Annotated in this window: 337 protein-coding genes, 2 tRNA genes and 3 pseudogenes (2 of these 342 only partly in view); 164 read left to right on the plus strand and 178 right to left on the minus strand. The window is 70.7% G+C overall.

Annotated elements, in window-relative coordinates:
• Both WMF46_RS21695 and WMF46_RS21700 read left to right on the plus strand, forming a co-directional pair.
• Window positions 1-1,091, plus strand: the 3' portion of a protein-coding gene (locus tag WMF46_RS21695; RefSeq protein WP_437987316.1) for a hypothetical protein. The gene continues 469 nt to the left of window position 1, outside the view; only the last 1,091 of its 1,560 coding nucleotides appear in the window; its start codon lies beyond the left edge, outside the window; it ends in the stop codon at window positions 1,089-1,091.
• Between the two features lie 143 nt (window positions 1,092-1,234).
• The gene (locus WMF46_RS21700) at window positions 1,235-5,842 is read left to right on the plus strand and encodes a HEAT repeat domain-containing protein (protein WP_437987317.1); all 4,608 of its coding nucleotides are present in this window, start codon (window positions 1,235-1,237) and stop codon (window positions 5,840-5,842) included.
• A 19-nt stretch (window positions 5,843-5,861) separates the two neighbouring features.
• On the opposite strand, the gene WMF46_RS21705 is transcribed toward WMF46_RS21700, so the two are convergent.
• A complete protein-coding gene (locus tag WMF46_RS21705; protein ID WP_437987318.1) occupies window positions 5,862-6,347 on the minus strand; it encodes a hypothetical protein in 486 nt (161 codons plus the stop codon).
• A 94-nt stretch (window positions 6,348-6,441) separates the two neighbouring features.
• Here WMF46_RS21705 and WMF46_RS21710 point away from each other — a divergent pair, with 94 nt between their 5' ends.
• The 6 genes from WMF46_RS21710 to WMF46_RS21735 all read left to right on the plus strand — a co-directional run bounded on the left by WMF46_RS21710 (window position 6,442) and on the right by WMF46_RS21735 (window position 11,218).
• A complete protein-coding gene (locus WMF46_RS21710; RefSeq protein WP_437987319.1) occupies window positions 6,442-7,128 on the plus strand; it encodes a DUF1349 domain-containing protein in 687 nt (228 codons plus the stop codon).
• Window positions 7,129-7,704: 576 nt separating this feature from the next.
• Complete coding sequence (locus WMF46_RS21715; protein ID WP_437987320.1) at window positions 7,705-8,058, plus strand: hypothetical protein; 354 nt, start codon at window positions 7,705-7,707, stop codon at window positions 8,056-8,058.
• A gap of 159 nt (window positions 8,059-8,217) precedes the next feature.
• Window positions 8,218-8,793, plus strand: a complete 576-nt coding sequence (locus tag WMF46_RS21720; RefSeq protein WP_437987321.1) for a hypothetical protein — start codon at window positions 8,218-8,220, stop codon at window positions 8,791-8,793.
• A 49-nt stretch (window positions 8,794-8,842) separates the two neighbouring features.
• Window positions 8,843-9,238: a hypothetical protein gene (locus WMF46_RS21725; RefSeq protein WP_437987322.1), complete on the plus strand. Its 396-nt coding sequence runs from the start codon at window positions 8,843-8,845 to the stop codon at window positions 9,236-9,238.
• 305 nt (window positions 9,239-9,543) lie between these two features.
• Entirely contained in the window at window positions 9,544-10,110 is a 567-nt protein-coding gene (locus tag WMF46_RS21730; RefSeq protein WP_437987323.1) for a hypothetical protein, read from the plus strand.
• 286 nt (window positions 10,111-10,396) lie between these two features.
• Window positions 10,397-11,218, plus strand: a complete 822-nt coding sequence (locus WMF46_RS21735; protein WP_437987324.1) for a GNAT family N-acetyltransferase — start codon at window positions 10,397-10,399, stop codon at window positions 11,216-11,218.
• A gap of 16 nt (window positions 11,219-11,234) precedes the next feature.
• Here WMF46_RS21735 and WMF46_RS21740 read toward each other — a convergent pair whose 3' ends face one another.
• Window positions 11,235-13,067, minus strand: a complete 1,833-nt coding sequence (locus WMF46_RS21740) for a M2 family metallopeptidase (protein ID WP_437987325.1) — start codon at window positions 13,065-13,067, stop codon at window positions 11,235-11,237.
• A gap of 283 nt (window positions 13,068-13,350) precedes the next feature.
• Here WMF46_RS21740 and WMF46_RS21745 point away from each other — a divergent pair, with 283 nt between their 5' ends.
• The 6 genes from WMF46_RS21745 (at window position 13,351) to WMF46_RS21770 (ending at window position 19,051) form a co-directional block, all read left to right on the plus strand.
• Window positions 13,351-13,737, plus strand: a complete 387-nt coding sequence (locus WMF46_RS21745) for a VOC family protein (RefSeq protein ID WP_437987326.1) — start codon at window positions 13,351-13,353, stop codon at window positions 13,735-13,737.
• A 144-nt stretch (window positions 13,738-13,881) separates the two neighbouring features.
• A complete protein-coding gene (locus WMF46_RS21750; RefSeq protein WP_437987327.1) occupies window positions 13,882-14,283 on the plus strand; it encodes a PEGA domain-containing protein in 402 nt (133 codons plus the stop codon).
• Window positions 14,284-14,555: 272 nt separating this feature from the next.
• Window positions 14,556-15,638, plus strand: a complete 1,083-nt coding sequence (locus tag WMF46_RS21755; protein WP_437987328.1) for an NADH:flavin oxidoreductase/NADH oxidase — start codon at window positions 14,556-14,558, stop codon at window positions 15,636-15,638.
• Between the two features lie 228 nt (window positions 15,639-15,866).
• Complete coding sequence (locus WMF46_RS21760; RefSeq protein WP_437987329.1) at window positions 15,867-16,706, plus strand: hypothetical protein; 840 nt, start codon at window positions 15,867-15,869, stop codon at window positions 16,704-16,706.
• Between the two features lie 147 nt (window positions 16,707-16,853).
• On the plus strand, window positions 16,854-17,432 hold the full coding sequence (locus WMF46_RS21765; protein ID WP_437987330.1) for a Uma2 family endonuclease: 579 nt from the start codon (window positions 16,854-16,856) through the stop codon (window positions 17,430-17,432).
• 62 nt (window positions 17,433-17,494) lie between these two features.
• Window positions 17,495-19,051: an Hsp70 family protein gene (locus WMF46_RS21770; RefSeq protein WP_437987331.1), complete on the plus strand. Its 1,557-nt coding sequence runs from the start codon at window positions 17,495-17,497 to the stop codon at window positions 19,049-19,051.
• On the opposite strand, the gene WMF46_RS21775 is transcribed toward WMF46_RS21770, so the two are convergent.
• The 3 genes from WMF46_RS21775 to tkt form a co-directional block, all read right to left on the minus strand.
• Window positions 19,002-20,405, minus strand: coding sequence for a PAS domain-containing protein (locus WMF46_RS21775; protein ID WP_437987921.1), 1,404 nt, complete (start codon window positions 20,403-20,405; stop codon window positions 19,002-19,004). The two genes, WMF46_RS21770 and WMF46_RS21775, sit on opposite strands and share 50 nt — an antisense overlap.
• 145 nt (window positions 20,406-20,550) lie before the next feature.
• A complete protein-coding gene (locus WMF46_RS21780; protein ID WP_437554581.1) occupies window positions 20,551-21,492 on the minus strand; it encodes an AEC family transporter in 942 nt (313 codons plus the stop codon).
• Between the two features lie 147 nt (window positions 21,493-21,639).
• On the minus strand, window positions 21,640-23,628 hold the full coding sequence (gene tkt, locus WMF46_RS21785; RefSeq protein WP_437987332.1) for a transketolase: 1,989 nt from the start codon (window positions 23,626-23,628) through the stop codon (window positions 21,640-21,642).
• Window positions 23,629-24,594: 966 nt separating this feature from the next.
• On the opposite strand from tkt, the gene WMF46_RS21790 reads away from it, so the two are divergent.
• Window positions 24,595-25,581 carry a response regulator gene (locus WMF46_RS21790; protein WP_437987333.1) on the plus strand — a complete coding sequence of 329 codons (987 nt, stop codon included), beginning with the start codon at window positions 24,595-24,597 and terminating at the stop codon, window positions 25,579-25,581.
• A gap of 62 nt (window positions 25,582-25,643) precedes the next feature.
• Window positions 25,644-31,652, plus strand: a complete 6,009-nt coding sequence (locus WMF46_RS21795) for an AAA family ATPase (RefSeq protein ID WP_437987334.1) — start codon at window positions 25,644-25,646, stop codon at window positions 31,650-31,652.
• Window positions 31,653-31,685: 33 nt separating this feature from the next.
• Here WMF46_RS21795 and WMF46_RS21800 read toward each other — a convergent pair whose 3' ends face one another.
• Window positions 31,686-33,383 carry a hypothetical protein gene (locus WMF46_RS21800; protein WP_437987335.1) on the minus strand — a complete coding sequence of 566 codons (1,698 nt, stop codon included), beginning with the start codon at window positions 33,381-33,383 and terminating at the stop codon, window positions 31,686-31,688.
• An 833-nt stretch (window positions 33,384-34,216) separates the two neighbouring features.
• Between WMF46_RS21800 and WMF46_RS21805 the strand changes: the two genes are divergently transcribed.
• Window positions 34,217-35,203: a response regulator gene (locus tag WMF46_RS21805; RefSeq protein WP_437987336.1), complete on the plus strand. Its 987-nt coding sequence runs from the start codon at window positions 34,217-34,219 to the stop codon at window positions 35,201-35,203.
• A 63-nt stretch (window positions 35,204-35,266) separates the two neighbouring features.
• A complete protein-coding gene (locus WMF46_RS21810; protein ID WP_437987337.1) occupies window positions 35,267-41,293 on the plus strand; it encodes an AAA family ATPase in 6,027 nt (2,008 codons plus the stop codon).
• A gap of 121 nt (window positions 41,294-41,414) precedes the next feature.
• On the opposite strand, the gene WMF46_RS21815 is transcribed toward WMF46_RS21810, so the two are convergent.
• Window positions 41,415-42,536, minus strand: coding sequence for an acyl-CoA dehydrogenase family protein (locus WMF46_RS21815; RefSeq protein WP_437987338.1), 1,122 nt, complete (start codon window positions 42,534-42,536; stop codon window positions 41,415-41,417).
• A gap of 221 nt (window positions 42,537-42,757) precedes the next feature.
• Complete coding sequence (locus WMF46_RS21820) at window positions 42,758-44,473, minus strand: hypothetical protein (protein WP_437987339.1); 1,716 nt, start codon at window positions 44,471-44,473, stop codon at window positions 42,758-42,760.
• A gap of 516 nt (window positions 44,474-44,989) precedes the next feature.
• Here WMF46_RS21820 and WMF46_RS21825 point away from each other — a divergent pair.
• The 4 genes from WMF46_RS21825 (at window position 44,990) to WMF46_RS21840 (ending at window position 48,671) form a co-directional block, all read left to right on the plus strand.
• Window positions 44,990-46,240 carry a formylglycine-generating enzyme family protein gene (locus WMF46_RS21825; protein ID WP_437987340.1) on the plus strand — a complete coding sequence of 417 codons (1,251 nt, stop codon included), beginning with the start codon at window positions 44,990-44,992 and terminating at the stop codon, window positions 46,238-46,240.
• A gap of 272 nt (window positions 46,241-46,512) precedes the next feature.
• Complete coding sequence (locus tag WMF46_RS21830) at window positions 46,513-47,247, plus strand: Uma2 family endonuclease (RefSeq protein WP_437987922.1); 735 nt, start codon at window positions 46,513-46,515, stop codon at window positions 47,245-47,247.
• Window positions 47,248-47,291: 44 nt separating this feature from the next.
• Window positions 47,292-47,897, plus strand: coding sequence for a glutathione transferase GstA (gstA, locus tag WMF46_RS21835; protein WP_437987923.1), 606 nt, complete (start codon window positions 47,292-47,294; stop codon window positions 47,895-47,897).
• Between the two features lie 66 nt (window positions 47,898-47,963).
• On the plus strand, window positions 47,964-48,671 hold the full coding sequence (locus WMF46_RS21840; RefSeq protein WP_437987341.1) for a DUF4336 domain-containing protein: 708 nt from the start codon (window positions 47,964-47,966) through the stop codon (window positions 48,669-48,671).
• A gap of 6 nt (window positions 48,672-48,677) precedes the next feature.
• Here WMF46_RS21840 and WMF46_RS21845 read toward each other — a convergent pair whose 3' ends face one another.
• Window positions 48,678-49,076 carry a hypothetical protein gene (locus WMF46_RS21845; RefSeq protein ID WP_437987342.1) on the minus strand — a complete coding sequence of 133 codons (399 nt, stop codon included), beginning with the start codon at window positions 49,074-49,076 and terminating at the stop codon, window positions 48,678-48,680.
• A gap of 186 nt (window positions 49,077-49,262) precedes the next feature.
• On the opposite strand from WMF46_RS21845, the gene WMF46_RS21850 reads away from it, so the two are divergent.
• Window positions 49,263-50,111: a helix-turn-helix domain-containing protein gene (locus WMF46_RS21850; RefSeq protein WP_437987343.1), complete on the plus strand. Its 849-nt coding sequence runs from the start codon at window positions 49,263-49,265 to the stop codon at window positions 50,109-50,111.
• 126 nt (window positions 50,112-50,237) lie between these two features.
• Here WMF46_RS21850 and WMF46_RS21855 read toward each other — a convergent pair whose 3' ends face one another.
• Complete coding sequence (locus WMF46_RS21855) at window positions 50,238-51,707, minus strand: protein kinase domain-containing protein (RefSeq protein WP_437987344.1); 1,470 nt, start codon at window positions 51,705-51,707, stop codon at window positions 50,238-50,240.
• Window positions 51,708-52,735: 1,028 nt separating this feature from the next.
• Between WMF46_RS21855 and WMF46_RS21860 the strand changes: the two genes are divergently transcribed.
• Complete coding sequence (locus WMF46_RS21860) at window positions 52,736-55,054, plus strand: response regulator (RefSeq protein ID WP_437987345.1); 2,319 nt, start codon at window positions 52,736-52,738, stop codon at window positions 55,052-55,054.
• Between the two features lie 430 nt (window positions 55,055-55,484).
• A complete protein-coding gene (locus tag WMF46_RS21865; protein WP_437987346.1) occupies window positions 55,485-56,318 on the plus strand; it encodes an alpha/beta fold hydrolase in 834 nt (277 codons plus the stop codon).
• A gap of 30 nt (window positions 56,319-56,348) precedes the next feature.
• Here WMF46_RS21865 and WMF46_RS21870 read toward each other — a convergent pair whose 3' ends face one another.
• Window positions 56,349-57,614 (minus strand): sulfotransferase family protein, encoded by a 1,266-nt coding sequence (locus WMF46_RS21870; protein ID WP_437987347.1) that lies wholly within the window; start codon window positions 57,612-57,614, stop codon window positions 56,349-56,351.
• Between the two features lie 136 nt (window positions 57,615-57,750).
• On the opposite strand from WMF46_RS21870, the gene WMF46_RS21875 reads away from it, so the two are divergent.
• Entirely contained in the window at window positions 57,751-58,380 is a 630-nt protein-coding gene (locus WMF46_RS21875) for a class I SAM-dependent methyltransferase (RefSeq protein ID WP_437987348.1), read from the plus strand.
• A 77-nt stretch (window positions 58,381-58,457) separates the two neighbouring features.
• Here WMF46_RS21875 and WMF46_RS21880 read toward each other — a convergent pair whose 3' ends face one another.
• The gene (locus WMF46_RS21880; RefSeq protein ID WP_437987349.1) at window positions 58,458-59,675 is read right to left on the minus strand and encodes an MFS transporter; all 1,218 of its coding nucleotides are present in this window, start codon (window positions 59,673-59,675) and stop codon (window positions 58,458-58,460) included.
• A 190-nt stretch (window positions 59,676-59,865) separates the two neighbouring features.
• On the opposite strand from WMF46_RS21880, the gene WMF46_RS21885 reads away from it, so the two are divergent.
• Window positions 59,866-60,666: a DeoR/GlpR family DNA-binding transcription regulator gene (locus WMF46_RS21885; protein ID WP_437987350.1), complete on the plus strand. Its 801-nt coding sequence runs from the start codon at window positions 59,866-59,868 to the stop codon at window positions 60,664-60,666.
• Between the two features lie 88 nt (window positions 60,667-60,754).
• Here WMF46_RS21885 and WMF46_RS21890 read toward each other — a convergent pair whose 3' ends face one another.
• Together WMF46_RS21890 and WMF46_RS21895 are read right to left on the minus strand one after the other, a co-directional pair.
• Entirely contained in the window at window positions 60,755-61,714 is a 960-nt protein-coding gene (locus WMF46_RS21890) for a glycoside hydrolase family 11 protein (protein WP_437987351.1), read from the minus strand.
• Window positions 61,715-62,017: 303 nt separating this feature from the next.
• Complete coding sequence (locus WMF46_RS21895) at window positions 62,018-64,063, minus strand: cellulose binding domain-containing protein (RefSeq protein ID WP_437987352.1); 2,046 nt, start codon at window positions 64,061-64,063, stop codon at window positions 62,018-62,020.
• Here WMF46_RS21895 and WMF46_RS21900 point away from each other — a divergent pair.
• Together WMF46_RS21900 and WMF46_RS21905 are read left to right on the plus strand one after the other, a co-directional pair.
• The gene (locus WMF46_RS21900; RefSeq protein ID WP_437987353.1) at window positions 64,062-65,471 is read left to right on the plus strand and encodes a sigma 54-interacting transcriptional regulator; all 1,410 of its coding nucleotides are present in this window, start codon (window positions 64,062-64,064) and stop codon (window positions 65,469-65,471) included. The genes WMF46_RS21895 and WMF46_RS21900 overlap by 2 nt on opposite strands.
• Before the next feature lie 485 nt (window positions 65,472-65,956).
• Window positions 65,957-67,369, plus strand: a complete 1,413-nt coding sequence (locus WMF46_RS21905) for a glycosyl hydrolase family 18 protein (protein ID WP_437987354.1) — start codon at window positions 65,957-65,959, stop codon at window positions 67,367-67,369.
• Window positions 67,370-67,452: 83 nt separating this feature from the next.
• On the opposite strand, the gene WMF46_RS21910 is transcribed toward WMF46_RS21905, so the two are convergent.
• Entirely contained in the window at window positions 67,453-68,253 is an 801-nt protein-coding gene (locus WMF46_RS21910; protein ID WP_437987355.1) for a hypothetical protein, read from the minus strand.
• A 270-nt stretch (window positions 68,254-68,523) separates the two neighbouring features.
• Here WMF46_RS21910 and WMF46_RS21915 point away from each other — a divergent pair, with 270 nt between their 5' ends.
• Both WMF46_RS21915 and WMF46_RS21920 read left to right on the plus strand, forming a co-directional pair.
• Window positions 68,524-69,939, plus strand: coding sequence for a protein kinase domain-containing protein (locus WMF46_RS21915; protein WP_437987356.1), 1,416 nt, complete (start codon window positions 68,524-68,526; stop codon window positions 69,937-69,939).
• Window positions 69,940-70,007: 68 nt separating this feature from the next.
• Window positions 70,008-71,018 (plus strand): hypothetical protein, encoded by a 1,011-nt coding sequence (locus WMF46_RS21920; RefSeq protein ID WP_437987357.1) that lies wholly within the window; start codon window positions 70,008-70,010, stop codon window positions 71,016-71,018.
• 275 nt (window positions 71,019-71,293) lie between these two features.
• On the opposite strand, the gene WMF46_RS21925 is transcribed toward WMF46_RS21920, so the two are convergent.
• The gene (locus WMF46_RS21925) at window positions 71,294-71,938 is read right to left on the minus strand and encodes a cadmium resistance transporter (RefSeq protein ID WP_437987358.1); all 645 of its coding nucleotides are present in this window, start codon (window positions 71,936-71,938) and stop codon (window positions 71,294-71,296) included.
• A 192-nt stretch (window positions 71,939-72,130) separates the two neighbouring features.
• On the opposite strand from WMF46_RS21925, the gene WMF46_RS21930 reads away from it, so the two are divergent.
• Together WMF46_RS21930 and WMF46_RS21935 are read left to right on the plus strand one after the other, a co-directional pair.
• Window positions 72,131-74,593 (plus strand): heavy metal translocating P-type ATPase, encoded by a 2,463-nt coding sequence (locus WMF46_RS21930; protein WP_437987359.1) that lies wholly within the window; start codon window positions 72,131-72,133, stop codon window positions 74,591-74,593.
• Window positions 74,594-74,857: 264 nt separating this feature from the next.
• Window positions 74,858-76,810: an MYXO-CTERM sorting domain-containing protein gene (locus WMF46_RS21935; protein WP_437987360.1), complete on the plus strand. Its 1,953-nt coding sequence runs from the start codon at window positions 74,858-74,860 to the stop codon at window positions 76,808-76,810.
• A gap of 119 nt (window positions 76,811-76,929) precedes the next feature.
• On the opposite strand, the gene WMF46_RS21940 is transcribed toward WMF46_RS21935, so the two are convergent.
• A complete protein-coding gene (locus WMF46_RS21940) occupies window positions 76,930-78,639 on the minus strand; it encodes an RICIN domain-containing protein (RefSeq protein ID WP_437987361.1) in 1,710 nt (569 codons plus the stop codon).
• A gap of 150 nt (window positions 78,640-78,789) precedes the next feature.
• A complete protein-coding gene (locus WMF46_RS21945) occupies window positions 78,790-79,797 on the minus strand; it encodes an NAD-dependent epimerase/dehydratase family protein (RefSeq protein WP_437987362.1) in 1,008 nt (335 codons plus the stop codon).
• 239 nt (window positions 79,798-80,036) lie between these two features.
• Here WMF46_RS21945 and WMF46_RS21950 point away from each other — a divergent pair, with 239 nt between their 5' ends.
• The 3 genes from WMF46_RS21950 to WMF46_RS21960 all read left to right on the plus strand — a co-directional run bounded on the left by WMF46_RS21950 (window position 80,037) and on the right by WMF46_RS21960 (window position 82,940).
• Window positions 80,037-80,834 (plus strand): hypothetical protein, encoded by a 798-nt coding sequence (locus WMF46_RS21950; RefSeq protein ID WP_437987363.1) that lies wholly within the window; start codon window positions 80,037-80,039, stop codon window positions 80,832-80,834.
• Between the two features lie 139 nt (window positions 80,835-80,973).
• On the plus strand, window positions 80,974-82,608 hold the full coding sequence (locus WMF46_RS21955; RefSeq protein WP_437987364.1) for an FAD-binding protein: 1,635 nt from the start codon (window positions 80,974-80,976) through the stop codon (window positions 82,606-82,608).
• Window positions 82,605-82,940 (plus strand): 4Fe-4S dicluster domain-containing protein, encoded by a 336-nt coding sequence (locus WMF46_RS21960; protein WP_437987365.1) that lies wholly within the window; start codon window positions 82,605-82,607, stop codon window positions 82,938-82,940. Before WMF46_RS21955 ends, WMF46_RS21960 begins: the two co-directional genes overlap by 4 nt.
• A gap of 208 nt (window positions 82,941-83,148) precedes the next feature.
• On the opposite strand, the gene WMF46_RS21965 is transcribed toward WMF46_RS21960, so the two are convergent.
• Together WMF46_RS21965 and WMF46_RS21970 are read right to left on the minus strand one after the other, a co-directional pair.
• The gene (locus WMF46_RS21965) at window positions 83,149-84,531 is read right to left on the minus strand and encodes a DUF1552 domain-containing protein (protein ID WP_437987366.1); all 1,383 of its coding nucleotides are present in this window, start codon (window positions 84,529-84,531) and stop codon (window positions 83,149-83,151) included.
• Between the two features lies 1 nt (window position 84,532).
• Window positions 84,533-86,251, minus strand: a complete 1,719-nt coding sequence (locus WMF46_RS21970) for a DUF1592 domain-containing protein (RefSeq protein ID WP_437987367.1) — start codon at window positions 86,249-86,251, stop codon at window positions 84,533-84,535.
• A 909-nt stretch (window positions 86,252-87,160) separates the two neighbouring features.
• Between WMF46_RS21970 and WMF46_RS21975 the strand changes: the two genes are divergently transcribed.
• From WMF46_RS21975 to WMF46_RS21985, 3 genes are all read left to right on the plus strand, one after another.
• The gene (locus WMF46_RS21975; protein ID WP_437987368.1) at window positions 87,161-88,288 is read left to right on the plus strand and encodes a hypothetical protein; all 1,128 of its coding nucleotides are present in this window, start codon (window positions 87,161-87,163) and stop codon (window positions 88,286-88,288) included.
• Between the two features lie 325 nt (window positions 88,289-88,613).
• Complete coding sequence (locus WMF46_RS21980) at window positions 88,614-89,651, plus strand: hypothetical protein (RefSeq protein ID WP_437987369.1); 1,038 nt, start codon at window positions 88,614-88,616, stop codon at window positions 89,649-89,651.
• A 37-nt stretch (window positions 89,652-89,688) separates the two neighbouring features.
• Window positions 89,689-91,029 (plus strand): hypothetical protein, encoded by a 1,341-nt coding sequence (locus WMF46_RS21985; protein ID WP_437987370.1) that lies wholly within the window; start codon window positions 89,689-89,691, stop codon window positions 91,027-91,029.
• A gap of 5 nt (window positions 91,030-91,034) precedes the next feature.
• On the opposite strand, the gene WMF46_RS21990 is transcribed toward WMF46_RS21985, so the two are convergent.
• Together WMF46_RS21990 and pucL are read right to left on the minus strand one after the other, a co-directional pair.
• A complete protein-coding gene (locus WMF46_RS21990) occupies window positions 91,035-92,246 on the minus strand; it encodes a PAS domain-containing protein (RefSeq protein WP_437987371.1) in 1,212 nt (403 codons plus the stop codon).
• 59 nt (window positions 92,247-92,305) lie between these two features.
• The gene (gene pucL, locus WMF46_RS21995; RefSeq protein WP_437987372.1) at window positions 92,306-93,151 is read right to left on the minus strand and encodes a factor-independent urate hydroxylase; all 846 of its coding nucleotides are present in this window, start codon (window positions 93,149-93,151) and stop codon (window positions 92,306-92,308) included.
• A gap of 227 nt (window positions 93,152-93,378) precedes the next feature.
• Between pucL and WMF46_RS22000 the strand changes: the two genes are divergently transcribed.
• From WMF46_RS22000 to WMF46_RS22010, 3 genes are all read left to right on the plus strand, one after another.
• Entirely contained in the window at window positions 93,379-94,887 is a 1,509-nt protein-coding gene (locus tag WMF46_RS22000; RefSeq protein ID WP_437987373.1) for a cobalamin B12-binding domain-containing protein, read from the plus strand.
• 177 nt (window positions 94,888-95,064) lie between these two features.
• A complete protein-coding gene (locus WMF46_RS22005) occupies window positions 95,065-96,351 on the plus strand; it encodes a sensor histidine kinase (RefSeq protein ID WP_437987374.1) in 1,287 nt (428 codons plus the stop codon).
• Window positions 96,348-97,538, plus strand: coding sequence for an ATP-binding protein (locus WMF46_RS22010; protein WP_437987375.1), 1,191 nt, complete (start codon window positions 96,348-96,350; stop codon window positions 97,536-97,538). The genes WMF46_RS22005 and WMF46_RS22010 overlap by 4 nt, the downstream gene beginning before the upstream one ends.
• Before the next feature lie 31 nt (window positions 97,539-97,569).
• Here the strand turns inward: WMF46_RS22010 and WMF46_RS22015 are convergent, their stop codons facing one another.
• From WMF46_RS22015 to WMF46_RS22065, 11 genes are all read right to left on the minus strand, one after another.
• Window positions 97,570-100,197: a glycoside hydrolase family 15 protein gene (locus WMF46_RS22015; RefSeq protein ID WP_437987376.1), complete on the minus strand. Its 2,628-nt coding sequence runs from the start codon at window positions 100,195-100,197 to the stop codon at window positions 97,570-97,572.
• A gap of 467 nt (window positions 100,198-100,664) precedes the next feature.
• Window positions 100,665-101,810: an ABC transporter permease gene (locus tag WMF46_RS22020; RefSeq protein ID WP_437987377.1), complete on the minus strand. Its 1,146-nt coding sequence runs from the start codon at window positions 101,808-101,810 to the stop codon at window positions 100,665-100,667.
• 34 nt (window positions 101,811-101,844) lie between these two features.
• A complete protein-coding gene (locus WMF46_RS22025) occupies window positions 101,845-103,371 on the minus strand; it encodes a sugar ABC transporter ATP-binding protein (RefSeq protein WP_437987378.1) in 1,527 nt (508 codons plus the stop codon).
• Window positions 103,372-103,450: 79 nt separating this feature from the next.
• On the minus strand, window positions 103,451-104,473 hold the full coding sequence (locus tag WMF46_RS22030; protein ID WP_437987379.1) for a sugar-binding protein: 1,023 nt from the start codon (window positions 104,471-104,473) through the stop codon (window positions 103,451-103,453).
• Window positions 104,474-104,660: 187 nt separating this feature from the next.
• Window positions 104,661-109,742, minus strand: coding sequence for an AAA family ATPase (locus WMF46_RS22035; RefSeq protein WP_437987380.1), 5,082 nt, complete (start codon window positions 109,740-109,742; stop codon window positions 104,661-104,663).
• Window positions 109,743-110,080: 338 nt separating this feature from the next.
• Window positions 110,081-111,307, minus strand: a complete 1,227-nt coding sequence (locus WMF46_RS22040; RefSeq protein WP_437987381.1) for a vWA domain-containing protein — start codon at window positions 111,305-111,307, stop codon at window positions 110,081-110,083.
• 56 nt (window positions 111,308-111,363) lie between these two features.
• Complete coding sequence (locus tag WMF46_RS22045) at window positions 111,364-113,082, minus strand: hypothetical protein (protein WP_437987382.1); 1,719 nt, start codon at window positions 113,080-113,082, stop codon at window positions 111,364-111,366.
• 380 nt (window positions 113,083-113,462) lie between these two features.
• On the minus strand, window positions 113,463-114,344 hold the full coding sequence (locus WMF46_RS22050; RefSeq protein ID WP_437987383.1) for an ABC transporter ATP-binding protein: 882 nt from the start codon (window positions 114,342-114,344) through the stop codon (window positions 113,463-113,465).
• Entirely contained in the window at window positions 114,341-115,171 is an 831-nt protein-coding gene (locus tag WMF46_RS22055; protein WP_437987384.1) for an ABC transporter ATP-binding protein, read from the minus strand. The genes WMF46_RS22050 and WMF46_RS22055 overlap by 4 nt, the downstream gene beginning before the upstream one ends.
• Window positions 115,172-115,176: 5 nt before the next feature.
• Complete coding sequence (gene ntrB, locus WMF46_RS22060) at window positions 115,177-115,974, minus strand: nitrate ABC transporter permease (protein ID WP_437987385.1); 798 nt, start codon at window positions 115,972-115,974, stop codon at window positions 115,177-115,179.
• Window positions 115,975-116,058: 84 nt separating this feature from the next.
• Window positions 116,059-117,378 carry a CmpA/NrtA family ABC transporter substrate-binding protein gene (locus WMF46_RS22065; protein WP_437987386.1) on the minus strand — a complete coding sequence of 440 codons (1,320 nt, stop codon included), beginning with the start codon at window positions 117,376-117,378 and terminating at the stop codon, window positions 116,059-116,061.
• Between the two features lie 548 nt (window positions 117,379-117,926).
• Here WMF46_RS22065 and WMF46_RS22070 point away from each other — a divergent pair.
• From WMF46_RS22070 to WMF46_RS22090, 5 genes are all read left to right on the plus strand, one after another.
• Window positions 117,927-118,781, plus strand: coding sequence for a fibrinogen-like YCDxxxxGGGW domain-containing protein (locus WMF46_RS22070; protein WP_437987387.1), 855 nt, complete (start codon window positions 117,927-117,929; stop codon window positions 118,779-118,781).
• A gap of 133 nt (window positions 118,782-118,914) precedes the next feature.
• On the plus strand, window positions 118,915-119,526 hold the full coding sequence (locus WMF46_RS22075; protein ID WP_437987388.1) for a 50S ribosomal protein L11 methyltransferase: 612 nt from the start codon (window positions 118,915-118,917) through the stop codon (window positions 119,524-119,526).
• 156 nt (window positions 119,527-119,682) lie between these two features.
• Complete coding sequence (locus WMF46_RS22080) at window positions 119,683-121,875, plus strand: hypothetical protein (RefSeq protein ID WP_437987389.1); 2,193 nt, start codon at window positions 119,683-119,685, stop codon at window positions 121,873-121,875.
• A gap of 11 nt (window positions 121,876-121,886) precedes the next feature.
• Entirely contained in the window at window positions 121,887-122,474 is a 588-nt protein-coding gene (locus WMF46_RS22085) for a hypothetical protein (RefSeq protein ID WP_437987390.1), read from the plus strand.
• A 6-nt stretch (window positions 122,475-122,480) separates the two neighbouring features.
• Window positions 122,481-123,425, plus strand: coding sequence for a formylglycine-generating enzyme family protein (locus WMF46_RS22090; RefSeq protein ID WP_437987391.1), 945 nt, complete (start codon window positions 122,481-122,483; stop codon window positions 123,423-123,425).
• A 14-nt stretch (window positions 123,426-123,439) separates the two neighbouring features.
• Here WMF46_RS22090 and WMF46_RS22095 read toward each other — a convergent pair whose 3' ends face one another.
• Together WMF46_RS22095 and WMF46_RS22100 are read right to left on the minus strand one after the other, a co-directional pair.
• Entirely contained in the window at window positions 123,440-124,909 is a 1,470-nt protein-coding gene (locus tag WMF46_RS22095) for a hypothetical protein (protein WP_437987392.1), read from the minus strand.
• Between the two features lie 525 nt (window positions 124,910-125,434).
• Window positions 125,435-125,830: a hypothetical protein gene (locus WMF46_RS22100; RefSeq protein ID WP_437987393.1), complete on the minus strand. Its 396-nt coding sequence runs from the start codon at window positions 125,828-125,830 to the stop codon at window positions 125,435-125,437.
• Between the two features lie 163 nt (window positions 125,831-125,993).
• Between WMF46_RS22100 and WMF46_RS22105 the strand changes: the two genes are divergently transcribed.
• Window positions 125,994-126,380 (plus strand): hypothetical protein, encoded by a 387-nt coding sequence (locus WMF46_RS22105; protein ID WP_437910543.1) that lies wholly within the window; start codon window positions 125,994-125,996, stop codon window positions 126,378-126,380.
• Window positions 126,381-126,560: 180 nt separating this feature from the next.
• Here the strand turns inward: WMF46_RS22105 and WMF46_RS22110 are convergent, their stop codons facing one another.
• Window positions 126,561-127,355 (minus strand): hypothetical protein, encoded by a 795-nt coding sequence (locus WMF46_RS22110; RefSeq protein ID WP_437987394.1) that lies wholly within the window; start codon window positions 127,353-127,355, stop codon window positions 126,561-126,563.
• 389 nt (window positions 127,356-127,744) lie between these two features.
• Here WMF46_RS22110 and WMF46_RS22115 point away from each other — a divergent pair, with 389 nt between their 5' ends.
• The gene (locus WMF46_RS22115) at window positions 127,745-128,683 is read left to right on the plus strand and encodes a hypothetical protein (protein ID WP_437987395.1); all 939 of its coding nucleotides are present in this window, start codon (window positions 127,745-127,747) and stop codon (window positions 128,681-128,683) included.
• Between the two features lie 193 nt (window positions 128,684-128,876).
• Here WMF46_RS22115 and WMF46_RS22120 read toward each other — a convergent pair whose 3' ends face one another.
• A complete protein-coding gene (locus WMF46_RS22120) occupies window positions 128,877-129,266 on the minus strand; it encodes a nuclear transport factor 2 family protein (RefSeq protein ID WP_437987396.1) in 390 nt (129 codons plus the stop codon).
• 142 nt (window positions 129,267-129,408) lie between these two features.
• Window positions 129,409-130,341 carry a helix-turn-helix transcriptional regulator gene (locus WMF46_RS22125; RefSeq protein WP_437987397.1) on the minus strand — a complete coding sequence of 311 codons (933 nt, stop codon included), beginning with the start codon at window positions 130,339-130,341 and terminating at the stop codon, window positions 129,409-129,411.
• A gap of 641 nt (window positions 130,342-130,982) precedes the next feature.
• Between WMF46_RS22125 and WMF46_RS22130 the strand changes: the two genes are divergently transcribed.
• Window positions 130,983-131,441: a YciI family protein gene (locus WMF46_RS22130; RefSeq protein WP_437767251.1), complete on the plus strand. Its 459-nt coding sequence runs from the start codon at window positions 130,983-130,985 to the stop codon at window positions 131,439-131,441.
• Window positions 131,442-131,567: 126 nt separating this feature from the next.
• Here WMF46_RS22130 and WMF46_RS22135 read toward each other — a convergent pair whose 3' ends face one another.
• The 3 genes from WMF46_RS22135 to WMF46_RS22145 form a co-directional block, all read right to left on the minus strand.
• Entirely contained in the window at window positions 131,568-132,131 is a 564-nt protein-coding gene (locus WMF46_RS22135) for a hypothetical protein (RefSeq protein WP_437987398.1), read from the minus strand.
• 84 nt (window positions 132,132-132,215) lie between these two features.
• Window positions 132,216-132,737 carry a hypothetical protein gene (locus WMF46_RS22140; RefSeq protein ID WP_437987399.1) on the minus strand — a complete coding sequence of 174 codons (522 nt, stop codon included), beginning with the start codon at window positions 132,735-132,737 and terminating at the stop codon, window positions 132,216-132,218.
• 807 nt (window positions 132,738-133,544) lie between these two features.
• Window positions 133,545-134,510, minus strand: coding sequence for a hypothetical protein (locus tag WMF46_RS22145; RefSeq protein WP_437987400.1), 966 nt, complete (start codon window positions 134,508-134,510; stop codon window positions 133,545-133,547).
• Between WMF46_RS22145 and WMF46_RS22150 the strand changes: the two genes are divergently transcribed.
• Window positions 134,509-135,651, plus strand: coding sequence for a hypothetical protein (locus tag WMF46_RS22150; RefSeq protein WP_437987401.1), 1,143 nt, complete (start codon window positions 134,509-134,511; stop codon window positions 135,649-135,651). The genes WMF46_RS22145 and WMF46_RS22150 overlap by 2 nt on opposite strands.
• A 31-nt stretch (window positions 135,652-135,682) precedes the next feature.
• On the opposite strand, the gene WMF46_RS22155 is transcribed toward WMF46_RS22150, so the two are convergent.
• Window positions 135,683-135,898: a hypothetical protein gene (locus WMF46_RS22155; protein WP_437987402.1), complete on the minus strand. Its 216-nt coding sequence runs from the start codon at window positions 135,896-135,898 to the stop codon at window positions 135,683-135,685.
• 570 nt (window positions 135,899-136,468) lie between these two features.
• Between WMF46_RS22155 and WMF46_RS22160 the strand changes: the two genes are divergently transcribed.
• Both WMF46_RS22160 and WMF46_RS22165 read left to right on the plus strand, forming a co-directional pair.
• Entirely contained in the window at window positions 136,469-136,828 is a 360-nt protein-coding gene (locus tag WMF46_RS22160) for a hypothetical protein (protein ID WP_437987403.1), read from the plus strand.
• Between the two features lie 253 nt (window positions 136,829-137,081).
• Window positions 137,082-138,059: a tetratricopeptide repeat protein gene (locus WMF46_RS22165; RefSeq protein WP_437987404.1), complete on the plus strand. Its 978-nt coding sequence runs from the start codon at window positions 137,082-137,084 to the stop codon at window positions 138,057-138,059.
• Window positions 138,060-138,376: 317 nt separating this feature from the next.
• Here the strand turns inward: WMF46_RS22165 and WMF46_RS22170 are convergent, their stop codons facing one another.
• Genes WMF46_RS22170 through WMF46_RS22180 form a run of 3 tightly spaced genes read right to left on the minus strand, consistent with a single transcriptional unit; the run spans window position 138,377 to window position 139,709 of the window.
• The gene (locus WMF46_RS22170) at window positions 138,377-138,652 is read right to left on the minus strand and encodes a hypothetical protein (RefSeq protein ID WP_437987405.1); all 276 of its coding nucleotides are present in this window, start codon (window positions 138,650-138,652) and stop codon (window positions 138,377-138,379) included.
• Window positions 138,649-139,197, minus strand: coding sequence for a hypothetical protein (locus WMF46_RS22175; protein WP_437987406.1), 549 nt, complete (start codon window positions 139,195-139,197; stop codon window positions 138,649-138,651). Before WMF46_RS22175 ends, WMF46_RS22170 begins: the two co-directional genes overlap by 4 nt.
• A gap of 2 nt (window positions 139,198-139,199) precedes the next feature.
• The gene (locus WMF46_RS22180; protein WP_437987407.1) at window positions 139,200-139,709 is read right to left on the minus strand and encodes a hypothetical protein; all 510 of its coding nucleotides are present in this window, start codon (window positions 139,707-139,709) and stop codon (window positions 139,200-139,202) included.
• Between the two features lie 400 nt (window positions 139,710-140,109).
• Here WMF46_RS22180 and WMF46_RS22185 point away from each other — a divergent pair, with 400 nt between their 5' ends.
• From WMF46_RS22185 to WMF46_RS22200, 4 genes are all read left to right on the plus strand, one after another.
• Window positions 140,110-140,505, plus strand: coding sequence for a VOC family protein (locus tag WMF46_RS22185; protein ID WP_437987408.1), 396 nt, complete (start codon window positions 140,110-140,112; stop codon window positions 140,503-140,505).
• A 137-nt stretch (window positions 140,506-140,642) separates the two neighbouring features.
• On the plus strand, window positions 140,643-142,394 hold the full coding sequence (locus WMF46_RS22190) for a serine/threonine-protein kinase (RefSeq protein WP_437987409.1): 1,752 nt from the start codon (window positions 140,643-140,645) through the stop codon (window positions 142,392-142,394).
• Between the two features lie 4 nt (window positions 142,395-142,398).
• The gene (locus tag WMF46_RS22195; RefSeq protein WP_437987410.1) at window positions 142,399-143,277 is read left to right on the plus strand and encodes a hypothetical protein; all 879 of its coding nucleotides are present in this window, start codon (window positions 142,399-142,401) and stop codon (window positions 143,275-143,277) included.
• Window positions 143,277-144,137, plus strand: a complete 861-nt coding sequence (locus WMF46_RS22200; protein ID WP_437987411.1) for a formylglycine-generating enzyme family protein — start codon at window positions 143,277-143,279, stop codon at window positions 144,135-144,137. The genes WMF46_RS22195 and WMF46_RS22200 overlap by 1 nt, the downstream gene beginning before the upstream one ends.
• Before the next feature lie 17 nt (window positions 144,138-144,154).
• Here the strand turns inward: WMF46_RS22200 and WMF46_RS22205 are convergent, their stop codons facing one another.
• Window positions 144,155-144,670 (minus strand): hypothetical protein, encoded by a 516-nt coding sequence (locus WMF46_RS22205; RefSeq protein ID WP_437987412.1) that lies wholly within the window; start codon window positions 144,668-144,670, stop codon window positions 144,155-144,157.
• A gap of 277 nt (window positions 144,671-144,947) precedes the next feature.
• Here WMF46_RS22205 and WMF46_RS22210 point away from each other — a divergent pair, with 277 nt between their 5' ends.
• Window positions 144,948-146,552, plus strand: coding sequence for a hypothetical protein (locus tag WMF46_RS22210; RefSeq protein ID WP_437987413.1), 1,605 nt, complete (start codon window positions 144,948-144,950; stop codon window positions 146,550-146,552).
• A gap of 47 nt (window positions 146,553-146,599) precedes the next feature.
• Here the strand turns inward: WMF46_RS22210 and WMF46_RS22215 are convergent, their stop codons facing one another.
• Window positions 146,600-148,084, minus strand: coding sequence for a sigma 54-interacting transcriptional regulator (locus WMF46_RS22215; protein WP_437987414.1), 1,485 nt, complete (start codon window positions 148,082-148,084; stop codon window positions 146,600-146,602).
• Between the two features lie 275 nt (window positions 148,085-148,359).
• On the opposite strand from WMF46_RS22215, the gene WMF46_RS22220 reads away from it, so the two are divergent.
• Window positions 148,360-149,970, plus strand: a complete 1,611-nt coding sequence (locus WMF46_RS22220) for an endo alpha-1,4 polygalactosaminidase (RefSeq protein WP_437987415.1) — start codon at window positions 148,360-148,362, stop codon at window positions 149,968-149,970.
• 66 nt (window positions 149,971-150,036) lie between these two features.
• Here the strand turns inward: WMF46_RS22220 and WMF46_RS22225 are convergent, their stop codons facing one another.
• The gene (locus tag WMF46_RS22225) at window positions 150,037-154,971 is read right to left on the minus strand and encodes an MG2 domain-containing protein (protein WP_437987416.1); all 4,935 of its coding nucleotides are present in this window, start codon (window positions 154,969-154,971) and stop codon (window positions 150,037-150,039) included.
• Between the two features lie 423 nt (window positions 154,972-155,394).
• Between WMF46_RS22225 and WMF46_RS22230 the strand changes: the two genes are divergently transcribed.
• On the plus strand, window positions 155,395-156,192 hold the full coding sequence (locus tag WMF46_RS22230) for a hypothetical protein (RefSeq protein ID WP_437987417.1): 798 nt from the start codon (window positions 155,395-155,397) through the stop codon (window positions 156,190-156,192).
• A gap of 122 nt (window positions 156,193-156,314) precedes the next feature.
• The gene (locus WMF46_RS22235; RefSeq protein ID WP_437554815.1) at window positions 156,315-157,259 is read left to right on the plus strand and encodes a bifunctional methylenetetrahydrofolate dehydrogenase/methenyltetrahydrofolate cyclohydrolase; all 945 of its coding nucleotides are present in this window, start codon (window positions 156,315-156,317) and stop codon (window positions 157,257-157,259) included.
• 64 nt (window positions 157,260-157,323) lie between these two features.
• Here WMF46_RS22235 and WMF46_RS22240 read toward each other — a convergent pair whose 3' ends face one another.
• Window positions 157,324-158,178, minus strand: a complete 855-nt coding sequence (locus tag WMF46_RS22240) for an SDR family oxidoreductase (RefSeq protein ID WP_437987418.1) — start codon at window positions 158,176-158,178, stop codon at window positions 157,324-157,326.
• 167 nt (window positions 158,179-158,345) lie between these two features.
• On the opposite strand from WMF46_RS22240, the gene WMF46_RS22245 reads away from it, so the two are divergent.
• Entirely contained in the window at window positions 158,346-159,290 is a 945-nt protein-coding gene (locus WMF46_RS22245) for a LysR family transcriptional regulator (protein WP_437987419.1), read from the plus strand.
• 6 nt (window positions 159,291-159,296) lie between these two features.
• Here the strand turns inward: WMF46_RS22245 and WMF46_RS22250 are convergent, their stop codons facing one another.
• Both WMF46_RS22250 and WMF46_RS22255 read right to left on the minus strand, forming a co-directional pair.
• Complete coding sequence (locus tag WMF46_RS22250) at window positions 159,297-160,898, minus strand: protein kinase domain-containing protein (RefSeq protein WP_437987420.1); 1,602 nt, start codon at window positions 160,896-160,898, stop codon at window positions 159,297-159,299.
• Between the two features lie 166 nt (window positions 160,899-161,064).
• Window positions 161,065-161,874, minus strand: coding sequence for a hypothetical protein (locus WMF46_RS22255; protein WP_437987421.1), 810 nt, complete (start codon window positions 161,872-161,874; stop codon window positions 161,065-161,067).
• Between the two features lie 311 nt (window positions 161,875-162,185).
• Here WMF46_RS22255 and WMF46_RS22260 point away from each other — a divergent pair, with 311 nt between their 5' ends.
• Window positions 162,186-165,848 carry a hydantoinase B/oxoprolinase family protein gene (locus tag WMF46_RS22260; RefSeq protein ID WP_437987422.1) on the plus strand — a complete coding sequence of 1,221 codons (3,663 nt, stop codon included), beginning with the start codon at window positions 162,186-162,188 and terminating at the stop codon, window positions 165,846-165,848.
• A 52-nt stretch (window positions 165,849-165,900) separates the two neighbouring features.
• On the opposite strand, the gene uxuA is transcribed toward WMF46_RS22260, so the two are convergent.
• Window positions 165,901-166,974: a mannonate dehydratase gene (gene uxuA, locus WMF46_RS22265; protein WP_437987423.1), complete on the minus strand. Its 1,074-nt coding sequence runs from the start codon at window positions 166,972-166,974 to the stop codon at window positions 165,901-165,903.
• 70 nt (window positions 166,975-167,044) lie between these two features.
• Entirely contained in the window at window positions 167,045-168,652 is a 1,608-nt protein-coding gene (locus tag WMF46_RS22270; protein WP_437987424.1) for a pectinesterase family protein, read from the minus strand.
• Between the two features lie 185 nt (window positions 168,653-168,837).
• Here WMF46_RS22270 and WMF46_RS22275 point away from each other — a divergent pair, with 185 nt between their 5' ends.
• Window positions 168,838-171,585, plus strand: coding sequence for a bifunctional acetate--CoA ligase family protein/GNAT family N-acetyltransferase (locus tag WMF46_RS22275; RefSeq protein WP_437987425.1), 2,748 nt, complete (start codon window positions 168,838-168,840; stop codon window positions 171,583-171,585).
• 127 nt (window positions 171,586-171,712) lie between these two features.
• Complete coding sequence (locus WMF46_RS22280; protein ID WP_437987426.1) at window positions 171,713-173,089, plus strand: DUF5939 domain-containing protein; 1,377 nt, start codon at window positions 171,713-171,715, stop codon at window positions 173,087-173,089.
• A gap of 265 nt (window positions 173,090-173,354) precedes the next feature.
• Here the strand turns inward: WMF46_RS22280 and WMF46_RS22285 are convergent, their stop codons facing one another.
• From WMF46_RS22285 to WMF46_RS22295, 3 genes are read right to left on the minus strand one after another with little or no spacing between them, the layout of a single operon-like run.
• Window positions 173,355-173,885, minus strand: coding sequence for an HD domain-containing protein (locus WMF46_RS22285; protein WP_437987427.1), 531 nt, complete (start codon window positions 173,883-173,885; stop codon window positions 173,355-173,357).
• 60 nt (window positions 173,886-173,945) lie between these two features.
• Window positions 173,946-174,488, minus strand: a complete 543-nt coding sequence (locus tag WMF46_RS22290; RefSeq protein WP_437987428.1) for a hypothetical protein — start codon at window positions 174,486-174,488, stop codon at window positions 173,946-173,948.
• A gap of 53 nt (window positions 174,489-174,541) precedes the next feature.
• Window positions 174,542-174,901 (minus strand): SLOG family protein, encoded by a 360-nt coding sequence (locus tag WMF46_RS22295; RefSeq protein ID WP_437987429.1) that lies wholly within the window; start codon window positions 174,899-174,901, stop codon window positions 174,542-174,544.
• A 547-nt stretch (window positions 174,902-175,448) separates the two neighbouring features.
• On the opposite strand from WMF46_RS22295, the gene WMF46_RS22300 reads away from it, so the two are divergent.
• A complete protein-coding gene (locus WMF46_RS22300) occupies window positions 175,449-175,838 on the plus strand; it encodes a hypothetical protein (RefSeq protein ID WP_437987430.1) in 390 nt (129 codons plus the stop codon).
• A gap of 134 nt (window positions 175,839-175,972) precedes the next feature.
• On the opposite strand, the gene WMF46_RS22305 is transcribed toward WMF46_RS22300, so the two are convergent.
• From WMF46_RS22305 to WMF46_RS22315, 3 genes are all read right to left on the minus strand, one after another.
• A complete protein-coding gene (locus WMF46_RS22305) occupies window positions 175,973-177,283 on the minus strand; it encodes a serpin family protein (protein ID WP_437987431.1) in 1,311 nt (436 codons plus the stop codon).
• Window positions 177,284-177,454: 171 nt separating this feature from the next.
• Window positions 177,455-179,218, minus strand: coding sequence for a CotH kinase family protein (locus WMF46_RS22310; RefSeq protein ID WP_437987432.1), 1,764 nt, complete (start codon window positions 179,216-179,218; stop codon window positions 177,455-177,457).
• 367 nt (window positions 179,219-179,585) lie between these two features.
• Complete coding sequence (locus WMF46_RS22315) at window positions 179,586-179,993, minus strand: Kazal-type serine protease inhibitor family protein (RefSeq protein WP_437987433.1); 408 nt, start codon at window positions 179,991-179,993, stop codon at window positions 179,586-179,588.
• Window positions 179,994-180,168: 175 nt separating this feature from the next.
• On the opposite strand from WMF46_RS22315, the gene WMF46_RS22320 reads away from it, so the two are divergent.
• Complete coding sequence (locus WMF46_RS22320) at window positions 180,169-180,420, plus strand: hypothetical protein (RefSeq protein WP_437987434.1); 252 nt, start codon at window positions 180,169-180,171, stop codon at window positions 180,418-180,420.
• Between the two features lie 128 nt (window positions 180,421-180,548).
• Here the strand turns inward: WMF46_RS22320 and WMF46_RS22325 are convergent, their stop codons facing one another.
• Both WMF46_RS22325 and WMF46_RS22330 read right to left on the minus strand, forming a co-directional pair.
• Entirely contained in the window at window positions 180,549-181,319 is a 771-nt protein-coding gene (locus tag WMF46_RS22325; RefSeq protein WP_437987435.1) for a response regulator transcription factor, read from the minus strand.
• Window positions 181,320-181,730: 411 nt separating this feature from the next.
• The gene (locus WMF46_RS22330) at window positions 181,731-182,900 is read right to left on the minus strand and encodes an alpha/beta hydrolase family esterase (RefSeq protein WP_437987436.1); all 1,170 of its coding nucleotides are present in this window, start codon (window positions 182,898-182,900) and stop codon (window positions 181,731-181,733) included.
• 319 nt (window positions 182,901-183,219) lie between these two features.
• Here WMF46_RS22330 and WMF46_RS22335 point away from each other — a divergent pair, with 319 nt between their 5' ends.
• Both WMF46_RS22335 and WMF46_RS22340 read left to right on the plus strand, forming a co-directional pair.
• Window positions 183,220-184,050, plus strand: coding sequence for a polysaccharide deacetylase family protein (locus WMF46_RS22335; RefSeq protein ID WP_437987437.1), 831 nt, complete (start codon window positions 183,220-183,222; stop codon window positions 184,048-184,050).
• A gap of 390 nt (window positions 184,051-184,440) precedes the next feature.
• Entirely contained in the window at window positions 184,441-185,487 is a 1,047-nt protein-coding gene (locus WMF46_RS22340) for an ABC transporter substrate-binding protein (RefSeq protein WP_437987438.1), read from the plus strand.
• 27 nt (window positions 185,488-185,514) lie between these two features.
• Here WMF46_RS22340 and WMF46_RS22345 read toward each other — a convergent pair whose 3' ends face one another.
• Window positions 185,515-186,591 carry an ABC transporter substrate-binding protein gene (locus tag WMF46_RS22345; protein ID WP_437987439.1) on the minus strand — a complete coding sequence of 359 codons (1,077 nt, stop codon included), beginning with the start codon at window positions 186,589-186,591 and terminating at the stop codon, window positions 185,515-185,517.
• A gap of 199 nt (window positions 186,592-186,790) precedes the next feature.
• Here WMF46_RS22345 and WMF46_RS22350 point away from each other — a divergent pair, with 199 nt between their 5' ends.
• Window positions 186,791-187,858 carry a hypothetical protein gene (locus WMF46_RS22350; RefSeq protein WP_437987440.1) on the plus strand — a complete coding sequence of 356 codons (1,068 nt, stop codon included), beginning with the start codon at window positions 186,791-186,793 and terminating at the stop codon, window positions 187,856-187,858.
• 79 nt (window positions 187,859-187,937) lie between these two features.
• Here the strand turns inward: WMF46_RS22350 and WMF46_RS22355 are convergent, their stop codons facing one another.
• On the minus strand, window positions 187,938-188,489 hold the full coding sequence (locus WMF46_RS22355) for a ferritin-like domain-containing protein (RefSeq protein WP_437987441.1): 552 nt from the start codon (window positions 188,487-188,489) through the stop codon (window positions 187,938-187,940).
• 64 nt (window positions 188,490-188,553) lie between these two features.
• Between WMF46_RS22355 and WMF46_RS22360 the strand changes: the two genes are divergently transcribed.
• Window positions 188,554-189,450 (plus strand): LysR family transcriptional regulator, encoded by an 897-nt coding sequence (locus WMF46_RS22360; RefSeq protein WP_437987442.1) that lies wholly within the window; start codon window positions 188,554-188,556, stop codon window positions 189,448-189,450.
• Window positions 189,451-189,473: 23 nt separating this feature from the next.
• Here WMF46_RS22360 and WMF46_RS22365 read toward each other — a convergent pair whose 3' ends face one another.
• Both WMF46_RS22365 and WMF46_RS22370 read right to left on the minus strand, forming a co-directional pair.
• Complete coding sequence (locus WMF46_RS22365) at window positions 189,474-189,965, minus strand: nucleoside deaminase (RefSeq protein ID WP_437987443.1); 492 nt, start codon at window positions 189,963-189,965, stop codon at window positions 189,474-189,476.
• 254 nt (window positions 189,966-190,219) lie between these two features.
• On the minus strand, window positions 190,220-190,636 hold the full coding sequence (locus tag WMF46_RS22370) for a hypothetical protein (protein ID WP_437987444.1): 417 nt from the start codon (window positions 190,634-190,636) through the stop codon (window positions 190,220-190,222).
• 890 nt (window positions 190,637-191,526) lie between these two features.
• Here WMF46_RS22370 and WMF46_RS22375 point away from each other — a divergent pair.
• Together WMF46_RS22375 and WMF46_RS22380 are read left to right on the plus strand one after the other, a co-directional pair.
• Window positions 191,527-192,309, plus strand: coding sequence for a helix-turn-helix domain-containing protein (locus WMF46_RS22375; protein WP_437987445.1), 783 nt, complete (start codon window positions 191,527-191,529; stop codon window positions 192,307-192,309).
• Between the two features lie 35 nt (window positions 192,310-192,344).
• Window positions 192,345-192,566 (plus strand): efflux RND transporter permease subunit, encoded by a 222-nt coding sequence (locus WMF46_RS22380; RefSeq protein WP_437987446.1) that lies wholly within the window; start codon window positions 192,345-192,347, stop codon window positions 192,564-192,566.
• A gap of 96 nt (window positions 192,567-192,662) precedes the next feature.
• Here the strand turns inward: WMF46_RS22380 and WMF46_RS22385 are convergent, their stop codons facing one another.
• Window positions 192,663-193,295, minus strand: coding sequence for a hypothetical protein (locus WMF46_RS22385; protein ID WP_437987447.1), 633 nt, complete (start codon window positions 193,293-193,295; stop codon window positions 192,663-192,665).
• A gap of 481 nt (window positions 193,296-193,776) precedes the next feature.
• Complete coding sequence (locus tag WMF46_RS22390; RefSeq protein WP_437987924.1) at window positions 193,777-193,944, minus strand: hypothetical protein; 168 nt, start codon at window positions 193,942-193,944, stop codon at window positions 193,777-193,779.
• On the opposite strand from WMF46_RS22390, the gene WMF46_RS22395 reads away from it, so the two are divergent.
• On the plus strand, window positions 193,885-194,052 hold the full coding sequence (locus WMF46_RS22395; RefSeq protein ID WP_437988049.1) for a hypothetical protein: 168 nt from the start codon (window positions 193,885-193,887) through the stop codon (window positions 194,050-194,052). The two genes, WMF46_RS22390 and WMF46_RS22395, sit on opposite strands and share 60 nt — an antisense overlap.
• 778 nt (window positions 194,053-194,830) lie before the next feature.
• Here WMF46_RS22395 and WMF46_RS22400 read toward each other — a convergent pair.
• Complete coding sequence (locus WMF46_RS22400; RefSeq protein WP_437987448.1) at window positions 194,831-196,294, minus strand: methyltransferase domain-containing protein; 1,464 nt, start codon at window positions 196,292-196,294, stop codon at window positions 194,831-194,833.
• Window positions 196,295-196,568: 274 nt separating this feature from the next.
• Here WMF46_RS22400 and WMF46_RS22405 point away from each other — a divergent pair, with 274 nt between their 5' ends.
• The 4 genes from WMF46_RS22405 to WMF46_RS22420 all read left to right on the plus strand — a co-directional run bounded on the left by WMF46_RS22405 (window position 196,569) and on the right by WMF46_RS22420 (window position 201,959).
• The gene (locus WMF46_RS22405; RefSeq protein WP_437987449.1) at window positions 196,569-199,616 is read left to right on the plus strand and encodes a class I SAM-dependent methyltransferase; all 3,048 of its coding nucleotides are present in this window, start codon (window positions 196,569-196,571) and stop codon (window positions 199,614-199,616) included.
• 415 nt (window positions 199,617-200,031) lie between these two features.
• Window positions 200,032-200,937, plus strand: coding sequence for a PLAT/LH2 domain-containing protein (locus WMF46_RS22410; protein ID WP_437987450.1), 906 nt, complete (start codon window positions 200,032-200,034; stop codon window positions 200,935-200,937).
• Window positions 200,934-201,416, plus strand: coding sequence for a hypothetical protein (locus WMF46_RS22415; protein WP_437987451.1), 483 nt, complete (start codon window positions 200,934-200,936; stop codon window positions 201,414-201,416). The genes WMF46_RS22410 and WMF46_RS22415 overlap by 4 nt, the downstream gene beginning before the upstream one ends.
• 84 nt (window positions 201,417-201,500) lie before the next feature.
• Entirely contained in the window at window positions 201,501-201,959 is a 459-nt protein-coding gene (locus WMF46_RS22420; protein WP_437987452.1) for a hypothetical protein, read from the plus strand.
• Window positions 201,960-202,444: 485 nt separating this feature from the next.
• Here WMF46_RS22420 and WMF46_RS22425 read toward each other — a convergent pair whose 3' ends face one another.
• From WMF46_RS22425 to WMF46_RS22540, 24 genes are all read right to left on the minus strand, one after another.
• A complete protein-coding gene (locus WMF46_RS22425; protein ID WP_437987453.1) occupies window positions 202,445-202,852 on the minus strand; it encodes a hypothetical protein in 408 nt (135 codons plus the stop codon).
• Window positions 202,853-202,972: 120 nt separating this feature from the next.
• Window positions 202,973-203,374 carry a hypothetical protein gene (locus WMF46_RS22430; RefSeq protein ID WP_272092897.1) on the minus strand — a complete coding sequence of 134 codons (402 nt, stop codon included), beginning with the start codon at window positions 203,372-203,374 and terminating at the stop codon, window positions 202,973-202,975.
• 36 nt (window positions 203,375-203,410) lie between these two features.
• Complete coding sequence (locus tag WMF46_RS22435) at window positions 203,411-203,794, minus strand: hypothetical protein (RefSeq protein ID WP_437987454.1); 384 nt, start codon at window positions 203,792-203,794, stop codon at window positions 203,411-203,413.
• 38 nt (window positions 203,795-203,832) lie between these two features.
• Window positions 203,833-204,921: a pentapeptide repeat-containing protein gene (locus tag WMF46_RS22440; protein WP_437987455.1), complete on the minus strand. Its 1,089-nt coding sequence runs from the start codon at window positions 204,919-204,921 to the stop codon at window positions 203,833-203,835.
• A gap of 12 nt (window positions 204,922-204,933) precedes the next feature.
• Window positions 204,934-206,607: a hypothetical protein gene (locus WMF46_RS22445; RefSeq protein WP_437987456.1), complete on the minus strand. Its 1,674-nt coding sequence runs from the start codon at window positions 206,605-206,607 to the stop codon at window positions 204,934-204,936.
• Window positions 206,608-206,624: 17 nt separating this feature from the next.
• Complete coding sequence (locus WMF46_RS22450; RefSeq protein WP_437987457.1) at window positions 206,625-208,598, minus strand: hypothetical protein; 1,974 nt, start codon at window positions 208,596-208,598, stop codon at window positions 206,625-206,627.
• Window positions 208,599-208,612: 14 nt separating this feature from the next.
• Window positions 208,613-210,424 (minus strand): hypothetical protein, encoded by a 1,812-nt coding sequence (locus tag WMF46_RS22455; RefSeq protein ID WP_437987458.1) that lies wholly within the window; start codon window positions 210,422-210,424, stop codon window positions 208,613-208,615.
• Window positions 210,421-211,311 carry a tail fiber domain-containing protein gene (locus WMF46_RS22460; RefSeq protein WP_437987459.1) on the minus strand — a complete coding sequence of 297 codons (891 nt, stop codon included), beginning with the start codon at window positions 211,309-211,311 and terminating at the stop codon, window positions 210,421-210,423. The genes WMF46_RS22455 and WMF46_RS22460 overlap by 4 nt, the downstream gene beginning before the upstream one ends.
• 76 nt (window positions 211,312-211,387) lie before the next feature.
• Window positions 211,388-212,314 carry a phage tail protein gene (locus WMF46_RS22465; RefSeq protein WP_437987460.1) on the minus strand — a complete coding sequence of 309 codons (927 nt, stop codon included), beginning with the start codon at window positions 212,312-212,314 and terminating at the stop codon, window positions 211,388-211,390.
• Entirely contained in the window at window positions 212,311-213,546 is a 1,236-nt protein-coding gene (locus WMF46_RS22470; protein WP_437987461.1) for a hypothetical protein, read from the minus strand. Before WMF46_RS22470 ends, WMF46_RS22465 begins: the two co-directional genes overlap by 4 nt.
• On the minus strand, window positions 213,536-216,547 hold the full coding sequence (locus WMF46_RS22475) for a putative baseplate assembly protein (RefSeq protein WP_437987462.1): 3,012 nt from the start codon (window positions 216,545-216,547) through the stop codon (window positions 213,536-213,538). The genes WMF46_RS22470 and WMF46_RS22475 overlap by 11 nt, the downstream gene beginning before the upstream one ends.
• A 10-nt stretch (window positions 216,548-216,557) precedes the next feature.
• On the minus strand, window positions 216,558-216,791 hold the full coding sequence (locus WMF46_RS22480) for a hypothetical protein (RefSeq protein ID WP_437987463.1): 234 nt from the start codon (window positions 216,789-216,791) through the stop codon (window positions 216,558-216,560).
• A gap of 56 nt (window positions 216,792-216,847) precedes the next feature.
• Window positions 216,848-217,243, minus strand: a complete 396-nt coding sequence (locus WMF46_RS22485; RefSeq protein WP_437987464.1) for a GPW/gp25 family protein — start codon at window positions 217,241-217,243, stop codon at window positions 216,848-216,850.
• 1 nt (window position 217,244) lies between these two features.
• Window positions 217,245-217,640 carry a PAAR domain-containing protein gene (locus WMF46_RS22490; protein ID WP_437987465.1) on the minus strand — a complete coding sequence of 132 codons (396 nt, stop codon included), beginning with the start codon at window positions 217,638-217,640 and terminating at the stop codon, window positions 217,245-217,247.
• A gap of 8 nt (window positions 217,641-217,648) precedes the next feature.
• Window positions 217,649-218,344, minus strand: coding sequence for a phage baseplate assembly protein V (locus tag WMF46_RS22495; RefSeq protein WP_437987466.1), 696 nt, complete (start codon window positions 218,342-218,344; stop codon window positions 217,649-217,651).
• Window positions 218,341-219,369 carry a phage late control D family protein gene (locus WMF46_RS22500; protein ID WP_437987467.1) on the minus strand — a complete coding sequence of 343 codons (1,029 nt, stop codon included), beginning with the start codon at window positions 219,367-219,369 and terminating at the stop codon, window positions 218,341-218,343. Before WMF46_RS22500 ends, WMF46_RS22495 begins: the two co-directional genes overlap by 4 nt.
• Window positions 219,369-220,043 carry a CIS tube protein gene (locus tag WMF46_RS22505; protein ID WP_437987468.1) on the minus strand — a complete coding sequence of 225 codons (675 nt, stop codon included), beginning with the start codon at window positions 220,041-220,043 and terminating at the stop codon, window positions 219,369-219,371. Before WMF46_RS22505 ends, WMF46_RS22500 begins: the two co-directional genes overlap by 1 nt.
• Before the next feature lie 1,885 nt (window positions 220,044-221,928).
• Window positions 221,929-222,393 (minus strand): phage tail protein, encoded by a 465-nt coding sequence (locus WMF46_RS22510; protein ID WP_437987469.1) that lies wholly within the window; start codon window positions 222,391-222,393, stop codon window positions 221,929-221,931.
• Window positions 222,394-222,452: 59 nt separating this feature from the next.
• The gene (locus WMF46_RS22515; RefSeq protein WP_437987470.1) at window positions 222,453-222,641 is read right to left on the minus strand and encodes a DUF6760 family protein; all 189 of its coding nucleotides are present in this window, start codon (window positions 222,639-222,641) and stop codon (window positions 222,453-222,455) included.
• Window positions 222,638-223,009: a phage tail assembly protein gene (locus WMF46_RS22520; RefSeq protein ID WP_437987471.1), complete on the minus strand. Its 372-nt coding sequence runs from the start codon at window positions 223,007-223,009 to the stop codon at window positions 222,638-222,640. The genes WMF46_RS22515 and WMF46_RS22520 overlap by 4 nt, the downstream gene beginning before the upstream one ends.
• A gap of 28 nt (window positions 223,010-223,037) precedes the next feature.
• Window positions 223,038-223,478 (minus strand): phage tail protein, encoded by a 441-nt coding sequence (locus WMF46_RS22525; protein WP_437987472.1) that lies wholly within the window; start codon window positions 223,476-223,478, stop codon window positions 223,038-223,040.
• 55 nt (window positions 223,479-223,533) lie between these two features.
• Window positions 223,534-225,183: a phage tail sheath family protein gene (locus tag WMF46_RS22530; protein ID WP_437987473.1), complete on the minus strand. Its 1,650-nt coding sequence runs from the start codon at window positions 225,181-225,183 to the stop codon at window positions 223,534-223,536.
• 405 nt (window positions 225,184-225,588) lie between these two features.
• Window positions 225,589-226,329 (minus strand): DUF4255 domain-containing protein, encoded by a 741-nt coding sequence (locus WMF46_RS22535; RefSeq protein ID WP_437987474.1) that lies wholly within the window; start codon window positions 226,327-226,329, stop codon window positions 225,589-225,591.
• A 77-nt stretch (window positions 226,330-226,406) separates the two neighbouring features.
• Window positions 226,407-228,623, minus strand: a complete 2,217-nt coding sequence (locus tag WMF46_RS22540) for an AAA family ATPase (RefSeq protein WP_437987475.1) — start codon at window positions 228,621-228,623, stop codon at window positions 226,407-226,409.
• A gap of 314 nt (window positions 228,624-228,937) precedes the next feature.
• Here WMF46_RS22540 and WMF46_RS22545 point away from each other — a divergent pair, with 314 nt between their 5' ends.
• Window positions 228,938-229,882, plus strand: a complete 945-nt coding sequence (locus WMF46_RS22545) for a hypothetical protein (RefSeq protein ID WP_437987476.1) — start codon at window positions 228,938-228,940, stop codon at window positions 229,880-229,882.
• A gap of 61 nt (window positions 229,883-229,943) precedes the next feature.
• Here WMF46_RS22545 and WMF46_RS22550 read toward each other — a convergent pair whose 3' ends face one another.
• Together WMF46_RS22550 and WMF46_RS22555 are read right to left on the minus strand one after the other, a co-directional pair.
• Window positions 229,944-232,337: an eCIS core domain-containing protein gene (locus WMF46_RS22550; RefSeq protein ID WP_437987477.1), complete on the minus strand. Its 2,394-nt coding sequence runs from the start codon at window positions 232,335-232,337 to the stop codon at window positions 229,944-229,946.
• A 411-nt stretch (window positions 232,338-232,748) separates the two neighbouring features.
• The gene (locus WMF46_RS22555; RefSeq protein WP_437987478.1) at window positions 232,749-233,231 is read right to left on the minus strand and encodes a hypothetical protein; all 483 of its coding nucleotides are present in this window, start codon (window positions 233,229-233,231) and stop codon (window positions 232,749-232,751) included.
• Between the two features lie 865 nt (window positions 233,232-234,096).
• On the opposite strand from WMF46_RS22555, the pseudogene WMF46_RS22560 reads away from it, so the two are divergent.
• Window positions 234,097-234,438 (plus strand): annotated as a pseudogene (locus WMF46_RS22560) (BREX system ATP-binding domain-containing protein); the annotation flags it as partial.
• A gap of 456 nt (window positions 234,439-234,894) precedes the next feature.
• A pseudogene (locus tag WMF46_RS22565) lies at window positions 234,895-235,326 on the plus strand (tyrosine-type recombinase/integrase); the annotation flags it as partial.
• 188 nt (window positions 235,327-235,514) lie between these two features.
• Here WMF46_RS22565 and WMF46_RS22570 read toward each other — a convergent pair.
• Window positions 235,515-235,589, minus strand: a tRNA-Glu gene (locus WMF46_RS22570).
• A gap of 567 nt (window positions 235,590-236,156) precedes the next feature.
• Between WMF46_RS22570 and WMF46_RS22575 the strand changes: the two genes are divergently transcribed.
• From WMF46_RS22575 to WMF46_RS22585, 3 genes are all read left to right on the plus strand, one after another.
• The gene (locus WMF46_RS22575) at window positions 236,157-238,055 is read left to right on the plus strand and encodes a TonB-dependent receptor plug domain-containing protein (protein WP_437987479.1); all 1,899 of its coding nucleotides are present in this window, start codon (window positions 236,157-236,159) and stop codon (window positions 238,053-238,055) included.
• Window positions 238,052-239,176 carry an HmuY family protein gene (locus WMF46_RS22580; protein WP_437987480.1) on the plus strand — a complete coding sequence of 375 codons (1,125 nt, stop codon included), beginning with the start codon at window positions 238,052-238,054 and terminating at the stop codon, window positions 239,174-239,176. The genes WMF46_RS22575 and WMF46_RS22580 overlap by 4 nt, the downstream gene beginning before the upstream one ends.
• A gap of 174 nt (window positions 239,177-239,350) precedes the next feature.
• Complete coding sequence (locus tag WMF46_RS22585; protein WP_437987481.1) at window positions 239,351-241,117, plus strand: hypothetical protein; 1,767 nt, start codon at window positions 239,351-239,353, stop codon at window positions 241,115-241,117.
• Window positions 241,118-241,140: 23 nt separating this feature from the next.
• On the opposite strand, the gene WMF46_RS22590 is transcribed toward WMF46_RS22585, so the two are convergent.
• The 3 genes from WMF46_RS22590 to WMF46_RS22600 form a co-directional block, all read right to left on the minus strand.
• A complete protein-coding gene (locus tag WMF46_RS22590; protein ID WP_437987482.1) occupies window positions 241,141-241,965 on the minus strand; it encodes a CBS domain-containing protein in 825 nt (274 codons plus the stop codon).
• 476 nt (window positions 241,966-242,441) lie between these two features.
• Window positions 242,442-242,903, minus strand: a complete 462-nt coding sequence (locus WMF46_RS22595; protein ID WP_437987483.1) for a hypothetical protein — start codon at window positions 242,901-242,903, stop codon at window positions 242,442-242,444.
• Between the two features lie 574 nt (window positions 242,904-243,477).
• Window positions 243,478-244,413 carry an alpha/beta hydrolase gene (locus WMF46_RS22600; RefSeq protein ID WP_437987484.1) on the minus strand — a complete coding sequence of 312 codons (936 nt, stop codon included), beginning with the start codon at window positions 244,411-244,413 and terminating at the stop codon, window positions 243,478-243,480.
• A gap of 178 nt (window positions 244,414-244,591) precedes the next feature.
• Here WMF46_RS22600 and WMF46_RS22605 point away from each other — a divergent pair, with 178 nt between their 5' ends.
• From WMF46_RS22605 to WMF46_RS22625, 5 genes are all read left to right on the plus strand, one after another.
• A complete protein-coding gene (locus WMF46_RS22605) occupies window positions 244,592-245,998 on the plus strand; it encodes an FAD-binding oxidoreductase (protein ID WP_437554856.1) in 1,407 nt (468 codons plus the stop codon).
• A gap of 257 nt (window positions 245,999-246,255) precedes the next feature.
• Window positions 246,256-247,830 (plus strand): serine/threonine-protein kinase, encoded by a 1,575-nt coding sequence (locus tag WMF46_RS22610; protein WP_437987485.1) that lies wholly within the window; start codon window positions 246,256-246,258, stop codon window positions 247,828-247,830.
• Window positions 247,831-247,888: 58 nt separating this feature from the next.
• Window positions 247,889-249,763, plus strand: a complete 1,875-nt coding sequence (locus tag WMF46_RS22615) for a protein kinase (RefSeq protein WP_437987486.1) — start codon at window positions 247,889-247,891, stop codon at window positions 249,761-249,763.
• Between the two features lie 189 nt (window positions 249,764-249,952).
• Window positions 249,953-250,825 (plus strand): alpha/beta fold hydrolase, encoded by an 873-nt coding sequence (locus tag WMF46_RS22620; protein WP_437987487.1) that lies wholly within the window; start codon window positions 249,953-249,955, stop codon window positions 250,823-250,825.
• Between the two features lie 132 nt (window positions 250,826-250,957).
• Window positions 250,958-252,193: an MFS transporter gene (locus WMF46_RS22625; RefSeq protein ID WP_437987488.1), complete on the plus strand. Its 1,236-nt coding sequence runs from the start codon at window positions 250,958-250,960 to the stop codon at window positions 252,191-252,193.
• Window positions 252,194-252,439: 246 nt separating this feature from the next.
• On the opposite strand, the gene WMF46_RS22630 is transcribed toward WMF46_RS22625, so the two are convergent.
• Both WMF46_RS22630 and serA read right to left on the minus strand, forming a co-directional pair.
• Complete coding sequence (locus WMF46_RS22630; protein WP_437987489.1) at window positions 252,440-253,465, minus strand: LacI family DNA-binding transcriptional regulator; 1,026 nt, start codon at window positions 253,463-253,465, stop codon at window positions 252,440-252,442.
• 66 nt (window positions 253,466-253,531) lie between these two features.
• Window positions 253,532-254,791 carry a phosphoglycerate dehydrogenase gene (serA, locus tag WMF46_RS22635; protein ID WP_437719020.1) on the minus strand — a complete coding sequence of 420 codons (1,260 nt, stop codon included), beginning with the start codon at window positions 254,789-254,791 and terminating at the stop codon, window positions 253,532-253,534.
• Window positions 254,792-255,032: 241 nt separating this feature from the next.
• On the opposite strand from serA, the gene WMF46_RS22640 reads away from it, so the two are divergent.
• Window positions 255,033-256,199, plus strand: a complete 1,167-nt coding sequence (locus WMF46_RS22640) for a S1C family serine protease (RefSeq protein WP_437987490.1) — start codon at window positions 255,033-255,035, stop codon at window positions 256,197-256,199.
• Between the two features lie 38 nt (window positions 256,200-256,237).
• Here WMF46_RS22640 and WMF46_RS22645 read toward each other — a convergent pair whose 3' ends face one another.
• On the minus strand, window positions 256,238-257,614 hold the full coding sequence (locus WMF46_RS22645; RefSeq protein ID WP_437987491.1) for a DUF1552 domain-containing protein: 1,377 nt from the start codon (window positions 257,612-257,614) through the stop codon (window positions 256,238-256,240).
• Entirely contained in the window at window positions 257,611-259,311 is a 1,701-nt protein-coding gene (locus WMF46_RS22650; protein ID WP_437987492.1) for a DUF1592 domain-containing protein, read from the minus strand. The genes WMF46_RS22645 and WMF46_RS22650 overlap by 4 nt, the downstream gene beginning before the upstream one ends.
• A gap of 535 nt (window positions 259,312-259,846) precedes the next feature.
• Here WMF46_RS22650 and WMF46_RS22655 point away from each other — a divergent pair.
• From WMF46_RS22655 to WMF46_RS22670, 4 genes are all read left to right on the plus strand, one after another.
• Complete coding sequence (locus tag WMF46_RS22655; RefSeq protein WP_437987493.1) at window positions 259,847-260,659, plus strand: alpha/beta hydrolase; 813 nt, start codon at window positions 259,847-259,849, stop codon at window positions 260,657-260,659.
• Between the two features lie 104 nt (window positions 260,660-260,763).
• Complete coding sequence (locus WMF46_RS22660) at window positions 260,764-262,551, plus strand: hypothetical protein (protein ID WP_437987494.1); 1,788 nt, start codon at window positions 260,764-260,766, stop codon at window positions 262,549-262,551.
• 8 nt (window positions 262,552-262,559) lie between these two features.
• Complete coding sequence (locus WMF46_RS22665) at window positions 262,560-262,718, plus strand: hypothetical protein (RefSeq protein WP_437987495.1); 159 nt, start codon at window positions 262,560-262,562, stop codon at window positions 262,716-262,718.
• Window positions 262,719-262,810: 92 nt separating this feature from the next.
• Window positions 262,811-264,043 (plus strand): GNAT family N-acetyltransferase, encoded by a 1,233-nt coding sequence (locus WMF46_RS22670; RefSeq protein ID WP_437987496.1) that lies wholly within the window; start codon window positions 262,811-262,813, stop codon window positions 264,041-264,043.
• Window positions 264,044-264,142: 99 nt separating this feature from the next.
• Here the strand turns inward: WMF46_RS22670 and WMF46_RS22675 are convergent, their stop codons facing one another.
• Window positions 264,143-265,006 (minus strand): LysR family transcriptional regulator, encoded by an 864-nt coding sequence (locus WMF46_RS22675; protein WP_437987497.1) that lies wholly within the window; start codon window positions 265,004-265,006, stop codon window positions 264,143-264,145.
• Between the two features lie 413 nt (window positions 265,007-265,419).
• Here WMF46_RS22675 and WMF46_RS22680 point away from each other — a divergent pair, with 413 nt between their 5' ends.
• Complete coding sequence (locus WMF46_RS22680) at window positions 265,420-266,673, plus strand: acyl-CoA dehydrogenase family protein (protein ID WP_437987498.1); 1,254 nt, start codon at window positions 265,420-265,422, stop codon at window positions 266,671-266,673.
• Window positions 266,674-266,876: 203 nt separating this feature from the next.
• On the opposite strand, the gene WMF46_RS22685 is transcribed toward WMF46_RS22680, so the two are convergent.
• Window positions 266,877-268,283: an MBL fold metallo-hydrolase RNA specificity domain-containing protein gene (locus tag WMF46_RS22685; protein WP_437910623.1), complete on the minus strand. Its 1,407-nt coding sequence runs from the start codon at window positions 268,281-268,283 to the stop codon at window positions 266,877-266,879.
• A 468-nt stretch (window positions 268,284-268,751) separates the two neighbouring features.
• On the opposite strand from WMF46_RS22685, the gene WMF46_RS22690 reads away from it, so the two are divergent.
• Window positions 268,752-269,330, plus strand: a complete 579-nt coding sequence (locus WMF46_RS22690) for a superoxide dismutase (RefSeq protein ID WP_437987499.1) — start codon at window positions 268,752-268,754, stop codon at window positions 269,328-269,330.
• Window positions 269,331-269,600: 270 nt separating this feature from the next.
• Window positions 269,601-270,413, plus strand: coding sequence for a phytanoyl-CoA dioxygenase family protein (locus tag WMF46_RS22695; RefSeq protein ID WP_437987500.1), 813 nt, complete (start codon window positions 269,601-269,603; stop codon window positions 270,411-270,413).
• A gap of 34 nt (window positions 270,414-270,447) precedes the next feature.
• On the opposite strand, the gene WMF46_RS22700 is transcribed toward WMF46_RS22695, so the two are convergent.
• From WMF46_RS22700 to WMF46_RS22715, 4 genes are all read right to left on the minus strand, one after another.
• Window positions 270,448-270,945 (minus strand): SRPBCC family protein, encoded by a 498-nt coding sequence (locus tag WMF46_RS22700; RefSeq protein WP_437987501.1) that lies wholly within the window; start codon window positions 270,943-270,945, stop codon window positions 270,448-270,450.
• Window positions 270,942-271,307, minus strand: coding sequence for an ArsR/SmtB family transcription factor (locus WMF46_RS22705; RefSeq protein WP_437978951.1), 366 nt, complete (start codon window positions 271,305-271,307; stop codon window positions 270,942-270,944). Before WMF46_RS22705 ends, WMF46_RS22700 begins: the two co-directional genes overlap by 4 nt.
• A 167-nt stretch (window positions 271,308-271,474) precedes the next feature.
• Complete coding sequence (locus WMF46_RS22710) at window positions 271,475-272,773, minus strand: acyl-ACP desaturase (RefSeq protein ID WP_437987502.1); 1,299 nt, start codon at window positions 272,771-272,773, stop codon at window positions 271,475-271,477.
• 511 nt (window positions 272,774-273,284) lie between these two features.
• Window positions 273,285-273,569 (minus strand): hypothetical protein, encoded by a 285-nt coding sequence (locus WMF46_RS22715; RefSeq protein ID WP_437987503.1) that lies wholly within the window; start codon window positions 273,567-273,569, stop codon window positions 273,285-273,287.
• Between WMF46_RS22715 and WMF46_RS22720 the strand changes: the two genes are divergently transcribed.
• The 4 genes from WMF46_RS22720 to WMF46_RS22735 all read left to right on the plus strand — a co-directional run bounded on the left by WMF46_RS22720 (window position 273,553) and on the right by WMF46_RS22735 (window position 276,719).
• The gene (locus WMF46_RS22720; RefSeq protein WP_437987504.1) at window positions 273,553-274,575 is read left to right on the plus strand and encodes an RCC1 domain-containing protein; all 1,023 of its coding nucleotides are present in this window, start codon (window positions 273,553-273,555) and stop codon (window positions 274,573-274,575) included. The genes WMF46_RS22715 and WMF46_RS22720 overlap by 17 nt on opposite strands.
• A 25-nt stretch (window positions 274,576-274,600) precedes the next feature.
• Entirely contained in the window at window positions 274,601-274,798 is a 198-nt protein-coding gene (locus tag WMF46_RS22725; RefSeq protein WP_437987505.1) for a hypothetical protein, read from the plus strand.
• Between the two features lie 145 nt (window positions 274,799-274,943).
• Window positions 274,944-275,609 (plus strand): dihydrofolate reductase family protein, encoded by a 666-nt coding sequence (locus WMF46_RS22730; protein WP_437987506.1) that lies wholly within the window; start codon window positions 274,944-274,946, stop codon window positions 275,607-275,609.
• Between the two features lie 312 nt (window positions 275,610-275,921).
• Complete coding sequence (locus tag WMF46_RS22735; RefSeq protein ID WP_437987507.1) at window positions 275,922-276,719, plus strand: hypothetical protein; 798 nt, start codon at window positions 275,922-275,924, stop codon at window positions 276,717-276,719.
• A gap of 54 nt (window positions 276,720-276,773) precedes the next feature.
• Here the strand turns inward: WMF46_RS22735 and WMF46_RS22740 are convergent, their stop codons facing one another.
• Window positions 276,774-277,193, minus strand: a complete 420-nt coding sequence (locus WMF46_RS22740) for a hypothetical protein (protein ID WP_437987508.1) — start codon at window positions 277,191-277,193, stop codon at window positions 276,774-276,776.
• 223 nt (window positions 277,194-277,416) lie between these two features.
• Between WMF46_RS22740 and rph the strand changes: the two genes are divergently transcribed.
• The 4 genes from rph (at window position 277,417) to WMF46_RS22760 (ending at window position 283,604) form a co-directional block, all read left to right on the plus strand.
• Window positions 277,417-280,029 carry a rifamycin-inactivating phosphotransferase gene (gene rph, locus WMF46_RS22745; RefSeq protein WP_437987509.1) on the plus strand — a complete coding sequence of 871 codons (2,613 nt, stop codon included), beginning with the start codon at window positions 277,417-277,419 and terminating at the stop codon, window positions 280,027-280,029.
• Between the two features lie 97 nt (window positions 280,030-280,126).
• Entirely contained in the window at window positions 280,127-280,861 is a 735-nt protein-coding gene (locus WMF46_RS22750; protein ID WP_437987510.1) for an RNA polymerase sigma factor, read from the plus strand.
• Window positions 280,858-281,787, plus strand: coding sequence for a hypothetical protein (locus WMF46_RS22755; RefSeq protein WP_437987511.1), 930 nt, complete (start codon window positions 280,858-280,860; stop codon window positions 281,785-281,787). The genes WMF46_RS22750 and WMF46_RS22755 overlap by 4 nt, the downstream gene beginning before the upstream one ends.
• Before the next feature lie 59 nt (window positions 281,788-281,846).
• Window positions 281,847-283,604 carry a hypothetical protein gene (locus WMF46_RS22760; RefSeq protein ID WP_437987512.1) on the plus strand — a complete coding sequence of 586 codons (1,758 nt, stop codon included), beginning with the start codon at window positions 281,847-281,849 and terminating at the stop codon, window positions 283,602-283,604.
• A 474-nt stretch (window positions 283,605-284,078) separates the two neighbouring features.
• On the opposite strand, the gene WMF46_RS22765 is transcribed toward WMF46_RS22760, so the two are convergent.
• On the minus strand, window positions 284,079-284,435 hold the full coding sequence (locus WMF46_RS22765; protein ID WP_437987513.1) for a hypothetical protein: 357 nt from the start codon (window positions 284,433-284,435) through the stop codon (window positions 284,079-284,081).
• Here WMF46_RS22765 and WMF46_RS22770 point away from each other — a divergent pair.
• The 8 genes from WMF46_RS22770 to WMF46_RS22805 all read left to right on the plus strand — a co-directional run bounded on the left by WMF46_RS22770 (window position 284,409) and on the right by WMF46_RS22805 (window position 290,875).
• Complete coding sequence (locus tag WMF46_RS22770) at window positions 284,409-284,912, plus strand: hypothetical protein (protein ID WP_437987514.1); 504 nt, start codon at window positions 284,409-284,411, stop codon at window positions 284,910-284,912. The genes WMF46_RS22765 and WMF46_RS22770 overlap by 27 nt on opposite strands.
• Before the next feature lie 258 nt (window positions 284,913-285,170).
• A complete protein-coding gene (locus WMF46_RS22775) occupies window positions 285,171-286,259 on the plus strand; it encodes a hypothetical protein (protein WP_437987515.1) in 1,089 nt (362 codons plus the stop codon).
• A gap of 308 nt (window positions 286,260-286,567) precedes the next feature.
• On the plus strand, window positions 286,568-286,855 hold the full coding sequence (locus WMF46_RS22780; RefSeq protein ID WP_437987516.1) for a hypothetical protein: 288 nt from the start codon (window positions 286,568-286,570) through the stop codon (window positions 286,853-286,855).
• Window positions 286,856-287,063: 208 nt separating this feature from the next.
• Window positions 287,064-287,552 carry a hypothetical protein gene (locus tag WMF46_RS22785; RefSeq protein WP_437987517.1) on the plus strand — a complete coding sequence of 163 codons (489 nt, stop codon included), beginning with the start codon at window positions 287,064-287,066 and terminating at the stop codon, window positions 287,550-287,552.
• Between the two features lie 60 nt (window positions 287,553-287,612).
• The gene (locus WMF46_RS22790; RefSeq protein WP_437987518.1) at window positions 287,613-288,254 is read left to right on the plus strand and encodes a hypothetical protein; all 642 of its coding nucleotides are present in this window, start codon (window positions 287,613-287,615) and stop codon (window positions 288,252-288,254) included.
• Between the two features lie 304 nt (window positions 288,255-288,558).
• Window positions 288,559-289,098 (plus strand): RNA polymerase sigma factor, encoded by a 540-nt coding sequence (locus WMF46_RS22795; protein WP_437987519.1) that lies wholly within the window; start codon window positions 288,559-288,561, stop codon window positions 289,096-289,098.
• Between the two features lie 289 nt (window positions 289,099-289,387).
• Window positions 289,388-290,374 (plus strand): hypothetical protein, encoded by a 987-nt coding sequence (locus WMF46_RS22800; RefSeq protein ID WP_437987520.1) that lies wholly within the window; start codon window positions 289,388-289,390, stop codon window positions 290,372-290,374.
• Between the two features lie 276 nt (window positions 290,375-290,650).
• Window positions 290,651-290,875, plus strand: a complete 225-nt coding sequence (locus tag WMF46_RS22805) for a hypothetical protein (RefSeq protein WP_437987521.1) — start codon at window positions 290,651-290,653, stop codon at window positions 290,873-290,875.
• Window positions 290,876-291,346: 471 nt separating this feature from the next.
• On the opposite strand, the gene WMF46_RS22810 is transcribed toward WMF46_RS22805, so the two are convergent.
• On the minus strand, window positions 291,347-292,912 hold the full coding sequence (locus WMF46_RS22810; protein WP_437987522.1) for a hypothetical protein: 1,566 nt from the start codon (window positions 292,910-292,912) through the stop codon (window positions 291,347-291,349).
• A gap of 231 nt (window positions 292,913-293,143) precedes the next feature.
• Complete coding sequence (locus tag WMF46_RS22815) at window positions 293,144-293,542, minus strand: hypothetical protein (protein WP_437987523.1); 399 nt, start codon at window positions 293,540-293,542, stop codon at window positions 293,144-293,146.
• Window positions 293,543-293,593: 51 nt separating this feature from the next.
• Between WMF46_RS22815 and tnpA the strand changes: the two genes are divergently transcribed.
• On the plus strand, window positions 293,594-294,292 hold the full coding sequence (tnpA, locus tag WMF46_RS22820) for an IS66 family insertion sequence element accessory protein TnpA (RefSeq protein ID WP_437987524.1): 699 nt from the start codon (window positions 293,594-293,596) through the stop codon (window positions 294,290-294,292).
• A 370-nt stretch (window positions 294,293-294,662) separates the two neighbouring features.
• Here the strand turns inward: tnpA and WMF46_RS22825 are convergent, their stop codons facing one another.
• From WMF46_RS22825 to WMF46_RS22835, 3 genes are read right to left on the minus strand one after another with little or no spacing between them, the layout of a single operon-like run.
• The gene (locus WMF46_RS22825; RefSeq protein ID WP_437987525.1) at window positions 294,663-295,442 is read right to left on the minus strand and encodes a hypothetical protein; all 780 of its coding nucleotides are present in this window, start codon (window positions 295,440-295,442) and stop codon (window positions 294,663-294,665) included.
• An 11-nt stretch (window positions 295,443-295,453) separates the two neighbouring features.
• Window positions 295,454-296,473 (minus strand): hypothetical protein, encoded by a 1,020-nt coding sequence (locus WMF46_RS22830; protein WP_437987526.1) that lies wholly within the window; start codon window positions 296,471-296,473, stop codon window positions 295,454-295,456.
• The gene (locus tag WMF46_RS22835; RefSeq protein WP_437987527.1) at window positions 296,463-297,956 is read right to left on the minus strand and encodes a protein kinase domain-containing protein; all 1,494 of its coding nucleotides are present in this window, start codon (window positions 297,954-297,956) and stop codon (window positions 296,463-296,465) included. Before WMF46_RS22835 ends, WMF46_RS22830 begins: the two co-directional genes overlap by 11 nt.
• A 372-nt stretch (window positions 297,957-298,328) precedes the next feature.
• Here WMF46_RS22835 and WMF46_RS22840 point away from each other — a divergent pair, with 372 nt between their 5' ends.
• Complete coding sequence (locus WMF46_RS22840; RefSeq protein ID WP_437987528.1) at window positions 298,329-299,648, plus strand: extracellular catalytic domain type 1 short-chain-length polyhydroxyalkanoate depolymerase; 1,320 nt, start codon at window positions 298,329-298,331, stop codon at window positions 299,646-299,648.
• Window positions 299,649-299,758: 110 nt separating this feature from the next.
• Here the strand turns inward: WMF46_RS22840 and WMF46_RS22845 are convergent, their stop codons facing one another.
• The gene (locus tag WMF46_RS22845; protein ID WP_437987529.1) at window positions 299,759-302,272 is read right to left on the minus strand and encodes an RCC1 domain-containing protein; all 2,514 of its coding nucleotides are present in this window, start codon (window positions 302,270-302,272) and stop codon (window positions 299,759-299,761) included.
• 659 nt (window positions 302,273-302,931) lie between these two features.
• Here WMF46_RS22845 and WMF46_RS22850 point away from each other — a divergent pair.
• Together WMF46_RS22850 and WMF46_RS22855 are read left to right on the plus strand one after the other, a co-directional pair.
• On the plus strand, window positions 302,932-304,065 hold the full coding sequence (locus WMF46_RS22850; protein ID WP_437987530.1) for a CAP domain-containing protein: 1,134 nt from the start codon (window positions 302,932-302,934) through the stop codon (window positions 304,063-304,065).
• Window positions 304,066-304,088: 23 nt separating this feature from the next.
• A complete protein-coding gene (locus WMF46_RS22855; RefSeq protein WP_437987531.1) occupies window positions 304,089-305,087 on the plus strand; it encodes a hypothetical protein in 999 nt (332 codons plus the stop codon).
• Window positions 305,088-305,172: 85 nt separating this feature from the next.
• Here the strand turns inward: WMF46_RS22855 and WMF46_RS22860 are convergent, their stop codons facing one another.
• Window positions 305,173-305,733 carry a hypothetical protein gene (locus WMF46_RS22860; protein WP_437987532.1) on the minus strand — a complete coding sequence of 187 codons (561 nt, stop codon included), beginning with the start codon at window positions 305,731-305,733 and terminating at the stop codon, window positions 305,173-305,175.
• A 258-nt stretch (window positions 305,734-305,991) separates the two neighbouring features.
• Here WMF46_RS22860 and WMF46_RS22865 point away from each other — a divergent pair, with 258 nt between their 5' ends.
• Together WMF46_RS22865 and WMF46_RS22870 are read left to right on the plus strand one after the other, a co-directional pair.
• Complete coding sequence (locus WMF46_RS22865; RefSeq protein WP_437987533.1) at window positions 305,992-307,062, plus strand: lactonase family protein; 1,071 nt, start codon at window positions 305,992-305,994, stop codon at window positions 307,060-307,062.
• Window positions 307,063-307,333: 271 nt separating this feature from the next.
• Window positions 307,334-307,870 (plus strand): hypothetical protein, encoded by a 537-nt coding sequence (locus WMF46_RS22870; protein ID WP_437987534.1) that lies wholly within the window; start codon window positions 307,334-307,336, stop codon window positions 307,868-307,870.
• A 50-nt stretch (window positions 307,871-307,920) separates the two neighbouring features.
• Here WMF46_RS22870 and WMF46_RS22875 read toward each other — a convergent pair whose 3' ends face one another.
• Both WMF46_RS22875 and WMF46_RS22880 read right to left on the minus strand, forming a co-directional pair.
• The gene (locus tag WMF46_RS22875) at window positions 307,921-312,003 is read right to left on the minus strand and encodes a chemotaxis protein CheB (RefSeq protein ID WP_437987535.1); all 4,083 of its coding nucleotides are present in this window, start codon (window positions 312,001-312,003) and stop codon (window positions 307,921-307,923) included.
• Window positions 312,004-312,189: 186 nt separating this feature from the next.
• The gene (locus WMF46_RS22880) at window positions 312,190-313,341 is read right to left on the minus strand and encodes a lysylphosphatidylglycerol synthase transmembrane domain-containing protein (RefSeq protein WP_437987536.1); all 1,152 of its coding nucleotides are present in this window, start codon (window positions 313,339-313,341) and stop codon (window positions 312,190-312,192) included.
• Between the two features lie 313 nt (window positions 313,342-313,654).
• Here WMF46_RS22880 and WMF46_RS22885 point away from each other — a divergent pair, with 313 nt between their 5' ends.
• Window positions 313,655-314,947: a PAS domain S-box protein gene (locus tag WMF46_RS22885; RefSeq protein ID WP_437987537.1), complete on the plus strand. Its 1,293-nt coding sequence runs from the start codon at window positions 313,655-313,657 to the stop codon at window positions 314,945-314,947.
• A gap of 53 nt (window positions 314,948-315,000) precedes the next feature.
• Here the strand turns inward: WMF46_RS22885 and WMF46_RS22890 are convergent, their stop codons facing one another.
• The 4 genes from WMF46_RS22890 to WMF46_RS22905 all read right to left on the minus strand — a co-directional run bounded on the left by WMF46_RS22890 (window position 315,001) and on the right by WMF46_RS22905 (window position 320,106).
• Window positions 315,001-315,933, minus strand: a complete 933-nt coding sequence (locus WMF46_RS22890) for a hypothetical protein (RefSeq protein WP_437987538.1) — start codon at window positions 315,931-315,933, stop codon at window positions 315,001-315,003.
• A gap of 155 nt (window positions 315,934-316,088) precedes the next feature.
• Window positions 316,089-316,907, minus strand: coding sequence for a HugZ family protein (locus WMF46_RS22895; protein ID WP_437987539.1), 819 nt, complete (start codon window positions 316,905-316,907; stop codon window positions 316,089-316,091).
• 59 nt (window positions 316,908-316,966) lie between these two features.
• Complete coding sequence (locus WMF46_RS22900) at window positions 316,967-318,796, minus strand: radical SAM protein (protein ID WP_437987540.1); 1,830 nt, start codon at window positions 318,794-318,796, stop codon at window positions 316,967-316,969.
• Between the two features lie 26 nt (window positions 318,797-318,822).
• Complete coding sequence (locus WMF46_RS22905) at window positions 318,823-320,106, minus strand: glycoside hydrolase family 1 protein (protein ID WP_437987541.1); 1,284 nt, start codon at window positions 320,104-320,106, stop codon at window positions 318,823-318,825.
• A 58-nt stretch (window positions 320,107-320,164) separates the two neighbouring features.
• Between WMF46_RS22905 and WMF46_RS22910 the strand changes: the two genes are divergently transcribed.
• Both WMF46_RS22910 and WMF46_RS22915 read left to right on the plus strand, forming a co-directional pair.
• A complete protein-coding gene (locus tag WMF46_RS22910; protein WP_437987542.1) occupies window positions 320,165-320,941 on the plus strand; it encodes a tetratricopeptide repeat protein in 777 nt (258 codons plus the stop codon).
• A gap of 417 nt (window positions 320,942-321,358) precedes the next feature.
• Window positions 321,359-322,609: a zinc-dependent alcohol dehydrogenase gene (locus tag WMF46_RS22915; protein ID WP_437554912.1), complete on the plus strand. Its 1,251-nt coding sequence runs from the start codon at window positions 321,359-321,361 to the stop codon at window positions 322,607-322,609.
• A gap of 41 nt (window positions 322,610-322,650) precedes the next feature.
• Here the strand turns inward: WMF46_RS22915 and WMF46_RS22920 are convergent, their stop codons facing one another.
• Entirely contained in the window at window positions 322,651-322,869 is a 219-nt protein-coding gene (locus tag WMF46_RS22920) for a hypothetical protein (RefSeq protein WP_437987543.1), read from the minus strand.
• A gap of 26 nt (window positions 322,870-322,895) precedes the next feature.
• On the opposite strand from WMF46_RS22920, the gene WMF46_RS22925 reads away from it, so the two are divergent.
• On the plus strand, window positions 322,896-323,915 hold the full coding sequence (locus tag WMF46_RS22925; RefSeq protein ID WP_437987544.1) for a cation diffusion facilitator family transporter: 1,020 nt from the start codon (window positions 322,896-322,898) through the stop codon (window positions 323,913-323,915).
• Window positions 323,916-323,934: 19 nt separating this feature from the next.
• Here WMF46_RS22925 and WMF46_RS22930 read toward each other — a convergent pair whose 3' ends face one another.
• The 4 genes from WMF46_RS22930 to WMF46_RS22945 form a co-directional block, all read right to left on the minus strand.
• Window positions 323,935-329,637, minus strand: coding sequence for a sensor histidine kinase (locus tag WMF46_RS22930; protein WP_437987545.1), 5,703 nt, complete (start codon window positions 329,635-329,637; stop codon window positions 323,935-323,937).
• Window positions 329,638-329,929: 292 nt separating this feature from the next.
• Complete coding sequence (locus WMF46_RS22935) at window positions 329,930-335,644, minus strand: sensor histidine kinase (RefSeq protein WP_437987546.1); 5,715 nt, start codon at window positions 335,642-335,644, stop codon at window positions 329,930-329,932.
• A 219-nt stretch (window positions 335,645-335,863) separates the two neighbouring features.
• Window positions 335,864-337,756, minus strand: coding sequence for a phosphoenolpyruvate carboxykinase (GTP) (locus tag WMF46_RS22940; RefSeq protein ID WP_437987925.1), 1,893 nt, complete (start codon window positions 337,754-337,756; stop codon window positions 335,864-335,866).
• A 357-nt stretch (window positions 337,757-338,113) separates the two neighbouring features.
• On the minus strand, window positions 338,114-338,668 hold the full coding sequence (locus WMF46_RS22945) for a GNAT family N-acetyltransferase (RefSeq protein ID WP_437987547.1): 555 nt from the start codon (window positions 338,666-338,668) through the stop codon (window positions 338,114-338,116).
• 136 nt (window positions 338,669-338,804) lie between these two features.
• Between WMF46_RS22945 and WMF46_RS22950 the strand changes: the two genes are divergently transcribed.
• Complete coding sequence (locus tag WMF46_RS22950) at window positions 338,805-341,537, plus strand: protein kinase domain-containing protein (protein WP_437987548.1); 2,733 nt, start codon at window positions 338,805-338,807, stop codon at window positions 341,535-341,537.
• A 166-nt stretch (window positions 341,538-341,703) separates the two neighbouring features.
• On the opposite strand, the gene WMF46_RS22955 is transcribed toward WMF46_RS22950, so the two are convergent.
• Together WMF46_RS22955 and WMF46_RS22960 are read right to left on the minus strand one after the other, a co-directional pair.
• On the minus strand, window positions 341,704-341,853 hold the full coding sequence (locus WMF46_RS22955) for a hypothetical protein (protein WP_437987549.1): 150 nt from the start codon (window positions 341,851-341,853) through the stop codon (window positions 341,704-341,706).
• A 109-nt stretch (window positions 341,854-341,962) separates the two neighbouring features.
• Window positions 341,963-343,915, minus strand: a complete 1,953-nt coding sequence (locus tag WMF46_RS22960; RefSeq protein ID WP_437987550.1) for a DUF6345 domain-containing protein — start codon at window positions 343,913-343,915, stop codon at window positions 341,963-341,965.
• 220 nt (window positions 343,916-344,135) lie between these two features.
• On the opposite strand from WMF46_RS22960, the gene WMF46_RS22965 reads away from it, so the two are divergent.
• The 6 genes from WMF46_RS22965 to WMF46_RS22990 all read left to right on the plus strand — a co-directional run bounded on the left by WMF46_RS22965 (window position 344,136) and on the right by WMF46_RS22990 (window position 354,076).
• A complete protein-coding gene (locus tag WMF46_RS22965; RefSeq protein ID WP_437987551.1) occupies window positions 344,136-345,248 on the plus strand; it encodes a polyprenyl synthetase family protein in 1,113 nt (370 codons plus the stop codon).
• Window positions 345,245-346,282: a mevalonate kinase gene (gene mvk / locus WMF46_RS22970; RefSeq protein ID WP_437987552.1), complete on the plus strand. Its 1,038-nt coding sequence runs from the start codon at window positions 345,245-345,247 to the stop codon at window positions 346,280-346,282. The genes WMF46_RS22965 and mvk overlap by 4 nt, the downstream gene beginning before the upstream one ends.
• The gene (mvaD, locus tag WMF46_RS22975; RefSeq protein ID WP_437987553.1) at window positions 346,279-347,286 is read left to right on the plus strand and encodes a diphosphomevalonate decarboxylase; all 1,008 of its coding nucleotides are present in this window, start codon (window positions 346,279-346,281) and stop codon (window positions 347,284-347,286) included. The genes mvk and mvaD overlap by 4 nt, the downstream gene beginning before the upstream one ends.
• A complete protein-coding gene (locus WMF46_RS22980; RefSeq protein ID WP_437987554.1) occupies window positions 347,283-348,275 on the plus strand; it encodes a hypothetical protein in 993 nt (330 codons plus the stop codon). The genes mvaD and WMF46_RS22980 overlap by 4 nt, the downstream gene beginning before the upstream one ends.
• Window positions 348,276-348,770: 495 nt before the next feature.
• Window positions 348,771-349,691: a hypothetical protein gene (locus tag WMF46_RS22985; protein WP_437987926.1), complete on the plus strand. Its 921-nt coding sequence runs from the start codon at window positions 348,771-348,773 to the stop codon at window positions 349,689-349,691.
• 104 nt (window positions 349,692-349,795) lie between these two features.
• Entirely contained in the window at window positions 349,796-354,076 is a 4,281-nt protein-coding gene (locus WMF46_RS22990; RefSeq protein WP_437987555.1) for a PAAR-like domain-containing protein, read from the plus strand.
• Here WMF46_RS22990 and WMF46_RS22995 read toward each other — a convergent pair whose 3' ends face one another.
• Window positions 354,077-355,165, minus strand: coding sequence for a hypothetical protein (locus WMF46_RS22995; protein WP_437987556.1), 1,089 nt, complete (start codon window positions 355,163-355,165; stop codon window positions 354,077-354,079).
• Between the two features lie 234 nt (window positions 355,166-355,399).
• On the opposite strand from WMF46_RS22995, the gene WMF46_RS23000 reads away from it, so the two are divergent.
• Window positions 355,400-359,551, plus strand: coding sequence for a PAAR-like domain-containing protein (locus tag WMF46_RS23000; RefSeq protein ID WP_437987557.1), 4,152 nt, complete (start codon window positions 355,400-355,402; stop codon window positions 359,549-359,551).
• Window positions 359,552-359,566: 15 nt separating this feature from the next.
• Here WMF46_RS23000 and WMF46_RS23005 read toward each other — a convergent pair whose 3' ends face one another.
• On the minus strand, window positions 359,567-360,502 hold the full coding sequence (locus WMF46_RS23005) for a hypothetical protein (protein ID WP_437987558.1): 936 nt from the start codon (window positions 360,500-360,502) through the stop codon (window positions 359,567-359,569).
• A gap of 285 nt (window positions 360,503-360,787) precedes the next feature.
• Here WMF46_RS23005 and hisC point away from each other — a divergent pair, with 285 nt between their 5' ends.
• Together hisC and WMF46_RS23015 are read left to right on the plus strand one after the other, a co-directional pair.
• Window positions 360,788-361,879 carry a histidinol-phosphate transaminase gene (gene hisC / locus WMF46_RS23010; protein ID WP_437987559.1) on the plus strand — a complete coding sequence of 364 codons (1,092 nt, stop codon included), beginning with the start codon at window positions 360,788-360,790 and terminating at the stop codon, window positions 361,877-361,879.
• Window positions 361,880-361,881: 2 nt separating this feature from the next.
• On the plus strand, window positions 361,882-363,099 hold the full coding sequence (locus WMF46_RS23015; RefSeq protein ID WP_437987560.1) for a tetratricopeptide repeat protein: 1,218 nt from the start codon (window positions 361,882-361,884) through the stop codon (window positions 363,097-363,099).
• Window positions 363,100-363,174: 75 nt separating this feature from the next.
• On the opposite strand, the gene WMF46_RS23020 is transcribed toward WMF46_RS23015, so the two are convergent.
• The 8 genes from WMF46_RS23020 to nuoE form a co-directional block, all read right to left on the minus strand.
• On the minus strand, window positions 363,175-364,134 hold the full coding sequence (locus WMF46_RS23020) for a hypothetical protein (RefSeq protein ID WP_437987561.1): 960 nt from the start codon (window positions 364,132-364,134) through the stop codon (window positions 363,175-363,177).
• Between the two features lie 309 nt (window positions 364,135-364,443).
• Window positions 364,444-365,970 (minus strand): NADH-quinone oxidoreductase subunit N, encoded by a 1,527-nt coding sequence (locus WMF46_RS23025; protein WP_437747644.1) that lies wholly within the window; start codon window positions 365,968-365,970, stop codon window positions 364,444-364,446.
• Window positions 365,967-367,970, minus strand: a complete 2,004-nt coding sequence (locus tag WMF46_RS23030; protein WP_437987562.1) for a complex I subunit 4 family protein — start codon at window positions 367,968-367,970, stop codon at window positions 365,967-365,969. Before WMF46_RS23030 ends, WMF46_RS23025 begins: the two co-directional genes overlap by 4 nt.
• A complete protein-coding gene (nuoL, locus tag WMF46_RS23035) occupies window positions 367,967-370,531 on the minus strand; it encodes an NADH-quinone oxidoreductase subunit L (protein ID WP_437987563.1) in 2,565 nt (854 codons plus the stop codon). Before nuoL ends, WMF46_RS23030 begins: the two co-directional genes overlap by 4 nt.
• Window position 370,532: 1 nt before the next feature.
• Complete coding sequence (gene nuoK, locus WMF46_RS23040) at window positions 370,533-370,844, minus strand: NADH-quinone oxidoreductase subunit NuoK (protein WP_437873556.1); 312 nt, start codon at window positions 370,842-370,844, stop codon at window positions 370,533-370,535.
• Window positions 370,844-371,482, minus strand: a complete 639-nt coding sequence (locus WMF46_RS23045) for an NADH-quinone oxidoreductase subunit J family protein (protein ID WP_437987564.1) — start codon at window positions 371,480-371,482, stop codon at window positions 370,844-370,846. Before WMF46_RS23045 ends, nuoK begins: the two co-directional genes overlap by 1 nt.
• Complete coding sequence (gene nuoF / locus WMF46_RS23050; protein ID WP_437554936.1) at window positions 371,479-372,831, minus strand: NADH-quinone oxidoreductase subunit NuoF; 1,353 nt, start codon at window positions 372,829-372,831, stop codon at window positions 371,479-371,481. The genes WMF46_RS23045 and nuoF overlap by 4 nt, the downstream gene beginning before the upstream one ends.
• A 4-nt stretch (window positions 372,832-372,835) precedes the next feature.
• On the minus strand, window positions 372,836-373,318 hold the full coding sequence (gene nuoE / locus WMF46_RS23055) for an NADH-quinone oxidoreductase subunit NuoE (protein WP_044965469.1): 483 nt from the start codon (window positions 373,316-373,318) through the stop codon (window positions 372,836-372,838).
• 632 nt (window positions 373,319-373,950) lie between these two features.
• Between nuoE and WMF46_RS23060 the strand changes: the two are divergent.
• From WMF46_RS23060 to WMF46_RS23070, 3 genes and pseudogenes are all read left to right on the plus strand, one after another.
• A pseudogene (locus WMF46_RS23060) lies at window positions 373,951-374,016 on the plus strand (zinc-ribbon domain-containing protein); the annotation flags it as partial.
• Window positions 374,017-374,055: 39 nt separating this feature from the next.
• Complete coding sequence (locus tag WMF46_RS23065) at window positions 374,056-375,399, plus strand: hypothetical protein (RefSeq protein ID WP_437988050.1); 1,344 nt, start codon at window positions 374,056-374,058, stop codon at window positions 375,397-375,399.
• 93 nt (window positions 375,400-375,492) lie between these two features.
• Window positions 375,493-375,876, plus strand: coding sequence for a DUF2752 domain-containing protein (locus tag WMF46_RS23070; protein WP_437554938.1), 384 nt, complete (start codon window positions 375,493-375,495; stop codon window positions 375,874-375,876).
• Window positions 375,877-376,028: 152 nt separating this feature from the next.
• Here the strand turns inward: WMF46_RS23070 and WMF46_RS23075 are convergent, their stop codons facing one another.
• Together WMF46_RS23075 and WMF46_RS23080 are read right to left on the minus strand one after the other, a co-directional pair.
• Entirely contained in the window at window positions 376,029-376,595 is a 567-nt protein-coding gene (locus tag WMF46_RS23075; RefSeq protein ID WP_012236860.1) for a hemerythrin domain-containing protein, read from the minus strand.
• Window positions 376,596-376,748: 153 nt separating this feature from the next.
• Window positions 376,749-377,753: a serine/threonine-protein kinase gene (locus tag WMF46_RS23080; RefSeq protein WP_437987565.1), complete on the minus strand. Its 1,005-nt coding sequence runs from the start codon at window positions 377,751-377,753 to the stop codon at window positions 376,749-376,751.
• Between the two features lie 371 nt (window positions 377,754-378,124).
• On the opposite strand from WMF46_RS23080, the gene WMF46_RS23085 reads away from it, so the two are divergent.
• Window positions 378,125-378,679, plus strand: a complete 555-nt coding sequence (locus WMF46_RS23085; RefSeq protein ID WP_437979001.1) for an exonuclease domain-containing protein — start codon at window positions 378,125-378,127, stop codon at window positions 378,677-378,679.
• Between the two features lie 28 nt (window positions 378,680-378,707).
• On the opposite strand, the gene WMF46_RS23090 is transcribed toward WMF46_RS23085, so the two are convergent.
• Both WMF46_RS23090 and WMF46_RS23095 read right to left on the minus strand, forming a co-directional pair.
• A complete protein-coding gene (locus WMF46_RS23090; RefSeq protein ID WP_437987566.1) occupies window positions 378,708-381,179 on the minus strand; it encodes a hypothetical protein in 2,472 nt (823 codons plus the stop codon).
• A 33-nt stretch (window positions 381,180-381,212) separates the two neighbouring features.
• Entirely contained in the window at window positions 381,213-383,189 is a 1,977-nt protein-coding gene (locus tag WMF46_RS23095; RefSeq protein ID WP_437987567.1) for an ImmA/IrrE family metallo-endopeptidase, read from the minus strand.
• Window positions 383,190-383,325: 136 nt separating this feature from the next.
• Here WMF46_RS23095 and WMF46_RS23100 point away from each other — a divergent pair, with 136 nt between their 5' ends.
• Window positions 383,326-384,018, plus strand: coding sequence for an HAD family hydrolase (locus tag WMF46_RS23100; protein WP_437987568.1), 693 nt, complete (start codon window positions 383,326-383,328; stop codon window positions 384,016-384,018).
• 16 nt (window positions 384,019-384,034) lie between these two features.
• Here the strand turns inward: WMF46_RS23100 and WMF46_RS23105 are convergent, their stop codons facing one another.
• A complete protein-coding gene (locus tag WMF46_RS23105; RefSeq protein WP_437987569.1) occupies window positions 384,035-385,288 on the minus strand; it encodes an AAA family ATPase in 1,254 nt (417 codons plus the stop codon).
• 252 nt (window positions 385,289-385,540) lie between these two features.
• Window positions 385,541-386,413, minus strand: a complete 873-nt coding sequence (locus tag WMF46_RS23110; protein ID WP_437987570.1) for a helix-turn-helix domain-containing protein — start codon at window positions 386,411-386,413, stop codon at window positions 385,541-385,543.
• Between the two features lie 109 nt (window positions 386,414-386,522).
• Between WMF46_RS23110 and WMF46_RS23115 the strand changes: the two genes are divergently transcribed.
• Window positions 386,523-387,608, plus strand: coding sequence for an aldo/keto reductase (locus WMF46_RS23115; protein ID WP_437987571.1), 1,086 nt, complete (start codon window positions 386,523-386,525; stop codon window positions 387,606-387,608).
• A gap of 49 nt (window positions 387,609-387,657) precedes the next feature.
• On the opposite strand, the gene WMF46_RS23120 is transcribed toward WMF46_RS23115, so the two are convergent.
• Genes WMF46_RS23120 through ileS form a run of 3 tightly spaced genes read right to left on the minus strand, consistent with a single transcriptional unit; the run spans window position 387,658 to window position 393,401 of the window.
• Window positions 387,658-388,284, minus strand: coding sequence for a DUF4276 family protein (locus tag WMF46_RS23120; RefSeq protein ID WP_437987572.1), 627 nt, complete (start codon window positions 388,282-388,284; stop codon window positions 387,658-387,660).
• The gene (locus tag WMF46_RS23125; RefSeq protein WP_437987573.1) at window positions 388,277-389,503 is read right to left on the minus strand and encodes an AAA family ATPase; all 1,227 of its coding nucleotides are present in this window, start codon (window positions 389,501-389,503) and stop codon (window positions 388,277-388,279) included. The genes WMF46_RS23120 and WMF46_RS23125 overlap by 8 nt, the downstream gene beginning before the upstream one ends.
• Window positions 389,504-389,537: 34 nt before the next feature.
• A complete protein-coding gene (gene ileS, locus WMF46_RS23130; RefSeq protein ID WP_437987574.1) occupies window positions 389,538-393,401 on the minus strand; it encodes an isoleucine--tRNA ligase in 3,864 nt (1,287 codons plus the stop codon).
• 97 nt (window positions 393,402-393,498) lie between these two features.
• On the opposite strand from ileS, the gene WMF46_RS23135 reads away from it, so the two are divergent.
• Window positions 393,499-394,092, plus strand: a complete 594-nt coding sequence (locus tag WMF46_RS23135; protein ID WP_437987575.1) for a Uma2 family endonuclease — start codon at window positions 393,499-393,501, stop codon at window positions 394,090-394,092.
• A gap of 34 nt (window positions 394,093-394,126) precedes the next feature.
• On the opposite strand, the gene WMF46_RS23140 is transcribed toward WMF46_RS23135, so the two are convergent.
• The 5 genes from WMF46_RS23140 to WMF46_RS23160 all read right to left on the minus strand — a co-directional run bounded on the left by WMF46_RS23140 (window position 394,127) and on the right by WMF46_RS23160 (window position 399,083).
• On the minus strand, window positions 394,127-394,744 hold the full coding sequence (locus WMF46_RS23140) for a thiamine phosphate synthase (RefSeq protein WP_437987576.1): 618 nt from the start codon (window positions 394,742-394,744) through the stop codon (window positions 394,127-394,129).
• A gap of 31 nt (window positions 394,745-394,775) precedes the next feature.
• Window positions 394,776-395,093 carry a tetratricopeptide repeat protein gene (locus WMF46_RS23145; RefSeq protein ID WP_437987577.1) on the minus strand — a complete coding sequence of 106 codons (318 nt, stop codon included), beginning with the start codon at window positions 395,091-395,093 and terminating at the stop codon, window positions 394,776-394,778.
• A 106-nt stretch (window positions 395,094-395,199) separates the two neighbouring features.
• On the minus strand, window positions 395,200-396,471 hold the full coding sequence (locus tag WMF46_RS23150) for a glycosyltransferase family 4 protein (RefSeq protein WP_437987578.1): 1,272 nt from the start codon (window positions 396,469-396,471) through the stop codon (window positions 395,200-395,202).
• A 262-nt stretch (window positions 396,472-396,733) separates the two neighbouring features.
• Window positions 396,734-397,999 carry a glycosyltransferase gene (locus WMF46_RS23155; RefSeq protein WP_437987579.1) on the minus strand — a complete coding sequence of 422 codons (1,266 nt, stop codon included), beginning with the start codon at window positions 397,997-397,999 and terminating at the stop codon, window positions 396,734-396,736.
• A 301-nt stretch (window positions 398,000-398,300) separates the two neighbouring features.
• The gene (locus tag WMF46_RS23160; protein ID WP_437554954.1) at window positions 398,301-399,083 is read right to left on the minus strand and encodes a thiazole synthase; all 783 of its coding nucleotides are present in this window, start codon (window positions 399,081-399,083) and stop codon (window positions 398,301-398,303) included.
• Between the two features lie 123 nt (window positions 399,084-399,206).
• Between WMF46_RS23160 and WMF46_RS23165 the strand changes: the two genes are divergently transcribed.
• The 4 genes from WMF46_RS23165 (at window position 399,207) to WMF46_RS23180 (ending at window position 404,032) form a co-directional block, all read left to right on the plus strand.
• Window positions 399,207-399,905 carry a hypothetical protein gene (locus WMF46_RS23165; RefSeq protein WP_437987580.1) on the plus strand — a complete coding sequence of 233 codons (699 nt, stop codon included), beginning with the start codon at window positions 399,207-399,209 and terminating at the stop codon, window positions 399,903-399,905.
• Complete coding sequence (locus tag WMF46_RS23170) at window positions 399,892-400,881, plus strand: matrixin family metalloprotease (protein ID WP_437987581.1); 990 nt, start codon at window positions 399,892-399,894, stop codon at window positions 400,879-400,881. Before WMF46_RS23165 ends, WMF46_RS23170 begins: the two co-directional genes overlap by 14 nt.
• A gap of 17 nt (window positions 400,882-400,898) precedes the next feature.
• The gene (locus WMF46_RS23175) at window positions 400,899-402,089 is read left to right on the plus strand and encodes an HRDC domain-containing protein (RefSeq protein ID WP_437987927.1); all 1,191 of its coding nucleotides are present in this window, start codon (window positions 400,899-400,901) and stop codon (window positions 402,087-402,089) included.
• A 188-nt stretch (window positions 402,090-402,277) separates the two neighbouring features.
• Window positions 402,278-404,032 (plus strand): mechanosensitive ion channel family protein, encoded by a 1,755-nt coding sequence (locus WMF46_RS23180; RefSeq protein ID WP_437987582.1) that lies wholly within the window; start codon window positions 402,278-402,280, stop codon window positions 404,030-404,032.
• Here WMF46_RS23180 and bioB read toward each other — a convergent pair.
• The 8 genes from bioB to WMF46_RS23220 form a co-directional block, all read right to left on the minus strand.
• Window positions 403,974-405,023 (minus strand): biotin synthase BioB, encoded by a 1,050-nt coding sequence (gene bioB / locus WMF46_RS23185; protein WP_437987583.1) that lies wholly within the window; start codon window positions 405,021-405,023, stop codon window positions 403,974-403,976. The two genes, WMF46_RS23180 and bioB, sit on opposite strands and share 59 nt — an antisense overlap.
• A gap of 133 nt (window positions 405,024-405,156) precedes the next feature.
• On the minus strand, window positions 405,157-406,209 hold the full coding sequence (locus WMF46_RS23190; protein WP_437987584.1) for a type IV pilus twitching motility protein PilT: 1,053 nt from the start codon (window positions 406,207-406,209) through the stop codon (window positions 405,157-405,159).
• Window positions 406,210-406,332: 123 nt separating this feature from the next.
• Window positions 406,333-407,031 carry a thiamine biosynthesis protein gene (locus WMF46_RS23195; RefSeq protein WP_437987585.1) on the minus strand — a complete coding sequence of 233 codons (699 nt, stop codon included), beginning with the start codon at window positions 407,029-407,031 and terminating at the stop codon, window positions 406,333-406,335.
• Window positions 407,028-408,413, minus strand: coding sequence for a phosphomethylpyrimidine synthase ThiC (gene thiC / locus WMF46_RS23200; protein ID WP_437987928.1), 1,386 nt, complete (start codon window positions 408,411-408,413; stop codon window positions 407,028-407,030). The genes WMF46_RS23195 and thiC overlap by 4 nt, the downstream gene beginning before the upstream one ends.
• A gap of 139 nt (window positions 408,414-408,552) precedes the next feature.
• Window positions 408,553-408,999, minus strand: coding sequence for an ExbD/TolR family protein (locus WMF46_RS23205; RefSeq protein WP_437910699.1), 447 nt, complete (start codon window positions 408,997-408,999; stop codon window positions 408,553-408,555).
• Between the two features lie 5 nt (window positions 409,000-409,004).
• Window positions 409,005-409,421, minus strand: a complete 417-nt coding sequence (locus tag WMF46_RS23210) for an ExbD/TolR family protein (protein ID WP_437767046.1) — start codon at window positions 409,419-409,421, stop codon at window positions 409,005-409,007.
• A 111-nt stretch (window positions 409,422-409,532) separates the two neighbouring features.
• Window positions 409,533-410,249 carry a MotA/TolQ/ExbB proton channel family protein gene (locus tag WMF46_RS23215; protein WP_437987586.1) on the minus strand — a complete coding sequence of 239 codons (717 nt, stop codon included), beginning with the start codon at window positions 410,247-410,249 and terminating at the stop codon, window positions 409,533-409,535.
• Window positions 410,250-410,416: 167 nt separating this feature from the next.
• Window positions 410,417-411,205 carry an energy transducer TonB gene (locus WMF46_RS23220; RefSeq protein WP_437987587.1) on the minus strand — a complete coding sequence of 263 codons (789 nt, stop codon included), beginning with the start codon at window positions 411,203-411,205 and terminating at the stop codon, window positions 410,417-410,419.
• A gap of 266 nt (window positions 411,206-411,471) precedes the next feature.
• Here WMF46_RS23220 and WMF46_RS23225 point away from each other — a divergent pair, with 266 nt between their 5' ends.
• Complete coding sequence (locus tag WMF46_RS23225) at window positions 411,472-414,666, plus strand: TonB-dependent receptor (RefSeq protein ID WP_437987588.1); 3,195 nt, start codon at window positions 411,472-411,474, stop codon at window positions 414,664-414,666.
• A 30-nt stretch (window positions 414,667-414,696) separates the two neighbouring features.
• A complete protein-coding gene (locus tag WMF46_RS23230; RefSeq protein WP_437987589.1) occupies window positions 414,697-415,698 on the plus strand; it encodes a hypothetical protein in 1,002 nt (333 codons plus the stop codon).
• 254 nt (window positions 415,699-415,952) lie between these two features.
• Here WMF46_RS23230 and WMF46_RS23235 read toward each other — a convergent pair whose 3' ends face one another.
• The 3 genes from WMF46_RS23235 to WMF46_RS23245 all read right to left on the minus strand — a co-directional run bounded on the left by WMF46_RS23235 (window position 415,953) and on the right by WMF46_RS23245 (window position 418,980).
• Window positions 415,953-417,254 (minus strand): hypothetical protein, encoded by a 1,302-nt coding sequence (locus WMF46_RS23235; RefSeq protein WP_437987590.1) that lies wholly within the window; start codon window positions 417,252-417,254, stop codon window positions 415,953-415,955.
• An 86-nt stretch (window positions 417,255-417,340) separates the two neighbouring features.
• Complete coding sequence (locus tag WMF46_RS23240; protein ID WP_437987591.1) at window positions 417,341-418,006, minus strand: class I SAM-dependent DNA methyltransferase; 666 nt, start codon at window positions 418,004-418,006, stop codon at window positions 417,341-417,343.
• A gap of 8 nt (window positions 418,007-418,014) precedes the next feature.
• Window positions 418,015-418,980, minus strand: coding sequence for an NAD-dependent epimerase/dehydratase family protein (locus tag WMF46_RS23245; protein ID WP_437987592.1), 966 nt, complete (start codon window positions 418,978-418,980; stop codon window positions 418,015-418,017).
• A gap of 99 nt (window positions 418,981-419,079) precedes the next feature.
• On the opposite strand from WMF46_RS23245, the gene WMF46_RS23250 reads away from it, so the two are divergent.
• Complete coding sequence (locus WMF46_RS23250) at window positions 419,080-420,006, plus strand: lysophospholipid acyltransferase family protein (RefSeq protein WP_437987593.1); 927 nt, start codon at window positions 419,080-419,082, stop codon at window positions 420,004-420,006.
• A gap of 52 nt (window positions 420,007-420,058) precedes the next feature.
• Here the strand turns inward: WMF46_RS23250 and WMF46_RS23255 are convergent, their stop codons facing one another.
• The 9 genes from WMF46_RS23255 to WMF46_RS23295 form a co-directional block, all read right to left on the minus strand.
• A complete protein-coding gene (locus WMF46_RS23255; RefSeq protein WP_437987594.1) occupies window positions 420,059-421,057 on the minus strand; it encodes a S66 peptidase family protein in 999 nt (332 codons plus the stop codon).
• Window positions 421,047-426,509: a hypothetical protein gene (locus WMF46_RS23260; protein ID WP_437987595.1), complete on the minus strand. Its 5,463-nt coding sequence runs from the start codon at window positions 426,507-426,509 to the stop codon at window positions 421,047-421,049. The genes WMF46_RS23255 and WMF46_RS23260 overlap by 11 nt, the downstream gene beginning before the upstream one ends.
• Window positions 426,510-426,687: 178 nt before the next feature.
• Window positions 426,688-428,373: a serine/threonine-protein kinase gene (locus WMF46_RS23265; protein ID WP_437987596.1), complete on the minus strand. Its 1,686-nt coding sequence runs from the start codon at window positions 428,371-428,373 to the stop codon at window positions 426,688-426,690.
• Window positions 428,374-428,466: 93 nt separating this feature from the next.
• Complete coding sequence (locus tag WMF46_RS23270) at window positions 428,467-429,483, minus strand: hypothetical protein (RefSeq protein WP_437987597.1); 1,017 nt, start codon at window positions 429,481-429,483, stop codon at window positions 428,467-428,469.
• The gene (locus tag WMF46_RS23275; RefSeq protein ID WP_437987598.1) at window positions 429,483-430,586 is read right to left on the minus strand and encodes a tetratricopeptide repeat protein; all 1,104 of its coding nucleotides are present in this window, start codon (window positions 430,584-430,586) and stop codon (window positions 429,483-429,485) included. The genes WMF46_RS23270 and WMF46_RS23275 overlap by 1 nt, the downstream gene beginning before the upstream one ends.
• A 78-nt stretch (window positions 430,587-430,664) precedes the next feature.
• On the minus strand, window positions 430,665-430,973 hold the full coding sequence (locus WMF46_RS23280) for a hypothetical protein (protein ID WP_437987599.1): 309 nt from the start codon (window positions 430,971-430,973) through the stop codon (window positions 430,665-430,667).
• A gap of 56 nt (window positions 430,974-431,029) precedes the next feature.
• Complete coding sequence (locus tag WMF46_RS23285; protein WP_437987600.1) at window positions 431,030-432,106, minus strand: DUF4190 domain-containing protein; 1,077 nt, start codon at window positions 432,104-432,106, stop codon at window positions 431,030-431,032.
• A 66-nt stretch (window positions 432,107-432,172) separates the two neighbouring features.
• Complete coding sequence (locus WMF46_RS23290) at window positions 432,173-433,351, minus strand: hypothetical protein (RefSeq protein WP_437987601.1); 1,179 nt, start codon at window positions 433,349-433,351, stop codon at window positions 432,173-432,175.
• A gap of 200 nt (window positions 433,352-433,551) precedes the next feature.
• A tRNA-Leu gene (locus WMF46_RS23295) sits at window positions 433,552-433,638 on the minus strand.
• A 335-nt stretch (window positions 433,639-433,973) separates the two neighbouring features.
• On the opposite strand from WMF46_RS23295, the gene WMF46_RS23300 reads away from it, so the two are divergent.
• From WMF46_RS23300 to WMF46_RS23340, 9 genes are all read left to right on the plus strand, one after another.
• Complete coding sequence (locus WMF46_RS23300) at window positions 433,974-435,305, plus strand: dihydroorotase (RefSeq protein ID WP_437987602.1); 1,332 nt, start codon at window positions 433,974-433,976, stop codon at window positions 435,303-435,305.
• Complete coding sequence (rimO, locus tag WMF46_RS23305; RefSeq protein WP_437987603.1) at window positions 435,302-436,768, plus strand: 30S ribosomal protein S12 methylthiotransferase RimO; 1,467 nt, start codon at window positions 435,302-435,304, stop codon at window positions 436,766-436,768. Before WMF46_RS23300 ends, rimO begins: the two co-directional genes overlap by 4 nt.
• Window positions 436,769-436,877: 109 nt before the next feature.
• Window positions 436,878-437,270, plus strand: coding sequence for a hypothetical protein (locus WMF46_RS23310; RefSeq protein WP_437979336.1), 393 nt, complete (start codon window positions 436,878-436,880; stop codon window positions 437,268-437,270).
• A 145-nt stretch (window positions 437,271-437,415) separates the two neighbouring features.
• Window positions 437,416-438,897, plus strand: coding sequence for a sigma-54-dependent transcriptional regulator (locus WMF46_RS23315; RefSeq protein ID WP_437987604.1), 1,482 nt, complete (start codon window positions 437,416-437,418; stop codon window positions 438,895-438,897).
• 85 nt (window positions 438,898-438,982) lie between these two features.
• Window positions 438,983-439,654 (plus strand): type IV pilin protein, encoded by a 672-nt coding sequence (locus WMF46_RS23320; RefSeq protein WP_437987605.1) that lies wholly within the window; start codon window positions 438,983-438,985, stop codon window positions 439,652-439,654.
• Between the two features lie 152 nt (window positions 439,655-439,806).
• Window positions 439,807-440,406, plus strand: a complete 600-nt coding sequence (locus tag WMF46_RS23325) for a pilin (RefSeq protein ID WP_437987606.1) — start codon at window positions 439,807-439,809, stop codon at window positions 440,404-440,406.
• Between the two features lie 152 nt (window positions 440,407-440,558).
• Complete coding sequence (locus tag WMF46_RS23330) at window positions 440,559-441,158, plus strand: type II secretion system protein (RefSeq protein ID WP_437987607.1); 600 nt, start codon at window positions 440,559-440,561, stop codon at window positions 441,156-441,158.
• Window positions 441,159-441,219: 61 nt separating this feature from the next.
• Entirely contained in the window at window positions 441,220-441,717 is a 498-nt protein-coding gene (locus WMF46_RS23335; RefSeq protein ID WP_437987608.1) for a hypothetical protein, read from the plus strand.
• Window positions 441,718-441,755: 38 nt separating this feature from the next.
• Entirely contained in the window at window positions 441,756-442,703 is a 948-nt protein-coding gene (locus tag WMF46_RS23340; protein ID WP_437987609.1) for a hypothetical protein, read from the plus strand.
• Window positions 442,704-442,903: 200 nt separating this feature from the next.
• On the opposite strand, the gene WMF46_RS23345 is transcribed toward WMF46_RS23340, so the two are convergent.
• Both WMF46_RS23345 and WMF46_RS23350 read right to left on the minus strand, forming a co-directional pair.
• Entirely contained in the window at window positions 442,904-445,249 is a 2,346-nt protein-coding gene (locus WMF46_RS23345; protein WP_437987610.1) for a PEGA domain-containing protein, read from the minus strand.
• Between the two features lie 347 nt (window positions 445,250-445,596).
• The gene (locus WMF46_RS23350) at window positions 445,597-448,413 is read right to left on the minus strand and encodes a hypothetical protein (RefSeq protein ID WP_437987611.1); all 2,817 of its coding nucleotides are present in this window, start codon (window positions 448,411-448,413) and stop codon (window positions 445,597-445,599) included.
• A gap of 160 nt (window positions 448,414-448,573) precedes the next feature.
• On the opposite strand from WMF46_RS23350, the gene gatC reads away from it, so the two are divergent.
• The 7 genes from gatC (at window position 448,574) to WMF46_RS23385 (ending at window position 456,297) form a co-directional block, all read left to right on the plus strand.
• The gene (gene gatC / locus WMF46_RS23355) at window positions 448,574-448,885 is read left to right on the plus strand and encodes an Asp-tRNA(Asn)/Glu-tRNA(Gln) amidotransferase subunit GatC (protein ID WP_012236913.1); all 312 of its coding nucleotides are present in this window, start codon (window positions 448,574-448,576) and stop codon (window positions 448,883-448,885) included.
• 5 nt (window positions 448,886-448,890) lie between these two features.
• A complete protein-coding gene (gene gatA, locus WMF46_RS23360) occupies window positions 448,891-450,438 on the plus strand; it encodes an Asp-tRNA(Asn)/Glu-tRNA(Gln) amidotransferase subunit GatA (RefSeq protein WP_437987612.1) in 1,548 nt (515 codons plus the stop codon).
• Window positions 450,439-450,454: 16 nt separating this feature from the next.
• The gene (locus WMF46_RS23365; RefSeq protein WP_437987613.1) at window positions 450,455-451,051 is read left to right on the plus strand and encodes a GNAT family N-acetyltransferase; all 597 of its coding nucleotides are present in this window, start codon (window positions 450,455-450,457) and stop codon (window positions 451,049-451,051) included.
• Between the two features lie 77 nt (window positions 451,052-451,128).
• Complete coding sequence (locus WMF46_RS23370) at window positions 451,129-452,301, plus strand: NAD-dependent epimerase/dehydratase family protein (protein ID WP_437987614.1); 1,173 nt, start codon at window positions 451,129-451,131, stop codon at window positions 452,299-452,301.
• A 20-nt stretch (window positions 452,302-452,321) separates the two neighbouring features.
• Entirely contained in the window at window positions 452,322-453,587 is a 1,266-nt protein-coding gene (locus WMF46_RS23375) for a lysophospholipid acyltransferase family protein (protein ID WP_437987615.1), read from the plus strand.
• 29 nt (window positions 453,588-453,616) lie between these two features.
• Window positions 453,617-454,789 (plus strand): tRNA pseudouridine synthase B, encoded by a 1,173-nt coding sequence (locus tag WMF46_RS23380; RefSeq protein WP_437987616.1) that lies wholly within the window; start codon window positions 453,617-453,619, stop codon window positions 454,787-454,789.
• 215 nt (window positions 454,790-455,004) lie between these two features.
• On the plus strand, window positions 455,005-456,297 hold the full coding sequence (locus tag WMF46_RS23385; RefSeq protein WP_437554991.1) for a hemolysin family protein: 1,293 nt from the start codon (window positions 455,005-455,007) through the stop codon (window positions 456,295-456,297).
• Between the two features lie 243 nt (window positions 456,298-456,540).
• On the opposite strand, the gene WMF46_RS23390 is transcribed toward WMF46_RS23385, so the two are convergent.
• Window positions 456,541-457,590, minus strand: coding sequence for a formin (locus WMF46_RS23390; protein WP_437987617.1), 1,050 nt, complete (start codon window positions 457,588-457,590; stop codon window positions 456,541-456,543).
• Window positions 457,591-458,426: 836 nt separating this feature from the next.
• Here WMF46_RS23390 and WMF46_RS23395 point away from each other — a divergent pair.
• Complete coding sequence (locus WMF46_RS23395; protein ID WP_437987618.1) at window positions 458,427-459,302, plus strand: alpha/beta fold hydrolase; 876 nt, start codon at window positions 458,427-458,429, stop codon at window positions 459,300-459,302.
• Window positions 459,303-459,342: 40 nt separating this feature from the next.
• On the opposite strand, the gene WMF46_RS23400 is transcribed toward WMF46_RS23395, so the two are convergent.
• A protein-coding gene (locus tag WMF46_RS23400; protein ID WP_437987619.1) for a Tex family protein crosses the window boundary here: on the minus strand, window positions 459,343-461,373 show its 3' portion. 336 nt of this gene lie beyond the right edge of the window; 2,031 of the gene's 2,367 nt are visible here — the last part of the coding sequence; its start codon lies beyond the right edge, outside the window; it ends in the stop codon at window positions 459,343-459,345.

The raw sequence follows: 461,373 nt of genomic DNA on the forward strand, positions 1-461,373 counted from the left end.
ACGATCTCCTGTTCTACGCGGGACAGGGCCGGTCCCTCCATGCGCCCGCGGGCGCAATCACCTTGGGGGTGGGCCGGGCTGACGGGCTGCGCGCTCCCCGGGCGACGCGCGTCGCGGGGCCGACGACGTACTGGGAGCTGAAGAACCACGGCCTTTATCAAGGGGTGACCCCGGAGTACTGGTGGGGACACTGCAACGGCTGGGCGGCCTACGTCGTCGCCGAGGACGGCGGGCCGCCGCAGCGCGACATCCGCGTGAAGCTCTCGGGCGGCAAGGTGACCACGTGCGCTTCGGTGGAGACGGGGTGCATCCTGTTCCGCACCGCCGATATCGAGGCGCTCATGACCGAGCTGTACCACAGCGACTCGGCCACGGTGTCCGGGCGGCGCTGCGAGGCGCGAGAGGACCTCGTCCAGCGCGATCAGTACGGAAGGCCCGTCGATCCGGCGTGCCGCGACCTGAACCCCGGGACGATGCACATCGCCATGACCGGCCTCCTCGGGCTGGGCGCAAGCTCCATCAGCTCGACGTCGACCGCTCGGGCGCGGCGCGCGTTCGTCGTCGACTACACCTGGCACCGCGAGGTGTGGAGCTACCCGGTCACGTCGTTCAGCATCGACGCGATGGCGGAGGTGAGCGCGCAGGAGGCAGCGCGGCTCGTCTGTAACGGCGGGTTCCAGGGGGCGGATTGCTACAATTACCGGTTCAACCCGTACGCGAGGCGCTTCGTCCGCGTCAGCGGGCGCTACGGGATGGTCTCGGACGAGGTGAGCGCCGAGCAGCTCCTCCTGCCGCCCGCGCAGCGCAACATCCCGGTCATGAACGTGGAGCTCCACTACGTGCTCGAGCTCGACGATCGGCTGTCGGTGATCGGCGGCGAGTGGATCAGGAACCCCGCCTTGGTCAACGGCATCAACGGCAAGTCGATGCACCCCGACTACCTCTGGCTCCCGGTGAGGGCGCAGGGCCCAGGGGAAGACGCCGACGATCTTGGCGGCTCCACGGACAACCCGTACATCGCGTACTCGCGCGCGAAGGCGCTGCTGAATCTGTCGCGCGCTGCCGTGACGGGGAGCAGGCCGTCGGAGTGACCCGGAGTGACCGCGCGCCGACGGCCTCGGTGACCAGGCGCAGGGCATCGCGGTGAGCGCGCGCCGACGGCCTCGGTGAGCAGGCGCTGGCCATCGCTTTGCCGGCGCCGCGCCGCCGCGCGCCGGTCTACGATGGCGCCGCCATGGTGCACCTGGACGATACGTTCGCCGCGGCGCTCCGCCGCGCGGACGTGCGGTGGCTCGCCGAGCACGTCGAGCACCTCGATGAAGCGCGCTGCAGCAAGGAGATGCTCCGCCAGCTCGCCAAGCACGAGGACGAGCGCGTGCGGTACCTCGGGCTCACGCGGATGGCCCAGGCCGCCCGGCGCGAGGGCAGCGCAGGGCGGCGAGAGCTCGCGGCGCTGCTCCCGCGCACGCTGGACAGGACGCCGGAGATCGCGCTGCTCCTCGCCGGGCTCTACCGCGAGCTCTGGCCCTCCCTCCCGGATCAGCGCCTCCCGGCGTGGCGCGAGGCCTCGCTCCCCGCCGCCGTCCGCGTCGCGTGGCTCAGGACCGAGATCCTCACGCGGCCGGAGGCCGTCCGCGACGAGCCCGCCGGCGAGCTCCTCTACCAGGCGCTCCACGCGCTCGATCCGGCCGAGATCCCCGCGCCCGAGGCGCTCCTCCCCGAGCTCGCGGCGCGCCGCGATCCGGTCCTCGCGGCCGCGGCGCTCGACCTCACCCGGCGATGCCTGCACGCGGCGCTGCTCGCGCCCGATCAGGCGCGCGCGGTGCTCGCCGCGCTGCTCGACGCGGCGGCGCCCGCGATCGTCGCAGGCGCGCTGCGCGAGCTCGCCGCGCCCTGGGCCGTCCTCGCCGGCGCGCCGCTCCCGGGCGCGCGCCTGGAGCAGCTCCTCGGCGGCGCCCCCGAGGTGGCCGCCGCCGCGCTGGAGACGGCGGCGCGCCACGGCGAGGGCGCCGCGCTCCGCGCGTTCGTCTCCCGCGAGGACGCGCCGCCGCGGCTCCGGCAGCGGGCGCTCACGCTCCTCGGCGAGCACGCGACCCGCGAGGACGTCGGCGCCATCCTGAGCGTCGCGGCGGGCGATCCGCTGCTGCTCGGCCCGAGCGCGATCGCCTGCCTGCGCGCGCTGCACCGGCGCGGGCACTTCCCCGCCCCGGAGCACGCGGCGGCCCTGCTCGATCTCGCCCTCGCCGATCCCACGATCGCCGCGGAGGACGTCGCGGCGATCGCCTTCACCTGCCGGCGCGCGCTCCTGTCGACGCTCGCCGCGGCGCCGGGCGGCGACGCGAGCTGGCCGCGCCGCGCCGAGATCATCGTCGCCATGGCGCGGCAGGGCGCGGCGGATCTCCCGCTCGGCGACGCGCTCGCCGAGAAGCTCCGCGACGCGCCCTCGCCCGCGCCCCTGCTGCGCGCGCTGGGCGCCCTGCGCCACGCGGCCGCGGAGGACGACGTGCTCGCCGCCCTGCCGCGCGCGCCCGCCGCGGCCCTGGAGGCGCTCGCCGCGATCGGCGGCCCACGCACGGCGGAGGCGCTCCGGGCCGCGCTCGGCCAGGGCGGCGCAGGCGCGGCCATCGCCCCGCACCTCCGAGGCGAGCGCCACCGCGCCGCGGCGCTGCTCTGGCACCTGACGGAGGATCCGGCGGACCGGCGCGCGCTCGTCGACCGCCTGAACCCCCGGGACCTGCCGGCCGAGATCGCCGCCGACCTCGCCGGGGCCGAGGCGGCGGAGCTCGCGGTGCTCCAGCGCGCGGTGAAGCGCTGCACGCCAGCGGACGCGCTCAGGGCGCTCGCGCGCGCGGGCGACGCGAGCGCCCTGCCGGCGATCGCCGATCTGCTGCTCCGGATCGCGGCGGATCACGCCGCGGCGTGGGCCCCGGGCGGGCCGGCCGAGCCGCTCGATCGCGACCTCGACCGGGGCCCCGCGCGGCCCGCGGAGCCGGCGATCCCGGACGATGTCGCGGAGGCGATCCGCGGCCTCGGGCGGCGGCTCCACCAGCGCCGGAAGATCCGGCCTGTCTGCCTCCTCGACGCCGCCAGCGAGAGCGCGGCCGGCGACGCGCTGCTCGCGAGCCTCGCCCTCGATCTCCTCGACCGACCCGGCGTGCCCGCGGGCGAGCGCGCGCTCCTGGTCGACCTGCTGCGCTCGGCGCGCGGTCAGGCCGCGCGCTCGCGCGTCCCGCGCTTGCTCCGTCACCGCGATCCCCGCGTGCGCAAGCGCGTGATCGCGCTGCTCGCCGAGGACGGCGCCGAGGCGCTCTCCGCCAGCCTGACGCTCCTCACGGGCGCGGGCGACGTGCAGACGGCGAGGCAGGCGCTGCGCGCGCTCGGGGGCATGGAGGCGCGCTGGGCCTGCCCCGCCATCGCCGCGTGCCTCGATCACCCGAACATGAGCATCAAGAAGACGGCGGCCGAGGCCCTGGCGCGGGCGGGCGGGCCCGAGGCCGTGCCGAAGCTCGTCTTCTGGCTCGGCCGCCACGACAACCCGGGGCTGCGGGCTGCGCTCGGGGCCGCGCTGCGGGCGATCGTCGGGCCGGCCTGCGAGGCGACGATCCTCGCCGCCGCGGGGGCCGCGGAGGACGAGCGCGCCCGCGACCGGCTGCTCGACGCCCTGAGCGGCAAGCTGTCGGCCCAGGCGATCCGGAGCGGGCTCCGCCAGGGATCGGCCGCGGCGGCGCGGCTGCTCGAGCGGGTGCTCGATGGCGAGATCGCCCTCGCCTCCGGGACCGCCGACGAGCTCGCCGTGAAGATCGAGGCGCGCGGCCTCCCCGCCCGCGAGCGAGGGCTGCCGGGCGCCGCGCCTCCCCCAGGCGCCGCGGACGCGCTCGCTGCCGCGCTCGCCCGCGACGGCTGGGACGACGCGACGGCGCGGCGCCTGCTCGAGCGGCAGGCGGCGCTGACGCACCGGTGGCTCGCCGCCCTGCGGAAGCTCGCGCCGGAGTGGCTCCGCCTGGCAGCGGACGAGCCGGCGCTGCGCGACGCGGCGCTCCGGCTGATCGTCCGCGCGTCCACCGCCCCGTGGTCGCCCGTCGAGGCGCGCCTGTACGCCCGGCACGCCGCGGTGCTGCTCGACGGGCTCGCCGCGGCGTCGGCCGATCTGCGCGACGGGCTCCTCCCGCTGCTCGAGGAGGCGGCGCCCGAGCTCGGGCGCGCCGAGGCGCTCGGCGTCGCGGCGCGCGTGCGCGGGCTCGCACCGGCGCCGGGGGCGCGCCGATCGCCGCTCACGCTGCTGCGGCGGTGCGGGGCGTTCCTCGGGCGCGCCGACGTCGATCAGGCGCTCGCGATGGCGCGCGCCGCCGCCGATCCGTGGACGGCCGAGCCGGCGATCCTGCGCGAGGCGTTCGGGGCGACAGCCGAGGCGGGCTATGGCGAGGATCCCGAGGGCGCGGCCGCGTGGCGGGCGGCGCTCCGGGCCGCCGCGCTGGAGCCGGCGGCGCTCGCGGCGCTCCGGGAGCGGCCGCGCGGCGGCCTCGGCTCGCGCGCGCAGCTCGCCGCGCTGATCGAGGTGTTCCCGGCCGCGGCCGAGCCGGCGCGGCCGGCGCTGCTCGACTGGATGGAGTCGCTCCAGCCGATCGGCGCGCCGCCCTGGACCCTCGCCGAGCAGACGGCCGCGCCGAGCGGCGACACGCGGGTGCCCCGGCCGTCCGATCTCGACCAGCCGCGCTCGGCCGCGCTCCGCGAGCGCCTGCTGTCGATGCTGGCCGCGCCCGCGCCCGAGCTCCGGAGCAGGGCCGCCGTCGCGCTCCTCTCGTCGTGGCCGGAGCCCGACGCCCGCGCCGCCGTGCTGCGGGCCTACCTGCGCGGTGACGTGGACGGCGTCGACCGCCCGGGGCTGCCCTCTCTGGCGCCCTCGCTGCTCGATCTTTCCGAGGAAGAGCTCCGGGGCGACCCGGCCGACGAGGCGCGCCGGGAGCGCGCAGCGCGCCTCGCGGCCCTGTTGACGCCGCCGGAAGCGGAGCGCCTGTTCCCGCAGCTGCTCTCGTGGTGGGAGTCGGGCGCGCCGGCGACGCGCGCGGCGGCGGCGCAGGCGATCCGCCGCGTCGCGCCCGACGCGCGGGCGGCTCGACTGGTCGATCGCCTCCGGCAGGGGGCGTGGGGCTACCTCGATCTGGTCGCGGGCGAGCGGCTGCTCCAGACGCCGGAGCTCGAGGCCGTGGTGGAGCGCCTCCGCGCCGAGGGGCGCGCCGATCTGGCCGGGCGGCTCTCGCTCGACGACGGCCCGCTCCGGCCACCTGGAGGGGGACGCGCGGCCGAGGACGCGCGGGCGCTCGAGGCCCTGCGCGCGCGCCCGGAGCCACAGGCGCCCGAGGCGAGCGACCGAGGTCCGGCGCGGCAGGAGCTCGTGCGGCTCGCGCGCGCAGGGGACGCGGAGCAGGCGCGCCGGGCGCTCTCGGCGCTGGCCGGGGCGCCCGACGGGGAGCTCGCGGCGCTGCTCGTGGAGCTGCTCGGCGATCGGCGCCCCCGGGTGCGGCTCCACGCGCACCGGCTGCTCCGCGACGCGGTCGATCGCGCCGCCTACCTGCGCGCGACGTGCGCGCTCCTCTCGGATCCGCTGCCGGACGTGGTCCGCTCGGCGATCCGGATCCTCTGCTTTGCGCCGTGGCCGCCGGCGCTCCCCGCGATCGTGGGCCTGCTCCTGCACCCGCACGCGGTCGTCCGCCGCGCGGCCGCGGAGGGGCTCGGGCACGTGGGCGCGCCGGCGATCCCCGCGCTCAAGGACGCGCTGGGCCGCGCTCGGCCGGACCGGCGCGAGGTCTATGCAGAGGTGATGAGGCGGATCGAGGGGCGGTGATCGCGCGGGGCGCCGCTCCTCAGTTGACCCGCGGCCCCGGCGCATCCCCGGGCGCCGCTCCCGGCCCGAGCTCCCCTGCCCCGGGCGCGGCGGGCGGCGACACAACGCCGCGGTCGGGCTCGCCGAGGACGCAGGCCTCCTTCCCCTCGACGACCTTGCAGCGGTAGTCGGCCGGGCATTTCCCCCCGCACGGCTGCCGCACACACATCCCCGTGGCTGCGTCGCACGCCGTCCCGGTTGGACACGCCGCGTAGCAAGTGTCGTACAACACGCGGTTTGCGACGGTCGACCCGGCCGCACCGACGAGGGCGGCCGCGGCGTCCACATAGCCGGTGCCTGTAACCCCGGAGCCGGCGTTCTCGTCCCGGTCACCATCGCCACCGGCAGGTGATGTCTGCACCGCCCTCGCGCCGAGCAGGAACTCCGGCGGTCCCTTCCGCGAGGTGAAGCACCCTGCCAAGATTCCAACCGAGCAGCAGGAGATCAGAAGGACGGTAATTCGCATAGAAGCGAGATCCTCCATACACACCGAAACGATTCCACGACAACGCAGGAGCACACTCCGGTACCATCGACACGATGCAGGGGAGGGAGACGAGGTGAGCGAACCTGTGCACCTAACGCCGTGGCCCACACCGCTCCGCTGGGAGGTACCGCCCAGGAGCTGGAGCGCCGGGAAAGCGTCGAGCCTGACCGTCACAGCAGGCGGCGAGACCGACCTGTTCCTCGATCCGGAGCGCATCCGGGGCGCGCTGAACGCGCCGCGCTTGCTCGGGACGCCGCACGGCGACTTCCTCGCCAGCGCGCGGGTGACGGTGGGCTTCTCGGCGGTGCGCGACGCCGGCGTGCTGCTCCTCTGGGCGCACGAGCGCTCGTGGGCGAAGCTCTGCTTCGAGCTCTCGCCGGAGGGCGCCCCGACGGTCGTCTCCGTGGTGACCCGCGGCCTGTCGGACGACCGCCGATCCTTCGAGGTCGACGCGGATCACGTCTGGCTGCGCGTCTCGCGGCTCGGGCGGGTGTGCGCGTTCCACGCCTCCACCGACGGGACGACATGGCACCTGGTCCGCAGCTTCTCGCTGGGCAGCACGGCGGAGCTCGCCGTCGGCTTCTCGGCCCAGTCGCCGGCAGGCGACGGCTGCACCGCGGTCTTCGACGACATCCGCTTCGCGCCGCGCCGGCTCGGCGACCTCCGCAGCGGAGACGCCGTGTACGGCGACGCGCTGGCGCGCGCCGGTCAGATACCGCCGCTCACCGGGCTCGCCTTGCCGCTCCCGCACGTGCTGTGAAGCGCGGGCCGCGCGACGGCGCGCGGCCTCGTCCTGCGCGCTCTCCCGCGGCGCCCGTGAGCGCGTAGGATCCGGCGTGACGGCGGCGCCAGGGACAGGCGAAGGCGCTCCCGGGTATCCCTGACACGCCGCGTCTTGTCCCTGGTACGCCGTACGTCGTCCCTGGCCCGCCATACCTCGGCCCTGACGGCGGTCTCCGTGTCTCTGGCGACAACACCGCAGGTCGCGATCGCCCCTGGCCGTCGTCCCTGGCCAGGATCTCCACATCCAAGTCGCTCGATTTCGTGTCCCTGGCGGCGTTCTCCATGTCCTGTCGCCAGGCTCCGTGTCCCTGGCGATCGTATCGATCTTCGATGTCGGCCGTTTCCCTGTCTCTCGTGACGTTCTCCGTCTCCCTGTCGCGCGATTTCGCCCCGCGAGCGGAGATGTTTCGATATCTGAAGAGACGCCAGTGACGCTGTAGCGTCGGGTGACAGACGCCCCGAGCATAGCTCTTGCTCGTGAATCAGACGAGGCTCGCGAACGGCTCATGGTGACCACCGGGTCTCCGTCGTAGGTCGTAGAAAGAGGGGAAGTATGAGCAATCGTCGCAATCTTCAGAACTGGTTCGGCATGGCGCTCGTGACAGGGCTCGTCGGCGTCACCGGCTCTGCGTGCGTGGGTTCCATGGATCCGTCGGTCGACAGCGAAGCGACCGGCGAGTCCGAGGAAGCCATCGTAACCGGCTTCGCCGTGGGAACCGCGCTCGATTGCACGATGTCGGGCGCCACTCCGACGGGGAGGCGGTGGGCGTACCTGATCGTCGGCAATGACCAGTCCACCTGTTTCCGAACTCCCAACGTCAATCGCACGGACCTGGCGCCGGCGACCGCGATCCACTGCCACGCCCTCGGGAGGAGCATCGGATGTGATTTCATCCGGGACCTCTAGATCCCATCCCATCAGGCCGGCCGCACGCGGCAGGACGACCCGGCCGAGCGTGACCGCCTGATCGAGATCGAGGCGGCGCCGAGGGTGGTAGTGGCCCCCTCGACGCCGCGATATACTCGCGTGGTGCACGCTCGCCCCTCCGCATGCCGCGCCGCGAGCATGACCATCGCGGCGGTCCTCGTCTGCGCCTGCGCGCAGCGCGCCGCCCGCGCGGATTCGGTGCCGCTGGACGGCCTCGAGCGCGCGATCGCCGTGGGCGTCGGGCTCTCGCTCCTCCCGTCCGAGCTCGGCGGCGATCTGGCGCTCGGCTCGAAGGGCGGCGGTCGCTTCCTCGCCGCGTGGTCGTTTCAGATCCCCGTGGTTCAGGACGGCTCCGAGCCGAAGACGGCGGTGCTCACGAACCACCGCGTGGTGCTCGCGCCCGGCCTCGCGTTCGGCGAGCAGCGCGGCGCGACCGCTGGCGAACAGGCCGATGTGACGTTTCGCGCGCGCGCCGGCTACCGCGGCGTCTACCACCCGAGCGGCGGGGCGTTCGGCTTCCTGGCAGGCCTGGGCACGACGGTGGAGCTCTGGCCCGTGGTGCGCCCCTCGCTCTCGCCGGAGATCGGGCTGCACCTCGGCCCGTGCTGCTCCGACGCGTCGGGCAACGCGACGCTCATCCTCCGCGGCGACGCGTGGCTCGCAGGCCCCGACGCGCTTCGCGCGAGCGCCCTCCTCGGGTGGGCGTTCTACTGATCTCCCGGGTTGTTCCCCTCGCTCGCCGGACCCGGTACGCTCGATTCCGATGCTTGAAGAGAACACCCCTCAGGGGCCGCCGGCCGGCGAGAGCGCGCGCCGGGTCGGCGCGCTGTTCCAGCCCTTCTCGCCGGGTTATGCAGACGACCCCGCGCGCGCGTTCTATCAGGCGGCCCACCGGGAGGCGCCGGTCTCTTACAGCGAGGCGTTCTCCGCCTACCTCGTCACGGGTCACGCCGAGCTCACGCAGGTGCTCCGCGAGCCGGTCGCGTTCTCTTCCGCGCACATCCTCGACCTGCCGCCGGATTTGCCACCGGAGGTGATCGCCGAGCTCAAGCAGGGCGTGTACGAGCTGCGGCGTTCCCCGGGCCGCGCCTCGCCGCTGCGGCGCGGCCGAGCTACGCGCCCAGCCTGTTCTTCCGCAAGCCCACGGCCGTGCCGGTGACGCTCGGCGCGGCGTCGCCCTCGTGAGAGGACCCAAGAAAGCATCCCTGCCCCTGCCCCGGTCCGCATCAGTCGAGATCAGCCGGCGCCAGTGGACGTCAGTCGACGTGGAGGCTCGCCGAAATGGCGCGCTCATGACCCAGCAGTTTCAAGCAGTTGTCGACAGATGGCGGCAGCAAAAAAACATCGCTGAGCGTGTCGATCTCGGGCCCGCCCGTTCGTCGTGACGGTAGAACCAGGGCGCATCCGGTCAGTGCTGTCCGGACCACCCGCTTCGAACCAGCTCGACCCAGGAGGAGACACGACATGCGATCCATGATCACCGCGGAACCGGCCACCAACGACGCGAAGACCACGCGGGAGCAGCCGGATCACGCGCCGCCTTCCGATCGCCGGACGAGGAGCGCGGTCGTGAGGCGCGTCTCGATGGCAGCGTGCCTGTTCGTCGCCGCGTGCGGCGGCGCGGAGGACTCCAGCGATCCGGAGCCGACCGCGTGGAAGGACATGAACTTCGAGCAGCGCGTCGCGTACATGAACAGCGACGTCCTGCCGCGGATGAAGGAGGTGTTCGTGGCGTACGACCCAGCGTTCGAGACCATGGACTGCGCGACGTGCCACGGCGCCGACGGGGCCACGCGCGCCTACGCCATGCCGAGCCCGGAGATCGCCGTGCTACCCGGCACCGAGGAGGGGTTCCTCGAGTACGTGCAAGACCCGGAGCACCCCGAGCGCGCGGAGTGGAGCACCTTCATGTTCGAGAAGGTCGTGCCCGAGATGGCCAGCCTGCTCCAGCGCGTCCAGTTCGACCCCACAACCGGCAATGGCGACTTCTCGTGCAATGCATGCCACACGCTGGGGTCGGTCGAGCCGTGAGGCCGTCCGAGGCGGGGAGGAGCGGCGCCGACCTCGGCCCGCTCGCGCCCGTCGGCGCACCTCCGCTCTCCGGTCCGCGTCCTTCGGGATTGGCGCCGTCGCGTTGATCTCGTCACATCCGGCGCCCTGATCCATCCGTGTCGATCGCGTCATCCTGCCCGGCCAGAGCGCCCTGCTGCTGCCGAGCCGACAGCCACGGCAGCGCCGCGGGGCCTCCACGCTCGACGGCGAAAGCTCGATCGCCGGGCGCCTGGCCCGGTATATCTCGGTCCAGAGGAGGTCGCCCATGTCCGACCCGACCGAGATCGCAGAGTGCAACGCGCAGTTCCTGGCCGCCTGGATCCACTTCTGCCGCTGCCTCCCCGGTCACCGGATCGAGCACACGGACGGTGTCTCCGTCATCCTCTCGGGCACGGGCATGGCCCTGCTCAACATCGCCACGCTCTCCTCGCCGGCCGGCAACCTCACGGATCTGGAGCGCCGCGCGCGCATCGGCGCCGAGCTCGCCCGGACCGGCGGCGTTCCCTGGTTCTTCGCGCTGTCCGACAGCTGGGCGCCAGGCGGCGACGCGGAAGCGACAGCCGAGCTCCTGGCCGGGCTCGGCTTCCAACCTGCGGTGTCGATCATGGGCATGGTGGCCGGCGCGCTCCCCACCCCGCGGCGGGAGATCGCCAGCCTGGAGCTCAGGCGCGTGGGCGACGCCGAGACGCGCGCGGCCGTCGCCGATCTCAACTCCATCGCCTACGGCCTCCCGCTCCCCACCGGGCGCGCCGCCCTGGCCCACGAGGCGTTGTGGGACGACCGGGCGTTCGGGCGGGTCGGCTACGTGGGCGACCAGCCGGTGTGCTGCGCGGCGACGTTCATGGTGGCGGGGATCCGGTACGTGGGCTTCGTCGCCACCGCGGCCGAGCACCGGCGCAAAGGCTACGCCGAGGCGGTGATGCGCTGCTGTCTCGACGACGCGCTGAGCGCCACCGGCGCCCAGAAGACCGTCCTCCACGCGACGGACCTGGGGCGGCCCGTGTACGACGCGATGGGCTACCACGCGGTCACGCGCTTCGCCTTCTACACGCCGCCGCCGGACTACCTGCCGCCGCCGCAGGCCTGATCCCGCGCGCCCCCGCCTACCATCCGCACGTCTTGCCGCGGTTCTGCTGGTCGAGCCAGTCCTTGAGCGGCCCGAAGTAGTCGAGCATCGCCGCCGCATCCATCCGCCGCGATCCCGTCACCACCTCGAGCGCCTCCGGCCACGGGCGGCTCCGCCCCATCTCCAGCATCCGCCGGAGGCGCTCGCCGGCCTTCTCGCTGCCGTAGATCGTGCAGCGGTTGAGCGGCCCCTTGTACCCCGCTGCGTCGCAGAGCGCGCGGTGGAACTGGAACTGGAGGATATGGGCGAAGAAGTACCGGATATACGGGACGCTCGCCGCCACATGGTACTTCGCGCCAGGATCGAAATCCGACTCGGAGCGAGGCACCGGCGGCACGACACCCTGGTACCTCCTCCGGATCTCCCAATAGGCCTTGTTGTATCCCGCTGGCTGGATGTCCCCCGAGAACACCCCCCATCGCCACCGGTCGACCGAGACGGCGAACGGCAGGAAGGCGATCTTGCCGAGGGCCTCGCGGAGGAGGAGCGAGAGGTCGCTGGAGGCGGGGGGCAGCTGGTCCACGAGCCCGATCCGCTGGAGGTACTCCGGACTGACCGAGAGCCCGATCGTGTCGCCGATGGCCTCGTGAAACGCGGGGTTGGGGCTGTCGCGGTACAGGAGCGGCAGGTGGTTGTACGCCCGCTGGTAGAAGCTGTGGCCGAGCTCGTGGTGGATCGTCTGGAAGTCGCCGGCCGTGATCTCGATGCACATCTTGATGCGCAGATCCTCCTCGTCGTCGATGTTCCACGCGCTCGCGTGGCAGACGACGTCGCGATCCGCCGGCTTGACGAAGAGCGATCGCTCCCAGAAGGTCGCCGGGAGCGGCTCGAACCCGAGCGAGACGAAGAAGCGCTCGCCCGTCTTCACCATCTCGATCGGCGTGTACCCCTTCGCCTGCAGCGCGGCGTCGAGATCGTAGATCGGCGCGGCGCCCTCGGGCGCCATGAGATCGTAGATGTTGCTCCAGTCCTGCGCCCACATGTTGCCGAGCAGATCCGCCCGGATCGGGCCCTTGCCGGGCACGACGTCCTCGCCGTACTTCGCGGCGAGCCGGCCCCGCGCGTAGCAGTGGAGCGCGTCGTAGAGCGGCTTGACCTGCCCCCAGAGGCGATCGACCTCCCGCGACAGCACGCCGGGCCGCATCTCGAATTTCGAGCGCCACGCGTCGCCTGTGTCCTTGAATCCGAGCTCGCGCGCGCCCTCGTTCGCCAGCTGGACGAGCCGCGTGAAGTCGCCGCGCATGGGGACAGAGACCGTGTGCCAGCCGACCCACGCCCGCTTCAGCTCCTCGGGGTCGCGGCTCTTCGCGAGGGTCCTGCTCAGGTCCTCGAGATTGAGGCACTCGCCGCTCGCGGGGCAGTACTTGCCCGCTCCGTACATGGCCTCCAGCCTCGACGCGATGGTCGCGACCTCCTTCGTTTTCGCGGGATCGGCGGGTGCGTAGAGCGTGAGGGACGTTCGCAGGAGCTCGAGCCGGCGGCGGACGTCATAGGGCAGATCGAGGTCGAGGAAGCGGGCGGCCCGCTTCGCGTAATCGGCCTGCACCCCGAGCAGCTTCGCGCTCGCCGCGGCCGCGAGGATCTCGGTGTCGACGGTGATGTACGTCGCCGCCACCCACGCCGCGCGGTTGTTGTGGGTGCTGAGCTCGTGCAGCTCCGCCTCGGCCGCATCGATGAACCGCGCGGCCTCCTCCGCCGCCGGGTCGGTGACGGGCTGCGGCGGCGTGGGCGGGGCGGGATCGGAGCAGGCCGCCGTGAGCGCGAGCATGCTGCAGGGCAACGCGACGACGAACATCGGAATGCGCACCATTTCTCGCCGCTCCTCGATCGCGGACAGCTCCGGCGTAAGACCGTCCCTCCACCCCGGACGCGCAGAGGGCGCGGGGTGCGCTTCGGCGCCGCGATCCTGGTGGGGCTCCTAAGGCCGCTCGCCGGCTCCAGCAATCCTCTCGGGCGCGCGGCGGCGATGGCCGAGAGGCGGCAAAGTCCGCTCGATCCAGGTCATCGCGCCAGCCTGGAGGTGGCCCCTCGTCGCGAGATCGCTCAAGATCCGCCGGAGATGGGCAACCGCCCACGGAAGGGAGGAGGCGAGCATGGCCGTCCAGCTCAATCACACCATCGTCCCGGCGCGGGACAAGACGACGTCCGCTACCTTTTTGACCGAGATCCTGGGCCTCGCGGCGCCTGTGCCGTTCGGGCACTTCTTGACGGTGCGGCTCGACAACGACGTCACGCTCGACTTCATCGACACCCCTGGCGAGATCCGCTCCCAGCACCTCGCCTTCCTGGTCAGCGAGGCCGAGTTCGACGAGATCTTCGGTCGAATCCGCGAGCGCCAGATCCCGTACTGGGCCGATCCCTGGGCGCAGCACCCCGGGGAGATCAACCACCATGACGGCGGGCGCGGCGTGTACTTCCCCGATCCCGACGGGCACTTCCTCGAGATCATCACCCGTCCTTACGGCAGCGGCGGCGGGTGACGGAGCGACCGTCTCGGCGGGGATCCCCCCCGGTGGGCCTGCGCGCCCTGCCTGGGCCGCAGCGAGCGCGCCGTGGCGGAGCGTTGCGCGGGAAGGTCAACCTCACCATTTCCTCCCGCGCGTTTCCTGTCTAGCTTTGGGTCCATGCTTCGCACGTCCACCTTCCTCGTCACCCTCGCCATCGCCGGCTGCGGCGGCGCCCCGAAGCCGCCGCCGGAGCCCCCACAACCCGCGCCGATCGCGGCCGAACCCGAGCCGGAGCCCGAGCCTCCGCTCGACGACGCGCCGATGCTCGACGTGGTCGCCGCGCAGCCGACCGAGATCCTGCTGGACGGCAAGCCCATCGGGACGACGCCGATCTCGGGTCGCAAGGTCGCGCCCGGCTCGCACGAGGTGACGTTCGTGGACCCGGAGCGCGGCAACCGGACCATGATGGTGACGCTCGAGCCCGGCGACGCGAAGACGGTCCAGTCGGACCCGCCACCTTCCCTGGTGGAAGCGAGCGGCGGCGCGACGGGCGACAAGCAGGGCGAGAAGAAGAAGTAGCGTCAGGCGTCCCGCGAGGAGCGGAGGAGAGCGATGACCACGACCCATCGATCTCGCTCGCCGGTCCCTGGCTCGCGTGACGCCGCATCGCGCATCGAACGACGCTGTCGCTCGCCTCGGGTGACCTCTCGAGGCGCGATCTTCCACCGCACCTTTTCTCGACGGCTACGCGCGGCAGCGTCGAGGAGCGCGCTGTCCGACCAGAGGGCGCCTCGGCTTGCGCGCGCACGCTCGGGCGTGCAAAGCTGCGCCGACTTGACGAGGAGGTCTCCATGACCAGGTTATTTGAGCCCTTCCGCTTGAAGGACGTCACGCTGCGCAACCGCGTGGTCGTCTCTCCCATGTGCCAGTACTCCTCCAGGAACGGGTATGCCACCGACTGGCACCTTGTTCATCTGGGCTCGATGGCGAGGGGCGGAGTCGGCCTGGCGATCGCCGAGGCGACGGCGGTGTCCCCGGAAGGCCGCATCAGCCCCGGAGACGCCGGCCTGTGGGAGGACGGGCAGATCGAGCCTCTCCAGCGGATCGTCGCGTTCGTCAAGGAGCAGGGCGCGGTCGCGGGGATCCAGCTCGCGCACGCGGGGAGGAAGGCGAGCGCCAACCGGCCCTGGGAGGGCGACGACCACCTCACGCAGGACGAGGGCGCCTGGGAGACGCTGGCGCCCTCGGCGAAGGCGTTCGGAGCGAACCTCCCCAAGGTGCCGAGGGAGATGTCGAAGGCCGACATCGAGCGCGTGAAGGGCGATTTCGTCGCCGCCGCGCGGCGGGCACGCGAGGCGGGCTATCAGTGGCTCGAGCTGCACTTCGCGCACGGCTATCTGGCGCACAGCTTCTACTCGCCGCTCGCCAATGCGCGCACCGACGAATACGGGGGGTCGTTCGACAACCGGATCCGCTTCCTGGTCGAGACGTTCGAGGCCGTGCGAAACGTCTGGCCGGAGCGATTGCCGCTGACGATCCGCCTCTCGATCACGGACTGGGTGGACGGCGGCGTCACGGTCGAAGAGTCAGTCGAGCTGACGAGGCGGCTCAAGGCCTCCGGCCTCGATCTCCTCGACGCGAGCCACGGGTTCGCCGTGTCCGATCTCTCGAAGATCCCCTGGGGCCCTGGCTTCTTGCTCCCGCACGCCGGGCGCATCCGGAAGGAAGCGGAGCTGCCGGTCGCCGCCGGGTGGTTCATCAACGAGCCCGAGCAGGCCGAAGCAGCCTTGAAGGAGGGCCAGGCGGACCTCATCGTGCTGGCGCACGCCCTCCTGGACGACCCGCACTGGGCCTATCACGCGGCCAAGAAGCTGGGAGTGGAGCAGCCGAGCCGCGTCCTCCCGCCGCCCTACGGGCACTGGCTCAAGCGCTGAACAGGGGGCGCTGGCCGTCCCCTCGTCCGCAGCTATCTTCGACCGATGGGGGATCGATGGAGCGTCCGTCGATGGTTGTGGGAAGCGCTGCGAGGGCGCGCGGTCGAGCCATCGAGACCTGCCCCCTCGCGGGTCAGCCATTCCTGCTACAGGACGCCGGCCCCTCACGGGGAGCCCCGACGTGAGGGCGCGCTCCACGACGCTGCCGACGAGATCATCACCTCCGACATGCCGCTGACCGCGTTGATGCTCGGGTCCCAGGAGCGCCACTGGAAGACGAGCGAGCTCGATACGGTGCGCATCGACCCTCCAGGGCTCTTCGATTCGTGGTCCGTCCTCGGGGTGAGCCAGTGGTTCTGGCAGTACCAGCGCCGCAACCTCATCCTCTTCGAGCGAGGAGAGCGCCGGTATGTCTACGTTCCCGCGCGGCGGGCCCTCGCGTGGGCCGTGCCGGAAGGCGTCGTGCCCCCAGGCGCCCTCGAGGAGCGGGCGCGTGAGAGGGCCGAGCACACAGGGCCAGTGGAGCGGATGCGCCTCGAGCACCTGCGCGGCTGCGCGCTCGACGCCGCCCCTGGCGAGGACGGGTGGGCGGCGCTCGTCCAACGCGTGCGCGGAGAGGCGCCGCCGCAGCCAGGCGACATCGATCTCGCGACGCTCGTACACCGGGATCTGTGGAGGGCCGCCGACGCCGCGCGCCTCGAGTTCCTGGCAGGCGCGTTCGGTGTGCTGGACCTCCTCGCCGTGTTTCAGGGGCTCGGCAGCCACGAGTTCACGCTCCCACGCGTGCTCTTCGGCGGAGAAGCCGAGCAGCTCATCGAGGAACGCCTCGGCGGCCGCACACCAGGGCACGTCCGCGATGAGCTGCAGCGTGGAGCACCTGCCGCACGGTGGAGCAACGACCCGCGGCGGCTGGCAGCTGTCGTGGATCGGCATCACGCGCTCGACGGTTGCGTCGGTGGCCATGAAGCGGAGCTCGCGCTGGTCCGCCTGGAGCTGTCCGCGAGCGGATGGGTGTACGAGCGCGAGGTGCTCTGGGCCGACGCGGAGGAAGGCGAGCCGATGAGCTGAGCTTCCCTGGGATCCCAGGACCTGCGCCCGCACGCGCTGCCCGCGGCGGCACCGCGATCGCCGGCTCGCCGCGCCGACGTGGCGGCGGTGCGCCAGCCGTCCCCTCGCCTGTCGCCAGCCATCGGTCGCCGCGCTAAGGTGCGTGCCATGGGCGATGCCGCCGCCAGCCGACGCATGAGCGCCGCCGAGTACCTGGCGTGGGAGCGCGAGCAGCCCGCGAAGCACGAGTACCACCTCGGTGAGGTCTTCGCGATGGCCGGCGGCAGCCCGCGGCACAACTTCCTGTCGACCGCCGCGGGCGCAGAGCTCCGCGCGGCCGTGCGCGGCAGGGGGTGCCACGTGCTCTCGTCCGATCAACGGATCTCGGCCAAACAGGGAGAGCGCTACGTTTACGCGGACGCGGTCGTCGTGTGCGGCGGCGTGCAGACCGAGCCAGGCGCCGGTGACGTCCTCTCGAACCCCACGGCCATCGTGGAGGTGCTCTCGCGCAGCACCGAGGCCTTCGATCGCGGCGAGAAGTGGGAGGGCTACCAGCGCCTCCCCTGCCTGACGGACTACCTGCTCGTCTCACCATGGCACGTGCGTATCGAGCACTATCGACGGGAGGGGGACGGCTCCTGGCGGTATCGCGTGCTCGAGCGAGGCGATACGATCGCCCTGGCGAACGGCGCCGAGATCTCGGTCGATGCCATCTACGACGGTGCCTTCGAGCTGGAAGCCGACTGACCTCGCAGAGTTTCACCGCGAGCGGCCGGATGTGGCAGCATGGGGCCGGAGGAGACCCTACCTTGCGCCTCGGGATCGATTTCGGAACCACGCGGACCGTGGTCGCGTGCTGCGATCGCGGGAACTACCCTGTCGTCAGCTTCCAGGACGCGGCGGGGGACACCGTGGATTTCTACCCCTCCGTGGCCGCCGAGCGGCGGGGGGAGCTCCGGTTCGGCTTCGACGCCCTCGCGGTCGCCTCGGACCCCGAGTGGACCGTGCTCCGGTCGTTCAAGCGGGTGCTCTCCGGCCCGCGCGCGTCGCCCGACGTCGAGGTCGAGATCGGCGGGACGAAGCTCCGGGTGCTCGATCTCCTGACCCTGTTCCTGCGGTCGCTCCGCGACGCCGTGCTGAACCGCTCGAACCGGCCCAAGAAGGACGACGACGGGCGCCTCATCTCGGTCGTGGCGACCCCGGCCAACGCGCACGGGTCGCAGCGGTTCGTGACGCTCGACGCCTTCCGCCGCGCCGGCTTCGAGGTCATCGCGCTCCTGAACGAGCCGTCGGCCGCCGGCTTCGAGTACACGCACCGCCACCGCAGCACCATCACGTCGAAGCGCGAGCACATCGTCGTCTACGACCTCGGCGGCGGGACGTTCGACGCGTCGCTTGTCCACATGACCGGGCGCAGCCACGACGCCGTGACGACCGCGGGCCTGAACCACCTCGGCGGCGACGACTTCGACGCCGCGCTGGCCTCGATGGCGCTCGACGCCGGCAAGATCGAGAAGATCGAGCGCGAGGGCCTGCCGGCGCGCGCGCTCGCGGCGCTCGCGGACCAGTGCCGCGAGGCGAAGGAGCGGCTCAACCCGAACTCCCGGCGCATCGTGATCGACCTGGAGGCCTGCCTGGGCGAGCTCTCGCCCGCCCGCGAGGTGACGATCGCGACCGCCGACTACTACGACCGGTGCGTGCCCCTCGTGGAGTCGACCATCGCGGCGATGCAGCCGGTGATCGCGCGCCTCGACGCCGGCGCGGGCGAGGCGCTCGCCGACATCGCGGGGATCTACGTCGTCGGCGGCGCGAGCTCGCTGCCCATCGTCGCGCGGACGCTGCGCGAGCGCTTCGGGCGCCGCGTCCATCGCTCCCCCTACCCCTCGGCGGCCATCGCGATCGGTCTGGCCATCGCCGTCGACGAGGACGCGGGCTTCGAGCTCTCCGACCGGCTCTCGCGCCACTTCGGGGTGTTCCGGGAGGGCAGCGGCGGGGACGAGGTGGTCTTCGATCCGATCTTCGACCGGGAGGCGCGCATCCCGTCGAGCCACGAGGCGCCGGTGGTCTCGCGGCGCGTGTACCGGGCGGCGCACAACGTCGGCCGCTACCGGTTCGTCGAGTGCGCCGCGCTCGACCGGCTCGGCGTGCCCCACGGCGACATCACGGCGTTCAACGAGGTCGTGTTCCCCTTCGACCGGCGGCTCCGCGACCGCGCCGCCGAGCTCGGCGGGGTGACCGTCGAGCGCATGGGCAACGAGGGGCCGCTGATCGAGGAGCAGTACGCGATCACCTCGCACGGGATCGTCGAGGTGACGATCACGGACGTGGAGGCAGGGTACCGGCGCGTCTACCAGGTCGGGGCGTGAGGGCATACGCGATGCCCGAATCGAGCGTGGACCGCACCAGGAGCCCGCCCAGATCCACCCCGAGCTCGACGAGCGTCCGCGCGATGGCGGGCTGGATCCCCGTCAAGAGCACCTGCGCGCCGAGCAGGTTCACCGCGCGCGCCGTCCGCACCAGCGCGCTCGCGACCTGGGTGTCGATGGTCGGCACGCCCGTAACGTCGAGGATCACCATCGAGGCCTGGTGGGCGACGATGCCTTCCAGCAGGATCTCGAGCACCTGCTGAGCCCGCGGCGCATCGATGTTGCCGATGAGCGGCATCACCACCACGCCGCGCGCGATCGGCAGCAACGGCGTGGAGAGGGCGCGCAGCCTGGCCTCCTGCAGGTGGATGATCTCGTCCTGAAGCCGCTGAGCCTCGGCCTCGGCCGCTCGGCTTTCGGTGACCTCCACGGAGATGCCGCACACCGCGTGCAGCCTGCCTCGTGAATCCAGCAGCGGGAACCTCGTGGTCACGAAGGAATGGACGCGGCCCTCGATCAGGAGCTGCTCCTCCTTGACGAGCGGCGCCTCCGTCGCGATGACCTGCCGCTCCGACTGCGCAAAAGCCTCGGTGAGCTCCGAGGGCATGACATCGCGATCGGCGCGCCCGAGCACCGCGTCCCGGGAGAGGCCCATGAGCCGCTCGAAGTGCCTGTTGACGAGCGCATAGCGGCCGTTCAGATCCTTGACGTAGACGGCGCTGGGCGCGTGCTCTACGATTGCGGTGACAAATGCCGCGCTGTCCTGGTACGCCTGTTGGGCGCGCATCCTGTCGGTCACGTCGAGGTTGATCCCGATCACGTAGCGCGCGCCGCCCACGTCGGCCGCCGACATCCTGGTCTCGGTCCAGACGGTGCGGTCCTCGGTGCGATCGAGGCCGGCGTCGGCCGTGTTGTACGCGGTCGGCGCCATGATCACGCCTCCGCCGCTCCGGATCACCTGATCGAAGTGGGCAGTGTATCCGCCCGCCACGGCGACAGGGTCCTCGTACATATTGTGCTTGCCGACCATGGCCTCCTTCGACGGCACGGCCAGTATCTCGCGGTTCCGTCGGTTGATGTCCACGAGTACGCCGTCGGCGCCGTAGAGCGCCGACGGGACCGGCAGGTGCTCGAAGACGCCCTGGTACAGCGCCGCCTGCGCCTCCGCGGCCTGGACGCGCTGCTCCAGCGCCTTGACCTCGCAGCGGAGCCGCTCCAGCTCAGCCTGCAGTCCCTCGATGTCCATGCCCCCCAGGCTCATCGGGTCTGCCCTTTCAGCTCGCGAGTGGCCATCGCGCTCAGGTCGTATCCATTCATTATTACACGCTGGACACTTACATATTCCGTCCAGCATTGCCAATGCCGATTTGCGGAGCTCGGCTTTCAGCGATTGGGCGCGTTGTGGCGCTCACACCTGCGCGGGACCTGCGCTCTGGGTCGCGCCAGGCCGCGTCAGGCCGCGTTGGGTCGCGTTCATGAGCGGGGGAGCGGAGGGCACGCTACGGGACGATCCGGCGCAGCGCCTCGACCAGGATCGGCAGGGTCGCCAGCGCGCCGAGCGTGGTCACGACCGCGGTGGCCGCGGCGAACTGGCCGTCGCAGCCGTACCGCGCGGCGACGATCACGGACACCATGGACGTCGGCATGGCGGACTGAAGCACCGCCACCTCGGAGGAGGGCCGCTTCAGGCCGAGCGCGACCGCGGCGCCCAGCGCGACCGCGGGCGACAGGAGCAACTTCACGGCGGCGACGGCCGCGAGCGGGCGCACGCGGCCGCGGAGCGAACCGAGGTCGAGGCTGAGGCCCAGCGCGAGGAACACAAGCGTCGGGGTCGCGCTCCCGAGCGCGCCGAGCGCCTGCTCCAACCACACCGGCAGCGGGATCGGCGCCGCGTGGAGCGTGAGCCCGACGGCGATCGACAGCACGTTCGGGTGCAGGAGCACCGCGAGCAGGCCCCGCCCATCCCCGCCGCCGCCGCCCCCGCCCATGCGCGCGGCGAGCGCGACGCCGAAGGTCCACAGGAGGAACGCCGTGACGATGCTGTCGACGAGGATCGCCGTCCCCGCCGCGCCGCCCGCGTCGCCGTAGAGGGCCAGCACGACGGGCACGCCGAGGAAGCCGGTGTTGGAGAAGCTGCCGACGAGGCCGGCGGCGCCCTGCGCGGCGCGCGGGAGCCCGAGCGCCCGCGCCACGGCGACCCCCGCGAGGGCGCACGCGAAGAGCGCGACCGTCGACGCGGCGACCGCGCCCCACGCGCCGTGACCGATGCCCGAGCGGCGGAGCACGCTGACGATCAGCGCGGGCGTGGTGACGTCGATGACCAGCCGGTGCAACACGGCGGCGTCCGCCTGACCGGCGCGGCCCAGCGCGCGCAGCAGCACGCCGACCCCGAGCACCGCAAAGAGGGCCAGCAGCTGCGAGATCAGGTCGCCCGACGGCACGGGCCCGCTTTTAGCTCGACGGCGGGCGGCGTCCAGCGCTCTCGCTGGTCATGCGGCCGGCCGGCCGGCAGCGGGGCGGGAGGTCGAGACCGCGCCAGGAGCGCCGAGGAAAGTTGCTTCCCGGCGCCCCCGCGCTTCTTCAGGTGGTCAGGGCACGAGGTCCTGCACGGCCTGCACCACCGCCTGGGCATTCATGCCCAGCCGGTCCATCACGATGTCGCCAGGGGCGCTCGTGCCGAAGCGGTCGATCCCGAGGGCGATCCCCTGGGTCCCGACCCACCGGTGCCAGCCGAAGGTGACGCCCGCCTCGATGGACACGCGCCGCATGCACGCGGCGGGCAGCACGGCCTCGCGGTAGGCGTGATCCTGGCGCGCGAACCGCTCCACACACGGCATCGAGACGACGCGGACGCCGGGCCCGATCCGCTTCGCGGCCTCGACCGCGTGCTGCACCTCGCTGCCCGTCGCGATCAGGATGGTCTCGAGCGCCGCCGTCTCCTTGACCAGGACGTAGGCGCCGCGCCGGACGCCCTCGCGCTTGGCGGCGGCGTCGCCCGGAAGCAGCGGGACGGCCTGGCGCGTGAGCGCGAGGACCGTCGGGCCATCGTTGCGCTCCAGCGCCGAGATCCAGGCGCCGGCCGTCTCCTCGGCGTCCGCCGGCCGGATGACGTCCAGATTGACGATGACGCGCAGCCCGGCGACGGTCTCGACGGGCTGGTGCGTCGGCCCGTCCTCGCCCACGCCCACCGAGTCGTGCGTGAAGATGTAGATGACCGGCAGGTGCGACAGCGCGGCCAGGCGGACGCTCGGCCGCAGGTAGTCCGCGAACACGAGGAACGTCGCGCCGCTCGGCCGCAGGCCGCCGTGGTACGCGATGCCGTTCATGATCGCGCCCATGCCGTGCTCGCGGATGCCGGCGCGGATGTTCCGGCCGCCGGGGTGCTCCGGATCGAAGTCGGTGCTCGACGCGATGTAGTTGAACGTCGAGCCGTAGAGGTCGGCGCTCGACCCGATGAGCGCGGGCACCGCCTCGGCGACCGCCTGCAGCACGGTCTCGCCGGCCTTGCGCGTGGCGACCTTGGTGCCGGCGGCGAAGGCGGGGACGCGCGCGTCGAGGTCCGCCGGGAGCTTCTTCGCGAGGCCGTCGTCGAGCTGGCGGGCGAGCTCCGGGTTCTTCGCGCGCCAGGCCTGGAAGGTCGCCTCCCACGCCCCGCGCACCTTGGCGAGCTCTTCCTTGCGCGTCGCGAAGAACTGCTTCACCTCCTCGCTGACGTAGAAGTGCTCCGCGGGCAGCCCCAGGTTCTTGCGGGCCTGATCCACGAACTTGGCGCCGCCCTCGCCGTGCGCCTTCTGCGTGCCGGCGACCTCCGGGATCCCCTTGCCGATGACGGTGTGGGCGACGACGAACTTCGGCTTTCCGCTCTTCGACGCGCGCGCCTGGCCGAGCACCCGGTGGACGGCCTCCAGATCGTTGCCCTGCTCGATGTGGAGCACCTCGAAGCCGTAGGCCTCGAAGCGCTTGGCCGTGTCCTCGCTCTGGGTCTTGATGGCCATCGCGTCGAGGGTGACGTCGTTGGCATCGTAGATGAGGATCAGGTTGTCGAGCTTGAAGTGCCCCGCGAAGGAGGCCGCCTCGGCGGCCACGCCCTCCTGGAGGCAGCCGTCGCCGGCGAGGCAGTAGACATTGAGATCGAAGATCGTGTGCTCCGGCGTGTTGTAACGCGCGGCGAGCATCTTGGCGGCCACCGCGTGCCCGACCGCGTTGCCCACGCCCTGGCCGAGCGGGCCCGTCGTCGCCTCGACGCCCTCGGTATAATGGTACTCCGGGTGGCCGGGCGTCTTCGACTCCCACTGCCGGAAGCGGCGGACGTCGTCGAGGGACACCGGATAGCCCGAGAGGTGCAGCCAGGCGTAGAGGAACATGCTGCCGTGACCGGCGGACAGGACGAAGCGATCGCGGTTCAACCAATGCGGTTCGCTCGGATCGTGGCGGAGGATGTCGCCGTAGAGCGCTGCACCGATCTCGGCGGCCCCTAGCGGTAGGCCGAGGTGACCGGATGAGCAGGCGTGGACGGCATCCATGGCGAGGCCGCGGGCGATCGAGGCCGCGGCGGCGAGCTTGGCGAAATCAGGCATGGCGCGCACTCTAACCTACTTCGTCGCGAAGCGCGCCCCTTCGCGAGGCCCCTCACCCGCCACCGACGCCTGGACCGCTGCGAGCGCGCCTCGGTGCCCGCTTGACTGTCCAGGGTTTCGTGGGATGCGCCGGGGCCGCGGGGCGGAGATCGGGCCGGTCCGCCCATTGGTTGCACCATGGCGGACGCCCGCCGCGCGGCCCGCTGCGCTCGCGGAGCCCCGGCAGCTGCTGGCGCGGCACTCGCCGGGAGACGGGCGCCGGGCCGACATGCCGCCGTTCGCCGCCGCCCTGAGGTGCAGGCGGACGCGATGGCGCCAAGGCGGCCTTCGCCCCCACGCCGGGTTCACCTTCACCACAAAGCTCGTTCCGGCGGGGATTGGCCCACCGCCGAGATCCGTATTTCCCAGGCTGCGGCCCACGACCACGGCATTGTCCTCTGGGTGGACGGCGACATCCTTTGCCTCTCCGCCATCCTCCGAGTCGTCCGGTTCGGACGGCCGGTAGAGGAGCTTTCGCCAGAGCACGGCGCCAGCAGGGTCTCGCTTCTCGACGTGGAAGTCGTGGTCAGGAGCGCCTTCACCAGCCATGCCGCCTGCGCCGTGAACCCGGGCGTGTCCCCCTCCTCGTTCTCCGTCCCAATCCCTGCCTGCTGATACCTCCAGCGGTGTCCACGGAAGCGGCGGAGGCTCAACGACCGCTCGGCGCACGGCCATACCGGCCTGGGCTTCGCCGGAGAGCCGACATGGCGCGCCTGGATCGAGGTGGGGCCCCCCTCCTCTTCCGCCCACAAAACACGTGCTAATTCCGCCCGTCCCGTGGTACGAGACGAGGGAGTCCGGGGGGATCCTTCGCTGTGGCAGGGCCACACAGCTCACAGTGCATGCGTCCGCTCGCTCGCCGTCCCGCTGGACATGCCGACCGGGAGCGGAAGGCTGGTTGGGGTGTACTGAGACCTGCAGAAACCTATGCAAGAGAGAGAAACTCCGCCCTCTGGGCTCATCCTCATCGTGGACGACAGCGCAGACAACCTGAACGTCCTGTCGAGCGCGCTCATGTCGGATGGATTGGAGGTCGCCGTCGCGTGCGACGGTGAGGAGGCGATCGAGCTGGCCAGCCGAGCCCAGCCCGATCTCATCTTGCTCGACGCGTTGATGCCCGGTCTCAGCGGGTTCGAGGCGTGCCGGCGAATCAAGGCCGATCCGGCGACGCAGAGCATCCCCGTCATCTTCATGACAGCGCTCGCTGAAGCGAAGTTCCGGATCCAGGGCTTTCGCCTGGGGGCCGTCGACTACGTGACCAAGCCGTTCGAGAAGACCGAGCTCCTGGCGCGGGTGCACACCCAGATCTCGCTCCGGCGCGCAACGCGGGCTCTCGAGGAGCGGAATGCGAGGCTCTCGGAGGAGATCCGGGAGCGCGCCAGGGCGGAGGAGGCGCTGGCGGAGGCCGTGCAGATGCTGCGTGACGCGAACACGCAGCTCTCGCAGCAACTCGCGCAGAGCGAGCGCGCCGAGGCGGCCAGAGCGGCGCTGCAGGAGCAGGTCATCGCGGCCCAGCGGGAGCGGCTCCTCGAGCTCTCCGCTCCGCTGATTCCGATCATCGATGGCATCCTCGTGATGCCCCTCGTCGGCACGGTGGACGTCGAGCGCGCCAGGCAAGCGGTCGAGACAGCGCTGCGCGGGGCGAGCGAGCGCGGTGCGGACCATCTCATCATCGACATCACCGGCGTCAAAGCGGTAGACGCGACTGTCGCGCGCATGCTCGTGCAAGCGGCGATGGGGCTCTCGCTGCTCGGCACGCGAACGGTTGTGACCGGAATCCGCGCCGAGGTGGCGCACACGTTCGTGGGGCTCGACCTGCACCGCGATCGCCTCGTGACGAAGGCCACCCTGCAGTCGGGCGTCGAGCATGCGCTGCGCACGCGCGGTCGTGGCCAGCCCAGGCGCGAGCTCTGAGCACGAGAGAATTCCGTTGTTGACCGGCGTCTCCGCCGGACCCGAAGAGGAGCTGAACCGGGATGGATCTGAGAGACTACGCTGTGGGGGAGGTCATGCACGAAGGGGCCGAGACCCGCGTGTGCCGCGCGGTCCATCGTCCCTCGGGCGATAGGGTGGTGCTCAAGTTTCCCGTGGCGGCCGCGCCGAGCTCGCGCGTGACGGGGCGCATCGTGCATGAGCACCACCTCCTGAAACAGCTCGGGGAGGTATCAGGGATAGCGCGGGCGCGGGAGCTCTTGCAGCGGGGCGGCACGGTCGCGCTGGTGCTCGAAGACCCGGGCTTCCGGTCGCTGGATGGCGTGCTGGCCGAGCGCGGGCGCCTGCCGGTGGAGGCGGGGCTCCGGCTGGGAGCGCTCCTCGCCCGGGTCCTCGAGGCCGTGCACGCGGCCGGCGTAACACACAAGGACATCAAACCACAGAACGTGCTGGTCGACGCGGCGTATACGCAGGTCGAGCTGCTCGACTTCGGCATCGCCTCGTCGCTGCCGCTGGAGGCGACCACGGCGAGCATCCCTGAAGGGCTCGAGGGGACGCTCGCGTACATGTCGCCGGAGCAGACGGGCCGCACGGCGCGCGCGCTCGACACGCGCACCGACCTCTACTCGCTCGGAGTGACGCTCTTCGAGGCGCTCTCGGGGCGGCTGCCGTTCACCGAGCGCGACCCGCTCTCGCTCGTGCACGCGCACCTCGCGAAGGAGCCGCCGAGCCTCGACGAGGTCGCCCCCGACGTGCCTCCGGGCCTCGCGGCGATCGCGTCAAGGCTCCTCGCGAAGAACCCTGACCGGCGGTATCAGACGGCCAAGGGGGCAGCCGAGGACCTGGAGCGAGCCCTTCGCATGTGGCTCGAGCGCGGCACGGTGGAGCGCTTCGCGCTCGGGGACAAGGATTTCTCGCGCCGGCTGCAGCTGCCAGACGTCCTCGTCGGGCGAGAGCGGGAGCGCGATCTCCTGGGCGCCGCCTTCGCCCGCGCCGCCGCGGGCACCGTGGAGCTCGTGCTCATCGGCGGCCCGTCCGGAATCGGCAAGACGGCGCTGGTGCGCACGGTGTACCAGGATATCGCGCAAGCGGGGCGCGGGCTCTTGATCTCGGGCAAGCACGACCCGATGGCGCGGTCGATGCCGTACGCGGCCACGGCGCAGGCGTTCGGGGCGCTGATGCAGCAGTGGCTGGCGAGCCCGAAGCCGGTGCTCGCGGCATGGCAGGAGCGAATCAAGGCCGAGGTGGGGGAAAACGCGCGGCTCATCGCCGACGTGGTCCCCGAGCTTGACCTGGTGATGGGCAAGCTCGCGCCGGTGCCGCCGGTGCAGGGCGATCTGGTGCTCGCCCGCCAGAAGCTGACGTGGCTGAATTTCGTGCGGGCGGTGGCGACGCCGAACGCGCCGCTCGTGATGTTCCTCGACGACATGCAGTGGGCCGACAGCGCCACGCTGGAGATCCTGAGGACGCTGCTGACCGACGCAGAGCGACGAGACCTCCTCGTGATCGCCGCGTACCGCGACAACGAGACGCCGCCCGAGCACTCGCTCTGGAAGCTCGTGGAGGCGGTGGAGAAGAGCGGCGCGACGGTGTCGACAATGACGGTGAGCCCCCTGTCGGAAGAGCAGGTGCAGGCGTGGGCGGCGCGGACGCTGAGCAGCGAGGCGGCGCGGGTGGCGCCGCTGTCACGGGTGCTGTGGCAAAAGACGCGAGGCAACCCCTTCTTTGTCGAGCAGCTGCTGCTCTCCCTGCACCGCCAGGGCAAGGTGGTCAGGGATCTGGAGAGCGGCGCATGGCGCTGGGACCAGAAGGAGCTGGAGCAGGCGCAGGTCACGGACAACGTCGTGGCCCTCTTGACGGACAAGCTGCTCGAGATGCCCGAAGCGACACAGCAGCTCCTGGGGCTCGCCGCGTGCGCGGGGCACGCCTTCCACCTCCACGACCTGGAGCGGCTCAGCGGATGGGAGCGCGCCCGGGTGACCGCCGCGCTGTGGCCCGCCCTGCGGGAGGAGCTCGTGGTGCCGGCCGATGGAGCCTACCGGACCGCGCAGGCGCTGGGGCAGGTCGGAACCGGAACCGGAGAAGGGGCGCTCGACGCGGAATACCGCTTCTTGCACGACCGCGTGCAGCAGGCGAGCTACGAGCGGGTCGCGCCGGAGCAGCGGGCGCTGGCCCACATGGAGATCGGCCGGCGGCTCTGGGCGCTGCATCGGGCGGAGGGCGGCACACCGCAGCAGCTCCTGGAGCTGGTGCGGCACCTGAACCTGGGCTCTTCGCGGACGAGCTCCGTAGAGGAACGCGTGGCGCTGGCGCGGCTCAACCTCGAAGCCGCGCGCGCCGCGAAGGCGGCGAGCTCGCACCGGCTCTTGGCGAGCCTCGCGGAGACCGCGCAGGCCTTGCTGGGCGACGGCGCGTGGCAGACGGAGCCCGAGCTGACCGCGCAGCTCGCGCTGGAGCGGCTCGAGGCGGCCTTTCTGCTGCGGGAGTTCGATGACGTCGAGACGCGGTCCGTACGGCTGCTCGCGACGCCTCTTCCGGCGCCGATCAGGCTTTCGGTGCAGGAGCTCCGCGTCCGCGCCTGCCAGGTGGCAGGTGAGTTCACGCGAGGGGTAGAGCACGGGCTCACGGCGCTTGCGGAGCAGGGTATCGTTCTTCCTGACACGGACGAGGCGCGCCTCACCGCCTTGCTCGAGGAGTCCGTCGAGCTGGATCGATGGTTCGAGGGCGACCCGGACGCGTTCGATCGGATGCCCTCCGATCCGTCGGTGGAGCAGGTGCTCATCGACGCGCTGATGATGCAGCTGATGGTGTGTGCTGGGATCGGCGGTCAGCCGATGCTGTCCACGCTCGCGATGGTCCGCGGCGTCCAAAGGGTGCGGCAGCGGGGCATGATCACGCCTATCTCTCCTTTCAACATCGTTTGCTTCGCGAACGCGTGGTCGATCACCACGGGGATGTACCGCCGATCCGCATCCTGGGTCTGGCCTGGCGTGCGCGCGGCGGAGCGTGTCGCGTCCCCGTTGCTGCCAGAGTGTCTGTGTTACCAGGCGATGTACATGGGCTACTCCCTCCCCGCGGATGAAATGGGGCCCGTCCTCGAAAGAAGCGTCACAACGGGCCTGAAGCTCGGCTCGTTCCAGGGCACGAGCTGGGGGCTGGTGGACGACTTGAGCTTCTACCGCGTATGGCGTGGTCAGCCGGTCGGACAGATCGAGGCGCACCGGACGGCTCATTGGGGCCTGATGCAGCGCGCAGGAGACGCTCTCGGGAAACACTATTACGAGATGTTCGCGTCATGGTGTGGCCTGCTGATGTCCAGCGGCAACGCGGCGTTGCTCCTCTCCGATGAGCCGCTTTCGCGAGGGTCGCGCTCCCTCCTGGCCGAGGGAGACGGGATGACGGCCGCGCATGCTCGCGTCCTCGAGGCGCACCTGTTCCTCGTCGCCGGCGCGTTCACGCACGCGCTCTCGCGCGCCCGGGAGGCCGCTCAGTTCCGACAGATCCTCTTCGGCTTTCCCCCTGTGACAGACATCCCGCTCTGGCTCGCGCTTGCAGCGGCGAAGTGCTGGAACGAGACGACGGATCCGGAAGAGCAGGCGAGGCTCCGCGAGCATATCGAGCACGGCCTCGAGCGTCTGAGGTACTTCGCCGAGGGGTGCGCAGACAACTTCCTGCACAAGCTGCGCCTGCTCGAGGCCGAGCACGCCCGCCTGCAGGGCAAGACCGACGAGGCCATGGCCAAGTACGACGAGGCCATCGAGCTGGCTCGCCAGCAGCGTTTTCTCCACATCGAAGCCCTGGCGGCTCAGCTCTGCGCCGAGTTCCACATCGAGGCGGGCAGGAGCCGTATCGCAGCGCTGTACCTGCGCGAGGCCAGGGACGCCTATGTCCGCTGGGACGCGCACGCGGTGGTGGCCCATCTTGAGGCGAGATGGCCCGCCCTGCTCCGTGCGCCTGCCCGGCCCGCGGCGGCCGATCGCCGCCGCACGACGGGCGTCGCCACGCTGACCACGACGGGCGCCGAGGGCGGCGCGCAGCTCGACGTGAACACCGCGGTGCGCGCGGCGCAGGCGCTGTCGAGCGAGCTCGACCCGGAGCGGGTCGTCGGCCGGCTGATGGAGCTCGTGCTGGAGAGCGCCGGCGCGCAGCGCGGCGTCCTGCTGCTCGGCGAAGGCGAAGAGCTCTCGGTCGTGGCGCGGCTCTCGGTGGAGGGGGGCCGCATCGAGACGGGCCTGTCCGAGCCGCTCTCGCAGAGCAGCGAGGTGGCGAGGACGGTGGCGCACTACGTGGCGCGCACGAACGAGCCGGTCGTGGTGGACGACGCCAGGTCGGACGCGCGCTTCGCGGCCGATCCGTACCTGGCCGCGCACCCGGTGCTCTCGCTCCTGGCGCTCCCCCTGTCGCATCGAGGGCGCCTCGTGGGCGTGCTCTACCTCGAGCACCGGGAGGCGCCTGCGGCGTTCCCCGAGCGGCGGGTGGAGCTCCTGTCGGTGGTCGCCGCGCAGGCCGCCATCGCCGTGGAGAACGCCCTCCTCTACCGGGACCTGGAGGCCAAGATCAAGGAGCGCACCGTCGAGCTCCGCATCGCCAAGGAAGCGGCGGAGCGCGCCAGCCAGGCCAAGAGCGACTTTCTCTCCAGCATGAGCCACGAGCTGCGAACGCCGCTCAACGGGATCATGGGGTATTGCCAGATCCTGGAGCGAGCGCCCGACATCCCGCAGGCGTGGCGGGATGGCCTGCACGTCATCCAGAGGTCGAGCGAGCATCTGCTCTCGCTCATCAACGACCTCTTGCATCTGGCCAAGATCGAGGCGGGCAAGGTGGACTCCGTGCTGACGGAGTTCCGGTTGCCTGCGCTCGTACGGACGGTGGTCGATCTGTGCCGGGTGCGCGCCGAAGCGAAGGGGATCACGTTCTCGCACGAGCTGCGCGGCCCCGCGCTTCAGGCCGTCCGTGCCGACGAGAAGCGGCTGATGCAGGTGCTCTTGAACCTCCTCGGCAATGCCATCAAGTTCACCGAGCGCGGGGGCGTCTCCCTTGGTGTCGAGGTGCTGGAGGAGAGCGTCCCTGCGGGGCGGATGGTGCGCTTCCGCATCGAGGACACGGGTCCTGGGATCGCCCCCGAGCACCTGTCGCGCATCTTCGAGCCCTTCGAGCAGGTGGGGGAGCAGAGCGCGAAGAGCGAGGGCACAGGGCTCGGCCTCGCCATCACGAAGAAGCTCGTGCAGCAGATGGGTGGGGCGGTCGAGGTGCAGAGCGAGGTCGGTGAGGGCAGCGTCTTCACCGTGACGTTCCCGCTCGCCGAGGCGCAACAGACGATGAGCCCCGGCGAGGACAGGGGGTGGAGCACGATCATCGGTTATCAGGGGGAGCGCCGCACGATACTCATCGCGGACGACAACCCCGACAACCGCGCCGTTGTGCGCGGGCTCCTCGGCCCGCTCGGCTTCGACCTGTGCGAAGCGGACGGCGGTGAGGCGGCGCTGCGCGTGGCCGCGCAGCGCGCGCCGGCGCTCATCCTGATGGACGTGTACATGCGGGGCATGGATGGTTACGAGGCCGCGCGCCGTCTCCGGCGCATGCCCGAGCTCCGGCAGGTGGCGATCGTGGTCTCGTCGGCGAGCGTCTCCGAGGCCGAGCAGCAGAAGTGCGCCCTCGCCGGCTGCGATGACTTCCTGCCCAAGCCCGTCGTGGCAAGCGCGCTCCTGGACAAGATATCGCGGTTGCTGGGCATCGAGTGGCTCAGGCGCGAAGAGGCGCCTGCTCGGGACGCGCCGGCGGAGGAGCTCCCCGACGGCGGACACCTCGCGCCGCCTCCGGCAGAAGAGCTGGAGATGTTGTCGGCGCTCGCGAAGAAGGGGCTCATCCACAGGATCCTGGAAGAGGCGGAGCGCATAAGGCAGCACGACCCGCGGTTCAGGCCTTGGATCGATCAGCTCACGACGCTCGCCCGCCGCTATCAGACCCGGAAGCTGCGGGACTTTGTCGGTGCGTACGGCCCAGGCGGCGCGCACGGCGGCAATGGCCGCGCGGATCCGCAGGAACCGACGTAGAACGCGGAATGGTGCTCGGCGCGCTCGCGTGCGTCAGGGGGCCAAGACCGCGACGAAGCCGTCCCGGCCCGTGGCGGTGAGCGGGCCGGCGCCGAAGTCGGCTGTACCCGTGAAGTCGCCGACGAGCGCGATGCGGTCGGCGCGGTAGGTCGTCAAGCCTCGTATCGTGGCGGGCGTGCCCGTGAACGTGCGGCGCCAGAGCTCCGCGCCGGAGGCATCGAGCTTGACGAGGGACTGCTCTCCCAGGACGAGGATGTTGCCGGCGGAGTCCGTGACCACGGCGTCGCTCGGAGCCTCTCGGTGCCAGAGATAGTCGCCGAGCGGGCTCAGCTTCACCACGAAGTGCGTTCCGGCGGGGACTGGCCCACCGCCGAGATCCAGATTTCCCAGGCTGCGGCCCACGACCACGACATGATCCTCGGGGTCGACGGCGACATCCTTTGCCTCTCCTCCGTCATCCGAGAAGTCCGGCGCCGACGGTCCGGACAGGAATTTTCGCCAGAGCGCGGTGCCCGCAGGGTCTCGCTTCTCGACATGGAAATAATTGGCGCAAGGGCATAGCCCTGGGCCCTTGCTGTGCCCCATGGCCAGGAGGACGTTGCCGGCGCTGTCGACGGCGATCCCGCCCGGGCTGTCGAACGACCGATGGGAGAAGCCCCACATGTACTCGCCCGCCGCATTGTAGGTTATCACGCTCATGCCGGTGTCGACGGAGCTCGGGTAGACGAACAGCGCAGTAGAGGTGCCCGCGGCACCTGCCGCGATGTCTCGTAGGTGGATCGAGCTCAGGCCGTCCCCGGCGTTGTATCCGTGGCTGAAGAGGTGGTTCCCGTCCGGATCGAGCTTGACGAGGAAGACGGCGCTCGACGAGAAGTCGTCGGTAAAGGGGAGCGGGCCGCCTCCGAAATCCACAGACGGCGTCCCTCCGTAGCGGGTACCGCCATAGGCCCCGCCGAGGAAGATGTTGCCGCTCCCGTCGAGCGCGATCTTGGTTCCGGCTTCGCCGTACATGCTGCTGCCGAATCGTCTGCTCCATATCGCGTGGCCTGCCGGGTCGAGCTTGAGCACGAACACGTCCACGGCTCCTGCGCTCACGAGCGGCCCCGCCCCGAAATCGACCGTCCTCTCGAACGCGCCCGTCACATAGAGGTTGCCCGCGGCGTCCGTTGCGACGCCGTAGGCGGCGTCAGCGCCAGCGCCGCCCAGCGCGGCGGACCAAAGCGGCGGAAGCGAGCATTGCCCCGTACCATCGCAGTCCTCGTCGGCCTCCGAGGCGCAGTCTTCAGCTGACGGCGTGATCTCGCCGGTGCACGGGCCATAGCCAGATCCGTCTGGTAGGCAGGTCTGAACACCGGCGGTGCAGAGCCCCACGCCTTGCGTCCCCGGTAGCCCCGAATAGCAGCTCAGGTGCGATCCCGGCTCGCAAACCGCTGTGCCGCCACCGCCGCCGCCGGTCGCCGGCTCTCCCCCGGCGCCCCCCTGCCCGCCGCCGCCGGTCGCCGGCTCTCCCCCGGCGCCTCCCTGGCCACCGCCGCCGGTCGCCGGCTCTCCCCCGGCGCCTCCCTGCCCGCCGCCGCCGGTCGCCGGCTCTCCCCCGGCGCCTCCCTCACCACCGCCGCTGGTCGCCGGCTCTCCCCCGGTCCCTCCCTGCCCGCCGCCGCCGGTCGCCGGCTCTCCCCCGGCGCCTCCCTGGCCACCGCCGCCCGTCGTGCAGCCGAGGGTCAGCGCCATCCCGAGCATCGCAGCCCCTCTTGGCCCCTGCCACACCCAAATACCTCCGTGTCTCACGTGCTCCACCTTTCCCTTCCGGGTACTGACGACGGGTTCCCCGAGCGCTTCCCTGGTTCTGGACGCGGGAGGAGCGCTGGCCACGAGGCGCTAGATGCGCCGACGCGCGCGCACATTCATCTCGCGAGAAGCCCCGGGCGGGCAGCCGCCGGTCGATCGGTCGCACTCGGCGTCGCGGCGCCCGACGCCAGGTCGCTCTCAACATGGCTGTCCTTGCCCAGGCCGCGCCCCTGATCCTTCGCTCCTCCGTGGACCCCAGAAGGCGCCGGGGAGGCAGGAGAAAGAGGCCCTGTTCGCGCCCGAGCTCAAGGCGGAGGCGGTACGTCTGGCGACGGCGGACGACCGGAGCACCGGCCAGCTGCCGGGAGCGCTCACGACGCCCGAGCGTGAGGAGCTCCAGCGGCTGGAGATGGGGATGGGGCGTGAGAGCCGAAAAAAGCGGAGGCCTCCTCGTCAAGGAAAGCACGTGAGGCGAGCCGACATGGGACCTCGGAACCAGGCGGAAAGCGCCCATCTCATGCGTACGTAGATGGAATGGATGACCTGTGTGGCTCAGCGTACCCTCTCCACCGCACCCTGCACCCCTCTCCGCTTCCGCCTACAAAAGGTATGTTAAGGCTGAACAGCCCGTGGTACGAACGGGAAAGAGAAGACGGAATGTTTCCTGTGATGGGGCCGCCAGCTCACGTTGTACGCATTTTCTCGCCCGCCGTCCATTGGGGCACGCCGACCGGGCGCACGAGGCTCGCGCGATCGTGCTGAGCCGGCAGAGACCCATGCAAGAACAAGAAACTCCGCTCTCTGGCCTCGTCCTCATCGTGGACGACAGCGCGGACAACCTGGCCGTGCTGTCGCACGCGCTCATGTCGGATGGATTGGAGGTCGCCGTCGCGCGCGACGGTGAGGAGGCGATCGAGCTGGTCAGCCGGGCCCAGCCGGACCTCGTCTTGCTCGACGCGCTGATGCCCGGCCTCAGCGGGTTCGAGACGTGCCGGCGGCTCAAGGCCGATCCGGCGACGCAGGGCATCCCCGTCATCTTCATGACGGCGCTCGCTGAAGCGAGGTTCAGGCTCCAGGGCTTTCGCCTGGGGGCCGTCGACTATGTGACAAAGCCGTTCGAGAAGACCGAGCTCCTGGCGCGGGTGCACACCCAGATCTCGCTCCGGCGCGCAACGCGAGCTCTCGAGGAGCGGAATACGAGGCTCTCGGAGGAGATCCGGGAGCGCGCCAGGGCGGAGGAGGCGCTGGCGCAGGCCGTGCAAATGCTGCGCGACGCGAACGAGCGGCTCTCGCAGCAGCTGATGCAGAGCGAGCGCGCCGAGGCGGCCAGGGCGGCGCTGCAAGAGCAGATCATCGCGGCCCAGCGGGAGCGGCTCCTCGAGCTGTCCGCTCCGCTCATTCCGATGATCGATGGCGTCCTCGTGATGCCCCTCATCGGCACGGTGGACGTCGAGCGCGCCGGACAAGCGGTCGAGACAGCGCTGCGCGGGGCGAGCGAGCGCGGGGCGGACTATCTCATCATCGACATCACCGGTGTACAAGCAGTCGATGAGACGGTTGCGCGCATGCTCGTGCAAGCCGCGATGGGGCTCTCGCTGCTCGGCACGCGGACGGTCGTCACGGGCATCCGCGCAGAGGTAGCGCAAACGCTCGTGGCGCTCGACCTGCACCTCGATCAGCTCGTGACGAAGGCCACCCTCCAGTCGGGCGTGGAGCACGCGCTGCGGACACGCGACCGCCGCCAGCACAGGCCCGAGCGCTGAAGTACCGCAGGATTCCGTTGTTGCCCGGCGTCTCCGCCGGACCCGAGGAGGAGCTGAACCGGGATGGATCTGAGAGACTACGTTGTGGGGGAGGTGATGCACGAAGGGGCCGAGACCCGCGTGTGCCGCGCGGTCCATCGTCCCTCGGGCGACAGGGTGGTGCTCAAGCTCCCCGTGGCGGCCGCGCCGAGCTCGCGCGTGACGGGGCGCATCCTGCACGAGCATCACATCCTGACCCAGCTGAGAGAGGTGTCGGGGGTGGCACGGGCGCGGGAACTCCTGCCGCTGGGCGGCACGGCCGCGCTGGTGATCGAGGACCCCGGCTTCCGGTCGCTGGATCTTGAGCTCGCCGAGCGCGGGCGCCTGCCGGTAGAAGCTGGGCTGAGGCTGGGAGCGCTCCTCGCTCGAGCCCTCGAGGCCGTTCACGCGGCCGGCATAACGCACAAGGACATCAAACCGCAGAACGTGCTGGCCGACGCGGGGTACGCGGAGATCAAGCTGCTCGACTTCGGCATCGCCTCGTCGCTGCCGCTGGAGGCGACGGCGGCGAGCATCCCCGAAGGGCTCGAGGGGACACTGGCGTACATGTCGCCGGAGCAGACGGGCCGCACGGCGCGAGCGCTCGATCCCCGCACCGACCTCTACTCGCTCGGAGTGACGCTCTTCGAGGCGCTCTCGGGGCGGCTGCCGTTCACCGAGCGCGACCCGCTCTCGCTCGTGCACGCTCACCTGGCCAAGGAGCCGCCGAGCCTCGACGAGGTCGCCCCCGACGTGCCTCCGGGCCTCGCGGCGATCGTGTCCAGGCTCCTCGCGAAGAACCCTGACCGGCGGTATCAGACGGCCAAGGGGGCAGCGGAAGACCTGGAGCGAGCGCTGCGCATGTGGCGCGAGCGCGGCGCGGTGGAGCGCTTCGCGCTCGGGGACAAGGATTTCTCGCAGAGGCTGCTGCTGCCAGACGTCCTCGTCGGGCGAGAGCACGAGCGCGATCTCCTGGGCGCAGCGTTCGCCCGCGCCGCCGAGGGCGCGGCGGAGCTCGTGCTCATCGGCGGCCCGTCCGGCATCGGCAAGACGGCGCTCGTGCGCACCGTCTACCGGGACATCGCGCGCGCGAGGCGCGGGCTCCTGATCTCGGGCAAGCACGATCAGCTCGCGCGGTCGACGCCCTACGCGGCCATGGCGCAGGCGTTCGGGGCGCTGATGCAGCAGTGGCTGGCGAGCCCGAAGCCGACGCTCACGGCGTGGCAGGAGCGGATCAGGGCCGACGTGGGGGACAACGCCCGGCTCATCGCCGACGTGGTGCCGGAGCTCGACCTGATCATGGGCAAGCTCGCGCCGGTGCCGCCGGTGCACGGCGAGCAGGTGCTCGCCCGCCAGAGGCTGACCTGGCTGAACTTCGTGCGGGCGGTCACGACGCCGAACGCGCCGCTCGTGATGTTCCTCGACGACATGCAGTGGGCCGACAGCGCCACGCTGGAGATCCTGAGGACGCTGCTGACCGACGCAGAGCGACGAGAGCTCCTCGTGATCGCCGCGTACCGCGACAACGAGGCGCCCCCCGAGCACCCGCTGTGGAGGCTCGTGGCGTCGGTCGAGGAGAGCGGGGCGAGGGTGTCGAGGATGTCGGTGCACCCCCTGTCGGCGGAGCACGTGCAGGCATGGGCAGCGCGGGCGCTGAACAGCGAGGCGGCGCGCGTGGAGCCGCTGTCACGGGTGCTGTGGCAAAAGACGCGAGGAAACCCGTTCTTCATGGAGCAGCTGCTGCTGTCGCTGCACCGGCAGAGCAAGGTGGCGCGGGACCCGGAGAGCGGCGCGTGGCGCTGGGGCCAGAAGGAGATCGAGCAGGCGCAGGTCACGGACAACGTCGTCGCCCTCCTGACGGACAAGCTGCTCGAGATGCCAGAAGCGACACAGCAGCTCCTGGGGCTCGCCGCGTGCGCGGGGCACGCCTTCCACCTCCACGACCTGGAGCGGCTCAGCGGATGGGAGCGCGCCCGGGTGACCGCCGCGCTGTGGCCCGCCCTGCGGGAGGAGCTCGTGGTGCCGGCCGATGGAGCCTACCGGACCGCGCAGGCGCTGGGAGAGGCCGGAATCGGAACCGGAACCGGAACTGGAACCGGAGAAGGAGCGCTCGACGCTGAATACCGCTTCTTGCACGACCGCGTGCAGCAGGCGAGCTACGAGCGGGCCCCGCCGGCGCAGCGCGTCCTGGCGCACCTGGAGATCGGCCGGCGGCTATGGGCGCGGCATCGGACGCAGCGGGGCACACCGCAAGAGCTCCTGGAGCTGGTGCGGCACCTCAACCTGGGCTCGGCGCGGATGGACGCCGCAGGCGAGCGCGAGGCGCTGGCGCGGCTGAACCTCGAGGCCGCGCGCGCCGCGAAGGCGGCGAGCTCGTACCGGCTCCTCCTGAGCCTCGCCGAGACCGCGCAGGACTTGCTGGGCGATGACGCCTGGCGCAAGGACGCGCCGCTGTGCGCGGAGCTCGCGCTCGAGCAGATCGAGGGGGCCTTTCTGCTGCGGGAGTTCGACGACGTCGAGGCGCGGTGCGCGCGGCTGCTCGCCAGGCCGCTGCCGGCGCTCACCAGGCTCTCGGCGCACGAGATGCGCGTCCGCAGCGCCCAGGCGGCGGGCCAGTTCGCGCGAGGGGTCGAGCTCGGGCTCGCCGCGCTCACGGAGCAGGACATCGCATTTCCGGGCGCGGACGAGGCGCGCCACGCCGCGCTCGTCGAGGAGTCCGCCGAGCTGGATCGGTGGTTCGAGCGCGACCCGGACGCGTTCGAACGGATGCCGCTCGATCCCTCCCCGGAGCAGGTGCTCATCGATGCGCTGACGATGCACCTCATGGTGTGCGCGGCGATCGGCGGTCAGCCGATGCTGTCCGGGCTCGTGATCGCCCGCGCCGTGCTGAGGGTGCGAGAGCGGCGCGCGCTCACGCCGGTCTCTCCCTTCATCATCGTTTGCTTCGCGAACGTGTGGTCGCTCAGCACGGGCATGTATCGTCGCGCTGCGAGCTGGGTCGGCCCCGGAGTGCGCGCGGCCGAGCGCGTCGCGTCGCCCTTTCTGGCAGAGTGTCTGTCCTTCCAGGGGCAGTACACGGCCTACTCCCGCCCTGCGGACGAAATGGGGCCCATCTTCGAGCGAACCTGCGCGACCGGCCTGAAGGTCGGCTCGTTCCAGGGGGCGAGCTGGGGGCTGGAAGGCGACCTGTTCTACTACCGAGTGTGGCGCGGCCAGCCGCTCGGGCAGCTCGAGGCGCACCGGGCGGCGCGCTGGGGGTTGATGCAGCGCGCGGGGACCGCGCTCGGGACGCACTATTTCGAGGCGATCGCGTCGTGGTGCGACCTCTTGACGACCGCCGACGGCGCACGGAGGCTCCTGTCGGGCGAGCCGCTCTCACGAGGATCGCGCTCCCTCCTGGCAGACGGAGACGGGATGGCAGCCGAGCTGGCTCGCATCCTCGAGGCGCACCTGTTCCTCGTCGTCGGCGCGTACCCGATGGCCCTCTCGCGGGCACGGGAGGCCGAGCAGTTCCGCGTGTCCATCTTCGGCTTTCCCCCGGTCACGGACATCCCGCTCTGGCTCGCGCTCGCGGCCGCGAGGTGCTGGCCGGAGGCCGCGGACGCGGCGGAGCGGGCCGGGCTCCACGAGGAGATCGAGCAAGGCCTCGCGCGGCTGAGGTACTTCGCCGAGGGGAGCGCGGACAATTTCCTCCACAAGCTGCGCCTGCTCGAGGCCGAGCACGCCCGCCTGCAGGGCAAGACCGACGAGGCCATGGCCAGGTACGACGAGGCCATCGAGCTCGCGCGCGAGCAGCGATTCTTTCACATCGAAGCCCTGGCGGCTCAGCTCTGCGCCGAGTTTCACCTCGAGGCGGGCAGGAGCCGTATCGCAGCGGTGTACCTGCGCGAGGCCAGGGACGCTTATGTTCGCTGGGAGGCGCACGCGGTGGTGGCCCACCTGGAGGCGAGATGGCCCGCCGTGCTCCGCGCGCCTGCCCAGCCCGCGGCGGCCGATCGCCGCCGCACGACGGGCGTCGCCACGCTGACCACCACGGGGGTCAACGGCGGCGCGCAGCTCGACGTGAACACCGCGGTGCGCGCGGCGCAGGCGCTGTCGAGCGAGCTCGACCCGGAGCGGGTCGTCGGCCGGCTGATGGAGCTCGTGCTGGAGAGCGCCGGCGCGCAGCGCGGCGTCCTGCTGCTCGGCGAAGGCGAAGAGCTCTCGGTCGTGGCGCGGCTCTCGGTGGAGGGGGGCCGCATCGAGACGGGCCTGTCCGAGCCGCTCTCGCAGAGCAGCGAGGTGGCGAGGACGGTGGCGCACTACGTGGCGCGCACGAACGAGCCGGTCGTGGTGGACGACGCCAGGTCGGACGCGCGCTTCGCGGCCGATCCGTACCTGGCCGCGCACCCGGTGCTCTCGCTCCTGGCGCTCCCCCTGTCGCATCGAGGGCGCCTCGTGGGCGTGCTCTACCTCGAGCACCGGGAGGCGCCTGCGGCGTTCCCCGAGCGGCGGGTGGAGCTCCTGTCGGTGGTCGCCGCGCAGGCCGCCATCGCCGTGGAGAACGCCCTCCTCTACCGGGACCTGGAGGCCAAGATCAAGGAGCGCACCGTCGAGCTCCGCATCGCCAAGGAGGCGGCGGAGCGCGCCAGCCAGGCCAAGAGCGACTTTCTCTCCAGCATGAGCCACGAGCTGCGAACGCCGCTCAACGGGATCATGGGGTATGCCCAGATCCTGGAGCGAACGCCCGACATCCCGCCAGCGTGGCGGGATGGCCTGCGGGTCATCCAGAAGTCGAGCAAGCACCTGCTCTCGCTCATCAATGACCTGCTGCACCTGGCCAAGATCGAGGCGGGCAAGATGGACTCCGTCCTGACGGAGTTCCGGTTGCCTGCGCTCGTGCGGACGGTGGTCGATCTGTGCCGGGTGCGCGCCGAAGCGAAGGGGATCACGTTCTCGCACGAGCTGCGCGGCCCTGCGCTCCAGGCCGTCTGTGCCGACGAGAAGCGGCTGATGCAGGTGCTCTTGAACCTCCTCGGCAATGCCATCAAGTTCACCGAGCGGGGAAGCGTGTCCCTCCGTGTCGAGGTGCTGGAGGAGACAGTCGCTGCAGGGCGGATGGTGCGGTTCCGGGTCGAGGATACGGGTACTGGGATCGCCCCGGAGCACCTGTCACGCATCTTCGAGCCGTTCGAGCAGGTCGGGGAGCAGAGCGCGAAGAGCGAGGGCACAGGGCTCGGCCTCGCCATCACGAAGAAGCTCGTGCAACAGATGGGTGGTGCGATCGAGGTGCAAAGCGAGGTCGGCGAAGGCAGTGTCTTCACGGTGACGCTCCCGCTCGCCGAGGCGCAGCTCGCGACGAGCCCAGGCGAAGCCAGGGGGTGGGACACGATCGTGGGCTATCCGGGGGAGCGCCGCACGGTACTCATCGTGGACGACAATTCCGACAATCGCGCGGTGGTACGCGGGCTCCTCGGCCCGCTCGGCTTCGATCTGTGCGAGGCGGACGGCGGTGAGGCGGCGCTGCGCGTGGCCGCGCAGCGCGCGCCGGCGCTCATCCTGCTGGACGTGTACATGAAGGACATGGACGGCCACGAGACCGCGCGTCGCCTCAGGCTCATGCCCGAGCTCCGACAAGTCGCCATCCTGGCCTCGTCGGCGAGCGTCTCCGAGGCCGAGCGGCAGCGGTGCGCCAGCGCCGGCTGCGATGACTTCTTGCCCAAGCCGATCGTGGCGAGCGCGCTCCTGGACAAGATATCGCGGTTGCTGGGCATCGAGTGGCTTCGCCGCGATGAAGCCCCCGCTCGCGATGCGCCGGGGAAGCAGCCCGAAGGCGGCGGCCACCTCGCGCCGCCTCCGGCCGAAGAGCTGGCGCTCCTGTCGGCGCTCGCGAAGAAGGGGCTCGTCCACAAGATCGTGGAGGAGGCGGAGCGGATGGCGCAGCACGATCCGCGGCTCAGACCTTGGATCGAGCAGCTCACGACGCTGGCGCGCAGCTACCAGACCCGGAGGCTGCGGGACTTCGTCGGCGCGTACGGCCCAGGCGGCGCGGGCGGCGCCGACGACCGCGCGGAGCCGCAGGGATCGACGTAGCGAGCGGCGCACCAGACCCAGCCATGGAGCGCCTCGGGAGAGGCTGCAACGTTTTTGAGGAGGCCCTCGGTAACGCCGCATCTCCACCTCGCCGACCGTCATCGCACCATCGACGCGGTCGTTACCCCAACCTGGAGCGGGTCGCCCGTTCGAGCAGCCGCTCCACCGTCGCTGTCTGCAGGTCGCGCGTCTGGGCCGTGAGCGAATAGAGCATCGCCTCACGGAAGAAGCGCTGCGCGGCGTTGTCGAGGAGGTTGGCGCTGCCTCCGGTCGCAGCGACCGCGGCGTGCGTGGCCCTGACGCCCAGATCGATGCACCAGGCGCGAGCGCGGACCGCATGCTCTGCATGGCCATCGTCCTCCGGCCGGTCCGCCCATGCATCGACCTCGGCGCGGGCCGCCTCCCTCTCGCCCTCGAACGCCCGGGCGGCGCCCGCCAGGCGCGCGCTGCCGCGGCGCTCCGCCAGGTCCGCGAGCAGGGCCGTGGCGGCGCCGGCGGCGCCCAGGGAGAGCGCCGACGGCGTGAGCAATCCCGCCACGTCGCGGGCGGCCTGCTGCTCGCGCGTCAGGGTGGCGATCACCTGCTCGGGGCCGACGCGTAGCTCGCGCAGCGTCAGCGACACCGTGGCCGAAGCGTTCATCGCGCTCAGCCGGAGCGGCGGCGATGCCTCGATGGAATCCTCCGCCTGCAGCGGTGTCAGGACGTACATCAGGCGTCCATCGGGGAGCGCGCCGGCAATGACCGCATCGTCGGCGATCCCATGGCCGGTCAACCAGGGCACGGTGCCGTCGAAGCGGAACCGGTCGCCGTCGGGCTCGACCCTGACCATCGGTGGGCCCGGGCGGCGGACGTGTGAGAAGCCCACGGTGCAAAAGCGCGCTCCGGAGGCGAAACGAGGCAGGGCGCGCTCCTTGAGCGCCTCGTTGTCGCCGCGCGCGATGAGCGGGCACGCGGCGGCGTGCTGCATGTGGACGAACGCCGTCACACCGCAGGCGCCGGCGAGGATCTCCAGGACCTCGCGCGCGACCCGCGGCGGGGCGCCGTGGCCGCCGTGGCACACAGGCGTCGCGATCCCGAGGAGACCTGCGTCCGCGAGGGCGCGGATGTGCTCTCGGGGAACCGTCGCGGCCTGATCCGTGGCGTTCGCCGAGGGGGCGAGCACGAGCGTCGCGAGCCGGCGGGCGCGCTCGATCAGCGCGGCGGAGCCGTCCGCGGCGGGCGGCATGGGCGATCCGGAGGACATGCGAAGGAGTGTAGGCCGCGGCGGCGACGCGACCCAGCGATCCGACCCAGAGCGGCGCCGACGGCAGTCGGCGGAGCGGATCCGCCCAGCCGCGGCTGCGCTACCGGCTCGCTGCCGATCGCCTGACCGCGCTCGAGGTGGAGCCGCCCAGCGCACTCGTCCGAGGCGAGCTGTCCCTCGGCCCGCGGCCGAGCGTCGCCGGGCTCGGCTCTACCGAGGCGTCATTCCCCGAAGCCATCGTTCGCCTGGGCGAGGTCGTTCACGCCATCGCTCCCCTGCCGGAGCGACCGCGCGGAGGAGAAGTTGCGCGGATCGCTGTCGAAGAAGGTGCCGCCGCTGGTGAGCGCGAAGACCATGCCTTCGTGGCCGACGTCGGCTGTCAGGCTCTTTCCGGGCGCGGAGACCGCGAGATCCGCCCTTCCATCGTTGTTGTAGTCGCCCGCGCGGAGCACCTCGCCGAAGTGATCGCCGTTCCCGTAGAACTCGTCGCATAGCGGAGCGAAGAGGAAGGCCCCCAGGGAGCTCTCCTGAGTCCAGTGCCTGCGGGAGAGGATGGATAGCCCGCCGGAGATGCCGTAGAGGATATACGCCGCGCCATTCCCCAAGTACCCTGCTCCCGACTCGTACGGCGCGCCGATCACCAGATCGTCCCCGTGCTGCCCGTCGAGGTTGCCGGTGGCGAGCGCGCTACCGAACCCGATCAGCTCGTTCCCGGGGTTCCCCAGGAAGGACGGGAAGAAGCGCTGGCTGCCGAGGGTCGACAGCCCGTCGCTCGTGCCATAGACCACGCTCACGGATCCCTGAGGTGCGTCGTATCCGCCGAGCACCGGCACGAAGTCCTCGGGCGCGCCGACGGCGAGATCCGCGAACCCGTCGGCGTCGAAGTCTCCGGCGGCGAGCGCGGCGCCGAACTCGTCGCCTTCGTTGGACGGCCCCGGCAGTTCGTGGTCCTGTCGGAGGATGTAGAGGTCCCTCGCCGCGAAGCCGGACGCTGTACCGTAGACGAACGTGACGAGGCCTCGCGAGTACCAGTCGCTCCCGATCGCGAGGTCGTCATAACCATCGCCGTCGAAATCGGCGGCTGCGAGCGTCGAGCCTGCCAGGAAGATGGTGTTCGAGGGACAGATGCTCCCCTGGGGCGCAAGGCAGCGCCGGAGGGTGCCCGCCTTCCCGTACCCCAGCCCCTGGGGCGTGGCCGAGCCATAGATGATGTTGACGCCACCGGTGGGGTAATCTTCCCCGGGCGCGCCGACGGCGAGATCGTCGATGCCATCGCCGTTGAAGTCCCCTGACGCGAGCGCGGCGCCGAACCTGTCTGCCTCCTCCGCGGTCCCGGCCACGCCGGTGGAGTCCTGGGTGACGAGCTGCGCTTTCGCGTTGCCATCCATGCCGCCCGGCCGGAGCCCTGCCGCGAGGAAGCCTTGGGCCGGGAGACCGTAGAGGATCGCCACCGCTCCTGCCGCCTGCAGTCCATCGACATCCCGGGACGGGACGCCGATGGCCAGGTCGGTCCACCCGTCGGCGTTGAAGTCGCCCCAGGCGACCGCCTTGCCGAAGTTGTCCCACGCCTCCGGCGCGACGCCTGCGATCCCGAGCGAGCCGGCAGCGAACGACTGATCGGTGCGTCCGGTGCCCCCGGCGCCAGTCGCAGAGACACCCTGGCTCGATCCATAGATCACGTGGACCACGCCTGCGTCCTGCGCGGCGCTCACGTCTTCGGCGTGAGCCGACACGACGAGATCGGCATACCCATCGTGGTTGAAGTCTGGCTCTGCCGCCTGCGCCGCCGCGCTCGACCAGAGCACGCCCGCCGTCACGAGGAGCGCCGCGGCGCCGCGCCGGGGCAGCGCATCCGGGACCGTGGGACGATGGAGGCTCGGCGCCGCAGGCTCCGGCGAAAGAGGCGAAGGGACAAGGGGAAACGTGCGCTCGGTCATCGTGAGGTCTCCAGGTAGATCGCGGCGTGCGTCGCGCGCTGGCCGCGCGCGCATCCACGTGCGAGCAGCGGTCAAGCAAGCGCCGCGCCGCTGAGGATCTGCGGCGTGCGGCCAGGGTGTCGGACGAACGCATGGCTCTCGATCGGCGGCACGCGCCTCCATCCGCTGGAGGCTGCAGCCCCGAACCATGGATCCGCTCGCCCCCGGTATACCCGAAGCTCGGCGACGAGCCGTGTGCGCCCACGCGATAAAATGGTCCCAGCTGCACGCTCCGAGCGATGAACACGAGCACCGGGAGGCGCGCAGGCCTTCGATCGAGGTGTCGGTGAATGGTTGGGGCCGACGCATAAGAGAGCAAATTTACAACGACACTTCCTGAGCGTCGCTATATCCGATTTCTGTGGAGACATGATAGCTCGATTGAAGTACTTTCCACATATGGTCCGCAGGCGACAGACAAGGAAGCTCCGATGCAACGCGGCGGCTCGCCGCACGGCGCACGCACTGGCTTCCTACGTGGGAGCCGCCGCGCTCCGTGAACGCGTGCGGCAGCGGCATGGTGCATGGTGCGCCGCGCTCGCTCTCACGCTCGGCGCTGCGGCATGCGGCAGCGACGGCGCCGATGGATCGAGCTCGAGTGACGCGGGCGGCGGTGGCGCCACGAGCAGCGGAAGGGCCACGAACAGCGGCGGTACCACGAGCAGCGGAGGCGCGGGCACATCCAGCGGCGGCAACAGCACGAGCGGTCAGGGCAGCGGCTCGGCCTCGGCCGGAAGCGGTGGATCCGGCGGTGGCCCGAGCGTCGACGAGCCGCCGAGCTGCGCGCCCGGCGGACCTGGGCTCTCGACGTGCGGCCCGGACGGCAACGAGAGCTGCTGCACGAGCCTGCTGGTCACGGGCGGCACGTTCTATCGAACGTACAGCAACAGCGGCAGCGGGGCGACCAACACGAGAGATCCAGCGACGGTGAGCTCGTTTCGCCTGGACAAATACGAGATGACCGTCGGCCGCTTCCGGCAGTACGTCGATTACCTGGTCGCCGGCGGCTCCCCGCCCGCGGCGGGCAGCGGCAAACATACGCATTTGAACGACGGCCAGGGCGTGGCCGATAGCGCGAAGCGCGGAAGCTTCGAGTCCGGGTGGAACTCGAGCTGGGACAGGTACATTCCGACGGGCCAGGGCGCGGCCGCCACGTGGACGAAGAACCTGACCCCTACCGCGTACGGCACCTGGACGGCGAACGCCGGCGACAACGAGATGCTGCCGCTCACGTTCATGAACTGGTACGAGGCCCACGCCTTCTGCATCTGGGACGGCGGCTTTCTGCCGACAGAGGCCGAATGGAAATACGCAACCGCCGGCGGAGACGAGCAGCGCATGTATCCCTGGGGCTCGATGGATCCCGGCGCTGGCAACCAGGTTGCGATCTACGATTGCTACTATCCGAGCGGAAGGCGGGGCAATTGTACGGGCGTCGTGAATGTGCCGGACGTGGGGAGCACGCCGCTCGGCGTCGGGCGCTATGGACAGTGGGATCTCTCGGGCAGCGTGTGGGAGTGGAACCTCGACGTCTACGCGAACTACGTGAGCCCCTGCGAGGATTGCGCAAACCTCACCGGCGCCACGAACCGGGTGCTGCCTGGCGGCGGCTTCCACACGGGGTTGATGCCGTATCTCCTGTCGTCGAATCGCTCGGCGGTCTCCTACGATCCGGCGAACTACCGCGGCGACTACGGCGTCGGCGTGCGCTGCGCGCGCACGCCGTAGCGCCGAGCCGTCGCCGAGGGCGGCCCTCGCGCGACCGGACGCGAGCGAGCTGAGCTTGAGCGCGCGGTGCCACCACGCGCCGGCGTGCGGCAGCGACGGACGCTGCGCTGGCCGGGCAGGACGAACACGAGGCACCCTGGCGGCGACGCCACAGAAGGGCGGATTTCGAAATGAGCGCACCCGGGATCCGCAAGCTGTCGAGCGGCTACGCGGACACGGCGAGGTGCGCCGCGGACCTTGCTGCGAGGTGGATCCTCCGGCAGGCTTCCGACATGACGTCCCTCGCCTTCGCGATGCCGGCGGAGATCGTCGACCCCAGCGTCGTCGCTCCGCCGGGCGATCTGTACAGCAACGAGCCTCCGATGGAGACCTACCAGCACCTCGTCCAGATGATCGTGCTGCTCGAGAGCCTGGAGCTCTTCTGGAAGGACCGGGCCGACTTCTTCGCCGCGGGGAACCTGACCATCTACTTCAGCCCCAGGCAGCTCAAGACCGAGCACTTCCGGGGCCCCGATTTCTTCGTCGTGCTCGGCACCGAGCGGAGGCCACGCAAGAGCTGGGTCGTCTGGGAAGAAGACGGCCGGTACCCGAACCTGATCGTGGAGCTGCTCTCGGAGAGCACCGAGGGCGCCGATCGTGGCCTCAAGAAGCAGGTCTACCAGGACGTCTTCCGGACGCCGGACTACTTCTGGTTCCATCCAGAGACGCTCGAGTTCTCGGGCTTCCACCTCGTCGATGGGCAGTACGAGCCGCTCTCCCCCGATGCTTCCGGACGCCTCTGGAGCGCTCAGCTCGAGCTCTTCCTTGGCGTCGAGGAGGGACAGCTCCGCTTCTTCACCCCCGAGGGAGAGCTCGTGCCTGCTGGCAAGGAGCTCGCGAAACGGGCCGAGTCCGCTGAGCAGCGCGCCGAGTCCGCCGAGCAGCGCGCCGAGTCCGCCGAGCAGCAGGCAATGCGGCTGGCAGCGAGGCTCCGGGAGCTCGGCGTCGATCCCGACACGCTGAAGTAGCGATCGGCGCCCGCGCTCCTGTCGCTCCTCCTGTGAAGCGCATGATGAAGCTCTATTTCAGCCCTGGCGCCTGCTCGCTCTCTCCGCACATCGCGCTGCGCGAGGCCGGCCTCCAGTTCGAGCTCGAGCAGGTCCACCTCGGCACGAAGAAGACCCGGTCGGGCGCCGACTTCACCTTGATCAACCCCAAGGGCTACGTGCCCGCGCTCGAGATCGAGGGCGGCGAGGTGCTCACCGAGGGGCCGGTGATCGTCCAGTACATCGCCGATCGGAGGCCTGAGTCCGGGCTCGCGCCCCCGGCCGGCACCCTGGACCGCTACCGGCTGCAGGAGTGGCTGAGCTTCATCAGCACCGAGCTGCACAAGCAGTTCTCGCCGCTCTTCAAGCCGCGGGTGCCGGACGAGCAGAAGAGCGCGGCGAGGGCGCTGCTCGGCCGGCGCTTCGCCTACGTGGCGCACCGCCTCGAGGGCGCGACGTACCTCCTCGGCGAGCGGTTCACGGTGGCGGACGCGTACCTCTATACCGTGACGACGTGGACGAGGTTCGCGGGCGTCGATCTCGGTGGATGGCCCGTCCTCGGCCGCTACAGGGAGCGCGTCGGCGGCCGCCCTGCGGTGCAGGCCGCCATCGAGGCCGAGCGGAGGCGGTAGGCCTGCTTCGAGTCCCTGGGGATACGCGCCTTGACACCACGATCACGCGCGGCTTTGCATGACGGCATGCTGCGGGCGATCGCTGACGAGGTGTGGGCGTATGAGAGGGACTTCCGGCTGCCGTTCGGCGATCTGCCGGCGCGCACGACGGTCGTGAGGCGGGCGGACGGCGGCATCGTCATCCACTCGCCGCTGGCGTTCGATGACGACACCGCCCGCGAGATCGACGCGCTCGGCGAGGTGCGCGCCCTCGTCGCCCCGAGCTGCCTCCACCACGTCTTCCTGAGGGCCGCGACCGAGCGCTGGCCGCGCGCGAGCGTGCTCGGGGCGCCCGGGCTCGAGAAGAAGCTCTCCGGCCTCCGCTTCACCCCGCTGCCCCGATCCGGCGTGGCGCCGGAGATCGGCGACGATCTCGGCGTGCGCCTCGTCGAGGGCGTGCCGTACATCGCGGAGCACGTGTTCCTGCACGCGCGGTCGCGGACGCTCATCGTGACGGATCTCCTCTTCAACGTGCATGAGGCCCGCAGCTTCGCCATGAAGGTCTTCCTCTGGGTGGGCGGCGTGTGGAGGAAGACCGCCCAGGACCACGTGTGGCGCGTGCTCATGAGGGACCGCGCCGCGGCGGCGCGCAGCGTCGCCGACGTCCTCGCGTGGGAGTTCGAGCGCGTCGTCGTCGCCCACGGCGACGTCATCGAAGGCGAGGCGAAGGACCGGACGCGCCGCGCGCTCGCGTGGATCGGCGCCGGGGCTGGCCGGCTCCTGCCGGCGAGATGAGGGCTCTCAGGCGGCCGCCTGCGCGCGGCGCAGCCCGATGACCTGCGCCTCCGCGAAGAGCGCGACGGCGAGCGCCTGCGCCGCGACGAACGCATAGCCGATCGCCGTCGGCTCGAACCAGCCGAGCGCGAGGAGGAGCACGCTGTCGACGACCCAGAGCGCGTTCGCGACGACGACGGCGACGACGGCCCCCCGCGCCGGACGCTCGCGCGTGCCGAGCCACGCGACGAGCGCCGCGAACGGGAGCAGGCTCGCGCCAGCCCAGCGGAACAGCGCCTCGGGGAGGCCGGTCAGGCCGGCGAGGGGCGCCGCGGCCGCGAGCATGAGGAGGCCTGTAGCGCCGCTGAGGGCCGCGTCGGCGAAAAGGACGCGGCGCAGGAAGCGAGGAGAGATCACGAACGACATGGTGGGCTCCTTTCGTTGCGGTCGGGGCTCATCGCCCCTCGGTGGGCGGGACCTGCGGGCGGACGCGCGCGGCGCGCCGGGTGCCCGCAGCGCCCTGCACCGCTCACCTTGGGGCGCCCTCGGCATGGGATCGATTACCTCCCAGGTAATGGGCGTCATTTTCCGGCGTGCTAGGGTCGACTCGCGATGACGAGCTCACACCCGCCGATCGGGGGTCTCCTGCGCGAGTGGCGCCAGCGCCGTCGAATGAGCCAGCTCGACCTCGCCTGCGAGGCCGACATCTCGACACGCCACCTGAGCTTCCTCGAGACCGGCCGCGCGCAGCCGAGCCGCGAGATGGTGATCCACCTGGCCGAGCGCCTCGATGTGCCCTTGCGCGACCGCAACCAGCTCCTCGTGGCGGCGGGGTACGCGCCGCTCTATCCGGAGCGCAGCCTCGGCGATCCGGCGCTCGCGGCGGCGCGCAGGGCGGTCGATCTGGTGCTCGCCGGCCACGAGCCTTATCCGGCGGTCGCCATCGATCGGCACTGGACCCTCGTCGCCGCGAACGGCGCGATCGGCCCATTCCTGGCTGGCGCCGACGCCGCCCTCCTCCAGCCCCCGATCAACGTGCTGCGCCTGAGCCTGCACCCAGGCGGCCTCGCGCCGCGCATCGAGAACTCGCCCGAGTGGCGCGCGCACCTCCTCGCCCGCCTGCGCCGTCAGATCGACGTGAGCTCCGATCCCGCCCTCGTGACGCTCCTCGAAGAGCTCATCCGCTATCCATCGCCGGAAGGATCGAGGCGCCCCGAGCCCGCCCGCGAGCCCGACCCGGTCGCCGTCGCGGTGCCGCTCAGGCTCAGGACGGAGGACGGTATCCTGAGCTTCCTCAGCACGACGATGGTCTTCGGCACGCCGATCGACGTCACCCTGTCCGAGCTCGCGGTCGAGTCGTTCTTCCCCGCAGACCAGGCGACCGCGGAGGCGCTGCGCGCGACGGCGCGACGCCGAGGACAAGGGCCCTCCGCCGACGAATCCCCTCGGATCCCGCTCTGAGCGCGCACCGCGCACGCGTCAACGGCCGTGCGCTGCCCGCGCTCCCCTGAGCAGCGCTGAGAGCGCTGCCCGTGCATCGCGATGAGCAGCGCCGCCCGTGCATCGCGATGAGCAGCGCCGGGAGCGCTACCGGTGCATCGCGATGTCGTTGCGTGGAAAAGGCTTGATGCGCCGGGTCTGCCGCCCAGTGGACGGGATGGTCTTGGTCCGCCCGGGGGATCGCGTGGGGCGCACGGAGGGCTTCTTCTTCGTCGTCGACCGCGAGGCCTCGCTGGTGGGCGCGCTCTCGGGCTGCGCCGCAGCGGCCTGGACGGGCTCCTGGAGCTCCGGCGCGAGCAGCGGCCTGGGTGCCTCCACGACGCTGGCGAGGAGCGTCGACTCGGTCGAGCTCGCCAGCCCGGCGCGGGGAGCGACGGCGGCGAGCGCGGCGCTGTCGGCAGCGGGCGCGGCGAACCGGACGCCGAAGAACAGGCTGGCGCCGGCCAGCACGGCGCCGATCGCGGCGGCCGCCGCGAGCCGCGCGGATGGCCTCTTGCGCTTCTTGCGGCTCGACGCCGAGCCCAGGACCGCCGTCGTGCCATCGCCGCCGTCGTCCTCGCAGAGATCCGCCTCCACGACCGGTATCGACGGGGACGTCATGACAGGGTTGCGCCGGGTGACCACGCCGTCCTGCGAGCTCACGGGCGGGGCCTCGACCACGCTCTCCGCAGCCGCGTCCCCGGCGGCCGGAGCCGGCGTCTCGGTGCCCCACTTGCGCGACGACAGCGCACGCTCCAGCGCCTCTGCCATCTCCTTCGCCGACCCGAAGCGCGCGCTCGGATCCTGCTGCAGGGCCTTCGCCATCCATTCGTCGACGGAGGCCGGCACGTCGATCCGGTGCGCGCTGGGGGGCGTGAACCGCCCCCTGTGCACGGCGAGCGTGAGCGCCGCGAGCGTCTCTCCGGAGAACGGGGTCCGCCCCGTCATGGCATGGTAGGCGACGACGCCGAGCGACCAGAGATCCGCACGGAAATCGAGATCCCTCGGGCTGACGAGCTGCTCCGGGCTCATGTACAGCGGCGTCCCAACCACGTTCCCCGTCGAGGTGACCCGCAGGTCCCGGACCCGCTTGGCGATACCGAAGTCAAGCACCTTGACGAAGCTCTCCCCGTCCACCTGGGTCAGGAACAGGTTGTCCGGCTTGATGTCGCGGTGGACGATGCCGAGGCGGTGCGCCTGCCCGAGCGCCTTGGCCGTCTGCGTCACGATACGCGCCACCTCGCCGAGCGGCAGCCGGCCCTGGCGGCTGATACGGGTCCTCAGGTCGTCGCCGCGGAGGAGCTCCATCGCGATGTACGGCATGCCCTCCGCGGTCAAGCCGTGATCGAGGACCTGCGCGACGTGCGGGCTCGTGATCTGCGCCGCAGCGACCGCCTCTCGCCGGAACCGCTCGACGTAGCCCGGGTCATCCGCGTACTCGGGCGACATGAACTTCACGGCCACCTGAGCCTTCAGCGGAAGCCTATCCGCGACCCAGATGCTCCCCATCCCGCCGCGCCGGAGGATGCGCACGAGCCTCAGCGAAGGCGTCACCATCTGTCCGGTGTGCAGGGGCATACCTCTGCTACTCCTTCTCGCACAGGCCCGAGCCGGTGGTTCCGTCAGCTCCAGCCGACAACTCGCCCGAATGGCGTAAATAGATCACTACGACGCCTTCATTGCCTCTGCAAGAGAAACAAAGTGCTCTCCGCCACGTCAGTCGCACCTGAGCCGCGCCTGAGTCGCACCTGAGTCGCGCCTGAGTCGCGCCTGAGTCGCGCCTGCGCGCGTGTCGCGCACCCGCGCACATTGAAGCCAACCTGTCTCTTACATCTCTTACATCCCCCAGGAGCGCAGGGGCCACGGAGCGCTCCTGTGCGGTACGGCCACATGGGACGGATATCCGCCGTGCGCCGGTGTCGGCGCATGAGCGCATGCCGAGCGCCGCGCTCATCCGGCCGGTCGAAAGCACCCGTCGTCGCGAGCGGTGACGCTGAACAACGGAGTTGAAGGTAGGTTACCTGATGAACAGGTGGGGAGCCCGGGAACAAGCGTGCGTGTCGTACGGCCGTGGCTCGCGATCCGCTGCGGCTTCATCCATGAGCTCACCTCGCCGCGCCAGATGAGCCCCCCGCGGCGCGAGGCTCAACACCTCTTGACTTCGAAAAAAGTCTTTCATTTTACCTCCACAACCACCGTCCGGGCAGCATGGAGGGCGGCGCTCGTGTCTTCATTCTTCATCCAACGCGGGAATCTCGAGGACGCGGCGAGACCCATTGGGGTGTCGGCATCGTCCGACATCGGAGGGCGGGCCTGTCCGGAGCTCCACCCGCGCGGTGCGCTCGCGCTTCCCCGGATCACGCGCCGCGACAGGCGGGTTGTCTTCTAGAGGACGATTGAAGCCTCTCGTCTTCTGGATGCCGGCTCACTGAAAGAGTTCACCCAGCCGAGGACGGCCTGGACACCCGCGGAGCTCGCGCGTACGCCGGCGGAGGAAATCCAGCCGCGCTGAGGCTGAAGCTGAGGCGTAGGGGTGCGATAAAAAATGAAGCGCGGGTGTCATCCATGGTTGCGTCTACGCGCGCAGGCGTAGAATCGCCGGAACCATGAGCCGATCCCCCTCCGACAAGGACGCGCATAAAAAGGCAACGGTCAGCCCCGTGCCGTCGCGAGGGACCCCGCCGGAGACGATCCCGTCGCGCGCCAGCGCCAGCAGCGCCCTGCCGTCAGCGCCGCCTCCGACACGCAACAGCGCCGGCAGCGGCAGCGCCCTGCCGCCGGCGCCCGCATCGAACCGCGGGGGCAGCACCCTCCCGCCTCCTCAGCAGCACGCGCCGCCGCCGGCGCGCGGCAGCCACTTCCCGGCCGACGCGCGCGTGCGGCGAGATCGGCCGAGCGTCCCGCTCTCTCCGCACGGCGCCTATGCGTCGCAGGAGGCGCGCGGCTGGCGAGAGCGGCCGACCGCCGCGGCCGCGGCCGCGGCGCGCAGCGGCTACACCTTGCAGGATCCGTTCGACCGGTGGGACCCGCCCGAGGGCTCCCCCGCGGCGCCCGCGACCCAGCCGCCCGATCCGCCGAGCTCGCGTGTCCCGGAGGGGTCGCGCCACGACGACGCCGGCCGTGGCCACGCGCCGGCGTCGTCGCCGGCCAGGCGCACGGCGACCGGCGGGCTGCCCGCCGCGCATCAGCCCGCGCCGCCGGCCAGGTCGACCGCGGGGCGCGAGCCGCAGCGGCTCCACGAGCCGCACGGCGGGGGCCACGATCCGTACACGCCCATCAACCAGATCCTCGGCTACACGCGCCTGCTCGTGGCGTCGCTGCAGGGCAAGGTCGCGCCACAGCACATCGAGGACATCCGCAACATCGAGCTCGCGTCGCGCAAGCTGCTCACCATCGTGCAGGCGATGGAGAACGGCGACGAGGACGCGCCCTCGAGCGTGAAGGTCAGCATCCCCTCCCCGCACGAGGAGCCCGCGGTCCACGCCGAGATCGAAGGCAGCGGGCGCGGCACCATCCTCGTGGTCGACGACAGCCGAGGCAACCGCGACGTCCTCTGCCGGGTGCTGCAGAACAACGGCTACCGCACCGCTTCCGCCGAGGACGGACCCCGCGCGCTCGGGCTCGCCGCGCGCGAGCGCTTCGACGCCGTGCTGCTCGACGTGAACATGCCCGGCATCAGCGGCCTCGGCGTGCTCTCCGCGCTGCGCCAGAGCCGGTCGCAGGCCGAGCTCCCCGTGATCATGGTGACGACGCGCGGCGCGAGCGAGGACGTCGTCGAGTCGCTCAAGCTCGGCGCCAACGACCATGTGACGAAGCCGATCGACTTCGACATCCTGCTCGGGCGGCTCGACACGCAGCTCACGCTGAAGCGCTCGCGCGAGCAGCTCTCGCAGCTCGCGGCGGAGCTGTCGGTCAAGAGCGAGTTCATCCGCAAGACGTTCGGCCGCTACCTGAGCGACGACGTGGTGAACCGCCTGCTCTCCTCGCCCGAGGCCCAGCTCCTCGGCGGCGAGGAGCGCGAGGTGACCATCATGATGACGGACCTCCGCAGCTTCACGACGATGACCGAGAGCATGCCGCCCGACGTCGTCATGCGGCTGCTGAACGGCTACCTCGGCGAGATGGCGCGCATCATCGTCGCGCGCGGCGGCACGATCATCGAGTTCATCGGCGACGCGATCCTCGCGCTCTTCGGCGCCCCGTTCCCCGCGGGCGACGACACCCGCCGCGCGGTCGCCTGCGCGCTGGAGATGCAGATCGCGATGGACGCGGTGAACGAGAAGAACAGCGCCGAGGGCCTGCCGACGCTGCAGATGGGCATCGCGCTCAACACCGGCCCCGTCGTCGTCGGCAACATCGGCTCCGAGGCGCGCACGAAATACGGCGTTGTCGGCGCGCAGGTGAACCTGACGTCCCGCATCGAGTCGTGCACGGTGGGCCGCCAGATCCTCATCGCGGACACCACGCGCCGCGCCGCCGGCGTGGGCCTCCTGCTCGGCCAGAGCCACGCGCTGGCCGTCAAGGGGTTCTCGAACCGCGTGCTGGTCCACGAGGTGCTGGGCCTCGACAACCCCGAGCGGCTCTACCTCCCCGAGCGGCGGGTCGAGATCCTCTCGCTCTCGTCGCCGCTGCCGGTCGTCTGTGCGCGCCTCGCGGGCAAGCGTGTGGAGGGCGAGCCGCAGTCCGCCTTCATCCTCGGGCTCTCGCCCTTCGGCGCCGTGCTGCGGATCCATCCCCGGCCCGCGCCCTTCACGAACCTCCAGATCCACCCGTCCGGCCCGCTCGCCGAGCAGCTCGGCGGGGAGCTGCATGCGAAGGTGATCGAGCTCGACGCGCGCGCCGACGACGTCGTGCGCATCCACTTCACGTCGTCGCCGCCGGGGCTCGCGGCGTTCGTTCAGAAGCTGCACCGCGCCGAGGCGTAGCGGCTCGCCGCCGTACAGGCAGGCTCGCGTCCGGGTGGCTGGGGCGCCGCCGAGCCGCCCGGCCCCCGGAGAGGGTGGCCGTCGCGTGGGACCTGGGACGAACTCGCGCTCTCCCCTGGTGCCGGGGAGCGGACGACAGGCCAACTCAGGGGCTCGTGGAAAAGAGCGAGAAGGCGATCTCTGGGGCGCTCTGCGGGAGCCTGTTCGTCAACAGGCATGTCGTTCACCTCGAACCCGTCCTCCTGAAGGAGCCGTATCGGCTCGACGACCGGTTCTCCTCGGCTCCGAGGACATCGACCTGCGTGTACCCCACGGCGACGCCCTCCTGGGAGAGCACCTTTGCTTCGAACAGGCGCCTCGCCTACGCTCCGCCCTCGCAGCGCAACACGGCCCCTTCACGTGGCCCCACACACCGAGGTAGCAGACGCACATGCGTTCCCTGACCGTCGCGGGCCCTGCGGGCGCGCTCCACATCGTCGTTCATCCGGCCACGGGCGCTCCTGCCGCTGCGGGCGCGGGCCCCTCGAGCGAGGCGCCGCCGGTCGTGCTCGTGCACGGCATGGTCGGCCACGCCGGCTTCTGGGAGGCGCCGCTCGCGCACGTCGCCGGCCGGCGGCGCGCGGTGGCCATCGACCTCCGGGGGCACGGCGCGTCGGAGCCCCCGCCCGACGCGGACTACGCTCCCTCCGCGTGCGCGGCCGACGTGCTCGCGGTCCTCGACGCCCTGGCGCTCCCCCGCGTGGCGCTCGTCGGCCACAGCTACGGCGCGCTCGTGGCGCTCGCCGTCGCGGCCGAGCATCCGGAGCGGGTCGCGCGCCTCCTGCTCGCAGACCCGCCCCGGGATTTCACGCAGATCCCGGCGGAGGTCCAGGCGCAGCACTTCCCGCCCTACCTCGCCGCCCTCGCGGCGGACGGCTGGCGTGACACCGCCGTTGCCACCTTCAACGAGGCGCTCGCGGGCAGCACGCCCGCGACCCGGGAGACTGTGCTGGCGCGCGTCGCCACCACGCCGCACGACCGGATGCTCGGCATGTCCCGGCATTTGCTGGAGTTCGAGGCGGTGAACGCGCTGGACCGCTACCTCGCCGCTCCGGGCGCCCGCGCCCACGCCATCGTCGCCCCCGCGAACGCATGGCCGCAGAGCCTGCACGCGCTGAGGCCCGCGCTCACGGCGGTCGTGCTGCCGGAGACCAGCCACTGGCTGATGCTCGACGCGCCGGCGGCGTTCGCCGCCGAGCTCGAGGCATGGCTGGACGCCGCCTGAGCCCGGACTACGGCGCTCCCGCTCTCCGGCTCAGCCCCGCCCTCGCTTCCCCGCGGCGAGCTCGCCGAACCGCTCCAGGTAACCGCCGAACCGGTCCAGCACCTCCCGCTCGGTGAGCCCGAACTCGTCGAGGGCGTAGCGATGGACCCCGCAGCGGTGCTGCGGGTGCTCGCGCATCCACCCCTCGATCCGCGCGGCGACAGCGCCGTCGAACCCGAGGCCGAAGCGCTCGTGGATGCGCCGCACCAGCCCGGCGGGATCCGCGGTCAGCTCCTCGTAGCTCGCGTCGAAGAACCGCGCCGGGTCGAGCCGCGCGCGGGCCTCGAGGAAGCGGTCCATCATGGCGCCGAGCAGCTCGAGGGCCCCCGGGCCGACCGCGCGCGGCTCGACCCGTCGCTGGTGGATCGCGCGCGCGGCGGCGACGAGGCTGCAGAACGACGGGACGACCCGGAGCGGATCCCGGTGCGTCATCACGATGCACGCGTCCGGATACACCTGCAGGAGCGCGGCGATCGACGGCAGGTGGAAGGGAGACTTGAGCACCCAGCGCCCCTCGGGGCGCCCCCATTGCAAGACCTGCAGCTGGCGGCGGTGATGCTGGTAGTCCGGGACGAGGTCCTGATCGAGCGCCCACCGCCGGTACGACGGCGTCTCGGCGCGGACACAGGGAAGAAGGGTGTTCTGCATCAGGAACACGCACTCTTCCGGGCCGTCCGCGGAGAGCTCGTGGATGGTGGCAAAGATCGGACAGACGGCGTGCGCGAGGCGGACGCGGCGCCTCGCCGCCGCGCGCCGGGGGTCGCGGGCCTCGTCCTCGGGGCGGACCGGCGGCGACGGCGCCTGGAGCCGCCAGAAGCGCGGAGCGTGCGCGTCCGAGTGCAGGATCATCAGGTTGTGCAGCAGCGTCGTGCCGGTCCGTGGATAGCCGACGATGAAGACCGGGCGCGGCGTGCGCTGCTCGGCGATCCGCGGCACGCGCCGCATGTCCTCGCGCAGCAGCAGGCGATTCGCGATCTGCCGCTCGATCTCGTCGCCGAAGCCGAGCCTCCCGAGCAGGGCCAGATCGGCCTCGTCCTCGAGCGAAGCGGAGAGGACCCGCAGCCCCTCCCAGAACCAGCCCTCGCCGGGATCGGTCAGGCCCGTGCGCCGCCGGGCGCGCTCGAACAGGGCATCGACGTCCAGGGGAGCGAGCGCGCGCAGGGCCGAGCGCCCCATCCGCGCCCCCACCGCGTTGAGCGCGCGGAACGGCATCGACACGCGGTACGGATGAGGGGTCGATCGGGTGGGTCCGTACATGCGCCGCCCTCAGGGTAGGGGCGCGCGGCACGGAGGGATAGCGCCGAACGGGCGGGCGCACGCGGGCCACGCGGCGGCTGCACCACGAGCGCATCCGATCCTTTTCGGCCGGGCGCTCCGGGCCCACACTGCCGCCATGCACGACGACAGCGCCCCCCGGCACTCCGCGCTCACCGAGAAAACGCTGGCTCACTACGACGATCACGCCCTGTCGTTCTGGGAGGGCACGCGCGATCACGACGTCTCGCAGAACCGCGCCGCGCTGCTCGCGGCCCTGGAGGGGGCAGGCCCGTTCACGATCCTCGATCTCGGCTGCGGCCCCGGGCGCGATCTCGCGGCGTTCCGGGCGGCGGGGCACACCCCGGTCGGCCTCGACGGGTCCGCGCGGTTCGTCGAGATGGCGCGGCGGCACGCGGGCTGCGAGGTGCTCCACCAGGACTTCCTGCGCCTCGACCTCGAGGCCGGGCGCTTCGACGGGATATTCGCCAACGCGTCGCTGTTCCACGTGCCGAGCAAGGAGCTGCCGCGCGTGCTCCGCGAGCTCCACGCCGCGCTCCGCCCGCGCGGCGTCCTCTTCAGCTCGAACCCGCGCGGCGACGATCGGGAGGGGTGGTCGGGCGACCGGTACGGCTGTTACTGGTCGCTCGAGCGGTGGCGAGAGCACGTGACCGCCGCCGGGTTCGAGGAGATCGAGCACTACTATCGACCGGCGGACCGGCCGCGCGAGCAGCAGCCCTGGCTGGCGACGGTGTGGCGCAAGCGCTGAACCGCCGGCGAGAGCAGCTTGCAGTCAGCTTGCGGTCAATCGCCCCGAAGCGGGCGGAGACGCGCGGGCGCCCGCGGTCAGTGCGCCCTGATCACCTGCGGGCGCGCGGGCGTGCGGGCGGCGGGGGCGCGGGACGCGGGCCCGCGGATGACCGCCGGGCCCAGCGCGACGATCACGAGGGCCAGCGCGACGACGAGGGCGAGGCCGCCGCGCAAGGTGAGGCGGTCGGAGACAAGGCCGATGGCCGGAGGGCCGACGAGAAAGCCGCCGTACGACAGGGTGGCGAGCGTCGCCAGCGCCTTGCCGGGCGCGACGCCGGGGGCGCTCGCCCCGGCGCGGAAGACCAGCGGCACCACGACGGACAGTCCGGCGCCCACGCACCCGAACCCCAGCAGCATGGCGATGGGGGCGTTGGCGAGCAGCGCCGCGCCGAGCCCGCCCGCGACAACGACCCCGGCCGCGCGCACGACCCGATCGGCGCCGAACCGCTGCGTCAGCCCGTCCCCGGAGAACCGCCCGACGAGCATCGCCAGCGAGAACGCGGCGTAGCCGGTCGCCGCGAAGGCCGCGGTGGTGTGGAGCTCGTCGCGGAGGTAGACGGCCGACCAGTTGGCCATCGCGCCCTCACCCACGGACGAGCAGAACGCGACGAGGCCGAGCAGGAGCAGCCCTGTCGAGCGTGCGGCCCCGGGGCCGGCCGCGGTCGCGGGCTCGGGGCGCGCGTCGGCCGAGAGCGCCCTGCCCTCGCGCGCGACGGCCGCGGCGAGGACGGCGGCGACGGCGGCGAGGTGCGCCGCGGGCGACAGCGCCCGGTCGGCCGCGAGCGCGCCAAGGGCCGCCCCGATCAGCCCGCCGAGGCTGAACATGCCATGGACCGAGGCGAGGATGGGCCGACCGGAGCGCCGCTCGACCTCGACGGCCTGCGCGTTCATCGCGACGTCCATGAGGCCGTTGCACACGCCGAGCAGCAGGAGGGCCGCGACGAGCGCGGCGAAGGAAGGGGCGAGCGCGGGCAGGGGCAGCGCCGCGCACAGGAGCAGGGCCGAGACCCGGGTGATGCGCCGGCTCCCGAAGCGGGCGACGAGCGGCCCGGCGGCGCGGAAGGCGAGCATCGCCCCGCAGGCGAGGCCGAGCAGGGCGAGGCCGAGCAGGCCGTCGCGCAGCCCGAGCCGCTCGCGGACCGCAGGGACACGCGCGGCCCAGGACGCGAAGGCGATGCCGTTCGCCACGAACATGACCGAGACGGCGCGCCGAGCGCGCGCGACGTCGTCGACGAGCGAGAGGGAGACGCCCATCACAGCACCCCCCGCGCAGGACCAGGCGAGCCGCTGGCGCACAGCCGCGGCCCGGGGAAAACCGTCCGGAGGACGGCGGTCAAAGTTGGAGGCTCCCCGGAAGGTTCGTGCATTTTCGTGAACATCAGGGAAAGATCTTGGGGCCGGATTGGACCGGAGCAAGCAACTTCGTGCACAAACAGGAACAACCGTGCAAAACAACGCAGACACCTCCGGCCTGATGGTGGCCGAGCGGCGCCAGCATATTCTCGCGGTACTGGAACGTGACGGGAAGGTGGTGGCGGCAGAGCTGAGCCGTGCCTTCGGGGTCTCGGAGGACACGATCCGGCGCGATCTGCGCGAGATGGCGAACGAGGGGCTCTTGCAGCGGGTTCACGGCGGCGGCCTGCCGGTCTCGCGGGTGAACCCGAGCTTCCCTGCGCGCGAGCGGGAGCGGCCGAAGGCCAAGGAGGAGCTCGCGCGGGCCGCGGCGACCTTGATCAAGCGGGGTCAGGTCGTGTTCATCGACAGCGGGACGACCAACGTGGCTGTGGCGCGCCACCTCCCGCGCGATCTCGAGGCGACGGTCGTGACCAACAGCCCTCCTGTCGCCATCGCGCTCTCGGAGCACCCGCGGGTGGAGGTGGTCCTGCTGGGCGGGCGCGTGCGCAAGGACCCGCTGGCCGCCGCCGACGGGGTGACCATCGCGGGGGTGCGCCAGATCCGGGCGGACCTCTGCTACCTGGGGGTGTGCACGCTCGATCCCACGTTCGGCGTCACCACGCTGGATCTGGACGAGTCGTACGTGAAGCGGGCGATGGTGGAGGCCTCGGCCGAGGTCGTCGCGCTGGTGACCGCCGACAAGCTGGGCACCGTGTCGCCCTACGTGGTCGCGCCGCTGAGCGAGCTCACGTGGCTCTTCACCGAGCGCGGCGTGTCGAAGGAGGCGCTCGCGCCCTACCGGGCCGCGGGCGTCACCGTCACGCAAGACCTCGAGGTGGAGCCGGCCTGAACCAGCCGGTCAGCGAGCCTGCCACGACGTCCAGGAGGCGCAGGCTCGCGCTGGCCATGCCGATCTCGAGGTGCCTCGACGCCCTCGCTTATCTCACGACGACCTTCGCCGTCGTGAACTTGACTGTCCCGCTGTTGTTCTGGGACTCGACCAGCAGCTTGACCTCGTGCAGGTTCCCCAGGGGAAGGCCGAGCGCTTCCCACTTGGTGAAGTGTTCGGAAATGGAGATGGTGCCGCACGTGCGAGCCGTCCGCCGGATGCTGAAATACTGATCGAACGTCTCGCTATCCCCCGTGATGGCCGGCTTGTTCACGCGGGTCTTCTTCCACACGTCGTAGGTCTCGCCATCGGCGGTGAGCGTGCCGACCTCGTCCCGCGGCGTCCCGTCGGAAGAAAACCCTGCCGGCTTCACGCTCCCCCAGTCGTCGAGGATATAGAACTCGCGCAGCGGGTTGACGGTCCAGCCGTAGATACCGATGTACGTCAAGCCGCCGTCCTCCTCCGTCTTGGTGTGCGCGAACTCCGCCGAGAAGGTGCCGATCTGGGCGTGCTTCCGGGTCTGGTTATAGTCGAGCCCGACGCGCGCAAGGAAATCCTCGACGTTGTTCCATTTCGCGCTGAACGCGGCGTCGACGCCGTGCACGGTCATGCAGCCCGTCCCGCTTCCCTCCGCCCAGAGCTCATAACCGTAACCATTGCCCGCATTGCCTTTGCTGTTCGAGCAATACTCCCTGCCTCCGGTCAGGGGTGTCGCCGGCGGGCAGGTGGTCGCGCCGCTGCCCGTGGACCCGCCTTCGCCGGTGGACCCGCCGCCGTCGCCGGGGGAGCCACCTCCACCCGTCGCTCCGCCCGCACCAGGGAGCCCGCTGCTGCTGCTGCTCGCGCCGCCGCTCCCCGTGACGCCTCCCGTAGTAGCGGAAGCAGCGTCCGCGCCCCCGGCGCCCGGTTGACCACCGCCTCCGCTGCCGACGGTGGATCCTGCGATCGATCCGCCGCTCCCGTCGTCGTCCTTCCCCTCCCCGGAGTCGGAACAGCCCGTGAAAGCCACGGCAGCGAGGCAAGCGGCAAGGGTACCCAGCGACCAACGGGACGGAGCGAGAAGCTTCATGGTTGGAGCATGCCAGGGGTTGCACGGGGTGATCAAGGGAGGCGAACCGCTGGAAGGGCAGCTCGTCGTCGGCTCGCCGCATCGGGCAGAAGTTTCCAGACCCGCGCGAACATCCCGCTCCATGCGCTGCGCGACGCGGGAGGGCTGAAGGTCGACGGCGTGCCCTCCACGAAGCAGCCATCGTGGCGCGGTGACATGCCGCGCGCCGAGGTGGGCCTGTGTCCGAAGAGAGGGATCTCCCCTCTAAGGCACCGTGTCTCGACGGGAAACCGACGAAGAGCGGAAGTTGGCTATCTTCGCGTCGACCTCGGCGGACGACAGGATCGCGTCCTCGGCGAAATAGACCCAGTCGACATCCTCGTGGTATGTCCGCGAGCTGCCCTTTGCCGCATCGAGCTCATCGTACCAGAGGTTGAAGAAGATGAATTGGTCCACCTCTGGAACGTACATGGAACCGTGCGTCGCGCGATGCACCCCATCGATGTAATAGCTGATGGACGTGCTGGTAACCTGGAGAACGAGCGTGTGAAAGCCGTTGAAGTTCGCGGAGACCAAGCTCGAGATGTTCACGTCCGACGTCTCCCAGGAAGTCAGCCACATCGTGCTCGTGTTGCCCTGGCCCCAGCCGCCGTTGGGCATGTACTCGAAATCCTGCTCCGAGTAGTCCGGGTCGCCGACGGCCCATTCGGTCAAGGTGAAGAAGGTCTCGACGGGCTTGTCGGCGTAAAAACGCGTGCCGGACAGCGGGGTGTCGTTGAACTTGACCCTGGCAGCGTAGGTGCCGAAGCGGAACTTCTGGGCATGGGTGATCACCTCGGCCTGCGAGGTGGTCGCTCCGGTGCCGCTCGTGCTCGCCTTGAGGCGCATCAGCTTGTTCGTGGAGCTCTGCGGGTCAGCGACCAGCGAAACGTTGGATTCCAGCCACGCCGCATCGCTCACCCCCGGCGCCCCCGACCAGCTCCGCAGCGACCACCAGCTCGTGAAGTTGGCGTCGCTGGTCCCGTTGTAGCTGAAATCGTCGAAGAACTCGGCCGTGACCGCGCTGCCTGCCCGGGTCGTCGCGCTCGCCTGATTGGAGGCGGCAGACGCGCCGCCCGCATTCAGGGCCGTGACCTTGTAATAGTAGGTGGTCGACGCAGCCAGGCCGGTGCTGTTGTAGCTGGTAGAGGTCACGCCGCTGGCGATCTGGTTTCCCGTGCCAGGCGTGAAACTCGACGTTGTCGATCGGTAGACGTCATAGCTCGTCGCACCGCTGCTCGCCGCCCAGCTCAGGGAGATCGCGCTCGCGCTCGACGCCGTGGCCGTCAGGGAGATCGGGGCCGGAGGCGGCGATACGCTGCCGCTCGGCGGCGTGCCGCTGCGCAGGCCGCCCGTGGGCGCGGAGCCGGCGTCGTGCACGGTGATACGGCCAGAGTTGGAGAAGGTCGTCTGGGTTCCGTACGAGTAATCGTCGGTCTCGACGACGTTCGTGTCGAACTCGATCCCGAGGTCGATCGGCTGGATCGTCGCCCCCGCAGCCAAGCTTCCGGCGGCGCTGGTGAAGCCGATCTGCACATAACGATCGGCGCCCGTATAGGACACTGCCCCGGTCGTCAGCGTGATTCGGCTGCAGCCCGGGCCCCACCACCAGCACGCCGGGGTCACGGTCGTCGCGCCGTTCTTCGTGAACCAGTAGCGTAGGACGATGCTGCTCAGCGGTATCGGGGCAGCGGTGTTGTTGCGAATCTTTATCCCGGCCTCGGCGATCGTGTCGTTCGGCGCGGCGGCGTCATAGTTGCTGTACTGAACGGTAAAGTCGGCCGTTCCGGCGGAACTGCCGCTCGAGTGACCGCAGGTCGAGAGCGCGACGAAGATGCCCAAGCACGCAAGGCGGAGGGCACGAGCCCGCAAGAAATCGGCCATCCTTTCGAGGAACGTCACGCGTGTGCGCCGGCCAGTCCACCTCATCCGCTCGAAAGCATGTAGATATCTCGAATTCATGATTGCCAATCGTGCTCCTTTCACGCCCGCATCGCGCGACATCGCCGGGCCGCTGTCGACTCCGAGCCTCGTGTCGCGCGGCGCCCGCTGTCGTTGTCGGCCGATCCGCCGTCGCCCGGTCTGGGCGAGACGGCCGTCTTCAAGTTCAAGCACGGCGCGTGCCAGCGCTGAGCAGCGCCGAATTGGGCTTAGAAGCGACAGGTTCAACGGAGCATTGCCGGGAGTGCGTACGAGGGCGATCCCGGCGATCCTCGGGGTGCGATCGGCCTCGCGTGACGTCGGCGCGGAGGCCTGCTGAGATGGCAGCATGCCTCCGCTGAGCGACGACGATGCCGCCTCCACCGAACTCCTGCCCGGGCCGGTGCGCCCCGCCGCGGCCGCGGCCGAGAGCTTCGCCCTCTCCGTCATGGCGGGCCCGGACGAGGGCCGCCGGTTCACGGTGGCGCCGGGGCTGCCCTCGCGCGTTCTCGCCGGCACGGGCCCCGCCTGCGACATCTCCCTCACCGATCGGCTCGTTTCGCGCCGCCACGCGGCCTTCGAGCTCGCCGGCGCCCGGCTCCGCGTCACCGACCTCGGATCGACGAACGGCACCTTCGTCCAGGGGATCCGCGTCGGCGACGCGTACCTCCAGGGCAGCGAGCTCGTCCGGATCGGCGAGACCGTGCTCCGCGTCGAGGCCCTCGGCGTCACGCAGGCGGCCGAGCTGTCGCCCGCCGTGCAGTTCGGCAGACTGCTCGGCGCCAGCGAGGAGATGCGGCGGCTCTATCCGCTGTGCGAGCGCATCGCGGCCTCGAGCGTCCCCGTCGTCATCGAGGGCGAGACAGGGACCGGCAAGGAGGTGCTCGCGGAGGCGCTCCACGAGCAGGGGCCGCGGGCGGCCGGGCCGTTCGTGGTCTTCGACTGCACCGCGGTGCCGCCGACGCTCGTGGAGTCGGCGCTCTTCGGGCACGAGCGCGGCGCCTTCACCGGCGCGAACGAGATACGCCGCGGCGTCTTCGAGGAGGCGCACGGCGGCACCCTGCTGCTCGACGAGATCGGCGATCTCGACCTCAGCCTGCAGGCCAAGCTGCTGCGCGCGATCCAGCGATCGGAGGTGCAGCGCGTCGGCTCGAACCGCTGGATCCGCGTGGACATCCGGGTGCTCGCGGCGACGCGGCGCGATCTCGATCGGGAGATCCAGGCGGGTCGGTTCCGGGACGATCTGTTTTTCCGGCTCGCGGTGGCCCGGATCGAGCTGCCGCCGCTGCGCAAGCGGCGGGGCGACGTCACGGTGCTCGCGCACCACTTCTTTCGGCAGCTCGCGGGCCGCGGCGCGCTCTTCCCACAGGGGTTCGGCGAGCGGCTGGAAGACTACGACTGGCCGGGCAACGTGCGCGAGCTCTACAACGCCGTGGCGCGGCGCGTGGCGCTCGGCGAGGACGCGCCGATCGAGATCACCCGGGCCGGACTGGCCTCCCCGGACGCGCCGGCCCCGGCCTCCACACCTGCTGGCGCGCGCGGAGGCACGGAGCCCGGGACGTCCGGCGACGTCATCGAGGAGATCCTCGCGCTCAACCTGCCCCTCCCGCGCGCGCGGGAGCGGGTCGTCGAGCACTTCGAGCGGCGCTACGTGGAGCGCGTCCTCGCCCAGCACGGGGGCAACGTCCGGAGCGCGGCGGCCGCGTCGGGCATCGCGCGGCGGTACTTCCAGATCCTGCGCGCCCGGCGAGCCACCTGACGTCCTGCGGCGCCGGCGTCCAGCTGGCGACAGGCACGCGGCAGGTCGCGGATGAGCTCCGGGCGGCCCGAGAGCTCCGGATCGCCGGGGGTGATCCGAGAGTTCCCTCGCCCGCGATCGCGGCGATCGCGCCGCGATCGCTCCGATCACCCCCCGCGCTCGCCCGGCTCGCCGGGCGCGATCGCGGCGCATCGGCCCTAGGTTCGCTCCAGGAAGAGCTCAGGATGGGCTGCCGCGGCGCCGTGCGCCGATCGTCGGGGCCATCGCCACGACTGGTACGTCGTTTGCTCTTCCGGCCTGCAGCAGCGAGCGACGACGACCTGGCCTCGCTCGGTACCACGATGGGCCTCCTCCACGGAGGGTGATCGCGGTCGAGCCCCAGCGGTGAGTCACGGCCCCGCGGCGCCGGAGTGCAGCATGGCGAACGCTGCATCGGGCGAGGCAACCGTCGGCGATCGTTCGTCTCTAGTCAAAGGAAGGTTACCATGTCTCTCCATCGTACTGCCATCGCACCTAAGCTGTCTCTTCTCCTCGTCGCCATCGCCACGAGCGGGCTCGGATGCCTTGCTTCCGTATCGCCGGAGGGCGAGATCGACGCGGATCAGAACGAATCTTCCGTGTGCGCAGACTTTCCGGAGTGGCAGGAGGGTCAGTGGTATGACGCGGGGGCCATCGTGAATTACCAGGGGTCGGCCTACATCGCCGAGTACGAAAATCCCGGCTACATCCCGACGGTCAGCACGTACTTCTGGGAGCCGTACTCCGACTGCAGCGGCAGCACCGAGCCCACCGAGCCCACCGAGCCCACCGAGCCCACCGAGCCCACCGAGCCCACCGAGCCCACCGAGCCCACCGAGCCCACCGAGCCCACCGAGGGCTCGTGCAGCTATCCGCAATGGCAGGAGGGTCAGTGGTATGTCGCGGGGACCGTCGTGAACTACGAGGGGTCGGCCTACATCGCCGAGTACGACAATCCCGGTTACATCCCGACGGTCAGCACGTACTTCTGGGAGCCGTACCCCGGCTGCAGCGGCAGCCCCGGCGATGGCGGCAGCCCCGGCGACGACGGCAGGCCCCGCGCGGCCGGTGGGCTCCCCGCAAAGGTCGTCGCTGGCTACTACCCCAACTGGACGGAAGCGCCCGTCCGCATCCGGGACATCAACAGCAATTACAACGTGATCTATCTCTTTCACGCGAAGCCCGTCGGAGGACAGCCCGGCACCACGGGCGCCGTCTACTGGGAGCCGCCGGGTAATGGCAAGGAAGCAGCGACGTACCTGAACGCCGACATCGAGTACGCACGGACGACCCAGGGTCGCAGGATCATCCTCACCGTCGGCGGCGCCAAGAATGGTATGAGCTTCCCGACGCGCGCGAAGTCGGAGACGTTCGTCAACAGCGTGATCGGGATCTATGACAAGCTGGGTGGGTTCGACGGCCTCGACTGGAACACCTTCGAGGCCGATCAGGCCCCCGACACCTCCGAGATGATCTGGATCAGCCAGGAGCTGAAGCGGCGCATCCCCGGCTTCCTCATCACCGCGCCTCCGGCCCCCTGGAACCCCCGCGACAAGACGTTTTGCAAGGAGATGGTGGACGCCGGCGCCATGGACTACGCGGCCCCGCAGTACTACGATGGCCCCGACCTCGCCGAGCAGTCTTACATCGTGAACAGCGTGAACGAGTGGGTCTCGCTGCTCGGTCCGACGCACGTCGTCGTGGGGTTCGGGCTCGCGGACCGGCAATACTACATGTCGATCGACGAGGCGATCCCCACGTGGAATCAAGTCGAGAGCAACCACCCGGCGCTCCGCGGCGTGTTCGACTGGGAGATCCACGTCGACGAGAGCAAGGGGTGGCAGTTCGCCAACGGCGTGGGACCTCTCGTCACGGACTGAAGCGGGATCGGGCGGAGCGCGCGGCGACTCCGCCCGCCGATCGCGGACAGCGCGCGCTCCCCTCGATTGAAGGAGGTCTGCGCCTATCGGTAGAAAGCGACATCGTCGATCCAGATATCGAACGCCTGCTCCTTGTCGAAGAAGAACTCGATGGCCCAGAGCCGCTCCAGGGCGGGCGCCAACAGCTGTTTACCGTAGGGCTCCTGCTTGAGGCACTCCACCGGAATCTTGAAGTGCTTCCAGTCGCTCTCCAGAAAGACGGGCTTGTGGAAGTGGTTGTTGCATTCCTCCTCGTCTTCGTTGCAGATGCCCCCCAGGTGATAGGTCTGCTGATCGATGAACATCACCTTCATTTTCCTGGTGGAGCCCTCCTCGGCGCGGGCCCAGAACGTGAGGCCACGGTACTCGGACGCGTCGTAGTAGGCCTCGTCGTCCAGATGGAAGCCGACGCCGGCTCCCCAGAGGAGGAAGCCGTCATCGGCGCTCGTGTGCACGGCCTTGACGCTGGCGCCGCGCGGAGGGTCGAAGGTGCTCACGAGGTCCGCCGGGTCCGCAGGATCCTGTTTTCCTTCCGGTGACTCGTCGTTGTCCTCGAACCAGAACCCTGCCCAAGGGTTCGCCCCGTTCCCTCCGGAGATCCGGGTATCTCCGTCTTCCATGTCGTCGATCATCGACAGGGCGAGGGTCTCCCCGGGCAGCACCGCGAGGATCTCGCATGGATCCCCCGCACCGCCGCCACTCCCGGCCGCTGAGCCCGCTGCGCCACCGCCTCCGGAGCTCACGTCCTCGGGCTCGTAGATCTTGTCGAAGCCGAAGAGCTGCGCACATCCGAGCCCGAGCAGCGCCATGGCACATCCGCCGGCGCACCGAACGAAAGCCAGCATCGTCTTCATTTTCATGTGAAATTTCGAGAGGTTTTTGTCGCGGAGGATATCAGGGTGGCCGCCGAAATGGAATGATGCCCCCATCGAGTCATTCGGCTGTAACCGATCAGTCAGCGAGCGACCACCGGCCATTCCGCCGCGCGATGGCGCAGACCGACGGAGCGCGCCCCAGATCTTTACTGGAACACTGTAAAAAGCGCTTCGATCCGTCAGTTCCTGAGTGCAGGCGTCGCGTACGCTGGTGTATAAGTTCGCCTGCTGGTGGAACCCATGTCGCTGAGTCTGGACGACGGGATGCTGTTTGCTGGCAGGTACCGCGTGGTGCGCGGAATCGCCAGCGGCGCGATGGGCGCGGTCTACGAGGTTCTGCACATCGAGACGGAGCGCCGGCGGGCGCTCAAAGTGATGCACTCGCACCTCGCCGGCAACCCCGATTTCCAGGCCCGGTTCAAGCTGGAGGCGCGCGTCGCCGCGCGCATCGAGAGCGATCACATCGTGGAGGTGTTCGACGCCGGGATCGACGCCGAGACCGGCAAGCCGTTCCTCGTGATGGAACTGCTCCGCGGCACGCTGCTCGACGAGCGCCTCCGCCACGCCGGGCGCCTGCCGCCGGAAGAGGCCGTCACCTTCCTGCGCCAGACCGCCATCGCCCTCGACAAGACACACGCCGCCGGGGTCGTCCACCGGGACCTCAAGCCCGCCAACCTCTTCCTGGCCGAGACCGACGACGGGGCGCCCCGGATCAAGGTGCTCGACTTCGGCATTGCCAAGCTCGTCGTCGAGACGGCGGCGGACTCGGCGGCGACCGCGGTCCTCGGCACGCCGCTTTACATGGCGCCCGAGCAATTCAGCGGCGAGTCGGTCTCGCGGGCCGCGGACATCTTCGCCCTCGGCATGATCGCGTACACCCTCCTCGTCGGCAAGGCGTACTGGTTGAACGACAGGCGGAAGTACGACAGTGCGCTCGCTTTCGCGACCCTCGCCGTGAACGGCCCGCAGGAGCCCGCGTCCGCGCGCGCGGACGCCGAGGGGGTGAAGCTGCCTCCGGGCTTCGACGCGTGGTTCGCCAAGGTGACGGCCCGCGCCCCCGAGGCGCGCTTCGCCACCGCTTCGGCCGCGGTCGAGGCGCTCGCCGAGGTCTTCGACCTGCCCGTCGCGCCGGTGCGATCATCGCGCCTGCTCCCCGCGGAGACGCCGAGTGGACATGCACCCCTGAGCTCCCGCTCCTTGTCGCTGCAGAGCGACGTCCAGCTCCCGACCGCGGCCGTGGTGACCGCGCTGCCCCCCACGAAGCAACGGAGCCGAGCCGCGATCACCGTCGCGGTGCTCGTCCTCCTCGGCGGCGGCGTCGGCGCCTTCGCCTCGCTGAGCCGCGGCGCGCTCCCCGCCGGCAGGAGCGCGGAGCCCGCGCAGACCGCGGGGGACGCGCGCTCGCCCGCCTCCGCGCCCCCTGAAGTCCATCCGACGCCGCCTCTCCCCGACGCCTCGGCGACAGCCACGGCGCCGGACGTCGCGACGCCCGCTCCCGAGGCCTCCGTGCCGCTGGGAAAGGGCAGCCGCGCGCTCGCCCCCGCGACGGGGGCGGCGAGCGCGTCGCCGCCGCCAGCGCTCGGCTCACGGCGCAGGCTCGCGCCAGCCCCGCCGGCCGCGGAGCCGAGCCCTGAGCTGCTGTACAAACCGGACTGAGCACGATGGCAGGGCGGACACTCCTTTGCCAGGAGCGAGCGGGAACGATGGTATTTGGCGGCTCACGCATGCGCTTCTCTTGGTTCCGGTCCACCTGCCTTGGCGTGCTGGGCGTCGCCATCGCGGCGCCGGCCAGCGCGCAGGCGCTCGCCGTCGCGGAGTCCCACTTCGACCGCGGGCGCGCCGACATGCTGGCTGGCCGGTACGAGACCGGCTGCCCTGCCCTCGCCGAAAGCCAGCGTCTCGATCCTCGCCCGGGGCGGCTATTCACGCTCGCCGAGTGCGAGGCCAAATGGGGGCGTATCGCGACCGCGGTCGCTCGCTACAACGACTATCTCGCGATGGTCGATCGCATGAGTGAGGCCGAGCGGGACAAGCAGTCGGTGCGACGCAAGATCGCGCTCGGGCAGCGCAGCGCGCTCGCGCCGCTCGTGCCGCAGCTCACGCTGTCGCTGCCGCCGGGCGCGCCGGCGGGGACGCGCGTGCAGTGCGACGGCATGGCGCTGGAGCAACCCTCGCTCGGCGTCGCGCTCCCCGTCGATCCCGGAGAGCACGTCGTGACGACGCAGGCGCCGGGAGGGGCCGTGACCGAGACGCGATTCACGATCGACCGGTCGGAGTCGAAGGCGATCGTGCTCGAGGTGAAGCCCCCGGCGGGCGCCAAGCCGCCGCCCGCCAAGCCGCCGGTGCCGGCGCCGGCGCCAGCGCCGGATCAGGGGCCCAGCGGCCTGCGGGTGGTCACCTATGTGGCGGGCGGGCTCGGCGTGGCCGGGCTGATCGTCGGATCGGTGACCGGGTGGATGGCGCTCGACGCGAGCGGCGTCGCGGCCGACAACTGCAGGGACGTGAGCCCCGACCGGGCGCGATGCAAGCCCGACGGGCTCGACGCTGGCAACCGCGCGAAGCAGCTTGGGCTGGTGAGCACGGTCGGCTTCGGCGCCGGCGTGGCGCTCGCCGGCGCGTCGGCGCTGCTCTTCCTGCTGGAGCCATCCCCGCGCCGCCAGCCGGCGCCCGAGGTGAGCTGGGAGCTGACGGCGGGCCAGGCTGGAGGCGGCGTCGTGGTGCGTGGCCGCTGGTGACGCGACTCGCGCGCGCCGCCGCGGGCCCATGAGCCGGCGCAACGGTTCGGCCCCGCGGAGCAGTCCTGCCTGGGGGTCTGTCTCGCGAACCAAGAGAGATTTGACGCAAAGACGCCAAGAGCGCAAAGGCGCAAACCTGCACAAAGTTTGTTCTTTCTTGCGCCTTTGCACCTTTGTGCCTTTGCGTTGAATTCTCTCTCTGGATCCCCGGCCGGACTCCGCGTGGGTGGAACTGGCGCCTCTCACCAAGGTGAGCTCACGGCGCCCCTGGGGCGCTACCCCGCACGGACAAGCACGAGGGCGTCGGACAGGATCCACAGCCCGAGGCCGATCAACACGAACGGCAGCGCCGCACGGCCGGAACGCCGGATGCGCGTGCCCAGGATCGGGTGGTTGACAAGGCGGTGCCCGAGCGCGCAGAAGGCGCCGGTCATGACCGCGAACACGGCCGCATGAAGCGGGATGTGCGCAGGGGAGCTGGAGAACAGCGGGATATAAACGCCAAGGTTGTCCCCGCCGTTCGCGACGGTCACGCTGGCCACGGCGATCACCTTGAAGCGCGACGCGCTGCCGTGGGGCTCGCGCGCGCTCTCCGCTGCGCCTGCTTCGTCCGCTCCGCTCGCCACGCCTGCTTCCCTGGCCCTGGAGCCCCGCCAGAGCGCCCAGAGGCCTCTCAGGCCGAGCGCGAGGGGAGCCAGGCCGAGCAGGCCGATCCATCCGTCCGGCACGCGGACCGCGAGCAGCGCACACGCGACGCTCGCGATCACGAGCGCCGCGTTGCCGAGGAACTGGCCGGCCACCACCTGAGCGGGGGTAAAGCCTGGATCCGCGAAGAAGGCCGAGAGAAGGAGGATGTCATCGATGTTCGTGGACACGAACACGACAACGCTCACCCCGAGAATCGGAAGGATCTGCTCCATGGCGCGCCCGCGGACGTACCACCCCCCGCGGCTCGCGTCTGCTCGGGGGGGCGCCGGCGCCGCGGGCGCCGCTCCGAACCGGCCGACGCCGGAGCCCACCCGGGCCTGCCGGGGTAGACCGTAATCACCGGAGCGGCGGCGCGTCTGCACAGGCGACAGGAGACGAGCCGCGAGCTCGTGTAAGGAGAAGCCATGGCGACGATTCCCCAGCCCGTGCAGCCGACCAGCGCGAAGGCCGCGCCCGCCGCGCAGGGCGCCCGGACGGAGCTTCCGGTGCAGGGCATGACCTGCGCGGCGTGCGTGCGCCGCGTCGAGAAGGCGCTGCGCGCGGCGCCCGGCGTCCAGGATGCGGCCGTGAACCTGGTGACCCGGCGCGCGACGATCACCTACGACGCGCAGGCGACAACGCCGGCCGCGCTCGCCAGCGCCATCGTGGAGGCGGGATACGAGGTGCCCGAGGTCCCCCCGGCGGCCAGCGTCCCTGAAGCCGCGCCGATCACCGGCCTCGCCGCAGCCCTGCAGGCCGACGGCATCCCCGCAAGCCCGGCGATCGCCGGCGTCCACGCGGACTCCACGGCGCCCGAGCGCCCGGCGGCGAGGGCGGACGCCCCACCGCAGCGCCCGCAGCCGAGCGCGGCCGATCGCGCCGCCGCCATGGACGCGGCCGAACAGAAGGAGCAGCGGACGCTCCGGCGCGACGTCGCGATCGCCGCGCTGCTCACCGCGCCGCTGCTCGCCGTGGCCATGTCCCACGGCGCGATCCCGGCGCTCGAAGGCGCCTCCGCGCGCTGGCTCTCGCTCGCGCTCGCGACGATCGTGGTCTTCGGGCCGGGGCGCCGGTTCTTTCGCCTCGCCTGGAGCGCGCTCCGGCACCGCGCCGCGGACATGAACACCCTCGTGAGCCTCGGGACCGGCGCCGCCTGGCTCTACTCGACCGCCGCGGTCGCGGCCCCCGGCCTCTTCCCGCACGCCGAGCACGGCCACGCGCCGCCCGTCTACTTCGAGGCCGCGGCCGCGATCGTCACCTTCGTGCTGCTCGGCAAGCTCCTCGAGACGCGCGCGCGGAAGCGGCTCGCCGACGCGGTGCGCGGGCTCGTGGCGCTCCAGCCGAAGACAGCGCGGCGCGTCCGCGGCGACGCCGAGGACGAGGTGCCCGCCTCGTCGCTCGCCCCGGGCGACCTCGTGCGGGTGCGGCCCGGCGAGCGCATCGCGACCGACGGCGAGGTGGTCGACGGCGCGTCCGCGGTCGACGAGGCGATGCTCACCGGCGAGAGCATGCCCGTCGACAAGACGGCTGGCTCGGCCGTGCTCGGCGGGACGCTCAACCAGAGCGGCGCCCTCGTCTTCCGCGTCACGAAGACCGGCGCGGACACCGCGCTCGCGCGCATCGTCGAGGCCGTCGAGCAGGCGCAGGGGTCCCGCGCGCCGATCGCGCGCCTCGCCGACGTGGTGAGCGGCGTCTTCGTGCCCGTCGTCCTCGGCGTCGCGTCGCTCGCCTTCGCCGCGTGGCTCGCGATCGACCCCACCGCCGCGGGGCTCGCCACGGCGGTCGAGCGGTTCGTCGCCGTGCTCGTGATCGCCTGTCCGTGCGCGCTCGGGCTGGCCACGCCGGCCGCCGTGGCCGTCGGGACAGGGCGCGGCGCGGAGCTCGGCGTCCTCGTCAAGGGCGGCGCGGCGCTCGAGGCGGCGAGCCGCGTCGACACGGTGCTGCTCGACAAGACCGGGACCCTGACCACGGGTCGGCCCGAGCTCACGGACGTCGTGGACCTCGCGGGCGACGGCGAGGCGGCGCTCCTCGGCCTCGTGGCGGCCGCCGAGCGAGAGAGCGAGCACCCGGTCGCGCGGGCGATCGTCGAGGGCGCCCGTGGCCGCGGGGTCGGCATGGCGCCGGCCTCGGCGTTCCACGCGGAGATCGGCCATGGCATCGAGGCGCGCGTCTCGGGGCGCCTCGTGCGCATCGGGACCGGGGCGTGGCTCCAGCGGGCGGGCGTCGACACGGCCGCGCTGGAGGCCGAGGCCGATCGCCTGGCCGCGCTGGGCCGCACGCCGTCGTTCGTGGCCGTCGACGGGCGGCTCGCGGGCCTCGTGGCGGTCGCCGATCGGCCCACCGAGGAGGCGCGCCGCGCCGTCGCGGCCATGGCCGAGCTCGGCGTCGAGGTGGCGATGGTGACCGGCGATCGGGCGGGCGCCGCGCGCGCCGTCGCCGAGGAGCTCGGCATTCGCGCCGTGTTCGCGGAGGTGAGGCCCGAGGACAAGGCGAGGATCGTCCGCGAGCAGCGGGCCGCCGGCCGCAGGGTGGCCATGGTCGGCGACGGCATCAACGACGCGCCCGCGCTCGCCGGCGCGGATGTGGGGATCGCCGTGGGCACCGGCACGGACATCGCCGTCGCGTCCGCGGACGTGGCGCTGATGCGCGGCGGGATCGCGGGCCTGCCGGTGGCGCTCGGGCTCGCCCGCGCCACCCTGCGGACGATCCGGCAGAACCTGTTCTGGGCGTTCATCTACAACGTGATCGGCATCCCGATCGCGGCGGGCCTGCTCTACCCGTTCACCGGATGGCTCCTGTCGCCCGTCCTCGCGAGCGCGGCGATGTCGCTGTCGAGCGTGTCGGTGCTCACCAACTCCCTCCGGCTACGCGCGTTCGGTCGGCCGTAGACCGGCATGCGCGAGCGCGCTGGCGGACACAGCAAAAGCGGCGCGTTCCTGTAGCCTTTGCAGCCCGACGCGGTAAAGCAAGAAGCCGACGAGCAGCGCGCTCGTCGCGCTGTTATCCCGAGCAGCCGGCTCATCGCGCCAGCGAAGCGCTCGGCCCGGGCGCCAGTGCGTCGCGCCGCTTCACGCCCGCTCGCAGGGCGGCTACCCGGAGAGTGAATGAGCGGAGCCGCGGATGCACCGAAGCGTTAAAAATACGGAGGATCCATGAGAGCTTATCGCCAGCATATTGGCACAGCCATTGCTTTTGCCCTGTCCCTCTCGGCCCACGCCGCCGATGCCGCCGTCACCGTCGGGCTCATCGAGCCGACCAATGCGATCATCGAGAGCAGCACGATCCCGGTGCACGCAACGGCGTCGTCCCCCGAGGACATCTACTATGTCGAGGCGGAGTTCGAAGGGCTCACCATCGAGCTCACGCCGACGGAAGGGGGTCATTTCCAGGGAGCGTTCGACCTCGGCGAGCTGGCGGGCGAGCTCGCCTATGGGCCCCACGTCGTGACGGTCCACGCGTACAGCACGCTTGGCGAGGTGGCGAGCGCGCAGGGCACCGTACACCGGTACGCGCCGCCGACGCTTGGATGGAACGCGGTCACGCACGACACCCTCACCGACGGCTGGCGCTTCGCCGCGAAGTGCATCCCGACGCCGCCGTACGCGTGCAAGAGCCTCCGGGCGAGGTTCCAGACCGACAACGGAAGCTACGAGCTCCTCGCCGAGCCGGGGTTTCCCGTCCCGCAGCCTGTGCCGGGGCGCCTCTACGTACTGGAGGGGATGTACGACGGCCGCATGATCCCGTCGGGTAGAACGTACACGCTCACGATCGAGGTGGACGACTACATCGGGCCCACCATCACGAAGACCATCGGCCCCATCTACGTCGAGCGGAGCCCGAGGCTCACCGCCGTCCAGCGCGCGCCCGGCACCATCCTCGATTTCGACGCCGCGCGGATCCTCTTCCGGGACCTGTACCAGCGCCTCGGGATCTTCGACCGCGCCACGCAGCAGGTGACCTGGGTCGCGACCATCCCTCAAGGAGATCTGCCGTTCAGCGAGGTCTACGGGGCGCTCACGCCGTCCGGGTCCGTACACCAGTCGACGACGGGCCACATCCTCGCCTGGGTCAACAACGCCCGGCGCACCATCACGAGCGCGGCGCGCCTCGACGCGGTGAACGGCGACAACATCGTGTGGACGACGAGCAGCGACGACTGGGCCGTCGCGACCTCGCTGTCGGCGGGGACGAGCAGGACCCTCTGGCGCATCGACGGGAGCAGGTCGCCGTTCCAGGCCGACATCACGCCTTCCGGCGGCGTCTATTTCGGTACCTACGAGGGTTCCGCCATCGTCGGGCCGAGCGGGGTGCGCCTCGGCGATCACGAGGGCAACCTGCAGCGGCCGATCACCGACGGGACGAACGTCGCCGGCCGGTGGTGGGACGGCATGACGAGCTCCAGCTACCTGTACACGGCGGAGGGAGAGGAGGTGTTCCTTGGCGACTCGATCACCGGCACCTCGGCCGGGCTGCTGGTTCACGCGGGCCACGCCGCCTTCCTGAGGAGCGACGGCGCCGTCAACCAGGTCTGGCTGCGGACCCCCGACGGCGAGCAGCATCAGATCAGCGATTTTACGACGTCGAGCCAGTTCGATCAGGTGAAGCTCCGGGTCGGCCACGACGGCATCAGCGACACCGGCGAGGTCCTCTTCCTGAACGGCGGCAAGCGCTATCTGGGCCGGGCGGGGGGCGCGCCCGAGACCATCGGCTCGTCTCTCGGGCACGGTCGCTGGCTCGACGGGAGCTGGTATGTGACCATCGGCAACACGATCTTCCGGGTCTCGAGCCCGCAGGGCGCCGTCGCGCAGCTCGCCGCGCCGGGGAGCGCGGAGTTCGCGCCGGAAGAGGGCCTGGGCGGCGAGCGAGAGGTGCTGTCTACCTCGTTCGCCGTGGACGAGGTGCTCGATGAGCCCATGTGGGCTCGGGATCTGCACGAGCCGGACGCGCTGCCGGCGTCGGCCGACGCGGACACGGACGGCGGCTTCGCGCCGGCCGCGGCCGGGTGCAGCACCTCTGGCCCGGCGGGCTCCGCGGGCAGCGCCGCCGCGCTCGCGGCGGCGGTCGCGGGCCTCGTGCTCGGGCGGCGGCGGCGCGCGCGGTCGTAGCGGCGCCGCGAGCCTCCCTCCCGGCCCGGTCGGCCTCGTTCGGGCCGGGATGCCGCGCTCATCGGCGCCAGCCTCGCAGCGGCCCTGCCCTCGCGGACGCCCCGCCCGTCATCCACCCATCACTCGGCGACGACGATCTGCCATCGCTGCTCCTCGCCGCCGCCGCCCCCCCGCTGCTCGATCGCGGCGGCGTCCTCGGTGGAGCCCTGGTAGACCCCGATCAGCTTGCCGCTCTTCTTGTTCCTGATCTGGAAATCACCGCCGCCCAGATCGATGAACAGCCACGCCTGGTTGTCGCCGTCGTGGTTCTCCCATTGCACCAGCGCGACCCCGTCGCTCGTCGACTCGTCAGGGACATCGAGCACCTTGCCGCTCTTGACGTTGGTCACCCGGAAGTAGCCCGATCCATTGTAATTGAAGCTCCACTTCTGGCTGTCTCCGCCCCTGTCCGGGCTCTGGACGACGTCCGCCCCGTCCTCGCCCGACGCGCCGACGACATCCATCACCTTGCCGCTCTTCTTGTTGACGAGCTTGAAATTGTTCGTCGCTCCGGCGACGGCGCCCGCCGACGTGTCGATGGTCAGCGTGTTGTTCCAGCGCATGCTCATGGTGGTGTCCGACGGGAAGGAGATCGGCTGCCAGACGTACGTCGAGTTGTTGACCGGTCCGCTCCAGGCCCCTGCCCACCGGTCTCCCATGTACAGATAGGCCGTCCCGGCGCTGCCCTGGACCGGGAGCACGTAGGTCGACTGGGAGTGGTAGGTCGTGCCGTCACCGACGTTGGTCATCGCCGACCAGCCCCTGTCGAGAGCGCGGGACGTCGCGTATTTTGCCTGGTTGGGCGACCAGCCCGTGGCGCCGGAGGTCAGCAGGAAATAGGTCCCGTTCCGCTTGAACAGCGCCGGCGCCTCCCGGTGCCCGCCGGGGAAGAGCGTGGCGGAGAGGCGGGCGACGGACAGGTAGTCGGGGGCCAGCTCGTAGAGGTTGAGATCGTAGTTCTCGTTCGTGGCGGAGATGAAATAGCCCTTGGCGTCGTCGTCGACGAAGAGCCCGCAGTCGCGGGACATGTACCCGGGCTTGCCGTGATCGGTCACCCCGCTGCCGGCGAGCGGCCGGAAGCTGCCGTGATACGTGTAGTCGCCGTCCACGGTGCTCGAGCTCGCGACCGCGGCGCGGGCCTCACCGTAGTTCACCCCGTTCTCCCAGTGCATCCACATCACGAATCTGTCCGTGGATGCGTTGTAGACCACCTTCGGGCGCTCGATGTTGGCCGGATCGAGGTCCTTGTCCGAGTCCATCGTCAAGACATGGTTCCTGAACTCCCAGCGCCGCAGATCGGTCGAGCGATAGCAGGAGACGGCATAGAACGTCCCGTCCGGGTTCCGGTTCTCTCCGAACCAGTAATAATGGTCGCCCACCCGGATCACCCCTCCCCCGTGCGCCTGGATGGGTTTGCCCGAGGTGTCGGCCCACTGGATCCCGTTGACCAGGGGGCCGACCGCCGGCGGCAGCTCCGGTCCCCCACCCTCGCCAGGCGCCCCGCCGCCGCCGGACGCCGAGCCGACTGACGCGCCGGAGGTGCCGGGCGCCCCGCCCGCCGAAGCGCTGGAGGTGCCGGGCGCTCCGCCGCCGCCGGACGACGAGCCGACCGACGCGCCGGGCGCTCCGCCGCCGCCGGACGACGAGCCGACCGACGCGCTGACCCCGGAAGCGCCGCCGCCGCCCTCCGATGAGCCCCCAGGGAGCTCTTCCGAGCCGGAAGCGCAAGACGCGACGCCGAGCCCCACGACCAGCAGGCCCATCACCGGAGACAAGGAACCGAGACGCATGACGCCCTCCAGAAAGAGCGAGATCTCGGTGTCTTCAACCGGACGAGTCAAGTCCTTCTCGCGCGCAGCGACCTGGGTGATTTGATCCGCTCCCGTGCGATCTGCCAGCCTGCGCGCCGGGGAGATCGCGGCAGCGCGCTCGTGGCCCGATCAGGCCCGCGCCGCGGGGATCGCCGCCGCTCCGCGCGGGGCGGCGATCTTGTACCTGTCGCGGGCCCAGGCGGCGATGTCGGCGACCTGCCGCTCGACGGGGGTCGCCGACCAGCCGAAGGCCTCGCGAAAGCGCGCATCGTCGATGACATAGGGCACGTCCCACTGGTACGCCATCTCGGCCACCTCCCGCATGAAGGGCGAGAACAGGCCCACCGCGCGCAGCAGGACGCGCGGGAGCCGCGCCACCTCGACCTCGACGCCAAGGGCGCGCCCGAGGCGCTGCGCGAGCGCCCGCGTGCTCTCGGCAGGCGCCGTCGGCAGGTGCCAGACATGGCCCATCGCCTCCTCCCGCTCGCCCAGCGTCACGAGGCCCCGCGCCACGTCCTCCACGTAGGTATACGAGTGAGGCATCTCGGGATCACCCATGCACTCCACGGCTTTTCCGGCGAGCGCGCGCGCGTAGAAACGGTCGCCCCAGGCAGACAGCGGCACGTCGGCGCCGAAGAAGTCGCTGGCGCGCCCGATGGCCACGCGCACGTCGCCGCGGCGCTGGGCCGCGAGGCGCAGCTCCTCGAGCTCGACGCGCAGCGCGCCCTTCTTGCTGCAGGGGCGGCGCGGCGAGTCCTCTCGCATGGCGCCGTCGGGCACGCCGTACATGTACAGGCAGTCGAGGGCCACGAGCTTCGCGCCCGCCTTGCTCGCGCCGTGCACCGCGCCGCGCGCGATGGGCAAGAGCTGCGTGGCCCAGAGGTGGTAGGGCGGGTTCATGCAATCGTAGACCACGCTCGCGCCGCGCGTGGCCTCCTCGGCAAAGGCGAGATCGGTGATGTCGCCGCACACCGACGTGAGCCCCGGGCGCTCCGGAGCGCGGCGGGTGCGCTGCACCAGGCGCACACGATGGCCCTGCGCCAGCAAGAGAGCCGCGACCCGCGGGCCGATCTGGCCGGCGCCGAGCACCACGTGGAGGCGAGACGAGGAGTTCGGGACGAGCGATGCGTTGTTCATGGGCGCCAGGATGAGTCTTGCACTCACGCAATACAACGCCCAGAAACGCAACATATAGCGGCAAAAATGCAAGACCTGCGCGGGCCATGGGCCGCGCGTCGCGCGTGACCCCGGGCTTCGGGGAGCCCGTGTCCGCCGGGCCGGGCTCGGCTAGCTCCGTGCGTCGAAAATCCCTACGGATCACGACGGTTCGCCACCGCGCATTCGTCCTTGGGCGACGACGTACTAGCCTTGCCAGGGTGGATCCGTCCGACCCCGTGGCCCGGTACCTGCCAACCCTCGGGCGTGCCCGCGCCGAGGGGCTCGCGCTGCCGCCCGGCGCGCCGGCCGAGGAGCGCCGCGTGGCAGCGCTGGTGGTGCTCGCGTCGATCGTGCGCCGTGAAGGCTGGACCGAGGTCGTCGACCTCAGCGTGGAGGACGCGCTGCAGATCGCGCCCGGAGAGCCGCCGCTCCCCGAGGCCTTCGAGGCGCGTGCCCACCGGCGCCTGGTCGAGCATCTCGGCCTCCGGCCCTGCGCCGCGTGCGCCGGCGCCAGCGCGAGCCCCGTCGTCTGCGCGTCCTGCATGGGCGACGGCCATGTGCGGCGGGCGCGCATCCGCCACGTGCAGGACCGCCCGATCGAGGTGCGCGAGCTCTACGCGCCACGCGAGATGTCCTTCGTGCCGGCGCTGTTCTCGTTCGACAGCGCCCTGAAGCGCGCGCTGGGCGCCGCGGATCCCCCCGAGCCGCTGCGCTGCCTCGACCTCCGCCCCCGGGCGGTGCGCACCGCCTACCGAGGCGGCGGCGACCGGGCGGTCGAGCCGGATTTTCATGGGCACCATTTTGCCGGCACGATCGAGAGCGCGGTGGCCACCCTCGGCGCGTTCGCCGCGGGCGGCCGGATCGTGGCGCAGGCGGTGCGCGCCTACGCGTGGCCGCTGCTCTGGCTGCGCTACGACCCCGGCGAGCCCGCGCGCGAGGTGGTCGTCTTCCCCGATCTCACCGGCGCGCTCCAGGCCTTCTCGGGCGCCAGCCCGGGCGAGCTCGGCAGCCCGTGACGACACGGATCCTGCGCGCGCCTCAGCACCCGATCACCACCGGCTGCTGCTGAGACAGCAACGGAGCCACCCACCACCCGTCCACGCTGACAACAGCGCTGGCCCGATTGCTGCTTGGGCCCGCAGCGGCGGATCTCCGATGAACACCCCTGCGACGCTGTCCCCTCCCCGCGCCTCCGAGATCGACGACTTCGCCGACGTGCTGGTGATCGGCGGCGGCCCCGCCGGGGCGTGGGCCGCGCTGGGGGCCGCGGCGAGCGGCGCGCGCAGTGTGGTGCTCGTCGACAAGGGCTACTGCGGCACGTCGGGCGCGACGGCGCCCGCGAACACCGGGGCCTGGTACGTGGCACCCGACGGGGACGCCCGCGAGCGCGCGATCGAGAGCCGTCATGCGCGGAGCGGCGGGCTCGCGCACCGCGAGTGGATGGCGCGCGTGCTCGACGCGACGTGGACGCAGATCAACCAGCTCGCGGCGTGGGGCTACCCCTTCCCCGTGGACGACAGCGGCCTTCAGTACCGCGCCAACCTGAGGGGCCCCGATTACATGTACTTCCTGCGCCGGCAGCTCCGGCGCGCCGGCGTCCGCATCCTCGACCACGCCCCTGCCCTCGAGCTGCTCGCGAGCGACGGGGTGGTCGCCGGCGCGCAGGGTTACTCCCGACAGGAGGGCGCCGCGTGGCGCATCCGCGCCGGCGCCGTGGTGCTGGCCAGCGGCGGCTGCGCGTTCCTGAGCAAGGCGCTCGGCTGCGACGTCAACACGGGCGACGGCTACCTGATGGCCGCGGAGGTGGGCGCGGAGCTCTCCGGAATGGAGTTCTCGGCCCAGTATGGCATCAGCCCGGCTTATGCCTCGGTCACCAAGGGGCTCCCGTACTTCTGGGCGACCTTCACGACCGAGTCGGGCGAGGAGCTAGACAGCCGGGGCAATCGCATGCTCGCGGTGGCGAGGGCGCTGCAACGCGGGCCGGTCTATGCGGTGCTCGATCGCGCCGGCCCCGAGATCCAGCGCTGGCTGCGCGACGGCCAGCCGAACTGCTTTCTGCCGCACGACCGGCTCGGGATCGACCCGTTCAAGCAGCGGTTCCCGGTCACCTTGCGCGCGGAGGGCACGGTGCGCGGCAGCGGCGGGATCCGCGTCGTCGACGAGGAGTGCGCGACGAGCGTCCCTGGGCTCTACGCCGCGGGCGACGCGGCCTCGCGCGAGCTCATCGTCGGCGCCTCGAGCGGCGGCGGGAGCCCCAACGCCGCCTGGGCCATCTCGAGCGGCACCTGGGCCGGCCACGCCGCCGCGCGCTTCGCGGCCGGCCTGGGCGACCGTGCTGCGGCGAGGGCCGTGCGCGCCGCCGGGACCGTCGGCCTCCGGCCCAGCGGGACACAGGGCGGGCTCGACGCGGGCGAGGTCATCGACCTCGTCCAGCAGGAGATGCTGCCGCTCGACAAGAACCTCTTCCGGCAGGGTCGCCAGCTGGCGGCGTCGGTCGAGCGGCTCGACGGCGCGTGGCGCGACGCGAGCGCGCGCCTCGGCGCCGCCGGCGTCGCGCAGGTCCGGGCGCGCGAGGCGGCCGCGCTGCTGGCCACCGCGCGCTTCTGCTACCGCAGCGCGCTCGTGCGCGCCGAGTCCCGTGGGCTGCACCAGCGCACGGACCTGCCGGACACCGATCCCGAGCAGGCCCATCACCTCACCACCGGCGGGCTCTCGTCGGTCTGGGTCGAGCCCCGCCGGCACCCGCTAGGCCCCTCCAACCGGCCTTCCAACCGAGGAGATCTCGCGTGATCGAGCTCTTGAGCGACGCCCGCTGCATCGATTGCAACCTCTGCGTCAAGGTCTGCCCCACGAACGTCTTCGAGGCGCGGCCTGGCGAGGCGCCTGTCATCGCGCGCCAGCAGGACTGCCAGACCTGCTTCATGTGCGAGCTCTACTGCCCGACCGACGCGCTCTACGTGAGCCCGCACGCCGAGCGCCGCGACCCGGTCGTTGAGGAGCGGCTCGAGCAGGACGGCCGTCTGGGGAGCTACGCGCACCACCTCGGCTGGCGCGCCGCGAGGCCGGGCGGCACGGACCGCGACCCCACGTTCCGGTTCCGCGCCGTGACGGCCGGTCAATGAACACCGCGTGACGCTCCCCGCGCCCGCGCTCTCCCGTGCGCGGAACCAAAGCGCCTTCCGCCCACCTCTGCCACATGCCGAGCAGAGCGGCGGTCTCCCGCACAGGAGACGGGCCCAGATCGGCGTTTTCGGCGCGGAAGCGCACTCCCGTGCGCTGAGCACCGAAAACGCCGAGGTGGGCCCGTATCCGAAGCGGGTGACCGCCGCTCTAGGTGAGCGACGGAAGCGCGCCGGTGCTGTACTGCGGGTCGCCGAACGTCTTGTCGTCGGTGCCCATCGCGTTCGCGATCGTGACGAGCAGATCGTTGTGCTGGCGGGCAGAGCCGCCGTTCGCCAGATAGTCCACGAAGCGGCCGGTCTTGAAGACCCCGCCCGCGCTGCCGGCGAGCAAGAACGGGATGTTCGTGAGCGCGTGCTGCCTCGACTCGCCGATCTCGGTGACCCACAGGACGACGGTGTTGTCGAGGAGCGTGCGATCCCCTTCCGCGTACGAGTCGAGCTTCCCGAGCAGGTAGGCGAGCTGCTCCGCGAACCACGTGTGGATCTTCATGTACTTCTCGTCGCCCGCCGCGTTCCACTCGTGGGAGATGGCATGGTGATTCTGCGTGAGACCGAGGAACGGGTAGAGGTGCTCGCTCTCGGCGTACGACCACTGGATCGTGGCGACCCGGGTGAGGTCACACGCGAGCGCCGCGGCCATCATGTCCATCTGGAGCTTGCCGATGGCGGGCATGTTGTCGTCCTTCGAGAGGTCGATGCGGTCGCCCAGCGCCGGGGCCTTGCAGCTCGTGCTCGGGGTGCCGCCTCCGCCGTTCGAAGAGCCGCCGCCGGCCAGGCGCGCCTCGATGTCCCGGATCGACTGCAGGTGCGAGTCGAGCTTGATGCGATCTTCCTTGCCGATGCGAGGCCGCACGTCGGCGATGTCCTCGCGGAGGAGATCGAACACGGTCCGCCGCTGCGCGCGGAGCCGATCCAGCGCGGTAGCGCCGCCCGGGTCCTGGCCCGGGTCGGGCACCGTGGCCCCGAAGAGCTGCTGGAACGTGTCGTAAGGGTCCTCGCGGGGGGGGATGGGCTGGTCCGGCCCCGCGTAGCTGAGCCGGCCGCGCACCTCCGCGTCACGGACCTGGACGCCGAGCTCCAGGGTCTTGAACAGGGTCTGGGGCTGCAGCTTGTTCGCGATGTGCTGATCGAGCGAGATCCCCGACGACCAGCCGGCGTTGGTGGACATGAAGCTCTTGAAGTTGCCCTTGAGCAGCGCCCGCCCCGTCAGCAGTCCCCCGATGCCCCGAGCGTGCTCGGAGCCGACGTTGGAGTTGACGACGACGTTCATGTTCACCCCGCGCATCGGGATAATCTTCGACTTGAACGGCGAGAGCGGCTGGAGCAGCGGGCTCAGCGTGAAGTTGTTCTCCGTGCCCGTGGGCATCCATTTCGACTCCATGGTGCCGTTCGGCGTATAGAACACCACGAAGCGCTTGGGCGCCGTGGTCTCTTGCCCGCGGGCCAGCTCGGAGTTCAGCAGCGGGATCGTCGCCGTCGCCGCCAGCGCGCCCTGGAGCATCCGCCGTCGAGAGATCATTCGCGGTTTCATGTCACTCCTCCTCTGCGATCGCGCTGCGGTACAGGAACGCGTCGGTCTGCGTCGTCGCCACGATGAGCTCCACGAGATCACCCTCGGAGCCGTGGAACCCTGCGCGCAGCCCGTCGAGCGAGCACTCGTCGTCGATGTTCTCGAAGCGGCCCGCCGTGTAGCGGAACCATTGCGTCGCGAGGCACTCGCGGACCTGCTCGCTCCCGGCGAGCTTCTCCGCCAGCTGGCGAACGCCGACGAACGGGCCGTCCATGTCATCGGACAGGACCATCTCCCCGGAGACGTCGATGACCTGCCCGCCCTCCTCGGTGCGGTAGGCGCCCACGGCGTCGAAGTTCTCGAACGCGAAGCCGATCGGATCCATCAGCTGATGGCAGCCGGCGCACCTGGCATTGGAGGCGTGCTGGTTGAACCGTTCACGCGCTGTGACGCCCTCCTCGCCGGTGGGCGGCGTGAGGTCGACGTCGTCAGGAGGAGGCGGCGGGTCCTGGCACATGAACTTCGAGCGGATGGCCTTGCCGCGCAGCACCGGAGAGGTCTGATCGGGGTGCGCGTGGACGGCCAGGAACGCGGGCTGCGTGAGCACCCCCGAGCGCTGGTCCGGCGGGAGCTCCACGAGCTGGGGTGTGGTCGAGCCGGGCGGGACCGTCACGCCGTAGAGCTCGGCGACGGACTCGGTGGCAAAGCCGACGGGCAGCGTGAGCAGGCTCGAGAGCTTGTGGTCCCCGGACCACAGCACGTGCTCGACGAACGCGGGAGTCTCGGCGCGGATCCCCGCGACGAGCTCGTCGTCGTACCCGGGGAACTGGCTCTCCTCCTTGACGATGGTCTCGAGCTTCCCGAGGTTGAGCCATTGCTTGTAGAACTCCGTGATGGCCCGGCGCGCCCGCGGGTGCTCCAGCATCTGGCGGGTTCGCTCGGCGAGCTGCTCGCGGGTATCGAGCAGGCCCGCCTCGGCGGCATCGAGCAGCTCGTCGTCGGGGCCCGACGCCCAGACGAGGTACGACAGGCGCGACGCCATCTCGTACGGGTCGAGGCGCACCCGCGACGAGGAGGCATCGACATCGTGACGCAGCTCCAGGCGGAACAGGAACTTCGGCGATTGCAGCGCGGCCCGGAGGACGACCTCGATGCCCTCACGGAACGACCCGTCCGTGCGTCCCGCGGCGTAGGCGCGCATCAGCCGGTCGACGTCCGACGTCTCGAGCGGTCGACGGTACGCGCGACGGCCGAAGTCCTGGACGAACTGCCGCGCGCACGCCTCCTCCTGGGCGACTTGCCCCTCGACCGCGGCCGGATCACACGGCACGAGCTTCGACAGATCGCCCGCGACGGCCTCGGTCGCGAGCGCCTCGGCAGCCAGGAGGTACTTCTCCGCGTGCAGCGCAGACACGGTCAGCACCGTCGCGTTGTTGTTGAAGCCGCCGGCGATCTCATCCGGGGGGAATTGATCGGCAGGGGTGAGGGACGTTCCGAGGAGATCTCGGACCGTGTTGTTGTATTCGAATCGCGTCAAACGCCGCTGCGGCGCGAGGATCCGCTCGGCGCCGCACACCGGCGGATCGCCTCCTTGTCCGGACGTCGAGCCGTCCTCCCCGGAGCTGGAGCTGGTGTCCGCCGCTCCGATCTGCCCGTTGCCGCACCCGGCCGCGGCCGTCAGCGCGAGCGTCGCCAGGAGCGCGTGACCGGCTCGCCAGCGACGATATCCCAAGTCAGCCATACCGTGACCTCCTACCGTCGGTCACAACCTACGGTGAAGCCTCGCCAGACGTCAAGCGTTGCTCCCAGCAATCCACAGAGCAAGACGCCCACGTTCAATGACCGGACAGCGGTCAACAACGGACCATCCGCCGGCGAAGTCTGATACTGCCCGAAGACTCCACTCCCGTCATATTATGGATCGACTGGCCGGCGCTTGACGCGGCACGCGCCGCGTCAGCCCAGCAGAACCGGGCAAAATGAGGCCTGAGCAGCGAGGCGAGAGCGCGACTCCGTCGTACCTCTCCAGGCCACCCACGCCGCGCACACGAGTAGTCATTGGAAGAATTCCCGCACCGACGCGTATTGATCACGAACCGCCGAAAGCTCTCCAATTTTTACCAGCGGCGTCACGCCCGCCGCGCGCCTCGAGGCGTCACGGCGCGGGGGACATCGCAGATCACCTGGGCGCCTCGTGCCGGTCGACGACGCGCAGGCTCGGGTGGGCGCGGTTGAGCTCGCGCAGGCGCTCCAGGCTCCGCTGTCCCACGGTCTCGTCGCTGATGGGCTGCCAACGCCGGCCCAGATCACGAGCGCCGCCGCGAGCGCCACGACGGCGCCGAGCCGCCTGCGCGCATCGTCCGCGCCTCGGGGCTCCCGCTCACGACCCGACCGGTCCCCTTCGAGGTCGAGCCCTTCACGCTCTACATCGTGTTTCATCCACGCTGGACGGCCGACCCGCGCCATCGCAGCATCCGGGAAAGCCTGATCTCCAGCTCCACCGCGAGAGGCAGCTCCAGGCGTCCACATGAGCGTCCAACGTTCGTGTGGATCGCCTTGCGGGCGCGATTCGACCGGAGCGCGCGACAGCGCCGCTCAGGCGCTCCACGGCCTCCGTGCAGGTTCGACTCCGAACCTGCTATGCTTGCGTATGGGTCAACGCGTAGTCGCGGTGTTCGGCTGGCTCCTCGCCCTCCTGGTCGTTCCGTCCGGCTGTCATCCCCCGCCGACACAGGCTCCGGCCGCGCTGCCCGCGCGCGCGACTCCGATCCATCACGCGACGCCGGCCGCGCGCGATCCGTCGGCCGTGATTGACCCGGACGATGATGCCGGTGTCGCCGCGGCGCTCGCCGGCGACGGGCTCGATGGATGGATGCACGGCGCGGCGCCTGCGTCCGGTCTCTTCGTATTCACCTACCGGCTCCCGAACGATTTCTTCCGTTACGCTGACTTTCCGATGATCCCGGGATCGCCGGAGGTCGCGCGGGAGCTCGCCGGGCTCCAGCGGCATGACCGGCTGCGCGTGTTCGGCAGCCTCGAGAAAAAGGGACCTCAGCGCCATGTCCGCGTGCGCCGCATCGAGGTGCTCACGCGGTTTTCCTCCGGCGTGGACGCGCCGTCGTATGCACACGACACGACCACGCACGCGGCGCTCCTCGGGGGGCGCGCGCTCGTGGGTCGTGTGCACGGCGTCGACGCCGAGGGCAAGATCCTCGTTGTCGAGCTCGCAGACAAGGTGGTGCCGGTCTTCGTGACCCGCCCGGAGCACGTCCGAGATCTGTGGCGCAATGACAAGATCCGGCTGCATTACGTGATCGCCGAGCACCCCGATCGCCCGATCCACCTCCGGCTCGATCCGGCCGTCTCGAGGCCTATCGAGGTGCTGGAGCGCGTGCAGGCAGGTCATGGCCAGCCGATCGAGCTGGAGGGCGATCTCGTGCTCTTTCCGAGGAGCCCGCAGATTAAATTCGACATCTGGGCGCTGCGCGTCGTCGACAGGGATCGGGTGGAGCGCGAGTATACGCTCGTCAATTTCAGCGATCCGGAGCTCTTCAAGGCGATCCGCGACAAACTCGCGCGGGGCTGGGCGGCACACCCCGGCGCCCCGGTGGACGCGCGCAACAAGTTCATCAAACAAGGCCTGCGCGTGCGCGCGAGGGGCGTGCTCAACGTGATCTCGCCGGCGCAGGCCAACCCGCAGATCTTGTTGTCGTCAGAGGGGGCGGTCGAGGTGCTCGGAGCCCCGGGACGGGGATCGCCGCCTCCCGTCAACCGATGAGGCGTCCCCGGGTCCCGCCGGTCCGTCCTGTGCATCACCCCGTGCATCAGCCAGGCCCCCCCGCCTGAGGGGCTCGATCACGGCGGTAGAAGGCAATCGCGCCTCCATTTTCTGCTTGCCCACGGTTTCCTTAGACCACACTATCTGCCGGGGGTGGGGCACCCGCATGCGCCGCCCCTGGAGCGTCATCCTTCCGTATCCAGAGCGAGCGCCCCCTCCGGCTCGGGCCGCTCGCGGCGTTCATCCGTCAGAGCCCAGGACGCTCCACGCGCCCGCTTCGCTGCCCCGTGTCCCGACAGCCGTGCTCTCGATCGGAGGTGCGCCCGTGAAACCAGCGTTCGTCCTGCCGCTCGCCATCGTATCGTCGTGCCTCGCCTCCGCCGCTGCCGCCGCCGAGCAGGCATGCGGGTACTCCAGCGCCGGCTGGAACGCGCCGAACGGCGCGGCGGTGTTCAGCGCCGGCTCGGGGCCGATCGGAGACGTCCTTAACGCCGTCGGCGAGTTCCGGACGCACTCGATGCTGTCACACGGACCCGGACGGTGGGTGACGCATGCCACCATGAAGCAGCCGCGCGAGAACTCCTGGCCTGAGGTGTGCAGCACGCCCATCGTATCGAGCGATCTGCTCGATGGTTATCCCGGGCTCGCGCAGGTCAACCAGGGTGGGATCTACCGCTTCCTCTACGGGAGCGGCGGGAGCGGCCCGGCCGCGCTGACCTACCAGGTCGGCGACCCCAAGCGGGCCGCGTCGATCGGCGAAGCCATCTGGTGGGAGGTGCCCTACTACGCCGAGCGCTCGAGCATCGACGAAGGGGTCGAGATCGCTCGGCTGAGCGTTCGCGGCGGCCGGGTGCGCTACTCGTTCTTCCAGTACCGTGACACCGAGGGCACGCCCACCGGCGGGCCGGCGTGGAACAACGGTATGGTTTGCTCGTCATTCCTGGCCTACGCGCACCATCTCGACGGCCAGGGCGCCATCCCGCCGTACACGTACAGCCACGCCAAGCTCGCCAGCGCGGCCAACGCCCTTCACGGCGGGGTGATGGACAGCTGCGAGAACAGCCTGGGGTTCTGGGGCTCGATCGGCACATCGATCGTCTGCCTCTCGGACGTCTGCGAGAAGGCCGCCAATCAGGTCGCGAACTGCATGGCCTCGCACGCATGCAACACCGGCAGCGGCAGCGTGTGGAGAGGAGTCCGAGACGACCCGAAGACCGTCGCCGTGTCCATCAGCCCCGACCGCATCGGCGGCTGGAGCGGGCACCCCTGGGGGACGCAGGCCGGCGCGACCGTCTGGTCCGCCGATACGAACCACAACGTCCAGTGGAACTCCGGAGGCAACGTCTACGGGTGCTGGTACTGACGGACGTTCGAGCACAGTAACGTGAGGAGCTCCGGCCATGACGACCAGGATCGGCGAGCATCGGTCAAAGGCGCAATGGGTCGGTGTGGTGGTGCTCGCCGCCGCGCTGTGGGTCCTTGTCTGGTCGGTCCGCCCTGCCAAGGCGCCCGAGCCCGTGCAGGCAGCGCCGAAGGCGAGCGCGCCGGAGGCCCCGCAGCGCGCCGGACGCGCGGTGAGCGTCGCCGCGGCGAGCGCCGCCGTGGCGAGCGCGCCCGCGGAGGACCCGGCGCCCATCATCGACGAGATCGAGGTCGAGAAGCCGGAAGTGTGCGCCGGCGAGGAGAACCTCATCACCGTGCGATCGCATACAACGAACGGGACAGATGAATACCTCCACGGCGTCATTGGCACGCGCGCCGGATCGCGGGTGCCGCTCCGCATCTGGCCCGAGAGGGACGGGTCGTACGAGATGCCCACCATCTCCGTGTTCGGGCGTAACAACGCGGTGACTCAGATCGAGGTCCCGAGATACAAGGTCAACGCCTGCAAGCCGGAGCGGATCGTCGTCATCACCCACAGGCTCCTGCCGAGCACCCCCGGTGAATTCGAGCTCACGGCGCAGATCGTCGACGTCGGGCTCAAGGACGACCCCGATGCGAGGCCGTTCAAGCCCGCGAGTTATGCCTGGGTGTTCGACGACGGCGGCTCGGAGAAGACGAAGGCGCCGTTCGTGACCCACAGCTACGAGCGCCGCCCGCAAACCGCGCTCGTCTCCGAGTTTCTGATCCGGGTGGAGGTCCAGGGCGAAGCGGGCGAGAAGCTCACCGGCCGCGTTCTGCTCCAGATCCCGAACATGATGTTTCAGGACCTCGCGGAGCGGGGGGTCGTGACCATCGCGGCGACGCCGACGCCCCGCTTTCCCCGGCAGGAGGCGGACGGCGTGGTCCGGCAGACCTTCCGCCTCTGGCATCACCGCGACGCGCCGGTCCGGATCGGTACGGTCACGGCGGTGCGGCACTTCGCGGGGACGTCGAGCGCCTCACCGCTCGACAAGGCCTCGCTCGGCCTTGTCGAGATCCCACCCGGGCAAGGGGTCGATGTGGAGGTGAGGCTCGACACGGCGCGTGAACCGGATGTGTTCACCGTCACGTACATGCTCGAGGGGGAGACGGCGGAGGGGCACGCGGCGCGCGGGACGTTCTCGCTGATGAAGCCGCCGCCCGCGCCGACCAAGGAGTCGAGCACACCGGTCACGGAGCCCGTCCTCCTCGCCAAGATCAAGCGGGCGCGAGAGCTCCTCGCGCAGGAGTTCGTCACCGACGAGGACATCTGGCGGCTGGAGCGAGAGGGAAAGATGGCGGACCTCGATATCTCGCCGCCGCTGACGAAAGAGCCATAGCCCGATCAACGTGCCTCGGCCCGCCGCGCGCCGTCGGCCGCGGCGGCGTCGGCGCGGTTCATCCGCTGGATGCAGAGCTTGAGGCCGGCGCGGAGGTTGCCCATCGTGATGATCCCCGAGAGATCGACCCCCAGCGCGATCATCGTCTGCGCCACGTTCGAGCGGATACCCGTGATCACGCCCTCCGCGCCGAGGAGCCGTATCGCGCGGACCATGTCGATGAGGTAGCTCGCCGTCTTCGTGTCGACGGCGTCGACCCCGGTCAGATCGAGTATCGCGAAGCGCGCCCCCTTGGTCGAGATCGCGTCGAGGAGGCTGTCCATCACCTCGGAGGTCCTCACGCTGTCGACGACGCCGACCATCGGGAGCGTCAGCACGCGATCCCAGACCTCGATGATGGGCGTCGACAGCGCGCGAATCACCTGCTGCTGGGCCTGGATCATGTCGAGCCTCGCCTGGAGCTCGACCTCCTTGCGCTTCATGTCCGTGATGTCGAACGTCACGGAGACCGCGCCGTTCGGCGCGCCGCCCTCGTCGAAGACGGGGAGCAGCCAGGACCGCCAGGTGATGCCGTGGGTCTCGACCTGGTTCTCCACGACCTCTCCCGCCAGCACGCGCCGCATCCCGTCCGCGGCGTCCGGGCTGGACCCGTAGAGGTCGAAGACGTTCTTGCCGATGAGCGCCCCAGGCTTCACGCCCGAGTTCTCGAGCCCCTTGCCGTCATGATGGGTGAAGACCCCATCGCGATCATACTTGCACGCGGCGATCGGGACGTGATCGAGGATGGAGCGCAGGATGATCGAGTCGTCCCGCGACACGTCCGCCAGGCGGCCGCGGTCGGTCACGTCCTGCCCGATGAAGAGCCTGCGCACCACCTGGCCGTCGGCGCCGCGCATCGGCTCCTGCACCCACGCGCACGCGACGACGCGCCCGTCCTTCCGCCGGTGCTCGGCGGAGAGCGGCGCGCCGCCCTGCCCGTCGCAGAGGCGTCGCCAGAGGTCGGCGTCGGCGCTGCTTAACGCCGTGTCCGCGAGGCGGCGGCCAATCACCTCTTCCCCGGTATAACCCAGCAGCCGCTCCGCCCCGGCGCTCCACGCGGCGATCTCGAGAGACCCGACGTCGCCCGTGCACTCCACGGCGATGAACGGTCCGTTGAGGACCGCGTTCATGTAGCTCGTCGCGATCTCGAGCTCGTCCGGGCCGGCCACCTGGTCCATGCGCCGCACTGTACCGGGCACGTCCTCGGCATGTCGAGAAAAACGGCCGCGCCCGACGCTCAGCTCCCTCGCTTCATCGTGGCCTCGATGAGCCCGTGCGGCTCGTCGACCGGCACGAAGATCTCGTTGTCGTTGGTGAGCCCGAAGGGTGCGAGATCGACGAGCAGGCAGTGCTTGTTGGGGAGCGAGAGGCTCACCTCGTCGATGGCAGGACAGGCGGCGAGCACCGCCTCCCCCAGGTCATGAATGGTGTGCTGCACCGAGAGGCTGTGTCGCTCTGCGAACGTCTCGATCAGGGCGCGGCGGGCGCGCTCCCACGTCGCCGTCGGCGCCGGGTCGCGGCCGGCCGCGCGCCAGCGAGCCACCATGAGCGTCGAGAGGATGCGGTCCCCGGTCTCCTTGAGCGTCGTGTGCTCGTCGCGCGGGAAGCCCGAGAACGCCGAGCCGGTGGTCTTGAGGACGAGGAGATCCGCGATGCCGGACGTGATCTCGACACCGCCGGGAGCCGCGGAGATCTCCGCGGTCCGCCGCTCCCCTGCCGCGCGGAGGAAGGCGTGAGGGTGCGGCGCGCCGCCCGCGTCGACGCGAGACCAGACGTTCTCCGCGATAACGACCCTCGCACGCAGGGTGTGCGGCTTCCCGAGGAAGTGTTCGGCGAGCAGGACGCCGAAGTCCTCGATCGGCTCGACCGGGTGGCCCTTGGCGAGCGCGTACACGGTGTTCTTCATCGTGTCCGTGGGCAGCACCTTGCTGTTGTCACCCTTCGTGTAAGCGTCGTCGAACTCGCCCTCCAGCTGGACATCGACCTGGACGTCGGTGAGCTCGTGCCGCGCCCCCGCGCGGCGGACCTTCACGAGCCGCACCCTCGATTTGCCGTAGGCGTTCCGCACCAACGAGATTGACATCGTTCTTCAGCTCCCGCGCCGGGCGACGACGCTCTTTTGATGACGCGGGAGAGACGGTAGCTTGAAGCGCGACGCCGGCTCAAGCCTGGCGGGTCCCCTCGCCCTCGACCCGCGGCGCGCGACGACGCTCCGGCGGCGGCCGCGCGGCCGGGCACCGCAGCGCCGTCGGGCGGGCCCGTGCGATATCGCGCGTGCGGCGACGAGGGCGCGTCACCACATACGCGGGCATGGTGACCACAGAGCGTGACAGGGCGGCCGACGAGCTCGTCGCTCGCCGTGAATCGTTGAGGGACGCCGCGCTCGCCCGCCTCGAGGCCGCGTCCGTCGCGCCGCGCGCCTTCGGAGCGCGCGGCGAGCGCGAGGCGCTCTCGCGCTGCCACGTGGACCTCGCGGCGCACATCGACGCCCTCGCGGCGGCGCTCCACGCGGAGGACGCCCAGCAGCTCTGCGAGTACTGCGCGTTCACGGCGGTGTTCCTCGAGGCGCTCGGGGTGCCCCGGCGCGCGCTCGGCGCCGCGCTCGACGCGCTGAGCGAGAGCATCGGCGAGCAGCTCGATCCGGCGCTCTCTTCGCTGGCGCAGGACGCGCTGGCCGCGGGCCGGGAGCGCCTCTGCGCCTCGCCCCTCGTGACGCCGGCCGCGCTGGCGGCCATCCCCGAGCCCCCGTGCGCCGCCGGCGAGGCCGGCTCGCCGGCGGAGGCCATCGAGCGCTCCGCGGCGCGCATCGCGCCGATGAGCGTCGCGCTCAGCTTCATGCGGCGCCCGGCGGACGCGCTCGCCGCCGGCGCGAAGCGCGCGCTCTGCCTCGACGACGCCAGGCGCCACGTCGCGCAGCTCGCCGCGGCGGTCGACAACGGGTCGCCGGAGCTCTTCAGCGCCTATGCGGAGTGGGCGCAGACGCTGCTGGTGCAGCACGGCCTCGACCCCGCCGAGCTCGTGGGCTATCTCCGCGCGCTCGGCGACGTCCTCGCGCTCACGCTGCCGGAGCGCCTCGCCGAGGCGCCGCGGCGGTACCTGGCGGCGGCGCTCGAGCGGCTCACCTCGACGCACGCCGAGAATCCCCGCTTCGTCCGCCCGGAGGCGCCGCTCGGGGCCGTCGCGTGCAGCTACCTCGACGCGCTGCTCGATCGGGACCGGAGGCGAGCGGTGCGGGCCATCCGGGAGGCGATCGACGCGGGCGCGCCGATCAAGGACATCTATGCTCACGTGCTGGAGCCGTCCCAGTACGAGGTGGGCCGGCGCTGGCAGCTCCGTCAGCTCAGCATCGCCGGGGAGCACTACTGCACGGCGGTCACGCAGATGATCCTGAGCCAGCTCTATCCGCTCATCGTCAGCGCCGATCGCGCCGGCCGTCGCCTCGTGGCCACCGCCGTGGACGGGAACCTCCACGAGATCGGCGCGCGCTTCGTCGCCGATTACTTCGAAATGGCGGGGTGGGACACCTTCTATCTCGGGGCCAGCACGCCCGCCGAGCACGTGATCCAGGAGGTCGTCCAGCGGAAGGCCGACGTCCTCGCGGTCTCGGCCGCGCTCAGCGATCAGCTCTCGAGCGTCCGCCAGGTGATCACCGCGGCGCGCGGCGACGATCGGTGCAGGGGCGTCGTCGTCCTGGTCGGCGGCCAGCCGTTCCGCGTCGTCGACGACCTCTGGAGGCAGCTCGGGGCCGACGGCTCGGCGCCGAGCGCAGAGCGGGCCGTCCGCGCGGCGGAGCAGCTCCTCGAGGCGCGGAGCGCATGACCCCGCTCCGCGCCTTCAACCGCCGGCCCCGCGGGGTGCGTTTGGCATAGCGAGCTCCGCGCCGGCCTGCCAAGACAGATCGCCTCCACCGCGAGCGAGGGAGAGGATCGGATTCCGATGATTCCGATGGAACCGCGCAGGGCGCAAAGCGCAGGAGAAAACGAAGGAGCGCCGCTCGTGGCGTCGCCGGCGGGACACGAGCTCAGCGGTCCGGTCGCGGAGCTCGCCGCCGCTTTCCTCATGGCCTCGACCGCGCTCGCGATCGGCGTGTTCGCGCCGGACGGCGCGCCGAGGCTCACCAACCACGGCATGCGCCGGCTGCTCGGGGGGGCGGGCGAGCCGGGTCGCGCCGGGGCTCGCCTCGTCAGCCCGAGCTTCGCGCAGCTCGCCGCGGCCGGGCGCGGCGCCGAGGAGCCGATCTACCGCGGCATGCTGCACTTCGGTGATCTCCGGTCCATCGCGCACAGCCTCCGGGGAGAGGTCTGGCGGCTCGGCCACGACCTGCTGCTCCTCGCCGAGTTCGACGTCATCGAGCTCGAGCGCGTCGTCGCCGAGGTGTCCGCGCTCAACTCGCGGATCACGAGCCTACAGCGGCGGCTCGTGTCCGAGCAGAAGGAGCTCGAGCGGTCGCTCGATCAGCTGCGCGCCACGCAATCGATGCTCGTCCACTCCGAGAAGATGAACGCGCTCGGCAAGCTCGCCGCCGGCGTGGCCCACGAGATCAACAACCCGCTCGCGTTCGTCCGCAGCAACGTGCACACCCTGGCAGAGTCGCTCGATCGGCTGTTCGCCGCTTATGAGGCGCTCGAGCGGGCCGCCGTCAGCGCAGGCTCGGACGACGTGAAGGGCCTCGCCGAGGCGCTCCGCGCCGAGGTCGAGCCCGACTTTCTGCGCGAGGATACAAGGGATCTCGTGAAAGGCACGCTGGGCGGCCTCGCGCGCGTGCAGAAGATCGTCGAGGACCTCAGGACCTTCACGCGGATCGACCGGGCGGAGGAGGAGCGCTGCGACCTGAAGGAGTGCCTGGAGAGCACCCTTGCGATCGCGGGCCCGGCGCTGAAGGACGGCGGCGTCCAGGTGACGGTCGAGTGGGCCGAGCTGCCGATGCTGCGCTGCAAGCCGGCGGAGCTCAGCCAGGTGTTCCTGAACCTCCTCATCAACGCGGCCCAGGCGGTCGAGTGCCGGGGCCGGGGGAACGGCCGCATCGTGATCCGCGAGCGCGACGAGGCGCGCCGGGTCGCCCTGGAGTTCGAGGACAACGGCGCCGGGATAACCCCTGATGTCCTCGGCCGGATCTTCGATCCGTTCTTCACGACCAAGCCTGTCGGCCAAGGCACGGGGCTGGGCCTCACCATCTCGCACAAGATCATCGTCGATCAGCACGGCGGCACGATCACCGTCCGATCGACCCCCGGGGTGGGCAGCACCTTCACGATCACGCTGCCGAAGGAGCCGGAGCGATGACACGCGCCTCCGGCGAGCGGCGCGCGCTGCTCATCGTCGACGACGAGCCCGAGACCTTGAAGGCGCTCCGCCGCGAGCTCCGGCGCGACTACGATGTCCTCATCGCGGAGAGCGCCGAGGAGGGCCACGCGATCTTGCGCGAGCGGCCCATCCCTGTCGTCCTCAGCGACCAGCGGATGCCGGGCACGACGGGCACGGAGCTCTACGCGAGGCTCAAGGGCGAATTCCCGGAGACCGTCCGCCTCCTCATGACCGCCTACGCGGACACGAGCGCCGCCATCCAGGCCATCAACGAGGGCGGCGTGTACCGGTTCATCGCCAAGCCATGGGATCCGCCGGAGCTCGCCGGCGTCGTGAGCGACGCGTTCGCGCAGCACGAGCGCATCAGCCGCTGCCAGCGGCTCCTCTCGAGCCTCAAGACGAGCGCCGACGCGCTCCACCGCGAGAACCAGCAGCTCGCCGAGGTGGCCCAGAGGACCCATGAGCTCATGGGCGTCGCCGCGCACGATCTGCGCAATCCGATCGCGGCGATCCAGTGGTTCTCGAAGATGCAGCTGGCCGGCGTCGGCGCGGGGCCCGAGGACACGCAGCGCTACGCCGTGAAGATCCAGGACAACGCCGAGTTCGCGCTGCAGCTGCTGGAGAACCTGCTCGACATCACGACGCTGGAGCACGGGAATGCCGCGCTTCGCCTGCAGGAGGCCGACCTGCGAGGCATCCTCCTGGCGGCGGTCTCCCTGAACGAGCACGGCGCCGGCCGGAAGGGGATCGCGGTGGACGTCGACGTGCCCGCGGCTCTCCCGCTCGTCTGCTGTGACGTCGCGCGGATCGAGCAGGTCCTGAGCAACCTGCTCAGCAACGCGTTCAAGTTCTCTCATCCGGGCACGACGGTGACGGTGCGCGCGCGGAGGCTCGGTGAAGCGGTCGAGGTGATGATCGAGGATCAGGGCCTGGGCATTCGCCCGGACGAGATCAGCGGCCTGTTCCGCAAGTTCCGGCGGACGAGCACCCGGTCGACCGGCGGCGAGAAGAGCACGGGGCTCGGCCTGTCGATCTGCAAGAACCTCGTCGAGCGCCACGGCGGCGCGATCCGCGTGGAGAGCGAGCTCGGCCGGGGAACGCGGGTGTTCTTCACGGTCCCGATGAAGGCTGGGCGCGCCTGCGAGCCCGAGCGCCCCGCGGCGTAGGCTCGCCCGCGCGCGGCGCTTAGCTGATCACTCACCAGCTCACCGTGTCGTTGAGCGTCAGCGCCCCGCCGGACGCGGGCGTGCTCATCGCGCGGTTGCCGCCGCCCGGGAGGTTCTCCCAGGTCACGGTGCCGTCGGCGTTCTTGCGATAGTACTTGTACTGGAGCGCGCTGCTGGCCGGCAGGTTGACGCGGTTCGTCCACACGGGGTAACTGCGCGGATCGACAGGGACGCCGAGATCGGTGTTCCAGCTGCCGAGCGCCGCGGTGTTGCCAGTGACGTACATGTGCTGGCCAACCACGGTGGTCGCGGTGACGTTGACCGTGACGCCTGCCTCGCCGGAGCCGGGCGGCACCACACATGCGTTGTAGCGGCCGCAGACCACCGAGGGGACATCGACGACCCTGCCCGCCCGGATCGACGCCACAAGGCTGATGTACTCGCCCATCGCCCAGTTCAGGGGGCTCATCGACCGCGTCGGGGTGCCCGCCGCGACGTTCGCCGGCTTCTGGACGGACCAGCCGGTGACGTCCGTCGTCTCGCCCCATACCTGCTCTGGGATGAAGCCCTGCGGCGTCGAGAACGCCTTCACCGCGGTCAGGTAGGGGTTGCCGTCGGCGCCGACACCCGTGCTGGCGATCTTGAACATGCCGCGCTCGGCCGTGAAGATGGGCCACAGCCGGCCCCGGCCGCCGTTTCCGTCGAAGTTGCCGCCGTCGTTCTTCTCGCCGTATCCATCGTAGTTGTAGCGGAACCACGCGTCCCCCTTGCCGGCGATCGTCCGCTTCAGGATGGCGTCGTACTCGGGCAGCGTCGCGATGATCGATGGATCGTCGGCCCGCTTCACCCCCATCCGCACGAGCTCGAGGAACCCGCCGTCGACGATGTACCGCTGATCGTGCGTGCCGCCGCCGTTGCCGATCGTGAAGCTGATCGCCGCGTCCGGCCCCGACGCCGGGTTGTACACCTGCGGCCCGCTGCCCGTGTTGCCCCGCGCAGAGGGGTTGATGCGGATGTAATACCGGCCGTCGCCGTGGTACCCCGTGGTCGTGAACGTCCAGCGGTCGACGCCCTGCTGCCAGTAGTCGGCGGCTGCCATGTAGCGCGCCGCGCTTGTGGTGTCGCCGTTCGCGCGGGCGATCGTCGCGGCGCAGACGAGGCCCGCGATCTCCGCCGCGATGGTCGACGGCGAGTACCCGGCGTTCTCCTCCCAGCGCTCCTGCTGGGTCCATGGGCCGGTGTTGACGATGTAGTCGGCCGTCCTCTTGATCTTCGTCCACAGCGGGTTGTAGACGGAAGGTCCGAGCCGCCACGCGAGGATGATCGGCATCGCCTGCTCATCCATCTGCGTGCCTTGCCAGTACTGCCAGCCGCTGACCCAGGCGTTCTGCGGGAAGCGGCCGACGCGGCTGTAGCCCTGCGGGCAGCCCGGCGCGTTGTACTCGGCGGCGCCGCAGTCGCTCGACTGCTGCAGGGTGTTGAACAGGTAGTTGACAACCGAGGTCCCGGTCGCGGTGTCGCCGGCCGTCACAAGCGCGCTGGCGAACTTGAACAGATCGCGCGCCCAGACCAGGTGGTAGCCGCCGTTGTTGCCGTCGCCGTTGGTCTCGCCCCAGGGTGTGCCCATCCCCGCGATCATGGCGCCGTTCGACTTGTCCTGGATCGCCTTGAGCGACATCGCCGCGAGGTAATACTGGTCGTCGGCGGTGGCGCTCTGGCTGCTGAGCCCGGCCGCGTAGGACTTCCACCCGTTGTCGTAGGTGGTTTGCAGCGTGCTCAGGCTGCTGCCGAGCGTCGCGTTCGCGGTGGAGGCCGCCTCGGTCTCGGTCGCGCCGAAGCCGAGCACGACGTCGAACGAGACGCTGGTGACGGCGCTCGCGCCGAGGTCGATCCAGCCCATCTGCGCCACATTGCCGCCGCTCGCGAGGTCGTTTCGCCAGGTCATGGTCCTGTCGACGTTCCCGCCGAGGAGGTCGGTCCAGCCGTCCGACTCGCCGACGAAGCCGCTCGACACCATCGGCGCGCCGCTCACCACCTTCCATGGGCGCGACGCGGCGAGCGCCGAGGCGCGGCTGTTCTCCGAGGCGACGAGCAGCGTGCGCCCCCCTGCGTCCACGGTCCTCGACGTGTCGCCGGCCCCGGAGTTGTCCATCGCCGGGTTGTGAAGCAGGTAGAGGTTGAACTGGGTGACGTTCCTGCCGCCCAGGGCGTCGAATCGGACGCGCTGGATCAACGCGTGGCGCCCCGGATCGGTGAAGACGGTCCTGGTGATCCGCCAGTTGTGGGCGCTGTTCGTCGTCGTCGCCTGCCAGCGCATGGACCGCTTGTCCGGCTGGGTCACGGTGAAGCTCTGCTGCTTCTCCTCGTCGATGAAGGTCTTCGCCGTGTCCCCCACCAGGAACTGCAGATCGACGGTGTTCACGGTGTCGAGCACCGGATAGAACACCTCGGACACGATGCCGCGATGACCGGTGAAGTAGACCCTCGAGGCCGCGGTCGTCGAGGTGCCGAGGAAAGACTTCTCAGCAGGTCCCCACACAGAGGGTACCCCGACCCCCTTCGCGGCAATGCCGGCGCCGAGCGCCTTCAGGGCCTCTGCCTTCGACGGGGCCCTGCCGGCGGAGCCGAACGGGAACGGGACCGCGGACTCCCCGGCCATCGGCTCCTCTGCGTCCGTGTCGAGCGCGCAGCCCGCGAGCCCGAGTGTCAGACAAATAATTGCAGTGTCACAAGAAATGCGCTTCAGCATCACGCCATTCCTTCCCTCGGGTGGCCGTCGCGTGAAGACCGCTCCACGGCTACCGTAAGCCAGCGACTTGGTTGATGTTTTTACGTGGTGCGTGCGGATCGCGGCCCGGGCCCCCTGCGCTCACGTCGCTCCGGCTCCGCGTGGGACGCCAGCAATGCTGTAGCGTAGCACGCGATCTTCCCGCGCTTGCGCGCACCTGCGCGCCGCCATGCCGAGCTCCTGGCAAGGACAGCGACGCTGCGCTCTATGCGCCGTGCCGGCGCGCATCCACCAGCACCGAAACCATCACGCAATGTGGCGATCGACGCAAACAGCGCCGCGCCCATCGCGGGCTCGACGGAGCGCGGCGTCGACCGCGCCGCCGCGAGCTCATCAGCTCACGCGCCAACCACCTTGCGCCTCGCCGCTGCGTAGCGCCTGACCACCTCGTCCGCGATGACGCCGATCAGGATGACGGCGCCGATGACCGCGAACTCGATCTGGGTCGGGACGCCCAGCATGTTGATGGCGTTGCGCAGCACCTGCATGAGGGCGGTGCCCAGGATGACGCCCACCACCGCGCCCTCGCCGCCGCGCAGGCTGAAGCCGCCCAGCACGGCCGCGGCGATCGCGTACAGCTCGTAGAAATTGCCGAAATCGACAGGCTGGGCCGAGTTGACCTCCAGCGCGAACAGCATGCCCCCGAAGCAGGCGAGCACCGAGCAGAGGACATACGCGAGGATCGTCATCCTGTCGGTATCGACCCCGCTGTAGCGGGCCGCCTGCTCGTTGCGGCCCAGCGCCATCAGATAACGGCCATAGACGGTGCGGTTCAGGAAGATCGACGCCGCCACAGCGATCGCGAGGAACAAGAGGAACGGCATCGGGATGTCGATCCACGTGATCGGCGCGAGCCGCGTCTTCACGCCGGTGAACGGGTGCACCGCGTAGGGGCTGAAGCGCCCCTCGGAGATCCACGAGAGGAACGGCACGGGGACCGAGAGCGGGCTGCCGACCGACAGGTAGCGCAGCGACTCGAACCCGACGCCGAACCCCTGCGTCTGATCGCCGGAGATCCCGCGCGCGGTGCCCCGGTAGAGCAGGAGCCCGCAGAGCGTCACAACGAACGGCTGGAGCCGGAGCTTCGTGATGAGCAGACCGTGCGCGAGCCCGATGCAGAGGGAGATGCCGAGCAGCACGGGCACCGCCAGCGAGGCCGGCCAGTGCTGCACCGAGAGGAGCCACGGCAGCATGCAGCCGGCGAGCGCCACGACCGACCCGATCGAGAGGTCGATACCGCCCGTGATGATCACGAAGCCCGCTCCGATGCTGAGGATGCCGAACAGCGCCGTCCTCCGGATCAGGTTCTCGAGGTTCTCCGCGAGGAGGAACCTCCCGTTCAGGAGCGCGGTGCCGAGCGACACAGCGAGGAGGAGCCAGAAGACGCCGAGCACCTTCCGCCGCGTGGTGGGCACGAGCAGCGCAGCCGGCGCGGGCGGCGCGGCACCGCGCGCCCGGAGGTCATGTGTCGTCGTCACAGACATGCTCTCTGGCCTCGATGGGTCCTGTCACGCCGCGTCACGCCGCGGCGTCGCTGCCGGTCGCGAGCTGCATGATCGCCTCCTCGCTCAGCTCGGCGCGGCCGAGCTCGCCGGCGATGCGCCCCTCGTGCATCACCAGCGCACGATCGGACATGCCTATCACCTCTTCCATGTCGCTGGAGACGAACAGGGTGGCCATGCCGCTCGCTGCCAATCGCTCCATCAGCTGGTATATCTCGTGCTTGGCGCCGACGTCAATGCCGCGGGTCGGCTCGTCCAGGAGCAGCACGCGCGGCGACATCGAGAGCCACTTTCCGATGACGACCTTCTGCTGGTTGCCGCCGGACAGGTGCTGCACCGGCTGCACGTCGCTCGGCGTCCGCACGCCGAGCTCCCGGATCATCTGCGCCGACATCCGGCGCTCGCCCGCGCGGTCGAGGACGCCGTAGCGCTGCGCCCTGTCGAGGCTCGGGAGGCTCACGTTCGCCCGGATCGCCATCTCCAGGATGATGCCCTGTTGCTGGCGGTCCTCCGGGACCAGGCCTATCCCGGCGGCGATGGCGTCTCGCGGGGCGCGCGGCGTGATCGCCCGCCCGGCCACGCGGACGGCGCCTCCGGCCGCCGGCGTGACGCCGAACAGCGTACGGAGCAGCGATGTGCGCCCCGCGCCGAGGAGCCCGGCCACGCCGACGATCTCCCCGCCGCGCACCGTGAAGGAGAGCGCTCGCTCGGGGTGCCTCGACGTCCGGAGGCCGGAGACCTCGAGCACCGGCTCGCCGGGCGGGTTCGGGACGTGCGGATAGAACTGCGAGAGATCGCGGCCCACCATCAATCGCACGATGCGCTCGTGGCTCATTTCCTCCCCACGCGCGAGCTCGCCCGCGTTCTCGCCGTCGCGCAGCACGAGCACGCGATCGCAGAGCGCCCTCACCTCGCCGAGGCGGTGAGAGATGTACACGACGCTGATCCCGGCCGCGCGGAGCTCCCTCACCACCTGGAAGAGCGCCTCCGCCTCGTGCGGGCACAGGCACGACGTGGGCTCATCCATGATGAGCACCCGCGCGTTCGCGGAGAGCGCCTTCGCGATCTCGACGAGGTGCCGCTGCCCGAGCGACAGGCCGCCGACGAGCGCGCGCGGCGAGCACGCGAGGCCGACCCGCGCCATGATCGCCCGCGCCTCCCGCTCCATCCTGCCCTCGTCGATGAAGCCGCCCCGCCGCGGCTCCCGGCCGAGATAGATGTTGGCCGCGACATCGAGGTTGTCCGCCAGGTTCAGCTCCTGGTGGATGAGCGCGATCCCGCGGGAGAGCGCCTCCCTGACGGAGCCGAGCGCGACAGGCCGCCCGTCGAAGAGCATCTCGCCGGCGTCGGGCGCCTCCACGCCGGCGAGGATCTTCATGAGGGTGCTCTTGCCAGCGCCGTTCTCGCCGACGATGCCGAGCACCTCGCCCCGGCCGAGCGCGAGGTGCACGCCGCTGAGCGCGAGCACGCCGGGGAAGCGCTTGGTCAGGCCGCGCGCCTCGAGCAGCGGCGTCGCGTCCGGTTCAGGCGAGGAGGCTGTCATTCGCGTCAGCGCGTCGAGCGTCGCCGGGCTCGGATCGGGCGCGCGCGCCGCGGGGGCGCCGCGCTGCCCGACGCCGGGTTCACGGTTGCTTGCCCGCCTTCTGCTTCAGATCGGCCCAGAACTCGTCCAGGTTGCCCTTGCGGATCTGCCGGGCCGGCAGGGAGATGAACTTGTCCTGAGGCACGACGGAGTTATCCCCCCGCACGAGCGCCGCGAGCACGCGCACCGACTCCTTGCCGTACATGTACGGATTCTGCACCACCGTACCGACCACCTCGCCGTCCTGGATCGCGCGCAGCGTCGCGTCCTGCTCGTCGAAGCCGACGACCTGGATCGAGCTCATCTTCCCCGCCTGCTTCACCGCCTCGAGCAGGGCCGGCGTGTGGTACGCGTTCAGGCCGATCAGGCCCACGAGGTCCGGGTGCGCCGACATCATGTCTTCGGCGTTGCTCTTCGCCTTGGCGGCGTCGATCTGGTCGGTCAGGGTCGCGACGATGGTGTATTTCGCCCCCTTCAGCTCCTGGTTGAGCGGGTCGTTCCCGGCGCTGTTGTCCTGCCGATCGAGCAGCTCGTCGAGCACGCCTTGACGGCGCTTGCGGGCGTTGTCGCCCTCGAGCCGCCCGACCAGGATGGCCACCTTGCCGCCGCCGGGGATCGCCTCCTCCACGAGCTGCCCCGCCATCCGGCCAGCGACGTAGTTGTCGATGCCGATGTACACGATACGATCGCTCTTCGGAGCATCCGAGTCCTGCGTGATGAGCTTCGTCTTCGCGGCCGCCTTGTTGAGCAGCGGGACCTGGTTCTCCGCGTCGATCGGGCTGATCGCGATGCCGTCGACGCCGCGGATCAGGAGATCCTCGACCCGGTGCAGCTGGTCGTTCACGTCGCTCGGCATCACGACGCTCACCTCGACGTTGTGCTCCTTCGCGCCGTCGATGACGCCCTTCTCGGCGATGGTCCAGAACGGGGCGACGCCGTTCGTGATGTAGGCGAGCTTCGGCTTGCCCCCCGCCGCCGGCGCGCCGCTGTTGTCGCAGCCCAGGGTCGCGAGCCCCGCCGCCACGCAGACCCCGACGATGAACCGACCGATGCTCTTCACCATGCGCTCTCCCCTCCACCCGTCCACCCGACAAGAGCCGCCTCGCGCGACGGGCCCATACGCCTCGTGCCGCCGCGCGGGCCACGACAGAGCAGGAACCCCCGATCAACTGGCCAGCTCATGATGCGCGATCCGCTCCGGACGTGTCTACACGATTCGACGCGCAGATCGCCACGCGCGTCTCGCCCCCCTAGCGCCGGGTGCCCGGCGCGCTCATGCCGCCCGATCGGCCGACGGCGTAGGCGATCCCGCTCTGCAGCGTCCCGCGGATCACGATGCGCGACATGTCGATGTCGAGCCGGAGGAGCGCCTGCGCGACCTCGCCGCGGATGCCCGTCAGCACCGCCTGGACCCCGAGCAGCCGGAGGGCGTTCGCCGCCTTGAGCAGGGCGTTCGCCACGCGCTGATCGACCCCCTTGATCCCCGTGACATCGATGATGACGGTGCGGGTGCCGCTCCTCGTCGCGCCGTCGAGCAGGGTCTCGAGCACGTCGTGCGCGCGCTCCTCGTCCAGCGTGCCGATGAGCGGCATGACCATGACGTCGCTCGTGATGGGCACGAGCGGGGTCGACAGCTCGGAGATCTTCGCCCGCTGGAACCGGATCACCTCCTCTTGCAGCTCGGCCCGGGCCGCCTCGGCGCGCTCGCGCTCGCCGAGCTCGTGCAACAGGCGCACGTTGGCGTCCCGGAGCTCGGCGCTCTGCGCGGAGAGGCGCACGTTGGCCAGAGACAGCTCCTCCGTCCGCTCCTTCACCTCCTGCTCCAGCCGCTCGTTGGCCTCACGGAGCTCGGCGCTCACGGCCGTGAGGTCCGCGTAGAGCAGCGCGTTCTCGACCGCCACCGCCGCCTGCGAGGACAGGAGCCGCAAGAGCTCGATGCGATCGGCGGTGAACGCGTGCTCCGCGAGGTGGTTCTCCAGGTACAATACCCCGCTCAGCCGGCCCTGGTGCAGGAGCGGCAAGCCCAGGATCGATTTCGGCCGGCGCGCGATCACGTGCGGATCGCCGGCGAGGCGCGGGTCGTCGTCCGCGCGCCCGATCACGAGCGCCTCGCGCGAGCGCGCCACGTAATGCACGACCGAGCGGGCCAGATCGAGGCGCGCCTCCAGGGGCATCGAGAGGCCCAGGCTCACCGTATCGGGGCCGACCGCGATCATCGCCTCGACCGTCAGCACCTCGCCGCGCGAGAGGATGAGGAACCCCCGGCTCGCCCCGGCGCTCTTGATCACGCTGCTCAAGACCTGCTCGATCACCTTGTCGAGCACGATCGCGCTCGAGATGGCCTGGGCGGTGCTGAGGATCGTGGCGAGATCGAAGCTCTCCCCCGCGACGAGGCCCTGGAGCGCGGTGCCGGTCGGCGAGAGCGGAAGAGGCTGGCCCATGGCCGAGGGGTCGGCCGGCGCGAGCTCCTCGCGCAGCGCATTGGCCTTCTCGGTCGCCCCCCAGCGATCGTACAGGTAAACCGCCCTGCGCAGGAAGATGTGCGCGAACTCGACCCTGCCCTGGGCGAGCCAGAACCTGCCGTAAAGCTCGTTGCCGAGCGCCTGGTTGTTGATGTAGTCGGCCTGCCGCGCGGCCTCGATGCCCCGCTCGTACAGGTCCATCGCCTCGGCCCTCTGCCCTTCGACGCGGGCCTGCTCGGCGAGCAGGAGCAGGTGCTTGTGAAGCACGTTGTCCGGCCCGGCGTCGGCCCAGCGCTTCATCCGCCCGAGGAGCCGCGAGAGGTGCTCCTCGTGCTCCCGCCGCGCCGCGCCCTCGGCGCTCTCCCACGCGGCGATCCGCATGAGGCCCGCGTAGAACGTCGCCTCGGGCACCTTGGCGTGCGTCGGCAAGGCGCCCTCGATCACGGCGAGCTTCGGCATCAGATCGGCAAAGCTCGCCCTGTCGCCGAACAGGTAGGCATTCCGGATCTTGGCGTAATACAGCCACCCCATGTGGTAGGGCGAGCCGCCGTGCTTCGCCGCGTAGGACGCCTCGTCGAACCCGTCGTCGTCGAAGCTGAGCCGGCCCCTCGTCAGCCCTTGCAGGCACCGGAGGGGCTGGATCACGCCCGCGAGGAGGATATCGATGATGTCATGGCTGCGGGCGCGCCGCAGGAACGCGAGGTGCGTCTCGGTGAGCTGCGAGAGCTCCGCGAGGTTCATCCCGTAGGTGAGCCGGTCCGAGCCGCTCTGGCTGATCATGTACCCCATGGCCGTCCAGTCGCCGGCCTGGAGCCCGAGGTCGTAGACCCGGTCGTAATAGGGATCTGCCTTCCGCAGGGGCTGCGTCCAGCTGTGCACGTCCGCGGAGAAGATGTGGTAGGTCTTGGCCCGGAGCACGAGGTTGTCGAGCTGGTCTGCGAGCTCGACGGCCATCTTGCCGAACCGGTACGCCGTCTCGTACTCGCCGAGCAGCGGGCCGACCACCATGCCGTACGCGACGTATCCGAACGCGGACATATCGCTGTTTCCGTGCTGCAGTGAGAGCGTCACCATCTTCACGATGGCGAGGTTCGCGAGCGTCTGGTCGCTCGAGTTGTAGGCCCCGAAGAACAGGTTCACGAGCAGCTCCAGCGTCACGGGGTGCTCGGGGCTCGTCGTCCTCGGGGCGCGGGCGAGCTCCTCGATGCTGCGCGCGCCGAGGAGGACGGGCACCGCCTGGAGCTCCTGCTCGAGAAGCGCGGCGACCTCCTCCCGGGCCTCGGGGATCGGACAGCCAAGGAGCCGGAGGCCGGCCTTCTGGACAAGGGTCGCCTCGTGATTGCGCCACTGGAGCAGGTACTGGTTCGCCTGGACGAGGAGGACAGAGACCTTGTCCATGGCCGTCCTGGCGCGCGCGAGCGCCGCGGTACAGAGCCGCTCGGCCTCCTCGAAGGCGCCGCACAGCGACTCGACCTCGGCGCGCTCCCTGTGGAGCGCGAGCGCGAGCTCGTAGTGGTCGTCGAAGCCGCCGTGGGGCAGAAACCCGAGCCCCGCGCGGAAATAGCCGGCCGCCGCCTCGTAGGCTGTGGCGGCCTTGGCCCTCCTGCCGGCGGCGAGGTTCAGCTCGGCGGCCGTGGCCTGCTCCGCGGGCGAGGTCACGATGGGCGCCGCGATGTTGATGTGGTTGACGATGTCGAAGAGCGCCTCGTCCCGCGCGGCGCCCTCGCAGCTGGCGAGCATGAGCCGCGCGATCCTGAGGTGGACCTCGCGCTTGCGATCCTCGCTGATGAGCGAGTACGCCGCGTGCTGGACGCGATCGTGCAGGAAGCGGTAGGTGACGCGCCAGTCGACGCCGGCCTGCGCCTCGTCGTCGGTCGCGTGCGCGAGGCGGTAGTCGGCGTCCACGGGCGCGATCAGGCCCTCTTGCAGGATCTTCCACAGCGCGGCCACGGTCTCGTGCGCCGGCCGCTCGCTGATGACCGCGAGGGTGCGCAGGTCGAACTCGTGCCCGATGCAGGCCGCGAGGCGGAGGACGCGGACGAGCTCGGGCTCGAGCTCCTCGATCTTGCGCGCCATGAAGTCGACGACGTTGTCGGTGACCGTGCGCCGCCGGATGCCGTCGAGATCCCACGTCCAGGCGCCCTTCTCGAAGCGGAGCAGGCCCTCCGCGTGGAGCGAGCCCAGGAACTGCCGCACGAAGAACGGGTTGCTCTGGGTCCTGTCGAACACCACGCGGGCGAGCGGCTCGACGTCGGCGCGGGCCGCGGAGAGCGCGTCCGAGAGCAGCGCGATCACGTCGGCGAGGGCGAGCGGGCTCAGCTTGAGCTCGCGGAGCGGCGCGCCCGCCTTCTCGATCTCGTCGAGCGCGACGCGGAGCGGGTGGGCCGCGTACACCTCGTTGTCGCGGAAGGCGCCGAGGAGGAGCAGGTGGCCGCGCTCCGGATCGGCGGCCAGGACCTGGAGCAGCTTGAGCGAGGCCGGGTCGGCCCACTGCAGGTCGTCCAGGAAGAGGACGAGGGGGTGCTCGGCGGTCGCGAAGACGCGGACGAACGCCTTGAAGATCCCGTGAAAGCGGCCCTGCGCCTCCGCCGGCGGCAGCTGCTGGACCGGGGGCTGCTGGCCGATGATCCACTCGAGCTCCGGGATGAGGTCGACGAGGAGCTGGCCGGTGCTCCCGACCGCGCGGGCGAGCGCCGCGCTCCAGCGCGCGAGCTGCTCCGGTCGCTCGGTGAGGATGTGCCGGAGGAGCTCCCGGAAGGCGCGCGCGAGCGAGGCGTACGGCGCACCGCGGTTCAGCTGCTCGAACTTGCCCGCGGTGAAGTAGCCGCCTCGCTGGGCGATGGCCCTGTGCATCTCGTTCACCAGGGCCGACTTGCCCATGCCCGAGTACCCCGACACGAGCAGGAGCTCGCCCTCCCCGCCGGCGGCGCGCTCGAAGGCGGCGAGCAGCGCGCGCTCCTCCTCGGCGCGGCCGTAGAGCTTCTGCGGGATGCGCAGCGTGTCGGGGATGTCGCGCAGGCCGAGCGCGAAGGGCGCCACCGCGCCGGAGCTCGAGAGCTGGCGGAGGCACGCGTCGAGGTCGGCGAAGAGCCCGAAGGCGCTCTGGTACCGGTCCTCCGCGTTCTTCTCGAGGAGCTTCATCACGATCCGGGACACCGCGTCGGGCACGCCCGGGACTCGCTCGGGCGGCGGCACCGGCGTCCGCGCGATGTGGCCATGGATCAGATCGAGCGGGTCGCTGCCGGTGAACGGCAGGACGCCGGTGAGCATCTGATAGAGGGTCACGCCGAACGAGTAGAGGTCGGTGCGGCGGTCGATCACGCGGTTCATCCGGCCGGTCTGCTCCGGCGACATGTACGCGAGCGTCCCCTCGAGCGCCTCGGGGCTTATCGCCTGCTGCGTCTCCTGCGGGAGGAGCGTCGCGATGCCGAAGCCGACGAAATGGACCTCGAGCGTGTCCGGGTCGACGAGGAGGTTGTGCGGCTTGATGTCCTTGTGAATCACCTTGCGGCGGTGGAACTCGTCGAGGACGCGGGCCGCCGAGCGGGCGATCGTCAACGCCGCCTTGAGCTCCAGCCGGCCGGCGCGCAGGATGTCGTGGAGCGTCGTCCTGCTCGGCCGCTCGAGCACGAGCGCGAGGCCGTTCCTGTGCTTCTCGAGCCCGTAGGCCTTGACGACGCCCTCGACGTCGAGCGCGCAGAGCACGTTGTACTCGTGCCGGAGCGCCGCGAGCTCACGCGCGCTCGGGAACTCGCTCTTCAGGACCTTGAAGACAGCAGGCTTGCGCTCGTCACCCCAGGTTCCTTCGAACACCTCGATGCTCGAGTCGACGTAGATCGGCTGGCTCACGGAACAGGTCGCGGAGAGCATCTCACCTCGCCGGGGCGCTGGGCCGGCCCGCCGCCGCCGCTGCTCGCGTCGAGCAGGCAGGACGGACGGTGTTCTCGCACAAGCGCACCATGGGCGGATTATGTCTAGATCGCTGCCCCCGAGTCACCACCCAAATCGGAACATTGGTTCGTCCAGGGTGATATTTTTCAGTGTTTGTGCGCTGGACATCCAACTTGGACGGAGTCTGGCGTTCGCGCGCGTCACCGAGCGCGGCGGTGCGGCGCTGGCGCGGCGCTTCATGCGATGTGGGCTGGCTCTCGGAGGGCCGGAGGAGGTCGATCACGCGGCGCGCCGGGAGGGCGCGTCACGGGCGCAGGTCATTGCGGCACCTCGACGGTGGGACAACCGAACTCGACACGGACGCTCTCCGCCCCCATCGACTTCACGTGCTCACACGTGGCGCCCTTGATCACGAGGGTGGGCGGGGTCGTCGAATCGTCGTAGTCCCAGCCGTCGTCGCCCGGCTTCGGCAGCACCTCATCGTCGATGAAGACGTTCACCTTCGCGCGGTCCGGCGGCTCCGTCTCCAGCGCGAGCTCGCAGGTCCTCACGAGATCCCTCGTGATGCCGGTCAGCGTATCGCCGAGGCTCGCCGCGTCCACCACCTCGAAATAACGGGGCGAGGTCTCCGACGTGGCCGTGTCGCCCTCGACGGCGAGCTGGTCCAGCACAGCGGCATAGGCCGTCGCGCCGGGGATGCCGACGACGAAGGTCTTGATACCGGCCGCGCGCAGGTCCTTCACCCGCTGCACCGTGCGCACGTCGTCGAGGCACACGTCCGTCAAGCCGGCGACGCAGCAGTTCGGCACGCCCGAAGGGCAGTCCCCATCCATGTTCGTGGTGCAGGTCGCGGCCTCGCAGGTCATGGCCGGATCCTGGTTGCAGTTGGGACCGCCGTCGGTCGCCAGGAGGACGTACCTGTCGCCTTCGAGGGCGCCGCCGGCTCCCACGGTGAGGTACCCGAGGGCGCGCGCGAGGGCGTCCGCTGTCGGCGTCGCGCCGCCGGGGTCCGTGCCATCCAGGAGGGTCTTGATGGCGGGGACCGAGGTCGCGCCCGGCGCCACGGCCACGCTCAGCTCCTCCCCCGCCGGCATGCCGCAGTGCTCGTCGGAGGGAAAGAGCTGAAGCCCGACGGACATCCTGTCCTGGATCACGTCGAGCGCGGTGCCGAGGGCGCCCTTCATCATCGTCCAGCGGTCGCTCGCTTCCCACGCTTTGGTCATGCTGTCGGAGCGATCGAGCACGATCACGAGGTGAACCTGCCGCGGCTGGGCTTCGGCCTGCTGGCCGCCGCAGTCGCCGCCGCCCTCCCCCCCGCCCGAGCTGGCGCTCGACCCGGACGCGATGAGACCGCCTCCGAGGGAGGGCTCCCCGCCCGTTCCACCGGAGTCCGTTCCACCCGCGCCGCCGCTTCCGGAGCCGCCGCTGCCCGCGCCCGTCCCGCCATCCGATACCGAACATCCCGACGCGAGCGCCCAGCCCAGGCACCAGAGCGATGTCAGGAACAAGGAGCGGGCGTAGTTCCCGCGGTTCTTGCCGATCATAGCCATTCTCCTCGACACGAGTGAATCGACACGGGTCAACGCGCCAGCACGCGGCGTCAGCCCGGAGGAATGCGGCAGATGCCGTTGTAACACTGCACGGTTCCGGCGTTGCAGCAGTCGGACGTCGCACCGCAGAGCTGCCCGTACTCCGCGCATCGCGGCGGGGTGCCGCCCGCCCCGTCCGAGCCACCGCCGCCGCCTGCGCCGCCTGCGCCGCCCGTTCCGCCGGTCGCGCTCGAGCTCCCGGCCGCGCTCGAGCTCCCGGTCGCGCCAGACGGGGAGTCTGTCGTGCACGTGCCCGACAGGGAGCCCGGCTCGTACTCGCACGTCGTTCCGACGCAGCAGTCGCCGTTGTTCGTGCAGGGTCCGCCCGCCGTGACACACTGGGGCGTCGTCCCTCCCGGCGTGTCGTAACACTGGAGCTTCCCCGTTTCGCTGTTCCGCACGCAGGGAGCGCCGTCGCAGCAGTCGTCGGCGGAGGCGCAGTCCTCGCCTGCCTGGCGGCAGGCCGTGAGCGCGTTGCACCGAGGCACGCCGAGGGCGTCGAGGCGGCAGTTGCTGGCGTTCCCAAGGTAGTTGCAGCAGTTGTTGGGAGCGCTCGTGGACGTATCCGAGCAATAGCTGTCCTTGAAGTGACAGACGCCGCCCTGGGGCGTGCAGCCGTTCGGGTTGCGGCAGCGGCCGATCTCCCCGTCCCGATCCCCCGACTTGTCGCAGACGACATTGCCGGCGCCCGGCAGAGCGGCCGTTGGATCGCCGCCGCAGCAGTCCTCGTTGCGCCGGCACAGGGCGCCGTTCACGCGGCAGCCGCTCGGCGGCTGACAGACGGCGATCCCGGTGGGGCCGTACGGCGCGCAGACGCGGCTGCAGCAGAAGCCGCAGCTGTCGCAGACCGCGCCGTCGATGCCGCCGCTGTTGCAGCGGCTCGACGTCGACGGCTCCGCGCCGCAGTAGCCCGCGGGGTCGGATGCGTTCCGCTTCACGCACACGCCGGTACAGCAGTCGCTGTCGCCCTTGCAGACGTCGTTGCGCTGAACACAGAACGAGGAGTAGAGGACGCAGCGGTTGTCTCGCCCGCAGAGCTGGGAGCAACACTGGCTGTCCTGGGTGCACGGGTTGCCGCCCGTCTGGCACGCTGTGGCGCCGTTGACGTCGCTGCACGTCCCGCCGACGCACATGCCGCTGCAGCACGCGGCGCCGCCTGCCGTGCAGTCGGATCCGTCGGGGAGGCAGGCGGTCGCGTTGCACCTGCCCGAAGCGCAGTTGAGGGTACAGCAGTCCGAGGATTCCTCGCAAGCGGCGCCTGTCCCGAGGCAGACGCTGAGCGGCGAGGCGCAGGTGCTCGTCGCGCTGTCGCAGATGCCGGAACAGCAATCTCCGGAGCGCGCGCACGTGGCCCCGAAGGGCTCGCAGGTCGGCACCTCGACCCCCGTGTCAGGGCCGCCCGCGCCGCCGGCGCCGCCGGCGCCCGCACCGCTGGCGAGCGCGCCGCCCGCGCCGCCGGTGCCTGCGCCCCCAACGCCTGTGCCCGCGCCCGCCCCGCCTTCTCCAGAGGTGGCCGTCGCGCTGGCGCCGCCCGTTCCGGTCATCCCGCCGCCGCCGGCGTTGGCCCCTCCGGAGCCACCGGCGGAGGAGCTGCCCCCGGCCGCGCCGCTGGAGGGCCCTGACGTGGTGGCGACGCCACCTTCACCTCCCGAGCCGGTGCCCTCGGACGAGCCGCAAGCCGAAGAGAGCCATACGATGCCGACAGCCGCGAAGATTCGAGATACGCGCATGCACTTTCCTCGCTTGATCGCTTGCCGCAACCGACGCAGTCGAAGAAAGGATACATTCGCGCAACTCCAGCTAGTCCGTATCGCTTTTGTTTCAGGGCATGCCCCTCTCCCTCCATTTTTGTCGGAGGTGGTGAGCCTCGTGAGCGCCGCGCGCACAGGTGCGCGCGGCGCAGAGCTCGCGCTCGCCTGGCCGCGATGAGCTCTGCCCCGAACGGTCAGCGAGACCGCAATCCGCGCTTTGGTGAGGTTCGTCGCAAAGAGCCCTCGACGGAGGAAGCGACGCTGTACGGTCCTCGAGAGGAGAGGACATGCAGGCTGTTTGGAGAGGCACGTTCATGGGGGCAGCCCGGCGACGGCCGTCCGCTCCCCGTCTCCCCGCTCTACGCTGATGTCCTCGTCCCCTTCCAGAGCGCGCTCCAGAACCGCCCCGTCTTCACGGCGCCTTCCGGAACGGACTCTCGGGCGCTCTCCTCGGCGGGCTTCTCCTTGTGGGCCTGGCCCTCGAGGAAGGTGATCAGCCGCTCTCGGAGGGGATAGTACATCGGGTCCTCCAGCACCTCCTGACGGTCCCGCGGGTGCGGGAACGGGACCTCCAGGATCTCGCCGACCCGCGCCCCCGGGCCGTTCGTCATCATCGCGATGCGGTCCGACAGGAACAGGGCCTCGTCGACGTCGTGCGTGACCATCAGCGCCGTCTTCTGGTCCTCTGCCCACAGGTTCATGAGCACCTCCTGGAGCTCGAACCGGGTGAGCGAGTCGAGCATGCCGAAGGGCTCGTCCAGGAGGAGCATCTTGGGCGACAGGGCGAAGGCGCGCGCCAGCCCGACCCGCTGCTGCATCCCCGACGAGAGCTCGCGCGGCTTCTTGTGCATGGACTCCTCGAGCCCCACGAGCTCGAGGTAGTGCATCGCGATCTCGATGCAGTCCTTCCTGCTCTTCTGCCGGTGGACCTGCTCGACCCCGAGCAGGACGTTCTCGAGCGCCGTCATCCAGTGCAGGAGGCAGGGCGACTGGAACACGACCCCGCGGTCCGGGCCAGGGCCCTGGATCTGCCTGCCCGCGAGGACGATACCGCCGCTCGTGATCTCGGAGAGGCCCGCGACCATCGACAGCACGGTGGACTTGCCGCACCCGGAGTGGCCGATGAGGGACAGGAACTCTCCCTTCCTCAGGTTCAGATCGAAGTTCCTGACGACGATCGAGGGGCCCTTCGGCGTGGGAAAGGTCTTCGTGACATTCCAGATCTCGAGGTACTTCTTCATGCGACCGCCTCCGCGCTCCGCGCTGCATCGGGCGCGCTCTCGCCCGCCCTGGGCCCGGCGCCCGGGCCGAGCAGGTAGCTGATCACCGCGCCGCGGATCTCCTTGAAGCGCGGATCGTGGTTGAGGGCCTTGCGATCCCGAGGGCGCTCGAGATCGACGGTGATCCCTGGCCCCAGCGTGGCCCGGGGGCCCTTGCTGAGCGGGAGGATCCGGTCGGCGAGGAGGATGCCCTCGTCGACGTCGTTCGTGATGAGGAGCACGGTCTTCCGGGTGGCGCGCCAGATCCGCGCGATTTCGTCCTGGAGCGTCGCGCGCGTGAGCGCGTCCAGCGCGCCGAACGGCTCGTCCATCAAGAGGACCTCCGGATCCATGGCGAGCGCCCGCGCCACCGAGACCCGCTGGCGCATGCCGCCGGAGAGCTGCGCCGGCTTCTTCTCGCGGGCCTCGGTGAGCTTCACCATGGCGATGTAGCGCTCGGTGTGCTCCCGCTTCTTCTCCGTGGACCAGGAGCCGAAGATCTGGTCCACGGCCAGGTAGACGTTCTCGTAGACCGTGAGCCAGGGCAGGAGAGAATAGTTCTGGAAGATGACGCCGCGGTCGGGGCCCGGCCCCTCGACGATCTTCCCGTTCAGCTTGACCTCCCCGGTGTCCGGCCTGAGGAGCCCGGCGATGAGGGACATGAGCGTCGTCTTGCCGGCGCCCGAATAGCCGACGACGGCGACGAACTCTCCCTTCTCGATCTCCAGGTGGATGTCCCTGAGCACCTCGGTGCGGGTGGCCCCGCCACCATAGCTCTTCCCGACGTTGCAGAGCTCGACAAGCGGCATGGACGTCACGCTCCCGCCAGCTTGAGCCGGCGCTCGACGAGGCTCATCAGGGAGTCCAGGAGGAAGCCGACGACCCCGATGGTGATGATGCACAGGATGATGTGCTCGTAGATGAGGCTGTTGTACTCCTGCCAGAGGAAGCCGCCGACCCCGGGCGAGCCTGTCAACATCTCCACGGCGACGATGACGAGCCAGGCGATGCCCAGGCTGAGCCGGAAGCCCGTGAACATGTAGGGGAGCGCCGCGGGGAGCTGCACCTTGAACAGCGTCTTCATGCGCGACAGCCGGAGCACCCGGGCGACGTTCATGTAGTCCTGCGGGATCGATCGCACCCCGAGCGCGGTGTTCAGGACCGTCGGCCACATCGAGCACATCGCGATGGTGAAGACGCCGGCAGGGTCGGGCTTCTGGAAGAGCACGAGGCCGAGCGGGAGCCACGCGAGCGGCGAGACCGGGCGGAGGATCTGGATGATGGGATCGAAGCTCGACCTGAACAGCGTCGACGCGCCCAGGAAGAAGCCGATCGGCGTCCCGAGGAGGATCGCCAGCGTGTAGCCCTTGGCGACCCGCTGGAGCGAGTACCAGGTGAAGCGGAGGATGCCCTGGTCGAGCTCTCCCCGCTTCTCGAACGGCTCGAAGATGTAAGGCCTGCTCACCTCCCATGTCTTGAGCGGAGAGGGCAGCGCCTGGGTCCACAGGCTGCTCGCGGCGGCCCACAGCCCGATCACGCACGCCACCCCGAAGAGGGGCAGGATCATGTGGTCGACTCGAATCCTCGGAGAGATCGCCTTCGCCTCGCTCATGCAGCACTCCTCTTCCGCTTCCGATTCCGCTTCTTCCGCTTCCGCCGCCGCGCCTCCCGCCGGCGCGGCGATGGCGATGTGGGTTCATCCCTTCAGGGCGTGGACCGGGAACGACGTCGCGTACTTCTCCGGGTCCTTCGGATCGAACGTCACGCCGTCGAACAGCGTCTCGGGCGCGTCGCTCCGGCCGCCGTGCGCGACCCCGAGCTCCTTCATCGCCTCCTCGTAGAGATCGGGGCGCATGACCTGCTTGACGACGCCCTCGTAGTCCGGCTTCCCCTCCACCATGCCCCACCGGCGGAACTGGCTGAGCCACCAGAGAGCGTACTTGGGCTGCGGGTAGTTGCAGCCCCGCTCGCTGAAGATCATGTAGTCCTTGTCCTCTTTCGTGCGCCCGTCGCCGTAGTCGTAGCGCCCCTGCAGCCGGCCGAGGATGAGCTCCGGCGGACAGTTGATGTACGTGGGCCTCGACACGATGTTTGCCTGCTCGGGGCGGTTGTCGAGCTTGTCCAGCCAGACGCTCGCCTCGTGGAGCGCCTTGATCACGGCCTTCACCGTCTTCGGGTTCTTGTCGGCGAACTCCGCGGTGAACGCGCACACCTTCTCGGGGTGGTCCCTCCAGAGCTCCTGCGTGGTGACGGCCGTGTAGCCGATCTGGTCGGCGATCGCCCTGGCGCCCCACGGCTCGCCGACGCAGAAGCCGTCCATCTTGCCCACCTTCATGTTGGCGACCATCTGGGCGGGCGGGATGGTCACGAGCGCGACGTCCTTGTCCGGGTGGACGCCGCCCGCGCCCAGGTAATAACGGGTCCACATGGCGTGCGTTCCAGGCGGGAACGTCATCGCGAAGGTCATGGGGGCCCCCTTCGCCTTCGCCTCCTCGATGAACGGCTTGAGCGCCTTGGGATCTCCGGCCACCTTGCCCCGGAGGTCGCTCTTCATCGTGATCGCCTGGCCGTTGCGGTTGAGCAGCCACGGGATGACCATGGGCATCTTCGGCGATCCGAGGAGCCCCATCGTCGAGGCGAGCGGCATGCCGAAGAGCATGTGCGTCGCCTGGAGATCCCCGTTCGTGAGCGAGTCGCGGATCGCGGCCCAGCTCGCGCCCTTCACGATGGTCGCGTTGATGCCGTACTTCTTGAAGAACCCCTTCTCGTGGGCGATCACGAGAGGAGAGCAGTCGGTCAGCGCGATGATGCCGAAGCGCAGATCGGACACCTCGGGCTTGGCGGCGTCCGGGATGAGGGGCGCGGCGTTCGCCGCCGGCTTCGCCGACGCTTCGGACCGCGATTCGCAGGCGGGGAGGAGCGCGGCTCCCCCGAGCGCGAGCGCACCGCCGAGGAAACGCCGGCGGTGGAGGGGCGTGGCGCTCGGGGCCTCACTCGCAGGTTCTCGTCTCTTCATTCCAAAGATCCTTTGCTGGGATGACCGTGGAGCCTCGGGCGCATGGAAAGGGACACGCCCGCCGGTCGGGGCAGACTGGACGGGCTGCGCTCCGGAGGCGCCGTCCGTGAAATCGCCTGTTCGTTCGAGGATGAGCCAGGCCAGCTCCGCGGCGAGATCGGCAGGGTGAGCTCGCGCTCGCCGCGGGTGTGCGCCCTGGATGGCCTCAGCCATACACGGGCCCAGGATTTGCCAAGGACAATGCATGGGCGCCTGTTTCTATGAAGTTTCTGTGGGATATTTTTTCTTCATTCACTTCACGTTCGTCACGCTCGTTGCGTTCGTTACGTCCGTTCCGTCATGTTCGTTGCGTTCGCCACGCCGCCTTCGTCTTCAGTCTCAATGACTGCGGGGCAGCGGCGCGCCCGAGCGAGCGGTCGGGGAGCTTCGCGAACGGACCGGTTGCTTGCCAGGCCTGGGGTGAGGCTGTAGCGTCCGCGCGGCGCAGGAGGAGCGCCACGCCGATCCGGCGGGTGTGATTCGGCAGGCAGCAGGTCATGGGAGCGACGATGACGAGCGGGTCCGCGACGTGGGTGGGGGCGGCGGCGTGCCTCCTGGCGTGCGGGTGTACGTCCCTCGCCGGGCTCGATGGGCCCTACCACCTGGAGGCGGGCGGGGGCGCCGGCGGCGGCGGTGGGGGTAGCGGGGGCGCCGGCGGGCAAGACTGCGCCGTGGAGGCGAGCGAAGGGTGCGTCTATGACCGGTGCGGCGCCGTCCCCGAGAGCGCCCCGAGCGGCGTCTACGCGCTCGATCCCGACGGGCCCGGCCCTGAGGAGCAGGCCGACGTCTACTGCGGTGAGCCTGTGGACGGCGATCGCTGGGCGCTCGTCTACAACAGCGTCGGGTCAGCGGACGGCGCGACGCTCCCGTTCTGGAAGATCTTGTATGCCGATCGGCTCGCCACCAAGGGGACGCCGTCGCTCGGCGACAACCTTTACCAGCCGTCGCTGTACATCGCCGGCCGGGAATACCGCGACGAGATCGAGGACATCGCGGGGACAGTCGCCGAGGTGATGCGGGCGACCGCCGAGGGCATCGACACCGCGGACATGCACCTCCTCACGCCGATACGGGTCGGCGGCGATGAGCACCTCTTTTCGTGGCAATTCGCCACGGGGTGGTCGTCGCCGGATTTCGACGCAGACACCAAGGACGACGGCAATTGCGCGGGCGCCTATGCGGGCGTCACGCAGCACTACGGGCACTGCTTCGTCTACAACCTCGGCGCGGACGACGATGAGCCGATCGAGGACGAGGGCTGGGGCCCGCACATGAGCACTCCGGACGCGACGTCGTACGGGCTCTCCGACGACGGGAGCGGGTATACGCGGTTGCAGCGGATCTCCCGCTGGACCCGCTGGTGATCGCCCCCCGCCCGGGCCAGATCGCTCGCCGCTGGGCCGGGCGGGCGCATCGTGAACCCCGGCCGCTCGGCGCCCCCGAGGGCCATCGCGCGGATGACACCCGGGCTGCCGCGGTGGCAGACTTCGACGACGCATGAGCGACCGTTCGACCCTCGTTGACGTGCCGCCTCGCTTTCGCGTGATCACCGATCCGCGGGGCGCGGAGGTCGACGACCGCACCATCGTCCTCGGCCCGAGCCACGCGTTCGGCGACGGCCGGCACGAGAGCACGCGGATGTGCCTCCAGGCGCTCGCGTCGTTCGCGCCACGCAGCGGCTTTCGCCTCTTCGACGTGGGGAGCGGGACGGGGATCCTCTCGATCGGCGCCGCGAAGCTCGGCGGCGAGGCGATCGGCGTCGACATCGACGCCGCCGCGAACGCGGTCGCGGCGGACAACGCACGGCGGAGCGCGGTGGAAGCGCGCGTGAGCTTCTCGGCGACGTGGCCGGACGGGACGTTCGACATCGTCGTGGCCAACATCCTTCGCGACGTCCTCACGGCGCTCGCCCCTCGGATCGTGGCGCGCCTGGCTCCCCGCGGGACGTTGATCCTCTCGGGGCTCGTGTCCACCGACGTTCCGGAGATCGTGGCGCGTTATGCGCCGCTCCTCGCCGACCGTCGACCGGAGATCTTCGAGCGGGGCGCGTGGCGCGCGCTCGTGTGGCGCGACGCCGAGCCGCGCGCCGATGCCGGAGCCGCGACATGATCTCGGTGCGGCGGGCGTGACCCGGATGCCCGCGGACGACCGCATGACTCCATGACCGGAACCGGAGGAGGGGCATGAGGTAGCAGCGCGGTCACGCCCTCCCGCAGCGCGGCCGTTGACCCGGGGCACGAGGGCGCGCGAACATCCGGCGACCCCTTGCCGACCCTCCCCGCGACACGCCACCTCGCCGCGCTCCTCGCGCTCGCCGCGAGCGCTTGCTCCCGCGGCCCCACGGCCGGCACGGACGCGGGGCCTGGCCCGGCCGGCAGCGCGATCTCCTCGGCCAGCGGCGCGGGCGCGCCGGCTGCTCCCCTGCCCCCGTCCACGGCCGCGCCGCTGCGCGCGCCGGTCCGCGAGGGCGGCGCCCTGTCCCGCGCCCCGCGCGAGGACGCGCTCTATGTGGCCGACGAGGACCACGGCGTCGTGCGCGTCGTGCCGCTGCCGCTCGACCCCGCTCGGCCCGGCGCAGGCGTCCCCGCGCCAGGCAGGCCCGCGCAGGTGCTCGCGCTCGGCGGGCGCGGCGAGCACGACGCACGGGTGCTCGCCACCGTCCGCGACCCGGGGCTGCTGCTGATCTTCCGGCCGGATCCTGCGGCCGGCCTCGTCGAGGTGGGCCGCGTGCCGCTGCCCGCCGACGCGTGGGGCATCGCGGTCACGCCCGACGAGAAGACCGCGATCGTGACCTCGGCGTGGACCCACAAGGTCTCGGCCGTCGACCTCGAGGCCGGGCAGACGCGGTGGACCGTCGACGTGGCGCGCGAGCCGCGGGGCGTGGCGGTGCTGCCCGACGGCAGCGCCGCGTACGTGAGCCACCTCGTCGGCGCCGATCTCACGAGGATCGACGATCTCGGCGGGGCGCCGAAGGTCCGGCGCGTCGCCCTGCCCGCCTCGCCGCTGCGCGCGCCGTCGGGCGAGCGGCTCGCCGCGTCGCTGGGGTATGCGCTCTCGCTCTCCGAGGACGGGCGGCGCCTGTTCGCGGCGCGGCACGCGCTCGGCGCCATGGGCCACGCCGCGTGGTTCGGCGCCGCGACGGTGGACGTGCTGATCACCGGCCGGGACGAGCCGCTCGCCCCGCCGCACCACGGCAACCTGCCGGTGCTCCGGTCGGCGTTCGCGGAGCAGGTGATCACCCCGGAGAGCGTGATCACCCTGCCCGGCGCGGGCGTCACGCCCGTCACCCAGCCGCGCGCCATGGCGTACCGCAAGCGCGCGCGCACGCTGCTCGTCGCGGGCGAGGGAGACGATCTCGTGCTCGAGGTGGACGCGACAGCGGTGGATCCGACGCTCGCGATCGTGAGGAGCTACCCGGTCGGCGGCCGCTACGATCCGCACATCCGCGTGGCCGGCACGTGCGGCGCGCCGACCGGCCTCGCGCTCTCCGCGGACGAGGCGACGGCGTGGGTCTTCTGCCGATCGACCGGCGACGTGGCGGCGATCCGGCTGCACGATGCGGAGGCGGGCTCGACCGTCGCGCCCGTGGGAGCGGCGGGCCCGGCGGGCTCGGCCAGCGCCGCGCCGGCGTCCGCCGCCGCGGGCGTGGCGGAAGGGCCGTCGGCGCTCGTGCACCTCGCCGACGATCCGCTCGGGCCGGAGGTCGCGAAGGGCCGCCGGCTCTTCTACAACGCGCTCGACGCCACGGTGAGCGGCAACCTCGGCTGCGCGGGATGCCACCCCGACGGGCGCGACGACGGGTACGTCTGGCGCGAGGCCACCTTCAGCACGGCCGACGGCGAGCACGCGAACTTCGTCGGGCGGCCGGAGAACATCCCCGAGGTCGCCAAGAAGCGAGGGGTTCCGCGGCGCACCCCGATGCTCGCCGGCAACGTGGGCGCGGCCGGGCCGTACGGCTGGCACGGCGAGAGCGAGGACCTCGTCGGCAGGCTGCAGACAGGCATGGGGCTGCACCGCTGGGGCGGGCTGCCGATCGACCATACGCCGACCAGCCTCGCGGCGCGGGCGACCTATCTCGCGATGTTCCTCCGCCGGGGCCTCGTCACGCCGCCGCGCGCCGAGAGGGCGCCGGACGAGCGCGAGAAGCGCGGCCGGGAGATCTTCCACAGCGACGAGGCGAAGTGCTCCCGCTGCCACGTCCCCACGAGCGATTACACCGATCGCACGGCGTACCCGATGCCGAAGCGACCGCCGCCGCCGGGCTACGACGAGGATCCTCGCCCCGAGTACAAGACGCCGTCGCTGCGCTTCGTCGGAGGCCGGCCGCCCTACCTTCACGACGGGCGCGCCGGCACGCTCGCGGAGCTCATCGAGCAGAACGCCGACTGGATGGGCAAGACAAGCCACCTGTCGCCCGAGGACAGGGCGGCGCTCGTGGCGTTCCTGGAGACGTTATGAGGCCGCGCTCCGTGCTGCTCGCCTTGATGGGCGCCGGCGTGGCCTCCGTCCTGGCCGCGGCGTCCGGGGCGCCTGGCGCGCAGCCAGGCGGCGCGCCCAGGGCCCCGGCGAGCGCGACGGCCGACGCCGGCGCGAGGAACGCCGCCGCGACCGACGCCGCCGCGACAGACGCCGGCGACGAGCTGCCCCTCGACGCCGCGCCCTTCCCGCCCGAGCCGTCCAAGCAGCCCACGGCCGCCGAGTGGAAGGCGGCGCCCCGCGTCCGCCTCTCCCGCGCCGGCCCCGCGGCCGCAGGCTGCCGCGCGTACAGGACGAGGGAGTGGCTGCGCATCCGCTGCCCGGAGCTCACCGTCTCGGCCATCTCGCTGCTCGGCGGGAAGTCCGAGGGCGTGGCCTTCTGGATCGATCCGCCCCGCGGCGGCAGCGAGCTCCCGCGTGGGGGCGAGGTGATGTTCCCGATCCGCCGCGGCGATCGGCGGGTGATCCAGATCCTGACGTTCGGCCCGGGCTACGACGGGCCGTTCACCTTGTTGCCGGCGATCGTCATCCAGGAGCAATGGCTGGAAGACGAGCCGGCGCCGACCGTGACCGCCTCCTGAGACACCATGCGATCCCACACCACGCTCCGCGCCATCTCCTCGCTGTTCCTCCTTGCCGCTGCGAGCGGCGTCCTCGCCGCCGCGTGCGGCGCCGCCCCCGCGGCTCCCGGCGGCCTGCCCGCCGATCAGGCGCCCGCCGCGCAACCCACGGCCACGAACCCCGCCTCGCCTGCTGGGACGGCGCTCGCCCCGGCGCCGCCCCCGCCCGACCCGGCGGTGGCCTCGGCGCCGGCGAGCGCCGGGCAGGCCGGCGCCGAGTCGACCGCCGCGCCCGCCGAGGCGGCGAAGCCATCGGACGGCTGCCCCGACGGCATGGCCCGGGTCCCGGGCGGCAGCTTCGTGATGGGTCCGCTCAAGGTGAAGGCCACCGTGGGTGACCTCTGCGTCGACAGGACCGAGGTCACCGCGGAGGCCTTCGCGGCGTGTGTCAAGGATGGCAAGTGCACGGATACATTGGCGAACTGCGCCAAGGAGGCGTCGACCTACGGCGTGGCCGGCAAGGAGAAGCAGCCGATGGTCTGCGTCGACTTCTCGCAGGCCCAGGCCTACTGCGCGGCGCAGAGCAAGCGGTTGCCGCGCGACGACGAGTGGGAGTGGGCGGCCCGCGGCGGCGAGGAGGCGCGGCCGTATCCGTGGGGCGAGGAGGCCCCGAAGGATCAGCTCTGCTGGTCCGGCGGCGGCACCGCGCGCAAGACCGCGTGCGACGTGGGGAGCTTCCCCGCCGGCGCGAGCCCGCAGGGCATCCAGGACCTGGCGGGCAACGTCTTCGAGTGGACAACCAACGCCAACGACGGCAAGGGCAAGATGCGCATCGCCCGCGGCGGCAGCTGGCGCGACGGCATCGCGCCGCTCGTCAGGACCGCGCGGCCGGGCGGCTTCGAGGCGACGTACCGCTGCGGGTTCCTCGGCATCCGCTGCGTCGTCGAGCCGGCGACCCAGGCGACCAAGTAAGCCGCGCCGAGGCGTCAATAACAGTCCGGCGTGGCGTCGCCGCCGGGGCAAGCCCCGCTGACCTTCGGCTGAGTGACGCTGCACGCTGCGAGGCCCTCGAATACGTTGTTCGACGTGAGATCGGGACCCGCCTGGTCCGAGTCCCACCCGCTCACGATGCCGCCCCCCGCCGATTCGACGAAGCTCGAGTTTTCGATGAAGGCGGCGTCGGGGCGCCAGCCGGTGAGGATGAGCGCCGCGTCGTTGGCCCCCGGGCCGCATCCGAAGCTCGAGATCTGCGAAGGAGCGCCCGCATACTCGATCCGCACGAAGTCGAACACGTTGCCGCCTGCCGGCGCTCCTCCCCAATCGACACCCACCCAATCACCGGCGGCTTTCGTGTCCTTCGCCGAGGTGAAGACGATGGGCTTGGCCGCCGTGCCCTGCGCGACGACGTGCACGGGGCCCGAGGCCGAGCCGAGCGCCAGACGGGAATCGGCCGGGAATGCCACAGTGACCCCCGCTTCGATCGTGAAATCTAGGGCGTTCGCGTCGTCGGGCTCGAGGTGGAAGTCGCCCGAGGAGACATAAGGAACGCCGCGTTCTCGAAGCACGACGTCGGCGGGATACCGATCGGCCGCGTCGACAAGGACCGCGTCGCGCGCGTTGTTCACGTAGTCTCCGCGCGGGATCGAGCTCAGCGCCGCCGTGGTCACCGCCAGGGGGTAGAGGGTCTCCTCGTTGCCGACCGGCGTCACGGCGCCGGCACCCTCGATGACGAGGCCATCCGAGGCCGCCGAGAATGCCGTGAAGTCGCCCAGATGGACGCCGATCCCGGCCGAGTCCGAGAGGGTGACGTTGACCAGGTGCACGCTGTCGTTCGCTGGCAGGCCGAGAGGGCCGATGGCGACGATGGCGCCGTTCATGGTCCCCGTATTCACGCTGCCGCCGCCGACGATGATGGTATTTTCGAGCTCGATCGACCCCGTCACGTCGACCCAGAGGCTGCCGAAGTACGAGCCCTCGTGCTCCGAGGTGAAGGTGGCGGGGCGAAGGGTGCCTGCGTCGACCTCTCCCGTGGCGCGCAGCGCAGCGGGTTCGCCGGAAGAATCGCCAATTTCGATGGTCTGGTCTTCACCGATGACGACGACCGCGCATGCCTCGACCGTCACCGTCGCTCCGCGGATGGCGATGCTCGAAGGAACGTGATGTGGGCTCCCTTCGGCCGTCCAGGTCTCGTCCGCCTCGATGAGGAACGTGTCGTGAACGGTGCCGGCTCCCGTCGGCTCCGGGCAAGGGGATCCCTGCGTGGAGGGGGATCCGCCTGTTCCCGCAGCGCCATTCCCCGTTCCGCCCGAGGTCGACGTTCCCCCCGCGCCGCCCGTGGGCTCCTCGGGAGAGTCGCTCCCGTCGCAGCCGAAGGCGACCGCGCCAGCGGCGAGGGCGAGCGTGACGAAGACCGCGGCGTGTTTCCTGTTACCGACGAAGCGCTGATGTTTTTTCATGTGACCCTCGACCACCCTCCCTCAAATACACGCACTGCCAGAAATTCCCATGAAATTGAGGGGATCTCTCAGGGGCCGGACCGATGCCCCGGGCTTCGAGGATCTGGTCGCCCATCGACTGCCCGGCGCACACAGGTTCGCCGTATACAATATTCCCCACCTTGCACACCTCGAGGATCGAGCCACATACCCCGGCAGACAAGCTCGGAAGCGAGAAGTCAAGCCCGCCAAAGCTGTCCTGGCAAACACAGGTGACAAACCCACCGGCAGTCCTGCAGTTCGCCGTAATCGTGTTACCGGTGCACACCTGGCGCGCCGAACAAAAAATCTTCACCCTCCTGCACCGTGGAGGGTGAACACGTCCCCGGGTCGTGCACGACTGTCGACGGCTCGGGTTGCAACGGCGCTATCGGACCATTCGCCTCACCCTCCGTCTCTATCGGACCATCCTCTATCGGACCATCCGCCTCACCCTCCCGCTGCTGGCAGCTCGATGCGCTGATGGTCTGACGCAGCGCGCGGCCGTCACCCGCGATCGTCGGCCGCCATGGAGCGCAGGACGCGCTCGGAGGCTTCGGCGTGCTCAAGCAGCAGCGCCGCAAAAGCGCGCTGAAGCTCGATCTTGCGGCGCATCCACGCCTCGAAGGCGCCGCGGTCGAAGCGCGCGAGGTCGTGGGGGGTGGCAGGCAAGTCGCCCGCAGCCCGCATCGTCTCCGCGGCGCGGCCCGCCGCCTCGCCGATCTCGCGGTAGCCGGCGGCCACCCGGCGCATCGCGTCGTGTTCGAGGCGGGCCTCGGGCGTTGCGCTGCCCACCCAGCGCGCGTGGGCTTCCAGGTTGTCGGCCACGTGTCGGAACAGCTCAGCCAGCCGCTCGGGAACCACCGCGTTGTTCGCCAGATCGCGTCCACAGGGCTCGTCCATCGGTACCTCCTGTCCATTCGCCCCAACGCGCGAGGCGTCGGGTCGTGACCGCAGGCCGCAGTCCAGGAGCGGGCGACCGGGCGTGTGCTATCCATGGAGGCAGCAGTGTTGTCGTCCCCCGCGCCCGCCACGATGGCGGGTTACCCGCCCCGGAGCCCTGCCGATGACCGACGTCCACCACGCCGAGGCCACCGCCTTCTTCGACGACTTCGTCGCCGCGTTCGCGCACTTCGACGGGCCGCTGATCGCCCGCCGCTACCACGTGCCGTACCTCGCGATGCACGCCGCCGGCCTGCACGACCTGCTGACGAGCGCGGAGGCCGTCGGGGCCTACTTCCAGCGCATCGTCGACCAGTACCGCGGCGACGGCTGCACGGCCTGCCGCCACCGCGGGCTCCAGGTGGTCACGATGGGGGACGAGGCGCTGCTCGCCACCGTGTCGTGGGACCTGCTGGACGCGTCAGGCGGCGTGCTGTCGACCTGGCGCGAGAGCTACAACCTGCTGCGCACGCCGCAGGGGCTGCGCATCTTCGCGTCGACGGACCACTGATTCAGAGGAGCTCCGCCGTCGCCTGGCGGGGGTGGCATCCATTTGAAATTCAGGCTCCTCGTAGCGGCCGTGCGCTCCCGGCGCGGAAGCGCAACAAGGCGACCGCCTGAGCGCGAGCGGCCAACGAAGCCGAGCGCGCGACGGTCCTCGAGAGGATCGCCGGCGCCGGGCCTCGGCCGATCAGATGCTGCACTCCACGAAGCCCTGCGTGTTCGTGGAGACGTTCATCTCCCACCTGGACTGGGTGGCGTCGTACTGGACGACCACGCCGGTGGAGACGCCGCCGCGGAGAATGCCGCCAATCCCCTTGAGCCAGCACGTCTTGCCGGTCACCGCGGGGCCGAGGTTCACAGACCCTGCCTGGATGCCGTGGTAAGCCTCGCCGAGGTAGTCCGTCACCTGTACGCAGCTCGCGTAGCCGGCGACCTTCCCCTGCCCGTGGAGGTACCAAGAGTTGCCGTCTTTCTCCACGCCGATGTAGTCCGACGCGCTGGCGAAGTTGTCGCCGCCCTCGTAGTTGATGACCTGCGTCAGGAAGCAGCGTCGGTTGTTGCTGGTGGACGCGAGGTACACCCTGGGGTTGGTCGTGGTGTAGCTGTTGTTGGAGTAACCGACTTGCGTGATCATGGTGCCGGGGTTGGCGAGCCCGCCGTAGGCACGAACCGACACACCCGAGTCGGCGTGCGCGAACACGCGCGCCGTGCCGAGCCAGCTGTACATCGCGACGTTGCCGCCGTCCCGGAGGTTTCCGGTCACGCCCATGATGTAGGCCGCGTTCCCGCTCCAGGTGCCGAGGTTCTGGAAGGCGTTGCCCGACGTCGCGGTGGCGCTGCTGTACCCGAACGCGGCAAACGCCTGCTCGGCGGTGCCGATCGCCTCGTCCTCGCCCCCGGCGACGTCGCCGTTGCCCTGATCCGGGCTCTCGACCTCGACGTTGCACCCCAGGAGGGCGACGACCGAAGCGACCGACAGCATGCGAAAACAAGTGCGAGCTAGTTGCATGTGCATAGGATGTTCCCCTTTTCGAACGCAGCGGGCCGAGGCGGCGCGCTGCGGCGGCAATGCTACGCTGACCCGACCCGGTGACAACGGACACGCGGCTCACGGCTCGCGCTTTCGAGAAGAGCGCCGAGGGAGGCTGCGCGCGGCGCTGCCCGCGCCACAGGTTTGCGGCAAACGCGCTCGGTCGCGCAGCGCCCACCGACCCGAGGCGCCCCGACAACCGGCGACTGGGCGGTAGAAGGCGCATTCGACGTCCTAGCCTCCCACTGCGACGACCCGTTGGCGTCGCGCTGGGCCGGATGCTCCAATCCTCCGATCCTCCGATCCTCCAATCAACGGCAACTGTGGTACCAGGCTGGACCATGTTCGAATTCTTGAAGCCGGCGCGCTTGGTCGACATCGTGGGCACGGAGTTCATCGTGGGCGTCGGGATCCACGCCTTGCGCGCGCGCGGTCCCGTGCGGGTGGTCGAAGCCGGTGGACGTTTCGACGTGCGGGTCGGCCCCGCGACGCTTGAGACGTTGGACGGCGCCGCGTGGTCGGCGTATCCGTTCGCGCTCGCAGCAGGGCTTGGCGGGGACGCGCAGTTCGAGGGACGGACTTTTGCCGTCGAGCCGCGCGAATTCACCGTGCTCGAGTTCCCGGGTGAAGTTTGGTTTGGCTTGGAGGTGCGCTTGACGGAGCAGCGCACCACGAGCGGCCCCTGCCTCGTCAGTTCGCGGACCGTGAGCCTCGGCGTCACGTCTACGCGACGCTTCGCCAGGCCACTGGAGAAAGCCCAATGGATCGCTGGATCCCCGTGGCGCGCGTCGACCGCGCCGGAGGTATGGCCACCCGAAGTCGTGCATCGCAGTCTGCTCCCCGAGCAGCACACCGCGGTGCACGTCGCGCCCGAGCTCTATGGCGTCTTGCGCGATCGCGAGGAAGGAGACTTGCGCTTCAGCTTTCCTCGCGAGGAATACGATGAAGCCCTCCGAATCTGGCGCAGCGTCGCCATCGCCGTCGAGGACACCGAGATGCGGCAGTCGACGAGCCCGTCGCTGCGCGACCTGACAGGCCCCCAGCTCTCCGCATCCTCGCTCTTGTTGCTACCGTGGCTCGGCCTCGAGCTCACGCGACGCGCCCGCGGAAATCCCATCGTGCAACTCTTCAACGATCAGCTGTGCTGTATCGACGACGAGGACCCGGACTGGCGCGAAGCTCTGGCAGCGGAGGGCACGCGCCTTTCAAGCAGCCCCGACGGTCTCGTTCAGAGCACGCCCTTGACCTTTCGCGACGGCGCGTGGGTGGCCGCCGAGTGATTGCTTTGGGCGCCCCGGCAAAACCCCGCCCCAGCGGCGCAGGGCGCGGCTCCCCGCGCCCGCGATCGCGCTTCTTTTACCTACGCGCACGGTCGCTGCGCACGGCGTGACGTGTCGTGCGCCGATGGGTGACCGGCTGTCAACTCGGCGACGGGTAGGCGCGCGCCGCCGCCGCGGGTGCGAGGCGGCGCGCTCAGAACATGGCGCGGGGGTTCGGCGCGTCGGCCGGGATGTCCTGCAGCACGTCCCAGTGCTCGCAGAAGCGCCCGTCGGCGACGCGGAAGATGTCGACCACCGCGACTCCGCGCGGCCGCCGCGGGTTCACGAGCTTGTAGTGCACCACGGCGTACTCGGCGTCGGCGATCATGCGCTGGATCTCGACCTGCGCGCCGTGAAGCGGCGTCTCGCCGTCGCGGAAATAGGCGATGAAGGCCTCGCAGCCGTTCGTCCCGGGCGCGGCGCGCGCGTCGGGGTTGTGGTCGACGAAGTCGGCGGTCAACAGCGCGCGGACGGCGTCCCAGTGCCTGCCGACCACGGCGTCGTACAGCTCGAGCAGCATCCGCTTGTTGCGTTCGGGGTTCATACGGAGGGGGCGTGCCTTTCTGCACCGGAGGGCATGGTCGCTCGCCGGTGCGTGCTCACCCTCGCAGCGGGGCGCGCGGCGGGCTTGAATCTGCGCGCCAATCGTCGGCCGCAGCGCGCGCGCACCGCGCCGTGGGCGCGTGCTAGCGCGTGCGCGCGACCGCGCGGTACGCGCTCGGCGGCATGCCCGACGCGGCGCGGAACTCGCGCGCCAGGTGGGCCGCGTCGCTGAACCCGTGCGCGTGCGCGATCTCGGTGAGCGGCCGAAGCGAGCCGGCGATCGCGACGGTGGCGTCGCGCATGCGCACGCGGCGCGCGAGCGCCGAGGCAGTGGTGCCGTGTGCCGCGAGCCGGCGTTGCAGCGTGCGGACCGACTGGCGCGTGGCGTGTGCGAGGCCCTGCGGCGTCCACGGCGCGTGCGGCTCGCGCGCGATCGCCGCGAGCGTGGCGGCGACTGGGTCGTCCGCGGCGCTCGGTGGGTTCAACGTCTGGCGCGCGGACGACGCCGGCGCGGTCCGGCGGGACCACGCGAGGCGGAGCGCGACCGGCGGCTCGGCAAGCGACGCGGGCCCGAGCCAGTGGGCGTCGCAGGCGAGCTCGCGCCACGGTCCGCGCGCGGCGCGCGCCGCGACGACGAGCTCGCCGTGGCCCATCCGGCGCAGCAACGCGGCGAGCACCCCGGTGATCATCACGGTCTGGCTCGTGGGGGCGAGCGCGCCGGCGTACGGCTGCGCCGCGAGCTGCAGGGCGCCGGCGCCGTCGAGCGCGAACCGCGTCTGGTGGCGCACGCCCCACGCGCGCTCGAGCGCGCTCCAGCGATGCGCGAGCTGCGCCACGCTCGCGGCGCTCTCGAGCAGGTAGAGCGTCGGCGAGAAGGTCAGCGCGTCGAGCCCGTCGCCCAGCGCGAAGACGGCGCCGAGCCCACCGACGCGTGCGCGCTCCGCGACGAGCGCCCGCAGCGGCGCCGCGGGGCTGAGGGCCTGCAGGGCGGGGTCGGGCGCGCGCGCGACGTGCGCGTCGCGCGCGCGGACGCGCTGCGCGAGGTGGAGCAGCTGCAGGCTGACGTTCTGCGACACGGCGTGTGGGCGCAGCGACAGGCGTGTGGCCGGCCGCGCGCGAGTGTGGCACCTGCGCGCGCGGGCCGCCACGGCCGCGCGCCCGCGAGGGCGAAGGGCGCGCGCGCTCACCTCTCCCTCCTGGGCGAACTCTCGCCGCCCGAGCGCGAGTTCGCCTTCGGCGCGCCCGCAGGCTGTGGAGTGAAGGCTGCCTCATCGTTGGTGCTAGCGAGGTCGACGACAGGCGCTACCCGCGGCATCGCCTTCGGGGCGCTGAGGAGCTCCGAGAGGATGCGAGCGGCGATCTGCGCCGAACCGTCGCGATCCGTCGCTTCACCCGGGATTTCGGAGGCCCCAGACCGCCGATCGCACCCGTTCGGAAGGCATCGACCCAACCCGGGCCCAACGAATAGGCGTTTGCGGGACTGCGCCTGAGCAGCAGCGGCGGCGAGGTCCCGGCGCAGTCCCGCAAACGCCTATTCGGTAGGCGGAGTTCGTCATTGTTGCGCGCTCGGGTACATAAATCCTGTGTTTCCCGATACTTGGCGGCGGAAAAAAAAGATCGCCCGGCGTGTCGATCGCGCGTCCCCTCGTTCGTCGTGACGGTAGAGCCAGGGCTCAGCCGGTCGGGCGCCCGCACGACGAGAGAAGGAGACACGACGATGCGCTTCATCATCACCGCAGCACCGGGGACCAGCGAGACAGCAGCGCCGGGGAACAGCGACGCGAACGCAGAGGCGGAGGGGGCACCGGGCGAGGAGCTCTTCGCCGCCTACATGAAGTACAACGAGGAGCTGATGAAGGCCGGCGTGCTGATCGCGTCCGAGGGCCTCAACCCCGGTGGGGCCCGCGCGCGCGTCGGCATCTCCGGGGGCAAGCGCGTCGTGCTCGATGGGCCCTTCGTCGAGACGAAGGAGCTGGTCGGCGGCTTTTACCTGATCGAGGTGAGCTCGAAGGAAGAGGCGATCGCGTGGGCGCTGCGGTGCCCCGTCGGGCTCGGCACCGCCGAGGTGCTCACGATCCAGCAGATGACGGATGCCTCCGACATCCCGCCGCGGTTCATGGAGATCATCGCGGACGTCGCGCCTACATGGAGCGCGTTGTTCTCGAGGCAGCGGTAGGCCGAGCCGACCTGCGTCACGCTCCCTGCGGCCAGGAGGCTCGACGCTGGCGCCGGGGGCCCGCGACGCGCGACGCCGTGGAGTCCGCTCCGGCGGCGGGCAGGAGAGGGCGCGCCCCGACAAGGCTCACCGGCCCGCGTCGAACTGGACGTCCACGCTTTCTCCCTGGGACCCCTCCCCCGGCCCTGACGCGGTGGCGTGGGCTTCCGGGGGGCTCGGGGCGCTCCCATCCCGTGCGAAGAACTGCAGCACCGGCTGCACCTCGTTGATCTGGTCGAGCGTGGATCTGGTGCGCAACGCCTGCGCGGCAACCTCCCGGTCCATCGACGCCTTCACACCGGCGATCTTGGACTCCAGCAGCGTGATCTGCTGGTTTCCTTCGGCGAGCACCCGCTGCGTGTGCTCCTCGCCGGTGCGCGTGAACGCCCGCAGCGCCTCGATCTGCTTCGACGCTGCAGCCACGATCTCCTGAGTCGAGACGTCGAAGGCTCTGAATGCCGCTTCAACGATGTCCCGCTTCACCGGAACGGGGGTTTCGTTCGGCAGCGTCCTCAGGAGCTCCTGCGCCTTCAGGATCTTGCTCCGCTGCTCCGGGGTCACGCCGGCAGCCAGCAGGATGGCCGCGAAATCGACCTCAGAAGGCGGCGCGATGACGTCCTCCTCCGGTGCCTGCGGCGGCGAGGGCAGCAACGAAGCGTCGGACCGACGGCTGAACGGCGACTTGAAGAAATCGGAAAAGCTCAAATTCACCCGCTTTCTGAGTACAGCGCCATCCTACATGGTTCCGGCCGGCTGCGCAGTGATTCCCGGGAGCCGGCCCCGGCGTCGTGTGCCAGCGGGCGTGGGGCCGGGAGCGTGGACAGGAGGTTCCCGGGGGGGGGTGGTGCGATCCTGACCGCGCATGACGTGGCTGGAGTGCGCGGCTCGGATCAGCGCGTCCTCCGGGACCTCCGCCTGGTGCAGGATCCCATCCGTGAACACCTGACCGTCGATCTCGTAATACAGTCGATACTGCACCTTGCGCGCGTCCGGCCGTGGCGACACCGACCCTGGCGTCGCCGTGGGTCCCTGGTAGATCTTGCCGGCAAATCCATACTGCTGGATCGGTCCCCAGCCGGTATATGCCAGCGTGAGCGTCTCGGCGTGGATGAGCACGTCATCGCCGTCGAACACATGGAAGTCGATCCATGCGTTGGCGCCCCACGCCGTGTGGCTGACCGACGCGACGAGGTCGAGGTGGACCTGGATGTCCTTCCCGATGCTCGGCCCGCCCGCGGGCCTCGGGAACGCGTTCACCTTCGCGATCGTCGCGGATCGTACGTTCGTTACATCGGGCCGCGGCTGCGCCCCTGCGCGGTAGACGACCGGCTGCGCCGCGGCGGGCTGCTCGCCTCGCCCGGGTCTGCTTCGGGCGAGGCGTCGACGCTCTCGGCCTGCGACGAAGCCGGAGCCGGACAGGCACCTGGCTCCCCAGCCAGCGAAAGCCGCAGCTGGTCAGGCGAGACTTGCTCGGAGACGTGGCGCCGGAACCCGATCTCCAAGGTCCGAATCGTTTCCTGCAGCTGTTGATTCTGCGCCTTGAGCGAATCGAGGCGGTGATCTTGCGGACACCGAGTTCCGTGGCGATCTCCGTCGCCGTCGCCCCCGCCCGATAGCGCTCTTTGGCGTACGCCTCCGCCCGTTTTCGCAGCTCGCTCGGATATTTCCCACGACTCTGCTGCTCTCGATGCGTCGACAGCGCTGCACGCAGCTGCACCAAATCCCTGCTTCCTGGCATCGCTCGCTCCTGTACGCCCGGAGGGAACCGCTCCCTTCCGACGCCGCGTAGCCTGCAGCCAAAACTGGCCATGTCAAAAACGCAGTCGGCGGAGCGGCTACCCCTGGAAGCGTGTCGGATTTTTGTCCCGCCGCGCGAGTTGACATCATCGCGCTCATGCGATCGACCCCCTCCGGAAAAAGCGACGCTAACTCCTCACCTGGTCGTCACCGTGGTCCTTTCCCTCGGGGCCTATCCTCATGCGTCCCGCTCCGGGTGAAAAGCTGCCTCGGTCACGGGAAGGTTCGCTGGCCGAACGACTGTGGAGGCGCGCCGGCCACGTCATGTCAGCGATCGCAACCTGCGCCGACCGGCTCGAAGGTGATGCGATCGAAGATGGAGACGTAGTCGGGGGACCGCACGCCCGTGTAGGCGATCATGCCGACCTGAAGCGTCGCCGGCAGATCGGCGCGGGTGATGGGCGCGACCGACGTCGGCCACCCCGTGTCGCCGGGGTGGCGGTAGTAGATCGTGAAGGTCTCGCCCGTCCGGCAGAGCCGCAGCTCGGCGTCGGCGGTGAAGGCCGTCTCGCCGTACGTGCTCTTGCTGTTGGTGGTGCTCTTGTGCTCGACGGCGAGCTGGTTCATCTCGGCGTAGCCGACCACGCCCAGCACGTAGTTCTCGGAGCTCCCGCTCGGGTTCCGGCCCATGAGGCCGCCGACGTCGGCGAACTGGTTCGGCGTCTGGTCGCGGTTCGACGCCCGCCGGGCGTGGACGGTGGCGGTGACCTTGAAGTCGCCGGTCACGAGCTTGTAGACGAGCACGCCCTGGCTCGCCTGGTACCACAGCGCCCCGCCGTGCGGCGTGAGCGAGAGCGCGCCGCCGCTCACCACCACGTCTGCGAGGTCGGGCCGCAGCACGGTCCAGTCCGGCGAGAGCGCGCTGCCTTCGAACTCGTCGCCGGCCGGGAACGCGCCGCCCGTGCCACCGGTCGGCGCCGCGCCCGCCGTGCCGGCGCCGCCAGCTCCCGCTGCGCCGCCCGCGCCGCCGTTCCCCGCCCCCGACCCACCGGCTGCCTCGCCTGTGCCGCCCATCGCAGCCGTGCTGCCTCCGGTTTCAGATTCGCCACCCGTCCCCGGCGCGCCTGCGGTCGCGGAACCGCCGCCGGTGGCGGACGCGCCTCCCGTCGCGCCCGATCCCGCCGCGCCGCCCGCGCCCAAGGCCTCCCCGCCTGCGCTGCAACCGGCGGCGGCAATCAGCGCGGCCGCCAGCGACCCGAGGACCCCGGCGAGCCGCCGGCCGACTGCGTTCATGGGCCCATCGTCTCTGACGTCGCGGAGAAAGACAACGGCGCCGCGCGCGGGCGCCCCCTCAGCGCGGCCCGCAGAGGGTCCCATCGCAAAGTACTCGACCCTCGCCGCCGACGCGCAGGGCAATCTGCTCGCCGCAGGCCTGGCCCGCGGCACCATCGACCTCGGCGCGGGTCCCATGGCAGGCGCGACGGAGGGCCAGGATATCCTGGTCGCAAAGGTTGACCCCGATGGCCGTCTCCTCTGGGCGAAGCGCTTCGGTAACGATGCCGTTCAGCTCGCGCCCCACATCGCGGTCGACCGAGCCGGGAACGCGGTCGTCACCGGCGGCGCGAGGGGATCCATTCCCATCGGCGACGAGCCGATCGTGAGCGCCGGCGGCGTCGATGCCTTCGTGCTGAAGCTCAACCCCGCCGGCGAGGTGCTCTGGGGGAAGCTCTTCGGAGATCACGACTACCAGGCCTGCAGGGGCGTCGCGATGGACAGGCAGGGCAATGTGCTCGTCATGGGCGACTTCGGCGGAACCATTGACTTCGACGGTGGCCCCCTCGTCAGCGCGGGGGACCGAGACATCTTCGTGGCGAAGCTCGACCCCGACGGCACCCCGCGCTGGAGCAAGCGCTTCGGCGGTGCGCTCAATCAGACCGGCCTCGACATCGATACCGATGAAAATGGGGATCTGCACGTCCTCGCGGCGCTCGACGGCACGGTGGACTTCGGCGGAGGCGCTCTCACCGCGAGCTCTGGTATCGCTGTCGCGAAGCTCGATCCCGACGGACAGCACATCTGGAGCAGGCAATTCGGCGAAGGCATGAGCTTGGTCCATTACCAGATCGCGGCGGACGATCAGAGCAACACCGTGCTGACGGGCTCCTTCGGCGGCACGATCGACTTCGGCAACGGGCCTATCGATAGCGGCGACGGCGCGGTGGAAGAGGCTTTCGTCGCCAAGCTCGATCCCCACGGGGACGCGCTCTGGAGCCGATGCTTCTGCGGCGCCGGAGCGCAGTTCGGATGGGATATCGACACAGACCCCGGGGGCAACGTCTTCGTTCTCGGCGGATTCGAGGGCACGGTCGATTTCGGGAACGGCCCGATCTCCGCCCAGATGCGAGATGTCTTCCTTATGAAGCTCTCGCCCTGATCTGTGCCTTCATGAGAAAGCCCTCGGGCTTTCAAGCTGATCGGGTGCGCCACGCGCCAAGGGCGACGATGGCGCTGCGACGTAGGATGTCGAGCAGCTCCTCGAGATCTGCGCCGAGGATCGCGAGCGGTGGAGCCAAAGACATCTTGTCGGTGCCCGCGTACCCGTACTCCGCGGCGGCGCGCAGCCTCCGCTCGGCGTTCACGACGAGGGTGTACGCGGCGTCGCGGAGCTTGCGCGAGCGCACCGCCTCGAGAGAGAGCGTCTTGTCGGCCGAAGCCCGCGGATCTCCTCGCGCGTGAGCGGGGGCTCGTCCTCGGCGAACGGCGTGCGCACGAGATCCGCCGCGTCGCGCTCGGCGGCGAGCTGGATGCGGCTCGACCAGATGACGCGTCGGGCGAGCTTGCCTGGAAAGAGTGAGGCGTTGTCGCCGAGCGACTCGGCCTCTGCGCCGCGCAAGCGGACGCCGAGGCTGCGCAGCAGCGGCGACGGCCATGCGCGGGCGTCGAGCCATGGCAACGCAAGGCACCCATTGGGCGGCCAGAAGGGCGCTGGGGCTGCGCAGGAGCCACGCGATCGTACGATAGGACACAAAAGCAGGTGCGCAGGAGGGTCGCGGGGGCTGTGCAGGAGCCACGCGATCGTACGATAGGACACCCAAATGGGTACGCAGGAGGGTCGCGGGGGCTGCGCAGGAGGACGCCGAGGCCGCCCAGGAGGGCCGCCCGGGCCGCGCAGCAGCACCGCCGGGGCTGCCCAGGAGGGCGCCGAGGCCGCCCAGGAGGGTCGCCGGGCGTGCGCAGGAGGGTCGCCGGGCGTGCGCAGCAGGACCGCCGGCCTGCGCAGGAGGACGCCGAGGCCGCGCAGCAGGACCGCCGGGGCCGCGCAGCAGGACCGCCGGGGCCGCGCAGTGTACGAGCGGAGCCCTGGTAACCAGGGCTGCAGGGGCGGCAGCGGCGGCCAGGGAGGGCCCGGCGGCTACGGCGGCCCGGGGCGCGGCGGCGACTCGATCGGCGTCGCCTACCTCGACGAGGACCAGCTCACGCTCGAGGGCGTCACCTTCGACATTGGACCACCGGGCCATGGCGGCATCAGCCGGAACTACGATGGCAGCACGACGGTGGCGGAGGACGGCAACTCCGTCAAGACGCTGCGGTTTCCTGAATCGCTGGATTGACGCTCGCCGCGGCGAGCTCGCCGGCTCGGCCGAGGCAGCGTCACCGCGGATCAGGACAGCCAGACGCCCGCAGGAACGTCCGAGTCACACTGCCGCGGCGCTGAGGCCCTCGATGCTACCCAGCGCCGCGCGGTCTGCTCCTGGCCCATGGGGCGCGACGTCCTGGGCGACGTGCACGAGCCCGGTCGGGTAGACAAGAGCGGCGCCGAGTTTACCGACATGCGCCCGGCAGGCGCGCTATCCTCGCAGCACCATGGAACGCGCCCCCGACTGGCTCTCCCTATGCACCGACGGCATCGACCTGGCAGCGGAAAATGCAGCAGCCCTCGAGACCCACCTGCTGAAGAGCCCGAACGACATCGAAGCGCGCGCCAAGTTGCTCGGGTTCTATTTCACGAACCCGAACGATGACGCACAGCAGCGACGCGCAGACCACATTCACTGGCTGATCGCACATCGCCCAGAAATCCACCTTGCTGCCTTCGCGCGCATCCACCCGGAATATTACCAGGATGCATATAACGAGGGCAAACGCCTCTGGCTGAGCACGGTATCCAACAGCCCCAACGTGCTCGCCATCCTCAGGAACGCCGGCAGCTTTCTTGAGTCCGGAGATCCAGACATAGCTGAAGAGCTATACAAGCGAGGAGCCACCATCGAGCCAGACGAGTCAGCCTGGCGACAGCGCCTAGGACACCTGCACTTCAGATCCAGCGTTGGCTCGACGTCGAGCGAGGAACGCAAACGAATTGCACGTGAAGCACTCGCGGAGTACGAAGCGGCACTCACACTTGAGCGCTGCTCGTTAGAAGCACTCGGAATCCTCATTGAGATCGCTGAATCTGCACTCATGGCTGAGAACTACCAGAGGGCGACCGAAGCCGCAGAGCGACTGCTTGCCGATGCCAAGGATCACGCCGACACATTTCAGTACGGAAATGCCGTGCATTACGCGCACATCACCCTGGGACAGGTCGCGTTAGCGCGCAACGATCCGGCCAGCGCAGCAGAACACCTGCGGGCCGCAGGCGCGGTCCACGGCTCGCCACAGCTCAACTCATTTGGACCCGATTTCGAGCTCGCATCCCGATTGCTCGCCATGGGGCAGAGAAACGCTGTTGTCGACTACATCGACGGTTGCAAGAAGTTCTGGAAGAGCGGCGCATCACGGCTCGACGAATGGACTCTCGCCATCGGTCGCGGCGAAGCACCAGATTTCTCAAAGCGCTGAACGACCTGACCCATGTCGCCATCGCGACGGAGCTAGACGCCGGCGACCGTGGGACCCCATGCATCGACGCCACCGCGGCTTGGAGCGCCTCGACACCGGGGCTGCGCGTATAGACCTGTATCCGTACATCTGGACACGTAGCAGCCGGTGAACTCGCCAAGTCCACGCTGGCCACCGCATGGAACTCGGCCGCATCGACGGCGACGGCGCCGAGCAGCACGAGTTCAGCCAGGCAGACGCCGCCGCAGCCGCCGCGCTACTGGGCCACCTCGACCCGAGACAGCGCGGCGCGAGTTCGGACTCTCGCGGCCCAGACGTCAAGGCGGAAGGAGGAGCGGAGTCATGGTACCGCCGTAATCCCTGACCTTGCCTCCCGCCAGCCTCCGAATGAAGCCAGCCGCACTCTCTATGGCGTTCAGCCAGTCAGCGCCCGTGAGGCGCACGTGGTCATCGGTCTTGAACCCTAGCACGTCCACAGCCACAGACCACAACCCGTCGGGTTCTTCGCGGAGGTCGCTAATACGGATCGTTATGGTCCGCGGCGCGCTTCCGTCCGATGGCGTGAAGACGGACACGATCTCTAAGATGTTCATCGTTCACAATCCTTGAGGCAATCACCAAGCTCCAGATTGCACTTGTACATGCAATCCTTGTCGCGCTCCGGGCAGTTCCTTATACAATCCCTGTTGATCGCTTCGCACTTCTTTTTGCACCTTTCAACCGGATCGTCATTCGCGCCATTCACCCACCGGCACGGGCCGCACGACTGCGCTCCCGAGCCGAGGTGCACCCCGTTGGCATATTCACATCGCTCCTTGGCCTCGTCCAGGCTCGCATGATCGCCCTGGTAGAGCGAGGTGCAGGCACCGGTTTCTCCCCAGTTCTTGCACTGAGTCGAGCCAGCCTTCCACGTCACCGTGCACTCGGCGAGCTGTGAGCCGGCGCTGCACGGGTCCTCGTCGTAGCCGGTGTGGTTTTGCGGCTGTAGCGGGACATACCCGAAGCCTCCGACCCCGCCGGTAGGGGTGATGATGCCCCCGCCGGCCCCCTCCGTTCCATGACCCCGGACATAGCACTCTCCCATGTCGAAGTTGCACCCCGTGGGACCGAGCACCAGAAGAACGATCAGCCTGCTCATTTTCAGTTCGACTCTCCCCCGAACCTCCAGATAGGCCCAGCCGTGACCATCAGGACCATGCCGCCGGGAAGGACACGGCTGCTCCCGCCGGCCCAGTCCACGTTGACGCTCGTGGACGCCCCCAGACGCCCGGCGAAGTACCAGTCGGACTGGGCGCGGCCGCCCGGAGCGACCCCCATCACGCGATCGCAGATCACGGCGCCGCACACCTGCATCATGTAGATCGACAGCGACGGCCCGAGGCTGACGTTGCCGGTCTTCGTGGTGTACCCGAAGGTGACCGCCGTCCGATCGTAGACCCCGACGCCTGCCCCTGGAACGACGCTGAGCACGTTGTGGACTTCGATCCGGAATTCGCCCGTCCTGCGCCACAGCCAGCCGATGAAGGGGCTCACGGCGAGCCTGGGCTCGGTCCCGACCTGGATCCCACCGACGCTGACACCGCCGCTGAACTCGAGCGCCAGCGCCGGGGCGGGGGGCGGCGACGAGGGTACAAGCGCAGAAAAGCCCAAGCTTGCCGTGGAAGCGCATCGACATGGTGCAGGCTCCTCGCCGAGCGGCGGCGACACACGGTGCGGATGCACTCGCCATTCTTCCGAGTGTGGTCTGGGCGTCAAATAGAAACTCGACGAGCGCAATTGAAAGGACATGAGTCGCTCCGTTCCGGGCATTCGCCCGTGCGCACACGGTTCCGCGGTAAGAGCGCACCGCTTCGAGAGAGAGCCTCTTGTCAGCGAACATGCGCGCGAGCAGCGGAGAGAATTGACTTTCCATCCCAGAACCCGTTCCGCTCTCTCGATCTCTCTCTCGCGCTGCCCAGCGGACCGCCGGGCTCGCGGGCGGCCGCTGCCCCGTCCGGCGCTCGCGCCTTGCCTTCCGGCCCGGCGCAGCGCACCTTCGCGCCCAGCGACCATGCCCAGCGACGATCCCTACGTGATGCCCGCCTACGTCAAGCTCCTCGTCGCCGACGCGGAGCGCTCCGTCTCGTTCTACGAGCTCCTCGGCTTCACCCGCGTCCACCAGGATCCGGTGTTCGTCCACCTGCGCTGGGCACGCTATGCCGATCTCTTCCTCGTCGCGACGCCGCCGGGGGTCTCGCTCGCCGGGCAGCACGGCCTCGGCGTCATCGTCTGCTTCAGCGCCGCCGGCGACCGCGGCATCGAGACCATCGCCGCGCGCGCCGCGGCGGCCGGCGCCGCCGTCGACGGGCCGCGCGACCAGCCGTGGCACACACGGGAGATCGTCGTCACCGACCCCGACGGCTACCGCCTCTGCTTCGTCGAGCCGAGCACGCCTCTGCAGGGCTGACGGCCCGCCCACAGAGACGAAGACGAACGACGTCAATCGGCACGAGCCCGTCGCTCCATCTCCTTCGCCAGACGCGGGACCGGCGCCGGCGCCTCCCAGGGGCGGCGCCGGGCAGGCTCGTGTATCATCCCACCGGCATGTCGCCGGAGCCGTCGCAGCCCAGGACCATCGGGCGGTATCTGCTGTACGGCCCGATCGCGTCCGGCGGGATGGCGTCCGTGCACCTCGGCCGGCTCGTCGGCGACGCGGGCTTCTCGCGCACCGTGGCCATCAAGCGGCTGCACCCCGCGCTCGCCGAGGCGCCCGAGATCGCCGAGAGCCTGCGCGACGAGGCCCGCATCGTCGCGCGCATCCAGCACCCCAACGTCGTCGCCATGGTCGACCTCCTCGTCGCCGAGGACGAGGCGTTCCTGGTCATGGAGTACGTGCGGGGCGAGTCGCTGGCGCGGCTGCTCCGGGCGGCGCGCGCGGGCGGCGCGCCGGCGCCGGTCCCCATCGTCGCGAGCATCGCGTGCGGCGCGCTCCACGGCCTGCACGCGGCCCACGAGGCGCGCACCGAGTCGGGCGAGCCGCTCGGCATCGTGCACCGGGACGTCTCGCCCGAGAACGTGCTCGTCGGCGTCGACGGGACGGCGCGGCTGCTCGACTTCGGCATCGCCAAGGCGCGCGGGCGGCTCAGCACCACCCGCGGCGGGCAGATCAAGGGCAAGCTCGCGTACATGGCGCCCGAGCAGCTCCTCTGCGCCGACGTGACCCCGCGGACCGACGTGTTCGCGGCGGGCGCGGTCCTCTGGGAGGCGCTCGCAGGCCGCCGGCTCTTCGACGGCGGCGACGAGGGCGACCTCATCCGGGCCGTGCTCGAGGAGCCGATCCTGCCCCCGAGCTCGCTCGCGACGCACGTGCCGCCTGCGCTCGACGCCATCGTCCTCCGTACCCTCGAGCGGAACCCGGAGGGCCGCTACCCGACCGCCCGCGAGCTCGCGGTCGCCATCGAGGACGCCGTCCCGCTCGCGTCGCCGCGCGCCGTGGGCGAGTGGGTGGAGGCGCTCGCCGGCGACGCGCTCGCGCGGCGGGCGGCGCGCGTCGCCGCCATCGAGAGCGCGTCGGCGGGGATCCCGGGCGGCCCGGCGACGGCCAGCTCGGGCGCGGCCGCGCGGGGTGGGTCGGGCGCGCCCGGCGACGGGGCAGAAGACGAAGGCGAGCCCACGCCGCCGGGCGGCCCGGAGCGGGGGCTGGCAGAGACCGCGCCCTCGATCCCATCGAGGGCCCTCGATCAGGGGACGCCGGCGGCCGAGCCCCCGCCCGGATCGGTGACGTCCAGCGGGATCTCGCTGGGACTGCCTGCGACCGACGGCGCGCGGCGCGATGGTCCGCCCCCCACGGCGAGGAAGCGCGCGCGCCCGCTGCTCGCGCTGCTCGGCGCGCTGCTCCTCGGCGGCGCGGCCGCGCTCGCGGCGCAGTCGTGGCGCCGCGCCCCTCCCGGCCCGGAGGACGCCGCGCGCGCGGTCCACGCGCCCGCGGCGCAGCCGGCCGGCGCCTCGACGGCGAGCGCGGCGAGCGCCGTCGCAGCGAGCCCGACGAGCGCCGCCGCGGCTGCCCCGACGAGCGCCGCCGCGGCTGCCCCGGCGAGCGCCCCCGCGGCTGACCCGGCGAGCACCACCGCGGCCGGCCCGACGAACGCCGCCGCGGCTGACCCGGCGAGCGCCGTTGCAGCTGACCCGGCGAGCGCCGCCGCTCCAGCGCCCGCACAGCGCCCGGCGCGCCCTGCAGCCGGCGCGCGCGCGCCGGCCCCCGCGGCACGCGCGACCCGCGCCGACGCCCAGCGCTGCTCCCCGCCCTATACCGTGGACAAGGCCGGCATACGCCGGCTCAAGCCTGAGTGCCTGTGAACCGATGAACTCTCCGTGTCCCGCCCGCGCCCGGCTCGCGCTCTCCCTCGCCGCCGCCGCGGCGCTCTCGCTCACCGGCGCCCGCGCCGAAGCCGCGCCCGACAAGCAGGCGTGCGCCGACGCCTACGAGCGCGCGCAGGGCCTCCGCCACGACGGCCGGCTGATCGAGGCGCGCGCCGCGCTGGTCGTCTGCTCGCAGCCGACGTGTCCGGCGGCCGCCGTCGCCGACTGCGGGCCGTGGCTCGCCGAGGTCGAGCAGAGCCTGCCCTCCGTGGTCGTCGCCGCGAGGGACGCGCACGGGCGAGAGCGCCTCGACGTGCGCGTGCTCGTGGACGGGCGCCCCCTCGCCGCGGCGCTCGACGGCAAGGCGCTGCCGGTCGACCCGGGTCCGCACACCTTCCGCTTCGAGCCCGCGACGGGCCCCGCCGTCGAGGAGCGCGTGCTGATCCGCGAGGGCGAGAAGAACCGCCTGCTCACCGTGACCCTCGGCGCACCTTCGGCCGGCGCGCCCCCCTCGCCTCGCCCGCTCGCCCCGCGCGCCGCGCCGCCCGCGGAGCCCTCGGTCCCGGGGCTCGTGTGGGCCTCCGGCGCCGTCGGCGTCGCTGGGCTCGCGGTGTTCGCCGTCGCCGGCGCCCTCTCGCTGAGCGCCGAGGCCGACCTCCGCGCCACGTGCGCCCCGCGCTGCGCGGAGGACGAGGTGCGCGCCATCCGGGTCCAGCACGCGGTCGCTGACATCGGCCTCGGCGTGGGCGTCGTCGCGCTGGGCGCCGCTGCGTGGCTCTACATGACCCGGCCGGCCGCGGCGCAGCCCTCGAAGGCCGGCGCGACGGCGCTCTGGCCGTTCATCGCCGGCAACGCCGCGGGCGTCGCGGGGGCCTTCTGATGCCCGCGTCGGCCCGCGCCCGCGGCGCCGCCGCCGCCCTCGCGGCGGCGCTCCTCTCGGCGTGCTCGCTCCTGCGCCCGCTGCACGGCCTCACCTGCGAGCCCGGGGCCGGCAACGCCTCGTGCCTGTACGGCCAGCCCTGCGACGCCAGCGCCGACTGCACGACGGCCGCGTGCACCGAGGGCGTCTGCCAGTGCCCCGCCGGCATGGTGACGATCGAGAGCTCGTTCTGCATCGATCGGACGGAGGTGTCGAACGCCGCCTACCGCGCCTTCCTCGCCACGCAGCCGGACGTCGCGGCGCAGGCGCCGTTCTGCTCGTTCAACAGCACCTTCGATTTCGACGACACCGGACCCGACGCGCCCCTCGTGTGCACGGCGCGCCGCAAGGAGGACGAGCACCCCGCCACCTGCGTCGACTGGTGCGACGCGCTCGCCTTCTGCAAGAGCCAGGGCAAGCGCCTCTGCGGCGAGCGCCACGGCGGCCCGCTGCCGTTCCGCGGTGACATGGCGCAGGGCGAGTGGTTCGACGCGTGCAGCAAGCACGGCGCGCTCGCTCACTCCACCGGCGAGTTCGACGCTCTCCACTGCAACGGTAACAGCACCGAGACGGTGCCGGTCGGCGACGACACCAGCCTGGCGTGCGAGGGCGGCTATCTCGGCCTGCAGCACATGAGCGGAAACGTCCGCGAGTGGGAAGACGCGTGCTCCGACGACGTCGGATCCGGCGACCTCTGCAGGACCCGGGGCGGGGCGTTCGACAGCGAGGGAACGCTCGAAGAGCTCCGGTGCGACGCGCCCGACGAGCGCGAGCGCGCCGACACCGATCACACGATCGGGTTCCGCTGCTGCAGCGGGTAGCGCCGCGCCCACGCCGCTCACTTCACGCAGGTGCGCTTGTCCTGGTAATCGCAGCTCGGCGCGCCGGCATTCACCGCCGTCTCGGTGAAGCCAGGGTAGCAGATCGGGTCGCACGTCGCGTAAGCCCCGCTCGGATACGGCACCGCGCCGCACGAGATCCGATCGTAGATCCCGGCGCAGTAGCCCGGCCCGCTCTGCGAGCCGCTGACGTACCAGCCGGGCGGACAGGCGACGGAGGCGCCGCAATGCGCGAAGGACGCCCGCGTGGCCCAGGGGATGAGCTCGCAGCGGTAGGCCTCGCCGTTCGCGCAGCCGAGCGCGCTGCCCTGGCTCAGCGACACGGAGTGCGTGGTTTCACCGCTGACGCACGCCGCGCACTGCCACCCGGTCAGCGCTTGCGCCCCCGCCGCGCTCGGCTCGGCCAGCGCTGCGTCCTCCCCATCGGCCGTGCCGAGGCAGCCGGCGACTCCCGTCAAGGCCACGACCAGCCCGAGCCCACACACCCCCATCGTCCACCGCGAAAAGCTCTCCATGCTCGTCCTCCGATGCGATCCCCCGCCATCAACGACGTGATCCATGGAGAGGACACCGCAAGAGCGCAAGGGACGCAAGGGAGAGCGATATCCACCTGCTGGAGGCGAGCTGGGGAGCTTGCGAGAGCTCGCTGCGCGTGCTCCCTCAGCGACATCTTCCCTGACGTATGGGGGGAACCCCGGAGACGACCGAAAAATTTCCCCTGCAGGAAGACTCCCATTCGCCACTCGACGGCGAGGCATCAAGGCGGCACGAAGTGTGCTCCGACGGGGGACGATGCCCCACTCCTCGCCTCTTCGAAGTCTCCGGAAAAACTCTGAAATCGCTCTGGTCCTTGGCCTCGGCCGAGGAGATCGCGACGTTGGACGCGTGTCAGAGTGTGCCAAAGGCGGCGTTGGTCAGATCCCGATGGCGCAAGTACGCCGCTTCATCGCTCTCGCGTTGCCCTTCGTTCTCCTCGCGTGCGGGACGACGGTCGGACCGGCGGCGAGCGCGGAGAGCGCGTCCGGCGGAGACGCGTCAGCCGGGGGCGCGGGCGCCGGTGGAACGGCGTCGGGTGGAGCGAATGGCGGAGCTGGCGCGGGTGGCGCAGCAAGCGGCGGCGCGACCGGGAGCGGCGGAGCGCAGCCCGACCCCGATGGGGCCGGCGAGGAATTCCTTCTGAGCTTCCCGCGGCGCAACGCCTTTGGCCTCGGTCAACCGCTCGCAGCGACCAAGAACGGCTCAGTCATCACGGTCGGAGCTCGAGCTCCCGCGGAGCTCCTCCCCGAGTCGATCGGCGAACCCTTTCTTGCGGAGTACTCGGCGACCGGAGAAGTCCTCCACGCGCTCGCGCTGCCCGGAGCCGCTGAGCCAGAGTTGATGGCGATCGACGCGGAAGGCTCGATCTTCCTCGTCGGTCAGCTCTACATGGACATGACCTTCGGCGAGCTCACTCTCACGGCCGTCGAGGACGGGTTTTATCTGGTCAAGGTGAACCCCGATTTTTCGATCGCCCTTGCGGCCGGCGTCACTCTCGAAGGCAGCTCTCCTCTGAGCGCGATCGCGGTCGACGCGGACGGCGACCTCGTCGTTGGCCTCGGCGTGTACAACGACGACGCATCCGTACAAAAACCTCAGATCATGAAGTTCTCCGGGTCGACCCTCGAAGCGATCTGGAGCACGACGTTCGAGCACGACATCAGCCAGGGATACACGATTGCCCTCGCGTTCAATCGTGACGGCGAGATCCTCGCCGGCGGCGCGTTTACTGGAATACTCACGATCGGAGAGACAGAGCTCAAGAAGGCTGGAGGGCAGGACGATCCAGCTGTTTACAACGGCTGGCTCGCCTGGCTCGACCCGGAGAGCGGCGATCCGCTGCGCGCGCTCCGCTTTGGCGGGGCGAGCTTCGACTATGTGAAAGACCTGAAGTCGACCGCCTCTGGGCGCCTCCTCCTCCTCGCCTCACAAACGTCGACATCGACCTTCCTCGATCATACGGACACCTTCGACGAGGAAAGATCGGAGTCGATCCTCTATGATTTCGAGGACGGTCAGACAGTGCATTGGGCGAGCCGGCTCGGCGGACCAGACTATTACGGCAACGCGCTGGCCCTCGGCGGCGATGGTCAAAGCTACGTGGCCGGTCGCTTCGGCTGGCTCGGCACGGAAGAAGATGCAAAAGGAGGGCGCCTCACGCGCTTCGCTGCAGACGGAACGAAGGGCGAGAGTGTCGAGTTCGCGACCGGTAACCCGAACGGTCTGACGCACGTCGCCGTCGATACGAAAGGCGGCGTTTGGGTCAGCGGGGCCTGGGAAACGGCCCTCGATTTTTCGGGAAAGAGCTACGCTCCGCCGACCGATGGCGGACAGTTCATCCTCCGGAAGAAGGGATTCTAGACGAAGGCGCGCTCCCGGACGCGGCGTCCATGCGCGCTCCCCGCGGCTCACCGCCTGATGTCGTACTTGTCCAGCTTGTAGAGCAGCGCGCGCCGCGAGATGCCGAGCCGCTTCGCCGCGCGCGTCTGGTTGTTCCCCTCGGCGGCGAGGGCGTCCTCGATGCTCTTCTTCTCCAGCTCGGCGAGGCGCGCCGGCATCGTCCCGCCGTCGGCGGACGGCGGCGGCGCCCCCGTGCTCGCCGGGGGCGCGCCCGCGCTCGCGGGGGGCGCGGCGCCCTCGGCGCCCTCCACCACCGAGGCCGGAAGGTGCTCGACCTCGATGACGCCGCCCTCGGCCAGCACGACGGCGTGCTCCACCGCGTTGCGCAGCTCGCGCAGGTTGCCGGGCCACGCGTGGGCCTCGAACGCCTGCATCGCCGCGGGCGCGAAGCGCGGCGCCCGCTCCCCCATGCGCCCGGCGACCTGCTGCGCGAAGCGGTGCGCGAGCAGCGCGATCTCGGCGCGCCGCTCGCGCAGCGGCGGGACGCGGAGGACGAACGTGCTGATGCGATAGTAGAGATCCTGCCGGAACCTCCCGGCCGCCACCTCGGCCTGGAGGTCCCGGTGCGTCGCGCACACGACGCGCACGTCGAGCTCGATCTCCTGCGTGCCGCCGATCCGGGCCACGCGCCGGCTCTCGAGCACGCGCAGCAGCTTGGCCTGCATGGCGAGGGGCAGCTCGCCGATCTCGTCGAGCAGCAGCGTGCCGCCCTGCGCCGCCTCGAAGTAGCCGATCTTGCGGCGATCCGCCCCGGTGAAGGCGGCCTTCTCGTGCCCGAAGAGCTCGCTCTCTAGCAGCGCCTCGGGCAGCGCCGCGCAGCTGAGCCTCACGAACGGGCCCCCGGCGCGCGGGCTGGCGCGGTGGAGCTGCTCGGAGACGACCTCTTTCCCCGAGCCCGTCTCGCCGAGCACGAGCACCGTCGTCTGCGCGCGCGCGAGGCGCTGCACCACCTGGAAGACCTTCACCATGGCCTCGTCCGCGACGACGAACCCGGCGCCGGCGCCGGAGGGCGGGCCCTCCAGCGCCTCGGGCGCGGCCCCCGGCGGCGCCGCCTCGACGGGCGCCGGCGCCGCGATAGCGACGACGATCTCGGCCGGGCCGATGCGGATCACGTCGCCGCCGGCGAGGGCCCGCTCCGCCCCGCGCACGACGGCGCCGTTCACCGACGTGCCATTGCGGCTCCCGAGGTCGACGAGCGCGACGGTCTGGCCCCGCCGCGCGACGCGCGCGTGGTTGCGCGAGACGCGGGCGTCGTCGACGCAGACCGTGGACTCCGGCGCGCGGCCGACCGCGACCACATCGCCGTCGGTGAGATCGATCACCCGCGCGGCGCCGTCACCGGCGCGGACGATCAGGGAGGCCTGACCCTGCGGCGTCCCCTCGCCGGGCGCGCTCTCCGCGGCGTCGAGCTCGGTCGCGACCTCGGCCGCGGCACGCGGCGGCTCCGCGCTCGGCGGAGAAGCTTCCTGTCGACGAGGGTCTCGCTCCGCCATGCCGTTCGAAGGTTGCGCAAGTGTACGACGCTTGCACAACCCTCGGCAACGGCGGCGCGCGCCGCCGCGCGGAAGACGCGGATCGCGCGCTGGTCCCCGCCTTGCAATGCCTCTGCGGCGCGCACGGACCAGCGCCTCTACGGCGCGCGGAGAGGCTGCGGGAACCTGCGGGAACCGCCATCGCCCGGAGCCATCGCGGAAACCGGAGCGTCTGGAGACGCATCGCGCCGACGTGCGCCTGGCTTCACCAACGACCAACACGACAGGAGACGAGCATGACTTATCCCATCCGACCGGCGTCCTCTCTCGCGATCGGCGGCGCCCTGCGCCATGCCCTCGTGAGCCTGGCCGCGACGCTCGCCGCCGCAGGGTGCGGCGCAGATGCGAGCTCCGACGCGGAGATCGCCTCGGGGGCGAGCGGCGATGCTGTCACCGGCGCCCTCACGATGACCTGCTCCAGGCTGACGGTGAGCCGGGGCAGCATCGGCGCCGGGCAGACGGCCGCCGCGCTCGCGACGGGGGAACTCACGGGCCAGCAGGACGTGTGGAGCAAGTACGTCGAGTTCGCGCCCAACACGAGCGCGACGTGCGAGTACACGCTCCCCTCGGGCACCTCGGCGGCGCAGCTCGCGTCCCTCGCGCTGAGCGTGAATTACCGCGGCCCGGCGAAATCGGAGATGCGCTGGACCTTCGAGGCGTGGGACGCGGCCGCCCGCGCCTGGGTCGCGGTCGGCGACAACGCCTTCGCGCGCGACTGGTCCTGGACGAACGCGAGCCTTGGCCTGCCGGGGTCGCTCGGGCGGTTCGTGGCGGGCGGTACCCTCAAGATCCGGTACGCGACGAGCAGCTCCGTCGACAGCTCGATGCTCGACAAGCTCGTCCTCACAGGCACGACGAGTGGCGGCGCCGGCGGCAGCGGTGGCAGCGGCGGCTCCGGCGGCAGCGGCGGCGCCGGCGGCGGTACCGGCGGCAGCGGTGGCTCCGGCGGTAGCGGCGGTGCCGGCGGCAGCGGTGGCTCCGGCGGCAGCGGCGGTGCCGGCGGCAGCGGTGGCGCCGGCGGCTCGGGCGGCGCCGGCGGTGCGGGTGGCAGCGGTGGCGCCGGCGGCTCGGGCGGCTCCGGCGGCAGCGGCGGCTCCGGCGGCTCCGGCGGCTCCACAGGCACCGGTGGCTCGACCGGCGGCATCTGGGTCCCCGCGCCGGGGACGACGTGGCAATGGCAGCTCACGGGCACCATCGACACCAGCCTCGATGTCGCCATGTACGACATCGATCTCTTCGACGCCCCGCAGGCGAAGATCGACACGCTGCGCGCGGCCGGGAAGAAGGTGATCTGCTACTTCAGCGCGGGGAGCAGCGAGGACTGGCGCGACGACGCGTCGAAGTTCCCCGCCGCGGCGCTCGGCAACCCGCTCGACGGCTGGCCGGGCGAGCGGTGGCTCGACACCCGCAACGCCGGCGTGCGCGACGTCATGAAGGCTCGGCTGGACCTGGCGGTGCAGAGGCGCTGCGACGGCGTGGAGCCGGACAACGTCGACGGCTACACCAACAGCCCCGGCTTCCCGCTGACGGCGGCGACGCAGCTCGATTACAACCGCTTCCTCGCCTCCGAGGCGCACGCGCGCGGGCTGTCCATCGGGCTGAAGAACGATCTCGATCAGGTGAAAGACCTGGTGGGGAGCTTCGACTGGGCCCTGAACGAGGAGTGCCACGAATACGACGAGTGCGAGATGCTCACCCCGTTCATCCGCGCCGGCAAGGCGGTGTTCCACGCGGAGTACGTCGACGCCTCGAAGGCAAACGCCGTCTGCGCCGCCACGAAGCCGCTCGGGCTCTCGACCTTGATCAAGAAGCTCGACCTCGACGCCTGGCGCGTCGCCTGCCCCTGATCCACGCGCCGGCGCAGGGGCGCTGGCCGCGCACCCGCGGTCAGCGCCCCTCGCCCGCTCAGCCCCTCACTCCCCCGCCACCTCGAAGGTCTGCGCTCCGGAGAAGCTCTGCTGCTCCGGCTGGTAGTACGGGTGCGCCTCGGCGCCGCCGTCCTCCGCCCTGACAGGCATGGTCGCTTGCAGCCGGTAAACGAAGGTGGCCGCGCGCTCCGCAGGGATCTCCTTCACGTAGAGGATCAGCTGCTTGCCCGTGATCTCGAACTTCGAGAGCTGACCCGCCGCGATGTACTCCTGGAGATCCTCGGTCAGGAGCTGGAAGCCGGGCGGCAGCCCCACGGTCACGAGGGCCATGCTCTGCACCGAGTCCGTCTTGTTCTGGACGCTCAGCGACGCCGTAACGATGTCGTCCACGTACAGCTGGGTCTTGTCGTACGTCACGCTGACCCCGAGCGGGCCTCCCGCGTCGCTCGGGACCGCGCTCCACGGCAGGTTGTGGCGGCTCACCAGGTTGTAGCTGAGCTTCCCCTCCCCCGAGAACGAGAGCGTGACGTCGTGCGCGCCCGCGGTCGCGAGGTGCGTGAGGTCGACCGTCGTCATGACGTCGGCCTGGTCCTCGCGCAGGGAGACCGTGCCCGCCGCCGCGCCGTCGACCGCGACGGTCACCGTCCCCGTGGCGCCCTCCGTCCCCTTGCTCGCGGCGAGGAGCAGCGTGCGCAGGCTCCAGATCGTCGCCTGGGTGGAGCCGAAGTTGCCGTTCGGGTCCTTCGACTGGGTCAGGAACTTCACGCCGCCGTCGGCGCTCGACCGGTGGGCGCCCGCGGAGAGCAGCGCGTGGGCCGCGAGCGCGGTGGTCGTGACCCTGGCGTCGTTCCCGGACTCGTAGAACGAGGTCTGCGTGCCGCCGTCATCCCAGTAAAATGCGTCTCCTTCCGCGGTCTTGCGCTGGTCCAGCGCGTCGAGCACGCTGTCGGTCAGCGCGCCGGAGGGGTCGGCCACGGCGAGCGCGTTGGCGGCGATCGCCAGCGTGTACAGGTCGTCGGTCGCCGGCTTCAGCGAGCGGCCCAGGTAGGCGAGCCCCGTCCCGATCTCGGGCCCCGTGTACCCCGCGCTCGCGAGCGCCCAGAGCACGAAGGCGCTGTTGCGCAGCGTGCCGGTGTGGAAGCTGAAGAACTCGGTCTGGTCGCCTTCCCACGTGCCGTCCGCCTTCTGCTGCCCGGCGAGCCAGTTGACGGTCCGGGCGAGCATCGCCTCGTCCACGGTGTGGACCTTGATCATGTCGGCGAACTCCATGACGCCGAACGCGGTGACCGACAGGTACGGATGCCCGTCCTGCTCGCCGAACCACGAGAAGCCGCCGCCCGAGTGCTCGAACGTGAGCAATCGCTGGTACCCCGCCGAGATCAGCGACTCGGCCTTCATCTGGATCTCCGGGGTGATCTGGCCTGTCTGCTTCATGTACTGCGTGACGAGCACGTTGGGCCAGGTCGTCGAGGTGGTCTGCTCGAAGCAGCCATTCGGGACCTGGAGCATGCTGTCCATGCCGCTCACGACCTGCGACAGGAACGCGGGGTAGATCTCGAGATAGAGCTGGTTCGAGCCGGGGACAGCGTCCGCGGGGAACGACAGCGCGTGATCGGCGCTGCCCGCCGCGAGCATGCCAGACGCGCTCTCCGCGAACGGCTTCCCGTCCGGGACCACGCGCACGGTGCGGGCCACGGCGTCGGCGCCCGCGCTGCCCCGCGCGGTGACCGTGAGCGAGTTGACGCCCACCGTGTTCACCTTCACCGGGAACCGGACGCCGCGCACCTCGCCCGCCGCGAGGGACACCGTCGTCGACGTCGAGCCGAGCGGCGTGTACCAGCTCCCCGGCTCGAGGCTGAGATCGACCGTCTGCGGCGTCTCCAGGTAGTTGTAGACGGCGATCGGGAACTCGACCTCATCGCCGCGCGTGAGCGTCGCCGGGAAGCTCACGTCGACGAAGAAGTCCTGGAACACCTTGAAGCCGCTCTGGATGCCGCCGAGCTTGCCGTCCGTGGAGTTCGCCAGCGCCGAGAGCCGCCACTCGGTGATGCTGTCCGCGAGCGGGATGCTCAGGGTGGCCGTGCCGTCCGGGCTCGTGATCACGCTCGGGTTGACATAGAGGGTCTCCGGGAACTCGCGCCGGACGCGCGGCCCGCCCCCGTTGTCGCCGCCGGGCTCCGCGGTGGGATCCCCGGCCGAGCCGCCGCCCGCTCCGGTTCCTCCGGTCGCGGCGCCATTGGCCCAGCCGCCGTCCGCGTCGGGGATGCCCCCTTCATTCCACTCTTGCGGGGGCACCGGGATCCCGAGATCGCCGAACGTGAACGCGAACGTCGCGTCGTCCTGGCTCTGCTCCACCTCGTCGGGCCCCGACGATTGCAGCGTGAACCCGCTCCAGCTGGAGGCCACCCGGTACGCGTTGCCCCACACGTCGAAGGCGCGCAGGCGCTCGGCGACCCGGCTCCCGAGCAGCTCGACGTACACGCCCTGCCCGTTGCAGCTGAACTGGGTGCTGTCGCAGCCGAGCGCCTTCAGCTCCTGCGCGGCGGCCGCGGTGGCCTCCGCGAGCCAGGGCTTCATCACGCCCTTCTGGCGCTCGTTGAACTGAGCGAGCTCCTCCGGCACCTTCGCCAGCACGGCGGGCCACGTGCGCGCCTGGAGGCCGGTGAGCGACGTGCCCGCGAGCGCGGCGAGCGAGGCCTGGGTCTTCACCTGCGCGGCCTCGGCCTGCTCGGGGTCCTCGCTGGCGGTCGCGTTGAACAGCAGGTCCTGGAGGTTCGCGGCGGGGCCGTGGATCTCGTAGCTCGGCTTCGCGAACTCGTCCTCCAGCTCGAAGTAGGTGCGGAGCAGCCCGGGCTGGGCGTCGACCAGCGCGAAGACGGCCTGATCGACCACCTGAACGCCGAGCGCGGCGACCTTCGGGTTCCCCGCGTCGTCCTTGACCGACAGCCGCAGCGTCGCGGTCTCCCCCGGCGCATACAGGGGCTTGTCGGCCTCGACCTCGACGCTCAGCGCGGAGTCGCCCCGCGCGAACACGGTGCGGCCGGAGCGGACCAGATTGCCATCGTCGTCGACAAGGTACGCCTCGACCCGGTTGCTGCCGAGCAGGCCGGCGTCGACGGGCATGGTGAAGCGGGCGCGCCCGGCCTCGAGCTCGAGAGAGCGCATGTCCACGGCCTGACCGTCGTTCAGCCAGTCGACATAGACGCTGCCGGCCTCCTCGCTCGACTCGATGGTGACCTCGACCGTCTCGCCGGTCTCGTACACGGCCCGATCGGTGCGCACGAGCAGGTGCTCGCCGCCCGTCTGCGTGCCGAACGAGAACTTCCGCGTGACCGCCCGCTCTCCTACCGTCGCCCGCACCTCGAACGCGCCCTCCGCCGTGGCGACCGGCGGGGTGAAGCTCACCACGGCCTGGCCGAAGGCGTCGGTGCGCGCGGTGAGCTGCGTGCGGTCCGGCGCGGTGATGACCGCCTCCGTGTCGGCGAGCGGCGCCCCGAGCGGGTCGGTGACGAAGAGAAGGAGGGTGTTGGGGATCCCCGGGACGAGCTCGCGCGCCTCGGGCACGAGCACGATCGTGGCCGCGTCGGCGGCGACCTTGACCGGGATCGCCTTCGTGACCTCCTGCCCCGCCGTGTCCGCGACGGTGACGGTCAGCGTCACGGCCGCGTCGCCCTGCTCCAGCGGCAGGCCCGCGAGGCTCGGCGGAAGCGTCAGGCTGAAGCCGTAATGGCCCTCGGCGTTGAGCTCGCCCACGATGCGCTGGAACGTCGTCTGACCGACGTCCAGCGACGCCGCCTCGATGGTCACGCTGCCGCCGGCGACGTTCTTGCCGAAGAAATAGCGCGCGTCGATGGTGCCGGTCAGCGTGTCGCCCGCGGTGTACCAGGGCCTGTCGGTCCTCACGGCGACCTCGAACTTGGGCAGCGCGTACTGCCCCACGGTCACGACCTTCTCCGTCGTGGTCTCCCCGCTCACGAGGCGCACCTTGAACTCGCCGGTGTTGACGATGGAGCCAATCCGGAACGTCGTCGCGGCGACGCCGTAGGCGTCGGTCACGACGGGCTTCTTGAAGATCTTGTTGCCCTTGCCGTCCTCCACCTCGAACGTGATCGCCTCGCGGACGAGCGGCGCGTTGTTCCCCCGCTCGAGCGCGAGCGCGCGCAGGTGGATCGTCTGGCCGGGCTTGTAGAGCGGCTTGTCGGTGGTGAGGAGCAGCTTCGGGCCGGGGCCCTCGACGGTGATGTCCGCGGTGAGGGCCGCGTTGACGCCGAAGCCGACCGCCTGCGCGGAGACGGGGTGCGCGCCGAGCGCGCCGGGCTCCACCTCGAACACCGCGGCGCCGAGCGCGTCGGTCGTCCCGCGGAGCGGCCGCGCCCCCTCGCCCACCGCGAGCTCGACGTCCACGTTGGGCACCGGCTGATGGGAGAAGGCGTCGGTCGCGCGCACGCGGTAGCTCGCGGTGCGCCCGCGCACCACGCGCGCCGGCCCCTCGAGCTGCACGTCATAGGGCGGGATGACGCGCAGGAGGCTCCGCGTGACGAGCAGCCCCTCGTCCGACCCGTCGTCGACGCGGACTAGGTACCGCGCGAGGCCCGGCTGCGCGCTCACGGCCGGCGCCGGAAGGCGCGCCTCCGCGGTGGTCGCCGTCCCGCCCGCGATCTCCAGGTCGACCTCGGTCGTGCCTTGTTCCCTGTCCGCGCCGAGATCGACGAGCGTGACGCGCAGGTGGCCGCTCGTCGCGCCGGCGGTCAGGTTGCGCACCGGGATCTGGAGGCGCAGATCGCCCCCGTCGATCACGCCCAGCAGCCTCGCTTCGTCGACCTCGAGCGTGCCGTTCCGCGGTTGATCCGGGCGACCAAGCGACGTTGGCGGGGCCTCATCGGAGGAGCACCCCGCCGCGAACGCGCTCGCCAGCGCCAGCGCGGCGAGCAGGTGGGGAGAGCTCCAGCGTCGGCGGAGAGCATCGAAGCGTACACGCATAAGTCCAAATCCTCCCGATCGGCGCTGGCACATCCCCAGCGGCCGGCGCGTAGGTTGCATCCACCGTACCAAGACGAACCACCGCCATCGAGCAGCGAATCCGCGGGAATAGACGCGGACCGCGCGCAGCACGTGCGCCACCTTGTGCCAAGGTTCTAGCCCACCCGCGCCTCCACCGCGTGCGGGTGTCCGTCCCCATGGGGGACGAGCGACGCCTCCGTGACTCGATGACTCGACAACTCGATGGCTCGACGAGCCGAGGACCGCCGACACCCCGCGATGGCGAGGCCGCGCGGCGTGCCCGGCCCATGGGATGGGGTCGACCGGTCACGGGGGTCCGCGCCGCGCTCCCCTGGACATCGGGATCCGACCGTCTCAGGTTCCCGCCCGAGCGCAAGGCGTTTCGCCGCCGAGGAGGGGATCATGCAGATCGACTTCGAGATGCCTGTGATGGCCGACGGCGGCCTCGATGCGGGCGTGCTCGACCGCGTCTTGGTCGACCGGGAGCGGGGGGTGCTGACCCACGTGGTGCTCCGTTCTCCGCTGGCCAGCGAAGAGCTGCTGATCTCGATGGATCTCGTGCAGGGCACGGCGGACGGGCACCTCCGCTTACGGTCCGGCCGGGACGAGCTCCTGGCGCTGCCCCGGTACTACGAGGGGCGGACGACGGCGCAGCCGCCGGGGCGCGTCGATACCTCGCTCGTGCCGCAGCCGCCCGAGCGGAGGCAGGAGCTGGAGGAGGCCCTCGGGGTCACGGACGATACGGTCGAGCTCGGCCCCGACACGCGGGTGATGACCGCCGACGAGGCCGAGGCGCAGCTCGTTGGCATCGGCGCGAACGATCCTGGCAACGACATCTCGCGGCTCCGCGTGCGCGGCCCCGCGGGCGCCGAGGCCGACTTCCCCGCATCCTGGATCGACGTGATGCGCGAGGACGTCGTGGCGCTGAAGGTGACCCGGGACGATATCTTGCGCTCTCGTCCGGCGCCCAGACGCCGGGACGGAAACCTCGCGAGCCTCGAGGGGCTCTCGGGCATGGGCGGACGCGACGGCGACACGCCCGAAGAGGTGTTCGGAGCGAACTTCGTCGATGAGCTGCGCGGCAAGGGCGGCATGCTCCTCCGCGTGCCCGGCGCCGGCAGCCCCGCCGAGGCCGAGAGCAACCGCGTGGCCGCGCCCGTGGTGGACGCGGGCCAGGAGCGGCGGTCCTCCTCGCGATGAGCTCGTGAGCCAGGCACGGCGGCTCTCCGAAAGGATGGAGTCTCCGAGAGGTGGAGTTGAGATATAGTCGCCCCGCCGGGAACTTGACACCGATGCTCGCGCGTGCTCGTCTCCGCCCCAGGATGGACCCTCACCACATTCCGCCGAGCCCGGGCACGCGCACGGCCAGCGTCCTCGATCCGACCGCGGTGGCGGAGACGTTCCGCAGCGAGATCCGGGCGGAGCTCGCGGCGCTGCCCGAGCCGCTGGTCCTGGTCGGTGTGCTCGCGGCGGATCACGGGCCGTCGTACACATACGCGGAGTACACGCGCAAGGCGTGCGAGGACGTGGGGATCCGCTTCGAGATCCGCCACGCGACGCGGCTCGACGCCGAGGACGCCATCCGCGCGGCGAACGAGGACGCGCGCGTGCACGGGATGATGGTGTATTACCCGATCTTCGGCACGGAGCAGGACGTGTACTTGCGGGACAGCGTCGATCCCGCGAAGGACATCGAGGGGCTCCACACGTTCTGGGCACGTTGCCTGTACCAGAACCAGCGCTTCCTGGACGAGGCGAAGACCAGGAAGGCGATCCTGCCGTGTACGCCGCTGGCCATCCTCAAGCTGGTCGAGGCGGCCGGCTTCTTCGGCGAGGGGGAGCGGCCGCTCGAGGGCCGGCGCGTGTGCATCTTCAACCGGAGCGAGGTCGTCGGGAGGCCGCTCGCGAGCATGATGGCGCACGACGGAGCCCACGTGACCTCGTTCGACATCGACGGTCCGTTGCTCTTCGTGCCCAGCTCCTCGGGCGACATGCACGAGGTGCGCGAGACGACGGTGGACCGGGCGAGCGCGCTGCGGCAAGCGGACATCGTGGTGACCGGCGTGCCCTCGCGGAGCTTCCCGGTCGTGCAGGGCGCCGAGATCCGCGAGGGCGCCCTCTGCATCAACTTCTCCACCTTCAAGAACTTCAGCGACGATATCCAGAGCAAGGCGAGCGTGTTCGTGCCCCGCGTCGGCCCCATGACGGTGACGATGGCGATCCGGAACAGCCTGCGGCTCTACAAGAACACCCACCCGGGCGGGTGAACCCCGCGCGCGGGGCATGGACGCGCTCGGGCGCTCGGGGCCGACATCGCCGCCCTCGCCAGCGTCAGCCTCCGGTCCACGCCCGCGCGTGCTCGCGCGCCCAGTCCTCGAAGGTCGTCGGTCTCCGCCCCGTCACGCGTTCGACGGTGTCGGTCCGCACGGCGCCGTTGCCCGCGCGGATACGCTCGATGAGCTCGCCGACGGCCGCGGCGAGCGACGGGGGGGCCCCGGCCTCGATCATCCTCCGCCTGGCGGCGTCGACCGAGACGTCCACGCGCCGCAGCGGCGTGCCGAGGACGCGCGCGAGGATCTCCACCTGATCCGGCGTGCTGAGGAGCTCGGGGCCCGTCACCTCCAGCGCCTGTCCCAGGAGCTCTCCGGTGAGCATCGCGCGCGCGGCGACCGCGGCGATGTCGCGCGGCGCGACGGGCGCGGTCTTGCCGTCCCCATGCGGGTTGTAGACCGTGCGCTCGGCGCGTATGGACCGGGCCCACTGGAAGGTGTTCGACATGAAGGTGCCAGGGCGGACGAACGTCCAGCGGAGCCCCGACGCCTTGACGAGGTGTTCGCGCTCGGCATGTCGGTGAGCTAGCTGCACCGTCGGCGCGCCGGCGCTGATGCTCGACAGGAGGACGATGCGGGGCGCGCCGCTCGCCTGCGCTGCTGCGAGGAAGCCTCGAACGTGATCGATGCCATCGGCGTCCGCGACCGGCAGCAGGAACGCCGCCGTCACGCCATCGAGCGCCGGCGCGATCGTGTCCTGTCGGCCGAGGTCTCCCACGGCCTTCTCGACCCTGGCTCCCCAGTGGGCCACCTTGCGCTCATCGCGCGTGAAGACTCGGACCTTCTCTCCGGCAGAGAGGAGCTGATCGACGACTTCCTTCCCGACGTTCCCGGTAGCACCCGTGACCAAGTACATGCGTGTCTCCTTCCATGTGGACTCCTCGGATCAACCTGCGCGCCGCGCGTGAGCCGTCGCGTCTCCATCGCGCCGAGCCGCCCGTCCGGGAGAGAACCTACGACTGTTCCACGGCCTTGATTAGTGTTGACCTGCAGGAAGAACAGTTCGATAGCTGGAACAATTCGATGTTGCCTGACCTCAACGAGATCGCGGTCTTCACCAGGGTCGTCCAGGCGGGCAGCTTCACGCGGGCTGCGCGCGAGCTCGGGATGCCGAAGTCGACGGTGAGCCGGAAGGTGTCCGAGCTCGAGGCGCGGCTCGGCGCGCAGCTGCTCCGGCGGACCACGCGCAAGCTCAGCCTCACGGACGTCGGCGCCGTGTACTACGAGCGCTGCGCGCGCATCGTGGCCGACGTCGACGACGCGGACCGGGCCGTGACGCAGATGCAGGACGGGCCGCGCGGGCTCCTGCGAATCACGGCGCCGCTGCACTTCGGGTGGATCGGCGGCGTGGTCGCGGAGTACCTGCGCGATCACCCCGAGGCGAGCGTGGAGGTGGTCTGTACGGATCGCATCGTCGACCTCGTCGCGGAGGGGTTCGACGCGGCGCTGCGGATCGGCGCGCCCAGCGACACCTCGCTCGTCGCGCGCCGCCTCGGGGCGCTCCCGCGCTGCCTCGTGGCGGCCCCCGGGTACATCGCGCGCCGCGGCGCCCCGCGCGCGCCGGAGGACCTCGCGGGCCACGACGTCCTCGTGTCCGCGGGGGCGCGCGCGGGGGAGCCGCCCGGCGCGCGGTGGGTGCTCCACCGTGGCGCGCGGCGCGCGGAGGTGCGCGTGACGCCGCGGGCGACGGCGAACAACCTCGAGGTGCTCCACCGGATCGTGCTCGCGGGCGTGGGCATCGGGATGCTGCCCGCCATGCGCTGCGAGCTGGACGTGCGCGAGGGGCGCCTCTCGCGCGTGCTCGACGGGTGGAGCCCGGCCGACGTGCCGCTCCACGCCGTTTATCCCGGCACGCGACACCTGTCGCCGAAGGTCAAGGTGTTCCTCGACCTCGTGCGTGAGCGCATGAGCCCTGCGCTGCGCAACCGGCAGGAGGACGGAGCGGGCGCTGCTCGGAGCAGCGCATGAGGAGGCTCACATGTGCTCGGTAGGATCGTCCCGAGGAATCCGGGGCCTCGGGGGCAGCGGCGCCCGTTTTCTGGCGGACGATGACACCGCCGGCGGCGTGCGCACGGGCGCGGGCGCGCTGGTCGGCGCCTCGGAGGCTGCTGTCGCGCCCGGCGCGGCCGTCGCGCTGTGGGAGGGCGGCGGAGGCTCCGGTGACGCGGTCGACGGCGCGGCTGCGGGCAGCGCGGGCGCGGAGGCAGGCGAGGCCGCCGGGTCGGGCCGCGACGCCGGTTCGCCGTCCGGCGCGGGAGCGCGAAGGACCGCGTAAGTGACGAGCCCCAGGGCGAGCGCGCTCGCGCCCAGGGCCAGCGAGATCCAGGCGCGGCGGCTGTCGGCTTTCCGCGGGGCGAGGGTGTTTCCTGCCGACGTCAATGTGCTGATGGACCCCTGGAACGCCGGCGCCGCGCCCTCCGAGGCGCCACCGCTCGGAGAGCCGTGGAAGGGGGACCCTGCTTGGTGCCGCAGCGTGGGCATTGACGCGCTGGAGGCGGCGCCCATCGTGCCGGGGCTCGGTCCCATCATTCCAGGGCTCGCTGCATCTGGACGCGCCCCGATCGCATCTGGACGCGCCCCGATCGCGTCTGGACCCGTCCCTGACGCGTCTGGACGCGCCCCGATCGCATCTGGGCTCGCCGCCGGCGCGCCGCCGGCGACGGCGAGCAGCGGAGGCGGGCCCTCCGCGGGAACCGACGGCTGGAGAGGTCGGGGCTCCGACCCCGCCGCGGAGACCGCCGCGCCGAGCGCCTCGGCGAGCTCGCTCGCGCCCTGGAACCGATGCGCCGGGTCGCGCGCGAGCGCGCGCGAGAAGAACCCATCCACTGCGGGCCCGAGCTCCGGCACGACGCTGGACGCGAGGGGGACATCCTCCGTGCAGATCGCCACGAACACCTCGCCGATCTCTTCACCCGGGAACGGGAGACGGCCGGTGAGGCAGCGATAGGCGATCACGCCGACGGACCAGAGATCGCTGCGCCAGTCGAGGGTCTTGCTGCGGCGCACCTGCTCGGGGCTCATGTAATAGGGCGAGCCGACGAGCGTGCCTGTCTTCGTCTCGTTGCCGGCCAGCAGCGTGCCCTGGGCCTTGGCGATCCCGAAGTCGAGGACCTTCACGAGCTCGTCCTCGTCCTGCCGCGAGAGGAAGAGGTTCGCGGGCTTGAGGTCGCGGTGGACGATCCCCGCCTCGTGCGCGCGACGCAGGGCCTTGCACACCTGCGTGACGATGCCGAGCGTGGCCGCGGTGGAGAGGCGCCCCTCCCGCGAGAGCCGCGTCTCGAGATCCTCGCCGTCGAGGAGCTCCATCACGAGGAAAGGCGTGTCGCCCTCGAGACCGTAATCGTGCACGTGCACGACGTTCGGTATCTTGAGCTGCGCCGCGGCCCTCGCCTCCCGCTCGAAGCGCGCCCGCGCGGCGGACGAGGCGGCGTACTCGGGCGCCATGAGCTTGACCGCGACCGTGGCGTCGAGCTGGAGGTGCCGGGCCACCCAGATCGCCCCCATCCCGCCCCGCGCGAGCATCCGCTCGAGGCGGTATCTTCCGGCGACGACGCTGCCTTCTGCGAGCGAATTCATGAGCCTCGGCCTCTCGCTGGGAACGCGCGCCCCAGGGGCTCAGAGTCGAGCAGCCGGGGCGCCTCGCGCCCAACGAAGCAAACGAACGACCCCACGGCAACAGGATCCGACCCGGACCGCGCGCCGCTTGCTTGCGGCTCGACCGGATCGCAGCGCCGCGCGCCGCCTACTTGCGCCTCGGCCGTGTCGCCGAGCTCGCGGCGTCCGCCGTCGCGGGGGCGCCTCGCCCGGCGCCCTGCGGCGCGCGGAGATCGCTCGCGCGCGCCCGCCGCGCGGGAGGACTGCCCTGCGACGTCAGCGCCTCCAGGGCGGCGCGCAGCTCGGCGCGCACGTGCGGGCCGAGGAGCTTCTCCGCCATGGCGCTCAGGCGTCCCGCGAACGCGGCCATGATGCAGCCCGCGCGCTGGTCGTCGCGCTCCGGCGCCCCCGAGCGCCGGTAGTGCCGCGCGTAGTCGCCCGTGATCGCCCCGAGATCGCCGCCGACGTGGACCGCCTGCCGCATGAAGAGCCGCGCGGCGCGCTCGTTGGTGATCGACGGCATCTGCGCCAGGGTCAGGGCCACCTCGGTCCTGCCCACGGCGAGCAGCATGGAGACCACCCGCTGGCGCGCGAGCTCGACGAGCCTGGGCGCGAGGGTGTGCTCGTCGAAGACGTGGACGTTCGCCGGCACGAGCGCTTCGCCTTCCGTGCCGAGCTCGCTCAGGAACGCGTTCAGCACCGGCGAGCGCGTCGGCGCGGCGCGCACGTACTCCCGCGCGCGCCCCGCGTTCGACGGGCCACCCGGCGGGAGGGGGCCAGCGGCGGGCTTCGCGCGCGGCTCGGGTCGCGTGGACCGCGCCTGTCGTGACCGCTCGAAGTGCCGCTCCGCCCTCCCCGCGCGCTCGTTCTCCGCGGCAGCGTCCGTCGCGCCGAGCAGCGCGGCCAGACCCGCCGCGTGGGCGGCGGTGACGTGCGGAGGAGGTTGCTTGCTGGACATTCGAGCAGATCCTCTCGTTTCGAGGGCTGATGGAGCGCTTATCACGCCGCACGAACGGTTGTACAGCGCTGAACGCCGGTTCCCGGGCGGACGCACGCTGCCATGGGACCGCGGCGAGGCGGCAGGCCGCGCGGGGCGACGGCGCGGCGCCCCCCTTGCGCGCGGCGGGATGCTGCGAGCTTCCATCGGCATGGGGGGGCCACCCTCCCGAAGGTTGAAGATTGTTCAATGAAAACTTAGTCTTGCAGCCCTTCGGCTGGCAGGACGGGGCGGAGCGCGGCGGAGGAGGCGGCCGGCAAGGAGTGGGTTCCATGACCTCGACCTCGCACAAGTGGCAGTTCTGGATCGATCGCGGAGGCACGTTCACGGACGTCGTGGCCCGGCGGCCCGACGGCTCGCTCACCACCGCCAAGCTCCTGTCGGAGAACCCGGAGCAGTACGCCGACGCGGCGGTCGAGGGGATCCGCCGCCTGCTCGGCCTCGCGCCCGGTCAGGTCATCTCTGCCGCCGAGGTCGAGTGCGTGAAGATGGGCACCACGGTCGCCACGAACGCGCTGCTCGAGCGCAAGGGGGACCGCACCGTGCTGGTCACCACGCGCGGCTTCCGCGACGCGCTTCGCATCGGCTACCAGAACCGCCCTCGCCTGTTCGATCGCCATATCGCGCTGCACGATCTGCTCTACGAGCGCGTGATCGAGGCCCGCGAGCGCGTCGGCGCGCGCGGCGAGGTGGCCGAGCCGCTCGACGGCGAGGCGCTGCGCGGCCCGCTCTCGGAGGCGTTCGAGGCCGGCATCCGCGCCTGCGCGATCGTCTTCATGCACGGCTACCGGTTCGCCGCGCACGAGCGGCGGGCGGCCGAGATCGCGCGCGAGGTCGGCTTCACCCAGGTCTCCGCGTCGCACGAGGTGAGCCCGCTGATGAAGCTCGTCTCGCGCGGCGACACAACGGTGGTCGACGCGTACCTGTCGCCCATCCTGCGCCGCTACGTCGAGCAGGTGGCCAGCCAGATGCCCGGCGTGCCGCTCTACTTCATGCAGTCGAGCGGCGGGCTGACGCTGGCCGGCCGCTTCCAGGGCAAGGACGCGATCCTGAGCGGCCCGGCGGGCGGCATCGTCGGTATGGTGCGCACCGCGCTCGCGGGCGGGCACGAGAAGGTGATCGGCTTCGACATGGGCGGCACCTCGACCGACGTGTCGCACTACGCCGGCGAGCTCGAGCGCGCCTTCGAGACGCAGGTGGCCGGCGTCCGGATGCGCGCGCCGATGATGAGCATCCACACCGTGGCCGCGGGGGGCGGCTCGCTCCTCGGCTTCGACGGCGCGCGGCTGCGCGTGGGGCCGGAGTCGGCCGGCGCGAACCCGGGGCCGGCGTGCTACCGCCGCGGCGGGCGGCTGGCCGTCACCGACGCGAACGTGATGCTCGGCAAGATCCAGCCGGAGTTCTTCCCGCACGTGTTCGGCCCGGGCGCCGACGCGCCGCTCGACCTCGAGGTCGTCGAGCAGCGCTTCCGGGCCATGGCGGCCGACGTGCAGCGCGACACGTCGCGCCCGATCACGCCCGAGCAGCTGGCCGAGGGCTTCCTGCAGATCGCCGTCGCGAACATGGCCAACGCGGTGAAGAAGATCTCCGTGGCCCGCGGGCACGACGTCACCCAGTACACCCTGCAATGCTTCGGCGGCGCCGGCGGCCAGCACGCGTGCGCCGTGGCCGACGCGCTCGGCATGCGCCGCGTCTTCGTCCACCCGCTCGCGGGGGTCCTGTCCGCCTACGGCATGGGCCTCTCGGACCAGAGCGCGATCCGCGAGGCCGCCGTGGAGCGGCGCCTCGACGAGGCAGGGCTCGCTGCGGCGCGCGAGGCGCTCGCGCGCATCGGCCGCGACGCGGAGGCCGAGCTCGTGGGGCAAGGGTCCTCGCCGGAGCGGGTGCGGCTCGTCCGGCGCGTCCACGTGCGCTACGAGGGCACCGATACCGCCCTCGTCGTGCCCGACGGCAGCGCGGAGGCGATCCGCGCCGCCTTCGACGCGGCCTACCGCGGGCGGTTCGCGTTCCTGATGCCGGACAAGGCGCTCGTCCTGGAGAGCGTCTCCGTGGAGGCGATCGGGCCGGGCGAGGCCGCCGAGGAGCGGCCCGCGGAGGCGCGCCCGCACCGCCCCGAGGCCGACGCCCGGGCGCGGATGTACGCCGAGGGGGCGTTCCACGACGCGGCGCTCTACCGGCGCGAGCGGCTCGGGCGCGGCGCGGTGATCGACGGGCCGGCCATCGTCGCCGAGGCCAACGCGACGACCGTTGTCGAGCCGGGATGGCGGGCCGAGATCACCGCGCTCGGCCACATGGTGCTCACCCGGGTGGCGCCGCGCCCGGAGCGGCGCGCGGTGGGCACCGAGGTCGACCCGGTGATGCTGGAGGTGTTCAACAACCTGTTCATGAACATCGCCGAGCAGATGGGCCTGCGGCTCCAGAACACCGCCCACTCGGTCAACATCAAGGAGCGGCTCGACTTCTCGTGCGCGCTGTTCGACGCGGAGGGCAGCCTGATCGCGAACGCGCCGCACATGCCGGTGCACCTCGGCTCGATGGGCGAGTCGATCAAGACCGTGATCGCGCGGAACCCGGGGATGAAGCCGGGGGACGTCTACGCGCTCAACGATCCGTACCGCGGCGGCACCCACCTGCCGGACGTGACGGTGGTCACGCCGGTGTGGGACGAGGCGGGCGCTCGCGTGCTGTTCTACGTGGCGTCGCGCGGCCATCACGCGGACATCGGCGGCATCACGCCGGGCTCGATGCCGCCGTTCTCCAGGACGATCGAGGAGGAGGGCGTCCTCCTCGACAACGTGAAGCTGGTCGAGGCCGGGCGGCTCCGCGAGGCGGAGATCCTGGCGCTGCTCGGCGGAGGGCCGTACCCGGCGCGCAACCCGCAGCAGAACCTGGCCGACCTGCGCGCGCAGATCGCGGCGAACGAGAAGGGCGCGCAGGAGCTCGCCGCGATGGTGGCGCAGTTCGGCCTCCCGACGGTGCAGGCGTACATGAAGCACGTGCAGGACAACGCCGAGGAGAGCGTGCGCCTCGCGATCGCGCGGCTCGACCCGGCGCTCCTCCACGACGGGCGCTTCTCGCTGCCGCTCGACAACGGCGCGACGATCGAGGTGGCTCTCCGGATCGACCGGGAGCGCCGCGCGGCGGTCGTGGACTTCACCGGCACATCCGGACAGATGGAGAACAACTTCAACGCGCCACGCGCTGTGACGATGGCCGCGGTGCTCTACGTCTTCCGCACGCTCGTGGACGACGACATCCCGCTCAACGCGGGCTGCCTGAAGCCGATCGAGGTCGTCATCCCCGAGGGCTCGATGCTGAGCCCGCGCCCCCCGGCCGCGGTGGTGGCGGGCAACGTCGAGGTGTCGACCTGCGTCACGAACGCGCTGTACGGGGCCCTCGGCGTGCTCGCGAGCAGCCAGCCGACGATGAACAACTTCACGTTCGGCAACGAGCGGCTCCAGTACTACGAGACGATCTCGGGCGGCTCGGGGGCGGGCATCGAGCTCGGCGGGAGCGGCGGTGGCACGCGCGCCGAGCGCGGGTTTGCGGGCACGAGCGTCGTGCAGACGCACATGACGAACTCGCGCCTGACGGATCCGGAGGTGCTGGAGCACCGCTTCCCGGTGCGGCTGGATCGCTACGAGATCCGCGAGGGCTCGGGCGGGGCCGGGCGCTTTCCTGGCGGGAACGGCGGCACGCGCGCCGTGCGCTTCCTGGAGCCGATGACGGCGTCGATCCTGTCGAACGGGCGCTCGACGGCCGCGTTCGGCCTGGCGGGCGGGCAGGCGGGCGCGCCCGGGCGCAACCTGGTGGTGCGCGCGGACGGCTCGGTCGAGGTGCTGGGGCACATCGGATCGGTCGAGATGGGGAGCGGCGATGTGTTCGTGATCGAGACGCCGGGGGGCGGCGGGTACGGAGCGCCGGTGCCCGCGTGAGGGCGCGTTCCGCTGGTGTCGCGGCGTCCTGCTCCCCTACCCGCTCACCCGCTCATCCAGGGGCAGGCGCCTTGGCAGCGGGCCCGGGCGAGAGCTTGCACGTCGCCTCCCACAGCCCATTGAGGTACACGAGGCCCAGCGCGCGGTCGTACAGGCCATATCCGGGCTTGCCGGTCTCACCCCAGATCATGCGGCCGTGGTCGGGGCGCACATAGCCGTCGAAGCCGACGTCATGGTAGGCCTTCACGATGGCGGCCATGTCGAGCGAGCCCTCACAGGACAGGTGGGCAGATTCGAAGAAGGTGCCGTCCTCCTGGACCGCCACGTTGCGCAGGTGCCCGAACGGAATGCGGCCCATGCCGCCGAACTCGCGCACCAGCGATACGATGTTGTTGCACAGATCGGCGCCCAGCGAGCCAGAGCACAGCGTGATGCCGTTGGCCGGAGAGTCGACGGTCTTCACCAGGCGCATCAGGTCGTCCCGGTTCTTGACGATGCGCGGCAGGCCGAAGATCGGCCGGGGCGGGTCGTCCGGGTGCATGGCCATGCGGACGCCGACCTCCTCGGCGACCGGGATGATGCGCCGGAGGAAGTGCTCCAGGTGCTCCCATAGCGCCCCTTCGCCGACGTTCTTGTACTCTTCGAGGACGGCGCGGAGCTGCTCCGGCTTGTAGCTCGAGTCCCAGCCGGGCAGCGAGATGCCTTGTTCCGGGTCGATCTCGGCCACCGCCGCGGCGTCGAAGGCCAGGGTCAGCGAGCCGTCGGGCAGCTCTCTGGCCATCTCGGTGCGGGTCCAGTCGAAGACCGGCATGAAGTTGTAGCAGATCACCTTCACGCCGGCGGCCGCGCAGTTGCGGATGTTCTGGCAGAAATTGTCGATCAGCCGCTCGCGGGTCGGCTTGCCGAGCTTGATGTCCTCGTGCACCGGCACGCTCTCCACCACCTCGAACCGGAGGCCGACGCCCTCGACGCGCGCCCTGAGCGCCTGCAGCCGCTCGACCGGCCACACCTCGCCCACCGGCACATCGTAAATGGCCGAGACGATGCCGTAGATGCCCGGGATCTGACGGATGTACTCGAGCTTCACGGGGTCGTTCTCGCCGTACCAGCGAAAGGTCATCTTCATCGTTTCTGTCCTTCCAGCGTCACGGGACATCCCGTGCAGAGCTCAGGGTTCGATGCGCCGCGCGGCCGGCTCAGTTCGGAGGGACCCAGCCGCCGAGCACGACCGCTGGATCGCGCATCATCGCCGCTTGCTGCGCGGAGATCTGCGTCGATCCGGCGACACGCCCGCTGGTGTCGATGAGGCGTCCATCCGCGTCCCGGCTCTGGTACTCCCAGAAGCGGAGGGTGCGCGGAGGAGACCCGCCCGTGATCGTCCACCCCGCCCGCGAGATGTGGCTGCCGAGCGTGCAGTTGACGTACGCGACGTGGCTCGCCGGATACTGGCTCACGTCGATCCTCGCCAGCGTGTTCCCCGTGATGCCCGCGTCGCTCGTGATGCGCGAGTCGACGAAGACATAGCCGTAGCCGGCGTCGCCGTTGCGCGCCTGGACGTTGTAGCCGGATCGACCGACGGTCTTGATCTCGCACCGGTTGAAATACGCCGCGCCCGTGCCCCACACGAAGTCGACGTTGCCCGCGATCGTGCAGTTGTCCGCGTAGAGGCGCCCGGACCAGAGCAGCGTGTCCTGGAGGCTCAGGATGTCGGCGTCGCGCACGACGCACCTGTCGCAGTCCTGGAGGCGCAGCGCCTCGGCCTGGGAGCCGCCCTGCGGCGTCAGGTTGTGGATTGTGAGGTTCTCGATGATGAGATCGCTCACCTTGTCGGCGCCGACGAGCGCGCGCCCCCTGGTGCTCGGGTTCAGGTTGTTGTTGTTCGTACCCGAGAGGACCGTGCCTTTGCGATCAGCCCCGCGCAGCGTGATCTTGTGTTTGCCCTCGAAGTAGACGACCCCGTGGTGGGTCCCGCGCTGAACGGTGATGAGCACGCTGTCCCTGTTGTTCGCCGGGACCGCGTCGAGCGCGCCTTGCACGGAGCAGAAGTCGCCGGAGCCGTCGAGCGCCACATCGAGCGACGAGACGCTCGATGGGCCCTCGTCCGCCGTGTCGAAGCGCCACGCCGTCGCGTCCGCGATCGCGAACGAGCCGCCCCCCGGGGGGACGATGGCGCCGGGGTCGACAGTGACGTAATAGGACTGGCCGTAGTCGAGCGCGCGCGACGGCAAGGACACGACAGCATCGTTGCCGTCCACGTACACCGGGCGAGGTACGTTGAACGTCCGGCCGCCGATCGTGGCGCTCACGGTCATCGAGGCCATGTCGACCGTCGCGACGGCCGCGCCCGGCCGGGCGGCGTTGAACACGCGAACGGCGCCCGCGCTGCCCAGCTTCGGAGCGCCGGGGAACGTGATACGGAGCGGCGGATCCGGGCACAGCCCCCGGGCGCCCGGCGCGGGGAACAGCGCGCTCACGCCGGCTGGGAGGTCGACCGGGCCCGCGCCGCCGCCGCCCTGGCTCACGCCCGTGCCCTCGCCGCCGCCGCCGCCGGCCGCGCCGGCGCCGCCCTCTCCCGCGCCGCCCGACGCCGCGCTGCTGGTCGACCCGCTGCCGCCCGAAGCCGCGCTGCTGGTCGACCCGCCGCCGGTCGATCCGCCGCTGGTCGAAGCGCCGGCGGTCGAGGCGCCGCCGGTCGAGGCGCCGCTGGACGCCTCGGCGCTTGTGTCGTCCGCCGTCCCAGCGCCCTCGCAGGCGATCGAACACAGACCGAGGAGCCCGAAGAGAAAAAGTCGAGAGCGGATCATATCGCCGGCGCAGGGTATCAAGGCGCTGCGCGGCCTGGCAATCTGAGCTCAGGGCACGGAACGTGCCCCTGCTCTGTTCGCAGAGACTCCCCATGCACCAAGGCCGGCCGTGTGGCACGACGGCCATCGTCGTTCCCGCGCAACGGCCCCTGGTGCGTTCGCCCCATCCACCCTCGAGGAGCTTCATGGCTGACTCCGTACCCATGACCGACCGCGCCCACGATGTCCTTCGTCAGGAGCCTCAGAGCCTCGACCCCATCTTCAGGCCGCGGAACGTCGCGGTCATCGGCGCGACGGAGAACAGCGGCGCCGTCGGTCGCACGCTCCTCTGGAACCTGATCAGCAACCCGTTCGGCGGCACCGTCTATCCGGTGAACCCGAAGCGGCAGAGCGTCCTCGGCATCAAGGCCTATCCGAGCATCGCGGCCGTGCCGGCGAAGGTGGATCTCGCGGTCCTCGTCACGCCCGCCGGGAGCGTGCCGGGCCTCATCGGCGAATGCGTGGACGCCGGCGTCCCCGGCGCGATCATCATCTCGGCCGGCTTCAAGGAAATGGGCCCCCCGGGCGTCCAGCTCGAGCGACAGATCATGGAGCGCGCCCGCGGGAAGATGCGCATCATCGGCCCGAACTGCCTCGGCGTCATGAACCCGATCGGCGGGCTCAACGCGACGTTCGCGAAGGGGCAGGCGCGGCCGGGCAAGGTCGCGTTCATCAGCCAGTCCGGCGCGCTCTGCACCGCGGTGCTCGACTGGAGCCTCAAGGAGCAGGTCGGCTTCAGCGCGTTCGTCAGCGTCGGCTCGATGCTCGACGTCGGCTGGGGCGACCTGATCGACCACCTCGGCAACGACCCCAAGACGAGCAGCATCCTCATCTACATGGAGTCGATCGGCGACCCGCGCGACGCGCGAGCGTTCCTGTCGGCCGCCCGCGAGGTGGCGCTCACCAAGCCGATCATCGTGATCAAGCCAGGCCGCAGCGAGGCGGCGGCGAAGGCGGCCGCCTCGCACACCGGCTCGCTCACCGGCTCGGACGAGGTGCTCGACGCGGCGTTCCGGCGCGTGGGCGTGCTGCGCGTGAACGACATCGCGGACCTGTTCTCCATGGCCGAGACGCTGGCCAAGCAGCCGCGACCCCGCGGCAACCGGCTGTGCATCGTCACCAACGCCGGCGGCCCGGGCGTGCTGGCGGCGGACGCGCTCGTCGCGAACGGCGGCGAGCTGGCGCCGCTCTCGGCGGAGACCCTTGGCGAGCTGAGCGGCTTCCTCCCCGCCGCGTGGAGCCGCAACAACCCGGTCGACGTGCTCGGCGACGCCGGCGAAGACCGCTACGCGAAGGCCCTGGAGATCTGCGCGAAGGACCCGAACAACGACGGCGTGCTCGTCATCCTCACGCCGCAGGACATGACCGAGCCGACCCAGACCGCCGAGGCGCTGCGCAAGCACGCGCACGTCGACGGCAAGCCCGTCCTCGCCAGCTGGATGGGCGGCGTGGAGGTGGAGGCGGGCAAAGCCATCTTGAACCGCGCCGGGGTCCCGACGTTCGAGTACCCCGACACCGCCGCTCGCGCGTTCTGCTCGATGTTCCGTTACGCGTACGCCCTCCGCGCCCTGTACGAGACGCCGAGCACGGACGAGCGGGCGCTGAACGTCGATCGCGAGAGGGCCAGGGAGCTCATCGCCGGCGTGCGCGCGTCGGGCCGGACGCTCCTGGATGAGGTGGAGTCGAAGCAGCTCATGGCGGCGTACGGCATCCCGACGGTGCCGACGGCCGTCGCGAGGAGCGCGGACGAGGCCGTGGCGACGGCCAGGCAGATGGGGTATCCGGCCGTCCTCAAGCTGTACAGCGCAACGATCACCCACAAGACCGACGTGGGCGGCGTGAAGCTCGGTCTGCGCGACGATGACGCCGTACGCAGGGCGTTCGAGGAGATCCAGGAGAGCGTCTCGCGCCTGGCCGGCGCGCAGCACTTCCAGGGCGTGACGGTCCAGCCGATGATCTCGCTGAAGGACGCCTACGAGATCATCCTCGGCAGCTCGATCGATCCGCAGTTCGGCCCGGTGCTCCTGTTCGGGGCCGGCGGGCAGCTCGTCGAGATCTTCAAGGACCGCTCGCTCGGCCTGCCGCCGCTCAACGCGACGCTGGCGCGGCGCATGATGGAGCAGACGAGGATCTACCGCGCGCTCCAGGGCGTGCGCGGCCGCAAGCCGGTGGACCTCACGATGCTCGAGCACCTGCTCGTGAGGTTCTCGCAGCTCGTGATCGAGCAGCGATGGATAAGCGAGATCGACATCAACCCGCTCTCCGTGAACGCGGAGGGGGCCATCGCCCTCGACGCCCGCGTCGTCCTGCACCCGCCCGACACGCCGGAGTCCGCGCTCCCCAGGTCGGCGATCCGCGAGTATCCGACGCAGTATGTGACGGAGCTCAAGAGCAAGGACGGGCAGGCGTCGTTCACGATTCGGCCCATCCGCCCCGAGGACGAGCCGCAGATGGTCGAGTTCCACAAGAAGCTGTCCGAGCGGACCGTGCGGCTCCGGTATTTCTACCCGATGCAGCTCGACCTGCGCACCGCGCACGAGCGGCTGACGCGCGTCTGCTTCGCGGACTACGACCGCGAGATGGCGCTCGTCGTCGAGAAGCCGCCCGCGGGCGGCGCGCAGAGGCAGATCATCGGCGTCGGCCGGCTGAGCAAGCTGCCTGGCACGCGCGACGCGGAGTTCGCCCTGCTGATCAGCGACGAGCACCAGAGGCAGGGGCTCGGTTCCCGGCTGCTGGGCCTCCTCGTCCAGATCGGCCGCGACGAGGGGCTCTCCCGCATCAGCGCCGACATCCTGGCCGAGAACGTGGAGATGCAGCGCGTGGCGCAGAAGCTCGGCTTCCGGGTGACCCGCGAGATCGGGGACTCGACCGCGAGGGCGGAGCTGACGCTGTAGGCGCGATAGGTCCTGTGCGACAGCCGCGCTGCTGGAGCCCCCGTGGGAACGTGGGGGGCGGCGAGGCCGGGCACGCACGTGGCGCTTCCCGCCGCCTGCGAGGCATGCGCATGCTCGGGGAGCAGCCATGGACACCCACCGTCTGAAGACCCTGTTCGAGCGGCTCAGGCAGCAGCATCCCGTGAACGCAGGCGAGATCGATGCGGTCGAGCGATGGCTCCACGACGCGCCGCTCATCCGTCGCTACCGTATCAACCCCCACGTGGTCGCGGCGGACACCGCGCTCGACGCGCACGCGGTCATCCGCGTCCTGCTGCACGGCACCCAGACTGGCCTCTTCGACATGCACTGGGACGTCCACTGCGGCCATTGCAACATGCTGGCCGAGGCGATCGACGATCTCGCCACGGCCGCCGCCGTCTCGTTCTGCCCGATGTGCGAGTACTCCTTCGACGTTGACATCTCGGCGCGCGTCGAGGTGACGTTCTCGCTCGGCCGGTCCATCGAGGACCTCGGCTTCCCTCCGGTTTGCCAGCCGCCGTCGGCGCTCCACCCCCGCTATGGCATGACCGCCGCGCTCGGCGAGACCGTGACGGCGACCGAGGTGCTCACCGCCGGCCGCTACCGCTACTTCTGCCCCTTGACCCGCGCCAAGGGCATCCTTCGCGTCGAGGGTGAGCCCACGGACGAGGTGCAGGCCGTCGCGATCTCGCAGCTCGCGGGACCCCACTTCGACGTGACGGAGCTCGTGGTGCGGCCCGGCCCGCTCAAGATCGCGCTCACCAACGTCGGCTGGCCGCAGTGCGGCTTCATCGTTCATCACGATGTCCTGAAGGACGAGCTCGATCCGGCCAGCCTGCCGCGGCGGCTCAGCGGGCTCGAGCTGCTCCACGTGCCGGAGTACCGGCGCTACTTCGGCGGCATGGTGCTGTCAGCGCGGGAGCGGCTGACGGTCCGATCGGTCCTCGTCGTCTTCACCGATCTGTGCGGCTCCACGCGGCTGTACGAGCGGATCGGCGACGCCCCCGCGTACAACCTGGTGCGCGATCACTTCGACATCGTGATTGGCTCCGTCGAAGCTCAGGGCGGCGCGGTGGTCAAGACGATCGGCGACGCGGTCATGGCCACTTTCCTGGACGAGCGGTCCGCGGTGACGGCGCTGAGCGCAGCCATGCGCGGCATGCTCGGCCGCAACGCCGGCCGGCCCGAGGGCGAGCGCCTCGTGCTCCGGGCGGGCATGCACCGCGGCCCGGCGTTGCTCGTCAACCTGAACCAGCGACTCGACTACTTCGGTCGCACCGTGAACACGGCGGCGCGCATGCTCGGCGTCTCTGCAGGCGGCGAGCTCACCGTCTCCGCGCCGCTCGCCGCCGACGCCGAGTTCGTCGGCTTGCTCACCGATGAGGGCTGGACGCCACCGCGCGCCTCGCACGTCGACCTGAAGGGAATCGAGGGGACCCGGACCGTACACTCGGCGGGTTTTCCCGGCATGGCTGCGCGTTGACCCGCGCGCGTCTCCGACGCACCGGACCCGCTGACTGTGCACGGCCCGCGGCGCGCTCGGCGTCTTCCGGCCGATCGCATCAGCGAACCACGCACGCCTTGCGCGGCGTAGAAAATCTTGCACGTGATGAGGACAGACCGAGCCGCCCAGCACGCGCCGAGAGAGAATACGACTGGGGCATATCTATTCTGGCCCGAAGCGTGCTATCGCCTGCCCAACGCTCGGATGAACCGCGGCGCGAAGCGCCGGCCGATCCATCGGGGAGTTAGGGCGTGTGTCGGCTACGTTCCAGTCGCAGGTGTCCTCGTTCAGCGATCCTCTCGAAGCGAGAGTCGAAGGGGATGAACAGGCCCCAGCGATCACGGCCGCCGCGCGACGCGGCGTCCAGAAGCACTCGCTCCTCCAGCTCCGGCGCGCGCACTCCCTTCCAGAGCTTGTCAGCCAGGGCGATGATGAGCTCCTCCAGTGTACATGCCATCTGCTGCCAGCGCGCGTGCGACAAGCACACTCTCGCGAGCGCCGGCGTGACCGAAGCCGCGAGGAGCATTCGCTCGCCTGCGGGCTCGTGCTCGCTGCCCGGCCCGGTGAGCTCTCGAGGGTGCTCGATCTTGCCGGCGTCATGGAGCACCACGCCAACCCGGACCCAATCCTCGTCAATCGGAATGCTCTGCTCGCGGAAGAGGACGATGAGCAGATCGGCCGCTTCCCCGACGAGCTCGACGTGCCGCAGCAAGTGAGGCGGAGCGCCCAGGGTAGCGAGCAGCGATCTGGCGTCATCGCGGGAGGCGGGGAACATGAGACGTCTTGCCCTTCACGCGTCTGGATGCCTTCTCGTGATGGCCATTCATCCAATGGTTCACTTCCAGAATTGCCACCACTTTTTCCCTGGAGACGGCTGTTCCGTCTGCTCGCCCGGCCCCTCACCATGGTCCTCCCTGAAGTCCTTGTGCTGGACCAGCTGGACACCGCCACAGGCACCGCAGAAGGCGCTGAACGCGTCCATTCTTGCGCCGGCGGGAATATTCGGGAAGACTTTCGCGATCAGCTCGGAAGGCGCGTCGAACAGCTCGTCCAGGCCGCACTTGCTACACGGGCCAATGGTCCAGTCTGCGCGCTCTCGCAGGTACTGCTCGCGGACCTGCAGCAGGTTCTCGCCGCCGGTCGGCGCAATGAACCGGACCTCTGCGCCTTCGCTGACGGTCTTCAACTGGTGCGGTTGGTTCAGCACCCGGGCGGTAAAGACATCGCCGTGGCATGCGGTGACGCGCACCCAGACAAGCTCCGGACGGCGATCGGTGAGGCGTGGCCCGCCGTCGTGAACCAGGACTTGCAGGTCGTCCGGGTGGTCGACGTGGAAGCGGCCCTCAAGCCTCGGATGCTGTCGCCAAGCTGCCGTCATGTCCCGGAACCTCGCATCAGTTGCACTCCTGCCAGCCGCGCCCTCCGTGCCCCTCACTCCGCGAACACGCTCACCTCGACACCAGCAGCCTTCGCCAGCCCGGCGAGGTGTCCCGACCCGCGGCTCTCTTCGAACGCCGGATGAAACACCAGCACCCGCGCCACCCCGCTCGCCAGCATCCGCTCGTTGAGCCCCTTCCAGGCACCACGCTTGTACTTCGCATAGTCCGCCTTGTTCTTCGCCATCGGCTCCACGGCGAGCCCCAGCTCGGCTGCGACGCGCCCGGCGAGGGCGTCCGCGCCCGGCGAGTCGCCGTGGATCACGGTCGCCCCCACCGGAAGCTTCGCCAGCTCGCGCCGGATCGCGTCCACATCGGTCCACGCCACGGCGCCGGCGACGATCACACGCGTCATTCCGCCATCCTACCCTCGAAGCGCGCGGAGCGGGAACATCAAGATGTACCCCCCGCCTGGCCCTCCCGGCGCAGTGCCCGCCCGCCGAACCATTTCGCTCTGTGGGGCGACTGCCTCGCCCAGCGTCGTCGCGTCGAATTTCGCCCTGTCGTCTCGACGAGCATGGGACGCCAGCGTCGATCAGACCGCCGTACGCAGCCGCTGTAGGCCGCCTCGGCGCCAGTCGGACCGGCCTCGACCGCGCCCGGCCGACACGAAGATCGCCCTTACAGAAGCCGCATTGCCCTGTAGTATCGTCCACATGGGGGCGGCTCATGGGACAGGGGCGCGACGGCCGGGCGGCGCACTCGACAGCCCAGCGGCGACGGTGCTGGACGGGGCCACCCTGAACGCCATTTCATTGGGCGACGGGCTCATGTCTCTCCACGGCCCAAGACCGACCGCACACATCTCCATCGGAATCTCAACGGCCTCATCACCGAGGGTCTCCCCGGCCCCGTACCGCCTGAACGTCGAGGCGGAGCCCTCTCCAAGTAAGGGAACGTTGATGGCAGACTCGCTCAACCCGTACCATGATTTCGCCGCATGCCACCCGAAGCTGCGGGAAGCGGTGTCTGAGGTCGTCGCGGACTGGGAGCCCGATTCGGCGCCTGTGACGGTCGTCTTCGGCCGCATCGGTCGTGCGCTTGTTCAGCTTGAGTCCGACCTCGATGACGTCACGCTTGATGAGGTTTCGCGGCTCGTGGAGCGTTCGCTTTCAGGAAGTGGCCCAGAGGCAGATGCGGTCGCGACGGGTCTCCTGGAGGCAATCTGCGCCCACAGCGTCGATGCCCCTGCCGCCGCTGCGCGCGTCGTCTCTCATCTGGGACCCGATGCGCGCGCTTACATTCGGGCCTGGGATGCATTCACCGGAACGACGACTCCGGGCGTCACGTAATCGTGCTGGTAGCCATCCTGGTCGGCCGGGAGTTCCGGAGGCTCGACGGGCGCGGCGCGGAGGCGGGCGCCCCGCTGCGCGAGGCGACCGCCGGGTGAGCCGCGCCCGCGCGCCGGACGCGCGGCCTCGCGGCGCTACGGCGACGGGTCGGCCACGCGGCCCACGAACAGGATCGCGCTCGTCGCGTTGTCCCGGATGAAGAAGAAGAACGGGCGATCGAAGCGGATCGCCGCGGGCTCGGGCGGCCCGCTCTCGTCGAGGACCACCGCGGTCGCCGCCGCGGCCTCCGTGCCCGCCTCGTTCACGGAGACGAACGCCTTGTGGACAACGGCGGAGATGAACAGGCCCCCGTGCCCGTCGATCCCCGAGAAATCCGCGGGGCCGAAGGCGGCGGTCATCCCCAGATCCATGAGCGGCGGGATGAGGTCGAACGTCGACTCCACCTTGAATTTGGGCAGCCCGATGGTGACGTTCCGCGGCTCCAGCGACCCGACGACGCCGTCGAGGCGCGCGCCGTCGAGGCCGTCCTCGAACGCCTCGATGTCGGACGGCAGCACGAGCACCATCGACAGCTCGTCGCCGTCATAAGGCATCTCGAGCGCCGCGTAGCCGTCGCCCTCGCCGTAGCGGACCTCCGACGTGGCGGCCATCATCGGCACGGAGACCGTGGAGCCGTCCGCCAGCGTGAAATCGCCCGGGGCGGTGTCCTCCTCCTCGAAGGGGAACTTCCACGCCGCGTTGAAATAGATGGCGTTCGTCAGCACGAGCCGGGTCGCGCCGCTGAGGGATCCTTCCGGCAGGAGGTCCTTGATCCGGTCCTCGGTGCGCTCTGCCACCCATCCGTTGATGATCTCCCGGGCCTCGCTCGTCTGGCCGAAGTCGACGAGGTTCATCCCGGCCCCGTAGTTCTCCGCGAGCACGTCGAGGAACGAGGGCAGGAACGGATAGCCGACCTGCCCCCAGAGCGCGTTGGCGATGTTGAGCTGGAACCCCTCGCCGTCCTGCCCCTCGGCGACCTCGCCGCGGCTCTCGAGCGCCAGATCCAGCGCGTTGAACGCCGGGTGCAGCCGCTCCTGGGGCAGCGTGAAGCGAAGCGCGCTCGCCATCTCCGCCTCCGTCTCCGTGCGCGCGCCCGCGTACGTCATCGCAAGCGCGCTCGACACGCTGTGCGGCGAATAGAACATGTTGCCCGGCTCGCCGCCGAGCTTCCCGTAGAGGTCGAGCGCGAACGCCGTGTTGCCGTCCGCGAGCGCCTCGCGATCGGCGTCGGGCACCGAGGGGGCGAGGATCCGCTGCTTCTCGGAGGTGAGGACGCACCCTGGCGTCTCCGGCTCGCTGCATCCGGACGGCGAGGGCTCCGGGTCCTCCCCTGTGCCGCCGGAGGAGCAGCCCGCGAGGAGCACGGACAGAGGGATGAGGATTGAAGGAATTTGGTGATAACGCATGGGCCCCGGCACAGCAGCGCTTGTGCCAAGGGCCCCGGCCTCATCGACCCCCGCGGAGATGGCCGCTCTCGCGGCGGTGACACCCACCGGCGCAGCGCCCGCGATCGCAGGGACAGGGTTGGCCCACTGCGGCACAGGACGCGTTCGTCCTGTGCGGAGACGACGCGACCCTCACTGCTCGAGGTAGAGGGCGACCTCCGCTGTCCGTCCCTTGGCGTGGGCGATCAGCGTGGCGAGTCCGTTCTCGAAGTCCTCGGGCGTCGTGAGGTGCGTGTGCCCCTCGTTTTCGCCCTCCGGCCCGACGACGTACGGCGCGATCAGGTCGTGCGCCGCCTTGAACCACGCCTCGGAAGCGGCCGCTTCGTACTCCTTGGTGGCGGCCTGCGCCACGTAGCCGCGGTAGACCTCGAGATAGACCGGATCGTCGAGCAGGAACCGGACGAGCGGCCATTGCTCGGTCACCTCGGCCATCGAGAGGGGCAGCGCCGTCAGCCCGATGGTCACGCCCGCGTCGGCGTCCGAGAACGCGAAGGTGTGATCCCAGGGGATCCACGTGAACTGCCCGCCCTTGTTCGGGTCCGCGTAGAGATAGTAGTTGTGCGGCAGGCGGCCGTACACGTCCCAGTCCTCGATCACCGCGTTCAGCGCGAACCAGTGCAGGAAGCCGTCGACGTCGAGGCGCGCCTCGAGCCCCGCGCGCCACGCGGCGGCGTCGGTCCTGTCGGCGTGCAGCGCGTCGAACAGCGCCCGCGCGTCCGAGAGATCGGTGTCGTCCTCGTTGTTCTCCTTGACGATGGTGTCGGGGTCCCACGTCTCCCACCGCGCGCCGGTGCCATCGGGCTTGTAGAGGTTGCCCTTGTGGCCGCCGAAATGGGTGTCGAGGAACGACTCGTCCGACGGGAGCTCGATGCCGGTGTACAGCCCGAAATAGACGGGCCCTTCCCCGTGATCGACGAAGACCCGGTAGAACGCGGTCGCGGGCGCGGGGATCCCCGCCTTGGCGAAGATGTCGGTGCCGATCTTCTCGCGCAGGAGCGAGGGATCCAGGTACCCGCTCGCGAACGACATCGAGTCGAACCCGTAGAAGCGCTGATTCTTGGTCTCGGGATACTCGTCCTCGAATCGGTCGAAGTTGAGGCGCAGCGGCAGCTTCCAGTTGCCCGCGTTCCAGGGCAAGAGCAGGCTCGAGTTGCCCTTGAAGCGGATGCCGACGTGCTTCCACTGCCGATCTTCGGTGGCGACGTCGCACTCGACGTAGACCGGCGTGCGCGGGAGCAGCTCGACGCTGCTGATGAGCCCCGGATCGCCGCCCCCAGGGCCGGGCGGCATGCAGGTCAGCTCGCCCTCGACGTCGGTGCACACCCCCTCGGTGGCGGTCCCGAAGATGTCGATCGTGCAGTCGGCGTCCGCCGCCAGCCCCTCGCAGGCGGCGATCCAGTCCGGCGGCGGCACGAATTCCCCGGGCTCCTGCGGGGTCGGCTGGCAGGTCAGGCCGCCGGGGAGCTCCGTGCACGCTCCCTCGGCGGGGGCCCCGAAGAGGTCTATCGTGCAGGCGTCGCCGGCCACGAGACCATCACAGGCCGTGACCCACTCCGGAGGCGGCGCGAATGGACCGCCCTGCGAGCCGAACTCGCCGGCCATGTCCGTCATGTCGTCGACCATCTGCTGCCACTGCTCGGGCGTGATGGTGATGTCGATGCGGGGAACCCGGTCCTGCGGGAACGCGGCGGCGTAATCCGGCGGCTCCGTGGGGACGCCGCCCGCCCCGCCGTCGCCCCCTGCGCCGTCGCCTCCCGCGCCCTGCCCCCCGGTGCTGCTGCTCGCGCCAGCGCCCGCCCCGGTCGCGCCGGGGTCGTCGGACGAGCCGCAGCCCACGAGAGGCGCGGCCGCCAGCGTGGCGAAAGGCAACAGGCAACGAAGAATTCTCAAGGTCATCGATCGCTCCTCAGCTCGCGTTTCGGGGCGATATTATGTCAATCCTGCATCGATGGTGTGACGAAACCTCGCGCCAGAAGCGTGCGGCATGCCGCCATCGGCCAGATCGGCCCGAGGCGCAGGGCTGGCGTGCGGTGGAACTTTCCACATCGATCGCGGTAGATTCTTCCATTCATGATGCAGCGGAGATTTCCACGTTGGAGGAGGGCGGCGCAGGCGCGCCGCGCGCCCTCCCGCGACGATCGCGCAGGCCCCTCCGCTCCCCGGAGAGAGCGAGGTGGGTCGAGATCGACGCGAGAGGGCGGCGAGAGCTATCGCGTCGACGCCGCGGGGGGACGCGGCACATCAGGCCCCCCGCCGCGCGCGATCACGAGGGCGCGCCGCACTTGCCGCGCGACGCGACCGACACGCCCGCCGCGTTCGCGGTGCATGCATTGCTGTACGTCCTGCCGTCGCAGCCGCAAACGGGATCGTACACCTGGGTGCACGCCTCCGGGATGGGCGCGCAGACGCCCGTCTGATCGCCCGCGCCGCACTGCGCCTTGATGTCGTAGTCACAGAAGGAGCCGCGCTCGCACGCGATCCCGGCGAGGCCGCCGCAGACGAGGCCCTGGTGCCCGCCGCCTCCCCTCACCTCACTCGACTCGGAGACGATCGATTCGGGCGCATCGTCGGCCACCTCCACCTGACAGCCCACGGCGAGCGGGGCCATGGCGAGCGCGAGCCAGACGACGGATGCAATGCGACTGCCCTTGAACCAAGCCTGAACGTTCATGATGTTTCCTCCAATGTCGCCTCGCCGCTCCCGGCAAAGCGATGACCGTGCGCGAGCCCCTCCCCTGGAGAGGAAGGGCGCCTTGCGCCGAGCGCGAGCGCGGCGCGTGATCCCTGTCATCCCCCTGTCGATCGGTCGGCGAGCATGAGAGTCAACTCGACGCGACCTACGTGCGATGAGACCTCGAGCCGACGGTCGCAGCGCCGCGGGGGCACAGTCTCCTTCTCCTTGGCAGGAGTCAGGCCACACGTCGGGCGGCGCGGTTTCCACGGCGGGCACGCCCGGCTGCGGCGTCGGGGCCGCCCGGATCGGGCGAAAGCTGCGCAAGGTGAGCGAGGGCTGGCGCAACCTGCCCCCGCAGCGCGGCCTGCGCGGCCCTCTCACGATCACCGACGGCGAGGCGAGCCACGAGCCAACCCAGCGCTGACGGAGAGCGCGTCCATCGCCGATGTGACCGTCGCGCCGCCGTATGTCAGGCGACCCTGAGGCTCGCGCTCTCCCGGCGAGCGCTCGTCGCTCTGCGGGCCGGCCAGCGGCGCGCGCTCGCGTCGCCCCTCAGCCCAGGAGCCCCCGCTCGCCCAGCCACAGCGTCGCCCCGGCGCGGCTATAGATACCGAGCTTGTCGTAGGCGTGGGCGATGTGATGCTGCACGGTCTTCTGGGAGATGTCGAGGACGACGGCGATCTCGCGGTTGGTCTTGCCGACCCCGACGAGCCGCAGCACCTCCAGCTCGCGCGCCGTGAGCGCCCTTCGTGATCGGACGGGCCGAGCGCACCCGCCGCCGGCGCGCTCTGCGCTCGGAGGGGCGCTCGGAACGGGATCGGTGGCGAGCAGGTAGTTGTACGTCGTCCCGCGCCCCCCGGCGAGGCGATGGGTCCAGATCGGGTTGGCGCAATAGAGCTCCAGCATCTCCTTCGTGTACCCGATCACGAAATGCTCGAAATACGGGTGCCAGGCCGGGAGGTCGTGAACTCGAAATTCGACGCCGGCGTCCCGCAGCGCCGCTTCGGAGCGGCTGTCGGTCTCGGAAAAGTAACGATGCCAGAGGGTGGGAATGGCCGTGACCAGCGAGGACATCCCCGGATCTCGGACGAAGCGCTTCAGCGGGCCATCGACGAGCGCCCAGCGCGCCGACTCGGCCCCGAGCTCGAAGAGGGCGTCCTTGCGGTCCGGATAGAAGCGCCGGACGAGCTCGTCGTGAAACGTGAGGAACTCGGGCAGCGGAACCAGGCTGCTTGCCGTGATCGGCTGCCTGAACCACGGGTGGCTCAGCGCCATGTCACGAAAGAGGCCGCGCCACGCTTCCGAGCCGAATCTCCGGCTCACCAAGGTTTTCCGCGTCAGGATTGTGGTTCCGCTGACCTTCATGGGAAGCTCGTTGACGCCTCCCGCTGGACGACGAAACCGCTCGGGAGGCAGGCTCCCAAAGTATCACTCGCCACGTCGAACGATCAAGGCGTCGGCCACCAACGCGCGAGTTCGCGTGTCACGCCGCAGCTACGATCACGCGGTATTCGCGCATCGGCAGCAGATTCTTCTGATGGCGCTGCAGGCCGACAGACCGCGCTGTGGGATGCGCAGCGTCATCGCGTCCCACAGCGGGTCGCACCTCGATGTCAGCGGAGTCGCTCGAACGTGGAGGTGGGTGTGGGCAGGACGGCGACGATCGAGGGACGCCGTGCACGGGAGTGGGGGGACGCGCCGCGTCGAGCACGCAGAGCGCGCGTCAGGAAGAGGCTACGGCATGGTGTGCCGCTTCAGGACCGGCCAGCCGACCGCGGCGTTGCCGTAGTCGTGGCCCCCTCCCTGCTTCGTGCAGAGGGCCACTTCGACGCCGCCCTCGCAGTTCGAGAAGGTCGAGCAGCCCTTGCTGTCTTCGGCCGATGGCGAGCCCGTGCACTTGTTGATCTGGCCCCACTTCTCGAGGGTCGATTTCGCCCCGAGGAACGTGATGGGCATGCCGCTCACCACCGCGGAGTGTCCACCGGCGTAAGGCACGATCGGATCCCCGGTGCTGCGGAACGAGATCACGGTGATGGGGCGCGACGGCTTGCAATCGGCGATGTTCTCCTGCAGGAGATCGAAGGCGGCGGGCGCCACGGCGGCGAACGTATCGGCCGCGTGGCAAGCGAGGTAGTGGGACATGCCGCCTCCCATCGAGAAGCCGACCGCGTAGATGCGCTTGGAGTCGATGCAGGCGGTCTCCTGGATCTCGGCCACCATCGCCTTGACGAAGGCCACGTCGTCGGTGTTCTTCACGCAGCAGGGCCCCACGTTCCAGGCGCCGCCCGAGGGGCCGGCGAGCCCTGACGGGAAGGCCATGATCACGCCCTCCGGGTCGGTCTGCGCCGGATACGGCGAGCCCGATCGCTCCGACGGGCCAGAGCCGCCGAGGGGGTGGAGATCCACCACGAGAGGCACCGGCTTGCTGCCGTCGTACGCGGCGGGGACATGCAAGACATAGCTGCGGTTCGAGGAGCCGATCGTGATCGTCTTGTTCGTGTCGCCGGCCCTCAGCGCGGGCGACGGGCAGGTGATGGGCTCGCCGCCACCCGCGCCGCTCGTGCTGGCGCCGCCACCCGCGCTGCTCGTGCTGGCGCCGCCACCCGCGCCGCTCGTGCTGGCGCCGCCACCAACGCCGCTCGCGCTGGCGTCGCCGCCGGCGCCGCTCGTGCTGGCGCCATCGCTGCCGGTGCTGCTGCTGGTCGAGCCCGTCGTGCCCGCCGACACGCTCCCGCTGCCGCTGCCCGAGCTGCTGCTCGTGCTGGCGCCCGCGGCGGGGCCGCCGCCGCCGTCGCCGCCGGCGCTGGTGGTCCCATCGCTGTCACCACCGCAGCCCCAGAGGGAGATGCCGAGCGCTCCCAGCACCAGAATCAGCTTCGGTAAACTCGTTCGTCCGTACGTCATTGGTCAGCACCTCTGTCCGGTGGGTTCAAGACCGCCATCCGGTGCTCGGGCCACGTCCTCGGAAGCGCAAGACAGCGCCGCCCCTCGTCTTCCCGGCTCGCCGTCCGTGGTCACATCACCCGATGCACGTGGCTGTCATATCCGAGGTCGCTGGCTCCAGGCATGGGCATACTGGCCTATGCCTCGACGCCGCAGCCGCTCGCCGCCGCGCGCGGTCCCGGGAGCATCTCCAGGCGTTCCTGGAAGGCGCAGAGCGCGCTGGTCTTCCCGGAAGGGCGCCGGAGGCCCGGGCACGGTCGATGATACGGCGACGTGTTCCGTGGAGATCGTGCCCACGGAGAGCGGCTATGCGCGGCGCCCCGCGACGCGCCGACAGCAGGCGGTGCTGGCGTTCGTCGTGGCGTGCCTCGCCGCCGTCCTCCTCTCCCCGGTCCACGTGACGGGGCGTCACCCGGGCGCCCTTGTCGTGTCCATTGAATTCGACGACACGCTGGCGGATCAGCTCTCCGTGCGCTCCATCCTCGCCCAGCACAGGATGCATGCCACGTTCTTCGTGAACAGCGGTGTGCTCGGCCGCCCCGGCTACCTGACGGTCGCGCAGCTCCGGGCGCTCGCGGCCGACGGCCATGAGATCGGCGGCCACACCGTCAATCACGCGCGGCTGCCCGGGCTCAGCGCCGGCGAGCAGCGCCGGCAGATCTGCGATGATCGCCGCGCCCTCCTCGCGCTGGGCTTCGCCGTGAGCGACTTCGCCTACCCCTGGGGCGCTCACGACAGCGTCAGCACCGCGCTGGTGCGCGCCTGCGGTTACGACAGCGGGAGGCGCGCGGGCGGGCTCGCGTTCGCCTCATGCATCCTGTGCCCACGGACGGAGTCCATCCCTCCCCCCGACCCGACCGCCACCCGCGCGCCCGGCTCCCTCACCCGCAGCCAGGGCGTCCCCACGATCAAGGCTCTCATCCGCGGCGCGCAGCAGGACGGCGGATGGATACAGCTCATCTTCCACCATGTCTGTGACGCCTGCGGCAAGTACAGCATCTCCAGACAGGACTTCTCCACCCTCGTGCACTGGCTCGCGGAGGAGCGCGACGCGGGCCGCGTCGTCGTCCTGACCGTGCGGCAGGTGATCCGCGGCGAGGTGCCTCGCTAGGCGGCCTGTGGCGTGGACGAGGCGCCCCCGATGCTCCTCCTGGATCCAGAGGACTTGAGGTGGCTTGTCCGGGCATGGCCGTGATAGCAATCCAGGTGCCGCGACGCGGATCGCCTGTCTTCGGCCGTGGAACGCGGTCCTGGGGCCGCTGGAGCGGCCTTCTTCTGCTGCGCCGCTGCACGGATTCGAGCAGCTCCTCACCACCCCTGCTGCTCCAGCAGCAGCTCCTCCGCAGCTTGAGCTGCGAGCTCGTCGCCGCCGGCCATCACTCTCCCCGGACCAGAGCGTCATTGCGCAATCCCCGCTTTCGCTCGTCCAGGCCATCCGTTATAGTGGACGTGTCGTCCGTTCGATAGTTCGCGACGGACGCCCAACGGAAGGAAGCTTTGCATGAAACGGCTGTTCAAGCTGCTCGCCCTGGTGCTCGCGCCGCTCGTCATCGCGCTGAGCGCCCAGGCTGCGGAAAAACCGGGCGAGATCCGCGTCGCCAACCCGGGCGTGGGCGTCGGCAATCGCCCGGTGGTGGGGGGCTCGGCCTGGTCGCTGCTCAACCTGAACAGCGCGCTCGAGGGTGAATTCAAGAGCGATGGCGTGCCGGTGCGCTGGAACTTCCTGCGCGGCGCCGGACCGGCCGTGAACGAGACGTACGCCAACGGGCTGACCGATTTCTCGCTGCTCGGCGATCTGCCGTCGATCATCGGACGCGCCGGCGGCCTGAAGACGCGCATCCTCGCGAGCGGGCCGAAGAGCAACCTGTACATCGCCGTGCCCGCGGACTCGCCGATCCAGAGCATCAAGGATCTCAAGGGCAAGCGCTTCGCGGTGTTCAAGGGCACCTGCTTGCAGCTCTCGGCGGCGCGCATCCTCGAGGCCCACGGGCTCAGCGAGCGCGACACCCGCGCCATCAACATGGACAACGCGACCACCAAGGCGGCCCTGGCGACCAAGGACGTCGACGCCGCCATCGGTGGCCCTGACCTGCTCGCCCAGCGCGATCAAGGCCTCGTGCGCATCATCTACTCGACCAAGGGCGACCCCCGCTACACCTGCAACAGCACCATCATCGGCTCGGACGATTTCATCCGAAAGTACCCCGAGATCACGAAGCGCGTGGTGCGGCAATACGTCCTGGCAGCGAAATGGCTCGCGGATCAGGAGAAGGACCTGAGCGCGGCGTACCGCGTCTGGTCGCGCTCGGGCGTCCCGTTCGCGGCCTTCAAGGAGGACTGGGCCGGCGAATCGGTGCGCGACAGGGACAGCCCGCTCGTGGACGCGTACGTGGTCGCTCGTTACAAGGCGAGCATCGCCGATGCCAGGCGCCTGGGCCTGATCCGCACGACGTTCGACTTCGAGCCCTGGGTCGACCGCAGCTTCCTCGATCAAGTCCTGAGAGAGGAGAAGCTCGAAGGTTTCTGGAAGCCCCGCGCGCTGCCCTGACGCGTCCAGGGGGGCGACCGACCCCGACTACTTCGCGGCCTGGTCGTTCGCGTAGGGGTTGAGCTCGTTCGTGTAGACGCGGCTCAGGGCGATCTCGCCCGGCTTGAGCTCGCCGCTCTTGACCATCCAGTCGATCCAGACCTGGAAATCGCGCTCCGCGATCAGGCCACCTTTTCCGGCGACGCCGTAGCTGCGCCAGAACTTGATGGCCGCGTCCTCCTCGTTCCGGCCGCGCTTCTTCATCAGCGCGATGCAGCGCGCCACCACCGTCTCGCGCGGGGTGTCGCGGGCCCACTCGATGGCCTTGGCCGTCGCCTCGACGAAGCGCCGCGCGGTCCTGGGGTTTTGCTTGATGAAGCTCGTCTTCATCACGTAGCTGCCCGCGGTGAACTTGCCGTAGAGCTCATAGTCCGAGAACAGCGAGCGAATGCCGCCGCGCTCGAGCGCGCGATCGCGGTAGATGTCGCCGAGCGTCGCCACGTCGACCTGCTTCTCGCGGAGCAGCTGCTCGCCGTTCACCGGGGGAACGACGAGCAGCGTGACGCGCCGGGCCTCCTCCGGCGTGAGCTGGCCACGCGACAGAAACTCCTTGATCATGAACTCGCTGTGAGCGCCGAGCGTGTTCATGGAGATCGTCTTGTCCAAGAGATCGCGCGCCGTGCGCAGAGGGCTGTCGTTCAGCACGTAGAAGCCGCTCTGGCGTTGCTCGTCGACACCGTAGTAGCCGGCGACGGCGATGATGGGCGCCTTGGCCGCGATCAGCTTGACGATGGCGCCGTTGAAGGCGCCGCCGAAGTCGGTGTCGCCCGTGACCACGGCCTGCACGCTCTGCGGGCCGCTCACCGTGCTGCCGATGAAATTCAGGCGGATCGGCGCGAGGTAACCGAGATCTTCCGCGAGCTCGATCGGCGACACCGTGCCGTTGTTGCCCTGATAGCGGAGCTCGAGCGTCTCGAACTCGCCCTCCGATCCGGCGGCGGAGGCGCGCGGAGCGTCGTCGCGCGAGCAGCCCACCGCGCCGCACGACACCAGCAGTGCGAAGAGGTGGACGGCGCGCAACGCGGCGCGGAGCAGGTCAGCAGGGAGGGGGCGCGGAGCAGTCATATCCGTTATATTAGACGATCATCCGTTATAATTCAAGCCGCTCCTCGTTGCCGAGGAACTGGCGCATGCGTCGGAACGGGTGGCCCTCGACGTGCCTGGCACAGGTTTTTCTTGAACGCCGTCTTGCATCAAACCGCGCGTCTTTCTCGGGATCTTCCCACGCGCGGCCCTGGCACTCTTTGGCACAGGAGCGAATCCAATGACAGACCTTCGACCTACGTGGCTTCATCTCGGCACCGTGTTCTCGCTCGCGATCGCCCTTTCCGGCGCGCTCGCGGGCTGCGGACCGCTCGGCTGGACGACCTGTGAGTACGACGGCGTCGACTACAGCCCCGGCGACGAATTTCGTGACAAGGACGGGTGCAACAGCTGCTCCTGCACGGAGGACGGGGACATCGCCTGCACCCTGATGCAGTGCACGTCCGAATGCACGTGGGGAGGGGTCACGCGCGCGCCGGGCGAGTCGTTCCCTGCCGGGGACGGGTGCAACAGCTGCTTCTGCATGGAGGACGGGAACGTCGCCTGCACCCTGATCGAGTGCACCGGCGGCTGCATTTACGAGGGGCTCGCCTACCCGCCTGGTGAGTCCTTCCCGGCGTCCGACGGTTGCAACACCTGCACCTGCGATCCCTCGGGCTCCGGGAACGTCGGCTGTACCAAGATCGCGTGTCACGGCTGTGAACGAGACGGCATCGGTTACGCGGCGGGGGCGCCGGTCCCACCGGACGACGGCTGCAACACCTGCACGTGCAACGCGGACGGCCAGATCGTGTGCACGGACGTGGCTTGCCCGGAGGGCTGCACGTATGGAGGCGTGGCGTACAGGCCGGGCGACAGGTTCCCTGCCCTCGACGGCTGCAACACCTGCACGTGCGGCGGGGATGGCAGCGTCGCATGCACGGAGAAGGGCTGTCTGGAGGCCTGCACCTACGGAGGTGTGGGGTACGAGCAGGGCGACAGCTTCCCCTCCCTCGACGGCTGCAACACCTGCACCTGCACCGCCGGCGGGGGCGTGGCGTGCACCGAGCGTTATTGCGGATGCGACCCGTCGAACGAGTGGTGGCGGCAGTACGTGAGCACCAGCCCGGAGGAGTGCGCGCTCATCGACTTCGCCTGCACCGGAGGCCTGACCCACGTCTCCAACGAGTGCGGCTGCGGCTGCGAGCAGGACCCGAGCTGCCCGCCCTCGTTCAACTGCATGCCCCCTCAGGCGTGCGATGTGGACGAGATCAAGGAGCGCTGCCCGTACTCCACGATCGCATTCTGAACGGATACGTCGCGCTCGCCCCGCGGGCTGCGTGACGACCGAGCCGGCGGCGGCCGCCGGGAACGAGCCGCGGCGCGGATCACGGCGCGAGGCCGAGCGCGCGGCGGCCGAGCTCGTGCGCGCCCTGCGTCGCCGCCAGCGCCTCCGCGCCCGCGAGCTCCGCGAAGGCGCGCGCGTGGAAGCGCTCCTCTGGCAGGATGCGCTCGAACACCGCGCGCACGTCCGGGGGCGCCTCCGGGTCGGCGGCGATGACCTCGATGCGCTCGAGGCGCATGCGCTCGGAGTGCGCGCCCAAGGCGCACCCGGTCTCGAGATCGCGGACGACATCGAGGGTCTCCTTCCAGTAACGCTCGCGCTTCGGGCCGATCTTTGGCTCGATCCCGCGGGCGGTGAGCAGGTCGCCCACCCAGACGGCGTGGCGGCGCTCCTGCCCGGCGATGACGCCGAGGATCCGGTGCGCGCGCGTCCCGGGCTCGGCGAGCGCGTCGCGCAGCATCTCGATGCGGCCGGCCGCGGTGGCCTCGCCGCGGTATTGATCCAGCAGCCAGGCGACGAGCGCCTCCGGGTCCTTCTTCACGGCCTCCCACCAGGCGTGGCTGTCTCGGAGAACGACGGGATTCGAAGCGTTCATGGCGGCCTCCTTCGACGCTCGATCTGGGGGACCGGACCATCGGCGTCGACTAGAATGATCGGATATGCCATCGGCCGGACCGATACTCGACGGCGACCTCCTCCGCGCCTTCGTGGCCTTCGCCGACACCCTCAATTTCACGCACGCCGCGCGGCGCGTGGGGCTCTCGCAGCCGGCGCTCTTCGAGCGGGTGCGCCGGCTCGGCGACGAGCTCGGGACGCCGCTCTACGAGCGCTCGGGCAAGCAGCTCCGCCTCACCGATCGCGGCCTTCGCGTGGCCGCGCACGCCCGCGACGCGGTCGCGCGGGCCGAGGCGTTCGCGCGGGATCTGCGCGGCGAGCCGCAGCGCGAGTCGGTCACGCTCGCCGCCGGCGAGGGCGCCTTCCTCTACCTGCTCGGGCCGGCCCTGGCGCGCTTCGCCGCCGAGGGGGCGAGCCTCCGTCTGCTCACGCTTGGCGCGCCGTCGGCCTGCGCGGCCGTGCGCGCGGGCGACGCGCACCTCGCGGTCGGCGTGCTCGATCTCGTGCCGCCCGAGCTCGTTGCGCGCGACGTGCTGCGCACGCCGCTCTGCGTGGCCATGCCGCGCCGCCACCGCCTCGCGCGCCGCCGCTCGCTGCGCCTCATGGACCTCGCGGGCGAGCGCCTCGTGCTGCCCCCCGCGGGCCGAGCGCACCGCGATTTGATCGGCCGCGCCATCGCGCGCCTCGGCCACGAGGTCGATCCGCCCATCGAGGCCGACGGCTGGCCGCTCATGCTCCAGTTCGCGGCGCTCGGCCTCGGCGTCGCCGTGGTGAACGGCATCTGCGCGCCCCCGCGCGGGGTGATCCTGCGGCCCGTGCCCGAGCTGGGCACCGTGTGTTACCGGCTCGTCACCCGCCGCGGCGCCGAGCTGCCTCCGGCGGCCGAACGGCTGGCGGCGCGGATCGTGGAGATCGGTAAGGGCGCCGCGCGGGCAGGATGATGGCCTGTCGGGCGCGGAGCGGGCTACGACCGCTCCGCGGCGCTCCGCAGCAGCGCCACGGCGGCCTCTCGCAGGATCGGCCCGTCCACGCGCACGGCGGGCGAGGCGTTCGCCAGCACCTCGTGGCAGCGCACCGGCAGCGCCCGCCCGCCGAGCGCCGCGATGATGTCCGGCGTGCTGGCGGCGTAGACGATGCGGCTTACCCCCGCCCAGAACAGCGCCCCCGAGCACATGGCGCAAGGCTCCCCGCTGGCGTACACGGTGCCGCCCTCGAGCGCCTCCGGGCCGTGCGCCGCAGTCGCTTCGCGGATCAACACCACCTCGGCGTGAGCGGTGCAGTCGCCCCGCCCTGCGTTGGCCGTGCGCCGCTGGTTGAAGCTCACCTGGAGCACCTGGCCGCCTTGTACGAGCACCGCGCCGAACGGCATGTTGCCGGCGCGCAGGGCGTCGCCCGATGCGTCCACGGCGAGCTGCATGAAGCCGGCGTCCAGGGGGTCGTCTACTGGATGGGTCATGGTAAACCAACCTCGCGGTTGATGAGCATATCAGATTTCATCGACGTCGGCGCACCGAGGTTCCTTGTCATCCCCGCAGACGGCGAAGCGCTCACGGGTGAGCACGTAGCAGCTCGTCCCAGATGGAGCGAGCCCTCACGTCTGCCGGAATACGCACGATGGGATGCGATCCGTCGTCACGACGCGTCCGGCCCAAACGGAATCACCGTTCACGACAGGTCGCCACCGCCAACCCGACCTTGGGCGACAACGCGCTAGGCAGGTGCATACGCCGGGCTCGGCTGCCCCTGCGGCGCGGGGCGAGCCGGCGCCGAGGCCAGCTGGGCCGCCTCTCTCTCTCGCCTCATTGCAATCGTCTTGCGATACTGCTCGGCCTCTGCGACGCGGGTGATCTCGATTTCGCCGTGCATTCGCCGAACGGTCCCGGCGATCTCGTCGATCTCGACCTGGAAGAACTCCTTCTGTTGGAGTCGCGCGAGTTCCGAGAAGACGCGATCATGCCGCTCCTGGAGACCCAAGAGAGCCTGCTCTCGCTCGGCCTTCATCCGCTCGGCAGCTTCGCGGGCTCCGTCGAGCTTTTTCTTCTCGGCCCTCAGCCTCGTCAGCCATACGACGAGCACGGCGATCACAATGAGCGTGAGGCCGAGCAGGGCTCCCAGCAGGTGTTCCATGGTCGAGCACACTCCTTCGAGGGCGAGACCTGCCAGGCACGATCGTAGGCCCCCTCGCTACCATCAAGGTACCGGGTGGGTCATCGCAACGAAAGCGTTTCCCCCTGGGCAGAGCTCTCCCTACCTCTACGCACCATCCAGGGCAACGCATGAGCCAACGCCTTGCGTCATCGCATCTCGCGCACCGGTGCGAACAGGCTCGCGGCGAGGCTCATGGTCGTGTTCGTGTGCGCGCCGAGCACCGCGTCCATCACGGCGAGCGCAGCATTGCGGAGCTGCTCGGGCGTCGCGGCCGTGGGCTCGTCTCCTAAGGGAGCTAATGCACGCGATATGCGTCACCAGCCCCTTCGGGAGGTCGACCCAGCACGTCGTGGCGTACTCTCAGGATGACGCCAAGACGTGCGCGCGCTCCTAGGTGTGCGGGGCGCTCGGCAACTGCACCGCCGCCCCGAACGCTTGTCAGTGACGTCGCCTCGCTGGATTGCCGCAGCGGGGAGCGAGCCTCCGGGGGAGAAGACACCGGGTCCGCTGAACGGCGGCCGTGGTGAAGAGGCGCATCGGTGGCCTGCGCTCGACGCCGACCGCCACCCCGAGGATGCCCGGAAGGCCCTCCCCGCTCCCTTCGCCTCCATGGCGTGAGCGGGTGCCGGGGGGCGCGGCAGCGGAATTCGACCGGACGCTTGTTCCCGCACGCCTGGCGAGTCCGCTCGGCGGGGCCTGACCCGAGAGCGCGCTCGACGTTGCCGAAGGCATGCCGGCGCGGCGCGCGCGGATGGCCTTCGGGATCCGGCTCCTTGCGCACGTAGGCGACGCCACCGGTTGCCCGGACCGGCCCAGCTTGCTTGCAAGCTCTCGACTGTCGGAGCGTTCGTGCTATTACGGCGCCCCCCATGAACGCCTCTGACGCGATCAAGGAGCGGGTGGACCGCTTTATAAAGGACATCCTGAGCCTGGTCGAACGAGTTCAGGAGGAGCACCGCGCCGCAGCGCACCGGACTGTGACGACGATGCTGGCCGACCTGGAACGGCCAGCGGCGAACGCCTCCTCGGAGCGCCGTCCGAAGCCCCGGAAGGGGCCGAAGCCCCGGAGGGGGCCCGCGCACGCCCAAAGGAGCGTGGCGAGGCCTACAAGGAGCGGGAAGCAGGGCGCGCTCTCGGCAGCGTCAAGCTCCTCGACGACGGCACCGTCCACGAGGAGCGGGAAGCAGGGCGCGCTCTCGGCAGCGTCAAGCTCCTCGACGACGGCACCGTCCACGAGGAGCGGGAAGCAGGGCGCGCTCTCGGCAGCGTCAAGCTCCTCGACGGCGACACGGTCCACGAGGAGGACCTCAGCACCGGCATCCGGCGCGGACCGAACCACGGCTGGCACGATGACCGCGACGGGAGACTCCACGAGCGATCGGGAGGCTGTGGTGCTCGAAACCGTTCGATCCCTCGTGCGAGGGACGGCGACGGAGATCGCCACGCGCAGCGGGCTACCGAACGGGAGCGTGTACGTCACGCTTCGCACGCTCGTGGCTCGCGGCCGCGTGGCGAGAGCCGGGACAGCGAGGGGCGCCGAGTACAGCCTCGTCTCGTCCGGCGGGATCCGGCCCTTCAAGCGCGTGAAACCTGCGAGGCCCACCAGCCCTGCGGAGATGGAACAGACCGCCGACACCGCGCTCGCGGAGTAGAAGATTCCGCTCACGCACGAGATCGTCGCGGTGCGTTGAACGCGGCGCTCGCGCTCTCGCCCGCCGACGTGTCGGCCGCCATCGCCGCGCAGAACGTCCAGTTCGCGTCGGGCCGCATCGGCGACCTGCCGAGCCCGCCGACGCAGCAGATCAGCGCCACGCTCATCGCCGAGGGGCAGCTCACGACACCCGAGGATCTCGGGGCGATCGTCCTCCGCGCGAAGCCCGACAGGTCGCGGTGGTGCAGCTCGGGGTGATGGGCGCGGTGCAAGGAGTCGCCGGAGAGCCCGAGCTCACCGGCGGTCCCCATCTCCTGAGGACACGCGCCGCGACCGCTGAGCCCCGCTTTCAGCTCATGGATTCGTGAAGTCGTAGCATCCCTGCAGAGAACCAGCGGCTGGAGCCATGCTCGCCCCCGCGCCGAGCCGGGACAGATCCGTCATCACGTACACTGCGTCCCGGGGGAAAGGGAAAGCGGAGTCTTCACGTTTGCTGTAGGAGCCGCCTCCGACACAGTAGACCGTCGGGGTGCCGAGGCGCTCTCCCGGGATCACGAGATAACCGCTGACGATCTCGTTCCCGTCGACCTCGACATGGAGCACTCCACCAAGATCGAAATAGACATGGCCGCCATGCGCATCCGGGCCATACGAGAACTCGCTCGAGTTCTCGCCGTCGCCGTTCGGCGCTCCCTCGATTGGCCCCGAGAGCACATCCGCTTCGAACTCGTAAACGATCTCACCGGCGATGGGCTCACCGGGGCACGCGCCAAGCTTGACCAGCGATGCCATGGAGAACCTGTAGCCAGCTTCGTCCCGGATCACAGTCGAGCCGCCGGCATCATGGAACCACGTATCAGGGCTCGACCCCTCGGAGGGCATCCGGATCAATCCAGCGGCGCTCAGCTCGACGCCCTCTCGCAGCATCTCCCGTCCGAACAGATGCAGCTCACCACCAGCGCCGAAATCGAAGCGCAGGCTCTCCACGCGTCCAGCCAGGGAGCTCCACGCGTAGGACTCTCGCACAGCCTGTCCGGACATGGATCCTTCGAGCGACAGTGAGCCGGGAGCACATCGCGGTCCGGTGTCTCCCTCCCCCGGGGTAGACGAAGCGGCATCGCAGCCGCACAGAAGGAGGCCCGCGACCAGGAGGGCGCCCCCCGAGGCGCTCGCTGAGCGGACCGATCCGCGATGAGGTTCATGAGGTTCCATGTGCGCGGTGGCTGGAAGGGCGAAGGTTCGTGTTCGGTGGCTCGGCAGGGGGGACTCTGTCACGTTTCGCCGCGGGTGTTAACCCCCCGCCCCCGCGAGCTCGGCCGAGGACCGGGAGGCGCAGTGGGAGGTCGCCGAGCGCGTCCAGCGTTTCCCGCCCCCTTCGCCGCTGTCGCGTGAGTTATTTCACACGCCACGCATTGGACGGAGCCCGCAGTGACATGGCCTCCATGCGCGCTCCCCCCGGAGCCTCACCTCATTGGATCTCGGGTCCCCCGTGCGCGACGAGCAGCGCTAACGACACCCGGCTCCGGGCGACGACGGACTCGACCGTGCTCCCGAGGTAGAGCTGACCGAGAGGTCCATGATCGTAGCACCCGAGCACGAGCAGGTCGTACGGAGCGCGCGCGAGCTCCTGCGCAATCTCGGCCTGGAGGGACTCTCGCTCGATCTCGACGCGCTCTGGAGCGAGGTGGAGCTGCTCGGTCCCGAATCCGGAGAAGAAGCGCTCGGAGACCCGGAGGCCCAGTAGCGTTGCCGCACTTCGTGCGGCATCTGCCTGAACCTTCGGCCGACGCGCAATGCGTCGCAAGCGATTGAAATGATGAATGAATTGCGTCCCCAGCGGGGTACGCACCGGTGGTGCACGCGCCGGATCGCGCGGCCAGCCTGCGGGGTGTCCGGCTTCCGGTGGCCCTGGGGGTCGTCGCGTGAGGCTCCTCGACCGCCTCGTCGTCGCTCCGCCAGTGACGTCCGTCCTCATACCGGGGGCTGGGAAGCAACCGGCCAGACGAGCCCAGATCAACCCGCGGAGGCGTACGTCCTGCGGCCGCCTCGGGCGCCTGACGTCGACCATGCGGGACGGTGCGGAGGCCCTCGTACCCCGGGCGCAGAGAAGGGCGCGATCGCGGCCGGTCACCCGGTGGCGTCGGGTCGGGTGGCGTGGCGCGAACGACGCAACGCGTCAGATCCCGAGGCGCCGCGTCCGTGTTGCCCGGCAGATGAACCCACGACCGGCACCTATGCTCGGAGCACGTCACGTGAAGAACCGGATCGTCCACATCCCGACCGTCAAGGATCCCATCAAGCCATCGCCCGGCTTCGACGAGAAGGGGTTGTCCGACTTCAAGCTGAACCTCATCGGCCTGTGCGGCTTCGGGTGCGCCTACTGCTCGAGCAACGAGGGCAACTACCTCCGCATCCAGCGCAGCGCGCGATGGTCGGGGCGGCGTCGTGCATCAGGGACTTGTGCTTGCTGTTGTCGTCAGCGCCTCCAGGAAGTCTCGCGCCCGGCCGCGCGCCGGCCTAGCTCACGCGTACCCCGCCGCCCCGGCACGCTGGAACCCTTCCTCGAGCTGCTCCTCCATGCGCCGGTAGAGCGCCAGCATCGCCGGCCGCCACGTCCACTTCACCGACTCGGGCCGCACCGCCGTCCGGTACGGCGTCTGCCGCGTGAACCCCGAGGGCAGCACCTCGCACGTGTGCCCGAGCTCCTGATACGCTGTAACGAAATCGTGCCCCCAGCAGCCGTTGTGCCACGCCGAGTACCCGGTCCAGGACGGCGAGTTCTCGAGGTGCAGCACGTGCCCCCGGCAGACGCGGAGCAGCTCGGCGAGGCGGCCTTTCAGGTCCTCGGGGCGGGTGTGGAGCAGCGCCTCCGAGGTGAAGACGATATCGAAATGGCCATCCGGGTACGGCAGCGCCCCCGTTGGCGATCCGACCGTGACGTGCGCGGCCCGCCACTCGGGTGAGGCCCAGCCGAAGCCGGCCTCCACCATCGTCGGGCTCTGATCGAAGCCGTGCACGTCGACCCCCTCGATCCGGCTCAGGTTGAGCAGGTGCCGCCCCGGCCCGCAACCGAACTCGAGCACGCGGCAGGGCGCGTGGTGCGCGACGTGGTCGGCGACCATCATCTCGGCGATGTGATAGAACGGGTGCCTCGTCTTGCGCCGGTCGTATTCCGACGCCCACTCGCCGCCGCTCTGATGCCAGTACGCGTAATTGGGAGGATGGCTCGACATGGCAGGGTCTCCTGAAAGGCTGGTGCGGAGCAGATGGCCAAGAAACATGGGTGAACACAGGACCTCGGACCGGCTGCTCCCCTTGAGCCACGCAGGCATCGACCGGTTCGAGAGCATGTAGCAGTAGGCGTCCGGCTCGAAACGCGCGTGGAAGTCGACGAGGCCGTCCCGGGGCTCCGGCGCCACCTCGTCGAGGAAGCGGGCGGCCTGGCTCCAGCAGACCGGCATGATCCACGCGGTGGGCACCATGTGCGTCGATCCCGGGTGCGCCTCGATCGCCGCCGTCAGCGGCACGCTGCCGATCTCCAGCCAGTCGATCGGCCGGCGCGCGCGCAGGTGCGCGGCGACGCGCGCGTAGAAGTCCGCGACGACGGGCGCGCCAGGCCGCGCCAGCAGGAATCCGTTGGAGATGCTCCCGAACGGATCGCGGTACGTCACGAGATCATGCTGGTCGAGCAGCGCGGCGAGCGGCGCGACCGGCCGCAGGAGCACGCAGTCGGCGTCGATCCAGAAGCCGCCGTGGTGGCGGAGGAGGTACGCGCGGATGTAATCGGCACGGTGCGCGACATACAGCGCGTCGATGGGCAGATCGCGATCGCTCGTCCAGAGCCTGTCGAACGAGGCGCGATCGAGCACCCGCGCGCCCGCGTGACGGCGGAGGCTGTCGAGGCAGAGCTCCACGTAAGGCGGACAGGGGCCCTCCCAGTACGTCCACACGGGGGGCGCGTCGCGCCTCGACATCACCTCGCTCATCGGGGCGTCTCCTGGCTCACGGACGCATCTCCACCGCGGGGCTCTGGGCGGTGCGCGGCATAGTCCTGCTCGAGGAAGCGACCGATCGCGTGCGCTACGAGCCGGCGCCGGTTCGCGGTCGGCATGATGCACGACACTAGCGGCGCACGCGCGTCGATGGCAAGGCTCGCCGGGCTCGCGGGCGAAGGATCAGAGCTCACGCGGCCCCATGAGACTGAAGATTGTTCATCCGGCGTGGCCCGGCTCGGGCCTTGAATTATCTCGGAGGCATGTTATGGCAGTTTCCGTCAACCTGCCTGACGAGCGGATTCTCGCCGCGCCCCATATATTGTGTCTCGTTTCGAGTGAGCACATGCCGTTCCGGAACGTTTATGCCTGCCTCGTGCACGAGGACCGTGAGAGCGTCATCGACCTGATACGAAATCTCCACTACCTCGATCCTGCATCGACAATCCTCCTCTACAACGGCGGCACGAACCGCAAGCTCCTCGGCGACGATTTCCCCTTCGAGCAGTACGGCGCCATGGTCCACCCGGCGCCGCGGCCGATGAAGTGGGGCTACCTGCATGGCTTCGCCGTCGATTGCATGCGCTTTGCGCTGGAGTCGTTCCCGTTCGACGCGATGACGATCGTCGACTCGGACCAGCTCGCGACCAGGCCCGGCTACTCGGGCCACCTCGAGGCGTTCCTCGCTTCGCGACCGCGTGTGGGCCTGCTCGGCAACTCCCCCGCTCCTCAGGGCCCCGTCCCGACGATGCCGCCGGCGATCGCCGCCCGCCGCGAGATCGATCTCTGGCGGCGCTTTCTCCGTCGCTTCCCTGACGGGGAGGCGAAGTTCGTTCACTGGACCTTCTGGCCCTCGACGGTGATCACCGCCGCGGCCGCGCGCGAGATCGTCTCGCTCTTCCGTGACGTGGAGCTCCAGGCCATCTTGCAGCGCTCGCGCATGTGGGCCACGGAGGAGGTGCTCTTCCCGACGCTCACCGCGCTCCTCGGCTATGAGGTCGCCGAGAACCCGTGCAGCTACGAGTATGTCAAGTTTCGCGTCCAGTATTCGGTCGCGCAGCTCAACACGGCCTTTGCCGATCCGCGCGTCTACTGGGTCCACCCCATCCCGAGGCGCTCGCAGGACCCGCTCCGGCGCCATATCCGGGCTCGCTTCGGCGACTACGGCGAGTTCGCCGCCGCGTTGCCTCCCGCGAACGCCGCGGCAGAGCGCGCTGGCAAGAACGGCCCCGTTCCACCCCCCGGGCCTGAAGCTCTCTCGTGGGCGCAGAGCGCCCCCCGAGACAGACGCGATGTCCTCCTCGCCACGCGCGTCCTCGCCGAGATGCGGCCGATCGAAGGCTGGCTTGCGGACGACGAGGCGGATCTGCTCATCGCTGCCGCCGGCCGCGCCCTGCACGAGTTCTCAGCCACCCACGCGATGGTGGAGATCGGCAGCTATTGCGGCAAGGCCACGCTCGTGCTTGGCCGCACCGCACAGGCGATCCAGCCGGAGGCGCGGCTCTTCGCGATCGATCCGCACGACGGCAGAGTCGGCGCCCGCGACACCGGCCTGTCGGTCACGTCCCCGACGCGCGCGCGGTTCGATTTCACCGTCGCGGCCGCGGGCCTGGGCGAGCTGGTCGTGACGATCGAGAAGCGCGCACCCGAGGTGGCGTGGCAGGGGCCGGTGAGCCTGCTCCTCGTCGATGGCCTGCACGACTACGAGAGCGTACGCGAGGACTTCGAGCACTTCGAGCGATGGATTGCGCCGTTCGGGTACGTGGCCTTCCACGATCATGCCGGTTGCTTTCCTGGCGTCATCCAGGTCGTCGACGAGCTCTGCGCATCCGGTTCCTATCGCCGGATCGGGGCCGTGGGGACCCTGGTCGTGCTCCAGAAGGCGCAGCCCGCGGGCGAGGCGCCGCGCCTGCTCCTGCGCGGCCCGATCCTGGCCGAGATGAAGGCCATCGAGGGCTGGCTCTCGGAAGAGGAGGCCGATCTGGTCATCACCGCGGCCGCTCGCGCGCTCGAGGAGCTGCCAGCGTCGCACGCGATGGTGGAGATCGGCAGCTATTGCGGCAAGGCTACCGTCGTCCTCGGCCGCGTGGTCCAGGCCCTGCGGCCGGAGGCCCGCATCTATGCCATCGATCCGCATGACGGCCGCGTGGGCGCCCGCGACTGGCGGATCGTGAGCACACCGCCGACGCGGCTCAAGTTCGACCGCACGATCGCCCACACGAAGCTCGGCGCGTACATCGTGCCCCTCCAGAGGCGCGCGCCCGAGGTGGCGTGGGCAGGCCCGGTAAGCTTGCTCCTGGTCGACGGGCTGCACGATGAGGCGAGCGTGCGCAGTGACTTCGCGCACTTCGATCCGTGGGTTGTCGAGGGCGGGTATGTCCTCTTCCACGATTACGGCGGTGGATATCCCGGGGTGACGCGGGTGGTGGACGCGATCCTCTGCGCAGGCGCGTACGTCCAGGTGCACGCCGAAGGCAGCATGATCCTGCTCAAGAAACGGGCTGCTCCGCTTGAAGCCGGGCCCCTGGCTGCGCGAGGTGTGGGATCGGAGGCACCCACCCCAGCGCTGGATGCCCCGCCGCCGCCCGCTCCACCGCTACGAATCGAGCTCTCGGAGCAGCCGCTCGTCACCGCGATCATGCCCACGGCCGACCGCCGCCGCTTCATCCCTCACGCGATCCGCCACTTCCAGAAGCAGGATTACCCGAACCGCGAGCTCGTCATCGTCGATGACGGCGCGGATCCCGTGAACGACATCGTCCCCGACGACCCGTGCATTCGCTACCTGCGCTTGCCTTCCAGGCGGACGGTGGGGTGGAAGCGCAACTATGCCTGCCGCGAGGCGCGAGGCGAGGTGATCATCCACTGGGACGATGACGACTGGATGGCCGATAACCGGATCCGCTACCAGGTCGAGCGCCTGCTCGCCGAGCGCGCGGCGCTCTCGGGCCTCTCGCGTATTCTCTATTACCAGCCCGCCTCCGGGAAAACGTGGCAATTCGTCTACGGCGGCGGGCCGTCACGGTGGTTCGGAGGCAATACGCTCTGCTACCGCAAGGCGCTCTGGGCGAAGAACCCGTTTCCGGACATCAACGTCGGCGAGGACGCGCGCTTTGTCTGGAGCGATCGGGCCAGTCCGATGACGGCGCTCGAGGACGACTCCTTCATCGTGGGCATCATCCACAGCGCCAATGTGAGCCCGAAGCGGGTGGCCAACAACGCCTTCCGGCCCCTCGCCCCCGAGCGAATCCGCACGGTGATGGGCGACGATTTCGAGGCGTACCGGGCGCTGCTCGCGAGCGAGCGCAGGCAATGAGGCGGCCTCGGTCCGAGACGTCGCCGCACGGGCCTGCACTCAGACAGCCAGCGCCCCTTACTTGAAGCCTCCCTGAGCTCGTCGGGCTGGCGCCGTCCATGACGGACAGCGCTCGACGGCGTCCGGTGCGCGCCTCGCCCGACGGGCGCTGCCCACGTTGAACCCCGATGTCATGAAGACCCACGGTGCGGAAGCGGCTTCACGTCGCCCGGACCTGTTACCTGGATTGCTTTTGTAATTGACATGAGAAACCTGCCTGGAGTCTCATGGCCAAGCTCACCGGAGCCACGAAGGCTCCCAGGCGGCAATAGCCTCGCCTCATGGGAAAACGCAGCGGAGTCTACCCGGCTGGCGATGCGGCTGGACCCTCTTGCGAATACGCTAGTACCACATTTGCACACAGGGCGGATGCTCCATGACGCAATACAAGATAACGACCGTAACCGGGACTATGCAGTATGCTCAGACATATTCGCATATCTTCGTTACCATCCACGGCAGGCAGGCGTCCTCCAAGGAGTACCCGCTCAAAGACCGCGAGGGGGGCGGCCTGCCCTTTCAGCTCGGCAAGACCGACGTCTTCGACATAGACATCGACGAGGAGATCGGCGAGCCGATCTCTGTATTTGTCCGCACCGACAACGAAAATTCGAACGCAGGCTGGTGGCTGGTCAAGCTCACCGTTCAAGACAACATCCCGCGAACGCCGTGCGAGTTCCCGTGCAACGCCTGGATTGGGTCGGACGGTTCCCAACCCGATGATCCCAACACTCCATGGCAGAGGACGCTCGAGCGGAACTACCCCATCGTCCTCGACTACTGTGAGCTCGGGGGGAGACTCCCGAACGGCTGGAACGACGAGGGCGGCGCGGCCGCCACGTTCACGATCTATTCCAAGGACTACCGCCTGCGGCTACCGGTGTGCATGTGGCAGCTTGACGACCACAATCAAGCCACCGGGTTGACAGTCACTGCGACAGTGGAGCATTTCGATCGCAACGGCGTCGTCGATGTATGCACCTTGAACCTGGTGTTCACCGCGAACGGAGCCCTGCAGAGCGCTCAGGGCACCCTGAGCGCCCGCGACGCCCAGCGACCGCTGAATCTCGAGTGGAGCGCGCCGGAACCATCGCCCGCGATCCCTCTGGTCGTGCAGCTGTCCGGCAAGCTCTTCGACGACGCCGGCGGCTTCCTCGTCCACCTCGGACCCAAGCCGGGTCAACTCAACTTCCCCGCCATCATCAGCCACGTGATCAACAAAATCGACGCGTGCATCTTCGTCCGAGAGCGAGACCAGGTGAATGGAGAGGCGAAGTCATGATCCACGTGAACATCGACCAACTGGGAGCCCTGCTCAACGCTGGCTATGGGTGGGATCAAGAAGACGGGAATGCCGCGAGTTACCAAAACAATGGCTTCTACTACAAGGTGTGGAAGCCGGACACCTCGGTCTCCTATGGAGAAAAGGGTCTGTTCGTTTCGACGAGGATCGACCGGCCGGACATGCCGCCCAGATCGGACTGTTGCGTGCTGATGCTTTGGTTCGACGACCAGGGTACCCTTATCCAGGCGGGTGCCTACATCAACCTGGACACCGGCGATCCAGCGGATGGCGTGAGCTTCTCGACGGTCACCGGTGCCAGCGCCGAGGATATCGCCGAAGACCTTCGCAAGGCCATAGCTGCTCAGCTCCAGCAGTACTTGGTGGACCGGCCTGGCCGCGCAAACTACTCGAACGTCGTGAAAAGAAACATTCTCGACGTCAGTGCCTGCATATCGCTTGACAGCTCTCGGCTGTGATATATCCAATCCGAGACACACTCAGACCGAGACAAGACACACCTAAACCGAGACAGCAGACCGAGATAGAAGAAGGAGATATACATGTTGGATCTTCGACCGATTGGTGACCAATCAGCTCCTGGTGCCAAATGGCTGGTGGCAGCGGCTCAGGGCAAACGCAGCATTTCCGTCCAGTTCGTAAACAACCTCAACGAAGCAATCCAGCTGGTGAGCTATAGCCAGAGCGGCGACGCTACGGACTGGATGGATGGCATGGCGCCGTATGACGGCCAGATCATCCCGAATGTTGGCAACAACTCTATTTGGGTCGGAACCTACGTAGACAACATCAGCTTCACTGAGTTCGGCTTCACGATCACGCTCTACTGCGCTGGCGTGCCGGTTAAGTTCACGGCGAAGAAGCCGAAAATTGGCGCCGCCACGGTAACATATGATCCGGAGAATCCGCAAGGGCTTTCTATACCTAGTCCCATTCAGGTCGCAAACGCGACGGGCAACTACTCCAATGCTACAGCAACCATAAGTAGATCGAATTCTTAGCAGCCTGAGCGATGAGCCGGCTCAAGGCCGATGAGCCGGCTCAAGGCCGGGGGGCTGGAAGCAGCTCGAATCTTCCCACATGCTCTTGATCACCGATCATCTTCATCGGTAGCCTCCAGCATCTTCGACAGGGGCACTTCCCGCCGACGCTCGTTGTGAACCGCAAGAGCCAGCCAGCCGGAAGCGGCGCTGGTGAATGGAGCCGAGCGCCGCAGCGCGATGCGCTCGACCGGCAGGTGCTCCGGCAGCTTCTGCCGTCCGTGCGGGGTGATCCTTCGCCCGTCGTCTCCGGAGGAGCCGGGCGGCGCCGCCGCCTTCAGGCGAGCTCGCCGTGCAGCTCCGGGCGGCTCCGCTGAGCCCGCGGGCAGCTGCACGGCGAGAGCGCCGGCCGGCAGAGCGCGAGCAGCTCAGGTGAGCTCAGGGAGCCGGAGGCGGTGCAGCCTCGGCGAGGCGGACCTCTCCATCGAGCGCCTCCCCTTGGCCTCTCATCCCGCTGGCGGCGATTCGGGCCGCGGCACCTCCTCCAGCGTTACCGAGACGACAACGGCGTCGGGCCGCCTGTCGTCGACCTCGTAGGGGAGCACCCGGAGGACGTCCGTCAGAGTCTCCTCAGGTTGAGCGCCGAAATCGAACGCGCCGACCCACGGGAGGGACCACGACACCTTGACATACCCGTGCACCGACCCGACCCGCACGAAAGCGCTCGTGCCGGCCACGATCTCCTGGGATTCGCTGCCCCAGACCGCAACAGACTGCTTCTGGATGTCAGCGCCCTGCTTCGCCTCCACGTCCTTCGTCCAGATCCCCCGGAGGACGGCGCAGCCGTGCACCGTCAGAGTCTGATTCGTGTTGTTCTGAAAGATCACCTTCACGCTGCGATACGTGGTCGCCATTGCACCCTCCGGCGCGCTTGAGGCGCGCACTCCTTGTGTTCCACTCCAGCGAGCAGCGCGGGGCGCCGCTCGCCTCACCGAACCCTTGCTCCCCCGGGCCCCCCGTCGTCCCTCCGTCGCTCATTCGCCCCTGTCTGGCGGAGACCCCACCAAGCTCGGGACGAGCGTCACCAGGACAACAGGATAATCGGCCAGCTCCGTGTTGTAGCACGGAGCGAGGGACGCGAGCCTGTCCGGAACGGTGACATCGACCGCGAGGTTCTGCATGCCAGACAGCGGGACATGCCAGGTGATCTTGATGTACCCCTTCGTCGACCCGAGGTGCAGGTAGCCGTCCACGCCGGTGAACGCCTTCGACAGGCTCATCCACCTCTTCGAGCCCTGCTTCGGGATGACGTCCCCGCGGACGGGCGGCCCTGCCGGGCCCCACTCGCCGCGAATCAAGTTGAAAGATTCGATCGTCAAAAGCTCGTTGGTGCTGTTCTGCAGGATGAGATCGATGCTCTTCCGAATGGCAGCCATACGTACCTCCTCTGGAAGGTTCCCAGCCCGCGCGCCTCACCGCAGAGGGTCTCGGTGAGGAGGCAGCGTGATGAGCACGGCGACATCGGCCGGGTCGTCGTCGTTCGTGTAAACGGTGATGCGTCGCGCCACGTCGTCGTGTACGGGCTCGCAGCGAAGTTCGCCCACCCACGGCAGATGCCAATGAAGTTGAAAATATCCGGTCGTCGAAGCGAACCGAACGAATGCCTCGGTGCCGCGCCCTAGCGTGCTCGACTCGGTCCCAAAGGTGCGCGCGCTCTGCCGCGCGACGGTTTCACCATGGCTGATGGTCCGCCCGGACGACCAAGCCCCGACGAGCACCTCGGCCCCCTCGACGGTGAGCGCCTCGTTGGTCGCGTTGAGCAGGATGACGCGAACACGGCGATAGATGAGCTGCACGTCGTTCCCCTGGAGCGGTTGAAGAGCGTTGTGGGTTCCTATCGAGATCGGGCGGCCGGCGCTGCCACGCCAAGCGCGGAGGCGAGGTGCGCGCCCTTGAAATCTGCGCCGTCGACCAGCGCGCCCGAGAGGTTCGCCCGGGTCAGGTTCGCGCGCGAGAGGCGCGCGCCCGAGAGGCGCGCACCCCTCAGGTCCGCGTCGCTGAGGAGAATGCCTTCGAGGAAACAACCCTCGATGTTTGCTCCCAGAGCAACGATCTGCGCCAGGCACGCGCCCTTCAGCGAGGCGCCGCGGAGGTCGGCGCCCGAGAGATCGGCGCCCGAGAGATCGGCGAGGGACAGGTCGGCGCCCTGGAGATCGGCGCGAGAGAAGCGCGCCCGCACGAGCTCGGCCCTGTGGAAGACCGCGGAGCGAAGGTTGGCCTCGCGGAAATCGGCGCCGCGGAGGTGAGCCCGAGAGAGCTTTGCGCCCACGAGGCTCGCGCCGCGGAAGCTCGCCTCGCGGAGATCGCCCTCGCTGAGGTCGACCCCGTCGAGGCGGGCGCCGGCGAAGCTGAGCTCTCGAAAGTCCGCGCGCCGGAGGTCCGCGCCGCAAAGATCGACGCCGTCCATCGGCCATAGCGGGAAGTAGCCCGCGCGGTGTGCGCTCACGAGGAAGCGGGCCCCGCCGCTCGCGAGCGCGCGCACCTGCTCCTCGACCGTCCAGTCGCTCTCCGAGAGCCCCTCGGGGTAAAGACGGCGAAGCCAGCTCGGGGCGTCGATGTCGCCGGAGGAGCCGGCCTGCCCTCGGGACAGGGGCATCGGCTCGAGCGCGCGGACGCTCGTCACGGCGGCGTCGATGCTCGGAGCGTGCACCGCGCCCGGGACCGCAGCGAGATCGGGCCCGGCGTCGAGCAGCACGAGCCTCTTGCCGAGGCCGAAGGCGGTGCCGACGGCGACGATCTCCGCGCCGCTCCGAGGGCGCACGACGACCACGGCGTCAGCCCCGGCGAACGCCGCGGCGAGCTCGCCCAGCGACGCGCGGCCGGCGTCGATGCGCTCGACGTCGTGAGCGAAGGCCGAGAGCCCCGCTTCGATCTCCGTCGCAAGAATCTCCGTCGCGCTCGCCACAAGGATCACGTTCGGCACGGCTTTCCCCTGTCACCAGATGCGTATGATCTTGAGGAGACGCATGCATCTGGGCAGCGAGCTTGCGCCCTCCGTCTCCTGTGTGGACTCGCCGTTGAAGGTGCCTGACTGGAGGGGGTAATACTCTGACGTGCTCGCCGTGACCTGATGCTCGTGATCCGCTCCGGCGAGCTCCTCCGTTCCGTAGTAGGAGCTCTCGTTCGCTGTCCCCTCCGGCCCCGTGCGCTCGAGCTCGACGCTCACCGGATGCGTATGCTGGATGCCATGGCTGTGCATGGTCTGCCACGTGAATTGGTGTGTGTGCGTCGCTTCGCCGCCCACCTCCCCGGGCTTCTGATCGCCGGCGATCGGCAACACGAGCCTCCCGTTCAGATCGGGGACACGCAGGCCTGCGAACTCGCTTCTCGCGTCGACGACCTCCGTGCCATCGCAGAGCTGGAACCCCGCGGGGAGCCTGGGGCTGTTGCGCTCCTCCGGCCACAGGTACCAGTCGAGGATCGCGCCGATCGGGAGCTCCCGCTCGCCCTCTGTTTGCCTCTCTCCATTCTGAAAAACGAGCCCGTCCCTCGCGTAGATGACACCGTTGACGGTCAGCTCGCTCTCGACGTCAGACGTGCCGATCCCGACGTGGCCGCGCTTTGCGGACACCACGAGCGTGGCGTCGGTCGTCCGGGCGTTCGCGCCCGAGATCAGCCGGATATCCCCCTTGGAGATCACCGCGAGCGAGCTCGCCTTGAAGGCGATCCCGTCGGAGAGAGGATGGCTCTGCCCCTGCCCGTCTTCCAAGATCCCAAGTTGCCCATCTTCCGGGAGCACCAGCGCGCAGCCGGCGTCGAGCGCGAGGGAGCCTTTGACGTGGAGCCTGGACTGTGGGTTCTCTGTGCCGATACCGACACACCCGTTGCTCGCCGCGGCGAGCAACGGCCGCCCGTCGCCGAACCTCACCACGGCGAGCAGCTTGTTACAAGGTTTGGCGACGACCTCCAGGCCCACGTTCGAAGGAGCCACGCCGCTGCCGACGCTCATCGACCCGTGGACGGCCACGGAGCCGAAGACGTCCATCTCGCTCGCCTGGAACTGGAGCTCACCAGGCTCGATCGCGGAGATGCTCGTTCCGTCGTCCCCCGTGCCAGCGGGGTTGAAGGCCACACGGTGGAGCCTCACGCCGCTGTATCGCCGGCCGTCTACGTCGATGGAGGCAACGTAACGTTCCTTCGATAAACCGATCGTCGCCAGCAGGATCTCGATCGATGGCTCCACGTCGCGACCGCGACGGGTCGAGCGGGCGGAGACGCATCGGGAGGAGACGCGCGGCGCGACGACACACGCTCTGAACTCGAGCCCGCGCGCGTCGCGCGCCGGCGACGCGGCGTCCTCGTGGTAGCAGATCGTGACGCGAAAATTCCACGGCGCGACAAAGGACTCCGGCTGTTGGACCGCACCAAAGTCGATCTTCTCGGGCGCGGCGAGGGCGATCTCGCGGCCGAGCGAGTCCAGCGCGAAGCCTGGCTGCACCACGACGCCTCTCGGGTTCTCCGGGTCGAGGACGACGTCGAGCCCGCTCGCGATGCCCCATGTGTGGAGCGCCCGATTGGCCGCTCGGTAGCTGTCGATCTGATAACGCTGCTCCTGCGAGAGATCGATCGCCCGAAGGAGCTTGTCCGCGGTGAAGCTAGGCCTCTCCATTCCCGACCCTCTCGTTCCTACTGGATCCGCATGAGCTTGAGCAGCTTGATATACGGCGGCATGATGGCCGCCGGCCCGGTTCGATAGGGGTCCGTCGACCCGGGGGCGCGCGATCCGCCCTCGCTGCTGGCGCCGGTCATCACGTTATCCGCTGGATCCACGAGAACGACCGCCGTGTGCTCGTGCGCGAGGATGCAGCTCGCCCCGGGCCCAGTCCCCTGGCCTGCGCCGTCGGCGCCATTGTCGACCGTGGCCGAGCTGGTGTGTGAATGCTGAAAGAGGTGCTGATGCGTGAGCTCGCCGAACGTGTGAACGTGCTGTGTACCGTCGTTGCCCTGGGTGCTGATCTGGCTCGCGTCCCACGCGCCGCGGACGAAGTAGCCCGTCAGGTCGGGGAGGGTCTTTCCGTCGAGCGAGCTCCCCGGCGCGCTCACCTTGGACCCGTCGCAGACCGCAAATCCATCCGGGATCTGGCGCTTCGCATCCGGACGCCACCAATCGATGATCCCTCCGATCGGCACCGCGATCACCGCCTCCTGCTGCTCCGTGCCATCGGGGAAGATGAACCCCTTCGACGCACGGATGGCGCCCTCCACGATGAGCTTCGGCTTCGATTTCAGCTGGCCGTGCCCTCCGTTCACCTCGCTGAGCCTTACCGTGCCGTCCTCGGAGAGGTGAAGCGCCACCTGTCGCGCATCGGGCGGGCTCGCCGATGGCCGCGCCGTCAGCTCCATCGTCTTCTCGGTGCGCAGCTCGACACCGCCGCGCTCCTCGAAGCGGATCTCTGGCGCGATGGACGCTCTTGATTGGATTCCACCGCCGCCGGCAAAGACGACGTTGCCTCCTCGCGATTCACTGTCATCAACCCGGTTCTGGTGCGTTTGCCCTGCCCTGGCTTCGGGGCGTGTCAGCCGAACGTCGCCGCCGGACACCGCGAGGCACTCCTCGGGGCTCTCCGTCCCGAGCCCGACGCGTGGCTCCCCATCACCCACATTGCACACGAGCAGGGCAGCCTCGCCGCCGCGCGCGAATCGCGCGACGCGCGCCCGCTGGAACGTCCACGTCGCGTCCTCGGCATTGAGCTCTTCGCTCGTGGACACCGTCTCGCCCGGTCCGACGGCCTTGACGTCGGCCTGGACCGGATTTCCGGCGAGGTTCTGGGTGAAGATCCGGTCTCCGGGCGCGACGATCCGATCGATGGGGATGCGGATGGGAGCGCCGTTGCCGGGGACGGCGGCCGAGACAGCCTTGCCGCTGCTCCGTATCGTCCCAGGGCCGGCGAGCGGCGCATTGGGGGCCCTCACCTCGAAAACGGCCCTGTGGATCGTGGTGCCGATCGTGACCGGCCCTCTCACCGAGAGCTTGACGGCAGGGGCGCCTCCGCTCCGCGGCCGGAAGCGCACCTCGTCGGCGCTCGCGCGCAACCCCGTCGTCGCGCTCTCCTGGTCGCCCGCCGACCAGCCGACGATCCTCGGCTCCCTGTCGCTGGGGAGCAGCGCGTGCGCGAAGCGCAGCGCCCCGGCGCTCATGCTGACATAGCGCCGGCAGCGCGTGGTGAGGACCGGCGACGAGGACGGATGGCTGAGCTCGGCGAGGACGATCTCTCTCTCTACGTCGATTTCGGCCTTTTTGTACCAGGAGAATTTCACTTGTTCGCGCGTCCACGGAACCCTGGTCTTGTTCGTGGCATAGACCGACTTCCTTGTGCTCCTGGCGACCAGGGTTGCGTCGTCCGACGGAGTCGGGCCTGACCACGGATCGTCGACGACCAGGATGTGCTCGCTCCTATCGAACGCGATCCCCGGAGAAACGGTCACCATGCCGCTCTCGAGCGTCACGTCGAGCCCGACCGCGATGCCCCACGTGTGCAGCCCGAAGTCGTGCGCACAGCGGAGGGCGTCCACGTAGCCTTGCTCGGCGGTGTAATCGGCCACGGTGAGGAACTCTCCGGGGAAATAGTTGGGTCGGCGCAGCGACGTCTCATTCGCCATCAGGAGCACCTCCGTCACTTGATCCGTATGATCTTCAACAGGTCAAAGTGAGGCGGCAGAACGTCGTCGGAGCCACTACCCACCGGTAGAGAGCCTTCATCCTCTGCAGAGCCCTCTGCCACTGGAGGGCCCGTCTGCAGTTCGCCGGATGGTATAGCGGACTCGTCACACTCTAGCCCGCTCGTGGGATCGACAGTGACATCGATCATATGCGTATGCTTTTTTCCGCTGAGCCCGTTGGAGCCGCCGCCTTTGGATGGAGATGTGGTGCTCGCCTCGCCCGAGGCGAAGGCGAGCGGGCCGCCATGACCATGGTCAACCGAGTGCTTGTGCGGCGGGATGACCAGCTTGTGCCGGTGAGCACCGTCCTCTGTCTTTCCGACCTTTCGGGCGTCCGTGGTGCCCAGGACGAAATAGCGCCGCAGGTCGGGGACCGCTCTCCCGTGGAGCGGGCTATCCTTATCGTAGACGGTTTCACCGTCGCAGAGCTGGAAGTTCTCGGGACATTGGGGCGTGGGGGAGCTCGGATCCGACCACCAATCGATCACGGCGCCGATGGGGAGCGTGGGGTGCGCGGTCGTTTGCGGGGTCTGCTGGGCTCCGATGAGGAAGCCGCCGCGCAGCGACTGCACGGCTCCCTCGACGTTGAGCATCGCGTCGAGAGACGCGCCAGCGTCGGGAGACGCGACCTGATCGCTCGGGTCGATATTCACCCTGTCAGGGAAGATCTCCAGAACCGAGCGTTTGCTCCCCGAGTCGCCTCCGGTCTGGAGCGTGATCGTCAGAGGCCAAGGGACGGCCACCTTCAGGCCGCTCTTGCGGAAGGTGACGGTCTCCCCCTTCGGGCCACGAAGCGAACCCTCTTCTCCAAAGAATATCGTCTTGTCGCCGTCGAGGAGGAGGTCCCCGTCAACCTCGAGCTTGGCCGTCGGCGCTTCGACGCCCACGCCGAGATTGCCCTCGCAGGTAAGAGCGAGCACCGGCTCGATCATCCCCGGCGAGGTGTTCGCTTCGGTCCCCACGAACAGGACCTTGTCCAGCGGACCGCCCGTGCCGGTGACGTCGAGCTGCGCCTTCGGCCGGTCGCGCGGCGCCGGACCGAGCAGGTTCTCCTCACCGGGCGGGCCGCCCAGAAGGGTGGGGCTGTCCAGGCCGAGCGCGTTCGACACGGTGAGCGTCCCCGTGATCTTCAGCGCGCCCGTGAACGAGACCTGGTCCGCGCTGACCTCCAGCGCCGAGGCGCGAGGCTCTTCCTTGTCGACACCCGCACAGAGGCTCGGGGGCTCGGGGTCCGTGCCGTCGAGCACGAAGGCAGCCTGGCCGACGCGCACGCCGCTCCACGCGCGGGTGTTGGGATCAATCTCCACCTTGCCGTCGTCGTCGATCGTCAACTTTCCGAGCACGATGCTCGCCTCGCGTTGAGCCTCGCCCTTCTCCACGAGCTTGATGCTGGGCTCGAGCAAGAACCGCTTGAACCCCTGGGCCTCGTACTGGGAGGAAGCTGAAGCAGGGTCCGGTCGCTCCGCCAGGGCGAGGAGCACGTAGAGCTCCGTCCCCCGTCGATGCCCGAGGTCGAGGCTCTTCGGCTTGTCGAGGAAGAGCGGACGCCCCTGGTCGTCGATCGCCATCCCGGGGTTCACGTTCACGGCATTCTTCGGGCCCACCGTCAGCGAGAGCGTGAGCCCTTGAACGATGCCCGCGGAGTGAAGCGCAGCGTGGCGCTCCGCGATCAGCTGCTCGAAGTAGCGCTGGTCCGCGCGGAAGACCGAGGCGGTGAGCAGCTGGCCGTCGAAGAAGGCGATACGCTCGCACTCCGGAGATTTCACCCTCGCCCTCCGCCTCGCCGAGCGCCCTCGGCTTCGAGCTCCGCGACACGGGCGCTGAGCTCCTGGATCGACCGGATCAGCAGGGGCACGAGCTCCTGGTACGCGACCGTCTTCAAGCCCGCGGCGTTCTCGCCCACGATCTCGGGCACGACGCCCGCGACCTCCTGCGCGACCAGCCCCAGCCGGCGCCGGCGTGCGGGATCGGAGCGCCAGGCGAAGGACACGGGATTCAGCTTGGCTACGCGAGCGAGGGCGCCATCGATAGGAGACACCTCGACCTTCAGCGCGGCGTCACTGGGTGAAGATGTGGACGATTCCGGGCCCCACGCGACGGATTCCCGTCCAGAACCATCCGCACCATTGGGCTGTGAATCTTGTCCGGTCTTGAAGGTGCCAAGAACAATACCTATCGGCATCTCTACCCCGTAATCATCCGTACAGTTAGGATCCGTAGGCACCGAATCGCTGGCTTTGACATATGCCAGCTGGACACTCTCGGCAACCGAATGACCAGCTTGCTTGCTCTGGTCGTCGTCGGGATCTTCGCCATATGCTATGTAAACAGTGTAAGTTGTGCCGGACTCAAGTTCACCTACGTTTAAAGGGTAACTCGTGCCGCCCTGGGTAGCGTAGTCGAGGATCAGCGGTCTCCCTTGGTAGTCGAACGCCATGCCGAGAGTCACAGTGACGCCATTATCTGCATCCCAGCTCAGCTCAAGGCCAGAGACAACACCGGGGCCAAACAAGAACAAATTCTGCTGACGAATCAAATCGCGTAAATATTTTTGCTCCCGATTGAAATCATCCTCGATGAGCAGCTCCCCATCATAATAATACGTGCGACTTAACTGGTTTGTTGTGGCGCGCCAATCGAACTTATCCGCCATGCTTCCTCTGACAGCTGTCTGATTGTACTGGCGCCGAAGACCTGGGCGCTCCATCTCGCGTACGCACCGGAGCGTATCAGCCGAGATAGTCCGGCTTGCTCACATAAATGATAGTACAGTGCGCGTGAATGGGTTTCTCCTCGTCCACAAACGAAACCATCGTATTTTTGAGCCGCTCCAGCTGCGCCTGAATATTATATTTGGCTGTATTCAAATAGATCCCCGCAACAAAATAATGTGGGCGCATGCCATCGAGCACTGGCAGGCACATGGGCAGCGTTCCAATATTTTTGAGAGCTGCTTGTTCTTGTTTGGGCGAGGCCGTCTCTGCGAGCGTCGTGTTCGTGCCGAGCTCGATGGGCTGTGCCGGAGTCATATCGACAACATTGGTTTTGATCCATACTGTCTGTCTGTCAGATTCAACGACGACGTTGTCGAAGAATGCTTCCATGAGCTCCTTCAGCCCTTCCAGCGTCCCACGCTTCCTGTAAATAGGCACGATCCTTGAGAGCACATCGCGCCGCTTATCAATGCTCCATTCGCGGATAGGCACGAGGGCGATCCACCCCGAGAGCCATTCCAGCAGTTGTGCCAGAGGTTCTAGGATGAGGCTCATTCGCTGCCGGCGCTTCGAGGCGGAAAGGGTCTCCAGGGACTCCGGGGGGACGAAGGGGACGATGCCCAGGAAATGGTTCAGCACCTCCAGGACGTCCTCCGTGGGGGCCAGGGGGAACGGGGCTGTCTGGTCCGCGACTTCGATCGGAGGTAGAAGCTCCGTCGAATCAGGGAACAGAAACGACAGGCGCGGAGAGAGGAGCGCGGGTAGCGCCTCCAGGAGCGCTGCCATCCCTTTCTGCACGCCGGCCTCGCCCCCATCCCTCCGCCCGAGCAGGCTCTCCGCGATCATCAGGTAGCGCTCGACGAACGACGGCGTGCCGTCCTCGCTGCGGCTGGCGTGAACCGCGGGGAGCAAGCGCAGGTATTCGGATTCGTCATCGCTCACGTTCCACCTACCTTCGCAACCATTGTATCTTTGCCGATCCGACTAGCACCTACCAGCATGCCATACGCGGAAGTCACGGCCTGGAGCGAGAGCGACACGAGCCATGGAAAGCCCAGATCGCGAGCCGAGCGCAGCACGACCGTCGTCTGACCCACGCTCGCTTTCCCTACGCGCAGCCCGGTCATCCGCTCGATATAGACACGGACCGGCTGGCTGGCATCGAGCCCGTCGACGCCCTGCAGGGCGGACGCCATGTCCTCGCTCGTGAGGGGGCGGCGGTACGGGTAGCCCTGCCCTGAAAGGCCTCCGATCAAGGGATCGAGCAGCGCCGTGATGCGCTCCCACGCTCTGCGCAGCACGGAGGTCGGGTTCGTGTCGATGATGCTCGGGTCGCTGTTGGCGGGCGTCTTCGTGACCAGGACAGCGACCGTGACGACCACCCGGGTCGGATCGAACTGCGGTCTCACGACGGACACGCTCGTGCCGATGAGACAGCGTGGCGCAAGGTACTGGCCGATCACGTTCATCAGATCGGCGTATTTGTCATAGTAATTGGAGTCGGTTAACGGGTCGTAAAAGTCATAGATCGAAGCCAGACAATTGGACGAATCAGCCACGCTTGGGCCGCCCATGGCGTAAGACAACTTGGCTCCGGAGACGATGGTCACCTCGACGCTCTCCCCGCGCTTTCTGACGATGGCGCGCTCCGCTCTGGACGCGGCCTCGGAGACGCTCGCGCTGCACTCCAGGGCAAGCTCCGCGAAGTCCTGCTCCGTGATCGCCCGGTACGGGGAGCGCCACAACCTTGACAAGGCCGTGTACAGATCGGCCGGATCGGGGTTCTTTCGGCCAGAGCTCGAGCGGAGGGCCCGCAAGAGCTCGACGTACGAGGGATCGCGCAGCACCACGTTGCCAGCGAGCTCTAGCGGAAAGTCGTCCGCATCCGTCAGCACGTCCTGCTCCGCCTCTTGAAGCGTCTCTTCGAGGCCCTGCTCCGGCGTGCCGGCGGCCAGCAGGGCGAAATTGCGGTATGCCGCCGCCGGGACCCGATCGATACGGTAGGATGTCCCGTCCGCGATGAAGGCGAAGAGCTGAAGCAGCGTGATGCCTGGATCGGACGCGTTGTAGTCCGTCCAGCTCGAGCTCAGCGCGGGGATCGTCTCTCGAAGCCACCGGAAGATCTCCGCGTAGCGCTCGGGCGCGAGGTTCGGGAGCTTCCGCTCAACCGCCACGGCGCACCTCGAGTCGGAGAGCGCCCGCCGCCGGTAGCTGGCGGTCCACCATCGTGACGACGGCTCGCTGGGTCGGGTCGCGCCTGGAGATCATGACGTCGTGGATCCGGGCGACCCTGGGGATACCCTGCAAACCCCGAGCGACCATGTCGCTGGTCACCATCGCGCGGAAATCCCAGCCCGCTGGTTGCTTCTCTCCGCCGAGCGGCTTGAAGAAGTCTTTGAGGCGGCTGATCATCCTCGCGCGGACATCGGTCTCGTTCGCGCCCGGCTCGAGCGACGCGCCGACCTCGACGTCGATGGCCACGTACTCGGGCTCCACCACGGTGATCGCGTCAGCGACGGCGAAGAAGGCCCTCGCGCGCAGGTACGCCTCGACCTCCTCGATCAGAAACGATGTCGGCATGGGCTTTTCCGTGTCCTCGCGCGGCACGATCGCGACGATGAGCCGCTCGCCCGTCGCGTACGCCGTGGCCCGCCCGACGCTCGGCGACGACGCGAGCGCCAGGGTCGCGAAGTCCTCGGCGCTCATGGCCCTGTCCATCGCCTTGAGACGCTTCGGCCCGAGCCTCCGCAGGGTGTCGAGGTCGTCTGCGTCCATTCCGCCCTTGGCTGCGAGGACGTTGGTGACTGATTCGACGCCGGTGATCGCCTGCTCGAGCACAGTCAACTGTCCAGGGGGCAGGTTCCCGCGGGCGCCGCCGCCGCTCGAATAGCTCGCCGCGCGGATGTTGTTTTCGCCGAGCGGCGGGACCATGCCGCGCATCCCATCCCCGAAAGAGAGCTCTCCAGTCGTGGAATCGAGCATGTAATGCCGGTCGTCCGCCTTCGAGAACGTGAAGGTGGTGACCTTCTCCCAGCGCCGCCAGGCGTAGAGCTCCGCCGGCGCCGCGCCTTCCTGCCCTGTCACCTGCTCGCGTACCTCCACGACCTCGCCGTCGAGGATCGGCTTGCGCGGGAACTCGAGCACGAGCCCAGGCGCGGCCGTGCCCGAGCCGAGGATGTCGTTCTTCCACAAGAGGGCATTTTCGGCCAGGACTGCGTTCGGCACGACGCGCTCTATCCGCGGCAGCCACTTGGGCTCTCTCTGCGGCGCCGAAAGACGCAGCCATACCAGGGTCTTGTTGAACCGGGTGCTCTCGGTGATCCAGATCGGGATCTGGATCTCGACCACCCCGCTGGTCGTGAACCCGTCCGTGCGGTCCGTCACCGTGAGCGGGCGGAAGGCGGTGCCGTCCCAGCCTTCCCAGACAAGCTCGTCCTCGATCTGCTGCTCGACGCCTCGGCTCGGCGCGTCTTCTTCGAGCACGATGAAGAGCGACATCGTGCGGCCCAGCACATGACGGAGGAAGCTCGCCGGCGAAAACCCGAACGAGTACGACGACGCCGGCTCGAGCTCGGGCCGATAAGGAGCGACGATCCCCAGCGGCATCTCCACGACGTCGAACGCGTTGTGAGCGATTGTCGTGTCCGGCCGGCCGATCAGCTCGTAGGACAGCCATAGCGACGATACGTAAGGCGGCGTGTAGGTCGGAGGGAGGTAGACGCCGAAGTTGATGTTCTTCGTGCGGAGATCGGTGAGCGCCGCGCTCTTGTCGGCGACGTACTTGTCGAGCCACTCGTTGAGGGCATCCGCCTGCGGCGGGATCACCGAAACCTGCCCGGGCGATCCATAGCCGCCCGCCGCGATGCGCGCGCGCACCCAGCGGGTCTCGAGGCCGTGGATCGATACGGGATCCATGGCCGGGCAGGTGAATGTCACCGTGCCGCCCTGGGTGAGCGCGTTCGTCCCATCCTGCACCGTGAGGAGCTCTTGCCAGCCGGCATCGGTCCAGTACTCCCAGGCGAGCTGGACCGAAGGGCTCGGGGTGATGGTCTCCGCCTGGACCTCCATGGTCACCGTGGCCCCGGCGCGCGAGAACACCTCCTCGGACGCGAGGTAGAATGCGTCCTCGACCGCGGGGGTCTCGCCGAACGGGCGGCCACCCATCATCAGGTCGACCGGTGTGTTGTTGGCGTACGCCGCCTCGGCCTTCTGCCGCTGCGAGCTCGCTGTCACCGAGATGCTGAAGATCTGCGGCAGGATCTCCGCATCGGCGGCGCGAACGCCGACGGTCTCGGCGGGCCTCACCGTGATCCAGAACGAGGAGATGCCCTTGACCTCCGCCGGAGACGCTTGGAGAAAGTCAACGAAGCTTGCCTCGATCACGGCATAACGCTCGGCATCCCCCTCGGTGTCGGAGCAATCCGGAGGCGAGTACGGTGAATCCGCTTGATTTGGTTCATCGACCGCCACATCGGGATCGACACCGAACCTCGGCCTGAGCTCGCGGCCCGCGCCGTCCGACCATCGAGCAAAGAAATACTGGAACAGATTGATGCCCTCGAGCCGGACACGCAGCTCCTTGAGGGCGATCCGGTGCTTGAAGAGCGCCTCGCTGCCCAGGTGAAGGGCGTGCTCGAACGGCTGGAGCTGGGGCTCCACGTGGTCCGCCTCCGAGACGACGTCCTCGCGGAGGACGTCGCCGCGGTCGATCCATGCGTCCGCTGCCGGCAGGAGGGTGCACGCCGCCTCGAGCTCGGCCGGGAGCGCCAGGAGCTCGCCGGTCGTCTCGAACAAGAGCTCGGGGTCGGCGGCGGCGCCGACCTGCGTCCTCTCGGCGATGAGGACTGGCTCGTTCCCCTCGGCCAGCGTGAACGTCAAGACCACCTTGGCCGGGCGCGGCGCGCGCAGGTCCATGCCGAAGAAGCTCAAGAACGCGAGGAAGTGCTTGTCAGGGGCCCGGTTGAGCTGCGCGGCGAGCGAGGCGTGCAGCCGCGACAGGAGCTTGAGGAGAACGAGCCCAGGATCGGTCGGGTCAAAGTAGCTCCCGCCTTCCGCTGTGTCTGGGTCCGGCCAGAGGAGGGACCACTCCGGGAGATAGTAACGCGCGAGCTTGATGGCGTCGCGGTAGACGTCATCCGCGGAGCGGGCATCCAGCGTGTAAGGCTCACGGCGCATGGGCTGCGACTCAACTCTCCGGCAGGGCGGAGTGGAGCTGCGTGCCGTTGTTCTTCTCCGCGGCGGCGCCCGGGGCGCGCGGCGGCTGCGACAGGACTTCCTCGAGCACCTGGATCGCGCCGCTGATGCGGAAGAGCGTGCTCTTCAGGTCATTCGTACGGACCTCCAGGGCCGCGATCTGCTTTTGCCCAGTCTCGAATTCTTCGCGAAGATCCTTGAGCCTCTGCTCCACATAGTCTCTCATGCCATCTCTCCGATTCTGGCTTGCGCCTGTCGTTACATCCGATCTGCCTGTCGCGCTCATTTCTGGTTGAGGTAGAACGGGTAAACGAGGTTTCCGCGCTGGTTCTTCGAGCGCACGACATAATCGATGGCGATGAGCATCACCCCCGGCCGCTTCGGGTCCATCGAGGCGCGGACGTCCTCGACCTCCACGCGCGGCTCCCACCGCTCCAGCGCCTGCTTCACGTGGAACGAGGCGAGGGAGAACGTCGCCGGGCTCTGCGGAGCAAAGACGAGCTCCCAGATCCTGCTGCCGAACTCCGGCTCCATCACCCGCTCCCCGGGCGAGGTGCCGAGGATCAGCTGGATCGATTGGCGCACCTTGAGCTCGTCGGACGCGAGCTCCACCTTCCCGCCCGAGAGCGTCACGGGGAACGACCACCCTGCGCCGAGGAAGTTCTTCGACCCTTTCACGCTACCCTCCGACGAGGACGCTGCTCTGCGCAAGGACGGTCCCGGAAGGCAGCGGAGCAGGATCGTTACAGGTCAGGGCGCGGTCGGCGGCCCGCGCGGCCGGGCGCTTTCCGAACATCACCGTCGCGCTGCCCTTGACGATCTGCGCCTGGTTCGTTGGCGGCACCGCGAACGTACCGCCGACCGGGATGTGAGGCGGGATGTTGGTCGCGGTCGATCCGAGGACGGCGGCCATCCGCCCCTCGATGAGGACGCTCGGGCAGAGGTCGCCGGTGATGATCCCGTTGAACGGGAACGGCTGCGAGACAGGCACCGGGCCCGTAGGCGAAGGCACGAGAACGATATGCGTGTCGAGCGCCTGCACGCGATCTCCTTGCTTGGCTGCCGGCAGTCCCATAGATTTCCTCAGTTCAGCCGGATGAGCGCGCCCTTCACGGCGACATCGCCCGTCGACGAGACTTCCACCTGAGCCTGCGCCGATATCTTCACCGTCGCCGTCGCTGATAGCTCGATCTGCGTGGCCTTCAGCGTGATCTTCCCCGGCCCAGCGGACACGTCGATGTCGCCGCCCGCGGCGATGGTGACGCTCCTCTTCACGGCGTCGAGGACGACCTTGTCGCCGCTCTTGTCGGTCACCTCGATCTTCTCGGCGCCAGGCTTGGAATCGAGGACGATCTTGCCACCGCTCTTGTCGGTCACCTCGATCTTCTCGGCGCCGGGCGTGTCGTCGATGCAGATATGGCTGCCGCTCCGCGTCTTGATCATGCGCACGTCCTGCTGCTTCTGCTCGCCGGCGACGGGAGGGCGATCCTGCCCGTTCCACAGCGAGCCGATCACATAAGGCACGTTCAAGTTGCCCGCCTCGAAGATGACCAGCACCTCGTCGCCCTTCGCGGGAAGAAAATACGCACCGACGTCCTTGCCGGCGAAGAAGGATGCGACGCGACACCAGTTCGACATGATCGTGGCGCCAAACAGCGGGTATTGCACCTTGATGCGCCCGAGCCTCTCCGGGTCGCCCGTCGTCTCCTCGACGATCCCGACGATCACGCCGGTCATGGATCGCTCATGGTGCGCATTGCTCCCCTGCCACGCGTTCATACGCCGGTCCTCCGCAGCGAGATGTTGGTCGTATAGCCATCCTGTTGCGTATAGATGTGTTTTGCCGCGGTCACGTAATAGAGGCCGCTGAAGCGGTCGCCGATGCCCTCGATCTCGACGTTGACCCCGGGCCGGAGCGCGGGGTTTCCGGTCGCGGACGCCTCGACCTCGATGAACCCCTCGATGTCGGCCTCGTACGTCGCCTCGGCGATGGCGCGCGCGCTCTTCTGGTCGAGGATCTCCGGGTCCATCGCCGACACGGGTGAGGCCGCGTAGGCAGCGGACAGCTCGTAGCCCGTCTTCTGGCCGCCCATGCGGAGCGACGCGGGGCCGGAGCTCACGGTCGCGACGATGGACTGCTTCTTCTTCGGATCCCAGCCCACGCGCGTCACGCGCGACCCTTGCTTGAGCGCCCGAGCTCGCACGGTCAGCGTCGTGAGATCCAGGCCGAGGCGCAGCTTCGTCGTCGGCGACTGGCCCGCGATGCTCCGGCGAAAGTAGAGCGTGCGCCCTGTCACAAAGAGCTCGAAATGGATCCGGGCCGCGCGCGCGGAGAGGAACGCGAAATCACTCTGATCGGCCTGGATCACGTACGGGTAGGTCACGCCGCTGTCGTCGGCGCGAATGTCGAGCCCGTTGTCGCGGGCGATGCGGGTGGCGATCTGGGTGTCGCTCGATCTCTCGAACGTGCGCGTCGTGGTCCCGAACTGGAGGCGGTAGAGCGCGTCATAGCCCTGGATCTCGACGACGCTCTCGTCGCCGAAGACCATCTCCAGCGCGCCGAGGCGGCCTTCGAAGATGGGCTTCGTGCTCTCCATGCCGAAGCCCACCGCGACAGGGTCGCCGATGCGGGCGGAGGTCAGATCGATCCCCTGAAAAACAGAGCGCTTGAAGTCGACGCTGCCGACCTCGACGGCGCACGTCGAGGGGAGGTTCAACTCCTGATCGACCTCGGCGCGGGCGAGCGCGGCGCTCATGCTGTCCGGAAGCGGCTTGCCCGCAACGGTGACCGAGACGACGCCCATTACCGATCCGCTCCGGCAGCGTTGCCGCCCTGAGAGAGTGCGTCGCTCTTCGGTAGATCGGCCGCGTCAGGGATCGCGAGGAGCGTCCCGATCTGCTCCGGCGTCGGGAAGCGCAGCGGATCATCGATGTTGTTGGCCCTGGCGATCCAGAGCCATGCGCTGGCGTCCCCGAGCTCCCGGGCCGCGATGGCGTCGAGCCGCTCTCCCACCTTGACCAGGTGGAGCTTTGGGCAGTTATCGAGGCCGGCGTCCTTCTCCACCTCGCTCGGCAGGAGCTGCTCCTGAAATGTGACCGTGAGATCGGCGCGGACCGGGGTGCCGGTCGAGAGGAACATGGTGAAGTGCTGGTCGAGCTGGCTGACGATCCCCTGGTAAGAAAAACCTCCCCAGCTGAAGAGGCAGAGGGGCGGCCGGCGCTTTTCCCCCTGACCGACCGTAGGCATCTGGAGCGCGGCGATGGGTTTGATCAACGCGCGCACGTCGGTGCCCTTCTCGTACGTATCAAAAAAGAGCTTCACGGTGAACGGCAGCCGCTCCAGGCGGTCGAACTGCAACGTCCCGGCCCTCCCCGAGTACAGGATCTGGGACGAGCTCGTGTATTGATCCGGGTTGTACATCACCTCGATCTGCTCGCCCGTATCAATATTCTTGATGATCGCTTTGCTCAGGGTCATCGCAGCCCCGTCCGCTCCTCGCGGTGGCGAATCCGCCTGTCCATCTCCGCCATCAGACGATCGATGAGCCTTCGCAGCTCCGCCTGCGAGGGCTGGTCAGCGAGCCGTGGCTCTCTCGAGGGAGCCGATCGAGGCGCCCGCGCGCCTTCGAGCTCGGCCTGCATGTGCGGAAGAGAGAGCGGTGAGCGGGCACGCGCAGCGGCGGGCGCGCTCTCGGTCGGGCGGGCAGCCGCGAGAGCCCCCCGGTGCTCGAGCGAGGGCAACGGACCAACCTGCAGGAGCTGCGAAGGATGGGTGAGTACGCGATCGGCAGGCGCGCGGAACGCTGCCGTCGGTCGGTGCGACGCGTGGGCGTCGGCTGCCGGCGCGGCTACATGGGTGGTCATCGAGGACAAAGGCCGGAAGGGAGCAGCGAACGTTTGCAGTGTTTGCCCCTTGCCGCCGAGACTGCCGTTCGAAGGGCCCGGGAGCGAGAGTGTGGCCGTGGAGGCAACGTGCACCGCCGCCGGCCGATGCCGAGAGACATGCTGGCTGAGGCGCCCGAGCGCCGCTCCAGCGCCGGCCGCGCTGCGCCCGGGCGCCGCTCGAGCGGCCGCGAAGCGGATGCTGGGGTTCCCAGCTTCGCGCCAGGGAAGCAAGGCTCGGCCCGCGCGCAACGCCGCCGCGAAGCCGCCGCCCGTCGTGCGCCCGAACGCTTGATGGGCGGCGCTCGTCCGGTATCCCCGAAGCGCCTCTCCGGTTCGAGATAGCCGGGAACCCCGCGCCCCTCGCTCCCCCTCCCTCGCGCGCCGGCGCACAGCAACAGCGCGAGGAGCTGCGCTCTTCGGCGCCGAGCGGACGAGGGCTGCGTCTGGGGCTCCAGGGAAGAGCATGAGAGACGCGGTGCTCTCGCGCCTGATGACGCCCTGTCTCGGGTAGGTCGCGGGCACGCTTCGAGCTCGGGGGAGCATCACGGAGGGAGGGCGAACGGCGAGCTGAAACGGCAAGGCGAACAGCGCCGTCGCCAAGCGGCGTGGCGTGTCAGAAGGCGCTGTCCGCGTGGCTTGCTCCGTAACGATCGAGAGCAACAGCCGGAGAGGCGCTGCCAACGTTCGCCACGCCTGGCCGGTGCCATACCGGCGCGGCGCCTGCGGGGAGGCAGCGGGTACATGCCACGAACGCGCGCCGCGCATCTCCGGTCGCGCGTGCTCTGAAACGCGCCCCTCGTCGAGGGGCTTTCGCACGAGCAGCACGCCTGGGGGCGACGAGCCGAGGAGTGGCAAGCGCGCGAGCAGCAGGCGTGCGACGGTCCGGCGCAGAAGGGCCGCAGAGGCTCGCACGCGCCGAGGCTCCGGGGAGCGCCACGTTCGCGCCGCGAGGGTGGAGCGCAGCACTGTCGCCACGGCGCGCGGTAGGCTCACCGCGAGCGCAGCGCCCACGCTGCGGGCACCGTCGCCCACGCTGCGGGCATCGTGGTCGGTCACACCCGCTCGGCCGCCCGTGGCGGCGACCCGAGGGCGCGCGTGCGAGGCACCGATCGCTGGCCGCAACTGCCGCCCGAGCCGCCCCACCTCCGGGCCGACCTCGTCCATCGTCCGCCGCCGCAGCGCGGCTCGCTCGTATCGCTCGGCCCGCGCTCCGGGCGAGCTCCGGTGGGCGCTCGCGCGGAGCGCGGCGCCGAGCGCCTGAAACACCGCAAGCTTGAGCGTGAACCACACCGGCTGGATGACCGTGGATGCCCCGACGGCAACGTGGGTCAGGCGGAGCGGACGAGGTCTGAGCGGCTCGCCTCGCCCGTACCGCTCGCGGATCTCGCGCGATGAGCGCATGGCGGCCCGAGCCGCGCTCGGCCACGCTGGGCGATTGACCTGCTTGCGCTGTACCCGATCCAGCATCGCTCAGGCCCCTATGCCTCGAAGATCCCGTCGTGCGCCAGCGTCAGCGACTGAAACAGCACCTGGTTTGAGGCTGCGTCGAACTCGGGACCTTCCCAGGCGATCGGGTAGGCGCTCCGGAAGTGCCACTGCTTGAGGAATGCACCGGTCCGGTCCATGAGATGGACGGTCCCGTCGTAGCGGCTGAACTTCCCGGCGATGACCTGCTGGTACCAGCTCCATAGATTGTCCATATCGGACATCCCGCGCCGAAGGATGAGATCCGTGTACGAGGTGGGGCCGGGCAGCCGGTGCTCATGCGTGTTGACGCCGCCCTCGCGGCGCGACTCGACCGCCGTTTGGATTCGCAAGCCGCTGATGCTGCTGAACCCGCCCACGATCAGCGATCCGATCTCGACCTGAAAGTTGAAGCCCAGGTACGGATCCTTCCGTGCCGCACGTCCGCCCGACGACGAGCCCCTGCCGCCGTTCGCCATACCGCCTCCCTCACGCCACGGTTACACCCAGGACCGAAGGCCGTCCGCTCGCCTCGCGATCAGAAGTCGAGCAGCGACCGCTCCTTCTTTCCGGAACCCATGATCTCCCGGTTGATCTTGCTCGCCTCTTCGCACCACCGCCTGCGCTCGCGGTGCTCGAGCCTGAGCAGCGAGTCGTACTCCCAGTGAAAATAGTACGCGAGAAAGGCTATCTCCTCGTGCATCGCATCGAGGGGATAGCCCTTCATTGGTCCCGGGACGTTTCCACCTCGAACTCGAACCCATGGTTGCATTTCGGACAGAGCACCTCGACTGCGTTTCGCCCCCGCTCGTTGATGCGGTTATACATCTCCTGAAGAGCCGCGAAATCCGCCGCGAACAGGCCTTCGATGACCTTGGGCGTGACGGTGTGCAGCGTGCCGAGCCGCGTCACGACGCGCGAGAGGAGGATGATGGAGAGGTAGCTCTGGTTCTGCTGAACGCGGCTGTCGCGCAGCGGCAGGATCTCATCGGCCGCGGTCGCGAGGCGCATGGTGCCTTCCTTGTGAAGATCGCCATTTTCGTCAGCGTAGCCGAGCTTCAAGACAAATGGGAATTCGGTGGTCAGCGCGGTCATTTCAGCTTCCTCTCTCTCTCTGACGCCGTCATTGCGTGCGCTTGATGGTCTCCACCGCCACCTCGAGCGTCTCGATGAGGACGTCGCTCCCCTTGCCGTCGAGATCGCCCGCCTGGTACCTCGACGGCCAGGCCCCGACCAGGTCCCAGCGCGCGGCGTCGTTGCCGGCGTCATCGACGAGGATGATCGAGATATTCCTCCGAGCGTTCGGCACACCGGTGCCGGTCTGGCGGACGATCTGCCACCACTCGTAAAGCTCCATCGACGTCGTGACGCCGCGCTTGAGAGTGAGCGACCCCACCTTGGGATACCCGGAGAGCTTGCGCGTGAAGGGATCGGTGCCCTCGCGGTACTCGATCTGGTCCGATGACTCGTCCGGGATCGTAGCGCTTGCGAAGGCGGCGACCTGAATGCTCGCGATCTCGACGCGGAACCGATAATTCCTGTAAGGGTCCGTTCTCTCCGCCATGATAACTATAGCCTCTCTTGATGCCCGGCCCCGGAGGGCTCCACATCAGGCTCGATCAAGCCGATGGTAGCGTCTGCTGCTGAATGCGGAGCACGACAAACTCCGCAGGCCGTACGGGGGCCACCTTGATGTCGATATAGAGGAGCCCCTGGTTCCTCGTCGCCGGAGGGTTGTTCGACGCGTCCACCTTCACCTCGAACGCGTCCGAGTCCTTGGCGCCGAAGAGGCCTCCCGCCGTCCACACCTGGGTCAGAAACACGGTCACGTCGCGACGGACCGTGCCCCAGAGCTTCTGATCGTTCGGCTCGAACACGACCCATTGCAGGCCCCGGTAGAGCGACATTTCGATGTACGTTAGCAGCCTGCGTACGCTGATGTAGATGAGGCTCGGGTCCGTCGACAAGGTGCGCGCGCCGTACGTCACGATGCCGTAGGTCGGCAGGCTCCGTATGGCGTTGATGCCATCCGGGTTGAGGATACCTTGAGCCTTCTCCGTGACGAGCGCCGTGAGGCTCACCGCCGACGACAGCTTGCCGTCGCGGATACCCGCCGGAGCCTTGAACACGCCGACGCGGCTATCGGTCTCGGCATAGGTCCCTGCGATGGCCCCGGAGGGAGGGATCGTGATGCTGCGCGCCGTCGACGTATTGAAGAAATCGATCCATGGATAGTAGATCGCGCCGCGGTCCGAGTTGAGCGCGTTCTCCAGGTCAATGGCTGCGGTTGCTCCAGGGGGAGTCAGCGGTTCGCCTCTCTTGAACGACCTGAGCGTCGGCGGGTCCAGCCAGAAAGGGGCGTCTGCGATCATGAACATGTCGCAAGGAGTCCGACCTTCGCAGTAATTTATACCCTGCTGAATCGTCGCTTGCTGCGTCTTGAGATCGTCCAACATGCCCGTGTCGGGCATCACGAGGAGGCTTGCGTCGGTGATCGGATCGAGCCTGGCGAGCGCGTCTTGGTAGTCGACCGGAGCGCCCGACGCGGAGTCAGCGCCGGTCACGAGCAACGCCGGGGCGAGAGCGGTGGGCGCCGGTGGCGTCTCGGCGTTGACCGTGACACGGATGAAGAGCGATTGGCCGTTGATCTTGGCCTCCAGCGAGCTAGGTTGCCCGTTCGCTCCTTTCTTGAGATCCTTGGTGGTCAGCCCAGGGAACTCTTCAATGACGTAATAATCAACAGTGCGGGTGATCTTGGCAGAATCGAGATTATTGTTCTTGATGTAGCGAGTGATGAGACGCTCGAGGACAGTCTTCTTGCTGTCGTCTTGTTCCACCTTTGCGGCGGAGTAGAGGACGCGGACGCCGAAGGTGGGCGTGAGGGTCGTGCTGGGAGTGTCCTCCCAAGGGTAGTTTTCGATCGCGATGGCGAGATCGTTGCCCCACAGGCCCGGTGACGACGCCGTGAACTGGAAAGGCGCAACCACGACCGTCGCCGCGGCGAGGCCATCGCTCGCCTTCGCGCTCACGACGTACGCGTACGCGCCGCCCTCGGCGAAGAAATTGTATACCGCAAACGGGACGTTATAGCCCCACGTGAAGTTCCCGAATTTCGCCAGAAAAGCGTTCCAGCTATCGATCAGCGTGGGCTCGTCCGGCCCTTTTTCTGTCCATCCCACGAAGGCGGTGGTGCTGGTACCGACGCCAGAGATCTGCTGCGGTCCCCGAATTTCTTCGATGTAGACGCCCGGATACAAATAGTTGGACACGGGTTCAACCTTTCCAGAGACGATCCGGACGAAGGAGGTTGCCAGATCCTCTTCGACACACACCGCATTGCGACAGACCTCGGCCTCTTCCCCATGGCCTCTTCCCTACGGAGGGAACGGTGGAGGCCGCCTTCGAGGGTCTCTCCCTCCACCTCTCTTTGAGGAGAAGGAGATGCTGGGAGGACAAGGTCGCGAGGGCGGAGTCCGCCAGCTGATCTCGGCTACCCCCCGAAGCGCGACTGGACATTAGGTTCCCTTTGCCGGAGTTGTCAACGCGGTCTGATGATGCCCGATGCGATCGTTCGTCACAATCATGGGGCCGGGTCTATCCCCAGGCGATCGTTTTGTCGCCCTCATGGGACCAGCAATGCCTTGTGGAACGATGATCTCGTCAACCTCATGGAGTCAGCCCGGCGATCGGGGATCTGTGTCGATCACCCACTCTTCCGGGGAGGGCGGGCTCCCCTCGGTGGGCGAGTTCACGCGGAAGGTGGACTGGACCTTGCGGACGAGGGCTCCCTCCTCCGTGGCGGCGCGCGGGATGCGCACGGGCGTCACCGTATAGAAGAGCGAGAGTCGGTAGGGTTTGTTCGGAAAACCCGCCCAGATCTGATGGATCTGCTCCATGCTCGGCGCGTCCGACAGGACGGGCAGCCGTTCGTTGCCTGTAACGGACAGCACGCCGTTCGGGCTCTTGTCCTCGAGCACGGGGCAGTCGGAAAACAGCCGCTTGAGCTTGCTCACGAGCATGAGCTCGTTCTCCGCGTTCTGGGCGTACGGGACCATCATGTAGGAGAGATCGACGGCGAGCGGCGCCGCGCGACGGACGAAGCCGGTCCCCGTTCTCACGATCGACGGGGGCTCGTTGATCAGGTAGGGATTGTTGGCTACCCGATACAAATAGACCAGGATAAGCGGAGAACGCCCCTGCCCTGAATCAGGCTCGTCCGAGGGAGAGTGATACTTGACCTCCACCCTGTCCACGTCCTCCAGGTCTCCAGGTCGGCGGCCGTGGTAAAGCGAATCATGATCTTCATCAACCGGAGACGCCGGGCCCGGAGGATCGTTGAGAAATACGTTCTCGCGGACCAGCGTGCCCAGGCTCTCGCTCACCTGGCGGAGGACCCATCCTGCGGGATCTCTCATGGTAAACCGCTCCCTCGTGCGCGCTCGACAGCGTTTCATGGCCGACCGATCGACCTTCACCGGCTGTAGGGTGTGACCTAACCGAAGGTCTCGTCCTTCACCACCTTGCCCATCTTCTGGAATTCGAGCCGCGCCGCCCGGAAGAGGTGCCACATCCCCACCGCCGCTGCTTGCTCCGCCGCGAGCATCGCCGCGGCGAGCGCCACGTTCCGGATCGAGCCGCCGGCGAGCTCCAGCCGGGCGCCAAGGAGCTCGAAATCGACGTCGGGATCGAGCGGCGTCTCGGCAGGAAAAGCCCTCTTCCAGATGGCCGCGCGTTCTTTGGGGCTCGGGAACGGGAAGTCGACGATGAAGGACAGCCGCCGCATGAAGGCCTCATCCATGTTCTTCAAGAGGTTGGTCGCCAGGATCACCACCCCCTCGTGCGCGTCGATGCGCTGGAGCAGATAGCTCGTCTCGACGTTCGCATAGCGGTCGTGCGCGTCCCGCACCTCCGTCCGCTTGCCGAAGAGCGCGTCGGCTTCGTCGAAGAACAGGATCGCGCTCGTGGCCTCGGCCTCGTCGAACAGCTCGCCGAGGTGCTTCTCCGTCTCGCCGATGTATTTGCTCACCACCTGCGACAGATCGATCTGGTAGAGGTCGAGCTCAAGCTCGCTCGCGATCACCGCCGCGGCCATGGTCTTGCCCGTCCCCGGCGGGCCCGAGAAGAGGGCCGAGAGCCCCTTGCCCAGCGAGAGCTTGTCATCGAAGCCCCACGCGACAAAAACCTGGTTTCTCTGCTGCATGAACCGGCAGATGGCACGGAGGAGCTCCCGCCGATCCTCGCGGAGGACAACGTCGTCCCACCGATGCGCGAGCGGCACCTTGCGCGCGAGGGAGCTCGGCTTGCCGCCGTGCCGGAGCCGGCACGCCTGGAGCACATCGGCCGTGCTCATGACCGCGCCCTGTCCGCGCGTGAGACAGAGGGCGCGCGCCGCGGCGACAGCGTCGTGGATCTGCCCGCCGGTCAAGCGGAAGCGGCTCGTCAGCGCTGCGACGTCGATGGCCATCGCCGGCGCGTCGCCGGCGCGGAGCGCGGCGTTCCACAGCGCTGCCTGCTCGGCCATGCGAGGCCGGGGGATCTCCAGGCGAATGAGCGGACGCCCGCCCAGCGCGCCCGCAGGCGCCCACGGCCCACGCTCCAGAAGGAACACGGGCCCATCGTGCTCGGCGATCGCCGCCGCCACGGCGAGCTCGAGCGCCTTCCGGTCCGCGGCGCCGAGCGCGCCGGATCCATCCCAGCAAAGCGCCGCGCTCCACAGCCTCGCCTCGCGCGCGACGAGCGGCAGCGCCGCGCGAAAGGGCGCGCCTCCCTCGGCGAGGAGCGCCTCGAGATCCACAACGAGCACGGGGACGCCGATCTCCCTGCAGAGGGCCTCGACGAGCGACCTCTTCCCCACGCTCTCCGGCCCCTTCAGCGTCACCACGGGCCACGTCTGCCCCCGATGCGACGCGGCGAGCCGGAGCAGGCTCTCTTTGGTCTCCTCGGGCAGGAGCAGATCCTCGAGCCGCGCTCGAGGATGCACGAGCCGCACAGCGCGGCCGAGGCGCGGGTCGAGCTCCTCGCTGCCGAGCAGATACCAGATGATGCGCTCCTCCACCTCGAGCGGGGCGGCCAGGAGCGAGCCTTGCCGGGCGGCGGCATCGAGGCCGCGGAGCAGAGCATGGCGCACGAGCGGGGCGCGCGGCGCGAAATGGCGTCGCGCGGCGATGCGCTCCTCGAACGAAGCAGCGAGCAGGAAGAGCCCGATGTTCACCGTCGGGCGCTTGCGCGTGATATCGTCGTTGAGATACGCAAAGAGGCGCTCGTAGCGAAGGTCGATCTCGGGCGCGAGCGCGAGCAGGAGCACATCCAGGTCGAAGCGCGTCAGCCCGAACCGCTCGGCGAGCGCCACGAGGCGAAGAGGGACGCCGCGCCTCCCGCTCTCCGCCGCGCGGCGCGAAAGCACGGCGGCCTGCCTCTCGATCGCCTCTTTGACCGCGATCACCTCCGGCCCCTCAGGCCCAGTCGTCCAGTGGGGCTCGCCCGGCGCCCGCTCGAGCAGCGCGTCGATCTCGGCCTCGGAGATGGTAAGGCCGGGGAACGAATCCTCCTCTGCCGCTAGACGTGCCTGAGCGACGCCGAGGCGCACCATCCGATCGACGCGATCGAGCTCGGCCATGAGGTGATCGAGCGACCGCGCGAAGGGCTCGCCGCCCGACAGGTCCGGGGCGCTTTCCGGTTCTTCTGAGACCTTGTGATGCGGCGCCTGCATGGAAGAAGTCGTCGTGGTGGGACGCGGACCAGCCCGCTCCAGGCTCTTGGCCTCGCTCCGCGGCTCTCATCTTCACCCAGGCAGCGTGCGACGCGCAATAGAGGAATCGGCTCCAGCGCCGCTATCGTGTCCCTGCAGGTGGCCCCATGAACCTGAAGATCGAATGGCCCCATGAGGCTGCATAAGTCAGCCATCGAGTGGCCCCATGAGGCTGAAACAAGAACTGCAGGCTGCACGCTGGACTGCCGCAAAACCTCTGCGTTAGCATGGAGCTCGCCCTGCGACTGCGGTCGAGGCCAGCGAGGTGACACACGATGGCACAGCAGCGGATTTTGCATCAGGCTCGAGTCACGAGCGGTCGAGAGGCGGCGAGGACAACCGCCCCCCTTTCCCCGTCCCCTCTTCACCCCGCCCTGGAGCTGCATGCGACCATCGGCAACCGCGCGGCGCGCCGCCTGATGGGAAAGAGGTCGAACGGACAATTGCAGCGCGACGCCGCCCTCGGAACGCGGGGCGCGGTACAGGCGGATGGGGGCACTCCGCAACGAGCCCCGGCAGACGGGCAGGCGGCCGGAGCGAAGGGGACGGCATGGCGCGGCTCTTCAGCGGAGCCGAGCCATGAGCCTGTTATCCAGTGCATGCCGAAAGACCGGAAGAGAAAGTACGACGAGGGCACGCACGGAAGCAAGAAAGAGGAGCAAAAGCGGCTTAAGTTGCTCTATGGCATCGATGTATCTGGCAGCACTCACGAGTCGGAGCACACCATCGGCTTCGAGCCGCTCAACCAGACATCGGGCTTGAAGCGGGGGACCGCAGGGCGCGCGCGAAAGCTCGAGAACGAGGCGCCCGCCTACCAGGAGGTGAAGTCGCTGCACCGGGCGCATATCGGGACGGGCACTCACAGCACCCCCGACGCATCGGGCTTCACCTCGAAAGAGTATCGGGACGCTCAGAGGAGCTTGCTCGAGGCCGAGGATGTGAGCAGCACGGTGCAGCTCAATCAGCTCGGGTATGCTTTCGACCCGGATTTCGCGACCAATGCCGCGACCCAGGAGCGCAAGGCCGCAGATGATTCGTACAACACCATGGTCAATAACATGAACAGCATCACGTACGCCCAAGCGGACGACGATAAGACGGTAACCGTCACCCCTCAAGCAAAGGCGGAGATGCACCTCGCGCGCTTGGTGGCTACGGAGAAGCGGTTTCCAACCCTACTGGAAGAGATGCAGGCCAGAGTTAAATACGGAGTGGAGTAGCATCGAGTAGTGGGCGTGTGCTCGCGCCTCGGCGACGGCTACGGGTTCGACGTCCTTCGGTCTAATCGCGGTCGTCCCCCGCTCCCCGATCCATGAGTTCCCGAAAGTTCGCCTTCGGCCCGACGAGGAGCTCCAGGGCTCGCCTCTCGCCGCGGTTCTTCGCGACATCGAAGTGCGCCTCCAAGCTCTTGAGGTACGTGAGCCAGTTGCCCCCGTTGATACCCCCGAGGTCGACGTAGCGCGCGTTCGTTGCCTGCCACTCCCCCTTGTCGACATCGCTCAGGCCCTTCCACAGCTTCTTGACCTCGAACGGGCTACCGCTGCCGATCTTGTCGGTCTTGTGCCCGCCGAAGCTCGACTCGGGGTTCGCGGTCGCCTCCGTCGAATGCGGACCGTGGACGTAGCCGACCTGGCTCGCCGCCCCTGGGCCCGTGGTCTCCATGCCGATCGACAGGCCGCCGTCGCGGCCTACGTCCGGCGCCGTAAAGCCGATGTACATATGGCCGTGAGCGCCGTCGGGCAGGATGACATCGCCGTTGTGGTCGAGCTTGCCCAGCCCGCCCGCCGCCACGTTCATGCCCCACTGGTGCACGTGCTGGGCCGACGGTCTGAGCTTGGACACGAAATTGCGTATGGCCGCACCTTTGCCGCCCAGCTCGATGAAGGGGGCGCGCTGGCTTGCATCCGGCGGCCCGCCATCCTGCTTCGGGTTCGGTTTGATCCACAGGTTGTGGGTGCCGAAACCGCGCGTGAACACCGCCCCCTTGGCGCCCTTACCCTCCGTCGTGATGCCGAGGAAGTCGAGCAGCTCCCGTCCGGTCTCTCCCTCCTTGATCGCTGGAATGCGGATGTTGACCCGGCCGCCGTGGGCGAGGGCCCGGGCTACGTCGGTGGCATTCGGCAGCTCGACGTGAGTCTTCGCTGTCTTGTCGTAGATTTTCAGTCCGGCCTGCAACACGAGGAAGAGCTTCTCCAGGATCCTGGCGGCCTGCATGTTCTCGGAGGCGATCTGTTGCGGGTCGAGGATGCGACCCTGCCCACCGAACGGCAAAGCCTTGCGAATCGCGCCGTGGACCCCGTGGGTCTTCTCGACGACGGCCCCGGCCCTGACGGCCTCCTCCGCGTCGGTGTTCATCGTGCTGTGCAACATTGTATCGACGAACGCGGAGCGCACGTCGCTATCGCGCGTGGATTCGGCCTGCTGGTTTTCTGCGCTGTCGCCGTGATGAATCATGAAATGCCGCCCCAGCGTGTACGCGGGGGTGCGCTGGTTGGCGCCGATGCGACGTTTGTAGGCCATGGTCGCGAGCTGCACCCGTGTCTCGGCCTCGAGCAGGAGCCAGTCGTAGTACTTGCTCTCGCTGAGGTAGTTGTTCGCCTCGGGCTCTGTGAACAGGCCGGCGTAGGACAGCCACACCTTGCCCGCCGGGGAGCTCGACAGTCGCTCGATAGCCTGGAGCTGGTTGTCCGAGAGACCCGGACCATCCCGCAGCTGACCCGACATATCGAGCTCGTCGGGATTGAGCTTCCAGCCAGCTGACAGCAGCGCGTCCTTCTCCTCGTCGGAGAGCTTCTCAGCGGCCTCCCTGCCCTCCACCGCCTTCTCGTCGAGCTGAGCCTTGAGCTTGTCTTCCTTTTTCCGCGCGCTCCTAGGAGCATTCGGGTTCGCCTTCTTTCGCAGCTTGTCGAGGTCGGTCTTCAGCTCGCGGATCGGGCGGCGAGGGGTATCGTGGCTGGGGGCGACCGTCTTCGTCTTGTGGGCGAGAGTGAACGACGGGCGGCCGGCAGAGGCCTGCGCCTGCGGATCGCGCATCCGCTGGACCACCCCCACGGAGGACGAGATCTCCGCCACGCCGGCTCCCCGGGACGGCTCCCCGCGTGACGCTTCCGCCGAGCCGCTCTGCTCCGTCGAAAACGCCCGCGCGCCCATCGTGTCTGCCTCGCGCTCCAGCGCCGCGTCGGCGTTGATCGGCTGGCCGTGGAGCTCTGCCGTCGCCGGCACCCGCCCCTCTTTCTGCTGGACGACGTGCCAGGCTTCGTGTGCCAGGTGTCGCTCCTGCCCCGGGGCCAGGTGGATCTCGGGGCCTCGCGTGAACGCTAGCGCGCCGAGCCGCGCCGGCTCTGCCGAGCGGCGCTGCACGCGCACGTCGTCCATCGACAGCCCGGACAGGCGCTCGATGCCGGCCTTGAGCTCGCTCGGTAGCCCCGCTCCCGCGGCGCGGCCGGGCTCCGGCGCGGCGTCCGCGAAGAGCCTGCGTGCGGCGCGGTTGCCGACGGCCTGCTGGAGCTGGAGCGCCGCGCCGGGCGAGAGCTGCGCCGGCCCGAAGCGGTGAGCACCTGACAGCGGCGCGGCGGCTCCCCGGGCCGCCGGCTCCGCTTCTGGGACCGGGCTCGCAGTCGTCGGTGCGCGGTTCACGGCAGAAGCGCCTTCGCGGCGGATGGCTTGCTTGCTCATGGGGTATCGGGAGCCTATCGGGGATAGGAAGGCAAACGGCTTGTCGAGTCAAGCGGCCTCGCCCGCAGCTACGATAGCACTCGAGCCACGAGGCGTCCAGCTCGCCCGAGCGCCAGTCCGCCGTGTCAACACGAATCCGTGCGCGCTCGGCACGCCAATATTCAGTGTGATGGGGCCGCCCCGCTCTCGGCGTCATGGGGCCAGCGAGACAGGCCAGGAAAGAAGAAGCGCATGTCTATTGGTTTTTCGCTCTCCTGGAGCTTCGAGGATTGCCCACCACCACACGCATCATCCAGCCTGCACCTCCGCCTGAGAATCGACGGAGAGGTGCCCCGGGGAGCGGCTCCCCCGGGCCCCTCGCCGGAGGCGGACAGTGCGAGCTCCACCTCCGGCTCTTCCGCGGATCGCCGGTCAGAGCTCGTCAGGGTGTTCCTGTTCGTCACGGCCGCTGGCCGTGCTCTGGGCGAGCGCCTCGCTGGCCGGGGGCGCCTCCTTCACGCACACGCCTGAAGGCCGCTCGCGCCAGCCGAGCTCCCTGTGCGCGAACCGCCGCAGCGTGCTGTATGTCACCTGCACGCCCTCGAGCGCCAATCGCTTCTGCACGCGGACCAGCCGTAACGGCTTTGGGCCCATGAGCCACCCTTCGATTTGAGCGCGGCGGGCTTCGAGCGTCTGCCACGCCGATGACGGCGTGGGGTGCGGGCGCGCCTGCACCTTCCGCGCGACCTCGGCGACGAGCTCGTCGCTTATATCGCTCTGCGGTTCGATCCCGCACCGGCGCGCTGTCTCGATGTACCGGAGCGCCGTCTTTCGATCGACCACGCCGGCGCGTGCGATCTGCCGGGCGCTCTGCCCTTCCTGCCAGCGATGGATCACGCCTCGTACATCCGTCATGCTCAACTGTCTAAAGCTCATTTGTATCTCCCAAGAGCGGCGCGCACGCGCGGACGGAGTCCCGTCTCCGGACCTCGACCGCCGGCGGTGTGCGTCAGTGCGCGTCAGCGCTGAATCACTTCTTGTGCCGCCCAGCTAGCAACGCGTTGTAGATCGCGCTCGCCAGGGTGAGATCAGCGATCGGCGTGGAGATTGCAAGCCGTCTAGAGTGTTGATCTCCACGCACATGGGGCCAGATTCCGGCGTATTCGCCACCCTTATGGGGCCAGTCGCGAGGTGGCCTGACATGAGTTCGCCAGGGTCATGGGGCCGACCGCTCGCCAGGGTCATGGGGCCACCCTGGCGCGGATGACCCAGGGCTTGACGACCGAGAGCAAGGACATGGATCCGACCGGCGGCGCGGGTCGCCCTGTATGTCAGAGAAGATGCCGTCTCCTCGGTTCGGCAGTCCGGCCCGTGGAGTTCAGGAGATCGTGATCAGGGCGAGCCCGGAGAGCTCGCTTGAGACCGCCGTATGAGGAGGCGTTTCGAGAGAGATGGTCCAGCGGATGGCCGGGCTGGGCGCCCTCGCCGCGACGCCAAGCAAGTCGGTGTCCCGCAGCCCACCGTGTCGAAGTGGCTGCGCGAGGCCCATCGTCTGGGGTATCAGCTATCTCAAGACCACCGTTCGCGGTCGTTTCCACTTTCTGTAGCTCATCGTCGAGCGCGGCGGTGGCCGACTCTACCTCTCGCACATGGGCAGTTGAGTGACGTCGTCCTCCGGCCTCGTCCTCACCTGGACGGGTCTCACGATCAGGACGGATCTCGCGACTGGCCCCCTGCCCTGCCCTCGAAAGTCCATGCGTGCTCCTACAACCGGGATCGCGGCAAGACGTTCATGGCGCGCCTCGCGCTGCTCGACGCGCAGGCGCGCGGCTTCGCCACGAGCTTCGTGGTCGTGTCGAACAACGACCTGCGCTTCCACCGCTTCGACGACGTCTACCGCCAGGTGATAACGGAGCTCGGGACCGCATCGTGTACGCGCGGCGCGCTCGGCGACCTCCTCGACCGTTGGATCGGCAAGATCAAGGACGGCCTGATCGCCGCCGGCGCCGACGAGAACGCGCCGGATTTCGATCGCGCCCTCCTCCAAAGGGCGGGTGTTCGGCTCCAGCCGGTGAACGACGCCGCATCCACACGTCACCGGAAGCACTCCCGCGGGTGTTGAGGTGCGGCGTAGCAACCGCAGCAGAGGACGGCCCTCTGAGGGCCCCCTGGCGCTCTTGAAGCCTTCCGGCTCGCGGGCGATACCGCCTGGCCACCCAGGGACACGACCCGCGAGCCGGCTGTCGCGGGGGACGCTTTCCACGAGGTCGAGAGAGTGAGTTTCTCCCTCGCGTGCAAGATATGGGTTAACGCAGCGGTTCGGCATGCCCTGGCCGAGCCGAACCCCGACCCGGCGACCCGTGAGCTCTGCCAAAAAGAGCTCTCGTGGAAGACAGCCAAGAACGTTTGGGGGGTCGTCTCCAAGCTGTTCGATGACGCCTGCCGCTCCAAGGTCCTGGCGCTGCGCGTGCGCGACGACAACCCCGCTGCCGGTGTCCGCGGTCCGGATGAAGGGGTGAAGAAGAGCAAGAGCTATCTCTTCCCCTCGGAGTTCCTTGCCGTGGTCTCATGCGACCGCGTGCCGATCCGCTGGCGCCAGCTGTTCGCGCTCTCGGTCTACACCTACACGCGCGCCGCTGAGCTCGAAGCGCTCGAATGGGAAGACGTCGACATCGCTCGGCGCGTCATCCACATCCACCGGGCGATCGATCGCTCCGAGACGGGCGAGGTGAAAGAGACGAAGACAAACAACCCGCGCCGCATTCCCATCGAGCCCACGCTGCTTCCGCTGCTCTTGGCGATGCAGGGAAAGGCATCCCGGGGCCGCGTGATCAGCATGCCGTCCAGCTGCGATCTCTCGGTGCGCTTGCGGCAATACCTCGGGTGGGCCGGCATCGAGCGCGCCGAGCTCTTCGCGAACGACGCCACCCGCAAACAGCTCACCTTCCACGATCTGCGCGCGACTGGCATCACGTGGATGGCCCTTCGCGGCGACGAGCCGATCAAGATCATGCGCCGCGCCGGCCACGAGGACATCGCCACGACCATGGGCTATGTGCGCGAGGCCGAGAACCTCATGCACCCCGTGGGCGACCCGTTCCCTCCGCTCCCTGCCGCGCTCCTGGTTTCGTCCGACGAATCGTCCGAGGGACCGGCCACTTGGGGCCTACTGCGCGGAAATACTTACGGAAAGCGGAGCGTCCCCAGCGGGATTCGAACCCGCGTAGCAGCCTTGAAAGGGCTGAGTCCTGGGCCGGGCTAGACGATGGGGACCGGCGATTCGGCGCGGGACCCTACCGTCCGTCGTCGAGCAATGCAAGCCCAACTCGCGTCGCCCGTTGGGGTTTCCGCCGTCGGGCCCGCTCCCGCCCTGCGACGCCCCGCAGCCGCGGCGCCCGCCGCCCCCGAACCGCCCCCCGAACCGCTGGACGACCGCCCTGAACCGGGCGACCATCCCCCACCCCACCTCACCCGATCCACCGAACGCCGCACAGGCCGAGCTCTCCCCATGCCGCCGTCCCCGCGCCTCGAGCCTGCCGTTCCGATGCCCCCGGGAGGACCGTGCCCCGGCGCCGGCGCCTGACGCGCGCCGCGCTGCTCGCCTTCTGCCCGCTCCCGGCGCTCGTCCCAGCCGCGCTCTCGCGCCCTGCGCTCGCGCAGCTCCCTTCCGCACAGCCCTCGGCCGCGCCCCCTTCTCCTTCTCCTCTTCCCGCTTCTCCGCCTTCCTCTCCCCCTTCGCCTCCTCCCTCTCCACCGCCTCCCCCCTCGCCCGCCGCGCCGCCTCCCCTCGAGGTCGTCGTCACCGGCACCCGCACCCCCGAGAGCAGCCAGCGCGCCACGGTGCGCACGCGCGTCGTCACCCGTGACGAGGCCGAGCGCCGCGGCGCCACCAACGTCGGTGAGGCGCTCGACGGCGAGCTCGGCGTCCAGGTCAACCCGAGCGCGTACGGCGCGCTCGGCAACCCGAGCGCCATCCAGATCCAGGGCTTCGACCTCGACCGCGTCCTCGTCCTCGAGGACGGCGAGCGCGTCATCGGCGACGCCGGCGGCGCCATCGACCTCTCGTCCCTCCCTCTCGGCGACGTCTCCCGCATCGAGCTCGTCACCGGGCCGACCAGCTCGCTCTACGGCACCAGCGCCATCGGCGGCGTCGTCAACGTGCTCTCCGCGCCCCCCGAGCACCCCGGCTTCAGCGGCCGCGCCCGCCTCGAAGGCCGGAGCCGCGCCGGGCTCGTCCTCCAGGGATCGGGCGCCTACAGGGGCGAGCGCGCCTGGGTCAGCGCCGACGCCTCGTTCCAGCGGGAGGACAGCCTCTCTCTCGTCGAGCCCGCCAAAAACCTCGCCCATCCCGAGGCCGGCGCCGACGCCCCCACCGCCCTGCCCGAGCGCGCCCAGACGCTCCTCGGCCTGCGGGCCGGCGCCACGCTCGGAAGGGGCGTCGACCTGCGGCTCCGTGCGCGCTGGATCCACGACGAGCAGGACGGCGTCGAGCAGAAGGAGCGGCCCGTCCTCGGGGTCTACCTCTACGACCTCCCCGAGGTGACCGACCGCATCACCCTGCACCTCGCCGAGACGCTCGACCTCGGCGGCGGCTCCAGCCTGCGCCTCGCCGCCGGCCAACAATGGGCCTTCCGATCGAGCGGCCGCGACCAGCGCGGCTCGCCCTACGAGGAGCTGCGCGAGCGCGCGGGCACCCTCCAGAGCTACGAGGCGATCGCCACCGTCGCCGACGGGCAGCGCACCTGGGTCGCCGGGGCGCGCGCCGAGGTGGAGACGCTCGACCAGGTGCTCAAGATCACCGCCGTGACCACGTCCGGCACCGAGGAGATCCCGCCGAACGACGAGGTGCCCAGCACCCGGCTCGGCAGCGCCGCGCTCTACGGCCAGCTCGGGTGGAAGCTCACCGACGAGCTCACCCTCATGCCCGGCATTCGCGGCGAGCTCCGCGTCCGTTACGGCGGCGTCGTCGCCCCGCGCCTCGCCCTCGCGTACCGGCCCTCGCCGTCGCTCACGCTGCGCGTCTCCGGCGGGCGGGGGTTCCGCGCCCCCAGCGCGAAGGAGCTCGGCTTCTCGTTCGACCACTCGAGCCTCGGCTACATCCTCGATGGCAACCCGGAGCTCGCCCCCGAGACGTCCTGGGGCGTGAACGGCGATATCACATGGATCCCCCGAGAGGGGATCACGGCGCGGGCGGGCGCCTTCTCGAACTGGGTCGACAACCTGATCGACGTCGACCCGAAGCCCGTCAGCTCCTCCGACGGCGTCGATACGTACACCTACACGAACATCGCCGAGGCGCGCACCGCGGGCCTCGATCTCTCGGCCACGCTCCAGGCCACACCGTGGCTCCGCGTCGAGGCCGGCTACGCCTACCTCTGGACACGCGACGACACCGCCGATCCCGGACAGCCGCTCTCCGGCAAACCGCCGCACACGGCGCAGGCGTCGCTCCGCGCCGATCTGCCGCTCCGGATCGAGCTCGTCACCCGTCTCCGGACCATCAGCAGCGCGTTCGTCGAGAGAGACCCGCGCGCCGAGGAAGACGTGTACGCCCCCGGGTTCACGACGCTCGACGCGCGGCTCGCGCGGCCGCTCTGGCCTTCGTCGCAGGCGTATCTCGGCGTCAGGAACCTGCTTGGCGCGCAAAAGGACCCTGATCGCCGCGGCGATCACCGGCCCCTCGAGGGGCGCACGTTTTACGTCGGCGTCCGCGCCGATCTACCGTGGGAGGACTCATGACAAGAGGATCGGTCGCGGCAGCGCTTCTCCTGCTCACCCCGGCGTGCGGCGGCGGCGGGAGCTCCAGCGGAGACCCCGGGAGCTCCAGCGGAGACCCGGGGACCTCCAGCGGAAACCCCGGGACTACGCAGGACGGCGCGCTCCTCGAGGTCGACGTGCCAGCCACCGGCCGCGTCTTCCTCCGCCTCGCCACGCCGGAGATCGCGCTCCCGGAAGGCGACGGCGCGGCGTCCACCGACTGGGATCTCGCGCTCTCGGGCTACGACGTCTTCACCAACAGCGGCCTCAGCGGCCCCGGCGACGGCGGGGCGCTGCCGATCGGCCTCGAGGACTACAGAGCGGGTGAGCTGCCGAGCACCCCCTTCCTGCTCACGGACGACTCCGGCGGCGCCTTCTCGCGCTGGTACGCCTACGACGGCGAGGAGCACGTCGCCTTCAGCCGCTACCACGTCCACGCGATCGAGCACGAGGGCCGGTACTGGAAGCTCCAGATCGTCTCCTTTTACGGGGAGGTGGACGGGGCGCCGGTCACGGCGCTCTATCAGCTCCGCTACGCCGAGGTGCTCCCCGACGGCTCCGGCCCGACCGTCGACATCCAGGATCTCGACGCGACCGCGGGCGGCATCGACGCGCCCGAGACCGAGCCGAGCGCTTGCCTCGACCTCGCGGGCAACCGGCAGCTGATGCTCACGCCGGAAGAGGCGCGCGCGTCGACGGATTGGAATGTCTGCTTCCGAAGGTCGCTCGTCAGCGTCAACGGCGAGCTCGGCGGCCCCGGGACCACGCGCGCCGCCGACCTCCAGGCAGATGCGTCGGGCTCCGAGGAGCTCGCCGAGGTCAAGGAGCGCACCGCCGCGTCGGAGCAGGCGCGGTTCGACGCGGCCGACCTCGCGGCCCTCTCCGATCCCGCCGTCCCGTACCGCGGCGACCACATCGCGACCGCCTTCACGGGGCGGTGGATCGAGCCCGGCGCGACGCCCCCCGCGCCGGCCAAGGACGCCGCGTGGCTCGTCCAGGGCGCGGACGGCGTGTCGCGCTTCGTGATCGTCATCGAGCGCTTCGAGGGCGCGACGGAAGCATCTCCAGGTCGGGTGAGAATGCGCGTCAAGCAAGTGGAATGAGCGCCGCTCACGCCATCGCACACCCCGCCGAGGTCACGAGCGTGCGCAGCGCGTGACACCGCGCGAGGGCCCGCGCATACTGCGCGCGCGGTGAGGGAGGGCCCTTACCGACGCAGGAGCATGCTTATGTCAACGTCGCTTGCACCGGCATCGAGCGCTATCGATGCGTCTCGCGTGGACGGGAGGAAGCCGGGCGGCGAGCGCCGGGCAACGCAGGTTCGCGGAGGCGCTCTCCTCGCCGCGGGCGCGCTCGCGGCCCTCGTCGCGGGCGCCTGCGGCGGCAGGGTGGTGGTCGACGGGTTCGAGCCGCCGCCCGACGGCTCCGACGGCTCCGGCGGCTCCTGGAGCTCCGGAGACACCGCGAGCTCCGCGCCGCAAGGCTCCTCCGGGGCCGGTCAAGGCGGCAGCATCGGCGAGGGGGGGGCCCCACCGATTCCGCCCCTCGTCAAGGAAGAGCACGACAACGTCGACATCGACGGCGCCGTCCCGGTGACCATCGAGCCGGGCACCCTGGGCTTCACGGCCGTCGCCGAGATCATGGCGTCATCGCCGAGCTTCGAGCCCATCGGGATCGAGAGCATCCGCGGCCCCGACGGCAGGCTGCTGGCGGCCGACTACACCATCGCAGGCACGATGGCCGCCTTCTTCAACCAGGGCATCGGCGCGGCGGCCGTCCCCCAGACCGGCGCGGACGCATCCGCGCCGCTCGCGCCGGGCGTCTACTGGATCAAGCTCGGCAACGGCGGAGTCGGCCCCCTGGTAGAGCCGGTGCGCCTCTCGGTGTGGCACCGCCGGACGCTCGACGGGCGCTTTCACGGCGGGAAGATCGACATCAACGCCTTCATCGCCGGAGAGGCGGTCTCCGAGCAGTACATGCGGCGCGCGCTGCTCGCCGCGTACGAGGGGTACGTGGGCCTCGGCGTGGGCAGCATCAACATCCGCCACCTGGGCTCGGAGTGGGAGTTCATCGACGACGAGCTCCTCCCCGGCCTGCTCGAGCAGACGGCCGGCGCCCCCGGCCGTCCGGCCCTCAACGTGATCGCGGTGACGGCGTTCGGGGGGAGCATCGTGCAGGCGTCCGGCGTGACGCCCGCCGTGCCCTCGGTCGCGGTCGAGCACGGCACCCACCTGAGCGGCATCGTGGTCACGCTCTACGAGGAGCCCTCGGTTGACAGCTTCATCCTGCGCCATGAGCTCGGCCATCTCGCCGGGCTGTTCCACACGACCGAGCTCGACGCTGACTTCGGCGACCCGCTGGACGACACCGAGCAGTGCAGCAACATGAGGTCACGGAGGGAGCGCTGCCCGGATTTCGGGAATCTCATGTTCCCGACGGGGGGCGACTTCTCGGGCACGATGACGCCGCAGCAGACGGCGATCGTGCGGGCGAGCGCGCTCTACCGCGGGATCGTCGAGCAGGGCGGCGGGGCGGCCGTCCCGCTCCCGGCCGACGCGGACACGCCGGCGAGCGGAGCGCCGATCGCGCCGCCGACTCCGGGCGAGGGTGCTCGCTCGTTTGCGCCGGACCGCCTCGCCTCCACCGCCGCGCTCCCGCCGCACGCAGCGGCGCTGCTCGCGGGGCACTTCTGCGGCCAGAGCGCGGCCCGAGGCGCGGATTTCGACGAGCTGCTCCGCGCGGCCGGCGCCGACGCCGATCGGCTGCTCGCGGTCGGCCGCGATCCCGGCGCCCCGGCGTACGTGAGGGCGCGCGCCCTCACCGCGGCGGGCCGCGCCGCCACGCGTTCCTCCGCCTCGGCGCGCGTGATCGCCGAGCTCCAGGCCCTCGCCGCGGACCCGCGCCTCCCGCGCCGCGCGCGGCTCGGCGCCGTCGAGGGGGTCGCGTCCGCCTCGCCCGCCGCCGCCCGCGCGCTCGCCGCGCGCCTGACCGCCGACGCCGACGGGGTCGTCGAGCGGATGGCGACCCGCGCCGCCGCGCGGTAAGGCCGCGCTCGCCGCGGCCGGCGTTATCCCGCCCTGGACCTGGCGGCCATGGAGATCACGCCCGTCCCTGCGACGGCGCGCGCGAAGTCCAGCCCCGTCAGCACGCCGCGGAGCCGCCGCCCCTGCACAACGAGCACGCGCCGCGCCTGCGCCGCGTGCGCGGCGGCCGCGGCGCGGTGGAGCGGCGTCCGGACGTCGAGGCAGACCATGGCCGGGCTCATCACGTCCTCGACCGGTGAATCGGACAGCACGCCGTGCGCGAGCAGCGCCTCGGTCTGGGTGAACATCCCCACCGGCCACCCGCCGGGATCCACCACCACGAGCCCGCTCACCTGCGCCGTCGTCAGCCGGTCGGCGGCGAGCGCGAGCGGCGCGTCGAGCGGGATCGTGTACGCGGGCGCCGACATGAGCCCGCCGATCGGCGTCGGGTCCCGCGCCTCGACCAGGGAGAGCAGGAGATCCTTGGTGCTGAACACGCCCGTCAAGGCTTCGTCCTCGCGGACGAACACGCGATGGATACGGTGCTTCAGCAGCACGCTCGCCGCCTGCGCGACCAGCGTCGCGCGCCCGACGGTGATGATGCCCGGGCGCAGCACGGCGCGCGACGGGACATCGGGCAAGGTGAGCAGCATTCCTCGGCTGTTCGTCTTCGTCTCGAACCTGCCGAGCCGGAGCAGGTCGGTGCGCGACAGCACGCCGATCGCGCGCGACGCCGCGTCCAGGATCGGAACGCAGGAAATCGCGCGCTCGCCCAGCGTGCGGTGCACCTCTGGCAGCGGCGTCATGTCGGACGCCGCGATGACTTCACAGGTCATGTAACGCGAGACGGGTGTCGCAAAAGACATCATGGCGAGCATTCCTCGAGGACGCCGGCGATCCGGCGCGCTCCAGAGGGAGCAAGAAGCGATCCGCCATGGGACGAGGGCTGCGAGGCCTGGCGCGAGCGCAGGCACCGCGCCTCGGCGCGCGATCTGCGCCGAGGTGTGCAACGGGCTGGGCAGCGGCCGATCCGCCAGACCCAGGTGCGCCTGCCAGGCGGCGATGTCCTAAAATGCGACAGGTGGGGGGCCCCGGAACGTGGCCGTCAGACGCACGGCCGTCGCCGATCCGGAGACCCCCGGGGCGCCTGGCCTCCAGGAGCTTCGCGCTTGCCGCGAGCTCCGGAGGCCAGGGTCCCGGTGACGCTCCCCGAGTGACCCGTCAGACGACCCGCGGCTCGGGCGCCGGGCGCGCAGGGGGTCCCTCGTGTTCCGAGGGCCTGTCGCGCGCCGGTCCAGCGCCCGCGCTCGCCGTCATCGCCGCGGATGGACTCCGGGCCAGCGGGCTAGAACCTGCCGCAGCCGCCGCCGCCCCAGCCGGGCCCGACGCCGCCCCAGCCGGGCCTGCCGCACGGCGGCTTGAAGCCGCCCCAGGGGTTCCCGCCGCAAGGCCTGAAGTTCCCGACGTTGTTCCAGCCGGGAGAGCCCAAGTTGCCCCAGTTGTTCCAGCCCTGGTTGCCCCAGGGGTTCCATCCGCCTGTGAAGCCCCCGTTGCCGCAGCTCGGGACGCCCCAGTTCCCGTTGTTCCAGCCCCAGTTCGGGTCGGTGAAGCCCCCGGGGGCGCCATTGCAGCTCCGCGCCCAGCTGGCGTCGCCGCACAGCGCCTGGGAGGCCTCCTCCACCGTCACGGCCTCGTCCGCATCACTCTCGTCGACGTCCGCCTCGCCCGCGCCCACCGCGCACCCGGTGGCCAGCGCCGCCATCGCCATCGCGACGCACATCAACCTGGTATTCAACAGCTCGACCATTTCTCCTCCTTGCCCTGCCCGCGACGTCTGCAAGACCGTCGCGCCAGTCGGGTTACGGAGAGAGCAGCGCTCATGCCCGAGAGCTGGTGTGCAGAGCCTGCCGCCCGAGGGCGCGCGCTGCGGGCGCGAGGCAACGACAAACCGACATTCCTAAACAGCGCACGACCCCGCGGTGATCCTGCGCGTCCCCCCGCGCCGGATCACTGCGCAGAGAAGGCGCTTCCAGGCGCGCTCGGCGCCCGCCGGGAGCGCCTCGCGCAACACGGCAGCTCCGGCAATAACACGCCTTTCACGCGCTGCGGATTTCTCGGCGCAGCGCGCGTCGACGGGGTGTCTCCGACGATGTCGAGCCTCCGCGCCGACAACATGAGACAAGGGGCGATAACACCGCAGATGCATTCGCCGTCCTCAGGCGATCAGCGCCGCTCCGCTCGGCCCATCTCCCCTGCGCTCATGTACGCAAGAGTGCTCAAAAAGGACGCTCCGGGCATCCCGCGTTGCGCGCGTCGGGGTCTTAACGAGTCGAGTCGGCCCCATCCTCCGCCGGGCGAGCGCGGCGGCGGCGCGGGGCCGCTCAGGGCGCGGCCATCCAGGTCTCCCAGGCTCTCGAGAAGTCGTCGGCGTGGATCTCGTGGCCGCGCCCCGGGTGCACCACGAGCTCGTGCTCCCAGCCGTGCTGGGTCAGCACGTCGGCGAGGTTCTCGGCGCTCGCGATGGTGGAGGCGAGCTCGAGCTCACCGACGGCGATGAAGATCGGCGGCCTCTCCTCGGAGAACAGGTGCTCCTCGATGACCATGCGCCCCGCGCCGACGAGCGCTGCGCCGTCGACGGCGACGAGGCCTTCCAGCGCCACGTAGCTCGCGAAATAGCCGCCGTTGGAGAAGCCCATGACATAACGCCCGCCGAACGTCCCGCCGAGGATCCGCTCCATCAACGCCTCTGCGCGCATCCACTCTTCGAGCAGGGCGGGCGCCGCGGCGTCGACGGTCTCGCGGCGCGTCGGCCAGCAGGAGTAGGTCTCCACGGACGGATCCCATGTGCAGAGTCCTGGTCTTCCGCGCGGAAACACCGCGACGGCGCCGAGCGCCTCGGCGGCCCCCGCGGCGGTTGCCTGCAGGTCCACGGGCAGCGAGTCGGGCGCCATGGCCCCGTGCAGCACATAAAGGATCGGCGCGCCGCGGAGCGCGGTCTCCGGCACATGGAAGCAGGTGTGGTCGTCCAGGCCGATCCACCCTGCCGAGCACCAGTCCGTCTCGACCGGCTCCCAGCTCAGCGCGCCGCCCTCGCCGCCGCCGCCGCCGCCGCCCTGCCCTCCCGCGTTCCCCTGCTCGCTCGCGCCCGACGCGCCGCTGCTCGCCGCGATCGGGTCCGGGGCAGCGCCGCCCCCGCCGCCCTCGGCGGCGCCCGCGGTGCTCGATCCACGCGGCGCCTCGCTGACAGAGCGCTCGCACGCGACCAGCGCGAGCACCGCCATGCTTGCCACCCTTGCCGCGCGGTCTGCCCTGTCCATGCGCGCTCCTCGGTCAAGATGCCCTGTCGGTCGTGGCGCGGCAACGCTCTCGCGGCGCCTGGGCCGCGAGGACTCCCGCCACGCCGCCGAAGCGACCCGCTCGGCGCGCCGGTCCCCGGGTGAGGGCGAAGACCGCCTGCCCTTGCCCTCCCGGCGATGCCGCAGTACCGAGCCGACCATGACCCCACTTACTGGCCTCCCCGGCCCCTTCCTCGAGGCCGTCCAGCGTGAGTTCCCCGCGGATTTCCTCTCGACGGACGCCGCCGATCTCGCGACCTTCGGCCGCGACTGGACCAAGGTCCACGAGCCCAGGCCCTCGGCCCTCGCGCTCCCGCGCTCGACGGACGAGGTCTCGCGGCTGCTCCGCCTCTGCTCCGAGCACCGCGTCCCGATCGTGCCCTCCGGCGGCCGCACGGGGCTCGCCGCCGGCGCCGTGGCGGCCAGGGGCGAGCTCGTCGTGTCGCTCGATCGGATGCGCAAGATGGGCCCGGTCGACGTCCTCGGCGCGACCGTGCGCGTCGAGGCCGGCGCGGTCACCGAGGCGGTGCACCAGCACGTCGCGCCGCACGGCCTCACCTGGCCTGTCGACTTCGCCTCGAAGGGGTCGAGCCAGGTCGGCGGCAACATCGCCACGAACGCCGGCGGCGTGAAGGTCATCCGCTATGGCCTGACGCGCCAGTGGGTGCTCGGGCTCACCGTCGTCACCGCGAGCGGCGCCGTGCTCGAGCTGAACGGCGCGCTCGAGAAGAACAACACGGGGATCGACCTGCGCCAGCTGTTCATCGGCAGCGAGGGCACGCTCGGCATCATCACCGAGGCGACGCTCAAGCTCACGCGGGTGCCCGAGGCGCTCAACGTGTTCCTGTTCGCGGTGCCCGACCTCGCCGGCGTGCTCGCGCTGTTCCGCGAGGCCCGGACGGGGCCGTTCGTGGTGATGGCCTACGAGTTCTTCACCGAGAAGTGCCAGGCGCGCCTGCGCCGCCACAGGAACGTGCGTGTGCCGCTCTCCGCGCCGTCGGACTACTACGTGCTCATCGAGGTCGAGCGCGGCGAGCCCGAGGCGCTCGAGGCGTGGATCACCTCGCTGTTCGAGCGCGGGCTGGTCACCGACGGCACGCTCGCGCAGCACGGCGCGCAGGCCGCCGAGCTCTGGGCGCTCCGCGAAGGGATCAGCGAGAGCCTGTCGGCGACCGGGCTGCCGCACAAGAACGACGTGTCCCTCCCCATCCAGGAGCTCGAGGGCTTCTGCTCCGAGCTCGAGAGCCTCTTCGAGGCCCGCTATCCAGGGTGGGAGATCGCGCTCTTCGGCCACATCGGCGACGGCAACCTCCACATCAACGTGATGAAGCCCGACGACCTCACGCGCGAGGAGTTCCTGAAGCGCACCCACGAGGCGGATCACGCCATCTTCTCGCTCGTGAAGAAGTACCACGGCAGCATCTCCGCCGAGCACGGCATCGGCCTGCTCAAGAAGGATTACCTGCCCTACTCGCGCTCGGTAGAGGAGCTCGCGATCATGCGGTCCATCAAGCGGGTGCTCGATCCGCTGAACCTCATGAACCCGGGCAAGATCATCGACGTCTGAGCGCCTCCCGCTCCGCCCCTCCCCCGGCGCCCCGCTGCGATACCTGACGAATCGCGCGGCCGTCGCCTGATCCCAGAAAAGCGCGACGAACCGGCACCTTTGCCCCGGACGCAAGGCGTTTCCTGGATTTTTCACGCCTGCGCTCGATACCACTACCAGGGCCATAGAATTCGAATCATACCTAGTCGGCCATGACGACGGACATGGCCTTTCCGGCCACGACGGGCGGTTTATCAACGAAAGAAGCGGCGCGGCACATGACGTTCCGTCCCATGTTCGGTCGCTATGAAGTGATCGGAGAGCTCAGCTCCGGGGGTATGGGCGCCGTCTACCTGGCGCGGCAGAAAGGCCCTGGCGGCTTCATCCGTGACGTGGCGTTGAAGGTGATGCTGCCGGATCTGGCCGGGAAGATACCGGACGCCGCCAGGATGTTCCTCGAGGAGATGCGCGTCCTCGCGAGCATCAACCACAACAACGTCGTTCGTATCCTCGATTTCGGCGACGAGCACCAGCCGCTCCACATGGTGATGGAGTACCTGCCCGGCGTGACGTTGGCCTCGCTCCGAGCTCAGCTGTACACCGCGGCGCGGGTGCTGCCGCCGGACCTCGTGGCCGCCATCCTCGCCCAGGCATGCCGGGGACTCCACGCGGCGCACGAGCTGCGCGATGAGCATGGCAATCACCGCGACCTGGTCCACCGCGACGTGACCCCGCAGAACATCATGTGCTGCCCGGATGGCGCGGTGAAGATCATCGATTTCGGGATCGTCTGGGCCAAGCACCGGCTGGTGGAGTCCACGGGCTGTCTGATGGTCAAGGGCAAGCTCGCGTACATGTCGCCCGAGCAGGCTTCGGCGTCGCCGCTGACCCGGAGATCCGATCTGTTCTCCGTGGGGGTCATCCTTCACGAGCTCCTGACCGGCCAGCCGCTCTTCCGACGCGACACCGACATCGCCACGATCCGGGCCGTCCTTGAGGCCTCCGCCCCGCCCGTGCGCTCGCTGCGGGCCGACGTACCACGGCGGCTGGACGAGCTGGTGCTGCACACGCTCGCGCGCGATCCAGCGGCTCGGCCGGAGAGCGCCGCCGTCGTGGCCGACGAGCTCGAGGCGATCGTCTGGGAGGCGGGCGGGCGCTTCGTCCATCCAGAGGCGGCTGCCCGCCAGCTCTCGGCGCTCGGGGCGAGCCTCGCTGGGCGCGCGGCCGAGCCCCTCCGCGCGGCGCCCTGGTTCGTCCACGCCGGGCGCGGCGCTCCGCCTGCAGCTGCGATGGCGCAGCACGAGGGCGGGGTCGAGGCCCCGCGAGCCGCCGGGCTGCTGGAGCTCGCCGCCCCGCGGGCTGGCACCTGCGAGGCGCGCTCGCTGCCGGAGGGCCGGAGGCTCATGCTCCAGTCGGTGGCCGTCGACGAGCGAGACCGCTTCCAGACACCCATCCTGTTCGCGGCCGCTCCGGACCTCCTGCCCGCGCCGCTGCTCGTGTCGCCGCGCGCAGGCTCGCTCTTCATCGAGGTCGAGCGGCGCGCCGTCTTCCCCGGCGGGCCGCGGCCGAGCATCTATCACGATGCCAGCAACCCCTCGACGCGCTGCGAGGGCCTCCTCCTCCCCGAGGTCGCGCGGGACGTGCGCTTCGACCTGGGGCACCGGCGCGCCCGGGTACAGCGGCTCCACTGCGACAGCGCCGAGGCGACCGCCGGCGGAGCGCGCCTCCGCGTCGACGTCCCGTGGCTCGCGGCGGCGATCGCGGCCGACGGCGCCGCGAAGCGGCTCGTGGTCCTGTCGGCGGTCGACCCGGCGACCGGGACGGCCCACCTCGCGTGCATCAACGTCTTCTAGGCCGCCGCTCACGCGCGCGAGCGCGGCGATCGAACCCTGGACTCATGAGGTGATGACCATGCTGACACTGGTGCAGAAGCCGGAGTCGACGCAACCGATCCCCGGCGAGCAAGGCGCCGGAGCCTCCTCCACGCCGAGGAGCGCGCCCGGCGCGGCGCTGAACGCCGTCCAGGCCAACGTCAGCTACCAGTTCCTCACCACCCGCGATGCGACGGGGCTCTGCTCGCCGATCGAGCTCGGCCGCGGCAAATTTGCGAAGGTCTACAAGGGGATGCAGCTGAGCGCCGGCCAGAACGTGCGGTTCGTCGCGATCAAGGTGCTCCACGACTTCGCGCAGCTCTCCGAGGAGCGCCTGTTCAGCCAGGAGATCAAGCTGCTGAAGGAGATGACGACCGACGCCGGCGTGAACGTGGTCTGCACGCTCGACATCATCCAGCTCGAGCCGATGGTGCTGTGCGGCTGCGGCACCATCTACCACCCCGCCTGCCCGAGGGGGTGCAACACGCTGCTCCGGCGCAAGGACATCGCGACGGAGAGCCACCCATCGCTTCACTGCAAGGAGTGCGGATACGAGCTCTCGGGCCGTTACATCAACGGGCAGTTCTTCGAGCTGCTCCAGTACCCCGCGAAGCGCTGCTGCCAGCAGGGCCCCACCGCCAGATCGGGCAGGATCCTGAATTTCGTCGATCGCGAAGCGGTCGTGATGGAGCTCCTCGAGGTGAGCCTCGTCGAGTTCGTCGGGCGCCGCCGCAGCGAGCTGCAGGCCCTGTGGGCACGGTGCGGCCAGCCCTGGGTCGAGCTCGACACCCGCGCCCAGCGCGGCGATCCGTGGCATAGGCGGGCGTTCACCTGGATCGAGGACGTGTGGCGGCAAGACCGGTCCCACACGCTCTTCCACAAGACGATCCTGCTCGAGAAGGTCCGGTTGATGGTGGAGCTCGCCGAGTCGGTCGCCTGGCTGCACGGCGAGAAGACCATCGTGCACAAGGACCTCGCCCCCGACAACCTGATGATCACCCCCGCCAGCGCCACGACCGCCGAGCGCCAGCGCGAGGGCGCGAGCGACCTCCGCGAGGCGCTCGACGACATGATCAGCTCCCCGCGATTCCACGTGCGGGTCATCGATTTCGGCCTGTCCGACAAGGACGAGCTCACCCGCAGCTGGTACGAAGACGAGGTCGCCGGCGGGAGCATCAAGCACCCCTTCCTCTCGCCCGAGGCCTGCCGCCGCAAGTTCCGCATCGCGCAGCGGATCACGCTCGACGGTGATCGGTTCCGGGTGCCGAAGCCCCTCGCGGCGGACCTGATGGACACCGACATCCTGGCCGATGAGCGCGACCCGAGGCACGATCACGATCTCGAGATCATCCGGATCGAGCGAGATCCGTCGAGCGGGGAGCTCATCGCCTGCTTCCGAGGCGAGCCGCCGCTCGATCCGAACAACCAGCAGTTCGATCTGGTGCGCCGGCTCGGCGAGGCGCACGATCTCTACGCGGTCGGCGCGCTCTTCTATTTCATCTTGACCGAACAGCAACAGGACGTGGAGGCGCTCGGCAAGTTCGTGGGCTCCCTGGAGGACGTGCCTTTGCCCCTCACGCCGAGCCACCTGGCGGGGAACGACCATTACGTGAAGCGCCGCAACGCCATCCCCGAGAAATTCTGGCAAGACGAGCTGATGGTGCTGATCCTGCGCGCGATGGTGCGAGGCCGCCCGGAGAGCCTGAAGGCGAGCCGCATCGCCAGAGATCCGACGGCGGCGCGGCAGCTCCTGCGCGAGACCAAGAAGATCTGCAACGGCATCCAGCAGGAGATCCTCTCCGCCCAGCGCGTCGCGAAGCTCCAGCGAACGCTGCTCCTCGGGGCGGCGGGGGCGCTCGGGCTGGTGATCTTCCTGGTCGCCACCCTCGTCGCGCTGACACGGCACCACGGGTGAGCCACGCGCCGCCCGGAAGCCGTAATTTTCTTGCAATGACAGAACCACGGCGTCGCTCGACAGGGGCGTCCGCCGCGGCCTCTGGCGCGTCGAACCGCCCGGAGCACCGTGTAGGATCCCGGGACTCAACCCGTGACCGCGCGGCAGAGCGCCGGCGGCCGTTCGACGGAATCAGCGCAAGGAGAGACGATGACCTTCGACGAATCCAAGCTCTCGCACCGGTTCACCGACCACGGCGGCGTGCGCCTCCACTACGTCGAGGCGGGCGACGGGCCGCTCGTCGTGCTCCTCCACGGCTTTCCCGAGATCTGGTACTCGTGGCGCCACCAGATACCCGCGCTGGTCGAGGCGGGTTACCGCGTGATCGCGCCCGACATGCGCGGCTACAACCTCTCGGACAAGCCCGAGGGCGTCGCCGCGTACGCCATCGCCGAGCTCACCGCGGACGTGGCCGCGCTGATCCAGGCTTCTGGCGCGGAGCGCGCCGCAGCGGTGGTCGGCCACGACTGGGGCGGCGGCATCGCCTGGGGGTTCGCGGCGCGGTACCCGGCGCTCCTCGAGCGGCTGGTCATCCTCAACTGCCCTCACCCCGAGCGGCTGTTCTCCGGGTTCCGCACGGCCCGGCAGCTCCGCAAGAGCTGGTACATGTTCTTCTTCCAGCTCCCGATGCTCCCGGAGCTCGCCGCGCAGAAGGACGATTTTGCGTGGCTCCGCGCGGCGGTGAAGGACGACCCGCGGCGCCCGGGCGCGGTGAGCGACGAGGATCTCGCGCATTACGTGAAGGCGTGGTCGCAGCCCGGCGCGCTCACGGCGATGATCAACTACTACCGGGCCCTCTTCCGCCCGGGCAGCCTGCGCGAGGCCGGCAGGCCGCCCCGCATCGACATCCCGGTGCAGGTGATCTGGGGCGAGCACGACCGCTACCTCGGCTCCGAGCTCGCCGCGCCGGATCCGGCGCTGGTCCCGAACGCCCGAGTCGCCCGCATCCCCGACGCGAGCCACTTCGTGCACTACGACAGACCCGAGAAGGTCAATCAGCTCCTCCTCGATTTCCTGCGCTGACGCCATCGCTGAAGCGCGATCGCGCGCGCGGCGCTCGCGGGCGTGCGCGGCGCCACCGCCGGCGAGGCACGTTTCCTGACGCACGTACCCGTTTGACACGGCGGAGCGACCGATCGAACCTGGCGGGCGCTCATGCTCCGCCGCATCCCCGATCGCAACATCTGGCTCGTCTTTGGCTCGATCTTCCTCCTCGGTCTCGCGTACGGCATCGCCATCTCGCTCACGGCGGTCTTCCTCGACGCGCGCGGGTTCACCAAGACCGACATCGGCCTGCTCGCGTCGTGCTTCGCGCTCGGCATCGTCCTGCTCTCGCTGCCGATGGACACGCTCATCCGCCGGTTCTCGGCGAAGACCACGCTGGTGCTCGCGCTCGTCGGGTACGCGGCGGCGGTCGGCGCCTTCCCCTTCCTGCCGACCTTCGCCGCCATCGCCGCGGTGCGTTTCCTCGACGGGGCCTGCTCGGTCGGCATCTGGGTGAGCTGCGAGACGATCCTGCTCGCCCGGTCGGACAAGGACAACAAGGCGTTCGTCACGAGCCTCTACGCCGTCTCGATGGCGCTCGGCTACGTCCTCGGGCCGCTCTGCGCGCCGCACATCGTCGCGCTCTCCTCGATGCCCACGGCGTTCCTCCTCTCGTGCGTGATCTCGCTGAGCTCGGCCGTCCTCGTGCTCGCGCGCCTCGACCGCGACCTGCCGGGCATGTCCGAGGCCCACGGCAAGGCCGGCGCGGCGAGCGGGGCGGAGCCCTCGGCGTCCTCCGCCTCGATCCTCTCGCGCATCAAGACCGCGTGCTTCGCGACCTTCGCCTACGGCTATTTCCAGGCGTCGGTCGTGCTGTTCCTCCCGCTCTACCTGATGGCGGAAAAGGGGGTCACGCGCGACCAGACGATCCAGATCCCCGCCTACTTCGCGGTGGGCATGCTCCTCTTCACCAACGTCTTTGGCCGGCTCGGCGACCGCCGCGGCCACCTGCTGCTCATGCGCGCGCTCGGCACGATCGGCACGCTGATGATCCTCGGCTTCGTGTACCTCGATCGTTACGACGCGATGTGCGTGGCCGTGTTCGTCGCGGGGGCGACGCTCGCGTCGATATCGCCGCTCAGCCTGGCGCTCCAGGGCGTCGTCACCGCGCCGCGCGACTACAGCCGCGCGAACTCGCTCTACAACGTCTTCTACGCCGCCGGGATGCTCCTCGGCCCTCCGGCGTCGAGCGCCATTTACCAGGCCGCGGGCGGCATCGCGATGATCTACCACCTCGCGGCGCTGTGGGCCGCGTTCGTCGTGTTCACCGTCGTCTTCGCGGGCGACGACCCGGCCGCGCGGCGCAGCGCCGGAGAACGCGTCAGCGTCCCGGTCTGGAATGAATGAGCGCTGTCCCCAGGGCGGGGTCCATCGCGGCGCTCAACGTCGAAACCTGCCAAATCCCCTCATTTTATTGGCATTTTAGCGCGAAAAAAAAATTGAACAGGGAGGCGGGGAGACGGGGAGATCACTGGGATTTTACTCTCCGTCTCCCCGTCTCCCCGTCTCCCCGTCTCCCCGCCTCCCCGTCTCCCCGTCTCCCCGTGAATTTCTCCGGAAATTCGAACGACCGATCGCGGATCCTCGCCGGGTTCAGAGATCGCAGCCGCACGACCGCCGGACGATCAGCTCTGTCGGCAGCTCGATCCGCCGCTCGGCCTTGCCCGTCTGGATGAGGTCCACCAGCGCCTGCACCGCGCGGTAGCCCACCCCGTCCGTGGGCGCGCGCACCGTCGTGAGCGCGGGCTCGAGGTGGCGCGCCGACGGCGCGTCGTCGAAGCCGACGACCGAGACCTCCACGGGCACGCGCTTGCCCGCGGCGCGCAGCGCCTCCATCGCGCCCGCCGCGGCGTGGTCGCACCACGCGAAGATCGCGTCGAGGTCGGCCCCCTCGCGCACCCACGCGAGCGTCGCGGCCCGCGCCTCCCGCGCGTCGAAGCCGCGGCGCATCAGGCGCGGATCGACGGCGATGCCGTGCTCGGCCAGCGCCTCCCGGTACCCCTCCGCGCGCGTCGTCGAGTCCTCGCTCTCGGGGACGCCGTGGAGGAAGGCGATCCGGCGCCGGGCGTGCGCCTCGATCAGGTGCCCCACGATGGCGCGCGCGCCGGAGGCGTTCTTGATGATCACGCTGGGCAGCGGGGCGTCCGCGGGCGACGACTGGTACATGAGCACCGCCGGGCACTTCTGGTGGACCAGCTGCTGGAGGTCGGCCTCGTGGACGTAGTGGCCGAAGAGGAGCACCCCGTCCGTGTTGTGCCGCCCGACGAGGCGCCGCGCCGGCGCCTCCGGCCTCACGGAGAGCAGCACGTCGTAGCCGGCCTCGGCCGCCGAGGCGGCGATGGCCCGCACGAGGCTGGAGATGAACTCGGTGCTGATGTTCGGCAGGAGCAGGCCGAGGACACCCGTCTTCCCCTGCGCGAGGCTCCTGGCGGCGGTGTTCGGCACGTAGCCGAGCTCGTCGATCACGGCCAGCACGCGCTCCCGGGTCTCCGCGCTGTACTTGCCCCTGCCGTTCACCACGCGGCTGACGGTCGCGGGCGAGACGCGAGCGCGCTTGGCGACCTCCTCGATCCGGATCTGCGGCCGCGGCCCCGGCTGGATCGTGAACGCTGGCGACAAGGCGGGGCACCTCTCGGGGCCGGGGACTCCGGCCGGGGCGCGGCGGCGCCCCGGCCGGACGCACGTTCAGTAGAGCACGCGGGTGCGGAGGCTGGTCTCCAGCGCCCCGATGCGCCGGCTCACCTCGGCGGACACGTCCTGCGACAGGTCCATGATGAGGTAACCGATGTTGGCGTCCGTCGACAGGACCTGGCTGTCGATGTTGGCGTTCACGTCCGACACGATGCGGTTCACGTCGCGGAGCACGCCAGGCACGTTGCGGTGGACGTTGAGGATGCGGTGCGTGGCCTTGAGCGGCGGGAGCTCGACGTTCGGGAAGTTCACCGCGCCCGTCGTCGCCCCGGTGGTCACGAACTGCGTCAGCGCGCGCGACACCTCGCGGCCGATCGCCTCCTGCGCCTCCTCGGTCGAGCCGCCGATGTGCGGCGTCAGGATCACGTTCGGGAGCTTCTGCAGCTCGGTCAGGAAGCCGTCAGAGTTCGACTCCGGCTCCTCCGGGTAGACGTCGATCGCCGCGCCCGCGAGGTGGCCGCTCTTCAGCGCCTCGGCCAGCGCCGGGATCACGACGACCGAACCGCGGCTCGCGTTGAGCAGGTACGCGCCCTTGCGCATGTGCGCGAGCTCGGCGGCGCCGATCATGTTGTGCGTCTCCGACGTGGCCGGCACGTGGAGCGAGACGAAATCCGACTCGGCGAGCAGCGCCTCCAGCGTCGGCAGCGCGCGGTTGTTGCCCATCGGGAGCTTCTGGGCGATGTCGTAGTAGACAACGCGCATCCCCATCGCCTCGGCGAGCACGCCGAGCTGCTGGCCGATGTGGCCGTAGCCGATGAGGCCGATGGTCTTGCCGCGGATCTCGTAGCAGGCCTTCGAGACCTTCTTCCATGTGCCCGCGTGCACCTCGCGCGACCTGTCCCCGAGCTGCCGGGCCAGCATGATGGCCTCGCCGATGATCATCTCGGCGACGCTGCGCGTGTTGCTGAACGGCGCGTTGAACACCGGCACCCCGCGCCGGTTCGCCGCATCGAGGTCGACCTGGTTCGTGCCGATGCAGAAGCACCCGATGGAGAGCAGCTTGTCCGCCTTCTCCAGCACGCGCGCGGTGACGTGCGTCTTGCTCCGGATGCCGAGCATGTCCACGCCAGCGAGCGCGGCGATGAGCTCGTCTTCCTTCAGCGCGGAGCTCCGCGTCTCGATCTCGAACGATCGCGACCGGAACAGCTCGTGCGCGCTCTGGTGGATGTTCTCGAGCAGGAGCACCTTGACGGGCTCCTTCGCGACAGGGGGGGTCGTCTGGAATTTCGTTGCTGAGGGCGTCATGGGCTTCATCCGTCAGGGCCACCTCTACCGCAACTTCGCCCTTTTGCATCCCAGGATCCGCTCCGGCGCCGACGCGCGCCGATGCCGGAGCGCGACCGTCCTGCGCATCGGTTCCGCGCGTCGGTTCGCGCGCCGGTTCGCGCATCGGTTCCGCGCATTCATTGCGCGCGGCAGACTGCCGCGCCGCCGCGCAGGCCGACGGCGCGCCGCAGGGGAGACGCCTTGCCGATCGCAAGCTAGATTGCGCCGCATGCGCCACCGCAGACACGCTCGACTCCCTGCCGTCCTCGTCGTCGCCGCGCTCGCCGCCTCCGTCGGATGTAAGGGGAAGCCCGGCCCCAGCGGCCCGTCGCCCGACGCGACCAAGGTCCCCGACGCGCCGGCGACGTCGGCGACGATCGACACGACGCCGCCGCCCGTCCCGCCCTCGAAGGGCGCGCTCATCGAGGACGAGCGCAACTCGATCGCCGTGTTCCGCGACGTCGCGCCCTCGACGGTGTTCGTGACGCAGCAGCGGCTCGTGGTGGACCGCTTCTGGGGTACCGCCGTCGAGGTGCCCGCGGGCTCGGGCTCCGGCTTCGTCTGGGACGCCGACGGGCACATCGTCACGAACTACCACGTCGTGGCCGGCGCGCAGTCGCTCGTCGTCCGGCTCCAGGGGGAGAAGACGTTCCCGGCGAAGCTCGTCGGCGTCGAGCCGCGCAAGGACATCGCGGTCATCAAGATCGACGCCCCCAAGGACATGCTGAAGCCGATCCAGGTCGCGCCCCTGCGCGAGCCGCTCGAGGTCGGGCAGAAGGCGATCGCGATCGGCAACCCGTTCGGCCTCGATCACACGCTGACGACCGGCATCATCAGCGCGCTCGGGCGCCAGGTCCAGGGCGTGGGCGAGGTGACCATCCGCGACATGATCCAGACGGACGCCGCGATCAACCCCGGCAACTCCGGCGGCCCGCTGCTCGACTCGAGCGGGCACCTCATCGGGATGAACACGATGATCTTCTCGAAGAGCGGCAGCTCCGCCGGCATCGGCTTCGCCGTGCCGTCGACGACGATCGCGCGGATCGTCCCGCAGATCATCCGGACCGGGAAGGCCGAGCAGGTCGGCCTCGGCATCCAGCTCGATCAGTCCCGCCGCCTCGAGCGGCGCAACGGCATTCGCGGCCTCATCATCATGACCGTCGTCCCGGGCGGCCCCGCCGACAAGGCGGGCATGCGCGGCCTCTCCGAGGGCGACCGCGGGATCGTCCTTGGCGACGTGATCGTGGGGATCGACGGCACGCCCGTCACGGACTACGACGGGCTGTACCAGGCGCTCGACGGCAAGAAGCCGGGCGACAAGGTGAAGGTCGACGTGCTCCGCGGCCCCAACGGAGAGAAGGCCACCATCGAGGTCGCGGTCGAGCTCCTCGGCTGACCCGCCCCTCCCCGTCCCGAGCTACCCGAGCTCCTCTCTCAGGCAACGATTGCGTCGACTAGCCCGCCTTCGAGGCTCTCGTCGCCGAAGTTATCGAGCGGGCCGCCCTGGCCGTTCGTGCAGCCGACGGCCGCGCCGATCGTGTTGAGCAGCTTGTTGTTGGTGACCCGCTGGTCGATGAACTGGCCGGTCTTCAGGTAACCCGCGGCGCCGCCGGCGAGGATGAACGGGACCCTGGAGTAGGAGTGGTACTTGTCGGCATTGTCGTTGAGCCACACGGCCACGCCGCGATCGAGGAGCGTCCCCGAGCCGAGATCGTAGGACGAGAGCCTGTCGAGCAGGTGCTTGAAGATCCGCGCGTGGATCCGGTCGATCTGGTGGTGCAGCTCCTGCGCGCCCTCGATCGGCGGGCCGACTTCGCCGTCGCCGTCGATGCGGTGAGAGATCTTGTGGTAGCTCTTCTGCCGCACGCCGTGGATCGTGTACTCGGTCCCGTCGTTGCCGTCGCCGACCTGCAGGGTCGCCGCGCGCGTCGCGCCGCACGCCATCGCGAGCGCGATGATGTCCATCTGCATGCGGGCGACGGTCTCCACGTTCTCGGATCTGCCGACGTCCGGGGAGATCGCCTCCATCTCCGCGACCCGCTCCGGCGGGAGCGCGCAGGCGAGCCCGACCTCGAGGTCGCGGATGCTGTCGAAGTGGAGCTGCAGCCGCTCGCGGTCGCCCTGGCTGAGGTCCGTCCGGCGCATCAGCGCCTGCATCTGCTCCCGGACCAGGTCGTTCACGCTGGCGCGGCGCGCGGCCAGCGCCTTCGCGGCCGCGGCGTCCACCTCGGCGAGCCCGAAGAGCTTCTGGTACGCCTTGTACGGGTCGCGCTCGGCGGCGCGCAGCTGCTTCGGCCCGCGGTACGAGAGCACCTCGTTGATGTAACCGGACTTCCTGCCTGCGTAGAGCGTCAGCGGCTCGACGCCCGCCGGGTTGAGCTCGGTCGCGATGCGGTTGTCGATCGACTCGCCCATCGCCAGCGACTCGTTGCCCGCCGGATCCTCCGACACCTGCGCGGCCGTCAGGCACTGGTTGCCGCCGCCGGAGTGGCCGCAGCCGTTGCCCGGGAACGCGAAGCGGACGCCGCGTACCAGGATCAGCTGGCTCGCGTAGTCCTTGAGCTCGCTGACCGCCCGATCGGCGTCCGCGGCCATCGACTCGGCGGTCAGCGGGCCCGGCGCGCTGGGCCAGAACATCTCCGGCTCATCGCCGACCTGTTGCGCGACGCCGTTGGCCTGGCGCATGAAGATCGCGAAGGGCGGCGCGTCCCCCTCGCCGGCCGCGGCGCGGCGCGGCGCGAACGTCTCCAGGAACGGGAGCGCCACCGTGACGCCGAACAGGCCTCGAAGCACACGTCGTCGGGTGATCATGGCGCCTCCGTGGGAACGCGAGCGAGGAAGGGAGTGGAGGAGACGATCCGGACGATGAGCTCCTTGGTCGAGGCGCCGCCGCGCGACGCCTCGCCGAGCTCCTCGACGAGCGCCCGGTCTTCCGCGCGCGCGCCGCGGCCGTGGGTGAACTCGAGCCAGCGCTCCGCGTAGCACCCGTGCGCCTCGCTGCTCTCGGCGAGGAGCCGGCTGAACTCGACCGCATCCGCGTAGCTCCTCGGCTGGCCGCCGAGCGTGTAGACGTCCGCGGAGTTGACGGGCGCGCCGTTGTCGGTCGCGCGGTACTTGCCGATCGCGTCGTAATGCTCGAAGGCGAACCCGGCGGGGTTGATCAGCAGCCCGTGGCACGACGCGCCGCACGTCCCCTTGCCCGTGTGCGCCTCGACGCGCTCGCGGTTGGTCGCGAGCTCGCCCGGCGGCAGCGAGGTCGCGTCGTCGGGCGGCGGCGGCAGCGTGGCGCAGAGGATCCTGAGGTTCACGAAGACGCCGCGGTGGATCGAGTCCGGCTGCCGCGCCGTCGCCTTGGCCGCGAGGAAGCCGAGGCGCGTGAGCAGCCCCGAGCGCTCCCCCTCGTCGAGCTCCACGCGCTTGAACTCGTCCGAGAAGTCACCCTCGACGCCGTAGACCGCGGCGAGGTGATCGTTCACGAACGCGGTGCGCGCGGTGAGCAGGTCGGTGAGCCCGCCCTCCTCGTCGAAGACGACGTGATCCACGAAGAGCTCCGCCTCGCGCTGCATGTCGTCGCCCATCTCGGGGACGAACTCGGGGTAGAGCGCCTGATCCTTGTTGAGGTCGTGGTACTGCTCGTAGTCGTAGAGCTGCCGGTGGAACGCGCCGACGACCTCGCGGGCGCGCAGGTCGTCGAGCATCCCCCCGGCGTAGGCGCGGACGGCGTCGCGGGTCGAGAGCTCGCCCGCCTTCGCCGCCTCGAGGAGCGCGTCGGAGGGCATCGTGTTCCACAGGGTATAGGCGAGCCTGGTCGCGATCTCGTGTCCGCCGAGCGGGATGAGCCCGCCCTCCGCCGGCCCGGCGCCGATCTCGACGCGGTAGATGAAATGGGGGGACTGCAGAAACGCCTCGAGCGCCGCGCGGACGCCCGCGGCGAACGGGTCTTCGCCCTCGAAGAGCTCCTCGCCGCGGTGGAACAGCGCGACGTACGCGTCCCGCTCCTCGTCCGTGAGCGGCCGCCGGAACGCCCGCTCGCCGAACCGCTCGACGAACGCCTGCGCCCGCGCCTCCGGCGCGTCCGGCAGGTCCGCGGGCACGATCCGACCGAGCTTGCCTTGGTCGGCGGTCACCATCGCCGCGAGCTCCTCGGCGGCGCGCTGGTAATCGCCCCATAGGCCCGGCGTCACAAGGAGCGCAGCCTCGTTGTTGTCGAACACGCCGCCGAGCGGGTCGCTCGTGAACGACGCCGAGAGGCCGGGCCGGTCGTCGAGGCGCAGGAGGTCGCGCACCGTGTTCTCCCACTGCGTGTGGGTCAGCCGCGGAAACATGCTGCGCTCTGCGACCTCGGGCCCAGTCGGCGCGCCGGGAATGACGCCATCCCCGTCGCCTTCCCGCGGATCACCCACGGCGCCCGTACACCCCGAGATCAGGAGCGCGGCCACGCTCAGCTGCGCGCCGAGCAGCCGCCGCCACCGCGGGAAGGCGGTCAATCGACAAGCCAGTGAGATCATCGAGCTCTCCTGATGAGCAGATCGATTGTGTACGCAGGAGACTCACCTCGGCCGCTACCGCGACGAGGTGGTCAATCGATAAGCCAGTGAGGTCGCCGACCTCTCCTGAAGAAAGGCTCCGAACAAATCCGGACTGCACCAGGCAGCCGACGGTGGGCGCAGCGCCGTGTGCCACGAGGCGCCCTGCTGAAGCAGGGCGACGCGGAGCAACGACGCGACGCGCCGACCATCGGCTGCCTGGCGACAAGAGGTTTCGTTCGCTCTAAGCCAAGCTGCGAGATCCAGTTATGTAGGAAATACACTTTACTAACAACCCAAAAAAAATTTGGTTCATGGGCAGGTGCGCGACGATCGCCCTGGAGCAGACAAATCCAACGGCACCCAAAACTCTCCTTGCTCGTGTGTGTGATCTCCCATGCATGCCGGCCATGGCAGGAGATCTCGATGGCTGGCCAATCCTGCCGAGTCGGTGCGGTGTCGCCGCCGGGAAGTTCGCTGTTGCTGCCGAGCGGCGGCTTCAGCAAGCATCTCCTCGATGCGCCCCTCTCGCCTCCGCCGCTGCTACGCCTGGTCTGCGCTGGCGCTCGCGTCGCTCGTCTCGCTCGCCGCGTGCGAGCGACGGGCAGCCCCGACCGGGGGCGGCGCTGCGGGCACCGGGCAGCAGGCGCCTCCCGCCGCGCCGGCCGCGAGCGCGGCGGTCCCCGCCGCCGCGGTCGAGTACCTCGAAGAGATCACGGGCGGCGCGGACCGGAGCGAGGCGCTCCCCCTGGTCGTCGCGATTCACGGGCTCGGCGACAGGCCCGAGTCGTTCACGGGTCTGCTGTCGGGCGCCGACGTCAAGGTGCGCCTCATCGTGCCGCGCGGGCTCACGCCGTACGGCGGCGGCTACTCGTGGTTTCCGCTCCAGCAGGCGCTCGCGAGCGATGAGGTGGGACAGGGCATCTTGCGCGCGGCCGCCGCGCTCGCGGCGACGATCGAGCGGGTCGCCGCCGAGCGGCCGACGCGGGGAAAGGCCATCGTGACCGGCTTCTCCCAGGGCGGCGCGCTCACGTTCGCGCTCGCCCTGCACCACCCGGGCGTGGTCGGCGCCGCCTTCCCCATGGGCGGCTGGGTCCCCTCGGCGGTGCTGCCCGGCGCAGGCGCGGCGGCTCCAGCGCTCGTCGCGCTGCACGGCGAGGATGACCGGCGCGTCCCCATCGGCCCGACGCGCGACGCGATCGCGGCGCTCGAGGGACGCGGCGTCAAGGCGAGGCTGGTGAGCTACCCTGGCGTCGGCCACACGGTGAACGGCGAGATGCGGCGCGACCTCCTGCAGCTCATCCGCGGCGCCGCCGCCGAGATGCGCTGACGGCCGTCCGGGCATAGCCACGGGCCTCGCCCTCACCCGCCCGGATGCGCTGTTTCCAGGGGCTCTACACGGCGCGCGCGACCTACCCTACGTTGTGAGCCCGAATGAAACCGGATCCTTCCGATCGCTTCGCGCGGTGGCTCAGCCACCCTCGCTTCTTCACGGCTGTCTTGCTCCTCGCGCTCGCCCTGGCGCTGCCCACGGTGGCGATCGCCTTCTATGCCGATGACTACATCCTGCTCTGTTACCTCGCGAAGCTGATCCCTGGCTCGCCTCCCTGGTACGATCTCTACAACTTCTTCCCCGGCGTTCCGGAGGAGACACGGGCTGCCGTCTCCATCTCCGGGCTGCCGTGGTGGACCGATCCGGAGCTCAGGATCCACCTTGTCCGCCCCCTGGCGAGCGCGCTGTTCACGCTGGAGCGCGCGGTCTTCGGCCACGCCCCGCTCGGGTACCACCTTGTCTCGATCGGGCTCTACGTCGCCCTGGTCGCCGCCGTCGGCAGGCTGTTCCTGCGGGTGCTCCCGGGCGCGACCGCGGCGCTCGCCACGCTGATCTTCGCGATCAGCGGGAACCACGTTCACCCGGTCGGCTGGATCGCGTGCCAGCACCTGCTGCTCGCGGCGCTCCCGGTGGTGCTCGGGCTCCTCGCCTATCTCCGCTACCGCGAGGAAGGGTGGCGGCCCGGGCGGTACCTGGGCCCGCTCGGGCTCGGGATCGGGCTCCTCGGCGGCGAGGCGGCGCTCGGCGGGGCGGCGTACTGGATCGCCTATCAGCTCGCCGGTCCCGTGCCGCCGGGCCGCGCAGATGGCCTTCGCGCCCGGGTGTCCAGCGTGCTCCCGGCGCTCGGCCTCCTCGTGTACTTCGCCGCGTACAAGGCGTTCGGCGGCGGCGCCGCGCATACCGGCGGGTATATCGACCCGCTCAACAGCCCCCTCGCCTTCGTGGCCGCTGCGGCGGAGCGGCTGCCCATCCTGATCGGCGGCGCCCTCGTGGCCGTGCCCGCGGATCTCTCCGTCCCGCTCCCCAAGCTCCCCTTCATCGCGGTCGGGCTCGCGGCGGCCGCCGGCGTCGCCCTCCTCTACCGCGCATGCCTCCCCGCGGTCCCCGAGCGCGAGCGGGCCGCCTTGCGCTGGCTCGTCCCCGGGGCGCTCCTCGCGTTCTTCACGAGCCTCGGGGGCTTCCCCGGGTCGCGCCTGCTGCTGATGCCGGGCCTCGGGATCGCGCCGCTCCTCGCCGTCGTCGTCCTGCGCGGGCTGCGCCGCGCCCCCTCGCCCGGGGCCGCGTCATGGCCCCGCCGCGCCGGCACCGGGTTCCTCGCCGCCGTGCACCTCGGGATCGCGCCGCTCCTGTTCCTCGCCGCCACGTCGTCGAGCATCGATATCGCGCGCAAGCTCGAGGACATCGCCCGCAGCGCGGAGATCGAGGCGCCGCCCCGCAAGCGGGTCTTCATCGCCGCCGCCTCGGATCCGATGGCGTCCTTGTACCCTCAGGCGATCCGCGCCCTGGAGTCGCCCGATTCGTTCTCCTGCTGGTCGATCCTCTCGATGAACAAGGGCACGCACCGCCTCACGCGCACAGGCCCGTCCTCGTTCTCCCTGGGGCGCATCGACGGGACGATGCTGACCGGTGCGTTCGAGACCCTCTATCGCGCGCCGTCCTCGCCGATCGCCGCGGGCTACGAGGTCGGCCAGTGCGGCGCCACGATCCGGGTCGCCGAGGTCGCGGACGGGAGGCCCGTGCGTCTCGAGGTCGACCTGGGCGCGCCGCTCGAGGATCCGGGGCTCGTCATCCTGGCGTGGCGCGACGGGAGGCTCCGCCGCGTCGCGCCGCCCGCGGTCGGCGAGGCCGTGGAGTTCCCCTGGTCGCCGGGCCCGATCGGGTTCTTCTGAGCTCTTCGATGGGAACCACGTCTCCGGAGAAGGGTTGTTCGCCAATCCATCGAAGGGTTGACGGCAAGGTCTCGCGGGCCGCGGCCGCCGCGGGGCTGGATCGGCGGTACCTGTACCGCCTGCTCCACCGGCACGGGCTGGGGCCGGAGCGCGAGCCGGAGGGGTAGCGCCGCGGCGTCAGAAACTTGGACAGGGTCGGCGGGGTCCGGATACGAGGGACCATGCTCGATCCCACGCCGTGGGCGAACCACTCCTACCGATGGCGGGTACGCTCCTGAAGACTCCGTCCCTCACCGTCCGCTCCCCCGCTCCGGTCGCCGACGCGACGGCGGTGATCGAGATCGCGGCGCGCACCTTTGGCAATTACGCGAGCTTCCGCGCCGACTGCGCCGCCTGGTACGTGAACCACAGCCACTATGACTGGGACGCCTCGGTCATCGGGTTCCTCGGTGACGCGATGGTCACGCACTGGGGCGTGTGGGGTTACCGGATGCGGATCGGTCGGGCGGAGGTGCGCTGCGGCGGCATCGGCGCGGTGGCCACCGAGGCGGCCCACCGCGGGAAAGGGCTCATGGCCCGCACGGCTCCGCACAGCCTCGACCGCATGCGCGCCCGCGGCTATCACCTCTCGATCCTGTTCGGGATCGACGACTTCTACCACCGGTTCGGCTATGTGCCGGCCTGGCCCGAGTCGCGGTGGCGCGTGAAGCTCGCCGACCTCCCGGCCACGCTGCCTCGGCTGCGCGGCCTGCGCCGGATCCCCGCGGCGCCCACGCCGGGGCTTATGCGGCTGCACAACCGGTGGAACGCCGGCCTCACCGGCACGGCGGTGCGGCCAACCTTTCTGCGCTCGTGGAGCGGCATGCGCAAGGACGTCGAGGCCTGGTGCTGGGGCGCCGATCGAGAGCGCCCCGAAGGGCATGTCGTCGTCGAGGCGGGCAGGCTCCGCCTCGTGTGCGCCGAGGCGACCGGCGCGCCGGACGCGGCGCTCTCGGCGCTCGGGGCCCTCTGCCGGCGGAAGGCGCTTCCCGAGCTCCGCTTCGACACGCTCCCCTACCGTTCGGCGCTCGCCGCGCGGCTCCGGACGCTGAACAGCCGCTACGAGCAGCGGTATGCGGCCAACGGCGCCGCGATGGTCCGGGTCGTCGACCTCCTGGGATGCCTCGCGGCGATGGCGCCGGAGCTCTCGGCCCGGCTCGCCGCGTCCGAGCTGGCGGGCTACCGCGGCGCGCTCACCCTCGCCAGCCCCGAGGAGACGGCGACGCTCCGCCTCGACCGCGGCCGCGTCGAGGTCGCCCGCGGGCGCAGCGCCGCCGGGGCGCGCAGCGCGGTCGGCGGCGGCTGGGCGGTGGCGCGGCTCCTCCTCGGCTCGGACGCGCCGCTGGAGGTGTGCGACGCGGGGAAGCTCCGGCTTACCGGAGACGCCGCCCGGCTCGTCCCGGTGCTCTTCCCGGCGCAGCACCCGCAGCTCACGCTGGCAGATCGGTTCTGAAGGCCGCCGGCTCGTTCGTCTCCACCCCACCTGATACAAGGCCGGTGTACCGACATCGCATGTCGCAGCAGAGGGGGTACCACCCGCGCCCGCGCAGGGTCACGACGGCGCGGCGTCGACCTCGATGGGTCGGCTGGCCAGGAGGTCGTCGAGCAAGGTGCGCAGCGCGACCGATTGGCTGGCGGCGCGGGTGTACAGCGCCGTCGCTTGAATCACCGGCAGCTCGACGTCGGGGAGCAGGCGTACCAGCGTTCCTCGTTCCAGGTCACGCAACACGAGGAACTCGGGCATGAAAGCGATGCCCAGCCCGGCCCTCGCGGCGTCCCGCGTGACGATCATGTTGCCGGTGCTCATGCGCCAGGGGACGCGCACGGTCTCCCCGCCGACTTTCCACTGCACGATATCCGGCCGCGTGACGACGGCGGCGTGCTGGGCGAGGTCGGCTGGCCTCCGGGGCATGTCGTGATGCTCCAGCCAGCTCGGCGAGGCGACGATGACCATGGTGACGTCGGCCAGCTTGTGGCTGATCAGCTCGCTGTCCTCGATCGCCCCCATCCGGATGGCGAGGTCGTAGCCGCCGTTGACCAGGTTGACGCGCCCGTCATGGAGATGCAGGTCGATGCGGACCGCCGGATAACGCCTCATGAACGAGAGCAGGCGGGGCGCGATCGCCGCCTGGCCATAGGCGACGGGCGCGGTGACGCGCAGCAGCCCGGAGGGAGCCGCATGGAGGCTCTTGACCTCGGCGGTCGCCTGCTGCGCCTCTTGAACGATGGGCTGGACCTTGTCGAAGAAGCGCCTGCCCGTATCCGTCAGGCTGAGCGCGCGCGTGGAGCGGATCAGCAGCGGCGCGCCGAGCCGCTTCTCCAGCAGCGCGAGGTTGCGGCTGAGGGTCGCCTTGGGCAGCCCGAGCGCCCGGCCGGCCGCGCTGAGCGAGCCTTCCTCGACGATGCGCACGAACATCGACAGACCGGACAGATCATCGGGCTCCCTCAACGTTCCACTCCTCGAACGCGGCCGTTCCAGGGCGCCCTCTGGCGCCGTCGCGGGCATCTTCGCATACTCTGGACGTGATCCTAAGCGTGGCGGCGCCAGCGCGGCGTCCCGCCTCGCGGCGATCCGCGCCGATCCGCGGCGCTGCCAGTTCCCCCGAGGCCCCAGAGGGCGCAGCGCGCGCGCCGTCGGCTCCGCCCTGCCACGACGGCCGCGCGTGCGGCCATCCATGCAGCCGCTGGCCTGGCTGCAGGGGCGAGGTCGTCAGCGCTCTTCGTGTTCGCTTCGATGTCGGCCCGATTCGTCGCGCCGACGCGCGTGCCCCTGGCCGCGCCGATCGGGTCGCGCCAGCCGGCCAATCTTCGCCCCGCGAGGCATAACCTATGAGTCTCGAACACTCCTCGATCAGAACCGTGGCCATGAAGGCCCCCGGTCGGATCAGCCCCGCCGCCGACGCGCCGTCGCTCGAGAGCCTGGTCTCCACTGCGCGCGAGCTCGTCCCTCGCCTCCGCGAGCGGGCCCAGCAGACGGAGATCGAGCGCCGCGTCTCGGAGGAAACGAACCAGCTCTTCCATCACGCTGGCTTCTTCCGGCTGATGCAGCCGGCTCGCTACGGCGGCTATGAGTACGGCTTCACCGCGCTGCTCGACGTGATCAGCGAGATCGGGCGGGGCTGCACCTCGTCCGCCTGGGCGTGCTCGCTCGGGGCCATCCACCAGTGGCTGCTCGGATTGTTCCCGGCGCAGGCGCAGGACGACGTGTGGAGGGAAAGTCCCCGGGCCATCCTGTGCGGCTCCTACTCGCCCGTCACCTCAGCGCAGGCGGTGGATGGCGGGTACCTGATCCAGGGCAAGTGGCGCTTCGCCTCGAACATCGACAACTCACAATGGGCCATGCTGGGCGTCCAGCTCCCGAAGGAGAGCGACGCCGCCCCCAGCGCCGGCTTCTTGCTCGCGCCCCGCTCCGACTGGTCGATCGAGGACGACTGGTACGTCGCGGCTCAAGCTGGCACCGGGTCCAAGACCGTGGTCATCGACAAGCCGACCTTCGTCCCGGGTCATCGGAAGCTCACCTTCGCGGAGGCCGCGTCCGGTGCGCCTCCCGGGGCCGCGGTGAACCCCAACCGTATCTACAGCATCTCCTTCCTCTCGGCGATCCCCGTCTGCCTCGTGGCCCCGCTCCTGGGTACCGCCCAAGGCGCCATCGACGCCTTCATCGATCTCTGTGAGAACCGCCTCACGCGCGGCGGCATCGGGGGCGCGGGGGCGCTCCTGAGCCAGTTCGCTCATGTCCAGTCGCGCCTGGCCGACGCCGCCGCCGCCGTGGACGCGGCGAGGCTCGTCCTCGACCGCGACATCACCGAGGTGGAGCTGACAGCAGCCCAGGGGAGGTCCGTGAGCGTCGAGAAGCGCATCCGCAACCGGCGAGGCCACGCCTACGCGGCGAAGCTGTCGCACGCCGCCATTCAGTCGTTGTTCTCGTGCGTCGGTGGCAGCAGCTTGGCGCTCGGTCAACCCATCCAGCGGATGTGGCGAGACGGCAACGCGATCGCGCAGCACATCACGCTCAACTGGGACGCCGTGTCCACGATGGTAGGCCAGCACATGCTGGGCCTCGAGCCGAAGGGGGCCTACTGAAGTACGTGGCGATACCCGGAGCGGCACCAGACGGCGTCTCCGTACCGATCGTGAACGAGGACCCCAGCACGCCCGCCGCCTCCACCGTCCCTTCCCCGACAGCAGCATTCCGGATGAGGTGCCGGTGTTCGGCGGGCGACCCGGGCACGCCCGCGGCTCACACCGCAGGGCGCAGCACGGCCACGATCACCGGCCACGACCGGTCAGGCGATCTCCAGGAGATCACCGGGCGCCGGGATGACGACCTCGCCGTGCCCGCGCGCGCGGAGCATCTTCGCGAGGACCTCCTGCGCCCGCGGCTCGCCGTGGACGAGCGCGATCTTGCCGAGCGGGCCGCGCTCGCGGCAGCGGTCCGCGTAGCGGAGCAGGTCGCCCTGATCGGCGTGCGCGCTGAAGCCGTTCAGGACCACGACCTCGGCCCGACGGTCCCGCTCCACGCCGAAGATCCTCACCCGCGATCGTCCCTCCACGAGCCGCCGGCCGAGCGTGTGCTGCGCCTGATAACCGACGATGAGGATCGTGTTCTTCGGGTCCTCGATCCCGGCCTTCAGGTGGTGGAGGATCCTCCCCGCCTCGCACATGCCGCTGGCCGCGATGACGATCGAGGGCTCGGGCTCGGCGTCGATCGCCTTCGAGCCCGCGACGTCCTCGACGTAGCGAAGATCCTCGAAATCGAAGGGCGATCCTGAGCCGCGGAGGAGCGCGCGCGTCTCGACGTCGAAGCACTCGGGGTGGAGCCGGAAGACGTCGGTCAGCTTCACCGTGAGCGGCGAGTCGACGTAGACCGGCAGCGGCGGGATGCGGCCGTGCCGGCGGAGCTTCTTGAGCGCGAAGATCACCTCCTGCGCGCGCTCGAGCGCGAACGTGGGAATGTAGAGCTTGCCGCCCCGCTCGGAGGTCCGCCGGACGACGCGCGCGAGATCCTCGTCGAGCTCGTCGGTCCCCTCGTGCAGGCGATCGCCGTAGGTGCTCTCGCAGACGAGCACGTCCGCGCGCTCGGCGACCTCGGGATCGCGCAGGATCGGGCGCTCGTAGCGGCCGAGATCGCCCGTGTACGCGACGCGCCTGTGGGCATCGCCCTCCACGACGTCGAGCAGCGAGACGGCGCTGCCGAGCACGTGGCCCGCGTCGAGGAAGGTGAGCCGTACGCCCGGCGCGATCTCGATCGGGTGGTGGTAGGGCGCGGCGACCAAGCGGGAGATCGCCTCGACAGCGTCGTCGTCTTCGTAGAGCGGCTCGACGCGCGGCTCGTCGCTCCCCTGCTTCTCGGCGCGGCGGTTGAGGTAGCGCGCGTCGGAGACCTGGATCGCGGCGGCGTCGCGCAGCATCACGGCCGCGAGATCGCGCGTCGCCGGGGTCGCGTAGATGGGGCCCTCATAGCCGTTCTTCACGAGGATCGGCAGGGCGCCGGAGTGATCGATGTGCGCGTGGGAGAGGACGACGGCGTCGATCTCGTGGATGGGGAGAGGGAGGTGGCGGTTGCGCTCGAACGACTCGGCGCGGCGGCCCTGGTAGAGGCCGCAGTCGAGCAGGACGGTCGCGTCACGCGTCCTCAGGAGGTGCATGGATCCGGTGACGGTCTGGGCGGCGCCGATGAACTCGAGGTGCACGGGCTCGATGATAGCAACCGCGCCGACAGACCGGACAGATCATCGAGCTCCCTCGATGTTCCGCTCCTCGAACGCGGCCGTTCCAGGGCGCCGTCTGGCGGCGTCGCGGGCATCTTCGCATACGCCGGACGTGCATCGATGCCTTCCTCGATCTCTGTGAGAGCCGCGTCACGCGCGGCGGCATCGGCGGCGCCGCGCGCCGTCCGCTCTGGCAGCCGCTGAGCCCGCTGGCCGGGAGGCCGTCTCTCCAAATGGATGGAAAACTGCCAACTCATTGGCAAGGCGCCACGCGCGCCCACCGGGGTTGCTATGCTGCCGCCGGACCCGGCGACGTGGAGCGGCCGTCTGGCCGCGAAGCGCGGGCGTTCGATCCGAGGCTGGAGCGCCACCCGAAGGTCTTCGCCGAGCTACTCACAACGGGCTGCGACGAGCGCGTAGCCGTCGACACGCAACACGAGGAACAGAACCATGACCTTCACTCTTCCCGAGCTCCCCTACTCCAAAGACGCGCTGGTCCCCCACATCTCGGCCGAGACGCTCGACTTCCACCACGGTAAGCACCACAACGCGTACGTCACGAAGCTGAACGAGCTCGTGGCAGCGGACGCGGCGCTCGCGGGCAAGAGCCTCGAGGATCTCGTCCGCACGACGTCCGGCGCGGTCTTCAACCAGGCAGCTCAGGTGTGGAATCACACGTTCTACTGGCACAGCATGAAGCCGCAGGGCGGCGGTGAGCCTCCCGCCGCGCTCCGTGCGGCGATCGACGAGGCGTTCGGAAGCGTGTCGTCGTTCAAGGAGAAGTTCACCGCCGCGGCCATCGGTCAGTTCGGCTCGGGCTGGGCCTGGCTGGTGAAGAACGGCTCAGGCAAGCTGGAAATCGTGCAGACGGGCAACGCCGGGAGCCCGCTCACGGAGGGCAAGACGCCGCTGCTCACGTGCGACGTGTGGGAGCACGCGTATTACATCGACTACCGCAATGCCCGGGCGAAGTACGTCGAGGCATGGTGGAACCTGGTGAACTGGGACCACGCCGCCTCGAAGCTGTGACCGGCGCGCTCCCGCGAGAGCGGCGTCGAGGCCGCTCTGTGTCAGGCATGAGGGCGACCAGCCTGAGCTGATGCAGAGCGGGGCCGCGCGGGCGTCGGCCTCGTGAGGCCGAGATCACTCGCCCGTCCCGCGCACGTGGGCCGGGCGCCTGGAGCGCCGCACTCTCCTCCGAAGACGATGATTCCGGCGACGGCGGGATGGAGATGAACCGGCGGAGAGCGAGCGCTGAGCTTGACGACTCCGCTCGATCCACCAAGCTCGGCCCGAGCCATGAGCCACGCCCGCCACACCAGCGCCGAGATGGATGAGCTTGCCCGCGCAGCGCAGCGCGATGGGTTCTGCCTGATAAAGAACCTCCTTCCGAAGAGCCTGCTGCGCTCGTGGCGTGAGGCCTTCGCGCCGCTCCTCGACGCCCACATCGCGCGTGAGGGGCACCTCAAGAACCGGGGGCACGGTCGCTATTACGTGACGCTCCCGTTCAAGGCCCCCTTCGCGGAGCCGCGCATCTACGAGGACGAGACGATCCTGGGTGTGGTGGAGCGCCTCGTCGGGGCCGACATGACCATGGTCCAGCTCGCGACCGACACCCCGCTCCTCGGGTCCGACTACCAGGACGTCCACCGCGACACGCCGCCGCTCTTCCCCGAGACCGGGAGAGAGACACCCGCGTTCCAGCTCGCCGTCAACTTCCCCCTGGTCGACGTCACCGCCGAGAACGGCCCGATCGAGATCGCCCGCGGCACGCACATGCTCTCCAAGGCCGAGGGGATGCGGCGCCTCGAGCAGGGTGAGGTCGCGCTCGAGCCGATCGCCATGGAGCTCGGCGACGTCATGGTCCGCGACGTTCGCGGACTCCACCGCGGGACCCCGAACCGCTCGCGCGAGCCGCGGCCGATGGTCGTCATCGGCTACAGCCGCCGCTGGCTCTTCCGCCCGGAGGTCTCGATCCGGGTGCCCCGCGAGAGCCTCTCCCACCTGTCCGAGCGGGCGAAGCGCATGCTCCGCTTCAATCCCATCGTCGAATCGCTCGACGCGCCCGAGGAGACTGAGGAGGCCGAGGTCTACCAGGCCTTCGCCTACTGACGCGCGAGGCCGCGCGCCCAGGCGCGGCAGCTCCTCACGCCGCCCCGAACTTCTCGTCCAGCTTGCTGAGCTGGCTGGTGAAGCCCTCCTTCTGCATCTCGGTGAACTCGGGGCTATGCAAGGTGTCGAGCAGCACCACCATCTTCACGCGGTCACCGAGCTCCGTGAGCTCGACATCGATGTCGTTCTCGTAGGGCGGTACGCCTGGCAGGAAGTCGATCACGTTGCGGAGCACGAGCCGTGTCATGGGCGTGAGCTCGGCAAAGGTGGAGGTGACGCCGTGCGAGGGCGGCCGGCCGACCTCCGCCATGGCGCGGACCATCTCGGGCGTGGCGGCGATCATCTCGTAGCGCAGGGCGCCGCCCGGCCTCGCGTCGAGCTCCGCCACCGCGGCCCGGAAGTCTCGCGGCCCCCACCAGGACTCGAAGCCCTCTCGCGTGGTCCAGAGGTCCCAGACCTCCTGCAACGTGGCGCGATAGGTGCGCTCGACTCTGACCTTGGATCGGGCCTGGGTTTTGACTGCGCTGTTCATGGTCGCTTCCTCGTGGTTGGGCCGCCTTGAACGGCCGGGTTGTTCTGAGCCTGCGCGCGCTTCTTCTCGAGCGCGGCACCGAAACGATCGAGGCGCTCCTCCCAGAGCTGCCGGTAGCGGCCGAGCCAGTCCTCGAGCTCGCGGAAAGGCTCGGGACGAAGGGAGTAGAGGCGCCGCTGCCCATCGGGTCGCATCGAGACGAAACCTGACTCCGAGAGGATGCGCAGGTGCCGCGACACGCCCGACTGGTGGATGCCGGCCTTCTCCACGACCTCGGCCACCTGTTGCTCGCCAGAAAGGAGAGCCTCGACGATGCGGCGGCGCGTGGGATCGGCCAGGGCCTGGAAGACATCCAGTTGCATTAATATGTATATACACCACGGTGCATACGTTGGTCAAGCGCCACGTCACGCGGAACTGCACGCCGGGCCGGACCTTGCCGGCCCGCGTGGAGCGCGGCTGAGCACGGCGCAGCTCCGCGGCGGCTCACCTGTGTGTCAGGCGCGAAGGCTCGCGCAGGGCGCCCCGCTCAGGGCACGAGGCTTCCCTCGACCCGCGCTTCGCGCGGCGCCCGCAGCATGCGCTTCAAACGCGCCCGCGCGGTCCGCTCGGCGCGGCGCCGCAGCGGCATTTGCTCCTCGACCGGCACCGCTCCGTGGCGAGCCGCCGGAACGATCGGCAGCCCCAGAACATCCGTGAGCGGGGCGGCAGGCGCTTCGATCTCCGGCTCCGCCAGCGCAGCGCCGAGCGCGGCGCGGACGCGCGCGGGGTCGAGCGTCAGGCACCACGCGACGATGCTCCAGGCGAGCGCGGCATGCCGCGCTTCGTCCGTCGCGATACGCGCGAGCGCCCGCGCGACGGCCGGATCGGTCGCGTGGCGCTGCGCTCGTCGCGCGAGCGCCGCGGCGAACGTCTCACCGACGCAGCCGTCCGTGAAGCTCAGGTACGCGACGGCGGCGGCGTCGCCCGAGAGCGCGGTGGCCGGCAACGGCAGCTTGCCCGGCCCGAGCGGTAGCCCCGCGTACGTGCTCGCGAGACCGAACGAGAGGCGTGCGTGTTCGATCTCGTCCTGCGCCGCCCGCTGGCAAGCCGCGAGCAAGTCCGCGGGTGCGCCGAGCGCCAGGAGCTCCAGCGCGAGCGCGGCGAACGTCGCGATCGAGGCGTGCTCGGCGAGCGCGGCCTCGAGCCAGAGGGCGGCGAGCTCTTCGCGCTCCCGCGGCGAAAGGTGAGCGACCAGCGCGGGGTCGCGGATGTCCGCCCAGCCGCTCGCTTCGCGCGCCGCGGCCGTGATGGGGCCCTGTTCGTCTCGCAGCGGCCGGCCAAACGAGTTGAAGACCCTGCCGCTGTAGATCGGAACCTTGAGGGTCAAGACCCACGACACTTCGACGCCGTGGGCCGGGAGCCCGTGATCGGAGCCGCTCATCGGGATCGTCACGCGCAGCCCCGTCCCCAGCACCGCGGCCGAGGCGAAGACGCCCGTGTGCAATGCGAACGTCGACGTGTGGAGATCGCTGCGGGTCAGACCCGCGAAGCCGAGCTCTCCACCGACGACGTTTCCGAGCTGAAACCCGAACGCCAGCCGCCCGTAGTCGCCGGCATACGTCTGCGCCTGGAAGAAACCACCGTAACCGATCGAGCCCGGGTCTCCCTTCGGGAAGACCATGCCGCTGATCTCCATGCCGACCCCGACCGGGCATTCGCCGCTGCCGGCGGACAGCAAGAAGCCGGGGTTGAACGACCCCTCGGACCGCGCCAGGGCCTGCGCCGGCACCAGAAACGCGACCGCACCGACGACCTCGATCGCGACGAGCTTGATCCTGCGTCTCATGTGCGTTGAACCTAGCAGAACGAGAGCCAGCGGGAGTTTGTCACGAGCTTGATCGAAGCATCGAGCGGCACGAAACCGTCGCATCCCAACCGGAGAGCTCGAGCCGCTTTCGTTCGGCGTCGAGCTTCACCTCGACGTCGACATCTTCCACCCACTGAACGGCGGCGAGGAGCCTGCCCGTCGAGAGCTCGTGGAAGGTCTCGGCACGACGTTGCGGGCGCTGCCAGCAATCACCGGCAGCAACCATAACGTTCGAAACGTACGAACCCCTGTTCCGCCGACAAGAACCCACAGCTCCAGCGGGCTCACTCGTTTGAGCCATGTTATCCACGCCACACAGGCAGGTATCCACGAGTCGCTCAAGACGTCATGCGAGGGATGTTCGACGAAACCCGCCGGCGTATACTGCGCGTTTCGGAGGTTTCGTTCCCATGTCCAACCCTTCTCGATCCCAGATGAACGGCACCTTCACACTGCACAGCGCCGTTCTCCTCTCCCTCGCTCTGACCGATTACTCGTGCAACCCCACAGGCCCGGGCTCCGGCTCGTCCGGCTCCGGCGCCTCCACGAGCGCGAGCTCCGCCGCGTCCGGCGCCGGAGGCTCCACGAGCGCGAGCTCCAGCGCGTCCGGCGCCGGCGCCTCCACGAGCGCGGACGCCAGCGCATCCGGCACCGGCGCCTCCACGAGCTCGAGCTCCGCTGGCTCCGGCACCGGTACCGGGGGCGCACCGGGCGACGTGCCGATCCACATCGCCGCCGGTGGGCAACACACCTGCGCCGTGCTCTCCGACACCACGGTGCGGTGCTGGGGCGCAGGCAACGCGAGTCAGCTCGGCCAGGGACGCGCCGGAGACTCGAGCGTTGCGCTCGCCGTTCCGGGCGTCACAGGCGCCGTCCAGATCGGGCTCGGGTACGAGTTCACGTGCGTACGCACGAACGCGGCCGCCGCGAGCTGCTGGGGGGCGAATCCGAACGGCGCGCTCGGCACCGGCGAGACAGGCGTCGAGGTGTCGCCTGCGCCTGTCGCTGTCGCCGACGTCGAGCGCCTCGGCGACTTCGCGCTCGGCCACTGGCACAACTGCGTGATCCATGGGGGCGGCACGCTCTCCTGCTCGGGCGATAACTCCAGCGGTCAGCTCGGGCTCGGCGATGTCGATACCGACGACCACCCGACGCCGACAGCGCTCTCTGTGAGCGGCGTCGAGCGGCTCGCGTTCGGCTATTTTCATACCTGCGCGGCGAGCGACGACGGCTCGGTGCGTTGCTGGGGCTCCAACGGCTGGGGCGAGGTCGGCAACGGCACGTTCAGCAGCGAGCCGGTGCCGACACCGACGCTCGTCAGCGGGATCGACCATCCGCTGCAGCTCGCGGCCGGCCAGCAGTTCTCCTGTGCCCTGCTCCAGAGCGGTCGCGTCGCGTGCTGGGGCGACAATCGGAACGGTCAGCTCGGCGACGGCGGCACCGCCTTCCACACGACGCCCACGACCATCGAGGGCCTCACGGACGTCGTGCAGATCGCCGCGGGACGCAAGCACACGTGCGCGGTAAAGTCCGACGGAGCCCTCTGGTGCTGGGGTCGCAACGATGTTGGGCAGCTCGGCGACGGAACACAGACGGAGCGGCACGCGCCGACCCAGATCACGAGCCTCGAGGGCGTCGTCGAGGTCGCGCTCGGCGATCTGCACACGTGCGCGCTCGTCGACACCGGCGCGATCCGCTGCTTCGGCTCGAACTCGAACGGGCAGCTCGGCGACGGGACGACGACGGATCGAAGCAGCCCAACCGACGTGGTGTGGCCGTAGACGCGGGGCGGCGCGGGCATAGACCATGATCCGCCTCCGCCGCGATGTCCTCCTCCGCGCCGACGTCGCCCCGCTGGAGCGCCTTGCCCGCTGGCTGGGCGTTCCAGAGCCACGGCGCTGGCGCACGGAGCGGGAGCGCAAGGCGAAGCTCGTCGAGGCCATCGAGCGCCACGAGAAGCGGCTCCAGCGGCGGTCCGCCCGCCCGGAACTCCTAAGCCGTTGAATTGACAGCGCTTTCATGTGACGATCGGCCAGAGAGAAAAAATTCGCCGGCGTGTCGATCCGGCCCCGGCTCGTTCGTCGCCACTTCGGACGAACGGTCGTCAGAAGGGCCGCAGGCGATGCCTGCGCTGGAAGGAATTGCGCTCATGTCGAAGCTTCGGGTACACGCGTTTGGGATCTCGATAGACGGCCATGGCGCCGGTCCCGGCCAGGATCTGGCCAATCCGATGGGCGTCGGAGGGATGGCGCTGCACCAGTGGGTCCTCGGCACGAAGACGTTCCAGAGGATGTCCGCCGACTTCGCTGCCTCGCTGATCGGCGACACGGTCGGCCGGACAGGCGTCGACGACGACTTCGCCGCGCGCGGCTTCGAGAACCTCGGCGCCTGGATCATGGGCCGCAACATGTTCGGGCCGCAGCGGGGCCCCTGGCCCGACGACGGTTGGCAGGGATGGTGGGGCAAGAACCCGCCCTACCACGTGCCCGTCTTCGTGCTCACGCACCACGCTCGTGAGTCCTTCACCATGGAGGGCGGAACGACCTTCCACTTCGTGACCGAGGGTATCCATGCCGCGCTGGAGCGCGCGAAGGAGGCGGCCCAGGGCAAGGATATCCGGCTCGGCGGCGGCGTCGCCACCGTTCGGCAGTACCTCACCGCGGGGCTCATCGACGAGCTCCACCTCGTGATCTCCCCCGTGCTCCTCGGCCGGGGCGAGCACCTCCTCGCCGGCATCGATACGGTGAGCCTCGGCTACCGATGCACGGAGCACGCCTCCTCGGAACACGCCACCCACGTCGTCCTGACGAAGTAGCTTGAGTCCAGGGAGAAGAGCTCCGTGAAAGTCATCGTGTTCGTCAAGGCAACGAAGGAGTCCGAGGCGGGGATGATGCCCGACGAGAAGGTCATCGAGCGGCAGCGGAGACCCTGAAGGTCTGGCGCCCCAATCGATGGCGGTTGTGTCAGCTTCGTGAATCCACCCGGCGCAGGTGGGCGGAGATGCGGCGCCGCCGCACAGGAGGGCAGCGCGCGACCTTCAAAGGCGCGCGCCGGCCCGCCGCGCGGCGCGCATTCGCGTTGACGCCATATCCGTGGGACGCTATCGCACCGCCCCATGAATGGAACCATGTCAAAGGCATTGACGGCGATCCTGCTCCTCTCGTGCGCGGCGCCGCTCGGCTGCGGCGCGTTCATCGCGTCGCTCGGCCCCGAGGAGAAGGCTCAGCTCGACGAGTTCGCGAAGAGGTACAACGACACGGCCGCCGCGTCGAAGAAGAGCCTCGACACGAACGAGGCGTATTTCAACGCGATCATCGTGGCCGCGAGCTGTGCGGACAAGACCAAGCTGGCGGTGGGCAACGAGTGGATGACCGAGACCGTGGATGGGAAGATGTATGTGGAGCAGGCGCGTGACAAATGCGCCGAGATGCTGACGGCGCTCCGCAAGAAGGACTCGGGAGAGCAGGGCTGCGGCTTTGCCTCGCTCCGCGTGGAAGGCGGAAAGCAGCGCCCCGGCATGGACTGGACCACCTCCGTGAGCGGCGCCCTGAACTTCGATACAGTCGAGCGGGTGAACCTCCGCGCCCAGGACGACGGCTCGCGCGAGCTCACGGCGTGCGACAAGGTGCCGGAGAAGGGCACGACGCCTGCTCCCATCTGGAAGCCGGAGCTCGTCAAGGAGGCCGAAAGGATGTGCGGGGAGGGCGCGATCATCCTCTACACGGGCACGGATTGGAAGACGAACGAGGCATCGTCGACCGACGGGGACCACTACCTGACACGCTACCTCGACGCGGAGTGCTGGTACCCGAAGGGGACGGTCGGCAAGGACTACAAGGTGCCGGCGGAGTGCGAATCTGGCGACACGCCGCCTGAGCCCAACAAATCGTGCATCACGCCGGCAGGGAAGCTCGTCATGAAGTGAAGTCGCCCTCCCGGCTGGGATGGTGTCCGAAGTCGACCGTCCCGGCCCAGGGAGCTAGCCCTCGTCGATCCCCGCGCGCGCCGCGGGCGTGATCACGAGGCCGCCCCGGGAATGCCCCGTCGTCCACTCGTCGAGGCGCAGGAGCGCGCCGCCCGCGAACCGCTGCTGGCCCGGCGCGCCCTCGACTTTCGCGGGCGCGGCGTGCAGCACCAGCACGACCTGGACCGCGGGGCTCGGCCCCGGCCTCGCCGCGATCGTCGTCTCCAGCCCGCGCACGACGTCGACAAGCCGGGCCCGGGCGGCGCGGCTGCCCTCCGGATCGACCGGGAGCGCCGTCGCCCCGACCAGCACCCCGCCGCCGTCGACGATCGTGACGAGCCCCGCGTCCGCCGCGGCGCGCCGGACCGTCGCGAGGACCTCCTCGGCGTCGTCGAACGCCGCCTCGTCGATCTCGCCCTCCCCCTCGATCCGCACGCTGGCGTGCAGCGCCGCCGCCGGGCGGACGCGCCGAGCGGGCGCCGGAATGCAAGCGCGCCATGGAGTGGGCGGCCTCGTGATCCAGGGTTCTGAGCGCGTCAGCCCCTGGCAGGAGCCGGGCCAGGCCGGCTAGTTCGCGTTATAGTGGCGCCCTTCGACGAAAGGGCGTGACGATCCGTCGACGCGAACGAGCTGCCGACGCCCTGATGGAGGTGAACGGATGCGGACCTATGTGCTTGCTCTCCAGGAGGTCGATCGAACGAAGGCCAACGTGGTCGGGGGGAAGGGCGCGAACCTGGGAGAGCTCTCCAGGATCGAGGGGATCCGCGTGCCCGCTGGCTTCTGCGTCACGACCGAGGCCTTCCAGCGGATCATGGGAGAAGCGCCGTCGATCGGCGGGTTGCTCGATCGGTTGTCGTCGCTCGCGGTGGCGGACCGGGACGGGATCCGGGAGCTCAGCGCCGAGCTGCGCCGGATCATCGAAGGGACGGCCATCCCCGAGGACCTGCAAGAGGCCCTCACCCACGCTCTTTCCACGCTTGGCGCGGGCGACGCCTACGCCGTACGGTCCAGCGCGACGGCGGAGGATCTGCCGGGGGCTTCCTTCGCGGGCCAGCAGGATACGTACCTGAACGTCCTCGGGACGCAGGCGATCCTGCAGCACGTCCGCCGGTGCTGGGCATCGCTCTTCACCGAGCGGGCGGTGACCTACCGGATCCAGCACGGCTTCGATCACCGCAAGGTCCACATGGCCGTGGTGGTGCAGAAGATGGTCTTCCCGCAGGCCGCCGGGATCGTCTTCACGGCCGATCCCGTCACGTCGAACCGGAAGGTGTCGTCGATCGAGGCTGGCTTCGGCCTGGGGGAGGCCCTGGTCGCCGGCCTGGCGAGCGCCGATCGCTACAAGGTGCGGAACGGCCAGGTCATCGAGAAGGCGATCGCCAGAAAGACGCTGGCCACGCGTGCCCTGGAGGAGGGCGGCACCGAAGAACGGGCGATCGAGCCCGAACAGCAGGACGGGCAGGTGCTGACCGACGCGCAGATCCTGCAACTCGAGCGCCTGGGCCGGCGGATCGAAGGGCATTTCGGCCACCCCCAGGACATCGAGTGGTGCCTTGTCGAGGAGGAGCTCCACATCGTCCAGAGCCGGCCGATCACGACCCTGTACCCCATCCCCGAAGCCGGTGATCGAGGCAACCACGTCTACATCTCCGTCGGCCATCAACAGATGATGACCGACGCGATTAAGCCCCTGGGGCTGTCCTTGTTCCAGCTGACCTCGGGTGGCCGCATGCTCGCGGCAGGCGGCAGGTTGTTCGTGAATCCCACGAAGCAGCTGGCCTCACCGGCCAGCCGGGACGCCCTCCTGGAGCTCCTCGGGCGCTCCCATCCGCTCCTCAGGGACGCCCTCTCGACGATCATCGAGCGGGGAGACTTCATCGAGCCCTCGCCCGACGATCCGGCGGCCCCGCGCCCCGGCCAGGGCAAGCAGGCGCCCGGGCGCTTCGACGCGCAGGTCGAGGACGAACCGGCGATCGTCGCGGAGCTGATCGAGCGCACCCAGGCCGCGCTCGCGGAGCTGAAGCGCGACATCCGGACAAGGACCGGAACGGCGCTGTTCGACTTCATCCGGGAGGACATCCAGGGGCTGAGCAAGTCCATGTTCGGTCCGCGGAGCATGGGCGCGATCATGGCGGGCATGAACGCTTCCTCGTGGATCAACGAGAAGATGCTGGCGTGGCTCGGCGAGAAGAGCGTCACGGATACGCTCTCCCAGTCCGTGTCGAACAACATCACGTCGGAGATGGGCCTCGCGTTGCTGGACGTCGCCGACGTGATCCGTCCTTATCCGGACGTGGTCGCTTATCTACAGAACGTGAAGCACGATGGCTTCCTGGAGGAGCTGGCCGCGCTCGAGGGTGGCAAGGAAGCCCGGGACGCCATCCAAGCCTACCTCGACAAATACGGTATGCGATGCGTGGGGGAGATCGACATCACGAGGGCCCGCTGGAGCGAGAAGCCGGCGACCCTGGTCCCCTTGATCCTGAGCAACATCAAGAACTTCGAGCCTCGCGCCGGCGAGCGGCGGTTCGAGCAGGGGCGGCAGGAGGCCTCACAGCGGGCGCGAGCGCTGCTCGACCGGTTGAGGCAGCTGCCGGACGGGGAGCAGAAGGCCGGCGAGGCCCAGCGGATGATCGACCGGCTCCGGAGCTTCATCGGTTATCGCGAGTATCCGAAGTACGGCCTCGTCAATCGCTACTTCATTTACAAGCAGGCCTTGCTGCAAGAAGCCGAGCGGCTCGTGCAGGCCGGCGTGATCCGCGACGCCAAGGACATCTACTACCTCACGTTCGACGAGCTCCGCGAGGTCGTGCGCACGCATCAGGTGGACGACCGGATCGTCAGCCAGCGGAGGGCGGAACACGAGCTCCACAAGAAGCTGTCGCCGCCGCTCGTCATCACGTCCGATGGGGAGATCGTGGCAGGTGCGCACAAACGAGCCGATCTCCCCGCCGGAGCCCTCGTCGGCCTGGCGGTCTCCTCCGGCGTCGTCGAGGGGCGAGCCCGCGTCCTCCTGGACATGGCCGACGCGGAGCTGGAGGCGGGGGACATCCTGGTCACCACCTTCACCGATCCCAGCTGGACGCCCCTGTTCGTGTCCATCAAGGGCCTTGTGACCGAGGTGGGGGGCCTGATGACCCATGGCGCGGTGATCGCCAGGGAATACGGCTTGCCGGCGGTCGTCGGCGTGGACAACGCGACAAGGCGGATCCGGGATGGGCAACGCATCCGCGTGCATGGAACGGACGGGTATGTCGAGATCCTGACCTGAGATCCGCGGCGCTCGGCCTCCTCGACGGGGCCGCGCTGGGCACCGCTTCGTGGGGCCGCTGTTCGGGGCCGTCGGACTCGGGATCGCGGCGCCGACCGTGCAAAACGTCCATTTTTACACCGACGCGGCAGGGGCGCGGCACGACACCTTCCAGGGGCCGCCGGGTTCGGCGATCCTGGACCTCGGCCTCGGGCTGCCGCGACCGGGCCGCGTCGATTCTTTCAAAACGCGCCCGCCGCGCGTCCACTCACCCCAGCGCATGCCCCTGCTCGCCACCGCGCCCGAAGGCCGGCCGCGCGCGATCTCCGCGCCGGGAGGCCCGGTCCCCTCCTTCGAGCAGCTCTTCTTCGAACACGCGCCGTTCGTCTGGCGCGCGCTGCGGCGGCTCGGCGTCCATGAGGCCGACGCCGAGGACGTCTGCCAGGAGGTCTTCATGATCGTCCACCGGCGCCTCGCGGGCTTCGAGGGGCGATCCTCGGTCCAGACCTGGATCTACGGCATCTGCATCCGGGTCGCGGCCGACTACCGCAAGCGCGCCCACCGGCGCCGCGAGTCCACGCGCGCCGAGCTGCCCGACCAGGAAGCGCACGAGGACCAGCACGGGGAGCTGGAGGAGCGTCAGGCGCGCGCGCTCCTCGACGCGTGCGTCCAGACGCTGGACGACGACAAGCGCGCGGTGTTCGTGCTTTTCGAGCTGGAGGAGCTGCCGATGACGGAGGTCGCCGAGGCGGTGGGCTGCCCGCTCCAGACGGCGTACGCGCGGCTCTACGCGGCGCGCCGCGTGGTCGAGGCCGCCCTGCGGCGCGCCACGACCGGGAGGAGGATGCCTTGAGCAAACCGAAGGATCCGCCGCGGCTCTTCGATGCGTCCTCGGACACGACCGACGCCGTACGCGCCGTCCTGCGCGCGGGTCAGCGCGAGCTCCCCGGGGCTCACGACCTCGCCCGCCTCGCCGCGCGCCTCCCGCTCGGGCCGCTCCCGCCCTCGGGCGCCTCGCCGCCGGACGCCTCGCCGCCGGCCGGGGCGCCTCAGGTCGCATCGCCGCCCCCGTCGCCTCCACCCACGCTCGGGCACCTCACCGCGGCCGCCGCGGGGCCTTCCGTGGCCGCCAGCGCGCTCCTCGGCGCGCTCCTCGGCCTCGGCGTCGTGGGCGGCGTGTGGTGGCGCGACGCCGCCACTGCGCCGCGCGACGCCGCGCCCAGCGCCATCGCGAGCGCCCCTGGGCCGAGCGCCGCCGCGCCCACGAAAGCCCCCCCGGGGCCCGCGGAGCCCGGCGTCGACGGCGCCGGTCACGCCGCAACGGAGGGCGGCCGCGGCGCGGCGCGTGAGCCATCGCGCGCGACCGCGCCGCACGACGAGCTCCTCCCGCGCGCGAGCGCCGCCGCGCCGCGCGCCGACGAGGCGGCGCTCCCTTCGCCGGGCGCGCCCAGCGGCGGGGCTCCCCCGAGCGCGAGCGCTCTTTCCGCCGGCGCCGCCGAGGAGGCCGAGACCGAGGTCCAGCTGCTCCACCGCGCGCAGGACGCGCTCGCCACCGACGCTGGTTCGTCCTTCGCGCTCACGGTCGAGCACGCGCGGCGCTTCCCCACCGGCGCGCTCGCTCAAGAGCGCGAGATCATCGCCATCCGCGCCCTGCTCGCCCTCGGCCGTGCGGCCGAGGCGCGCGCCCGCGCCGCGAGCCTGCTCGAGCGGTTCCCCGGCTCCGCGTACCGCGGCAGGCTCGAATCGCTCGGCCTCGAGGGATCCTCTCCAAAAAATTGAGCCGATCTCTCCACGCACCAGGTGACCGCACGATGCGGTCCTTTCGGCGGAGAACCCCCATGTCGAATCGCTTTTCCTCGCGCACCTCGTCCCCGCGGCGCGCCGCGAACCTCTTCCTCCTCGCTTCGCTTTCGGCGACCTCGCCGCTCCTCGGCGGCTGCGGCATCGAGCTCCAGATCGGCGAAGAGCCCAGAGACGGTGACGATCCCGGTACCGCGACGGGCACGGGCGGGTCCCCGCCGGGCGCGACCACCGCGACGGGCACAGGCGACGGGGCCACCACCGCGACGGGCACGGGCGGCGGGGCCACCGCCGCGACGGGCGCGGGCGGAGCTGGCGCCAACGATGGAGGCGGCGGTATGCCGCCCGCCGGCGGCGGTGGTGCGGGAGGCGGAGGAGAGAGCCTCCCAGGAAAGCCGACCGATCCGGAGTGCGCGGACTCCGTCGCCTATCTCGCTCCGATCCAGGTGAAAACCCAGGCGCAGCTCGACGCGCTGCCGCTCATTCACAGCGCGGGCAACGTCGCGATCGCCGGCAGCGTCGAGGACCTCCAGCACCTCAAGTGCCTGACCGGGGCGGACATCGTCGACATCACGAGCGACGCGCTCGAAACGCTGAGCGGGCTCGAACGACTGGAGGTGGTCACGAACGACCTCACCGTCATGAACACCGGCGCCTTGCGCTCCCTTTCGGGCCTCGAAGGGCTTCGTCATGTGGGCCGCTACTTCAGCATCCTCGATAACGTCGCCTTGACCGATCTCCACGGCCTCGAGCTCTACGTCGAGAAATCGAACTATCTCGACGTCAACGGGAATCTGAGCCTGGAGAGCCTGGACGGCCTCGGTATCACGGACGCGGAACACCTCTCCGTCAGCCACAACCCGGCGCTCGAGAGCCTCGACGGTCTCCGGGTGGAGCGAGTCGAAAACTTCCTGATCGCCAGCAATGATTCGCTCACGAACCTCGACGCCCTGTCGTCGCTGACCGAGGTCCGTGATCAGCTCTACGTCGGCCAAAATCCCGAGCTGCTGAGCATCGCCGGCCTCGACGGCCTAACTGGCGGATTGCAGGTGGTCATCGACAACAACGACAAGCTCCGCGATCTCGCGGGCCTGCACAACATGAGCGAGATAAGCCATCTTCACGTGAACGAGAACGACGCGCTCGAGAATATCGACGCGCTCGCAGGCGTCGAGCTCGGTGAGCTCCGTCTGGAGGCGAACGCCTCGCTCACGAATATCGATGGCCTGCAGGACCTCACGCGCATCGGATCCATCATGTTCTTCCGCGCGCCGGGCGTCACGTCCCTCCGCGCCCTGAGCAATTTGACGCGTGCAGATCACGTTGCGATCCATGCAACGGGCGTGACGAACCTCGAGGGCCTCGAGAACGTCAAGATCGACGAGGAGCTCTCCGTCGGCGACAACGCCGATCTCGAGAGCCTCACCGGTCTCAACCCCGACAATCACGTCCTCAGGGCCCTGTGGGTCAGCGGAAACCGGAGGCTGAGCGACCTCACCGGGCTCGAGATGCTCGAAGCCGCGACCAGCTACATCTACATCCTTGACAACGATCGGCTCGTCTCCCTTTCGGGGCTCGACAACCTGATCTCGGTCCCCTCGCTCTTGATCAGAGAGAACCCGAGGCTCACGAACATCGCTGCGCTCGGCTCACTCGAGACCGTGGTACAAGAGCTCTCGATCAGGGACAATGAGTCGCTTCCGACTTGCCAGGCCCAGGCCATCGCCGATCAGATCGAGCCCGGCACGCCCACCATCGAGGTGACCGGCAACTACGCGGGCGGCACCTGCGACTGATCCATTCCAGACTGCAAACGTCGGGCTACAATCCAACTATGCCGGGTCCTCAGAGGACGGTTGGGTCAAGGCGTTTCCCGAGGGAATGGGAGGCGAGCGGCGGCCGGTCAGCCGTCAGGGGCAGGCCATGCCCTTGGGCCAGAAGGCGCCGCAATGACAGTCTTTCGATGCCGGGCAGGGTCCACAGCTCTTGACGACGCGCGGAACACACTGTCCGCAGGACCCGCCATAAGGGCCAACCTGGCAGCGTTCGTTGCTCTGACACGGACCAGCGTCGCTTCGCTCCGAGGGCGATCACGATGCGCGATCGCGGTGATCACGATGGCGTGATCTGCGTGATCACGATGGGCGGTCTCCGCAGTTACACCTCTCAGCTGTGCGTCGGGAACCCGGAGCTGCGCTCCGCGAGCTCGACCCAGCCGGAGCCGCTCCGCGCACGGCGACGCGGGCAGAGGCGCGTGCCCCGCGCACGGCTCAGACTTCGCGGCGCGGGCCGGTGGTTTTACGCCCATCGGGCAGGAGCTCGATTCGATCGAGTGCGAAGGCCGGGCGGGTGCAGTACCGCACGAGCCTCTCGCGCCCCTGATCATCATCCGCTGCGATGCGCACCGCGCAATGCACGTCGAACCCGTCGCACGCCGCGGAGAAGCGTCGCTCTCGGCGCTCGAAAGCCGCGTCGGGCGGCGCGTTTGCTTCGCTCGATCGGCGGGGCTCTGACCCGCGGACGATGGCAACGCCCGCTTCGAGCGGAAGAAGCACGGTGCGTTCACCGCGGAGCTCGACGGGTTCAACGTCCAGGCGGCGGTGAGGCTCGAAGCTGACGACGACCAAGGGCGCGAGCGCCTCGTCCGCTACTGCGCGCGGCCGTGCTTCGCCCTCGATCGCCTCAGCCTGCTGCCCGACGGCCGCGTTGCCTACCGCGTCCAGTACGAAGGGCGCGGCGGCACCCACCGCGTGATGACGCCGGTGCCGAAGCGCGCCTCGCCTGGCCCCGTGCCACCTCGCGCGGAGCGGACCTCCGCGCCGGGGGGCGCCGCCGCACCCTTCGGCCTGCAAACGTTCTCCTCACCGCCGCTCGCAGCAGCACCTGCCGGGCCCGCCGTGATGCCCGCGGCTTGCTGCGCGGTGGCCGCTGCTGCCGGCGGTTGGCGCGAGTGGGCACTTGCCTTCGCAAAGGCGTTTGGACCCCCTACCCACCGAAGCCACGTCCGCCGTACGGCCCGGAGCGCCGCTGCATCCCACGAGGCCGGCCGCAGCTGCGCACCCATCGGATCATCGAGGATCGCCGCGCGGCGGTTTTTTGATTGACGCCGGCAATGTGAACGTTCACATTGGCTTTCTGGAGTTTCTTCCGCTTAACCCTGGATAGACCGTCATGCGCATCGGGCCCTTCTTCTTCATGCGCGTTGACCCTGACGGTCGGCTCTCACCCCAGATGAGCAGCATGCAGGGGAGCGTTGCAACGGTTCCAAGGCGGAACGCCTGGCAACCACCTGTCTGCCAACTTCGTCATCGTCGGCCTGAAGCAGGCGCTTGGCGCTGGCGTGACGTAACCAGTGAGGCCTCATGTACAACAAAAAGAAAACCGTCAGGCGCTTCAATGTCTTCTGCTTGCTCTCGAGCGTCGCGCTGCTGGCGTGCGGCGAAGACAACGGCGGCGCGGCACAAGCTGCCGGTGCGGGCAGTTCGAGCGTGTCAGCCACCACCAGCGGGGCGTCGACCGGCGGAACCGCTGGGTCGGGTGGCGCGGCCAGTAGCGGTGCCGACACCAGCGCCGGTGGAACGGGCGGAGCAGGCGCGGGCGGAGCAGGCGCGGGCGGAGCAGGCGCGGGCGGAGCAGGCGCGGGCGGAGCAGGTGACGGCGGCGCTGGAGCCGGCGGCGCTGGAGCCGGCGGAGCCGGTGGTTCGGCGCTCCCACCCATCACGGATTACTCTGCCAAGGGTCCGTTCGCGACGACCGTGGAGCAGAACGTGGGGCCGAACGGAGCCTATACGGTGTTTAGGCCCGAACCCTTGGGTGTGGACGGCTTCTTGCACGCTCCGATCGTTTTCGGCCCCGGCATCGGCCAGCAGGTGGCGGTGCACACGAACATGCTGACGAACTTTGCTTCTCACGGTTTCGTGGTCGTCGGGTGCCCCGTCCTCAGCGGCGGCCCCGGCGACGCAGGCAATCTCAGGAAGATGGAGGATGGTCTCAAGTGGATCCTGGAGCAGAACGACGCGCCAGGCAAATACCAGGGCAAGCTCTACGTCGATCATGCGGTCTCGATGGGCTTCTCGGTCGGCGGCACCTCGGCCGTGCAACTCGGCGGTCACGAGGCGGTGGCCACTGTCGTCTCGATCCACGGCCACAGGGCCTCGGCCGACCTCCACGGCACGATGCTGCAGACGACTGGCACCCGGGATACTGTCGGCATGCCCCTCCAGCAGGCCACCTACGACATGTCCGAAGTGCCCACATTCCTGGCAACGCTGACGGGCGCGCCTCATGCATACATCGAGAGCGACGGCGGCGGCGAAGAGCGGCCCGCGATCGTCGCATGGATGCGCTACTGGATCTACAACGACATGGGCGCACGGGACCATTTCTTCGGCGATAATTGCTTGTTGTGCAAGGCGCCTTGGGAGAATCCCCAGCGCAAGAACTGGAAATAACCTGAGGAACGTCAGGCGGCGCGCCACGGCTGGGAGGAGGATGCCTTGAGCAAACCGAAGGATCCGCCGCGGCTGCTCAATGCGTCCTTGGACACGACCGACGCCGTGCACGCCGTCCTGCGCGCGGGTCAGCGCGAGCTCCCGTAACGAACCTCGAGTGCCTCGAGAACGTCAAGATCGACGAGGAGCTCTCCGTCTCCGACAACGCCGATCTCCTGAGCCTTACCGGTCTCAACCCCGACAATCACGTCCTCAGGGCCCTGTGGGTCACTGGAAACTGGAGGCTGAGCGACCTCACCGGGCTCGAGATGCTCGAAGCCGCGACCAGCTACATCTACATTCTTGACAACGATCGACTCGTCTCCCCTTCGGGGCTCGACAACCTGACCTCGGTCCCCTCGCTCTTGATCAGGCAAAACCCGAGGCTCACGAACATCGCTGCGCTCGGCTCACTTGAGACCGTGGCGCAAGAGCTCTCGATCAGGGACAATGAGTCGCTTCCGACTTGCCAGGCCCAGGCCATCGCCGACCAGATCGACCCCGGCACGCCCACCATCGAGGTGACCGGCAACTACGCGGGCGGCACCTGCGACTGATCCATTCCAAATTGCAAACGTCGGGCAGACATCCAACTCTTCGAATGGTCCGCGCGAGGCGCGTGACGTGAGCCAGCGGGCACACGCCTCGCGGGGGCATCGCTGGAGCGACAAACGGGTTGAAACTGCCTGAAAAGCGCAGAAGTTCGAACTGAAAGGACGCCACAAGACGCCATGAGGCGCCACAAGACGCCAAGATATTTGTATAATGCACTGGTTCACCCCGGCCTCGGCGCCGAACACCGGCGTCGAGATGAACGTCTGGGGAGAAGGAGGCATGAGCGGCTCGCCCCACTTCAACGCGGCGAACGGCAAGATGATCATCGCCCCGCTCTCCACGGCGTGCTCCGGCGGGTGCTGGGGCCGCAACGCCCTCTCGATGCGCGATCTGCTCTACTGGGGTACCATCAACCCGAGCTTCGACCCCGCGGCCCAGGGCCCCACGGTCAACGTCCCGCTCGTCACGAGCCTCGGCCTCACCCCGGCCAACTACTACGGCTGGGCGGACAAGGAGCTCGACTGGGAGTTCGACATCCAGCGTGACCTCGAGCGGCTGCGCGGCGAGGCGCGGCGCGACTGGTACAACCTCGGCTTCGACAGCCAGCGCCGCAACGCGCTCTGGGACCTCACCGCGCTCGCGACCCTCGACGTGACGAACCGGTGGGCGCGCATCAACCGCACGACCGGCGCGGGCTAGGCCGACGCGCTCTCGCACGGCAAGCTGAACCTGGCCGCGGGCAGCTACCGGATCACGCTCATGACCTACACGCAGGCGAGCCAGTACGCGAGCTCGCTGTGGGTGGGGCTGAAGAGCGGCGCGACGTCGCTCGGGGGCGAGTACGTGGCGAACACCGTGGGATCGGGCTGGCAGATGCACACGTTCGAGGTGAACGCCCCGTCCGACGGGCTCACGCTCGGGCTCGGCGTGTTCGGGACGGCGGACATCCTCGTGTCCGCGCCGAGCGTGGTGAAGAGCACCGCCATCATGAACTTCGACACCTTCGACAAGCGCACGAACTGGCGCAACCACGTCGATGGGAGCCGGGCGCAGGTGGTCCCCGATGGACGGGTGACGGGCACGCCCAACTGGGCGGTCCGCGTGACGCAGAGCGCGACGGGCTACCCGGTGCGCAACCGCCAGCTCGCGCTGGCCGCGGGGCGGCCGTACCCGATCTGCTTCGACGCGCGCAGGACCACGGCGAGCGGGTCTTCCCAGGCCGAGCTCCGCGTCGTGAGCGGCGGCGCCCAGGTGATGTGGACGAGCTTCTCGCCCTCGAGCGCTTGGAGCACCACCTGCTCGGCGACGTTCACCCCGCCGTCGGACGACAACAACCTGCAGATCCGCGTCTCGACCGGCGATCCGGTCCTCGTCGACAACATCGCGATCACCGCGATGTGAGCCGGTACCTTCCCGGCGCGGATGCCCTCAACCCTCGCGCAGCCGCGCGATGTGGCAGGGCGCCCCGCGGATGCCCGCAAGTCGTTCTGCCCTTGCTCGGCCCGAGCGCCCACAGATCACCATCATGAGCCATACAGGTTCCTTGGCTGCAGGCGTCAGCCCATCGCCCTGCGCTGGTTTCACGCGTCGAAAGCAGAAACGCGAGGACATGAAGCCCCGGCGGAAGGGGGCTCGCCGCTCGCCCGCCGCGCGATATCCCAGGAAGAAGCCAACGATCGAGGCGATCCTTGCGGAGCGCGGGATCGTGCTCGCGACGCTCGCTGGCATCCCGAAGCGTGACCGCGCCGACGTCGAACAGCAGGTGCTCGTGAACGCATGGAACTCGGTGCGCCGTGCGACGTACCGGCCAGATCCGAAAGCCAGGCCCCGGGACGCGCTGAGGAAGTGGCTCCACGGGATCGCGTGGCGGCTCGCCTCGTACCACATTAACAGCGCATGGGCACCTCGCGCCGTGCTCCATCCGAGCCCGCTTGGGCTGCTTCGCGAACCGGTCGAGCCAAGCTTGGAGGCGCAGATCGCTGCGCGCCAGGTGCTGGCCGCGCTGGCCAGCCTGCCGGACTGGCAGGTCGAGGCGCTGCTCACAGTGGACGATCCGGAGAGCCTGGCCGCATCCGCCCGGCGGCGCGGCATGAACCAGAGCACGGCGGCGTCCAGGCTTCGCCTGGCCAGGGAGCACGAGCGAGCGTACGCGACCGCGCCGGATGCAGGCGGCGGACGAGATCCACGCCCTGCGGCGCCGGCCCATACCCTGGCTGCGGCCCCCTGCCGAGCGGCCTCCTCTTGACACGGGACGCTACCTCCGCTGACCTCACAGATCGGGGTAGGTGATGGGGTGGCTAGAGAGGTACCGAGGACCAGAAGAATACGGCCGGATACCTTCGCAGACTGCTCCCCACCTCACGCCGTCCAAATTTCACGGCACCTGCTTCTCGTCGTGCATCGCGCGGCACGCGACGCGATACCGCCGACAGCCCTATCTCGTCACTATACACAGGTCACGGACAACACGCCGGCACCAGCGAGACCTACCACCTCATGAAACGATAATTGGCTCGACAGATTGAGGAACACTCATGGCAAAGAGCCCTCGATTACTTGATCCCCTCTCTTCCGAAGACATCCGCGAATCGATAGAAGGCGCAGGGTACCTCGTTGAAGTTGCTCTTCTAAGGGAGCTGCAAGAGCGCGGATTCGAAGCATCCCTCGGAAACGTATTCAAAACAAGAGAGGGAACATTCTGCGAGGTGGACCTGTTTGCAGGATATCGAGTATCAACCCCTACCGCCGCCGCTCACTTCACGTTAATGATTGAGGTAAAGCGGCTACATGATCCAGCTCGATTTGTCGGAATATTTGATCCCGCGCTCGCATCGCCGCCTCCCGCTCATGTGGCACGGCGACGAGCTGGCGGCGTCCCATCCAACAATTCGGCATTGCCGTATTGCCACGAGTTCGAATTGCTTCTTAGTGGCAGCGGACAACTCGGCAAGGCTATCTTGCCGCTGGAAAAAGGAACTAGATGCGTGCATTGGGCCATCGCAGAACGGATGGGAGACGGCACTCCGAAAGCTTCGGGACACCAGCGGTATGCCGAAGGAATGCAGAACGTAGTCGGAGCATCCTACTGGCACGGACACGAGATCTCCGAGTGGGTACTTGCCGAACATATTTCCATGGTCCCAGAGTTCACCATCTACATACCAATAATTGCCATCGACACGGAAACCCTATACACCTACAACATCCTCAACAAAGAGATCTCAAGAACAGGCTGGATCTCTACCTATACCCACTGCAATGTCGGTGGAGGCAAGACACCGAAAGACCGCGTGGAAGTTGTAGACCGAGCCGGATTTCGACAATTACTCGACACCATACAGCAGTGCTCTGGCGCGGTAGACAATTTGCTTCGAGCACGGGCAACTGACTTGGAAACTTGGTTCGAACGCCAGGCAAAAGAGTGGTATCAAAAGAATCCCAAGCATGCATGGCCGCCTACTCGAGAGGAGTACGCGATTGTGAACAGCAACGATGGCAACTCGCCGGAGTCAGACGCCTGACCCGCGGTCTCTCCAAAGGAATAGCGGATTGACATGGCCCTGCGTCGCCCCCCTCGGCATGCTCTATCCTGACGACCTGACCGCTCTCGCTGGCGTCTTTCTCGCTGAGCTCACCGTAGCGCTTCACCTCCCCGTTAGCCCCGGCCTCGTGCTGGAGCTCGCGTACGATGACTGCGAACTGGTCGCCGCGATCTAGCCGGCGCTGTGGGCGCTCCGGCGGGCGGCTCGGGCAGGCGCCCCACCGACCCACGGGGCATCCGTGGTAGCCTCCGGCGCATGCGCGTACGGCTCATCCTGGAGAACGGCGGGCACACCCTGTCGAAGGTCGTGGAGCTCCCCGAAGTGCCCGCAGTCGGCTCGAGGGTGCTGGTTGACCGCGAGCGGCGGGTGGTGAGCGTGGAGTCCGACGCCGGACGCGGCGAGGTGGACGTCTACCTGCGCGAAGACGGCGACGACCTCAAGATGCAGATCATCCCGGAGGCGCACCTAGCCTTCGTGTAGCTGATGAAGCGGGACGGGTGGGACGTGGAGGACGAGGTGTTGAGAATTAAGCTGGTTGATGCTTTCCCGCTCGGGCTGGCTGATGACCATCGCGACGGTGAGCGGGCCCCGGTCACGGGCGTGATGGTCGGCTCATCGCGTCCTGAGCGTGCCGGGGTGCTCGGACGCGTCAAGGGTTCCCTCGCAGGGCTCGGCGGCTGCGCCGCCCTTAACGCGCCCTGCGCGCCCCGGCGGCCACGTCGCGCGGGCGATGGGCGGACGGAGCCGCCGGCGGGGGCTCCGGGCACCGGATGGGCGGGCGATGGCCATCGCGCGGGTGAGCGAGCCATCATCCTGCGCGAGCGAAAAGCGGCCCCCACCCATCATCTAACGGGAGCGTCAACACGAGGCCGCGCTGCGCGCGTGGCTACGGGAGCGGATCGAGCGTCAGGGCCGTTGAGACCGGAGATGCTGGCGCTGGCACCAGCCCGGTCAGCGGCGATGGCCTTCGCGCTCGCCCTTCTGGGCGGTGATCACGTTGGCCGGCAGCGCGGTCTGCAGCTTGCGCTCCTTGGCGCGCTTGCGCGTGATTTGTGCGAGATCGCTCGTGTCTTTGAGCTTTCGTGGCTCGCGAGCGACCTCGGCCGAGAAGGTGCGGCGCATCTCCTCGATGGAACGCCCACGGCGATCACCGGGCGGGATGGTGCGCGAGTCCACTTGCTTGAGCTCCTCGGCTAGCGCCTGGCACGGGTTGGGCGCGCGATCGAAGAGGGACGCCTCGAGCGCATCGGCGAGCTGCAGGGAGTAGTCTACGCCGTGCAGAGACGGAGTCGCCGTGGCCGGCGAGTCTAGGTCGCAGCCGTTGCCGCCGTTCGTCATCACTCCGAACGGCGTTCCCGCGGGGACGTTGCGGAACCACACCATCGGGCTCGTGCACGAGGCCGAGGGCGGAGGAGGGAACAGGTCGACGCCGCGGAAGGCGTTGCGCGTCGTGGCCCCGACGACGACCTGCGCCGTGGAGTGGCAGCTGAGGCAGGAGGAGAAGCGATTGTCGACGGGCCCGTTCAGGCGGCCGTCGCGACCGTAGGGGTTGCCGTCTTGCCGCTGCAGGTTGGCGGGGATGTCCGGGGAGAGGAAGGTCTCGTCGATCACGCCGGCGCCTGGACCGTTGACGTCGGGATCGTTGCCCCACATCAGGCCGACCGGACGTAAACGGCGCCAGGGGTTGGCTTCTCCCGCCATGCTCTTGTCGTAGACGAAGGTGGCAAAGACCCAGCCGGTCTGCGCCGAGCGGCCGTCTCGCACCGCGACATCGACCTGGAGCAGACGCACCTTGCGCAGCGGCCCGGCGGCGTCGGCGATGTCCTGGATCTGCCATTCCGGAGCGCCCACGAGCGGATCCTGCCCGGCGTCGATCTTGGCGCTGTCGTACTCCGCGAACAGGATCTTGAAGACGTAGGCGCCCTCGATGAACTTGCCCTTTGAGGGATCGCTGTTGGCCGGATTGGGGTCCTTAAACACCTGCCCGATGGTGTAGCCGCCGAGCGCGTTGTACGCGCCGATGGCGTACGAGTTGAGGTTCGCGCTGCCGCCCGTCCCGTCGATGATCCACTTATGGTCGGTGGAGCGGAGCGCCCGTTCCTTGGTCAGACCGTGGTACGGCTCACGGCGCGAGAAGTTGTCCGAGGTCATCATCGGTACGTGGTACCAGGAGCGCTGCGTGTTCTTCGAAACGTCGAAGTCGTTGGTGTCGTTGCCCTCGAGCAGGTAGTTCTTGAGCGCGTCGAGATACGCGGGGCGCTGTGCCGGGTCGTGGAAGTCGTGCTGCAGCCAGGGAGCTTGCTGGACGCTCGCTGAGGGCGGCGGGTCCCAGCCGGTGATGCGGATGTTCTCGCCTTCGATCTTGAGGATCGGGATGCCCAGCGGATAAGCCTGCGAGAGCTGGAAGCTCGCTGTGCCGGCGGGCGGCGGATTGGACGAGATCCAGTCGGGGAACCAGCCCGAGCACTGCGCCGTGACGCCTGTGCCCTCCGCGCCGGCATCGTTGACGGTCACCACCGTCGTGGTCGTCGGATCCTGACGGTTGCAGCTCTTCGGATCGCACGCTACCGCGAGAGTTAGCGAACAGACCCATAACCTCGATATATGACCCAAGACTGCCTCCTGCCGCGCGTCAAGCGCGGTAAATTTCGTGGCGGCAGCATCCCTCACGCGGCCTGTTCTCGGCAAGGAAATGCCGCCAGTACGGTACAGGTATACGATTCGACGGTACCGGCGTCTCAGGATTGATCACATTTTCCGCACCTTCTTCGCGGCGCTCCAGCCCTGGACAAGGACGAGGAACTGCTCGTAGCCATGTCCCAGCGCCTGCCACTCCGGCTCGCCGTTGCGCTCGAGGGGACCGCCGAGCGCCGCGATCGCGAGCAAGGCGTCGCGAACGGTCGGCTGTGCAGGCAGTGGCTTGCGCGCGAAGGTCCTGAGCACCTCGATCTCGGTGGTCGTGAGCGCTGCGGCGGCGGGGCGGTCGGGCTCGCGACGAGTCTCGCTTCGGAGCAGCAGCAGTTGCCACGCGATCGGCGCGCAAAGAGCGAGCACGTTGCGCAGGCCATGGAGGTCTTCGGCCTGGCGTTTCTCGTAGGCGCAGCCCGTCTTCAGCGCCTTGAAATTGGTACGCGTTCTGCGGACCACATCCTGCCTTCGAGCCTCTGCGCCGATTAGAAACCGGCGCCGGAGGTACCGATGGACGAGAGCACACGCACCTGGCGCGACCGCGTGGCGCGCTGGCACAAGAGCGGGCACTGTGCCCGCGTGTTCGCAGAGCAGGAGGGGGTCAACGCCGGCACACTGTACTCCTGGAGCCGCCGACTGGGCATGAAGCGGAGCGAGTACCGGCAGCACTCGGAGAAGGCGACGCTGCTCCTCCTTGCAGGTCGCCTCGATCCGGTAGATGGCCTTGAAGTACTGTTGAGAATCAAGCTGGTTGATGCTTTCCCGCTCGGGCTGGCTGATGACCATCGCGACGGTGAGCGGGCCCCGGTCACGGGCGTGATGGTCGGCTCATCGCGTCCTGAGCGTGCCGGGGTGCTCGGACGCGTCAAGGGTTCCCTCGCAGGGCTCGGCGGCTGCGCCGCCCTTAACGCGCCCTGCGCGCCCCGGCGGCCACGTCGCGCGGGCGATGGGCGGACGGAGCCGCCGGCGGGGGCTCCGGGCACCGGATGGGCGGGCGATGGCCATCGCGCGGGTGAGCGAGCCATCATCCTGCGTGAGCGAAAAGCGGCCCCCACCCATCATCTAACGGGAGCGTCAACAACTGCAAGCATCGGCGCGGTCGTGGTCAGTAAGGCCACTGCGCTCGGGGACTTAGTTATAGCTCTGGATGATGCTGAAAAACTAGCCAAGGACAACGGAAAGAACCAGGTCGTTCTCAAAGAGATCTGAGTCGACCGAGCTGACCTCGACCACCGTTCGCGTCGGCAGCGCCCTCAAGTGCTCGCTCTGCGCCACCCTGCTCCGGCGCGATGCCTCGCCTGCTGATTACCTCGACCCCGTGCCGCCTGGGCTGGTTATCTGTCTTCGTCGCAACGAAGGACGAAGCGATGGCGACGAGAGTAGAGTCGGCTCGCGAAGTTCGTGGAGCATTCCCGCGCTTGGTCGGCCCTCGACATATCCGGGCGTCGCGAAGCGGTCGATCACCTCGCCCGGACCATCCGTCTGCGGGCAGGCGCACCTCTCGAAATCGTCGTCCAGAGGACGTCGGGGATGGAGACACGCGCGACGCGGCTTCTCCTGGTCTGTCATGAGCCCACGCTCACGGGACGAACGCGATGTCGTCCACGAGCATGTCGAACACGGTCGACTTCGCCGTATGGAACTCGATCGAGTAAGCGTGCGCAGCGTCGAACGCCGGGGGCGCAGGCACTCCCCAGCCGTCCGTGCTGAGGATATCGAACATGACCGTGTACTGCGCCCACTCGGTCGTGATGTCGATCCCCTCGCCGAAGTGGTCGCCGCAGCCGGTGCCTTCACACACGCCGCCCTCGCGATCGGTGTTGCGGTCGGGGAAGTTCACGTAGATGTGCGTCGGCGCCGCCGCCTTGGCCCAGAAGGTCAGGCCCGAGTAGGCAGAAGCGTCGTAGGTGAGCTTCGCGCCCCCCGGGGCGAAGTTCAGGTCGAACCCCATGCCGGCCCCCCTCGAGAGGAAGCCGCTCCCCGCGACGTGAGCGGCGTACTCGCTCGGGTCGTGCCCGGGCGAGACCGGTACGAACGGGCGGCCGGGCAGAGGGGTCTGCGCGCCGCCCCGGGTGCCGTCGTTGTACGTGTACCAGCTGCCGACACGGTCCTTGCACCGGAGGATCGCGCCGTCGCCGTCCTCCAGGTCGTCGAGGAGCGCGGTGCAGGCAGGGAGCTCGGGCTCCGCGTCCGAGCCGCCCGATCCGCCGGCGCCGCCCGCCCCGTCGTCCGGGCCGCCGGCTCCCCCGGCGCCGTCATCGAGGCCAAACGGATCCGGGTCGTATTCGCCGGGCGAGATGCCGAGGACGAGGCCGCATCCGCTCAGCCACACCGACGCGCAGAGGGCGATTGTGAGCACCTGGAAGCGCATCAGAAGCTGCCTTGCACGAGCGCGCCGCCAACCGCGGGCGAGATCGCCAGCGACGCGCCCTGGGTCGAGCTCTTCGCGGTGAGCCACAGAACGCCGCCGCCGGCGATGGCCGCGAGGCCGACGCCGAAGACCACGGTCGCGACGTTCGCGCGCGCCACGGCGCTGCCGCGGATGTCCATGCCGCGCCGATCGCAGCGATCGCCGTTGCAGAACGGGCGCGACTCGTCGAACCTCGACTTCGCCGCGAAGCCGAGCCCCGCCCCGACGCCCACGGCGACGACCCCCGCGCCTGCCGTGACGAGCGCGATCGTGCGGCGGCCACCCCCCGCGCCGCCCGCGCCGCCCGCGTCGCCCGCGTCGCTCGACGCGGGGTCGTCCTCCAGCGCGCGCACGACGAGGGTCGAGGTCACGCCGCCCGGCTTCACCTCGACCTGCGCCGTCCACGCCCGCTTGCCCGGCGCGCTCGCCTGGATCACGTGGATCCCCGCGTCGACCGGCATGGGCACGCCCCACTGGCCGGGGCCGACCGGGGTGCCGTCGCGCTTCACCTCGAGGCCCGGCGTGCTCGCGGCCTCGACGACCACCGAGAGTCGCGAGACCTTCGGCTGGACGGCCGCCGCGCGCTCGCGCGCCTTCGCCTCCTTCACCCGGTCGCCGCTCGCGTGCACCCGCGCGGCGACCTCGAGGAAGTGCGCCCACGCGGAGGCCATCTTGCCGATGCGCTCGTAGCAATCGGCGAGGAAATAGCGGGTGTTGACGCTGTCGTAGAGGCGCAGGCTCTCCTCGTACTTGGGGCAGGCGCGCGGCGCCTGGCCAGCGTCGACGAGCGCCCCCGCCTCCCGGAACAGCGCCACGGCGCCCGCCTTGTCCTCGGCCCTCGCCGCGCGCCCGCCCGCGATCGCCGCGGCCAGGCCGATGCCGATCGCGCAGAGACGCGCGGCGCGCCCGCGCTTCGGTCGGCTCTTCGTCTGCGGCGGCGTCATCGTGTCGGCGAAGGTATCAAACGTATCAGAAGACATCGCGCGAGAACGGGTCGGCGCTGGAGGGCCGCTTCCCCTGCGGCGCGCCGCGCTTCGCAGGCTGCGCCGAGCCGCCCGGCCTCGCGGGCTTCTGCGCGGCGGGGGCGCCCGTGGCGGTGGCGCGCGCCTCGGGCGGCGGCCCCTCGGCCGACGCGCCGGGAGCGGCGCCGGACGGCGGCACGGCGCTGGCGGCCGGCTCGACGGCCGCGTCCAGCGCGGCGCTCGGCTGCGCAGGGCGCGGCTCCGGCCCGGCGCTCGGCTGTACGGGGCGCGGCTCCGGGACCGCGCCCTGAGGGCCCGCCGACGCCGCCGTCTCGGGCTCGATGTCGCGCGGGGCCCGGTCCGACAGGCGCCAGAGGAGCAGGCCGCCGCTCACGAGCGCAAGGCCGAGCCCGATCGCGGCGGCGCGCTTCTCGCGCGACGCTGGCTTGCGGTTCGTCGTACCGAGCGGCGCCATGGTGAGCGCTCCCCCGCCGAGGGGCACGGTCGACGCGGGGAGCGTCGCCCCGGCAGCAGTGACCGCCGTGGCGGTGCGAGCAGCGCCGGGCGGCAGGGCCACGGCCGGGAGCGCGCCGCGCAGCGCGCCGAACAGGCGCTCGGCCGCCGCGCGCGCGTGCGGCGGAGCGAACGGCACCAGCGCGAGCGCGAGATCCGCGACGGTCGGGAACCGGCGATCGCGATCGCGCGCGATCGCCGCGAGGATCACCTGCTCCAGCGGCTCCGGGAGGTCCGGGCGGAGGGCGCGCGGCCGCTGCGGCTCCCCCTGCGTGACCAGGTAGACGAGCTGCGCGAGCTCGTGCGCGAAGAACGGCGTTCGCCCCGTGAGCAGCTCGAAGAGGACGACGCCCAGCGAATAGACGTCCGCGCGGCCGTCGACGTCGCTCGAGGAGCGGAGCTGCTCGGGGGACATGTAGAGGGGCGAGCCGAGCACTCCCCCCACCCGCGTCAACGCGTGGTCCTCCGCGTGCGTCATCTTGGAGATCCCGAAGTCGAGCACCTTGACGCACGGCGAGCCGTCCGCGTTCCGCGTGACGAACAGGTTGCTCGGCTTCACGTCCCGGTGGACGATGCCTTGCGCGTGCGCCTCCGCGAGCGCCTCGCAGACCTGGAGCACCAGCTCGACGGCCACGGGCACGGCGAGGCGCCCGCTCTCCGCGAGCACGGCGGCGAGGTCCCTCCCCTCGAGGTGATCCATCACCATGTACGGCGCGCCGCTCTCGAGCGTGCCGACGTCGGCGACGCGCACGACGTGCTGGCTGCGGACGCGCACGGCGGCGCGCCCCTCCCTCAGAAAGCGCTGGAGGATCTCCGGATCCCGCACGTACCTCGGCAACAGCACCTTGATCGCGACGCGCTCGTCGAGGGCGAGGTGGCGCGCGGCGACGACGAGCCCCATGGCGCCCCGTCCGAGGACGCTCTCCACGCGATACTTGCCGAGGAGGACATCCCCGGGGGCAATCGTGGTCTCGTCGGGGCTCGACATGGCAGGCCAGGGCGGAAGAAGGGCATCCACTATGCCACGCCACGGTCAGAGGCTCATGCAATTTTCCACTGCGCCGGCCTCAGCCGGGCAGCGCTGCCATGGAGTGGCCTTTCGTGTCCTGTCGCGACCGCTCCTACCCGACGGGTCGCGACCCGTCGGGAGCAGCGCGACGACGACCGAATCTTCAGCGACGGCCGCGGCGCTGACGGGCCCCTCCATTCCTTCCACCGATTGTTACGAAATGACACACTCCCACCGATTGTTACGAAACGACACACCTCCTCGCCCAGCGATCAAGCTTGTCTCGACTACGCGCCTCGATTTCTGTTCTACCCCTCGACTGTGATTGATATAGCGATAGCGAGGTAGCCAATGACCACCACCCTTCGACTCGTCGCTCCCGCCGCCGCTTCCCTCGCAACCGTGTTGCTCGCGATTTCGCCGTCATTGGCGGCTTCGTGGCAGACCCGGGTCAACTACGGCGGGAACACGCCCATGGACCTCTACGTCCCGGACAAGGTCGACGCTTCGCCGGGGATCGTGGTCTCGCTGCACTACTGCAGCGGGAACGCAGGAAACGCTCATGGCTGGTTCCAGGGTCTGGCCGATCAGCACGGCTTCCTCATCATCACTCCGCAAGCAGGCGGCAACTGCTTTGACGCGACGCCCGCGCGCAGCGGTGAGCGAGAGGCCATCACCAAGATGGTCCAGTACGCCATCACGCAGCACCACGCCGATCCGACCCGCGTCTTCGCTGCGGGGGCGTCCTCCGGCGCTTGCATGACGAATGCGCTCCTCGCCGCCTACCCCGACGTGTTCGCCGGGGGTTCGGTGCTGGCTGGTGTCCCCGCCGGCGCCTGGACGGGAGGCAACGCCTATGGCTGGACGACCCCTGCCAACAGGACCGCTGCCCAGTGGGGTGACATCGTGCGCAAGGCGAGCCCGAACTTCACCGGCGCACGGCCTCGGGTGCAGCTCTGGCACGGAACGGCTGACACCACCCTCAACTACGAGCCGAACTTCGCTGCCGAGGTCAGCCAGTGGTCGGACGTCTTGGGTCTGAGTCACTCCGACAGCAAGACGAGCACCTTCAAGGGTTCCCCGGATAACTGGAATCGGGCCTCCTTCACGAATGCTGCGGGGACGCTCGTCCTCGAGTCGAACTACGCGCAAGGCGCCCCGCACGATCTCTCCGGGCGAGGCTTGTGGGCCGACGCCGTGCGCTTCTTCGGGCTGGACATGGACGCTCCGTCCACCGGAGAAGGCGCGGGCGGCGCTGACGGAACCGGAGGCAGCGACGCATCGGGCGGAGGTGGCGCCGCGAACGGCAGCGCTTCAGGCGCAGGCGGCAGCGCGACCAGCGGCGCTGGCGGCGAAGGCGGCAGCGCGACCAGCGGCGCTGGCGGCGAAGGTGGCAGCGCAACCAGCGGCGCCGGTAACGGAGCGACCACCGGAGGCGCGGCGCAAGGCACCGGCGGAGCCACCACGGGCGGCTCGACGAGCAACGCGAGTGGAAGCACCGCTTCCGGAGACAGCGATCCGACCACGACAGGCGGCGACAGCGCGTCGGACGACGGTGGGTGCAGCTTCAGCGTGGCCTCCAGGGGTCAGCTGCCCGGCGGCGCGCTCGTCGGATTGCTCGTGGCAGGGCTCGGCGCGCTGGTCCGCCGCCGTCGCCGCGCTGCTGCGTGAGCGTGCAGCGCCGGCGAGGAGCTCGTCACCATCGTCAGCGCGAGCCAGGAGCCGAGGCTCCGGCCGCCGCCCTCGCGCAAGTTCGGGGGAATTGACGCAGCAGCGCGCGCTCAGAACGCGAGCGGGAGCCAGAGTCGGCCGTTGCTGGACTTCCCCCAGCAGTGCACCCGACCGTCGGTCTTCATCCCGCAGGTGTGCTGGTAACCGGCGCTCAGGCTGACGAAGGTGCCTTCGGGATCCTCGGTCTGCCCGTCCTCATTGTATCCCCAGCAGTGCACCGTGCCGTTCGTCCGCACGCCGCAGGTGTGAAAGTGGCCCGCGGCGATCTGGGTGTAGGTGTCGGAGGACGGGGGATCCGTCGCCTGGCCCTGATCGTTGAGCCCCCAGCAGTCGACCGTACCGCCCGTCCTCACACCGCAGCTGTGAAGGCCGCCGGCGCTGACCTGGACGAAGTCGCCCGTGGGGTGTGTGGACTGCCCATATCCATTGTGTCCCCAGCAGTGCAGCTTGTGGTCCGTCTTCACGCCGCAGTTGTGTGCGCCGCCCGTGCTGACCTGGAGGAAGTGGAGGGAGCTCCCCGGATCCGTGGCTTTTTCGGCGGTGTTGTCCCCCCAGCAGTTCACTGTGCCGTCCGTCTTCACACCGCAGTTGTGAAACGACCCCGAATCGATCTGGATGTAATTTCCGGCGGGCTTGGTAACCTGCCCGTAGCCGTTGTCCCCGAAGCAATCCACCGCTCCGGTCGACCTCAGCCAGCAGGTGTGGTCCTGTCCCGCGCTGGCCTGAGTGAAGGTGCCGGCAGGCTCCGGGGCCCGTCCGTCCGAGCGGTTCCCCCAGCATCTCGCCGAGCCGCTCGCGTTCACGCCGCAACCATGCTCGGCGCCCGCGCTGATCTGAGAGAATATCTCCGACGGCGGCGCGGTTTTCTCCGTATCCTTGTCGCCCCAGCAGGCCACGAGGCCGTTCTCCGTCACGCCGCAGGTGTGATTCCTTCTCGTGTCGATCTGGACGAAGGTGCCCTCGGGAGCCGAGGTCTGTCCGAGGTTGTTGCTCCCCCAGCACTCGACCCTGCCATCGGTCCTCACCCCGCAGCTGTGGCTCAAACCCGCGGTGATGTGAGCGAAGGGGCCGTCGGGGCTGTCGGCCTGGTTCTCTCCGTTGCTCCCCCAGCAGTGCGCGGTGCCAGCGGCCGTCAGCCCGCAGGTGTGCATGTAGCCCGCGCTGACCTGGGTGAAGCGGACCAGGAACGTGGGGTCGGTGGCCTGGCCTTCGGCGTCGCGCCCCCAGCAGTGCACCCTGCCGTCGGTCCTCACGCCGCACGTGTGAAAGTCACCCGCGCTGACCTGGGTATAGGTATCGCTGGTCGGGGGATCGTCCGCCTTGCCCGAGCCGTTGTCGCCCCAGCAGTGGACAGTGCCGTCCGTCTTGACACCGCAGGTGTGAATGCTGCCTGCGCTGATCTGGTTGTAGGTGCCCGTGGGAGCCGAGCTCTGGCCGTGGCTGTTGTTGCCCCAGCAGTTCACCGTGCCGTTGTACCGAAGCCCGCACGTGTGGCTGTTGCCTGCGCTGAGCTGCTTGTAGGTACCGGACGGCTCCGTGGACTGGAGAAAGTTGTCGCTCCCCCAGCAGATCACCGCGCCGGAAGGGGTCAGCGCGCAGGAATGGTGGAGGCCCACCGTGACGGTGCGTCGCCCGAAGATCGAGCCGACGGCAGGGTCAGCCTCATCGTCCCCCCAGCAGTCCACTGCGCCGCTCAATTTCAGACCGCAGGTGATTCTTCCGTTCGTGCTGATCTGGGAGAAGCTCCCCGTCGGATCCGTCCCGCCGCCGTCGTCGTTGCTCCCCCAGCAGTTCACCGAGCCGTCGCTCCTCGTCCCGCAGGTGTGGACTTCGCCCGCGCTGACCTGGATATAGGTCTCGCTCTGTGGAGGATCTGCCGCCTGGAGCTCCACGTTGCGCCCCCAGCAGTGGATCGTGCCGTCCGTTCTCACGCCACAGGTGTGCGCGCTGCCCGCGCTGACCTGGGTGTAGGTGTCGCTGCCCGGGGGATCCGCCGCCTGGCCCTGGGCGTTGCTCCCCCAGCAGTCGACCGTGCCGGACACCGTTACCCCGCACGTGTGCCATCCGCCCGCGCTGACCTGCACGTAGCGGCCCATCGCTGGAGGCGTGGCCCTGCCGTTCGCGTTGCTCCCCCAGCAGTGGACCGTGCCGTTCGTCCTCACGCCGCAGGTATGAAAGCGGCCAGCGCTGACCTGCGTGTAGGTATCGTTGGGAGACAGCGGCTCCCAGACGTGCTCGGGCCAGGTGACAGGCGGATCCGTGGCCTGCCCATCGGCGTTGTAGCCCCAGCAGTGGACCGTGCCGTTCGTCCTCACCCCACACGTGTGCCATGCGCCCGCGCTGACCTGGAGATAGGTGTCGTCCATCCCGGGGTCGGTGGCCTGGCCGTGGGTGTTGTCCCCCCAGCAGTCGACCGCGCCGTTCGGCTTCAGGGCGCAGGCGTGCCCGTCGCCCGTGCTCACGATGGGCTCCTCGGACGCCGCATGGATCCGCGTGTCGTCGGCGCGGAGGCCCTGCGCGGCCTCGTCGAGCTCGCTGCCGTCCACGTCGGGCTCTCGCGGCAATTCGCCGAGGCACCCGACAAGAGAGATTGTGATGACCTTCAGCGCGACCAGGGCTCCAAGCCGCTGGCCGCCCGGCTCGCTCGCTCGCGAAGTCAGTCGTCTTCCAGGCACATAGGTCGACATAGGTCCTCGATGGCTCTTTGTTCGAGTTTCAAGAAAGCAAACGCTTCAAGAGCAGGCTCCGCACACCGATCGAGGCTGCTTTTCCGCGCTGCGGCGTTCTGCTGAGCGCTCCCGCGCTTCCCGCCAGGGCTCTCCGCGATGCCTCGCCGGTGACGGCGAGGCACCCGGGCGTTGCAGGCGTTCGAACAGCAACCCTCGGGCCAGGACCTGCAAGAGGGCATTCAGGCCCGTTCACGCGACGGCGCCGGTCGAGGGGCTTGCCGCCGGGCGTGACATGTCACGCTCGCTCCGTGACATGTCACGCTCGCTCCGTGACACGTCACGCACTCACCGTGACATCTCTTGCCGCGCTCCCCCGCGGTCGGCAGGAGCAGCAGGCTTTGGAGTCAACGCGGCCCCTTCGATGCAGGAACGAGTCGTCGATACAGCATCATCTCTCGGGAGGAAGGCGGCTCGCGTAAAAATGTTCGGTCAACCCGGGGCAGGTCCCGCAATTGGCGCTTGACGTTTCCGAGACGTTTGGATTTCCTTCCATCATGAAGACGGCTTTCCCTCGCTTTCGACTCGCCGCATCGACGGTGCTCCTCGTCGCGGCCGCCGCGTCCTGCAGCAGCGAAGATGCCGATCCTGGCACGTCAGGTTCGTCGGGCGGCTCACCGCCAGCCGCCGGGTCGGGCGGGACGGGTGGCACGACCGCGAGCAGCGGCGGCGCGGGTTCAGGCTCGGGCGCCTCGAGCGCCGGAGGAACCGGCGGCAGCTCCACGGGAGGTTCGTCCGCGGTCGGCACAGGAGCAGGGGGCGGCTCGGCAGGCACGGCATCGGGGGGTTCGGGAGGGTCGACACCCGAGACGGGCGATCGCTCGCCGGAAGGCACCTGCGCGCGCTTCAACGCCGACACCGCCGACATGAGCGAGGGCACGTGGAGCGGCTCGCTGGATCCCGAGTGCGACCCGGGAGACATCTCTCCCGAGGGTCGAGCGAACGCGCTCCGGCTCTTCAACCTGTACCGCTGGCTGGCGGACCTGCCCCCGGTCGTGACCGAGCCCACCCGCGACGTACAGGCCCAGGCCTGCGCGCTCATGATGGACGCGAACAATTCGCTCTCGCACGAGCCGCCGGAGAGCTGGAAGTGCTACTCGAAAACAGGCGCGGACGGCGCGAGGACGAGCAACATCTCGAGTGGCCCCGGCGTCGCGAGCGTTCAGGGCTATCTGATCGACCCCGGCAACGAGACGACCTTCGGCCACCGGCGCATCATCCTCGCGAACGATCTCGGCCCGATCGGCCTCGGCTCTACCGGCAAGAACGGCGCCTCCTGCATGCAGAACATCGGAGGGACGGGGCGCGCCGGCAAGGAGTGGACGGCCTGGCCTCCGCCCGGGGTGTTCCCGATTCAGGCGTACGGCGACCGCTGGAGCTCACTCAGCGACACCGGCTGGTCGATCCAGAGCGAGGACATCGAGCTCGAGAACGCCGACGTCACGATCACGAGCGGCGGAGCCCCTCTGACCGTCGACGTGGAGCCGCTCCAGGGGCGCTACGGCTCCACGAACGCCATCCGCATCGTGCCGAACGGCTGGGACCCTGAAGCCGGCAACACCTACTCCGTGAGCGTCTCCGGAATCTCGGCGACCATCGCCTACGACGTCGTGTTCGTCGACTGCGAATAGAATCTTTTCTGAGGAGATCCTCGATGCCCGCCAGCGAACCGCGCCTGCTTGCCCGCAAGGAGTTCGACGCCGCCTCCCTCGTCGCCGCGCACCCGCCACGTATCACCGACGCGAACAAGCGCCTCGTCCACTCCATCGCCTGTCCGCCAGGCGCTGCGCACCGCGGCGCCGTCGTCGTCTCCCGTTGGCACGCGGTGCCGCTGCCCGCCGCCCTGCCCGCCGCCGCCCCCGAGCTCCGCATGCGCGAGGACGTCTACACGTACGCCCCCGAGCCCGCCGCGCGCCCCGCCGTCGAGTGGCACGTCAACTTCGCTGATCTCTTCCTGTTCGTGGCCTATGGAAGCGGCCTGTTCGCGCAGGACGAGATGCAGGCCGCCGAGCACCCAGCGCTCGGCTCCGTCCGCGAGGCGCTGCTCGCCGCGCAAGATCCGGCGCTCCCGCCAACCACCCGCGACGGCGCCGTCCCGACGCCGATCCTCCTCCGGGGCGTCGAGCGCCGCTGCGCTGTCGATACCGCTCATGATGCCGCCATGCCCTATGGCCTCTACGGGAACCGCTTCGCCCGCGCATCCCCGGACGTCGTCCGCAAGGCCACGACCCGGATCGATCCGCCCACCATCACGAACCTCATCGCCATGGAAGCGCCCCCCGGCGGCAACGGTCGTTACACGCGCGCCCAGATCGAGGAGATCACGACGACCGCCACGACGGCTTTCTCCGCCGCGGTGCTCGAGTCGGGGCTCGCCGCCGCGGCCCCTGCCGTCGTCGTGCACACCGGCCACTGGGGCACCGGCGCCTACGGCGGTAATCGAGTCCTCATGGCGGCCCTCCAGATGCTCGCCGCCCGGCTCGCCGGCATTGACGTGCTCGTCTTCCACACGTTCGACGCCGACGGCTCGGAGGCCTGGACCGCCGCCCGCACCCTGGTCGATTCCCTGATTGCCACCCATTCCTCCACGGCGTCGCTGCTCGACACCATCGAGGCCCGGGGGTTTTCATGGGGTGTGTCCGACGGCAATTGACGGCGCGGCCAATCAGCGCGCGGCGGGGAGATGGGAGAGCGCCGCGCCCCCGCTCTCCAGCTGGTCACGAAGCGGCGCAAGAACATCATTTCGGGAGCTTGACGTCGAGCTTGCCGAGGCGCGCGAGCAGCGGGCCCCGATCCTCCATCGCCACGCCGACGAGCCTCCGCGCCGACCCATCGTCGAGCTTCGGGACGGATCGCGCCGCGAATCGCGCCTCTTCCGCGGCGGGGACCTGGAAGATCAGGTGGTAGACGCCGCTCTTCGAGACCGCGAGCACGCGCTGCGTCTCCCCCAGGCCGAGCAATCGACAGATCGCCGCGGCAAGGAATCCCGCGGCAGCACGAGCGAGAGCGCCGCCGCGAAATGAGAGCGAGACGTGGTGCTCTCGTCCGGCCTCGCCGGCCTCGGCGACGGTATACACCACGGCGATGTCGGCGGACGTGATGAAGGCATTGCCCTCGGCGAACGGGTCCGCGGGCGGGCCCTCCCCGGGGCGCTTGAGCGCGGTGTCCTTGGCGCGGCCGAGCCCGCGCGAGAGCTCGATCAGGTGGTCCGGCGAGAACAGCCGATCGTAACGCGGCCGCTTCATCGCGAACCGGTAGATCAGGAACACCACGAGCCCGACGAGCAGCCATTTCAGCATCGGACCTTGCACCTCCGCGCCCATGCGCCGAGACAGACCATCACGCCCGCGGGGAGCGGCTCATCGCCGCAGCATGCGCCTTCTTTCGTCCCATGGCGAGGCATCGTGCCGGTCCTTGCACGATTCGTCCATGGGGTTTCACCTCTGCCGTCACCTCGCGCGCATCCGCGCCTCACGCCCTTGCGGCTCGGCTTGCCCGATGGCGCGCGTTGCTGCGACGTGGGCAGGCGCGCCGCCCGGAGCAGGATCTGTGGCGCGATGCCGGCCCGATGGTGGATACTGGCGCTGGCCTCCAGCCTCTTCGCCGCGATGACCCAAGCCGCCACCTACGTCTACGTCTCCAACGCCGAGAGCTCCGAGATCTCGGTGCTGCGCCTGGACCCCGCCGGCGGGTCGCTGGCGCCCGTACAGACCGTCGGCATCGACGGCCAGGCCGGGCCGCTGGCGGTGTCGCCGGACCGGCGCTTCCTCTACGTCGCGCTGCGCACCGAGCCCCACGCGGTGCAGAGCTTCGCGCTCGACGCGGCGAGCGGGCGGCTCGAGCCGCTGTCGGCGGCGCCGCTGCCCGACAGGATGTCGCACCTCATCACCGATCGCAGCGGGCGCCATCTCTTCGGCGCCTCCTACGGCGGCCACAAGACCAGCATCAGCCCGATCGGCCGCGACGGCACGGTGGGCGCGCCTGCCGCGGTGTTGCTCACCGGCCGCCATGCGCATGCCACGCTGGTGGATCCGTCGAACCGCTACGTCTTCGTCAGCGCCCTCGGCTCGGATGTGGTGGTGCAGTGGCGCTTCGACGCGGACACTGGCCAGCTCACACCGAACGATCCGCCGGCGCTGCCCGTGCGTCCGCAGGCCGGCCCGCGCCACCTCGCGTTCGCTCCCGACGGGCGCTTCGTCTACCTGCTCAACGAGCTGGACGCGCGCGTCGACGTCCTGGCCTTCGACGCCGAGCGCGGGACGCTGGCGCCGGTGCAGAGCCTCTCCACGCTGCCCGAGGGCTTCTCTGGCAAGCCCTGGGCGGCCGACCTGCACCTCACGCCCGACGGCCGCTTCCTTTACACGTCGGAGCGCACCTCCAGCACGCTGGCCGGGTTCAGCGTCGACGCGCAGACCGGCCGCCTGCGCCTGGTCTCACACGCGCCCACGGAACAGCAGCCGCGCGGCTTCCAGATCGACCCCGGCGGCCGCTGGCTCGTCGCCGCCGGGCAGCTCTCGCATGCGGTGCGTGTGCACGCGATCGACCGCGAGAGCGGCCGGCTCACCTCCTCGACGTCGACCCCGGTGGGCCGCGGTCCCCACTGGGTGGAGATCCTGACCTTCCCCTGATCCGAGCGCCGCGCGCGACGGCCCCGAGCTGGCGAAACTGGCGGCGCGGGTGGCGGCCGCCAGGTCCCGGAGCGCGGAGAGGGCCCAAAGAACCCGCAAAAAGGCCGCGGCATACCGCTCGCAATACGTGCCCACCGAAACGCCGCGAGGTCCGACCTCGCGCTGGTCCCCGCCGTTGCGGGGCAGCGCGAAGCCCGGAAGCGGCGTGCTAGCCCGAGCCGGCGCCACGCGCCGCGCTCGGACGGAGGCACCCATGTCGGTTCGTCATGCCATGTCCATGAGTCTCCCTGTCCTCGCGCTCGCCTGCTCCACCGCGCAAGGCGCCGCCCCGGAGCCACCGGAGAGCACCCCAGCGCAGCGCGACGACGCAGCGGCGCCGGCCGGCTCGACGAGCGCGAGGAGCTTCGTCGACGCCGCGTCGTACTTCACGAGCTCGGAGGAGATCGACGCCTGGTACGGGCTGCTCCGCGAGCTGAACGACGACTTCGACGTCGTGTGCGGCGACACGTTCTGCGAAGGCGATTTCAGCAACTACGAGCCGCTTCGATTCCGTTGCTCCGTCGAGGAGCACGCCGGGACGATAGGCCGCTGTGTGTGGGTCTTCGCCGCGAGCAACGAGGAGATCGCGCCTTCCACGGGGGATGTGGAGGTAGACGCGAGGATCTTCCTCTGCGAGATGCCCATCGCCCCGGGGACCGCCGTGACCGACCTCGTCGAGGCGCTCGCGGCGCCGGCAGGTCGGGCGATCGACGCCGCGCTCCCCGGAACGGACAGATCGCTCTACGACGGCCTCGTCGAGTGCCTCTGACAGCCCACCGGCGTCGATAAGCTTGTTCGCTGGGCGAGGAGGCATGGCGCTCAGGAAGAGCCCGTCGGGCGAGCGCTTCCGGCGCCGCTCTCGCCCGTCACCGGCTCGCCTTCGGCGAGCAGCCGCTTGAGCGTGCCGAGATCGACGGGCTTCACGAGGTGCTCGTCGAACCCGGCTGCACGCGCCCTCTCGCGGTCGCCCTGCTGCCCGTAACCGGTGAGCGCGATCAGATAGACGCTCTTGTGCTGGGGTTTCTCCCGGACGCGGCGCGCGAACTCGAGGCCGTCGATCCCCGGCAGCCCGATGTCCACGATGGCCACGTGCGGGAGCACCTCGTCCATGAGCTCGATCCCCGAGATCCCGTGAGACGCCGAATGACACTCGAACCCGGCGCGCGCCAGGAGCGCGCAGAGCGCCTCGCGGCCGTCGTCGTTGTCCTCCACGACGACGACCCGCGATCTCCTGGGGAAGTTCGCGAGGAGCGGGCCGCGCGTCGCCTCGTCCTCGGATGACGGCTCGGAGATCGGCAGCCGCACCTCGAACTCGCACCCCTTGCCCTCCCCGTCGCTCCGCGCGCTCACGGTGCCGCCGTGCTTTTCAACGAGGCCCCGGACGAGGGTGAGCCCCACGCCGAGCCCTCCCGCCGATCGGTCCAGGGTGCGGCTCGATTGCACGAAGAGCTCGAACACCGTGTCGAGCATGTCCTTCGGGATCCCGACGCCGTCGTCCTTCACGCGGACCACCGCGTGCCCGTCCAGGCGCTTGGCCTCCAGGGTGACATGCCCCCCTCGCGAGGTGTACTTCGCGGCGTTGTTGAGCAGGTTCACGTGGACCTGCTGGAGCCGCGCAGGGTCACCCTCGACCCAGATCGGCTCGGGATCGACCACGACCGAGAAATCGACGCCGCGCGTGTCCATGAGGTTCTTGACCGCATCGGCGGCGTCCTTCACCACCGTGCCGAGATCGAGCACGCGCTTTCGAAGCTCGATCTTGTTCTGCGTGACGCGGCTCGCCTCCAGCAGATCGTCGAGCAGGCGCGCCATCTGCGCGGACTGACGCTCGAGGATCTGGACGACCTTCTCGTCGAGCCCGGACGCGCCGGAAGGCGCGGAGCAGTCTTCCTTGAGCAGCGCCGTGGCGTGGACGATCGCGCCGAGGGGGTTGCGGAGCTCGTGCGACAGCATGGCGAGGAACTCGTCGCGCCTGCGCACAGCGTCCTTGATCTGTTCCTCCGATCGCTTTTGCGCGGTGACGCTCCGGAAGATCCCGATGATACCCACGATGTGGCGCGCCGCATCGATGAGCGGGAGCCGCGTGACGAGGTCCCACTCCACGAAGCCATCCTGCCGCACGCGCTGCTCCAGCTTGTAGTGCTGCGCCTCGCCGGTCCGCAGCACCACCTCGTCCTGCTGGTGAACGGCGAGCGCCGCCTCGTACCCAGGCAGCTCGAAGCCGGTCTTGCCCGCCGCCTCGCCTGGATCGGAGAGGCCGAGGCGCTCCGCCATGGCGTGGTTCGTGCGAATGAACCGGCCGCGCGCGTCCTTGAAGTAGATCGCGTCGGGCACGCTGCGGAGCAGGCTGTTCAGGAGATAGCGCTCGTGGAAGAGCGCGTCCTCCGCCGCCTTCAGGCCGCTCACGTCGATGAGCGTGAGCACGACCCCCGCGATGGTGCCCTTGGCGCGGTAGGGGAGGATGCGAAGGAAGAACGAGCGACCATGCCGGTCGCGCAGCTCGCGCTCCACGCGCTCCCCCGTCGCGAGCACGCGCTTGAGATCCGCGGTGAGCTCCGGGTGGTCGACCGCATACGTGAACGTCTCGATCGGCCTGCCGACGTCCTGCAAGAGCAGGTTGAAGCTCTCCGCGATCTGCGGCGTGAATTTCCTGATCTTGAGCTCCCTGTCGAGGAAGATGGTGCCAATGTCCGTGCTCGACAGGAGGTTCTCCATGTCGTTTCCGAGCTCGGTGAGATCGGCGATCTTCCGCTGGTACTCCGCGTTCACCGAGTAGAGCTCCTCGTTGACGCTCTGCAGCTCCTCGTTCGTGCTCTGCAGCTCCTCGTTGGAAGCGAGGAGCTCTTCGTTCGCCGCCTGCAGCTCCTCGTTGCTCGCCTCGAGCTGCTCGGTCATCGCCTGCAAGGTCTGCTTCGTGTGCCCGAGCTCCGCCTCGAGCGCGCCGAGCTGCTCGCGCGATACGTCGTCGAGGTCAATCTCCATCTCCGGCATCGCCGCCCGCCGCGGCGCCCCGTCGATCGCCTCGAAGGTGATGAGGACGTGGGGCAACGTGCCTCGCCGGCTCTCGACCCGGCGCATCGTGATCTTGTAGGTGCCGCCCTCCGCTTGCACCCCCTTGAACACGATCGCCGTGCGCTCCTTGATGACGCGCCGGAGGCCCCCCATCAGCACCATCTTGAGGTCGCAGTCCAGCATCTCGAAGGCGTCGAGCCCCTGTCTGCCATCCTTGACCTTCAGGAATCGGCTCGCGCCGCCGAACGCGTGGACGAGCTCCCCTGTGTCATTGACGAGGAGGCTCGGAGGCATGAACTCGTCGAGCAGCGCGTCGTAGGTCCCGAGCAGGTGCGACGCCGGGTGGCGCGCGACGGGCGCGGTGATGCCCGAGCGCGGGGCGCTCTGTCCCTTCGGCGATGCCGGCTGGAAGCGGGGCTCGACCTGCATCCGCCGGTCGCTGTACTTCCGGTAGATCCGCCATTGCTTGTCGACGGTCTCGAAGTCGTGCGCGAGGTGCCCCGGGGTCTCGCTGGGCCCGAGGAGCACCACGCCCCCGCGGTTGAGCGCGAAGTGAAAGAGGCTCAGGACCTTCTGCTGCACCGCCGGCTGGAGGTAGATGAGCATGTTGCGGCAGCTGATGAAGTCGACGCGCGTGAACGGCGCGTCCTTGATCACGTTGTGGTGCGCGAAGACGACCGTCTGGCGGAGATCGGGGACAATCTGGTAGCTGCGTCCGCGCCGGATGAAATGCCGCTCGAGGCGCTCGGGCGAGACGTTCACCACCGCCTCTTCCTCGTAGATCCCGCGCGTCGCGACCTCGAGCGATCCGTGGTGCACGTCGGTCGCGAAGATCTTGAACGGGCGGTGGCCACTCCGGGGCATGAGCTCGTGGAGAAGGATGGCGAGCGAATAGACCTCTTCGCCCGTCGCGCACCCGGCGACCCACACGCGGAACGGGGCGTCCCGCGGTCCCGAGCGCAGCAGATCGGGGAGCACCGAGCGCTCGAGGATGCCGAACGCCTCCTCGTTCCGGAAGAAGCGCGTCACGCCGATGAGGAGATCACGGTAGAGCACGTCGAGCTCGCTCGACTTGCTCTTCAGGCGCTTGACGTACTGTTCGATATCGTCCGTATGCGCGAGCTGGATCCGCCGCTCGATGCGCCGGGTGACGGTGCTCGGTTTGTAGTGCGTGAAGTCGATGCCGAACTGCTCCTCGAGCATCCTGTAGACCGCGCTCATCCCCTGATCGACGCTGGCCGCGTCCCGCTCCGGCCGGCGCCCCTGGGACCTCACGTGCTCGAGGAGGACGCGCGGCATGTCCTGGGGAGGCAGGACGCAGTCGGCCACACCGGCGTCACGCGCGGTCTTCGGCATTCCATCGAACTGCGCGCTGTCGACGTCCTGCACGACGACCAGCCCGCCGGCCTCGTGGACCGCGCGGATCCCCCGTGAGCCGTCGCTCCCACCCCCGGAGAGGACGACGGCGATCGCCCGTGGGCCGCAGTCCTGCGCGAGGGACCGAAAGAACACGTCGATGGGCAGCGCGAGCTCCTGGTCGCGGTCCCGCTCGCTGAGGAGGAGGCGGTCGCCGGAGATGATCATCTCCTTCTTCGGCGGGATCAGATAGATGTGGTCGGGCTCGACCGGCATGCCGTTCTCGACGAGGTGAATGGGCAGCTCGGTGCGGCGCCCGAGGATCTCGTCCATCAGGCTCTTGAAGTCCGGCGACAGGTGCTGGACGACGACGAAGGCCATCCCGCTCTCCTTCGGGATGTTCTCGAAGAAGTGCTCGAGCGCCTCGAGCCCCCCCGCCGAAGCGCCGATTCCTACAACGTAGGGCGCTACTTCTGGCCGGACTGTGCGAATCCTTGTCTTTGTGGCGTCGCGCACCTCGCGCTCGGTCGACATGACCGACCTCGACGGCAGCAAGCGTGCCCAGGCTGTGGCCGCTGGCGAGCGCCTTCACAGGGGCCAAAATCCCCGGAATTTTGGCGGTGGGCGGACGTCGAGCGTGTGACAAATCGCCTCACTGCGCGCCCCATGTGGTGGTCTTGCGGCGGGGCGACGGCCTCGTCGTCTCGTCACCTCACCGTCTCATCCTCTCGTCGCATCGCTCCCCGTCATGGGGGCGGGCGCCGGGCAGAAGGCCGCCCGGCCGCCGAAGAACACGAGCAGGCCGAGCGCTATCCACACGAGCTCCTTGGCGCGCTTGATGAGTACGAAGGCGGCGCCCACCGTGGCGGCGGCGGGCACGCCGAGCGCGGTCAGGAAGGCGACATAGCCGGCGTCCTGCACGCCGAGCCCGGCAGGCACCATGAAGGCGGCGGCGCGGAGGAGCGCGAGGACGACCTCGAACGAGAGGACCTCGGCGAGCGAGACGTCGACCCCGAGGAGCCGGAGGAAGAAGTACGTCTCCGCCCCCTCGGCGAGCCACATCCCGAGCAGCAGCAGCGCCGCCGCGGCGAGCGCCGAGCGACGCTCCCCGAGCGCGGCCGCGTGCCGGTCGGTCGCGGAGAAGGCCGCGGCCCTCGCGTCGATACAGGCCTTCACGCGCTGGCCGGGCAGGCGCTTGAGCCACGCGAAGACCCGCGACGCGACCGTGCCCGAGAGGAGCGCGCCCCCGAGCGCGAGCGCCACGGCGAGCAGGCCGAGCCCCGAGAGGACCACGAGCCACGGGAGCCCCGGCCCGCCGATCAGGGGGCGCGAGGCGCGCTCCAGGTGGCCAAAGCCGAGCGCGAGGGCGATCGCGACATACGCCGCGTTCGCGAGGACGATCAGCGCCCTGCGCGCCGCGATGCCGGCGACGGCCTGCGGCCCCGGGATCCCGCACCACCGGTGCAGCAGATAGAACGTGACCGACTCGGAGAGGGCGGCGCCGGCGGGGACGCTCATGGTGAGCGCCTCGGTCGACAGCGTGAGCGCGAGATACCGGGAGAACGGCGCGTGGCGGCCGGACACGGGGTTGCGCGTGCGCGTGCCAAAGACGAGCCGGCTCGCTTCGGCCTGGAAGAGCCTCGCGACGAGGTTGGGGACGAGGGCGAGCGCCATCATCGGCGCGGACGCGGAGGTGATGAGCGCCGCGACGCTCGGGAGATCCGCGCCGCGCAGCGTGCTCCAGAGCGCCCCCGCCGCGACGGCGACCCCGAGCCACCTCAGCGCGACGGCGCCCGCGCCCGGGCGGGATCGCGCCCCGCGGAGAGGCTCATCGTGGGCGTCACGGGCAGCGTCAGGGGCAAGGAGAGTCATCGCACGTTCGCGCTCCGGCGCCGGCCGAGGGCCTGAGGTCGAGGGCGAGCGCTCGTATCGCGCAGGCGCGTCGCGCGCTGATGTCATGGGCGCAACGCCGCGGCGACACGTCGCGGCACGCAGCGACAACGACAAGCGCGGCGGTGCATCGAGCTCGTCCGCTCCGGTCGAGCGCGCCCGGGCAGCCGACGAGCGCGCGGCGTGACGCCGGGATCGGCTATCTTCCTGGTTCGTTGGAGACGCGCGGGAGGGGAGAGCGGCTCCTCGGCGGGGTGGGAGGGGGGCGGCCGGAAGGATGGAAGGAAGAACGAACGTGGAGACGGATCAGGACAGCATCGAGCGGCTCCGGGCGGAGAACGCCGGATTGCGCAAGGAGATCGACAGGCTCCATGAGCAGCTGGGGCGCCAGGAGGAACGGACGCGGCTGATCCTGCAGGCGGCCGGCGAGGGGTTCCACGTCGTCGGGATGAACGGCGAGATCCTCGACTGCAATCCATCCTTCGCCGGCATCGTGGGTTACGACCGGAGCGAGCTCCTGACGATGAACATCGGCGAGATCGACCCGCGGCCGCCGCACGAGGTCGTCATGGTCATCGAGGAGATCAAGGCCAGGGGGTCGCTCCGCTTCCTCGCGAGGCACCGCCACAAGGACGGCCACCTGATCGACGTCGAGGTGAGCTCTCACCTCGTCCAGAGCGGTGATGAGCAGTTCTTCTCGGCCTTCTCGCGCCCCCTCACGGAGCAGCTGAAGCGCGAGCAGGCGCTGCGCGAGAGCGAGCAGAAGTTCCGGGCGATCTTCGACGAGACCTCGATGTTCATCGGCCTGCTCACCCCGCACGGGGACCTGATCGAGCGCAACCGGACGATGGCCGATTTCACCGGGGCGCGGCCGGGCGAAGCGCACGGCGGGCCGCTCTGGCAGGCGCCGTTCTGGGTCGGCGGAGCGAGCGCAGGGGAGCGGATCAGGGAGTGCGTCCGCCGGGCAGCTTCGGGCGAGCCGTCCTCGTGCGAGGTGAAGATCCACGGGCCCGGCGGGCGCGTGGCGACGCTCGACCTCAAGATGAAGCCGATCCTCGACACGCTGGGCCAGAGCGTCCTCCTGATCGCCGAGGGCTACGACGTGACCGAGCTCCGGCGGGCCGAGGCGGAGCGCGCGGCGCTTCAAGCGCAGATGATCGACGCGCAGGAGGCGACAATCCGGGAGCTCTCGACGCCGCTCATCCCGCTCGACGCGGGGATCCTGGTGATGCCCCTCGTCGGACGGCTCGACCGGGTGCGCATCGAGCAGCTGCTGGAGCGCTTGCTCCAGGGGGTGGTGGCGCAGCGCGCGGCCACGGTCATCCTCGACGTCACCGGCGTGGCGGTGGTCGACGCCGAGATCGCGGACTCGCTGATCAGGGCGGCCCAGGCGGTCAAGCTGCTCGGCGCGGAGGTCATCCTCACCGGCGTCGGCCCCGAGGTGGCGCAGACGATGGTGGGCATCGGCATCGACCTCCGGGAGATCGTCACGCTGAGCTCGCTCCAGAGCGGGCTGCACCACGCGCTGGGGCGCTCGCGCCGCGGCGGCGGGAGGAGAGCGAGCGGCCCGCGGCGCCGCGACGGGTGACGGGCTGCGGAGATCCTGGCCGGCGAGGCGTCGCCGTCAGGATCGCGCTCGGATCAGCGGCGGATCGGCTCGGCGAGCCAGCGCACCAGCGCATCGGTGTCGAGATCGAGCAGGGCGTCCTCGACCTCGCCCGGCCCGATGGCCTCGGCGCGCTCGAGGATCGAGCGCTCCTCCTCGGCGGTCGGCTGGCGCCCGACCCGCCGCGCGAAGAGGCGGCCAAGCAGCTGGGCGATGGCCTGCTGCTCGGCCTCCTTCACGAGCTCCTTCGAGGCCTCATCGAGCGCCTTTCTCATCCACGGTACGCTCCAGAGCAGGTCCTTCTCCGTCTCCCTGTCGTCCATCAGCATGACGATCTCCTTCCGCAGATTGTGCCCCCAGGGGTCGATGGCCGCCATGACGAGGAGCGCTGTATATAACTCGACCCGCTCCTCGCCGGTCGCTGTCCGCGCGTGGATCTCCGCGACGATCTCCCGCATCGCGGCGGCGGTGGCGTCCCGGGCAAGCGGGGCGAACACGAGCCAGAACACGCTGCCGCGCGCCCTGAGCTCGGCGACAGTACGCTGGTAAACCGCGTCGATGCGGAAGCGCGCGCCGCTGAACCGCCGCTCCCTCCAGGCGGTGCGGCGCGTCCCTGTCGAGGGCAGGCGCTGCCTGCGGCCCGAGAGGACCACGGCGACGCTCTCGATGGGCGGCACCGGCTCTCCGTCGGCCTCGCGCCGGAGCGCGGCGAAGAGGAAGCCCAGGTACTCGAACATCTGGTCGGGCACGTCGTCGCGCCACGCGAAGCAGAACTCGACGTGCAGCACGCGCAGCTCGTCGCCGACGCGCAGGCGCAGCGCCTTGTCGAGGCGCCGCTCGAGCTTCGTGACCTGCGTGTCGATCCAGCCGAGGACCTCGACCGGCCTGCCCTCGGGGACAAAGACGCGCGTCAGGTCGCCGGGGCACCTCCGGGCGATGTGGCGCAACGTGATGTCGGCGTCTCCCATGCAGCGCGACCTCGGCAGATCGCGTACCAGGGAGCGAATCGCCGAAATCAGCCGGGTGCCGGGGGGCGCGGCCCGCTTCGGGGCTGGCGCCGCCATGGCGGACAGCGGCCTCACCCGCGCCGGCGGCGGCAGGACGGCGCCCGCGCGGCGCGCCGCTAGGCGGTGCGGCGGCGCGCCTCGCGGACCAGCGCCACCATCGCCTTCCGCACCTCGTCCGTCGTCGAGACCGGCGCGTCGAACGGGAGGCGCGTCGCCTTCGGCCCCGCCGGCGTGATGACGTCCAGCTCGAAGCCGTAACGATCGACCGAGGTCATCGTGGCGCCGGTGGCGTCCTTGATGCCGGCGAGGACCTTCGCGTACGCGAGGACGGCGTCGGCGTGATCGGTGTTCATGTGCTCGAGGATGCCCGCGGCGTCGGCGGCGAGCGGATCGGGCTCGGCGGCCGCGTACGCGTCGGCCTCGACCCAGGACATGCGGCCGAAGCCGCCGACGTAGCGGATCGACACCGGGTCGAGCCGGTAGAAAGAAAAGTCCGTGAAATCCACGTAGTACGACGCACGCGGGTGCGTCGCGAGGAAGCTCGTCCGGGCGGCGGCCGCCTCCGCGCCTTCGAGGGGGCGGCACGGGCCGATCAGGGTCATCCGGCCGAGCGCGAGCGGGTCGGCCAGGCCCTCGGCGGGCTCGGCGAGGAGCAGCGACGCCTCGGCGCGGACCTTGAGGTTGCCTGTGTGCTCGGCGAGCGCCGAGAGCAGCAGCAGCGGGCGCCCGTGCGCGTCCACGGTGACGGCGACGAGCGAGCCGTACGGATAGCCGGCGGGATCCCGCGCGAGCGTGCACAGCGTGGCGGCGCGGGCCCGCTGCGCCAGCGTGCGGCAGCGCTCGGCGTGGCTCGGCGCCTTCGCGCCCTGGAGAGGTGGGTCCGCCGCTGGATCCGGGCCGGCGCCGGGGCGGCCGTGGTCTGTGCTCCTCGACATGGCAGGGCGGGTAGCACGCCGGGAGGGCCGGAGGAACCGGGGCGCCGCGCCGCCTGGCGCTACGACGGCAGCACCCGGAGCCGCCCGCGCTGCGCCGCTCCGTCGCGGCCGGCGGCCTCGGCCGCGCGCGGCGGCGCCGGCCGCGCCACGGCCTGCGGCCACACGGCGAAGTCCTCCGGGAGCGGCCCCGGGAGCGCCGGCTGCGCCGTCCGCTCCAGGAGCTGGAAGTCACAGCGCGCCACGAGATCGAGCGGGAGCCCCTTGCCCGGCCCGCCCTTCGCGAACCACGCGCGCGCCGCCTGCACGTTGCGGATGAGCACGGCGTGCTGCGGGTCGCGCTTCGCGGCCGCCGTGAAGTGATCCTGCATCGCCTGCCAGTCGCGCCGGCCCGCCGCGACGCACGCGAGCGCGTTGAGCGCGAGCCCCGGCAGCGGGTGGCCGAGCTCCAGCGCGCGCGCGGCGTGCCGCTCCGCGAGGTCGAGCTGCCCCGCGTCGAGGTAGGCGACGCCGAGCTCCAGGTGCGCCGCGTGATGATCGCCGAGGAGCTCGAGGATCGCCCTGCGCTCCCCCACCCCCTCGCGGTAGAGCTCGCGCAGCCCCTTGTTCTGCTCGAACCAGGCGCTCATCAGCGCCGTGTCCTCCTCCGAGGCGTCGAACGGCGTCTTGAGCTCCTGGAAGTCGCCGCGGAAATAGACGTCGCGCTGAAGCCAGCCGGCCGCCTCGGCGTCGTCGAAGTCGCGCGTGCCGGGGTAGATGGACAGGCACGAGAAGATGTACTGGTGCGGCCTCGCCGCCTCCAGGAACGCGAGCGTCTCCCGGAACGTCTCCGCCGTCTCGCCGCGGTTGCCCAGCATCATGTAGTAGCGGACCTGGATCCCGTACTTCTTCGCGAGCTCCGTCGACTCGATGATCTTCTTGACCGTGATCTTCTTGTCGATGTTCTTCAGGATGGACGGCGAGCCCGACTCGACGCCGAGGCTCAGGCGCTGGCAGCCGGCGAGGCGCATCTCGCGGAGCAGCTCCTCGCCGAGCACGTCGACGCGCGTGTCGCAGCTCCACAGGAAAGAGATCTTCCGATCGCGGATGCCGCGGCAGATCTCGATGACGCGCTTGCGGTTCGTCGTGAAGGTGTCGTCCTTGATCTGGACCATCTTCACCGGCAGCTTCGCCACGGCGGCCTCGATGGAGTCGAGCACGTAGGGCACCGACTGGCCCCGGAAGCCGCGGCCCCAGGTCGCCTCGGCGCCGCAGAACGTGCACGCCCAGGCGCAGCCGCGCGAGGTCATCACGATGTGCGTGGCGAAGTGGTCGTGCGGCGACGCGAGCGCGTCGAGCTCCTCGATCGCGGGCCGGGGCGGGCCGAGCTCGACCCGGCCGTCGACGCGGTACGCCGTGCCGGGGACGCCGAGCGCGGGCCGGCCGGCCTCGAGGCGCTCGAGCAGCTCGAGGAACGAGTGCTCGCTCTCTCCGAGCGTCACCGTGTCGATCTCGGGGTGGTGCCGCAGCATCTCGGCCGCGAGCGGGGTCGCGTGCGGCCCGCCGACGACGATGTGCGCCCCGGGGTGGAGCCGCCGGATGCACCGGGCGGTGAGCGCCACGCCGCGCCGGTTGGCGGTCCAGCACGACAGGCCGAACACGTCCGCGCCGAGCTCGCGCACGACCCGCTCGACCTGCGAGAACGGGTACGACGAGAGGTTCAGCACCTTCACCTGGTGGCCCGCGCGGAGGGCCTGCGCGCCCAGCGAGAAGAGCCCGTACGGGGTCTGGTGGAAGTCCGGGTCGAGGTCGCCCTCGCGGTACTCGGCCGGCGGGCCGTCGCCGCTCTTGTCGGGCGCCTCCCCGGGCGCGGGGATCTTCCAGGGCGGTGGGTAGAGCAGCGCGATGCGCATCGATCCTGCCTTTCCGGTGCCGTCCGTCACGCGGGCGCGGCGCCGCGCTCGCTCCGCGGGCCGCCCGGGCCCTCTGCCTCGATGCTGCGCGCGCGCGCGATCCGGGCGTAGAGCTCGGCGCTGGGCCGCGGGCTGCGCTCCTGGGTCACGCGGTCGACCTCGACAAGCCCGAAGCGCGGGGCGTAGCCCTCGGCCCACTCGAAGCCGTCGAGCAGCGACCAGTGCATGTACCCGCGCACGTCGACGCCGCGCTCGATGGCCCGCGCGACCTCCGCGAGGTGCCGCACGAGGAACCGCGGGCGCTGGTCGTCGTCGGCGTCGGCGATGCCGTTCTCCGTGATGTAGATCGGGACCCGGGCGCGGGGCCACCAGGCGTCGAGCACGTAGCCGAGCCCCTCCGGGTAGATCTCCCAGCCGAGATCGCTGACCTCCGCCCCCTCGGGGACGAGCCGCCGGAGGAACCCGGCGCGCGCGTGCGCCGCCGAGAAGCGGACAAGGTCGCGGCTGTAGTAGTTCACGCCGAAGAAGTCGTGCAGGCCGCTGTCGCAGACGGCGCGCGCGAACGCGTCGTTGAACAGCCGCTCGAAGAGGGCCGCCCACATGCGGTCGGCGAGCCGCCCGAACCGCTCCGGCTCGATGACGCGCAGGTGGTGCGCGACGCCGACCGAGATGGAGTGCCCGCGCCGGCCCGCGGCCTCGTGCATGGCGCGGTACATGGCGGCGTGGGCGCGGAGCAGGTTCTGGTGGGCGCGCACCGCCTCGACGGGCGAGCTCCGCGCCGGCGGCCAGACGCCGAGCAGGTGGGCCTGCAGGGCGAGCATGTTGGGCTCGTTGATGGTGACCCAGAGCTGGCACAGGTCGCCGAGCGCCTCGACGGCGCGCTCGGCGAAGCGCGAGAGGAGCGCCGGCAGCTCCAGCGAGAGCAGGCCGCCCCGCTGCGCGACCCAGCGCGGCAGGGTGACGTGATGGACGGTGACCATCGGGGTGATCCCGGCGTCCCGGTGCGCGCCGAGCACGTCCCGGTAGTGGTCCCACGTGGCCGGATCGAACTCGCCCGGCTCCCGCTCGACGCGGGCCCACTCGATGGAGAGCCGGTGCGCCCCCATACAGAGCCGCGCCTGGAGCGCGACGTCCTCGCGGAAGCGGTGCAGCTGGTCGCACGCGTCGTCCGGCGTATCGCCGCCGCGGACTCGCCCCGGCTCGCGCGCGAACGCGGCCCAGTCGCTCTGCGCGCAGTGCCCCTCGACCTGTGTGGCGGAGGCGGCAGTGCCGAACAGGAACCCGTCCGGGAAGCGCAGATCCTCACCCATGAGCGCGCATCCTACGCGAACTCGCGCCGGGCGGCTGCCTTCCGGAGCAGCCGTCCGATTGCTCGAGGGGCCGGGCGCCGGTACGCTCGGCCCTGTGTGCGCGGCGCGGTGCGTAGATGCGGGGGGCGCGCGCCCCCGAAACAGCGCGCGAGCGCGCGCCCTCGCCGCCGCCTCGCTCGCCGCGGCGCTGCTGCACGGGGCCGCGCCGGCCCGGGCGGACGGGGTCGGCTGGGCGACGGCCCAGGCCGCCGAGCTGACGCGCCAGGCCGAGGCCCGCGCCGCGGCCGGCGAGGCCGATGTGGCGCTGCAGCGGTACCTGGAGGCGGTCCGCTTCGACGCGACCTACGGCCCGGCGTACCTCGGGCTGGGCGCGCTGTACGAGCGGGCGGGCGATCCGCGCGAGGCGGAGCGCGCGTACACCGTGGGGCTGGACCACGTGAGCGGCTTCGTCGAGGGCCACCGCGCCCGGGCGGCGCTGCGGTCGCGCGAGGGGCGGCGCGAGGAGGCGATCGCCGATCTGGAAGCGGCGGCGGCGCTCCGCGGCGACGACGGCAAGCTGCTCCAGGAGCTCGCGGCCGCCTACGTGGCGGCGGGCGCGCTGCCGGCGGCGCTCGGCGTCGCGCGGCGGCTCTCGGCGCTCGCCGCGCGGAACGGCGATCGCCCCCTCGCTGCCGCGGCGACGACGCAGGCGCGCGCGCTGTCGGTGCTGGTCGGCGAGGCCGATCCCGTGCGCGCCGGCGGCGCCGATCGCGGCCCGGTCCGGCGCGCGCTCGCGCGGCACGCCGCGGCGCCTGCGCGGGGGAGCGCGGCGGATCGGCGGCGCGAAGGGCGGTGATGCCACGACGCCGGCCCGGCGGCCGGTTCGGCCACGGGGAGCGGCCTGCGGCGCGGCTCGCTTGACCTCTTTCCAGGTGGGCCGCCTGCGGCTGAGACCCTCTTTCCAGGCCAGCGAGCCCGGATAACCGGACTCCCCTGCGGCGGGCGGCCCCGGACGGGGCAGATTGTCACGATCGCCCCACTGCCCGGGGAGCAGCGCGCCGCGGATGCGAGCAGCGCGCCGGAGGCGGATCTCCGGGCGATGTCCCGCGGGCACCTCGGTTGCTGCCCTCCGCGCCGCGGCTGCACGCGCAGGCTGGCACGGGATCGGCACGGACACGCGGCGTTTAGAACCTCGGCCATCTCTGCAGAGCGCGGCGGCCTGTGCCTCTCGGCCGGCCGGCGCGCCGCCCCTCGAGGGAGAAAGCGAGAACCCATGAAGGCGGTAGTGTTTCACGGCGTCGGCGACATCCGGATGGACGACGTCAAGGAGCCGAAGATCAAGGAGCCGACCGACGCGATCCTCCGGATCACGGCGAGCGCCATCTGCGGGACCGATCTCCACTTCGTCCGCGGCACGATGCCGGGGATGGTGCCGGGCACGGTCCTCGGCCACGAGGCGGTCGGCGTCGTCGAGGAGCTCGGCGCCGACGTGCGGAACCTGAAGAAGGGCGATCGCGTCGTCGTGCCCTCGACGATCGCGTGCGGCTACTGCTCGTACTGTCGCGCCGCGTACTACGCGCAGTGCGACAACGCGAACCCGAACGGCAAGCACGCGGGCACGGCGTTCTTCGGCGGCCCCGCCATGTCGGGCCCGTTCGACGGGCTGCAGGCCGAGCTCGCGCGCATCCCCTTCGCGGGCGTCGGCCTCGTCAAGCTGCCGAACGGCGTCAGCGACGACCAGGCCATCCTGCTCTCCGACATCTTCCCGACGGCGTACTTCGGCGCCGAGCTCGCCGAGATCAAGCCCGGCGACACGGTCGCGATCTTCGGCTGCGGCCCCGTCGGCCTGTTCACGATCGCGAGCGCCAAGCTCATGGGCGCGGGGCGCATCCTCGCCGTCGATCGCGTGCCCGACCGGCTCGAGATGGCGCGCGAGCAAGGCGCCGAGACCGTCGATTTCTCCGCCGAGGACCCGATCGAGGCCATCCTGCGCCTGACCGGCGGCATCGGCGTGGACCGGGCGATCGACGCCGTGGGCGTCGACGCCGAGCGCCCGCACGAAGGCCCCGCCCACAAGGAGGCAAAGCAGCAGGCCAAGGCGTTCGACCTCGAGGTCAAGCAGATCGCCCCCAACGCGCGGACCACCGGCGACGCCTTCCGCGCCGGCGACGGGCCGTCGCAGGTGCTGCAGTGGGCCGTCCGGTGCGTGGCCAAGGCGGGGACCATCGCCGTCATCGGCGTCTATCCGCAGACGTCGCGCACGTTCCCCATCGGAGAGGCCATGAACAAGAACCTCACCCTCCAGATGGGCAACTGCAATCACAGGAAGTACATCCCGAAGCTCGTGGACCTCGTGCAGACCGGCCAGGTGGATCCCACCACGATCCTCACCAAGAAAGCGCCCCTGGAGTCGGCGATCGACGCCTACAAGGCCTTCGACCGGCGAGACGCAGGGTGGGTGAAGGTCGAGCTCCGCCCGTCGCGGGCGGGGGCGCCTGCCCACCTGGACCGCGCCGTCGCGTAGCGCGGCGCCGCCTCCGCGACGCGGAGCCTCGGCCGCGGCGATCAGGCGGAATTCGCTGGGGGTCGCGCTGCGGCCGGGGCACGCTGCCGGCCGGCGATCGCGGCCTTCAGGCCCGCCCGCAGGTCCCGGAAGGTCTCCACGCCCGACCAGTCGAGCCCGAGCAGCGGGGCCATCCGTTCGACGATCTCGCGGTCGGGGCGCGTGCGACGTCGCAGCGCACCCACCCGGGTGATCCTGACCACCACGCGCATGACGAGCAAGGGCGTCGCGGGGTAGCCTCCCGGCCATGAGCGGACCACGTCCTGCCGCCCGCCTCGCCGCCCGCGCCGACCCCGCCGCCCGCCCTGACCCCGGCGTTGCGCCCGCCGCCCGCGCCGTCGACCGCGGCGCCGCTCCCTCCGCCGAGCGCCGCCTCGACCCTGCCGACCGCGCCCGCGCCGCGCTGCGCGCCGGGCGCATCGCGGCGCTGACCGCCGGCGGCCTCGCCCTCGGCAAGCTCATCGCCGGCCAGCTCGGCCAGTCGATGGCCGTGACCGCGAGCGCCGTCGACTCGCTCACGGACCTCTTCGCCTCCTCGGCGAACGCCCTCGCCATCCAGCTGGCCCACGCCGCGCCCGACCGCTCGCACCCGTTCGGCCACGCGAAGATCGAGACGCTCGCGACCGCCGGTCAGGGCCTGCTCATCGGCGGCTCGGGGGTTTACCTGCTCATCGAGGGGTTCCGGCGGCTGCTCGCGCCCGAGCCGCTCCGCCTCGCCGCCGTCACGCTCGGCGCGATGGCCGCCGCCGCCCTCATCACCGCGGCGCTCGTGGCCTACCTCGGCCGGGTCGCCGCGCGCACCGGCTCGAGCGCCATCCAGGCCGACGCCGTCCACTACCGCACCGACATCGCCGCGAACCTCGCCGTCCTCGCCGGCGTCGCCCTCACGTACGCGACGGGCTTCTCCCGCATCGACGGCGTCCTCTCGGTCGCGGTCGCCGTCTACATCCTCACGTCCGCGGGGACCCTCCTCCGGCTCGGCGTGCGCGACCTCATCGACACGAGCGCCCCGGAGGAGCGCGTCGGCGCCATCGCGGGCGCGCTCGACGCCATGCGCGCGCGCGGCGAGCTCCTCGGCCACCACAGGCTGCGCACGCGGATCGCCGGGCGCACGCTGTTCGTGGAGGTGCACATCGAGCTCCCGGGCGACCTCCCCCTCGCGCGCGCGCACGCGACCAGCGACCGCGCGCGCGACGCCATCCTCGCCATCGAGCCCGACGCAGAGGTGCTCGTGCACATCGACCCCGAGCGCGACGAGCCGGCGTGAGGGCCCCCGGCAGCGCCGCTCAGCCCGGCTGGGCGCGCGGCCCGGCCCCGGGCGGCGGCCCGGCCCGCGGCAGCTCGACGACGAACGTCGCCCCGGCGCCGAGCGCGCTCTCGACGCGGATCGAGCCGCCGTGCGCCTCCGCGATCCTGCGGCTGATGTACAGCCCCAGCCCCAGCCCGCCGTAGTGCCGGTCCGACACCGCGCGCTCGAACCGCTCGAAGATCTGCCCCTGGCGCGCCGGGTCGATCCCGATCCCGTGGTCCCGCACCGAGAGCCGCGCAACGCTATCCTCCTCTCCGAGGAAGACCTCGACAGGCTTGCCCGCCCCGAACTTGATCGCATTGGCGAGGAGATTCGTCACGATCTGGTCAATGCGGGAGCGATCCCAGAGGCCCACGATCGGGCCGCCGTCCCGCAGCGAGACCGCGCACCCGGCGCGCGCCAGATCCAGCTTGAACCGCGCGATCGCGTCGCGGACGATCGCCCCGAGGTCCACCTCCTCGACCTCGAGCGGGAGCCGATGCGCGTGGATCCGCGACACGTCGAGGAGCTCGCTGTTCAGGCGGGTCAGGCGCGCCGCCTGCCGCAGAGCGCGGTCGATCTGCCTGCCCATGGCCTGCGGATCCCAGGTTCGACCCGATCGGAGGGTCCGATCCATGGCCTCGAGCGAGAGCGTGAGCGACGTCATCGGCGTGTTGAGCTCGTGCGTCGCCACGGTCAGGAACTCGTCCCGCGCGCGGATGGCCTCCTGGGCGGCGCGGTAGAGCCGCGCATTGTCGATCGCGATCGCCGCCCGGCGCGCCACTTCTTGCACGAGCTCGAGATCGGCATCCCCGTAGCGGCGCTCCGGCGCGGACGAGACGATGCTCAGCGCCCCGATCGGCTGTCCCCGCGCCACGAGCGGCACCGTGATGGAACTCGCGGTCCCGAGCGCTCGGAGGAGCCTCACGTGCCCGTCGTCCTCGCAATGCCCCCGGAGGATGGCCTCCGAGAGCTCGGGGAGCAGGAGCGGCTCACCGCTGCGCAGGACGGTGGCCGCGGGATGGGGCGAGTCGCGGCCAGGAGGATACCGTCGCTCCAGCTCCTCGATCAACGACTCCAGCGTGGGATCTCGGTGCGCCCAGGAGATTCGCCGGATCTCTCCACCTTCCACGACGTCGATGACGCACCAGTCGCAAAGCGATCGTACCGAGAGCTGCGCGATACGCGACAACGTCTCGCCATAATCGAGCGACCCGGAGAGGATGTCCCCGGCCTCGCCCAGGAAGGCCGCGCGGCGCTCGGCCGCCTCGGCCGCGGCCCGCGCGGCCTGCTCGTTTGCGAGCAGCCGCGCGTTCTCCAGGGAGATCGCTGCCTGTGTGGCGAGCAGCGAGAGGGCGGTCAGCCGCTCCGGCGTGAACGCGCCCTCGACGAGGTTGTTCTCGAGGTAGAGCAGGCCCACCACCTCGCCCTGCCTCAGGATGGGCGCGCAGAGCAGCGACATCGGCCTGTACCGCGCGAAGTAGCCATCGCCGGAGAACCTGCCCGCGTCCGCGGCGGCATCGCTCAGGATGACACGCTCCTTCGTCCGCTGAACGTAGCGGACGAGCGACATGGGGACGCGCCGCGAGCCATCCTCCGCCCTCGGCGGGAGGAGGGTCGTCGCCGCCCCGCTCTCTTCGAGGGTGGCCTCCGCCTCGATGGAGAGGCGCCCGTCCTGGTACAGGAGGAGGCAAACCCTCTGCGCGCCCCCCTGCTCGAGGACGACTGCGAGCAGCGCGCGCAACAGCTTGTCGAGGACGAGCTCGCTCGACAGGGTCTGCGATGCCTTGGTCACCGACAGCAGGTCGAGCTGCTCGGACCGCACCTCGAACGAAGCGGTCGGGGCGAGCGGCGTCTTGTCCCAGAGGTGCGGATGTTGCTGGTCGATCTGCTTGACCTTGCCGTCCGCCCCCCAGCGGTCGTAACAGCCGCGGGCCTCGCGGAGGTACGTGTCGGCAATCAGGTCGAACCCCCGCGCCCGGTAAAACCTCGACGCGATCTCGTGGGCGAGCGCCTCGTTGTGGGCAAAACCGCTTTCGCGCGCGGAGCGGATGGCCTGCTCGTACAGATGCTCCGCTCTGTCCCATTCGCCGCCGATGCGCGCGAGCTCGGCGCCGACCAGCGCCGCGCGATCGCGGAAGTTCTCCGGACAGCTCGAGGCCCAGACCTGGAGCTGATGGTGGTGGGCGACGAGCGCCGCGAGGTGCTGCGACCGCTCGTCGGCGGATGGAGGTGCCGCGTCGTGGCGCGCCGCCCGCGCGAGCGCACCATAGAAATGGTATTCGGTGAGCGCGAGGAACACCGGCGACGTCCGGAGGAGCCGCTGCGCCTTCGCCCCGACCTCGAGGGCAGAGGCGTAATCACCCGCGTGGCAGCGCGCTTGCAGCTTGTGGAGCCAGTACCAGCCCGCGGCGATCGAGAGGCGCGGATCGCGCTCGAGGCGCCGCTCGAACCGGCCCTCGTCGAAGTCATCATCGTTGAAGGAGCCGAGGACCGGCGAGAGCCCCCGGAGCGTCCGGATGAACCTGAGCTGTGCGGTGATGAGGTCGACGACGAGGCCGAACTTCGCCTTCCGCGTGAACGCGAGGGCTACCTCGGCCTCTCGCTGCACCTCGCCGAGCGGATCTCCCTCCGTGAGGAGGAGCGTCACCAGGACGGCGGACAGATAGGACGAATACGTGAGATCGCCGGTCTCCTGCGCCACGTGAAAGGCGCATCGCAAGGGCTCGACGCTGGTGCGCACGTGCCTCGTCCAGGGGTTGATGGTGAACCAGAAGACGAAATAGACACGGGCCTTGAAGCGGAGGTTCGCGCGCTTCTCCATCAGATCGAGGCCGAGCTTGCCGAAGCGAAACCCCGCCTGATAATCGCCGAAGCGCGACCCGAGGAGCGAGCCGAGCCGGACGTAGGCGAGGCATGACGCGTCGCAGTTCCCGTGATCGAGGCTGAGGTTCACCATGCGAGCGACCAGGAGGCTCAGCAGGTTCTTGTCGGAGACCAAGGCCGGCACATCGCACGACGAGAGGACATCCATGGTCGCGCGGCAGTCCGGGTCGGTCATCGTGGGCAGATCGAGGAGCTCCTCGAGCGGGCGGCTCCCGAGCTTTCGCCACATCCGCTCGAATTCCTGCTGGACCTCCGCGTCCGTCGGGTGCGGCGGCCACGCGACGCCGACGCGCCCGAGGTACTCGAGGCACGCCTCCACGCTGCGGTCGCTCTGATCCAGGGTCATGTAAAGGGCCATGCGCACGCACGTGACGGCGGCGAAGTCGACGACGTTCCGGGCGCGGCGCGAGAGCATGGCGAGCCGCTCCTCCGCTGTCGGCAGCTCGCCGGTCAGGTACTCGCACTCGGCCCGGTAGAGCTCGAGCGCGAAGGCGAGCTCATAACGAAGCGACCAGCTCTCCTCGGTGAGGAGCGCCGCGCCGGCGGCGACGTACGCCAGCGCCGAGGCGTAGGCGGTCGACCCCTTGGCGCGCTTGCCCGCCACGAGGTTGAGCTCGGCGACCCGTTCACGCTCGCCCCGCGACGTGATGAGCCCGGCGCCGCGGTTGAGCTGGTTCACGATTTCGAAGATCTTCTCCTCGAGCTTCTCGGGCGGCGTATGCGACGCGAGCAGCCGGCCGATCCCGAGGTGCATTTCCGCCCGCTCGCCTTCGGGGATGAGCGAATAGGCCGCCTCCTGGACGCGGTCGTGGAGGAACTTGTACGCGCCGTTCAAGCGAAAGATGAGCCCCTCCTGAACTGCGTCCCAAAGATCGGTGTGCACGTCCTCCTCCGAGCCGCCCTGAACGGTCGTCAGGAGGGTGACCTCCACGGTGCCTCCCAGACAGGCGAGCTGCGTCAGCGCTCCCTGGGTGCGCCGAAGGAGCCGCGCGAGCTTGCCGACCATCAGGTCGACCACGTTGTCCGTGAACCCTTTCTCGCGGATCTTCGCCACGTCCCACCGGAAGGCCGCGGCGCGCTCGTCGAACGCGATCAGCCGCTCTTCGTGCAGCGCGGAGAGGAACTGGATCGCGAAGAACGGGTTGCCAGCCGTCTTCTCGTAAACGAGGTTCGAGAGCGGCGCGGCGTCCTCGCGGCGGCAGCGAAGCGCGTCGCTGACGAGCGCGGCGAGGTGGTCCCGGGAGAGCGGGCCGAGCACGATGTCCGTGATGCGCGCCCCCTCCTTCCGCGCCTGGTCGAGCGCCCGCACGAGCTGATGCGAGGGGGTCACCTCGTTGTCGCGGTACGCGCCGACGACGAGGAGATAGGGTGTTTCGGGGTGCGTCACCAGATCATGAAGGAGCCCGAGACTCGCAGCATCGGTCCACTGGAGATCGTCGAGGAAGAGCGCGAGGGGGTGCTCCTTCCGGGCGAACACCCCGATGAAGTGCCGGAATACGACGCGGAACCGGTTCTGCGCCTCTGCCGGCGGGAGCTCAGGAACCGGCGGTTGCCGGCCGATGACGAGCTCGAGCTGAGGGATAACCTCCACGATGAGCTGTCCGTTGATCCCGAGGGCGCCGAGCAGCCGCCGCCGGATGGCCGCGATCCCCTCCTCGTCCTCGGCGAGGATCTCCAGCACGAGCTCCCTGAAGGCCTGGACGAGCGTGAAGTACGGGATGTCGCGCTTGTATTGATCGAACTTCCCCGAAAGAAAGAGCGCTCGCTCCCGGACGATCGGCTTGTACAGCTCGCGGACCAGCGCCGACTTGCCGATGCCCGCATAGCCTGAGACCAGGACGAGCTCGGAGGCCCCCGTGCCCCTCATGCGGTCGAACGCGCGCAGCAGCACGGCCACGTCCTCCTCGCGGCCATAGAGCTTCTGAGGGATCTCGAAGCGATCGGAGGCGTCGTGCTCGGCCAAGGGGAACGGCTCGATCCGGCCGGTGGCTCGCCACGCCGAGAGGCACCGCTCGAGGTCGTGCTTGAGGCCGCGCGCGGTCTGATAGCGATCCTCCGCCATCTTCGCCAGGAGCTTCAGGACGAGCGCCGAGACCACCTCGGGCAGCTCCGGGACGAGCGCGGAGGGCGGCGGCGGGACGCGGGCGACGTGACAGTGCACCCACTCGAGCGGGTCCCGCGCCTCGAACGGCAGGCGCCCGGTGAGCATCTCGTGGAACGTGACCCCGAGCGCATAGAGATCGGTGCGGCTGTCGATCGCCCGGTTCATCCGCCCCGTCTGCTCCGGAGCCAGGTACGGCAAGGAGCCCTCGATGAGCCGGGGAGGCCCTGCCGGCGACGGCTCGCGGGAGAGGCGGGACGCGAGGCCGAAGTCGGCGAGCTTGACCTGACCGGTAGCCGCGTTGACGAGGATGTTCTGGGGCTTGAGATCCTTGTGGATGACGTCCCGCTGGTGAAGCTCCGCCACCCCGGCGACGATACGAACCGCGAGATCGAGGAACCGATCGACCTTCATGGGGGCGCCGAGCAAGCGGTCGAGCGACTCACCGCCGAAATCCTCGACGACGAGCGCCGGCAGCCCCTCGTACGCCTCGAGGGCGAGCGGCGCCACGATGGCCTCGTGGCTCAGCGCCTTGCCGATCGCATACTCGTGCTTCAGGCGCTCGATGTCCTTCGGGCGGCTGCGCCTCGGGTCGAGGACCTTCAGGATCACCGGGCAGCCATCGGCGCTCCGGACCGCGCGAAGCAGGCGGGTACTTTGGCCCTCGTGGAGGATCTCGGTGATCGCGTACGAGGAGGCCGGGCTCACCTCCATGGGGAAGAAACGCCATGGATCGCTGGCGCCCGGCGGCTCCCTGGAACAGGAGAGCTGTCGACGCCGGAACGGTCGAGCCCGCGCGCCTCGCCGAGGCGACGCAGCCGCACGGCCGGCGTGAGCGGATGGCGCAGGCCGCGCACCGCAGTCCCTGTCGCAGTCTCCCGCCGTCGTGCCACCCGAGGCCCCCCTCTATCGATAGGTACCACGGCTGAGGCCCGGCAGTTCCGCTGTGCACCTCTCAGGCGCCGACGAGCAAGGATCTCCAGGCTCACGTGCATACCCGCGCCGCTCAGCCCGGCAGGGCGCGCGGCCCGGCCCCGGGCGGCGGCCCGGCCCGAGGCAGCTCGACGACGAACGTCGCCCCGGCGCCGGGCGCGCTCTCGACGCGGATCGAGCCTCCGTGCGCCTCCGCGATCCTGCGGCTGATGTACAGCCCCAGCCCCAGCCCGCCGTAGTGCCGGTCCGACACCGCGCGCTCGAACCGCTCGAAGATCTGCCCCTGGCGCGCCGGGTCGATCCCGATCCCGTGGTCCCGCACCGAGAGCCGCGCCGTCCCCGCCTCCTCGCCGATGGAGATCTCCACCGGGTTGCCCGCCCCGAACTTGATCGCGTTGGCCAGCAGGTTCGAGACGATCTGGTCCACGCGAGAACCATCCCAGAGGCCCACGATCCGGCCGCACTCCCGCAGCGAGACCGCACACCCGGCGCGCGCCAGATCCAGCTTGAACCGCGCGAGCACGTCGCGGACGACCTGCCCGAGCTCGACCTCCGCCACATCGAGCCTCAGCCGAGCCGCGTTGATCCGCGAGACGTCGAGCAGCTCGCTGTTCAGTCGGGTCAGGCGCGCCGCCTGCCGCAGCGCGCGGTCGACCTGCCGGCCCATGGCCTGCGGATCCCAGGTTCGACCCGATCGGAGGGTCCGTTCCATGGCCTCCAGCGTGAGCGTGAGCGACGTCATCGGCGTGTTGAGCTCGTGCGTCGCCACGGTCAGGAACTCGTCGCGCATCCGGACCGCCTCGTTCGCAGCGCTGTAGAGCCGCGCGTTGTCGATCGCGATCGCGGCCCGGCGCGCCACCTCCTGCACGAGCGCGAGATCGGCGTCCCCGTAGCGGCGCTCCGGCTCGGAGGAGACGACGGTCAGCATCCCGATCGCCTGTCCCCGCGCCACGAGCGGCACGATGACGGAGCTCCGCGTCCCGAGCTCGCGGATGAGCCTCGCGTGCCCGTCGTCCTCGGCGTGTCTCTGGATGATTTCGTCGGAGATCTCGGGGAGCAGGAGGGGCCCACCGTCCCGCCAGGCACGGGCCGACGGGTGGGGCGAGTGCCGATCAGGAGGGTATCGCCGTCGCAGCTCCTCGAGCAAAGGCTCCTTCGCTGGGTCCTTGTGGGCACAGAAAGCTCTCCGGGTCTCCCCGCCTTCTGCAAAGTCGATGACGCACCAGTCGCAGAACGATCGCACCGACAGCCGCGCGAGCCGCGACAGCGCCTCTCCGTGATCGAGCGACGCGGAGATGATCTCCCCGGCCTCCGCCAGGAAGGCCGCGCGCCGCTCCGCTGCCTCGGCCGTGGTCCGCGCGGACTGCTCCTTGGCGAGCAGCCGCGCGTTCTCCAGCGAGATCGCCGCCTGTGTGGCGAGGAGCGAGAGGGCGGTGAGCCTGTCCTGCGTGAACGCGCCCGCGAGCAGGTTGTTCTCGAGGTAGAGTATGCCCGCCACCTCGGCCTGCCTCAGGACAGGCACGCAGAGGAGCGATCTGGGCCGATTCCGCGCGAAGTACTCGTCTCCGGAGAACTTGCCCGCATCGGCCGCCGCGTCGTGCAGGATGACGCGCTCCTTGGTCCAGTGGACGTAGCGGACGAGCGACATGGGAATGCGGGGCGAAGAGCCCTCCGCCGGACCCGGCCGGATCGACGTCGAGACGCCCCGCTCGTCGAGCGTCGCCTCCGCTTCGATGGCGAGGCGCGTGTCCTGACACAGTATGAGGCAAGCGCGCTGCGCGCCCCCCTGCTCGAGGACGGACGTGAGCAGCGTGCGCAGGAGCTGGTCGAGGACGATTTCGCCGGAGATGGTCTGTGATGCCTTGATCACCGAGAGCAGGTCGAGCTCCTCGGACCGCGCCGCGAAGGTGGCGGCCTGGGCGAGCGGCCTCGTATCCCAGAGGCGGGGATTCTGCTGGTCGATCTGCTTGACCTTGCCGTCCGCCCCCCAGCGGGTGTAGCAGGCGCGGGCCTCGCGCAGGTACGTGTCCGCGATCAGATCGAACCCCCGCGCCCGGTAGAACCTCGACGCGACCTCGTACGCGAGCGCCTCGCTGTGGACGAAGCCGTTCTCGCGCGCAGCGCGGATCGCCGCTTCGTAGAGGAGCTCGGCGTCGAGAGCCCGGCCCTCAAGGCGCGCACTCTCGGCGCCGATCAGCGCGGCGCGGCTGCCGAAGTTCTCGGGGCAGCTCGCAGCCCAGACCTCGAGCTGCGCGTGGTGGGCGGCGAGCGCCGCGAGGTGCCGGCGCCGCTCGTCGTTCGACTCGGGCGACGCGGGCGCCACCTCGCAGCGCGCCGCCCGCGCGAGCGCGCCATAGAAATGGTAATCGGTCACATAGAAGAACGACTGCACCGCCCAGAGGAGCCGCTCTACCTTCGTCGCCACGGCCAGGGCAGAAGCGTAGTCGCCGGCGTGGAAGTGCGCCTGGAGCCTGCAGATCCAGTACCAGGTGGCGGCCACCGAGAGCCGCGGATCGCTCTCCAGGTGCTGCTCGAACCTGGCCTCGTCAAAGCTCACGTCATTGAAGGAGGAGAAGCTGGGCGTCAAACCGCGGAGGCACCGGATGAGCTGCAGCTGCGCGATGACGCAATCGATGATGAGGCCGAACCTCGCCTTCCGTACGAAAGCGAGCGCGCTCTCGGCCTCGCGCTGCACGTCCCCGAGCGGCTCCGCCTTGGCGATCAGCAGCACGAGAGAGGCGTTGCGGGCGAAGGCCGCGAAGGTGAGGTCGCCGGTCTCGCTCGCCATGTCGAAGACGCGCCGCATGAGCTCGATGCTGGTGCGCACGTGCCTCGTCCACGGATTGACCAGGACTCCGAAGTCCAGGTAGACGCGGGCCTTGAAGCGGCCGAGCCCGTGTTGGTCCACCAGATCGAGGCCGAGCTTGCCGAAGCGGTAGCCCGCGCGGTAGTCGCCGAAGCGCGAGCCGAGGACCACGCCGACATGGACATAGCCGAAGCACGATCCGTCGCTGTTGCCGTGCTCGAGGCTCAGGTTCACCATGCGACCGACGACGAGGCTGTGCAGCCTCTGGTCGGTGAACAAGGCCGGCGCCTGGCCCCAGGTGAGGATGTCCATGATCGCGCGAATCACCGGATCGGTCATCGGCGGCAAGCCCACGAGCGCCTCGATCGGACGGCTCCCGAGCTGAGCCCACATCCGCTCGTACTCCTTCTGGACCTCGTCCTGCGTCGGGTGCGGCGACCACGTGACGCCGAGACGCCGCAGGACCTCGAGGCACATCTCGACGGCGAGCTCGCTCCGATCCAGCGTCGTGTAGAGGTCCACGCGCACACACGCGACCGCCGCCGCGTCGACCAGGCTCCCTGCGCGGCGCGAGAGCATCGAGAGCCGCTCCTCCGCCGCGCCGAGCTCCCCTGTCAGGTACTCGCACTCTGCGCGGCGCAGATCGAGCGCGAAGGCGAGCTCGTACTGCCGCGCCCAGCGGTCGTCTTCCGGCTCCAGGAACGCCGCGCCGGCGACGAGGTAGGTGAGCGCCGAGGCGAAGGCCGCCGACGCCATGGCGCGCCTGCCGGCGACGAGGTTGAGCCTGGCGCCTCGCTCTCGCTCCTCCCGTGACGTGATCAGCGGAGCGCCGCGGTCGAGCTGATTGACGATCTCGAAGATCTTCTCCTCGATCTCCTCCGGCGCCGTGCGCGCGGCGAGCAGCCTGCCTATCGCGAGGTGCGCCTCAGCCCGCTCGCCTTCGGGAATGACCGAATAGGCCGCCTCCTGCACCCGATCATGGATGAACTTGTACGAGCCGGGGAGGCGCTGGACGAGCCCCGCGGAGACGGCCTCCCGGAGGTCCGCGTGCGCGTCCTGCTCCGTGCGGCCGCGGACCATCGCGAGCAGGGCGACCTCCGCGGTGTTCCCCAGACAGGCGAGCTGCTGCAGCGCCCTCTGCGCGCTCGGAGAGAGCCGCGCGAGCTTGCCGACCATCAGGTCGACGACGTTGTCGGTGAAGCCCTTTCCGCGGATCCTCGCCACATCCCACCGGAAGGCCTCGGCGTCCTCGTCGAACGCGATCAGCCGCTCCTCGTGCAGCGCGGTGAGGAACTGGATCGCGAAGAAGGGGTTGCCGCCCGTCTTCTCGTGGACGAGGTCCGAGAGCGGCGCGGCGTCCTCGCGGCTGCAGCGGAGCGCGTCGCCGGTGAGCGCGGCGAGGTGCTCTCGGGAGAGCGGGCCGAGCGCGATGTCGGAGACGCGCGCGCCCTCCTTCCGGACCTCTTCGATCGCCACCATGAGCGGGTGCGAGGGGCTCACCTCGTTGTCTCGGTACGCGCCGATGACGAGGAGATGATGCGTCTCGGGGTGCGTCAACAGATCGCGAAGGAGCCCGAGGCTGGCCGAATCGGTCCACTGGAGATCGTCGAGGAAGAGCGCGAGGGGGTGCTCTTTCCGGGCGAACACCCCGATGAAGTGCCGGAACACGACCCGGAACCGGTTCTGCGCCTCGGCCGGCGGGAGCTCGGGGACAGGCGGTTGCCGGCCGATGATGAGCTCGACGTGGGGAATCACGTCCACGATGAGCTGCCCGTTGCTCCCGAGCGCGCCGAGCAATCGCTGCCGCAAGGCCGCGATCCGGTCCTCGCTCTCGGCGAGGATCTCGAGCACGAGCTCCCGGAACGCCTGGACCAGCGTGGAATAAGGGATGTCGCGCTTGTACTGGTCGAACTTCCCCGAGAAGAAGAGCGCTCGCTCCCGGACGATCGGCCTGTAGAGCTCGTGCACAAGCGACGACTTGCCGATGCCGGAGTAGCCGGAGATCACGACGAGCTCGGGAGAGCCCGTGGCCACCACGCGGTCGAACGCGCAGAGCAGCGCAGCCACGTCGCCCTCGCGGCCGTAGAGCTTCCGAGGGATCTGGAAGCGGCCTGAGACGTCGCGCTCGCCCAGGGAAAACGGGGCGATCCTGCCGGTGGCCTGGACCAGCGAGAGGCACCGATCGAGGTCGTGCTTGAGGCCGCGGGCGGTCTGATAGCGATCCTCGGGCATCTTGGCCAGGAGCTTCAGGACGAGCGCCGAGAGCACCTCGGGCAGCTCGGGCACCAGCGCCGAGGGCGCCGGCGGGAGCCGCGCGACGTGGCAATGGACCCACTCCAGCGGATCCTTCGCCTCGAACGGCAGGCGCCCGGTGAGCACCTCGTAGAACGTCACGCCGAGCGCGTAGAGGTCGGCGCGGCTGTCGATCGCCCGGTTCATTCGCCCCGTCTGCTCAGGAGACAGGTACGGCAATGAACCCTCGATGAGCCGCGGGGGCCCTGCCGGCGGCTGCTCGCGGGAGAAGCGGGACGCGAGGCCGAAGTCGGCGAGCTTCACCTGGCCGGTGGCCGTGTTGACGAGGATGTTCTGCGGCTTGAGATCCTTGTGGAGGATGTCCCGCTCATGGATCGCCGCCACGCAGGCCGCGATGCGGACCGCGAGCTCGAGGAACCTCTCGGCGGCCATGGGCGCGCCGATGAGGTGGTCGAGCGACTCGCCGCCGAAGTCCTCCAGGACGAGCGCCGGCAGCCCCTCGTGTGTCTCGAGGGCGAGCGGCGTCACGACGGCCTCGTGGTCCAGCAGCTTGCCGATCGCGTATTCGTTCCTCAGCCGCTCGGTGTCCTTCGGGCGGCTGCGCCTCGGGTCGAGGACCTTCAGGATCACGGGGAGGCCATCGGCGGTCCGGACCGCGCGCAGCAGGCTGACCCGCTGGCCCTCGTGAAGGGTCTCGGTGACCAGGTAAGAGGGAGCGCTCACGTCCATGGGGAGCCCCATGCGGAAGGCCCGCCGTGGAGCGCTGGATCCTGGCGGTCTAGCAGGACATGGGGGCAGCTGTCGACTCGGGCGCTGTCAAGTCCGCGCGACCCGCCTCGTCATGCCGCCGAGCGGCGTGAGCGGCCGCCAGCCTCGTGCTCGTCGGGCGCCGACCCGGGGGAGCGCCAGCGCCGTGTGCCGCGCGGGCGCCCTCACCCGGGGAGGCCTCTACGCGCCGGGCTCGTCGACGTCGTCGTCGCCTTCGTGCTCCTCGAGGTAGCGCTCGGGCGCGAGCTCCCACCGCTCCGGCGAGCGCCAGAGCTGCGACAGGAGCAGCTCGCGCATCAGCAGGATCTCCTTCGGCAGCCGGTCGTAGAGCCGCTCGAAGAGCTCCCCGTGCGAGCCGAACTCGACCTTCCACGCCTCGCGGTCGACGGCCATCAGCTGGTAGAATTGCTCCTTCGAGAAGCGGTCCATGCCCCGCCACTCGATGTCTTCGTAGCGCGGCATCCAGCCGAGCGGGCTCTCCTCCGCGAAGCCGCGGCCGTGCACGCGGTCGACGATCCACTTGAGGACGCGCATGTTCTCCCCGAAGCCCGGCCAGAGGAAGTTGCCCTGGTCGTCCTTGCGGAACCAGTTCACCGAGAAGATGCGGGGCGGATTGACGATCTGGCGCCCCATCTGCAGCCAGTGGTTGAAGTAATCGCCCATGTGGTAGCCGCAGAAGGGCAGCATCGCCATCGGGTCGCGGCGCACCTGGCCGATGTTGCCGGCGGCCGCCGCCGTCATCTCCGAGCCGATGGTCGCTGCCGTGTAGACGCCGAAGCTCCAGTTGAACGACTGGACCACGAGGGGCACCGTCGTCGCGCGCCGCCCGCCGAAGACGATCGCGCTGATGGGCACCCCGTTCGGGTCGTCCCAGCGGGGATCGATCGACGGACACTGCGACGCAGGCGTCGTGAAGCGCGCGTTCGGGTGGGCCGCCTTGCGGCCGCAGTCCGGGGTCCAGTGCTTCCCCTGCCAGTCGATGAGCTCCGGCGGCGGCTCGTCGGTCATCCCTTCCCACCAGACGTCGCCGTCGGGCGTGAGCCCCACGTTGGTGAAGATCGTCCCCTTCCGGATGGTCGCCATCGCGTTCGCGTTCGACTTGTCCGACGTCCCGGGGGCCACGCCGAAATAGCCCGCCTCGGGGTTGATCGCATAGAGCTGCCCGTCCCGCCCGGGCTTCATCCAGGCGATGTCGTCGCCCACCGTCGTGATCTTCCAGCCCGCGAACGCCTTCGGCGGGATGAGCATGGCGAAGTTCGTCTTGCCGCACGCGCTCGGGAAGGCCGCGGCAACATACGTCTTCTCGCCCTTCGGCGACTCGACCCCCAGGATCAGCATGTGCTCCGCGAGCCACCCCTGCTCCCTGCCGAGGACCGAGGCGATGCGCAGCGCGAAGCACTTCTTGCCGAGCAGCGCATTGCCGCCATAGCCGCTCCCGTACGACCAGATCAGCCGCTCTCCCGGGAAGTGGACGATGTACTTGTGCTCCGCGTTGCACGGCCACGGCACGTCGGCCTGTCCCGGGGCGAGGGGCATGCCGACCGAGTGCAGGCAGGGGACGAAATCGCCGTCTCCGAGCGCCTCGAGCACCTTGCGCCCCATGCGCGTCATGATGCGCATGCTCGCGGCGACGTAGGGCGAGTCGCTGAGCTCCACGCCGATGTGCGCGTAAGGCGAGCCGATCGGGCCCATGCTGAACGGGATGACGTAGAGCGTGCGGCCCCGCATCGACCCGGCGAAGAGCCGGCGCAGCGTGGCCTTCATCTCCTGCGGCTCGGCCCAGTTGTTGGTGGGGCCGGCGTCCTGCTTTCGCCGGCTACAGATGAACGTGCGGTCTTCGACCCGCGCGACGTCGCTCGGGTCCGAGCGCGCGAGGTAGCTGTCCGGGCGCTTCTCCGGGTTCAGACGGATGAGCGTGCCCGCCTTGACCATCTGGTCGCACAGCGCGTCGTACTCCTCCTTCGAGCCGTCGCACACGTGCACGTTGTCCGGCTGGCACAGCGCGACGACCTCGGCGATCCATTGCCCGAGCTTCTCGTTCGTGATCTTCGCCCGCAGGCCGGGGATCGACACCGGCGGCGGCGGCTCCGAGTGGAACGAGCTCTGGCTGTTCTGGCTGGCTGCTACGGACACTTGCGTACCCTCCTGGCTCTCTGGGTCGAACGCGCTCTGCAAAGCGCAGGCCCTGCCCGCCCTCGACAGCAATTCTGGCCGAAATGCGGCCGGAAGGCTGCCCTGATTCTTCCTGAGCCCGATCGCTACAGCAGGGCTGCGCGCACCAGGTGCGCCCGCGGGGCGAGCCCTGCGCCGCGCGCGGGGTCGTCGATCCGCCTGAAATCCGACCGAAATCCGTCCAGCGGTTCGCCCCGAGGGCTGCCTCGCGGGCAGCCGCGCCGCCCGCCCATGCCCCGGGTGCCTACGCGCCGGTGCTCACCATGGCCACGCCACGTACAGCGGTTCCCGTGCGAACGCCGCCCGGGCGCGACGCCCCTTCTCCGAGAGGAACAGCATCATCCTGAGCTCCTTGTACTCGGAGTGGCGCTCCGGCGTGCCGATGCGCGTGATCGCGCCGGGCGGCGTCTCCCAGCCGCATCCTGCGTAGAAGCGCTCGAGGCTGGGGTTGCAGAACAGCGCGGCGACATCGGCGTCGCTGTCCTGGAGGAAGCGCGTCGCCATCTCCACGACCTGCCGCCCGTGGCCTTCGCCCCGGTAGGGCGGGGACGTGAAGACGTTGCCCAGGCCATAGACGACGTGCTCCTCCCCCGCGTGGGGCAGCGAGAGGCGCATCACCGAAGCGTAGCTGAGCAGCACCTCCTCCTCGCTGATCGTGAAGTGCGCCGTGCCGATGTCAGACGGATACGTGTGCTTGAGCAGCCGGAGTGGACCCGTGAATATCGACGGCCACGCCGCCCGCATGAACGACACGGCCTGCCACCGGAAGGCGTCGGGGAGCTCGTCTCGATGGTAAATATGCTTTTCTTGCATGGGTCTCTGGGCCCTGGCGCAAGACCCCGGCAGCCTGCCGTGGCCCCGCCCGCGGGGACGTTGACAAGAGTAACCGGCTTTGCTCATATACCCAGTCCGCTCGGAGCATGGCGCGCCCCTGAGGACGGCCGGTAACATGGTGGGCACGGGTCAAGACACCTCGGACGCGGAGCCGACCCAGGCGGCGATCATGGGCAAGTACCGGCTGATCGCGAAGCTCGGCCGGGGCGGAATGGGCGACGTGTTCCTGGCGATCGCGCGCGGGCCGGGCTCCTTCAACAAGCTCGTCGTTGTCAAGCGCCATCGCGGCGTGGGCGGAGCGGGCGGGGACGGCGAGAAGGTCGTCGCCATGTTCCTGGACGAGGCGAAGCTGTCCGCCCGCCTCAACCATCCCAACATCGTCCAGACCTACGAGGTCGACCACGACGACGCCGGCTACTTCACCGTGATGGAGTACCTGGAGGGCCAGCCGCTCAGCGCGCTCATGCGGGCGGTGGCCGAGGGGGAGCCGGGCGCGGCGGGCTTCACGCGCGGCGTCTGGGTGAGGATCGTGGCCGACCTCCTGAGCGGCCTCCACTACGCGCACGAGCTCCGCGATTACGACGGCGCGCCGCTCGGCATCGTCCACCGCGACGTCTCCCCGCACAACATCTTCGTCACGTACGACGGCGCGGTGAAGCTGCTCGATTTCGGCATCGCCAAGGCGTCGATCAACACCGACCTCACCGAGACCGGGAAGCTGAAGGGCAAGACGTCGTACATGGCGCCGGAGCAGGCCGTCGGCAGCGGGTCGACCGATCGGCGGGCCGACATCTTCGTCGCGGGGATCGTGCTCTGGGAGCTCCTCACGCGGGAGCGGCTCTTCGGGGGCGACGCCGTGAGCGCGCTCTGGAAGCTGGCGGCCGTGGACGAGATCCCGCGGCCATCGCTCCTCCGGCCGGACGTCCCCCCGGCCCTCGACGCCATCGTGACGCGGGCGCTCGACCGCGATCCGGCGAAGCGGTTCGCGACCGCGCAGGAGATGCGCGCGGCGCTCGAGGACTATCTGCGCGCGACGGGCGAGGACGTCGGGTCCGACGAGATCGGCGCGAGCATGCTGGGGGTGTTCGCGGAGCGCCGGGCGAGCATGCAGCGGCAGGTCAAGGCGTACCTCGATCAGAGCGCGCAGGGCGTGGACCGCCCGAGCGTGCCCGTCGAGCCCCGCCCCTCTCGCGTGAGCCATTTCGAGGGCGCAGAAGGGAGGCGCATTCAGCCCGTGATCCCCCTCGACGAGGAGCTCGGGCAGAGGACCTCGGGGACGCCGGGCCCAGGGCGCTCCGCCTCGGACTCGACGAGCCTGAAGTCGAACCTCCGCACGGCCGCCGGGCCTCAGCAGCGCAGCTACTGGATCGGGGCGCTCGGCGCGGCCGTGCTGGTCGCGGCGGCGGCGTTCTCGACGCGCCGCCCTGGTGGGCAGGCGCCCGCTGCCGGCTCCGCCGCGGCCGTGCTCGTCGAGCCGGACGCCGGCGCGCGCTGCACCGGGGTGCTCCGCGTCCGGATCACGACGGACGACACGGGGACGGCCACCGACATCGCGCCGCCGTACAACTACGGGGTCTACGACTACCTGCGTCACCTCAACGACAGTCAGGGAGGGCTCCGCGGCTGTCCCATCGACGTCGACATGAAGGACGCGCAGTACGACCCCGCCAGGACGGAGGAGGTCATCGAGGCGTGGCGGCGGCAGCCCGGGTGGAGCGAGGTCTCCACGCTGTTCGTGTTCGGCACCGGGCCGACGACCCGCGTGGCCCCGAGGCTCACGGAGGAGAAGAAGCTCATCATTCCCGGCTCGTACGCCGGCTCGCTCGCCACGCCGGTGCCGATCTCGGCGGACGTGTCCCACGCCGAGTTCAACGCCCTGGGCCAGAGCGCCACCGCGACAGAGCACAAGACGAGCCCTGGATATCCCTACATCTTCTTTCCGGCCACGGACTATTCGACAGCGATCCGCATCGGCATCAAGGCCGCCTGGAAGATCGCGCCCGGGCGCATCGCGATGGTGCACGACACGATAGACAAGTGTCTTTACTGCATCGATCCGCTCGCCGCGGGCAAAGCCTACGTGGAGGAGCTGCCCGGGATGCTGCTCGGCGAGGATCTGATCGTCCCGCAGACGTCGTCCCTCGAGGACGAGGGGCGCATCGTCGACGCGGTGATCGGCTATGTGAAGCGGGAGATCGAGAAGAAGCGAGCGGACCCGTCGTATGTGCCGGCGAGCTGGTTCTGGGCCGGCAACAGCGTCCTCTCCTCGTCCTTCGTCGGGAAGGGCGCGGCCGCGGCGCAGAGGCTCATCCAGCAGGCGTTCCCGGGGCCGGAGAAGAACCGCTGGCAGCTGCGCGTGATGGCGAACAACTGGGGTATCGGCGAGAGGACCTTGGCGATCTGCGGGGCGGACTGCGCGGGGATCTTTTATGGGCTGTTCCCGGTGCCCGTCTACGGCGACACCCAGCACTCGAGCGGGATGGCGGAGATGCTGCGGATCCACAGGGCCTACCGGGAGAAGGACGGCCACCCGCTGGAGCTGTACCAGGACCAGCCCTACGTCCAGGGCCACGCCGCGGCGCTCATGTGGCGCGAGGCCGTCGAGCGGGCTATCGACGCCGGCCGCACGCACCCGACCGGAGAGGACCTGAAGGCTTCGCTCGAGGGCTTCCAGAACGTGGTGCTCGACGGGATGACGGCGGGGCCGATCTCGTTCAGCGCGACGGACCATCGGCCGCAGGCGAACGAGTCGGTGTACACGATCGGGGGCGCGGACGGGGGTGGAGTCGGGTTTCGGTTCGTCGATCACTGCTCGATCGAGCTCGACGCGAAGTGGCTCGGGTACTGAGAATGGTACACCCAGAGCGGGAGTCTGACGTTGCCTGAAGGACGAATTCGATAACGCGCGGCTGCCGCCCCCCTCGGTCACTGCCGTGGTCGTGGTCGTGGTCGTGGTCGTGGTCGTCGACGACACGACCGTGGACGTGAACGTTCTGCCGAAACCTCGGTCGAGGTTATCGCCGCCTCCGTTCAAATGGCAGAGGCGACTTCCGGGTGACGTTCACGTTCACGAACGAGCCGTTGACGACCACGACCACGACCACGTTCACGACCACGACCACGTTCACGACCGCGACCACGTTCACGACCGTGACCACGTTCACGTTGGTGAGTGATGGTGGGGGAGGGCGTCGTGGCCTGAGCGCGACCGAACGAGCTTAGTGAATACCGATGCCCTCGCCCGCCTGGATCGGTCCTGTGTTGTTCGCCACTCTACGTCGGCCCAGAGATCCGCCAGAACCCGATCCGCGCCGCCCCCGCCAGATCCGGCCCAACCGGCCCCTTCCCCCAGAAATGGTCATCGTAGTTGGGCACCGTCCACCCCTGTCCGTACGCCCCCATCACCGCGTAGATCACCTCATCGTCCGGCTGGACCTCGATCGCCGTCGTCACCCACGCCTGCCGCACCGGCGCCGGGCTCGCATCGTCGAGCAGGTAACGCGCGAACATCGATCCCTCGGTCGTGTCGTCGAACGACTCCGTCGCATAGCCGAGCAGGAGGTGCAGCCCATCGAACGCGCCCGCCCACCGGTAGCGCCACGCGCCGCCGTCGTCCTGGAGCGGTCCGCAGGCGGCCACCACCATCCACTCCAGGTTGGCGTTGCCCCAGCGGGCGTCGCTGAAATGGAGGACCCGGTCGTTCATCGCGCTGCAGAACATGAACCCGACGCCGTTCGCGTGCCCCGTGTAGAACGTGAGATCCACCGAATCCGCGAACGACGCGTCCTGGCCGCCCAGCGCCGGATCCTTGAAATCGACCTCCCACGCGCGCTGATCGCCCCAGTTGAAACGAGACTCGATTCCCCCCTCCCGGAAGCTCTTCATCAGCCCATCGACGTTCGCCGCCGAGTGATCCAGGCCGCCGCAGAGCCCGACCCACTCGGCGCCGACCACCGCGCGGCCATCGTCGACCGGCGACGGGAGCGGCGGGCGCGCCGCGCCGAGCCCCGCCGACGCACGGCCGAACGAGAGCCGCTGCGCCGCCGTCGCGACCAGACCGTCGGCGTCCGTGACATAGAGCGAGAGCGTCTCCGTCTCCCCGCGAAGACCAGAGACGCCAGACACCTTCACCCGCGCGCCGCCTTCGCGCCCTTCGTCGACCGCGTCGAGCGAGCGCGCCGACGATACCCACCTGTACGTGTATGGCGCAGCACCGCCGGTGACGCTCGCCTCCGCGAGCGCGGTCGCGCCGTCCACACGCACCCAGATCTCGGCCCTCGGAGCGTCTATGACGGCCGGCACGATCCTCTTGCGGACGTGCATCACCTCCCCGCCGACCGTCCGCCGTGCTCTGCACACGTAATGGGGCAGGATCCGCCGTACCTCGCGGGACAGCGGCGGCGCGTAATAAACGAGCTCCGGCTCGGCCGCGATCACCGCGCCGCCGCCCAGCGCGCCGGCGCACAGCGCGGGGGCCTCGGTGGCCGGGACGATCGCGACGTCCTCCCCTCGCGCGAGCTCGCGCCGCGCGTAGATCAGGTGCGTCACGGCGCCCTCGCCGTCGAACGTCACACGGACCTTGGCCCCGGGGCCGATCAGCCGGATCCCCTCGAGCTCGTCGCGAAAGCTCACCTGCGTGTCGAGCTCGGCCCGCGCCACAGTTCGCCCCTCCGCGTCGACAGCCTCGAGCAGCGAGTGGCCGACGGCGATGTCGCTCCCAACCGACAAGCCCGCGGCGTCCAGCGCGGCCCACGCGCGCGCCGCCGCGTCCGGCTCCGGCAGGACGCGCAGCGCCGCGAGCGCCTCGAAATCCAGGGCGTCATCGCCCGCCGACGTCTCGAAGCCACGCTCGTCGCGGAACCCAGGGGCGGGCGGCGAGTCGGCCTTCCTCGTCGGCAAGCGCTGGAATCGCGCGCTGTCGAGGTAGCGAATCGCGCCGTCGACCACGAGCGCGCCAGCGCCCCCCCGCGCGGGCTCCTCGGCGAGCCCGAGCGCGCCGGCAAGCGCCGACGCCCGCGCGACGTCGGCGCCGCCGCCGATCACGCGGTATGCGGGCAGGGATCGCGTCTCCCTGGCAGGCGACCCCGCGGCAGGCGACGCCGCGCGGAACACGCCGCGATCGGCGCTCTCCGGGAGAGCCTCGCGGGCGTCGCGGCCGCCGCACCCAGCGACGCCGAGGGCCACGAGCAGAAAGACGCCCAACACCCCATCCGGTGATCTCTTCATCAAAGTCCCCCTTTCCCTGCGGCCACGGCGAGGCTCGGCGCGCAACTCCGCACGAGCGATCTCGCAGGGAGCCTCCGCGCGGCGCACGCGGCCCGCAACGCGAGCACCACGCATTGCACGACCCAAGCCACCTCGGCCGCGCCGCTCCGCGGCGCGACTCCCCGCGCTCTCGGCCGAGATTGACCGCCTCGCGTCCGGCTCCTAGGCTGCCGCGCATTCCATGACAGCGCACACGAAGGACGGAGAGAGCGCGCCCGGCGCCGGCGATCGGACGCTCGAAGGGACAGCGGATCCCGGCGCGCGCCTGTTCCTCGACTTTCTCTCCTCGATCCGCCCCCGCGTCGACGCCGCGCTCGATCAGCGCTGGCGCGACAAGGCGGCCTCCGTGCAGCGTTACGGCCGCGAGGTGGAGGCCATGGTCTCCGAGGCGCGGAGCCTCACCCTGCGCGGCGGCAAGCGGTTCCGCGCGGGGCTGCTCGTCGCCGCCTACCAGGGCGTCGCGCCGGACGCGCCGCTCGGCCCCGCAATCGACGCCGGCATCGCGCTCGAGCTGCTCCAGACGTACCTGCTCATCCAGGACGACTGGATCGACGGCGACACCGTCCGGCGCGGAGACCGCACCGTCCACGTCGCGCTGGCCGAGACGCTCGGAGATCCACACCTCGGGGCCTCGTCCGCGATCCTCGCGGGCGACCTCACCTGGAGCTTCGCGCTGAGCACGCTCGCGGACGCGGACGCGCCCCCGGAGACGACGCTCGCGGCCGTCCGGCTGTTCTGCAAGATGCACGAGGACGTCGTGATCGGGCAGCACCTTGACGTCGTCGGCCGGGCCGAGGACGTCGAGCAGATGCACGCGCTCAAGACCGGCAGCTACACGGTGCGCGGCCCGCTCGCGCTCGGCGCCACGCTGGCCGGCGCGCCGGCCGAGACCGTGGCGGCGCTCGAGCGGTTCGCGGCGCCCGTGGGCGTCGCCTTCCAGCTGCGCGACGACCTCCTCGGCACCTTCGGGAGCGCCGCCGCGACCGGCAAGCCGGTCGGCAACGACCTGCGCGCCGGCAAGCGCACCGCCGTGCTGGCCGCGGCCGAGGGGCGCCTCGGCGCCGCGGGCCGGAGCGCCGTCGAGCGCGCGCTCGGCCGCAAGGAAGCGAGCGACGACGCCGTGGCGGCCGCGACGCTCGCGCTCGAGGCGTGCGGCGCGCGGCGCGCGGTCGAGGAGCGGCTCTCCGCCCTGTGCGGCGAGGCCGAGGTCCTCGCGCGCTCGCTGCCCGTGAGCGCGTCGGCGCGGCAGATCCTGTGCGGAGCCGCGAGCGCGCTCCGGTGGACCGGCGCATGACCGAGGCGCTCGGCGAGGCGTCCGGCAAGGTCATCCTGCTCGGCGAGCACGCCGTCGTGTACGGGGCGCCCGCGCTCGCCGCGGGCATCGAGCGCGGCGCCCGCGCGCGGGCAACCCGCTGCTCCGGCGCGAGCGCCCTCCTCCTCGGCGGGCGCGAGCTCCGCGCGGCGCCGGTCGAGGAGGACGTCGCGCGGGCGTTCGCGGCGCTCCTCGGGGCGCTGCCCGACGTCGGCCCAGTGCGCGTCGAGGCGGAGAGCGATCTGCCGCCCGGCGGCGGCCTGGGCAGCTCGGCTGCGCTCGGGGTCGCGATCGCCAGGTCGGTGGCCGCGCTCGCGCGCGCGCCCTCGCCCGCGGCCGCCGCGCGGACCGCGTCCGGAAGCGCGGCCGACGCCGCCGCCGTGACCGACGCCGCCGCCGTGACCGACGCCGCCACCGCCTGGGAGCGCGTGTTCCACGGCAACCCGTCGGGCATCGACACGACGGCCGCGGCCCGCGGCGGCTGCTTCCGCTTCACCCGGGCGCACGGCGCCACCCCCGTCGCCCCGCGCGACGACCTGTGGCTCTGCGTGGGCTCGACCGGGGTGTCGTCGTCCACGCGCAGCATGGTCGAGCTCGTGGCGAGGCTCTTCGAGCGCAAGCCCACGCTGGCCGCGACGTCCATCGCGGGCATCACCGCGCTCGTCGAGAACGCGGCCCTCGCGATCGAGGCGGGCGACGCGGTCGCGCTCGGCCGGCTGATGGACCTGAACCAGATGCTCCTCGCCGGCATGTTCGTCTCGACCGAGGCGATCGAGGCCCTGTGCAAGCTCGCGCGCGAGGCCGGCGCGCTCGGCGCCAAGCTCACCGGCGCCGGCGGCGGCGGCTCGGTCATCGCGCTGCTCCCGCCGCCTCCGCCGGGCGGCGGCACCGGGGCGGCGGAGTCGAACGGCGCCGCGGACCGCGTGCTCGCCGCCTGGCGCGACGCGGGCTACAGCGGCTTCGTCACCCGGGTGAAGGCGGGGATGACGAGGACGGAGCCACAGGAGCAAGCATGAGCGTCGTGAGCCGGGCGACCGCGATCGCCCATCCGAACATCGCCCTCGCGAAGTACTGGGGCAAGCGGGCCGATGGCCACAACCTGCCCGCCGTCCCGAGCCTCTCGGTGACGCTCGCCGGGATGGAGACGACGACCGAGGTCGCCTTCGACGCGTCGCTCGACCGCGACGAGCTCCACCTCGGCGGCGCGGCCTTGCCGCCGGACGCGGAGGCGACGCGCCGGGTCGCCGGGCTCCTCGACCGGGTCCGCGCCGCCTCGGGGCGGCGCGAGCGCGCCCGCGTGGTCAGCCGGAACGACTTCCCCACCGCGGCGGGCCTCGCCTCGAGCGCGTCGGCGTTCGCCGCGCTCGCGCTCGCCGCGAGCGCGGCCGCGGGCCTGCCCACCGCGCCTGCGCTGGTGAGCGATCTCGCGAGGAAGACCTCGGTCTCGGCCGCGCGCTCCGCGTTCGGCGGCTTCGTCGAGCTCCGCGCCGGCCGCCCCGGGGACGAGGCGCTCGCCGCGACGCCGCTCGCGCCCGAGGACCACTGGCCGCTCGCGGTCGTGATCGCGGTGACGCGCGAGGGCCCGAAGGACGTGGGCTCCAGCGACGGCATGCGGCACACCGCGATGACGAGCCCGTACTTCCCCGCGTGGGTGGACGCGGCGCCGTCGCTCTTCGACGCGGTCCGCGCCGCGGTCCTCGCGCGCGACCTCGCCGCGCTCGGCGTCGCGGCCGAGGCGAGCGCCCTGTGCATGCACGCCTCGAGCATCGCCGCCTCGCCGGGCCTGCTCTACTGGACCGGCGCCACCGTCGAGGTGATCGCCGCGGTGCGGAGGCTCCGCGCCCAGGGGACGCCGGCGTTCTTCACCATCGACGCCGGCCCGCACGTGAAGGTCTTCACGACGCCCGAGGCGCAGGCCGCCGTAGGCGCGGCGCTGCTCGCCGTCCCAGGCGTCCTCCGCACCATCACGGCCGTCCCCGGCGGCGGAGCCCGCCTCGCGCCCTCGTCCGGGGGCGCGTGATCGTCCGGGCGCCTGGCAAGCTTGTCCTCTCGGGCGCCTACGCCGTGCTCGAGGGCGCGCCCGCGCTGGTGGCCGCCGTCGATCGGTACGTCCTCGCCGACCCGGCGCGGCCCGCTGCGCTCGTCACCGAGGAGGTCCAGGCCGCGATCGACGCCGGCGCGCTCGACGCGGCGGCGTGGTTCGACGCGTCCGCGCTCCGCTCGGCGGCGCCGGAGCCGCCTCTGGCCTCGCCGGGCGCGCCGCCCCGCGAGGCGAGCCGCAAGCTGGGCCTCGGATCGAGCGCCGCCATCCTCGTCGCGACGCTCGCCGCGCGCGCCGCGGCGGTCTTGGAGGCGCGGGCGGCGCCGGGCGGCCAGGGCGCGCCCGCGTGGGATCCCCGCGCGCTCTTCCTCGACGCGCTCGCGGCGCACCGGCGCGCGCAGGGCGGAGGCAGCGGCGTGGACGTCGCGGCGAGCGTCTACGGCGGCGTGCTCTGCTGCCGGCTCGGGCCGGGCGGCGAGCTCGACGTGGCGCCGCACGCCCTGCCGGGCGGCCTCGTGATCGAGGTCTTCGCCAGCGACGCCTCGGCGCGCACGAGCGCCATGCTCGAGCGCGTGCGCGCGCTCGCGACCCGCGAGCCGGAGGCGCACCGCGCGCTGCTCGGCGCGGCCGCCGAGGGGGCGCGCGCCGCGATCGAGGCCGCGGACGCTCGCGCGCTCGTGGCCGCGCTGGATCGCCAGGTCGACGCGCTCGCCGAGCTCGGCGATCGTTCGGGCGCGCCGATCGTCACCCCCGCGCTCAGGCGCCTCCGCCCCGCCGCGGCCGCCGAAGGAGCAGCGATCGCGCCGAGCGGCGCGGGCGGAGGCGACGTCTCCCTCTTCGTCGGCGGCGCGCCGCCCTCGACGGCATGGCTTGCCGCGGCGCGTGAGGCCGGCCTCGAGCGCGTGCCGATGTCGCTCGGCGCCCCCGGCGTCCACGTGCTGGACGCAGCCCCTCCGCTCCCCGCCTGAGCGCGTCCCCTCGCCGATCGTGCGCCGCGCGGTGCCGGAGCGCTTGGCACGGAGCCCGCTCTGCTCGCTCCCGGATCGACCGCGGCGCTGCGCTCGGGCGACGCACCGCGGTCCTCCATGAGGCCTTCGGGACGCGAACAGCAGGGAAAGCATGGACTTCGTGGAGCTGGCGATGCTGCAGCGCCGCCGTGAAAGCTTGAGTTTTCATGGTGATACCGCCTGGACGGCCGATGAGCGCGGTGGGCGCCCGGTCCTCCAAGGCGGGCTCCGCGGGCACGAGGCTGCCGGCGCGGGCTCGGCGGGCGTGACCTGCGTTCACAGCGCGCTGATGCATCGGCGCGGGGGCGCGCGCAGGCGCGCCGGACCGCCGACCGTCGGTCGCGGCTCGGCCGCGGGGGGTGGTGAACGGGGTGAGGTGGCACGAGGACCACAGGACCAGGTGAGGAGGGGGGCTCCATGACGACGTGCGATCGAGAGCTTTGCCGATTGGAGGATGTGCTTGGCGCCAGCATGGCCGAGTCGAGGGCCATGCTGGCAGCGTTCGGCGTCCAGGTCGCACCGCTGCGGAGGCGCACCGCGAGCACGTACCTGGGGCGGGTGCTGGTCCACCCGTACAACCTGCTCGTCGTAGGGAGCGCGCTCCTCCTGAGCTTCATCGGCTGGAGCCCGCTGCTCCTGCTGCTCGGGCTCGGGGCGGAGCTCGTGATCCTGTGCGTCGTCCCCTGGCGCGGCTTCTTCCGGCGCAGCATCGACGCGCAGCTCGACGAGGTGGATCGGGCGGCCTGGTCGAGGGCGCGCGAGTCCTTGATCCGGCAGATGGACATCCGGCACCAGCAGGAGCTCGCGCGGCTCGACAGGCTCATCGATCGCACCCGCGAGAACATCCGGCGCCGCGGCGGATCGATCCCGCCCCTGCTCGACGAGGGCTTCGGCCTGAGCCGCCTCATCATGAGCTACATCCGCCTCGCGATCGCGCACAAGGCCGGCCAGGAGTCGCTCGCGATGACCAACCACGGCGAGCTCATGGACACGATCCGCTCGCTCGAGGCGGTCCGGAGCACGTCCTCGGGGCGGACCCGCGGGCTGTCCGAGCGGCGCCTCTCGATCGCCTACCGGCGCGCCGAGTGCTGGAGCCAGACCCGCGACGGGCTGGAGGTCGTGTCGCAGAAGCTCGCCACCATCCTGGAGCTCATCCAGCTCATGCACGAGCAGTCGATGACGCCCGTGGATTCGCCCGCGACGTGCGTGGAGATCGACAGGTTCATGCGCGAGCTCGACGATCTCGACAACGGCGAGAGCACGCAGCGCGAGCTCGCGGAGCTCGACATGGACATGGACAGGGCGTTCGAGCTCGAGGAGCTCGAGACCGAGCACATCCAGCACAGCCGCCCCCCGATGCGCCTCGTCGCGCGTTGATCCCGCGCGTGACGCCATGATCCCGCCGTCGCGCCGCGTGGCGCGCTGAGGACGTGCTCGCCGTTGCGGATCCCTTCAGGGGCGTGAAAGCATCCTTACCCACCATGGGTAAGGTCACCGCCCTCCATATGGACACCATCACCGAGAAATCCGGTCACCAGATGACCGGTATGGCGGTGAGCGTGTGTCTGACCCCGGCCGCGCCCAGCCCGTTGCCGATCCCCTACCCCACCATGGGCACGGTCGCGGAGGGGATCATCGACCCGTGCATGCGCACGAAGATCGAGGGCGCGAAGATCCTCACGGTCGGCGGCTGCATGAAGGCGTGCCACGGCAACGAGCCTGGCACGCTCAGGGAGGTGGTCAGCCTCAACACCGGCGGGCCTTGCTTCCCTTGGCTCGGCGCGCCGAACGTCATCATCGAGCTCGGCATGGCCGGCATCACCGGCAGCATGGGCCAGATGAACAAGAGCATCACCGTCGGCGCAGGCGCCAGCGCGAGCGGCGCAGGCGGCGGCGGAGGCGGAGGCGGAGGCGGCGGCGGCGGCGCCGGGGGCCCGGGCGGCGGCAGCCCCCAAGGCGGCGGCAACGGCGGCGGGGGCGGCGGCGGAAGCAACAGCGGCGCCGCGCCGCCGAGCCCGCCGGCGCCGCCGGGCGCCGATGGACAAGGCAAGGCTGGCCACCCGGTCGACGTGATCACCGGCGCGATGTTCACGGTGCCCTGCGTCGACTTCGAGCTCGGGGGGCCGCTCCCGCTGCAGTGGGTGCGCCAATACCGCACGTCCGCTGTTCGCCGCCGCTCGGGGTTCGGCTGGGGATGGACCCATTCGTTCGGCTGGACCGCCGAGGTCAGCGAGTCCATCGTCACGGTCTTCGACAGCGAGGGGAGTCCCCTCCACTTTCCACCCGTCAACGACGGCGAGATCGCCTATGCGCCGTTCGGCCGAAGCCTTGAGCGGAGGGGCGCAGAGCTCGTGCTCGCGACGCGGGACGGGGTGGAGCGCGTGCTGCAGCGTGAATCGCAGGGGCGGTACCGCCTGCACGCCGTCCGTGACCGCTCCGGCAACGAGATCGAGCTCTCGTGGGAGGACGGCCAGCTCGTCGCGCTCACGGACTCCGTGGGGCGACGGATCGAGCGCGAGCAGGCGGGTAACGTGATCCTGTGGCGGATCCTGATGACCGATGAGAACGGCGCGCAGCACCGCCGGCTCGGGGTCGCGTACGAGATCGACGCGCGGGGGGACCTGATCAAGGTCGTGGACTCAGGCGGCGTTGCCGTCGAGTACCGCTATGACGAGGAGCATTTCCTCATCGAGGAGCGGCTGCCCGACGGCATGGTCTACCGCTTCCGCTACGAGGACGGCCCCGACCGCAAGCGCCGCTGCGTCGAGACGTGGGGCGAGCTGCCCGGCCGCGACATCCTCGCGGAGATCGGCGACCGCGGCGCCTCCGCGGCGAAGGGCCTCTTCCACGTGCAGATCGCCTACGGACCGAGCCCGTTCGAGTCGACCGTCACCGACGCTACGGGCGGCGTCCACCGCTATCACGGCAACGCGCTCGGGCTGGTCGAGCGGTATGTCGATCCGCTCGGCCGCACGACCCGCCTGTCGTACGACGCGAACGGCCATCTCGCCACTGTGCAGGATGCCATGGGCTACGTCGACCACACGCGTCACGACGCCATGGGCAGACCGCTCACGTCGACCGATGTCCTCGGTCGCAGGCTGCGCTTTCGCCGGGACCCGCAGGGCAACGCGGTCGAGTTGACCGACCCGGCCGGCGCGGTCTGGAAGATGGAGCACGACGGCGCTGGCCGGCTGGTGCAGCGCACCGATCCGTCAGGCGCCGCAACGCGGTGTGAGTACAACGCCTGCGGGCGCGCCGTACGGACCACCGGGCCGGGAGGGACGGAAGAGGCGCGCTACGATGCCCACGCGAACCTGATCGAACGGATCGGCGTGCGCGGCGAGACATGGCGCTACACGTGGGATCTCCTCGGCCTCCCCGTGCGCCTCGAGACACCTACGGGCGCGGTGTATGAGCTCTCGTACGACTCCCGGGGCGATATCGTGGAGGTCGTGGGGCCGCACGGGCGCCGTGCTGAGCGCCAGTTTGACGCGCGCCGGCGGGTCGTCGCCGAGCGGCACCCGGGAGGCGGGATCACGAGGTCGCGCTTCGTGGGCGATGCGCTCGTGGAGCGCGCCTTCGCGGATGGCTCCCGGCTCAGATGGGGTTACGACGCGATGCTGCGCCCCGTGTGGATCGAGAACGCCGCCGGAGAGCGCCACCTGTTCGAATACGACGTGGCGGGCCAGCTCGTGCGCGAGCGGACCTTCGCCGGACATGAGCATCACTACGAGTACGACCTCCTCGGTCGTTGCATCGCAAGGACAGGAGCAGACGGGCGCGCGCTGCGCCTCGTGCTCGACGCCGCGGGGCAGGTCGTTCGGCGGGAGCACCACGACGGGACGAGCGTCGTCCTCGAGCGCGATGTCCGCGGCTTCGTCACGCGCGCCCTCGACGGGATCGCGAGCGTCGAGCTCGTCCGCGACCAGACGGGTCGCGTCGTGCGCGAGACGCAGCGGTGCGGCGGGTGGTCCTTCTCGGTGCAGCACGAGTTCGATTCTCTCGGCCACGAGGTCGGGACCCGCTACTCGACCGGTTGGTACGTCTCGCGCCGCCGGGGCAAAGGCGGTGTCATCGAGCAGCTCACCGTGCACGGCGTCGACGGATCCATCGAGGAGGCGCTGACCTTCGAGCATGGGCCCGAGGAGATCGTGCGGCGCTCCGATCGGCGGACCGGGGTCGCGATCACCCGCGACCGCCTCGGGAGGCCGGTGCGCGTCCGCGCGCTCGGCGAGGGCGGCGCGTCGATCCGCGAGCGCGCGTTCGAGTGGGCGCCCCAGCCGGGCATCGCGACCGTCGTGGACAGCGCCCATGGTCGCCGCAGCTACACGCTCGACGCAATCGGTCGTGTCCGCCGCGCGAGCGGCCTCGGGGTCGAGGAGAGATACGAGTATGCGGCCCAGGGGACGCCGATCGCGGGCAGCGAGGGCACCGCCTCCATCGGCCGCGGCGGCCGCAAGCGCGCGGCCGGCTCGGCGCGCTTCCTGTGGGACACCAGCGGACGGCTCGCGCAACGCCTCGGCGACTCGCCGGCGAGCTCGTGGACGTACGCCTACGACGGCGAGAACCGGCTGATCGAGGTGCAGCGGCACGACGGCTTCGTGGTCCGCTTCGTTTATGACGCTTTCGGGCGGCGCCTTGCGCTCCTGCGCAGCGACGGGACGAGCACCTGGTTCGGATGGGATGGTGACTCGGTGGTCGAGGAGCGGCCCAGCGCGGGGCATGCGGTGCGCCGGGTCTTCCGGGAGGACGGATATACACCTCTCGCCGAGCTCGCGGACGAGGCAGGCTGGCGGCTCGTGGCGACCGACGCGGCCTCGACGCCCTGGCTCTACCTGAGCGCGGACGGCGCCGTCGCGTCGCTCGATCTCGACCCCCTGGGCAACGATGTGAGGGTCGAGGGGCGGATCGGGCTGCTCCGGTTCGCGGGCCAGCGCGCCGATGTAGAGACCGGCCTCCGGTACAACCGGCACCGGTATTACTCGCCGGAGCTCGGGACCTTTCTTACGCCGGACCCGCTCGGACAGGCCGGCTCGGTGCACGACATCGGCTTCGTCCCCAACGCGACCGAGTACATCGACCCGCTGGGGCTCATCGTCATCATCGGCTACACGGCCAATGACGATCATCCCGACGCGCAGGGGCGCGGCGAGACGCTCCGCGCCGCGCAGGAACGCGGGGCGGCCACCGGACAGCGGGTGGTGCGCGCCGACGAGCTGCGCGGTCCCCACAACCCGGGCGGCATCTCGCTCGAAGGCGAGACGCACGTGGAGGTCGTCACGCACGGCTCGACCCGCGGCGGCCAGGTCACGTTCCAGAACGGGCAGCGCAACTGGTCGACCGGCCGCCAGCTCGGCGAGGCGCTGAACCAGGCGGGGCTACAGCCAAGCTCGGAGGTCGTTGTCGTCGCCTGCAACGCGTCCACGACCCCCACGGAGCGACCGAGGCAGAGCGTCATCGCGGGCATCAACCAGGCCACGGGCTGCCCGACCTCGGGGCCCTCGGGGATCGCCTATGTCCGCCCCTACAACCAGCAATACTGCGGCGTTTGCCCGCCGACGCCGGGCGCTGCGGGCTCGGTGGATCTCACGGATGGGCACTGGGACCGCGCGACAGGTCCGCGCGGTGGCACGCCCACGGTGAGCCAGGTCAGCTCGCCCAGCTCGCAGCACGCAGGCTCGTGGAACGATCCCACGGCGCCGACCGGGCGCGGGTCGCACGGCGGCGGCTTCCCCGGCGCACCGCCGCACCAGGACTGATCACCGGGACGCTGGCGCCTTCGCGAGGACCTCGGCGTTCTCGACCCACGCCGCGAAGACGGGCAGCTTGCTGCGCCGGGCGAGGACGAGGACCAGGAACGGCATCGCGCAGCTGAAGCGCCGCGGGGGTGACATCAGGCCGAAGGAACGCGACGGCGAGGGCGCCTTTGCGCCCCCGTCGTCGAGGCGAAAGCGGATGACCTGCTCGAGAGGGCCCAGGCGAACGCGCCCGAGGGACGGACTCTCGAGCACGCGTTCGGCGAGCTCGCTCGAGCGAGCGGCGCACGCGATGTCGATCACCGGCATGAACAGGCCCTCGTCGGCGGAGAAGTGCGCGCGCGGGTGCGCGTCGTCTTCTTGAAGAAGGGAGAGCGCGCGGTTGATCGTGCGCGCTAGCGTCGGTCCGGCGGGCAACGTGGCCACGATGATCCTGACCTCGGGATCAGCCGCGCGAAGCTCGACGACGAACTGGTTGTATGCGGCGTCGATCTCCTCGTCCGAGAGGCCCACGAGCTCGGCGTCCGTGTAGCGGGGGAAGTGCACGAGCGCCTGCGTTGCCCGCGACTGCCAGACGGATTCGGGCTCGTCCGCGCTCGACCACACGCCGAAGCAGGGGACCTGAACGCCGTGGTGCGATCGAGGGAATGGAGCGCGGGCCAGCGGAGGATCGAAGCGCGGGTGCATTGCGAAGCCGCTCCACAGGGCGATACTGTCGGGGTCCGCGCCGGACGGCGCGCCCAGGGGCCAGTCCACGCCGAAGAGGCGGCAGCTCTCCCGCTGGAGCGCCTCGGCCGAGCTCTCGGCGAGCGGCCCAGCCCAGGCGGCCCAGTACGCCGGGTCCAGGGTGCTCTCGTCGATCAGGCTTTCGCGCATGGCCTGCGCGAGGGGCGCCGCCGGCTCACCGGTCCCGGCAGGCGCGATCTCGAGGGGAGCCCCTGCCAGCGAGGCGAGCCGCTGCCACGCGATCGCGCTCACGCCGGTCCACACGAGGCTCACGCCCGGCCGGTGCTCGACGTCGAGGTGAGGGCAGACGCGCACATGCGCGTGCGGCGCGTCGTGGTGGCAGACGGCGAAGGCGGTGGGCGGCATGGCGACAAGGGGAGTTTAATCGCGAACGCCTGCCTCGCACCGAGCGAGCCCACGCCGCCAGCGCCAGGAAGAAGCACGAGCACGACGTTCCCGCCTGATCATCCCCTCTTCCGCACGTCGGCCGCCCCCCGGCGAGGCCGTCCGAGCCATGTAGCTTTCCCGGGCCGCCGGACGGCGGGCTCGCGATTGCCGCGATTGCACACGCTCGCGGGACCGTGGGACCATCCAGTCACCATGGGTAAGGTCACCGCCCTCCATATGGACACCATCACCGAGAAATCCGGTCACCAGATGACCGGTATGGCGGTGAGCGTGTGTCTGACCCCGGCCGCACCCAGCCCGTTGCCGATCCCCTACCCCACCATGGGCACGGTCGCGGAGGGGATCATCGACCCGTGCATGCGCACGAAGATCGAGGGCGCGAAGATCCTCACGGTCGGCGGCTGCATGAAGGCGTGCCACGGCAACGAGCCTGGCACGCTCAAGGAGGTGGTCAGCCTCAACACCGGCGGGCCTTGTTTCCCCTGGCTCGGCGCGCCGAACGTCATCATCGAGCTCGGCATGGCCGGCATCACCGGCAGCATGGGCCAGATGAACAAGAGCATCACCGTCGGCGCAGGCGCCAGCGCGAGCGGCGCAGGCGGGGGCGGCGGCGGTGGTGGGGGCGGCGGCGGCGGCGCCGGGGGCCCGGGCGGCGGCAGCCCCCAGGGCGGCGGCAACGGCGGCGGAGGCGGCGGCGGGGGCAACAGCGGCGCCGCGCCGCCGAGCCCGCCGGCGCCGCCGGGCGCCGAGGGCCAGGCGGCCGCGGGCCATCCGATCGATGTCGTGACCGGGACGCTGTTCACGATCCCGGCGGCCGACTTCACGCTGACCGGGTTCCTCTGGGTCCAGTGGATCCGCACCTACAGCACCTCGGCCGTGCGCCACCGCTGCGGCCTCGGGTGGGGCTGGTCGCACAGCCTCGCCTGGCGCGCCGAGCGCAACGGCGATCACCTCGTCCTCGTCGACGACCAGCAGCGCCGCACCGAGATGCAGCTGCCCGGGGCCGGTGAAGCGCTGCTCCTCCCCCACGGCCGGAAGGTGCACCTCGACGGGGACGCGATCGTCGTCGACCTCGGCGACGACCTCGTGCGGGTCCTCCGGCCCACCGAGGATCCGCGGGCGTACGCGCTCGCCGAGCTGCGCGACGCCTTCGGCAACGCGGCCACGATCGACTGGGATCAGGACGAGGTCGTGGCGATCACCGACTCGGTCGGCCGCCGCGCGGAGGTCGCCCGCGACGGGAACCTGCGCATCTGGTCTGTCGCCGTCGCGGACGAGGGCGGCAAGGAGCACCGCCGGCGCCTCGTGACCTACGAGCTCGACGGGCGCGGAGACCTCGTCCGGGTCATCGACGTGGGCGGCGCGGAGACCCGGTTCAGCTACGACGACGAGCACTACCTGCGCTCGGAGACGCGGGCCGACGGCGTCGTCTTCCATTTCGTGTACCAGGACGCGGGCGGCGAGCGGCGCTGCGTGGAGACCTGGGGTGAGCTGCCCGGCGGCGACCTCCTCGCCGCGCTCGGCGCCCCCGAGGCGCACGTGGCCGGCGGTCCCCGCGGCATCTTCCACACGCGCGTCGCGTACGGGCCCGAGCCTCACCAGACGACGGTGACGGACGCGCTCGGCCACGTGCATCGCTACCAGGGCAACGCGCTCGGCCTCGTCGAGCGCTACGTCGACCCGCGCGGCTACTCCATGCTGTTCACGTACGACGGGGTCGGGCGCCTCATCGCCGTCACCGACGGCGCCGGGGCCACGCAGCGACGCCGCCACGATCTCGCCGGACGGCTGATCTCCCTCAGCGACGGCGGCGGCACTGTCCGGTACCAGACGGACGAGGAGCAACAGGGCGTCACCACCATCGCCCCGAACGGCCACCGCTCTACCGAGCGGCGCAGCCGGGGGCGCGTCGTCGAGATCGAGGACGCGCGCGGCAAGACGACGGCCGGGTACGACGCGCGCGGCAAGAACACGAAGATCACGTACCCGAGCGGCCTCGTCGACACGCTCGAGTACGACGCGCACGGCAACCTCGTCCGCTACGCCCAGGGGGAGCGCGTGTGGACCTACGTGTACGATCTCCTGGGCATGCCCGTGCGCATCGAGTCGCCCGGTGGCGCGGCGACCACGCTCGAGTACGACTCCTCGGGCAACATCGTCTGCGCCGTGGGGCCGAGCGGGCAGCGCACCGAGCACGCCTTCGACGGGCTCGGGCTGTGCACGGCGACCTCGTACCCCGGCGGCGGCCGCGCGCACTACCGCTACGTGGCCAGCGCGCTCGTCGAGCAGGTGCTGCCGGACGGCTCGCGCTGGACCATGGGCTACGACGCGCTCCTCCGGCTGAGCTGGATGCAGAACGCCGCGGGCGAGCGGCGCTCGTTCGAGTACGACGCGGCCGGCAACCTCGTCCGCGAGACGACGTTCACGGGGCTCCAGTACCGCTACGAGTACGACGGCGCGGACCGGCTCGTGTCGATCCTCCGCCCCGACGAGTCGATCGTGCGGCTCTCGCGCGACGGCGCGGGCAACGTCGTCTCGCGGGAGTACTCGTCGGGCCTCGTCGAGCGCTTCGAGTACGACGCCCTGGGGCGCGTCGCGCGCGCGACGAACGGCGCCTGCACGACGGAGCTCGCGTACGACGAGCGCGGCGCGATCCTGCGGGACACCCAGACGTGCGGCGGCTTCAAGTTCGTCACGAGCTACGACTACGACGAGGGCGGCCAGCTCGTGGCGCGCCGGTACTCGTCCGGCTGGCGCGTGGCGCTGGAGCACGACGCGTACGGCCGGGTCGCCGCGATGGGCGTCGGCCATCCGGACGCCGCCGAGCGCTTCGTCTTCGAGCGCGACGAGCAGGACGGCGAGCGCGCCCGCCGGCGCGATGGTGGCGTCGGCGCCATCCTGACCCGGCGCAACGCCGAGGGCTTCCCGGTGGAGATCCAGGTGGAGGGCGCGTCGGGCGACGTCGTCCGCTCCCGCGCCTACCGCTGGCACCCGGTCGGGGCGCTGGCCGCCGTGATCGACAGCGAGCGCGGCGAGCGCCGCTACGAGCTCGACGCGCACGGGCGGCCCGCGGACGTGCGCGGGCTCGGCGCGACGGAGGCGTTCTCCTACTCGCCGCACGGCACGGCGATCGCGCGGGGTGAAGCGTCGGTCGGCACCGGCGGGCGGCCGCGCGCGGCGGGCGACCAGGTCCTGACCTGGGACCGGCTTGGCCGGCTCTCGGGCCGGGACGCGCCCGATCCGCGGCGCACGTGGCGGTACGCCTTCGACGAGAACGATCGGCTCACCGAGGCCGTGCGCGGCGACGGGCTGAAGATCCAGTACATCTACGACGCGCTCGGCCGCCGCGTGGCCGAGATCGTCGGCCAGGGGAGCACGTGGTTCGGCTGGGACGGCGACAGCATCGTCGAGGAGCGCTCCTCGGGCGGGCAGGTCACGCGCCGCGTCTTCGACGCGTCAGGTCACACGCCGCTGCTCGAGTCGCAGGGCGGCGCGGGCTTCCGCCTCGTGGCGACCGACGCCGCGGGGACGCCATGGCTCACCCTCGACGCGGCCGGCGAGATCACCGAGATCGATCTCACCACCTGGGGCGAGGTCGCCCACAAGCGCGGCGAGCCGGGCGCGCTCCGCTTCGCCGGGCAGCGCGCCGACGAGCTCACCGGCCTCCACTACAACCGGTACCGCTACTACGCGCCCGACCTGCGCGTGTTCATCTCGCCGGATCCCATCGGCCTCTCGGGCTCGCTTCAGGAGATCGGCTTCGTCCCGAACCCGACGCTCTTCATCGACCCGCTCGGGCTGCTCACGATCATCACGGCCTCGAACGATCCCAAGCTCCACAACGCGTACTACTCGCAGTACGCGGCGAAGTACCCGGGCGCGACGATCCTCAAGCCGAACCAGGTCGTGCCTGGCAGCCTCAAGGGGGAGACGGATGTCGTCGTCGACACCCACGGCTGGCCGGGCAGCGTCGAGTGGGCGGGGAAGAAGATCTCGGGGGCCCAGCTCGCGGACAAGCTGAACGCCGCCGGGTTCAACGGGAAGATGCCAGGAACGCGCGTGGACGTCGTCACGTGCAACGGCGGTACGAAGCCGAACTTCATGGGCCGCAGCGTCGCTCAGGCGGTCGCGGACCGGACCGGCGCGACGACGTCCGGCGCGACAGCGAAGGGCGTCCCGGGCGTGGCCTCCGCTGGGCAGATGGGCAACGCGGGCGCCTCCGGCCTGGTCAGCGGGATGCCCACCGGCCTCGGATCCGGCAACGCCCCGGGCAACCTGCACGTCAACGGCGGCGGTCACCTGATCAAGGACATCAAGCCGCGCTGGTACACGTTCGGGCAGTGACGGGCGGCCCGCCGCTCAGGGCGCGCCGGCGGTCGCGCCCTGCAGCGGCTCCGGCGACCCGATCCAGGCGGCGAGCCGCACCTCGTCCTGCGGCGGCGCGCCCAGGACGACGACGAGGAACGGGCCGTTGCAGACGAAGGGGCGCTCGTACGCATCGCCGCGCCCGAGGGTGATCGGCCCGGGCTCGCTCGGCGGGAGCGCGTCCCAGCCGAGGCAGAAGCGGACAGCATGGCGGGCGTCGCCGATCGGTGAACCGTCCCCGCCTGCGAGCGGCTTGCCGATGAGCTCCTCCTGAACACGGATTGCGCACAGGTCGAGCGGGGGGATCCTTAGCGCACAGCTCCTGTCGAACGGCTTCGCGCCGAACCATCGCCCGCGCCAGCTCCGCGACTTCCGCACAGACGCGACGACGTCCGCGACGGCGGCCCCGAGCGTCTCACGGCGCGGGCACCGGGCGACCACGACACGATCATCGCCCCTGGCCTCGATCTCGATCATGAAGTCATCCACGTCCCGGTAGCGATGGTTCCGGAGCTGCGCTGCGGCCCTCGACCACGTCACGTCGTCGACGTCCTTCCAGAGCCCGAAGACCGGCACGACACGCTCGCCGAAGAAGACACCCTCACGCTCGCTGGCGAAGGGCGATACGAACGACGGACGCACGAACGAGAACGCGTACGCTCCGAGGACGTCCCCGGGCGCGCGCTCCGGCAACACGCCGTCAGGGACGGGGCCGAACCGGCGCGAGATCTCCTGCGCTACATCCCGGAGCGCTTCATCTGCTCTGCCAACCCGCGCGACCGACCACGGCGGCTCGGCGTGCGGCACGGCGACCGCCTTGCCCCCTCGCTCCTCCAGAGGGAAGTCCGGGGAGAAGATCAGGTTCAGGCCTTCAGGGATGGGAGAGGACAGCGACGGCACGAGCACGGTCGCAGGGCTCACCACGGGCATGGGGTCACCTCGTCCTGATAACGCGTGAGATCCATCGGCGGTGCTCCCCCGCTTTCGTGCACATCTCCGGAGCGCGCTGAGCGGAGATGGACGCTCTATACCTGCGGCGCCACCGACGGCAAAGATGACCTCGTGCCCGCCGCCACGTCGCCGGAGCGCTCGGCGGACCACGGCCGCCACGCCGCCCCGGAAACGCGCACGTCGAGGTGTTCCCGGTCCGGCGCGGGTAGTATACCGCTCTCCTCCTCCCTCATCGCCGCGCCCGCGACGACCGTGGACCGAGCCATGCCGCTGCCCGATTTCCTCCCTGCGCTGCTTCGTCCGGAGCTCGCCGAGCTCCACGCCTACACCCCGGTCGCCGGGCATTTCCCTGTGCGCCTCGACGCCAACGAGAGCCCGCCGCTGCTCTCGGCCGAGGCGCGGGCGGCCCTCGCGCGCGCCGCGGCGCCCGAGGACTGGGGCCGCTATCCCGACGCGCGCGCCCTCGATCTCCGCGAGGCCATCGCCGCCCACTGCGGCGCGGATCCTGACGAGATCGTGGCCGGCGTCGGCTCCGACGAGGTGATCTCGATCGTGCTCACCGCGCTCAGCCGCCCGCGGCAGGGCGCGGACGCGGCGAGCGTCGTCACGGTCAGCCCCACGTTCGTCATGTACAAGCTGAGCGCGCGCGCGCGCGGGATGCGCGTCGTCGAGGTCCCGCTCGACGCCGGCTGGGATCTCGACGTGGCGGGCCTCCGGCGCGCCGTCGATTTCGCGCGCCCCAACGTCGTCTTCATCGCCTCGCCGAACAACCCGACGGGCGGGCTCATGTCGGAGGACCGCCTCGAGGCGGTCGTCGCCGCCGCGAGGGACGCCCTCGTGATCGTCGACGAGGCGTACATCGACTTTGCCCCGCGCGACCAGCTCGCCCTCCTGCGCAAGCACCCGAACGTCGCCGTGCTGCGGACGCTCTCGAAGATCGGCCTCGCGTCGCTGCGGATCGGCTGGCTCATCGGCGCGCGGGAGCTCGTGGCCGAGCTCGACAAGGTCCGCCAGCCCTACAACCTGCCCACCCCGTCGCAGCGCGCGGCCGCCTTCGCCCTGCGTGAGCTCGGCGGCGAGCTCCGCCGCGCCGCCGCCGCCGTGACGGCCGAGCGCGAGCGCCTCGCGGCCGGGCTCGCCGAGCTCGGCCTCTCGGTCGCGCCGAGCCACGCCAATTTCCTCTGGATCGGCACGCGCCGCCCTGCCGGCGAGGTCTTCGAGGCGCTCGCCGCGCGCGGCGTCCTCGTGCGCAGCTTCCACGCGGCGGGCGGGCGCCTCGCGCACCGGCTCCGCATCACCGTCGGCCTCCCGGAGGAGAACGATCGCCTCCTCGCCGAGATCGCCGCGTGCGCGTAGCCGTGCCGCTTTCCGCCGCGCGGCGCGCGCCGCGCGTGTTCTTCGCGACGTTCGCGGAGATCGCGGCGCACGCGGCGCTGACGGCGCTGACGGCGCTGGCGCCATTGACGGCGTTGACGGCGTTGACGGCCATTGCCGGCTGCGCCGCGCCCCGGGTCGCGCGCTCGATCGACGGCCAGATCATCGAGGGTCGTTACATCGCGGCGCACGCCTATGCGCTGTATGCGATCGGCGCCGAGGCCGAGGCGCGCGGCGATCTCGCGACGGCGCTGGAGGCGTACGAGCAGGCGGAGGACGGAGACCCCGACAGCGCGGACATCTGGACGCGTATCGGGTCGGTGCGCTGCCGGCTCGGGCGCGGGGAGGCCGCGGGCGCCGCCTTCGAGCGCGCCCGCGCGATCGAGCCCGACTACGAGCCGGCCTACCGCGAGCAGGCGCGCTGCGATCTCTCGGCGGGGCGGCTCGAGGCGGCGCTCGGGCGGATCGATCGGGCGATCGTGCTCGATCCGGATCGTGACGACGGCGCCCTGCTCCGGGCCGAGATCCTGCGGCGGCTGGGCCGCACGGACGACGCGCGCCTCGCCTTGCGGGCGCTCGTGGTGCGGCGCCCCGGGTCGACGGAGGCGTGGCGCGCGCTGCACGCGGCGGCCGTCGAGGCGGGCGATCGCGCGGTGGCCGAGCAGGCTGCGCGGCGCCTGCGGGAGCTGGCTGCGCCGGGGGCAGCCGTCCTGGGGCGGCGGACGCCGTCAGGGGGGCAGCTGGCCGAGGTCGACGAGGCGCTCGTCCTGGGCGAGCTCCGCCGCGCCCGCCGCCTGGCGCGCGACGCGGATCTGACGCCCGCCGAGGTCGCGGTGCGCGCGGCCGCGCTGGGCCGCCTCGGCGAGGCCCGCGAGCAGGCCGAGCTCGTCTCGGCGGCCGATCCGGCGAGCGCCGAGGCGCTCGTGGCGCTCGCGGTGGCGGCCGATCTGAGCGGTGATCTCGACGCGCTGACGCGGGCCTGCGACGCCCTCGACCTGTCCGCGGCGGCGGGCGGCCCCACGGTGGCCCCCTCGCGGCTCGCCCGGCTCCTCTTTGCCGAGCTGCTCTTCCGTCGCGTCGGCCGCGACGCCGCGCTCATCTGGCTCGGCCCGCCGCTACCGCCCGCGCTCGGCGCCCCGGATGCGCTGTCCCAGGAGGTCGAGCGGCGCGTCCGCCGGCAGCTCGCGGAAGGCGCGCATTGATCGCCGCTGGGCGTACGGCAGAAATGATCGAGTCGATCGCGGGGCAGCGGGGGCGCGCGCCCCCGCCGTCATGACTCAAGGCACGCGCTTGGTGTGCGGCTTCTCGTTGTACTTCTTGAGGTCGAAGTTGAGCTCGAAATCGAGCGTGTTCTCGCCCTCCTTGATCTCGATCTCCCTCTTCACGTCCTGATCGATGGCCGGCAGCAGGGCGGCCGTGAGCACCTTGCCCACGGGGATGCCCTTGATCTCGTACTTGCCGTCGAGCCCGGTCACGTCGTGGGTCGCGAACTTGAGCACGAAGACCTCGGCCTTGAGGAACGGCTTCGGCAGCTTGTCCACGAGGTGGTAGTAGCCTGGCTGCGGCGGGTAGAACTTCACCGGATCGCCCTGGGGCACGGCGACGAGGACTGCCAGGAAGGGGGCGCCCTCGAGGTTCGGCATGTACGGCTCCAGGGGATCGAGGTTCGCGACCTCGAGCCGCTGGCCATAGGACATGACCACGGTCCGCTTCGAGAACGCGCACCCGTGGATGGTCACCTTCTCCGCCTCTTCGCGCTCCGGCACGTAGCCGCTGTAGTTGACGACGGTGACGAGCGCGTCGGCGACCCCGTTCTGCTGTCCCACGCGGAACAGCCGCCCGTAGGTCGCGGCGGCCTCGCCGCACTTGCCGATCGGGAAGCTGAGCCCTGTATCGGGCGGCGGGTCGCCCTTGATGATGACGCGTCCTCGCAGCGTCCCTGTGGGCCCGCTGTACGGCGCCCGTCGCTTCGGGTTCATCACCTTCACGACGTCCTCGGAGGTCAGCGAGATCGCGTCCGCCTCACCCGCCCCGGCCTGCGCGCTCGCCGCCGCGCCGGCGCTCGCGCTCCCCGCGGCCGCCGGCGCCGCGCTCCCCGCGGCCACAGGCGCCGCGCTCCCTGCGGCCACAGGCGCCGCGCTCCCCGCCGGTGTCGCGCTCCCCGCGGTCGCGCCGCCGCTCGCGTTCCCTCCCTGACACCCGAGGGCCCCGAGCAGCGCGACGCACGCCGCTCGCATCCTTCCATCCCCCGCTCTTCTCTGCAGCTTCTCGCCGGTTCGCATCGGCGCCGACTTTAGCAACTCGCGCGCCCCGCGCAGCATCGCGGTTTCACGGCCGGACGAAGCGCGAGCGCCTCGATCGCCAGCGCTCCGTTGCCATACGAGTTGGCAGCGCTCTTCCAGGCCCGCACCCGCGTTGCCGAGCGGGGGTTCACCCGCACAAGAGACGGGCCCAGATCGGCGTTTTCGGCGCGCAGGCGCACTCCGGTGCGCTGAGCACCGAAAACGTCGAGGTGGGCCCGTATCCGAAGCGGGTGGGCCCCCGCTCTAGCGAGACGCCAGGACCGCGCGGACGGCGATCCCGAGCGAGGTCGTCGGCCAGATGCCGAGGACCATCACGAGCACCGCGGACACCACAAGGGCCGCGTTGACGTAGCCCGAGCGCATCGGCCGCGCGATCGGAGCGCCGGGGGCCGGCTCGCGCATGTACATGTAAACGAGCACCCGCAGGTAGTAGTAGGCCGACAGCACGCTGTTGAGGAGCAGCGCCACGGACAGCGTGTACAGCTCCGCGCCCATCGCCGCCTTGACGATGTAGAGCTTGCCGAAGAAGCCCGCGGTCGGCGGCACCCCGGCCAGCGACAGCAGGAAGAGCGAGAACGCGAGCGCCGCCACCGGGTGCCGCTTGCCGATGCCGGAGAGGTCCTCGTAGCTCACCGCCTCGGCCCCACGGCTGCCGCAGAGGATGAGCGTCCCGAAGGCGCCGACCGTCGAGACCGTGTAGGCGAGCAGGTAGAACATCACGCTCGCCTGCGCGTCCTCGCTCGCCCGCACCGTCGCCGCCACGCCCACGAGCAGGTACCCGGCGTGCGCGATGCTCGAGTACGCGAGCATCCGCTTCACCGACTCCTGCCGGCCCGCGATGAGGTTCGCGACCGTCATCGTGAGCAGCGCCATCACCGCCACGGCCGGCGGCCAGCCCGCGGCCCACGACGAGAGCGCCGGGCTGCCGAACGCCCCGAGCAGCACCCGCAGGAGCGTCGCGAACGCCGCGCCCTTCACCGCCACCGCCATGAACGTCGTGGCCGGCGTCGGGGCGCCCTCGTACGCGTCCGGCGTCCACATGTGGAACGGCACCGCGCTCACCTTGAACGCGAGCCCGACGAGCACCAGCGTCGCCCCGATGAGCAGCAGCGCCGGGTTCGGAGCCGCCGCCCCCTTCGCGCCCGCGATGACCTCGCCGATCCCCGCGAGGTCGGTGTGCCCCGTCGCCCCGTAGATCAGCGCGCCGCCGTACAGCAGCAGCGCCGCCGCGAACGAGCCGAGCAGGAAGTACTTGATCGCCGCCTCGGTGCTCCGCGGCGACGTCCGGCGGAAGCCGGTCAGCGCGTACGCCCCGAGCGACATCGTCTCCAGGCCGAGGAAGAGCGTCAGCAGATCCCCCGCGCCGGCGAGGATGATCGCCCCGACCGTCGAGAAGGTCAGCAGCGGGTAGAACTCCCCGCGGTCGAGCCGGTGCTCCGGGAGGTACCCCCCGGCGAGCAGCGCCGCCAGCGCGCCGCCCAGGCAGAGCACGAACGAGAAGAACAGCGTGAACCGGTCCATGACCAGGTACGGGGCGAGCGAGTCGAACCCCTCCAGCGTCTCGGGGCCGACGAACCCGACCGCGCCCGAGAACACCGCCCCGGCGAGGAGCGTGATCGCGGTCCCGAGCGCCATGTCGGACGAGGGGCCGGAGCGGCGATCGTGCGACTCCTCGCGGCGGTGCGAGAACGCCTCCGCGAGCATCAGCAGCGCGCCGCCGAGCGAGACGACGATGAGCGGCGATACCGCGATGTACGGTCCGAGGATCATCGCGCCGCCTCCCCCGCGCGCGCCGCGAGCGCGCCGTCTGCTCCGCGCGCGCCCCGATCGCGCCGAGCCTGCTCGTCTTCACCCGCCCCCGCCGCGCCCTCACCGGAGCCCAGCGAGGGCGCCCCCTTCAGGAAGGCGGGGGAGAACGTGTCCTCGGGCAGGAGCTTCGCGTTCCGTTCGTCCGCGAAGAGGATCGCCTGCCCGGAGACGACCTTGAACTGGTTGTAAGTAGACAGGACCGACTCCTTCATCCGATCGAGGAAGATCGCAGGGAACAGGCCGATCACGAAGATCATGAGGATCAGGGGCGCGAGCGCGAGGCCCTCGCGGGGCGTCACGTCGGGCAGGTGCTTGTTCTTCGGGTTCGTGAGCGGCCCGAAGAACATCTTCTGCACCACGCTCAGCATGTAGACGGCGGCGAGGATGACGCCCGCCGCGGCGCCGATCGTGTGGATCCCGCTGAACGTCCCGAGGCGCTCGGAGGCGTAGGTCCCCATGATGATCATGAACTCGCCGATGAACCCGTTCGTGCCGGGCACGCCGACGGAGGCGAACGTCACGATCAGGAAGAGCGTCGCGTAGACCGGCATCACCTTGGCCAGGCCGCCGAACTCCGAGACCTCACGGGTGTGCCGGCGGTCGTAGATCACGCCGACGAGGAGGAAGAGCGCGCCGGTGGAGACGCCGTGGTTCACCATCTGGATCACCGCGCCCTGGATCCCGCTCGGCGTGACGCCGAAGAGCCCGAGCATCACGTAGCCGAGGTGGGCGACCGACGAGTACGCCACGAGGCGCTTCACGTCGGACTGCTTCCAGGCGACGAGCGCGCCGTAGATCACCCCGCCGAGGATCGCGATGCCGGCCAGGTTGGCCGCGAGGCTGGAGGCCGGGCCGGGGAAGAGGCCCATCGAGAAGCGCAGGTACGCGTACGTCCCGATCTTCAGCATCACCGCGGCCAGGATCACCGAGCCGCCGGTCGGCGCCTGCACGTGGGCGTCCGGCAGCCACGTGTGCACCGGCCACATCGGCACCTTGATGAAGAACGCGATCGAGAACGCCCAGAAGCAGAGCATCTGCGCGCTCCGGGGCAGCACCACGCGCGACAGCGCGAGGTAGTCGAACGTGTAGGCGCCCGTGAGCTTCTGGTTCGCCCACACGAGGTACACGATGCCCGCGAGCATCAGCATCGAGCCCGCCATCGTGTAGACGAAGAGCTTGATCGCCGCCTTGATCTTCTCGACGCCGCCCCAGATGCCGATCATCACGAACATCGGCACCAGCATCAGCTCCCAGAAGACGAAGAACAGGAACAGGTCGAGCGCGACGAACGCGCCGAGCATCGCCCCCTGCAGGAACAGGAGGCAGAAGCAGAGCTCCTTGATCCGGCTCTTGATCGAGCCGAACGACGCGTACGCCGCGATCGGCGCGATGAACGTCGTCAGCAGGACGAGCCAGAGGCTGATGCCGTCGATGGCGACGTGCCACCGGATGCCCAGCGTCGGGATCCACTCCTTGATCGACTGGAAGTGCCAGCCCACGGTCATCGGCACGGTGAGCAGCCACAGCGAGGCGAGGAAGCCCGCGCCGAGCACGGCCAGCGTGAAGCCCCGGAGCAGCGAGAGCAGCTGCCGCGGCACGAACAGCACCGCGGCGGCGCCCACGAAGGGCAGCCCGATGAGCACGTTGAGCAGCGACGGCCACTCGTCTGTCGCTCCCGCCGCCTCCGCCGCGGCGCCGGACGGCCAGAGCCACTGCACGAAGAGCACCGTGAGCGCCGCGATGAGCCCGAGGGCGGCGCGCTGCCACGGGGTGTACCCCGCGGCAGCGTGGGCCTCGCCGTGGTGGTCGTCGCCATGGTGGTCGTCACCGTGGCCGTCGTGATGATCGTCGCCGGCGTGGGCGCCGTCGGCGCCCTGCACGTCGCCCGGCGGGAGGATCGCTCCCACGACACCGGCAGCGAGCGCCGGCCAGTACTGCGTTACGAGGTCGAGCGCGCTCATTGCAGGCCTCTCGGCTGGATCAGGTCATGGATCTGCTCCGCCGGGGTCGCCCCCGGGGGCAGCGCGGGCACGTCCGAGCCCAGCATGGTGGTCGGGCCCGCGGGGGTCTTGCGGCTCGCCGGCCTGGAGAACGAGAAGGTCTCGGTCGCCTCGCGGTCGAACGCGTTGCGCACGCGGAGGACGACGTCCTTGGTCTCGCCGGGCTCGAGCTTCACCGTGACGTCGGCCGCCTCGGAGAAGTCGCGCGCCGGCAGGCCGGGCGCCTCCCAGCGGTACCGGTAGCCGAGCCCCGGCGCCGCCGAGAGCCTCACCTCGCCGGACCGGCGCAGCTCCGCGTCGTCGACGTTCGCGTCCGCGTGCGGCTTGACGAGGAACCAGCCGACGCCGGCGAGGCCGACGACCATCGACGCGGCGTAGACCTGCACGCGGCCCGTCTGGAGCGCGCGCAGCACCGTGCCGAAGAACCCGACAAGCGCGGCCGAGAGCTTCGCGATGATGCCGTCGATGATCCACTTGTCGGCCATCGTGAAGATGTCGGCGATCGCGTCGACCATGCCCACCACCGTGGCGTTGTAGAGCTCGTCGATCCGCCACTTGTCGTAGATGAGCCGGTAGAGCCCCGGGACGCTCTCGGCGAAGCGCCGCTCGGGCTCGCCGCGCTTGTTCCAGTACACGAGCATCGCGAGGCCGATGCCGGTGAAGCAGGCCGCGACGCCGGGCAGCATCATCGGGAAGAGCAGCCCCTCCACCCCCTCGCGCACCTTCACCGCCCGCTCCGTCAGGGAGAAGACCGGCTCGAGCAGGTGCGCGAGCGGCGCGAACGCGTGGTTGTGGGTGAGGTGCACGAGCGGCTCCGCCATGAGGAAGCCGGCGAAGACCGACAGCGCCCCGAGCACGATCAGCGGGATCGTCATCGGCAGCGGCGACTCGTGCGGCTCCGGGCCCTCGAGCTTCTCGCCGTGCGCGTGCCCGTGGTGATCGTCGTGGTGGCCGTGCGGGTGCGGGTCCTTCCAGCCGCGCACGATCGTCCAGCCGCGGAACTCGCCGTGGAACGTCTGGAAGTACGCGCGGAACATGTAGAACGCGGTCATCGTCGCGGCCAGGATGCCGACCCAGTAGATCGCCGGGCCGAGCCACTCGGGCCACTGCCACACCGGCTGCCCGCGCGTCGAGACGGACTCGATCCGGCCGGAGAAGGCGCGCCACAGGATCTCGTCCTTCGACCAGAACCCGGCGAACCCGGGGAAGCCCGCGATCGAGAGGCACGCGAGGAGGAAGGTCCAGCGCGTCAGCGGCATGTGGTTCTTGAGGCCGCCCATGTTGCGCATGTCCTGGGACTGGTCGGTGTCGTGGATGCGGGCGTGCATCGCGTGGATCACCGAGCCGGCGCCGAGGAAGAGGCAGGCCTTGAAGAAGGCGTGCGTGAGGACGTGGAAGAAGCCGGCGGCGAACGCGCCGACGCCCACGCCGATGAACATGAACCCGAGCTGGCTCACCGTGGAGTAGGCGAGCACCTTCTTCAGGTCGTTCTGGAAGAGCCCGATCGAGGCCGCGAACAGCGCCGTGGCCACGCCGGTCACCGCGACGACCGCCATCGCGAACGGCGACAGCACGAACACCGCCGAGAGCCGGGCCACGAGGTAGACGCCCGCGGTCACCATCGTCGCGGCGTGGATCAGGGCGGAGACCGGCGTCGGGCCGGCCATCGCGTCGGGCAGCCACACGTAGAGCGGGATCTGCGCGCTCTTGCCGGCGCAGCCGAGGAACAGCGCGAGCGCGGCCAGCGTCCCCGCGTAGACGAGCACCGGCTGCGACGGGACGAGGAAGCTCAGGAAGCCCGGCACGGTGTCGACCGACATGTTGCCGATCGGCCAGATCTTCACCGCGGAGAGCAGGTTGCCCGCGTTCGCCGCGATGCCGTCGAAGTTCAGCGTGCCCGTGTAGTAGGCGAGCATCGCCATCGCCACGAGGAGGCCGAAGTCGCCGATGCGGTTCACGACGAACGCCTTCTTGCCCGCGCTCGCGTTCTTGTCGTCCTTGAACCAGAACCCGATCAGCAGGTAGCTGCACATGCCGACGCCCTCCCATCCCACGAAGAGGACGGCGAGGTTGTCGCCCATGATCAGGACGAGCATCGAGAAGATGAACAGGTTCAGGTACGCGAAGAACCGGTAGTACCCCGGGTCCTCGCGCATGTACGCGGACGAGTAGAGGTGGATGAGGAAGCCGACGCCGGTGACGACGAGGAGCATCGTCCCGCTCAGGCCGTCGACGCTGAAGGCGACGTCGATCGGGATCGACTGGCCCATCCGGCCGGTGATCGAGAACCAGCGCCAGGCCGTCCAGGTGAGCTTGCCGCCCTCGTGCGGCAGCATCAGGAACGTCGTGACGGCCGCCAGGAAGGCGCCGCCGAGCGCGGCGAGCGCCATCAGCCGGACCGCGTCCTTGCCGAGGCGCTTGCCGAAGAGGCCGTTCACGAACGCGCCGAGCGCCGGCAGGCCGAGAATGACCGCGAGCAGCGCGAACTCGGACGCGGGGAATAAGACTCTCAGGGCTTCCACGCTAACTCCTCAGGAGATCGGCGTCGTCCGAGCGCATCGTCTTCCGGATGCGGTAGAACGCGAGCACGATCGCGAGACCGACTGCGGCTTCCGCCGCCGCGATGGCGATGACGAAGAAGGTGAAGATCTGCCCGGCGTGATCGTGCGGGTGCACCCGGTTGTACGCGACGAGCGTGAGGTTCACGGCGTTGAGCATCAGCTCGATGCTCATCAGGAGGACGATGAGGTTCCTGCGCAGCAGGAAGCCGATCGACCCGATCACGAACAGCACCGCCGCGACGACGAGGTAGTACTCGATGGGGACGGAGATCATCAGTGCGGCTCCTTCGCCGACAGGGTGGCGTGTCCCGCGAGGGCGCCCGGCTGCGCGGCCCCCTGATCGCCCGGCTCCGGCGACGCGGTGTCCGGGCCTTCGCCGGCGGGCAGCAGCGTCGGGTCGACCTGCTTGCCGCGGGCGACGGCGACGGCGCCGATCACGGCGACGAGGAGCAGCGCGCCCGAGAGCTCGAACGGCACGATCCCCTTCGTGAAGAGCTCGTGCCCGAGCGCCTCGATGGTCCCGAGCGACTCGGGGGCGGCCGGGACGGCCAAGACCCCGGGCTTCGACGCGCTCGCGACCAGGGCGAGCGCGCCGATGCTGCTCGCCCCGAGGACGCCGGCGCCCACGTAGCGCGGCACCGCGGTGCGGGCGTCGCGCGGCGACGTCGCCGACGGGCCGAGGAGCATGATCACGAAGAGGAAGAGGATGACGACCGCGCCCGCGTACACGAGGATCTGGATCGCGGCGAGGAACTCCGCCGAGAGCATCAGGTAGAGCCCCGCGATGCCGACGATCGACGTGAGCAGGCCCATCGCGCCGCGGATCGGGTTCCTGGCCGCGACCGTGGCCAGGCCGCCGAGCAGGACGAGCAGCGACGCCAGCCCGAAGAAGGCGAACTCGAAGATTTTCACGGCGTGAGCACCCCTGTCGACGAGCGGCCCTTGGTCTGGATGTACGCCTCGAACTCCTTGCGGAACTTCCGGAGGAAGCCGAGCGCGGGCATCGCCGTGCCCTCGCCGAAGGCGCAGATGGTGTTGCCCATGATGTTGTCGGCGATCTCGTGCAGCCGATCGAGCTCCTCGATCGTCCCCTCGCCGTGCACGATGCGATCGAGGATCCGGTGGATCCAGGCGCTGCCCTCGCGGCACGGCGTGCACTGGCCGCACGACTCGTGGCGGTAGAAGCGCATCAGGTTGTGCATCGCGAGGACGGGGCACGCCTTGTCGCTGAGCACGATGGCGCAGCAGGTCCCGAGCATCGTCCCGAGCGCGCGGAACGTGTCCACGCCGAGCGGCACGTCGAGCACGCTCTGGCCGTGCCACGGGTGGAGCGGCGACTTGTCGCTCGGCGCGTTGACGACCTCGTCGGCGCGCAGGATCGGGCACGACGAGCCGCCCGGGATGACCGCGAGGAGCTTGCCGTGCTTCACGCCGCCGCCGTACTCGTAGATGAGGTCGCGGAGCGTGACCCCGACGGCCGCCTCGAAGATCCCGGGGTTGTTCACGTGGCCGCTCACGCCGAAGAGCCGGCAGCCGCCGTCCTTCAGGTGGTGCAGCGAGGAGAGCTTCGAGAAGTTCTCCCCCCCGAGCTCGAGCGCCGTGGGAACGGCCGCGATCGTCTCCAGGTTGTTCACGGTCGTCGGCATCCCGAACGCGCCGAACTGGGCGGGGAACGGCGGCTTGAGCCGCGGCTCGCCGCGCTTGCCCTCGAGCGAGTTGAGGAGCGACGTCTCCTCGCCGCAGATGTACGCGCCGGCGCCGGTGTGGACGTAGACCTCGACGGGGTAGTCGATCCCGAACGGGCGCTTGCCGAGGTAGCCCTTCGCGCGCGCCTCCTCGATCGCCCCCCAGAGCCGCGCCTTCGAGAGGTGCAGCTCGTCGCGCACGTAGATGTACGCGGCGTGGGCGCCGATCCCGAAGCACCCGATGATGCACCCCTCGACGACGGCGTGAGGGTTCTTCTCCATCAGGGTGCGGTCCTTGAAGGTGCCGGGCTCGCCCTCGTCCGCGTTGATGACGAGGTAGTGCGGCCGCTCGGGCTTCGGGGGCCACGGCATGAAGCTCCACTTCACGCCCATCGCGAAGCCGGCGCCGCCGCGGCCGCGGATGTTCGCCGCCTTCATCTCCTCGACGAGCGCCTCGCGCGTCATCCCGAGGGCGCGCTTCGCCTGCTGGTAGCCGCCGCCCTTCTCGTAGACGGCGAGCTTGTGGCCGTCGGGCGTGTCGTAGTTCTTGGTCAGATAGCGCGTCAGCCGGAGCATCTCGTCACCTCGTCAACCGATCGAGGATCGCGTCCACCTTCTCGAGCGTGAGGCCCTCGTGGTAGTCGCGATCGACCTGCATCATCGGGGCGGTGCCGCACGAGGCGAGGCACTCTGCGGTGCGCAGGGTGATCTTCCCGTCCTTCGTGGTCTCGCCGGCGTGGATCCCGAGCCGCTTCTCGCAGTGGTGGAGCACCTGATCCGCGCCGTTGAGCGCGCAGCTCAGCGTGCGGCAGACCCAGACCTGGTGCTTGCCGACGGGCTCCTTGTTGAAGAGCGTGTAGAAGGTCGCGACCCCCTGGACGTGCGCCGCCGAGAGGCCGAGCTGCTCGGCGACCCAGCGGAGCACCCGCTCGGAGACCCACCCCTCCTGTTCCTGGCAGAGGTGGAGCACGGGGATGCACGCGGCCTGGCGGTTCGGGTAGCGCGCGAGGATCTTCTCGAACTCGGTTCGCCGCTCGGCGGTCAGAGCAAATTGTTCGGTCATGTCGGCTGTTGGCACGGTCCGCTGGCTCCCTGGGCGCGCCGCGCTCGCGGCGTGCCCGCTTCCACATGCAGTCGGGACCCCGCAACGCGGGCCCCTTTCAGCGAGGGTCCGCCCGGCAGACCGGGCGCACCCTCGTGCGCCTCCGATCTGGAGGCGCCTGCCGGAGGCGGACAGCCCCGCGCACCGGCGGCCGGGCATTCGGTTGTCCGTCGTACGGAGCCGTCCCGAGGCGCGGGCACGCTAGTGAGCGACGGTGGTCACTGTCAAGGCGCGCCGGGGGGGAAACATAAAGCGGACCACACAAAGCCTGCCGCTGCCCAGAAACCGGACGTCTCCCCCCCGAGGTGCCCGTGCCCTAGATCGTTCTCCTAGTCGTGGTCGTGGTCGTGGTCGTGGTCGTAAACGCGGGCCCCCCGCCTGGACCCCCCCCGTCCCCGCCCCTCGCCTGGATCACGTGGCCACGCGGTACTCCCTGGGTTTTCTGACGAAGACCGCGTAGCCTGCCGAGAAGTCCGCAGCGTTCTTCGTCTTTCACTTGAGAACCGGAACGCGCTTCAACTACCCTCGGCGCCCATTACGACGCGCAGGGGCGCGGACATCCGTAACAGCGAATCCCCCGCCGGAGGTGGTGCGTGTTCTGTCCGAATTGTGGGACGCAAAACTCGGAAACGGCGTCCACGTGCACGAAGTGCGGCTACAACCTGAAGAGCGCAGCCGCGCCGAAGTTCAAGGGCACCATGCTGATGAGTCAGCCGTCCTCCGGGGCGGGCGCGGCGGGTCCGCGCGCGCCGGGGGCGCCTCCGCCTCCGGCGCCTCCTGCCGGAGCGCCGCCGGGCATGGCCGCGATCCCGAGCCCGCCGCAGGGCCTCGCCGGCACGGTGGTCGGCGTCCCGCCGGCGGGGCTCGGCGCTTCGGCGGGGCCTCCCCCTGCCCCGCCTCCTCCCGGGATGGGCTACGGCTCGCCGTCCCCCGGCGGACAGCAGCCGTCTGGCCCGGCCTTCGGCGGCGCGGCCGCGAGCCCGTCGGGCGGCTATGCGCCGTTCGGCCAGCAGCCCCAGGGCGTGAACCCGCTCGGCGGCACCATGGCGATCGACCAGCTGCCCGGGTACGGCGCCCCGGGCCAGCCGCCCGGCGGCATGGGCGGGGCCGCGGGCGCGCCGCCCGGCGCGTTTCCTCCGCCCGGCGGCTACGGCCAGCCCCCTCAGGGCGGCTACGGCCAGCCCCCGCAGGGCGGCCCGGGTGGGAATCCGTTCGGACCGCCCCCGGGCCAGGACCCGATGGGCGGCCTCGGCGGCGCGCCTCCCGGCTACGGGCAGCCGCCCGGTTACGGGCAGCCGCCTGGTTACGGGCAGCCTCCCGGCTACGGGCAGCCGCCCGGCGGCGCGCCTCCCGGCTACGGGCAGCCGCCCGGCGGCGCGCCTCCCGGCTACGGGCAGCCTCCGCAGCACGGCGCCAGCGGGTACGGGCCGCCTCCGGGCCAGGACCCGATGGGCGGCGGCGGCTACGGCAGCCCCCCGGGCGGCAGCTACGGCGGCCCTCCGGGCGGCGGCTATGGCGGGTCGCCGGCTGGCGGCTATGGCAACCCCCCGGGTGGCGGCTACGGCGGATCGCCCGGCGGCAGCTACGGCAGCCCTCCGGGCGTGAGCGATCCCGGCTACGGCGGGTCGCCCGGCGGCGCTCAGATGTCGGCGCCCGGCCAGTTCGGCCAGGCGGCCAGCAACCTGGGCGTGTACGGCGGCGGCGGCTCGATGGCCCCGGGCGCGAAGGGTGAGATCCGCAATCCGGTCACGGTGTGCGTGATCGGGATGGTCTGCTTCCTCTACGCCCTCTGGCAGATGTGGGCGATGCTGAACGAGCTCCAGCAGGCGACGAAGGACCCCGAGTTCAAGCCCTGGTACCTCTTCATCCCGTTCCTCAACTACTACTTCCTCTGGGTGAAGGTGCCGGAGCAGGTGACCCGGGCCAAGCAGATGGCCGGCTCGCGCAACCAGCAGGCCGAGGGCATCGTGCTCTACGTCTTCCTCCCGCTCTACGCCCTCGCGAAGGACCTCAACGAGGTCTGGGACCCGAACGCCGCCTGACCCGCGCCGCGGTCCTCCGCCGTGTCGCCGTCCAGCTCGACCGAAGCCCGTTCGCCCGCTCCGTCGGCCCTGTCCCGATGGAGCGCGGCGCACGTGCGCGGCCGCGCTGCGCGCCTGGGCACGGTGGCGGCGGTGCTCGGGCTCCTCGTCGCGTGCGGCGCCCCGCTCTGCCCGTTCGCGATCGTCACCCGCCACCCCTGCCCCGGCTGCGGGCTCACGCGCGCGACGCTCGCCCTCGCGCAGGGCCACCTGGCCGACGCGCTGCGGCTCCACCCTCTCTCCCCGGTCATGGCGCCGCTCGTGATCGCCGCGCTCGCGTACAACGCGGCGATCTACGTGAAGGACGGCCGCATCGCGGCCGCCGAAGGGATGAAGGGCGCGTGGATCACGCGGCTCGGCATCGCGCTGGCGGTCCTGATGCTCGCCGTCTGGATCGCGCGCTTCCTCGGCGCGTTCGGCGGCCCCGTCCCCGTCTAGAGCGTCGCCCCGCCCCCCGCAGCACAGAGCGACGGTCACCCGCACAGGAGACGGGCCCAGATCGGCGTTTTCGGCGCGGAAGCGCACTCCGGTGCGCTGAGCACCGAAAACGTCGAGATGGGCCCGTATCCGAAGCGGGTGACCGTCGCTCTCTAGCAGCCGCGGACGCGGAGGGCTTCGCCCCGGCGCCGTGAGACGGGGCGCAGGGCGCGCACGGCGTGGGCGCCGCGCCGGGGCCAGCCGCGCTGCGAGCGCGCGAGCGGGGCGCCCGCGGGCACGCCGACGCGCAGCAGCACCTCGTAAGCGCGCTCCAGATCGCTGCCGATCACGTCGAGCTGCTCGTCCGTCAGGCCCCGCTTCGCCTTGGGGAACAGGATGTCCTCCTCCTCGTCGGCGTGGTGGGCGAAAATGTCCCGCAGGAGCCGGAGGCGCGCCTCGAAGCGCACATCGGTCACGCGCGTGCGCAGCAGGTTGTCCGCCGCGAAGCGCGCGAGGCCGTGCTTCTCGTACGCGTCGTGGAGCGGCTTCCTGTCTCCGGCCATCCGCTCGGCACACACCGGATAGAGGTACGTCTCCTCGATGCGTACGTGCGCGTCGATCATCCGGGAGAGCTGCGCGACCATCGCCGTCCGGAGGCCCGGGCTGGGCTCGGCGGCGATGCGCGCCATCAGGGCGCTGACTTCGAGATGCTGCTGCTCCAAGAGATCGAGTGCGTCCATGGGGTTCCCCTCGCGTGAAGCTCACCGCCCCGCGCCGCCGCGCTTGAGCAGCGCGTGCACAGCCTCGGATCGCGGTGCCGGGCGGCGCGGTGCAGGCGGCACCGTCGTGGCAAGGAGCGGGCCGGCGCCGGGGCGCGCGGAGCGCTGCCTTGGCTACACCGGCACGCCGGCGAGGGCGTCGCGCATCGCCGAGGCGCTGGGGAAGCGGTGGTCGGGGTGCTTGGACAGGGCCCGCGAGAGCACCTCGTCGAGCACGCGCGGGACATCACGGCGCTCCCGCCGGAGGGGCACGGGCGCGGACCGCACGATCGCGACGAGCACGTCGAGATCGCCCCGGCCCCGGAAGGGAAGCTTGCCCGAGAGGGCGTAGTAGATGAGCAGCGCGGCCGCGAACAGGTCGCTCCGCTCGGTGATCGCGCGGCTCCGCATCGCCTGCTCCGGCGACATGAAGAGCAGCGTGCCGACGAGCGACCCGGGGCTGTCCGGCGTCACGCCGTCGCCCGTGTCGACGCCGGGCTCGTGCGCGAAGCCGAGATCGATGAGCTTGACCGTCGTCGCGCCCTCCCCTGCCCCGGCGCCCCGCGCCCCGGGGACGAGCAGGATGTTGCCGGGCTGGAGGTCGCGGTGGACGACCTTCGCCGCGTGCATCGCCGCGAGGCCGGCGAGGATCTGGTCGGCGAGGGCGAGCGCGCGGCCGATCGGCAAGGGGCCGCGCTGCCGGACCTCCTCGCTCAGCGTCACGCCGTCGAAGAGCGGCATCACGAAGAACGGCCGCCCGTCCTCGAGGCGCCCCTCGCCGAGCACGGGGCAGACGTTCGGGTGGTCGATGCGGCGGGCGAGCCGCACCTCGCGGGCGAACCGGCTCTCGATCCCGGAGTCCCCCGCGTGCACGCGCCGGAGCGCCTTGAGGGCGACCGGCTCTCCCGTCGCGGCGCGGCGGGCCGCGTACACCGCGCCCATCCCCCCCTCGGCGATGAGCCGCTCGATGTGCAGTCCGTGCTCTGTACGACCGACGAGCGGGTCGACCGCCAGCCGCCCACACGCCGGGGCCGCCGTGGTGATCCCGCCTACCGCCCCGGCGCCACGCCCCGGCGGGAGCCCCTTCGGCGCCCCCCGCTCGCGGCCCGCGTGGCGGACGATCCCGGAACGAGGCGGCAACTGTCGCTCCTCGGCTGGACCGCGGCCCGCGTCGGCAGGGTCAGGCAGCGCCTCAGCGTTCACAGACCTCTCCCTGGCCGAACCGGAGGAGCAACGCAGTTGGGAGCCAGGATCCACGTAGAGAACCTCGTCAGAAATTACCTGACGAGTGTCCATGGACCAGGCCCGCCAAGCAAGCGGATTGGGTGCCTAAACGACCAACGACGTGTGGGTGCACCTCCGGCTTATGTCCCGTTTCTACTCAGTTTTTGCCCGGACGAAGCGAACCGCCCAAGGCGTTTCCGGACGGTCAGGAAAATCCTGAAGGAAATTGCGTCCCGATCCCCGTTACCTTCGCGGCGCACTCCTCACTACATGCCGAGGGCGACGACGTGGCGAAGCGTCTTGATCTCATTCTCGTGATCGACGTGGAATCGACCTGCTGGGACGGCGACCCGCCGCCGGGCGAAGAGAACGAGATCATCGAGATCGGCGTGTGCCCGCTGGAGGTCGCCTCGTGCCGGCGCCGGGAGCGGCGCTCGATCCTGGTGCGCCCTGAGCGCTCGCGCGTGAGCCCGTTCTGTACGGGGCTCACGACGCTGACGCAGGCGGATGTCGACGCGGGCGTGTCGTTCAGGGAGGCGTGCGCGACGCTCCGGAGCGAGCTCAAGGCGCAGGATCGCCTCTGGGCGAGCTACGGCGACTACGACCGGCGCATGTTCGAGCGGCAGTGCCAGTCGCGCGGCGTGCCGCTCCCGTTCGGGCCGAGCCACCTCAACGTGAAGAGCCTCTTCGCGGTGACGCACGCGCTGTCGCGGGAGGTGGGGATGGCCGAGGCCCTGGAGCGCGCCGGCCTGCCGCTCGCGGGCACGCACCACCGCGGCGTCGACGACGCCCACAACATCGCGGGCCTGCTCGCGCACCTCCTGCTGGCCGCGCGGCGGTGACGCCGGCGGCGCCGGCGGCGTCGGGCGCTCAGGCGATCGGCGCCGCCTCGAGGGTCTCGGGCTGCGCCCCTGCGGCGTCCCGGGGCGGTGGTTCGCCAGCGGCGCCTCCGGGCGACACCGCTCGCTCGTCGTCTCCCGCGGCGGTCGCCCCGGCCGCGGCGGGCGGCACGGTCGCCGCGGCGAGGAGGTAAGCGAGGCCCGCGCCGAGCAGCAGGGCGCTGTAGCCGAGGTTCAGCGCGCACAGGGCGCCGAGCGCCATCGCGGTCGCGCCCGCGAAGGCGCAGAGCGCCCAGCACCACGGCAGCAGCGCCGACGAGACCGAGTCCACGATCTTGACCCCGAGCGGCACGAGCGAGCCCGCGAGCACGCCGAACGGCACGAGGAGCGCGATGGCGAGGAGCGCGCGCGGGAAGGCCCCGAGCCCGAGGCCCCACCGCGCGAGCGGCACGAGGCCCACCGCCGAGAGCGCCGCGGCCACGGCGAGCGCCTCCGCCACCCTCGCGGAGACCGCCGTCGCGGCGCCAGGGGCCACCCGGGCGGTGAGGTAACCGCCCACGCCGGCCGAGACAAGGAGGATCACGAGCACGGCCGGGAGCTCGTGCGCGGGCAGGTCGAGCAGGAGGAGACCGTGCCGGAACACGGCCAGCTCGACGAGGGCGAACCCCGCGCCGATCGCGGCGAAGAACGCGAGCGCTCGGGCGGGCGGCGTCGACGACGCGGTCGACGCGCGCGCCGTCTGCGCGGGCGCGTCCTGCGGCGCGAGGCGCCCGCGCCGACGGCGCGCGGCGAGCGCCGGGAACAGCACGCCGAGCGCGGAGAGGACCGCGCCGACGGCGAGCAGCAGCGCGAGCGCGAAGAGGGCCGTGTGCCCGGCGCGGAGGGCCCCGACGTCGCCGAGCACCGCGGGCAGGCGGCGCGCCGGGACGGTGTACGCGAAGAACGGCCTGTCGTCGGTGGGCGGCGTCAGATCGGCCTCCGCCGCCGCGCCCTCGGCGACGCGCGCGGCCGCCGTGGGCGCGGCGGCCGCGACGAGCAGGCTGCGGACCGGGGTCGCCGAGCGGTCGGGGGCGAGGACCTCCGAGAACCTGTGCTTGCGGCAGTGGCGGCGGAGCGCGTCGACGTCCTCGCGCGCGAGCGGCGTGCGCCGGGCGAGCAGCGCGGTCTTCTGCGCGGCGCTGCACGCGAAGAGGTGGTCCTTCGGCGCGGCCACGCCCGCGCGGCGCAGCGCCGCGGTCACGAGCGAGAGCAGCCGATCGAAGTCCGCGTCCGCGCGGGTCAGGACGAGCGTGCCTTCGGGCAGGAGGCGCGAAAGGAAGTCCCCGACGCCCTCCAGCGTGTGGAGCCGGCTCTCCGAGAGCGCGAGCGCGCCGGTCGTGGACGCTTCGACCGTGTCGGCCGACGGGATCACGATGTTCCTGAAGAGCAGCGGCGTGCGCCTGGCGAAGCTCCGCCCGTCGCCCACCACGAGGTGGACCTCGGGCTTGTCGAACAGGTTGCCGCTGAACGCGGCGTACCTCCCGCGCATCACCTCGAGGACGCCGCGGTCGCCCTCGACGGCGACCACGTCCTTCTGCCCGGCCTTGAGCGCGGCGCGCACGTCGCGCCCGCCCCCGGCGCCGACGACGAGCGCGGGGCCCTGGTCCTTGTGCAGCGCGTACGCCATGTCCTCGGGCTGCGGCGGGGGCGTCGCCTTCGCGTCGAGGATCGGGCTCACCGCGGCGCCGCCGAGCCGCATCAGCGCCGCGCCGGCCTTCGGTCGATCGACGGTGATCAGCGAGCGCTCGGTCCAGGCCTCGTGCTCGGTCCGGTCGGGCGACGCCCGGCGGATGCCGGCGAGCCGGAGCCACGGGGCGCCGACGTCGCCGGCGAGCAACACGAAGGAGCCGAGCACGAACGTGGCGACGAGGCCGCCGGGCGCCCGCTCCTCGCCCTCGCAGCAGCGCGACCCGAGATAGAAGAAGATGCCCGCCACCGCGAAGAAGATCGCCGCCGCGAGCGCGGCGCGGGGCGCGCCCGCGCGGAGCGCGCCGGCCGCGGCGAGACCGCCGAGCGCGCCGCCGACGAGATCGAGCAGGTAGAGCCGGGGCATCTCCGGCGCCGCGTGCCGGATCGCGGCCGCGAGCGCGAGGCCCGCGAGCGCGAACGGGACCGTGGAGGCCGCGTAGCACAGCGCGAGCCACGGGAGCGACCCCGGCGCGGGGACGGACAGGGGCTCGCGGTGCGCGAGCAGGATGACCGCGGCGAGGGTCGCGCCCGACGCGAGCGCGGCGAGGGTCGCCATGCGGGCGAAGAGCGCCGGCGGGCGGGCGAGCGACGGCACGACGTAGAGCAGCGCGCCACCCACGCCCGCGCCGACGAGCGACAGCGAGAGCGCGAGGAACGCGTGGATCTCGCCGAACAGCGCCGCGTAGATCCGCGCGAGCGAGATCTCGAGCAGGACCGAGGCGCACGCGAGGGCTGCGACGCCGCTGAAGAGGCCGCTCCGCTGGGGGACCCGCATGGGCCCGCTCCTACCACAGCGCGAAGCGGCGTTTCACCTCTCTCGACCGAGCGGGGCGAGCGGCCACGGCGCGAGCAGCGGCACCGGGCCGCTCGGCCGGAACCCGGGCGCGCCGCCCTGCGCCTCCGCCTCGGCCCCCGCCGGAGCGCCCTTCGCGCCGCGCGGCGGGTGCCCACCCAGGCGCGGCGCCGCCGCGCCGCTCTGTTGGCCCGGGCGCGGCGCCGCCGCGCCGCTCTGTTGGCCCGGGCGCGGCACCGCCGCGCCGCTCTGTCGGATCGCGCGCGCACACTCGTCGACGGTCAGGCGGCGCGGCCCGTACGCGGAGGCGTTGGCCGCGTCGGCGTCCATCAGCCGGGTCGGCGTGTCGATCCCGAAATCGTCCGGGTGCCCCGGCTCGTCGAGCAGCACGTGGCCGAGCTCGTGCGCCAGCGCGAACGACGCGCGATCCGCGCGCAGGCCGGCGCGATCCTCGATGATCGTGTTCCGGATCGCGCCGCCGTCGGCGAAGATGAACGACTCGCCGATCCGCCCGCCGCCCGCGAAGCTCGGGACCATCACGACGTCGACGGTCGAAGGGTCGCCGTCGTCGAACGCCTTGAGCAGCGCCCGCTCCTCGACCGTGCCGGCGATGGCATCCGTGTCGCTGAAGTGCTGGAGTCCGTCGTCGAGGTCCACGGCGCCGATGCACGCCGTGAGCGTCGCGTCGGTGCTCAGCGCGCCCGCCGCCGGCGGCTCGATGGTCGCGAGCGCGCCGCCCGGCCGCCGCACGAGCACGTCGGTGGTCCCGTAGGCGCCCGCGCCGATGGCCGGGTTGTCGGAGAGGCGCACCGAGAACCCCGCCGCGGCGATCGCCGCGGCGACGGCCCGGGCCGCCGCGTCGGGGCGCGCGCGGGGCGCGATCGCCGCGGTGACCTCGTGGCCGTCGACGCGCACCCGGATCGCGCCGCCACTGGCCGGCAGGCCGTGGTCGCAGCCGATCGCGAGCAGGTGCGGGCGCGGCGGATCGACGAAGGTGACGTCGAGCGCCTCGGGCGGGCCGAAGCTCACGCCGCACGCGCCCCAGAGGGCGTTCGCCCGCTCGACCTCCGCGCGCGCGATGGCGAGCGCGCCCGCGTCGTCGCCGCCCATCGGCGGCGGGCCGCCGGCGCGGGGGCGCACCATGACGATCCGGAGACGCGCGCGCGTGCGCCCGAGCGGCCCGAGCGGCGAGGCGCGCGGGCCGGCGACGCGGGTCATCTGGATCTTCGGCCCGCCGGGCAGGGCGACGACGAGCGCCCCGCCGACCTCGCCCTTCACGGAGCGATCGACGATCATCGGGTGGTTGCGATCGATGTCGTCCGCGACCACCCGGAGGGGGCGCGTCGATCCGCACACGAGGCCCGGCGGCACGTCCTCCGGGCACCGCACGTGGCCGAGCGGCACGTCGGAGAGGCGATCGATCACCCCGCCGGACGGCGCCGCGGAGTGGACGTCGAGCGTGAGCGGCAGATCCTCCGGCGCGCCGATGACGAGCAGCCGGATCGCGTCGGGATCGTCGAGGTTCGCGAACGGATCGTCGCCGAGCCGGTCCGGGGGCGTGCGCTGCAGCGAGGCGTGGGAGCGCGCCATGTCGATGCGCCGCCCGGCGCCGTCGATCGCGCGCACCTCGAACGCGCTGATCATCCGCGCCTCGCCGAAGAGCGCGATCTCGCTGCGCCCGGCGCGGACCGCCTGGATCTCGAGGCGGCGGGCGCCCGCAGGGATCGCCGCGCCGGGCTTGACCGGGCTGCCGTCGACGAGGAGCCGCAGGCCGGCGGGGATCGCCGCGGGCGCCTGGCTCGCGCCGCGCGGCGCGCGCAGCGCCAGGAGCTCCGGGGCGGGCGGCGCGCGGGGCTGCTCGCCGTCCGGCACGCCGTCGGCGTCGTCGTCGTCCAGATCGACCGCGACAAGCGCCGGCTCGGCCGCCGCGGCGCCGGCCGGGCCGAGCAGCCCGCCGAGGAGGACCGCGAGTGCAGACAGCCGCCTGTTCATGTCGTCATCGCCCTGCCCGCTCGCCCTCCCCGGCCAGTCTATCGCGACTCCGGCCGAGCGCAGCCGCCGCGGCGCGATAGGGCCGTCGGGAGCCCTCCGATGGCGGTGCGTCCCGCCCTGCGCCACGTGTCGCGCCATGGTCAGCGTCAGCGCCGTCATTTTCGGTGTCGACGGCACGATCCTCGACACCGTCGATCTGCACGCGGCCGCCTGGCAGCAGGCCTTCCGGCGGTTCGGCCGCGAGGTCCCGCGGGAGAAGCTGCGCGGCCAGGTCGGCAAGGGCGCGGACCAGCTGCTGCAGACGTTCCTCTCGCCCGAGGAGCTCGGCTGGATCGGCGCCGGGATCTCCTCCCTGCGCGACCAGATCTACGGGCGCGAGCTCCTCCCGGGCGCCCGGGCGTTCCCTTGCGTGCGCGAGCTGCTCCAGCGCGTCGCGCGCGACGGGCGCCGGATCGTGCTCGCCTCGCCGACGCCGCGCGGTGAGCTCGACGCCAGCGTCGAGCTCGCCCGGGTGGGCGATCTGGTCTCGTGGACGGTCTCGGCCGACGACGCGGACAGGTCGAAGCCGCGCCCCGACGTCGTCGAGGCGGCGCTCGACCGGCTCGGCAGCGTCGATCCTCGCGAGGTCGTGCTCGTCGGCGACGCGCCGTCCGACGCCGAGGCCGCGGCGAAGCTCGGCCTCCTCTCGGTGGGGCTCCTCTGCGGAGGCTTCCCTGAAATGGAGCTCCTCGAGGCCGGGTGCGCGGCGATCTACCTCGATCCGGAGGATCTCCTCGCGCGTTACCGCGCGTCGCCGCTCGCGCCGCCGGGGGAGCGGCTCGCGTCGTAGCGACGCTCGGGCGGGCTCAGGGGGCGCCGGGCGGGCGCCCAGCGCGCGCCGCCGGGGAGCGCTGGCTCTCCGGGGCGCCGAGCCGCTCCCTGAGCGCCCTCCGCTGCGCCTCGTCGATGGACGACGCGGCGGTCGAGCCGCCGCGGCGCTCCACCGAGTAGACGGCGTCGGGCGGCAGGAGGTCGAGGAGCGCGGGGCTCTCGGTCGTGAGCAGGAGCTGGCGCTGGGCGGACGCGCCGCGCAGGTACTCGAGGAGCGCCGGGAGCGCGGCGCGATCGACGCCCGCGTCGGGGTGCTCGAAGCCGGCGAGCACGAGCGGGGGCTCCTGCGAGAGCGCCGTGACCATGGCGGCCAGCCGCAGCGTGGCGTCCGGCTCGTCCGCGGCGGCGCGCCAACGCTCGCGCCCGTCGCCGTCGACGCCGTGGCGCAGCTCCGGGACGAGGAACCCGCCGGACGACGACGCGCGGGCGCCGTCGACGTCGCCGATCACCTGGGACAGCCCCGCGAGGAACTGGTCCTGCCATCGCTCCTTCGCGAGCGCGCGGAGGACCGAGCCCCAGTTGTCGCCGCTCGCCTTGAGGCGCCGGGAAGCGCTGAGCTTCTGGGGCGAGCGCAGCGTGCGCGGCGCGAGGGAGTAGAGGACCGCCCGGCGCAGCTCGTCGAGCATCGGGGTGAGCGGTCCATCGGAGAGCAGCGGCAGGACGAGCTTCGTGCCGCTCACGGCGATGGGGGCGACACCGCGGTACGCGAGCGTGCCGCTGCGCCCCTTGTCCTTGCGCGAGAACCCCTTCGGGCTGCCCTTCAGCCGGTCGAAGGAGACCTCGGGCGCGTCGCTGCCGGCGTCGAAGACCTCGCGCAGGCCAGGCTTGACGAGCCGCGTGAGCGCGCTGCGCTGCCACCACGCGGCCGTCTCGCTCTTGACGCGCGCCTCGCCCTCCCGCTCTCCCGGCGCGAGCTGCACGAGCCAGAACCCGTGGCCCTCGGTCCTGGAGACCGCGACCCCGAGCGTGGTGAGCGCGCCGTCGCCGCGCGCGCCGTCCAGCGCGCCGCCGCCGCGTCGGTTCGCCGCCGCCAGATCGAACGCCCCGTTGGCGCACTCGGCGAGGAACCGCACCGCGTCGAGCAGGCAGCCCTTGCCCGAGCCCGGCGGACCGACGAGCGCGGTCAGCGACCCGAGCGTGAGCTCGAGCCCAGCCCCGACGCTGCCGTAGTTGCTGACGTAGACGTGGGTGATCATCGCGGCGCGGAGCCTCGCTTCGAGGACGTGCACCGGGCAGGCTGTCGCCCGTCACGGGCCGGCGATACGCGGCCCTCGGTCTCGGTACCGTCCTGAAAATCTCCGATGCGCCCCACCCGACGAAGATCATCGAACGCCTCGCCAGCGATGTCCGCAACAAGATCCTTGCGGAAGGAGCGCCGCCCCTCGATGCGAGGCGGTCACCCCCGCAGGATCGTAAGGCCCGGCACGTAATCGCGCCGGAGCCCCGCGATCCGCGCGGTCGCATCGAACGCCCTGGAGCGTTCACCCACGGCTTCCGCCGGAGCCGCTGATCTCGCCGGTCGAGCGTCGCTTCATGAACGCCACCGGCGAGAGACCCGCGAGCTCACGGAACTCCCTGACCAGGTGCGGCTGATCGCAGTACCCGCTCGCGAGGGCGATCTCCGACCACGACCCGCGGGCGACCTGCGCGTTCGAGACGACGCGCTGGAAGCGGGCGATGCGCGCGTACTGCTTCGGCGAGACGCCGACGGTCGCAACGAAGGCGCGCCGCAGGTTCCGGGGGCTGACGTGGAGCGCGCTCGCCGTCTCTTCCACGGTGATCCCTCCGAGCGAGAGCTTCCGGAGCGCGGCGCGCGCGACGGCCGCCGATGCGGGCTCGAACACGTCGGGACCGAGCATGCGGCCCTCGAGGGCGCGTTCGATCGCCTCCAGGCGAGCCCGCGCGGGGTCCCGCGTGACGCCGGCCCCGACCGCCACCAGCTGCTCAAGCAGTGCGTCGGCGCGTCGGCCCCAGAGATCGCGCGCCGGAACGATGCGATCGGCGAGCTCGTCCATCGGCACACCGAAGAAGGGGTACGCGCCGCCAGGTCGAAAGACCACCTGCACCGCGAGCAGGAAGCGCGGCACGCGCTTGTACACGGCGCGCGTCTTGGGCCCGAGGACGACGATGTCGGCGCGGTCCGCGTCGAGGAGGCGAAAGACCAGCGACGTCGTGCCATCGGGCAGCAGGTCGAGGTTCGTGACCGGCGGCGCGCTGGCGCGGACGGCGACGACGAAATTGCGGAGCACACGCGACGCCGGCGCGCCGGCCTCCGGATGCGGGGCGCGCCGCGCGATCGCCTGTTCAATCGATCCCACCACGTTCACCATCGTGGGCTCGCGTCGGACAGCCATCAACCCACCCGGCCCCGTCTCGGCCGTTTCCTCCAAGATTGCACGCCGGCACGGGCGCACGGTGCGGTCCAGCGAGGGCGCTTCAGCCCGAACCCCCAGGAGGACCACGATGAACCTCGACCACTACGTCACCCTCGGCCGCTCCGGCCTGCGCGTCAGCCCCCTGTGCCTCGGCGCCATGACCTTTGGCGAAGACCACGGCTTCGGATCCAGCGTCAAAGAGTCCGAGGCGATCCTCGATCGCTTCATCGAGCGCGGCGGCAACTTCATCGACACCGCCAACGCCTACACCAAGGGCCACTCCGAGAAGATCATCGGCGATCACATCGGCCGCCATCCGAGCAAGCGCGACCGGGCGGTGATCGCCACCAAGTTCACCGCCAACCTCTACCTCGGCGACCCCAACGGGGGTGGCGCCGGGAGGAAGGCCATCTTCGCGCAGTGCGAGCAGTCGCTGCGCCGCTTGCAGACCGACTACATCGACCTCTACTGGATGCACGTCTGGGACAGGAACACGCCCATCGAGGAGACCGTGCGAGCCCTCCACGATCTGGTGGCGGCCGGCAAGGTCCGCTACGTCGGCGTCTCCGACACGCCGGCGTGGAAGGTGGCGCAGGCGCACGGCCTGGCGGGCTTCCGCGGGTGGGCGCAGTTCATCGCGCTGCAGATCGAGCACTCGCTCCTCGAGCGCACGGTGGAGGGGGAGCTCATCCCCATGGCGCGCGAGCTGGGCCTCGGCGTCACGCCCTGGTCGCCCCTCAAGAGCGGCGTGCTCTCCGGCAAGTACACGCGGGAAAATGCCGGCAAGCACAAGACCGACCGCGGCCCGTTCGTGCTCTCCGCGCTCACCGACAAGGCGTACGCCATCGTCGACAAGCTCGTCGAGATCGCCAGGGCTCTCGACACCACGCCGGCGCGCGTGGCGCTCGCCTGGGTGGTGGCCCGGCCGGGCGTCACGTCCACCATCATCGGCGCGCGCACGCTGGCGCAGCTCGACGACAACCTCGCCTCCCTGGAGGTGAAGCTCGCGCCCGATCAGGTGGCCGCGCTCGACGCGCTCTCGGCGCCGACGCTCGACTTCCCCGCCGGCTTCCTGCGCATGGCCGGCGCGTTCACGAACGGCGGCACGACGATCAACGACGAGAGCGCGCCGGCGTGGCCCATGGCGCCGAAGAACGACGGCGAGCGGTACTGAACACGCGCCGAGCGCCCGGGCGGGGGCGCTCGTACGGGGCCGTCTGGCGCTAGGACCGCGGAGGCGGGTAGACCTTGAGAGCGGCGGGCGCGGCGAGGAACCGCAGCGCGTTCTCGAGCGTGCGGAACGACCTCGCCCCGGAGGTGCGGAGCACGGCGAAGTCGATCCACTGGGTGAGCTTGAGCTGATCGAGCGTGGGCTTGTACGCCTTGCCTCTCGGGAAATGCTTCGAGAGCCACCCCTTCACGTCGCGGATGCCCTCGGGATCTTCCGGGCACGTCGTGCCCTCGGCGATGCGCACGCCAGGCCGGATCTCCCGCCCCGCCATGAGGTGGATACACGGCAGGAACCACGCCTCGAACTCCCGGTGCGCCAGCACCACGGCGACGGGGAACGGAAGGCTCGCGGCCGCCATCCATGCCGCTGTCTCGGGGCCGGCGGTGGCTGGGCATCCGTCATCCTCGTCACGGAGCAGCAGCGCAAACGCGCAGTCGCGCTCGCTGCGCAGGAGCTCGCAGGCCTGCAGCACGCCGGCGCGGGTGTTGAGCGCCTTGCCGCGCTTGGGAGCACCCCAGACGGCGTGCGGCAGCCCGAGGTCGGCCCAGAGCCGGATGACCAGGTTCCTCGCCGCCTCGACCTCGCCGTGGCCCTCGACGACCAGGTAGGCCCTACCCATCGCCGGCGTTCCCCTCGGGGCGGAGGCCTTCGGCGTGGAGAAGATCGCTGGTGGACATCAGGCGCTTGCGCACGAGGTCGCGCTGCCGCTCGTCCACGCGCGAGACGGTGGTCGCACCGCCTCGCCGCTCCACGACGCGAAGACTATCGACAGGCAGCAGATCGAGGAGATCAGGGCTGTGCGTCGTGAGGAGGATCTGGCTGCGGCGTGAGGCCTCGCTCAGAAAATCGAAGAGCACCGGAAGGGCGCCAGGGTGGACGGCAAGCTCCGGCTCCTCGACGCCGATGAGCGACAGCGGCGGCTCCTGAAAGAGAGCCGTGAGGATCGCCGCGACGCGCAGCGTCCCGTCCGACTCCTGCGCGGCGCCGCGCCAGCGCCCGTCGCCCGACGCGTCGACGCCGTGGCGGAACTCTGGGATCAAGAACCCGCCGGCACGAATGACACGGTAGTCGTCGACATCCCCGGCGATGCGGCTCAAGGAACAAAGAAGCTCGTCACCCCAGCTTTCCTTGTCCAGCGACGAGAGCGTCCAGGCCCAGTTCTCGCCGTTCGCCATCATCGGCCTCTCGGGATTCGGCGCACGCGGCGGGCGCAGCTCGTTAGGAAACAGCGAGTACATCGCCACCCGATTGAGCTCGTCTGCGAGCGGCCTCAGAGCCTCGTGCGAGACTTGAGGCAGCGCCAGCGCCGTCTGGGTGGGCGGGGAGAGCAGCCCGACGATGTCGCCGACCTTGCTGACATGAAGTCCTCCGAACCGAACAAAACCGGAGCCGTGCTGGCTCCTCAAGGCCTCCTGCAGATCGGGCACGTCCTCCAGGCGCAGCAGTCTCTCCAGCTCCTGACCTGCCCAGGTGCCAGGGGCTCCCCCTTGCACCCACGCAGCTCGCTCGCTCTTCACTTCGAAACCGCCGTCGCCGCCTGCCGGCTGGAGCGTGAAGGCCCAGACACCCAGGCCGCCGTCAGTGCATACCTCCGCACCGACGGTCAGCCCCAACGACGCCGTGTCGCCCTGATGCAGGAGCGATCCGAACCCCTGCCGCTGATGCATGGTCATCGCGAAGCCGAGCGGCGCCCGTAGGCAATCGGCGAGGAACCGCACCGCGTCCACGATGTTGCTCTTCCCCGAGGCGTTCGGCCCGACGAGCGTCGTGAGCTCCGCGAGCGGCAGCTCCACCTCGCCGATGCTGCGGTAGTTTCTGGCGAAGACCTTGGTGATCATGCCTGGCTCATGGCGAGGGCTCGTCCACGCACCCTCACGCCGTCCGCGCGAGCGTTATCGCGAGCGCCTCGCCGTCGACGTTGACCTCACGCCGCTCGGCCTGCCCCCACGCCGCGGGTGCCGCGCCCAGCACGAGCTCGGCGGCGAGCGCCTCCTGCATGAGCATCTCGCGCGCCGCCTCGGCGACCTTGCGGGCCCGCTCGCCGCCGTCGAGCGCGAGCCGGATCCGCTCGGTGAAGCCGAGGTCGAGCTCCTTGCGCAGCCCCTGGACCCGCGAGAGGATCTCCCGGCCGAGCCCCTCGTCGCGGAGCGCGTCCGTGAGCGCCGTGTGCAGCACGACGACCCCCGCGCGGCCGCCGGCCGCCGCGAACCCCTCGCCCGCCTCGACCGCGACGTCGATCTCCTCGGGGCCGAGCTCGACCTGCTCGCCGTCGAGCGCGATCGCGATCTTGCCCTCGGTCGCGAGCGCCGCGCGGAGCGCCGCCGCGTCGGCCTTCGCCAGGACCTGCTTCGCGAGCTGCACCTTCTTGCCGAGCTTCGGCCCGAGCGCGCGGAAGTTCGGCTTGAGGACGTAGCGGACCGCGCTCCCCTCCTCGCCGGGCTCCAGGAAGCGCACCGCGTGGACGTTGAGCTCCTCGGCGATGAGCGGCACGTGCTCCGCGAGCGCCGCCGCCAGCCCCTGCTGCGACAGCACGATGTCGGCCCGCGAGAGCGGCTGCCGCACCTTGAGCTTGTTCGCCGTGCGCACCTGCAGGCCGAGCGAGACGAGCTCGCGCACCGCGCGCATCTCGATCGCGAGCGGCTCGTCCACCGCGGCTGCGTCCGCCTCGGGGAACGCCACGAGGTGGACGCTCTCCGGCTGCGACGCAGGCCACGGCCGCCGCACGAGGTTCTGGTACAGGGCCTCGGCGAGGAACGGCGTGAACGGCGCGCTCAGCTTGGCGAGCGCGACGAGCACCTCGTACAGCGTGAAGTACGCGTCGCGCTTGTCCTGAGCCGCGCGCACAGTCCCCGGCGCAACCTCCAGCGTATCGCCGATCGAAGGAGCCCAGAAGCGCGCGCGGCTCCGGCGGACGTACCAGTTCGAGAGCGCGTCCACGAGGTCGACAAGCCGCTGCGCCGCCTCGTACAGCCGGTACTCGTCGAGGTGCGCCGTCACCTCCCGCGTCGCGAGCGCGAGCTCCGACAGGATCCACCGGTCGAGGAGCGACCGCTCCCGCGCCGGCCGGTAACCGGCGCTCGCCGCGAGCGCCGCAGGCGACGTGTCCGTCGCGCCCGGGTTCCCCTCCGCGGGCGAGAAGCCGTCGATGTTCGCGTAGATGGTGAAGAACGAGTAGACGTTCCGGAGCTTGACCGCGAACTCCTTCTGGTACGCGCGCACGTTCGTGAGCGAGTGGCGCGTGTTCGTCCACGGCGGGGAGGACGCGTAGAAGAACCAGCGGAACGCGTCGGCCCCGGGCGCGGGCGTCGCCGGATCCTCGATGAAGACGCGCTGGTCCTGCGGCAGCCTGGGCACGTCGTTGGGCATCACCGAGAGCGCCTTGTCGGCCGGCGAGAGGCCCAGGCGATCGAGGTCTCCGCGCGAGAGCGCGACGATGCGGCGCGGGAGGCGCTTGTTGCCCGTCGCCGGCCTGAGCTCCAGCGTCAGCGCCGCGCCCTCGCGATCGGCGCGGTAGACCCGCACCTTCGCCGAGTCGCCCGTGAGATCGAGCCCCTCGTAGTCCTCGCGCGCGATGATCGCTATGCCGTCCTTCGCCGCGCCGAGCCCGGCGCCTCCGCCGTCGGCCGCCGCGAACTCCATCCGGACGCGCTCGAGGATGACCTCGGGCGGCGTGTAGTTGCCCTTCGACTTGCTCTCCTTCTTGCCCTCGCGGTCGCAGACGTGCCCGAGCACGACGCACGTCTGGTACGGGTGCGGGTAGCTCCGGATCCGCGACAGCCCGAGCTTCTCCTGCGTCGCCTCGTCGAAGACCAGCGTCGAGACCATCAGCAGCGAGTAGAACCAGCCCCGCGTCTGATCGATCGCCTCGCTGATGAAGTCCGCCGGGAACGCGCGATCGAACAGCTCCTTCGAGCCCTCCGCGTGCGGGTAGCCCCACTGCGCGAACGGCATGCTCCCGCTGTCGAACCAGGCGTCGATGACCTCGGTCACGCGGCGCATCTCGCCGCCGCACGTCGGACAGGGGAACGTCACCTTGTCGATCCACGGCTTGTGGACGATGAGGTGATCGTTCAGGCCGGGGTCGGCCTTCTTGGCGTCGCGGAAGTGGTCGAAGGCGCGCGGGTTCAGCGCCTCGATCTCGGCGACCGAGGCCGGGGCGAGCTGGTGCTCCTCGTCGTTCGCGCAGACCCAGACGTTGAGCGGCGTCCCCCAGTACCGCTCGCGCGAGAGCGCCCAGTCCACGTTGTTGGCGAGGAAGTCGCCGAAGCGGCCCTCCTGGATGTGGGACGGGTGCCAGTGGACCGCGCGGTTGTTGGCGATCGCCTTGTCGATGTTGTCCCGGGTCCTGATGTACCAGGCCGGCCGCGCGAGCTGGATCAGCGGGTCGTCGTCCGCGCGCCAGCAGAACGGGTAGTCGTGGCGATACTTCTCCTCGTGGACGAGCAGCCCGCGGGCCGCGAGATCCTTGATGATCAGCGGATCGGCGTCCTTCACCCAGAGGCCCGAGAACGCCGTGAGCCCCGGCTCGAACGTGCCGTCCGGCCGCACCGCGCAGAGCATCGGGACGTCGGCGCCCGGCTCGGCGAGCTCCGCGATCCGCCGCCGGTGCGCGTTGAAGTCGTCCTCGCCGAACGCGGGCGCGACGTGGACGATGCCGGTGCCGGAGTCGAGCGTGACGAAATCCGCGCCGAGGACGACCCAGTAGAGCGGCTCTGCCTTGCCGTCCTTCCTGCGCAGGGAGGCGCCCTCGAGCGACCTCGTGAAGGCGTCGAACGGCGGGCGGTAGCGCTTGCCGACGAGCTCGCTCCCCTTGAGCTCGCGGAGGACGGGCAGGTCTCGCTTGAACTTCTTGGCGAGCTCCTCGCGCAGCGCTGCAGCCACGATGAGCTTGCCGGCCACGGGCGCCGCGCCCCCCGCGGGCGCGCCCGCGTCCACGACGACGTAATCGAACTCGGGCCGGACCGCGGCGTAGCCGTTCGAGGGCAACGTCCACGGGGTCGTCGTCCAGGCGCAGAGCGCGGTGTCTGGCTCGTCGACGAGCGGGAACGCGACGAACACGCTGGGGTCGTCGACCGTCTTGTAGTTCGAGCCGACCTCGGCCGCGCTGAGCGCCGTCCCGCCCTGGGGCCACCACCAGCAGACGCGGTGGCCGCGGTAGAGCAGCCCCTTCCTGTGCAGCTGGGAGAGCGCCCACCAGACGCTCTCGACGTAGCTCCGATGGTAGGTGACGTAGGCGCTGTCGAGGTCGACCCAGAAGCCGATCTTGTCGGTCAGGTTCTCCCACGCCTCGGTGTACCGGAAGACGGAGTCGACGCAGCGCGAGATGAACGGCTCGACGCCGTACCGCTCGATATCAGCCTTGCCGTGGATGCGCAGCTCCTTCTCGACCTCGACCTCGACCGGCAGCCCGTGCGTGTCCCAGCCGGCCTTCCGCGGCACGTCGTAGCCGCGCATGGTCTTGTACCGGGGGAAGACGTCCTTCACGGCGCGCGTGAGCACGTGGCCGTTGTGGGGCATGCCGTTGGCGGTCGGCGGGCCCTCGTAGAAGACGAACGTGCCCCGCGAGGGGCCGGTGGCGCGGGTCTCGGCGCGGAGCGTCTTCTCGAAGATGCGGCGCTGCTTCCAGAAGGCGAGGATCTTCGCCTCGTCGGCGGGGAAGTTCAGCTCGGTCGCCACCCTGTCGAACAGGGGCTCGGGCGGGCCGTCGGTCGGTTTCTTCGAGGACGCTTCGGACATGGCCCGGCCTAGTAGCAAGGCCCATTGCCAGCGTCGAGGGAAGCGCTGGCCGGCGCGGAGCGCGCGCGATGAACGGCAGGGGTGCTAGGATCTGCCGATGAGCGCGCAGCACCCGCTATTTCCAGGCAATGCGCCCGAGGTGGAGGCCGCGTTCCAGGCCGTGCCGGACGAGATGGTCGCCGAGATCCTCGACGGGGAGCTGTACACGTTCCCGCGGCCGGCGCGGCCGCACACGCGGACGGCGTCGCTCCTGGGCTCAAGTCTCACGGGCCCCTTCGATCGCGGTAGAGGCGGGCCTGGCGGCTGGGTCATCCTCGACGAGCCCGAGCTCCACCTCGGACCGCGGCCTGACAAGGTCGTCCCCGATCTCGCCGGCTGGCGTCGGGAGCGCATGCCCGACCCGCTCGGCCCGGAGGACGCGCCTGCGCACTACGACGTCGCGCCCGACTGGGTCTGCGAGGTGATCTCCCCGCGCACCGAGCGCGTCGACCGGGGCAAGAAGATGCGGATCTACCGCCGCGAAAGGGTCCGCCACGCCTGGCTGATCAACCCGGTGGCGCAGACGCTCGAGGTCTACCGGATCGACGACGGCCGGTGGTCCTTGCTCGACACGTACGAAGGCGACGAGATCGTGCGGCCCGAGCCGTTCGACGCGCTCGATCTGCCGCTCGCCGACCTCTGGGCGCGGTGATCACCGGCCGGGCCGGTCGGCGCGGAGCCGCAGCTCACCCCGCGCGCGGCGCCGGCAGCGCGCCGCCGAAGTCGGCGCGGATGGCGGCTACCCCGTCCGCGCCCGCCTCGAGGCAGGCCGGCGCCGAGACCGCGTCGATGCCGCCGAGGGCGAGGAGCGCGACGTTGCGCGAGGCCGCGGCCAGGCGGGCCCGCGCCTCGCGCAGGGCCGCGAGGCCGAGCGGCGGACCCTTGCCGGGCGTCGCGAAGATCGGCGAGAGCACGGCGGCGTCCGCGCCGGCCTCGGCCGCCCGGAGAACGTCGTCGATGCCGTGGCACGCGACGGAGACGAAGGCGCCGGCCCCGAGCAGGGCGCGCGCGTCGGCCACCGCGACCGAGCGGCGGCCGAGGTGGACGCCGTCCGCGCCGAGGAGGAGCGCCAGATCCAGGCGATCGTTGACGAGGAGCGAGGCGCCGAGCGCGGCGGTGGCGTCGCGCAGCCGCCTGCCGAGCGCGTGGAGCGCCGCGCCGGAGAGCTCGGGATCGCGGAGCTGCACCGCCACGCGGGCGCGGGCCTCGGGGGGCAGGGCGCCGAACGCCGAGAGCCGCGCGAGCAAGACCGGCTCCGGGACGTCCGCCGCCTGGGTGATGAGGGTCAACCTCGGGGTGAGCATGGCCGTCCTCCAGCGCGCCGGCGGCGGCGCGTCATCGCGCTCCGTCGCCCGGGGGGCGCTCTGCCGGGGCGCCCGCCTCGCCGAGCGCCTCGAGATCCTGCCGGGCCATCCGGGCGAAGCGGCTGGCAGGATACCGCTCGACAAGGAAACGCAAGGTGTCGACCTGGGCGCGGCGATCGCCGCTCGCCTTGAAGCGCTCGGCCAGCGCGTACAGGGCCTCGCTCGGGTCCTCGTACACGCGGCGATCCGGGTCGACCTCGCTCGCGCACTGGTAAGGCGCCTGCGCGACGGCGGCGAGGATCGCGATGGAGCCGAAGGCCGCGCGGAAGCCGGTGAACACGAGCGGCATTCGCCGATGAACGAGCGCGAGCGTCAAGAGGACGCCGCGGCCCCGGCGACGCCGCTCCTCCGGCCGAGCGGCGCGGGCCCGCTCGGCCGGGCGGCCGGGAACGGGGCTAGTTGAGGGACGCGCCCGTCCGGGCGGCGCCGTTCTCGATCCCGCCCTTCGAGGCGGGGGCGCCGAAGGGCGCGTCGCCCGTGTCCTGACCGCCGGTGCTCGACAGGGGCTCGCCGCAGGCGCGCAGGAGCGACTCGTGGAGGGCGCGCGCGCTGTCATCCCAGTCGCGCCGGCCGGCGAGCTCCGCGATCCGCGCCGGGTCGTAGTCGGCCCGGGCGGCACGGAGCAGCGCATCCATCAGCACACCCCGGTTCCCCGGCGGGATGAGCTCGCCGAGCTCGGCGCTGCGCAGGACGTCGGGGATGCCCCCCACGCTCGTCGCGACCACGCGGCGCCCCGAGGCGAGCGCCTCGAGCAGGACGTTGGGCGTCCCCTCGTGCTTGCTCGGGAGCGCGAGGGCGTCGCACGCGCCGAGCCACAGCGACACCTGATCGTGCGGCAAGTAGCCGGTCACCGTCAGCCGGCCGCCCAGACGGGCGGCGGCGGCCCTGCACGCCTGCTCCTCGGCGCCGCTGCCGACGAGCGCCAGCTCGATGTCCGGGTGGACCGGCGCGAGCCGCTCGAACGCCTCGATCAGATCGAGCACGCCCTTGTCGCGGCTCAGGTGGCCGACGAAGACGATCAGCCGCGAGCTCGGCGACTTGCCGAGCGCGGCGCGCGCCTCGGCGCGGTTGCGAGGCTGGAACGTCTTCACATCGACGCCGTTCATCACGATGTCGATGCGATCGCGCGGCACGCCGAGCGCCTCGACCCCGTCCGCGAGCTTGCGGCTGACCGTGACCACCCGGGCGGCGCGCGTGAGCCCCCAGCCGAGCGGCCGTCGCAGGCGCCGGTCGCGCGGGATCACGTCGATGTCCGAGCCGTGTGTCTTGATCACGGCCGGCACTCCGAGCAGTCGCCCCAGACAGACCGCGGCAAAGCCGTCCGGGTAGGCGAAAGCCCCGACGATCACGTCGGGCAACGGCCCGCGCCCGATGAGCTCCGGGAGCATCGACGCCGCATACAGCGGGCCGTTCAGCACGGGCGCGATCCTCGGCACATAGAGGTACCGCGGGTGCCGGACCGCCAGCCCGTCGATGACCTCCTCGCGCGGCGCGCTGGCGCCGATAGGCCACTTCGAGAGGCGCGCCATGCCGGGGAACCACGGAATCGTCGCGAGCACCCGGACGTCGCAGTAGCGCGACAGCGCGGCGAACTGCCGCCGATTGTACGGCGCCTCGTCCGGGTGAACCGCGTTCGGAAAGATCTTCGTGATCAGCAAAACGCGCATCCGCCGCAAGAGCTCCTCCTCTCCGAGCGGGCGAGCGCCTCGAAAGAGGACGTCGTTCGCGCTCGGAATCGTATTCGGTCTAGCCAGTCTCGCTCAGTCTCGTCAATCCCGCCAATCTCGCTCGGTCTCGCCAACCTCGGTCAGCCCCGTTCAGCGCCCCATTTTGCCTCGCTCAGCATCGTTCGATGTCCCATTTTGCCTCGCTCAGCATCGTATTCGCCCTGGTCAGGTTCGATTCAGTCTCACCTGGTGTCGTATGTCGTTACACGTCCAGACCGACCCGATGACCAACCCGTCCGTTGCCGTCGTCCCGTCCAGCGGCCGGCCCGGAGGCCCCCGCGGGGGTCGACCACGCGCGCGCCCGGGACGGGGCGTCGCCCCCGCGCCGCCTGGCGATGAGCTCGTCGAACAGGCGCACATGCCCGTCGACCATCGCTTCCAGGCTGAATTGCTCTGTGAACTTCGCGGGGCCGCGCGCGCGCGCTCGCTCGCGGAGCTCCCCGTCGCGGGCGACCCGCGAGAGGTGCTCGACCAGCGCTCCAGGGTCCTTCGACGGGACGAGGAACCCGTCGACGCCGTGCTCGATGATCTCGGGGACGCCGCCGACGCGGCTCGCCACGATCGGCTTGCCGAGCGCGAGCGCCTCGAGAAGCGCGAGCGGCAGCCCCTCCCAGAGCGACGGGAGCACGTAGGCGTCGAACGCGGAGACGAGCTCCGGCACGTCCGAGCGGTACCCGGGGAAGATCACCCGGTCGCCGAGCCCGGCGTCCCTGGCGCGCTGCTCCAGCTCCGGCCGGAGCGGTCCGTCGCCGGCGATGATGAAGCGCGCCTCCGGCGCGCGCCGCAGCACCTCGGGCGCCGCCTCGAGGAGGTAACGGAGCCCCTTCTGCTCGATGTGCACAACGGCGCACCCGAACACGAACTCCCGCTCGCCGATGCCGAGCTCCGCGCGGATGCGCGCGCCCGCGCCGCTCTCGCGGGCGCGGGCGAAGCGCGTCCCGTCGATGCCGTTGTGGATGACGCGGACCGGCGCGCGGACCTTCACGTCGTCGACAAGGATGCGCCTGAGGTCGTGCGACACCGCGACCATCTCGTCGGCGAGGTAGGCGTAGTAGCCGAACTTGCGCCGATCGAAGCCCTTGGCCCGGTTGATCTGGTTGTGCTCCGAGTAGACGACCAGCGGCCGATTCCGGAGCAGGCGCGCCGCGAAGCCAGCGAAGATGAGCGGAGCACGGTTGTGGACATGGACGATATCGACCGAGCGCTGGTGAAAGAAGCGCCGGATCCACAGCAGCGCCTCTGGATCGCTCTTGAGGCCCGGCAGCACCGGCCGGAGGTCCTTCGTGATCACGAGGCACTTCGAGCGGGGGAGCTTGACCTCCGAGAACAGCCGTCCCTCGCCGTCGAGGCAGATCAGCGAGAGGTCGAAGCCGTGATCGCCGAGGCGATCGAGGAGGCTCAGGACCACCTTCTCGAGCCCGCCGACCTCGAGGTTGTTCACGACCATGCAGACGTTGGGCTTGCTCATATTCTCCTGAGCGGACCGTCAGGTCGCCGCGGTCGTCGTCAGAGCGTCGTGACGCGCCACGACAGCGTGTCGACCGTGCGATGAGCGTTCCGTGTCATTTTGGCTCAGGTAGGTGAGCGTATCATGACATGCGGATGCTGTTCGCTTGACTTGGCCGCGCCGCAGCAGCGCCGTGCTGGACGTCGGACTTGCTCGTTCATCATCCCTCATCGCGCCCGCGAGCGCCTCCCACATCGGTGGAATATGCCAGGAACGCGAGCGCGCGGGGATCGAGGTGCGGGGCCACACCCGCAGCGCCGCGCTACAGCGCGGCGATCTTGCCCTGCTCCGGCGATGACGCCGTCGCATAGAGCTTCTTCGGCATCCGCCCCGCGAGATACGCCATCCGACCGGCCCTCACCGCGTCCTTCATCGCCTGCGCCATCAAGATTGGGTCCCGCGCGCCCGCGATGGCCGTGTTCATCAATACCCCATCACACCCGAGCTCCATCGCCACGGCGGCGTCGCTCGCTGTCCCGACTCCCGCGTCCACGATCACCGGCACCTTCGCCGTCTCTCGGATGATCATCAGGTTGTACGGGTTGCGGATGCCGAGCCCGCTGCCGATCGGCGCCGCCAGGGGCATCACGGCCGCGCACCCGATGTCTTCCAGCTTACGACAGACGATCGGGTCATCCATGCAGTAGGGCAGCACCGTGAAGCCCTCCTTCACCAGGATCCGCGCCGCCTCGAGCGTCGCCTCGTTGTCCGGGAACAGCGTCCGTTCGTCGCCGATGACTTCGAGCTTCACGAGCTCGGACAGACCGAGCTCGCGCGCGAGCCGGCAGGTGCGGACCGCGTCCTCGACGGTATAGCAACCGGCCGTGTTCGGCAGGATCGTGACGCGTCCCTGCTGGAGCAGCGACATCATCGACCCCTCGCCCCGCTCCTTCAAATTGACGCGGCGGAGGGCCACCGTGACGACCTCCGCGCCGGACGCTTCGAGCGCGCGACGGGTCTCATCCAGGTCCTTGTACTTGCCCGTCCCCACGAAGAGGCGGGAAGTGAACGTGTATTTGCCGATCGTCAACGCGTCGCTCGTCATCGCAGGCTCCTCGGGTCTCGACCCAGACGATCTGCTAGTCGGACCGGGACACAGGGTCCAGCGCGTCGACGAAAACCGGCGCTTCCGGCGCGCCTCGCTCGGCAGCATGGTATCTTTGCGCCCATGTCTCCCAGAGCTCTTGGCATAGCCCTCCTCCTCGCGTTGCCTCCAGCGGTCACGCTCACGCCCCTCCCGACAGCGGACAGCCATGCGCAGGCCGGCCAGGAACGCGCCGGGGTGAGCCGCGGCGCGCTGCTGTCCGGTCCGCGCGCGGCGCATGCGGCCGTGGCCATTCAGCTCTCGCTGGACGAGCTCGTCGCCGCGGCCTCGTACGTCGTGGTCGCGACGGCGATCGAGCAGCGCAGCCAGTGGGAAGAGCTCGGCGGGGCCCGGAGGATCGTCACCTACACCCGCCTGTCGATCGACCGGACCGTGGCCGGACAGCCCGACGGCGAGGTCTGGGTCAGGACGCTCGGGGGCGTGGTCGGGGACGTCGGACAGCACGTGTCGGGCGACGCGCAGATCGCGATCGGCGCGCAGGCGATGGTCTTCGTCTCCAAGGTGGGCTCGGCCCTGGTCGTCTCCGGGATGGCCCAGGGCCACTACCCCGTCGTCGACGGCGAGGAGAAGCCGAGGGTCGCCGGCGGGGCCGGCGCGCGGCGCATCGCCGTGCGGCGGCTGGCCGCGAGCCCCGACAGCGGGACCGTCCTGCCCCGGCCGGGCCCCGCGATCTCGGCCCGCGAGCAGCTCGTCGGCGCGGCGATCGACGCGGCGATCGACGCGGTGAACCAGGCATGGAAGGCGAAGCATGCGCAGCAGTGACCTCGCGCCGCGCCCCGCTGACGCGCGCCGCCCCGCGCGCGCCCACGCCATCGCCGCAGCCTGCAGCGCGCTCGTCGCCACGGCGCTCGCGTACCCCGGGGACGCCCTGGCCTTCTGCCGCACGAGCGTCTGTCCGCCGGAGCAGACGGACTCGGGGGAGGCGGAGACCGCGGCGGTCTGCACGCCGCCGCAGGGCAACGACTGCGGCACCCCGCTCGCCTGGCCTTCGCCGTGCGTGAGCTACGCCCTCCAGGAGGACGCCTCCGTCCAGGTGTCGCTCCAGGAGGCGGAGGCGATCTTCGAGCAGGCGTTCGCCGCGTGGACGGAGGCCGACTGCGGCGACGGGCAGACCCCGCGCATGGAGGTCACCTACCTGGGCCCGGTCGCGTGCGACGCGCACGAGTACAACAAGCGCAAGGCGAACGCGAACATCGTCATGTTCCGGGACGACGGGTGGCCGTACGTGGACAGCGGGAACACCCTCGCGCTCACGACCGTCACCTACCACCTCAAGACCGGCGAGATCTACGACGCGGACATGGAGATCAACTCGTTGTCGCTCTCCCAGGGAGCCGACGGCGTCTCGTTCGACCTCCTGAGCATCGCCACCCACGAGGCCGGCCATTTCCTCGGGCTCTCGCACTCGATCGAGCACGACGCGACCATGTTCGCCAACTACCGCTCTTCGCTCCGCGACCTCTCCCAGGACGACCGCGACGGGATCTGCGCGGTGTACCCGCCCGGGGAGCCGATCAAGGGCTGCGACCCCACGCCGCGCCACGGCTTCTCTGCCCTGTGCGCCGCGGATCAGCCCGAGGTGAAGGAGTCGGACGGCTGCGCCGCGGCCCCGCGCGGCAACGCTGGCCAGCGCGGGCGCGGCGGCGGGCTCGTCCTTGCCGCGCTGGCGCTGGTCGGCGTGGCCGCGCGGGCGCGGCGCGGCGCGGCAGCGCGGGCGGGCCGGGAGGAGGCCTGCTGAGCCAGAGCCCTCCCGTCCTGGTCGAGCGCGAAGGCGAGCTCGCCCGGCTGGTCGAGCGCGCCAGCCGCGCCGACGCGCTCGCGGTCGACGTGGAGGCCAACGGGCTGTTCGCGTACCGGGCGCGGCTCTGCACCGTCCAGCTCGCCTTCCGCGAGGGGGACGACATCGCGGTCGGGATCGTCGACGCGCTCCGCGTGCCTGTCGCGCCGCTCGCGCGGCTCCTCGGGGCCGCGGGCCCGCCCAAGGTGCTGCACGACCTCACCTTCGACGCGCGCATGCTCGCCGAGGCGGGCGCGCCGCTCGCTGGCGCGCACGACACCTCGGTCGCCGCGCGCATGCTGGGGTGCGCGGCGACGGGGCTCGCCGCGCTGCTCCTGTCGGAGCTCGACGTGAAGGTCGACAAGCAGCTCCAGCAGCACGACTGGGGGCGCAGGCCGATCGAGGACGCCGAGCTGCGCTACCTGGCCGACGACGTGCGCCACCTGCTCTCGCTCCGCGGGCGGCTGGCGGAGCGCAGCCGCGCCCTCGGGATCGACGAGGAGATCGAGGAGGAGTGCGCCTACAAGCTCGCGACCGCCCTCGGGCCGCCGCGCGATCCGCGGCCCGCGTACGTACGCGTCAAGGGGGCCCAGGCGCTCGATCCGCAGGGCCGGGCGATCCTGCGGCGGCTCGTGGCGGCGCGCGAGGCGGCCGCCGAGGGGGCCGACGTGCCCTCTTTCAAGATCGTCGCCAGCGAGGTGCTGCTCGAGCTCGCGCAGCGGAGGCCTGCCAGCGCAGACGACGTGCGCGCCATCCGCGGGGCCGCGGCGGGCCGCGCGGCCGGGTGCGTCGCGGCGTGGCTCCGCGCGGTCGAGCAGGGGCGCAGCGACGGCGACGTGCCCGAGGACGAGCGCGCCCTCTTCCAGCAAGCCCGCCCGCCCAGGAAGGAGCTCGCCGCGCAGCGCGCGGTGGAGACCCGGGTCGCGGCGTGGCGCAGGGCCGAGGCGAAGGCGCGGAAGGTGGACGAGCAGGTCGTGCTGCCCGGTCATTGCGCGCAGGATCTCGCGGAGATCGTGCTGGCGGAGGGCCACGCCGGGGACGAGGCGATCGCCGCCGCGATCGCGCGCATCCCGGGGCTCGGCGCGGGACGGCTCGCGCGTTACGGCCGCGCGCTCGCGGCGCTCGTGGCCGCGGCGCGGCCGGGCGAGCCGCCAGCCGCCGCGAGGTAGCGCCGCGCGTCGGCTCCGCGTGTCGGCCGCGCGTCGGTTCCCTCGGTTCCCTCGGTTCCGCAGGTCGGCTCCGCGCGTCCGCGATCCCCTGCGCGATCTCCGACACGTGGAGCCCGCTGCGAGCGAGCGCACGTGGCGCGCGCGCCGCCCGGTCGACAGAGCCGCCGGGCGATGGAATAGCAGGGCCCATGCCCTCGACCGATCACCCCAAGGCGCCGAGGAGGCTCCGCCTCTGGCCGCCGGCGATGTGGCTCCGCGCCGCGTTCGCCTTCGCGCTCGTGTTCGGGTGCGCCCTTCTGGGAGCGAGCGCCGGAGAGCTGTCTCCTCCGCCGCCCCCGCCGTCGCCGCCGCCCGCGGCGAACGCCGAGGTCGGCCCGGAGCCGGAGGCGACCCCGGTCGCGCCCGACTCGCCTCGAGCCTCCATGCGCAGCTTCGTCGAGCTGTGCCGCGCGGGCGACTACGCCGAGGCCGCGCGCTACCTGGACGTGCCGCCGAGGGCGAACGGCGCGGAGCTCGCGCAGAAGCTCAAGGCGGTGCTCGATCGGCACCTCTGGCTGGACGTGGAGACGCTCTCGCCGCAGCCGCAGGGGGACACGCAGGACAACCTCGGGGCCAGCGTGGAGCAGCTCGGCAAGATCCCGACGCGGACGGGGGCCCAGCCGGTGCGCCTCGTGCGGCGCACGACGCCCGACGGCGTGCGCTGGATCTTCTCGCGCGCCACGGTGGAGCGCGTCGACGAGTGGTACGCGCGGCTCGAAGATCGCTGGCTCCGCGATCACCTGCCGCCGGCGCTCCTGCGCCCCGGCCCGCGCGAGCTGCTCTGGTGGCAGTGGCTCGCGCTGCCGGTCCTCGCGCTGGCCGGCTGGCTCGTCGGCGCGGTGCTGAGCTACCTCCTCCGCGCCGTGCTCCGCCGCGTCATCGCTCGGACGGAGTCCACGCTCAACGCGGTGCTCCTCGCGGCGCGCGGTCCGTTCACGTTCGCGGCGGCGCTCCTCGTGATCACGGCCGCGCTCCCGTGGCTCGGGCTCTACCTGCCGGCCGAGGAGTTCCTCGACAAGGTGCTGCGCGCCGGCGTCTTCGTCGCCGTGTTCTGGTTCGCCCTGCGCACGATCGACGCCGTCGGCGGCCGCCTGCTCGCCGCCCCCGCGACGCGCGACAACCCCGCGGCGCGCTCGCTCGTGCCGCTCATGGGGCGGATCGCGAAGGTCTCGATCGTGATCATCGGCGTGATCGCCGTGCTCTCGGAGCTCGGCTACCCGGTGGCGAGCCTCATCGCCGGCCTCGGCATCGGCGGCGTCGCGCTGGCCCTCGCCGCGCAGAAGACGGTGGAGAACCTCTTCGGCTCGGTCGCGATCGGCATCGACCGGCCGTTCCAGGTCGGCGACTTCGTGAAGGTGGACGCGCTCCTCGGCACGGTCGAGAGCATCGGGCTCCGCTCGACGCGGATCCGCACGCTCGATCGGACCGTCGTCACGATCCCGAACGGCAAGCTGGCCGATCTCCAGATCGAGTCGTTCACGGCGCGCGACAGGATCCGCCTCGCCTGCGTGCTGGGGCTCGATCGCGACACGTCGCCCGAGCAGCTCCGCGCCATCGTGGAAGAGTGCGAGCGCGCGCTGCGGGAGCACCCGAAGCTCTGGACCGATGACGTCGTCGTGCGCTTCATCGGCGTCGGCCCCTCGTCGCTCGACGTCGAGGTGATGGCCTGGTTCCAGACGACCGACTTCGGGGAGTTCCGGGACGTCCGGCAGGCGATGTTGATCACCTTCCTGCAGATCATCGATATGGCCGGGTCGAGGCTCGCGTACCCGACGCACACGCTGCACGTCGCGCCGCGCGGAGGGGAGCTCCCGCAGCCGGAGGGGGCCGCGGCGGGAGGTCCGGCTAACGGGCAGCGCGCGCCGCGGCGGGCGCCATCGGCTGAAGCCCCGCCTTCTCGATGAGCGCGCGGTCCTCGTCCTGGCCGGGGTTCGGCGTCGTGAGCAGCCTGTCTCCGTAGAAGATCGAGTTCGCCCCCGCGTACATGCAGAGCAGCTGCGTCTCGCGCGAGAGCTCCGTCCGCCCCGCGGACAGGCGCACCATCGCGCGCGGCATCATGACCCGCGCGACCGCGATCATCCGGACGAACTCGATCGGATCGACCGGGGGGAGGCTCTCGAGGGGCGTCCCCGGCGAGCGCACGAGGGCGTTGATCGGCACGCTCTCCGGGTGGGGGTCGAGGCGCGCGAGCTCGACGAGCATCTCGCAGCGGTCGGCGATCGACTCGCCCATGCCGATGATGCCGCCCGAGCAGACGGTGATGCCCGCCCGCCGGACGTTGCGCAGGGTGACGAGCCGCTCGTCGTACGTGCGCGTCGAGATGATGGATTTGTAGGCCTTCCGCGAGGTGTCGAGGTTGTGGTTGTAGGCGTCGAGGCCGGCCTCCTTCAGGCGGCGCGCCTGGTCGTCGGTGAGCATGCCGAGCGTGCAGCACGCCTCGAGGCCGAGGGCTTTCACGCCGCGCACCATGTCGAGGACGCGCTCGAAGGCGGGGCCGTCCTTCACCTCGCGCCACGCGGCGCCCATGCAGAACCGCGTCGAGCCGCCGTCGCGGGCGCGCTCCGCGGCGGCGAGGACCGCGCCGACGTCGAGCATGCGCTCCGGCCCGACCTCGGTCTCGTAGTGGCTCGACTGCGGGCAATAGGCGCAGTCCTCGGGGCAGCCGCCCGTCTTGACGCTGAGCAGGGTGCAGAGCTGGACCTCGTGCTCGCCGTGGAACGCGCGGTGGACCGCGCGGGCGCGGTCGATCAGCTCGAAGAGCGGGAGGTCGTGCAGGGCGACCGCCTGCTGGGCGGTCCAGTCGTGGCGGGGCGCGCCCGCCGGCGGGGCGTGCCCGGCCGGGCCGCCGCATCCATTCCTGTGCTCCGCCGCCTCTCGTTCGATCCCTTCGAGCATGGGCTCGCTCATAGCCGGGCTTGAGGCGCCGCCGCAAGCAAGGCGCGACAGGGAGGGAGCTCCTGGCGTCCTCGGCGTCCTTGACGGCTCGAAATTCTGCTCTGTTCTGGCGGTCTTGACCCGATTGACGCCTCTAGAGCGCCGTCACCGCCTTCGCCGTCTCCTTGGCGATGGTCCCCTGGGCGACGAGCTGCCTGAGGTGCGCGTCGAAGGTCTGCATGCCGTACGGCGTGACCCCCTTCTCCATCAGCTCGCGCAGCGACGGGCTCCCCTCCGGCCGGCGGATCGCCTCGCGCACCGCGGCCGTCCCGACGAGCACCTCGGCGGCGAGGACCTCCCCCGCGCCGTCGCGGCGAGGGAGCAGGCGCTGCGCGACGATGCCATGGAGACAGTCGGCCAGCCGGTCGCGCACCTCGCTCGGGCTCTTGCCGAGCGCGATCAGCCGCCCGAGCGCGCGCGTGACGTCCGCCGAGCTAACCGCCGCGAGCACGAGGTGCCCGGTCTCCGCGGCGTGAAGCGCGAGATCGAGCGACTCGCCGTCGCGGAGCGCGCTGATGAGCACGACGTCCGGGTCCTGCCGCAGCGCGGAGCGCAGCGCGGTCGGGAAATCCGCGGTGTCGACGCCGATCTCGCGCTGGCTCACGCTGGAGCGGTTGTCCTCGTGCACGTGCTCGATCGGATCCTCCAGGGTGACGATGTGGCGCGGCACGGTCGCGTTGATGTGCCCGACGAACGCGGCGAGCGTCGTGCTCTTGCCGCTGCCGGCCGTGCCCGCGACGAGGACGAGGCCGTGATCGTGCTCCACCATCGCCCGGACCGCCGAGGGCACGCCCAGCTCCTCGAACGTCGGGATCTTGAGCGGGATGCTCCGCAGGATGATCGCGAGCGAGCCGCGCTGGCGATAGATGTTCACGCGAAACCGGCCGAGGCCCGGGACGACGTACGCGGCGTCGAGCTCCTGGAGCGTGGCGAGCAGCTCGCGCGAAGGGCGCCCGGCGAGCAGCACCCGCGCGGCGGCCTCGCTGTCCTCGGGCCGGATCCTGTCGACGCGGAAGTAGACCATGTCGCCGCGCACCCGCGCGCCCGGCGGCTGACCGACCTTGAGGTGGATGTCGCTGGCGTGGGCGGCAAGCGCCTTGCCGAGGAGCTGATGGAGGAAGGCCTCGGAGGTGTACGGCGTCGTCACGGGGGGCAAGGTACCAAATTGGAACCCGACCGGCCCAAAGCGCGGCTGCACGAACCGAAAGCCGACAGGGCGCCGCGCCGCCGCGCGGGACGGCCGCGCGGCCCGGGACCACCGCGCGGGACGTCAGGGACGCGGCGCCGCCGGGCCTCCCGCGGCGCCCGCGACGGAGCCCTCGGGATCCAGATCTGCCGGAATACGGAGAGGATCGACGAGCCCCCGCTCGGCGAGCGCGCGCGCCGCCGAGATGGCGAGCGCGCGCTGGTCCGAGGGGAGGTCGCGCCGGCCCGCCAGCTCGACCAGGGCCGCGGCCGCGCCGCGCGCCCCGTCCGGGTCGAGCGGCTCGCGCGGACGCGGCGGCCGCCCGGCGATCCCGAGGAGCGCCTCGAGCAGGGGCGGAAGCGACGGCCCGGACGCCGCGCGGGCGCGCTCGGCGAGCGGCCCGAGCGCCAGGTCGGCGTCATCGGCGTGCGGCAGCGCCCGCAGGGCCGTGAGCGTGATGTCGCCGCCGTCGTCGAGCGCGGCGAGGAGGCCGGAGGCGCCCTCGGCCTCGGCCAGCCGGGCGCAGTCCAGCGGGTCGTCCCCCGCGGCGAGGCGCCAGCGCGGATCGGTGAGCCGAGGGCTCGGCGGGCGCGGCGCCAGGGAGGGCGAGGCCGCGGCCGAGGCGGGCGACGCAGCGTCGCGAGGGGCGCTCCCCTGCTCGCGGCGACAGCCGAGGGGCGCGAGCAGGACGAGCGCGAGGGGCGCGACGAAGGCGAGGCGCGCCGCGACGGGCCCCCTCCGCCGCGCGCGGCGGAAGCCCTCGCGGCCCCTCCCCTGCTTCACGGCTGATCGAGGATCGAGAGCGACCGCTTCGTGGGCGAGTTCTCGGGCTCCTGCCGCGCGTTGTACTCGTCGACCACCCGGTTGATGTGCATCGAGCAGAACTTCGGCCCGCACATCGAGCAGAACTCCGAGGTCTTGAAGTACTCTTGGGGGAGCGTCTCGTCGTGCATCGCCTGGGCCGTCTCCGGATCGAGCGAGAGCGCGAACTGCTGCTTCCAGTCGAAGGCGTAGCGGGCGCGGCTCAGCGCGTCGTCGCGATCCCGCGCGCCCGGGCGCTTCCGCGCCACGTCCGCGGCGTGGGCCGCGATCTTGTAGGCGATGAGGCCCTGCTTGACGTCCTCGGGGTTCGGCAGGCCGAGGTGCTCCTTCGGGGTCACGTAGCAGAGCATCGCGGCGCCCGCGAAGCCGGCCATCGTGGCGCCGATGCAGCTCGTGATGTGGTCATAGCCAGGAGCGAAGTCGGTGACGAGCGGGCCGAGCACGTAGAACGGCGCCTCGTGACAGAGCTCCATCTCCTTCTGCACGTTCATCGCGATCTGGTCGAACGGCACGTGCCCGGGGCCCTCGATCATCACCTGCACGTCCTTCTCCCAGGCGCGCTTCGTGAGCTCGCCGAGCGTCTTCAGCTCGGCGAACTGGGCCGCGTCGCTGGCGTCATGGAGACAGCCGGGGCGGAGGCCGTCGCCCGCCGAGATCGTGACGTCGTACTTGGCGCAGACCTCGAGCACCTTGTCCCAGTGGGTGTAGAACGGGTTCTGCTTGTGGTGCTCGATCATCCACTGCGCCATGATCGAGCCGCCGCGCGAGACGATGCCGGTGATCCGGCCCTTCACGAGCGGCAGGTGCTCGAGCAGCACGCCGGCGTGGATCGTGAAGTAATCGACCCCCTGCTTCGCCTGGTGCTCGAGCATGTCGATGAGGTCCGCGGCCGTCATCTTGTCGGTGCCCTTGCACGCCTCGAGCGCCTGGTAGATCGGCACCGTCCCGATCGGCACAGGGGAGTCAGCGATGATCGCGCGGCGGATGCCGTCGATGTCGCCCCCGGTCGACAGGTCCATCACGGTGTCTGCGCCGTACTTGATGGAGTAGCGCAGCTTCTCGAGCTCGCCGCTCACGTCGCTCGTGGTCTGGCTGTTGCCGATGTTCGCGTTCACCTTGCAGAGCGACGCGATGCCGATGCACATCGGCTCGAGGTTCAGGTGGTTCTTGTTCGCGGGGATGATCATCCGGCCGCGCGCGACCTCGCTGCGGATGAGCTCGGGCGCGAGCTTCTCACGGCGGGCGACGTACTCCATCTCCTCCGTGACGACGCCCTTCCTCGCGAAGTGCATCTGGCTCTGGTTCGGGCTCCCGGCGCGCTTGCTCACCCATTCGGACCGCAACATCGACGACCTCGCTTTCGAGGTGGGCGGTTTAGGTCGCGACCGCGCGCGACGCAAGCGCCGCGTCGCGCCTGGCCGCCCGACCTAGAGTCGGCGAGAGAGCGCGCCTCTACCAGCGCTCGCCGCGAGCGCGCCGCTGTCAGGGAGGCGGCGCTTCGGGGAGCTCGGTCATCATGCCGAGCGTCTGGGCGCCGGCGGCCTTCGCGCCGTCGAGCACCTCCACGACGGTGCCGTAGACGGCGCCGTCGTCGGCGACGACGAAGACGATCCTGTCCTGAGGCCTGCTGTAGCGCTCGAGCAGCGGCCTGAGCTTGCCCACGAGCTCGGCGCGCTCGACCGGCTCGTCGTTCACCCGCAGCTCGCCTTGCGCGCTCACCCGGACGACGAGCTGGTCGGGCGGCGGCGGGGTGTCCTGCTTGACCTGCTCGGTGTCCGGCACGCGCACGCCGATGTCCTTCTCGAGCAGCGGCGTCACGACCATGAAGATGATGAGCAGCACCAGCACGACGTCGACGAGCGGCGTCACGTTGATGTCGGAGTTCAGGGGCACCGCCGGCTTGATGACGAACTTCCTCTTCGCGCTCATCGCCGCTATCTCCCCTTCAGCTCCTCGACCGCCAGCGAGACGCTCTTCGCGCCCGACTTGCGCGCCGTCTCCATCACCCTGCGGACGTCGCCGAACGAGAGGCGCTGGTCCCCCTTGACGAGCACCTTGCGCCCCGGCTGCGCCGCGAACTCGCGCGAGAGCCGCTCGGCGAGCCCGGCGTCATCGTATCTGTCGTTCTCGACCCACACCGTCTTCTCCAGCGTCACGGAGAGGATCAGCGGGTCCACCTCCTTCTTCTCCTCGTCCACCTCCGCGGCCTGCGGCAGCTTCACGTCCTTGCCGCGCTGGAGCATCGGCGTGACGACCATGAAGATGATGAGCAGGACGAGGACGACGTCGACGAGCGGCGTGACGTTGATCTCGCTCTTGGGGCCCCTCTGCGGGCCGACACCCATCCCCATTGGAACGCTCGCTTCCCTGCTGGGCGCGTCACCGCCCGCCGCGCCGCGGGCGCGAGGCGCCGGGCGCCGCGCTCCGCGGAGAGGCGCGCGGGGTGTCGCGCGGGTCCCCTGTCAAGCAGCCTCTTCAGCGGTCGGCGCGAGGCGCCCGTCGAGCCGCTTCGCCACGACGTCGAGGAGCTCGTTCGACGACTCCGAGATGTCGATCGCCCGGGCTTCGATCCAACCCTGGAGATAGTTGTAGCCCATGACGGCCGGGATCGCGACGATCAGCCCGAAGGCGGTCGTGATGAGCGCCTCCGCGATACCCGCCGAGACGGTGCCGAGGCCGCCGGAGCCAGCGGCCGCCATCTGCTGGAACGCCGTCACGATGCCCATGACCGTCCCGAGCAGCCCGACGAACGGCGCCGTGGATCCGACCGTGGCGAGCAGGCCATAACCTCGCTTCAGGCTGAGCACCTCGCGCTGCGCCTGCCGCTCGAGCGCCCGCGAGACCGACTCGAACACGCCGTCACGCTCGTGCCCCTGCGCCGGCAGCCGCGACGGCGCGCTCGAGGCATATGCGGCGAGCCCGGCGCCGACGACGCGCCCGAGATAGCCGCTCTCCCCGCCCGGCTGCGCGGCGGTCCAGGCCCCCTCGAGCTCGCCTCGGGCGAGCATCGGCCCGACCCGCGCCGCGAACGCGCGGGAGGCGGCGCGCGACAGGAACGACACGACGATGCGCTCGCCCAGGACGATCAGCGACGCAACGGACATGATGGCCAGCGCGAAGACAATCAGCTTCGCGAAGAGCCCCATGTGGCCCCACAGCTCGATCAACGTGAATTGCATCGTCTCGCGCCTCCCGGCGCCCCATGTGGCGTGATGGTTCTGGCTATGCTGGAACAGCGCCTCGGCTGGACACCGAGCGGACTCGACAGCACCGCAGCGCGGACCTGCCCGTACCCTTCTCTACTACGTGCTCCAGCGGTTCAATAACACCCCTGCGCGTCTGGACGTCAAGGGAGCTTGAGCCGGATGGGGAACACGTAGTCCACCGAGACCGGACGCCCCTGATACATGACGGGGGTGTAGCGATGCGTCGCGAGCGCATCGAGGATCGCCCGATCCATGTGAGGAAGCGACTTGGCCATCCGGCAGCCGCTCAGCGAGCCGTCCAGCTTGATGATGCACTTGACAATCGCGAGCCCCTCGACGCGCGCGGCGAGCGCCTCGCGCGTGTACTGCGGGTCGCGCCCCGCGATCTTCGAAGGGCGGGTCATTCCGGCGCCGAACGCCAGCACCACGTTCTGCGGCGGCGCCGTGCTGCCCACCTGGCCGCCGACTTTGCCGCCCAGCTGACCGCCCATCTGCCCGCCGACCTCGCCGCCGACGGTGCCCCCCTGAACGCCGCCCTGGACTCCCCCCTCGACGCCGCCCGGCTGCTCCGGCGCATCCTCCTTGACCGGCTCCGGCTTTGGCTCTGGCTCAGGCGCCTTGGCCCTGGGCTTCTGCGGCATGTCGTAGATGGTGTCAGGCGTCTTGACAGGCTTCGGCTGCTCGATGCGCTCCACCTTCGGCGGGCGCTTCGCGCCGCCGCCCGGAGGCGGAGGTGGCGGCGGCGGAGGTGGCGGCGGCGCCGGGGCGAAAAATGTGACCTCGACGTCCTTCGGCTTCTCGGTTCTGGGGCGCGTGGCCTGCCAGAGGATGGCGCCCGCGATCGCCACGTGGGCGACGATGGAGAGCGCTGTCCCCGTCCCTAGCCGCCCCTGGGTGGCGGTAGCGCGACCGAGTACCGAGTCGAACATGAGGGGTCGTAACTCCTAGGACTCGAGCCGATCGAGGTAGAGAAGCCGCGACGTATGGAAGCGTGCGGCGCCTACCCGGAGTGTACAAGCGAGCGAGTCCTACAAAAAAGTCTATTGTCTGGCGCGATTCCTGTCTAGGGTAAGGAAGGACTCGAGGGGCATACACTTTTGGAGGGAATTCCGTGAAGTTTCTCGAAAAGAGGCTGGAACACGGAGGGCGCTCACGTGCGCCGTTGGGGCCGTGGGCGGCGTTGCTGCTGCTCGCGATGACTTTGTTGACCGCGTACCCTGCGTTCGCGCAGACGGGCAGCGGTGTGCTCCTCGGGCGGGTAGTCGACGCGTCGAACAGGGCGCCGGCCGCCGATGTGGTCGTGACGGCGACATCGCCAGCGCTGCAAGGGGAGCAGCTGGTCGTCACGGACGGCACTGGCCAGTACCGTATCCCGAACCTGCCGCCGGGCGACTACACACTGCGCTTCGAAAAGGACGCGTTCAAGCCGTACGCGCGCGGCGGGATCGCGGTCCGCGCCGCGACGACCATCCGCGTCAACGTCGAGCTGCTCCCGGAGGCGCTCAAGGCGGCGGAGATCGTCGTTGTCGGCCGCGCGCCCACGGTCGACGTCGGCTCGAGCAGCGTGAGCCAGAGCATCACCCAGGACTTCACCCGGCGCATCGCCGTCTCGCCCCCCACGGGGAAGGGCGCAACGACCCGCTCCTTCGAGTCGGTCGCCGCGACCGTCCCCGGGGCGCAGGCCGACGAGTTCGGCACGTCCATCGCCGGCACCTCCTCCCCCGAGAACCAGTACGTGATCGACGGCCTGTCGGTGAACGACCCGGCCTACGGGATCGTCGGCACGCCGCTCACGATGGAGTTCATCAAGGAGGTCAACGTGGTGGCCGGCGGGTACATGCCCGAGTTCGGCCGCGCGACCGGGGGCGTCCTCGATGTCGTCACGAAGAGCGGCGGCAACGCGTTTCAGGGCTCGGTCTTCTTCAACATCACGCCCGGCGTCTTCGAGGGTGCGCCCAAGGCGGTCCGTCGTCAGGGCGAGACCATCCAGACGGACGAGAGCCTGTCGTCGATCCGCGACTACGGGTTCGAGGTCGGCGGCCCCATCCTGAAGGACAAGCTCTGGTTCTACGCGGGCGCCGACCTCGCGTTCAAGAGCTCCTCGTTGGAGCGCAACCTGTTCGCCACGCGCTACAACCCCACCACGTTCGAGCCGGTGACGGATCCCGCGACCGGGCTCAACGTCGTCGACCGGCTGCCGGGGACGCAGCGCTTCTACCGCGCCGAGGAGCAGACGCTGCAGTACCTCGGGAAGCTGACCTACCAGATCGATCCGGACCACAGCGTCGCGCTCTCCGTCTACGGCTCGCCCTCCACCTCGGGCGGCAATGGCACGTTCGGGTTCGACCCGCAGCAGGGCGTGACCGAGCTCTCCAACATCATCGGCGAGTACGGCGCGATGGCGCACGAGTACGTGGCGTCGTCCACCGACGTCGCGCTGAAGTGGTCGTCTGCGTTCAAGAACAAGACCCTGCTCCTCGACGCGACCCTCGGCTGGCACAACCAGCGCAGCGCGCGGCTGCCTCCGGACGGCTCGGAGATCGGGACGGACGAGGGCCTGGCGGGCGTGCCCCTCATGGTCTGGCAGCGGTACTCCCCGAACCCGTACTCGATCGACGATTTCGAGAAGCTCTCGCCCGAGGCCCGGGCCATGTGCAAGCCGCTGACGACGCAGACCGGCGAGATCGCCGCGGTGCCCTGCGCGGTGCGCCAGTACTGGCAAGGCGGCCCCGACTTCATCGACGACTCCTCGCTCAACCGCTTCCAGCTGAAGGCGATGGTGACGAGCATCTTCGAGGGGCTCGGGCACCACGTGGTCAAGGCCGGCATCGACGGCGAGATCACGACGTACAAGCACATCAAGGGGTACGCGGGCGGCACCACCTACGCGGAGGAGGGAGAGTGGGATGCCTCCCATGACGAGCGACAATTCGGCTTCCTGACCGGCCCGGACGGCCTGGCGACCGGCCCGGGCGCCAGGGACTATGTGATCCAGGACAAGCTCACGGTGTCGTCGCTCGGCGTGACGATCGGCGCCTTCGCGCAGGACAGCTGGAGCATCCTCGACCGGGTGACGTTGAACATCGGCGTGCGCTACGACGCGCAGTACCTGTACTCGAGCGACGGCGCGCTCGGGCTGGCGCTCGCGAACCAGTGGTCTCCGCGCGTGGGCGTCGTCTACGACATCACGCAGGAGGGCCGGTCGAAGGTGTTCGCGAACTACGCGCGGTATTACGAGAGCGTCCCCCTCGACATGCTGGATCGCGCGTTCGGCAACGAGCGGTACACCCGCTCCTTCCACCGCGGGGGTGCCAGCGGCTGTAACCCTGGGAATCCCGAGGACGCGACGGGTTATGGCGCAGGGCAGTGCCGGAATGACGACACCCGCGTTCCGCTCGACGAGGCATTCGGCGCCCCAGGGGCCTTTAACCACGACCCGAACAAGAACTGGTTCACGTTCGGCGGCGGCAAGGCCCCGGTGGATCCGGACATCGAGCCCCAGTCGTCCGACGAGCTCGTGCTCGGCGGCGAATACGAGATCCTCCCGAACGGGCGTGTCGGCGCGATGTACACGAAGCGCTGGATGAACAACGTCATCGAGGACATGAGCCGGGACGAGGCGAACACCTACTTCCTCGGCAACCCCGGGAAGGGGATCGCCAAGGAGTTCCCGGAGGCGAGGCGCGACTACGACGCGCTGACCCTCTATTTCAACAAGACCTTCTCCGACCTGTGGCTCGCCCAGGTGAGCTATACGCTGTCGTACCTGCGAGGCAACTATCCGGGCCTCTTCAAGCCCGAGACCGACCAGCTCGATCCGAACATCAACACGGAGTTCGATCTGGCGTCGCTCCTCGTCAACCGCGATGGGGCCCTGCCCGGCGACAACACGCACGAGATCAAGGTCTACGGCGCGAAGGCGATCGAGCTCCCGAAGGGCATGGTCCTCGACCTCGGCCTCACATACAGGTCCCGCTCCGGCGCCCCCATCGACACCTGGGGAGCGCACTACCTGTACAGCTCCGACGAGACGTTCATCCTGCCCCGAGGCGAGGGCGGCCGCCTCCCCTGGATCCACAACGTCGACGGTCACATCGGCTATTCGGTCAAGCTCGCGAAGGACAGCGAGCTCACCGTCACCATGGATGTCTTCAACCTCTTCAACTTCCAGGAGACCGTCCAGGTGGACCAGCGTTACACGACCGAGTATGTCGACCCCTGCGTCGGTGGAACGAAGGAAGATCTGAACCCGAGCAGCGGCCCGACGTGCGTGAAGAACCACAACACCGGCGAGCCGCTCGATCCCAAGGCCGTGAACCCGAACTACGGCGAGCCGACGCAGTTCCAGACACCGCGGCAGTTCCGGTTCGGCGCGCGGGTGACGTTCTAGGCGCGGCGCGCGCGGGAAAGGATGCAAGCGATGAAGAAGCGATGGCTTGTTTGGATGGCAGGGCTCGCGGCGCTCTCACCGCTCGCGGCGATGTCTCCGGGCTGCTCGCAGCCCAAGCCCGAGTGCACGGTCGGCGGCGCCCTTGCGTCCCCGTTCGCAGCGAAGTTCACCCGGATCGACGGGGATGCCGAGGGCCCCTGTGCTCGGAAAGAGGGGACTGTCGAGCTGATCGGGATGCAGGTGTACGATCGGGACGAGAATGGCGACCAGCTCCCCGACGCGGACGCGAAGCGCGTCGCGATCCAGACCCTGGAATTCGGAACTTGGTACCGCGGCGGCGCCGCGATCGACCCGAACCCGGATCTGAACCCGTTCGCGATCGGTGCCTTCACGGCGCGCGAACCGGATGACAACGAGATCTGCACGGTGCCGACGTTCGATCCCGCCGAGGTGGTGTTGCTGCCCGGCGGCGAGGGCGGCGCCGGCGGCGAGGGCGGCGCCGGCGGCGAGGGCGGAGCCGGCGGCGAGGGCGGCGCCGGTGGTGCCGGCGAGGGCGGCGCTGGCGGTGCCGGTGGCGCCGGGGAAGGCGGCGCTGGCGGAGCCGGTGGTGCTGGTGGCGCCGGGGAAGGCGGCGCTGGTGGTGCCGGCGACGGTGGCGCCGGCGGTGCGGGCGAGGGCGGCGGTGGGGAAGGCGGCGGCGTACCGCCGGTGGCGCTGGGATCGCACAAGCTCGAGTGGCGCAACATGCGCGTGTATGTGACAGCCGCCAACCTCGGCAATCAATTCGAGGCAGAGGTCACCTACTCGGAGGAGAGCTGCTCGGCGACGTACAAGGTCGTCGGAGTCTGGCCGGCGATCGATTGTCGGATCTACGCCCCGAATCCCGAGCCCGGGGGCGCTCCGATCCCCACAGACAAGGTCGATGATGCCCTCTGCGTGGATCCTCGCATCTCCCCGGAGCTCAAGGTGAAGTGCGACGTCGGCGCGGGCCTGTGCGTGCTCGACGCGGACTCCATCCCCGCCATGAAGTAGGCAATTGGGAGGCGGGGCGCCCATCGTCCCGCCTGCGCTCCTCCGGCCCCTCTCCCCTCACCTCCCGTAAAACGTCATCGCCCGGGCGCATCCCTGGTCGTCCGAAGGCGGCGGGCTCGAAGAGCCCCCGTTCGCCGCGCAGCGCCGTCGATGGTCGATGGTCGAGCGAGAGGTGATGCGCGTCCGCGACGACGCGCCCGACCGGCGGCCCCGAGATCAGCGCAGCTCACGCCGCGATCCCTCGGATCGCCGGCTCACGGCGCGGGCTTGACTGCCAGCCTCGCCAGCGCCGCGCAGCCCGCCCCGCTCGCGATCTCGAGCTTCGCCGTGAGCGCGCACAGGCGGGACGCCCGCCCGAGCGCCGCCGGATCGCCCGATACGATGGCCCGCTTGGACTCGTATCCTGTCCGGACCGCGAGCATCGTCTGCGCGCGGGGGGGCAGCTCCGCGCGCCGCGCCACGAGCAAATCGCCGAGCTTGGGGCCGGGATCGGCGGCCGGCGCCCACGTCCAGACCGACGCGACCAGGGCGTCCGCGAAGGCCGCGCGCAGCTCGTCGCCGCCGCGCGCGCCCTCGCACGGCAGCGCGGGACCGGTCGGCCCGACGTCGGCGGCGAGGAGCCTCCGCCCCGCGATCCGCCGGAGCAGATCCTTCTCCACGCCGGCGATCTTGCCGTCGTCGTCCGAGAACGCCCCCGCCTTGAACCGCACGGCGAGCGCGGCGCACTTCTCGTCGCGCTCCGCGCGCAGCCGCTCCTCCTCGCGGGCCCTCTCCTCGGCGCGCAGCCGCTCCTCGCGCTCGCGCGCCTCGCGGGCCTCCACCGCGGCGCACTGCTCGAGCCGCGCGGCCACGCGCCGCTGCTGCTCGCTCGCCGCGCGGCCGAGATCGTCCTCCGCGATGTCGCGGACCGCGCACACCTCCGGGCGCTCCAGGACCGCATCGACGCGCGCGCGGGCGGCGCGGAACCGCACGATCACCGAGAGCGCCGCGACGATGACGAGCGCCGACACAACGATCGACGCGATCCTGCGGAGCCTCCGCCGGCGATACGCCTTGGCCAGCGCGCCGCCGCCGCTCTCGTCGAGCAGCTTGCGGCAGCGGCCGATCATCGCCTGCCATTGCGCGATGTCCTCGGCGAGCACCTGGAGCGGCTCCGCGAACGGGCGATCGCGCCGGACCTTGTTCGCCAGCCGCTCGAGCCACATGCCGGCGTCGGGGGCCCGACCGTGGTCGGTCACCTCGGCGACGCCCTCGAGCAGCCCGCCGATGCGCCCGGCGTAGACATCCCAGGCGACGAGCGCCTCGGACTGGCTGTCGCCGAGCCGCTCGATGGCCTCGCGCACGTCGGCCATCGGGAGGAGGCGCTCGACGTCCTCCCGGCGCACGCCCGCGAGCTTCGCGGCTTGATCGACGCCGCGCTGGAAGCCTCCGAGGAGCCCCTCCGGCGCCAGCTCGCGGAGCCCCTCCAGCACCCGCCTCGCCTGCATGCACGCGCCGGCGTGGTGCAGCGGCCCCATCGCGCAGGTCAGGAAGGTGCCGCCGAGCTTCACGTCCATCGAACCGCGGCTCTCCTCTCCACGACTCTCCACGAGATACCCTGGACAGCGCGGCGCGGAAAGGCTCGCCGCGCTGTCCAGGAGGATCACCGGCCGCCGCGTGAGACCTCGAGGTCCCAGAGCGCGTAGAGCACGTCGACGTCGTACTCCGTGTGTCGCCAGCCGGGGTGGAGCCGGTAGCTGCGCGGGAGCAGGCCAGAACCCAGGATGGCGTCCGTCTGCTCGGCGAAGGTGTAAAGATACATCTTCACGCCGGTCAGCTCGGCGTCGGAGAGCGGGCGCGCGTGGCGCTCGTGGAGCCGGACGTTCGGCCTCCGCTCGACGATGCTCACCAGCAGGCGGCCGCCGGGGCGCATCGCGCCGGCCAGGTTCTTGAGCACGAGCGAGAGATCGTCGCAGAACTCGAGGGTGCCGAGCGCGAGCGCGACCTCGAACCGCCCCCAGGAGCGGGGGATCGGGAGGTGGTAGTCGTGCCGGTGATAGGCGCCGTGGGGCCGCTTCTTGCGCGCGATCTCGAGCATCCCCTCGGCGATGTCGAAGCCCACGACCTCGACGGACGGCGGGAGATCGCGCGTGAGGTGGCCCGGGCCGCAGCCCGCGTCGAGCACGCGGGCGCCGTCGGCGACCACCTCGCGCAGGAACGCGCGCACGGGCTTCTCGTAGTGCTGGATGTCTTTCCAGGTGGAGACGTAGTCGGGCGCGAAGTCCTCGTAGTAGTCGACGAGCCGCTCGATCCGGGTCGCTCGCTTCATGACGCCTTTCAGGTGATGCCGTCGACCGCCTGGACGGTCTCCTGGATGTCGTGCTCGTGCGTGTAGCCGAGGATGTCGCGCGCCCGCCGGTCGTCGACCATGCACACGTAGCGGATGTGATCGAGCTCGGGGGCCGGGAACGAGGTCGCCCTGAACCGCCAGAGCCGCGGGATGATCGTCTGCATGACGAAGTGGGGGATCGCCGCGCGCGCCCGGCCGGTCATCTCGATGACGCGCGAGAGCGGCAGCGGCGCGGGCCCGGCGAGGTTGAAGATCCCGCGCACGCCGGGGCGGAGCGCCGCGAGGATCGCGGAGACCACGTCGTCCTGGTGAATGACCTGCACCATCGGGTCGAAGCCGAGGAGGGTCGGGATCACGTTGAGCCGGAGGTAGTTCGACGGCGCGTTCCGCACGGAGCCGAGGATGTGGACCGGCCTGAGGATGACCGTCTCGGTCTGGGGGTGCTTCCAGAAGAACGACTGCGCCAGCATGTCGACCTCGATGAGGTCGCGGATCTCGCTGAACGACGCGCCGCCGAGCAGCGGGGCGTCCTCGGTGATGAACTGCGGGTTGTCGGGGCGCGGCCCGTAGGCGTTCGCGCTCGACAGCACGATGAGCTTGGGCACGTCGTACTGCGCGACGAACTCGAGCAGCCGCTGGAACCCGGCGAGGTTCCAGCTGTGGTGCTCCATCTGGCTCACCCGCGGATCGTGCATGACCCCGAGGTGGACAACCGCGGCGAGCTGCTCCTGCCGGAAGATGTCCTGGGTCTTCTTGCGGCGGATGTCGATCTGGTGATGCTCGATGTCCTTGGGGCGCCCCTCGAAGCTGCGCCGGTCGACGCCGATCACGCGCCGCTCGCGGTGGAGGCGCCGCGCCAAGCGCCGCCCGAGGCGACCACAGATGCCGGTGATGAGGATGGACCGGAGGGACGGATCGGTGTCCGCGGCGGGACGGCGGCCTCGACCGAGCATTCGTTCGCTCATCGGAGCGACGGTCGCTTCGAGGACGCCGATGGTCAAGCCCTTCGTGCCGGTGCAGGCCCACGCGAGTTTTGCTATCGTCCGCCGCCCATGGCCAGCAGAACGACGCTCGCCAAGCTGAGCCACTTCGTCACCCACAGCGCGCTGCCGCTGGCGCGCGTCGGGGTCGACAGCCTGCGCGGCACGATCGATGACGCGACCATCCGGCTGCTCGGTCAGGACTTCGAGGACCGTCTGCGCCGGGTCGCGCTGCCTCACGCGGCGGACGGGGTCGACCCGTTCGGGCTCGACCGGGAATGGGCGAAGTACGCGGTCGGGGTCGCCGCGTTCTTTCATCGCTTCTATTTCCGGACCGAGGTGTTCGGCATCGAGCGCGTCCCGCCCGGCCGTGTGCTCCTCATCGCGAACCACTCGGGCCAGCTCCCGTTCGACGGCATGCTCATCGCGGCCTCGCTGTTCCTGGACGCGGAGCCGCCGCGCGTGATGCGGAGCATGGTCGAGAAGTGGACGCAGACGCTGCCGTTCGTGGCGACCTTCTTCTCGCGCGTGGGCCAGGTGGTCGGCGTCCCCGAGAACGCGCGCCGGCTGCTCGACATGGGCGCGGCGATCCTGGTGTTCCCGGAGGGGACGAAGGGGATCTCGAAGGGGTTCTCCAGCCGCTATCAGCTGCTCGACTTCGGGCTCGGGTTCATGCGGCTCGCGCTCGAGACCGACACGCCGATCGTGCCCATCGCGGTCATCGGGGGCGAGGAACAGTACATCTCGCTCGGCAACCTCGAGGCGGTCTCGAAGGCGCTCGGCATGCCGACGTTCCCGATCATCCCACAGCTCCTGCTCCCCGGCGGCCAGATGCCGCTGCCGACCCGATACCGGATCTACTTCGGCGAGCCGATGACGTTCCACGGCGACCCCGACGACGACGACGCGGTGATCCAGGAGAAGGTGGCGCTCGTGAAGGGTCGGATCCAGTCGATGCTGAACCGCGGCCTGAAGGAGCGGAAGAGCATCTTCTGGTGATCGCGTGATCGCGTGACCGCGTGATCGCGTGATCGCGTGACCGCGCGGGCGTTCAGGCGCCCGCCAGCGTGACCGCGGCGTCGGGGCCGTGCGCGAGGACGCGCGCGTGGCCGCCGAGGATGGCGGGCTCGTTGCGATGGCCGTGGCCGATCGGCAGCCCGGCGACGACGGGGATGCCCAGCGGGAGCAGCCTGTCGCGGAGGACCTCGTCCACCGTGATGCCGTCGGGGCCTGGTGCGCACTGATCGAAGTCGCCGAGGACCACCGCCGCGGCCGGGGCGAGGTGGCCGCCGACATCGAGCGTCGCGAGCATGCGATCGATGCGGTAGGGCCGCTCGGTGACGTCCTCGAGCAGGAGGATGCACCCCTCCGGGACCCGGAGCCGCCCCGCGGCGGCGCAGGCGTGGAGCAGGGCCAGGTTGCCGCCGAAGAGCGGCCCCTCGGCCACCCCGGCGCGCAGCGTGGTGAGGCCGTCGAAGCGGCGTTCACCCAGCGGATCTTCGAGGGCGCGGATCAGCGCGGCGCGGGCGCGGGCGTCGCCGCGCCCGAGCGCGGTGACATGGACGCCATGGAGCGACGCCACGCCCGCGCGCGCTGCCTCGACGTGGAGGGCCGTGACGTCGGAGAAGCCGACGATCCAGCGGGGGTGCGCTGCGAGGGCGCTCCAGTCGAGCCGGTGGACGAACCGGTTCGCGCCGTAGCCGCCGCGGGCCGCGAAGATGGCCCTGACGCCGGGGTGCGAGAGCGCGCGGGCGAGCTCGTCGCTGCGCCGGGCGTCGCTGCCGGCCAGGTACCCGGCTCGCGCGAACAGCCCGTGATGGGAGGGCGCCGACAGCGATGGCGGGGCGCCGCGCCGGCCATCGCCGTCGCCGTCGAACGGAGGCGGAGGCCCCTCGCCCGCGTCGAAGAGGACGCGGTAGCGCTGGGCGAGCCAACCGATGCCGACCCGCGCGAGGACGTGCTCGAACGGGCTGGAAGGGGCGATCACCGCGACGGTATCGCCCGGCCGGAGCGCCGGGGGCAGGATCGGCGGGGGAGAGCTAGCGAGCACCAGGGTCGTCGTCGATCAACTCCACGTCTTCCGCATCCGTGTCGACGTCGATCGCGTCGGAGCCAGGCAAGGGCGGCACGACAGGCGCTGTGTGGGCAGCGGGCGCGACGGGCAGCGCAGGGGCCGAGAGGGGCGCCTCATCGTGCGCTCGATGGGCCTCGCCGTTGTCGACGTCGCCGAGCGTCGGGGGCCCTGCGTGAGCGTCGAACTCCGACCACTGCGCGGGAGCGGCAGGCGCATCGGAATACGCAGCCGGAGCAACGTGGAGGACCTGGGTGGCGCTATCCAGAGGGAGCCTCTGCCCCTCGCGCAGAACCACATCGCCATGGGCAGCGCCGCTGCCCGCGTCGGCGTGCGCAGCGACGCCGTAGGCCCAGACCTGCTGCTCCGGCTCGACCGGCAGCGCTTGCGAGGCGGCGGCGTCCGCCGGCTGCGCCTGGGGAGCCGACAGCGCCTCCGCCGCCGGGTACGCCTCCGCCGCCGGGTACGCCTCCGCCGCCGGGTACGCCTCCGCCGCCGGGTACGCCTCCGCCGCCGGGTACTCCTCCGCAACCGGCTGCGCCTCCGCCGCGGGGTACGCCTCCGCAACCGGCTGCGCCTCCGCCGCCGGGTACTCCTCCGCAACCGGCTGCGCCTCCGCCGCGGGGTACGCCTCCGCAACCGGCTGCGCCTCTGCCGCCAGGTACGCCTCCGCCGCCGGGTACGCCTCAACCGGCTGCGCCTCCGCGGCCGGCTGCGTCTCCGCGGCCGGCTGCGCCTCGACGCCCTCGTGCGCCTCGGAGCCCGCGTAGCCGTTGCTCACCGCCGCCACCGCGCCGGCCTCGAGGCCGAGCGTCTCGAGCGCCGGCGCCCGGGGCGCGAGCGGCGGCTCGGTCAGCGGCGGGCCCGGCGCGCGCGTCGGCAGCGAAGGAGGCGGCGGGGTGCGCTTGAGCTTGCCGGTCTTGGCCCGCTCGAGGCCCGCGGTCGCGTCCGGATCGCCCGCCTTCATGCGGAGGACGCGGCGCCAGGCGTCCGCCGCCTCGCGCGCTTCGCCGAGCTCCTCCTCCCAGAGGCGCGCCACCTTGCGCGCGAGCTCCGCCCGCTGCGCCGGATCGCGGCCGCGGAGGATCTGGTCCTCGTAGAGCTGGATCATGCCGCGGTGATCGCCGAGCTCCAGCAGGAGACCCGACAGGTCGTTCATCACGTCCTGATCCGAGGGCGACAGATCGTGAAGCTTCTTCAGATCCGCCGCGGCGCCCTGCCGGTCGCCGAGCACGTCGCGCCGCAGCCTGGCGCGACGCTGCAGGAGCTTGCGCACGAGCGGGCCGTCAAAGACCTCGTCCAGCGCGCGGTCCAGCGTCGCGCCGACGCGGGGCAGGTCGCCCACCTCGCGCCCGAGGGCCTCGAGCGCGTCGAGCGAAGCGTCGTCGACCTGCGTGAGCACGGCGCCGCCCAGCCAGCCGAAGGCGCGGTCGACGTCGCCGAGATCCTTGTAGGCGATCGTGGCCGCGCGCCGCAGGAGCGCCGCCCGGGTGCGGCCGCCGTCGCGCGAGCCCTGGCCGCCGGCCGCGAGCGCCTCGGCGAGGATCGCGCGCAGCGCCGTCGACCGCGACCGCTCGTCGTCGTCCCGCGCCATCTGCTCGAGCGTGGCGATCGTCTCCTCCTGGACGCCGCCGCCGAGGGCCAGCTCGAAGAAGCTCCTCGCCCGGTCGATGGCGCCGCGCTCGCAGGCGATCTGGGCGGCCCGGACGAGCGCCGCGAGGCGATCGGCCGGCGTGCGGCACCGACTGACCTGGCGCTCGAAGAGATCGATGATGAGGCCCGGGGCCTCGGCCAGCGCCGCGAGCCGCTGGAGCAGCGGCTCGACCTCGGCGGTCGGCACGCTCGCGAGCGCGCCCTCGCCGTGGTGGATCGACTCCAGCGGATCGGCGCCCACGGCGACCCGGACCTCAGCCTGCCGCACGAGCTCGGCCGCCCGGGCCGCGCCGGAGAGATCCCTGGCGAGGAGCTCGTGCGCGACGGTGAGGGCCTCGCGATCCTGGAGCTCCACCGCGATCGCCTCGAGCTTCTCCGCGAGGCCGGCGTCGGCGGTGCGGGAGCGCGCGAGCTCCATCGCCACGCGCGCGGCGTCCTTCTGGCGACCGACCTCCACGAAGCGCTCGAAGGCCCCGCGCAGGGCGACCTCACGCCCCGCGCGCGCGATCGACTCGTTCCAGGAGACCAGCTTGGTCGCGACGATCCCCTTCCACCCGTGCCGATCGCCGAGCGCGACGTACGCCTCTCGGCACGGCTCGTCGCCCTGATCGGCGAGCCGCTCCAGGAGCGCCAGCGCCTCGTCGCTCTTGCCCAGCTGCTGGTCGAGGATCTCGGCGAGGCGCCGGGTCATCTGCGACGCCTCGTCGTCGTCGCCCTCCATCTCGATCAGGATCGCCATCAGGCGCGCGACCTTCGGCCAGTCGTTCAGCCGCTCGGCGAGCCGCAGGAGCCGGGCGACCGCGTCGAGGTCGTCCGGCTCGACGGCGTGGACGATCTCGAGCGCCCGGACGGCGCCGCGCGGATCGTCGAGCGGGCCCTCGTACAGCGCCGCGAGCCGTTGCGCGATGTCGACCTGGTCGTGGCCGTACACGAGAGCGAGCTCACGCTCGAGCGCGCCCGCGACCCCCCTCGGGTTGCCGCGCCGCTCCTCCAGGTCGGCGATCCCCTGCAGCGCGATCCGGTTCTGCGGATCGAGCGTCGCCACGACCGCCTCGTAGCGCGCGATCGCGGCCTCGAGGTCGCCGGGGCCCTCCGCGAGCATGCGCGCCTCGCGCAGAGCGAGCGAGATCTTGCCGGGCTCGCTGTCCGTCAGATCGCCGAGCTTGCGGAGGAGCTCCGCGCCCTGCTGGTGATCGCCACGCTCGCCTGCGTCCTGGGCCAGCCGCTCGATGGCCTCGGCGTCATCGCCGTCGGCGAGCAGGAGCGTGAGCGTCGCGCGCTCCCCGTCGCGATCGCCGAGCTCGCGCTGCAGGGCCGCCGCGGCCCGCCGCGCCGCGACGCGCTCCGCCCTGTCGCCGAGCACCTCGGCCCGGCTCAGGAGGAACCGCACGAGCTCGGGCCACCGATGGGCGCGCCGGTAGAGATCCTCGATCGCGGGGGCGGCGTCCGTCGCCGGATCGATCTCGACGGCGCGCTCGACGCGGTCGAGCGCGCCGTCGACGTCCCCGGCGCTGAGGAGCAGCTCGGCGGCCTGGACGAGGAGCGCCGGGCGCGCCTTGCGGTCCGCGAGCAGCGCGCGCTCGCAGAGCGCCCTCGCCGCCTCGGCGAGCCGCCCCGCCGCGACGTAGGCCTTCTGCGCGAGCTCCCACAGCCTCGGTTGGCGCAGCAGCTCGGCGGCCTGACCGTAGGCGTCGCCCGCGGCGCCCGGCTCATCGAGCCGCATCCGGAGCTCGCCGAGCTTCTGAAGGAGCGGCCCGTGGTTCAGCTTCCCCTTGAACCAGGACGTCGCGTCGGCGAGGACCCGCGCCGCGAGATCGAAGCGCTCGCCGCGCTCGAAGAGCTTGACGGCGGACAGGAGCGCCGCGCCGTCGTCGGGCGTGAGGCCCGCGATCCGCACCCACGCCTCCGCGGCCGCGATGGGGTCGCGGCGCTTCTGCTCGTGGAGCACGACGAGCGCCTTCTCGATCTCGACCCTCTGCGCGACGTCGGGCGTCGCGGCGGCGTCGTGCTCGAGCAGCGCGGCGAGGTCATCCCACCGCGAGCTCTGCTCGAGCAGCCGCCTCAGCTCGGCCTGGGCCTGCGCGTCCCCGGGATCGAGCTCGGAGAGCAGCTTCCAGGCCTGGACCGCCGAGTCGACGTCGCGCAGCTGCGCCTCGCACAGCCCGGCGACGTCGCGCAGCTGCGCCTTCCTGCGCTCGATGGGCGCCTCGGGGACGCGCGCCGCCGCGAGAAGGACGTCCCGCAGCTCGACGAACATCCGCTTCTGGCGCAGCTGCTCCTCGACCTGCGCGAGCACGTCCGGGTTGGCCGGCTCGCCCTTGAGCACCTCGCGGAGCTTGGCGAGCGTCAGCGGCTTGCGGAGCTCGGCCGGCTCCTCCCTCGGCGGCTGCAGCGCCTCCGAGGGCGCCGAGCCGCCGAAGGCATCAGGCGCCGGCGCGGCGTCGGCCAGACCGTACGCCCCCCCGGAGGCCGGCGCCGCGGCATCGACGGGCGAAGCCAGCGTGTCCGGCGCCGTCGACCCCGGCGCGGGAGCGAACGAAGACGCCGGCGCGAACGCGGCCACCCCCGGCTCGACCAGCCCGGCGGCAGCCGGCGACGAGAGGACGCCCGAGGGTGGCACGGACGCGTGCGCATGGGCGGCTCCCGCGCTGGGCGGCACGGCTCCCGCGCTGGGCGGCACCGACGACCGGTGCGCAGGCGCGGCAGCCACGCCCAGGGGCGGCGGCGGCGCCGACGGCAGCCGCGGGGGGGGCGGCACGGACGCCCGCTTGCGCGCCTCGGGGGCCATGAACCCGTTCGGGTTGACCTGGAGGTAGGCGAGGTAGCGCGGGCGGAGCTCCGCGATGCGGCCCAGCTGCTTCCCGTAATGGTCGGCGAGCTGCATCGCGCGATCGTGCCCCGGCACCGCGCGCAGGGCGTAGACCGAGTACGAGTAGCCGTACTCCCCGTCGTACGTCTCCGCGAGCGCCACGAAGAGCTCCGCGGCCTCGTCGCGCTCTGGCTGCGGCACCGGCTCGCCCGCCTCGATGCGGTCGACGATGGCGACGCCGAGCCCCTGGATGAGCCCCATGTCGTGCGGCACGAACGCGCGCGCGTTCCGCAGCGCCACGGTGGAGCCCACGAGATCGCCGGCGCGGCGCCGGATGTCGGCCTCGTCGCGCAGCAGGGCGAGCCGCCGATCCGGGTCGTCGACGAGCGCCTGCTCCATCGCGAAGTACGGGATCGCCTCGGCGTACTGCTGCTGGGCCTTCAGCATCTCGCGGGCGGCGTAGATGGCGTAGACGTTGTGCGGATCGAGCTCCGCCAGGCGGCGCCAGTTCTCGAGGGCGCGCTCCGGCCGCGAGAGCGGCGGCTCGCTCCACAGCCGGCCGAGCTCCTCGTGCAGGGTCGAGACCTGCGCGCGCACCTCGGGCCGCTCGAAGAGCAGCGGCGTGAGCGCCTTGACGAGCCGCTCCAGGAGCGCGACGAGCGCCTTCTGATCGCCCTTGTCGCGGTAGAGCTGCGCCAGCCGCTCCGCCGCGGTCCGCTGCGTCGGATCCTTGTCGATGGCGATCATGAGCGTCCGCGCGGCGTGGTGCGCGTCGCCGATGGTGGTCGACCACACGTTCGCGGCCTCGCTCAGCCAGTGCGCCGCGTACGATGGATCTGCGGTGGAGCTGCCGACGCGCTCGAGCAGCATGGCGTACGAGCGTGGGTCCTGCTCCCCGGCTCGGTGAGCATACGCCAGGGCTTCCCCGTCATGCGGATTCGTGACGAGCCGCTGGACGAGCGTTTCCATCTCACGGGGATCCATCGGTGCGCGGCGAAGTTACACGTTAGCCTCCGGCTCGTACAGCGACTCTCGGCGTCCTTCGCGATCGGACGCCGCTGTCTCTCGCACGACGGGACTCCATGGAAGAGCGGGCCTTCGGGGCCCCACGTCGGCCTTGCGCAGCGGTGCCGCGCGCGTGCCGTCATCAGTCGAATTTCACATACGGCTTGCGCTGCTGCGCTGGCTTTCGCCTCGGTATCGACGCCGATGGTACGCCCGTGGGCGCGGGCGGCGCGCTGGCAACACCCGCGGGCGGCGCGACGGGCGGCAGCGCCGGCGCCGTCGGCGCGGCGGGCGGCAGCGCCGGCGCGGCGGGCGGCAGCGCCGGCGCGGCGAGCGGCAGCGCCGTCGGCACGGCGGGCGGCGGCGGCGCCGTCGGCACGGCGGGCGGCGGGTCGGCGCGCGAGATCGCGCTCGCGAGTGCCCTCGCTTCCAGCGCTACCCCTTTCTGAAGGCTGCGCGCGCCGCCGTCCGCAGGCCGGCGGAGCTCGCGCACGGCGAGCGCCATCACGATCAGGCACAGGGCGCCGGCGCCGACGGCCACGCGCGACGTGCGCCTCCGCGGCGCGCGACGCAGCGTGCTCGGCGCCGGCGCGGCGCCTTCGCCGTCGCCCACGACCGCGAGCAGCTCGCTCGTGGCGCCGACCTCGGCGGGCTGAGCCGGACCGAGACGCTCGCGGTCGAGGCTCGGCCTGGCCTCGTCCATCGCGCGATCGAGCTCGGCGATGAACGCCTGGGCGCTCCGCGGCCGCTCCTCGGGCCGCTTGGCCAGCGCGCGCTGCAGGAGCTGCGAGAGCGACGGCGGGATCCTGGCGTCCGGCGCGGCCTCGCTCGCCGGCACGGGCGACGACGTGATGTGCCTCGCCATCACGACGACCGCATCGTCGTCGATGAACGGCGGCCTCCCGACCAGCATCTGATAGAGCAGGACGCCGAGCGAGTAGAGGTCGCTCCGCGCGTCGAGCGGCCTGCCCTGCGCCTGTTCCGGCGACATGTACCGCGGCGTCCCGAAGACGGTGCCTGCCTGGGTCTCGAGGGCGTCGACCGGCCGCTCTGTCCCGGTCATCACCTTCGCGATGCCGAAATCGAGCACCTTGCAGATCTCCTCGTGCTCGCCCGCGGGGGGCCTCGCCAGGAACAGGTTGTCCGGCTTGAGGTCCCTGTGGATGATCCCCTTGTCGTGCGCCTCGGCCAGCGACAGGAGCGCGTGCCGCGCGAAGCGGGCGGCGTCGCCCACGCGCAGCCGCCGCAGGCGCTTGAGCCGCTGACCGAGCGACTCGCCCTCGAGCAGCTCCATCGCGAGGTACAGAGAGCCGCTGCTCGACGTCGTCCCCTCCCCGGGCGAGCTCTGCTCCGCGGAGCGACCACGGCCGAAGGCCGCGTCCGTCGCGTCGTCCACGACCTCGCCGAAATCGAACACGGTGACCGTGTACGGCGACCTGAGGAGGCTCATCGCGCGCGCTTCGCGGGTGAAGCGCGCCTTCGCCTGCGCGTCGAAGGCCCTGTCCGACCGCAGTATCTTGATGGCCACGTCGCGGCCCATCGCCTCCTGGCGCGCGCGGTACACCGTGCCCATCGAGCCGGCGCCGAGCTTGCCCACGATCACGAACCGATCCGCGATCGTGATCCCCAGGAACGGATCTCCGTCGGCCTCGGCGAGCACCTCGCGGCTCACGAGGGCCAGCCCGTCGTGGGGGCAACGAGGCAGCCTCGCGCTCTGGCCGTCCTGGGAACCGCGCTCGCCAGTGGGAGACGGAAGCTGGCTGGACGAGCTCCTCCCCTCCAGCGCGACGGCCCCGAGGTGGTGACAGCGCGGGCAAATCAGCGCCATGGCCCTGCTGGGCTCGCCGGGCGACCCGGGGGCGCTGGCTGGGAACTGGCCGTCAGCTGCACGAACTACCACCGCGATGGGGGGGATCGTCCGTTACTTGGGCTCGCATCGCAAGGCCCACGACTCGCCTGTCGCTCGCGGGTGGCAGCCGAAGAACGCGGCGTCGCCGCAGGACGCATCGCTGCAGCAGACGTCGCTACAGAATCGCTGCGTTTGTTCAGGATCCTTGATGCACATACCACTCCGACAGTCCTCGGGCGTGGTGCACGGAACGCCGACGGCTGCGAGGCTGTCCCCGGACAGCAGCGTGATGCACGCGCGGACGGTCGAGCGTCCGTCGATCGCGAGCTCGGCGCAGCCGACGCGCTGCCGCACCTCGCCGGGCGTGTCCGGGCACATCTCCGAGCCACAGCACGGGATGGTGCAGCGGCCGCTCCCTTCAACCTCGGCGCAGAGCCCGGACGCGCAGTCCTCGTCCCGAGCGCACGGCTCGAAGTAGCCTCCATCGCCCAAGGCGGCGGCCTGGCACGCCCAGGCCGGACCGGACGAGACGAGGCCCGTCGTGAGCCGGCACGCCGCCCCGTTCGTGGCGCAGCCGGTGTCGGAGCAGCAGGCGTCGACGCAGGCACCGTCGTCGCAGATGCCCGATCGGCAGTCGCCGGGCGCGGCGCAAGGCGCGCCGGAGAGCCCCGCGCCCACGTCGGGCCGCCCGACCTCCCGGCCGACGCGACAGAGGCCGCTCCCGCCGCCGTCGGGGATCCAGCAGACCGCATCCCGGGCAGGATCGCAGTCGCTCGAGCTGCAGCAGGCGCGCGAGCAGGCGCGCGGCCCCTCGACGTCGAACAGCGCGGGATCGAGGCAGAAATCGAGCGCGCCGCAGTCCTCGTCCCGCGCGCAGCGCGCGCCCAGCGCGCGCTCCAGCTGCTGCTCGCCGCAGGCGCCGTCCCTGCAAACGGCGCCCTCGGGGCACGCCGGCGGCCCGACCGCGCCCTCGTCCGTGCAGTGCACCGGGCCCAGCGTGCCGTCGACGAGGACCTCGCACCCGGCGCCGAGCGACACGAGCGCGGCGAGCCCGCGGAGCAGCCTGCGCCGCGCGGCGCTGGGGCGCATCAGAACTGCACCCGGAGCCGGGCCCCCTCGGCGCCCAGCGACAGGCGGATCCCCTGCGCCCCTGCACCGGCGCCGCGCGGGAGACGGCGATCCTGCCCCGGCGTCAGCGCGCGCGAACCGACGGCCGAGGCCCCGCGAGCGGCTGGGCTCGCCGCGGGAGCCCCCGGAGCCAGGTACAGGTAGAGCGCCGCTGCCCCGGAGAGCCCGGCGACCAGCAAGGCGACATCCGCGGCGACGGCGCACCGGTGGGCGGCGCTCGCGTCGGCCTGCAGGTCGGCGATGGAGACGCCGGCCCCGGTGCGCTCGCCGGCGCCGGGATCCCGCGCCACGGCGAGCGCGGCGAAGACGCCGCCGACCACGAGCGACCCCGCGGCGATGCCCCCGCTGACGCCGAGCCAGGTCGCGCGCGGCGTCGCGATGCCGATCGCGACGGGATGGCGCGGCAAGCGCGGCAAATACGGCAGCGCCGTGGAGGTGGAGACCGAGGCGGCCTTCGCGGGCGCGGACGGCGGCGGCTTCGCGCCGGCGAGCTCTCGCTTCGCGCCCTTGAGCCGCTTGAGGACCGCATGCACCTCCTCACGCGCCTTCGGGAGCGCCTCCATGTCGAGGTAGCGGCGATAGTAGCGCTCGGCCTCGTCGATCTCGCCAAGCCGCTCGTGGATCATCGCCAGGTTGTAGATGAGCTCTTTGCCCTCGGGATCGAGCGCCACGGCGGCCTCCAGCTTCGCGATGGCCGCGCGGTACTCGCCGCGCTGGTAGCGCCGCTGCGCCTCGTCGTGCAGCGCCGTCGCTCGCTCGATGCGGAGCCGCTTCTCCTCCTCGTCTCGCGAGAGCGGCGGCGGGGCCGGAGGGCTCGGCCCCCCGCCCTGCGGCGGCGGGGCAAGAGAGCTCGGCCCGACGCCCTGCGGCGGCTGCGCGGGCGGGGCGGCGGGCGCGACCGCAGGCGCGCTGAGCGGCTCCGGCGGGGGCACCTGCGCCGCCAGCGCCGGCGGCGCGCTGTAGGCGACCGCCGCGGCGGCTGCGACCGCGGAGGCGAAGCACACGACGATGCGCCCGGCCTCGGGGCGTATCGAGCGAGGCAAGCGCGCTGTGGGGCTCGTCACGGCCGCCCACCATAGCGTAACTTCCACGCGGATAACGGCGTCTTGCGGCGGGCGGGGTGAAGGCCGCCGCCCCGGCGATCACCTGAGCTTGCAGCTGTACTCGCCGGCGAACACGAGCGCCCGCTCGCACCTGACGTCCACGGCACGCTTCGCCGTCGTGAACTCGAAGGTTTGGCCGAACGGCGTCCGCTCCAGCCGCGTCATCTGCGCTCTGCAGCCCTCGCTCGCGCGGCGCCGCTCCGGCGCGCTCGCGGCGCCGTCCTCGCCGCACGCGACGAGCGCCGCCCTCCGTTCGACGTCGGCGTTGTCGGAGACGACGTTGTAGACAGCCGAGACGCTGAACGCGACGCAGAGGGCGAAGAGGACGAGCTGGCCAAAGCGCTTCACAGCCGGAGCTTACCCTGTCCGGCGCGCGAGGGGCTCGTCGCCGCGCGCGACCCGGCTCAGAGCCGCATGCCCGAGCCGGGCAGCGGGTTCCACGGCTGCCGGCGGGTCGTGTACTGGCCCCGCACGAACGCCCCCAGCACCGGCGCGATGTTGCGCGCGATGTCGTCGTCCCACTCGCCGCCGTTGATCCCGTCCTGCGGGGAAAGATCCGGCGAGAGCAGGAAGAAGCCCGGATAGAGCCGCCGCGGCACCTTGATCTGATCGAGATCTTCCTTGAAGAGATCGATGTCCACGCGCACGAGCCGCACGCTCCGGAGGGCCGTTTGCATCAGCGGATCGCCGAGCGAGCGGTCGACCCCGCGGCACGGCTCGCAGGGATCGCTCGTCGTCATCACGAGGACCTTCTCGCCCTGGGCGTATGCCTCCGCGCGCTGCTTGGCGAGCTCCTCGCTGAGCACGGACACGTCGACGCCGATATCGACGATGGAGACCCCGCCGATGCGCCGGTGGGTCGTGTGCTGAGGGACGCTGCCGCTCGGCTGCACCGCCGGAGGAGGCGCCTCCGGCAGCGGCATCGACGGCGACGCCGTGCTCGCCGGCTCCGGTGAGGCCTCCCCCTCCGGGAGGGCGGAGGCCGTCTCTCCGCTGTGATGGGTGCTCCACATCCACACGCCGAAGCCGATCGCGGAGCTCCAGCAGAGGGTGAGCAGGACGCCGAGCGCGAGCCCGACGCTGGCGAGCGCGTACCCCCTGCGCACGGCCGGGGCCTGCTCGATCTCGCGGCGAGCCGCCCAGCCGAAGGCGATCGCGGCGATCGCCCCGAGCGGCCCGAACAGCGCCGCGACGAGCGAGCTCACGGCCAGCGTGGAGAGCTGCCGTCGCTCCGGCGGGGGCGGCGGCGTGAGGTAGGGATCCTGGATGATCAGCCGCGCCGCCTGCGCGCGGCTCGGCTGCGCTGCAGCCGGCGCGAGCGCGACGCGCCCGCGGGCCGCGACCGTGTCGCAGGGCGGCACTCCGGCAGGCGGCTCGCTCTCGCAGGGCAGGGCGCCCGTCTGCGCGTCCCTGAGCGCTGCAGGCGGCTCGTTCGCATCGCGGTTCGGCGGTGGCTGAGTCGGGCCGAATGCGTGGCTCACGCTCTTCATCCTAGCGCCGGAGGCCGCGCTACGCCCGCCGCACGGGCCCTCTCGTCGCGTGAGCGCTCAGGGGATGCAGGTGCGATCGAGCACACGCAAGACTGCGCGCTTCGTGCTCACACCGGTGCTCATGGGCTCCGTCCATGCGACGCCCACCCGCTCACCGGCGAGCGCCACGCTGGGAGAATCCTTTACGGGAAACACCCCATCCGACACCCGGATCCCTCGAGCAGAGGGCGCTCCGTCGGCGGCCAGCTTCGCGAGGAGGGCTTGCCCCTCCACCTTGCCGTCGTGGCCGACCCACGCCACGAGGGCCCCGTCGCCGCTCGGCGCGAGCGCGCGCCACTTGCCCTTGCCAACGACCCAGGGCGCCCCGCGCGGCCGCGCCTCGGCGTCCAGCGCGCGGGCGATCAATGTGGCTCCCTCGCTCCAGACCAGCAGCGCGCCGGCGCTGCCCGTGGCCACAAGGCCGAGCCGCTGATCCCTGTCCGGTGTCTCCTGAGCGGCGCCGGCTGGTCGGTCGCCGCCCTGTCGCTGCGCAACGACGTGGGCATTCCCTTCCCTGCCCGCGGCGTCGAACCTCGAGGCCCGGATGCTCCCGTCCTCCTCGTCCTGCCAGGCGACGAGGTAGCCACCGGACGCGTCGGCAGCGACCGTCGGCCAGCGCGGCTTCTTGGCGCTTCGCGTGACCCCGACCGCCTTGAGCTGCGGCTGCGCAGGATCCACCGGCGCGAACTGGAACACCCCCAGGCGCTGGCGGTCCGGTCCGAAGGGCGCCGCTGCGACCAGGGCGCCACCTGGAGCGGGCGCGAGGGCCACATGGTCGCTGACCTCCCTCCCGATCGCGCCGACGCGCTGGATCTCGACCGGCGGGTTCGTCTCCCAGCGGGGCCGCGCGTACGCCAGCCCCTCCGCCTCGAACCAGGTGACCACCCATTGGTCTCCCGAGGAGAAGATCCGGAGCCCTGCGTCTCGCGTGCTCGAGATCGCCCTCGCGCGAGCGACCTGCCGGGCCTCGCTATCGAAGCCGGCGAACGCGATCTGCGCGTCCCCTCCCTTGAGGTCCACGAGCCACACGGCCCCGAACGAGCCGTCGGCGCGCCCGGCGATCCCCATCCCCTCGCGCAGGATGTAGGTCGCGATATCACCCGACTTCGCCTTGCACCCTTCGAGGGAGCCGACGGGCACGAACTCCTTGACGCCGGTCCCGCGCGGCAGCTCGGGCTCGGCCGGCGCAGTGGCCACGGCGGGCTCGGTCGGGGCGCTCGACGCAGCGGCGGCAGCGAGGACTGCCCCCGAGGCGCTCGAACCAGGGGCTGCACTCGCGGCTCCTCCCGCCGATGGGGAGGAGCGGCGATCACAGGAACTGCTGGAGACGGCGAGCAGGGACAGGGCCACGACCTTGGCAAGAGTCGTGGCTAGAGAAGCAGGATAAGAAGAGCGCTTGGTGCGAAGCAGAGGACTTGAACCTCCACGGGAGTTACCCCACTGGAACCTGAATCCAGCGCGTCTGCCAATTCCGCCAGCTTCGCGAGCGGGGACGGCATCACTACCTCACCCCCTCGCGTTCCGTCAAGCGCTGTATCACGCCCCGAGCGTTTTTCTTCCGTCGATGGTTCCATCCGTTCCGTCCGTTCCGTCCGTTACATCCGCTACGTCCATCACCTCCGTCGCGCCCGTTGCACCCGTCGCGTTCCCGTCCTTCGCCTTGCCCTGGCCTCCTGGGTTCCTCCAGCTTGCCCGGGCATCCTGGGTTCCTCCAGGTGCCGGATGGCGCTGGCGCGCGGTCTCCTTGCCGGGTTGGTTGCCCCGCTGACGCCGCACCGGTGCACGGCGAGGAGCGCCTGTGCTAGGGGAGCGCGCTCCCATGGCGGCCACCGGCTCACCTCCTCCCCTCCTTCTCTTCGTCGGCGTGCGCGCCGTCGACCCGGCACAACAGCTCGACGACGTGATCGACGTCGTCGTGGAAGACGGCGTCATCACCCGGGCCGGACGCGGCGCAGCGACCGACGAGCTGCGCCGCGCCGACTGGGCCGAGATCATCCAGGGCGATGGGCTCCTGCTCCTCCCCGCGTTCGTCGATCTTCACGCCCACCTCCGCGAGCCCGGGCAGGAGTACAAGGAAGACATCGCCTCCGGGCTGGCCGCCGCGGCGGCCGGCGGCTTCGCTCACGTGTGCGCGATGCCGAACACGCGGCCGGTCAACGACACCCGCTCCATCACCGAGGCCATGATCGCGCGAGCCCGCGCGATCGGCGGGCCCGCGCTCCACCCCATCGGCGCGATCACGATGGGCCAGAAGGGCACGGAGCTCACCGAGATGGCCGATCTCAAGGACGCCGGCGCCGTGGCGGTCTCCGACGACGGCCGCTGCGTGACGTCGAGCTCCGTCATGCGCCGCGCGCTCGAGTACGCGAAGACCTTCGATCTCACGATCATCCAGCACGCCGAGGACCACGCGCTCACCGACGGGGCGCAGATGCACGAGGGGGCGATCTCGACGCGGCTCGGCCTCCGGGGCTGGCCGCGCGTGGCCGAGGACATCATCGTCGCGCGCGACGTGCTGCTCGCCGAGGCCACCGGCGCGCGCTACCACGTCGCGCACATCTCGTCGCTCGGGGCGGTCCGCATCCTCCGCGAGGCGAAGGCCCGCGGCATCGCCGTGACCGCCGAGGTGACGCCGCACCACCTGACGCTCACCGACGCCGCCGTGCTCGGCTACGACACGGCGTGCAAGGTCAACCCGCCCCTGCGTGAGCAGGCGGACGTCGACGCGCTCCGCGAGGCGCTCGCGGACGGCACCATCGACGCCGTCGCGACCGACCACGCGCCCCACTCGACGCTCGAGAAGGACTGCGAGTTCGCCGAGGCGTCGCCCGGCCTCATCGGCCTCGAGCTCGTCGTCCCGGTGCTGCTCGACCTCGTCCGGCAGGGCGCCCTCCCCCTCGGGCGGCTCGTCGACGCCCTCACCCGCGCCCCCGCCCGCATCGCGGCGCTCGAGGCGCCCACGATCAAGGCCGGCGCCCGCGCCGAGCTCTGCCTCGTGGATCCGAACCTGAGCTTCGTGCTCGACCCGGCGCGCCTCCGATCGAAGAGCAAGAACACGCCGTTCCTCGGCCGGCAGCTCACGGGCCGCGTCAAGATGACGCTCGCCTCGGGGCGGGTCGTCTTCGTCGACGGCGAGGGAGCGGCGACATGAGCTCGCGCAAGGTCCATTTCGTCAGCCTCGGGTGCCCCAAGAACCGCGTCGACTCCGAGGTGATGCTCGGCGTCGCCCGCGCGGCCGGCTATGCGCACGTCGACGACGCCTCCGAGGCCGAGGTGATCGTCGTCAACACCTGCGGCTTCATCGGCGAGGCGAAGAAGGAGTCGATCGACGCCATCTTCGAGATGGCGCAGCACAAGGAGCGCGGCAGCTGCAAGCGCCTGGTCGTGGCCGGCTGCCTGTCGCAGCGCCACCCCGAGGAGCTCGCCAGCGAGATGCCCGAGGTCGATCATTTCCTCGGGTCGAGCGACATGCTCAAGCTCGGCCGGGTGCTCGCGGGCGACGCGGAGCGGATGCTCGTCGGCAACCCCGCAGAGTGGCTGATCCAGGCCGGTGATCCGCGCACCCTCTCGACCCCCGGCGGCAGCGCTTACGTCAAGATCGCCGAGGGCTGCAACCGCACCTGCTCGTTCTGCGTGATCCCGGACCTGCGCGGCGCGCAGCGCTCCCGGCCCATCCCGGACGTGGTGCGCGAGGTGGAGCAGCTCGCGGCGGCGGGCGTCCGCGAGATCAACCTCATCTCGCAGGACACGATCGCCTACGGCCGCGACGCGGCGGGCCGCGCCGAGGACGGCGCGCGCGCGACGCTCGCGCAGCTCGTCGAGCGGGTCGCCGACGTGCCCGGCGTGCGCTGGGTGCGGCTGTTCTACCTGTACCCCGAGACGATGACCGACGACCTCGTCGAGCTGCTCGCCGGCCACCCGCGGGTCGTGCCCTACGTCGACATGCCGCTGCAGCACGCCGCCGACGCGATGCTGCGGCGGATGCGGCGCGGCCACGGCGGCGATCGCCTCCGCCGGGTCGTCTCCACGCTGCGCGAGCGCGTCCCCGACCTCACGTTCCGCACCGCGTTCATCGTCGGCCACCCCGGCGAGACGGACGCCGAGTTCGAGGAGCTCTGCGACTTCGTGCGCTGGGCCGAGTTCGAGCGCGTCGGCGTCTTCCGCTACTCCGACGAGGAGGCGAGCCGCAGCTACGAGCTCGAGGGCAAGGTCCCCGCGCGCACGGCCGCGAGCCGCTACCGCCGCCTCATGACGCTGCAGCGCCGCATCGCGCACAAGAAGAGCGCCGCCATGATCGGCCGCGAGCTCGAGGTGCTCGTCGAGGGGACGAGCGACGAGCACGAGTACGTGCTCATGGGCCGCCACGCCGGTCAGGCGCCCGAGATCGACGGACAGGTCTACCTCTCCGGCGGCGAGGTCCGCCCCGGCGAGATGTGCCGCGTCCGGATCACGCAGGCGAGCGACTACGATCTCGTCGGCGAGCTGCTCGACGACGAGGAGAGCGGGCGCGGCGCCGGGCTCCCCCCGGCCGCCGATCTCGGCGCCGTCACGGCGAAGCGGCGCGTCGCCCTGCGCGTGCTGCAAACCGATGGACGCGAGCGCCAACAGAATTGACGGTCCGGCGATCGGGTCGCGGCGCGATCGCTGAAAATCCCGCTGCATCAGGGCGCTCCGCGGCGGAGGGGGCGCGGCACACGGTGTGCTATGACGCCGAGCCGTGCCGATGCTCCGCCGCGCTGCGCTTCACCTCGCCGTAGCCCTCGCGATCTCGCTGCTCGCCGGTGCGGCGTGCCTGAGCCCGACGCTGCCGCTCCCCCCGCCCGAGCCAGCCGACACGATGCGGCCCGCCGCAGATCGCGAGGGGGTGTGGCAGATCTCGGGCAACTGCAGCCCTGGCGCACGCGTCAGCCTCTTCAACGAGCGGACGCAGCGGGGCGTGATCGAGGACGACACCGACGGGAACGGCCGTTACTTCCTCGAGATCGAGGCCCAGGTCTGCGACACCCTGCTCGTATGGCAGGAGCTGGAGGGCAACGGAGGCGAGGAGAGCGAGGCGCAATCGTTTGTCGTCGAGGAGCGCACACCGCTCGGCGTCGTGAACGACGTCTGCCCCTGAGCGCGCGACGAAGCCCCAGGCGCCGAAGTGGGACGGTGACGACGTGGTGACGTGACGGCGCGGTGACGTGACGACGACGCGGCGCGCCGCGCCCGATGGCCGCTCTCGACGCGTGAGCGGAGCATCGTGATAGGGTGTTGGCGTGATGGCGTCGATCCCGCCGAGCATCCCGCAGAGCGCCACCCGGGTGCTGGTCGTCGATGACGAGCCCGGCCTCCGCCAGGTGCTTCACATTGCCTTCCGCCGCCAGGGCTACGAGGTCGTGGCCGCGCCCGGAGCGCGCGCCGCCATCGAGGCCATCCGCCAGAACCCGCAGCCGTTCCCGCTCGTCCTCACCGACCTCGTGATGCCCGACGGCTCGGGGATCGAGGTGCTCACGGCCGCGAAGGCGCGGAGCAACGCGACGGAGGTGATCGTGATGACCGCGCACTCCACGGTGGAGAGCGCGCTCGACGCGATGCGCCACGGCGCGTACGACTTCGTGACCAAGCCGTTCTCGCCGGCGGAGCTCACAGCGCTCGCCGCGAAGGCGCTCGAGAAGAGCTCGATCGTCGCGGAGAACCAGCGGCTGCGCGCGCAGCTCGAGCGGCTCGATCTCCCGTCGCGCGAGCCGCTCGGCACGAGCCCCGCGATGCAGCGGATCGCCGAGCTGATCGCCAAGATCGCGCCGACGCGCACCACCGTGCTGCTCACGGGCGAGAGCGGGACCGGCAAGGAGCGGGTCGCCCGCGCGATCCACGACCGGAGCGATCGCGCGGCCAGGCCGTTCCTTGTCGTCAACTGCGGGGCGCTCCCGGAGGCGCTCATGGAGAGCGAGCTGTTCGGCCACGAGAAGGGCTCGTTCACGGGCGCCGGCGCGCGCTCGATGGGCCTGTTCCGGGAGGCGGACGGCGGGACGCTGCTCCTCGACGAGATCGGGGAGCTGCCGGCCGCGCTTCAGGTGAAGCTCCTCCGCGTGCTCCAGGAGCGGAAGGTCCGCCCGGTCGGCGCCGCCGCGGAGATCTCGGTGGACGTCCGGGTCCTTGCCGCGACCAACCGGGACGTGGAGGCCGAGGTCCGCCAGGGCCGTTTCCGGCAGGATCTCTACTATCGGCTGAACGTCATCCGCATCGAGCTGCCGCCGCTGCGCGAGCGCCCCGGGGACATCTCGCGGCTCGCCGAGCGCTTCCTGCGCCGCTTCGCCGCCGAGCTCGGCAAGGACGTCCGCGGCCTGACGACGGACGCGGTGCGCGCGCTCGACGCCTACGGCTTCCCGGGCAACGTGCGCGAGCTCGAGAACATGATGGAGCGCGCGGTGGCGCTCGCCGGAGGGCCCACGATCGGCCTCGGCGACCTCCCCACCGCCGTCGCCGGCCTCAGCGCGAGCCCGGCGCCGCTGCTCGCGCAGCTCCCGCCCGAGGGGTGCGCGCTCGACGAGGTGATCGGCGAGGTCGAGCGCCGGCTCATCCTCCAGGCGCTCGAGCGCACCGGCGGCGTCCGCAAGGCGGCCGCGAAGCTGCTCGGCGTCTCGTTCCGGTCGCTGCGCTACCGCCTCGCCAAGCACGCCCTTGCCGCCGACGGGGAGGGCGACGACGACCCGGAGGGAGGATCCCGACGAGAATCGTCACCGCCGGGCGCCCTGCAGTGACGGTTTTCGTCACCGCCGCAAAAGAACACAATCGCACACCTCCGGCACCCTGCCCTCCTCACCTCAAGGAAAACCGAGGCAACTCATGAGCTTCTCGCGCAACTCGAAGACGGCGCCGCGCCGCGCGCTCCTTGGCACGTCACCTGCTGGAGCGTCAGGGCGCATGCGGAGCAGGCGGCGACAGCGAAGCGCAGCGAGGCGAGCGTTCACCCTCGTCGAGCTCCTCGTCGTCGTCGCGATGGTGGGTGTCCTCGCGGCGCTCGCCATGGTCGGATACCGCAGGTACATGAACGCGGCGGGCATCGCCGAGCCGAAGGCGGTCATTCAAGGCATCCGCGGCGGGCAGGAGGCCTACAAGGCCGAGATGCTCGAGTATCTGAATGTGTCTGATGGATCGCTCGCCGTCAGCAAGTGGTATCCTGGCGGAACGCCCGACGAGCACAAGCGCGCCTGGGAGGACACGGGCCACACCGATTATGCGCGCTGGCGGATGCTCAACGTGACGACGGACGGCGCGGTCCGCTTCGGATACGCGACGGTGGCCGGCAATGCCTCCACCTTCGGCGTGACGGCACAAGGGGGCTTCACATGGAGCGGGTTGCCTGGGGGTGACCCGCTGGCAGATCCGCAGTTCGCGCCGAACGGCCCCTGGTACGTCGTCCAGGCGGGCGGCGATCGCGACGGGGATGGGACGTACGCCTTGCTCCTGGCGACATCCACGATGTCCGGGATCTACTGGGAGAACGACACGGAGTAGAGGATGGTTTACCCCGGCCCGGGCGCCGAGCGCGCCTGTACCGCGGGAGAGGTCTTCGCACAGCGGGCTGGCCGGGCCCCGCACCAGACACCTTCACGGTCCGTCTCGGCAACGAATCCAATTAAAGAAATCACTACGGAGGATCGACACTCATGCGTGCACTGAAGCGATACGACAGGAGAGGCTTCACCCTCGTCGAGCTCATGATCGTGGTCGCCATCATCGGCGTCCTCGCCGCGCTCGCAATCTTCGGCGTTCGCCGGTACCTCGCGAGCGCGAAGACCTCGGAGGCCAAGAACTCCGTGGGCGCGATCACCCGCGGCGCCGCCGCCGCGTTCGAGCGCGAGACGGCCGCCTCCGAGATCCTCGCGGGCGGCGGCACCTCGGCGGCCGCGAGCCACAGCCTGTGCGACAGCGCCACCGCGGTGCCCGCTACAGTCCCGGCCGGCATCAAGTACCAGCCCAACTCGACCGAGGGCTCGGACTTCGAAACGGGCACCGCGACCGGGGGCTGGAAGTGCCTGAGGTTCTCGATGAGCCAGCCGATCTACTACCAGTACCACTACGTTCGTGGCGCCCGCATCCCGGGCGTCACGCTCAGCCCTGATCCCACCGCCACCGGCTTCGAGGCCGGCGCGGTCGGCAACCTCGACAACGACGCGGTGAACGCCTTCTTCACCCGCGGCGGCACGGTGACCGCGGGGCAGCTCGCGCTGGCCACGCAGGTTTATATCGAGAACGAGTACGAGTGACGTGATGGCCGGTTGCCCGGTTCACCCCGAGCCGGGCAACCACGCTTCGTCGACCACCTCCAGCAGGAGGGCATCCCTGGCTCACGCCGGTTCGGGCAATCGAGCTTCATAGACCACATCCAGCATGAGGGCGTACCGTGCGGCATAAGGAAGTGTCTCGCAGTCGCGGATTCACGCTCATCGAGCTCATGATCGTGGTCGCCATCATCAGCGTGCTCGCCGCCCTGGCGGTCGTCGGGGTGCGCACCTACATCGCCACGGCGAAGACGGCTGAAGCCAAGCAGGTCGTCGGCGCCATCACCCGCAGCGCCGCCACCCAGTACGAGCGCGACCGCGCCATCTCGCAGATCCTGCCCGCCACGGGCGTCTCCGCGGCGAACACCCACATCCTGTGCGATTCGGCCGCGCCGGTCCCCCTCAACTTCGCCGACGTGCGGGGGACGAAGTACCAGCCGAGCGCGGCGCCCGGCGTCGACTTCATGTCGGGCTCGCCGCTCGCGGGCTGGCAGTGCCTCGGCTTCGCGACCATCTCGCCCATCTTCTTCCAGTACTCGTACCAGGTCGGCGGCGGCTACGTCAGCCAGGGCCTGGACGGCGCCCCGATCCCGAGCGGCACGGAGGCGTTCGAGGCAGGGGCGCGCGGGGACCTGGACGGCGACGGCGTGGCGTGCACGGTGGTCCGCACCGGAGAGGTGCGCAACGGCGAGCTCGTGACCAGCACCATGATCTTCACGGACAACGACCCCGACTGACGCGGCCCGCGCGCCTCGCTCGCCCTTGTTCGATCGTGGAGGGGTGAGGTAGAGAGAGCCCATGACCTGGCGCTCCTGGAGCGCGCTGGAGCTCAGCGCGGCCTTCGCGGTCGGCGGCAGCGTCCTCGCCGTCGCCGTTCCCGCGTTCTTCCGGAACCTCAGCGCGTCCAAGCTGAGCGAGCCCATCGAGGGGCTCGACCGGCTGGTGACGAGCGCGGTCGCCTACGCCGAGTCGCGGCCGCAGGAGATCAGCTTCCCCCCATCCGCCCCGCTGACACCTGCGCAGGTGCCGCGCGGCGTGCGCGTGGTCGATCCGCCGGAGTCGTGGGAGCACCTCACGTGGCGCTCGCTCGACTTCCGCTTCGAGGGGCCCCACGCGTTCTCCTTCCAGTTCACGAGCGAGCTCGACGCGTCGAAGGCCATGCGCTTCACCGCGACCGCGCACGGCGACCTCGACGGCGACGGCGTGCTGTCCACGTTCGAGGTGCGCGGCGAGCGGATCCCCGGGGAGCCGGCCCGCGTGCTGCCGGGCATGTTCGTGGACCGCGAGGTGGAATGATGGGCGACCCTCCGGCGCCCGGGCCAGGTGCCCCTCCGGTGGACCCCTCGCTCCTCGCCCGCCTCGCTGGCGCGCGCGACGCGCTGGTCACGGTCGCGCTCTCGGCCACCGCCGCCGTCGCCATCGGGAGCGTGCGCGCGCCGGCCGCGGACCTGGAGCGGCGGGTCGCCGAGACCTCCGACGTGTACGTCCTGCCGCCGCCGGACGAGGTGGTCACCCTGTCGCTCGGCTACCGCGCCGCGCTGGCCGATCTGCTCTGGTCGCACGTGCTCGTCTCGCAGGGCATGCACACCATGGAGCGCCGCCGGTTCGAGAACCTCACCCTGCTGCTCGACGCCATCAACGCGCTCGACCCGACCTTCCGCGACCCCTACCTGTTCGCGGACGCGCTCATCACGTTCCAGATGAGCACGACGCCGCGCCACGAGGTCATCAAGGCGCGCGAGATCATGGAGCGCGGGGTCCAGAACCGCCCTCTCGACGGCGAGATCTGGCTCGCGCTCGGCCAGTTCGTCGGCTTCATCGCGCCGGCCACGTACCTGACCGATCCCGAGGAGAAGGCGCAGTGGCGCCTCGATGGGGCCCGGATGCTCGCGCGCGCCGCGGAGCTCGGCGGCGGCGACGCGAACATCAGCTGGCAGGCGCTCGGCGGCGCGGGCCTCCTGGGGCGCGCCGGCGAGCGAGAGGCGCAGATCCGGTTCCTCCAGCGCACGCTCGCCGTCACCGACGACGAGCAGCTCAAGCAGAAGATCCGCGCGCAGCTCGACAAGCTCCTCGACGCGCGCGACGCGGAGAAGTACCGCCGGCGCCTCGACGGGTTCCGCGAGCTCTGGCGGCGCGATCTGCCGTTCGTCAACAACACCGCGATCCTCGTGCTGGGCCCCCCGCGCGACCCGGCGTACTGCGCCGGGGGCGCGCACGCGGACGAGCCGCGCTGCGCGACCACCTGGCGGGCCTGGGCGGAGCGGGTCGAGGGCGAGCGGTGAGCTGCCTCGGGCCCTGAAGCGGCGCGCGCCGGACGCCGGCACGACGCCAGGGCGTCCCCGGAGCGAGCCGAGTGAACCGCCGGAGCCAGCACAGCCAGCGTCCGGCAGCGCCTGGACTCGCTGGCAGCTCGTCCAGGCGTCCCTGGCGGCTCTCCAGGCGTCCCTGGCGGATCCTCAGGCGTTCCTGGCGGCTTAGGTGTTCATTCGAACTTGACGGCCGCGGTCTTGGTCTCGCCTGCCTTCACCGTGACGGTGACCGACTTCTTCCCGAGATCCGGATGGATGAACATCACCGTGTGCGACCCCGCAGGGACGCTGACGCCCACCTTGGGCGTGCTCCCCAGCGGCCGCCCGTCGAGGACCACCTTCGAGACCGGGATCGAGTTGATGTTCAGCGTCGCACCGCCGGCAGCAGGCGCGGGCTCCGGCGCTTCCGCCGGCGCTTCCGCCTTCGGCGCGGCGGCCACGGGCTCCGACCTCGGTGCGGCCGGCTCCGGAGCAGGCGCGGGCGCAGGCGCGGGCGCGGCGGCGGCCGGCTCGGACTTGCGCGCCTCCTCGAGCGCGATCCGGATCGTCTTCTCGGCCTGCCCGTCCTCGAACGAGATCGCCTGAGAGAAGTCCTGGTGCCCCCTCTTCGTCGCCACGATCTTCCAGCGCTCGGACGCGGTGACATCCACCTTGACCGGCGGCTTCTTCCAGGCCGAATCGGGCAGCTTCTTCTCCGTGCCCTTGGCGCTCACCAGCTTGACCGAGGCGCCCGACGTGGCGAGCTCCAGCGTCACCTGCCCCTTCAGCACCTTGAGCGCGACCGCGCCGAGGTCCTTCATCTGGCCCTGAGCGACCTCCACCGTCTGCTCCAGGGGCTCGAAGCGCTCGCCGCCGTCGAAGCGGATCTTGTGCTCCCCCGGCGGCACGCTGACCTCGACGGGGAGCACGCCCTTCTCCTCGCCGTCGATGAAGACCTTCACGCCGGGCGCGCCCGACGCCTTCACGCCGGTCGTGGTCGACGCGCTGGTGGAAGACCGCTCGGCGCCGGCCGCGTCGAGCGTGATCACGACGACCTTGTCCTTGCCGCCCTCGACGATCTCGACGGCGTCGCGCGGCGGGAAGTCGGGGGCGAGGATCTTGACCACCTTCGAGCCGGGCTCGAGATCGCGCACGACGCAAGGCACGGTGTCGCAGCGCTTCTGGCCGTCGAGGAAGATCTCGGCCCGGTCGACGGCGCCGCCGCTCGGGGTCTTCAGGTCGATCGTCAGCGCGCCCTTCTTCGGGACCAGCATGACCACCGCCAGGATGAGCACGGCGACCAGCGCGAGCCCGCCGAGGAGCACGCCCGCCTTGCCGGCGCCCTGCTGCACCACGTGGCGCGGGCGGATCTCCGTCGGCTCGTCCTTGCGCGACAGCGCGCGGAGCCCGAGGTCCGGCGGCATCGCCGGCGCGGGCGGGGCGCTCGGGATCGGCGGCGGCGCCGGGACGGGGGTGCGCACCCGCGAGGCCGACGCCGCGCCGCCAGAGCTCGCGACCAGCGCCGCGGCCGCCTTCGGGATCGACGGCGAGCCCGCCGCCGGCAGCGCGCTCGAGCGCCCAGGATTGTAGTCGTTCCCCTGCTTGTCGTAGACGTGGGTCGACTCCTCGTCGTCGTCCCAGTTCATGTCGACCGCGGTGCCCTTGGCCGAGCGAGGCTTCGCGTCGTCGCCCGCCTTCTGCGGCGGCTTCACCGACGGCAGGCGCACCGGCGGAGGGACCACCGGAGGCAGCGAGCCCGAGGCCCCGCTGACCGGCGGCGGCGGCAGCGGGCTCTTCGACGGCAGGGCCGGGGCGCTGATCGCGGGCAGGGACGGCTGGCGCGACCGAGGCGGCACCACGGGCGGCAGGGAGCCCGTCTTGACCGAAGGAGGCATCGGCGGCGGAAGCGACCCCGGGCTCGTCCCCTTCGCCAACAGGGGCGGCGGAAGCGACGCCGGACCGGTCCCCTTCTGCGTCACGGCCGGCGGCGGGAGCGACGGCGGCGGAAGCGACGGCGGCGGGAGCGACGGCGGCGGGAGCGACAGCGGACCGGTCCCCTTCGGCGGCACGGGCGGCGGAAGCGACCCCGGGCTCGTCCCCTTCGACGGCACGGGCGGCGGGAGCGACGACGGGCCGGCCCCCTTCTGCGTCACGGGCGGCGGAAGCGGAGACGGCACGCCGCTGGGGAGCGTCGCCGCGTGGTTCGGCGGCGGCGGCACCGCCGCGCCGACAAGGGTGCGCGACCGCGCAGGCGGCGAGGGAGGTACGAGGGCGGTGCTCGTGGCGGGCGACTTCTTCTTCGCGAGCCCCTCGAATACGTCCAGATCGCTGCCGCCCTTGTTGTCCGCCATGGTCGAGAACTCCTCAGGATATGCGGCGCCGTTCGTCGCGGCGTCCCGGAAACGGAAACGATCGCGCATGCTCCGCGCGACGAGCGTGAGCTCGATGTACAAGCGCTCGTCGCGGGCGAGCTCGGAGCGCGCTAGAATCCCCTGATCCGCTGCAGCGTACCGCTGGTCCGGTGACTTCGCGAGCGCCATCGGGAGGATCTCGGCGGCAGCGAGGCGCCGCGCGCGCCGCGATCTCGCGCGGATCCAGCGCTCCACCGCCGGCGATGCGACGCGCGACGCGCGCGACGTCCGCTGCGCGCGCGACGTCCGCTGCGCGCGCGACGTCCACCGCGCTCCGCAATGCGACGCTGCGCGCGTTCCACCACCCGCACATCGCGCGCGCGCCCCCGCCCGGCGAGCCCACGCAGATCCGCGCCGAGATGTCGCAAGCTCCGAAGGATCGCAATCGATGCACCGGCCGACGTGTATTAGTCCGTCGGGCCGCCAGCGTACAAGCGCCTACTGCACGTCAGGGAAGGGCCAAGGCGCCGTCACGCTCAGTGATCGCCGCCTGCCGTTTCCTCTTTCTTCGGCTTTTTGAAGTACCGAACGCGCTTCTGCTGCAGCGGGTACCAGACGCTGTGCGGAACGATCGGTGTGGATTCGAACATCCGGCCAGCGCCAGGCGCCTCGGCGCGCGTGAGCCGGACGGCGCGCGGGCCAGACGGCGGATGGACGGCGGCGCCGGAGAGATCGGTATCGCCGCCGAGGGCCACCGAGAGCCGCCGAGGCAGGTAGATCCGCGAGGAGCAGCCGAGCCCCGCCAGGAAATCCTGGAGCAGCTTGGCGTCGCGCGGGTGCGGGTCGACGAGCGCCGGAGGCGGCGCCGACGCATCCGGCGCCAGCGCGGCGTCCGGGGCGCTGGACGGCCCGGTCGCGGCCCGTTCGACGTAGATCAGCATCCCATCCTCGTCGTTGACGCCCAGCGCGGCCACGGCCCTCGCGCTGCCGAGCGCCCCCGTCGCGATCCGGACCGCGCCGCGCACCGGGGAGGCCGGCGAGGCGGAGAAGGACCCGGCCGAGTGCCAGATGCTCGACCCCTCGCCCTGCCCCGCGCCGGGCGTCGCGGCGCCGTCGCTGAAGACCGCCACGGTCGGCCCCGCCCCGGCCGGCGGGGACGCCCCGGGCTCGCCCAGCGGCGCGGCCGTGACGGTCCGCGGGTCCACCTTGAGCACCCGCAGCCGGACATCGGGCCGCGCGGGATCGGGGCGGATCTCGGTGATCGCGAGCGCGTAGGGGAAGCCGTGCTGCGGGAGCCCCTGGGTGCGCCAGGCGCCCTCCCCCGCCTCGGCCGGCGCCGCGCGGGGTGCCAAGGGCGGCCCCGGCAACAGGTGCCGCAGCGTCATGTAGAAAAAGTCGCGCGCCTCCCGCCGGATATAGCGGGGGAAGTTCATCAGGCCCATGCCGCGGATGAGCCGGCGGCCGCGGAAGCGGTAGCCCGAGAGCCCCGAGACGTCGCCCTCGGTCTCCCATTCCCCCTGGAGCGGGCGCCCGAGCGGCGGCAGCTCGCCGCTCGGCGCCACTCGATAGAACTCGAGCCCGCTGTGGCCCGCGTTCATGTCGAGCGCGATCCCGTAGGAGCAGCGGGCCTGGATCATCGCCTGGGCCAGGGCCTCGGGGCTCACGTCGGCGCCATAGAAATAGGCGATGAAGCGCTCCCGGGTCAGGCAGATGCCGGTCCTGACCGTGTGCGTCTTGTCGGCCCACCCGGGCGGCGTGCCTCCCCACCACGTCCGGCCGAAGGGATTCCATTTCTCGTCCTCGACCATGACCGTCATGTTCTGGCGGAACGACAGCATCCATTCGGGGACGTTCTCGTCCTCCGACCAGCTCCCGAAGACGGTGCTGCCGTCGCGCCGGACGGCCACCGTCGCGGCGTAGGGCTTCGGCGGCAGGTACATCACCCCGTCGGCCATCATGCCGAACTCGCCGTGCATCGCCTGGAAGCCGGCGTTCGACGCGGCGACCACGCGCTTCATGACCTCGGGCGTGCGCGGGATGAGCCCCGGCCCGGCCTCGCCCGTCGCGCCCTTGGGCTCCACCGTGCCCGCCATCATGTGGAGCTCCACCTGGCGCGGGTCCCAGAGCGCGATGTAGACGCGCGTCGCTTTACGCGAGCGATCCGTCCGGAGGAACGTGGTCATGAACGCCGGCGGGAGCCCGTCGAGCTGGCGCACGAAGGCGTCGCCCCCCTGGGGGTTCCACTGCCCCTCGCCCGGCAGCGGCGGCGTCACCCAGGGATCGAGCGGCGTCGGCGGCCAGCCGATCTCGGGATCGATCGGGATCTGGCGGACGGGCGGATCCAGCTCGCTCTGGCCGAGGTCCGCGGCGATGTCCTCCGCGCCGGTGTCGCCCGTCACCGCCTCCTTGTTGCGGAGGACGAAATCCAGCGCCGTGAACGCCACGGCCTTGACCGTCTGCATCGCGGCGTCGCCGATCACGAGGCGCACGCGGTCGACCGCCCAGGTGACGAGGTTCCCCGGCCGCGCGACCTCGGACGCCTCGGCGCGGATCCATACGGGCAGCGCCGCGTCGTCCACGCCGCGCGCTGGCAGACGGGCCTCGCGGCCGCCCGCGCGGACGACGACCGCGCTGTCGTCCTCCAGCGCGACCGCGACGTCGCCCGCGTCCGGGGCGCGGCGGCTCTGCGGCTCCTCGGCGCGCGGTTCTTCGGCGCCCGGCTCCTCGGGGTGCGGATCCTCGGCGCCGTTCTCCTCGCTCCGGGCGAGGTCGATCGCGAAGGTCCGCCGGCCGATCCCGCGCAGCCGGCCTGTCGCCTGCCAGCTCGTGACGGCCTGCTGGAGCCGCTCGACGAGGGACCAGTCCGCGCCGCCCGAGAGCTCTTGCCCGTCCAGATCGAGCACGTGCACCGTGGGCGACGCGGCCTCGATCAGCGGGCGCGAGACGTAGGCCAGGGCCTCGCCGCGGAGCACGGGCTTCGACTCGTCCGCGCCGCTCGTCTCGGTGAGGTTATGGATCGCCGAGACGTCGAGCAGGACCCCCTCCGGCGAGAGCCTCGCGTCGACGAGGTACAGGTCGGTGGGCTCCCCGCGCTCGCCGCCGGCGCGCACGCCGCGCGCGACCGCGCGCGAGTCGACGCCGAACGGGCGGAGGCCCCCGCGCGGCGGATCCACCCACAGCACGTCGCCGGCCGCCGCGGCGATGCCCCGCTCTCCGAGCTCCGCGGCGAGCGCGGTCGAGCGGTCGCGAGCGCCTACGCCGACGGCGGGCGACATCGCCACGGCCGCGGACGCGCAGAGGACGAGGATGCCGATGCGCTCGCGGCGCAGGGAGGGCGTTTTCGGGGACTGCATTCGCGGACAACGCGCGGAGGGGCGGGGCTCCTGCCCGGGCGGTCGAGGACGACTGGACGCGCGCGCGGCAGCCGTTATCACCGTTTTTGTACCGCGGCCAGGTTCGGGGGCGCGCGGCGCTAGCGTCCGCCGAACCGGCGGTGCTACATCGGGCGCGCCCATGTCGAACGCTGACTCGCCCCCTCTCCGCCGCGACGAGGCGCTGACGATAGCGCGCCTCGCCCACCTCGACCTCTCCGCCGAGGAAATCGAGCGCCTCACCGGTGATCTCGGCAACATCCTCAGCTACGTCCGGCAGCTCGAGGAGCTCGACGTCTCGGCGGTGCCGCCGACCGCGCACGTGCAGATCGAGCGGCTGCCGCTGCGCGCCGACGAGGAGGCGCCGAGCCTGCCGCGCGAGGTGGCCCTGCGGGAGGCGCCGCGGGTCGAGGACGACGGATTCGCCGTTCCGGCGTTCGTGGACGAGGGGTGACGCCGATGGACACAGCGATCCTCGATCGATCCATCCCGGAGCTCGCGGCGCTCGTGCAGCGCGGTGAGGTCAGCGCAGAGGAGGTGGCCAGGGCCGCTCTCTCGCGCATCGAGCAGCGCGACGGCGCGCTGGGCGCCTTCCTCACCGTGCAGGGGGAGCAGGCCGTCGCGACGGCGCGCGCGCTCGACGCGCGGCGCGCGCGGGGCGAGGCGCTCGGCCCGCTCGCCGGCGTGCCGATCGGGCTCAAGGACGCGCTCTGCACCGAGGGCGCCCCGACGACCGCCGGCTCGAAGATCCTCACGCGGGCGTCGACGGGCGGGGACGGCGCGTCCAAGGCGCCCGACCCGGCGCGCGGGTTCCGCCCGCAGTTCGACGCGACGGTCGTCGCCCGCCTGCGCGAGGCCGGCGCGATCCTGCCGGGCAAGTGCAACATGGACGAGTTCGCGATGGGCTCGTCGAACGAGAACAGCGCCTTCGGCCCGGTAAAGAACCCGTGGGACCCGTCGCGCATCCCCGGCGGCTCGTCCGGCGGCAGCGCGGTCGCCGTGGCGGCGGGGATGACGCCCGGATCGCTCGGGTCGGACACGGGGGGCTCCATCCGCCAGCCGGCGAGCCTCACCGGCGTCGTCGGCATCAAGCCGACGTACGGCCGCGTCTCTCGCTATGGCCTCATCGCGTTCGCCTCGAGCCTCGACCAGATCGGGCCGTTCGCGCACGACGTGAAGGGCGCGGCGCGCCTGCTCGAGGTGATCTCGGGCCGCGATCCGCGCGACGCGACGAGCCTCGACGCCCCGGTGGGCGCCTGCGAGGCCGCGTGCGGCCGCGACGTCGCGGGGCTGCGCATCGGGGTGCCCGAGGAGTACTTCGCGAAGGGCATCGACGCGCGGGTCGAGGCGAAGGTGCGGGAGGCCATCGAGGGCCTGCGCGGGCTCGGCTGCGAGATCAAGCCCGTGCGCCTGCCGCACACGCGGTACGCCGTGGCGGCCTACTACATCGTCGCGACGGCCGAGGCGTCGTCCAACCTGGCGCGCTTCGACGGCGTGCGCTTCGGGCTGCGCGTGGAGGGCGACCGCGGCGGGAAGGCGGACCTCCAGGCCCTCTACGGCCGGACGCGCGGTGAGGGGTTCGGCCGGGAGGTGAAGCGCCGGATCCTGCTCGGCACGTACGTGCTGTCCGCGGGCTACTACGACGCGTACTACCTGCGCGCGCAGAAGGTCAGGACGCTGATCCGGCGCGATTTCGACGAGGCTTTCCGCGAGGTGGACCTCATCGCGGCGCCTGTCTCGCCGACGGTCGCGTTCCGGCTGGGGGAGCGGGTGGACGATCCGCTGTCGATGTACCTGGCCGACGTCTACACGCTGCCCGCCAGCATGGCGGGGCTGCCCGCGATCAGCGTCCCGTGCGCGACCGCGCAGGCGCCGGACGGCGGGCCTCCGCTGCCGGTCGGCCTGCAGCTCATCGGCCCTGCGCTGGAGGAGGCGCGGCTCTGCCAGGCGGCCTACGCATGGGAGCAGATCTCCCCGGTGCGCGGGCTGCGCGCGTCGATCGCATGACGAGCGGAGCGCGCCGATGAGCTCCGCGATCACCGTGGCGGCGGCCAGCCCCGAGCACCTCCCGGGGCTCGAGGCGCTCTTCGAGGCCGCCGGCACGCCCTGCTACTGCCGGTACTACCACTTCGGCGGCACCAACAACGAGTGGCTCGCGCGGTGCTCGGACGGCCAGGGCGAGAACCGCCGGGAGTTCGCCGAGGCGCTCGCCTCGGGCAGCGACGAGGCGCGCGGCGTCGTGGCGCTCGCGCCGGAGGCGCCGCACGTCGTCGGGTGGCTCAAGGTCGCGCCCGCGGCGGCCGTGGCGAAGGCGTACGAGCGCCGCCTGTACCGCGGGCTGCCGTGCTTCGCGGGCGATCGCGCCGGCGTCTTCCTGATCGGCTGCGCCGTCGTGCACCCGGGCCACCGGCGGCGAGGCGTCGCGACCGCGCTCGTCGCGGGCGCGGTGGAGCTCGCACCCTCCTGGGGCGCGCGCGCCCTCGAGGCCCTGCCGCGCCGCTCGAAGGAGCCGGTGAGCGACGAGGAGCTGTGGACCGGCCCGGTCTCCGCGTTCACGAGGAACGGATTCGCCGAGGTGCACACGTTCGAGCCGTATCCGGTCCTGCGCCGGGTGTTGTGACAGCGCCGCGGCGAGCCCCGGCGGGGTCGCGCTTCGCTTGCGCGCGCCGGCCGACCAGGTAGTGTCGCGCCCGGCGCATGGCTCCCACCTCCGAGCACCCTGAAGCCGCGGCCCGCGACGCCGCCGAGCGGAGCTCCACCGCCGGCGCAGATCACGCCGCGCCTGCCTCCTCCACGGGCGCGGCCACGGCCGGCGCCAGCGAGCCCCCGGCGTCCGCAGCGGCGGAGGCCTCGCCGACCAGCCGGCGCGCGTCGTCGGGCCCAAGGGGCCGGGTCATCGCGCTCACCGGCGCCGCGTCCTTCCTCGGGCGCAACCTGATCGGGATCCTCGAGGAGGACCCGCGCATCGCGCGCGTGGTGGCCATCGACATCAAGCGGCCGGACACGGGCGGCTCCAAGCTGCGCATGCACACGGTCGACCTGACGGAGCCCGCCTCCGAGGAGCGCGTCGCCGAGGTGCTCGCGGCCGAGCAGGTGGACACGCTCGTCCACCTCTGCTTCCTGTCGTCGCCCACCCCGGCGACCGCCTGGGCCCACGAGCTCGAGTCGGTCGGCACGATGCACCTGCTCCACGGGGCGCGCCAGGCGAGCCTGCGCAAGCTGATCCTCTGGAGCCAGACGATCCTCTACGGCGCGCACCCCACCAACCCCAATTTCCTCACGGAGAAGCACCCGCTCCGGGCGGACCCGGACGAGCGCTTCTTCGCGGACAAGATGGCCGCCGAGCGGGAGCTCAACGCCTTCGGCGCGAAGGCCAAGGGCACGACCGTCACCATCCTGCGGACCGCGCCGATCCTCGGCCCGACCGTCCAGAACTACGTCACCCGGTTCCTGGCGCGGCGCCTGGTCATGACGATGCTCGGCTTCGATCCGCTGTGGCAGTTCATCCACGAGGTCGACGCCATCGCCGCCTTCAAGCTGGCCATCGACAGCGATTTCCCCGGGACCTTCAACATCGTGGGCGACGGCGTGCTGCCGCTCTCCACGATCGTGCGCCTCGCGGGCCGGACGGCGGTCCCGGTGCTGCACAGCGCCGCCGGGCCGCTCGCCTCTGCGCTCTGGGCTGCGCATGCGGCGATCGCCCCGCCCAGCTTCCTGCGGTACCTGCGCTATCTCTGCGTGGCGGACGGCGAGAAGGCGGCGCAGGTCATGGGGTTCCGGCCGGTCTACACGACGCGCGAGGCGTTGCTCGATTACACGAGCGCGCAGCGGCTGCGGGACGTGCGCCTGCTGCAAGAGACGCCTGCGTGATGCGGTTCGGGGGGTGAGCGATGGGCACGGAGCACGATCGAGAGCTCGAGGAAGCAGGGGCAGGGAATGGATCGCCGCCGTCGACGCGCGGGCGCCCCGATCGGATGGGGCCCGGGCAGGTCGTGCCGAGCGTCGACGTCGAGGACGAGGAGGCCCGGTACCTGGCGCCGATCGGCCCGACGGAGCCCTCGGACGGGCGGAAGACGCAGTCGTCCGAGGTGCACGCCCCGGTCGTGCCGGTGACGGCCGAGGAGCTCCAGCGCCAGATCAGGGAGCTCGAGGCGCGGCTCAAGCGGATGCTCGCCGGGGGGCCATCGCCCGACGCGAGCGGCGCGGTGGGAGGCATGCCCGAGACCGAGCGGAGCCCGCGCCTGGGCGGAGCGCCCGCCGCGTCGGCCGGCTTCGCCAGCGAGCCGCCGCTGTCCGAGCCCGGGACGGCGCGCGACGTCCTGTCGACCGACTTCTACCTGAGGCAGTGGGGCCGCGCCGGCCTGCGCCGCCGCTCGGAGGAGGTCGACGAGTTCGGCTTCGATCCCAAGTACGAGGCCCGGTACAGGTCGCTCTTCGACTTCCTGCACAGGGTTTATTTCAGGATAGATATCGAGGGCATCGAGCGCATTCCCGCCGAGGGGCGGTGCCTCCTGGTGTCCAACCATTCGGGCGGGCCCATCCCGTACGACGGGCTCATGCTGCGGGCCGCGGTGCGGCGGGAGCACCCGGCGCGGCGGGAGCTCCGCTGGCTGGCCGACGATTTCGTGTACTACCTGCCGTTCGCCGGCACGATCCTGAACCGGCTCGGGGCCGTGCGGGCCTGCCAGGAGAACGCCGAGCGGCTGCTCGCGGGCGAGCGGCTCATCGCGGTGTTCCCGGAGGGCGTCAAGGGCAGCGGGAAGCTCTACAAGGACCGCTACCAGCTCCAGCGGTTCGGTCGCGGCGGCTTCATCCGGCTCTGCCTGCGCACGCGCACGCCGCTCGTCCCGTGCGCCATCGTGGGGGCCGAGGAGACGAACCCGCTGTTCTATCGGGTCGAGCACCTCACGCGCGCGCTCGGCATCCCGTACCTGCCCATCACGCCGACCTTCCCCGCGCTCGGGCCGCTGGGCCTGGTTCCGGCGCCCACGAAGTGGAAGATCCGCCTGGCCGATCCGGTGCGGTTCGACGCGTACGGCCCGGAGGCGGCGGACGATCAGATCCTGGTGCGGCGCCTCGCGGAGCGCGTGCGCGCGACGATCCAGGGCCTCATCGACGAGACCCTGGCCACCCGGAAGTCGATCTGGTTCGGATGAAGCGATCTGCCGAGGCGAATCCTCACTCCATGCCTGAAATTAGAAACGAAGGGGATCCGCCCGCCGAGCCCGAGCGAGCGACGAGCAGGGGCGCGCGCCCGGAGGGCGTGCTGGTGATCGACAAGCCGCGCGGGCCGACGAGCCACGACGTCGTGGCCCGCCTGCGCCGCGCCCTGGGCGTGAAGCGCATCGGGCACGCGGGGACGCTCGATCCGATGGCGTCCGGCGTCCTCGTGGTGCTCGTGGGTGAGGCCACCAAGCTCGCCCCGTACCTGACCGCGCAGGACAAGCGCTACACGGCGCGCGTCGTCCTCGGTGTGGGGACGGACACCCTCGACGCGGACGGGGAGATCACCGCGACGCAGCCCCTGCCGCCGTGGCTCGACGCGGAGCTCGGCGCCCTCGCCGGGGCCGGCGGGCCTCCCGGCGGCGAGGCGCTCGCGCGCGCGGCGCCGCGCATCGCCGCCGCGATCGACGCGGAGCGGGCGCGGCGGGAGCAGGCGCCGCCGGCCTACTCGGCCATCAAGGTCGCCGGGCAGCGCAGCTACGCCCTGGCGCGCGCCGGCCAGGCGGTGGAGCTGTCGGCGCGGGCCGTCGAGGTCCGGTCGCTCGAGGTGACCGGCGCCTCGCGCGGTGCGCTTGGCGCACCTGCCGCGGGCGCTGCACCTGCCGCGGGCGCTTCACCTGCCGCGGGCGCTGCGCCGGCCACGGGCGCTGCGCCGGCCACCCTCGATCTCGATCTCGGGGTGAGCAAGGGCTACTACGTGCGCTCGCTGGCGCGCGACCTGGGCGCGCACCTCGACGTCCCTGCGCACCTGTCCGCGCTCCGCCGCACGGCGAGCGGCAGCTTCACCGTGGAGCAGGCCGTGTCCCTCGACGCCGGCGCCGAGGTGCTGCGCGCATCGCTGCGCCCGCTCGCGGACGCAGCCGCCGCGAGCCTCCCGGTCGCCCGCCTGACCGAGCACGGCGCCCGGCGCGCGCGCATGGGACAGGCGCTCACCGAATCCGACTTCTCCATGGCTCCTGCGCACCCTGGCGCCGCTGTATGGCTCGATCCGGACGGGGTTGTCGTGGCGCTCGGCGCCTCGGAGGTCGCCGATGTGGACGCCGGTGAGGGCCATCCAGCACCTTCGTCGATGCGGTTTTCCGTCCTGCGCGGTTTTTCCGAAGCGCCCGACATGCGTGGGAATGCTGCTAGATAAGAGAAACCCACAGCACACGGCAATTCCCTGGACTTCGGCAGATCTACGGCGCATGTCACTGGCAGCGCTCGGCAGGATCGGTCGAGCTGGGGAGTCCGCCTTCGGGCGAGAGCGGCAAGAACGCGTGGTTCCGTCATCTCCTGAGATTTCGCGTCCCGGTCCGGTTGCGCTCCCCTCGCCTGTTCCGTTACGATTCGTCCGTTAGGAGCCTCTGTTTGAGTCCCGATTTCGTTCCATTGCCAGCGCTCGGCGCTGCAGTTCTCTCCGCTGTACTTGGCTCGCTGTTCGTCGGTGCCGACACCGCACTGACGACGTTGAGCGCGACGAGGCTCGGCGCGCTGATAGAGCAGGCGACGGGCCCCACGAAGGCCGCCTACGAGCGGATTCGTCAGGAAGACGCCAAGCTCCGTTCCCGCTACCTGCTCGGCTGGGTCGTATCGACCAGCCTGACGGCCGCCTGCTTCGACCTCTTCTTCCGGCGGATTGCCCCAGGCGCTGCGCTCTATCTCGGGCTGGCGACCACCATCGTCCTCAGCGGAGCCCTTTACGAGGTCAGCTCCACGCTGGGCCGCAAGCACGCCGATCGGGCCGCATCGTTGGCGGTCCGCTTCTTGCGCCCTCTCGAAATCGCGATGCTGCCGCTCGCCGTACCGCTCGGCTGGATCGGCTCCAAGCTGGGGCCGCGGGACGGTGAGCAGCCGTCGGACCCGAGGGTTGCCGAGGCGGAGGTCGAGATCCTGGTCGATGAGGTCGAGCGTTCTGGTCTCTTCGGGCGAGAGCCGGCGGAGATGATCCGCAATGTGCTCGAGTTCGCCGATCTCACGGCGCGGGACGTGATGGTGCCGCGATCCAAGGTCGAGGCCATCGAGATCTCCACTCCGCTCGAGAAGGTGCTGGAGATCGTCACCGAGAGCGGGCACTCGCGTTATCCGGTCTACAAGGATCAGACCGACAACATCGCTGGTCTCCTCTACGCGAAGGACCTGTTCAAGGTCCTCGAGGAGCGTCGGCTCAAGAACACGACGCTCCGGGAGATCACGCGGAGCCCTGCCAATTTCGTCGCCGAGTCGCAGCCTCTCTCTTCGCTGCTCCGGGAGATGAAGAGCCGGAGACAGCACCTCGCCATCGTGGTCGACGAGTTTGGCGGGATGTCGGGGATTGTCACCCTGGAGGACGTGCTCGAGGAGATCGTCGGAGACATCCGGGACGAGCACGACGAGACGGACGACGGTGCTGCTATCCAGGATCTGGGCGACGGCCGTCTGGTCGCCGACGCGGCCGTATCGATGAGCGATCTCTCGGCCTATCTTGGCGCCGAGCTCGACCGTGAGGGGAAGTACGAATCTCTCGGCGGGATGCTCACGCAGCACGTGGGCAAGGTGCCCGAGGTCGGCACGGCCGTGAGCAAGTTCGGCCTCCGCTTCATCGTGCGCGACAGCGACGAGCGCCACATCGGCAAGGTCGAGATCGTCCGCCCCCGCGCCATGGGCGCCGGCGGCGCCGCCTAAATCGCCCCGCGCCGACCCAGCGCGCAGGAGGGGCGGCCATCGCCCCTCGGCTACCCTAGTAGACCGTGAAACCAGGCACGCCTCCCGCAACGCGAGCGATGCCTCAGATCTGCGCCGGCCGAGCGGCGCGCGCCCGCACAGGAGACGGGCCCAGATCGGCGTTTTCGGCGCGCAGGCGCACTCCGGTGCGCTGAGCACCGAAAACGTCGAGGTGGGCCCGTATCCGAAGCGGGCGCGTGCCGCTCAGCGGGCGAGGGAGAGTTTGCGGAGCTCGTTCGCGAGATCGTCGCCCTCTTTGATGAGGCCGGGCGTCTCTTCGACGGGGTTGTCCTTGTTGCCCTCGAGCAGCTTGCGGATGTCCGCCATCGCGCTGGCGAGCCTGAAGACCATCTGCTCGCTCGTGAGGCCAGCGACGGACTGAGGATCGACCGGGAGGGCCTGCAGATCGCCGCCGGCGATGTCGCCCTTCGTCCAGCGGGTGGCCTCCTTCTCGGCAGCCTTCATGCCCTGCTGCGTGCGCTCGAGGCGGTTCACCGTGTACTTCGCCGGCCAGTCCTTGCCGAACGGGAACGGCGCCTTGTTGGGAACGAGCTCGGCCAGCGTCTTGTCGCCGTCCCGGCGGAAGACCACCGAGAAGTTCACGACCGGCTCCTCCTGCTCCTTCCACGATTTCTCGACGGGCGCCTGCGCGGCCGAGAGGACGTTCTTGAGGCTGTCCTTGGTCTTGTTGAGATCCTGGACCGCCGTGGTGTAGGCGAGGACCTGGCGCATCACCCGCCCCGGGAGGCCGCCGATCTGCTTGCCCTCCAGGTTGGTGGCATCGAACGGGACGTTGATGCCGCCCAGCTCGGCCACGAGCTGCGCGGGGAACTTCTTCCCCTCGAGCGCCGTCCGGCCCGCATCGAGCTTCTCCTTCAGCTCCACCATCTTCTCGTTCGCGGCCTTCACGTCCTTCGCGAGCGCCGCGGCGCCGTCGACCGCGAGCTTGCCGCGATCGCCGCGCTCCTTCGCGCCGCCGATGGCGAAGCCCACGCCGATGCCGACGATCGCCGCGAGGCCGGCGTAGAGCGCCGTCTTCTTCGAGGCCTTCCGCCGCTCCTGCTCGACCTCCTCGCCGACCTCGACCTTGATGGTCTGCGCGGCGGCCGTCGGCTTGGGCGGAGGCGTCTGGATCACAGGACGCGGCGCCGGCGCGAACGGCGGCAGCGGGATGCCTGGCGAGATCCCGGGCGGGGGCGCGATGCCTCCCACGGAGGGCATCGGCGGCCGCGCGCTCGGATGCGGCGAGGGCATGCCGATCGGGCCCGCGTTCATGTCGGGAGGCGGCCCCGATCCGGGCTGCGAACCAGGCACGGGAAGGGGGACGGCCGCTCCTGGCGCCCCGCCTATCGCCGTTTTGCCAAGCCGAGCCTTCAGATCGATTTTGCTCTTCTTCTTTTCTTCAGCCATCGGCTCCTCGAGGACGGGATCGCTGCACCACTTCGCGCTGAAAACTCCAGCTCGCCCGAGGGAATCGACCCACCACGGCCCGAACCGGAGCTGCCCCTGCGCGAGCGGCAACAGAAGACGACACGGGCCGGCCTCCAACAGACCGACATGGGAGCGGGGAGGGAAAGATCAGCAACACGACGGGAGCGCCGGGCGAGCGGACAACCCGCCGGGCACGTTAGCGGCGCGCCGCCTGGAATGTCAACGCGATGGCGATCGCAGCGCAGGATGTGTTTCGACAGGCGATCGCCAGGCCACACGGGCCACCCGGCCCCACGGCAGCCCCCGCCGGCCCGCAGCTGCGCCCTCGCCGGGTCTGCGCCGGCGTCCCCGCCCATCCTGCGGGCGACCGCCGGCAGCCTGGCCCTCGGCGAAGGGAGCGGGTAGGAAGCAGGGGGTTCATGGTCTCGTTCAAGTTCGGCGGGGGTCGGCCGCCGCGGCTCCGCTCTCCTTCCGGCAAAGGACCGCAGGCGCCGCCAGCTTCATCCACCGGCAACAGACCGCAGGCGCCGCCCGCGGCTTCCTCTGGCGACGGGCGGCAGGCGTCCCCCCCGCCTTCCAGCGGCGGGCGGCAGGCGCCGCCTCCTCCTGCCTCCAGCGGGGGCCGGCGGGGGTCGCCCCCGCGGCGGCCATCGCTCCGGATGGAGACCCGGCGGGTCACGAGCTTCGATGGAACCGACATCACTTACCGGGTGACGCCGCCGCCGTTCGAGGGGGCGAAGACGGTGGTCCTGGTCAACGGGCTGGGCGGGCCGTACCTCGCCTGGCGGGCGCAGGTCGAGTACCTCTCCGACCAGTACCGGTTCATCACGTGGGATTACCGCGGGATGTACGCGTCGAAGCGCCCGTCACCGGACGTTCCGGGCGCCTATGCGGTCGCGAACCATGTCCGCGACCTGGAGGCGATCCTCGCCGTCGAAGGGATCCGGCACGGCGCGCTGATGGGATGGAGCGTGGGCGTCCAGGTGGCGCTGGAGGCGTTCCGCAGGCTCCCGGGGTTCGCCGCGAACCTTGTCCTGCTGAACGGCACCTACCGCCGGCCGCTGGAGACGATGGGGCCGCTGCCGGGGCTCGGGCGGCTGTTTCCGCCGTTCGTGGCGTTCGCGGCGCGCGCTCACACGCTGGCGGCCAGGGTGACACGCAGCACCATCGGCCCGCCGGACGCGGTGCTCTGGCTGAAGCGAATGGGGCTGCTCGGCAAGACGCTCGACAGCGAGGCGTTCGCCGAGCTCGTGCAGCCGTTCGGCCGGCTCGACATGCACGGGCTCTTCAGCAACCTCCGCGCGCTGGACGCCCACGACGCCGAGCACGTGCTCGAGCAGATCGACGTCCCGACGCTGCTCATCACCGGCGACCGCGATGCGTTCACCCCGCGGGCGCTGGCGCAGTCGATGGCGCGCCGCATCCCGATGGCGGAGATCCTCGTGGTCCGCGGCGGGACGCACACCACCGCGGTCGAGTTCCCCGAGCTCGTGTCGCTCCGGATCGAGCGCTTCTTCGCCGACCACGGGTTCTAGCGCGGCCCGCCTGGCCCGGGGCCAGGCGGGCACCCACCGCTCACTTCCTCAGGAGGTCCGCGAAGGGGTTGTTGCGGAAGCCGCCCGACGAGCTCCCCTGCCCCTTCCCTTGCTGCCCCTGGGCCGGCCGGCGGCCGTCGCCGCGATCGTTGCGGCCGCGCGCGTCGCCGCCGGCGGACGGGCCGCCCGCCTGGGGACGCGCGCCAGCGGGAGCGCCGCCCTTCTTCGCGGTGAGCGAGATGCGCTTGCGCACGAGGTCGACCTCGAGCACTCGCACCTTGATCTTCTCGCCCACCTTCGCGACCTCGTTCGGGTCCTTCACGAACCTGTCCGCCAGCTGCGAGACGTGCACGAGGCCGTCCTGGTGGACGCCGATGTCGACGAAGGCGCCGAACGCCGTGACGTTGGTCACAACGCCCTCGAGCTCCATGCCCTCCTTGAGATCCTCCATGGTCCGCACGTCGTCGCGGAACTTCGGCGGCTCGAACGTGGCGCGCGGGTCGCGGCCCGGCTTCTTCAGCTCGCTCAGGATGTCGTTCAGCGTGAACGAGCCGACGTCGCCGGCCTCGTACTTCTTCGCATTGATCCGCGCGATCGCCCCCGTGTCGCCGATGAGCGACCCGACCGGCACGCCGAGGTCCGCCGCGATGCGCTCGACGAGGCCGTAGCGCTCCGGGTGCACGGCGCTCGCGTCGAGCGGGTGCTCCCCGCCCCGGACCCGCACGAAGCCCGCCGCCTGCTCGAACGTCCGCGGGCCGACGCCGGGCACGTCGAGCAGCGCCTTGCGGCTCTTGAACGCGCCGTTCAGGTCGCGGTGGGCGACGATCTTCTTCGCGAGGCTCGGGCCGATGCCGGCGACGCGGGCGAGCAGCGGGGCGCTCGCGGTGTTGAGCTCGACGCCGACCAGGTTGACGCAGCTCTCGATCACCTCGTCGAGCTTCCTCGCGAGCAGGCCCTGGTAGACGTCGTGCTGGTACTGGCCGACGCCGATGCTCTTCGGGTCGACCTTCACGAGCTCCGCGAGCGGGTCCTGCAGCCTGCGGGCGATGCTGATCGCGCCGCGCACCGTGAGGTCGAGGTCCGGGAACTCCTCGCGCGCGACCTCGCTCGCCGAGTAGACGCTCGCGCCCGCCTCGCTCACCGGGACGCAGAACAGCTCCTTCAGGCCCTCCGACGCGAGCACGTCCTTCACGAACGCCTCGGTCTCGCGGCCGTGCGTGCCGTTGCCCACGGCGACGGCGCGGAGCGGGTACTTGCGGCAGATGCGGCGCAGGTCCTGGCGCGCACGCTCGAGCGAGTCGCTGCTCCCGACCAGGTAGATCGTCGTGTGCTCGAGGAGCTTGCCCGTCTCGTCGACGACGGCGCACTTGCAGCCGGTGCGCTGGCCCGGGTCGATGCCGAGCACCGCCTGCGTGCCGAAGGGCGCCGCGAGGAGGAGCTCGCGGAGGTTCTGGGCGAAGACCTCGACCGCGGCGCGATCGGCCTGCATCTTGAGGTCGACGCGCACGTCGCTCTGGACCGCGGGGAGCAGGAGCCGCTTCACGGCGTCGTCCGCGGCCTTCGTGAGCTCGCCGGCCCACGGCGACTTCGGCTTCAGCCCCACCGCGGCGTGGATCGGGGGGACGAGCGGCTCGGGCGCGAGCTCGATCGCGGCGCGGAGCACGCCCTCGGCCTCGCCGCGGCGGATCGCGAGGTAGCGGTGCGACGGGATGTTCGCGACGGGCTCCTCGAAGCTCCCGTACATGTCGAACTTCGTCTGCTTGGCCGCGTGCTCCTCGTTCTTCTGGACCTTGATGACGCCTTCCTTCGCGTAGGCCTCGCGGACGAGCTTGCGCACGTCGGCGTGCTCGGCGATGCGCTCGGCGCAGATGTCGCGCGCGCCGGCGAGGGCGGCCGCCGCGTCGGGGACCTCCTTCTCGGCGCTGACGAACGCGCGGGCCTCCTCCTCGGGGCTGCCGTCGCCCGGCTGCGACCACATGCGATCCGCGAGCGGCTCGAGGCCCCGCTCCTTCGCGATGATGGCGCGCGTGCGGCGCTTCGGCTTGAAGGGGAGATAGAGGTCCTCGAGCTC

Origin of the sequence: Sorangium sp. So ce117 (assembly GCF_051524395.1) — a bacterium.
Classification (GTDB): Bacteria; Myxococcota_A; Polyangia; order Polyangiales; family Polyangiaceae; genus Sorangium; species Sorangium cellulosum_B.

What these genes read in the sequence shown, in the direction of transcription:
- WMF46_RS21700 (WP_437987317.1), top strand. Translation starts at nt 1,235, where the DNA reads ATGGTGCACCTGGACGATACGTTCGCCGCGGCGCTCCGCCGCGCGGAC.
- WMF46_RS21705 (WP_437987318.1), bottom strand. Translation starts at nt 6,347, where the DNA reads ATGCGAATTACCGTCCTTCTGATCTCCTGCTGCTCGGTTGGAATCTTG.
- WMF46_RS21715 (WP_437987320.1), top strand. Translation starts at nt 7,705, where the DNA reads ATGAGCAATCGTCGCAATCTTCAGAACTGGTTCGGCATGGCGCTCGTG.
- WMF46_RS21720 (WP_437987321.1), top strand. Translation starts at nt 8,218, where the DNA reads ATGACCATCGCGGCGGTCCTCGTCTGCGCCTGCGCGCAGCGCGCCGCC.
- WMF46_RS21725 (WP_437987322.1), top strand. Translation starts at nt 8,843, where the DNA reads ATGCTTGAAGAGAACACCCCTCAGGGGCCGCCGGCCGGCGAGAGCGCG.
- WMF46_RS21730 (WP_437987323.1), top strand. Translation starts at nt 9,544, where the DNA reads ATGCGATCCATGATCACCGCGGAACCGGCCACCAACGACGCGAAGACC.
- WMF46_RS21735 (WP_437987324.1), top strand. Translation starts at nt 10,397, where the DNA reads ATGTCCGACCCGACCGAGATCGCAGAGTGCAACGCGCAGTTCCTGGCC.
- WMF46_RS21740 (WP_437987325.1), bottom strand. Translation starts at nt 13,067, where the DNA reads ATGGTGCGCATTCCGATGTTCGTCGTCGCGTTGCCCTGCAGCATGCTC.
- WMF46_RS21745 (WP_437987326.1), top strand. Translation starts at nt 13,351, where the DNA reads ATGGCCGTCCAGCTCAATCACACCATCGTCCCGGCGCGGGACAAGACG.
- WMF46_RS21750 (WP_437987327.1), top strand. Translation starts at nt 13,882, where the DNA reads ATGCTTCGCACGTCCACCTTCCTCGTCACCCTCGCCATCGCCGGCTGC.
- WMF46_RS21755 (WP_437987328.1), top strand. Translation starts at nt 14,556, where the DNA reads ATGACCAGGTTATTTGAGCCCTTCCGCTTGAAGGACGTCACGCTGCGC.
- WMF46_RS21760 (WP_437987329.1), top strand. Translation starts at nt 15,867, where the DNA reads ATGCCGCTGACCGCGTTGATGCTCGGGTCCCAGGAGCGCCACTGGAAG.
- WMF46_RS21765 (WP_437987330.1), top strand. Translation starts at nt 16,854, where the DNA reads ATGGGCGATGCCGCCGCCAGCCGACGCATGAGCGCCGCCGAGTACCTG.
- WMF46_RS21775 (WP_437987921.1), bottom strand. Translation starts at nt 20,405, where the DNA reads ATGCTGGACGGAATATGTAAGTGTCCAGCGTGTAATAATGAATGGATA.
- tkt (WP_437987332.1), bottom strand. Translation starts at nt 23,628, where the DNA reads ATGCCTGATTTCGCCAAGCTCGCCGCCGCGGCCTCGATCGCCCGCGGC.
- WMF46_RS21790 (WP_437987333.1), top strand. Translation starts at nt 24,595, where the DNA reads ATGCAAGAGAGAGAAACTCCGCCCTCTGGGCTCATCCTCATCGTGGAC.
- WMF46_RS21795 (WP_437987334.1), top strand. Translation starts at nt 25,644, where the DNA reads ATGGATCTGAGAGACTACGCTGTGGGGGAGGTCATGCACGAAGGGGCC.
- WMF46_RS21800 (WP_437987335.1), bottom strand. Translation starts at nt 33,383, where the DNA reads ATGGCGCTGACCCTCGGCTGCACGACGGGCGGCGGTGGCCAGGGAGGC.
- WMF46_RS21805 (WP_437987336.1), top strand. Translation starts at nt 34,217, where the DNA reads ATGCAAGAACAAGAAACTCCGCTCTCTGGCCTCGTCCTCATCGTGGAC.
- WMF46_RS21810 (WP_437987337.1), top strand. Translation starts at nt 35,267, where the DNA reads ATGGATCTGAGAGACTACGTTGTGGGGGAGGTGATGCACGAAGGGGCC.
- WMF46_RS21815 (WP_437987338.1), bottom strand. Translation starts at nt 42,536, where the DNA reads ATGTCCTCCGGATCGCCCATGCCGCCCGCCGCGGACGGCTCCGCCGCG.
- WMF46_RS21820 (WP_437987339.1), bottom strand. Translation starts at nt 44,473, where the DNA reads ATGACCGAGCGCACGTTTCCCCTTGTCCCTTCGCCTCTTTCGCCGGAG.
- WMF46_RS21830 (WP_437987922.1), top strand. Translation starts at nt 46,513, where the DNA reads ATGACGTCCCTCGCCTTCGCGATGCCGGCGGAGATCGTCGACCCCAGC.
- gstA (WP_437987923.1), top strand. Translation starts at nt 47,292, where the DNA reads ATGAAGCTCTATTTCAGCCCTGGCGCCTGCTCGCTCTCTCCGCACATC.
- WMF46_RS21840 (WP_437987341.1), top strand. Translation starts at nt 47,964, where the DNA reads ATGCTGCGGGCGATCGCTGACGAGGTGTGGGCGTATGAGAGGGACTTC.
- WMF46_RS21845 (WP_437987342.1), bottom strand. Translation starts at nt 49,076, where the DNA reads ATGTCGTTCGTGATCTCTCCTCGCTTCCTGCGCCGCGTCCTTTTCGCC.
- WMF46_RS21850 (WP_437987343.1), top strand. Translation starts at nt 49,263, where the DNA reads ATGACGAGCTCACACCCGCCGATCGGGGGTCTCCTGCGCGAGTGGCGC.
- WMF46_RS21855 (WP_437987344.1), bottom strand. Translation starts at nt 51,707, where the DNA reads ATGCCCCTGCACACCGGACAGATGGTGACGCCTTCGCTGAGGCTCGTG.
- WMF46_RS21860 (WP_437987345.1), top strand. Translation starts at nt 52,736, where the DNA reads ATGAGCCGATCCCCCTCCGACAAGGACGCGCATAAAAAGGCAACGGTC.
- WMF46_RS21865 (WP_437987346.1), top strand. Translation starts at nt 55,485, where the DNA reads ATGCGTTCCCTGACCGTCGCGGGCCCTGCGGGCGCGCTCCACATCGTC.
- WMF46_RS21870 (WP_437987347.1), bottom strand. Translation starts at nt 57,614, where the DNA reads ATGTACGGACCCACCCGATCGACCCCTCATCCGTACCGCGTGTCGATG.
- WMF46_RS21875 (WP_437987348.1), top strand. Translation starts at nt 57,751, where the DNA reads ATGCACGACGACAGCGCCCCCCGGCACTCCGCGCTCACCGAGAAAACG.
- WMF46_RS21880 (WP_437987349.1), bottom strand. Translation starts at nt 59,675, where the DNA reads ATGGGCGTCTCCCTCTCGCTCGTCGACGACGTCGCGCGCGCTCGGCGC.
- WMF46_RS21900 (WP_437987353.1), top strand. Translation starts at nt 64,062, where the DNA reads ATGCCTCCGCTGAGCGACGACGATGCCGCCTCCACCGAACTCCTGCCC.
- WMF46_RS21895 (WP_437987352.1), bottom strand. Translation starts at nt 64,063, where the DNA reads ATGCTGCCATCTCAGCAGGCCTCCGCGCCGACGTCACGCGAGGCCGAT.
- WMF46_RS21905 (WP_437987354.1), top strand. Translation starts at nt 65,957, where the DNA reads ATGTCTCTCCATCGTACTGCCATCGCACCTAAGCTGTCTCTTCTCCTC.
- WMF46_RS21910 (WP_437987355.1), bottom strand. Translation starts at nt 68,253, where the DNA reads ATGCTGGCTTTCGTTCGGTGCGCCGGCGGATGTGCCATGGCGCTGCTC.
- WMF46_RS21915 (WP_437987356.1), top strand. Translation starts at nt 68,524, where the DNA reads ATGTCGCTGAGTCTGGACGACGGGATGCTGTTTGCTGGCAGGTACCGC.
- WMF46_RS21920 (WP_437987357.1), top strand. Translation starts at nt 70,008, where the DNA reads ATGCGCTTCTCTTGGTTCCGGTCCACCTGCCTTGGCGTGCTGGGCGTC.
- WMF46_RS21925 (WP_437987358.1), bottom strand. Translation starts at nt 71,938, where the DNA reads ATGGAGCAGATCCTTCCGATTCTCGGGGTGAGCGTTGTCGTGTTCGTG.
- WMF46_RS21930 (WP_437987359.1), top strand. Translation starts at nt 72,131, where the DNA reads ATGGCGACGATTCCCCAGCCCGTGCAGCCGACCAGCGCGAAGGCCGCG.
- WMF46_RS21935 (WP_437987360.1), top strand. Translation starts at nt 74,858, where the DNA reads ATGAGAGCTTATCGCCAGCATATTGGCACAGCCATTGCTTTTGCCCTG.
- WMF46_RS21940 (WP_437987361.1), bottom strand. Translation starts at nt 78,639, where the DNA reads ATGCGTCTCGGTTCCTTGTCTCCGGTGATGGGCCTGCTGGTCGTGGGG.
- WMF46_RS21945 (WP_437987362.1), bottom strand. Translation starts at nt 79,797, where the DNA reads ATGAACAACGCATCGCTCGTCCCGAACTCCTCGTCTCGCCTCCACGTG.
- WMF46_RS21955 (WP_437987364.1), top strand. Translation starts at nt 80,974, where the DNA reads ATGAACACCCCTGCGACGCTGTCCCCTCCCCGCGCCTCCGAGATCGAC.
- WMF46_RS21965 (WP_437987366.1), bottom strand. Translation starts at nt 84,531, where the DNA reads ATGAAACCGCGAATGATCTCTCGACGGCGGATGCTCCAGGGCGCGCTG.
- WMF46_RS21970 (WP_437987367.1), bottom strand. Translation starts at nt 86,251, where the DNA reads ATGGCTGACTTGGGATATCGTCGCTGGCGAGCCGGTCACGCGCTCCTG.
- WMF46_RS21975 (WP_437987368.1), top strand. Translation starts at nt 87,161, where the DNA reads ATGGGTCAACGCGTAGTCGCGGTGTTCGGCTGGCTCCTCGCCCTCCTG.
- WMF46_RS21985 (WP_437987370.1), top strand. Translation starts at nt 89,689, where the DNA reads ATGACGACCAGGATCGGCGAGCATCGGTCAAAGGCGCAATGGGTCGGT.
- WMF46_RS21990 (WP_437987371.1), bottom strand. Translation starts at nt 92,246, where the DNA reads ATGGACCAGGTGGCCGGCCCGGACGAGCTCGAGATCGCGACGAGCTAC.
- pucL (WP_437987372.1), bottom strand. Translation starts at nt 93,151, where the DNA reads ATGTCAATCTCGTTGGTGCGGAACGCCTACGGCAAATCGAGGGTGCGG.
- WMF46_RS22000 (WP_437987373.1), top strand. Translation starts at nt 93,379, where the DNA reads ATGGTGACCACAGAGCGTGACAGGGCGGCCGACGAGCTCGTCGCTCGC.
- WMF46_RS22010 (WP_437987375.1), top strand. Translation starts at nt 96,348, where the DNA reads ATGACACGCGCCTCCGGCGAGCGGCGCGCGCTGCTCATCGTCGACGAC.
- WMF46_RS22015 (WP_437987376.1), bottom strand. Translation starts at nt 100,197, where the DNA reads ATGGCCGGGGAGTCCGCGGTCCCGTTCCCGTTCGGCTCCGCCGGCAGG.
- WMF46_RS22020 (WP_437987377.1), bottom strand. Translation starts at nt 101,810, where the DNA reads ATGTCTGTGACGACGACACATGACCTCCGGGCGCGCGGTGCCGCGCCG.
- WMF46_RS22025 (WP_437987378.1), bottom strand. Translation starts at nt 103,371, where the DNA reads ATGACAGCCTCCTCGCCTGAACCGGACGCGACGCCGCTGCTCGAGGCG.
- WMF46_RS22030 (WP_437987379.1), bottom strand. Translation starts at nt 104,473, where the DNA reads ATGGTGAAGAGCATCGGTCGGTTCATCGTCGGGGTCTGCGTGGCGGCG.
- WMF46_RS22035 (WP_437987380.1), bottom strand. Translation starts at nt 109,742, where the DNA reads ATGCTCTCCGCGACCTGTTCCGTGAGCCAGCCGATCTACGTCGACTCG.
- WMF46_RS22040 (WP_437987381.1), bottom strand. Translation starts at nt 111,307, where the DNA reads ATGATCGGCAAGAACCGCGGGAACTACGCCCGCTCCTTGTTCCTGACA.
- WMF46_RS22045 (WP_437987382.1), bottom strand. Translation starts at nt 113,082, where the DNA reads ATGCGCGTATCTCGAATCTTCGCGGCTGTCGGCATCGTATGGCTCTCT.
- WMF46_RS22050 (WP_437987383.1), bottom strand. Translation starts at nt 114,344, where the DNA reads ATGAAGAAGTACCTCGAGATCTGGAATGTCACGAAGACCTTTCCCACG.
- WMF46_RS22055 (WP_437987384.1), bottom strand. Translation starts at nt 115,171, where the DNA reads ATGCCGCTTGTCGAGCTCTGCAACGTCGGGAAGAGCTATGGTGGCGGG.
- ntrB (WP_437987385.1), bottom strand. Translation starts at nt 115,974, where the DNA reads ATGAGCGAGGCGAAGGCGATCTCTCCGAGGATTCGAGTCGACCACATG.
- WMF46_RS22065 (WP_437987386.1), bottom strand. Translation starts at nt 117,378, where the DNA reads ATGAAGAGACGAGAACCTGCGAGTGAGGCCCCGAGCGCCACGCCCCTC.
- WMF46_RS22070 (WP_437987387.1), top strand. Translation starts at nt 117,927, where the DNA reads ATGACGAGCGGGTCCGCGACGTGGGTGGGGGCGGCGGCGTGCCTCCTG.
- WMF46_RS22075 (WP_437987388.1), top strand. Translation starts at nt 118,915, where the DNA reads ATGAGCGACCGTTCGACCCTCGTTGACGTGCCGCCTCGCTTTCGCGTG.
- WMF46_RS22090 (WP_437987391.1), top strand. Translation starts at nt 122,481, where the DNA reads ATGCGATCCCACACCACGCTCCGCGCCATCTCCTCGCTGTTCCTCCTT.
- WMF46_RS22095 (WP_437987392.1), bottom strand. Translation starts at nt 124,909, where the DNA reads ATGAAAAAACATCAGCGCTTCGTCGGTAACAGGAAACACGCCGCGGTC.
- WMF46_RS22100 (WP_437987393.1), bottom strand. Translation starts at nt 125,830, where the DNA reads ATGGACGAGCCCTGTGGACGCGATCTGGCGAACAACGCGGTGGTTCCC.
- WMF46_RS22105 (WP_437910543.1), top strand. Translation starts at nt 125,994, where the DNA reads ATGACCGACGTCCACCACGCCGAGGCCACCGCCTTCTTCGACGACTTC.
- WMF46_RS22110 (WP_437987394.1), bottom strand. Translation starts at nt 127,355, where the DNA reads ATGCTGTCGGTCGCTTCGGTCGTCGCCCTCCTGGGGTGCAACGTCGAG.
- WMF46_RS22115 (WP_437987395.1), top strand. Translation starts at nt 127,745, where the DNA reads ATGTTCGAATTCTTGAAGCCGGCGCGCTTGGTCGACATCGTGGGCACG.
- WMF46_RS22120 (WP_437987396.1), bottom strand. Translation starts at nt 129,266, where the DNA reads ATGAACCCCGAACGCAACAAGCGGATGCTGCTCGAGCTGTACGACGCC.
- WMF46_RS22130 (WP_437767251.1), top strand. Translation starts at nt 130,983, where the DNA reads ATGCGCTTCATCATCACCGCAGCACCGGGGACCAGCGAGACAGCAGCG.
- WMF46_RS22150 (WP_437987401.1), top strand. Translation starts at nt 134,509, where the DNA reads ATGGGCCCATCGTCTCTGACGTCGCGGAGAAAGACAACGGCGCCGCGC.
- WMF46_RS22145 (WP_437987400.1), bottom strand. Translation starts at nt 134,510, where the DNA reads ATGAACGCAGTCGGCCGGCGGCTCGCCGGGGTCCTCGGGTCGCTGGCG.
- WMF46_RS22165 (WP_437987404.1), top strand. Translation starts at nt 137,082, where the DNA reads ATGGAACGCGCCCCCGACTGGCTCTCCCTATGCACCGACGGCATCGAC.
- WMF46_RS22170 (WP_437987405.1), bottom strand. Translation starts at nt 138,652, where the DNA reads ATGAACATCTTAGAGATCGTGTCCGTCTTCACGCCATCGGACGGAAGC.
- WMF46_RS22175 (WP_437987406.1), bottom strand. Translation starts at nt 139,197, where the DNA reads ATGAGCAGGCTGATCGTTCTTCTGGTGCTCGGTCCCACGGGGTGCAAC.
- WMF46_RS22185 (WP_437987408.1), top strand. Translation starts at nt 140,110, where the DNA reads ATGCCCAGCGACGATCCCTACGTGATGCCCGCCTACGTCAAGCTCCTC.
- WMF46_RS22190 (WP_437987409.1), top strand. Translation starts at nt 140,643, where the DNA reads ATGTCGCCGGAGCCGTCGCAGCCCAGGACCATCGGGCGGTATCTGCTG.
- WMF46_RS22195 (WP_437987410.1), top strand. Translation starts at nt 142,399, where the DNA reads ATGAACTCTCCGTGTCCCGCCCGCGCCCGGCTCGCGCTCTCCCTCGCC.
- WMF46_RS22200 (WP_437987411.1), top strand. Translation starts at nt 143,277, where the DNA reads ATGCCCGCGTCGGCCCGCGCCCGCGGCGCCGCCGCCGCCCTCGCGGCG.
- WMF46_RS22205 (WP_437987412.1), bottom strand. Translation starts at nt 144,670, where the DNA reads ATGGAGAGCTTTTCGCGGTGGACGATGGGGGTGTGTGGGCTCGGGCTG.
- WMF46_RS22210 (WP_437987413.1), top strand. Translation starts at nt 144,948, where the DNA reads ATGCCCCACTCCTCGCCTCTTCGAAGTCTCCGGAAAAACTCTGAAATC.
- WMF46_RS22215 (WP_437987414.1), bottom strand. Translation starts at nt 148,084, where the DNA reads ATGGCGGAGCGAGACCCTCGTCGACAGGAAGCTTCTCCGCCGAGCGCG.
- WMF46_RS22220 (WP_437987415.1), top strand. Translation starts at nt 148,360, where the DNA reads ATGACTTATCCCATCCGACCGGCGTCCTCTCTCGCGATCGGCGGCGCC.
- WMF46_RS22225 (WP_437987416.1), bottom strand. Translation starts at nt 154,971, where the DNA reads ATGCGTGTACGCTTCGATGCTCTCCGCCGACGCTGGAGCTCTCCCCAC.
- WMF46_RS22230 (WP_437987417.1), top strand. Translation starts at nt 155,395, where the DNA reads ATGCAGATCGACTTCGAGATGCCTGTGATGGCCGACGGCGGCCTCGAT.
- WMF46_RS22235 (WP_437554815.1), top strand. Translation starts at nt 156,315, where the DNA reads ATGGACCCTCACCACATTCCGCCGAGCCCGGGCACGCGCACGGCCAGC.
- WMF46_RS22240 (WP_437987418.1), bottom strand. Translation starts at nt 158,178, where the DNA reads ATGTACTTGGTCACGGGTGCTACCGGGAACGTCGGGAAGGAAGTCGTC.
- WMF46_RS22245 (WP_437987419.1), top strand. Translation starts at nt 158,346, where the DNA reads ATGTTGCCTGACCTCAACGAGATCGCGGTCTTCACCAGGGTCGTCCAG.
- WMF46_RS22250 (WP_437987420.1), bottom strand. Translation starts at nt 160,898, where the DNA reads ATGAATTCGCTCGCAGAAGGCAGCGTCGTCGCCGGAAGATACCGCCTC.
- WMF46_RS22255 (WP_437987421.1), bottom strand. Translation starts at nt 161,874, where the DNA reads ATGTCCAGCAAGCAACCTCCTCCGCACGTCACCGCCGCCCACGCGGCG.
- WMF46_RS22260 (WP_437987422.1), top strand. Translation starts at nt 162,186, where the DNA reads ATGACCTCGACCTCGCACAAGTGGCAGTTCTGGATCGATCGCGGAGGC.
- uxuA (WP_437987423.1), bottom strand. Translation starts at nt 166,974, where the DNA reads ATGAAGATGACCTTTCGCTGGTACGGCGAGAACGACCCCGTGAAGCTC.
- WMF46_RS22270 (WP_437987424.1), bottom strand. Translation starts at nt 168,652, where the DNA reads ATGATCCGCTCTCGACTTTTTCTCTTCGGGCTCCTCGGTCTGTGTTCG.
- WMF46_RS22275 (WP_437987425.1), top strand. Translation starts at nt 168,838, where the DNA reads ATGGCTGACTCCGTACCCATGACCGACCGCGCCCACGATGTCCTTCGT.
- WMF46_RS22280 (WP_437987426.1), top strand. Translation starts at nt 171,713, where the DNA reads ATGGACACCCACCGTCTGAAGACCCTGTTCGAGCGGCTCAGGCAGCAG.
- WMF46_RS22285 (WP_437987427.1), bottom strand. Translation starts at nt 173,885, where the DNA reads ATGTTCCCCGCCTCCCGCGATGACGCCAGATCGCTGCTCGCTACCCTG.
- WMF46_RS22290 (WP_437987428.1), bottom strand. Translation starts at nt 174,488, where the DNA reads ATGACGGCAGCTTGGCGACAGCATCCGAGGCTTGAGGGCCGCTTCCAC.
- WMF46_RS22295 (WP_437987429.1), bottom strand. Translation starts at nt 174,901, where the DNA reads ATGACGCGTGTGATCGTCGCCGGCGCCGTGGCGTGGACCGATGTGGAC.
- WMF46_RS22300 (WP_437987430.1), top strand. Translation starts at nt 175,449, where the DNA reads ATGGCAGACTCGCTCAACCCGTACCATGATTTCGCCGCATGCCACCCG.
- WMF46_RS22305 (WP_437987431.1), bottom strand. Translation starts at nt 177,283, where the DNA reads ATGCGTTATCACCAAATTCCTTCAATCCTCATCCCTCTGTCCGTGCTC.
- WMF46_RS22310 (WP_437987432.1), bottom strand. Translation starts at nt 179,218, where the DNA reads ATGACCTTGAGAATTCTTCGTTGCCTGTTGCCTTTCGCCACGCTGGCG.
- WMF46_RS22315 (WP_437987433.1), bottom strand. Translation starts at nt 179,993, where the DNA reads ATGAACGTTCAGGCTTGGTTCAAGGGCAGTCGCATTGCATCCGTCGTC.
- WMF46_RS22320 (WP_437987434.1), top strand. Translation starts at nt 180,169, where the DNA reads ATGAGACCTCGAGCCGACGGTCGCAGCGCCGCGGGGGCACAGTCTCCT.
- WMF46_RS22330 (WP_437987436.1), bottom strand. Translation starts at nt 182,900, where the DNA reads ATGACGTACGGACGAACGAGTTTACCGAAGCTGATTCTGGTGCTGGGA.
- WMF46_RS22340 (WP_437987438.1), top strand. Translation starts at nt 184,441, where the DNA reads ATGAAACGGCTGTTCAAGCTGCTCGCCCTGGTGCTCGCGCCGCTCGTC.
- WMF46_RS22345 (WP_437987439.1), bottom strand. Translation starts at nt 186,591, where the DNA reads ATGACTGCTCCGCGCCCCCTCCCTGCTGACCTGCTCCGCGCCGCGTTG.
- WMF46_RS22350 (WP_437987440.1), top strand. Translation starts at nt 186,791, where the DNA reads ATGACAGACCTTCGACCTACGTGGCTTCATCTCGGCACCGTGTTCTCG.
- WMF46_RS22355 (WP_437987441.1), bottom strand. Translation starts at nt 188,489, where the DNA reads ATGAACGCTTCGAATCCCGTCGTTCTCCGAGACAGCCACGCCTGGTGG.
- WMF46_RS22360 (WP_437987442.1), top strand. Translation starts at nt 188,554, where the DNA reads ATGCCATCGGCCGGACCGATACTCGACGGCGACCTCCTCCGCGCCTTC.
- WMF46_RS22365 (WP_437987443.1), bottom strand. Translation starts at nt 189,965, where the DNA reads ATGACCCATCCAGTAGACGACCCCCTGGACGCCGGCTTCATGCAGCTC.
- WMF46_RS22370 (WP_437987444.1), bottom strand. Translation starts at nt 190,636, where the DNA reads ATGGAACACCTGCTGGGAGCCCTGCTCGGCCTCACGCTCATTGTGATC.
- WMF46_RS22375 (WP_437987445.1), top strand. Translation starts at nt 191,527, where the DNA reads ATGAACGCCTCTGACGCGATCAAGGAGCGGGTGGACCGCTTTATAAAG.
- WMF46_RS22395 (WP_437988049.1), top strand. Translation starts at nt 193,885, where the DNA reads ATGATCGTAGCACCCGAGCACGAGCAGGTCGTACGGAGCGCGCGCGAG.
- WMF46_RS22400 (WP_437987448.1), bottom strand. Translation starts at nt 196,294, where the DNA reads ATGAGCGAGGTGATGTCGAGGCGCGACGCGCCCCCCGTGTGGACGTAC.
- WMF46_RS22405 (WP_437987449.1), top strand. Translation starts at nt 196,569, where the DNA reads ATGGCAGTTTCCGTCAACCTGCCTGACGAGCGGATTCTCGCCGCGCCC.
- WMF46_RS22410 (WP_437987450.1), top strand. Translation starts at nt 200,032, where the DNA reads ATGACGCAATACAAGATAACGACCGTAACCGGGACTATGCAGTATGCT.
- WMF46_RS22415 (WP_437987451.1), top strand. Translation starts at nt 200,934, where the DNA reads ATGATCCACGTGAACATCGACCAACTGGGAGCCCTGCTCAACGCTGGC.
- WMF46_RS22420 (WP_437987452.1), top strand. Translation starts at nt 201,501, where the DNA reads ATGTTGGATCTTCGACCGATTGGTGACCAATCAGCTCCTGGTGCCAAA.
- WMF46_RS22425 (WP_437987453.1), bottom strand. Translation starts at nt 202,852, where the DNA reads ATGGCGACCACGTATCGCAGCGTGAAGGTGATCTTTCAGAACAACACG.
- WMF46_RS22430 (WP_272092897.1), bottom strand. Translation starts at nt 203,374, where the DNA reads ATGGCTGCCATTCGGAAGAGCATCGATCTCATCCTGCAGAACAGCACC.
- WMF46_RS22445 (WP_437987456.1), bottom strand. Translation starts at nt 206,607, where the DNA reads ATGGAGAGGCCTAGCTTCACCGCGGACAAGCTCCTTCGGGCGATCGAT.
- WMF46_RS22450 (WP_437987457.1), bottom strand. Translation starts at nt 208,598, where the DNA reads ATGGCGAATGAGACGTCGCTGCGCCGACCCAACTATTTCCCCGGAGAG.
- WMF46_RS22460 (WP_437987459.1), bottom strand. Translation starts at nt 211,311, where the DNA reads ATGGCGGATAAGTTCGATTGGCGCGCCACAACAAACCAGTTAAGTCGC.
- WMF46_RS22475 (WP_437987462.1), bottom strand. Translation starts at nt 216,547, where the DNA reads ATGCGCCGTGAGCCTTACACGCTGGATGCCCGCTCCGCGGATGACGTC.
- WMF46_RS22480 (WP_437987463.1), bottom strand. Translation starts at nt 216,791, where the DNA reads ATGAGAGACTATGTGGAGCAGAGGCTCAAGGATCTTCGCGAAGAATTC.
- WMF46_RS22490 (WP_437987465.1), bottom strand. Translation starts at nt 217,640, where the DNA reads ATGGGACTGCCGGCAGCCAAGCAAGGAGATCGCGTGCAGGCGCTCGAC.
- WMF46_RS22495 (WP_437987466.1), bottom strand. Translation starts at nt 218,344, where the DNA reads ATGAACGCGTGGCAGGGGAGCAATGCGCACCATGAGCGATCCATGACC.
- WMF46_RS22500 (WP_437987467.1), bottom strand. Translation starts at nt 219,369, where the DNA reads ATGGGCGTCGTCTCGGTCACCGTTGCGGGCAAGCCGCTTCCGGACAGC.
- WMF46_RS22505 (WP_437987468.1), bottom strand. Translation starts at nt 220,043, where the DNA reads ATGACCCTGAGCAAAGCGATCATCAAGAATATTGATACGGGCGAGCAG.
- WMF46_RS22510 (WP_437987469.1), bottom strand. Translation starts at nt 222,393, where the DNA reads ATGGCGAACGGCGGCAGGGGCTCGTCGTCGGGCGGACGTGCGGCACGG.
- WMF46_RS22515 (WP_437987470.1), bottom strand. Translation starts at nt 222,641, where the DNA reads ATGAAGGGCTATCCCCTCGATGCGATGCACGAGGAGATAGCCTTTCTC.
- WMF46_RS22520 (WP_437987471.1), bottom strand. Translation starts at nt 223,009, where the DNA reads ATGACCGCGCTGACCACCGAATTCCCATTTGTCTTGAAGCTCGGCTAC.
- WMF46_RS22525 (WP_437987472.1), bottom strand. Translation starts at nt 223,478, where the DNA reads ATGGCGGAGAGAACGGACCCTTACAGGAATTATCGGTTCCGCGTCGAG.
- WMF46_RS22535 (WP_437987474.1), bottom strand. Translation starts at nt 226,329, where the DNA reads ATGAGAGATCCCGCAGGATGGGTCCTCCGCCAGGTGAGCGAGAGCCTG.
- WMF46_RS22540 (WP_437987475.1), bottom strand. Translation starts at nt 228,623, where the DNA reads ATGCAGGCGCCGCATCACAAGGTCTCAGAAGAACCGGAAAGCGCCCCG.
- WMF46_RS22545 (WP_437987476.1), top strand. Translation starts at nt 228,938, where the DNA reads ATGGCACAGCAGCGGATTTTGCATCAGGCTCGAGTCACGAGCGGTCGA.
- WMF46_RS22550 (WP_437987477.1), bottom strand. Translation starts at nt 232,337, where the DNA reads ATGAGCAAGCAAGCCATCCGCCGCGAAGGCGCTTCTGCCGTGAACCGC.
- WMF46_RS22555 (WP_437987478.1), bottom strand. Translation starts at nt 233,231, where the DNA reads ATGACGGATGTACGAGGCGTGATCCATCGCTGGCAGGAAGGGCAGAGC.
- WMF46_RS22580 (WP_437987480.1), top strand. Translation starts at nt 238,052, where the DNA reads ATGACAAGAGGATCGGTCGCGGCAGCGCTTCTCCTGCTCACCCCGGCG.
- WMF46_RS22590 (WP_437987482.1), bottom strand. Translation starts at nt 241,965, where the DNA reads ATGATGTCTTTTGCGACACCCGTCTCGCGTTACATGACCTGTGAAGTC.
- WMF46_RS22595 (WP_437987483.1), bottom strand. Translation starts at nt 242,903, where the DNA reads ATGGTCGAGCTGTTGAATACCAGGTTGATGTGCGTCGCGATGGCGATG.
- WMF46_RS22600 (WP_437987484.1), bottom strand. Translation starts at nt 244,413, where the DNA reads ATGGACAGGGCAGACCGCGCGGCAAGGGTGGCAAGCATGGCGGTGCTC.
- WMF46_RS22605 (WP_437554856.1), top strand. Translation starts at nt 244,592, where the DNA reads ATGACCCCACTTACTGGCCTCCCCGGCCCCTTCCTCGAGGCCGTCCAG.
- WMF46_RS22610 (WP_437987485.1), top strand. Translation starts at nt 246,256, where the DNA reads ATGACGTTCCGTCCCATGTTCGGTCGCTATGAAGTGATCGGAGAGCTC.
- WMF46_RS22615 (WP_437987486.1), top strand. Translation starts at nt 247,889, where the DNA reads ATGCTGACACTGGTGCAGAAGCCGGAGTCGACGCAACCGATCCCCGGC.
- WMF46_RS22620 (WP_437987487.1), top strand. Translation starts at nt 249,953, where the DNA reads ATGACCTTCGACGAATCCAAGCTCTCGCACCGGTTCACCGACCACGGC.
- WMF46_RS22625 (WP_437987488.1), top strand. Translation starts at nt 250,958, where the DNA reads ATGCTCCGCCGCATCCCCGATCGCAACATCTGGCTCGTCTTTGGCTCG.
- serA (WP_437719020.1), bottom strand. Translation starts at nt 254,791, where the DNA reads ATGAAGCCCATGACGCCCTCAGCAACGAAATTCCAGACGACCCCCCCT.
- WMF46_RS22640 (WP_437987490.1), top strand. Translation starts at nt 255,033, where the DNA reads ATGCGCCACCGCAGACACGCTCGACTCCCTGCCGTCCTCGTCGTCGCC.
- WMF46_RS22645 (WP_437987491.1), bottom strand. Translation starts at nt 257,614, where the DNA reads ATGATCACCCGACGACGTGTGCTTCGAGGCCTGTTCGGCGTCACGGTG.
- WMF46_RS22650 (WP_437987492.1), bottom strand. Translation starts at nt 259,311, where the DNA reads ATGATCTCACTGGCTTGTCGATTGACCGCCTTCCCGCGGTGGCGGCGG.
- WMF46_RS22655 (WP_437987493.1), top strand. Translation starts at nt 259,847, where the DNA reads ATGCGCCCCTCTCGCCTCCGCCGCTGCTACGCCTGGTCTGCGCTGGCG.
- WMF46_RS22660 (WP_437987494.1), top strand. Translation starts at nt 260,764, where the DNA reads ATGAAACCGGATCCTTCCGATCGCTTCGCGCGGTGGCTCAGCCACCCT.
- WMF46_RS22665 (WP_437987495.1), top strand. Translation starts at nt 262,560, where the DNA reads ATGGGAACCACGTCTCCGGAGAAGGGTTGTTCGCCAATCCATCGAAGG.
- WMF46_RS22670 (WP_437987496.1), top strand. Translation starts at nt 262,811, where the DNA reads ATGGCGGGTACGCTCCTGAAGACTCCGTCCCTCACCGTCCGCTCCCCC.
- WMF46_RS22675 (WP_437987497.1), bottom strand. Translation starts at nt 265,006, where the DNA reads ATGTTCGTGCGCATCGTCGAGGAAGGCTCGCTCAGCGCGGCCGGCCGG.
- WMF46_RS22680 (WP_437987498.1), top strand. Translation starts at nt 265,420, where the DNA reads ATGAGTCTCGAACACTCCTCGATCAGAACCGTGGCCATGAAGGCCCCC.
- WMF46_RS22690 (WP_437987499.1), top strand. Translation starts at nt 268,752, where the DNA reads ATGACCTTCACTCTTCCCGAGCTCCCCTACTCCAAAGACGCGCTGGTC.
- WMF46_RS22695 (WP_437987500.1), top strand. Translation starts at nt 269,601, where the DNA reads ATGAGCCACGCCCGCCACACCAGCGCCGAGATGGATGAGCTTGCCCGC.
- WMF46_RS22700 (WP_437987501.1), bottom strand. Translation starts at nt 270,945, where the DNA reads ATGAACAGCGCAGTCAAAACCCAGGCCCGATCCAAGGTCAGAGTCGAG.
- WMF46_RS22705 (WP_437978951.1), bottom strand. Translation starts at nt 271,307, where the DNA reads ATGCAACTGGATGTCTTCCAGGCCCTGGCCGATCCCACGCGCCGCCGC.
- WMF46_RS22710 (WP_437987502.1), bottom strand. Translation starts at nt 272,773, where the DNA reads ATGAGACGCAGGATCAAGCTCGTCGCGATCGAGGTCGTCGGTGCGGTC.
- WMF46_RS22725 (WP_437987505.1), top strand. Translation starts at nt 274,601, where the DNA reads ATGATCCGCCTCCGCCGCGATGTCCTCCTCCGCGCCGACGTCGCCCCG.
- WMF46_RS22730 (WP_437987506.1), top strand. Translation starts at nt 274,944, where the DNA reads ATGTCGAAGCTTCGGGTACACGCGTTTGGGATCTCGATAGACGGCCAT.
- WMF46_RS22735 (WP_437987507.1), top strand. Translation starts at nt 275,922, where the DNA reads ATGTCAAAGGCATTGACGGCGATCCTGCTCCTCTCGTGCGCGGCGCCG.
- rph (WP_437987509.1), top strand. Translation starts at nt 277,417, where the DNA reads ATGCGGACCTATGTGCTTGCTCTCCAGGAGGTCGATCGAACGAAGGCC.
- WMF46_RS22760 (WP_437987512.1), top strand. Translation starts at nt 281,847, where the DNA reads ATGTCGAATCGCTTTTCCTCGCGCACCTCGTCCCCGCGGCGCGCCGCG.
- WMF46_RS22775 (WP_437987515.1), top strand. Translation starts at nt 285,171, where the DNA reads ATGTACAACAAAAAGAAAACCGTCAGGCGCTTCAATGTCTTCTGCTTG.
- WMF46_RS22780 (WP_437987516.1), top strand. Translation starts at nt 286,568, where the DNA reads ATGCTCGAAGCCGCGACCAGCTACATCTACATTCTTGACAACGATCGA.
- WMF46_RS22785 (WP_437987517.1), top strand. Translation starts at nt 287,064, where the DNA reads ATGCACTGGTTCACCCCGGCCTCGGCGCCGAACACCGGCGTCGAGATG.
- WMF46_RS22790 (WP_437987518.1), top strand. Translation starts at nt 287,613, where the DNA reads ATGACCTACACGCAGGCGAGCCAGTACGCGAGCTCGCTGTGGGTGGGG.
- WMF46_RS22800 (WP_437987520.1), top strand. Translation starts at nt 289,388, where the DNA reads ATGGCAAAGAGCCCTCGATTACTTGATCCCCTCTCTTCCGAAGACATC.
- WMF46_RS22805 (WP_437987521.1), top strand. Translation starts at nt 290,651, where the DNA reads ATGCGCGTACGGCTCATCCTGGAGAACGGCGGGCACACCCTGTCGAAG.
- tnpA (WP_437987524.1), top strand. Translation starts at nt 293,594, where the DNA reads ATGGACGAGAGCACACGCACCTGGCGCGACCGCGTGGCGCGCTGGCAC.
- WMF46_RS22830 (WP_437987526.1), bottom strand. Translation starts at nt 296,473, where the DNA reads ATGTCTTCTGATACGTTTGATACCTTCGCCGACACGATGACGCCGCCG.
- WMF46_RS22835 (WP_437987527.1), bottom strand. Translation starts at nt 297,956, where the DNA reads ATGTCGAGCCCCGACGAGACCACGATTGCCCCCGGGGATGTCCTCCTC.
- WMF46_RS22840 (WP_437987528.1), top strand. Translation starts at nt 298,329, where the DNA reads ATGACCACCACCCTTCGACTCGTCGCTCCCGCCGCCGCTTCCCTCGCA.
- WMF46_RS22850 (WP_437987530.1), top strand. Translation starts at nt 302,932, where the DNA reads ATGAAGACGGCTTTCCCTCGCTTTCGACTCGCCGCATCGACGGTGCTC.
- WMF46_RS22855 (WP_437987531.1), top strand. Translation starts at nt 304,089, where the DNA reads ATGCCCGCCAGCGAACCGCGCCTGCTTGCCCGCAAGGAGTTCGACGCC.
- WMF46_RS22860 (WP_437987532.1), bottom strand. Translation starts at nt 305,733, where the DNA reads ATGCTGAAATGGCTGCTCGTCGGGCTCGTGGTGTTCCTGATCTACCGG.
- WMF46_RS22865 (WP_437987533.1), top strand. Translation starts at nt 305,992, where the DNA reads ATGCCGGCCCGATGGTGGATACTGGCGCTGGCCTCCAGCCTCTTCGCC.
- WMF46_RS22870 (WP_437987534.1), top strand. Translation starts at nt 307,334, where the DNA reads ATGTCCATGAGTCTCCCTGTCCTCGCGCTCGCCTGCTCCACCGCGCAA.
- WMF46_RS22875 (WP_437987535.1), bottom strand. Translation starts at nt 312,003, where the DNA reads ATGTCGACCGAGCGCGAGGTGCGCGACGCCACAAAGACAAGGATTCGC.
- WMF46_RS22880 (WP_437987536.1), bottom strand. Translation starts at nt 313,341, where the DNA reads ATGACTCTCCTTGCCCCTGACGCTGCCCGTGACGCCCACGATGAGCCT.
- WMF46_RS22890 (WP_437987538.1), bottom strand. Translation starts at nt 315,933, where the DNA reads ATGGGAGACGCCGACATCACGTTGCGCCACATCGCCCGGAGGTGCCCC.
- WMF46_RS22895 (WP_437987539.1), bottom strand. Translation starts at nt 316,907, where the DNA reads ATGTCGAGGAGCACAGACCACGGCCGCCCCGGCGCCGGCCCGGATCCA.
- WMF46_RS22900 (WP_437987540.1), bottom strand. Translation starts at nt 318,796, where the DNA reads ATGCGCATCGCGCTGCTCTACCCACCGCCCTGGAAGATCCCCGCGCCC.
- WMF46_RS22905 (WP_437987541.1), bottom strand. Translation starts at nt 320,106, where the DNA reads ATGGGTGAGGATCTGCGCTTCCCGGACGGGTTCCTGTTCGGCACTGCC.
- WMF46_RS22915 (WP_437554912.1), top strand. Translation starts at nt 321,359, where the DNA reads ATGAAGGCGGTAGTGTTTCACGGCGTCGGCGACATCCGGATGGACGAC.
- WMF46_RS22925 (WP_437987544.1), top strand. Translation starts at nt 322,896, where the DNA reads ATGAGCGGACCACGTCCTGCCGCCCGCCTCGCCGCCCGCGCCGACCCC.
- WMF46_RS22930 (WP_437987545.1), bottom strand. Translation starts at nt 329,637, where the DNA reads ATGGAGGTGAGCCCGGCCTCCTCGTACGCGATCACCGAGATCCTCCAC.
- WMF46_RS22935 (WP_437987546.1), bottom strand. Translation starts at nt 335,644, where the DNA reads ATGGACGTGAGCGCTCCCTCTTACCTGGTCACCGAGACCCTTCACGAG.
- WMF46_RS22945 (WP_437987547.1), bottom strand. Translation starts at nt 338,668, where the DNA reads ATGCAAGAAAAGCATATTTACCATCGAGACGAGCTCCCCGACGCCTTC.
- WMF46_RS22950 (WP_437987548.1), top strand. Translation starts at nt 338,805, where the DNA reads ATGGTGGGCACGGGTCAAGACACCTCGGACGCGGAGCCGACCCAGGCG.
- WMF46_RS22960 (WP_437987550.1), bottom strand. Translation starts at nt 343,915, where the DNA reads ATGAAGAGATCACCGGATGGGGTGTTGGGCGTCTTTCTGCTCGTGGCC.
- WMF46_RS22965 (WP_437987551.1), top strand. Translation starts at nt 344,136, where the DNA reads ATGACAGCGCACACGAAGGACGGAGAGAGCGCGCCCGGCGCCGGCGAT.
- mvk (WP_437987552.1), top strand. Translation starts at nt 345,245, where the DNA reads ATGACCGAGGCGCTCGGCGAGGCGTCCGGCAAGGTCATCCTGCTCGGC.
- mvaD (WP_437987553.1), top strand. Translation starts at nt 346,279, where the DNA reads ATGAGCGTCGTGAGCCGGGCGACCGCGATCGCCCATCCGAACATCGCC.
- WMF46_RS22990 (WP_437987555.1), top strand. Translation starts at nt 349,796, where the DNA reads ATGGGTAAGGTCACCGCCCTCCATATGGACACCATCACCGAGAAATCC.
- WMF46_RS22995 (WP_437987556.1), bottom strand. Translation starts at nt 355,165, where the DNA reads ATGCCGCCCACCGCCTTCGCCGTCTGCCACCACGACGCGCCGCACGCG.
- WMF46_RS23000 (WP_437987557.1), top strand. Translation starts at nt 355,400, where the DNA reads ATGGGTAAGGTCACCGCCCTCCATATGGACACCATCACCGAGAAATCC.
- WMF46_RS23005 (WP_437987558.1), bottom strand. Translation starts at nt 360,502, where the DNA reads ATGCCCGTGGTGAGCCCTGCGACCGTGCTCGTGCCGTCGCTGTCCTCT.
- hisC (WP_437987559.1), top strand. Translation starts at nt 360,788, where the DNA reads ATGCCGCTGCCCGATTTCCTCCCTGCGCTGCTTCGTCCGGAGCTCGCC.
- WMF46_RS23020 (WP_437987561.1), bottom strand. Translation starts at nt 364,134, where the DNA reads ATGCGAGCGGCGTGCGTCGCGCTGCTCGGGGCCCTCGGGTGTCAGGGA.
- WMF46_RS23025 (WP_437747644.1), bottom strand. Translation starts at nt 365,970, where the DNA reads ATGATCCTCGGACCGTACATCGCGGTATCGCCGCTCATCGTCGTCTCG.
- WMF46_RS23030 (WP_437987562.1), bottom strand. Translation starts at nt 367,970, where the DNA reads ATGAGCGCGCTCGACCTCGTAACGCAGTACTGGCCGGCGCTCGCTGCC.
- nuoK (WP_437873556.1), bottom strand. Translation starts at nt 370,844, where the DNA reads ATGATCTCCGTCCCCATCGAGTACTACCTCGTCGTCGCGGCGGTGCTG.
- nuoF (WP_437554936.1), bottom strand. Translation starts at nt 372,831, where the DNA reads ATGCTCCGGCTGACGCGCTATCTGACCAAGAACTACGACACGCCCGAC.
- nuoE (WP_044965469.1), bottom strand. Translation starts at nt 373,318, where the DNA reads ATGACCGAACAATTTGCTCTGACCGCCGAGCGGCGAACCGAGTTCGAG.
- WMF46_RS23065 (WP_437988050.1), top strand. Translation starts at nt 374,056, where the DNA reads ATGCTGATGAGTCAGCCGTCCTCCGGGGCGGGCGCGGCGGGTCCGCGC.
- WMF46_RS23075 (WP_012236860.1), bottom strand. Translation starts at nt 376,595, where the DNA reads ATGGACGCACTCGATCTCTTGGAGCAGCAGCATCTCGAAGTCAGCGCC.
- WMF46_RS23090 (WP_437987566.1), bottom strand. Translation starts at nt 381,179, where the DNA reads ATGCGGGTCCCCCAGCGGAGCGGCCTCTTCAGCGGCGTCGCAGCCCTC.
- WMF46_RS23095 (WP_437987567.1), bottom strand. Translation starts at nt 383,189, where the DNA reads ATGAACAGGCGGCTGTCTGCACTCGCGGTCCTCCTCGGCGGGCTGCTC.
- WMF46_RS23100 (WP_437987568.1), top strand. Translation starts at nt 383,326, where the DNA reads ATGGTCAGCGTCAGCGCCGTCATTTTCGGTGTCGACGGCACGATCCTC.
- WMF46_RS23110 (WP_437987570.1), bottom strand. Translation starts at nt 386,413, where the DNA reads ATGGCTGTCCGACGCGAGCCCACGATGGTGAACGTGGTGGGATCGATT.
- WMF46_RS23115 (WP_437987571.1), top strand. Translation starts at nt 386,523, where the DNA reads ATGAACCTCGACCACTACGTCACCCTCGGCCGCTCCGGCCTGCGCGTC.
- WMF46_RS23120 (WP_437987572.1), bottom strand. Translation starts at nt 388,284, where the DNA reads ATGGGTAGGGCCTACCTGGTCGTCGAGGGCCACGGCGAGGTCGAGGCG.
- WMF46_RS23125 (WP_437987573.1), bottom strand. Translation starts at nt 389,503, where the DNA reads ATGATCACCAAGGTCTTCGCCAGAAACTACCGCAGCATCGGCGAGGTG.
- ileS (WP_437987574.1), bottom strand. Translation starts at nt 393,401, where the DNA reads ATGTCCGAAGCGTCCTCGAAGAAACCGACCGACGGCCCGCCCGAGCCC.
- WMF46_RS23135 (WP_437987575.1), top strand. Translation starts at nt 393,499, where the DNA reads ATGAGCGCGCAGCACCCGCTATTTCCAGGCAATGCGCCCGAGGTGGAG.
- WMF46_RS23140 (WP_437987576.1), bottom strand. Translation starts at nt 394,744, where the DNA reads ATGCTCACCCCGAGGTTGACCCTCATCACCCAGGCGGCGGACGTCCCG.
- WMF46_RS23145 (WP_437987577.1), bottom strand. Translation starts at nt 395,093, where the DNA reads ATGCCGCTCGTGTTCACCGGCTTCCGCGCGGCCTTCGGCTCCATCGCG.
- WMF46_RS23150 (WP_437987578.1), bottom strand. Translation starts at nt 396,471, where the DNA reads ATGCGCGTTTTGCTGATCACGAAGATCTTTCCGAACGCGGTTCACCCG.
- WMF46_RS23155 (WP_437987579.1), bottom strand. Translation starts at nt 397,999, where the DNA reads ATGAGCAAGCCCAACGTCTGCATGGTCGTGAACAACCTCGAGGTCGGC.
- WMF46_RS23160 (WP_437554954.1), bottom strand. Translation starts at nt 399,083, where the DNA reads ATGACGAGCGACGCGTTGACGATCGGCAAATACACGTTCACTTCCCGC.
- WMF46_RS23165 (WP_437987580.1), top strand. Translation starts at nt 399,207, where the DNA reads ATGTCTCCCAGAGCTCTTGGCATAGCCCTCCTCCTCGCGTTGCCTCCA.
- WMF46_RS23170 (WP_437987581.1), top strand. Translation starts at nt 399,892, where the DNA reads ATGCGCAGCAGTGACCTCGCGCCGCGCCCCGCTGACGCGCGCCGCCCC.
- WMF46_RS23180 (WP_437987582.1), top strand. Translation starts at nt 402,278, where the DNA reads ATGCCCTCGACCGATCACCCCAAGGCGCCGAGGAGGCTCCGCCTCTGG.
- bioB (WP_437987583.1), bottom strand. Translation starts at nt 405,023, where the DNA reads ATGCTCGAAGGGATCGAACGAGAGGCGGCGGAGCACAGGAATGGATGC.
- WMF46_RS23205 (WP_437910699.1), bottom strand. Translation starts at nt 408,999, where the DNA reads ATGAGCGCGAAGAGGAAGTTCGTCATCAAGCCGGCGGTGCCCCTGAAC.
- WMF46_RS23210 (WP_437767046.1), bottom strand. Translation starts at nt 409,421, where the DNA reads ATGGGGATGGGTGTCGGCCCGCAGAGGGGCCCCAAGAGCGAGATCAAC.
- WMF46_RS23215 (WP_437987586.1), bottom strand. Translation starts at nt 410,249, where the DNA reads ATGCAATTCACGTTGATCGAGCTGTGGGGCCACATGGGGCTCTTCGCG.
- WMF46_RS23220 (WP_437987587.1), bottom strand. Translation starts at nt 411,205, where the DNA reads ATGTTCGACTCGGTACTCGGTCGCGCTACCGCCACCCAGGGGCGGCTA.
- WMF46_RS23225 (WP_437987588.1), top strand. Translation starts at nt 411,472, where the DNA reads ATGACTTTGTTGACCGCGTACCCTGCGTTCGCGCAGACGGGCAGCGGT.
- WMF46_RS23230 (WP_437987589.1), top strand. Translation starts at nt 414,697, where the DNA reads ATGAAGAAGCGATGGCTTGTTTGGATGGCAGGGCTCGCGGCGCTCTCA.
- WMF46_RS23235 (WP_437987590.1), bottom strand. Translation starts at nt 417,254, where the DNA reads ATGGACGTGAAGCTCGGCGGCACCTTCCTGACCTGCGCGATGGGGCCG.
- WMF46_RS23240 (WP_437987591.1), bottom strand. Translation starts at nt 418,006, where the DNA reads ATGAAGCGAGCGACCCGGATCGAGCGGCTCGTCGACTACTACGAGGAC.
- WMF46_RS23245 (WP_437987592.1), bottom strand. Translation starts at nt 418,980, where the DNA reads ATGCTCGGTCGAGGCCGCCGTCCCGCCGCGGACACCGATCCGTCCCTC.
- WMF46_RS23250 (WP_437987593.1), top strand. Translation starts at nt 419,080, where the DNA reads ATGGCCAGCAGAACGACGCTCGCCAAGCTGAGCCACTTCGTCACCCAC.
- WMF46_RS23260 (WP_437987595.1), bottom strand. Translation starts at nt 426,509, where the DNA reads ATGGAAACGCTCGTCCAGCGGCTCGTCACGAATCCGCATGACGGGGAA.
- WMF46_RS23265 (WP_437987596.1), bottom strand. Translation starts at nt 428,373, where the DNA reads ATGGCGCTGATTTGCCCGCGCTGTCACCACCTCGGGGCCGTCGCGCTG.
- WMF46_RS23270 (WP_437987597.1), bottom strand. Translation starts at nt 429,483, where the DNA reads ATGCGCCCCAGCGCCGCGCGGCGCAGGCTGCTCCGCGGGCTCGCCGCG.
- WMF46_RS23300 (WP_437987602.1), top strand. Translation starts at nt 433,974, where the DNA reads ATGGCGGCCACCGGCTCACCTCCTCCCCTCCTTCTCTTCGTCGGCGTG.
- rimO (WP_437987603.1), top strand. Translation starts at nt 435,302, where the DNA reads ATGAGCTCGCGCAAGGTCCATTTCGTCAGCCTCGGGTGCCCCAAGAAC.
- WMF46_RS23310 (WP_437979336.1), top strand. Translation starts at nt 436,878, where the DNA reads ATGCTCCGCCGCGCTGCGCTTCACCTCGCCGTAGCCCTCGCGATCTCG.
- WMF46_RS23315 (WP_437987604.1), top strand. Translation starts at nt 437,416, where the DNA reads ATGGCGTCGATCCCGCCGAGCATCCCGCAGAGCGCCACCCGGGTGCTG.
- WMF46_RS23320 (WP_437987605.1), top strand. Translation starts at nt 438,983, where the DNA reads ATGAGCTTCTCGCGCAACTCGAAGACGGCGCCGCGCCGCGCGCTCCTT.
- WMF46_RS23325 (WP_437987606.1), top strand. Translation starts at nt 439,807, where the DNA reads ATGCGTGCACTGAAGCGATACGACAGGAGAGGCTTCACCCTCGTCGAG.
- WMF46_RS23335 (WP_437987608.1), top strand. Translation starts at nt 441,220, where the DNA reads ATGACCTGGCGCTCCTGGAGCGCGCTGGAGCTCAGCGCGGCCTTCGCG.
- WMF46_RS23345 (WP_437987610.1), bottom strand. Translation starts at nt 445,249, where the DNA reads ATGGCGCTCGCGAAGTCACCGGACCAGCGGTACGCTGCAGCGGATCAG.
- WMF46_RS23350 (WP_437987611.1), bottom strand. Translation starts at nt 448,413, where the DNA reads ATGCAGTCCCCGAAAACGCCCTCCCTGCGCCGCGAGCGCATCGGCATC.
- gatC (WP_012236913.1), top strand. Translation starts at nt 448,574, where the DNA reads ATGTCGAACGCTGACTCGCCCCCTCTCCGCCGCGACGAGGCGCTGACG.
- gatA (WP_437987612.1), top strand. Translation starts at nt 448,891, where the DNA reads ATGGACACAGCGATCCTCGATCGATCCATCCCGGAGCTCGCGGCGCTC.
- WMF46_RS23365 (WP_437987613.1), top strand. Translation starts at nt 450,455, where the DNA reads ATGAGCTCCGCGATCACCGTGGCGGCGGCCAGCCCCGAGCACCTCCCG.
- WMF46_RS23370 (WP_437987614.1), top strand. Translation starts at nt 451,129, where the DNA reads ATGGCTCCCACCTCCGAGCACCCTGAAGCCGCGGCCCGCGACGCCGCC.
- WMF46_RS23375 (WP_437987615.1), top strand. Translation starts at nt 452,322, where the DNA reads ATGGGCACGGAGCACGATCGAGAGCTCGAGGAAGCAGGGGCAGGGAAT.
- WMF46_RS23380 (WP_437987616.1), top strand. Translation starts at nt 453,617, where the DNA reads ATGCCTGAAATTAGAAACGAAGGGGATCCGCCCGCCGAGCCCGAGCGA.
- WMF46_RS23390 (WP_437987617.1), bottom strand. Translation starts at nt 457,590, where the DNA reads ATGCCCTCGCCGCATCCGAGCGCGCGGCCGCCGATGCCCTCCGTGGGA.
- WMF46_RS23395 (WP_437987618.1), top strand. Translation starts at nt 458,427, where the DNA reads ATGGAGACCCGGCGGGTCACGAGCTTCGATGGAACCGACATCACTTAC.